The sequence below is a fragment of the Micromonospora sp. WMMD736 genome, assembly GCF_049179015.1.
Lineage (GTDB): Bacteria > Actinomycetota > Actinomycetes > Mycobacteriales > Micromonosporaceae > Micromonospora.
The window spans coordinates 461,374-915,530 of the sequence record NZ_JBMHMI010000001.1 but is presented as its reverse complement, the minus strand read 5'-3'; the positions used below and the strand labels follow the sequence as shown (position 1 = coordinate 915,530).

Annotated in this window: 437 protein-coding genes, 1 tRNA gene, 1 pseudogene and 2 riboswitches (2 of these 441 only partly in view); of the genes and pseudogenes, 166 read left to right on the top strand and 273 right to left on the bottom strand. The window is 72.2% G+C overall.

The features are described 5' to 3' along the window. Positions 1-924: the 5' portion of an acyl-CoA dehydrogenase family protein gene (locus ACN269_RS04025; RefSeq protein ID WP_421471071.1), read on the bottom strand. Its footprint begins 780 nt before the window's first position; the window shows 924 of its 1,704 coding nt (coding positions 1-924); the start codon lies at positions 922-924; its stop codon lies beyond the left edge, outside the window. A gap of 125 nt (positions 925-1,049) precedes the next feature. Here ACN269_RS04025 and ACN269_RS04020 point away from each other — a divergent pair, with 125 nt between their 5' ends. From ACN269_RS04020 to ACN269_RS04010, 3 genes are read left to right on the top strand one after another with little or no spacing between them, the layout of a single operon-like run. Further along, positions 1,050-1,508, top strand: coding sequence for a hypothetical protein (locus ACN269_RS04020; protein WP_421471070.1), 459 nt, complete (start codon positions 1,050-1,052; stop codon positions 1,506-1,508). Beyond that, entirely contained in the window at positions 1,495-2,682 is a 1,188-nt protein-coding gene (locus ACN269_RS04015; RefSeq protein WP_421471069.1) for a low temperature requirement protein A, read from the top strand. Before ACN269_RS04020 ends, ACN269_RS04015 begins: the two co-directional genes overlap by 14 nt. Further along, positions 2,679-3,881 (top strand): low temperature requirement protein A, encoded by a 1,203-nt coding sequence (locus tag ACN269_RS04010; protein ID WP_421471068.1) that lies wholly within the window; start codon positions 2,679-2,681, stop codon positions 3,879-3,881. The genes ACN269_RS04015 and ACN269_RS04010 overlap by 4 nt, the downstream gene beginning before the upstream one ends. Here ACN269_RS04010 and ACN269_RS04005 read toward each other — a convergent pair. From ACN269_RS04005 to ACN269_RS03980, 6 genes are all read right to left on the bottom strand, one after another. Beyond that, positions 3,848-4,564, bottom strand: a complete 717-nt coding sequence (locus ACN269_RS04005) for a thymidine kinase (protein WP_421471067.1) — start codon at positions 4,562-4,564, stop codon at positions 3,848-3,850. The two genes, ACN269_RS04010 and ACN269_RS04005, sit on opposite strands and share 34 nt — an antisense overlap. 56 nt (positions 4,565-4,620) lie before the next feature. Beyond that, on the bottom strand, positions 4,621-6,012 hold the full coding sequence (locus ACN269_RS04000) for an MFS transporter (protein ID WP_421471066.1): 1,392 nt from the start codon (positions 6,010-6,012) through the stop codon (positions 4,621-4,623). Positions 6,013-6,033: 21 nt separating this feature from the next. Further along, entirely contained in the window at positions 6,034-6,801 is a 768-nt protein-coding gene (locus ACN269_RS03995; protein WP_421471065.1) for a glycerophosphodiester phosphodiesterase, read from the bottom strand. A 182-nt stretch (positions 6,802-6,983) separates the two neighbouring features. Beyond that, positions 6,984-8,036: a hypothetical protein gene (locus ACN269_RS03990; protein WP_421471064.1), complete on the bottom strand. Its 1,053-nt coding sequence runs from the start codon at positions 8,034-8,036 to the stop codon at positions 6,984-6,986. 225 nt (positions 8,037-8,261) lie between these two features. Further along, on the bottom strand, positions 8,262-8,831 hold the full coding sequence (locus ACN269_RS03985; RefSeq protein WP_421471063.1) for a hypothetical protein: 570 nt from the start codon (positions 8,829-8,831) through the stop codon (positions 8,262-8,264). 232 nt (positions 8,832-9,063) lie between these two features. Further along, entirely contained in the window at positions 9,064-9,828 is a 765-nt protein-coding gene (locus ACN269_RS03980; RefSeq protein ID WP_421471062.1) for a lysophospholipid acyltransferase family protein, read from the bottom strand. Between the two features lie 164 nt (positions 9,829-9,992). Between ACN269_RS03980 and ACN269_RS03975 the strand changes: the two genes are divergently transcribed. The 4 genes from ACN269_RS03975 to ACN269_RS03960 all read left to right on the top strand — a co-directional run bounded on the left by ACN269_RS03975 (position 9,993) and on the right by ACN269_RS03960 (position 14,909). Then, positions 9,993-11,405 (top strand): cytochrome ubiquinol oxidase subunit I, encoded by a 1,413-nt coding sequence (locus tag ACN269_RS03975; RefSeq protein ID WP_421471061.1) that lies wholly within the window; start codon positions 9,993-9,995, stop codon positions 11,403-11,405. Positions 11,406-11,419: 14 nt separating this feature from the next. Beyond that, positions 11,420-12,418, top strand: coding sequence for a cytochrome d ubiquinol oxidase subunit II (gene cydB / locus ACN269_RS03970; RefSeq protein WP_421471060.1), 999 nt, complete (start codon positions 11,420-11,422; stop codon positions 12,416-12,418). 83 nt (positions 12,419-12,501) lie between these two features. Next, positions 12,502-13,680: a GNAT family N-acetyltransferase gene (locus ACN269_RS03965; protein WP_421471059.1), complete on the top strand. Its 1,179-nt coding sequence runs from the start codon at positions 12,502-12,504 to the stop codon at positions 13,678-13,680. 65 nt (positions 13,681-13,745) lie between these two features. Beyond that, a complete protein-coding gene (locus ACN269_RS03960; RefSeq protein ID WP_421471058.1) occupies positions 13,746-14,909 on the top strand; it encodes a hypothetical protein in 1,164 nt (387 codons plus the stop codon). Between the two features lie 12 nt (positions 14,910-14,921). Here the strand turns inward: ACN269_RS03960 and ACN269_RS03955 are convergent, their stop codons facing one another. Beyond that, entirely contained in the window at positions 14,922-15,353 is a 432-nt protein-coding gene (locus ACN269_RS03955; protein ID WP_421471057.1) for a MarR family winged helix-turn-helix transcriptional regulator, read from the bottom strand. Positions 15,354-15,448: 95 nt separating this feature from the next. On the opposite strand from ACN269_RS03955, the gene ACN269_RS03950 reads away from it, so the two are divergent. Next, positions 15,449-15,901 (top strand): MarR family winged helix-turn-helix transcriptional regulator, encoded by a 453-nt coding sequence (locus ACN269_RS03950; protein ID WP_421471056.1) that lies wholly within the window; start codon positions 15,449-15,451, stop codon positions 15,899-15,901. Positions 15,902-15,958: 57 nt separating this feature from the next. On the opposite strand, the gene ACN269_RS03945 is transcribed toward ACN269_RS03950, so the two are convergent. Both ACN269_RS03945 and ACN269_RS03940 read right to left on the bottom strand, forming a co-directional pair. Then, complete coding sequence (locus tag ACN269_RS03945) at positions 15,959-16,648, bottom strand: hypothetical protein (RefSeq protein ID WP_421471055.1); 690 nt, start codon at positions 16,646-16,648, stop codon at positions 15,959-15,961. A 73-nt stretch (positions 16,649-16,721) separates the two neighbouring features. Continuing rightward, a complete protein-coding gene (locus ACN269_RS03940; RefSeq protein WP_421471054.1) occupies positions 16,722-17,183 on the bottom strand; it encodes a peroxiredoxin in 462 nt (153 codons plus the stop codon). A gap of 163 nt (positions 17,184-17,346) precedes the next feature. Between ACN269_RS03940 and ACN269_RS03935 the strand changes: the two genes are divergently transcribed. Then, positions 17,347-18,075 carry an SDR family NAD(P)-dependent oxidoreductase gene (locus tag ACN269_RS03935; protein WP_421471053.1) on the top strand — a complete coding sequence of 243 codons (729 nt, stop codon included), beginning with the start codon at positions 17,347-17,349 and terminating at the stop codon, positions 18,073-18,075. Between the two features lie 34 nt (positions 18,076-18,109). On the opposite strand, the gene ACN269_RS03930 is transcribed toward ACN269_RS03935, so the two are convergent. From ACN269_RS03930 to zwf, 3 genes are all read right to left on the bottom strand, one after another. Beyond that, positions 18,110-18,238: an MFS transporter small subunit gene (locus ACN269_RS03930; protein WP_421471052.1), complete on the bottom strand. Its 129-nt coding sequence runs from the start codon at positions 18,236-18,238 to the stop codon at positions 18,110-18,112. Then, a complete protein-coding gene (locus ACN269_RS03925) occupies positions 18,235-19,638 on the bottom strand; it encodes an OFA family MFS transporter (RefSeq protein ID WP_421471051.1) in 1,404 nt (467 codons plus the stop codon). The genes ACN269_RS03930 and ACN269_RS03925 overlap by 4 nt, the downstream gene beginning before the upstream one ends. A gap of 128 nt (positions 19,639-19,766) precedes the next feature. Continuing rightward, entirely contained in the window at positions 19,767-21,146 is a 1,380-nt protein-coding gene (gene zwf, locus ACN269_RS03920; protein WP_421471050.1) for a glucose-6-phosphate dehydrogenase, read from the bottom strand. A 184-nt stretch (positions 21,147-21,330) separates the two neighbouring features. Between zwf and ACN269_RS03915 the strand changes: the two genes are divergently transcribed. Then, complete coding sequence (locus tag ACN269_RS03915) at positions 21,331-21,918, top strand: DinB family protein (protein WP_421471049.1); 588 nt, start codon at positions 21,331-21,333, stop codon at positions 21,916-21,918. Positions 21,919-22,026: 108 nt separating this feature from the next. Here ACN269_RS03915 and ACN269_RS03910 read toward each other — a convergent pair whose 3' ends face one another. Beyond that, the gene (locus ACN269_RS03910) at positions 22,027-23,013 is read right to left on the bottom strand and encodes an aldo/keto reductase (protein WP_421471048.1); all 987 of its coding nucleotides are present in this window, start codon (positions 23,011-23,013) and stop codon (positions 22,027-22,029) included. 129 nt (positions 23,014-23,142) lie between these two features. On the opposite strand from ACN269_RS03910, the gene ACN269_RS03905 reads away from it, so the two are divergent. Next, a complete protein-coding gene (locus tag ACN269_RS03905; RefSeq protein WP_421471047.1) occupies positions 23,143-23,991 on the top strand; it encodes a helix-turn-helix transcriptional regulator in 849 nt (282 codons plus the stop codon). A gap of 102 nt (positions 23,992-24,093) precedes the next feature. Here the strand turns inward: ACN269_RS03905 and ACN269_RS03900 are convergent, their stop codons facing one another. Continuing rightward, entirely contained in the window at positions 24,094-24,939 is an 846-nt protein-coding gene (locus ACN269_RS03900) for a hypothetical protein (RefSeq protein WP_421471046.1), read from the bottom strand. Positions 24,940-25,478: 539 nt separating this feature from the next. Here ACN269_RS03900 and ACN269_RS03895 point away from each other — a divergent pair. Next, positions 25,479-26,489 (top strand): tyrosine-type recombinase/integrase, encoded by a 1,011-nt coding sequence (locus tag ACN269_RS03895; protein ID WP_421471045.1) that lies wholly within the window; start codon positions 25,479-25,481, stop codon positions 26,487-26,489. Between the two features lie 78 nt (positions 26,490-26,567). Here ACN269_RS03895 and ACN269_RS03890 read toward each other — a convergent pair whose 3' ends face one another. Then, on the bottom strand, positions 26,568-27,347 hold the full coding sequence (locus ACN269_RS03890; RefSeq protein ID WP_421471044.1) for an endonuclease/exonuclease/phosphatase family protein: 780 nt from the start codon (positions 27,345-27,347) through the stop codon (positions 26,568-26,570). Positions 27,348-27,528: 181 nt separating this feature from the next. Between ACN269_RS03890 and ACN269_RS03885 the strand changes: the two genes are divergently transcribed. After that, the gene (locus tag ACN269_RS03885) at positions 27,529-28,299 is read left to right on the top strand and encodes a sulfite exporter TauE/SafE family protein (RefSeq protein ID WP_421471043.1); all 771 of its coding nucleotides are present in this window, start codon (positions 27,529-27,531) and stop codon (positions 28,297-28,299) included. A 177-nt stretch (positions 28,300-28,476) separates the two neighbouring features. On the opposite strand, the gene def is transcribed toward ACN269_RS03885, so the two are convergent. Together def and ACN269_RS03875 are read right to left on the bottom strand one after the other, a co-directional pair. Then, positions 28,477-28,983 (bottom strand): peptide deformylase, encoded by a 507-nt coding sequence (gene def / locus ACN269_RS03880; RefSeq protein WP_421471042.1) that lies wholly within the window; start codon positions 28,981-28,983, stop codon positions 28,477-28,479. A 10-nt stretch (positions 28,984-28,993) separates the two neighbouring features. Continuing rightward, entirely contained in the window at positions 28,994-30,190 is a 1,197-nt protein-coding gene (locus tag ACN269_RS03875) for a chorismate-binding protein (protein ID WP_421471041.1), read from the bottom strand. Between the two features lie 123 nt (positions 30,191-30,313). Between ACN269_RS03875 and ACN269_RS03870 the strand changes: the two genes are divergently transcribed. After that, a complete protein-coding gene (locus ACN269_RS03870; protein ID WP_089000314.1) occupies positions 30,314-30,514 on the top strand; it encodes a DUF5999 family protein in 201 nt (66 codons plus the stop codon). Positions 30,515-30,605: 91 nt separating this feature from the next. Here ACN269_RS03870 and gcvP read toward each other — a convergent pair whose 3' ends face one another. Together gcvP and ACN269_RS03860 are read right to left on the bottom strand one after the other, a co-directional pair. Then, the gene (gene gcvP / locus ACN269_RS03865; protein WP_421471040.1) at positions 30,606-33,428 is read right to left on the bottom strand and encodes an aminomethyl-transferring glycine dehydrogenase; all 2,823 of its coding nucleotides are present in this window, start codon (positions 33,426-33,428) and stop codon (positions 30,606-30,608) included. A 72-nt stretch (positions 33,429-33,500) separates the two neighbouring features. Further along, a riboswitch (glycine riboswitch) is annotated at positions 33,501-33,597 on the bottom strand. Between the two features lie 64 nt (positions 33,598-33,661). Next, positions 33,662-34,507, bottom strand: coding sequence for an NAD-dependent protein deacetylase (locus ACN269_RS03860; protein ID WP_421471039.1), 846 nt, complete (start codon positions 34,505-34,507; stop codon positions 33,662-33,664). Between the two features lie 62 nt (positions 34,508-34,569). On the opposite strand from ACN269_RS03860, the gene ACN269_RS03855 reads away from it, so the two are divergent. Then, on the top strand, positions 34,570-35,226 hold the full coding sequence (locus ACN269_RS03855; RefSeq protein WP_421471038.1) for an NAD(P)H-binding protein: 657 nt from the start codon (positions 34,570-34,572) through the stop codon (positions 35,224-35,226). A gap of 55 nt (positions 35,227-35,281) precedes the next feature. On the opposite strand, the gene ACN269_RS03850 is transcribed toward ACN269_RS03855, so the two are convergent. The 15 genes and pseudogenes from ACN269_RS03850 to ACN269_RS03780 form a co-directional block, all read right to left on the bottom strand. Then, a complete protein-coding gene (locus ACN269_RS03850; protein ID WP_421471037.1) occupies positions 35,282-35,977 on the bottom strand; it encodes a DivIVA domain-containing protein in 696 nt (231 codons plus the stop codon). Further along, positions 35,974-37,140 carry a globin domain-containing protein gene (locus tag ACN269_RS03845; RefSeq protein ID WP_421471036.1) on the bottom strand — a complete coding sequence of 389 codons (1,167 nt, stop codon included), beginning with the start codon at positions 37,138-37,140 and terminating at the stop codon, positions 35,974-35,976. Before ACN269_RS03845 ends, ACN269_RS03850 begins: the two co-directional genes overlap by 4 nt. A gap of 2 nt (positions 37,141-37,142) precedes the next feature. Then, positions 37,143-37,541, bottom strand: a complete 399-nt coding sequence (locus tag ACN269_RS03840; RefSeq protein WP_421471035.1) for a group I truncated hemoglobin — start codon at positions 37,539-37,541, stop codon at positions 37,143-37,145. A gap of 371 nt (positions 37,542-37,912) precedes the next feature. Next, a complete protein-coding gene (locus ACN269_RS03835; RefSeq protein WP_421471034.1) occupies positions 37,913-38,509 on the bottom strand; it encodes a MerR family transcriptional regulator in 597 nt (198 codons plus the stop codon). 192 nt (positions 38,510-38,701) lie between these two features. Beyond that, on the bottom strand, positions 38,702-39,166 hold the full coding sequence (locus tag ACN269_RS03830; RefSeq protein ID WP_007460347.1) for a bifunctional nuclease family protein: 465 nt from the start codon (positions 39,164-39,166) through the stop codon (positions 38,702-38,704). A 181-nt stretch (positions 39,167-39,347) separates the two neighbouring features. Next, positions 39,348-40,049, bottom strand: coding sequence for a MerR family transcriptional regulator (locus ACN269_RS03825; protein ID WP_355051256.1), 702 nt, complete (start codon positions 40,047-40,049; stop codon positions 39,348-39,350). 50 nt (positions 40,050-40,099) lie between these two features. Beyond that, positions 40,100-40,552, bottom strand: a complete 453-nt coding sequence (gene odhI / locus ACN269_RS03820; RefSeq protein WP_007071101.1) for an oxoglutarate dehydrogenase inhibitor Odhl — start codon at positions 40,550-40,552, stop codon at positions 40,100-40,102. Between the two features lie 217 nt (positions 40,553-40,769). Beyond that, the gene (gene gcvH, locus ACN269_RS03815; protein WP_421476190.1) at positions 40,770-41,150 is read right to left on the bottom strand and encodes a glycine cleavage system protein GcvH; all 381 of its coding nucleotides are present in this window, start codon (positions 41,148-41,150) and stop codon (positions 40,770-40,772) included. 58 nt (positions 41,151-41,208) lie between these two features. Further along, positions 41,209-42,205, bottom strand: a pseudogene (locus ACN269_RS03810) (DUF881 domain-containing protein). Positions 42,206-42,216: 11 nt separating this feature from the next. After that, positions 42,217-42,549 carry a small basic family protein gene (locus ACN269_RS03805; protein WP_355051040.1) on the bottom strand — a complete coding sequence of 111 codons (333 nt, stop codon included), beginning with the start codon at positions 42,547-42,549 and terminating at the stop codon, positions 42,217-42,219. Beyond that, a complete protein-coding gene (locus tag ACN269_RS03800; protein ID WP_421471033.1) occupies positions 42,546-43,481 on the bottom strand; it encodes a DUF881 domain-containing protein in 936 nt (311 codons plus the stop codon). Before ACN269_RS03800 ends, ACN269_RS03805 begins: the two co-directional genes overlap by 4 nt. Beyond that, complete coding sequence (locus tag ACN269_RS03795) at positions 43,478-44,110, bottom strand: CDP-alcohol phosphatidyltransferase family protein (protein ID WP_421471032.1); 633 nt, start codon at positions 44,108-44,110, stop codon at positions 43,478-43,480. Before ACN269_RS03795 ends, ACN269_RS03800 begins: the two co-directional genes overlap by 4 nt. A gap of 281 nt (positions 44,111-44,391) precedes the next feature. Continuing rightward, positions 44,392-44,859 (bottom strand): MarR family winged helix-turn-helix transcriptional regulator, encoded by a 468-nt coding sequence (locus ACN269_RS03790; protein ID WP_421476188.1) that lies wholly within the window; start codon positions 44,857-44,859, stop codon positions 44,392-44,394. Between the two features lie 56 nt (positions 44,860-44,915). Then, complete coding sequence (locus tag ACN269_RS03785) at positions 44,916-46,094, bottom strand: PP2C family protein-serine/threonine phosphatase (RefSeq protein WP_421471031.1); 1,179 nt, start codon at positions 46,092-46,094, stop codon at positions 44,916-44,918. A gap of 74 nt (positions 46,095-46,168) precedes the next feature. Beyond that, positions 46,169-46,915 carry an SAM-dependent methyltransferase gene (locus ACN269_RS03780; protein ID WP_421471030.1) on the bottom strand — a complete coding sequence of 249 codons (747 nt, stop codon included), beginning with the start codon at positions 46,913-46,915 and terminating at the stop codon, positions 46,169-46,171. Positions 46,916-47,027: 112 nt separating this feature from the next. Here ACN269_RS03780 and ACN269_RS03775 point away from each other — a divergent pair, with 112 nt between their 5' ends. The 3 genes from ACN269_RS03775 (at position 47,028) to ACN269_RS03765 (ending at position 48,667) form a co-directional block, all read left to right on the top strand. Next, complete coding sequence (locus tag ACN269_RS03775) at positions 47,028-47,909, top strand: universal stress protein (RefSeq protein ID WP_421471029.1); 882 nt, start codon at positions 47,028-47,030, stop codon at positions 47,907-47,909. 72 nt (positions 47,910-47,981) lie between these two features. Further along, complete coding sequence (locus ACN269_RS03770) at positions 47,982-48,194, top strand: phosphatidylethanolamine-binding protein (RefSeq protein WP_088948250.1); 213 nt, start codon at positions 47,982-47,984, stop codon at positions 48,192-48,194. Then, positions 48,191-48,667 carry a hypothetical protein gene (locus ACN269_RS03765; RefSeq protein WP_421471028.1) on the top strand — a complete coding sequence of 159 codons (477 nt, stop codon included), beginning with the start codon at positions 48,191-48,193 and terminating at the stop codon, positions 48,665-48,667. The genes ACN269_RS03770 and ACN269_RS03765 overlap by 4 nt, the downstream gene beginning before the upstream one ends. On the opposite strand, the gene ACN269_RS03760 is transcribed toward ACN269_RS03765, so the two are convergent. Beyond that, positions 48,664-48,870 (bottom strand): hypothetical protein, encoded by a 207-nt coding sequence (locus tag ACN269_RS03760; RefSeq protein WP_421471027.1) that lies wholly within the window; start codon positions 48,868-48,870, stop codon positions 48,664-48,666. The genes ACN269_RS03765 and ACN269_RS03760 overlap by 4 nt on opposite strands. 132 nt (positions 48,871-49,002) lie before the next feature. Between ACN269_RS03760 and ACN269_RS03755 the strand changes: the two genes are divergently transcribed. After that, positions 49,003-49,653 carry a hypothetical protein gene (locus ACN269_RS03755; RefSeq protein ID WP_421471026.1) on the top strand — a complete coding sequence of 217 codons (651 nt, stop codon included), beginning with the start codon at positions 49,003-49,005 and terminating at the stop codon, positions 49,651-49,653. Between the two features lie 5 nt (positions 49,654-49,658). Here ACN269_RS03755 and ACN269_RS03750 read toward each other — a convergent pair whose 3' ends face one another. From ACN269_RS03750 to ACN269_RS03705, 10 genes are all read right to left on the bottom strand, one after another. Next, on the bottom strand, positions 49,659-49,844 hold the full coding sequence (locus tag ACN269_RS03750; RefSeq protein WP_355244916.1) for a hypothetical protein: 186 nt from the start codon (positions 49,842-49,844) through the stop codon (positions 49,659-49,661). 73 nt (positions 49,845-49,917) lie between these two features. Next, positions 49,918-51,195, bottom strand: coding sequence for a hemolysin family protein (locus ACN269_RS03745; RefSeq protein WP_421471025.1), 1,278 nt, complete (start codon positions 51,193-51,195; stop codon positions 49,918-49,920). Positions 51,196-51,256: 61 nt separating this feature from the next. Continuing rightward, the gene (locus ACN269_RS03740) at positions 51,257-51,454 is read right to left on the bottom strand and encodes a hypothetical protein (RefSeq protein ID WP_145781709.1); all 198 of its coding nucleotides are present in this window, start codon (positions 51,452-51,454) and stop codon (positions 51,257-51,259) included. 455 nt (positions 51,455-51,909) lie between these two features. Next, positions 51,910-53,664 (bottom strand): selenocysteine-specific translation elongation factor, encoded by a 1,755-nt coding sequence (gene selB / locus ACN269_RS03735; RefSeq protein ID WP_421471024.1) that lies wholly within the window; start codon positions 53,662-53,664, stop codon positions 51,910-51,912. Between the two features lie 2 nt (positions 53,665-53,666). After that, positions 53,667-54,971, bottom strand: coding sequence for an L-seryl-tRNA(Sec) selenium transferase (gene selA / locus ACN269_RS03730; RefSeq protein ID WP_421471023.1), 1,305 nt, complete (start codon positions 54,969-54,971; stop codon positions 53,667-53,669). Between the two features lie 20 nt (positions 54,972-54,991). Then, positions 54,992-55,087 (bottom strand) — tRNA-Sec (locus tag ACN269_RS03725). Positions 55,088-55,121: 34 nt separating this feature from the next. Continuing rightward, positions 55,122-56,288, bottom strand: coding sequence for an NrfD/PsrC family molybdoenzyme membrane anchor subunit (gene nrfD, locus ACN269_RS03720; protein WP_421471022.1), 1,167 nt, complete (start codon positions 56,286-56,288; stop codon positions 55,122-55,124). Further along, on the bottom strand, positions 56,285-57,337 hold the full coding sequence (locus tag ACN269_RS03715; RefSeq protein WP_421476187.1) for a 4Fe-4S dicluster domain-containing protein: 1,053 nt from the start codon (positions 57,335-57,337) through the stop codon (positions 56,285-56,287). The genes nrfD and ACN269_RS03715 overlap by 4 nt, the downstream gene beginning before the upstream one ends. Next, on the bottom strand, positions 57,330-60,602 hold the full coding sequence (fdh, locus tag ACN269_RS03710; RefSeq protein ID WP_421471021.1) for a formate dehydrogenase: 3,273 nt from the start codon (positions 60,600-60,602) through the stop codon (positions 57,330-57,332). Before fdh ends, ACN269_RS03715 begins: the two co-directional genes overlap by 8 nt. 115 nt (positions 60,603-60,717) lie before the next feature. Next, positions 60,718-61,713: an RNA polymerase subunit sigma-70 gene (locus tag ACN269_RS03705; protein ID WP_421471020.1), complete on the bottom strand. Its 996-nt coding sequence runs from the start codon at positions 61,711-61,713 to the stop codon at positions 60,718-60,720. Positions 61,714-61,833: 120 nt separating this feature from the next. On the opposite strand from ACN269_RS03705, the gene ACN269_RS03700 reads away from it, so the two are divergent. Both ACN269_RS03700 and ACN269_RS03695 read left to right on the top strand, forming a co-directional pair. Continuing rightward, positions 61,834-62,175, top strand: coding sequence for a hypothetical protein (locus ACN269_RS03700; RefSeq protein WP_421471019.1), 342 nt, complete (start codon positions 61,834-61,836; stop codon positions 62,173-62,175). After that, a complete protein-coding gene (locus ACN269_RS03695) occupies positions 62,172-62,831 on the top strand; it encodes a nucleotidyl transferase AbiEii/AbiGii toxin family protein (RefSeq protein ID WP_421471018.1) in 660 nt (219 codons plus the stop codon). The genes ACN269_RS03700 and ACN269_RS03695 overlap by 4 nt, the downstream gene beginning before the upstream one ends. A gap of 18 nt (positions 62,832-62,849) precedes the next feature. Here ACN269_RS03695 and ACN269_RS03690 read toward each other — a convergent pair whose 3' ends face one another. After that, positions 62,850-63,752: an SDR family oxidoreductase gene (locus ACN269_RS03690; RefSeq protein WP_421471017.1), complete on the bottom strand. Its 903-nt coding sequence runs from the start codon at positions 63,750-63,752 to the stop codon at positions 62,850-62,852. 146 nt (positions 63,753-63,898) lie between these two features. On the opposite strand from ACN269_RS03690, the gene ACN269_RS03685 reads away from it, so the two are divergent. Then, a complete protein-coding gene (locus tag ACN269_RS03685) occupies positions 63,899-65,689 on the top strand; it encodes a bifunctional metallophosphatase/5'-nucleotidase (RefSeq protein ID WP_421471016.1) in 1,791 nt (596 codons plus the stop codon). 78 nt (positions 65,690-65,767) lie between these two features. Here ACN269_RS03685 and ACN269_RS03680 read toward each other — a convergent pair whose 3' ends face one another. Continuing rightward, complete coding sequence (locus tag ACN269_RS03680) at positions 65,768-65,941, bottom strand: hypothetical protein (RefSeq protein WP_355053659.1); 174 nt, start codon at positions 65,939-65,941, stop codon at positions 65,768-65,770. 222 nt (positions 65,942-66,163) lie between these two features. Continuing rightward, positions 66,164-67,318, bottom strand: coding sequence for a geranylgeranyl reductase family protein (locus ACN269_RS03675; protein WP_421471015.1), 1,155 nt, complete (start codon positions 67,316-67,318; stop codon positions 66,164-66,166). A gap of 121 nt (positions 67,319-67,439) precedes the next feature. Between ACN269_RS03675 and ACN269_RS03670 the strand changes: the two genes are divergently transcribed. Then, on the top strand, positions 67,440-67,676 hold the full coding sequence (locus ACN269_RS03670; RefSeq protein ID WP_421471014.1) for a hypothetical protein: 237 nt from the start codon (positions 67,440-67,442) through the stop codon (positions 67,674-67,676). A gap of 42 nt (positions 67,677-67,718) precedes the next feature. Continuing rightward, positions 67,719-69,182, top strand: a complete 1,464-nt coding sequence (locus tag ACN269_RS03665; RefSeq protein WP_421471013.1) for an MFS transporter — start codon at positions 67,719-67,721, stop codon at positions 69,180-69,182. 121 nt (positions 69,183-69,303) lie between these two features. Here the strand turns inward: ACN269_RS03665 and ACN269_RS03660 are convergent, their stop codons facing one another. From ACN269_RS03660 to ACN269_RS03645, 4 genes are all read right to left on the bottom strand, one after another. After that, on the bottom strand, positions 69,304-69,867 hold the full coding sequence (locus tag ACN269_RS03660) for a hypothetical protein (RefSeq protein WP_421471012.1): 564 nt from the start codon (positions 69,865-69,867) through the stop codon (positions 69,304-69,306). 612 nt (positions 69,868-70,479) lie between these two features. Further along, the gene (locus ACN269_RS03655; RefSeq protein WP_421471011.1) at positions 70,480-71,109 is read right to left on the bottom strand and encodes a hypothetical protein; all 630 of its coding nucleotides are present in this window, start codon (positions 71,107-71,109) and stop codon (positions 70,480-70,482) included. A gap of 13 nt (positions 71,110-71,122) precedes the next feature. Then, positions 71,123-72,907 carry a DUF4012 domain-containing protein gene (locus tag ACN269_RS03650; RefSeq protein ID WP_421471010.1) on the bottom strand — a complete coding sequence of 595 codons (1,785 nt, stop codon included), beginning with the start codon at positions 72,905-72,907 and terminating at the stop codon, positions 71,123-71,125. Between the two features lie 98 nt (positions 72,908-73,005). After that, positions 73,006-74,253, bottom strand: a complete 1,248-nt coding sequence (locus ACN269_RS03645) for a glycosyltransferase family 4 protein (protein ID WP_421471009.1) — start codon at positions 74,251-74,253, stop codon at positions 73,006-73,008. 165 nt (positions 74,254-74,418) lie between these two features. Here ACN269_RS03645 and ACN269_RS03640 point away from each other — a divergent pair, with 165 nt between their 5' ends. Next, positions 74,419-74,973, top strand: coding sequence for a low molecular weight phosphatase family protein (locus ACN269_RS03640; protein ID WP_421471008.1), 555 nt, complete (start codon positions 74,419-74,421; stop codon positions 74,971-74,973). On the opposite strand, the gene ACN269_RS03635 is transcribed toward ACN269_RS03640, so the two are convergent. Next, positions 74,954-76,414: a polysaccharide biosynthesis tyrosine autokinase gene (locus ACN269_RS03635; RefSeq protein ID WP_421471007.1), complete on the bottom strand. Its 1,461-nt coding sequence runs from the start codon at positions 76,412-76,414 to the stop codon at positions 74,954-74,956. The genes ACN269_RS03640 and ACN269_RS03635 overlap by 20 nt on opposite strands. A 354-nt stretch (positions 76,415-76,768) precedes the next feature. Here ACN269_RS03635 and nhaA point away from each other — a divergent pair, with 354 nt between their 5' ends. Next, complete coding sequence (gene nhaA / locus ACN269_RS03630; protein ID WP_421471006.1) at positions 76,769-78,118, top strand: Na+/H+ antiporter NhaA; 1,350 nt, start codon at positions 76,769-76,771, stop codon at positions 78,116-78,118. 26 nt (positions 78,119-78,144) lie between these two features. Here the strand turns inward: nhaA and ACN269_RS03625 are convergent, their stop codons facing one another. The 10 genes from ACN269_RS03625 to ACN269_RS03580 form a co-directional block, all read right to left on the bottom strand. Continuing rightward, the gene (locus tag ACN269_RS03625; protein ID WP_421471005.1) at positions 78,145-78,342 is read right to left on the bottom strand and encodes a hypothetical protein; all 198 of its coding nucleotides are present in this window, start codon (positions 78,340-78,342) and stop codon (positions 78,145-78,147) included. Positions 78,343-78,346: 4 nt separating this feature from the next. Continuing rightward, positions 78,347-78,670, bottom strand: coding sequence for a hypothetical protein (locus tag ACN269_RS03620; protein WP_421471004.1), 324 nt, complete (start codon positions 78,668-78,670; stop codon positions 78,347-78,349). Then, the gene (locus ACN269_RS03615; RefSeq protein WP_421471003.1) at positions 78,667-79,029 is read right to left on the bottom strand and encodes a DUF1622 domain-containing protein; all 363 of its coding nucleotides are present in this window, start codon (positions 79,027-79,029) and stop codon (positions 78,667-78,669) included. Before ACN269_RS03615 ends, ACN269_RS03620 begins: the two co-directional genes overlap by 4 nt. 41 nt (positions 79,030-79,070) lie before the next feature. Further along, entirely contained in the window at positions 79,071-79,658 is a 588-nt protein-coding gene (locus ACN269_RS03610; protein WP_421471002.1) for a TMEM165/GDT1 family protein, read from the bottom strand. A 217-nt stretch (positions 79,659-79,875) separates the two neighbouring features. Next, positions 79,876-80,841 carry an L-histidine N(alpha)-methyltransferase gene (egtD, locus tag ACN269_RS03605; protein WP_421471001.1) on the bottom strand — a complete coding sequence of 322 codons (966 nt, stop codon included), beginning with the start codon at positions 80,839-80,841 and terminating at the stop codon, positions 79,876-79,878. A 55-nt stretch (positions 80,842-80,896) separates the two neighbouring features. Next, on the bottom strand, positions 80,897-81,643 hold the full coding sequence (gene egtC / locus ACN269_RS03600) for an ergothioneine biosynthesis protein EgtC (RefSeq protein ID WP_421471000.1): 747 nt from the start codon (positions 81,641-81,643) through the stop codon (positions 80,897-80,899). A gap of 28 nt (positions 81,644-81,671) precedes the next feature. Next, on the bottom strand, positions 81,672-83,009 hold the full coding sequence (gene egtB / locus ACN269_RS03595) for an ergothioneine biosynthesis protein EgtB (RefSeq protein WP_421470999.1): 1,338 nt from the start codon (positions 83,007-83,009) through the stop codon (positions 81,672-81,674). Between the two features lie 142 nt (positions 83,010-83,151). Then, complete coding sequence (gene egtA / locus ACN269_RS03590) at positions 83,152-84,399, bottom strand: ergothioneine biosynthesis glutamate--cysteine ligase EgtA (protein ID WP_421470998.1); 1,248 nt, start codon at positions 84,397-84,399, stop codon at positions 83,152-83,154. Positions 84,400-84,575: 176 nt separating this feature from the next. Next, positions 84,576-85,385, bottom strand: coding sequence for a hypothetical protein (locus ACN269_RS03585; RefSeq protein ID WP_421470997.1), 810 nt, complete (start codon positions 85,383-85,385; stop codon positions 84,576-84,578). 16 nt (positions 85,386-85,401) lie between these two features. Beyond that, a complete protein-coding gene (locus ACN269_RS03580; protein ID WP_421470996.1) occupies positions 85,402-86,103 on the bottom strand; it encodes an RNA polymerase sigma factor in 702 nt (233 codons plus the stop codon). 510 nt (positions 86,104-86,613) lie between these two features. Here ACN269_RS03580 and ACN269_RS03575 point away from each other — a divergent pair. Both ACN269_RS03575 and ACN269_RS03570 read left to right on the top strand, forming a co-directional pair. Then, positions 86,614-87,990: a serine/threonine-protein kinase gene (locus tag ACN269_RS03575; RefSeq protein WP_421470995.1), complete on the top strand. Its 1,377-nt coding sequence runs from the start codon at positions 86,614-86,616 to the stop codon at positions 87,988-87,990. A gap of 101 nt (positions 87,991-88,091) precedes the next feature. Next, on the top strand, positions 88,092-89,354 hold the full coding sequence (locus tag ACN269_RS03570) for a nucleotide sugar dehydrogenase (RefSeq protein ID WP_421470994.1): 1,263 nt from the start codon (positions 88,092-88,094) through the stop codon (positions 89,352-89,354). Positions 89,355-89,439: 85 nt separating this feature from the next. On the opposite strand, the gene ACN269_RS03565 is transcribed toward ACN269_RS03570, so the two are convergent. The 4 genes from ACN269_RS03565 to ACN269_RS03550 form a co-directional block, all read right to left on the bottom strand. Next, positions 89,440-91,923, bottom strand: a complete 2,484-nt coding sequence (locus ACN269_RS03565; RefSeq protein ID WP_421470993.1) for an ABC transporter permease — start codon at positions 91,921-91,923, stop codon at positions 89,440-89,442. Positions 91,924-92,070: 147 nt separating this feature from the next. Continuing rightward, on the bottom strand, positions 92,071-92,736 hold the full coding sequence (locus ACN269_RS03560; protein WP_421470992.1) for a response regulator: 666 nt from the start codon (positions 92,734-92,736) through the stop codon (positions 92,071-92,073). Further along, a complete protein-coding gene (locus ACN269_RS03555; RefSeq protein WP_421470991.1) occupies positions 92,733-93,938 on the bottom strand; it encodes a sensor histidine kinase in 1,206 nt (401 codons plus the stop codon). The genes ACN269_RS03560 and ACN269_RS03555 overlap by 4 nt, the downstream gene beginning before the upstream one ends. Before the next feature lie 22 nt (positions 93,939-93,960). Further along, a complete protein-coding gene (locus ACN269_RS03550; protein WP_421470990.1) occupies positions 93,961-94,662 on the bottom strand; it encodes a DUF305 domain-containing protein in 702 nt (233 codons plus the stop codon). 140 nt (positions 94,663-94,802) lie between these two features. Here ACN269_RS03550 and ACN269_RS03545 point away from each other — a divergent pair, with 140 nt between their 5' ends. Together ACN269_RS03545 and ACN269_RS03540 are read left to right on the top strand one after the other, a co-directional pair. Then, complete coding sequence (locus ACN269_RS03545) at positions 94,803-96,257, top strand: LVIVD repeat-containing protein (protein WP_421470989.1); 1,455 nt, start codon at positions 94,803-94,805, stop codon at positions 96,255-96,257. Positions 96,258-96,382: 125 nt separating this feature from the next. After that, positions 96,383-97,609: an SLC13 family permease gene (locus ACN269_RS03540; protein ID WP_421470988.1), complete on the top strand. Its 1,227-nt coding sequence runs from the start codon at positions 96,383-96,385 to the stop codon at positions 97,607-97,609. Positions 97,610-97,628: 19 nt separating this feature from the next. Here the strand turns inward: ACN269_RS03540 and ACN269_RS03535 are convergent, their stop codons facing one another. From ACN269_RS03535 to ACN269_RS03520, 4 genes are all read right to left on the bottom strand, one after another. Further along, positions 97,629-98,456, bottom strand: coding sequence for a MerR family transcriptional regulator (locus ACN269_RS03535; RefSeq protein WP_421470987.1), 828 nt, complete (start codon positions 98,454-98,456; stop codon positions 97,629-97,631). A gap of 53 nt (positions 98,457-98,509) precedes the next feature. Beyond that, a complete protein-coding gene (locus tag ACN269_RS03530) occupies positions 98,510-100,111 on the bottom strand; it encodes an asparagine synthetase B family protein (protein ID WP_421470986.1) in 1,602 nt (533 codons plus the stop codon). A gap of 4 nt (positions 100,112-100,115) precedes the next feature. Further along, positions 100,116-101,072, bottom strand: a complete 957-nt coding sequence (locus ACN269_RS03525; protein WP_421470985.1) for a DUF5715 family protein — start codon at positions 101,070-101,072, stop codon at positions 100,116-100,118. Positions 101,073-101,270: 198 nt separating this feature from the next. Then, complete coding sequence (locus ACN269_RS03520) at positions 101,271-101,780, bottom strand: 2'-5' RNA ligase family protein (RefSeq protein ID WP_421470984.1); 510 nt, start codon at positions 101,778-101,780, stop codon at positions 101,271-101,273. A gap of 191 nt (positions 101,781-101,971) precedes the next feature. Here ACN269_RS03520 and ACN269_RS03515 point away from each other — a divergent pair, with 191 nt between their 5' ends. Next, positions 101,972-103,693 (top strand): DEAD/DEAH box helicase, encoded by a 1,722-nt coding sequence (locus ACN269_RS03515; RefSeq protein ID WP_421470983.1) that lies wholly within the window; start codon positions 101,972-101,974, stop codon positions 103,691-103,693. Between the two features lie 48 nt (positions 103,694-103,741). Here the strand turns inward: ACN269_RS03515 and ACN269_RS03510 are convergent, their stop codons facing one another. The 5 genes from ACN269_RS03510 to ACN269_RS03490 all read right to left on the bottom strand — a co-directional run bounded on the left by ACN269_RS03510 (position 103,742) and on the right by ACN269_RS03490 (position 108,680). Beyond that, a complete protein-coding gene (locus ACN269_RS03510) occupies positions 103,742-104,146 on the bottom strand; it encodes a DoxX family protein (RefSeq protein ID WP_421470982.1) in 405 nt (134 codons plus the stop codon). Between the two features lie 120 nt (positions 104,147-104,266). Then, complete coding sequence (gene lon, locus ACN269_RS03505; RefSeq protein WP_421470981.1) at positions 104,267-106,597, bottom strand: endopeptidase La; 2,331 nt, start codon at positions 106,595-106,597, stop codon at positions 104,267-104,269. Between the two features lie 38 nt (positions 106,598-106,635). Beyond that, positions 106,636-106,917 (bottom strand): hypothetical protein, encoded by a 282-nt coding sequence (locus tag ACN269_RS03500; protein ID WP_421470980.1) that lies wholly within the window; start codon positions 106,915-106,917, stop codon positions 106,636-106,638. 76 nt (positions 106,918-106,993) lie between these two features. Further along, a complete protein-coding gene (locus ACN269_RS03495) occupies positions 106,994-107,863 on the bottom strand; it encodes a manganese catalase family protein (protein ID WP_421470979.1) in 870 nt (289 codons plus the stop codon). Between the two features lie 85 nt (positions 107,864-107,948). Then, positions 107,949-108,680: a sensor histidine kinase gene (locus tag ACN269_RS03490; RefSeq protein ID WP_421470978.1), complete on the bottom strand. Its 732-nt coding sequence runs from the start codon at positions 108,678-108,680 to the stop codon at positions 107,949-107,951. A gap of 98 nt (positions 108,681-108,778) precedes the next feature. On the opposite strand from ACN269_RS03490, the gene ACN269_RS03485 reads away from it, so the two are divergent. Both ACN269_RS03485 and ACN269_RS03480 read left to right on the top strand, forming a co-directional pair. Beyond that, positions 108,779-109,387, top strand: coding sequence for a response regulator (locus tag ACN269_RS03485; RefSeq protein ID WP_421470977.1), 609 nt, complete (start codon positions 108,779-108,781; stop codon positions 109,385-109,387). 155 nt (positions 109,388-109,542) lie between these two features. Further along, positions 109,543-109,890 (top strand): Lsr2 family protein, encoded by a 348-nt coding sequence (locus tag ACN269_RS03480; protein WP_396797971.1) that lies wholly within the window; start codon positions 109,543-109,545, stop codon positions 109,888-109,890. Between the two features lie 67 nt (positions 109,891-109,957). Here ACN269_RS03480 and ACN269_RS03475 read toward each other — a convergent pair whose 3' ends face one another. The 3 genes from ACN269_RS03475 to ACN269_RS03465 all read right to left on the bottom strand — a co-directional run bounded on the left by ACN269_RS03475 (position 109,958) and on the right by ACN269_RS03465 (position 114,097). Next, entirely contained in the window at positions 109,958-111,217 is a 1,260-nt protein-coding gene (locus tag ACN269_RS03475) for a hypothetical protein (RefSeq protein WP_421470976.1), read from the bottom strand. 292 nt (positions 111,218-111,509) lie between these two features. Further along, positions 111,510-112,376 carry a hypothetical protein gene (locus ACN269_RS03470; protein ID WP_421470975.1) on the bottom strand — a complete coding sequence of 289 codons (867 nt, stop codon included), beginning with the start codon at positions 112,374-112,376 and terminating at the stop codon, positions 111,510-111,512. A 107-nt stretch (positions 112,377-112,483) separates the two neighbouring features. Further along, positions 112,484-114,097: an Ig-like domain-containing protein gene (locus ACN269_RS03465; RefSeq protein ID WP_421470974.1), complete on the bottom strand. Its 1,614-nt coding sequence runs from the start codon at positions 114,095-114,097 to the stop codon at positions 112,484-112,486. 226 nt (positions 114,098-114,323) lie between these two features. On the opposite strand from ACN269_RS03465, the gene ACN269_RS03460 reads away from it, so the two are divergent. Then, the gene (locus tag ACN269_RS03460) at positions 114,324-115,154 is read left to right on the top strand and encodes an Asp23/Gls24 family envelope stress response protein (protein WP_421470973.1); all 831 of its coding nucleotides are present in this window, start codon (positions 114,324-114,326) and stop codon (positions 115,152-115,154) included. Continuing rightward, positions 115,151-115,687, top strand: a complete 537-nt coding sequence (locus ACN269_RS03455; protein WP_421470972.1) for a hypothetical protein — start codon at positions 115,151-115,153, stop codon at positions 115,685-115,687. The genes ACN269_RS03460 and ACN269_RS03455 overlap by 4 nt, the downstream gene beginning before the upstream one ends. An 18-nt stretch (positions 115,688-115,705) precedes the next feature. On the opposite strand, the gene ACN269_RS03450 is transcribed toward ACN269_RS03455, so the two are convergent. Then, complete coding sequence (locus tag ACN269_RS03450) at positions 115,706-116,659, bottom strand: TerC/Alx family metal homeostasis membrane protein (protein ID WP_421470971.1); 954 nt, start codon at positions 116,657-116,659, stop codon at positions 115,706-115,708. A gap of 351 nt (positions 116,660-117,010) precedes the next feature. Here ACN269_RS03450 and ACN269_RS03445 point away from each other — a divergent pair, with 351 nt between their 5' ends. After that, positions 117,011-117,568, top strand: coding sequence for a hypothetical protein (locus ACN269_RS03445; protein ID WP_421470970.1), 558 nt, complete (start codon positions 117,011-117,013; stop codon positions 117,566-117,568). A gap of 148 nt (positions 117,569-117,716) precedes the next feature. Next, on the top strand, positions 117,717-118,109 hold the full coding sequence (locus ACN269_RS03440; protein WP_421470969.1) for an FKBP-type peptidyl-prolyl cis-trans isomerase: 393 nt from the start codon (positions 117,717-117,719) through the stop codon (positions 118,107-118,109). Between the two features lie 82 nt (positions 118,110-118,191). Here ACN269_RS03440 and ACN269_RS03435 read toward each other — a convergent pair whose 3' ends face one another. Continuing rightward, a complete protein-coding gene (locus tag ACN269_RS03435) occupies positions 118,192-118,614 on the bottom strand; it encodes an STAS domain-containing protein (protein ID WP_421470968.1) in 423 nt (140 codons plus the stop codon). A gap of 187 nt (positions 118,615-118,801) precedes the next feature. Between ACN269_RS03435 and ACN269_RS03430 the strand changes: the two genes are divergently transcribed. Continuing rightward, positions 118,802-119,818 (top strand): SMP-30/gluconolactonase/LRE family protein, encoded by a 1,017-nt coding sequence (locus ACN269_RS03430; RefSeq protein ID WP_421470967.1) that lies wholly within the window; start codon positions 118,802-118,804, stop codon positions 119,816-119,818. Positions 119,819-119,935: 117 nt separating this feature from the next. On the opposite strand, the gene ACN269_RS03425 is transcribed toward ACN269_RS03430, so the two are convergent. After that, the gene (locus tag ACN269_RS03425; RefSeq protein WP_421470966.1) at positions 119,936-121,204 is read right to left on the bottom strand and encodes an Ig-like domain-containing protein; all 1,269 of its coding nucleotides are present in this window, start codon (positions 121,202-121,204) and stop codon (positions 119,936-119,938) included. Positions 121,205-122,313: 1,109 nt separating this feature from the next. Between ACN269_RS03425 and ACN269_RS03420 the strand changes: the two genes are divergently transcribed. Together ACN269_RS03420 and ACN269_RS03415 are read left to right on the top strand one after the other, a co-directional pair. Then, positions 122,314-123,288 carry a sugar phosphate isomerase/epimerase family protein gene (locus tag ACN269_RS03420; RefSeq protein WP_421470965.1) on the top strand — a complete coding sequence of 325 codons (975 nt, stop codon included), beginning with the start codon at positions 122,314-122,316 and terminating at the stop codon, positions 123,286-123,288. Positions 123,289-123,308: 20 nt separating this feature from the next. Continuing rightward, complete coding sequence (locus ACN269_RS03415; RefSeq protein WP_421470964.1) at positions 123,309-125,405, top strand: PQQ-dependent sugar dehydrogenase; 2,097 nt, start codon at positions 123,309-123,311, stop codon at positions 125,403-125,405. Positions 125,406-125,480: 75 nt separating this feature from the next. On the opposite strand, the gene ACN269_RS03410 is transcribed toward ACN269_RS03415, so the two are convergent. The 4 genes from ACN269_RS03410 to pdhA form a co-directional block, all read right to left on the bottom strand. Further along, entirely contained in the window at positions 125,481-127,160 is a 1,680-nt protein-coding gene (locus ACN269_RS03410) for a right-handed parallel beta-helix repeat-containing protein (RefSeq protein ID WP_421476186.1), read from the bottom strand. Positions 127,161-127,284: 124 nt separating this feature from the next. Further along, positions 127,285-128,727 (bottom strand): dihydrolipoamide acetyltransferase family protein, encoded by a 1,443-nt coding sequence (locus ACN269_RS03405; protein ID WP_421476185.1) that lies wholly within the window; start codon positions 128,725-128,727, stop codon positions 127,285-127,287. Next, positions 128,712-129,716, bottom strand: a complete 1,005-nt coding sequence (locus ACN269_RS03400; RefSeq protein ID WP_421476183.1) for an alpha-ketoacid dehydrogenase subunit beta — start codon at positions 129,714-129,716, stop codon at positions 128,712-128,714. Before ACN269_RS03400 ends, ACN269_RS03405 begins: the two co-directional genes overlap by 16 nt. Beyond that, entirely contained in the window at positions 129,713-130,912 is a 1,200-nt protein-coding gene (gene pdhA, locus ACN269_RS03395; protein ID WP_421476181.1) for a pyruvate dehydrogenase (acetyl-transferring) E1 component subunit alpha, read from the bottom strand. The genes ACN269_RS03400 and pdhA overlap by 4 nt, the downstream gene beginning before the upstream one ends. Positions 130,913-131,048: 136 nt before the next feature. On the opposite strand from pdhA, the gene ACN269_RS03390 reads away from it, so the two are divergent. Then, entirely contained in the window at positions 131,049-131,492 is a 444-nt protein-coding gene (locus ACN269_RS03390; RefSeq protein WP_421476180.1) for an Lrp/AsnC family transcriptional regulator, read from the top strand. A gap of 1 nt (position 131,493) precedes the next feature. Here ACN269_RS03390 and ACN269_RS03385 read toward each other — a convergent pair whose 3' ends face one another. Genes ACN269_RS03385 through ACN269_RS03370 form a run of 4 tightly spaced genes read right to left on the bottom strand, consistent with a single transcriptional unit; the run spans position 131,494 to position 135,717 of the window. Further along, positions 131,494-132,465: a DNA polymerase domain-containing protein gene (locus ACN269_RS03385; protein ID WP_421470963.1), complete on the bottom strand. Its 972-nt coding sequence runs from the start codon at positions 132,463-132,465 to the stop codon at positions 131,494-131,496. 37 nt (positions 132,466-132,502) lie between these two features. After that, a complete protein-coding gene (locus ACN269_RS03380) occupies positions 132,503-133,810 on the bottom strand; it encodes an acyltransferase family protein (RefSeq protein ID WP_421470962.1) in 1,308 nt (435 codons plus the stop codon). 21 nt (positions 133,811-133,831) lie between these two features. Beyond that, positions 133,832-134,803, bottom strand: a complete 972-nt coding sequence (locus tag ACN269_RS03375) for an NAD-dependent epimerase/dehydratase family protein (protein WP_421470961.1) — start codon at positions 134,801-134,803, stop codon at positions 133,832-133,834. A gap of 23 nt (positions 134,804-134,826) precedes the next feature. Then, positions 134,827-135,717 (bottom strand): glycosyltransferase family 2 protein, encoded by an 891-nt coding sequence (locus tag ACN269_RS03370; protein WP_421470960.1) that lies wholly within the window; start codon positions 135,715-135,717, stop codon positions 134,827-134,829. A gap of 208 nt (positions 135,718-135,925) precedes the next feature. Here ACN269_RS03370 and ACN269_RS03365 point away from each other — a divergent pair, with 208 nt between their 5' ends. From ACN269_RS03365 to ACN269_RS03350, 4 genes are all read left to right on the top strand, one after another. Beyond that, positions 135,926-137,485 (top strand): glycosyltransferase family 39 protein, encoded by a 1,560-nt coding sequence (locus tag ACN269_RS03365; RefSeq protein WP_421470959.1) that lies wholly within the window; start codon positions 135,926-135,928, stop codon positions 137,483-137,485. A gap of 60 nt (positions 137,486-137,545) precedes the next feature. Further along, the gene (locus ACN269_RS03360) at positions 137,546-138,277 is read left to right on the top strand and encodes a histidine phosphatase family protein (RefSeq protein WP_421470958.1); all 732 of its coding nucleotides are present in this window, start codon (positions 137,546-137,548) and stop codon (positions 138,275-138,277) included. Then, positions 138,261-139,130 carry an NAD(P)H-hydrate dehydratase gene (locus ACN269_RS03355; protein WP_421470957.1) on the top strand — a complete coding sequence of 290 codons (870 nt, stop codon included), beginning with the start codon at positions 138,261-138,263 and terminating at the stop codon, positions 139,128-139,130. Before ACN269_RS03360 ends, ACN269_RS03355 begins: the two co-directional genes overlap by 17 nt. Before the next feature lie 93 nt (positions 139,131-139,223). Then, positions 139,224-139,724, top strand: coding sequence for a hemerythrin domain-containing protein (locus tag ACN269_RS03350; RefSeq protein WP_421470956.1), 501 nt, complete (start codon positions 139,224-139,226; stop codon positions 139,722-139,724). Positions 139,725-139,785: 61 nt separating this feature from the next. Here ACN269_RS03350 and ACN269_RS03345 read toward each other — a convergent pair whose 3' ends face one another. After that, positions 139,786-140,592 carry an SDR family NAD(P)-dependent oxidoreductase gene (locus tag ACN269_RS03345; protein ID WP_421470955.1) on the bottom strand — a complete coding sequence of 269 codons (807 nt, stop codon included), beginning with the start codon at positions 140,590-140,592 and terminating at the stop codon, positions 139,786-139,788. Positions 140,593-140,729: 137 nt separating this feature from the next. After that, positions 140,730-140,819, top strand: a riboswitch (ZMP/ZTP riboswitch). Between the two features lie 18 nt (positions 140,820-140,837). Between ACN269_RS03345 and ACN269_RS03340 the strand changes: the two genes are divergently transcribed. Further along, a complete protein-coding gene (locus ACN269_RS03340; RefSeq protein WP_421470954.1) occupies positions 140,838-142,274 on the top strand; it encodes a glycine hydroxymethyltransferase in 1,437 nt (478 codons plus the stop codon). 116 nt (positions 142,275-142,390) lie between these two features. On the opposite strand, the gene ACN269_RS03335 is transcribed toward ACN269_RS03340, so the two are convergent. From ACN269_RS03335 to ACN269_RS03310, 6 genes are all read right to left on the bottom strand, one after another. Further along, positions 142,391-142,651, bottom strand: coding sequence for a hypothetical protein (locus ACN269_RS03335; RefSeq protein WP_007460594.1), 261 nt, complete (start codon positions 142,649-142,651; stop codon positions 142,391-142,393). After that, positions 142,651-143,967: an aminotransferase class I/II-fold pyridoxal phosphate-dependent enzyme gene (locus ACN269_RS03330; protein ID WP_421470953.1), complete on the bottom strand. Its 1,317-nt coding sequence runs from the start codon at positions 143,965-143,967 to the stop codon at positions 142,651-142,653. The genes ACN269_RS03335 and ACN269_RS03330 overlap by 1 nt, the downstream gene beginning before the upstream one ends. A gap of 4 nt (positions 143,968-143,971) precedes the next feature. Continuing rightward, on the bottom strand, positions 143,972-145,072 hold the full coding sequence (locus ACN269_RS03325; RefSeq protein ID WP_421470952.1) for an alpha-hydroxy acid oxidase: 1,101 nt from the start codon (positions 145,070-145,072) through the stop codon (positions 143,972-143,974). Continuing rightward, positions 145,065-146,051, bottom strand: coding sequence for an alpha/beta hydrolase (locus ACN269_RS03320; protein WP_421470951.1), 987 nt, complete (start codon positions 146,049-146,051; stop codon positions 145,065-145,067). Before ACN269_RS03320 ends, ACN269_RS03325 begins: the two co-directional genes overlap by 8 nt. 9 nt (positions 146,052-146,060) lie before the next feature. Further along, the gene (locus ACN269_RS03315; protein ID WP_421470950.1) at positions 146,061-147,272 is read right to left on the bottom strand and encodes a cytochrome P450; all 1,212 of its coding nucleotides are present in this window, start codon (positions 147,270-147,272) and stop codon (positions 146,061-146,063) included. Positions 147,273-147,338: 66 nt separating this feature from the next. Further along, positions 147,339-148,643, bottom strand: a complete 1,305-nt coding sequence (locus ACN269_RS03310) for an SGNH/GDSL hydrolase family protein (RefSeq protein WP_421470949.1) — start codon at positions 148,641-148,643, stop codon at positions 147,339-147,341. A gap of 285 nt (positions 148,644-148,928) precedes the next feature. Here ACN269_RS03310 and ACN269_RS03305 point away from each other — a divergent pair, with 285 nt between their 5' ends. From ACN269_RS03305 to ACN269_RS03285, 5 genes are all read left to right on the top strand, one after another. Then, entirely contained in the window at positions 148,929-150,488 is a 1,560-nt protein-coding gene (locus tag ACN269_RS03305; protein ID WP_421470948.1) for an AMP-binding protein, read from the top strand. After that, positions 150,485-151,705 carry an MFS transporter gene (locus tag ACN269_RS03300; RefSeq protein ID WP_421470947.1) on the top strand — a complete coding sequence of 407 codons (1,221 nt, stop codon included), beginning with the start codon at positions 150,485-150,487 and terminating at the stop codon, positions 151,703-151,705. The genes ACN269_RS03305 and ACN269_RS03300 overlap by 4 nt, the downstream gene beginning before the upstream one ends. Before the next feature lie 234 nt (positions 151,706-151,939). Further along, positions 151,940-152,845, top strand: coding sequence for an aminoglycoside phosphotransferase family protein (locus ACN269_RS03295; RefSeq protein ID WP_421470946.1), 906 nt, complete (start codon positions 151,940-151,942; stop codon positions 152,843-152,845). Between the two features lie 182 nt (positions 152,846-153,027). Continuing rightward, entirely contained in the window at positions 153,028-153,969 is a 942-nt protein-coding gene (locus ACN269_RS03290; protein WP_421470945.1) for an exo-alpha-sialidase, read from the top strand. Positions 153,970-153,978: 9 nt separating this feature from the next. Then, positions 153,979-154,671, top strand: coding sequence for an SGNH/GDSL hydrolase family protein (locus ACN269_RS03285; protein WP_421470944.1), 693 nt, complete (start codon positions 153,979-153,981; stop codon positions 154,669-154,671). 65 nt (positions 154,672-154,736) lie between these two features. Here ACN269_RS03285 and ACN269_RS03280 read toward each other — a convergent pair whose 3' ends face one another. The 14 genes from ACN269_RS03280 to ACN269_RS03215 form a co-directional block, all read right to left on the bottom strand. Next, complete coding sequence (locus ACN269_RS03280) at positions 154,737-156,095, bottom strand: hypothetical protein (RefSeq protein ID WP_421470943.1); 1,359 nt, start codon at positions 156,093-156,095, stop codon at positions 154,737-154,739. Further along, complete coding sequence (locus ACN269_RS03275) at positions 156,092-157,060, bottom strand: alpha-ketoacid dehydrogenase subunit beta (protein ID WP_421470942.1); 969 nt, start codon at positions 157,058-157,060, stop codon at positions 156,092-156,094. The genes ACN269_RS03280 and ACN269_RS03275 overlap by 4 nt, the downstream gene beginning before the upstream one ends. A 28-nt stretch (positions 157,061-157,088) precedes the next feature. Continuing rightward, positions 157,089-158,060 carry a thiamine pyrophosphate-dependent dehydrogenase E1 component subunit alpha gene (locus tag ACN269_RS03270; RefSeq protein WP_421470941.1) on the bottom strand — a complete coding sequence of 324 codons (972 nt, stop codon included), beginning with the start codon at positions 158,058-158,060 and terminating at the stop codon, positions 157,089-157,091. Next, entirely contained in the window at positions 158,057-158,848 is a 792-nt protein-coding gene (locus tag ACN269_RS03265) for a DUF3050 domain-containing protein (RefSeq protein ID WP_421470940.1), read from the bottom strand. Before ACN269_RS03265 ends, ACN269_RS03270 begins: the two co-directional genes overlap by 4 nt. 2 nt (positions 158,849-158,850) lie before the next feature. After that, positions 158,851-159,759 carry a phytanoyl-CoA dioxygenase family protein gene (locus tag ACN269_RS03260; RefSeq protein ID WP_421470939.1) on the bottom strand — a complete coding sequence of 303 codons (909 nt, stop codon included), beginning with the start codon at positions 159,757-159,759 and terminating at the stop codon, positions 158,851-158,853. After that, a complete protein-coding gene (hppD, locus tag ACN269_RS03255) occupies positions 159,756-160,835 on the bottom strand; it encodes a 4-hydroxyphenylpyruvate dioxygenase (RefSeq protein WP_421470938.1) in 1,080 nt (359 codons plus the stop codon). Before hppD ends, ACN269_RS03260 begins: the two co-directional genes overlap by 4 nt. Positions 160,836-160,906: 71 nt before the next feature. Next, the gene (locus tag ACN269_RS03250) at positions 160,907-162,145 is read right to left on the bottom strand and encodes a beta-ketoacyl-[acyl-carrier-protein] synthase family protein (RefSeq protein ID WP_421470937.1); all 1,239 of its coding nucleotides are present in this window, start codon (positions 162,143-162,145) and stop codon (positions 160,907-160,909) included. Between the two features lie 22 nt (positions 162,146-162,167). Continuing rightward, entirely contained in the window at positions 162,168-163,784 is a 1,617-nt protein-coding gene (locus ACN269_RS03245) for a class I adenylate-forming enzyme family protein (RefSeq protein ID WP_421470936.1), read from the bottom strand. Beyond that, positions 163,781-164,266: a beta-ketoacyl synthase chain length factor gene (locus ACN269_RS03240; RefSeq protein WP_421470935.1), complete on the bottom strand. Its 486-nt coding sequence runs from the start codon at positions 164,264-164,266 to the stop codon at positions 163,781-163,783. Before ACN269_RS03240 ends, ACN269_RS03245 begins: the two co-directional genes overlap by 4 nt. Positions 164,267-164,382: 116 nt before the next feature. After that, positions 164,383-165,480 carry a beta-ketoacyl synthase N-terminal-like domain-containing protein gene (locus ACN269_RS03235; protein ID WP_421470934.1) on the bottom strand — a complete coding sequence of 366 codons (1,098 nt, stop codon included), beginning with the start codon at positions 165,478-165,480 and terminating at the stop codon, positions 164,383-164,385. After that, entirely contained in the window at positions 165,473-165,718 is a 246-nt protein-coding gene (locus ACN269_RS03230; RefSeq protein ID WP_421470933.1) for an acyl carrier protein, read from the bottom strand. Before ACN269_RS03230 ends, ACN269_RS03235 begins: the two co-directional genes overlap by 8 nt. Next, positions 165,718-165,984 (bottom strand): acyl carrier protein, encoded by a 267-nt coding sequence (locus ACN269_RS03225; protein WP_355052676.1) that lies wholly within the window; start codon positions 165,982-165,984, stop codon positions 165,718-165,720. Before ACN269_RS03225 ends, ACN269_RS03230 begins: the two co-directional genes overlap by 1 nt. A gap of 182 nt (positions 165,985-166,166) precedes the next feature. Further along, on the bottom strand, positions 166,167-167,561 hold the full coding sequence (locus ACN269_RS03220) for a class I adenylate-forming enzyme family protein (protein ID WP_421470932.1): 1,395 nt from the start codon (positions 167,559-167,561) through the stop codon (positions 166,167-166,169). Between the two features lie 241 nt (positions 167,562-167,802). Beyond that, positions 167,803-168,945, bottom strand: a complete 1,143-nt coding sequence (locus tag ACN269_RS03215; protein WP_421470931.1) for a helix-turn-helix domain-containing protein — start codon at positions 168,943-168,945, stop codon at positions 167,803-167,805. Between the two features lie 312 nt (positions 168,946-169,257). Between ACN269_RS03215 and ACN269_RS03210 the strand changes: the two genes are divergently transcribed. Then, entirely contained in the window at positions 169,258-170,667 is a 1,410-nt protein-coding gene (locus tag ACN269_RS03210) for a Tat pathway signal protein (protein ID WP_421470930.1), read from the top strand. 134 nt (positions 170,668-170,801) lie between these two features. Here ACN269_RS03210 and ACN269_RS03205 read toward each other — a convergent pair whose 3' ends face one another. The 5 genes from ACN269_RS03205 to ACN269_RS03185 form a co-directional block, all read right to left on the bottom strand. Next, positions 170,802-171,230 (bottom strand): hypothetical protein, encoded by a 429-nt coding sequence (locus tag ACN269_RS03205; protein WP_421470929.1) that lies wholly within the window; start codon positions 171,228-171,230, stop codon positions 170,802-170,804. Next, the gene (locus ACN269_RS03200) at positions 171,220-171,885 is read right to left on the bottom strand and encodes a hypothetical protein (protein WP_421470928.1); all 666 of its coding nucleotides are present in this window, start codon (positions 171,883-171,885) and stop codon (positions 171,220-171,222) included. The genes ACN269_RS03205 and ACN269_RS03200 overlap by 11 nt, the downstream gene beginning before the upstream one ends. Further along, positions 171,882-172,142: a hypothetical protein gene (locus ACN269_RS03195; protein ID WP_421470927.1), complete on the bottom strand. Its 261-nt coding sequence runs from the start codon at positions 172,140-172,142 to the stop codon at positions 171,882-171,884. Before ACN269_RS03195 ends, ACN269_RS03200 begins: the two co-directional genes overlap by 4 nt. A 2-nt stretch (positions 172,143-172,144) precedes the next feature. Then, positions 172,145-172,408 (bottom strand): hypothetical protein, encoded by a 264-nt coding sequence (locus ACN269_RS03190; RefSeq protein ID WP_421470926.1) that lies wholly within the window; start codon positions 172,406-172,408, stop codon positions 172,145-172,147. Positions 172,409-172,523: 115 nt separating this feature from the next. Beyond that, entirely contained in the window at positions 172,524-173,351 is an 828-nt protein-coding gene (locus ACN269_RS03185; RefSeq protein ID WP_421470925.1) for a M55 family metallopeptidase, read from the bottom strand. 212 nt (positions 173,352-173,563) lie between these two features. Between ACN269_RS03185 and ACN269_RS03180 the strand changes: the two genes are divergently transcribed. Then, positions 173,564-174,298, top strand: a complete 735-nt coding sequence (locus tag ACN269_RS03180; protein ID WP_421470924.1) for an SDR family oxidoreductase — start codon at positions 173,564-173,566, stop codon at positions 174,296-174,298. A gap of 12 nt (positions 174,299-174,310) precedes the next feature. Beyond that, positions 174,311-175,279 carry an RNA polymerase sigma factor SigJ gene (gene sigJ, locus ACN269_RS03175; protein ID WP_421470923.1) on the top strand — a complete coding sequence of 323 codons (969 nt, stop codon included), beginning with the start codon at positions 174,311-174,313 and terminating at the stop codon, positions 175,277-175,279. Between the two features lie 72 nt (positions 175,280-175,351). Here the strand turns inward: sigJ and ACN269_RS03170 are convergent, their stop codons facing one another. Genes ACN269_RS03170 through ACN269_RS03130 form a run of 9 tightly spaced genes read right to left on the bottom strand, consistent with a single transcriptional unit; the run spans position 175,352 to position 183,501 of the window. Next, positions 175,352-175,693, bottom strand: a complete 342-nt coding sequence (locus tag ACN269_RS03170; protein WP_421470922.1) for an antibiotic biosynthesis monooxygenase family protein — start codon at positions 175,691-175,693, stop codon at positions 175,352-175,354. Next, on the bottom strand, positions 175,690-176,940 hold the full coding sequence (locus tag ACN269_RS03165; protein WP_421470921.1) for a beta-ketoacyl synthase N-terminal-like domain-containing protein: 1,251 nt from the start codon (positions 176,938-176,940) through the stop codon (positions 175,690-175,692). Before ACN269_RS03165 ends, ACN269_RS03170 begins: the two co-directional genes overlap by 4 nt. Continuing rightward, a complete protein-coding gene (locus ACN269_RS03160) occupies positions 176,937-178,205 on the bottom strand; it encodes a beta-ketoacyl-[acyl-carrier-protein] synthase family protein (RefSeq protein WP_421470920.1) in 1,269 nt (422 codons plus the stop codon). Before ACN269_RS03160 ends, ACN269_RS03165 begins: the two co-directional genes overlap by 4 nt. A 55-nt stretch (positions 178,206-178,260) precedes the next feature. After that, a complete protein-coding gene (locus ACN269_RS03155; protein ID WP_421470919.1) occupies positions 178,261-178,665 on the bottom strand; it encodes a cupin domain-containing protein in 405 nt (134 codons plus the stop codon). Continuing rightward, positions 178,658-179,413 (bottom strand): SRPBCC family protein, encoded by a 756-nt coding sequence (locus tag ACN269_RS03150; protein ID WP_421470918.1) that lies wholly within the window; start codon positions 179,411-179,413, stop codon positions 178,658-178,660. The genes ACN269_RS03155 and ACN269_RS03150 overlap by 8 nt, the downstream gene beginning before the upstream one ends. After that, positions 179,410-180,840, bottom strand: coding sequence for an acetyl-CoA carboxylase biotin carboxylase subunit (locus tag ACN269_RS03145; RefSeq protein ID WP_421470917.1), 1,431 nt, complete (start codon positions 180,838-180,840; stop codon positions 179,410-179,412). The genes ACN269_RS03150 and ACN269_RS03145 overlap by 4 nt, the downstream gene beginning before the upstream one ends. 14 nt (positions 180,841-180,854) lie before the next feature. After that, positions 180,855-181,439, bottom strand: a complete 585-nt coding sequence (accB, locus tag ACN269_RS03140; protein ID WP_421470916.1) for an acetyl-CoA carboxylase biotin carboxyl carrier protein — start codon at positions 181,437-181,439, stop codon at positions 180,855-180,857. After that, positions 181,436-183,166 (bottom strand): acetyl-CoA carboxylase carboxyltransferase subunit alpha, encoded by a 1,731-nt coding sequence (locus ACN269_RS03135; protein WP_421470915.1) that lies wholly within the window; start codon positions 183,164-183,166, stop codon positions 181,436-181,438. The genes accB and ACN269_RS03135 overlap by 4 nt, the downstream gene beginning before the upstream one ends. Continuing rightward, positions 183,163-183,501, bottom strand: coding sequence for a TcmI family type II polyketide cyclase (locus ACN269_RS03130; RefSeq protein ID WP_421470914.1), 339 nt, complete (start codon positions 183,499-183,501; stop codon positions 183,163-183,165). The genes ACN269_RS03135 and ACN269_RS03130 overlap by 4 nt, the downstream gene beginning before the upstream one ends. Positions 183,502-183,933: 432 nt before the next feature. On the opposite strand from ACN269_RS03130, the gene ACN269_RS03125 reads away from it, so the two are divergent. The 5 genes from ACN269_RS03125 to ACN269_RS03105 all read left to right on the top strand — a co-directional run bounded on the left by ACN269_RS03125 (position 183,934) and on the right by ACN269_RS03105 (position 189,225). Continuing rightward, positions 183,934-184,776 (top strand): AfsR/SARP family transcriptional regulator, encoded by an 843-nt coding sequence (locus tag ACN269_RS03125; RefSeq protein WP_421470913.1) that lies wholly within the window; start codon positions 183,934-183,936, stop codon positions 184,774-184,776. 62 nt (positions 184,777-184,838) lie between these two features. Further along, a complete protein-coding gene (locus ACN269_RS03120) occupies positions 184,839-185,186 on the top strand; it encodes a TcmI family type II polyketide cyclase (protein ID WP_421470912.1) in 348 nt (115 codons plus the stop codon). A 1-nt stretch (position 185,187) separates the two neighbouring features. Beyond that, positions 185,188-186,537: an FAD-dependent oxidoreductase gene (locus ACN269_RS03115; RefSeq protein WP_421470911.1), complete on the top strand. Its 1,350-nt coding sequence runs from the start codon at positions 185,188-185,190 to the stop codon at positions 186,535-186,537. Positions 186,538-186,776: 239 nt separating this feature from the next. After that, a complete protein-coding gene (locus ACN269_RS03110; RefSeq protein WP_421470910.1) occupies positions 186,777-187,811 on the top strand; it encodes a hypothetical protein in 1,035 nt (344 codons plus the stop codon). Between the two features lie 208 nt (positions 187,812-188,019). Further along, positions 188,020-189,225 (top strand): low temperature requirement protein A, encoded by a 1,206-nt coding sequence (locus tag ACN269_RS03105; RefSeq protein ID WP_421470909.1) that lies wholly within the window; start codon positions 188,020-188,022, stop codon positions 189,223-189,225. Positions 189,226-189,237: 12 nt separating this feature from the next. Here ACN269_RS03105 and ACN269_RS03100 read toward each other — a convergent pair whose 3' ends face one another. Next, complete coding sequence (locus ACN269_RS03100) at positions 189,238-190,065, bottom strand: hypothetical protein (protein ID WP_421470908.1); 828 nt, start codon at positions 190,063-190,065, stop codon at positions 189,238-189,240. A 232-nt stretch (positions 190,066-190,297) separates the two neighbouring features. Between ACN269_RS03100 and ACN269_RS03095 the strand changes: the two genes are divergently transcribed. The 3 genes from ACN269_RS03095 to ACN269_RS03085 all read left to right on the top strand — a co-directional run bounded on the left by ACN269_RS03095 (position 190,298) and on the right by ACN269_RS03085 (position 197,810). After that, complete coding sequence (locus tag ACN269_RS03095; RefSeq protein WP_421470907.1) at positions 190,298-190,504, top strand: hypothetical protein; 207 nt, start codon at positions 190,298-190,300, stop codon at positions 190,502-190,504. A gap of 347 nt (positions 190,505-190,851) precedes the next feature. Next, positions 190,852-196,314 (top strand): carboxyl transferase domain-containing protein, encoded by a 5,463-nt coding sequence (locus tag ACN269_RS03090; protein WP_421470906.1) that lies wholly within the window; start codon positions 190,852-190,854, stop codon positions 196,312-196,314. 302 nt (positions 196,315-196,616) lie between these two features. Continuing rightward, entirely contained in the window at positions 196,617-197,810 is a 1,194-nt protein-coding gene (locus ACN269_RS03085) for an endo-1,4-beta-xylanase (RefSeq protein WP_421470905.1), read from the top strand. A gap of 59 nt (positions 197,811-197,869) precedes the next feature. On the opposite strand, the gene ACN269_RS03080 is transcribed toward ACN269_RS03085, so the two are convergent. Both ACN269_RS03080 and ACN269_RS03075 read right to left on the bottom strand, forming a co-directional pair. Then, positions 197,870-199,933, bottom strand: a complete 2,064-nt coding sequence (locus ACN269_RS03080) for a hypothetical protein (RefSeq protein WP_421470904.1) — start codon at positions 199,931-199,933, stop codon at positions 197,870-197,872. Continuing rightward, positions 199,930-201,720 carry an HSP90 family protein gene (locus ACN269_RS03075; protein WP_421470903.1) on the bottom strand — a complete coding sequence of 597 codons (1,791 nt, stop codon included), beginning with the start codon at positions 201,718-201,720 and terminating at the stop codon, positions 199,930-199,932. Before ACN269_RS03075 ends, ACN269_RS03080 begins: the two co-directional genes overlap by 4 nt. A 123-nt stretch (positions 201,721-201,843) precedes the next feature. Here ACN269_RS03075 and ACN269_RS03070 point away from each other — a divergent pair, with 123 nt between their 5' ends. After that, positions 201,844-202,236, top strand: coding sequence for a hypothetical protein (locus ACN269_RS03070; protein ID WP_421470902.1), 393 nt, complete (start codon positions 201,844-201,846; stop codon positions 202,234-202,236). After that, positions 202,229-204,682, top strand: a complete 2,454-nt coding sequence (locus ACN269_RS03065) for a DUF4132 domain-containing protein (protein ID WP_421470901.1) — start codon at positions 202,229-202,231, stop codon at positions 204,680-204,682. Before ACN269_RS03070 ends, ACN269_RS03065 begins: the two co-directional genes overlap by 8 nt. Positions 204,683-204,685: 3 nt before the next feature. Here the strand turns inward: ACN269_RS03065 and ACN269_RS03060 are convergent, their stop codons facing one another. Beyond that, complete coding sequence (locus ACN269_RS03060; protein WP_421470900.1) at positions 204,686-204,889, bottom strand: hypothetical protein; 204 nt, start codon at positions 204,887-204,889, stop codon at positions 204,686-204,688. A gap of 193 nt (positions 204,890-205,082) precedes the next feature. On the opposite strand from ACN269_RS03060, the gene ACN269_RS03055 reads away from it, so the two are divergent. Then, on the top strand, positions 205,083-205,355 hold the full coding sequence (locus tag ACN269_RS03055) for a GntR family transcriptional regulator (protein ID WP_421470899.1): 273 nt from the start codon (positions 205,083-205,085) through the stop codon (positions 205,353-205,355). Positions 205,356-205,379: 24 nt separating this feature from the next. On the opposite strand, the gene ACN269_RS03050 is transcribed toward ACN269_RS03055, so the two are convergent. The 8 genes from ACN269_RS03050 to ACN269_RS03015 all read right to left on the bottom strand — a co-directional run bounded on the left by ACN269_RS03050 (position 205,380) and on the right by ACN269_RS03015 (position 214,973). Beyond that, positions 205,380-206,363, bottom strand: a complete 984-nt coding sequence (locus ACN269_RS03050) for a zinc-dependent alcohol dehydrogenase family protein (RefSeq protein ID WP_421470898.1) — start codon at positions 206,361-206,363, stop codon at positions 205,380-205,382. Positions 206,364-206,448: 85 nt separating this feature from the next. Beyond that, a complete protein-coding gene (locus ACN269_RS03045; protein WP_421470897.1) occupies positions 206,449-207,066 on the bottom strand; it encodes a LutC/YkgG family protein in 618 nt (205 codons plus the stop codon). Then, positions 207,048-208,469 carry a LutB/LldF family L-lactate oxidation iron-sulfur protein gene (locus ACN269_RS03040; RefSeq protein WP_421470896.1) on the bottom strand — a complete coding sequence of 474 codons (1,422 nt, stop codon included), beginning with the start codon at positions 208,467-208,469 and terminating at the stop codon, positions 207,048-207,050. The genes ACN269_RS03045 and ACN269_RS03040 overlap by 19 nt, the downstream gene beginning before the upstream one ends. Before the next feature lie 20 nt (positions 208,470-208,489). Then, the gene (locus ACN269_RS03035; RefSeq protein ID WP_421470895.1) at positions 208,490-209,245 is read right to left on the bottom strand and encodes a (Fe-S)-binding protein; all 756 of its coding nucleotides are present in this window, start codon (positions 209,243-209,245) and stop codon (positions 208,490-208,492) included. A gap of 19 nt (positions 209,246-209,264) precedes the next feature. Beyond that, positions 209,265-210,014 (bottom strand): SDR family NAD(P)-dependent oxidoreductase, encoded by a 750-nt coding sequence (locus ACN269_RS03030; protein ID WP_421470894.1) that lies wholly within the window; start codon positions 210,012-210,014, stop codon positions 209,265-209,267. Then, positions 210,011-210,862 carry a fumarylacetoacetate hydrolase family protein gene (locus tag ACN269_RS03025; RefSeq protein WP_421470893.1) on the bottom strand — a complete coding sequence of 284 codons (852 nt, stop codon included), beginning with the start codon at positions 210,860-210,862 and terminating at the stop codon, positions 210,011-210,013. The genes ACN269_RS03030 and ACN269_RS03025 overlap by 4 nt, the downstream gene beginning before the upstream one ends. Before the next feature lie 259 nt (positions 210,863-211,121). Beyond that, positions 211,122-212,006, bottom strand: coding sequence for an MHYT domain-containing protein (locus tag ACN269_RS03020; RefSeq protein WP_421470892.1), 885 nt, complete (start codon positions 212,004-212,006; stop codon positions 211,122-211,124). Between the two features lie 165 nt (positions 212,007-212,171). Then, on the bottom strand, positions 212,172-214,973 hold the full coding sequence (locus ACN269_RS03015; RefSeq protein WP_421470891.1) for a DEAD/DEAH box helicase: 2,802 nt from the start codon (positions 214,971-214,973) through the stop codon (positions 212,172-212,174). 86 nt (positions 214,974-215,059) lie between these two features. Between ACN269_RS03015 and ACN269_RS03010 the strand changes: the two genes are divergently transcribed. Then, positions 215,060-215,821: an HAD family hydrolase gene (locus ACN269_RS03010; protein ID WP_421470890.1), complete on the top strand. Its 762-nt coding sequence runs from the start codon at positions 215,060-215,062 to the stop codon at positions 215,819-215,821. A 54-nt stretch (positions 215,822-215,875) separates the two neighbouring features. Beyond that, positions 215,876-216,787 (top strand): EamA family transporter, encoded by a 912-nt coding sequence (locus ACN269_RS03005; RefSeq protein ID WP_421470889.1) that lies wholly within the window; start codon positions 215,876-215,878, stop codon positions 216,785-216,787. On the opposite strand, the gene ACN269_RS03000 is transcribed toward ACN269_RS03005, so the two are convergent. The 6 genes from ACN269_RS03000 to ACN269_RS02975 form a co-directional block, all read right to left on the bottom strand. Next, positions 216,750-217,703, bottom strand: a complete 954-nt coding sequence (locus tag ACN269_RS03000; RefSeq protein ID WP_421470888.1) for a diacylglycerol kinase — start codon at positions 217,701-217,703, stop codon at positions 216,750-216,752. The genes ACN269_RS03005 and ACN269_RS03000 overlap by 38 nt on opposite strands. A 144-nt stretch (positions 217,704-217,847) precedes the next feature. Further along, complete coding sequence (tatC, locus tag ACN269_RS02995) at positions 217,848-218,801, bottom strand: twin-arginine translocase subunit TatC (protein WP_421470887.1); 954 nt, start codon at positions 218,799-218,801, stop codon at positions 217,848-217,850. An 18-nt stretch (positions 218,802-218,819) separates the two neighbouring features. After that, complete coding sequence (tatA, locus tag ACN269_RS02990) at positions 218,820-219,134, bottom strand: Sec-independent protein translocase subunit TatA (RefSeq protein WP_355233542.1); 315 nt, start codon at positions 219,132-219,134, stop codon at positions 218,820-218,822. A 158-nt stretch (positions 219,135-219,292) separates the two neighbouring features. Continuing rightward, the gene (locus tag ACN269_RS02985; protein ID WP_421470886.1) at positions 219,293-219,538 is read right to left on the bottom strand and encodes a hypothetical protein; all 246 of its coding nucleotides are present in this window, start codon (positions 219,536-219,538) and stop codon (positions 219,293-219,295) included. Between the two features lie 10 nt (positions 219,539-219,548). Further along, positions 219,549-220,616 (bottom strand): helix-turn-helix transcriptional regulator, encoded by a 1,068-nt coding sequence (locus ACN269_RS02980; RefSeq protein WP_421470885.1) that lies wholly within the window; start codon positions 220,614-220,616, stop codon positions 219,549-219,551. Beyond that, positions 220,613-221,611: a helix-turn-helix transcriptional regulator gene (locus tag ACN269_RS02975; RefSeq protein ID WP_421470884.1), complete on the bottom strand. Its 999-nt coding sequence runs from the start codon at positions 221,609-221,611 to the stop codon at positions 220,613-220,615. The genes ACN269_RS02980 and ACN269_RS02975 overlap by 4 nt, the downstream gene beginning before the upstream one ends. Before the next feature lie 118 nt (positions 221,612-221,729). Here ACN269_RS02975 and ACN269_RS02970 point away from each other — a divergent pair, with 118 nt between their 5' ends. Together ACN269_RS02970 and ACN269_RS02965 are read left to right on the top strand one after the other, a co-directional pair. Further along, positions 221,730-222,722 (top strand): cation diffusion facilitator family transporter, encoded by a 993-nt coding sequence (locus ACN269_RS02970; RefSeq protein ID WP_421470883.1) that lies wholly within the window; start codon positions 221,730-221,732, stop codon positions 222,720-222,722. 48 nt (positions 222,723-222,770) lie between these two features. Beyond that, positions 222,771-223,856: a DUF3866 family protein gene (locus ACN269_RS02965; protein WP_421470882.1), complete on the top strand. Its 1,086-nt coding sequence runs from the start codon at positions 222,771-222,773 to the stop codon at positions 223,854-223,856. Between the two features lie 162 nt (positions 223,857-224,018). Here the strand turns inward: ACN269_RS02965 and ACN269_RS02960 are convergent, their stop codons facing one another. The 5 genes from ACN269_RS02960 to rfbA form a co-directional block, all read right to left on the bottom strand. Further along, positions 224,019-225,158, bottom strand: a complete 1,140-nt coding sequence (locus tag ACN269_RS02960) for an oxalate decarboxylase family bicupin (RefSeq protein ID WP_421470881.1) — start codon at positions 225,156-225,158, stop codon at positions 224,019-224,021. A 153-nt stretch (positions 225,159-225,311) separates the two neighbouring features. Then, positions 225,312-225,506: a hypothetical protein gene (locus ACN269_RS02955; RefSeq protein WP_421470880.1), complete on the bottom strand. Its 195-nt coding sequence runs from the start codon at positions 225,504-225,506 to the stop codon at positions 225,312-225,314. A 67-nt stretch (positions 225,507-225,573) separates the two neighbouring features. Further along, on the bottom strand, positions 225,574-226,932 hold the full coding sequence (gene pafA / locus ACN269_RS02950) for a Pup--protein ligase (RefSeq protein ID WP_074309747.1): 1,359 nt from the start codon (positions 226,930-226,932) through the stop codon (positions 225,574-225,576). Between the two features lie 68 nt (positions 226,933-227,000). Further along, on the bottom strand, positions 227,001-227,624 hold the full coding sequence (rfbC, locus tag ACN269_RS02945; protein WP_421470879.1) for a dTDP-4-dehydrorhamnose 3,5-epimerase: 624 nt from the start codon (positions 227,622-227,624) through the stop codon (positions 227,001-227,003). Beyond that, positions 227,621-228,508, bottom strand: a complete 888-nt coding sequence (rfbA, locus tag ACN269_RS02940; protein WP_421470878.1) for a glucose-1-phosphate thymidylyltransferase RfbA — start codon at positions 228,506-228,508, stop codon at positions 227,621-227,623. The genes rfbC and rfbA overlap by 4 nt, the downstream gene beginning before the upstream one ends. Positions 228,509-228,597: 89 nt before the next feature. Between rfbA and rfbB the strand changes: the two genes are divergently transcribed. The 4 genes from rfbB (at position 228,598) to ACN269_RS02920 (ending at position 232,135) form a co-directional block, all read left to right on the top strand. Further along, positions 228,598-229,599, top strand: coding sequence for a dTDP-glucose 4,6-dehydratase (rfbB, locus tag ACN269_RS02935; RefSeq protein WP_421476178.1), 1,002 nt, complete (start codon positions 228,598-228,600; stop codon positions 229,597-229,599). Between the two features lie 169 nt (positions 229,600-229,768). Beyond that, positions 229,769-230,140: a DUF2304 domain-containing protein gene (locus ACN269_RS02930; RefSeq protein WP_007459918.1), complete on the top strand. Its 372-nt coding sequence runs from the start codon at positions 229,769-229,771 to the stop codon at positions 230,138-230,140. Then, positions 230,133-230,834: a glycosyltransferase family 2 protein gene (locus ACN269_RS02925; RefSeq protein WP_007459917.1), complete on the top strand. Its 702-nt coding sequence runs from the start codon at positions 230,133-230,135 to the stop codon at positions 230,832-230,834. The genes ACN269_RS02930 and ACN269_RS02925 overlap by 8 nt, the downstream gene beginning before the upstream one ends. Further along, positions 230,831-232,135, top strand: coding sequence for a lipopolysaccharide biosynthesis protein (locus tag ACN269_RS02920; RefSeq protein WP_421470877.1), 1,305 nt, complete (start codon positions 230,831-230,833; stop codon positions 232,133-232,135). Before ACN269_RS02925 ends, ACN269_RS02920 begins: the two co-directional genes overlap by 4 nt. Before the next feature lie 110 nt (positions 232,136-232,245). Here the strand turns inward: ACN269_RS02920 and ACN269_RS02915 are convergent, their stop codons facing one another. Beyond that, complete coding sequence (locus ACN269_RS02915) at positions 232,246-232,863, bottom strand: TetR/AcrR family transcriptional regulator (RefSeq protein ID WP_421470876.1); 618 nt, start codon at positions 232,861-232,863, stop codon at positions 232,246-232,248. A gap of 106 nt (positions 232,864-232,969) precedes the next feature. Here ACN269_RS02915 and ACN269_RS02910 point away from each other — a divergent pair, with 106 nt between their 5' ends. Beyond that, positions 232,970-233,749 carry an SDR family NAD(P)-dependent oxidoreductase gene (locus ACN269_RS02910; protein WP_421470875.1) on the top strand — a complete coding sequence of 260 codons (780 nt, stop codon included), beginning with the start codon at positions 232,970-232,972 and terminating at the stop codon, positions 233,747-233,749. Between the two features lie 173 nt (positions 233,750-233,922). On the opposite strand, the gene prcA is transcribed toward ACN269_RS02910, so the two are convergent. The 7 genes from prcA to arc all read right to left on the bottom strand — a co-directional run bounded on the left by prcA (position 233,923) and on the right by arc (position 242,119). Continuing rightward, entirely contained in the window at positions 233,923-234,753 is an 831-nt protein-coding gene (gene prcA / locus ACN269_RS02905) for a proteasome subunit alpha (RefSeq protein ID WP_421470874.1), read from the bottom strand. A 61-nt stretch (positions 234,754-234,814) separates the two neighbouring features. Then, positions 234,815-235,654, bottom strand: a complete 840-nt coding sequence (prcB, locus tag ACN269_RS02900; RefSeq protein WP_421470873.1) for a proteasome subunit beta — start codon at positions 235,652-235,654, stop codon at positions 234,815-234,817. Then, positions 235,573-236,094 carry an endonuclease VII domain-containing protein gene (locus ACN269_RS02895; protein WP_421470872.1) on the bottom strand — a complete coding sequence of 174 codons (522 nt, stop codon included), beginning with the start codon at positions 236,092-236,094 and terminating at the stop codon, positions 235,573-235,575. Before ACN269_RS02895 ends, prcB begins: the two co-directional genes overlap by 82 nt. 181 nt (positions 236,095-236,275) lie before the next feature. Continuing rightward, positions 236,276-236,491 carry a ubiquitin-like protein Pup gene (locus ACN269_RS02890; protein ID WP_088948111.1) on the bottom strand — a complete coding sequence of 72 codons (216 nt, stop codon included), beginning with the start codon at positions 236,489-236,491 and terminating at the stop codon, positions 236,276-236,278. A gap of 105 nt (positions 236,492-236,596) precedes the next feature. Continuing rightward, the gene (dop, locus tag ACN269_RS02885) at positions 236,597-238,114 is read right to left on the bottom strand and encodes a depupylase/deamidase Dop (protein WP_396805157.1); all 1,518 of its coding nucleotides are present in this window, start codon (positions 238,112-238,114) and stop codon (positions 236,597-236,599) included. 125 nt (positions 238,115-238,239) lie between these two features. Continuing rightward, positions 238,240-240,204, bottom strand: coding sequence for a hypothetical protein (locus ACN269_RS02880; protein WP_421470871.1), 1,965 nt, complete (start codon positions 240,202-240,204; stop codon positions 238,240-238,242). A 130-nt stretch (positions 240,205-240,334) separates the two neighbouring features. Continuing rightward, positions 240,335-242,119, bottom strand: a complete 1,785-nt coding sequence (arc, locus tag ACN269_RS02875) for a proteasome ATPase (protein ID WP_355053018.1) — start codon at positions 242,117-242,119, stop codon at positions 240,335-240,337. A gap of 179 nt (positions 242,120-242,298) precedes the next feature. Here arc and ACN269_RS02870 point away from each other — a divergent pair, with 179 nt between their 5' ends. Beyond that, complete coding sequence (locus tag ACN269_RS02870; protein ID WP_421470870.1) at positions 242,299-242,592, top strand: ferredoxin; 294 nt, start codon at positions 242,299-242,301, stop codon at positions 242,590-242,592. 47 nt (positions 242,593-242,639) lie between these two features. Here ACN269_RS02870 and ACN269_RS02865 read toward each other — a convergent pair whose 3' ends face one another. Genes ACN269_RS02865 through ACN269_RS02855 form a run of 3 tightly spaced genes read right to left on the bottom strand, consistent with a single transcriptional unit; the run spans position 242,640 to position 245,393 of the window. Further along, on the bottom strand, positions 242,640-243,212 hold the full coding sequence (locus ACN269_RS02865) for a hypothetical protein (protein WP_007459901.1): 573 nt from the start codon (positions 243,210-243,212) through the stop codon (positions 242,640-242,642). Positions 243,213-243,240: 28 nt separating this feature from the next. Beyond that, positions 243,241-244,242: a tRNA (adenine-N1)-methyltransferase gene (locus ACN269_RS02860; protein WP_421470869.1), complete on the bottom strand. Its 1,002-nt coding sequence runs from the start codon at positions 244,240-244,242 to the stop codon at positions 243,241-243,243. Then, positions 244,239-245,393, bottom strand: coding sequence for a site-2 protease family protein (locus tag ACN269_RS02855; protein WP_421470868.1), 1,155 nt, complete (start codon positions 245,391-245,393; stop codon positions 244,239-244,241). The genes ACN269_RS02860 and ACN269_RS02855 overlap by 4 nt, the downstream gene beginning before the upstream one ends. 77 nt (positions 245,394-245,470) lie before the next feature. Here ACN269_RS02855 and ACN269_RS02850 point away from each other — a divergent pair, with 77 nt between their 5' ends. The 5 genes from ACN269_RS02850 to ACN269_RS02830 all read left to right on the top strand — a co-directional run bounded on the left by ACN269_RS02850 (position 245,471) and on the right by ACN269_RS02830 (position 251,503). Then, positions 245,471-246,388 carry a RecB family exonuclease gene (locus ACN269_RS02850; protein WP_421470867.1) on the top strand — a complete coding sequence of 306 codons (918 nt, stop codon included), beginning with the start codon at positions 245,471-245,473 and terminating at the stop codon, positions 246,386-246,388. Positions 246,389-246,622: 234 nt separating this feature from the next. Next, positions 246,623-247,309, top strand: a complete 687-nt coding sequence (locus ACN269_RS02845) for a response regulator (protein ID WP_421470866.1) — start codon at positions 246,623-246,625, stop codon at positions 247,307-247,309. Positions 247,310-247,639: 330 nt separating this feature from the next. After that, positions 247,640-248,407, top strand: coding sequence for an ABC transporter ATP-binding protein (locus ACN269_RS02840; protein WP_421470865.1), 768 nt, complete (start codon positions 247,640-247,642; stop codon positions 248,405-248,407). Next, positions 248,407-250,962 (top strand): ABC transporter permease, encoded by a 2,556-nt coding sequence (locus ACN269_RS02835; protein WP_421470864.1) that lies wholly within the window; start codon positions 248,407-248,409, stop codon positions 250,960-250,962. The genes ACN269_RS02840 and ACN269_RS02835 overlap by 1 nt, the downstream gene beginning before the upstream one ends. Positions 250,963-251,125: 163 nt before the next feature. Beyond that, a complete protein-coding gene (locus ACN269_RS02830; protein ID WP_421470863.1) occupies positions 251,126-251,503 on the top strand; it encodes a carboxymuconolactone decarboxylase family protein in 378 nt (125 codons plus the stop codon). Positions 251,504-251,519: 16 nt separating this feature from the next. Here ACN269_RS02830 and ACN269_RS02825 read toward each other — a convergent pair whose 3' ends face one another. After that, complete coding sequence (locus ACN269_RS02825; RefSeq protein ID WP_421470862.1) at positions 251,520-252,176, bottom strand: HAD family hydrolase; 657 nt, start codon at positions 252,174-252,176, stop codon at positions 251,520-251,522. Positions 252,177-252,298: 122 nt separating this feature from the next. Continuing rightward, positions 252,299-253,042 (bottom strand): neutral zinc metallopeptidase, encoded by a 744-nt coding sequence (locus ACN269_RS02820; RefSeq protein ID WP_421470861.1) that lies wholly within the window; start codon positions 253,040-253,042, stop codon positions 252,299-252,301. A 275-nt stretch (positions 253,043-253,317) separates the two neighbouring features. Between ACN269_RS02820 and ACN269_RS02815 the strand changes: the two genes are divergently transcribed. From ACN269_RS02815 to ACN269_RS02805, 3 genes are all read left to right on the top strand, one after another. Further along, positions 253,318-253,683: a hypothetical protein gene (locus ACN269_RS02815; RefSeq protein ID WP_421470860.1), complete on the top strand. Its 366-nt coding sequence runs from the start codon at positions 253,318-253,320 to the stop codon at positions 253,681-253,683. Between the two features lie 216 nt (positions 253,684-253,899). Next, the gene (locus ACN269_RS02810; RefSeq protein WP_421470859.1) at positions 253,900-254,292 is read left to right on the top strand and encodes a YciI family protein; all 393 of its coding nucleotides are present in this window, start codon (positions 253,900-253,902) and stop codon (positions 254,290-254,292) included. A gap of 4 nt (positions 254,293-254,296) precedes the next feature. After that, a complete protein-coding gene (locus ACN269_RS02805; RefSeq protein WP_421470858.1) occupies positions 254,297-255,547 on the top strand; it encodes an RNA polymerase sigma factor in 1,251 nt (416 codons plus the stop codon). Positions 255,548-255,584: 37 nt separating this feature from the next. Here ACN269_RS02805 and ACN269_RS02800 read toward each other — a convergent pair whose 3' ends face one another. Then, complete coding sequence (locus ACN269_RS02800) at positions 255,585-256,685, bottom strand: calcium:proton antiporter (RefSeq protein ID WP_421470857.1); 1,101 nt, start codon at positions 256,683-256,685, stop codon at positions 255,585-255,587. An 89-nt stretch (positions 256,686-256,774) separates the two neighbouring features. Here ACN269_RS02800 and ACN269_RS02795 point away from each other — a divergent pair, with 89 nt between their 5' ends. Continuing rightward, positions 256,775-257,137, top strand: coding sequence for a metalloregulator ArsR/SmtB family transcription factor (locus ACN269_RS02795; RefSeq protein ID WP_421470856.1), 363 nt, complete (start codon positions 256,775-256,777; stop codon positions 257,135-257,137). Next, positions 257,134-257,634, top strand: a complete 501-nt coding sequence (locus tag ACN269_RS02790) for an SRPBCC family protein (protein WP_421470855.1) — start codon at positions 257,134-257,136, stop codon at positions 257,632-257,634. Before ACN269_RS02795 ends, ACN269_RS02790 begins: the two co-directional genes overlap by 4 nt. On the opposite strand, the gene mug is transcribed toward ACN269_RS02790, so the two are convergent. Beyond that, a complete protein-coding gene (gene mug / locus ACN269_RS02785; protein ID WP_421470854.1) occupies positions 257,607-258,200 on the bottom strand; it encodes a G/U mismatch-specific DNA glycosylase in 594 nt (197 codons plus the stop codon). The genes ACN269_RS02790 and mug overlap by 28 nt on opposite strands. A 354-nt stretch (positions 258,201-258,554) precedes the next feature. Here mug and ACN269_RS02780 point away from each other — a divergent pair, with 354 nt between their 5' ends. Together ACN269_RS02780 and ACN269_RS02775 are read left to right on the top strand one after the other, a co-directional pair. Continuing rightward, the gene (locus ACN269_RS02780; protein ID WP_421470853.1) at positions 258,555-259,823 is read left to right on the top strand and encodes a ThuA domain-containing protein; all 1,269 of its coding nucleotides are present in this window, start codon (positions 258,555-258,557) and stop codon (positions 259,821-259,823) included. Positions 259,824-259,910: 87 nt separating this feature from the next. Then, on the top strand, positions 259,911-262,742 hold the full coding sequence (locus ACN269_RS02775; protein WP_421470852.1) for a PQQ-dependent sugar dehydrogenase: 2,832 nt from the start codon (positions 259,911-259,913) through the stop codon (positions 262,740-262,742). 90 nt (positions 262,743-262,832) lie between these two features. Here ACN269_RS02775 and ACN269_RS02770 read toward each other — a convergent pair whose 3' ends face one another. Both ACN269_RS02770 and ACN269_RS02765 read right to left on the bottom strand, forming a co-directional pair. After that, positions 262,833-263,417 (bottom strand): hypothetical protein, encoded by a 585-nt coding sequence (locus ACN269_RS02770; RefSeq protein WP_421470851.1) that lies wholly within the window; start codon positions 263,415-263,417, stop codon positions 262,833-262,835. Positions 263,418-263,486: 69 nt separating this feature from the next. Further along, positions 263,487-263,915, bottom strand: coding sequence for a VOC family protein (locus ACN269_RS02765; protein ID WP_421470850.1), 429 nt, complete (start codon positions 263,913-263,915; stop codon positions 263,487-263,489). A gap of 103 nt (positions 263,916-264,018) precedes the next feature. On the opposite strand from ACN269_RS02765, the gene ACN269_RS02760 reads away from it, so the two are divergent. Both ACN269_RS02760 and ACN269_RS02755 read left to right on the top strand, forming a co-directional pair. After that, positions 264,019-264,927 (top strand): NAD-dependent epimerase/dehydratase family protein, encoded by a 909-nt coding sequence (locus ACN269_RS02760; RefSeq protein ID WP_421470849.1) that lies wholly within the window; start codon positions 264,019-264,021, stop codon positions 264,925-264,927. Positions 264,928-265,152: 225 nt separating this feature from the next. Next, the gene (locus ACN269_RS02755) at positions 265,153-268,500 is read left to right on the top strand and encodes a GH92 family glycosyl hydrolase (RefSeq protein ID WP_421470848.1); all 3,348 of its coding nucleotides are present in this window, start codon (positions 265,153-265,155) and stop codon (positions 268,498-268,500) included. Between the two features lie 225 nt (positions 268,501-268,725). Here ACN269_RS02755 and ACN269_RS02750 read toward each other — a convergent pair whose 3' ends face one another. The 3 genes from ACN269_RS02750 to ACN269_RS02740 form a co-directional block, all read right to left on the bottom strand. After that, positions 268,726-269,166, bottom strand: coding sequence for a VOC family protein (locus ACN269_RS02750; protein WP_421470847.1), 441 nt, complete (start codon positions 269,164-269,166; stop codon positions 268,726-268,728). 88 nt (positions 269,167-269,254) lie between these two features. After that, the gene (locus tag ACN269_RS02745) at positions 269,255-269,902 is read right to left on the bottom strand and encodes a hypothetical protein (RefSeq protein WP_421470846.1); all 648 of its coding nucleotides are present in this window, start codon (positions 269,900-269,902) and stop codon (positions 269,255-269,257) included. Between the two features lie 166 nt (positions 269,903-270,068). After that, complete coding sequence (locus ACN269_RS02740; protein ID WP_421470845.1) at positions 270,069-270,956, bottom strand: LysR family transcriptional regulator; 888 nt, start codon at positions 270,954-270,956, stop codon at positions 270,069-270,071. Positions 270,957-271,100: 144 nt separating this feature from the next. Between ACN269_RS02740 and ACN269_RS02735 the strand changes: the two genes are divergently transcribed. After that, complete coding sequence (locus ACN269_RS02735; RefSeq protein ID WP_421470844.1) at positions 271,101-271,820, top strand: SDR family oxidoreductase; 720 nt, start codon at positions 271,101-271,103, stop codon at positions 271,818-271,820. Positions 271,821-271,854: 34 nt separating this feature from the next. On the opposite strand, the gene ACN269_RS02730 is transcribed toward ACN269_RS02735, so the two are convergent. Then, positions 271,855-272,769, bottom strand: a complete 915-nt coding sequence (locus tag ACN269_RS02730) for a zinc-binding dehydrogenase (protein ID WP_421470843.1) — start codon at positions 272,767-272,769, stop codon at positions 271,855-271,857. 132 nt (positions 272,770-272,901) lie between these two features. On the opposite strand from ACN269_RS02730, the gene ACN269_RS02725 reads away from it, so the two are divergent. Further along, entirely contained in the window at positions 272,902-273,471 is a 570-nt protein-coding gene (locus ACN269_RS02725; protein ID WP_421470842.1) for a TetR/AcrR family transcriptional regulator, read from the top strand. Between the two features lie 38 nt (positions 273,472-273,509). Then, the gene (locus tag ACN269_RS02720) at positions 273,510-274,046 is read left to right on the top strand and encodes a GNAT family N-acetyltransferase (RefSeq protein ID WP_421470841.1); all 537 of its coding nucleotides are present in this window, start codon (positions 273,510-273,512) and stop codon (positions 274,044-274,046) included. Between the two features lie 221 nt (positions 274,047-274,267). Here the strand turns inward: ACN269_RS02720 and fxsT are convergent, their stop codons facing one another. Together fxsT and ACN269_RS02710 are read right to left on the bottom strand one after the other, a co-directional pair. Beyond that, positions 274,268-276,643, bottom strand: a complete 2,376-nt coding sequence (gene fxsT / locus ACN269_RS02715) for an FxSxx-COOH system tetratricopeptide repeat protein (protein WP_421470840.1) — start codon at positions 276,641-276,643, stop codon at positions 274,268-274,270. Then, complete coding sequence (locus ACN269_RS02710) at positions 276,640-277,050, bottom strand: hypothetical protein (RefSeq protein ID WP_421470839.1); 411 nt, start codon at positions 277,048-277,050, stop codon at positions 276,640-276,642. Before ACN269_RS02710 ends, fxsT begins: the two co-directional genes overlap by 4 nt. Before the next feature lie 127 nt (positions 277,051-277,177). On the opposite strand from ACN269_RS02710, the gene ACN269_RS02705 reads away from it, so the two are divergent. Together ACN269_RS02705 and ACN269_RS02700 are read left to right on the top strand one after the other, a co-directional pair. Beyond that, positions 277,178-277,600 (top strand): PadR family transcriptional regulator, encoded by a 423-nt coding sequence (locus ACN269_RS02705; RefSeq protein WP_421470838.1) that lies wholly within the window; start codon positions 277,178-277,180, stop codon positions 277,598-277,600. Continuing rightward, the gene (locus ACN269_RS02700) at positions 277,597-278,646 is read left to right on the top strand and encodes a GlsB/YeaQ/YmgE family stress response membrane protein (RefSeq protein ID WP_421470837.1); all 1,050 of its coding nucleotides are present in this window, start codon (positions 277,597-277,599) and stop codon (positions 278,644-278,646) included. The genes ACN269_RS02705 and ACN269_RS02700 overlap by 4 nt, the downstream gene beginning before the upstream one ends. 121 nt (positions 278,647-278,767) lie before the next feature. Here the strand turns inward: ACN269_RS02700 and ACN269_RS02695 are convergent, their stop codons facing one another. Then, positions 278,768-279,196: a hypothetical protein gene (locus tag ACN269_RS02695; RefSeq protein WP_421470836.1), complete on the bottom strand. Its 429-nt coding sequence runs from the start codon at positions 279,194-279,196 to the stop codon at positions 278,768-278,770. A gap of 253 nt (positions 279,197-279,449) precedes the next feature. Here ACN269_RS02695 and ACN269_RS02690 point away from each other — a divergent pair, with 253 nt between their 5' ends. Continuing rightward, entirely contained in the window at positions 279,450-280,169 is a 720-nt protein-coding gene (locus tag ACN269_RS02690; protein ID WP_421470835.1) for a hypothetical protein, read from the top strand. Positions 280,170-280,184: 15 nt separating this feature from the next. Here the strand turns inward: ACN269_RS02690 and metH are convergent, their stop codons facing one another. Further along, complete coding sequence (metH, locus tag ACN269_RS02685; protein ID WP_421470834.1) at positions 280,185-283,700, bottom strand: methionine synthase; 3,516 nt, start codon at positions 283,698-283,700, stop codon at positions 280,185-280,187. Positions 283,701-283,962: 262 nt separating this feature from the next. Between metH and ACN269_RS02680 the strand changes: the two genes are divergently transcribed. Further along, positions 283,963-284,832, top strand: a complete 870-nt coding sequence (locus ACN269_RS02680; RefSeq protein WP_269678735.1) for a PAC2 family protein — start codon at positions 283,963-283,965, stop codon at positions 284,830-284,832. 142 nt (positions 284,833-284,974) lie between these two features. Next, on the top strand, positions 284,975-285,766 hold the full coding sequence (locus ACN269_RS02675) for a GntR family transcriptional regulator (RefSeq protein ID WP_421470833.1): 792 nt from the start codon (positions 284,975-284,977) through the stop codon (positions 285,764-285,766). Between the two features lie 371 nt (positions 285,767-286,137). On the opposite strand, the gene mshC is transcribed toward ACN269_RS02675, so the two are convergent. From mshC to ACN269_RS02650, 5 genes are all read right to left on the bottom strand, one after another. Next, positions 286,138-287,376 (bottom strand): cysteine--1-D-myo-inosityl 2-amino-2-deoxy-alpha-D-glucopyranoside ligase, encoded by a 1,239-nt coding sequence (gene mshC, locus ACN269_RS02670; protein WP_421470832.1) that lies wholly within the window; start codon positions 287,374-287,376, stop codon positions 286,138-286,140. 67 nt (positions 287,377-287,443) lie between these two features. Continuing rightward, positions 287,444-288,262 carry an SCO1664 family protein gene (locus ACN269_RS02665; RefSeq protein ID WP_421470831.1) on the bottom strand — a complete coding sequence of 273 codons (819 nt, stop codon included), beginning with the start codon at positions 288,260-288,262 and terminating at the stop codon, positions 287,444-287,446. Beyond that, complete coding sequence (locus ACN269_RS02660; RefSeq protein WP_421470830.1) at positions 288,259-288,837, bottom strand: DUF3090 domain-containing protein; 579 nt, start codon at positions 288,835-288,837, stop codon at positions 288,259-288,261. Before ACN269_RS02660 ends, ACN269_RS02665 begins: the two co-directional genes overlap by 4 nt. Before the next feature lie 124 nt (positions 288,838-288,961). Then, positions 288,962-289,666: a histidine phosphatase family protein gene (locus ACN269_RS02655; protein ID WP_421470829.1), complete on the bottom strand. Its 705-nt coding sequence runs from the start codon at positions 289,664-289,666 to the stop codon at positions 288,962-288,964. A gap of 194 nt (positions 289,667-289,860) precedes the next feature. Next, positions 289,861-290,985: an IS30 family transposase gene (locus ACN269_RS02650; protein ID WP_421470828.1), complete on the bottom strand. Its 1,125-nt coding sequence runs from the start codon at positions 290,983-290,985 to the stop codon at positions 289,861-289,863. A gap of 515 nt (positions 290,986-291,500) precedes the next feature. Between ACN269_RS02650 and ACN269_RS02645 the strand changes: the two genes are divergently transcribed. Next, positions 291,501-292,064 (top strand): hypothetical protein, encoded by a 564-nt coding sequence (locus ACN269_RS02645; protein WP_421470827.1) that lies wholly within the window; start codon positions 291,501-291,503, stop codon positions 292,062-292,064. Between the two features lie 62 nt (positions 292,065-292,126). Here the strand turns inward: ACN269_RS02645 and ACN269_RS02640 are convergent, their stop codons facing one another. Together ACN269_RS02640 and ACN269_RS02635 are read right to left on the bottom strand one after the other, a co-directional pair. Beyond that, positions 292,127-292,963, bottom strand: coding sequence for an undecaprenyl-diphosphate phosphatase (locus ACN269_RS02640; protein WP_421470826.1), 837 nt, complete (start codon positions 292,961-292,963; stop codon positions 292,127-292,129). Continuing rightward, positions 292,960-294,012, bottom strand: a complete 1,053-nt coding sequence (locus tag ACN269_RS02635; RefSeq protein WP_421470825.1) for an LLM class F420-dependent oxidoreductase — start codon at positions 294,010-294,012, stop codon at positions 292,960-292,962. The genes ACN269_RS02640 and ACN269_RS02635 overlap by 4 nt, the downstream gene beginning before the upstream one ends. A gap of 187 nt (positions 294,013-294,199) precedes the next feature. On the opposite strand from ACN269_RS02635, the gene ACN269_RS02630 reads away from it, so the two are divergent. Beyond that, positions 294,200-295,171, top strand: coding sequence for an aldo/keto reductase (locus tag ACN269_RS02630; protein ID WP_421470824.1), 972 nt, complete (start codon positions 294,200-294,202; stop codon positions 295,169-295,171). A 36-nt stretch (positions 295,172-295,207) separates the two neighbouring features. Here ACN269_RS02630 and ACN269_RS02625 read toward each other — a convergent pair whose 3' ends face one another. Genes ACN269_RS02625 through ACN269_RS02615 form a run of 3 tightly spaced genes read right to left on the bottom strand, consistent with a single transcriptional unit; the run spans position 295,208 to position 297,518 of the window. Beyond that, complete coding sequence (locus ACN269_RS02625; RefSeq protein WP_421470823.1) at positions 295,208-296,113, bottom strand: hypothetical protein; 906 nt, start codon at positions 296,111-296,113, stop codon at positions 295,208-295,210. 14 nt (positions 296,114-296,127) lie between these two features. Continuing rightward, positions 296,128-297,189 (bottom strand): WXG100 family type VII secretion target, encoded by a 1,062-nt coding sequence (locus ACN269_RS02620; RefSeq protein ID WP_421470822.1) that lies wholly within the window; start codon positions 297,187-297,189, stop codon positions 296,128-296,130. Further along, positions 297,186-297,518, bottom strand: coding sequence for a hypothetical protein (locus ACN269_RS02615; RefSeq protein ID WP_421470821.1), 333 nt, complete (start codon positions 297,516-297,518; stop codon positions 297,186-297,188). Before ACN269_RS02615 ends, ACN269_RS02620 begins: the two co-directional genes overlap by 4 nt. Positions 297,519-297,610: 92 nt before the next feature. Here ACN269_RS02615 and ACN269_RS02610 point away from each other — a divergent pair, with 92 nt between their 5' ends. The 3 genes from ACN269_RS02610 to ACN269_RS02600 all read left to right on the top strand — a co-directional run bounded on the left by ACN269_RS02610 (position 297,611) and on the right by ACN269_RS02600 (position 299,207). Further along, positions 297,611-298,030, top strand: coding sequence for a YbaB/EbfC family nucleoid-associated protein (locus ACN269_RS02610; RefSeq protein ID WP_421470820.1), 420 nt, complete (start codon positions 297,611-297,613; stop codon positions 298,028-298,030). Further along, entirely contained in the window at positions 298,027-298,863 is an 837-nt protein-coding gene (locus tag ACN269_RS02605) for an SseB family protein (RefSeq protein WP_421470819.1), read from the top strand. Before ACN269_RS02610 ends, ACN269_RS02605 begins: the two co-directional genes overlap by 4 nt. 152 nt (positions 298,864-299,015) lie before the next feature. Further along, positions 299,016-299,207, top strand: coding sequence for a DUF5703 family protein (locus tag ACN269_RS02600; RefSeq protein WP_039906151.1), 192 nt, complete (start codon positions 299,016-299,018; stop codon positions 299,205-299,207). Positions 299,208-299,292: 85 nt separating this feature from the next. Here ACN269_RS02600 and ACN269_RS02595 read toward each other — a convergent pair whose 3' ends face one another. Then, on the bottom strand, positions 299,293-299,958 hold the full coding sequence (locus ACN269_RS02595) for a hypothetical protein (protein WP_421470818.1): 666 nt from the start codon (positions 299,956-299,958) through the stop codon (positions 299,293-299,295). A gap of 42 nt (positions 299,959-300,000) precedes the next feature. Continuing rightward, positions 300,001-301,329: a M20/M25/M40 family metallo-hydrolase gene (locus ACN269_RS02590; RefSeq protein ID WP_421470817.1), complete on the bottom strand. Its 1,329-nt coding sequence runs from the start codon at positions 301,327-301,329 to the stop codon at positions 300,001-300,003. 173 nt (positions 301,330-301,502) lie between these two features. Here ACN269_RS02590 and ACN269_RS02585 point away from each other — a divergent pair, with 173 nt between their 5' ends. Next, positions 301,503-302,111 carry a hemerythrin domain-containing protein gene (locus ACN269_RS02585; protein ID WP_421470816.1) on the top strand — a complete coding sequence of 203 codons (609 nt, stop codon included), beginning with the start codon at positions 301,503-301,505 and terminating at the stop codon, positions 302,109-302,111. A gap of 88 nt (positions 302,112-302,199) precedes the next feature. Further along, positions 302,200-303,171, top strand: coding sequence for a LysR family transcriptional regulator (locus ACN269_RS02580; protein ID WP_421470815.1), 972 nt, complete (start codon positions 302,200-302,202; stop codon positions 303,169-303,171). A gap of 4 nt (positions 303,172-303,175) precedes the next feature. On the opposite strand, the gene ACN269_RS02575 is transcribed toward ACN269_RS02580, so the two are convergent. After that, positions 303,176-304,303: an FAD-dependent oxidoreductase gene (locus tag ACN269_RS02575; protein WP_421470814.1), complete on the bottom strand. Its 1,128-nt coding sequence runs from the start codon at positions 304,301-304,303 to the stop codon at positions 303,176-303,178. Between the two features lie 24 nt (positions 304,304-304,327). On the opposite strand from ACN269_RS02575, the gene ACN269_RS02570 reads away from it, so the two are divergent. After that, positions 304,328-305,044 (top strand): TetR/AcrR family transcriptional regulator, encoded by a 717-nt coding sequence (locus tag ACN269_RS02570; RefSeq protein ID WP_421470813.1) that lies wholly within the window; start codon positions 304,328-304,330, stop codon positions 305,042-305,044. Between the two features lie 56 nt (positions 305,045-305,100). Beyond that, positions 305,101-305,346, top strand: a complete 246-nt coding sequence (locus tag ACN269_RS02565; protein WP_266241928.1) for a hypothetical protein — start codon at positions 305,101-305,103, stop codon at positions 305,344-305,346. A 58-nt stretch (positions 305,347-305,404) separates the two neighbouring features. Here ACN269_RS02565 and ACN269_RS02560 read toward each other — a convergent pair whose 3' ends face one another. The 3 genes from ACN269_RS02560 to ACN269_RS02550 are packed head-to-tail and all read right to left on the bottom strand — an operon-like array spanning position 305,405 to position 308,483. After that, a complete protein-coding gene (locus ACN269_RS02560) occupies positions 305,405-305,755 on the bottom strand; it encodes a DUF3140 domain-containing protein (protein WP_234582023.1) in 351 nt (116 codons plus the stop codon). Then, the gene (locus ACN269_RS02555; RefSeq protein WP_421470812.1) at positions 305,755-305,928 is read right to left on the bottom strand and encodes a hypothetical protein; all 174 of its coding nucleotides are present in this window, start codon (positions 305,926-305,928) and stop codon (positions 305,755-305,757) included. The genes ACN269_RS02560 and ACN269_RS02555 overlap by 1 nt, the downstream gene beginning before the upstream one ends. Next, positions 305,925-308,483 carry an ATP-dependent Clp protease ATP-binding subunit gene (locus ACN269_RS02550; protein ID WP_421470811.1) on the bottom strand — a complete coding sequence of 853 codons (2,559 nt, stop codon included), beginning with the start codon at positions 308,481-308,483 and terminating at the stop codon, positions 305,925-305,927. Before ACN269_RS02550 ends, ACN269_RS02555 begins: the two co-directional genes overlap by 4 nt. A 138-nt stretch (positions 308,484-308,621) precedes the next feature. Here ACN269_RS02550 and ACN269_RS02545 point away from each other — a divergent pair, with 138 nt between their 5' ends. From ACN269_RS02545 to ACN269_RS02525, 5 genes are all read left to right on the top strand, one after another. Beyond that, positions 308,622-309,002: a hypothetical protein gene (locus ACN269_RS02545; RefSeq protein WP_421470810.1), complete on the top strand. Its 381-nt coding sequence runs from the start codon at positions 308,622-308,624 to the stop codon at positions 309,000-309,002. Between the two features lie 152 nt (positions 309,003-309,154). Further along, positions 309,155-309,415: a hypothetical protein gene (locus ACN269_RS02540; RefSeq protein WP_007076395.1), complete on the top strand. Its 261-nt coding sequence runs from the start codon at positions 309,155-309,157 to the stop codon at positions 309,413-309,415. A 6-nt stretch (positions 309,416-309,421) separates the two neighbouring features. After that, positions 309,422-310,492, top strand: coding sequence for a hypothetical protein (locus ACN269_RS02535; RefSeq protein WP_421470809.1), 1,071 nt, complete (start codon positions 309,422-309,424; stop codon positions 310,490-310,492). After that, on the top strand, positions 310,485-313,160 hold the full coding sequence (locus ACN269_RS02530; protein WP_421470808.1) for an FtsK/SpoIIIE domain-containing protein: 2,676 nt from the start codon (positions 310,485-310,487) through the stop codon (positions 313,158-313,160). Before ACN269_RS02535 ends, ACN269_RS02530 begins: the two co-directional genes overlap by 8 nt. Continuing rightward, positions 313,157-313,819, top strand: a complete 663-nt coding sequence (locus ACN269_RS02525; protein ID WP_421470807.1) for a hypothetical protein — start codon at positions 313,157-313,159, stop codon at positions 313,817-313,819. Before ACN269_RS02530 ends, ACN269_RS02525 begins: the two co-directional genes overlap by 4 nt. A gap of 135 nt (positions 313,820-313,954) precedes the next feature. Here the strand turns inward: ACN269_RS02525 and ACN269_RS02520 are convergent, their stop codons facing one another. Both ACN269_RS02520 and ACN269_RS02515 read right to left on the bottom strand, forming a co-directional pair. Further along, a complete protein-coding gene (locus tag ACN269_RS02520) occupies positions 313,955-315,250 on the bottom strand; it encodes a cupin domain-containing protein (RefSeq protein ID WP_421470806.1) in 1,296 nt (431 codons plus the stop codon). Between the two features lie 9 nt (positions 315,251-315,259). Beyond that, a complete protein-coding gene (locus tag ACN269_RS02515; protein ID WP_421470805.1) occupies positions 315,260-315,565 on the bottom strand; it encodes a hypothetical protein in 306 nt (101 codons plus the stop codon). Between the two features lie 157 nt (positions 315,566-315,722). Between ACN269_RS02515 and ACN269_RS02510 the strand changes: the two genes are divergently transcribed. After that, positions 315,723-316,496 carry a DUF72 domain-containing protein gene (locus ACN269_RS02510; protein WP_421470804.1) on the top strand — a complete coding sequence of 258 codons (774 nt, stop codon included), beginning with the start codon at positions 315,723-315,725 and terminating at the stop codon, positions 316,494-316,496. 7 nt (positions 316,497-316,503) lie between these two features. Here the strand turns inward: ACN269_RS02510 and ACN269_RS02505 are convergent, their stop codons facing one another. Together ACN269_RS02505 and ACN269_RS02500 are read right to left on the bottom strand one after the other, a co-directional pair. Beyond that, the gene (locus tag ACN269_RS02505) at positions 316,504-316,932 is read right to left on the bottom strand and encodes a DUF2267 domain-containing protein (protein WP_357398195.1); all 429 of its coding nucleotides are present in this window, start codon (positions 316,930-316,932) and stop codon (positions 316,504-316,506) included. After that, a complete protein-coding gene (locus ACN269_RS02500; protein WP_421470803.1) occupies positions 316,925-317,110 on the bottom strand; it encodes a hypothetical protein in 186 nt (61 codons plus the stop codon). The genes ACN269_RS02505 and ACN269_RS02500 overlap by 8 nt, the downstream gene beginning before the upstream one ends. Positions 317,111-317,562: 452 nt before the next feature. Between ACN269_RS02500 and ACN269_RS02495 the strand changes: the two genes are divergently transcribed. After that, complete coding sequence (locus tag ACN269_RS02495) at positions 317,563-318,210, top strand: hypothetical protein (RefSeq protein WP_421470802.1); 648 nt, start codon at positions 317,563-317,565, stop codon at positions 318,208-318,210. 92 nt (positions 318,211-318,302) lie between these two features. On the opposite strand, the gene ACN269_RS02490 is transcribed toward ACN269_RS02495, so the two are convergent. The 7 genes from ACN269_RS02490 to ACN269_RS02460 all read right to left on the bottom strand — a co-directional run bounded on the left by ACN269_RS02490 (position 318,303) and on the right by ACN269_RS02460 (position 322,926). Then, positions 318,303-319,172 carry a DUF72 domain-containing protein gene (locus tag ACN269_RS02490; RefSeq protein WP_421470801.1) on the bottom strand — a complete coding sequence of 290 codons (870 nt, stop codon included), beginning with the start codon at positions 319,170-319,172 and terminating at the stop codon, positions 318,303-318,305. Between the two features lie 49 nt (positions 319,173-319,221). Further along, positions 319,222-319,620: a TraR/DksA family transcriptional regulator gene (locus tag ACN269_RS02485; protein ID WP_421470800.1), complete on the bottom strand. Its 399-nt coding sequence runs from the start codon at positions 319,618-319,620 to the stop codon at positions 319,222-319,224. Between the two features lie 150 nt (positions 319,621-319,770). After that, a complete protein-coding gene (locus tag ACN269_RS02480) occupies positions 319,771-320,418 on the bottom strand; it encodes a uridine kinase (RefSeq protein WP_421470799.1) in 648 nt (215 codons plus the stop codon). A gap of 44 nt (positions 320,419-320,462) precedes the next feature. After that, the gene (locus ACN269_RS02475) at positions 320,463-321,068 is read right to left on the bottom strand and encodes a winged helix-turn-helix domain-containing protein (RefSeq protein WP_421470798.1); all 606 of its coding nucleotides are present in this window, start codon (positions 321,066-321,068) and stop codon (positions 320,463-320,465) included. Positions 321,069-321,328: 260 nt separating this feature from the next. Continuing rightward, complete coding sequence (locus tag ACN269_RS02470; RefSeq protein ID WP_421470797.1) at positions 321,329-321,895, bottom strand: winged helix-turn-helix domain-containing protein; 567 nt, start codon at positions 321,893-321,895, stop codon at positions 321,329-321,331. Between the two features lie 49 nt (positions 321,896-321,944). Beyond that, a complete protein-coding gene (locus ACN269_RS02465) occupies positions 321,945-322,433 on the bottom strand; it encodes a rhodanese-like domain-containing protein (RefSeq protein ID WP_421470796.1) in 489 nt (162 codons plus the stop codon). Positions 322,434-322,470: 37 nt separating this feature from the next. Next, the gene (locus ACN269_RS02460; protein ID WP_421470795.1) at positions 322,471-322,926 is read right to left on the bottom strand and encodes a cysteine dioxygenase; all 456 of its coding nucleotides are present in this window, start codon (positions 322,924-322,926) and stop codon (positions 322,471-322,473) included. Between the two features lie 138 nt (positions 322,927-323,064). Between ACN269_RS02460 and ACN269_RS02455 the strand changes: the two genes are divergently transcribed. Together ACN269_RS02455 and ACN269_RS02450 are read left to right on the top strand one after the other, a co-directional pair. Further along, on the top strand, positions 323,065-323,457 hold the full coding sequence (locus ACN269_RS02455) for an ankyrin repeat domain-containing protein (RefSeq protein ID WP_421470794.1): 393 nt from the start codon (positions 323,065-323,067) through the stop codon (positions 323,455-323,457). Positions 323,458-323,472: 15 nt separating this feature from the next. Continuing rightward, positions 323,473-324,423 (top strand): DUF3500 domain-containing protein, encoded by a 951-nt coding sequence (locus ACN269_RS02450; protein ID WP_421470793.1) that lies wholly within the window; start codon positions 323,473-323,475, stop codon positions 324,421-324,423. A gap of 129 nt (positions 324,424-324,552) precedes the next feature. Here ACN269_RS02450 and ACN269_RS02445 read toward each other — a convergent pair whose 3' ends face one another. The 8 genes from ACN269_RS02445 to ACN269_RS02410 form a co-directional block, all read right to left on the bottom strand. After that, positions 324,553-325,839, bottom strand: coding sequence for an IS256 family transposase (locus ACN269_RS02445; RefSeq protein ID WP_421470792.1), 1,287 nt, complete (start codon positions 325,837-325,839; stop codon positions 324,553-324,555). A gap of 201 nt (positions 325,840-326,040) precedes the next feature. Next, positions 326,041-326,799, bottom strand: coding sequence for a class I SAM-dependent methyltransferase (locus tag ACN269_RS02440; RefSeq protein ID WP_421470791.1), 759 nt, complete (start codon positions 326,797-326,799; stop codon positions 326,041-326,043). Between the two features lie 171 nt (positions 326,800-326,970). Continuing rightward, on the bottom strand, positions 326,971-327,462 hold the full coding sequence (locus tag ACN269_RS02435; RefSeq protein ID WP_421470790.1) for a DUF2231 domain-containing protein: 492 nt from the start codon (positions 327,460-327,462) through the stop codon (positions 326,971-326,973). 128 nt (positions 327,463-327,590) lie between these two features. Beyond that, entirely contained in the window at positions 327,591-328,331 is a 741-nt protein-coding gene (locus ACN269_RS02430; RefSeq protein ID WP_421470789.1) for a GAF and ANTAR domain-containing protein, read from the bottom strand. 178 nt (positions 328,332-328,509) lie between these two features. Then, positions 328,510-330,801, bottom strand: a complete 2,292-nt coding sequence (gene secA2 / locus ACN269_RS02425) for an accessory Sec system translocase SecA2 (protein ID WP_421470788.1) — start codon at positions 330,799-330,801, stop codon at positions 328,510-328,512. 64 nt (positions 330,802-330,865) lie between these two features. Beyond that, positions 330,866-332,644, bottom strand: coding sequence for an ABC transporter ATP-binding protein (locus ACN269_RS02420; RefSeq protein ID WP_421470787.1), 1,779 nt, complete (start codon positions 332,642-332,644; stop codon positions 330,866-330,868). A gap of 41 nt (positions 332,645-332,685) precedes the next feature. Continuing rightward, complete coding sequence (locus ACN269_RS02415) at positions 332,686-333,774, bottom strand: zinc-dependent alcohol dehydrogenase (protein ID WP_421470786.1); 1,089 nt, start codon at positions 333,772-333,774, stop codon at positions 332,686-332,688. Beyond that, complete coding sequence (locus ACN269_RS02410) at positions 333,767-334,777, bottom strand: Gfo/Idh/MocA family protein (RefSeq protein ID WP_421470785.1); 1,011 nt, start codon at positions 334,775-334,777, stop codon at positions 333,767-333,769. The genes ACN269_RS02415 and ACN269_RS02410 overlap by 8 nt, the downstream gene beginning before the upstream one ends. Positions 334,778-334,997: 220 nt before the next feature. Between ACN269_RS02410 and ACN269_RS02405 the strand changes: the two genes are divergently transcribed. The 5 genes from ACN269_RS02405 (at position 334,998) to ctaD (ending at position 340,664) form a co-directional block, all read left to right on the top strand. Next, positions 334,998-335,981: a glucosyl-3-phosphoglycerate synthase gene (locus ACN269_RS02405; RefSeq protein ID WP_421476176.1), complete on the top strand. Its 984-nt coding sequence runs from the start codon at positions 334,998-335,000 to the stop codon at positions 335,979-335,981. A 49-nt stretch (positions 335,982-336,030) separates the two neighbouring features. Then, entirely contained in the window at positions 336,031-337,188 is a 1,158-nt protein-coding gene (locus tag ACN269_RS02400) for a glycosyltransferase (protein WP_421470784.1), read from the top strand. Between the two features lie 87 nt (positions 337,189-337,275). After that, positions 337,276-337,725: a DUF4383 domain-containing protein gene (locus ACN269_RS02395; protein ID WP_421470783.1), complete on the top strand. Its 450-nt coding sequence runs from the start codon at positions 337,276-337,278 to the stop codon at positions 337,723-337,725. A gap of 93 nt (positions 337,726-337,818) precedes the next feature. Next, positions 337,819-338,547, top strand: a complete 729-nt coding sequence (locus ACN269_RS02390; protein ID WP_421470782.1) for an STAS domain-containing protein — start codon at positions 337,819-337,821, stop codon at positions 338,545-338,547. Positions 338,548-338,672: 125 nt separating this feature from the next. Continuing rightward, positions 338,673-340,664: a cytochrome c oxidase subunit I gene (ctaD, locus tag ACN269_RS02385; RefSeq protein WP_421470781.1), complete on the top strand. Its 1,992-nt coding sequence runs from the start codon at positions 338,673-338,675 to the stop codon at positions 340,662-340,664. A 71-nt stretch (positions 340,665-340,735) separates the two neighbouring features. Here the strand turns inward: ctaD and ACN269_RS02380 are convergent, their stop codons facing one another. Next, a complete protein-coding gene (locus tag ACN269_RS02380; protein ID WP_355052419.1) occupies positions 340,736-341,878 on the bottom strand; it encodes a SigB/SigF/SigG family RNA polymerase sigma factor in 1,143 nt (380 codons plus the stop codon). Positions 341,879-342,099: 221 nt separating this feature from the next. Continuing rightward, the gene (locus ACN269_RS02375) at positions 342,100-343,512 is read right to left on the bottom strand and encodes a hypothetical protein (RefSeq protein ID WP_421470780.1); all 1,413 of its coding nucleotides are present in this window, start codon (positions 343,510-343,512) and stop codon (positions 342,100-342,102) included. A 176-nt stretch (positions 343,513-343,688) separates the two neighbouring features. Here ACN269_RS02375 and ACN269_RS02370 point away from each other — a divergent pair, with 176 nt between their 5' ends. Further along, positions 343,689-343,919 (top strand): CDGSH iron-sulfur domain-containing protein, encoded by a 231-nt coding sequence (locus tag ACN269_RS02370; RefSeq protein WP_396799418.1) that lies wholly within the window; start codon positions 343,689-343,691, stop codon positions 343,917-343,919. 274 nt (positions 343,920-344,193) lie between these two features. Here ACN269_RS02370 and ACN269_RS02365 read toward each other — a convergent pair whose 3' ends face one another. From ACN269_RS02365 to ACN269_RS02355, 3 genes are read right to left on the bottom strand one after another with little or no spacing between them, the layout of a single operon-like run. Next, complete coding sequence (locus tag ACN269_RS02365) at positions 344,194-345,309, bottom strand: iron-containing redox enzyme family protein (protein ID WP_421470779.1); 1,116 nt, start codon at positions 345,307-345,309, stop codon at positions 344,194-344,196. A gap of 50 nt (positions 345,310-345,359) precedes the next feature. Continuing rightward, entirely contained in the window at positions 345,360-347,114 is a 1,755-nt protein-coding gene (locus ACN269_RS02360) for a thiamine pyrophosphate-binding protein (protein WP_421470778.1), read from the bottom strand. Next, entirely contained in the window at positions 347,107-348,231 is a 1,125-nt protein-coding gene (locus ACN269_RS02355) for a Vms1/Ankzf1 family peptidyl-tRNA hydrolase (RefSeq protein WP_421470777.1), read from the bottom strand. The genes ACN269_RS02360 and ACN269_RS02355 overlap by 8 nt, the downstream gene beginning before the upstream one ends. Before the next feature lie 142 nt (positions 348,232-348,373). Here ACN269_RS02355 and ACN269_RS02350 point away from each other — a divergent pair, with 142 nt between their 5' ends. Next, positions 348,374-348,922 (top strand): hypothetical protein, encoded by a 549-nt coding sequence (locus tag ACN269_RS02350; protein WP_421476174.1) that lies wholly within the window; start codon positions 348,374-348,376, stop codon positions 348,920-348,922. Between the two features lie 7 nt (positions 348,923-348,929). Here ACN269_RS02350 and ACN269_RS02345 read toward each other — a convergent pair whose 3' ends face one another. Continuing rightward, on the bottom strand, positions 348,930-349,268 hold the full coding sequence (locus ACN269_RS02345) for a DUF3817 domain-containing protein (RefSeq protein ID WP_421470776.1): 339 nt from the start codon (positions 349,266-349,268) through the stop codon (positions 348,930-348,932). 163 nt (positions 349,269-349,431) lie between these two features. Between ACN269_RS02345 and ACN269_RS02340 the strand changes: the two genes are divergently transcribed. Further along, positions 349,432-350,910 carry a glutamate--cysteine ligase gene (locus ACN269_RS02340; protein WP_421470775.1) on the top strand — a complete coding sequence of 493 codons (1,479 nt, stop codon included), beginning with the start codon at positions 349,432-349,434 and terminating at the stop codon, positions 350,908-350,910. 60 nt (positions 350,911-350,970) lie between these two features. Here the strand turns inward: ACN269_RS02340 and ACN269_RS02335 are convergent, their stop codons facing one another. From ACN269_RS02335 to ACN269_RS02325, 3 genes are all read right to left on the bottom strand, one after another. Next, complete coding sequence (locus ACN269_RS02335) at positions 350,971-351,357, bottom strand: DUF2267 domain-containing protein (RefSeq protein ID WP_421470774.1); 387 nt, start codon at positions 351,355-351,357, stop codon at positions 350,971-350,973. 196 nt (positions 351,358-351,553) lie between these two features. After that, positions 351,554-352,726 carry a zinc-dependent alcohol dehydrogenase gene (locus ACN269_RS02330; RefSeq protein ID WP_421470773.1) on the bottom strand — a complete coding sequence of 391 codons (1,173 nt, stop codon included), beginning with the start codon at positions 352,724-352,726 and terminating at the stop codon, positions 351,554-351,556. 23 nt (positions 352,727-352,749) lie between these two features. Continuing rightward, positions 352,750-353,700, bottom strand: coding sequence for an SRPBCC family protein (locus tag ACN269_RS02325; RefSeq protein ID WP_421470772.1), 951 nt, complete (start codon positions 353,698-353,700; stop codon positions 352,750-352,752). A 226-nt stretch (positions 353,701-353,926) separates the two neighbouring features. On the opposite strand from ACN269_RS02325, the gene ACN269_RS02320 reads away from it, so the two are divergent. Next, entirely contained in the window at positions 353,927-354,940 is a 1,014-nt protein-coding gene (locus tag ACN269_RS02320) for a carboxypeptidase regulatory-like domain-containing protein (RefSeq protein WP_421470771.1), read from the top strand. Here the strand turns inward: ACN269_RS02320 and ACN269_RS02315 are convergent. Continuing rightward, a complete protein-coding gene (locus tag ACN269_RS02315; protein ID WP_421470770.1) occupies positions 354,937-355,236 on the bottom strand; it encodes a hypothetical protein in 300 nt (99 codons plus the stop codon). The genes ACN269_RS02320 and ACN269_RS02315 overlap by 4 nt on opposite strands. A gap of 70 nt (positions 355,237-355,306) precedes the next feature. Between ACN269_RS02315 and ACN269_RS02310 the strand changes: the two genes are divergently transcribed. Then, positions 355,307-355,681 (top strand): SCP2 sterol-binding domain-containing protein, encoded by a 375-nt coding sequence (locus ACN269_RS02310; protein WP_421470769.1) that lies wholly within the window; start codon positions 355,307-355,309, stop codon positions 355,679-355,681. A 5-nt stretch (positions 355,682-355,686) separates the two neighbouring features. Continuing rightward, positions 355,687-357,729: a glycogen debranching N-terminal domain-containing protein gene (locus ACN269_RS02305; RefSeq protein ID WP_421476172.1), complete on the top strand. Its 2,043-nt coding sequence runs from the start codon at positions 355,687-355,689 to the stop codon at positions 357,727-357,729. Here ACN269_RS02305 and ACN269_RS02300 read toward each other — a convergent pair. After that, positions 357,726-358,433 (bottom strand): helix-turn-helix domain-containing protein, encoded by a 708-nt coding sequence (locus tag ACN269_RS02300; RefSeq protein WP_421476170.1) that lies wholly within the window; start codon positions 358,431-358,433, stop codon positions 357,726-357,728. The two genes, ACN269_RS02305 and ACN269_RS02300, sit on opposite strands and share 4 nt — an antisense overlap. Before the next feature lie 199 nt (positions 358,434-358,632). Between ACN269_RS02300 and ACN269_RS02295 the strand changes: the two genes are divergently transcribed. The 3 genes from ACN269_RS02295 to ACN269_RS02285 all read left to right on the top strand — a co-directional run bounded on the left by ACN269_RS02295 (position 358,633) and on the right by ACN269_RS02285 (position 361,575). Next, positions 358,633-359,334 (top strand): DUF4097 family beta strand repeat-containing protein, encoded by a 702-nt coding sequence (locus ACN269_RS02295; protein WP_421470768.1) that lies wholly within the window; start codon positions 358,633-358,635, stop codon positions 359,332-359,334. A gap of 27 nt (positions 359,335-359,361) precedes the next feature. Next, positions 359,362-360,180, top strand: coding sequence for an alpha/beta fold hydrolase (locus ACN269_RS02290; protein ID WP_421470767.1), 819 nt, complete (start codon positions 359,362-359,364; stop codon positions 360,178-360,180). 303 nt (positions 360,181-360,483) lie between these two features. Then, positions 360,484-361,575, top strand: coding sequence for a winged helix DNA-binding domain-containing protein (locus ACN269_RS02285; protein ID WP_421470766.1), 1,092 nt, complete (start codon positions 360,484-360,486; stop codon positions 361,573-361,575). A gap of 12 nt (positions 361,576-361,587) precedes the next feature. On the opposite strand, the gene ACN269_RS02280 is transcribed toward ACN269_RS02285, so the two are convergent. After that, positions 361,588-362,166 carry a hypothetical protein gene (locus tag ACN269_RS02280; RefSeq protein WP_421470765.1) on the bottom strand — a complete coding sequence of 193 codons (579 nt, stop codon included), beginning with the start codon at positions 362,164-362,166 and terminating at the stop codon, positions 361,588-361,590. Between the two features lie 242 nt (positions 362,167-362,408). On the opposite strand from ACN269_RS02280, the gene ACN269_RS02275 reads away from it, so the two are divergent. Further along, the gene (locus ACN269_RS02275; protein WP_421470764.1) at positions 362,409-363,080 is read left to right on the top strand and encodes a DUF4396 domain-containing protein; all 672 of its coding nucleotides are present in this window, start codon (positions 362,409-362,411) and stop codon (positions 363,078-363,080) included. A gap of 64 nt (positions 363,081-363,144) precedes the next feature. On the opposite strand, the gene ACN269_RS02270 is transcribed toward ACN269_RS02275, so the two are convergent. Further along, positions 363,145-364,059: an SDR family NAD(P)-dependent oxidoreductase gene (locus ACN269_RS02270; RefSeq protein ID WP_421470763.1), complete on the bottom strand. Its 915-nt coding sequence runs from the start codon at positions 364,057-364,059 to the stop codon at positions 363,145-363,147. Positions 364,060-364,159: 100 nt separating this feature from the next. Between ACN269_RS02270 and ACN269_RS02265 the strand changes: the two genes are divergently transcribed. The 3 genes from ACN269_RS02265 (at position 364,160) to ACN269_RS02255 (ending at position 366,582) form a co-directional block, all read left to right on the top strand. Continuing rightward, complete coding sequence (locus ACN269_RS02265; protein WP_421470762.1) at positions 364,160-364,825, top strand: TetR family transcriptional regulator; 666 nt, start codon at positions 364,160-364,162, stop codon at positions 364,823-364,825. 71 nt (positions 364,826-364,896) lie between these two features. Next, positions 364,897-365,781: a S41 family peptidase gene (locus ACN269_RS02260; protein ID WP_421470761.1), complete on the top strand. Its 885-nt coding sequence runs from the start codon at positions 364,897-364,899 to the stop codon at positions 365,779-365,781. A gap of 27 nt (positions 365,782-365,808) precedes the next feature. Continuing rightward, positions 365,809-366,582: an alpha/beta hydrolase gene (locus ACN269_RS02255; protein ID WP_421470760.1), complete on the top strand. Its 774-nt coding sequence runs from the start codon at positions 365,809-365,811 to the stop codon at positions 366,580-366,582. Between the two features lie 94 nt (positions 366,583-366,676). On the opposite strand, the gene ACN269_RS02250 is transcribed toward ACN269_RS02255, so the two are convergent. From ACN269_RS02250 to ACN269_RS02235, 4 genes are all read right to left on the bottom strand, one after another. Continuing rightward, positions 366,677-367,999, bottom strand: coding sequence for a hypothetical protein (locus ACN269_RS02250; RefSeq protein ID WP_421470759.1), 1,323 nt, complete (start codon positions 367,997-367,999; stop codon positions 366,677-366,679). A 53-nt stretch (positions 368,000-368,052) separates the two neighbouring features. Next, complete coding sequence (locus ACN269_RS02245; protein WP_421470758.1) at positions 368,053-368,715, bottom strand: GlsB/YeaQ/YmgE family stress response membrane protein; 663 nt, start codon at positions 368,713-368,715, stop codon at positions 368,053-368,055. A gap of 168 nt (positions 368,716-368,883) precedes the next feature. After that, positions 368,884-369,822 carry a hypothetical protein gene (locus tag ACN269_RS02240; protein WP_421470757.1) on the bottom strand — a complete coding sequence of 313 codons (939 nt, stop codon included), beginning with the start codon at positions 369,820-369,822 and terminating at the stop codon, positions 368,884-368,886. After that, positions 369,783-370,181 carry a hypothetical protein gene (locus ACN269_RS02235; RefSeq protein ID WP_421470756.1) on the bottom strand — a complete coding sequence of 133 codons (399 nt, stop codon included), beginning with the start codon at positions 370,179-370,181 and terminating at the stop codon, positions 369,783-369,785. Before ACN269_RS02235 ends, ACN269_RS02240 begins: the two co-directional genes overlap by 40 nt. Positions 370,182-370,254: 73 nt before the next feature. Between ACN269_RS02235 and ACN269_RS02230 the strand changes: the two genes are divergently transcribed. Further along, positions 370,255-373,053, top strand: a complete 2,799-nt coding sequence (locus tag ACN269_RS02230) for a CHAT domain-containing protein (RefSeq protein WP_421470755.1) — start codon at positions 370,255-370,257, stop codon at positions 373,051-373,053. 2 nt (positions 373,054-373,055) lie between these two features. Here ACN269_RS02230 and ACN269_RS02225 read toward each other — a convergent pair whose 3' ends face one another. Beyond that, the gene (locus tag ACN269_RS02225; RefSeq protein WP_421470754.1) at positions 373,056-374,165 is read right to left on the bottom strand and encodes a tetratricopeptide repeat protein; all 1,110 of its coding nucleotides are present in this window, start codon (positions 374,163-374,165) and stop codon (positions 373,056-373,058) included. A 602-nt stretch (positions 374,166-374,767) separates the two neighbouring features. Here ACN269_RS02225 and ACN269_RS02220 point away from each other — a divergent pair. The 3 genes from ACN269_RS02220 to ACN269_RS02210 are packed head-to-tail and all read left to right on the top strand — an operon-like array spanning position 374,768 to position 377,626. Then, entirely contained in the window at positions 374,768-374,989 is a 222-nt protein-coding gene (locus ACN269_RS02220) for a hypothetical protein (RefSeq protein WP_421470753.1), read from the top strand. A 7-nt stretch (positions 374,990-374,996) separates the two neighbouring features. Beyond that, entirely contained in the window at positions 374,997-375,554 is a 558-nt protein-coding gene (locus tag ACN269_RS02215) for a DUF6879 family protein (protein WP_421470752.1), read from the top strand. Next, complete coding sequence (locus ACN269_RS02210) at positions 375,551-377,626, top strand: ATP-binding protein (protein ID WP_421470751.1); 2,076 nt, start codon at positions 375,551-375,553, stop codon at positions 377,624-377,626. Before ACN269_RS02215 ends, ACN269_RS02210 begins: the two co-directional genes overlap by 4 nt. An 11-nt stretch (positions 377,627-377,637) precedes the next feature. Here ACN269_RS02210 and ACN269_RS02205 read toward each other — a convergent pair whose 3' ends face one another. Further along, positions 377,638-378,783 carry a helix-turn-helix domain-containing protein gene (locus ACN269_RS02205; protein WP_421470750.1) on the bottom strand — a complete coding sequence of 382 codons (1,146 nt, stop codon included), beginning with the start codon at positions 378,781-378,783 and terminating at the stop codon, positions 377,638-377,640. After that, positions 378,770-378,931 (bottom strand): hypothetical protein, encoded by a 162-nt coding sequence (locus tag ACN269_RS02200; RefSeq protein WP_421470749.1) that lies wholly within the window; start codon positions 378,929-378,931, stop codon positions 378,770-378,772. Before ACN269_RS02200 ends, ACN269_RS02205 begins: the two co-directional genes overlap by 14 nt. Positions 378,932-379,167: 236 nt before the next feature. On the opposite strand from ACN269_RS02200, the gene ACN269_RS02195 reads away from it, so the two are divergent. The 3 genes from ACN269_RS02195 to ACN269_RS02185 all read left to right on the top strand — a co-directional run bounded on the left by ACN269_RS02195 (position 379,168) and on the right by ACN269_RS02185 (position 382,250). Next, positions 379,168-380,514 carry a hypothetical protein gene (locus ACN269_RS02195; RefSeq protein WP_421470748.1) on the top strand — a complete coding sequence of 449 codons (1,347 nt, stop codon included), beginning with the start codon at positions 379,168-379,170 and terminating at the stop codon, positions 380,512-380,514. Between the two features lie 40 nt (positions 380,515-380,554). Further along, positions 380,555-381,043, top strand: a complete 489-nt coding sequence (locus tag ACN269_RS02190) for an NUDIX domain-containing protein (protein ID WP_421470747.1) — start codon at positions 380,555-380,557, stop codon at positions 381,041-381,043. A 355-nt stretch (positions 381,044-381,398) separates the two neighbouring features. Beyond that, complete coding sequence (locus ACN269_RS02185) at positions 381,399-382,250, top strand: hypothetical protein (protein ID WP_421470746.1); 852 nt, start codon at positions 381,399-381,401, stop codon at positions 382,248-382,250. An 82-nt stretch (positions 382,251-382,332) separates the two neighbouring features. Here the strand turns inward: ACN269_RS02185 and treZ are convergent, their stop codons facing one another. The 3 genes from treZ to glgX are packed head-to-tail and all read right to left on the bottom strand — an operon-like array spanning position 382,333 to position 388,479. Further along, complete coding sequence (treZ, locus tag ACN269_RS02180; protein ID WP_421470745.1) at positions 382,333-384,057, bottom strand: malto-oligosyltrehalose trehalohydrolase; 1,725 nt, start codon at positions 384,055-384,057, stop codon at positions 382,333-382,335. Next, entirely contained in the window at positions 384,054-386,360 is a 2,307-nt protein-coding gene (gene treY, locus ACN269_RS02175) for a malto-oligosyltrehalose synthase (protein WP_421470744.1), read from the bottom strand. Before treY ends, treZ begins: the two co-directional genes overlap by 4 nt. Position 386,361: 1 nt before the next feature. Beyond that, complete coding sequence (gene glgX / locus ACN269_RS02170; protein WP_421470743.1) at positions 386,362-388,479, bottom strand: glycogen debranching protein GlgX; 2,118 nt, start codon at positions 388,477-388,479, stop codon at positions 386,362-386,364. 314 nt (positions 388,480-388,793) lie between these two features. On the opposite strand from glgX, the gene ACN269_RS02165 reads away from it, so the two are divergent. Together ACN269_RS02165 and ACN269_RS02160 are read left to right on the top strand one after the other, a co-directional pair. Next, positions 388,794-390,239: a glycosyltransferase family 4 protein gene (locus ACN269_RS02165; protein ID WP_421470742.1), complete on the top strand. Its 1,446-nt coding sequence runs from the start codon at positions 388,794-388,796 to the stop codon at positions 390,237-390,239. Between the two features lie 176 nt (positions 390,240-390,415). Beyond that, positions 390,416-391,060, top strand: a complete 645-nt coding sequence (locus tag ACN269_RS02160) for a maleylpyruvate isomerase N-terminal domain-containing protein (RefSeq protein ID WP_421470741.1) — start codon at positions 390,416-390,418, stop codon at positions 391,058-391,060. Between the two features lie 871 nt (positions 391,061-391,931). Here ACN269_RS02160 and ACN269_RS02155 read toward each other — a convergent pair. The 4 genes from ACN269_RS02155 to ACN269_RS02140 all read right to left on the bottom strand — a co-directional run bounded on the left by ACN269_RS02155 (position 391,932) and on the right by ACN269_RS02140 (position 397,028). Continuing rightward, positions 391,932-393,215: a citrate synthase gene (locus ACN269_RS02155; protein ID WP_421470740.1), complete on the bottom strand. Its 1,284-nt coding sequence runs from the start codon at positions 393,213-393,215 to the stop codon at positions 391,932-391,934. A 201-nt stretch (positions 393,216-393,416) separates the two neighbouring features. Continuing rightward, positions 393,417-395,447: a sulfatase-like hydrolase/transferase gene (locus tag ACN269_RS02150; RefSeq protein WP_421470739.1), complete on the bottom strand. Its 2,031-nt coding sequence runs from the start codon at positions 395,445-395,447 to the stop codon at positions 393,417-393,419. Then, positions 395,440-396,864, bottom strand: coding sequence for a class I SAM-dependent methyltransferase (locus ACN269_RS02145; protein ID WP_421470738.1), 1,425 nt, complete (start codon positions 396,862-396,864; stop codon positions 395,440-395,442). The genes ACN269_RS02150 and ACN269_RS02145 overlap by 8 nt, the downstream gene beginning before the upstream one ends. Before the next feature lie 14 nt (positions 396,865-396,878). Continuing rightward, entirely contained in the window at positions 396,879-397,028 is a 150-nt protein-coding gene (locus ACN269_RS02140; protein ID WP_421470737.1) for a hypothetical protein, read from the bottom strand. Positions 397,029-397,218: 190 nt separating this feature from the next. On the opposite strand from ACN269_RS02140, the gene ACN269_RS02135 reads away from it, so the two are divergent. Then, positions 397,219-398,067, top strand: a complete 849-nt coding sequence (locus ACN269_RS02135; RefSeq protein ID WP_421476168.1) for an arginase family protein — start codon at positions 397,219-397,221, stop codon at positions 398,065-398,067. A 5-nt stretch (positions 398,068-398,072) separates the two neighbouring features. On the opposite strand, the gene ACN269_RS02130 is transcribed toward ACN269_RS02135, so the two are convergent. From ACN269_RS02130 to ACN269_RS02110, 5 genes are all read right to left on the bottom strand, one after another. After that, positions 398,073-399,302 (bottom strand): glycosyltransferase, encoded by a 1,230-nt coding sequence (locus tag ACN269_RS02130; RefSeq protein ID WP_421470736.1) that lies wholly within the window; start codon positions 399,300-399,302, stop codon positions 398,073-398,075. Beyond that, the gene (locus tag ACN269_RS02125) at positions 399,299-401,530 is read right to left on the bottom strand and encodes an ArnT family glycosyltransferase (RefSeq protein ID WP_421470735.1); all 2,232 of its coding nucleotides are present in this window, start codon (positions 401,528-401,530) and stop codon (positions 399,299-399,301) included. Before ACN269_RS02125 ends, ACN269_RS02130 begins: the two co-directional genes overlap by 4 nt. Before the next feature lie 44 nt (positions 401,531-401,574). Next, a complete protein-coding gene (locus ACN269_RS02120; protein ID WP_421470734.1) occupies positions 401,575-403,089 on the bottom strand; it encodes a sensor histidine kinase in 1,515 nt (504 codons plus the stop codon). Further along, a complete protein-coding gene (locus ACN269_RS02115; protein ID WP_421470733.1) occupies positions 403,067-403,813 on the bottom strand; it encodes a response regulator transcription factor in 747 nt (248 codons plus the stop codon). Before ACN269_RS02115 ends, ACN269_RS02120 begins: the two co-directional genes overlap by 23 nt. 101 nt (positions 403,814-403,914) lie before the next feature. After that, positions 403,915-404,145 (bottom strand): hypothetical protein, encoded by a 231-nt coding sequence (locus ACN269_RS02110; RefSeq protein WP_421470732.1) that lies wholly within the window; start codon positions 404,143-404,145, stop codon positions 403,915-403,917. A gap of 191 nt (positions 404,146-404,336) precedes the next feature. Here ACN269_RS02110 and ACN269_RS02105 point away from each other — a divergent pair, with 191 nt between their 5' ends. The 3 genes from ACN269_RS02105 to ACN269_RS02095 all read left to right on the top strand — a co-directional run bounded on the left by ACN269_RS02105 (position 404,337) and on the right by ACN269_RS02095 (position 407,007). Continuing rightward, positions 404,337-405,269: a serine/threonine-protein kinase gene (locus ACN269_RS02105; protein ID WP_421476166.1), complete on the top strand. Its 933-nt coding sequence runs from the start codon at positions 404,337-404,339 to the stop codon at positions 405,267-405,269. A 61-nt stretch (positions 405,270-405,330) separates the two neighbouring features. Next, positions 405,331-405,756: an OsmC family protein gene (locus tag ACN269_RS02100; RefSeq protein ID WP_421470731.1), complete on the top strand. Its 426-nt coding sequence runs from the start codon at positions 405,331-405,333 to the stop codon at positions 405,754-405,756. Positions 405,757-406,158: 402 nt separating this feature from the next. Then, complete coding sequence (locus ACN269_RS02095) at positions 406,159-407,007, top strand: hypothetical protein (RefSeq protein WP_421470730.1); 849 nt, start codon at positions 406,159-406,161, stop codon at positions 407,005-407,007. A gap of 7 nt (positions 407,008-407,014) precedes the next feature. On the opposite strand, the gene ACN269_RS02090 is transcribed toward ACN269_RS02095, so the two are convergent. The 5 genes from ACN269_RS02090 to ACN269_RS02070 form a co-directional block, all read right to left on the bottom strand. Beyond that, positions 407,015-407,548, bottom strand: coding sequence for an ATPase (locus ACN269_RS02090; protein ID WP_421470729.1), 534 nt, complete (start codon positions 407,546-407,548; stop codon positions 407,015-407,017). A gap of 109 nt (positions 407,549-407,657) precedes the next feature. Next, complete coding sequence (locus ACN269_RS02085) at positions 407,658-408,101, bottom strand: response regulator (protein ID WP_421470728.1); 444 nt, start codon at positions 408,099-408,101, stop codon at positions 407,658-407,660. A gap of 70 nt (positions 408,102-408,171) precedes the next feature. Continuing rightward, a complete protein-coding gene (locus ACN269_RS02080) occupies positions 408,172-408,519 on the bottom strand; it encodes an STAS domain-containing protein (protein ID WP_421470727.1) in 348 nt (115 codons plus the stop codon). A 110-nt stretch (positions 408,520-408,629) separates the two neighbouring features. Further along, entirely contained in the window at positions 408,630-409,682 is a 1,053-nt protein-coding gene (locus ACN269_RS02075) for a cobalamin B12-binding domain-containing protein (RefSeq protein WP_421470726.1), read from the bottom strand. Continuing rightward, positions 409,679-411,445 (bottom strand): SpoIIE family protein phosphatase, encoded by a 1,767-nt coding sequence (locus ACN269_RS02070; protein WP_421470725.1) that lies wholly within the window; start codon positions 411,443-411,445, stop codon positions 409,679-409,681. Before ACN269_RS02070 ends, ACN269_RS02075 begins: the two co-directional genes overlap by 4 nt. Before the next feature lie 226 nt (positions 411,446-411,671). Here ACN269_RS02070 and ACN269_RS02065 point away from each other — a divergent pair, with 226 nt between their 5' ends. Together ACN269_RS02065 and ACN269_RS02060 are read left to right on the top strand one after the other, a co-directional pair. After that, complete coding sequence (locus tag ACN269_RS02065) at positions 411,672-412,028, top strand: STAS domain-containing protein (RefSeq protein WP_421470724.1); 357 nt, start codon at positions 411,672-411,674, stop codon at positions 412,026-412,028. A gap of 58 nt (positions 412,029-412,086) precedes the next feature. Then, positions 412,087-412,416: an STAS domain-containing protein gene (locus tag ACN269_RS02060; protein ID WP_421470723.1), complete on the top strand. Its 330-nt coding sequence runs from the start codon at positions 412,087-412,089 to the stop codon at positions 412,414-412,416. 80 nt (positions 412,417-412,496) lie between these two features. Here ACN269_RS02060 and ACN269_RS02055 read toward each other — a convergent pair whose 3' ends face one another. After that, on the bottom strand, positions 412,497-412,811 hold the full coding sequence (locus ACN269_RS02055; RefSeq protein ID WP_355052350.1) for a hypothetical protein: 315 nt from the start codon (positions 412,809-412,811) through the stop codon (positions 412,497-412,499). Between the two features lie 200 nt (positions 412,812-413,011). On the opposite strand from ACN269_RS02055, the gene ACN269_RS02050 reads away from it, so the two are divergent. The 3 genes from ACN269_RS02050 (at position 413,012) to ACN269_RS02040 (ending at position 416,016) form a co-directional block, all read left to right on the top strand. Continuing rightward, on the top strand, positions 413,012-413,986 hold the full coding sequence (locus ACN269_RS02050) for a DUF2267 domain-containing protein (protein ID WP_421470722.1): 975 nt from the start codon (positions 413,012-413,014) through the stop codon (positions 413,984-413,986). A gap of 82 nt (positions 413,987-414,068) precedes the next feature. Next, positions 414,069-414,860 (top strand): spermidine synthase, encoded by a 792-nt coding sequence (locus ACN269_RS02045; protein ID WP_421470721.1) that lies wholly within the window; start codon positions 414,069-414,071, stop codon positions 414,858-414,860. Positions 414,861-414,942: 82 nt separating this feature from the next. Next, a complete protein-coding gene (locus ACN269_RS02040; RefSeq protein ID WP_421470720.1) occupies positions 414,943-416,016 on the top strand; it encodes an AI-2E family transporter in 1,074 nt (357 codons plus the stop codon). Here the strand turns inward: ACN269_RS02040 and ACN269_RS02035 are convergent. Then, positions 415,987-417,288: an NAD(P)/FAD-dependent oxidoreductase gene (locus ACN269_RS02035; RefSeq protein WP_421470719.1), complete on the bottom strand. Its 1,302-nt coding sequence runs from the start codon at positions 417,286-417,288 to the stop codon at positions 415,987-415,989. The two genes, ACN269_RS02040 and ACN269_RS02035, sit on opposite strands and share 30 nt — an antisense overlap. A gap of 115 nt (positions 417,289-417,403) precedes the next feature. On the opposite strand from ACN269_RS02035, the gene ACN269_RS02030 reads away from it, so the two are divergent. Further along, positions 417,404-418,849 (top strand): M20/M25/M40 family metallo-hydrolase, encoded by a 1,446-nt coding sequence (locus tag ACN269_RS02030; RefSeq protein ID WP_421470718.1) that lies wholly within the window; start codon positions 417,404-417,406, stop codon positions 418,847-418,849. Between the two features lie 102 nt (positions 418,850-418,951). Here ACN269_RS02030 and ACN269_RS02025 read toward each other — a convergent pair whose 3' ends face one another. The 3 genes from ACN269_RS02025 to ACN269_RS02015 form a co-directional block, all read right to left on the bottom strand. Further along, entirely contained in the window at positions 418,952-419,512 is a 561-nt protein-coding gene (locus ACN269_RS02025) for a GNAT family N-acetyltransferase (RefSeq protein ID WP_421470717.1), read from the bottom strand. A gap of 267 nt (positions 419,513-419,779) precedes the next feature. After that, on the bottom strand, positions 419,780-420,496 hold the full coding sequence (locus ACN269_RS02020; protein ID WP_421470716.1) for a VOC family protein: 717 nt from the start codon (positions 420,494-420,496) through the stop codon (positions 419,780-419,782). Between the two features lie 218 nt (positions 420,497-420,714). Then, positions 420,715-420,903, bottom strand: a complete 189-nt coding sequence (locus ACN269_RS02015; RefSeq protein ID WP_421470715.1) for a DUF397 domain-containing protein — start codon at positions 420,901-420,903, stop codon at positions 420,715-420,717. Between the two features lie 74 nt (positions 420,904-420,977). On the opposite strand from ACN269_RS02015, the gene ACN269_RS02010 reads away from it, so the two are divergent. After that, entirely contained in the window at positions 420,978-421,907 is a 930-nt protein-coding gene (locus tag ACN269_RS02010) for an alpha/beta fold hydrolase (RefSeq protein ID WP_421470714.1), read from the top strand. A gap of 346 nt (positions 421,908-422,253) precedes the next feature. Here ACN269_RS02010 and ACN269_RS02005 read toward each other — a convergent pair whose 3' ends face one another. Then, a complete protein-coding gene (locus tag ACN269_RS02005; protein ID WP_421470713.1) occupies positions 422,254-422,961 on the bottom strand; it encodes a DUF899 family protein in 708 nt (235 codons plus the stop codon). Positions 422,962-423,097: 136 nt separating this feature from the next. Here ACN269_RS02005 and ACN269_RS02000 point away from each other — a divergent pair, with 136 nt between their 5' ends. Beyond that, positions 423,098-424,018, top strand: a complete 921-nt coding sequence (locus tag ACN269_RS02000) for an RNA polymerase subunit sigma-70 (RefSeq protein WP_421470712.1) — start codon at positions 423,098-423,100, stop codon at positions 424,016-424,018. Between the two features lie 67 nt (positions 424,019-424,085). Here ACN269_RS02000 and ACN269_RS01995 read toward each other — a convergent pair whose 3' ends face one another. The 6 genes from ACN269_RS01995 to ACN269_RS01970 all read right to left on the bottom strand — a co-directional run bounded on the left by ACN269_RS01995 (position 424,086) and on the right by ACN269_RS01970 (position 428,020). After that, the gene (locus ACN269_RS01995) at positions 424,086-424,487 is read right to left on the bottom strand and encodes a hypothetical protein (RefSeq protein WP_421470711.1); all 402 of its coding nucleotides are present in this window, start codon (positions 424,485-424,487) and stop codon (positions 424,086-424,088) included. A 109-nt stretch (positions 424,488-424,596) separates the two neighbouring features. Then, a complete protein-coding gene (locus ACN269_RS01990; protein ID WP_421470710.1) occupies positions 424,597-424,890 on the bottom strand; it encodes a DUF6510 family protein in 294 nt (97 codons plus the stop codon). A 39-nt stretch (positions 424,891-424,929) separates the two neighbouring features. Then, positions 424,930-425,694, bottom strand: a complete 765-nt coding sequence (locus ACN269_RS01985; protein WP_421476164.1) for a ferredoxin reductase — start codon at positions 425,692-425,694, stop codon at positions 424,930-424,932. A 7-nt stretch (positions 425,695-425,701) separates the two neighbouring features. After that, a complete protein-coding gene (locus ACN269_RS01980) occupies positions 425,702-426,301 on the bottom strand; it encodes a sulfite oxidase-like oxidoreductase (RefSeq protein WP_421470709.1) in 600 nt (199 codons plus the stop codon). 77 nt (positions 426,302-426,378) lie between these two features. Further along, positions 426,379-427,401, bottom strand: coding sequence for a TerC/Alx family metal homeostasis membrane protein (locus ACN269_RS01975; protein WP_421470708.1), 1,023 nt, complete (start codon positions 427,399-427,401; stop codon positions 426,379-426,381). Between the two features lie 208 nt (positions 427,402-427,609). Continuing rightward, positions 427,610-428,020: a DUF2267 domain-containing protein gene (locus ACN269_RS01970; RefSeq protein WP_421470707.1), complete on the bottom strand. Its 411-nt coding sequence runs from the start codon at positions 428,018-428,020 to the stop codon at positions 427,610-427,612. Positions 428,021-428,180: 160 nt separating this feature from the next. Here ACN269_RS01970 and ACN269_RS01965 point away from each other — a divergent pair, with 160 nt between their 5' ends. Together ACN269_RS01965 and ACN269_RS01960 are read left to right on the top strand one after the other, a co-directional pair. Continuing rightward, complete coding sequence (locus ACN269_RS01965; RefSeq protein WP_357399052.1) at positions 428,181-428,453, top strand: DUF2795 domain-containing protein; 273 nt, start codon at positions 428,181-428,183, stop codon at positions 428,451-428,453. A 44-nt stretch (positions 428,454-428,497) separates the two neighbouring features. Further along, positions 428,498-429,166 carry a DUF1345 domain-containing protein gene (locus tag ACN269_RS01960; RefSeq protein WP_421470706.1) on the top strand — a complete coding sequence of 223 codons (669 nt, stop codon included), beginning with the start codon at positions 428,498-428,500 and terminating at the stop codon, positions 429,164-429,166. 266 nt (positions 429,167-429,432) lie between these two features. On the opposite strand, the gene ACN269_RS01955 is transcribed toward ACN269_RS01960, so the two are convergent. The 5 genes from ACN269_RS01955 to ACN269_RS01935 form a co-directional block, all read right to left on the bottom strand. Further along, complete coding sequence (locus ACN269_RS01955) at positions 429,433-430,101, bottom strand: hypothetical protein (protein WP_421470705.1); 669 nt, start codon at positions 430,099-430,101, stop codon at positions 429,433-429,435. A 41-nt stretch (positions 430,102-430,142) separates the two neighbouring features. Then, positions 430,143-431,114: a pirin family protein gene (locus tag ACN269_RS01950; protein ID WP_421470704.1), complete on the bottom strand. Its 972-nt coding sequence runs from the start codon at positions 431,112-431,114 to the stop codon at positions 430,143-430,145. A gap of 184 nt (positions 431,115-431,298) precedes the next feature. Beyond that, positions 431,299-432,054, bottom strand: coding sequence for a hypothetical protein (locus ACN269_RS01945; RefSeq protein ID WP_421470703.1), 756 nt, complete (start codon positions 432,052-432,054; stop codon positions 431,299-431,301). A 673-nt stretch (positions 432,055-432,727) separates the two neighbouring features. Then, positions 432,728-433,294, bottom strand: a complete 567-nt coding sequence (locus ACN269_RS01940) for a hypothetical protein (protein WP_421470702.1) — start codon at positions 433,292-433,294, stop codon at positions 432,728-432,730. 585 nt (positions 433,295-433,879) lie between these two features. Continuing rightward, complete coding sequence (locus tag ACN269_RS01935) at positions 433,880-434,191, bottom strand: MazG-like family protein (RefSeq protein WP_421470701.1); 312 nt, start codon at positions 434,189-434,191, stop codon at positions 433,880-433,882. A 215-nt stretch (positions 434,192-434,406) separates the two neighbouring features. On the opposite strand from ACN269_RS01935, the gene ACN269_RS01930 reads away from it, so the two are divergent. After that, complete coding sequence (locus ACN269_RS01930) at positions 434,407-435,777, top strand: hypothetical protein (RefSeq protein ID WP_421470700.1); 1,371 nt, start codon at positions 434,407-434,409, stop codon at positions 435,775-435,777. 52 nt (positions 435,778-435,829) lie between these two features. Here ACN269_RS01930 and ACN269_RS01925 read toward each other — a convergent pair whose 3' ends face one another. The 3 genes from ACN269_RS01925 to ACN269_RS01915 form a co-directional block, all read right to left on the bottom strand. Further along, a complete protein-coding gene (locus ACN269_RS01925; protein WP_421470699.1) occupies positions 435,830-436,540 on the bottom strand; it encodes a hypothetical protein in 711 nt (236 codons plus the stop codon). Positions 436,541-436,771: 231 nt separating this feature from the next. Continuing rightward, complete coding sequence (locus tag ACN269_RS01920) at positions 436,772-437,884, bottom strand: DUF3626 domain-containing protein (protein WP_421470698.1); 1,113 nt, start codon at positions 437,882-437,884, stop codon at positions 436,772-436,774. After that, positions 437,881-438,312: a VOC family protein gene (locus tag ACN269_RS01915; RefSeq protein ID WP_421470697.1), complete on the bottom strand. Its 432-nt coding sequence runs from the start codon at positions 438,310-438,312 to the stop codon at positions 437,881-437,883. The genes ACN269_RS01920 and ACN269_RS01915 overlap by 4 nt, the downstream gene beginning before the upstream one ends. 106 nt (positions 438,313-438,418) lie before the next feature. Here ACN269_RS01915 and tsaA point away from each other — a divergent pair, with 106 nt between their 5' ends. Further along, positions 438,419-438,832: a tRNA (N6-threonylcarbamoyladenosine(37)-N6)-methyltransferase TrmO gene (tsaA, locus tag ACN269_RS01910; protein ID WP_421470696.1), complete on the top strand. Its 414-nt coding sequence runs from the start codon at positions 438,419-438,421 to the stop codon at positions 438,830-438,832. 12 nt (positions 438,833-438,844) lie between these two features. Here the strand turns inward: tsaA and ACN269_RS01905 are convergent, their stop codons facing one another. Together ACN269_RS01905 and ACN269_RS01900 are read right to left on the bottom strand one after the other, a co-directional pair. Then, entirely contained in the window at positions 438,845-439,474 is a 630-nt protein-coding gene (locus tag ACN269_RS01905; RefSeq protein WP_421470695.1) for an MBL fold metallo-hydrolase, read from the bottom strand. Further along, complete coding sequence (locus tag ACN269_RS01900; protein WP_421470694.1) at positions 439,474-440,559, bottom strand: S-(hydroxymethyl)mycothiol dehydrogenase; 1,086 nt, start codon at positions 440,557-440,559, stop codon at positions 439,474-439,476. The genes ACN269_RS01905 and ACN269_RS01900 overlap by 1 nt, the downstream gene beginning before the upstream one ends. Positions 440,560-440,742: 183 nt before the next feature. On the opposite strand from ACN269_RS01900, the gene ACN269_RS01895 reads away from it, so the two are divergent. The 3 genes from ACN269_RS01895 (at position 440,743) to ACN269_RS01885 (ending at position 443,952) form a co-directional block, all read left to right on the top strand. After that, positions 440,743-441,162 carry a hypothetical protein gene (locus ACN269_RS01895; protein WP_421470693.1) on the top strand — a complete coding sequence of 140 codons (420 nt, stop codon included), beginning with the start codon at positions 440,743-440,745 and terminating at the stop codon, positions 441,160-441,162. Between the two features lie 69 nt (positions 441,163-441,231). Then, positions 441,232-442,413, top strand: a complete 1,182-nt coding sequence (locus ACN269_RS01890) for a low temperature requirement protein A (RefSeq protein ID WP_421470692.1) — start codon at positions 441,232-441,234, stop codon at positions 442,411-442,413. 69 nt (positions 442,414-442,482) lie between these two features. After that, positions 442,483-443,952, top strand: a complete 1,470-nt coding sequence (locus ACN269_RS01885) for a cryptochrome/photolyase family protein (protein ID WP_421470691.1) — start codon at positions 442,483-442,485, stop codon at positions 443,950-443,952. On the opposite strand, the gene ACN269_RS01880 is transcribed toward ACN269_RS01885, so the two are convergent. From ACN269_RS01880 to ACN269_RS01860, 5 genes are read right to left on the bottom strand one after another with little or no spacing between them, the layout of a single operon-like run. Then, a complete protein-coding gene (locus tag ACN269_RS01880; protein WP_421470690.1) occupies positions 443,953-444,825 on the bottom strand; it encodes an SDR family NAD(P)-dependent oxidoreductase in 873 nt (290 codons plus the stop codon). Next, a complete protein-coding gene (locus ACN269_RS01875) occupies positions 444,812-446,302 on the bottom strand; it encodes a flavin-containing monooxygenase (protein WP_421470689.1) in 1,491 nt (496 codons plus the stop codon). The genes ACN269_RS01880 and ACN269_RS01875 overlap by 14 nt, the downstream gene beginning before the upstream one ends. 58 nt (positions 446,303-446,360) lie before the next feature. Beyond that, on the bottom strand, positions 446,361-446,888 hold the full coding sequence (locus ACN269_RS01870) for a PH domain-containing protein (protein WP_421470688.1): 528 nt from the start codon (positions 446,886-446,888) through the stop codon (positions 446,361-446,363). 10 nt (positions 446,889-446,898) lie between these two features. After that, positions 446,899-447,360, bottom strand: coding sequence for a hypothetical protein (locus ACN269_RS01865; protein ID WP_421470687.1), 462 nt, complete (start codon positions 447,358-447,360; stop codon positions 446,899-446,901). After that, on the bottom strand, positions 447,360-447,839 hold the full coding sequence (locus tag ACN269_RS01860) for a hypothetical protein (RefSeq protein WP_421470686.1): 480 nt from the start codon (positions 447,837-447,839) through the stop codon (positions 447,360-447,362). Before ACN269_RS01860 ends, ACN269_RS01865 begins: the two co-directional genes overlap by 1 nt. Positions 447,840-447,883: 44 nt before the next feature. Between ACN269_RS01860 and ACN269_RS01855 the strand changes: the two genes are divergently transcribed. The 5 genes from ACN269_RS01855 to ACN269_RS01835 all read left to right on the top strand — a co-directional run. Then, complete coding sequence (locus ACN269_RS01855) at positions 447,884-448,861, top strand: helix-turn-helix transcriptional regulator (RefSeq protein ID WP_421470685.1); 978 nt, start codon at positions 447,884-447,886, stop codon at positions 448,859-448,861. Between the two features lie 90 nt (positions 448,862-448,951). Then, entirely contained in the window at positions 448,952-449,584 is a 633-nt protein-coding gene (locus tag ACN269_RS01850) for an ATP-binding cassette domain-containing protein (protein ID WP_421470684.1), read from the top strand. Then, on the top strand, positions 449,581-450,855 hold the full coding sequence (locus ACN269_RS01845; RefSeq protein ID WP_421470683.1) for an extracellular solute-binding protein: 1,275 nt from the start codon (positions 449,581-449,583) through the stop codon (positions 450,853-450,855). The genes ACN269_RS01850 and ACN269_RS01845 overlap by 4 nt, the downstream gene beginning before the upstream one ends. Beyond that, entirely contained in the window at positions 450,852-452,618 is a 1,767-nt protein-coding gene (locus ACN269_RS01840; protein WP_421470682.1) for a hypothetical protein, read from the top strand. Before ACN269_RS01845 ends, ACN269_RS01840 begins: the two co-directional genes overlap by 4 nt. Then, positions 452,615-454,157: the 5' portion of a tetratricopeptide repeat protein gene (locus tag ACN269_RS01835; protein WP_421470681.1), read on the top strand. 857 nt of this gene lie beyond the right edge of the window; only the first 1,543 of its 2,400 coding nucleotides appear in the window; the start codon lies at positions 452,615-452,617; its stop codon lies off the right edge, out of view. The genes ACN269_RS01840 and ACN269_RS01835 overlap by 4 nt, the downstream gene beginning before the upstream one ends.

The window sequence follows — 454,157 nt, the reverse complement described above, 5'->3', positions numbered from 1 at the left end:
CACCACGACCAGGGTCATGGCCCGGACCAGGCCGGGCACCGCCGGGTCGCCCAGCGGCACCGCGTACGCGTCGCGCAGCCCGATCTCGGCGGTCGGCAGCGCCCGGGTGCCGAGCTTGTCCTTGAGCCGGTGCACGACGACACCGGGGGCGGGCGCGTCCGGTGCCGCGCCGGTGGCCAGGGGCGAGTCGACCGCGTAGCGGGGGACCAGGAACGGGGCGAGCACCCGACTGCCCCGCCCGGCGCCCTCGGGGCGGGCCAACGCCACCGCCATCGCCGCGTCGGCGGCGGAGCAGAACCACTTCTCCCCGGTCAGCCGCCACGAACCGTCCGCCGCCGGCCGACCGATCGTGCTCGACCGGCCCAGGTCCGAGCCGCCCTGCGACTCGGTCATCCACTGCCCGCTGGTGATCGCCGTGTCCGGATCGGTGGAGAGCAGCCGGGGCAGCCACGCGTCGCGGACACCGGCGTCGACGTCGGGCAGGCTGAGCAGGGCCGCCGCGCCGTCGGCCATCGCCACCGGGCAGGAGAACGTGGCCGACTCCGGCCCGTACAGGTGCAGCAGCGCGTGCTGCACGACCCGCGCGGCAGCGCCCCACGTGCCCCGCGCCTCGGGCAGGTAGGGCAGCGCCACCACGGCGTGCCGGGCGGCGGCGGCCCGCTGCGTCTCCCACCCGGCGGACACCTCGATGCGGTCGACGCGGGCGCCCCACGGGTCGTAGCGGACCAGCGTCGGCGGGTGCGCCTCGGCGTCGGCGTGTGCCGCGCGCAGCGGCCCGGTGACGTCGGCGGCCAGGTCGGCGAGGCGGCCCTTCGCGGCGGCGTGACCGGCCGCGCCGAGGTGACGCTCCAGCCAGGACCGCAGCAGGGCATCACCGGCGTACGGGTCGGCAGGGGGTGGTACCGGCTGCACGAAGCGGCTCATCGATCGGCTCCCAGGCGCTACGGGGGTGTGCGCCGACGGTAGACGATGGGTGGCCGCGCCGAAAGAAGGCCCAGTTTTCGGCTTGCCGTGCCTCACCGCGACGGTGTTCTCTACGGTCGGTAATCGTGGGTGCCGGCCAGTCGTGGAGCCGACCGGCCCGGCGGCGCCGCCCGATGCGTGCCGGGCTGGCCTTCGCCGGGTTCGGCATGGCGCTGTGCTGCGTCGGAGTCGCCGGACTGGGAGCGTGGAACCTGCAGACCGTACGGCAGGCCGCCGGCCCGATCCGGGAGACCGCCGACGGGTTCCTCAGCGAGGTGTCCCTCGGCGACAGCGACCGCGCGTACGAACGCCTGTGCGCCGACGCCCGGACCCGGTGGAGCGCGATCGGGTTCACCAGCTGGGTGCGGACCCCGCCCATGGTGACCGACTACGAAATCACCGACGTCTCGGTGGCGACAAAGGGTGGGCACCCGCGCGGGACCGTCACCGTGCGGTTGACCCGCGCCGGCGGCATCAGCGAGGAACGCCGCCTGCCGGTGGTCCGCGAGGGCGGCGACTGGCGGGTGTGCGGTGACCCCTTCTGAGCCGCCGGCCGTCGCGTTGGCGCACCCCCGGCTGCTGCGCCGGCGTCAGGGCGTCGAGCCGACCACCTCGACCGAGTTGTTCTTCGACCTGGTCTTCATCTTCACGATCACCCAGGTGTCGCACTACCTGATCGCGCACCCGGACGCGCGTGGCGCCGCCCGGACCGCCCTGCTGTTGGCGCTGGTCTGGTTCGTCTGGGTCTACACCACCTGGGTGACCAACTGGCTGCAACCGGACCAGGGCCCGGTACGGGCGATGCTGATCGGGGTGACGCTGGGCAGCCTGCTGTTGTCGGCGGCGATCCCACAGGCGTTCGCCGGGACGGGTCTGCTCTTCGCGGTGGTCTACGTGGTCGTGCAGGTGGGCCGGACCATGTTCACGTTGTGGGCGACGCAGGGCAACCCGTGGCTCGTCGACGGGTTCCAGAAGTCGTTGCCCTGGATCGCCGCCACGTCGGTGCTCGTGGTGGTCGGTGGCCTGGTCGACACCCCGGCCCGGGAGGTGGTGTGGGCGGCGGTGATCGTGCTCGAGGTGGTCGGCCTGTCGATCGGTTACCCACTGCCGGGGCGCGAGCGCAGCCGCCCCGAGCGGTGGATGGTGGAGGGTGGGCACCTGGCGGAGCGCTGCGCGGCGTTCGTCCTCATCGCGCTCGGCGAGTCGATCCTGGTCACCGGCAGCACCCTGACGGCACACGTGGACCTGGTACGTCTCGGCGCGTTCGGTGTGGCGTTCGCCGGCTCGGTGGCGCTGTGGTGGGTGTACTTCGCGCGGTCGGCGCCGGCCGCCGCGGCGGTCGTCGCCCGCGCGGGCACGCGTACGGGGGCGCTGAGCCGGGTCGCGTTCAACTACCTGCACCCGGTGATGGTGGCCGGCATCGTCGTCACCTCGGCGGGCGACGAACGGCTGCTGCACGCTCCGGGCGCGGCGGCCACCACGGTCACCGCCCTGTTCACCCTGGGCGGCCCGGCGCTGTTCCTCGCCGGGCACGCCGGCTACCAGGCGGTGCTGTGGCGGGGGTTGCCGACCAGCCGGATCGTCGCGGTGGTGGTGCTGCTGGCGCTGGTACCGGTCTGCGTGGGGCGGGGCGCGACGGTGGTGACGTGCGCGGCGCTGGCGACGGCGGTGACCGTCGCGGTGATCCTGACGGACCGGTCCCGGCGGGGCACGTCGTGACCGAACCCGCCCCGGCCCACCCACAGTTGCTGCGCCCGCGTCGGGGCGTGGAGCGGACCACGTCCACCGAACTCTTCTTCGACCTGGTCTACGTCTTCACGATCACCCAGTTGTCCCACTACCTCAGCGGGAACCTCGACTGGCCGGGCGTGGGGCGCACCGCGGTGTTGCTGGGCATGGTCTGGCTGGTCTGGATCTACACCGTGTGGATGGGCAACTGGCTGCGCCCGGACCGGGCGCCGGTACGCACCACGCTGCTGGTGGTGACGCTGGGCAGTCTGCTGCTCGCGGCGGCGTTGCCCACCGCGTTCGGCGGCGACGGTCTGCTCTTCGCCGGAGCGTACGCGGCGGTGCAGATCGGTCGGACGGTCTTCGCCATGTGGGCCATCCGCGGCCAGCCGTACGTCAGTGACAGCTTCCGCCAGTGCCTCGTCTGGATCGCCGGCACCGGACTGTTGGCCCTCGTCGGCGGCCTGGTGGGCACTCCGGCCCGGGAGGTGATCTGGATCGGTGTGATCGCCGTCGACGCGCTCGGGTTGGCGACCGGGTTCCCGGTGCCCGGTCTGGGCCGCAGCACCCCCGAACGGTGGAAGGTCGAGGGTGGGCACCTCGCCGAACGGTGCCAGGCCTTCGTCCTCATCGCGCTGGGGGAGTCGATCCTCGTCACCGGGGGGACGTTGACGCAGCACCTGGACCGGTCGGGCATCTTCGCGTTCCTGCTCGCCTTCGCCGGGTCGGTGGCCCTGTGGTGGGTGTACTTCGACCGGGCGGACACGGTCATGCGGGCCCTGGCCGAGGCGGGTGAGCGGGCCGGCCGGCTGTCCCGGCTGGTGTTCAACTACCTGCACCCGGTGATGGTGGGCGGCATCGTGGTCACCGCGGTCGGCGACGAGCGGCTGCTGCACGCCCCCGGGCACGCGGTGGGGTGGGCGGACGCGCTCGTCGTCCTCGGCGGGCCGGCGCTGTTCCTGGCCGGGCACGCCGCGTACCAGTTGGTGCTCGGCTTCGCCGGGGTGGCGGGCCGGGTCACGGCGACGCTGCTGCTGCTCGCGTTGACCCCCGGGGCAGTCGCGCTGGGCGCACCGGTCGCGGTCACCGCCGGGGCGGCGCTGCTGGTCACGGCCGCGGTGATCGTGGCCGATCGGGTGTCGGACCGGCGGGTGTCTCAGTCGCGGGGGCCGAGGTCGCCGCTGCGGTAGTGCCGCCGGCAGAGCACCTGGTAGCGCACGTCGGCGGTCTCCACGGTGTCGCCGATGACGACCTGCTCGCCCTCGCGGACCACCCGGTCGTCGACGACCCGGGCGTTGAGCAACCCTTCCCGGCCGCACCAGCACAGCACCTCGACCTGGATGCGGGCCACCTCGTCGGCCAACTCGAACAGGCGCTGCGCGGCGGGGAACAGGCAGGACCGGAAGTCGGTGGCGAGGCCGAACGCGAACACGTCCACGTCGTAGCTGTCCACCAGCTCGGCCATCTGCTCGACGTGCTCGACGGTGTAGAAGCACGCCTCGTCGCAGATCAGGTAGTCGACGCGTACCCCGTCGGCCCAGCGACCCCGCACGAGCGCCCGCAGGTCCAGGTCGTCGGTGACCTCGATGGCCTCGTGGGCCAGGCCGATGCGGGTGGTGACCTGCGGGCCCAGCGACCGGTCGATGCGGGTGGTGACCAGGCCCCGGCGGCCCTGCCGGGCGTGGTTGTAGTTCATCTGCAACGCCATCGTGGACTTACCGCAGTCCATCGGCCCCCAGAAGAACTTCAACGCCGCGGCGTGCACCGGCCGCCCGTCGAGCCCACGCGCGGCCGCGCAGCCGGCGGGGGCGTGCGGCTGGCCGGGGAACGGGTGGGCCAGGCAGGTCGGCATGGCAGCGGCGTCGTCGGTCACGGTCGGGCAGCCTAGCCGATCGACCGGCCCGGATCTGTCAGGTGCGTCGCACGTGCTCAGAGCACCCGTGGCGGGGTGTTTCCGGCCGCGATGATGGCCCGGCGCATCGGCACCGCCAACAGCAGCAGGAAACCGACCACGAAGAAGCCCACCAGTGAGACCAGGCCCACGCGGTAGGAGGAGGTGAGTTGGAACACGATGCCGAACGCGAGCGGGCCGAGCCAGCTCGTGCCCCGGTCGCTGATCTCGTAGAAGCCGTAGTACTCGCCCTCCTTGCCGGCGGGGATGAGCTGGCTGAACAGGGACCGGCTCAGCGCCTGACTGCCACCCAGGACCAGGCCGATGCAGGCGCCGAGCGCCATGAACGGCAGCGGCGCCTCGGGGGGCAGCCAGAACACGCCGAGGATCACGGCGGTCCAGAGCACCAGGCTGATCAGCACCGTCTTCTGTGCGCCGATGCGCCGGGCCAGCGCGCCGAGGAGCAACGCGCCACCGAAGGCGAGGAACTGCACCAGCAGGATCGTGACGATCAGCGTGCTCTGCTCCAGCCGCAGCTCCTCGGTGCCGTACTGGCTGGCCATCGTGATGACGGTCTGGATGCCGTCGTTGAAGACCAGGAACGCGAGCAGGAAGAACAACGTCAGCGGGTACGCCCGGATCTCGCGCAGGGTGTGCCCGAGCTGCCGGAACCCGTCGGTGAGCACGTTGCCCCGCGCGGCCACGGCCGCCGTGACGGGACGGTCGCGCAGCCAGCGCAGCGGCACCAGCGTGAACACCCCCCACCACACTCCGGCGGAGACGATCGACCAGCGGGCCAGGTCCAGGGTGCGCTGCGGGTTGTCGTCCTCACTGAGCAGGGAGACCGTGGCCAGGTTCACCGCCAGCAGCAGGCCACCGCCGAGGTAGCCGAGCGCCCAACCGCGGCTGGAGATGGCGTCCCGCTCGTCCGGGCCGCCGAGCTGCGGCAGGAACGAGTTGTAGACCACGATCGCGGCGCCGAAGGAGATGTTGGCGATCAGGAACAACGCACCGCCGAGCAGGTACCGGTCGCCGGTGACGAAGGCCATCGCGATGGTCGCCCCCGCGCCGGTGAACGCGGCCCCGCCGAGCAGGCGCTTCTTGTGCGCCGACCGGTCCGCGATCGCCCCGATGACCGGCAGCGCGAACACGGTCAGGAACACCGACAGCGAGATCAGGTACGGGTAGTACGACCCGGCCGCGACCCGGATGCCCAGCGGGTGCACGTACCCGTCGCAGGTGTCCGCGCCCAGCTCACAACCGGCGGCGGTCTCGGCGACGGTGGTCAGGAACGGGCCGAGGAACACGGTGATCACCGTGGACTGGAACGCGGAGTTCGCCCAGTCGTAGATGTACCAGCCGCGGCGCTCGCGGGGGGTGCTCGCCGGGGGCGGGGTGTCGGTCACCGTGGGGGTCACGGTCTCGGCCATCGGGGGTTCCTTCGGTGCTGGTCAGGCGGTCCAGTGGCCGCGGCTGCGGTAGACGTCGCGCAGCACGCCGACGTGATCGGTCATGATGCCATCCACGCCACGATCCAGTAAGTCGTGCATCTGGTCCGCATCGTCGATCGTCCAGACGTGCACCTGAAGGCCGAGCCGGTGGCAGTAGTCGACGAACCGGCGGTCCACCACCGGCACCCGCCCGTAGCGGGGCGGCACCTGCGCGGCGACCACCGACGGGGGCAGCCGCAGCGGGCGGCCGTGCAGGGAGGCCAGCCGCAGCCGGGCGACTGCCCGCATGCCGAGGCTGGTGGCGACGCGTCCCTCGGTGAGCGCCCGCAGCCGGGCCAGTCGGGCGTCGCTGAACGAGGCGAGCAGCACCCGGTCGGCCGCGCCGACCCGGGTCAGGGTGGCGACCGTCGGCGCGACGCCGCCGTCGGCCTTCACGTCGATGTTGAAGCGGACCTGCGGCCAGGCGTCCAGCACCTCGTCGAGCCGGGGTACGACGGCGGCGCCGCCGACGCGTACCGAGGTGAGGTCGGCCCAGCTCAGGTCGGCGATGCGCCCCGCGGTGCCGGTGACCCGCGCGAGCGTCGGGTCGTGGAAGATCACCGGGACGCCGTCGGCGGTGGCGTGCACGTCGGTCTCCACGTACCGATAACCGAGCCCGATGGCCCGGGCGAACGCCGTGGTGGTGTTCTCGTCGCCCTCGGCGGCCCCGCCGCGGTGGGCGAACGCCAGCGGCGCGGGCGCGTCGAGGTAGGCGCATCGGTTGAGCACGCGACGCAGTATGCCCGCCGTCGGCAGAGCCTGGGTGGCCTGCCGGCGAATATCAGGCCCCTTGGTGGGGCGGTCCCGTCTCCCGGCGATCGGAAATGTGGCGATGACCCCGGTCGGCGCGGCGTTCGTCCGCCACACCGACCGGGGTCATCGCCTGGCCACGGCTCGCCGTGTCGCCGCGATCAGCCCGGGAGGTTCGTCGTCAACTGCGTCGTCAGGACGGTGCCGGTCTGCTTGTCGAGCACGACGGTCAACGCGTTTCCGGTCGGAGCCGCGGTTCCCTGCGGCCGAGGGAATGCCCTGCCCGTGAAGTTCCCCGTCAACGTGACGACCGTGACGGTCGAGGCGTTGTCGACGGCGGTGCCGAGTCGCGCGGTGGCGGCCTTCGGGGTGCTGTCGGCCATCGTGGCGACGCTCGCCGACGGGTCTCCGGCGAGGGTGGCGATCCGCTGCGCCTGCTGCAGGGCGGACGTGGTGGCCGGCGCGGCCTCGGTGGACGCGGCGGTGGTCTGCGGCAGGTTGCAGCGGGCCCGCATGTCGTTGGGCTGGGAGACCCACAACGCGTAGCACGGGGTGCTGTCCGGGTCGTCGTAGCTGGGGTAGCTGGGGCTGGCCCAGCCGTTCTTCCAGACCGGGCTCGCTGCGGCCGTACGGTACCTCAGCTTTCCACCCGTCATGCTGACGACGTTGCCGTCGGCGGCGGATTCGATGCCGATCTCGGCGATCGCGGTGGTGGAGGGCGCGCCCGTGTAGCGGGTCACGGAGGCGCCATCGCGGTACATGTCCCACGTGCCGTTGGTGGCTTCTTGAATCCGTACGAGGTGCTTGGTGTTGGATAGCGCGGCCGCGCCGTGGCACCGTTCCACGTATCCCTTGCCGGGGAGCAGACTGGCGGTGAACCAGACGAGCCCCGTACCGCAGACGCTGGCCCCACGAGTGATCCCCATCTCGACCCAGTAGGTGTTCGGATCGTAGGGGACGGGGTCGAATATGACCCAGGCCTCCGCTGTCGCGAAATTGTTCCCGGGGTTGTTGACCTGCATCTGATAGACCCCGAGCTCGAATTCCACGGCGGAAATGTCGGCCACCGGCCAATACACGACCCCGTAGCAGTGGTCGTCCAGGGTGCACTGCGCCGCCGATTGTGCCTGGGCGGGTGTCGCGACCATCGAGGTGAGCGCCAGCGCGCCCAACCCCACGATCGCGATCGCCCGTTCGAGCAACTTCCGATACATCTGACCTCCCGCCGATAGCTGGGCCCGATCCGTCGGGGCCCGTGCTGACGCCGCCGTTCGTCACGGGGTGGCTGCGGCGACCTGGCGGTAAGCCTGACCTGCGGTTGGTGCGGTAGCACAGGCTTCGAGCTGTGCGGAACAGTCCCGCACACGTGGAGCCCAGGTGGCCTGCCCGTGGGGCCCTGGCGCCCCCGTCACCCCCGTGGGACGGGAGCGCCAGGGGGCCTACGGGCGGAGACCGCCGGCCACCACGTACCCGCCGGCGAGGATCGGGTAGCGGGGGCGTGCGGGCACCTCCGGGGGCAGCTCCGTCTCGGGGTCGAGGCAGCCGGTGGGGGGCGGCTCGGTCCCGTTCTGCGCCTGGGCGTCGACGATCACGTCGGGCTGTCGACCACCGTCGATGATCTTCACGTAGTAGCCGTGGTTGCGGACCGGACCGACGCCGTCGGGCACGATCGCCGTGAACACCGCGACGTTCCCGACGACGCGCAGACAGGTCACTTCGGCCCGTCCCCGTGCGACCTCGGTGCCGTCCGGCAGCGCGTGCCGGTACCGGAACTCGCCACGCGTCGACCCGTCGACGGTCGTGACCGCCGCGACACCGAACCAGATCCGGTGCCCTGCCGTGTTGGGCTCGTCGTACACGAAGTGGCCCGCCCCGGCGACCATGGCGGCCGTGCTCGGCGGCGACGTGCCGGTGGGTGCGGTGGGCTGCGCCCATGCCGTCGACGAGCCCGCCGCGACCAGCGCGACCGTGGCCGCCGCTGCCGTCACGACCCGTGCGTACCTGTCCATGGAAAACCCCTCGCGTCGGCGACTGTGACGAGTCCAGCCTCGTCGCGGTCCCGACCGCGTTGATCCCCACGCCGAGCCAACCGCCTCCCCCGCCCGAGGGAGCCCCCGGCCTGCGCCGAGGCGGGGCGCCCGCCGCTTGCGCCGATCTTGCACTTTGTGTCGCCGCTATGGCCGCTTGACCCGTTATGTCACCGCAGAAAGTGCAAGATCACGGGGGCGGGGGCGTTGGGGGTCAGGGGGTGCGGCGGTGGGTGCGGGTGGTGTCGATGGGGCGGCCGGGGTCGACGTGGTGGGGGCGGTCGGGTTCGTCGGGGCGTAGCGGGGCGAGGGTGTCGGTGAGGGCGTCGACGATCCGGTTGGTGGCCCGGCGGGCCGCGCCGGGCGTGCTGGCGCTGGACTCGCCGAGGTCGACGGGTGCGCCGAAGTGCACCCGGATCACCGGCCGACGCCACAGCGCGCGGGCGATGCCGCGCAGCATCCCCTTCGGCGCCCGGTAGGGCAGCACCTCGTGCGCGCCCCACTGGGCGACCGGGACGACGGGAGCGCCGCAGGCCAGCGCGAGCCGGGCGACGCCGGTCTTGCCGCGCTCGGGCCACATGCCGGGGTCCAGGCCGATGCGTCCCTCGGGGTAGATGAGGATCACCGAGCCGGCCGCGACGGCCTCGGCCGCGTCGTCGAGGGCCTGGTGGACGGCGCTGGTGCCCCGGTCGACCCGGATGTGTCCGACGTGCCGCATGGCGGCACCGAGGACGGGGGCGCGGAACAGGCCGGCGGTCGCCATGATCCGTGGGGCGATGCCCCGCTCCCGGCAGGCGGCGATCATGACCAGGGGGTCGAACGGGCTGATGTGGTTGGCGGCCAGCACGAGCGGTCCCCGGCGCAGGTGCGCGGGGACGTCGCCGGTGACCTCGAGGCGGGCGAGCAGGCCCACCAGGGCGCGCGCGAGCAGGAGGGCGGCCCGCCAGAGCAGTGGTGGCTGCCAGGTCGTCGTGTCCATCAGCGCGCCATCCTCGCACGAGGCGACGGGTCCGCGAGGGCGAGCGTCCGGAGTGATCAGGGTCATTGGTCCCGGGCCGGTTCGGGCCGCCCGGCCCTGCCCCTTTCTCTACGACGAGCGGTAGTATTTACTACGTCTCGTAGTACGCATGTTTGGGGGTCCAGGTGGACGCGTTGGACGTCGCCCGGTGGCAGTTCGGTGTCACGACCGTCTACCACTTCCTGTTCGTGCCGCTGACCATCGGCCTGTCCGTGCTGGTGGCGATCCTGCAGACGATGTGGCACCGCACCGGCAACGAGCGCTACCTCAAGCTCACCAAGTTCTACGGCAAACTGTTCCTGATCAACTTTGCCATGGGCGTGGTCACCGGCATCGTGCAGGAGTTCCAATTCGGCATGAACTGGAGCGACTACTCCCGCTTCGTGGGCGACATCTTCGGCGCACCCCTGGCCATCGAGGCGCTCGTGGCGTTCTTCCTCGAATCCACCTTCATCGGCCTGTGGATCTTCGGCTGGGACCGGCTACCCAAGCGCGCGCACCTGGCCAGCATCTGGGCCGCCGCGATCGGCACGAACCTGTCCGCGTACTTCATCCTCGCCGCGAACTCGTTCATGCAGAACCCCGTCGGCTACCGCATCAACCCGGACAGCGGACGTGCCGAGCTGACCGACTTTCCGGCCGTGCTCACCAACAAGGTCGCCCTGATCACCTTCCCGCACACCCTGGCCGGCTCGTTCCTGGTCGCCGGGTCGCTGATCGTGGCGGTCGGCCTGTGGCACGTGATCCGCAACCGCGACTCCGCCGACACCGGCGCGTACCGCTTCGCCACGAAGTTCGGCTCCTGGGTGGTCCTGGTCGCCTCGGCGGCCGTGCTGTTCACCGGCGACATCCAAGGCAAGATCATGACCGAGGTGCAGCCGATGAAGATGGCCGCCGCCGAGGGTCTCTACACCACCGAGAGCCCCGCCTCGTTCTCCGTGCTCACCATCGGCAGCCTCGACGGCAGCCGCGAGGTGTTCGCCCTGAAGATCCCGTACCTGCTGTCGTACCTGGGTACCGGCGACCCGAACGGCACCGTGCACGGCATCAACGACCTCCAGGCCCAGTACGCCACCCAGTACGGCCCCGGCAGCTACACCCCGATCATCCCGGTCACCTACTGGAGCTTCCGCTTCATGGTCGGCTTCGGGCTGGCGGCCGGCGCGATCGCGCTGCTGGTGCTCTGGAGCCAGCGCCGGGGCCGCACCCCGCGCAGCAGGTGGCTGCTGCGCGCCGGGCTGGCCATGCCGGTGCTGCCGCTGCTGGCGAACTCCTTCGGCTGGATCTTCACCGAGATGGGCCGCCAGCCGTGGATCGTCTTCGGCGAGATGCTCACCCGCAACGGGGTGTCCCGCAGCGTCTCGCTGACCGAGGTCCTCACCTCGTTCACCGCCTTCACGCTGATCTACGCCACCCTCGCCGTGATCGAGGTCAGGTTGCTGCTGCGCTACGCCAAGGCCGGCGTACCCGACGTCAGCGAACAGCCCCCGGCCGACGACACCGACGACGCCGAGCGTCCGCTCGCCTTCGCCTACTGAACCCGGAGCCCATCGTGGACCTGACCACCATCTGGTTTCTCCTCGTCGCCGTGCTGTTCACCGGCTACTTCATCCTGGAGGGCTTCGATTTCGGCGTCGGCATGCTGCTGCCGGTACTCGGCCGCGACGACCGGGAACGCCGCGTCCTGATCAACACCATCGGCCCGGTCTGGGACGGCAACGAGGTGTGGCTGATCACCGCCGGCGGGGCCATGTTCGCCGCCTTCCCCGAGTGGTACGCCACCCTCTTCTCCGGCTTCTACCTGCCGCTGCTGCTCATCCTGCTGGCCCTCATCGCCCGGGGCGTGGCCTTCGAGTACCGGCACAAGCGCCCCGAGGCGTCCTGGAAGCGTCGGTGGGACGCCGCCATCGTCATCGGCTCGCTGCTGCCGGCGATCCTGTGGGGCGTCGCCTTCGCCAACATCCTGCGCGGAGTACCGCTGGACGCCGACCACGAGTACGTCGGCGGCCTCGTCGACCTGCTCAACCCGTACGCCCTGCTCGGCGGCGCGACCACCCTCGCGCTGTTCCTGACCCACGGCGCGGTGTTCCTGGCCCTGAAGACCACCGGCGACATCCGCGAGCGCGCGGGCGCGCTCGCGGTGCGCCTGGGCGTCGGGGCCGCCGTGCTCGCGGTCGGCTTCCTGACCTGGACCCTGAGCATCCGCTCCAGCGCGGCCGCCGTCGTGCTCGCCGTCGGCGCGGCCCTCGCCCTGCTCGGTGGCCTGGCCGCCGCCCGGGTACGACGAGAGGGCTGGGCCTTCACGGGTACGGCCGTGGCGATCGGCCTGGCCGTGGCGACCCTGTTCGCGGCGCTGTTCCCGAACGTGCTGCCGTCCACCCTCGACGCGGCGGGCACGCTCACGGCCACCAACGCGGCCTCCACCCCGTACACCCTGAAGATCATGACTTGGGTGGCGGTGATCTTCACCCCGGTGGTGCTGGCCTACCAGGCGTGGACGTACTGGGTCTTCCGCAAGCGCATCGGCGTGGCCAACATCCCCCAACACTGACCCCGACCCGCCCCGGCCCTCGGCGATCATCCGGGGCGGTATATCGGCTGGTCGGTGTCGGAGCGCCCCGCTACGGTGTGCCGATGCGCGTTCGTGAACTCACCATCGACGACCTGGACGACGCCTGGGAGCTGGGCCGGTTGGCGTTCGGCTCCACCCAGGAGCGTGCCCCCAGCACCCGCGTCGAGGTGCCGGGCATGACGCGCTGGGGCGCGTTTGACGACACCGGCCGGCTCGTCGGCAAGGCCGTCGACCTGCACCACGAGCAGTGGTGGTCCGGGCGGGCCGTCGCGGCGGCCGACGTCGCCGGGGTGGCGGTCGCCCCCGAGGCACGGGGCCGGGGCGTCGCTCGAGCCCTGCTCACCGCCCTGCTGGCCGGGGCCCACGAGCGCGGCGCGGCGATCAGCGCCCTGTACCCGACCATCGCCGCCCCCTACCGCGCCTGCGGCTGGGAGACCGGCGGTGTGCTGCGCACCGTCAACCTCGCCACCGCCGCGCTGCCCCGGCACCGGCCCGCGTCGCAGCTGACCGTCCGCGCCGGCACGCCCGCCGATCTGGCCGCCGTCGCCGACCTGTACGAGCGGGTGGCCCGCCACCGCAACGGCATGTTGACGCGCCAGGGCAAGCTGTTCGACTTTTTCACCGCCGACGCGAAGCTGCCCGGTGACGGGCTCACCCTCGTCGAGGACGACGGCGACCTGGTCGGCTACGCCGCCTGGGAGCGGGGCCGCGGCTACGGTGCCGACTCGGTGTTGACCGTCGACGAGGCCCTGGCCACCACCGCCGACGCGGCCCGGGAACTCGTCGGGGTCCTCGGGAGCTGGGCCAGCGTCGCGCCGACCCTGCGACTGTGCCCGCTCGACGGTGACGCCGTCAGCGCCCACCTGCCGCTGGAGGCGGCCCGCGACCACGAGCGGGACCTGTGGATGCACCGCCCGGTCGACGTCGTAAAGGCGGTGGCCGACCGTGGCTGGCCCGACCACGCCCGAGGTGTGGTCGACTTCCACCTCAGCGACCGGCTCGCCGACTGGAACACCGGCAGCTGGCGGTTGGTCGTCGCCGACGGCTCCGCCGAACTGACCCGGGTCGACGGCGACGCGGACCTGCGGCTGGACGTACGCGGGTTCGCGCTGCTCTACGCCGGGGCGGCGCGTGCCCGCTCGGTGGCCCAGGCCGGCCTGTTGCACACCGTCGGCGTCGCGCCGGATGCCCTGGACCTGCTGGGCGCCGGCGGCCCGGCGCAACTGCTCGACTACTTCTGACGGATGGTCGTCCGCCTCGCCGGTAGGGTGTGCCGGTGGAAATCCTGGCTCGTGTCCCTTGTGGAGTGACGACGCAGCGGCTGCTGGCGCATCCGCGCCTTCCGTTGGTGGCGGCCTGGGACGCCGACCGTCCGGCGATCCGGATCTGGGAGCACGGCGACGGACACCTGCGCGAGTGTGCAGCCGTCGGCGTGGGTTCGACCGGCTACGCCCAGGACGTCGGTTACGACCGGTTGAAGCGGACGCCGTCGGCCGCCTGGCACCCCGACGACCCACTGTTGGCGGTGGCGGACACCGAGAGCCTCGTGGCCTGGACACCCTCGGGCACGTCGCCGGTCCACGGCGTGACGCGCACCGAGTACCAGCGGGAGGTGGCGTTCAGTCCGGACGGTCGGACGCTCTGGCTGTCGCCCGCCGAGGGGCAGGACGGCTGGGAGCACTCGGTCGCGCTCGAATTCGCCTCCGCAACGACCGTGCGCGGCCCGCGGTGGGACACCGGGGTGGTGGCGCATCCGGCGGGCGGTCTGGTCTGCACCCTTCAGAGCGACCAGGGTGCCACGCTGGTGCTCTTCGCGGCGGACACCGGGCCGGTGCTGCGGCCGTTGCGCCGGGCGCTGGTCCTGGACTGCGACGGGTACGAGGCACCGATCTTCAGCTCGGACGGTCGGCACTTCGCGGTGCGGGGCAACGCGTACGACAACTCGCTGGAGGTGTTCGAGTTTCCCTCGCTGCGGCGCGTCCTGCGTGTGACGTTGGGGGAGCCGAGCCCGGGGTACCCGTACCCGCAGGAGTGGTTGGACGCAATGAACGCCTGGTCCCGCCACAACGTCGCGTTCGGTCGGTCGCCGCGGACCCTCTGGGTCGGCACTCCCGAAGGCGCGGTCATCGAGCTGGACATCGACGGTGCTCGGGTGAGCGAGCACGAGGTGCTGCCCGGGGTGGCGGTGACCGCGCTGGCGGCCACCGCCTCCGGTGAGCTCGTCGTCGCCGGCACCGACGAGCTTCTGCTGTTGTCGGTCGGCACCGCCGGCCAGGACGAGGTGTCCGGGGCCGCGGTGACCGAGTTCCTCGCCAGCACCGTCGAGGCGTCGGTCGTCGACATGGACCAGCTCGATCTGACCGACGGAACCCGCAGCTGGCAGCCGGGCGACCTGGCGGCGGTCACCGACGCCTCCGAGGCCGACCCGACCTGGCTGCGGATCCAGGCGGCCGTGAACCGAGGCACCTGAGCCGTCGTCGGGTCAGGCGACGCCCGCCAGTTCGTCGGTGGCGCGCTCGGTGACGCGCGCGAGGACGCGGGCGGCGACGTCGGCCTCGGCGGACGGGATGTCCCCGTACAGCCGGGCGGTGATGTCCGCGACGGCCTCGGCGACGCGGGCCTGCGTGGCGTGTCCGGCGTCGGTGAGCGACACCTGCGCCTCGGTGGTGTCGTCGAGCCGCGCCAGGCCGGCGTCGACGAGGTGGTCGATCACCTCGTGCACGGCCGACTCGTCGACCTTGCGGGCGTTCGCGAGGCGGCGCACGAGAGGCGTACGGGCGACGGGGCCGGCGGTGAGGGCGTTGAGCGCGAGGACCTGGCCGAAGTCGACGCCCAGGGGCGCGACGGCGCGGTCGAGCAGGGCGCGGGTGGCGAAGTGGGCCTGGCCGATGACCTGGCCGTTGAGAGTGGACACGATGCCTCCTTCAAAACGTTGGCTTGACCAACGTTGGTGGAGCCAACGTAGCATGGTTTGTGGGTCACCCCAACGATTCCTGTTAGACTGCCGCCATGGACGCCACCGCCCCGCAGTCACCCGCCGGGCTGCGTACCACCCCGAGCTGGCTGCTCAACCAGGCCGCCACCCACGCCGGCCGGCTCATCAGCGCCGGCTTCGCCGCACACGGCCTGCGCGGATACCACTACCGACTGCTCGCCACACTGGCCGAGGACGGCCCCGCGAGCCAGGCAGACCTGGGCCGCCGCTGCGGCATCGACCGCAGCGACGTCGTGGCCACCGTCAACGACCTGGCCGGTCGGGGACTCGTGGTACGCGCCCCCGACCCGGCCGACCGCCGCCGCAACGTCATCAGCCTCACCGAGGCCGGCGCCGACGAAGCCCACCGGATGGCCGACACCGTCGCCCACGTGCAGGACGACCTGCTCGCACCCCTGACGAGCGCCGAACGCGACCAGCTGACCCGCCTGCTCACCCGACTGGTCGAGCACCACGGCGGCTCCTGATCCCGCCAGCGCGGGCGGGCCCACCCCAGCAGGGAGCAGACCCGCCGCGACCAACCCTCAACTCGCCTCGCGCAGCTCCGCCAACCGAGCCTCGATCTCGGCCAGCTCGGCGCGCAGCTTCTCCGCCTGCTGCTCGGCCTCGGCCCGCTCCGCGCCCAGGATCTGCTCCACCGCCTCCTGCACACCCGGCACGTCCACCAGCGCCACCATCTTCAACGCCTCGGCCGGCTTCACCACGTACGGCTTCGCCAGGGCCTTGCTGCCCTGCTGCGCGGCGACCGTCCACTCGCCGTCGGCGTACGCCAGAGTCACCGTCAGGCCCGCGGGCCCCTTGGGCTTCGCGGCCTTGACCGCCCGCCGCGCCGGCGGTTTCTCTGCCTGCTCCACCTTCGGCTCCTCCTGTCGCGGCGCGGGCACCCGCGGCGTGTCCAACACGAACTCCGGCGCGGCCGGCACCGGCGTCGCCTCCGACTCCGGCTCCGCCTTCGGCTCGGCGGCCACCCGCCGGCCCGCGCCCTTGGGCGCGACCGCCAGATCGGCGGGGGAGAACGGCAACTCGTCACGGCCGAAGCGCACCACGACGAACTCGTCGGACACGTCCGGATCGGTCAACTCGACCACCTGGCCGACCTGACCGGCGATCTGCCCCGCCGACGCGGTGAACACCACCCTCGGCTTACGGCCGGCCGCCAACGCCTCCCGGATGCTGCGCACCTCGTCAGTGGACAAACCCTGGCCGGCATCCATCACAACCCTCTTCCGTACACCTGTTTGATTGCTGTCTTGATACCAGCTCACTGCGACACCCGCCGCACGGGGCTCAGCCGCCGAGGGCCCGCAACGCCCGATCCGCGTGGTCGTTCATGCTGACCTCGCTGTGAATCACCTCGATGACCCGCCGGTCCGTGCCGATCACGAACGTCATCCGCTTCGTGCTCAACGCACCCAACGGCACCCGCCGACGAACCCCGAACGCCCGCGCGACCGCCCCGTCCACATCGGACAGCAGCGGATAGTCGAAGCCGTGCAGCTTGGAGAACTCCGCCTGCTTGGCCACCTCGTCGCGGCTGATCCCCACCCGCGACGCGCCCAGCGCCGTGAACTCCGCCGCCAGGTCCCGGAAGTGACAGCTCTCCGCCGTGCACCCCCGCGTCATCGCCCCGGGATAGAAGAACAGCACCACCGGCCCCGACGCCAGGAACTCCGACAGCCGCCGCGGCGTGCCCGTCTCATCCGGCAACTCGAAATCGTCCACCACGTCGCCGACACCCACACCCGCCACCGCGCACCTCCGTAGTCCGACCGACCGCGCGGGAAGCGTAAGCGATCACACCCGCAGCACCTCGTGCGCCACCAGCACCGCGTGTGACCCTCCTTACGACGACGGCTGCGCGCCGGTCACGGTAGCGTCGGCGCAACCCCACCGACACCCTCGTGGAGGTGCCATGACACCCGTCACCGTCATCACCGGCGGCGGTCGCGGCATCGGCGCGGCCACCGCCCGCCGCCTCGCCAAAGCCGGCCACCACATCGCCCTGTGCTACCGCCGTGACGACGCCGCCGCCGCGACCGTCCTGGCCGACCTGCACGCCACCGGCGCCCAGGCCGTCGCCGTCCGCGCCGACACCACCGACCCCGACCAGGTCGCCGCCCTCTTCGACGCCGCCGCGCAGCTCGGCCCCCTCACCGGCCTGGTCAACAACGCCGGCGTCACCAGCCTCATCGGCCCGTTCACCGACCTGCGCGTGGACGACCTGCGCCGCGTCGTCGACGTCAACCTCATCGGGTACGTCCTCTGCGCCCAACAGGCCGCCCGCCGCCTCACCGACGGCGGGGCGATCGTCAACGTCTCCTCCGCCGCCGCGACCCTCGGCAGCCCGGGGGAGTACGTGCACTACGCCGCCGTCAAGGCCGCCACCGACACCCTCACCGTCGGCCTGGCCAAGGAACTCGCCCCGCGCGGCATCCGCGTCAACGGCGTCGCCCCCGGCCTCGTGCGCACCGACATCCACGCCGACTCCGGCGTACCCGACCGCCCGGACAGCGCGGCGCACCGGGTCCCCCTGGGCCGTGCCGGCGAACCCGACGAGATCGCCGCCGCCATCGCCTGGCTGCTCAGCCCGGAGGCCTCCTACGCCGCCGGCGCGGTGCTGCGGGTCTCCGGCGCCCTGTGAGCCGGGACACGGGACGCGTCCCGGCTCACCGCCGTCAGTGCGTGAACAGCTTCGCCGCGGTGATCACCGTCTGCACGACCCCGTAGCCGAGCAACACCGCCACCACCAGCCAGGAAATCCACAACCGGGCCTGCTGCTGCCCGTGCCGACCGTCGTCGCTCATCGCGTACCACTCCTCAGCTCGGTCTTCGGCTCGTCCACGTCCGCCGGCTCGTGGTAGCGCTGCGGCACCGGTCGCACCAGCAGGTTCGCCACGAAGCCCACCGCGAGCACACCCACCATCGTCAACAGTGCCGGCCGGTACGCCGCCGCCGTCAACGTGCCCGGCTTGCCCTGCGCGTCGAGGAACCCGTTCACGATCAGCGGACCCGCGACACCCGCCGCCGACCAGGCCGTCAACAACCGGCCATGGATCGCCCCCACCTGGTACGTGCCGAACAGGTCCCGCAGGTACGCCGGCACGGTCGCGAAGCCACCACCGTAGAACGACAGGATCACGCACGCGAACAGCACGAACAACGCCGTCGCCGTGTGCCCGAACAGCGCCAGCAGCGCGTACATCGCCATGCCCACACCGAGATACACCAGGTAGATCGGCTTACGGCCGATGACGTCCGACGTCGACGACCACACGAACCGGCCCGCCATGTTGAACAGCGACAGCAGACCCACGAACCCGCCGGCCGCCGCCACCGACACCGCCGACGTCCCGTTGTCCCGGAAGAAGTCCTGGATCATCGGGCTGGCCTGCTCCAGGATGCCGATACCGGCCGTCACGTTGCAGAACAACACCACCCACAACAGCCAGAACGAGCGGGTTTTCACCGCGTTCGCCGCCGACACGTTCGCCGTGGTGACCAGCGGCTTCGCCTCCACCGACGCCGGGTCGAAGCCCGCCGGTCGCCACCCCTCGGCCGGCACCCGCACGTTCGCCACCCCGAACATCATGATCACGAAGTAGCCCAGGCCCAGCGTCACGAACAGCCACACCAGCGCGCTGCCCGACGCCGTCGAACCCGCGTTCGACGGGTCGTAACCAGGGTCGTAGAACGACAGCAACTGCCGCGACAGGGGAGAGGCCACCATCGCCCCACCACCGAATCCCATGATCGCCAGGCCGGTCGCCAGACCCGGCCGGTCCGGGAACCACTTGATCAACGTCGACACGGGGGAGATGTAGCCGATACCCAGCCCGATGCCGCCGAGCAGGCCGTACCCCAGGTACAGCAGCCACAACTGCTTCGTGGCGATGCCCAGCGACCCCACCAGGAAACCCGCCGCCCAGAAGCACGCCGACACGAACATGGCCTTACGCGGCCCGTTCGCCTCCACCCACGTCCCGGCCACCGCGGCCGACAACCCCAGCATCACGATCGCGATACTGAAGATCACCCCGATCGCGGTCTGACCCGTGTCGAAGTGGGCGATCAACGAATTCTTGTAGACGCTCGTGGCGTAGACCTGACCGATACACAGGTGGATGGCCAACGCCGCCGGGGGAATGAGCCACCGGCTGTAGCCGGGCGGCGCGACGGTGTGCCGACGATCGAGTGCGGACAGCATGCGCTGCTTCCTCTCCGAGGCGGACGAAACATGCCCACAACGTGCCCACCCCGCACCCAACCGGCAAACCTCACCGTCGCCGGACGGTCCCTCCCGTGAGCTGAGCGGTCACTCAGCCCACCCCGCGACTACCGCAGCTCCGGCGCGTGCCAGCCACCGGCGAGGGCATCCGCGTCCGCCGGACCCCAACTACCCCTGTCGTACGACCGCACCGGCGCCGCCAGATCCAGGATCGGCTCCACGATCCGCCACTCCTGCCGAATCGTCTCCGCCCGCGCGAACCGCAGGTGCTGCCCGTCCATCGCGTCGTCGAGCAACCGCTCGTACGCCTCCTGACGCCGACCCAACGCCGCACCGAAGTCCACCGACAGATCCACCGGCCGACTCGCCACCTCCGCACCCGGACTCTTCGCCTGGATCGACATCGTGATGCCGTCCCCACGACCCAACCGGAACCGCAACAGGTTCGCCGGCGGCACCGCCCCACCCTCGGCGGGGATCAACGACCGCTGCGGCCGCTTGAACTCGACCACCACCTCCGTCGCCGTCCCCGGCAACGACTTACCCGTGCGCAGATAGAACGGCACACCCGCCCACCGGGGCGAATCCACCGTCAACCGCGTCGCCACGAACGTCTCCGTGTTCGAACCCGGCGCCACACCCGGCTCGTCCCGGTACCCCACGTACTGCCCCCGCACCGTCGACTCCGGCGACAACGGCGCGACCTGCCGCAACACCGCCGCCTCCGCCTCGCGGAACGAGTCCACGTCGTCAGCGGCCGGCGCGTCCATCGCGATCAACGCCACGACCTGCAAGATGTGGTTCTGCAACACGTCCCGGGTCGCACCCACCGTGTCGTAGAAACCGGCCCGACCCTGCGTACCGAAACCCTCCGCGAGGGTCACCTGCACGTTGTCGATGTGCTCACGGTTCCACAACGGCTCGAACAGCCGGTTGGCGAACCGGAACGCGTACAAACCCTCCACCGCCTCCTTGCCGAGATAGTGGTCGATCCGGAACACCCGACTCGCGTCGAAGGCCGCCCGCAACGTCCGATCCAACTCCTCGGACGACGCCAGGTCACGCCCGAACGGCTTCTCCACGATCACCCGACCACGAGCGGCCAACCCGACCGCCGCCAGGCCCCGCACCACCGAGCCGAACACCATCGGCGGAATCGCCAGATAGAAGATCGGCCGCTGCGCGTCACGCAGACGCTCCGCCAGCCGCTCGTACGTCGCCGGATCCGCGTAATCCCCGGAGATCATCGACAGGTTGGCCGCCAACGCGTCGAACGTCCCGTCGTCCACCTCGTCGGTCGCCTCCGCCACCGACTTGCGGGCCGTCGTCACCAACTGCTGGTCATCCCAGCGGGAGCGGGCCACCCCGATCACCGGCACGTCGAGACGTCCCCGCCGCGTCAACTCGTACAGCGCCGGAAACAGCTTCTTCGAGACAAGATCACCTGTCACGCCGAACAGCACAACAGCGTCTGAGCGCACGCGCATGACACTTCCATCCGATCATGTGGACCTGATCTTCCGAACGGACAACGGCGCGTCCCACCGACGGAATTCCCCACGAGCGGCCCACGTGAGGTCGGCGACAGCGACGGCGCACCCCCGGCACACACACCCGGGCCTGGCTCCGCAGAACCGGACAGTGTCAGAGCGGTACGCCACAATGACCGCCATGGCTGACCTGGGCGACACCAAGGCCGCGATGCACTACTACCTCCGCAGGAGCCGCGACGACCTCATCTGGAAACTCGACGGCATCGGCGAACGCGACGCCCGAACGCCCCGCACCACCACCGGCAACAACATGCTGGGCGTCATCAAACACTGCCTCAACGTCGAGGCCGCCTACTTCGGCCCCACCTTCGGCCGCGAGTTCCCCACACCGCAGGAACTGGTCCCACTCACCGCGTTCGACGACGACCCCCAAGCCGACTGGTACGCGTACGCGGACGAGACCAAGGACGGCCTCATCGACCTGTACCGCCGCGTCGGCGCGTTCGCCGACGAGACGATCGACCAACTACCACTCGACGCTCCCGGGCAGGTGTCCTGGTGGCAACCCGGCCGGCAGGACGTCACACTGGCCCGGATCATCATGCACGTCACCGGCGACCTCGCCCGGCACGCCGGCCAACTGGACATCATGCGCGAACAGCACGACGGGGCCGTCGGGTGGCGGCAGGACGGCACCAGCATCCCCGACTACGACTGGCCGACGTACGTCGACAAGCTGCGCAAGCTGGCCGACCAGTTCGACTGACCCAGCCCGGGGGAGAAGCGCTGCCCGGCCGCCGCGTCCCCGCGCCGGCCGGGCAGCCACCCCGCCTCGATCACCCGCACCACCGGGTCGAGACGGCACGACGCGGCACTAGTTACCGACGCCGAGGCTCGACATGAACCCGGCCGGGTAACGATCACCCCGCGCGGCACCCTTGGGCACAGCCGCCTCAATCTCCTCGAGATCCCCGACCGACAGCTGCACGTCCAACGCCGGCAACGCCTCGGCCAACCGCTGCCGGGTGCGCGCACCGACCAGCGCAACGATGGACGGGTCCTGCGCCGCCACCCACGCGATCGCCAACTGCGCCACCGTGCACCCCTTCACGTCGGCGACCCGGCGCAACGCCTCCACCAGGGCCAGGTTGTGCGACGCGTTCTCAGCCGAGAAGCGGGGACTGCGGTTACGCGGATCGTCCGCCCGCCCCGGCACCCAGCTCCCCGAGAGCAGGCCACGGCCCAACACGCCGTACGCGGTCAGCCCGACACCCAACTCCCGCAGCGTGGGCAACACCTCGGCCTCGACCGCCCGCGACAGCAGCGAATACTCGATCTGAAGGTCAGCAACCGGATGGACGGCGTGCGCCCGCCGGACCGTCTCCGCGTCGACCTCGGAGAGCCCCACATACCGCACGTAGCCGGCGTCGATCATCTCCTTGATCGCGCCGATCGTGTCCTCGATCGGCACCGACCGGTCGAGCCGAGCCGGCCGGTAGATGTCCACGTAGTCGACACCGAGCCGCGTCAACGAGTAGCTCAGGAAGTTCCGCACCGAATCCGGCCGGGAGTCCTGACCGGCGAACCGCATACCCGGCCCCACCTGCTGCCCGAACTTCACGCTCAACAGGTAGCTGTCCCGGTCACGCCCCCGCAACGCCTCCGACAGCAGCAGCTCGTTGTGCCCCATGCCGTAGAAGTCACCGGTGTCGACGAGCGTCACCCCCGCGTCCAGCGCCGCCCGTACGGTAGCGATGCTCTCCTCACGATCGGCCGGGCCGTACGCGCCCGACATGCTCATCGCCCCCAACCCCACCGCGGAAACCACGGGACCCGCGTTGCCCAGAGTGCGTGTCTGCATCGAAACCCTCCCTCGTCGGTCGATCTCGACTCCACCCTGCGACCCTTTCCGGCCCACCGGCAGCGGAGCGCTTATCGTGGGAGCGCCGCTCCCTGGCTCGACGCCCAGCCCCCGAGGCAGCATGGAGGCATGCAGCGTGAGCAGCTCGCGGACTTCCTACGACGCCGGCGCGAGGCCATCCGACCCGCCGAGGTCGGCATCACCGGCGGCCCCCGCCGCCGCACCGCCGGCCTGCGCCGCGAGGAGGTCGCCCTGCTCGCCGGCATGTCCGTCGACTACGTCGTCCGCCTCGAGCAGGGCCGCAGCAGCCAGCCGTCGACCCAGCTCCTCGGCGCCCTGGCCCGGGCCCTGCGCCTGACCGACGACGAGCGAAGCCATCTGTTCCACCTGGCCGGCCATCAGCCGCCGCCCGCCGACGGCACCGCCCGCCTGGCCCGTGCCGGCCTGGTCCGCCTGCTCGACCTGGTGGGCGACACCCCCGCCATGGTCCTGTCCGACCTCGGCGAGATCCTGGCGCAGAACCACATGTCGATCCTGCTCAGCGGTGACCACTCCGGGCTGACCGGCGACCGCCGCTACGTCGCCTACCGCTACTTCACCGACCCGAGCATCCGCGACCTCCACGGCCCCGACGAATGGCAGCGACACGCCCGCCAGCATGTCGCCGACCTGCGCGCGGTCGCCGGTCGTCGGGCCGGCGACCCCGTGGTGACCGGCCTGATCGAACGGCTGCTGGCTGCCAGCGACGACTTCCGGCGGCTGTGGGCCGAGCACGAGGTGGCGGTGCGCCGGGCCGACCGCAAGACGTTCATCCATCCGCGCGTGGGCCGCCTCACCATGGACTGCGAAACCCTTGTCACCCCCGACCTCGGCCAACAGCTCCTGGTGCTGACCCCGGCCGACGCGGAGGCCCGGGAGAAGCTCGAACTGCTGCGCGTGTTGGGGGTCGAGGAGTTCCCAACCGGCGTGCCGCACTGACAGCCGATCAGGTCGACAAGCGAGCTGGGGGAGCGGGCGGCGCAAACGACGCTGCCCGGCCGGCGCGTCTGCGCACCGGCCGGGCAGCCACACCATCGACAGTCAGTTGTCGGTGCCCAGGCCCTTCAGCCCCTGCAACATCTCGGCGAAGTCGGTCGTCTCCGCCGCCGGCGGCGTCTCGATGCTGACCGGCTTGCCGTAGTCGGTGTAGTCGACCAGCACGTCGCCCATCGTGCCCATCTTCGTGCCCGCCCGACGCGGCCGGTACTGCTCGTCGACCCAGAGGTCGATCTTGACCTCCTTGACGCCCGCCGCCGCGAACTGCTTCTCGACGCCGGCCCGCAGCTTGGCGTCGACCTGAGCCAACTGCGTCGCCACCGGAGTGGTGACGGTGTAGTGGACCGTCTTCGCCCCGTTGACCGTCTCCTCGCCGACGACCGTCACGCCCTCGGACGCGAGCAGCGTCTTGACCTGCTTGGTCGGGTCGATGTCCTCGAACTGCTTGCCGAAGTCCATCCCGGCCTGCTGGCCGATGCTGCCCATGTCCATCTTCAGCCAGCGCTTACCACCCATGGTGGCGCGGTTCTTCGCCGGCACCTCGACGTAGAACGCGGTCCCGATCAACCGGACGACGGTCGGGCCGTCCGTCGGGTCCGCCATCGTCATCTCGGCCTTGACCGGGTCGCCCAGGTCCAGGACACCCTGCATCGAGATCTTCTGGCCACCGGCGGTGCCCGTCATCGTCAGAGTCACCGAATCGCTCTTGTCGGTGGTGTCCATCGTCTTCTGCAGCGACCCCTTGAGGTCGCTGGCGAGCAGCTCCAGGACGCTGGGCTGCTTCGGCGCGTCGGACGAGCCCGACGAGCCGGTCGCCACGCCGCAGGCGGAGGCGGCGAGTGCGGTGAGCGCCGAAACCGCGACGACCGCGGTCTTCTTCCACAAAGACACGTAGTTGCTTCTTTCCCTACAAGGCTGCGGGGAATCTCCCCAGTAGATCGACGACACGCTAGCCCACCGGGTCAATCCCCGGGTGCCGCTCCACATTCGATAATGCACATTATGTAAAGTGGACCCTGGAGGGCCCGCCCCCGACCACCTACGCCCGTGGCCGCAGACCGTCGGGAGCGGGCTCACACCGTCGGGAGCGGGCTCACACCGTCGAGATCGTGTACGAACGGTGAAGTAGTGGCCTCCGCCGGGGTGCCGAGACCACTCGATCCTGGATCGAGCACGATCATGGGCGTATCTCGCGGATCGAGAGTGTCGGGTCACGCCGCTTCGGGCGGATGGCACGCCTCGGGCGTACCGCGCAGCATTGCCGCGGCTCACCCTCGAACGTCAGCACCGTCGCCCAGGGCTGCTGCGCGCGCAGCAGCCCTGCCGGCCTGTCGGGTCGCCCGGAGACCGGGTTGGCGAGTCCCGTGCCGCCCACGCTCCCCCTCTCCCCTCACTTCCGGGCAACGCGAAAGTCATGCATAATATGACTTATGCATGACAAACAGGACGAATCGCTCAAGGCGCTGATCGAGGAGTTCCTGACCGCCCGGGCCACCCGTAAGCCCTCCCCCCACACCCTGGCGGCCTACCGACGGGATCTGTACGCGGTTGCCGCCCTGGTGACCGACGGCGATGCCACTCCCCTCCCCCTCGACGAGCTGACGATCACCGACCTGTCCCCTCGCGTGCTGCGGGCGGCGTTCGCCCGGTTCGCCGCTCCCCGGGCCCCCGCGTCGGTGCACCGCGCCTGGTCCACCTGGAACAGCTTCTTCACCTTCCTGGTGACCGACGGCGTGGTGGCGGGCAACCCGATGCCGGCGGTGGACCGGCCCCGGGCCGTCCTGCCCGAGCCGAAGCCGCTGCGCGGCGCGGACACGCCCGAGGTGCTGCTGGCGTCGGTGGCGCGTGAGGACGCGCGGCAGCGGGATCCGTGGCCGGAGCGGGACGTGGCGGTGTTGGCGGTGGCGCTCTGCGCCGGGCTGCGCCTGTCGGAGCTGTTGGCGTTGCGGGTGGGGTCGCTGGGTGGGCGTGCGGGTGAGCGGCGGGTGGAGGTGGCGGGCAAGGGTGGGCGGCCCCGGGTGGTGCCGATCGAGGCGGATCTCGACCGGGTGCTGGCGGACTATCTGGCCAGTCGGGCGCGGCGTTTCGGGTCGCGGTCGGTACGCCCGGACTCGGCGTTGCTGGTGGACCGGCGGGGTGAGCCGTTGCGCCGGGGTGGTCTGCAGTATCTGGTCGAGTCGTGTTACCGGCGGGCGGGCATCGGTGACCGGGTGCCGAAGGGTGCCCGGTTGCACGCGTTGCGGCACACGTTCGCGACGCGGCTGGCGGAGGACGGCGCGGGCGCGGCGGAGATCATGCGGTTGTTGGGGCACGCCTCGTTGGCGTCGTCGCAGACGTACATCGAGGTGACGGCCGGGCAGCAGCGTGCGGCGATCCGCGCGAGTCGTACCCATCGGGTGTTGGCTGCTCTGGTGTCGGCGGAGGGTGACGGGCGGCGCTGAGCCGGTGGCGGAGAGGGTGGCGCGGGAGTGGGTGCGCGGTGTGCTGTGGGGTGCCCGGTTGGGGGGCCCGCCACGTGCTCAGCCGAGGTCGACGAGCAGGGGTCGGTGGTCGGAGATGGTGGACGCCGGGGTGGTGACGGCCCGTACGGGTGGGAGGGCGTCGAGGGCGTGCCGGTCGGCGAGGATGTGGTCGAGTTGGACGCGGGGTTGTCCGGCGGGGTAGGTGGGGCGTCGGCCGAGTGGCTGCCAGCGGGACACGAGGCGGGCCGGGCCGGCGGGGAGGTTGAGGTCGCCGAGCAGGACGCGGGGGCCGGGTAGGGCGCGTAGGGCGCGTACGCTCTGGCGGAGTTGGCGGGCGTTCCAGCCGGGTACGAAGGACAGGTGGGTCGCGGCGACGGTGAGGGGGCCGTGGGGGGTGTCCAGGATGGCGGCGAGGACGACGCGGGGTTCGTCGTCGAGGAGGATGAGGCCGCCGCCGGGGCCGGGGGCGTAGATGGGTGAGCGTACGGGCGCGGGTTTGAGTCGGGTGATGTGCCAGCTGCGGACGGGGTGGCGGCTGATGAGGCCGATGCCGTAGCAGGGTTCGCCGTGGCCGTCGTCGTCGTGGCGTAGGGGGCGGAACCGTTCGCCGGGGGTGCCGACGACGGCGGCGGCGAAGCGGTGGTGTGGGGCGTCGAGGGCGCGGGCGGCGATGGCGGTGAGGTCGAGGTTGCCGCTGCGGTGTTGGTCGCGGTCGACTTCCTGTAGGGCGAGGACGTCGGCGTCGAGGGCGTGTACGGCGGCGGCGAGTCGGTCGGCGTCGACGAGGCCGTCGGTGAGGGATCGTCCGTGCAGCAGGTTGAAGGTGGCCAGGCGCACTCCTGCACCTTACGTGCCCGTGGCAGGGTTGCCGGGTGGTGAAGGTGTTGCTGTGTTCGATGCTGGTGTTCGTGGCGGTCGGGGCGTGGGGGGTGTGGTTGCGGCGTCGGCGTGGCCGGTGAGGTGAGGCTGACCACTGCGGGGCCGGTCAGCGCCGTGCCGGTGGACAGAATGGCTACCCATGGACGCCGGATCGCTCACTACCCTGTTGGCCGCCGCGGCGATGGCCGGGTGGGTCGATGCCGTGGTCGGTGGTGGCGGGTTGCTGCTGCTGCCGGCGTTGTTGGTGGCGGCTCCGGGGTTGCCGGTGGCCACCGCGTTGGGCACGAACAAGTTGGCGGCGATCTTCGGTACGGCGACGGCGGCGGCGACGTACACCCGCAGGACCAAGCTCGACTGGCGGGTGGCGGGTCCGGCGGCGGGTGTGGCGGTGCTCAGCGCGGGGGTGGGTGCGGCGTTGGCCGGTGCGGTGCCGGCGTCGGCGTACCGGCCGGTGGTGCTGGTGGTGTTGGTGGCGGTGGCGGTGTTCGTGCTGCTGCGTCCCCGGCTGGGAGTGGTGGCGCTGCCGCACCGGCGGACGCCGGTGCGGGTGGCGGCGGCGATCGGTGTGGCCGGGGTGGGTATCGCCCTGTACGACGGGTTGATCGGGCCGGGTACGGGCACGTTCCTGGTGTTGGCGTTCACGACGTTGGTGGGTGCGGACTTCGTGCACGGGTCGGCGATGGCGAAGGTCGTCAACGCGGGGACGAATCTGGGTGCGTTGGTGGTGTTCGGGGTGGCCGGGCACGTGTGGTGGTGGTTGGGCGCGGCGATGGCGGTGTGCAACATCGTGGGCGCGGTGGTGGGTGCGCGGATGGCGTTGCGTCGCGGGTCGGGCTTCGTGCGGGTGGTGTTGCTGGTGGTGGTGCTGGCGTTGGTGGCGAAGCTGGGTTACGACCAGTGGGTGGCGTGAGACGCCGGGTGCTAGGGCGTGTGTCAAAGCCCCTGGCCGGCCTGCGGCGGGCCCACACGACGGCCGGCGGCGTTGGAGATGGGCCCGGATACAACACCGGTATCCGAGCCCATCTCCGCCTTGCCGGACCGCCGCCTGGACTCCGCCTCGGCTCGACCGAGGACTTTGACACACGCCCTAGCGGCGGCTGGGTGAGTCGAAGCGGCCGGCGCGGATCTCGCGTAGGGCCCGGCGGCGGATGTCGCCGCGCAGGGTGTCGACGTAGAGGGTGCCGCGCAGGTGGTCGGTCTCGTGTTGCAGGGCGCGGGCGAGGAAGCCGCTGCCGCTGATGGTCAGGGGTTCGCCGTGCTGGTCGACGCCGTGGGCGGTGGCGTGCAGGGCCCGTACGGTCGGGAAGTACAGCCCGGGGATGGACAGGCAGCCCTCCTCGTCGTCCTGCGTTTCATCGGACAGTTCGAGGGTGGGGTTGATGAGGTGGCCGCGGTGGCCGTCGGCGTCGTAGACGAACACCTGGGCGTCGACGCCGATCTGGGGTGCGGCGACGCCGGCGCGGCCGGGCTCGCCGAGCAGGGTGTCCATCAGGTCGGTGACCAGGGCGCGCAGTTCGGCGTCGAAGGTGGTGACCGGCTCGCACTCGGTGCGCAGGACGGGGTCGCCGATGATCCGGATGGGCCGCATGGTCATGGGGGTCAGCCTATCGGGCTCGGGTGCCGGTGAGGGTGGCGCGTATGGGCGCGGTCTTCGCGGCGGCCTCGGCGACCTCGGCGGTGGGGTCGCTGTCCCAGGTGATGCCGCCGCCGGCCCAGGTGTGCAGGGCGTCGCCGTCGGCGGCCGCGGTGCGGATGGTCAGGCCGAGGTCGATTCGGCCGGGGGCGACCCAGCCGAGGGCGCCCATGCTGGCGCCTCGGCCGACGGGTTCCGCGGCGGCGATGTGGGTGAGGGCGGCGAGTTTCGGCGCGCCGGTGACGGAGCCGCCGGGGCAGGTGGCGCGCAGTAGGTCGGCGAGGCCGAGGCCGTCGGCGGCCTGCGCGCGGACGGTGGATTCGGCCTGCCACAGGTCGCACCAGCGGCGTACGGCGAACAGGTCGTCGACGGTGACGGTGCCGGTGCGGGCGATGCGGGCGAGGTCGTTGCGTTCCAGGTCGACGATCATGATGTGTTCGGCGCGTTCCTTGGCGCTGGTGAGCAGTTCGGCGCGGCCGGCGGTGGTGGCGGGGCGGGTGCCCTTGATGGGTCGGGTGATGAGGTGCCCGTCGTGGACCTCAATGAGGGTTTCCGGGGAGGCGCAGCCGATGGCCCAGTCGTCGCCGGTGAGGACGCCGCCGTAGCGGGCGCCGGGGAGCGCGCCGAGGCGGCGCAGGGCGGGTAGCGGGTCGCCGCTGTAGGGGGCGGCGGCGTGGCCGACGAGGTTGGTCTGGTAGACGTCGCCGCGGCCGATGGCGGCGCGGACGGCGTCGACGGCGGCGGCGTGTTGGGCGGGTGTCCAGCTCTCGGTCCAGGGGCCGAGCCACCAGGGTGCGGGGTCGGGGGCGGTGGGTGCGCGGGTGGGTCCGTGGTCGTAGACGACGACGGCGAGGTCGGGCAGGGTGGGCGCGGGTTCGGGCGCGGTGGTGGGGACGCCGGCCAGGTGCGCCCCGGCGGCGGCGGACAGGTAGAGGGCGGCGCCGCAGCGCAGTGGGCCGTGCGTGGCGGGTCGGTTCAGGTCGCGCAGGTCCAGGCCGTGGGCGGCCAGGAACTCCTCGGCGAGGACGGCGGGGTCGCCGCCGTCGGCGCGGTGCCAGTGCAGTCGGGCGCGTTCGACGAGGTTGTCGCGGCATCCGGGTGGTGCCGCGGGCGCATCGACCAGCACCTGTGGGAGCGTTTCCACGCCGTATGGTCCGATCTTCCTCATCCGTTCAGTGGATTTCCGGCACGCCAAGGCGAAGCCTGCTCGATGTTGGACACTTTCGCTTGGTACTGTGCGTCACTGGTCATGTGAACCATGACACAGTGCCCCCACAGTCCGGAGAACCCGATGTGCCAGCACCAACCGACCTGCCCCTCCGCTGAAGCCACCGACCGGGAAGCCGCGCGGGTCCTCGCCTGCTTCCCTGAGCAGGGCTGGAGCCTGCTCTGCAACGGTGTGATCGTCTTCGAGGACACCGGTGAGCTGCTCCCCGACGGCAGCAGCATCGCACCCCACCGCGGCCCCGCCCGCCACGCCCTCGTAGCCTGAAAGATCACCCAGCGTCACCATACGAGTCGCTGTCGAACCGGGCAGCGGCCGCCGGGACGGGCCGATACCGCCCGCCCCGGCACGCCCGTCGTCAGTCCTCGAACGCCTCCGGCGACGGGCACGAGCAGACCAGGTTCCGGTCGCCGTACGCGCCGTCGATCCGCCGCACCGGAGGCCAGTACTTCCCGGCCCGGTCCACCCCGGCCGGGTACGCGCCCACCGACCGCGGGTACGGGTGCGGCCACTCGTCGCCGCTGACCATCGCCGCGGTGTGCGGCGCGTTCGCCAGGGGGTTGTCCCCCGCCGGCCACTGCCCCGAGCCGACCTGCTCGATCTCCGCGCGGATCGCGATCATCGCGTCGCAGAACCGGTCCAGCTCGGCCAGGTCCTCGCTCTCGGTCGGCTCCACCATCAGCGTCCCCGCGACGGGGAACGACATCGTCGGGGCGTGGAAGCCGTAGTCGATGAGCCGCTTCGCCACGTCGTCGACGCTCACACCGGTCGCCTTCGTCAACGGCCGCAGGTCGAGGATGCACTCGTGCGCGACCAGGCCCTTGTTGCCCGTGTACAGCACCGGGTAGTGCTCGCGCAGCCGCGCCGCCACGTAGTTCGCGGCGAGGACCGCCACGCCGGTGGCCCGGGTCAGCCCCTCGGCGCCCATCATCCGCAGGTACGCCCACGGGATCGGCAGGATGCCCGCGGACCCGTACTTCGCCGCCGAGATCGCCGGGGTGGCGTCGACGTGCGCACCGAGGGGGTCGCCGGGCAGGAACGGCGCGAGGTGCGCGCGCACCGCCACCGGGCCGACGCCGGGGCCACCGCCGCCGTGTGGGATGCAGAACGTCTTGTGCAGGTTCAGGTGCGACACGTCCGCGCCGAACTTGCCGGGCTTGGCGTACCCGACGAGGGCGTTGAGGTTCGCCCCGTCGACGTACACCTGCCCGCCGGCGTCGTGGACCTTCGCGCACAACGACGCGATGCCCGTCTCGTACACGCCGTGCGTCGACGGGTACGTCACCATGATCGCGGCGAGCGCGTCCCGGTGCTTGTCGATCTTCGCGTCGAGGTCGACGAGGTCGACGTTGCCGTCGTCGTCGCAGGCCACCACGACCACCCGCATGCCGGCCATCACGGCGCTGGCGGCGTTCGTGCCGTGCGCCGACGACGGGATCAGGCACACGTCGCGGTGCGCCTGGCCCCGCGACGCGTGGTACGAGCGGATCGCCAGCAGCCCCGCCAGCTCACCCTGCGACCCGGCGTTGGGCTGCACGCTGACCGCGTCGTAGCCGGTCACCTCGGCCAGCCACGACTCCAACTGGCCGATCATCTCCCGGTACCCGACGGTCTGCGCGTCCGGCGCGAACGGGTGGATGTGCGCGAACTCCGCCCAGCTCACCGGCTCCATCTCGGTGGTCGCGTTCAGCTTCATCGTGCACGAACCGAGCGGGATCATGCCCCGGTCCAGGGCGTAGTCGAAGTCCGACAGCCGCCGCAGGTAGCGCAGCATCGCCGTCTCCGAGTGGTGGCTGCGGAACACCGGGTGGGTCAGGAAGTCGGTCGTCCGCGCCAGGTCACCGGGCAGGGCCGCGTCGACGTCGCCGTCGAACGCGGGCACACCGAACGCCGCCCACACCTCGCGCAGGTGCGCGTCGGTGGTCGTCTCGTCGCAGGACATCCCGACCCGGTCGGCGTCGACGAGGCGCAGGTTCACACCCCGCTCGGCGGCGGCCGCGACGACCCGCGCCGCGCCGCCGGGCACGGTCGCGGTGACGGTGTCGAAGAACGCGACGTCCGCGACGTCCACGCCGCCGGCGCGCAGCCCGGCCGCGAGCCGCGCCGCCATGGCGTGGGTACGCCCTGCGATGTCCCGCAGCCCGTCCGGACCGTGGTAGACGGCGTACATGCCGGCCATCACCGCGAGGAGCACCTGCGCGGTGCAGATGTTGCTGGTGGCCTTCTCCCGCCGGATGTGCTGCTCGCGGGTCTGCAACGCCAGCCGGTACGCCGGGTTGCCGGCCGCGTCACGGGACACCCCCACCAGGCGCCCGGGCAGCATCCGCTCCAGGCCGGAGCGCACCGCCAGGTAGCCGGCGTGCGGCCCACCGAAGCCCATGGGTACGCCGAAACGCTGGGTGGTGCCGGCGGCGATGTCCGCGCCGATCTCCCCCGGCGCCCGCAGCAACGTCAACGCCAACAGGTCCGCCGCGACCGTGACCAGGGCCCCGCCGGTGTGTGCCGCCTCCACCAGGGCGGCGTGGTCGCGCACCGCACCGGACGCCCCCGGGTACTGCAGGTGCAGGCCGAAGAACTCCGCCGGCAACTCGTCACGGTCGACGTCGACGACCCGCACGTCGATGCCGAGCGGCACCGCCCGGCTGGTGATCACCGCGATGGTCTGCGGCAGGGCGTCGGCGTCGACGACGTACACCCGGCTCTTGCTCTTGGACGCGCGGCGCGCGAGGGTCATGGCCTCCGCCGCGGCGGTGCCCTCGTCGAGCATCGAGGCGTTCGCGGTGGCCAGGCCGGTCAGGTCGGTGACCATCGTCTGGAAGTTCAGCAGCGCCTCCAGCCGCCCCTGGCTGATCTCCGGCTGGTACGGCGTGTACGCCGTGTACCAGGCCGGGTCCTCCAGGACGTTACGGCGGATCACCGCCGGGGTGTGCGTGCCGTGGTAACCCAGACCGATCATGGACACGGCGACGGTGTTGCGGGCCGCCAGGGCCCGCAGCTCGGCGATGGCCTCGGCCTCGGTGGCCGCCTCGGGCAGGTCGAGGGTGCCGTGCCAGCGGATCACCTCGGGGATCGCGGCGTCCATCAGCTCGTCGATGCATTCGTGGCCGACGACCTCCAACATGCGGCGTTCGTCGTCGGGGCCGGGGCCGATGTGACGGGTGGCGAACTGCTCTAGGGACATCAGGGGCGCTCCCGGGCGAGGTCGACGGGTCGGCCTCCCCCTCTGTCACACCCCACAGGGCGCTCCACAGTGCCTGCCCACGAGGTCCTTTTGCCTGAGAGGTTCCGGGGAGGATTTGCCCCTTCGGCGCCGCCCCTACTGTCGGGGCGGTCTCTCCCACGTGGGTGGTACCGGCATGGTCAACGCTACCAGCGCCGGTGTTTCCAGCAGATGTCCTACCCCGGGGGCGGCTGTCACACCGGCACCGCCGACGCGCCGGTCGCCCGCTCGGCGAGCACCGGCAGCACCTCCCCCAGCGGCGCGTCGACGCGGACCGTGGCGTAACCGTCACCCCGGGTGGGCCCCTGGTTGACGATCGCCACCGGAATGCCCTGCTTCGCGGCCCGGATCACGAACCGCCGGCCCGACATGACCGTCAACGACGACCCCAGCACCACCACCGCCCGGGCCTGCTCCACCAGCGCGAAGCACCGCGCCACCCGCTGCGGCGGCACCGTCTCGCCGAAGAACACCACGTCCGGTTTCAGCATCCCCGTCCCACAGATGCCGCAGTCCACCGGCCGGAACCCCGCCACCTGCTCGTCCGGGAGATCAACATCACCGTCCGGGTTGACCGCGGCGACCCGGGCCACGAAGTCCGGGTTCGCCTCACGCAGCCGCCGGTCCACCTCCTCGCGGGAGGTCAGGTTGCCGCAGTCCAGGCACGTCACCTCGTCCAGGCGCCCGTGCAACTCGACCACCGGGTCGCTGCCCGCCGCGCCGTGCAACCCGTCCACGTTCTGCGTGATCACCGCGTCGACCAGGCCGGCCTCCTGCAACCGCGCCACCGCCCGGTGCCCCGCGTTCGGCGTCGCCCGCGCGATCAACCGCCACCCCAGGTGGCTACGCGCCCAGTACCGCCGCCGGGCGAGAGGATCACGGGTGAACGCCTGGTACGTCATCGGGGTGTGCCGGCGGGCCACCCCGGAGGGCCCCCGATAGTCCGGGATGCCCGACTCGGTGGACAGGCCCGCCCCGCTGAGCACGACCACCTGACCGCCGGCCACCAGCGCGGCCAGCTCCTGCACACTCGTCGTCACCCCTTCATGCTGCCTCAGCGCACCCCCCGACGCCGAACACCCGCCGCCGGTAGGTTGGGCACATGCGTGTCGTCATCGCCGGAGGCCACGGCAAGATCGCCCTGCGGACGGAGCGGCTCCTCGCCGAGCGCGGTGACACCGCCGTCGGCCTGATCCGCAACCCCGACCAGGTCGACGACCTGCGCGCCGCCGGCGCCACCGGAGTCCTGTGCGACCTGGAACGCGCCGACGTCGACGAGGTCACCGCGCACCTGCACGACGCCGACGCGGTCATCTTCGCCGCCGGCGCCGGCCCCGGCAGCGGCGCCGCCCGCAAGGACACCGTCGACCGGGCCGCCGCCGCGCTGCTCGCCGACGCCGCCACCCGCGCCGGAGTCCACCGCTACCTGCTCGTCTCCTCGATGGGCGTGGACCGGCCACCCGCCGCCGGCACCGACGACGTGTGGGCCGCCTACCTACGCGCCAAACGCGCCGCCGAGGACGACCTACGCGCCCGCGACCTGGCCTGGACGGTTCTGCGGCCCGGCCGCCTCACCGACGACGAACCCACCGGGCACGTCACCCTCACCCCACACGCCGGCCGGGGCGCCATCAGCCGCGCCGACGTCGCCCTCGTCCTCGTCGCGCTCCTGGACGAACCCCGCACCGCCGGGGCGACCCTCGAACTCGTCGACGGACCCACACCGATCGCCGACGCGGTCCGCGCCGCCACCACCTGAACCCCCCCACCGCAGGAGGTGGGGCCCTACGAGTAAGGCCCCACCCGCCCGGCGTTCAGCGCTGGTGGTGACGCGGCAACGCCGTCTGCCCCGCCGCACCACCCACGAAGGGCGCCCCCGGCGTCTCCTTCGCGATCCGGTCCATCGTGCGTACCAACTGCTCACTGCCATCGTCGAGATGCCGCGCCGCCGCCTGCATGTGCGACACCATCATCTCGCCGAAGATCCGCAACGCCTCCCGGGTGGCCACCGAGTCGTCGAAGCTCGACCCGGCCGAACTGCGGTACTCCGCCACCGCACGCTCGGCCTCCTGCTTCGCCTCCTCCGCCGCCGCCCGCATGTAACTCTCGTACTGCACCCGGGCGTACTCCGCGACCCGCCGCGCGTAGTCGTGTGCCTGCGCGATGATCTGCTCGGCCTCGCGCTGCGCCGCCGACAGCAGGTTCACCTCCTTGGCCGCCGGCACCTTCGCCGCCGCCCCCGCGCTCGGGATCACCCCGTGGCGGTGCAACTCCACCCGATCGGTCAGCCGCTCGTTCTCCGCCCGCAGATGCGCGATCTGCGTCGCCAACAGATCCAACTCGTCGGCGACCTGCACCCGGAACCGGTCCACGTCCGCGTGGTCGTAGCCCCGGCGCGCGAACGGCGCCGTACCGAACTCCCACCGCCGAACCCGGTCGGAGGTCATCCGCACCTGCACACCGCCGGACACCTGGATCCCGTCGTACCGGCTGATCGGGTTCGCACTCATTGGTCACCCCCTGCACTCGACTGCTGGACCGCCGTACGCCACGCCGAGCCGTACCACTGCTTGCCCAGACCCTCGTGATGCACCTGGCCCTCGTGGTAACCCGCCCGCGCCAACGTCTGCGCCGCATGCGACACCATCTCGTCCGACCCGCACACGTACACGTGCCGCGAACGCCAGTCACCATCGGCCAACGCCCGGTCCACCGCGTGCACGAACTCACCCGGCCGGTTCACGTCCGCGCCGACCACATACGTCACCGTCAACCACGGGAACGACGACGCCATCTTGTCGATCGCGTCGCTGTCGTAGAACTCGCTGCGCGAACGCGCACCCACGTACAGGTCCACCCGACGACGGGAACCCTCCGCGGCGACCTGCTCCACCAACGCCTTGATCGGCGCCCAACCCGTGCCCGACGTCAACAACAACAGGTCACTGGAACCCGCCGCCCACAACGCCAACCGCTCCCCCACCGGCGCGGCCAGATTGACGCGGTCACCCACCGCCGAGCCGTACACCAACCGCGACGACACCGCGCCACCCGGCGCGGCCCGCACATGCAACTCCAACGTGCCGTCCGCGCGCGGCGCGTTCGCCGGCGAGTAGTACCGCCACGACCGCACCGACGGATGCGACACCCCGATCGACTGGCCCGGCGTGAACGGCAACAGGTACTGCGGACGCACCGTCAACACCGCGACGTCGAACGCCCGCCGCTCGTGTGCCACGATCTCCGCCACCCACCACGGCGGATTCACCGCCTCGGCGGCCTGCGCCGCCTCCGTCATCACCTGCGCGATCAACCCGTACGCGGCCGCCCAGTCCTGAGCCAACTCGTCGGTCCACTGCTCGGCCAGGAAATGCTGCAACGTCGCCAACAGCGCCTCAGCGACCGCCGGGTAATGCTCCGCGCGCACCGCGAACTTGCGGTGGTCCGCGCCGAGGTCCTGCAGAAAACCCACCAGCCGATCGACCTGGTCCACATGCGACACGATGTGCCCTAACGCGGTGACGAGGCGATCCCGCTGCCCCGCCATGTTCGTCGGGAACATCTGCCGCGTCTCGGGATGGGCCAGGAACAACGTCGAATAGAAGTAGAGCGGCACCTCGTCGCCGTGCGCGGCGACCAGGGACCAGCTCTGCTTGAGTCGGGCCGCGTCCACGCTCAGACGCCCGGACGCTCTCCGGTGGACACCACCTGGTCCTGCACCTGCCCCAGCACCACACGCACATGGTCCAGGACGTCGGCCGGCACACCCAGCTCCGTCAGCGTCGTGATCAGATGCACGCCCACCTTCGCGTAGTGCTCCGCCGGAATGCCCAGCGGCTGGTGCGCCTCGGCCAAACCGCGACCCGCGTACTCGTTCGGGCCGCCCAACACCACCGTCAACATCAATGCCAGGTGCCGACGCTGCGTCGGCATGTCCACAGTGGCGAAATAGCCCGCCAGCTCGGGATCGGCGAGGACCTTGTCGTAGAACAGTTCGACGGCCGCCTTCACCGAACTCGCGCCGCCGATGCGGTCGTAGTGCGAGGCGGCAGCGGTCTCTTCCGTAACCGTCACGGTCGTTCCTTCCGGGGTGAAAGGTCGCGCGCGGTGACGCGCAGGGGTAACGGCCACCGACGCGACACCCGCGTGCCACGGGCACCACGGGCACCACGGCGGGGACCGTGACGGACCATAGCGTGCCCGCGACCTCCGGTCAGGGCCCCCCTATCCGATTCCCGACAACTGGCGGACACACACCGTCACCACAGTCGACCCGAGAATTCACCCGCCGCAACCGCAACGCCACCGAACGTGTCCACCGTGGAATCACCGACCGGGGAACAGCCACCCGACCTCGACCGCCCTGACCCACAGTCACCAGACGGGCGCGTCCAAAAAAGTCACCCACACCGACGGACTGCGCACCGACAGACGCGCAGCGCTACTCAACCCGCGCGCCGCCGCGCCCTGCGCGCCGCCAACTCGTCACCCACCGGATCCGACGAGGACCCCACCGCCGGCTCCGCCGGGCCGCTCGCCGCCGGCTCCGCCGGCAGATGCGACAACGACCCCTGAATCTCCTTGAAAGCCCCACCGATGGCGATCCCGAACACGCCCTGCCCACCCTGCAACAGGTCGACCACTTCCTCCGGGGACCGACACTCGTACACCGTCGTCCCATCGGAGATCAGCGTGATACCCGCCAGATCCTCCACACCACGCGACCGCAACGCCTCGATCGCCTTGCGGATGTTCTGCAGGGACACCCCCGCATCCAACAACCGCTTCACGACCTTCAACACCACCAGATCGCGGAACGAGTACAACCGCTGCGTACCCGAACCCGACGCGTCCCGGACGCTCGGCACCACCAACGTCGTCCGAGCCCAGTAATCCAACTGTCGATAACTGATGCCCACCGCGTGGCACGCCGTCACACCTCGGTAGCCCACCGAGCCGTCACCCTCAGTCGCCACACCCGGCGACGAGGCACCCGGCTCGTTGACCTGTGTACCCGGATCGGGATCCTGCGGCTCGTGCATCCGGACAACCTCCCCGTCAGTGCGGCAACGCATCGTTTCCTCCGACACGCACCCCTCGACACGGCAACCCTAACGCCACCTTCAGGGGTTACCGCGGAGGAACCGACGCGACACGCCGCGCAGCCACCGAGAAAGATCACCAACCACGCGCCAGCGTCACCCACCGTGACACCAGCCGGGAACCCGAACCGCTCAGCCCGCGAAATCCTCCGGACGCACCTGCTCCAGGAACTCGCGGAACTTCTCCACCTCGTCCTCCTGCTCGTCAGGGATAACGATCCCCGCCTCGCTGAGGACCTGCTCAGCACAACGAATCGGCGCACCAACCCGCAACGCCAACGCGATCGAATCGCTCGGACGCGCCGACACCCGCACCCCGTCACCGATCAACAAATCGGCGTAGAACACGTTCTCCTTGAGCTCGGTGATCTCCACCGCCTGCAACGGCGCCTGCAACGCCGCCAACACGTCCCGCAGAAGATCATGCGTCAACGGACGGGCCGGCTTGACCCCCTGCTGCTCATAGGCGATAGCCGTAGCCTCGACCGCACCGATCCAGATCGGCAGATAGCGGTCGCCCTCGACCTCCCTGAGCAGGACGATCGGCTGGTTGCTGGGCAGCTCCACCCGAACTCCGACCACGCTCAGCTCGCGCACCGCCGCCTCCGTGTCGTCGTCAACCTACGCACCGCGCCCTTCCCTGCACGGTACACGGACCGCAACACGGCCGTCCCATGCGCTACAGCACCACGCCCGCGCCAGAAAGGGGTTACCCCGGCAAGCCTACGGCACGCTTCGGAGAAGAGATCTTTCCGCTCCGCCGCACCTGCCGGGGACCTCACCGACCCAACGTCGACCGCAACCCCACCCGCACCAACGCCGCGTGCAACTGCTCCGACAACGCCACCAACTCCCGCGCCGTCTCCGCCGCCCGCGCCCGCGCCGCCGGATCACTCTGCCGCGCCAACGGCGCCACCAACTGCGCGAACAAACCGACCTCACGATCGGCCGCAGTCCGATAACCCCGCAGATGCCGCGGCTCCAACCCGTACGCCGCCAGACCCGCCACCGCCGACGCGATGATCAACGCATCCGCGTCGTACCAACCCGGCGGATCCGACACCAGCACACCGAGCCGCTCCAACTCCACCAGCGTCGACTCGTCGATCCCACTGCGGGCCACCAACTCAGCCCGGCCGAGCCGCACCTGCGACGACTCGGCCGGCTCCGCCGACTCCCGACCCGGCACCGCACCATCAGGCCCCACCGCCACCAACGCCGGCCGCGACCGCTCCGGCTGCTCACCGGACGAATCCCACTCGGCCAACTGCTCACGGATCACCCGCAACGGCAGGTACCTGTCCCGCTGCGCGGTCAACACAAACCGCAACCGCGCCACATCGTCCCAGCTGTACTTCCGGTAACCCGACGCCGTCCGCTGCGGCTCCACCAGCCCTTCGGCCTCAAGGAACCGCAACTTCGAAATCGTCGTGTCCGGGAAATCCACCCGCAACTGACCCAGCACCTCACCGATGCTCATCAGCGGCTGGGACCGGGCCGCCCCGGGTGGCGTGGAGGCCGCAGGCTCGTTCACCCCCGGCCGGCCTCCTCCTCCGGGCGCGGACCGGCGATGAACACCACCCGGAACTTACCGATCTGAACCTCGTCACCATTGCTCAACGTGGCCGCCTCGACCCGCTCACGATTCACGTACGTGCCATTCAGGCTACCCACGTCCCGCACCGTGAACGTCCCACCATCGCGGTGGAACTCCGCGTGCCGACGCGACACCGTCACGTCATCGAGGAAGATGTCACTGTCCGGATGCCGGCCACTGGTCGTCACATCGTGGTCCAACAGGAACCGGGCACCCGCATTCGGGCCGCGACGAACCACCAGCAGCGCCATACCCGGCGGCAACGAACCGGACATCCGGCTCGGCACCACATCGGTGTCCGGCCCCTCCAGCACTTCGTCGAGCGAGCCGAGATTGAGCGTCGAAGTGACGTCGAGCGGGGGGAACTCGTCGTCTGGGCGCGTCATGGGACCACCTCACGGATCTGTTCGGTCGGCGTCGGGTAATGGCGGGTCTGGCCGCCGGGCACTCCAACACCCGGCGGCTGGCTCCCCGTGCCCGGGAAGGCAATTCCGCAACGCACAACTAATGGGTTCTTCTCGGTCGACTGGGCGAGCCTAGCCAGCGCCGAAATGCAGGGCAACCGGACGCGCGCAGACATCCCGCACGCCGGATCAAGCACACTCAGCCTTCGGTGATCTTCTGATACGCGCCCGCCGTGAGCAACCCGTCGGTCGCCGTCGGATCAGTCGGCGTGATCTCCACCAACCAACCCTCACCGTACGGATCCGTGTTGATCAGCTCAGGGGTGTCACCCAGCGCCTCGTTCCGCGCCGACACCGTACCCGCGACCGGCGCGTAGATCTCCGACACGCTCTTGGTCGACTCGATCTCACCCAACGAGTCACCGGCCGCCACGACCGCACCCGCCTCCGGCAACTGCACGTACACGATGTCACCCAGCGCGTCCTGCGCGAAGTGCGTGATGCCGACCCGGATCAAACCGGTGCCGTCACCCGCCACCCACTCATGCTCAGCGGTGTATCGCAGATCCTCGGGAATCACCAGACGCGTCCTCATCCATCGTGCCCCGGACCACCCGGGCCCGGCGCGGCCGCGCCGGTCAGGAGACCGGACGGGCGTGTTTCCTACTTGGTCGGCACGTGCAGCGCCGAAACCTCGGCAACCTCACGCTCCCCAAACGTCACGTTACCGCCGTCACCCCGGACCGACGCCACCACCCCACCAGGAATGTTCAACGCCGTACGCATCGTCGCCGGATCACCGATCACCGTGATCGTGTACGGCCCCGTCAACCGACGCCCCTCCACCATCAACGACCCGTTCTCCCCATCCAGGAAGTACGTCGACGCGATCACCCGCACCGTCGCCCGGTCACCACCGGAGATCTGCATCGCCTCCGCACCCGCGCCCCGCAACTCCTGCACCGCGTCCAACACCCGGTTCGCCGTGATCGGCTTCACCCCACTGGAGAACTGCACCGTCAACCCCGGACCCACCGCCGGCAACGTACCCGCCAGAATCCCCAGCTCGTCCGCCCGACGCGTCGCCTCGTCCAACGCCGCCTGCCGACCCTGCTCACCCGAGGCCAACTGCCGCTGACTGTCCTCCAACGCCCGAATGTCCTGCTGCAGGCGACTCTCCCGCGCGTCCAGATCCGACAGGATCCGCACCAGGTCCTCCTGACGCGTCGCCCCCAACGTCGGATCCGTCGACGTCGTCTTCAACTGCACGACCAGCGTGAAGCCCAGCAACGCCAACAACACCGCGATCATCACCCCGGCCGCGCTCCACCGCGACCGACCGCCCACCGCCGGCACCGCCGACGGCACCGCGGGCTCGTCCGACGACGACGCCGACTCCCCCGCCCGCGACACCCCGCGCAGGTCCACCGTCGCCCCGTCATCGACCGGCACCGCCCCCGGCTCCGCGTCGTCCGGCTGCGGCTCCCGGACCGGCTCACGCGGCGCCAACGGACTCAACTCGTCCGGATCCGGCGCGTCCGGCCGCGGATCCGGCTCACCCGCCGGCCCGCCAGACCGCCCCGGCACCGCCGGCTGCGGCCAACCCGTCCCCGTCTCATCCTGCTCGTGGCTCATCGCTGTCAAACCTACGCCCGGAACAGGTGCCGGCGGATCGCCGCCACATTTCCGAAGATCCGCACACCCAACACGACCACCACACCGGTGGACAACTGCCCACCCACGCCCAACTGGTCACCCAGATACACGATCAGGCCCGCCACCAGCACGTTCGAGATGAACGACACCACGAACTGCTTGTCGTCGAAGATGCGGTCCAACTTCGCCCGCACCCCACCGAACACCGCGTCCAACGCGGCAACCACCGCGATCGGCAGGTACGGCTGCAACGCCGACGGCACCGTGGGATCAAGCCACACCCCGAGCACCACACCGGCGAGCAACGCCAGCACCGCGATCATCCGCCACCTCCGGAAGGACTAGCGGTCCCCGGCGAACCCGACGACCCAGGACTGCCAGACCGGCCACCCGACCCCGAAGGGCTCGGACTGACCGACGGCTTGGCGTAGCGTAGCTGCGGCTCCGGAGCCGCCGGCAGGGTGAGGTCCTCCGCCTCCCGCACACCGAACGACAACCCGGTCTTCTGCGCGACCTCCCGCATCAGCGCCGCGTTCCGACTGTCCTCGAACTTGCGCCGCATCGACCCCGGACCCGTCGCCGACACCTCGTACGGCCCCGTCACCGGCCGGAAATCCACCAGGATCGCCTCACCCGCCGAACGGATCGTCGACGTCGACGTCAACCGCTGCCCATTGATCGAGATCGCCTCCGCACCGGCGCTCCACAACGCGTTCGCCACACCCTGCAGATCGCTGTACAGCACCCGCGGCGGCCCCGCGCCCGCACCGGTCACCGCGTCCGCGTTCCCCGGAGCGTCCGCCAGGCGCACCACGACACCGTCACCCCGCACCCGACCCAGCCCGGTACTCGCCTCCAGGTCCCGCAGCCGCGCCGCGGCCGAACCGCTCAACGCCGCGTCCCGCTGCCGGCTGACCTCCTCGCGAAGCTGATCCGCCCGCGCCGACAACCGGTCGGTCTGACTCTCCCGCTCCTTGATCTGCGCCACCAGCCCCGAGCGCGCCTGAGCGCGCCCCGGCTCGTCCGCCATCGTCTGGCGGTACGCCACCGCGAACAGGAAACCCAGCAGCACCGCCACGACCAGGCCGACCGACCGCGCCGCCCAGCTCCGGGGCGCATCCGGGGACGAGCCCCGCCGACGCGCCGCGGCCGCGTCCGCGTACCCCGGGTCCAGCGGGTTGCGGAACAACTCGGTGAGGAAGTCCGGCGCGTACACCCGATCGGAGCGGGGCCGCGGCGGCGGCGTCGCGCTCACGCGGCCGCTCCCCGGCCCCGCGCCGCGCGCACCAACCGCGACGCCTGCACCACGTACATCGCGCCGGCCACCCAGTAGAGCACCAGCCCCCACCAGGCCAACCCCCAGCCGATCGCGGCCGTGGCCGTCGCCGCCGCGCTCCACTCGGTGGCCAGCAGCAGCACCGGGAACGCCGCGAGCAGCAGGAAGGTGGCGGTCTTGCCGACGTAGTGCACCGGCGGCGGCCCGTACCCGAAGTGACGCAGCACCGCCAGCGAACCGAGCAGCAGCAACTCCCGGGCCAGCAGCGCCGCCGTGAACTGCCACGGCACCACCTCGCGGGCGGTGAAGGCGAGCAGCGTGGCGAGGATGTAGAGCCGGTCGGCGAGGGGGTCGAGCAGCTCGCCGAGCCGGCTCACCTGCCGCAGTCGGCGGGCGATCCAACCGTCGACCCAGTCGGTGGTGCCGCCGATGGCCAGCACCACCACCGCCGCGACGTCCGCCCGGGCCACCAGGAAGAGATAGAGGAACAGGGGTACGCCCAGCAGCCGCCCGAAGCTGATCAGGTTGGGCAGGGTGAGCACCTGGTCGCCGGGCGTCTGGTCGCCGGTGTCCCGCGGGTGCTCTGCCTGAGCCGGCCGACGCGACACCGAACCTCCTCCACGGCACGCCCCGACGCCAGGCCGAGATCGGGCGCGGCGGAGGTCGTACGCGCTGTCGGGCCGGCAACCACCGGCTCCCCTGCGGCCCCGGGATGGGACCTCTGCCCTGATACGGCCCGCGATCACCGAGATCGCGGGCCGGGTAAGTGCGCTGCCACTATATCGGGCTCCCGTCGGCGTTCCGGGCGTCGCGCGTCGTTGGCGCGGTCCTGTGGCGCTGTGGTGTGGATCACCACCGCTAGACCGTCCTAGGACACTAGTGGAACACGTCAGGCGGTCTGGACCGCTGCCTGATCGGTCTGCTGCTCCGGCACCGTCTGCGTCGCCGCCCGGCCGAACGCCAACAGGGACGCCAGCAGTTCGTGCTGCGTCCGGGGCGCCATCCGGTCCAACACCGCCTGCACCGCGCGCTGCCGCCGCTCCGCCAACTCCCGCAGCAGCGTCAACGCGGCGGCGGTGGGCACCAACCGCACCTCCCGCCGGTCGCGCGGATCCGCCACGCGACGCAGCAGGCCGGTCGCCTCCAACCGGTCGCACAGTCGGCTGGCCGAGGAGGGCACCACGTCCAGCAACTCCGCCAGCCCGTTCACATTGGTCTCCGGGCGGCCACTGATCAGCATCAGCACCCGCAACTGCGTCGGCGGCACCTGATGGCGCGCCGCCGCCGAGTCGAGCACGGCGATCAGCGTCTCTGCGGCCGTGTTGATCGCCGCGGCGAGATCCGCCGGTCGCTCCACCCGATGTCCCCTGCCGTCGTCGCGCTGGTGCCCGCCCGGGACGACGGCGGCGACTCTCATGCGCCATCCCGCCCACGCGGCCCGTGCCAGTCGAGGCAGACGACGACGGCGTCGTCGCGCAAATCGGAATCCGCGTGGTAGGCGTGTAGCTCGCGCATCACCGTACCAACCGCCTCGGTCGCCGGCTGCAAGCGAGTGGCGCGCAGCGAACGAGCCATCATCCGCTGCCCGTACGGCTCCCGACCCGCCGGCTCGGCCGCCCACACCCCGTCACTGACCACGAAGACCCGGTCACCCGGCTCGAGCTGGAACTCCTGCACCTCGTAGCGGGTCTCGGCGAACATGCCCAGCGGCAACTGCTGATCCAGCGTCATCGGCTCGACGGTCGCGCCGCGCATCCGCAGCAGGTGCGGCGAACCGGCGTCGACCGCCCGTACCCGCCCGGTGGCGATGTCCAGCTCCAGCAGCAACGTGGCCACGTGTCGGCGGCCCCGGTGCTGGTAGTAGACCGTGTCCGAGGCCAGCTCCGCCTGCTCCACGAGGCCGCCGTCCGAGCGTCGGGCGTTGCGCATGGCGTTCACGGTGACCGCCGTCAGCAGTGCGGCGGCCAGGCCGTTGCCCTCCCCGTTGAGCACCGTCAACGTGAGCCGCTCACCGTCCAACGACCAGTCGAAGTGGTCGCCTCCGACGGTGTACGCCGGTTCCAGCTGCCCGGCCAGGTGGAAGAAACGGTGTGCGACGCTGCGTCCGGGTAGCAGGTCCCACTGCATCTCGGCGGCCATGCTGAGCCGCTCCCGGCGGCGGGCCCGGCGGTACCGGTCGGTCTCCCGGTCCGCGGCCCGCATCGCCACCGCCAGGTCACCGGCGATGTCGGTGGCACGGCCGGTGACCGCCGGGCCGGGCACGGTCGGCAGCTCGATGAGCAGCACGCCGAGGCGTTCCCCCCACACCGTCAGGGGGAGGTAGAGCCGACAGGCGCCGTCCTCCAGACCGTCGCGCACCGGCTGCTGGCTGGAGAAGCAGCGCTGCGCCACGGTGTGCCGGGCCAGGGCTCCGGCCGCCGGCAGGTCCGGGTCCAGCACGGGCCAGAGCCCGCTGATCCGGTAGTCGGCGACGAACACGTCGGTGCGCATCGCGCCCAACGCCACCCGGATCGCCCGGTCCGCCGCCTCCGCCAGCTGGTCGGGCGCGGCTTCGCGCAGCGCGCGCGACACCCCGTCCGGCGCGTCCACCATGCTTGGTCGTCCCTCCAAAAGCTTGCTACAGGGCAAGGATCATACGGAGGCCCCCGGACAACCGTCGGCGCGGGTCAGTCGGCGCCGCGCGTCGCCAGGACGCCGTGGAAGGCGTCCGGCACGTCGACCGGCCCGTCGGCGGGTCGCCAGCGGTTGACCGGGACGATTCCGTCCGAGGTCGGCGTCCATCGGCCCAGCAGCGGCGCGAACGCCGCCGGAGGCCGCATCCGGAACGTCGGCCCCATCATCGCCAACGCCTGCGGGTAGGCCGCCAACTCCTCGGTGTCGAAGTCCACGGCCAGCAGGCTGCCCGGCGCCGCGGCGGCGTACAGCTCGTCCAGGGTGCGCCTGAGCGTGTCGTCGTCGAGGAACGCGGCGAGCCCGAGGAAGACCACCCCCACCGGCCGTCGCCCCCACCCGGGTACGAAGCGGTGCAGCTGGGCCGGGTCGATGGTGCCGATGTCGGTCGCGTCGCCGTAGCCGTAGCCCGCCCGGTCGCTGCCGGCGAGGATCCGCTGGCCCAGCCGGATGGCCACCGGGTCGACATCGGTGTAGAGCACGGTGGCCTCGGGAGCGACCTCGTGCACGTTGCCCATCGTGGGCACCCCCGCCCCGAAGACCAGGAACCCGTCCACGCCCTGCCCGACCATGGCCCGGACCGCCCGGCCGAGAAACGCCCGCAGCTCCCGAAAGACCGGCGCGCACGGCCCGTACGCCTGCTCGAAGGCGGCCGCGGCGGCCACGTCGACGCCGAAGTGGTGCTCCCCACCGAGCCAGAAGTCGATCATGCGAGCGGTGCTCGGCTCGTCCGGTTCACCCATCGACGGCGCTCCTCCCCTGGAGTCGCCGCCAGCGTACCGACCGGTGCCCGGACGGCGGTATCGCTCCGCCGTGCCGCCACGCCCGCGATACTGGCCCGGCGGGGGTGAGGCGGTGAACGCGGCGGACAGCGCGGCGGTGGTGGTCGGCGTGGACGGCTCGCAGCCGTCCCTGCGCGCCGTGCGCCTGGCCGCCGCCGAGGCGGTCCGCCGGCACCGGCCGCTGCGGGTGGTGCACGGCTTCATCTGGCCGCTGCTGCGCGTGCCCGTCGCGCCCGCGCACGACGCGCCGCCGGGCGCCGGCCTGCGCGAACAGGCACAGGAACTGGTCGCCGCCGCCGTGGCCGAGGCCGAGGCGACCACACCCGGGCTGACGGTCTCCGGGGAGATCATCGACGGCGAGGCCGCCGCCGTGCTGGTGGGTGAGTCCCCCACCGCCGCGCTCATCGTGCTCGGCGACCGGGGACTGGGCGGCTTCGCCGCGCTCGTCGTCGGCTCGGTGGCGGTGCAGGTCAGCGCGTACGCCGACTGCCCGGTGCTGGTCGCCCGCGGCGAGCAACGCCCCGACGGTCCGGTGGTGGTCGGGGTGGACGGCTCGCCGGGGTCGCTGCTCGCCGCCGACGCCGCCGCCGAGGCCGCGGTGGCGCGCGGCGTGCCGCTGCGCGCGGTGCACGCCTACCGGCACCCCGGCAGCAGCGGTCCCGGCGACATGCAACCCCTGGTGTACGACGAGGCGCGGTTGCACGGCGAGCAGGAACGGCTGCTCGCCGGTTGGCTGCACGGGCTGACCGACCGTCATCCGGGGTTACGCCTGACGTGTCGAGCGACGCGTGGACGCGCCAGCGCCGTGCTCGCCGAGGCGTCCGGTGACGCCCAACTGCTGGTCGTCGGGGGGCAGGGGCGCGGCGAGGTGACCGGGTTGCTGCTGGGGTCGGTGAGCCAGTCGGCGCTGCACCACGCGCGCTGCCCGGTGGAGGTGGTACGCGACCCCCGCTGACGCCCCGGGGTTGGCCCGCCGCGCAACGGGTAGACGGCCGCGGTACGCCAACGGCGACGAAGGAGGCAGCAGATGCCAGGACCACGGCCGGGCAGCAACGCGTACGACAAGCAGCGGGCGCGCCTGCGCAACGCGATCGACGACTCCGGACGTCGGGTACCCGACGGCAAGGCCAACCAGGTCGCCAACCGGATCCTGCAGGAGGATCGCGGCCAACGGGGCGTCGTCCGCGGTGAGCGCACGTACGGCCCCAAGAGCGAACGCGAACCGGGCGACCCGAAGTGAGGGGCGTCGACCTGGCCGACGGCGCGATCGCCGGCGCGGTCGGCAGCACCGCGCTGAACGTGGTCGGCTACCTCGACATCGCGCTGCGGGCGCGGCCGGCGAGCAGCACGCCGGAGCAGACCGTCGACAAGCTGGCCCACCTCGCGCACGTGGACCTGGGACCGGAGCCCCGGGCGGCCACCCGCCGCTCGGGGCTCGGGCCCCTGATCGGTTACGGGCTGGGCATCGCCGCCGGCATGGCGTTCGCGCTCTACGCCGGGGGCCGACGGCAGCCGTTGCCGATGGCCACCGGTGTGCTCGGCGCCGGCGTCATGGCGATGACCGACGGATCCATCACGGCGCTGGGCCTCAGCGATCCCCGCACCTGGCGGCGCTCGGACTGGATCTCCGACATCATCCCGCACGTGGCGTACGGGCTGACGGCCGCCGCCACCTGGAACAGGTTGCGACGGCCGTCAGGGCACGGTCGTTAGGCGCGGGTGTCGCTGTCGTCCTCGGCGACCGGCTCACCCGCCGGGCCGTACGGCGACACCTGCCCCCTGGGCACCGGCCGACCGGCGTCCCCGCGCGACGAGCCACGGTTGAGCGGATGCCCGGTCGGTCCGGGCCCCTTGCTGTCCTGGCTGGTCGCTCCCTTGGCGTTACGCCGGAACTCCTCCTGCTGCGGGTTGACCACGAGCGTCTCCCTCCCGGTACGGCAGGCGGCATCGACCGCCTCCACCGGCCGCATACCCGCCGGGCCGGACCGCATTCTTCGCCCGCCGGCCGTCGGGAGGGCTAGCCGGCCGTGGGGCGGGTACCCGGTGGTGTGGGCGACGATCGAGCGGTGGTGCGGGTCCTGCTGGACCGGCGGGGCGACACGTACGCCGAGGAGGCCGGCATCCGGCTCGCCGACCGTCCCGGTCCGCTGTACCAGCTGCTGGTGCTGACCACCCTGCTGAGCACCCGCATCCGGGCGTGCGTCGCGGTGGACGCGGCGCGGGAGCTGTTCGCGGCCGGCTACCGCACCCCGCAGGCGATGGAGGCGGCGAGCTGGCAGCAGCGGGTCGACGCGCTGGGGCGTGGTCACTATCGCCGCTACGACGAACGCACCGCCACCATGCTGGGTACCGGCGCCCGGCTGTGTCTGGACCGGTGGCACGGCGACCTGCGTCGGCTGCACCGCGACGCCCAGGGCGACCCGGCCGGCCTGCGTCGACGGCTCACCGAGTTCCCCGGCATCGGGCCCACCGGCGCGGACATCTACCTGCGCGAGGCGCAGACGGTCTGGTCCGACGTACGCCCGTACGCCGACCGTCGGGCCCTCGCGGGCGCGAAGCGCCTCGGCCTGCCGAACTCACCGGACCGGCTGGCCTCGCTGGTCGACGAACCGGAGTTCGGTCGGCTCGCCTCGGCGCTGGTACGGGTGGCGCTCGGCGAGGAGTCCGCCGGTGAGGTCACCCGCGTCGCCGCCCGGTGAGTCGCTCACTTGACGGTCTTGTCCCCCGGTCGGGTCAAATGCCACACCAGCAGCGCGGCGAGCAGCGCCAGGACGATGACCCCGCCGGAGATGCCACGGCCTTCCTCGGGGCTGCGGCCGGTGCTGCCGAAGTAGATCACCGCGAGGCCGGCGAGGACGGTGACGAACGTACGCAACCCTCGGTCCTTCACGTACCGCACCGTAGGCGTGCCGCGACCGTCCGGTGCCGTTTTGCGGGTATTGTCCCTCTTTCGGGGTGTCCAGTCATCGCTCGGCGACGAAGCCGCGTAGCCGTACCCGCCGTACCGCGCGGTCGGCGACCTCCACCACCTCGATGGTCAACCCGGGCAATCGCACCGTCTCGCCGGGAGAACCCGGCAGGTGCCGCAACCGGGACAACACCAGCCCGGCCACCGTCGTGTACTCCCCGGAGAGGGGGAAGCTCAGCCGCACCCCGACGTCGGGCAGGTCGTGCAGGGGGAAGTCACCGGGCACCAGCAGCGACCCGTCCGACTCCCGGACCACGCCACGCACGTCACGGTCGGTCTCGTCGTACAGCTCGCCGACGACCTCGGCCAGCAGGTCCTCCAGCGTGACGATGCCGTCGATGCCGCCGCGCTCGTCCACGACGAGGGCCAGCTGCTGGTGCTCCTGCCGGAGGGTGCGCAGCGCGTCGGCGACCGGCAGGGTGACCGGCAGCAGCAGCGGCGGCCGGGCCCGCTCCCCCGCCGTGCCGGCCTCGGCCCGCACCAGGTCACGAATGTGCACCACACCGACCACGTCGTCGAGGCCACCCGGGCCGGTCACCGGAGCACGGGACCGGCCGGCGGCGCCGAGTCGCCGGACCCCCTCGTGGGCGGGCAGATCGGCCGGCAGCGTGGTCACCTCCCGCCGGGCCACCAGGATCTCCCGCAGCGTCCGACCGGCGATGTCGAACGCGCCGGTCAGGATCTCCCGCTGCTGCGCCGACAGTCCCCGCTGGCTGGCCAGCATCTCCCGCAACTCCTCCTCGGTGGTCTCCTCGCGGCTGGCCCGCGGGTTCCCGCCGGCCAGGCGGACCACCACGTCGGTCGCCGAGCTGAGCAGCCACACCGCCGGGCGGGACACCCGGGCGAGCAGGTCCAGTGGGCCGGCGCTGAGCAGCGCCCACCGTTCGGCGCGTTGCATGGCCAGCCGCTTGGGCGCCAGCTCGCCCACCACCAGCGTGACGAAGGTCAGGGCCACCGTCACCAGCAGCACCGAGGCCGGGCGGGCGGCCGCGCCGAGGAAACCCAGCGGGCCGACCAACGGCTGGGCGAGCGACACGGCGGCCGCCGCCGAGGCGAGGAACCCGGCCAGGGTGATGCCGAGCTGGATGGTGGCCAGATAGCGGTTCGGGTCACGGGAGAGCCGCACCAGCCGCTCGCCGGCCCGGCTGCGCCGACCCAACCGCCGCAACTGCCCCTCGCGCAGCGTGACGAGGGCCATCTCGCTGCCGGACAGCGCGGCGTTGACCAGCACCAGGACGGCCACCAGCGCCAACTGCCCCAGCTGACCGCCCACCACGCACCCCCGTCGACCGCCTCAGGTCACTCAACCGCAGCACGGGCGGCTCCGGGTGCGTTTAGTCGACCTCCAGGTCGTCCAGCGAGATGGAGTGGGTCATCAACCACCGGGCCAGCGCCGTCATGCCGAACAGCCACAGCGGCACCGATTCGGTGGGGCCGTTCGTCGCGTAGATGGCGAAGCGCAGATCCGGGGCGCGGTACGCCTCGATCCGCCACTGGTGCTGCCGGTCCCGCCAGACCGCAGAAGGGTCCATGGCGTCACCGTAGGTGACCGCCGACGATCCGGGGGCCGGTTAGCCCGGCACCACGGCGACGCCGAGCAGAGCACGCGCCAGCCGGGCGCGATCCCGTCGGCCTGGCCCGGGCGGCACTTCGCAGCGTCGGGCTCAAGCCAGCCCGCAACCCCCTCTACGGCCCCTTTGCTCTGCTTCAGCGGAGGCAGCACCGGCCGCAGACTGGAACAACCTGGTGAGCGCATCTCACAACCAGGATTCACCAAGGTGACCCTACGTGCCTGTTTCCGCTGTTGAAGCAGAGCAAAGAGGGTGCAGGTCGGCGAGCGAGGATCCGCGGGCAGCACGCAGGGTGACGACCGGCTCCTGCCTCTGCGGCGTCACGAACGGTCGCGGCACAGGTCAGCCCTCCGGACACCACGATGAGCGCCGCAACCACGGCCGGTCCTGCGGCACGCACGCGTCCGGACCGGCGCTCAGCTGACGACGACCCGCGCGTCGTCGGGCAGCCGACGGGTCGCGCCACGCCGGTCCAGCAGCTCCAGCAGCGGCACCGCCACCCGCCGGGTGGTGTCCAGCGCCTGCCGGGCCGCCGACAGGGTGAACGGCTGGGGCAGCCCGGCGAGGACGGTGACCGCCGCGTCGAGCGCGTCGGGCAGCAGCACCACGGTGTCGGCCAGCCGCAGCAGCGCGCCGGCCCGCACGGCCGCGCCGATCTCCCGGGGCCCGAGGCCCAGTTCGACGAGGCGGTCCGCCTCCGGGGCACGGAACGGCCGGTCGGCGTACTCGGCGCGGACCTGCCGCACGGCCTGGGCCACCGGCTCGGGCAGGGTGTCGACGGCCGCCGTGCCGATCCGACCGGCGTGCACCCGCAGCGGCGGACGCACCAGCGCCTCGACCAACGCCCGGTCGGGCAGGGCGAGCCGTTGCCGCAGCGCGTCGACGGGCATGCCCGGCTCCAGCGGGTGCTCCCGCGTGTAGCGGGTGACCTCCTCGGTCACCTGGTCGCCGAGCCGCCGCCAGTGCCCGGGGTCGGCCAGCCAGTCACCGGCGACCGGGGTGGCCTGCACCGGCACACCCATCCGCCGCAGCGCGCCGACCCGGACGAGGCGTCGGCGGCGCAGCTCACCAGCCAGATCGGGGCGGCCGTCCAGCTCGGCGAGGACCGCCGCGCGGGCGGCCGCCGCGCCCCGGCGGGTCAGCGGCGGCGGCGCGACGTCGAGGACCCGTACGCCACCGCAAACGTGGTGACGGCCGGGATCGCGCAGCAGCGCCCGGTCGCCGACCAGCAGCGGCAGCGGGCGGGCCAGCCGGAGGCGGACGGTGTCCACGCCGAGCGGCCGGACCCGCACCGGCACGGCCGCCGACCCGACGTGCAGGGTGAGGGTGGCCGGCAGGTCGGCGGCGGGGTCGCCGGTGAGCCGGACGTCGACGAGGTCAGTGCGGTGGAACCGACCCGGGGTGAGCAGCGCGTCGCCACGGCCGAGCAGGTCCCGGGGCGTACCCCGGAGGTTGACCGCGACCCGGGCGACGGCCGACACCTCCGGTCGGGCCTCGCCCATCCGGTGCAGGCCGCGGACCCGGACGGGTTCGTCGACGCCGGCCAGTTCGAGGACGTCGCCGACGCGCAGCCGGCCGGCGCCCAGTGTTCCGGTGACGACGGTGCCGCTGCCCCGCACGGTGAAGCTGCGGTCCACCCAGAGGCGCACGGGTGCGTCCGCCACGGGCTCGGGCAGCCGCGCGACGAGCCGGTCCAGCGCGGCCCGCAACCGGGGCAGCCCGGCGCCGGTCAACCCGCTGACCGCGACCGTCTCCACCGCGCCGAGGCTGCTCGCCGCGATCTCGGCTCGGGCACGCTCCGCCGCCGGCCGCGGATCGGCGAGGTCCGCGCGGGTCACCACCAGCAGGCCGTATCCGACGCCGAGCGCGTCGAGGGCGGCCAGGTGCTCGGCGGACTGGGGCATCCACCCCTCGTCGGCGGCGACCACGATCAGCGCGGCCGGCACCGGGCCGATGCCCGCGAGCATGTTCGGCACGAACCGCTCGTGCCCGGGCACGTCGACGAAGGCGATCGTGCCGCCGGACGGCAACGTCGTCCAGGCGAACCCCAGGTCGATGGTCATGCCCCGGCGGCGTTCCTCGGCCCACCGGTCGGGTTCCATCCCGGTCAACGCCCGGACCAGTGTCGACTTGCCGTGGTCGACGTGCCCGGCGGTGGCGACGACGAACATGCTCAGTCGTCCCCGGGGACGCGCAGCACGGCGGCCAGGACCGCGTCGTCGGCGTCGGGGGGCACGCACCGCAGGTCGAGCAGGAGCCGGCCGCGCACCACCCGACCCAGCACCGGCTGCTCTCCGGTGCGCAGCGGCCCGGCGTACCGCTCGGGCAGGCTCAGCGCCCACGAGTCCAGTTCGACGCCGGGAGCGCCGCCGCCGCCGACCACGGCGGCCGCCTCCACGACCTCCGCCTTGCGTCCGTCCGCGCCGAGCCGGTCGCGCAGCAGCTCCACCCGGCGGCGTAGGGCGGCCGGGTCGGCGTGCAGCGCGGTCCGGGTCGGGGTGTCCGGTCGGTGCAGGGTGGCGGCCAACGCCGCCAGGGTGAGCTTGTCGACGCGCAGCGCCCGAGCGAGGGGGTGGCGGCGTAGGCGTTCGACGAGCGCGGCGTCGCCGAGCAGCAGGCCGGCCTGCGGGCCGCCGAGCAGTTTGTCGCCGCTCGCGGTGACCAGGGCCGCGCCGGCGCGCAGGGTGCTGGCCGCGTCCGGCTCGTCGGGCAGCAGCGGGTCGGCCGTGAGGAGCCCGGAGCCTATGTCGGCGACCACCGGCACGTCGAGGGTGGCCAGGTGGCGCACCGGCACGGCCGAGGTGAAGCCGGTGACCTGGAAGTTCGACGGGTGCACCTTCAGCACGAACCCGGTGCGTGGGCCGACGGCGGCGGCGTAGTCGTCGAGCGTCGTGCGGTTGGTGGTGCCCACCTCGCGCAGCCGCGCGCCGGTGCTCTCCAGCAGGTCGGGCAGGCGGAAGCCGTCGCCGATCTCGACGAGTTCGCCGCGGCTGACCACGATCTCCCGGTCGGCGGCCAACGCCGTGGCCGCCAGCACCAGCGCGGCGGCGCCGTTGTTGACCACGTGCACGGCCGCGGCGTCCGGCACGGCGGCGGCGAGCGCGTCGAGGGCGTCGCGGCCGCGGCGGGCCCGACGTCCGGTGCTCAGGTCCAGCTCGACGTCGGTGTGCCCGGCGGCGGCGACGACCGCCGCGACGGCGGCTGGCGACAGCGCCGCCCGACCCAGGTTGGTGTGCAGCACGACACCGGTGGCGTTGAGCACCGCCCGGGGACCCGGCGCGGGCAGCCCGGCGACGGAGGCGTCCCGTACCTCGTCGGGGGCGATCTCACCACGGCGGGCCCGCGTCTGCGCCTGCACGACGGCGGCCTTGACCCGGTCGCGGCCGAGGGTGGCGATGGCCGCCGCCAGCCGCGGATCGGCCAGGAGGGTGTCGGTGCGGGGCACCCGACGCCGCGGGTCCTCGCTGCCGTCACGCATCACGTCACTCCTGCCGCCGTTGGCGGAGACGGACGGGAATCGAACCCGCCTGGCCCGGGTCCCGGACCACACCGGTTTTGAAGACCGGGAGGGGCACCAGCCGCCTGAACGCCTCCGTCGCACATTCGATCACAACGCCGGTGCGAGCGCTCAGTCAGTCGCCGGATCCACCTCGGTCCGCCGGGCGTTCACCCGCTCGCGTTGCGGCACGACGGTGTAGCGGGGGTCGCGGGCGGACGCCACACCGCCGTAGAAGATGCCGAACCGGGTGGCGACCGACGCGCTGAGCAGCGCGGCCCCGGACAGCGCCCCGACGGCGCGACTGCGCCGGCCCAGCAGCGCCCCGGCCACTCCGGCGGCGGTCAGCAGCCGACCGGCGCGCAGCAGCCGACCCGGCCGGCCCGTCCGGTAGGGCTCGCTGAGCAGCCCGAGCCGGGTTTCCACCCGGTGCGCGCCGTACAGCTCCAGGGCCGCGCCGGCCACCGCCATCCGGCGGGCCGGCCCGGCCTGCGCCGGCGGCGCGGCGAGCAGACCGACGCCCGCGCCGCTGGCCAGCGCGCTGCCCGCGAAGATGACCGGCAGCTCGGGGTACGCCTCATGCCACGACGGCACCGCCGTGTCGGCGAGCAGGACCCCGGTGTACGTGGCCAGGGCGGGCGCGGTGACGGCGGCGACCAGCCCGGCGGCGTGCCCGGCGGGCGGCAGTGCCCGACCGACCAACCCGAGCGGGCCGCGTCGGGGCAGCCAACCGGCGGTCTCGGCGATCGCCGCCAGTCCGGCGGCCGGACCGAACGCGCTGAGGATCCAGGTGCCCACCGACATGGGCGAGGTCAGCTTCGCCACCCGCAGCATGTGGTGGAACCGCTCCGGTCGGCCGAGGTCCTTGATGAGGAAGACCGCGCTGGCGCTGACGGCGCCCAGCGCGGTGACCCGGCCGGCGCGGCGTAGCGCCGGCCGGCGGGTGAGTTGACCTCCGGCGGCCAGCAGCGACGAGCCGGCCGCCAGACCGCCGGTGAACAGGTACGCGGCGATGTCCCACTTCCACACCGGAGCCTTGAGGATGGGCCGACCGTAGTAGGAGGTGAACTCGGCCTCGGGAACCCGCAGCTCCTCCCCACCACCGCGACGACCGCGCCGGGAGCGCCGCGCCGCGTCCTGGCGGGGTTGCGGCGTCCGATCCTCCTGGGCGTTGGCCGGCACGGCCACGTTGGTGTCGTCGTCCGCCTGCCGCTGGGCCGGCAGGTCGAGGCTCGCGGCGGCCAGGCGGTCCCGGAACCGGCGGAACCGGTCGCCCACCGGTGGCGTCGCTTCGGTCATGGCCGCCTGCCGAGAAACGCGACCGCCGTGGCAGCGGCCATCGCCAGCGCCGCAAGCCCGGCGCGTTTCCACATGGCCGGCAGGTCCCGGGTGGTCACCACCGGGTCCGGCGGCAGCCCGTACACCTCCGGCTCGTCCAACAGCAGGAAGAACGCCCCGTCACCACCCACACCATCGTTTGGGTCGTGCCCGTACAACCGGGCCTGCGGCACACCCCGCCCGTGCAGAGTCGCCACCCGCTGAGCGGCCCGCTCCCGCAACTCGTCAAGCGGCCCGTACTGGATCGACTCGGTCGGACACGCCTGCGCACACGCCGGAGTCATCCCCGCACCCAACCGGTCGTAGCACAGCGTGCACTTCCACGCCCGACCATCACCCCGACGCTGATCGATCACCCCGTACGGACACGCCGAAATGCAGTACCCACACCCGTTACAGATGTCCTCCTGCACCACCACCGTCCCGAACTCCGTCCGGAACAACGACCCCGTCGGACACACATCCAAACAAGCCGCATGCGTGCAGTGCTTACACACATCCGACATCATCAACCACCGGAAATCACTGCGACCCTCCACCCCGGTGTCCCGCCCCGGCGGCCGGGCACCCGGCATACCCAGGAACTGCGGCTGCGCGCCGCCGTCGACCATCCGCGCGGCGGCCGAGGGCGATCCAGGGGGCAGACCCGGTTCGGTGCCGGTCGACCCGGGCGTGCCGGCGGCGACCGCCGCCGACGTCGCGCCGACCGTCGTACCGGTGGGCGTGCCCGCGAACGCCGCACTGCCGTGTCCCGCCGGGCGCGGCTGCTCGACGAACGCCACGTGCCGCCACGAGTTCGCCGTCAACGCCCCCGTGTTGTCGTACGACATCCCCAACAGATCAAAACCACTCTCCGGAACGCCGTTCCACTCCTTGCACGCCACCTCACACGCCTTACACCCGATACACACACTCGTATCGGTGAAGAACCCCATCCGCTGCGGCGCGTCCACGTACCCCGCGTCCGGCGCCGGATCCAGCGGCCCGTAGAGGCTGTTCGGGTCAGGAATCACCGCTGCCCTTCCCGTCCTGGTCGGTGGTGACGGCCGGCGCGTGCCCACCCGGGGTGATCCCGGCCCGCCGCTGGTAGTCGGCGACCAGGTCGAGCAGGGCAGGCCCGGTGGGCCGCCGGCCCGGCCGTACGTCGCAGGTACCGATCTTGCTCTCCTGGATGAGGACGTTCGGGTCGAGGGTGATGCCGAACAGGTCGTTCGCCGAATCGCCGGTGACCAGGCCCTCGAAACCGAAGTGGTACGGCAGCCACACCTGGTGGATGACCCGACCGTCCACCCGCAACGGGGTGAGCCGGTCGGTGACCAGCACCTTCGCCTCGATCACCGCCCGACCGCTGACCAGGTGCGCCCACCCGAGGTGCGCCAACCCGGTCTCGGCGGCCAGCTCCGGCGACACCTCCACGAACATCTCCGGCTGCAACTCGGCCAGGGGCCGTACCGTCCGGCTCATCCCGCCGGCGGTGTGGTGCTCGGTGAGCCGGCTGACCGTGAACACGTACGGGAAGACCTGACTGTGCTCCTGCGGCGGGCTCGGGTTGACCGAGTTCACCGGGTGCGCGTACGACTTGCGGGTCGGGTTGGCCTGCTGGGGATAGAGCGGGTTACGCACCGGCGACTCGACCGGCTCGTAGTGGGTGGGCAGCGGCCCGTCCAGCACGCCGCTGGGCGCGTACAGCCAACCCTTGCCGTCGCCCTGCATGACGAACGGGTCGTCACCGGCGATCCCCTCCGGGCCCGACGCGCCGGCCGGCGGACGGTACGACGGTGGCTTGGTCTTCTCGAAGTCCGGCACGTCGTGGCCGGTCCACTCGGATTTCTCCGGGTCCCACCAGATGTAGCGCTTGCGTTCGCTCCACGGGTTGCCGTCCGGGTCGGCCGAGGCGCGGTTGTAGAGGATGCGCCGGTTCGCCGGCCACGCCCAACCCCACTCGGCGGCGACCCAGTCCTGCTCGTGGCGGGACTTGCGACGGGCGGCCTGGTTGACGCCGTCGGCGTACACGCCCGTGTAGATCCAGCAGCCGACGGCCGTGGAGCCGTCGTCGCGGGCCTCGGCGAAACTGGACAGCGGTGCGCCGGTCGTCACGTCGTACCCGTTGATCTCGCGCAGCACCGCCTCGGCGCTGGGCTCCGCGTGCGGACCGTGCGTGGGGTAGTCCCAGGTGAGGTCGAGCAGCGCCCGGTCCCGCGGCAGCGACGAGCCGGCCAGCTTCTCCCGCAGCTTGCGGCCGAGGTGGTAGAAGAACCACAGCTCGGAGCGGGCGTCGCCCGGTGGCTCGACGGCTTTCTCCCGCCACTGCAACAGCCGCTGGGTCTGGGTGAAGGTGCCCTCCTTCTCCACGTGCGACGCGGCCGGGAGGAAGAAGACCTCGGTTCGGCACTCCGCGGGCACTATCTCGCCCGTCTCGATTTCCGGACCGTTCTGCCAGAAGGTCGCGCTCTCGATCATGAACAGGTCCCGCACGACGAGCCAGTCGAGGTTCGCCATCCCGAGGCGCTGCGCCCGGCCGTGCGCGGACCCGACGGCCGGGTTCTGCCCGAGCAGGAAGTACCCCTTAATCTTCCCGTCGATCATGTTGAGGACCTGCTGGTAGGTGCCGTGGTCGCCGGTCAGCCGGGGCAGGTAGCCGTAGCCGAAGTCGTTCTCCGGCGTCGCGGCGTCCCCCCAGTACGCCTTGAGCAGGCTGGCGGCGAACGACCGGGCATTGCCCCAGAAGCCCTTCTGCCCGGGGTGCCGAATGCTGTCCACCCACTCGTCGAAGGTCGGGTGGTCGGCGTGGTGGGGCATGGGCAGGTAGCCCGGCAGCAGGTTGAACAGGGTCGGGATGTCCGTGGAGCCCTGGATGCTGGCGTGCCCGCGCAACGCCATCACCCCGCCACCCGGGCGGCCCATGTTGCCCAACAGCAACTGGATGATCGCCCCGGCCCGGATGTACTGCACCCCGACGCTGTGCTGCGTCCACCCCACCGAGTAGACGAGCATCCCGGTGCGCTCCCGGCCCGAGTTCTCGGTCCACGCCCGCGCCAGCTCCAGGAACTTCTCCTGCGGGATGCCGCAGACCCGCTCGACCATCTCGGGGGTGTAGCGGGCGTAGTGCCGCTTCAGGATCTGGTAGACGCAGCGCGGGTGCTGCAACGTCTCGTCCCGCTGGGTCTGCCCGCCCACCTCCGCGCCGTGCGACTCGTGCTCCAGCCCGGCGGCCGTGTCCCGCTCCTTCGCGGTGTGTCCACTGCCCGAGGAGTCCTCGTGCCCCGCGTACTGCCAGCTGTCCTGCACGTAGCTGCCGGTCTCGGGATCGAAGCCGGAGAAGAAGCCGTCGCCGTCCTCGGTGTCGCTGAACCGGTCGCTGACGATCGTCGCCGCGTTGGTGTAGGCGAGGACGTACTCGCGGAAGTCCAGCTCGTTGTCGAGGATGTAGCGGATCACCCCACCCAGCAGCGCGATGTCCGTCCCCGCCCGGATCGGCAGGTACGCGTCCGCCACCGCGCTGGTCCGGGTGAACCGGGGGTCCACATGGAACACCTTGGCGCCCCGACGCTTGGCCTCCATCACCCACTGGAACCCGACCGGGTGCGCCTCGGCCATGTTCGAACCCTGGATGACGATGACGTCAGCGTTGGCGATGTCCTGCTGGAAGTCCGTCGCACCGCCACGACCGAAGCTGGCCCCCAGACCGGGGACGGTGGCGGAGTGTCAAATACGCGCCTGGTTCTCGATCTGCAACGCCCCCATCGCCGTGAACAACTTCTTGATGAGGTAGTTCTCCTCGTTGTCCAGCGTCGCCCCACCGAGGCTGGAAATCCCCAACGTCCGGTTGAGCGGCCGGCCCTCGGCGTCGCGGTCCTCCCAGGTCTCCTCGCGCGCGGCGAGGATCCGGTCGGCGATCATGTCGACGGCCGTCTCGAGGTCCAGGTCCTCCCACTCCGTGCCGTACGGCCGGCGGTAGCGGACCGTCGTCTGACGCAGCGGACTCGTCACCAGGCTCTTGCTCGCCGCCCCCTTGGGACACAGGCGGCCCCGCGAGATCGGACTGTCCGGATCACCCTCGATCTGCGTGACCTGCCCGTCGGTGACGAACACCCGCTGACCACAACCGACCGCGCAGTACGGACACACCGACCGCGCGACACTGTCGACCTCCTCGGTACGCGCCGTCAGCCCGGCGGACCGCGCCGACTTCGCCGCGGCGCCCCGACCCAACGGATCGGTGCCGGTGAGCTGGCGATACACCGGCCAACCCTCGATGAACGTCCGTAGACCCATCCCCGACACCTCCCTCGCGTGCGAGCGACCCCCCGAACATAGGTCAGATGAGGAGTCTTCGCTAATCGAGGGAACGGTCCCATCGGGTCAGGTGCGACGGGTCCGGCCGACACGTTCACCGCGCACCGCCCGCCGGCAGGCGCTCCGGCAGCCCCAGCCGCGGAAACTGGTCGGCGTGGAAGATGACGATCTCGGTGATCGCGCCGCCGGTGACGCGCAGGACGTCGACGGTCAACGGCAGGTACGCGCCCTCGGCCTCCCGCCAGTGGTAGAACGCCACGGCGGGCTGCCGGTTCACCGACGTGGCGACGCCGCGCAGGCCCGTCATCCGGTCGAAGCCGTCCGCGATCCAGTCCCCCACCACCGCGTCCCGGCCCAGGTGCAGACCCGGGGTGGGCGGCATCGAACAACGCACGTCGTCGCGCAGCATCGTGGTGAGCCGGCCGATGTCCGTGGCGACGCTCGCCTCGGTGAAGTGCCGCACCAACTCACGCGTACCGGCGTCCTGCTCGCCGCCGGTCCAGTCCTGCCGCTCGGCGGGCAGGTGCTCCCGCATGCCGGCCCGAGCCCGCTGCAACGCGCTGTTCACCGAGTTGACCGAGTCCCCGAGCAGGTCGGCGACGTCCTTCGCGGGCCAGCCGAGCACATCCCGCAGGATCAACACGGCCCGGGGACGGGGCGCGAGGTGCTGCACCGCCACCACGTACGCCAACTCGATCGTCTCCCGCGCGAGGGCGACCGCCTCCGGCTCGTCCGCGTCGCCCGCCGGCACCTCGTCGAGCAGCCGGTCCGGGTACGGCTGCAACCACCGCACCTCACCGCCCCGGGCCGGCTCCGGGCGGCACCTGGCCAACAGATCCAGGCAGGCGTTCGTGGCGATCCGGTACAGCCAGGCCCGCACCGTCGACCGGCCCTCGAACGTCTCCCGCCGCCGCCAGGCCCGCAGGAACGTCTCCTGCACGACGTCCTCGGCGTCCTCGAACGACCCGAGCATCCGGTAGCAGTGCACGTGCAACTCCCGCCGGTGCCGCTGCGCCAGCCCCGCGAAGGCGTTCTCGTCGCCCCCGACCAGAGCGCTCGTCCCCTCGCTCCGCGTGTCCGTACCCGTCATGTCCTGCTCCCGTCTCGTCATGTCCCGGCACAGCTATGACGGGTCCGGGCCCGAGAACTCATCACCCGCGCCCGACGCTCCTTGACGACACCCCGCACCGACGGGCGTTACTCTGACACCATGCAGGCCGTCTCGCCCCCCGCGACCGGCGTGGCCTTCCTGGCCCGCCCGGGTCGCCCGGCCGTCGTGGCGCGAACGCTCACCGAGCTGGCCGGCCCGACCCGGGGCATCGTCGAGCTGCCGGTGCGGTTGATGTGGAACGCCGAGCGCACCTTCGACCTCGGCGACCCCGACCAGCTGCTCTGGATGTACGAGAACGTGCTGCGCGAGACCGCCAGCGCCGACGACCTGCGCACCCTCATCAACGGGCGCACCCTGCGCCGGGTGTGGCGGCTGCTCAACCTCCCCCGGGGCGTACGCCTCGCCTGGGAGAGCCGGCACCGCGGCCTGCGCGCAGCGTGATCGCACCACACCTGCACGACTTCTACCGGGAGGTGGCCCGGGTGGCGCTGAGCGCCGCCCGGCCGTACCGGTTCGTGCTCGGCGGCGGGGTGGCCTGGGCCGCGCACGGCCTGGTGGCCCGGCCCACCGAGGACGTGGATCTCTTCGCCGACGTGGAAGGCGCCGCCGCCGCGGCCTCCGCCGGGGTACGCGCCGCGCTGGAACGCGCCGGCTTCACCGTCACCGACGCCGACCCGGACAGCGAACTCGCCGACCTGTTCGACGGGTACGGCCGGGACATGAAGGACTTCGTGGTGAGCCGCGACGGGCGGCAGATCCGACTCAGCCTGGCCCGACTCGACCGACAGCAGAGCCCGGTGGTGATGGACCTCGGCCCCGTGATGGACGTCCGCGACCTGGTCGCCAACAAGATCGCGGCACTGGTCAACCGGCGGGAGGTCCGCGACTTCATCGACGTCGCGGCGGCGCTCGAGCACTACGACGTGACACAGCTGCTGGTGCTGGCCCGGCAGGTCGACCCCGCGCTCGACCCGGACGACGTCCGCGCCGCCGGACGCTACCTCGACCGGCTGAACGACACCCGGTTCGGCCGCTACGGCCTACGCCCGGACGACGTCGCGCGGGTACGCCGACGCTTCGCCACCTGGCCCCGCTGAGACCGAGCGGTCGGCGCGTCACTTGGTCGGTCGGCCGCCGGTGACCCCCAGAATCTCGCCCGTGACGTAGCTGGACTCCTGGGACGCGAAGAAGACGTACGCCGGGGCCAACTCCGCCGGCTGCCCGGGCCGGCCCTCCGGGGTGTCCGTGCCGAACTGCTCGACCTTCTCCTTCGGCATCGTGGCCGGGATCAGCGGCGTCCAGACCGGGCCGGGCGCCACCGCGTTCACCCGGATGCCCTGGTCCGCCAGGTCGGCCGCGAGCGCCTTGGTGAAGTTGGCGATCCCCGCCTTGGTGGTGGCGTAGTCCAGCAACTGCGGCGACGGGTCGAACGCCTGGATCGACGCCGTGTTGATGATCGCCGACCCCTCGGCCAGGTGCGGGATCGCGAACTTGCAGAGCCAGAACATCGCGTACAGGTTCGTCTTGAGCACCCGGTCGAACTGCTCGGTGCTGATGCCGAGAATGCCCTTGTCCTGCGACATCTGGTACGCGGCGTTGTTCACCAGGATGTCGATCCCGCCCAGGTCCCGCACCGTCCGGTCGATGAGTTCCTGACAGTGCGCCTCGTCGCGGACGTCGCCGCGTACCGCGACGCCCTTGCGGCCGGCCTCCTCGACGAGCCGGACGGTCTCGCGGGCGTCGGCGTCCTCCTCCGCACCGAGGTACGCGATGAGCACGTCGGCGCCCTCCCGGGCGAACGCGAGCGCCACGGCCCGGCCGATCCCCGAGTCACCGCCGGTGATCAACGCCCGCTTGCCGTCGAGCTTGCCGCTGCCCCGGTACGACTCCTCCCCGTGGTCCGGCCTCGGCGTCATCCCCGCCGTCGAACCCGGCGGCGACTGCTGCTGGCCGGGCTGACCGGACTGCTGGCCGTACTGGCTGGTCGGGTCCTGCTGCGTGTGCTGGTCCTGGCTCACCGGGATCTCCTCGCGCTGGGCTTCGGTACCGCCCTACCCCACCTCATCCTGCGGAAACCGGGGCTGGCGTGGCAGGAGTGACAGGGGCTCGTTATGGTGCGCGAGGCGCTCACGAGGCGCGTCAACCCCCATTGGAAGGGCACGTCATGACCTCTGGATCCGGTCCGTCGCGTCGCCAGGTGCTCGCGGTCGCCGCCGCCGCGGCGACCGCCCCGCTGATCGCCGCCGCTCCCGCCGAGGCGGCCGGCCCGGCCCGGCCGCGCACCTGGGACCTCACGCTGCTCGGCACGTCGGACACCCACGGCAACGTCTACAACTGGGACTACTACCGGGACGCCGAGTACGACGACAGCAAGCACAACGACGTCGGCGTCGCGAAGCTGGCCACCCTGATCAACCAGATCCGCCGCGAACGGCGCGGCAAGGCGACCCTGGTGCTCGACGCGGGCGACACCATCCAGGGCACCCCGCTGGCGACGTACTACGCCAAGCAGGAACCCATCACCGCCACCGGCGAGAAGCACCCGATGGCCCGCGCGATGAACGTCATCGACTACGACGCCGTCACACTGGGCAACCACGAGTTCAACTACGGCCTGCCGCTGCTGGACCTGTGGATCCGTCAGCTCGGCTTCCCGGCCCTGGCCGCCAACGCGGTCAACGCCAAGACCGGCAAGCCGGCCTTCCTGCCGTACGTCATCAAGAAGGTCTCCCTCGGCTTCGCCGCGCCGACCCTGCGGGTCGGCATCCTCGGCCTGACCAACCCGGGCGTGGCCATCTGGGACCGGGGCAACGTCGAGGGCAAGCTGCGTTTCGACGACATGATCGCGACCGCCGCGAAGTGGGTGCCGATCATGCGGGCCCGCGGCGCGGACCTCGTGCTGATCTCCGCCCACGGCGGCGACAGCGGCACCTCCAGCTACGGCCCGGAGCTGCCCAACGAGAACCCGGTGGCGCTGATCGCCCAGCAGGTGCCGGGGATCGACGCGATCCTCTTCGGGCACGCCCACAACGAGGTGGTCGAGCGGTTCGTCACCAACGAGCAGACCGGCACCCAGGTGCTGCTCTCCGAGCCCTCGAAGTGGGGTCAGCGGCTCACCCGGATGGACTTCACCCTCACCCGCGAGCGCGGCCGGTGGACGATCACCAAGAAGGCCGCCACCATGCTGAACACCAACACGGTCGTCGAGGACCCGAAGGTCCTCGCCGCCGTCCGGGCCCAGCACGCCACGACCGTGGCGTACGTCAACCAGGTGGTCGCCACGTCCACCGTGGAGTTGTCGGCCGCGGAGTCCCGCTACCAGGACACCCCGATCCTCGACTTCATCAACCACGTGCAGACCGAGGTGGTGGGCGCGGCACTGGCCGGCACCGCGTACGCGGACCTGCCGGTGCTGTCGATCGCGGCGCCGTTCAGCCGTACCGCCGTCTTCCCCGCCGGAGACGTCAAGATCCGCGACGTGGCCGGCCTGTACGTGTACGACAACACCCTCGAAGCCGTCGTGCTCAGCGGCGCCGAGGTACGCGCGTACCTGGAGTACTCGGCGAAGTTCTTCCGCACCCTCGCGCCGGGCGCCCCGGTCGACCCGGAGCAGATCAGCGACCCGGCCGTGCCGGACTACAACTACGACGTCTTCTCCGGCGTCGACTACGACATCGACATCTCCCGGCCGGTCGGCCAGCGCATCACCCGACTGGTGCTGCCCGGCACCGACACCCCGGTGTCGGACGACGCGCAGTTCGTGGTGGCGGTGAACAACTACCGGCGCAGCGGCGGCGGCAACTTCCCCGGCATCGTGAAGACCCAGGTCTACAACGCGCAGCAGGAGATCCGCCAACTGCTCATCGACTGGGCCCAGGCCAAGGGGACCATCAACCCGGACGACTTCTTCCAGCCCAACTGGCGTCTCGTCCGCGAGGGCGTACCGGTCTTCTGACCGTGGCGTGCCGGGTTTTCTGACGGTGGCGTGCCGGCGGGCCGTGGGTGACGACACCCACGGCCCGTCCGCGTCATCTCAGCCCTGCACGTTCCAGCGGACCGGGTCCTCGGCCTTTTCCGGCCGGTCCCGCCCGGGATCGGTCTCGGTCAGCGCGACCTGATCCTCCGGGCGTACGGCGGGCGGCAGTTCCCCGAACCGGATGTGGCGCAGGAACGCGTACTCGTCGTCGGTGAACGGTTGCTCGGCCATCGGCACCCCCTACTCCCCCGTCATTGTCCACCGACGAGTCCCGCGCACATCGGTCCGCTGACCGACACACTCCCTAAGCCATCCTAGGATCCTGGGGTAGGGGGTGGTCAGTTCTCGCCGATCTTGCACTAGCGGTTGGTGAAGTGTTCAGGTTCGTGTGAATTGTCGCCGCAGAAAGTGCAAGATCGGCGAGCTCTCGGGGCGGGGCGCTCGCGGGGCGGGTTAGGACGGGGTGTTGGCGGGTGGGCGGCGGGGGGTTGGTAGGCGGTCCAGCACCGCTAGTGCCGCCCGGATCGGTCGGCGGCGCAGCATGTCGTCGAAGCTCGCCTGCCCCTGGCAGAAGCGCACGAACATCCGCCAGCCCGGCGGGGTCGCCAACAGCCCGTGGAACACCTCCGGGCGACGGGTGAACAGGTCGAGCAACCGGAAGCCGGCCTGCATCTCCGGCGTCAGGCGCTCGGCGACCGCCCGCTCGTACCCGGCCAGATCGCCGGCGGCCACCGCCGCCCCGGCCAGCTCGCCGGAGCGCAGGGCGAAGCTGATGCCCTCGCGGCTCCACGGCTCCAACAGCCCGGCCGCGTCCCCCACCACCAGCACCCGACCGTTACGCAACGGCGAGTCCTGGGCGCGACACCGGGTCAGGTGACCCGAGTCGTGCGCCGCCGGCAGCCCGGTCAGACCCAACCTGTCGACGAACTGCCGCAGGTAGGCACGTGTCCCCTCCCCCGCGCCCCGTCCCGCGATCACACCGACCGTCAACCGGTCACCCTTCGGGAACACCCAGGCGTACGAGCCCGGCATCGCCCCCCAGTCCAGCAACAGTCGCCCGCGCCACCGCTCCTGCTCCGCGGGCGGCACCGGGATCTCCAGCTCCAGCCCCAGATCCACCTGGCGGTAGCGCACCCCCACGTGCCGGGCGGTCACCCCCGACGAGCCGTCCGCGCCGATCACCGTGCGGGCCGTGAGCGTCGTACCGTCGGCCAGTCGCAGGCGTACCCCCTCCGGGTCCTGCTCGATGGCGCGGACCGCGACCTGCTCGCGCAGCTGCGCCCCGGCGGCGACCGCCGCCGCGCGCAGGCGGTCGTCGAACTCCTCCCGGCGCACCATGGTCACCACCGGGCTGCCGTTGCGGCGGGTGAACTCCCGCCGGCCGTCGCGGGTGAACGTCACCCGGTCGACCCGGTCATGCGCCGGCACCTCGATCCGATCCCGTACGGCGGCCAGCGAGGTGCCGATGAGGCCGCCCCCGCAGGTCTTGTAGCGCGGGTGCGTGGCCCGCTCGACAACCAGCGTACGAACGCCCGCGCGGGCCGCGGCGTGTGCCGCGGAGAGCCCGGCGGGGCCCGCTCCGACGACGACCAGATCCCAGACGATCACCGTTGCAGCGTAGGGCGTGCTCGCCCCCCACCCCCCGAACGGGTGGGCATCTTCGCCCAGGCAGGGGGTAACCGACGCGGCGCAACCGTCCGCGTCCGGCGGGTGGTCGAAGGAGGAGATCATGCAGCGGATGGAGCTGTCGGAGGTCGAGCAGCGGGTGTACGAGGCGGTCACCGCACTCGAAGCACGCGGCCAGGTGCCCTATCCGGACCTGATCGCCGAAGGGTCCGGGCTCACCGAGGAGCAGGTGCACGCGCCGCTGCACGAGCTCACCGAGAAGGGTCTGCTGCACCGCGAGGACTCGCCGATGGCCGGGCTGGACTTCGGTCCCCGGTTCTGCGCCCGCCAGATGGCGTGACCCTGGACGGTTGGCCCCCGGTGGTCGGGGTAGCGGTCAGGAATGCATGATCGACCGTCAACGGGGGGCACGATGAACGCGGCGTCCGAGCCGCAGCCGGTCGACGCGGCCGAGAACCGCCGACGCTGGCAGGCCGTCGGCGTCGGGCTGGTCGCCGCGTTCATGACGCTGCTCGACGTGAGCATCGTCAACGTCGCGGTGCCGTCCATCGACCGCGCGCTGCACGCCTCGCCGAGCGACCTGCAGTGGGTCCTGTCCGGGTACGCGCTCACCTTCGGCCTGGTGCTCGTACCGGCCGGACGCTTCGGAGACTTCCGGGGCCGGCGTAACGCGTTCGTCTTCGGGATCGCGTTGTTCACTTTGACCAGCGCGCTCGCCGGCCTGGCGACCTCACCCACCTGGCTGGTCGTCGCCCGGCTGCTCCAGGGCGCCGCCGCCGGAATCGTCAACCCGCAGGTGATCGGGCTGATCCAACAGCTGTTCCGGGGGCCGGAGCGGGCCCGGCCGTTCGGGCTGCTCGGCGCGACCATCGGCATCTCCACCGCCGTCGGGCCACTGCTCGGCGGACTGCTCATCGCCCTCGGCGGGGAGGAGCACGGCTGGCGGTGGGTCTTCTTCGTCAACGTGCCGGTCGGCATCGTCGCGGTGATCCTGGGCTGGCGGCTACTGCCCGGTCGACCCGACGGACAACCCGGCCGCCGTCGACTCGACCCGGTCGGTGTGCTGCTGCTCGGCGTCGGCGTGGTGCTGATCCTGCTACCCCTCGTGCAGGAGCAGCAGTGGCGTACGCCGTGGAAGTGGGCGCTCATCCCGGCCGGCCTGGTAGTGCTGGTCGCCTTCGGCCTGTGGGAACGGTGGTACGCGCGACACCGCGAACCGCTGTTCGACCTACGCCTGTTCACCTTCCAGTCGTACACGCTCGGGTCGCTCATCGCCCTGGTCTACTTCGGCGGCTTCACCGCGATCTTCTTCATCTTCACGCTGTTCCTGCAGAACGGGCTCGGCTACAGCGCGCTCGTCGCCGGTCTCGCCATCACGCCGTTCGCGCTCGGGTCCGCCGCCGCGTCCGCGCTGGGCGGGCGCATCGTCAACCGGTTCGGCCGTCCCCTGGTCGCGATCGGTCTGCTCGCCGTGGTGATCGGGTTGCTGGCCACGGTGCTCGCCCTGCACCTCGCGCCGGACAGCCCGGCACCGTGGGTCACCGCCGGGCCGCTGCTGGTCGCCGGCATCGGCAGCGGCCTGGTCATCGCACCCAACCAGACACTCACCCTCGCCCAGGTGCCGGTGCCCCAGGCGGGCAGCGGGGCCGGCATGCTCCAGACCGGCCAGCGGATCGGCGCCGCCGCCGGCATCGCCGCGGTCGGCTCGATGTTCTTCTCCTCGCTGGCCGACAACCACGGCGACTGGACGGCGGCGTTCGAGAAGTCGCTGCTGCTCGCCACGGGCATCATCGCGCTCGCGCTGATTGCGGCGTTGATCGACATCGTGCGCAACCACCGCCATTGAAGGGCCCGCGAATCCTCAGATCTTGGACACTTTCCGTCAACTGATGACGGGAAGTGTCCAAGATCTGGAGGTACGGCGATGGCCGGCACCCGTTCAGGGTGCCGGCCATCGGTGTGAGGTCTTAGCTGTTCCAGTGGTGGGCGACGAGGTCGGTGGCCTGCTGCTCCCACTGGGCGTACGCGTCCGGGTAGGCGGAGACCTGCACGGTCTGCGCGGCGTCGGTCAGGGGCATGTCCTGCCAGCCGTCGACCTGCTTGAGGCCCTTGAGGAACGCGGTGGTGGAGTACTCGGGGTTGGTGATCTGCTCGGGCGTGCCCCAACCGGAGGAGGGGCGCTGCTGGAACAGGCCCAGGGAGTCGTGGTCGTTGGCGTCGCCGAGGTGACCCAGGTTCTCCAGCTTGGACTCCTGCAGGCTCGTCGCGATCGAGATGACCGCGGCCCGCTCGGGCAGACCCGCCTTCTTCGTGGCCGCGATGATGGCCTTGGCGTTGGCGGTCTGCTCGTCGTTGAGGTCGATGTGGGACTGGTCGCCCTGCGGCTTCGGCGCGGCGGTGTGCACGGCGGCGGCGACGGGCTTGGCGTCCACGGCCGGGGTGGCGTGGGCGGCGATGGGGCCGGCGAAGACGCCACCGGCGAACGCGAGACCAGCAACGGACAGCATGCTCTTGCGGAAGATCGTGTTCATCAGCGTTGCTCCTTCGGGGGTAGGAAACACCCACGCGTCACCCATTCGGGGGGATCGGTGACGCCGGGGATGTCAGCACCTCGTCCGGGCGCTCATGCGAAGTCTTGAGGGGGCGGCCTGCCAGCCGGGGGGTTCGCGGCGCGGCCGGTCCGGGTGTAACGACCGGCGGGCCGGGGCCATTCCCGGGGCGTGGCCGGCCTGCGAGCGGGGGCTTGCGGCGGTCGGTCCGGGTGTAGCGACCTGCGCTCCGGGGTCATTCCCGCAGTCGGGGCGGCCCATGGGGGGTGGTCCGACCCGTGCTCCTGTGATCGTCGGGGTGTGTAACGACCTCCGGCTCGCCGCGATTCCGGCCGGCGGGTGCAGCCGGTCACCGCAGACACCCCACGACCGGACATAGCACCCAGTCGAGGTGCGATCCGCGCGGTGATCGACTCGAGATCGCCGAAGTCGGGGTATCCGGGACCCGTCGATGGCCCCACATCGGCGAACTCGTGTCGATCACGACACCGCACGGCGGACGCGATGCCGCTCGTGACGACTGGCGCCCGTCGGGTCATCCGACGGGCGCCAGTCTGGGATACGTCCGGGGCACTGCCCGGTCGATGGTGCCGGTTAGTGCGCGGCTCCGCCGAAGCGCTGGCGGCGACGCCAGGCCAGGGTCAGCAGCAGCATGATCGCGCCGGCGCCGACGAGGCCGCCGCCGAGCTTCATGGGCGTACCGATGCTGTCACCGGTGACGGGCAGCGGCTGCTTGCGGTGCAGCACCCGCAGCTCGGTGCTCGCGGTCCGGCCGGACTCGCGGCCCGTGGCGGTGAAGGTCAGCAGACCGGTGACCGACGGCTTGTAGCTCTTGGTGAAGCGCCCCTGGGCGTTGGTGTACGCCGTGAAGGTGAGCGGCGCGCTCGCCTGGTACGCCACCGGCGCCATGGCCACGGTGGTGCCGTCGCTGCGGCGGGCCGGCGCGTTGCCGGCGGCCGGGGCAGCGAGGGGGGTGACCGTCACCGAGATGTCGACGGTCTCATTCGGACCGAAACCGTTGCCGGTCAGCACGACCGTCTCGCCCAGGAAGATCGTCGGCCGGTTGACGGTCAGGGACGCGGCGGCCGGCGGGTACGGCGGTGGTTGGGGCGTGCCGGTGGGCGCGCTGGGCGTCGGCTGCGGCTGTGCCGCCCCCGCTGCCGTCGGCACGGCCACCACGGCCAGACCGACCGTGAGCGCCATGATGATGCGGGATAGCCGCATGATTGGTTCCCTCCTACTGGTCACAGCTTGGTGCGGAATGAACTTGGGTGGTCCAGGGGCTGGCGGTGGGGGTCAGCCACAGCTCGGCCTGCCCAACGCCGGTCTTGGCCGTCAGGACGGTGACCTCCAGCGCCCGCTCGACGCCGGGGCCGATGTCGACGCTGGCCGTCGCCACCTGGCGGCGGCGTTCGGTGCCGCTGCCCAGTGCCGTCTCGGCCCCGTCGAGCCGGGCGTCGAGCACGGAGCCGCCGGCCGGGCTGTAGATCGACACCAGCGTGCGGACGGTGTACGGGTCGCCAGCCAGACCGAGGCCAAGGATCGACTTGCTGAGCCCTGACTTCGGCGCCGTCGAGCGCAGGGTCACCCGCAGCCGGAGCTCGCGGCGGCCGTCGGGCCGGCAGTCGCCGACCGTGAGGCTCGCCGTCGGCCGCAGGTAGTAGCCGAGCTTCGCGCCGCTGCCGTCGTTGAGGAACACGCCGACCTTCGGCACGGTGTCCTGTTCCGGGAGCGTCCCGGCCATTCGGCTGTCGCCGAGCGTCCGCTGTTCTTCCGGGTGAGCACTCCAGAACAATATCCGGCGTTCCGTGATAGCACGGTCAAATGCGGACAACAACACCCGTGGGTCGACATTCTTCTTGAAGAGGGCGTCAAACACCGCGGCGGCCGAGGACGCGAAGTACGCGTCCTGCTGCGCGGTGTCCAGCCGCTGGTAGGTCTCGTTGAGCAGGGTCTGCACGACCTTCTCGCTGGCCAGCGGAACCCCACCGGGCACCAGCACCGGGCCGGTCGCCTTGAGCAGGTAGGACAACACCACCGGGTCCACGGCCAGCACACCGTCGACAGTGATGCCGGTCTTGCGCCGGTACATCTCCCGGTACAGGCCGGCGGCGGTCGGGAAGTTAGGGGTCAGGTTCACGTCGGCGGGGTAGATGCCCGGCAGGTCGGTCCAGATCGCCCGGGTCTCGGCGGGCAGCTTCAACGCCGGGGTGAACCGGCCCAGGGACCCGCTGCTGCCCTGCTGGCCCATCCGGACCTGCCCGCTCTCGGCCTCGATCATCGCGTACGCGCCGAACATGCCGCCGGTCGCGCGCAGCTCGGCCAGGTTCTGCGAGACGAGCAGGTAACGCCGAGGGCCGCTGACGCCGAGCAGCGGCGGCAACAGCCGAGCGCCCTGGTCGGCCGCGGCGGTGAGGCTGGCCAGCCGGTCGATCTCGGCCCGGAGGTCGGTCAGCGCCTGGCGGACCTGGCTGACCAGCTTGTCGGCCGGCACGGTGGCCAGGTCTCGACGGGTGCCCTGCACCGAGTCGTTGACCCGGGTCAACTCGGCGGAGACCGACGTGAACCGGGCCAGGTCCAACCGGCCGCCGGCCGGCACGAGGCTGGTCAGGTCCGTGCGCAGCAGGCTGGGGAACGCCTGCCGGGCCAGGTCGTCGATGGCGACGGCGATCAGCCGGACCGCGTCGAGGTCGTCACCGGCCATCGGGGTGTGCCGACCGAGCTTCCAGCTCGGGTCGGACGTGGCGGCCCGGGCCGCGCCGGACTGCTCCTGCAGGGCGGAGAGGGTACGCAGGGCACGGTCGGTGTCCCCGCCGACGACCTGGGCGCTCAGCTCCCGGGCCAGGCCGGCGGCGTTGAGCAGGTGCGCGCGCGCCTGCCAACCACGGAAACCGATCCACCCACCCCCGGCGAGCACCAGCGACCCGACCACGAGCGCGCCGAGCAGGGCCCGGCGCAGTCGCGCGCGCCGACGACGCCGGGACCGGCTACGTCGTCGACGAGGTCGTTCGCTCTCCGTCACACCACACTCCCGATCCAGGAATCGGACAGTTTGCCGAATTCCCTGACGTTCTTAACACGTTACGAGGAGTCTCGTACCGTTATGGCGATTCTCATCCCTTACGCGAGGTTTCCTCGCGGCGTCGTCGCTCCCTGCGGGACGCGGCCGGCGGCCTCGTGCAGCAGCCGTTCGATCCGGTCGACGCCGGCCGGCAGCGACATCTCCCGCAGGTACGTCTGCCGCCCCCGACGACCCATCTCGGTGCGCGCGGGGGGCGGGATGGTGGCGGCCAGCCAGAACCGGTCGGCCAACGCGGCCCAGTCCTCGGCAGGGCAGGACAGCCCGGCTCGGGCGCGTTCGACCAGCTCGACGGTGTCCCCACCAGCGGATGCGACGACCGGCGCGGCGCACGACAGCGCGGCCTGCAACTTGCCCGGCACCATGCCGCGAAGCTCGGGCAGATCGCGCAGCATGATCAACTGATAGTCGGCGGCGGCGTACAGCTCGGGCATGTCGACAGGCGACCGCCGTTCGAGGAAGCGGACGTTCTCCGCCTTGAGGTCGGCGGCGAGCCCCCGCACCCGCCGCTCGTCCGCACCCGAGCCGACCAGGACCAGGTCCATCGTCTGGTCCAGCGCCGCCGCAGCCCGTACCGCCGTCTCCAGGCCCTGGCGCGGTCCGATCGTCCCGGCGTGCATGACCACGCACCGGCGGTCCCGGCGGACCAGCTGCCGGGCCGCCGCGCCGGGTGTCGCCGGGTAGAAGATGCGCTCGTCGGTCCAGTTGAGGACCAGACGAACCCGCCCCGGGTCGGCGCCGGCCGCGACCACCAGGTCGCGCATCGACGGCGCGGCCACGGCGACCCGCGCGGCCGAGCGGTAGATGCGGGTCATCGCGGCATCCATCCGCGCCAACCACCGGCCGCCGCCGGACGCGTCGACGCCGTCGCGAGCCCAGACATCCTGTACGTGCAGCACGGTCGGCACCCTCGCGAGGAGCCGCAGGACGGCGGCGGTGGCGAAGGTGGTGGCCGGCAGTTGGAAGACGTAGAGCGCGTCCACGTCGCCCAGGAACCGGCGGGCCGCCAACGACGCGCTCCCGGCGAACGACAGGTAGCTGGCCATCCGCGCCGCGGTGGTGGTGGCCCCGCCAGAGACCCGTGGCACCCGGCGGACCGACAGCCGCTCGCTGTGCGTCTCGTGGTGCCACCGCTGACGCCACCCCGGATAGACGTGCCCGCCCGGGTAGTCGGGGAATCCGGTGAGCACGCGGACCTCGTGCCCGCGTGCGGCCAACTCCTCGGCGAGGCTGCCCGGGATGAACGCCGGCTCGGGCGGGAAGTGGTACGACAGGATGCCGATCTTCACCGCGGCACCGCCGGTGGGCGTGGATCGGGCTCGGCCGGCGCGGCACCGCGTCCGACGGGGCGGCCCGCGTACGATGCTGGCAACCCTTCCCCGCGCGCCCAGCGGCGTCGACGCACCACCCTCGCGGTGTGGCGACCCGTGTCGGCATCCACGAGAGGGCTCCCGATGGTCGACCGCGTGCTGTTCGTCTGCCACGCCAACCTGTGTCGTTCGCCGATGGCCGAGTACCTGGCCCGACGGCTGCTGGCCGACCGTCCCGTGCTGGTGTCCAGCGCGGGCACCGACGCGATGGACGGGTTGGCCATGCACCCGTACGCGGCGGAGGTCGTGGCCGAGGAGGGCGGCGACCCGGCGCCGTTCAGCAGCCGTACGCTGCGTGCCGAACAGCTGACCGACGCGACGCTCGTGCTGACCGCCACGCGGCGGCAGCGGTCGGTGTGCACCTCGCTCGCGCCCAGCGCGCTACACCGGACGTTCACCCTGCGCCAGTTCGGCCGGCTGGCGGCGGCGGCCGAGCCGCCGGTCGGATCGACCGACGATCCGCTGGGGGCCGCCATCGCCGCCGCCGCCCGCGCCCGGGGGCGGCTGCAACCCGCCGCCCCGGACGCGGACGACCTGCGGGACCCGATCGGCGGTACGGTCGCCGACTTCCGTCGCTGCGCCGAGGAGATCGAACGCTCGCTACGACCCCTCGCCGCGCTCATCGGGGCAGCCGGGTGAGTTCCTGGGTACGGTCGCTGACGCCGTTGACCCCGGCGTCCTCGCTGTGCCGGGCGGTGGTGGCCCGGCCGGTCGGGACCGACGGCGTGGCGGTCGAGGCGACCACCCGGTAGGCCTCGTACTGGTACGCCTCGGCCTTGGCCACCTTGGCCATGTTGAGCACGCAGCCGAGCAGCCGCACCGAGACCGAGTGCAGCGCACGTGCCGCCGCGGCCACCTGGGTCCGCGACGTACGCCCCTGCTGGCTCACCAGCAGCGCGCCATCGGCCTGTACGGCCACCACGACGCCGTCGGTCACCGCGAGCAGCGGCGCGGTGTCGATGATCACGATGTCCGCGGATTCCCGCAACGCGAGCAGCAGGTCCGCCATCGCCTTGGAGCCGAGCAACTCACTCGGGTTGGGCGGCGCGGAGCCGCTGGGCAGCACCAGCAGGGACTTGTCGCCCCAGCGCTGCACCACGTCACCGACCTGAACGTCGCCGACCAACACGTCGGTGAGGCCGACGCCGGCGTCCAGGCCCAGGTAGTCGTCGACCTTCGGGCGGCGCAGGTCGGCGTCGACCAGCAGCACCCGCCAGCCCGCCTCGGCCAGCGCGATGGCCAGATTGCACGACATCGTCGTCTTGCCCTCGCCCTGCAACGCGCTGGTCACGGCGATGACCCGGGCCGGCTCGTGCACGTCCACGAAACGCAGGTTGGTCCGGAGCTTGCGGACCGCCTCGGCACGGGCCGACGTCGCGGCGTCGCCGACGATCAGCGGGGACGTGCGGGCGGCGCCCTCGAACGGGATCTCGCCGAGCAGCGGGCTTCCGGTGGCGCGTTGCAGGCCGGCGGCGTCGCGCAGACGGACGTCGGCGACGCCGCGCAGGATCGCCAGGCCGACGCCGAGGACGAGGCCGAGCAGACCGCCGAGTACGAAGTTGCGCAGCGGCTTGGGCGAGACGGGGCTCGTGCTGACCCGGGGGCCGCTGACGACCTCGATCTTGATGGGGGCCTTGCCCTCGGGTGGCGTCTCGACCTTCTGCACGAGTTCGACGAACTTCGCGGCGAGGGTCTCGCTCACCCGCAGCGCGCGGGCCTGGTCGGTGTCGGTGACCGAGGCGCGCAGCAGGACGGTGCCCGTCTCGGTGGAGGTGGTCACCCGGCGCTGCACCTCGTCCGCAGTGAGCCCGACCGGCGTCTCGGCCGCGACGCTCTGTGCAAGACGGTCGCTGCTGAGCAGGTCGGCGTACGACTTGACGCGCTGCTGGAGGAACAGCCCGCCCTGGTAGGCATCGGTGACGCCCTGGTTGGGGGTGGTGACGAAGAAGGTCACCGAGGCGACGTACCGGGGCTGGGCCCGTACGGTCAGGAACGCCGAGACCCCCAGGGCCACCATGATCGTGACCAGCACGACCCACCAGTGCCGACGCACGTGGCGCAATTGGCGCAGCAGGTCCATCAGGCTTGCCTCCGGACGGGTCCGGTTACGCCAAAGAACTTCACGAAAACCCCCAAGGTCGTCTGTCAACTCGTGAAACCATTAAAGCCCCTCATAGGTCTTATGTCCGGAGTTATGCATTTTCGTGGTCGGCCCAGTGCGTCCCCGGCATGACCAACCCGACAAAGGGCCATTCGGCAGCGGCGACGCCCGGAAAAGTCGGCGACCGATTCCCCGCGCCGGTCTCGATCGCGCTGTCACGCCTCCACGAGCACGGCGTACCGACGCCGACCGGATAGGGTCGACAGCGGTGTGCCGGGAAGTCTGGTCGGCGATTGGATCCCTGCCGTCCCGACACCAGAGGTGAGCACCTTCATGACCGGCCGCACCCCCCACCGCGACCGACTCTTCTCGCGATCGTCCTGGCCGGAGGCCCGGCACCTGGCCGACGTGCTGCGCACCGAAACGGTCGGCGGCGCCCTGCTGCTACTCGGGGCCGTCCTCGCGCTGGCCTGGGCGAACTCGCCGTGGAGCGCGGCGTACGTCCGGCTCGGGGCCTGGGTGCCCTGGCCGGGCGGCGAGCGACTCCACCTCGACCTGAGCCTCGCCACCTGGGCAGCCGACGGCCTGCTCGCCATCTTCTTCTTCGTGGTGGGCCTGGAACTCAAGCGCGAGTTCGTCGCCGGAGACCTGCGCGACCCGCGACGCGCGGCACTGCCGGTGGTCGCGGCCCTGGGGGGCATGGCGCTGCCAGCGTTGATCTACGTGGCCGTGCTCCTCGGCACAGGCGGCGAGGGACTACGGGGCTGGGCCATCCCGACCGCCACCGACATCGCCTTCGCGCTGGCCGTCCTCGCGGTGGTCAGCTCACACCTGCCCCAGGGCCTGCGCGCCTTCCTGCTCACCCTGGCCGTGGTCGACGACCTGTTCGCCATCACCATCATCGCGGTCTTCTACACCGCCGACTTCCACCCGCTGCCGCTGCTCGCCGCGCTCGCCCCGATCGGGCTCTTCGCCTGGCTGGTGCGCCGGGGCCGGACCTGGTGGTGGGCCCTCGTCCCGCTCGCGGTCACCACCTGGGCGCTGGTGCACGCCTCCGGTGTGCACGCCACGGTCGCGGGCGTGCTGCTCGGCTTCACCGTGCCGGTGCTGACCCGCGCCCCTGGCGGCACCGCGGCGACGGCCGACCGGGCGCAGTCGGGCGGCGCGGACGCGGGCGGGCTCGCCGCGCACCTGGAACACCGCTGGCGGCCCGTGTCCGCCGGCTTCGCCGTACCGGTGTTCGCCCTCTTCGCGGCCGGCGTCACACTCCGTGGCACCGATCTCGGCGCCCTGCTGACCGACCCGCTGGTGATTGCCGTGGTGGCCGGCCTGGTGCTCGGCAAGAGCATCGGGATCTTCGGCTCGACCTACCTGCTGGCCCGGTTCACCCGCGCCGAGTTGGACGAGGACATCACCTGGTCCGACCTGTTCGGCATCGCCCTGCTGGCCGGGGTCGGGTTCACCGTCTCCCTGCTCATCGGCGATCTGGCGTTCGGCGCCGGCAGCACGGCCGACGAGCGGGTCAAGGCGGCCGTGCTCACCGGCTCGGTGATCTCCGCGGCGCTCGCCGCCGCCGTGCTGGCCCGCCGCAACGCCGCGTACCGGCGGGTGGCCGAGAAGGAACGCCTCGACGCAGACGGCGACGGGGTGCCCGACGTCTACCAGCGGCCCGGGCGGGACTGACCGGGCCGGGCGACGACGCGCCGTGGTCAGTGGCGGCGGTCGTGGGGTGCCCGCTCCTCGGTCTCGTCCGCGAGGGCGTCGGCCGTAGGCCCGGTGAGATCGTCGGCGGGCACCGCCACCTCCTCCGCGAGGTCCTGCTCATCGGGCTTACCGCCAGGCTGCGGCTCGGGAGCGGTGGCGCCGCCGGCGTACCCGTACTCGTTCGGTTCGTCGTGCCGGCTCATGTGATCATCCTCCCGCTTTTCCCTGTTCCTCTGGTACCGCCCACGGTAAGCGGTGATCGTCGCCCCCGCAGCGCGGCCGGAATTGTCGTCGCGACCACGGCGGCGGCAGACTCAACGCCGCCGCGAGCAGTTGACGCAACGCCACGATCGCGGCGGTGGAGGCCAGGCCACCCCAGGCCGGATCCCCGGCGAGACGCAGCAGACCGGCCGCCGTCAGCAGGTCCAACAGCACGCGTACCGCGACCCGCACGTCGCCGACGCACACCGCCGTGACGACTCCGACGACCAGGGCCAGCGCGGTCACCGCCTCGACCAGTCCGGTGATCACGTCCGCTGCTGCCCGTCGGAGACCTGCCGTTGCTCCTGCCGGATCTCCCGGCCCAGGAAGTAGTTCAGCGCCGTCCGGATCGTGGCGATCGCCGCCAACTGGCCGATCTGCGTGAACGACGGCGACACCGCGGTCCGCAACACGTCGGCCGCGAGCTGGAACTCCAGACCGAGCGTCAGGAACCGGCCCAGCGACAGGCGGATCGGGGTGAAGACGGCGGCGGTGCGGTGCCGCAGCCCTTCAGCCACGAACCGCACCGCCGCCCAGAGCGCGCCCACGACGATCACCAGGGCGCCGGCCGCCTCCACCACAGCGACGAGGACCTCGTCGCCGTGGCGCAGCAGCTCCGCCGGCTCCACCCGCAGGCGTTACCCGCCACCGGGGCGGTTAGGCCGGGCGCTCAGGTCAGCTCGTTCACGGCCTCCAGGATCAGCCAGAGGCCACTGATGGCGAAGAGCACCGCGGCGCCGTACTTGATGGTCTTCTCCGGCAGCCGGCGGCCGAGCATCCGGCCGACCAGGATGGCCAGCGCGTCCGCGGCCACCATGCCCACCGTCGAGCCGAGCCAGGTGCCGAACCAGCCGTACTTGGTGGCCAGGGTGATCGTCGCGAGCATCGTCTTGTCGCCCAGCTCGGCCAGGAAGAACGCCACCGACACCGCCACGATCGCGGTCTTGCTGGTCTTCTCGGCCTTACGCTTCTCCTCCTCGGTGAGCGTGTCACCGCGCAGCGTCCACGCGCCGAAACCGAGGAAGGCCACGCCGGCCACCAGTGAGATCCACTCGGTGGGCAGCACGGCGCCGAGACCCGAACCGATGGCGACCGACGCCAGGTGCACCACCGCCGTGGCGACGGTGATGCCGATCAACACCGGAAGCGGCTTGAACCGCGTGGCGAACGTCAGCGCCATCAACTGGGACTTGTCTCCCAGCTCGGCGACGAAGATGACGCCGAAGCTGATGACCAGCGCGGCGAGGAATCCCTCCATGACATCCTTCCCGTTTCACGCCGGGAGGAGGTACGGGGGCGCCCTCGACCCGGCTACGACAGCCTGAGTCGAAGGTCTCGCCCGCCCCGGAGACCGGGGCCGCGTGGCCGGATGCGCGAACGCACCAGTATGTCGACCACGACATTGGGGGCTACTCCCCTTCGCGCGACCAGCCTAACCGATCACCGAGCGAGCCGGACGGCGCGGGTGAACAGGCTCACCGCGCCCGCGCCAGCGTCACCCCGAACAGCCCGCCCGGGTCCGTCCAGAAGTGCGACGCCGCGAAACCCGCCGCGCCCAGTTCGGCGGCCACCCCCTCCGGGCGGAACTTCGCCGACACCTCCGTGCGCAGTTCCTCCCCCTCGTCGAACACCACCGAGAGGTCCAGCACCCGGACCCGCATCGATCGCGTCGCCCGCAGACGCATCTCGATCCACTCTCGCTCCGGGTCCCACCGGGCGACGTGCGCGAACGCCTCCGGGTCGAAGTCGGCGCCCAACTCACGATTGATCACGTACAGCACATTGCGGTTGAACTCGGCCGTGACCCCGGCCGCGTCGTCGTACGCGGGCACGACCACCGACGGGTCCTTCACCAGGTCCGTGCCGAGCAGCAGCCAGTCGCCGACCTCCAGCGCGGCGCGCATCGCGGTCAGGAACTCGGCCCGCTCGGCCGGCAACAGGTTGCCGATCGTGCCGCCCAGGAACACCACCAGCCGTCGCCCTCCGGTCGGCAGCCGGTCGAGCTGGCGGGTGAAGTCGCCCACGATCCCCCGGACCCGCAGCCCCGGATAGTCGGCGGCGATCTGCGCCGTCGACCCGAGCAGAGCGCTGACCGAGACGTCGAGCGGGACGAACGTGCCCAGCCCGCCCCGGCGGGTGAACGCGTCCAGCAGCAGCCGGGTCTTCTCCGACGAGCCGGAGCCCAGCTCGATCAGGGTCTTCGCGCCGGTCAGCGCCGCCACGTCGGCGGCGTGCGCGGCGAGCACCGCCCGCTCGGCCCGGGTCGGGTAGTACTCGGGCAGCCGGGTGATCTCCTCGAACAGCTCACTGCCCCGCGAGTCGTAGAACCACTTCGGCGGCAGCCACTTCGCCTCGGCGGTCAACCCCGCCCGGACGTCCGCCCGCAGACCACGCTCCAGGTCCTGCGGCTCAAGGTAGATCTCCAACGGTTCCGCACTCATCGCCCCCGCCTCTTTCGTGGTCGTCAGACACCCCGCCCAGCCCGGCCGGCGACACTCATCCGGCCGGCAGTCCACACACCCGCACCTCCTCGGCCGTGGCGGTGACCAGGCGTTGCTGCGGCACCGGCCGCCACCCGGCGTCGTCGTCGTGTGGCTCGGAAGCCACCACCACCGAGTCCGCGCCCGCGCGCACCGACAGCGCGTGACCGACCGCGGTGGCCACCGCCCACCGCCCGTCGGTGAGCAGCAGATTCAGCCGCGAGCCCGGGGCGGCCGCGGCGACCTCGACCACCGTCCGGCCGACCGCGTCCGCCGGGTCGTCGCCCGCGCGCAGCCGGTGCCGCACCAACGCCCACAGCAACGCCGAGTCGGTGGCCGCGTCCAGGGTCAACAGGTCACGCACCGGCAGACCGGCGGCGAGCGGCACCATCGAATCGGGCCAGCCGCGGATCACACCGTTGTGGCTGAACAGCCACCGGCCCTCCGCGAACGGCGCCGCCGCGCCGTCGACCACCGCCATCCCCACGGTGGCCGACCGGACCGCGGCGAGCACCGCGCCGGTACGTGTCACCGCCGCCAGCTCGGCGAGCGTCGGGTCGCTCCAGATCGGCTGGGCACGCCGGTACCGCACCGGAGGGCCGTCGTCCGGGTACCAGCCCACGCCGAACCCGTCGGCGTTGATCGTGCCGCCGCCGCGCATGTCACGGGGCGCCCAGGACTGACGGACCAGCGCGTACGCCGGCTCGAACAGCAACTCGGCCAACGTGACCGGAGCGCCGAGGTAGACCAGGTGACGACACATCAGCGCACCCCGCGTGGCGTCGGGTGCCTCACCGCGGCGACTCGTCCGGACCGGCGTCGCGGGCGCAGCGGAAGCCACTGAATATCTGCCGCCGGATCGGATAGTCCCAGTTGCGGAACGTCCCCCGGCATGCCGACCGGTCGGTGCCGAACGAGCCGCCGCGCAGCACCCGGTAGTCGTCGCCGAAGAACACCTCCGAGTACTCGCGGTACGGGAACGCGGTGAAGCCGGGATGACCGGTGAACGTCGTCGACGTCCACTCCCAGACGTCCCCGATGAGCTGGTGCACACCGAGCGGCGAGGCGCCGGCCGGGTACGCGCCCACCGGCGCCGGCCACAGGTGACGTTGGTCGAGGTTGGCGTGCGCCGCGGTCGGATCGTCGTCACCCCACGGGTAACGGCGGGACCGCCCGGTCGCCGGGTCCCACCGCGCCGCCTTCTCCCACTCCGCCTCGGTCGGCAGACGCTTACCGGCCCACGTCGCGTACGCCTGCGCCTCGTGGAAACACACGTGCACCACCGGCTCGTCGGGGCGTACCCGGTCCCAGCGGCCGAAACGCCGGTACGCCCAGCCGTCACCGTCGCGACGCCAGTGCAGCGGCGCGACGAGTTGCTCGCGCACCCGGTGCTCCCAGCCCGCCGCGCTCCACCACCGCCGGTCGGAGTAGCCGCCGTCGGCGATGAACGCCTCGTACGCGCCGTTGGTGACCGGTGCGGCGTCGATGACGTACGCGGGCAGGTGGACCTGGTGCGCGGGCCGTTCGTTGTCCAGGGCCCAGGGATCGGTGTCGGTGCCCATGGTGAACTCTCCGGCCGGCACCAGCACCTCCCCGCCGGCCCGGACGGCCGGCTCGGGCGGCGGCGGGGCGTGCAGAACCGCCGCGCCCGCGCGCAGCTGGTGGGTCGCGAGCATCGTCTCGTCGTGCTGCTGCTCGTGCTGCACGATCATGCCGAAGGCGAACCCGTCGGCGACCAACGGCCGGTCGGCGAAGCTCACCGCGTCGAGCAGGTCGTACACCTTGTCGCGGACCGTGCCCACGTAGGCGCGCGCCTCCGCCGGTGGCAACAGGGGTAGCCGCGGACGGTCCCGGCGCGGCTGCTTGAACGCGTCGTACAGGTCGTCGATGTCGCAGCGGACCGGCTCGCGACCGCCCACGTCGCGCACCAGCCACAGCTCCTCCTGGTTGCCGACGTGTGCCAGGTCCCAGACCAGTGGCGACATCAGCGGAGAGTGCTGGCGCACGAGGTCGTCGTCGTCAACCGCCTCGGTCAGCAGGGCCGTGCGGGACCGGGCCCGCGCCAACTCCTGTGCGATCCGCCCCCGCAACAGCTCACCGTCGGGATGGTCCGTCGTACTCGCGCTCACCGCTGCACCTTTCGTTCGCGACTGCGGGGCTCGCAAACCCGGCTCACTCCTCGCGCTCACCGCTGCACCTTTCGTTCGCGACTGCGGGGCTCGCAAACCCGGCTCACTCCTCGCGCTCACCGCTGCACCTTTCGTTCGGGGCTCACTCCGACGCTCCCCGGTCAGCTCTGCGAATGGCGGCCAGTCGTCGCCGTAGACCCGCGCGGATGTCGTCGTCGGTGTCGGCCGGCAGCCCGAGGCGGGGCAGGGCGGCCAGGGCCAGGTCGAACAGCGCGGCCGCCGCGGCGGCCAGCGCCGGGTCGGCGAGGCCGCGCCGGGCGGCGACCGACCAGCGGTGCGCCACCGGGGCGCCGATCGCGCACGCCGCGCGGACGGTGCCCGGGTCGGCGAAGAGCGCGCTCAGCACCGCGAGCGGCAACCGCCAGTCCCGGTCCGGCTGGGCGTCCAGATACCGCAGCTCGAGGTAGCCGCGCGGGCGCACCGGCGGGAACAGGGTGCTGACGTGGTAGTCGAGGTCGTCGGTGGTGGGCGGGCGGGGCAGCGCGCCGTCCAGCCAGTCGGCGAAGGTGACCCCCGGCGGCGGGGCCCAGTCCGGACCGGGCCGCCGCAGGCAGAGCAGCGGCGCGGCGAGTACGTAGCGCGCCCAGGCGGCCGGCGGATCGTCGTCCGCGTCATCGGGCGCCCACACCGGGCGGGTCCGCGCCGGATCGATCGCCAGCCAGGCGGCCATCCGCGCGGATGCCCAACCGGTGCGCCGGCCGGCGTGCCGGCTGGCCGAGGCGAACGCCGCGAGCAGCGCTGGGCCGACGGCGTGCGCCGCCGCCCAGCGTGGGGCGACCTGGTCCGGTTCGCCGACGTCGAGGCACACCTGGAGGCCGGCGGTGCTGTACATCATCGTCCGGCCGGCCGGGCCGCGCCGGTCGAACACCCGGCGCATGGCGCGGTAGCGGGGAGTGTCCAACACCGGGCGGGGCCGACGGTGTGGGTCGATGCCGCTGCCCCCGAGGGTCAGTCCGACGGCGGCCAGCAGGCCCGTGACCTGGGCGATGTCCGCCTCGGTGGCCTGGATCAACGCGCCGGTCGAGGTGCTCGGCGGGGTGGAGATCTCCAGCTGGCCGCCCGGTTCGAGGGTCACCGTGCCGCCGTGTCGCAGCGGCTCGGCGGGGCTCGTCGGATCCAGCGTGACGGGGCTGTGCCGCCCCAGCGCCGTCCGCAGCCGCGCCGGGTCGACCGCAAGGGCGGGGTCGGCGGCGTCGTGCACGGTCCATTCCAGTTCGACACCGGTGTACGTCGGAGGGCCGGTCTTGAAGCAGATGCGCGCGAGGTGCCGGCCCGCGGCGGCGGACTCGCGCAGGATCTCACTCTGGTCCAGCTCCGGCGACGTCACCATCGGTGCAGCCTCCCTCGTCGTACGACGACCGCGTGCGCCGTGCGTCAGCTCCGGAGCACGGGCACCACCGTAGACCCGGCCACCGACACTCCCCGCGAGCGTCGACGGGACCACCAATCCCTGTCTAACAGACGCGTTTCCCGGTGCAGGGCAGAACGAACCGCGTACCCGTACGCTCAGTCGCCGGCCGGCCGGGCCGGGTGCGAGGGCTTGACCTTCGCCTGACCGGATGGCGTCGCCGCCGGGGACGGTTCGGCGGGTGGCGTCGGTCGCGCCGGGGCGGAGGGCGCCGTCGACGGCGGGGTGGACGGCTTCGCCTCGGGCACCAGTCGCTGGCAGTACTCCTCGACGGCGGCGATCCCACCGGCGGCCGCCACCAACCGTTCGAAGGCCGGCGTCCGCAGCTTCTTCTCCCGCTGCTCGGGCTTCTCGGCCCGCCACGCGCGGCACAGACCGTGCAGCTGACCGTCGGGCGGCGCTGCGCTCGACGGCGGGACGGACGCCGAGGGACGGCCGGGCGGAGTCGACGCGCTCGGCGCGGTCGAGGCGGTCGCCGCCGGACCCGTGGTGTGCGGTGGCGCGACGCTGGGCGCGGGCGGCGGCTCGGGTGCCTGCTCCAGACCGGCCGCGGCGAACGCCACCCCGGCGGTGGCCGTGGCGGCCAGCGCGCCGATCCACGCCAGCGCTCCGGTGGTGAGCCGGTGCCGGCGTGGCCGACGGGTCACGGCGGTCGCCGGAGCGGCCCGGGCGGCCCGGAAGGCGGCCAGCGCGGCCTTTTCACCCGCCAACTCCCCCGGCCGAGTCGGGCCGGCGGCCGCGGAGAGCAGCCGGGCCAGCGGGTCGGTCCCGGACACCCCCGGGGCCGCGGGCGCAGCCGGGTCGGCGCTGGTCGCGTCCGGGGTGGCCTTGTCGTCGACGCGGGCGGCGTCGAGCAGCCGTTCGGTCTCGGCGCGGCCGGCGTGCCGGTCCGGCCGGTACGGGTTCATCCGGAATCCCTTCACGTCAGCCGTCCGCCTGCTCGGCAGGTGAGGTCCGCCGGGACCGCCCGATCCGTCGACGAGGGGTCGGGACCACCTCACCGCCGGCCGGCGGGCGCTGCGCGTCCGGCCCGGACACCGTGTGCCGGGGGCTGGGCGCGGCGGCGTCAGCGTCCACCGACGGTGTCGGTACGGCCGGCCGGTCCAGCAGGGTGGCGAGCCGGCGCAGACCGCGGTGGGCGGCGGTCCGGACGGCGCCGGCCCGCCGGCCGAGCACCCGGCCGGCGGACTCCGCGTCGAGCCCGATCACCGCCCGCAGCAGCACCGCCTCGGCCTCGCGGGGTGGCAGCGTGGCGATCAGCGCCAACGCCGCCTCGGTGCTGATCGTCTCGTCGGCGCGTTCGGCGGTGTCGCCGTCGCCGGCCAGCTCGGTGAGCGCCTGCACGGGCACCGGCAGCGACGGTCGTCGCCGCAGCCGCCGCAGGTGGTCCATCGCGCGATTGCGGGCGATGGTGACCGTCCAGGCCCGGAACTCGCCGCCGGTGAAGGTGGGCAGGTCCCGGGAGATCTGCAACCAGGTCTCCGACGCGACGTCCTCGGCGTCCGCGCCGACCAGGGCGGTCAGGTACCGCAGCAGCCCCGGCTGGAGGCTGCGGTACAGGAAGCGGAAGGCGTCCTCGTCCCCGGACTGCGCGGCGGTGACCGCGTCGGACAGTTCGCCGGTCATCGGCGGCCCACGGGCCGCCCGGAGCGGAGCGACGCGACACCCGCCGGTGTCGTGCGCGCGCGGCGAACCGTCAGCCCCACCAGCTCCCGCACCCGCACCGCCCCCCGCCGAATTCGATTCGGGCCCCGCGCCCGGCCGGGGTGTTCACACCCGGTACGTCGACCCGACGCGCTGGCCGTCGGCGGCCCGAGCCGGGCTAACGGTAGGAGGGGACGTTTCATGCGACAAGTTGGGATCGCATTACAGAAGAGTGACAATTATCAAGCTGTTCGACCGGCGTGCCGCCGTAACGGACGACGCCCCTCGGGCGCTCCCCCGCTCAGGTGAGCGTCCTGCGCGGCAACCGGGCCGACGTACGCCGGAATGTGTCGGCTTTTGTGACGTGACGTCATCGGGACGTCACACACCGACCCGACCGGCGAAGCTCGCCCCCGACGGACCGACGAGCGCGGTCCCGCGCCGGGTCCACCGCAGCGAGCCGTTGAGCGCCACTCTGGGTACGGTAATGCTGTGTTGTCATCGGAGGTCGTGCTCAGCGGTCGGTACCGCCTGGACGAACGTGTCGCCACGGGCGGCATGGGCGACGTCTGGCGTGCCTCCGACCTCGTCCTCGGCCGACAGGTCGCGGTCAAGGTCCTGCTGCCGGCGCTGGTCTCCGACCCTGACTTCATCGCCCGCTTCCGTGCCGAGGCGCGCATCATGGCGGCGTTGCGGCACCCCGGCATCGTGCAGGTGTACGACTGCGGGGAGGACGACCTGCCCGACGGCGGCCGGGCCGACTATCTGGTCATGGAGTTCGTCGAGGGCGAACCGCTGTCCAAGCGGATCGAGGCCGCCGGTCGTCTCGACGTGGCCGAGACGATGTCGATCGTGGCCCAGGCGGGGCACGCGTTGGGCGCGGCGCACCGGGGCGGCATCGTGCACCGGGACGTCAAGCCCAGCAACCTGCTGGTGCAGGAGGACGGCACGGTCGTCCTGGTCGACTTCGGCGTCGCCCGCTCCACCAACGTGACCAGCATCACCAGCACCAACGCGGTGCCCGGCACCGCCCTCTACATGGCGCCCGAGCAGGCCGCCGGCCGGCCGGTCAGCGGCGCCACCGACATCTACGCCCTGGGCGCGGTCGCGTACTGCTGCCTCACCGGCGGCCCGCCGTTCACCGGTGACAACCCCCTCCAGGTCGCCGTCCGGCACCTCGACGACGAGCCGCCGGAGCTGCCGCACGACATCCCGGAGGCGGTCCGCGCCCTGGTGTCGCGGGCCCTCGCGAAGGATCCGCTGGACCGCTTCACGAGCGGCTCGGCGATGGCGGAGGCGGCCCGCACCGCGGTGACCGGCGGCGAACCACCGACGGCGCTGGCGTCGGCGGTGCCGCTGCGCGACGCCGGCCCGGGCACCCGTACCGACGTTCCGGTCGGCGCGGCGGTGGCCGGCACGACCGACGCGGCACGCCCGCGACGCCGCGGGCCGCTGGTCGGTGCGGCGGTGGCCATGCTCGTCGCCCTGGTCGGCCTGGGCGCGGCCCTGGGGGCGGCGCGCAACACCGGCGACGATCCGGCCGTCAAGCTGCCCACGATCGGGCCGACCCAGGGGCCGACCGAGCAGGTGGAGCTGCCGGCGGCGAACGAGCAGATGACCAACGACCCGGGTCGACCGAACCGGCCGACCGTTCCGGACAGCACGACGTCCGCGTCGGTCAGCGCCACGCCGAGCGTGCAGCCCAGCCAGTCGGCCACCTCGCCCTCGCCGACGCCGAGCGCGACCACCGCGCCGCCGCCGCCGAGTGACCCGCCGAAGACCCCGGTGTCGCCGAGCAACTCGCCGGCGGGCGACACGAGCCCCTCCACCGATCCATCGACCGGCTCCGGAGACACCCAGGGCGGCTGATCAGCCGCCCCACCAGCACCGATATCCCCAAAACGGACTTACGCCGCCGAAAACCGCTCTAGGCTCTCCGCAGGTCATTTCCACCGTCTGCGGGAGCCTGGGTGAGCGCTGAGAAGCTGGTCGTGATCGGCCAGGGGTACGTCGGACTGCCGCTGGCGATGCGCGCCGTCGAGGCGGGCCTGGACGTCGTCGGCCTGGACGTCGACGCCGACCGGGTGAAGCGGCTCGCGTCGGGTGAGTCGTTCGTCGAGGACATTCCCACCGACCGGCTTGGCCGGGCGCTGGGCAGCGGCCGGTACCGCCCCAGCACCGAGTACACCGACGCCGAGGGTTTCGACGTCTGCGTCATCACCGTGCCCACCCCGCTGCGCGACGGCACCCCGGATCTGAGCTTCGTCGAGCAGGCCGGTGTCGGTATCGGCCCGTACGTGCGGCCGGGCTGCACGGTGATCCTGGAGTCGACCACCTATCCCGGCACCACCGAGGAGCTGCTCCGGCCGCTGTTGGAGTCGGCCAGCGGGCTCACCAGCCCCGGCGACTTCCACCTCGGCTACAGCCCGGAGCGGATCGACCCCGGCAACCCGACGTGGCGGCTGGAGAACACCCCGAAGGTGGTCTCCGGGATCGACGCGGCGTCGCTGGACCGGGTGCAGGGGTTCTACCAGCGGCTCGTGGAGCGCACCGTCGCCGTCGACTCCACCCGGGTGGCCGAGCTGACCAAGCTGATCGAGAACACGTTCCGCCAGGTCAACATCGCGCTGATCAACGAGCTCACGATGCTCTCGCACCACCTCGACATCGACGTCTGGCAGGCGATCGACGCCGCCGCGACCAAGCCGTTCGGGTTCCTGCCGTTCCGGCCCGGTCCGGGCGTCGGCGGGCACTGCCTGCCGATCGATCCGTGCTACCTGTCCTGGCAGGTCAAGCGACGCCTCGGCCGGCAGTTCCGGTTCATCGAGCTGGCCAACGACATCAACCACGAGATGCCCGAACACGTCACCCAGCGGATCATGGCAGGGCTGAATCGCGCCGGCCGGGCGGTCAGCGGCGCGCGACTGCTGCTGCTCGGGCTCGCGTACAAGCGGAACACCGGTGACATGCGGGACTCCCCCGCCGTCGACGTGGCCCGCCGTCTGCAGGCACTCGGCGCCGAGGTGCACGCGGTCGAGCCGTACGCGGAGGCGCACCAGATTCCCGCCGGGGTCGCGGTCGTCGGGCTCACCGAGCGGGAGGTACGGGCCGCGGACGCGGTCGTGGTGGTCACCGACCACGACTGCTTCGACTACGACCTCGTGGTCCGGCACGCCCGCTACATCTTCGACACCCGCAACCGGTGCTCCGGCGAGATGGTGGAGCGTCTGTAGGGCAGCACAGACCCGGCACCGCTGGCCGGTCCCGCCGCCGGGGAAGACGGCGGGACCGGCCGGCGGATGTCGCTGTCGGACGCACCTAGTCGGCGAGCGCCTCGACGACGGGCCGCGACAGCGCCCGGCGGGCCGGAAGCACCGAGGCGAGCAGGGCGGCCAGCACCGCCACGCCGAGGATCGAGGAGAGCTGGCCGAGTGGCAGCACCACGTGGAAGTCCCCGCCGAGGCGGGCCAGCAGCGCCATGCCGGCGGCGCTGACGCCGGTACCCAGCCCGATGCCGAGGACCGCGCCCACGAGCGTCATCAGGATCGCCTCGACCGCGAGCATGGCCCGCATCCGGTTGCGGGTCAGCCCGACCGCCCGCAGGACACCGTTCTCCCGGGTGCGCTCGACCACCGACAGGCTCAGCGTGTTGGCCACGCCGACGAGGGCGATCACGATGGCCAGGCCGAGCAGCGCGGTGACGGAGGCCAGCAGCATGTCCACCGTGCCGGTGAGCATCTTCTTGTACGCGCCCTGGTCCATGAGGTTCGCCGTCGGGTAGCGGGCGAGCACGGCCTCGATCGCGGCGCGGGCCCGGTCGTCGCGTACGCCGCTGGCCGGGTCGATCTCGGCCAGGAAACCCCGTTCGCGGGGAAAGAGGACGGCGAAGTCCCGGTCGTCGAGCTCGATGACGTGTCCCTCGGCCGCCGCACTCCCGACCATGGCCGGTGTGTCGTCGGCGACCACCGCGGCCACCCGGAACGACCGTCCCTCGATGGTGACGGCGGAACCGACCTGCCAGCCGTGCGCCCGCGCCAACTCCTGGTGCACCAGCACCTGTCCGGGACCGAGCCGGTCGACGTCGCCGGCCACCACGCCGGACAACGTCCGACCGACCAGCGCCGGGTGGGCGGCCCGGACCTCGATGTCGCCGGTGACGACGCTGCGCTGCTCGTGCACCACGCCCAGTTCGGGGCGCGCGGCCAGCTCACCGCTGAGCGCGGCGGGCAGATTCTGGCCGATGCCGCTGACCACGAAGTCCGTCCCGATCTCGGCGTCGACACTGCGTTCGATGCCGTCCTTGGTGCTGCGCGCGCCCACCACGAACGCCGACACCAAGCCGATCCCGATGACCAGGGCGGTCGCCGTCGCGGCGATCCGACGCGGGTTGCGGACCGCGTTCGCCACCGCCAGGCCGACGGTCATACCGAACACCCGGCGGGCCGGCCAGCCGATCAGCCGGACCAGCGCCGGGACGAGCAGCGGGCCGAACAGCACGATGCCGAAGAAGGCCAACACACCGCCCACCGCCACGAGGAGCACCTGGCCGGCGCTGGCCGCGCCGGCCAGCGCCGCGACCCCCGCGCCCAGCACCACCGCGCCGAGGGCCAACCGCGCCCGGCCCGCTCCCCGGGCGGGCTGCACGGCGGCATCGGTCAGCGCGGCCACCGGGGCGACGCGGGTGCCCCGCCAGGCCGGTAGCAGCGCGGCGGCCACGGTGAGCCCGGTACCGAGCAGCAGGCTGGTCAGCACGGTCGAGCCGGCGACGGTCAACCCGCCGGCGAGCGGCACCTCCAGTCGGGACATCAGGAGGCGCATACCGGCGGCGAGGGCCGCCCCGAGCAGCACCCCGAGCATCGACGCGACGAAACCGAGCACCGCCGACTCCAGCAACGCGGCCCGGAAGACCTGCCCCCGGGTCGCGCCCACCAGGCGCAGCAGCGCGGTCCGTCGGGTGCGCTGGGCCAGCACGATCGCGAAGGTGTTGGCGATCACGAAGCCGGCCACCACCACCGCGACGCCGACGAAGATGAGCAGCAGCATCAGGAACTGGTTCAGGTTACGCACGGAGTCCTCGACGGCCTCGTCGAGGATCTGCTGCCGGCCCTTCACCTCGGCGTCGGTGTTCCCGACGGCGGCACGCAGCCGCTCGGCCAGCGCCGCCTGGGCCGTTCCCGGCCGGGCCGCCACCATGATCCGGTCGTAACCACGCCCGCCGGTGAGCGCGAGCGCGTCCGCGCCGACCAGGCCGATGAACGGACCGCCGACGTCGCGGACGCCGCCCGCCACGTCGACCGTGCCGACCAGGGTGTACGGGCGGGCCGGCCCGTCGGTCCCGCCGACGAGGACTTCAGCGCCGAGGGTGAAGCCCTCCTTCGCCACGGTGGGCGCGTCGAGCACCACCTCGCCCGTGCGGTCGGGGAGCCGACCGGCGACCACGTCGTACGAGCGCAGGGCCGACTCGGTGGGGATGGCGGCGAGCACGGCGTAGCCGAGCACCGGCCGCCCGTCAGCGCCGAGGAGTCCACCGGCGCCGAGCAGCTCACCGGCCGCGGCGGCCACCCCGTCGACCCTCCGGACGTCGTCGACCAGCCTCGCCGGGAGCGGCTTGTGGCCGTCGGGATAGACGCCGAGGTCGGTGTGTCGGTCGAAGGCGCCGGCCCGCTGGTACGCGCCCGCGCGCATGCCGTCCACGACGATCAGCGTGCCGGCGACGAAGGCGACACCGAGCACGACGGCGAGCGTGGAGAGCAGCATGCGCAGCGCCTCGGCGCGCAGCGTACGCAGGGTCAGGCGGATCATGTGCGGGCTCCCGGTGCCGGCGCGGATCGGACCCCTGGAACGCTATGGCCGGTCCGGCCGGATCGATCTCCACCTGCGCTCTCGACCGGGGTACGCCGCAGGTGGCGCACGGACGCGCCGGCCGTACGACCGAGGTCGTACGGCGGGTCAGCGCCCGGGTGTGACCAGGCCGCTCTCGTACGCCAGCACGACCGCCTGCACCCGGTCGCGCAGGTGCAGCTTCGCCAGGATCCGTCCGACGTGGGTCTTCACCGTCGCCTCGGCCACGTGCGCCTTGGCGGCGATCTCGGCGTTGGACAGCCCCTGGGCGACCAGCAACAGGACCTCCCGCTCCCGCTCGGTGAGCTGCGCCAGCCGGGGGTCGGCGGTCGGGGTGACGCCGAGCTGGCCGGCGAAGCGGTCCAGCAGCCGCCGCGTGATCGACGGGGCGACCACCGAGTCGCCCCGCGCGACCACGCGGATCGCGTCCAGCAGTTCCTCCGGTGGCACGTTCTTGAGCAGGAAGCCGCTCGCGCCGGCCCGCAGCGCGGCGAACGCGTCGGCCTCGGTGTCGAAGGTGGTCAGCACCAGCACCCGGGGCGGACCGGACGGCCGGTCGGCGCAGATCCGACGGGTGGCCTCCACCCCGTCCATGGTCGGCATCCGGATGTCCATCACCACCACGTCCGCCTCGGTGCGGGCCAGCACCCGCAGGGCGTCCGCGCCGTCGATGGCCTCCCCGACCACCGCCAGGTCGGGCTGCGAGTCCAGCACCATCCTGAACCCGGCGCGCACCAGCGCCTGGTCGTCCACGATCACCACCCGGACAGTCATGCCGCGATCACCTCCGCTGAGGGCTCCGACGGTAGCGGGAGCCGTACCACCACCTGCCAGCCCCCGGTCGGCCGGGGACCGGCGGTGAGGCTGCCGTCGTACACCGTCACGCGCTCGCGCATGCCCAGCAGACCGTGACCGCCGGATGGCGCCGGGCTGACCACCGGGCGGCCTCGGCCGTCGTCGACGACCCGGACCTCGACGGCGTCGGCGGCGTACGTCATCCGCGCGTCCACGGTGGCGCCGACGCCGGCGTGCTTGAGCGCGTTGGTCAGCGCCTCCTGCACCACGCGGTAGACGGTCAGCTCCAGGCCCGGCGGCAGGGCGGGTGGCTCGCCGGTGACGGTGTCCCGAACGCGCAGCCCGGCGTCGCGGAAGCGGGCCAGCAGGTCGGGCAGCTCGGCCAGGGCCAACCGGCGGTGCTCCGGGTCGGCGGCCACGACGTCCGCCCCGGCGGGGCCCGCGTCGCGCAGGACCCCGACGAGCCGGCGCATCTCCTCCAGCGCGGAGCGGCCGGTGTCGGCGACCACCTTCACGGCGGCGCGCGCCTGCTCGGGGTCACGGTCGAGCATGAAGCGGGCCCCGTCCGCCTGGACGATCATCACCGCCATGCTGTGCGCCACGACGTCGTGCAGCTCGCGGGCGATCCGGGTGCGCTCCTCGGCGACCGCCGCCCGGGACTCGGCTTCCCGCTCCCGTTCGAGGGTGGCGGCGCGCTCCTCGAGGCTCAGCACGTAGAGGCGGCGGGTCCGCACGTTCAGCGCGACGAGCCAGACCGCACCGGTGACCAGCGCGTACCAGAGCGCGGTCACCCACCACATGACGACGCCCGGGGTCTGCGCGGCGGCGAGCAGCACGCCCACGGCGGCGACCGCGCCGGCCAGTACGCCGTCGCGCAGCCGCCGACCGTACTTCACGACGCTGTAGAGCGCGATCAGGACGGCGACGTCGAAGGCGAGCGGACCCCACCGGGCGATCACCTGGACCAGGGCGAGCGCCGCCACGACGACGGTCACCGCGCTCGGGTGGGTACGGCGGAACAGCAGCGCCACCGCCATGCCCAGGCCGACGCCGGTGGCGGCCCAGCCGCCGGGGTGGGACACCGCCGCGGTGAAACCGACGAACGCCACCACAGCGGAGACGGCCACGTCGAAGGCGACGCCGCGCAGGGGGCGGCCGAACAGCGTGCGTCTCACGGTCACCCAGCGTACGGGTCGGCGACGGTCAGGGCGGCGTCAGCTCGCGCAGGCGGTTGATCTCGATGGCCTGCTCGGTGGCGAGTGAGGTGGCGAGTTCGTTGAGGGTCGCGTCGAGCCCGACCGACAGCAGGTCGGTGGCCATGGTCACGGCGCCCTGGTGGTGGTCGGTCATCATCGTGATGAAGAGCCGGTCGAACTCGACGCCCCGGGCCGCGCCCAGTCGCCGCATCGCCTCGGGGGACTGCATGCCGCGCATGCCGGCGTGGTCGTGGCCGGGCGTCGTCTCGGGCAGCCCCCGGGTGGAGAGCCAGCCGCGCAATACCTTGATCTCCGGGCCCTGACCGGCGCGGATCCGGTCGGCGTACGCGCGGATCCGGGGATCGGCCGCGTGGTCCACCGCGAGGGCGCTCATCTCCAGCGCCTGCTGGTGGTGCGGGATCATCATCTGGACGTAGACGGTGTCCAGTCCGTTGTAGCGGGGTGGGCTGTCGTCGCGCAGCTCGTGCGCGGACCGGGCGACGGCCGGCTCCCCCGGGCGGCCGGGCACGAGGACCGGCGGCGGTGGTGGACCGGTCGGGCCGGTCGCCGTCGGCGTGGGCGCCGCCGATGCGGGTGCGGCGGCCGGCCGGTCGGGTTCACCGGCGGCGCGGACGGCCAGCACCACCATTGCCGCGACGATGGCCGCCGCTATGACGACGGCGAGTAACCGACCACGTCGGACAGTCATGCCACACTCCCCTGAGGTCGAGGTCGCAGCGATCCTATCCATTGAAGAGTCCGCACATATGTGACCCAGCTCACATCGATGATCTCCGAGGCTCGGTAAGGTACCGACAACGTCATCCCCCCTTTCGAAGGGCGCCGCCAATGATCAAGTTGGCCACCGCACGGCTCCGACAACTCCGCATCGTCAGTCTGGCCGCGACCGGCCTGCTGCTGACCAGCGTCGCCCTGGCGACGCCGAGCAGCGCGCAGGAGGCCGCACCCGCTGCGGCACCAGCGGCCGCCGCCAGCGACATTCCGGGCGTCGACGAGATCCGCAGCAGCCCCAACCTGCGGCAGATCGCCAACCTCCCCAAGCAGGCGCCGTTCGACACGACGGCCGCGCTCAACAGCGACATGGCGTTCCAGGGCAGGTACGCCTTCGCCGGCAACTACAACGGGTTCGTCATCTACGACATCTCCCGGCCCAGCGCGCCCACGATCAAGGCGCAGGTCAACTGCCCGGGCTCGCAGAACGACATCTCCGTCTACGGCGACCTGCTGTTCCTCTCCACCGACTCGTCCCGCAGCGACGACTCGTGCGCCAGCGTCGCGCAGCCGGCCTCGGTGAAGGAGTCGTGGGAGGGCATCAAGGTCTTCGACATCAGCGACAAGGCCAACCCGCGCTACATCAAGTCCGTCGAGACCGCCTGCGGGTCGCACACCCACACGCTGGTGCCGGGCAAGGACCGCAAGAACGTCTACCTGTACGTCTCGTCGTACAGCCCGCGGGCCGAGTTCCCCGACTGCCAGCCGCCGCACGACTCCATCTCCATCGTCAAGGTGCCGGTGAAGAAGCCGACCCAGGCCGCCGTCATCTCGACGCCGAACCTCTTCCCGGACGGTGGTTTCCCGGGCAGCGAGACCGGCTCGGCGACCACCGGCTGCCACGACATCACCGCGTACCCGGCGAAGGACATCGCCGCCGGCGCCTGCATGGGTGACGGCATCCTGCTCGACATCAAGAACCGCGAAGCGCCCAAGGTGATCACGCGGGTCCGGGACACGGTGAACTTCGCGTTCTGGCACTCGGCCACCTTCAACAACGCCGGCACCAAGGTCGTCTTCACCGACGAGCTGGGCGGCGGCGGCGCGGCCACCTGCAACGAGACCGTCGGTCCCGACCGCGGGGCGGACGCCGTCTACGACATCACCGGCCGCGGCAACGCCCGGAAGCTGGAGTTCCGCAGCTACTACAAGATCCCCCGGACCAACGGCGACACCGAGAACTGCGTGGCACACAACGGCTCGCTGATCCCGGTGCTCGGGCGGGACATCATGGTGCAGGCCTGGTACCAGGGCGGCATCTCGGTCTGGGACTTCACCGACTCGCGCCACCCCAAGGAGATCGCCTACTGGGAGCGCGGCCCGCTGTCCACCACCCAGGCCCTCACCGGCGGCGCCTGGTCGACGTACTACTACAACGGCAACATCTACTCCAACGACATCCAGAAGGGTCTGGACGTCCTGGAGCTGAACGACTGGCGGACCTGGTCGGCGCACCTGACCCGGTTCCCCGAGCTGAACGTGCAGACCCAGCCCGGCTACCTGAGCTGGTAGAACGACGCTCGACCCGGGCCCGGCCCCCGTTCAGGGGGCCGGGCCCGGCCGCGTCCGGTGGGCCTGGTCACCCGGGCAGGGGGTTGACGCGCGCCGGACCGCACGCTGTGTCAACGTGGTCACCTGTGAAGTCCGCCGCCGGCGCACCGCCGGCCCCGCCCGAGCCGACCGCGCGCTGGCGTCCCCACCCGCTCGACCTGGTGGCGGTCGTCCTCGCGGTGGCCGGCGCGGTCTGCGCGCTGACCGGGCTGCTGCCCCGCGCCGAGACCACGGCCACCCTGCACCGCATCCTGCCGCTGCTGCTCTTCCTCGGCACCGTGATCGTGCTGGCCGAGCTGACCGCCGTCGCGGGCGTCTTCGACGTGCTCGCCAGCCGGCTGGCCATCGCCTCCCGGGGCCGCTGGGCCGCGCTGTTCCTGCTCTGCGGCGGCCTGGCCACGGTGACCACCCTCGTACTCAACCTCGACACCACCGCCGTGCTGCTCACCCCGGTACTGCTCGCCCTGGCCCGCAGCCTGCGCGTCCCGGCCGGGCCGCTCGCGGTCACCACGGTCTGGCTGGCGAACACCGCCAGCCTGCTGCTGCCGGTGTCGAACCTGACGAACCTGCTGGCCGCCGACCGGGTCGGCCTCACCCCCCTGGCGTACGCCGAGCGCATGGCGCTGCCGCAGCTCGCCGCCGTGACGGTCACCATGGCACTGCTCTGGTACGCCTGGTGGCGGCGGGAACGACCGGACGGCGGACGCTTCGTCCCACCGGCCCCGCAGGTGCCGGCCGATCCGGTGCTGCACCGCACCGCGCTCGCCGGCTGCCTGCTCTTCGTCGCCGGCATCCTCGCCGGGGTGGAGATCGGGCTCGCCTCCAGCGTCGCCCTCGCGCTGGTGCTGGTCGGCTTCGTGGTCCGCTCCCCCGCGACGTTGCGGCCCGCCCTGGTGCCGGTACGGCTGCTGCTCTTCGTGGTCGGCCTCTTCCTGGTGGTGCAGACCCTCGGCCGGCACGGGCTGGACGACCTGGTGGCCCGCCTGGTGGGCGCCGACGGCGGGGCGGCCGGTGCGGTGCGGGCCGGCGGCACCGGCGCGCTGCTGGCGAACGCGGTCAACAACCTGCCGGCGTACCTGGCCGGCGAGTCGGTGCTGCCGCCCGCCGACCACACCCGCCTGCTGGCCCTGCTGATCGGCACCAACGTCGGCCCGCTGGCCGCGCCCTGGGCGTCGCTGGCCACCCTGCTGTGGTTCGAACGCTGCCGGGCTGCCGGTGTGACGGTGCCGGTGAAGCGGTTCGTGCTGACCAGCAGCCTGCTCGCCGTCGTCGGCACGCTCGCGGCGGTCGGCGCGCTGCTCTTGGTGAGCTGAGCGCCGACCGCCGCGAGGATCAGCCTCGTTCGACGGCGAGCTGGAGTTCGGTCACGCCGCGCTCCGGGGCGTCCTGGCAGTACTCCAGGTAGACCTCGCGGGCGAACCCGTCCGGGCGGTACCCGTTGTCCTCGATCCATCGGGCCAGCGCCTGGACGCTCCGGTCGGCGTCGTCCATCGAGCCGTGGTGCACGATCGTCGCGGCCGTCCCGACCGCCGGCAGGTCCCGCACCGTCACACCGGGAACAGCCGCGACGCCACCGCCGACGCTCACCCCGGCGTGCACCACCACGGCCTCGCCCTCGTCGTCGGCCGGTTCGTACCAGGCGATGCTCGGGCCGGACGGGGTGATCCCGGCGGCGTCGAGCCGGCCGAACAGCTCCGGGTAGAGCGGCTGGATCACCGGGCCGATGTCCTGGCCCTCGTAGCTGGCCGCGACGGCGGTCAGCTCCGCCACACGTACCGGCGGGATCTGCTTGATTACGACGTCCTGGTTGGTCATCCGACCCTCCGCTTCGATCATCCGGAGCCTCGCTTCGACCGCCGCGAGCCGGGCCGTGTCGGCGGCCAGCCGGGCGGCCAGCTCGCTGCGGCGCAGCCGCAGCATGCCGCGCAGCTCGGCGGTGTCGACGGACTCGTCCACGATCGCCCGCACCTGCTCCAGGGTGAGCCCCAGGTCCTTCAGGGCGATCACCCGGTTGAGCCGACGCAACTGCTCGGCCCGGTAGAAGCGGTAGCCGGTGTGCGGGTCGACGCTTGCCGGGTGCAGCAGGCCGATGCTGTCGTAGTGGCGCAGCATCCGCACCGACACGCGGGCCAGTCGAGCGAAGTCTCCGATGGTGAACATGATCCCCTCACGCTGGTCCCTGACACGGTGTCAGAGTCAAGCGTCGAGCGGGATCAACCCACCGGTGAGCGGCGGGAGGGGCGGGGTCCGACGAGCCGGCGGACCATCGGCGCGGCGTTCCACTTCGCCGCCCCGACCAGGTCGCGGGCGTGTTCCAGGACCGTGTAGTCGGGCCGGTTCATCCCGTCGGCGATGGCCCGGTCCAGGTCGTTGCCGCACCGGCTCAGCACGGTGTCGAAGTCGCGCCGGACCGGCTCCAGCAGGTCGTACCCGAACGACCGGTGCATCCGGGCGAACAGCGGCTTGTAGAGCCGGACCCGCTCGTGCAGCCCGGAGGAGTACGACATGGGGTGCTTCGGCCGCCGCAGGACGTAGTCGGGCAGCAGGTCGGCGAACGCCCGCCGTACGACCCACTTCTCCTGGCCGTCGCGCACCTTCAGATCCAGGGGCAGGCGCATCGCCAGCTCCACGACGCTGAGGTCGAGGAACGGCACCCGCGCCTCCACGCCGTGCCCCATGGCGGTCCGGTCCACCCGCTGCAACTCGGTACGGCACAGGTTGCGGATCCGGTGCAGGAACAGCCGGCGGGACGCGACCGGGTCGACCTGCCGGTACATCGGGTACCCGCCGAACAGCTCGTCGGAGCCGTCACCGGTGAGCACCACCTTGACGCCCAGATCCCGCAGCCGCCGGAAGATCGGCACGGAGACGACGGCGTTGATGATGTCGCCGTACTCGGTCAGCTCCGAGATCCGGATGGCCTCGCGGACGTCGGCCAGCCGGATGTCGCGCGGGCGTAGCTCGACCACGACGTGCGGCACGTCGAGGTCGGCGGCGAGCCGGCGGGCGTACGCGACGTCGGGGCTGTCCGGCACGCCGACCGTCACCGCCACGCAGTCCGGGTGGATGTCGCGTACCTGCCGCAGCGTCAACGAGCTGTCCAGTCCGCCGGAGAGGACGACGCCCACGGTCAGATCGGTCTCCACCCGCATCCGGATGGCGTCGGTCAGGGCGGCCCGGACGAGCAGGGTGGCCTCGTCCGGGTCGTCGATGACCGGCAGGCCCTCGCCGATGGTGAGCAGGTCGACGTACGGGCGCAGCCGCACGGGGCCGTCCGCCTCCGCCCAGCCGTGGTGACCGGGAGGCACCTCGCTGACCGGGGCGTGGTGCCCGACGAGCGCCTTGACCTCGGAGGCGAGGTGCAGGCAGTCCGGCCGCCGGGACCAGTACAGCGGTTTCACCCCGAGCGGGTCGCGGGCCAGGTACGCCCGGCCGGTGGCGCGTTCGACGACCGCGAAGGCGTACTCGCCGCGCAGCCGCGTCACCGCCGACTCGCCCCACTGCTGGAAGGCCGCCAACAGCACCTCGGTGTCGCTGTCGGTGCGGAACACCTGTCCGAGGCGGGTGAGCTGGGCGCGCAGCTCCCGGTGGTTGAAGATCTCGCCGTTGAAGCAGAGCAGCCACCGCTCGTCGGTCGACGTCCAGGGCTGCACGGCCCGGTCCCGGTCGACGACGCGCAGCCGGCGGGTGCCGGCGAGCAGTCCCGTCTCGCAGCGGGTCTCGGTGACCTCGCCGCGTGGGGCGAGGACGGCGAGCATCCGCCGGAACGTCGCCGGGTCGGCCTCGGGGCCGAGGCTGAGCGCGATGCCGCACACGGGCTCAGACCCCCATCTCGGCTTCGTACGCCCGGCGCAGGCGACGTCGGGCGGTGGGCGCGAGGCACAGGTGCCAGGCCTGCCCCTCGTCGATCACGTTCAGGTCGCCGGCCTCCTGCCGGGCCAGCAGCAGCTCCGCGAGAGCGTCGCGCGCACCGAACCGGGTGAACCAGGCCAGCTCGACGTCGACCGAGTAGCCGAGGCAGTGGCCGCTGGGCAGCATCGCCGCGTAGCCCAGGCGGCGCAGCCGGTACTGGTGCTCCATGCTGCGGACGAGGCTCGTCACCCAGAGCGGCGGAGTGCCCGCGGGCGCGGCGGCGGCGAACTCCCGGCCCAGTTCGTTGAGGAGCGCGACGACCTCGCGGCGGGCGCGCCGGAACAGCAGCCCGGCGGTGTGCGGGGTCGCGTCGGGGCGCAGCCGCCGGCGCAGGCCGCGCGCGGCCCGGCCCAGCACGGTCGCCGGTTGCTCCTGGTACCGGAAGCGCAGCAGGTCCCGGCGGCGCAGCCACTCCAGGTCGACGAGTTCGGCGCTGCCGTTGACCTGCTCGTCGGTGCGGAACACGGGGGCGTCCTGCCACCACAGCACGTCGATGCGGGAGAGCAGGTAGATCCGGACCAGCGCGGTGAGGTCGCGGGCCGAGGTGCGCTCGTTCGGCTGGTAGCGGGCCATCTCCAGCAGCAGCGTCTCGCGCGCGCCGAGCAGGCCCTGCGGGGTGGCGTCGAGCACGGCGGCCAGGGCCGGTTCGCGCAGCCGCTCGTCGATCAGTACCTGACGTGCCCGGGTGCTGGTGGCATCGGCCAGGGCCCCCACCTCGACGAGCAGGTCGGCCACGGCCGCCCGGTAGGCGACGAGGTCGGGGGCGGTGCTGGGCAGGCGGCGTGCGGCGATGCCGGAGGGTCGGCGGCGAGGTGGCGCGGTGGGCGAGGGCTGCTGCCCCGGACTACGGCTGGGCACTCGCATGACGGGGTCCCTTCTCCGGTCACGGCGCTGAGTGAATCGCCCTGAAAACACCGTAATCACCGAGACCGGCGCAGACCGAACTATCTTCCGATTTACCCCCGAACGGACGCGACGACCCATCGGGGGTCGGCGGGACCCCAGCGCGGCCCGGAACAGCAGCCACGGATCGCGGAAGCAGCTTCGACAGCGCCGATGACGTCATCGGAGCGGGGTGACGGTCCGATCCGTACCGTCGTAGCTGCGTGCCCCCTCGAACGCGCCGGTCGGGCGCTGCCCACCGGTCACGGCACGGGCCATCCGCAGGTCCGCGTCGCGGAACCGCAGCGCCAGGCTGAGGTGCGGCACCCACGCTCCCGGGGCGTGCCAGGGACGATGCCCGTCGGCCCGGTCCAGGGCCTCCCAGACGGCCGCGTGCAGCGCCGTCAACGCCGGCGTGGGTCGGACGAGCCAGACCAGCGGGGCGCTGCCGTCCAGGACGACGACCCGGTCGAGGGTGACCGGCAGCGGCAACGCGGCGTCGAACAGGTCGGCCAGTTGCCGCTCGACACCGGACGGAAACTCGTCCACGGCCGCCAGCGTCAGGTGGGGCCGGTTCGTCGGATGGATGTTGCGGGCCAGGCTCGGCAACCCGGCGGCGGCCAACCGCGTCCAGGCCGTCCGGATCGCGGCGTCCAACCCGGGCGAGCAGACCAGTTCCACCGTACGCACCCAGAAACGCTAGCCCGACGACCGCCGCCCCCGCCGAGCGACCGCCCGACCGGAGGTGATCAAGAGGTTCGCGTCAGGATGACCACGATTCCTGACCCGAACCTCTCGATCACCAGGGCGCCTGGATGGTCGCGTGCGGTGTTGTGCCGGTCGGCGCAGCGGCCCCGACGGGGTGATGAAAGGCTTGGCACATGAGTTCCGCACCTGCACAGCACGACGCACCGACCGCCAGCGACCCCGAGGTGACCGCGTTCACGGACCTGGGGCTGCGCGCCGAACTGCTGGGCGCGTTGTCCGCCCTCGGTTACGAGGAGCCGACCCCCATCCAGCGGGAGGCCATCCCACCGCTGATCGAGGGTCGGGACCTGCTGGGTCAGGCCGCCACCGGCACCGGCAAGACGGCGGCGTTCGCGCTGCCGCTGCTGCACCGGATGCCGGCGCACCGCGACGGCGGGGACCCGGTGGCGCTGGTGCTGGTGCCGACCCGGGAGTTGGCGGTGCAGGTGTCCGAGGCGTTCCACCGCTACGGCAAGGACCTGGGCGCGCGGGTGCTGCCGATCTACGGCGGGCAGCCGATCGGCCGACAGTTACGGGCGCTGGACAGCGGCGTCGACGTGGTGGTGGCCACCCCCGGGCGCGCGCTGGACCACATCGCCCGGGGCACCCTGCGGCTGAGCGGCCTGGCCACCGTGGTGCTGGACGAGGCCGACGAGATGCTCGACATGGGCTTCGCCGAGGACATCGAGGCGATCCTGGAGCACGCGCCCGCCGAGCGGCAGACGGTGCTCTTCTCGGCCACCATGCCGTCGCGGATCGACGGGATGGCCCGCCAGCACCTGACCGAGCCGGTGCGCATCGAGATCGGCCGCGAGCAGCCGGTGGCGGGCGAGGCGCCCCGGGTGCGGCAGAGCGCGTACATCGTGACCCGCGCGCACAAGCCGGCCGCGCTGGGCCGGGTCCTGGACGTGGAGTCGCCCACGGCGGCGATCGTGTTCTGCCGCAGCCGCGAGGAGGTGGACCGGCTCACCGAGACGATGAACGGCCGGGGTTACCGCTCCGAGGCGCTGCACGGCGGGATGAGCCAGGAACAGCGGGACCGGGTGATGGGCCGGCTGCGCGCCGGCACGGCGGATCTGCTGGTGGCGACCGACGTGGCGGCCCGTGGGCTGGACGTCGAACAGCTCACCCACGTCGTCAACTACGACGTGCCGTCGGCGCCCGAGTCGTACGTGCACCGCATCGGCCGGGTGGGCCGGGCCGGACGCGAGGGCGTGGCGATCACCCTCGCCGAGCCGCGCGAGCACCGGATGCTCAAGACCATCGAACGGGTGACCGGCCAGCGGATCACCATCGACAAGATCCCGACCGTGGCGGACATGCGGACCCGCCGGTTGGAGCTGACCCAGGCGGCGCTGCGCGAGAGTCTGCTGGAGGACGACCTCGACCCGTACCGGGTGATCGTGGAGACGCTGACCGACGAGTTCGACCTGATGGAGGTCGCCCTCGCCGCGGTGAAGCTGGCCCACGAGGTGACGTCGCCGGGCTCCGACGACGAGGAGGAGATCCCGCAGGTTCCGGTCCGTGCCCCGCGCGAGGGTCGGCCGGATTTCGGCGGGCGGGGCGGCGACCGACGCGGTGGCGGCCGGCCGCGCTCCGGCGGCGGCAACACCGTCCAGGTCTTCGTCGGCCTGGGCCGGCGGGCGGGCGTACGCCCCCAGGACCTGGTCGGTGCCATCACCGGCGAGACCGGCATCCGTGGCCGGGACATCGGCTCGATCGAGATCGCCGACCGGTTCTCCCTGGTCGAGGTGCCGCAGGGCGTCGCCGACGAGGTGATTTCCGGGCTGCGGCAGAGCACCATCAAGGGCCGCAAGGCGACCGTGCGCCGCGACCGCGGACGCGACGAGCGCTGAGCTGAGCCGTCGGCGACCGCCGGGTTACGGCGGTCGCCGACGGGCCTTTCAGAAGGAGTACGGGCCGAAGCGTCCCCACGCCACCACGGCGGCGAGGACGAGCAGCACCGCGCAGGTGATCGCGCCCTGGATCTCCAGCCGACGCTCGGCCGCCGTGTCGCGCCTCTTCCGGTCGCGCAGGTGCACGAGGATGCCGCCGATCATGACGATGACCAGCCCGACCGCCGCCAGCGGCGTGAGCACGGCGGCGATGCCGGTGAGCGGGGGCAGCACGAGCCCGAGGGCGGCCGCCAGCTCGACCGCGCCGAGGGCCTTGACCTGTGACGGCGGGACCGGGTCCACCCACCGCATCATGTCGCGCAGCTTGTCCTTGGGTTGGGTCAGCTTCGCCAGGCCGGCGCCGGCGAAGACGACGGCGAGCAGGATCTGGATGACCCAGAGCAGCAGGTTCACGGGTTACCTCCGGGGGAACCGCCTCGCGGCGGAGGGTGCGCGGGAGCGTCACCGCGAGACAGTACGGACGTCGATGACCCCCGCCGTCACGGGGACGGCGGGGGTCATCGATGTGGAGCGTCAGACCGTGAAGAGCGCCGGTCCGTCCAGCGCCGGGACGTCGGCCGGGCGCAGCGCCAGGGCGAGCACGTCGGCCACGTCGGCCAGGGTGTGCACGGTCAGCGCCTCGCGCACCTCGGCCGGCAGGTCGTCCAGGTCCGGCTCGTTGCGCGCCGGGATGATCACCTCGGTGAGGCCGGCCCGGTGGGCGGCGAGCAGCTTCTGCTTCACCCCGCCGATCGGCAGCACCCGACCGGAGAGGGTCACCTCACCGGTCATCCCGAACTCGGGACGCACCGGGCGGCCGGTGACCAGCGACGCCAGGGCCGTCACCATGGTGATGCCGGCGCTCGGGCCGTCCTTGGGCACCGCGCCCGCCGGGAAGTGGACGTGGATCCGCCGTCCGGCCAGGGCGTTCGGGTCGATGCCGAGCCGTCGCCCGTTGGAGCGCAGGTACGACAGCGCGATCTGCGCCGACTCCTTCATCACGTCGCCGAGCTGGCCGGTCAGGGTCAGCCCCGGCTCGCCCTCCATGCTCGTCGCCTCGATGAAGAGGACGTCGCCGCCGGCGCCGGTCACCGCGAGCCCGGTGGCGACACCGGGAACCGCCGTACGCTCGGCCGACTCCGGGGTGAACTTCGGCCGCCCCAGGTAGCCGGCGAGGTTGTCGGTGTCGACGCGTACCGACGACGGGTCGGTCGCCAGCGTCACCGTCACCTTGCGCAGGATCTTGGCCAGGGCCCGTTCGAGCTGCCGGACACCGGCCTCGCGGGTGTACTCCCCCGCGATCAGCGCGAGCGCCTCGTCGGCGACGGTCACCTCGTCGGCGGTCAACCCGGCCCGCTCCCGCTGCCGGGGCAGCAGGTGGTCGCGGGCGATGGAGACCTTCTCGTCCTCGGTGTACCCGTCCAGCATGACCAGCTCCATCCGGTCCAGCAGCGGGCCGGGGATGGACTCCACCACGTTCGCGGTGGCGAGGAACAGCACGTCGGACAGGTCCAGGTCGACCTCCAGGTAGTGGTCCCGGAAGGTGTGGTTCTGGGCCGGGTCGAGCACCTCCAGCAGGGCGGCGGCCGGGTCACCGGCGTAGCCGGCGGCCAGCTTGTCCACCTCGTCGAGGAGCACGACCGGGTTCATCGAGCCGGCCTCGCGCAGGGCGCGGACGATCCGGCCGGGCAGCGCGCCCACGTAGGTGCGCCGGTGACCGCGGATCTCCGCCTCGTCGCGGACGCCGCCGAGCGACACCCGGACGAAGTTGCGCCCGAGCGCCCGGGCGACGGACTCGCCGAGGCTGGTCTTGCCGACCCCGGGAGGGCCGGCGAGGGCGAGCACCGCGCCGGAGCCGCGCCCGCCGACCACGCCGAGGTTGCGCTCGGCCCGCCGGTTGCGCACGGCCAGGTACTCCAGGATGCGGTCCTTCACGTCGGCCAGGCCGGCGTGGTCGGCGTCGAGCACCGCCCGGGCGGCGGCCAGGTCGGTGTTGTCCTGGGTACGCGTGCTCCACGGCATCTCGAGCACGGTGTCCAGCCAGGTACGGATCCAGCCCGCCTCCGGGGAGGCGTCACTGGCCCGCTCGAGCTTGCCGACCTCGCGCAGGGCCGCCTCACGGACCTTGTCCGGCAGTTCGGCGCTCTCCACCCGGGAGCGGTAGTCGGCGGAGCCGTCCGGCTCGTCCTCGCCCAGCTCCTTGCGGATCGCGGCGAGTTGCTGGCGCAGCAGGAACTCCCGCTGCGACTTCTCCAGGCCCTCGCGGACATCGCTGTTGATCTGCTCGGTGACCTCCTGCTCGGCCAGGTAGTCCTTCACCCAGCCGACCAGCAGCTCCAGCCGGGCGGTGACGTCCGGGGCGGCGAGCAGTTCGGTCTTCTGCTCCAGCGTCAGCCAGGGCGCGTAGCCGGCCGAGTCGGCCAGCTCGGAGAGGTCGGTCATCCGCTCCACGGCGTCGATGACCTGCCAGGCGCCCCGCTGCTGGAGCACGGAGGTCACCAGGGCGCGGTACTCGCGGGCGAGTTCCCGGGCGCGGCCGGCGGGAGCGGGCTCGTCGAGTTCGGTCGCCTCGACCCAGAGCGCGGCACCGGGACCGGGAACGCCGGAGCCGATGCGTGCGCGGGACAGGCCACGGACGACGGCGGCGGGCTCACCGTCGGGGAGCCGGCCGACCTTCTCGATGGTGGCGACCACGCCGATCGGACCGTACTCGCCGTCGATACGCGGGACGGCCAGCAGCTTGCGGTCGCCGGTTGCCCGCGCCGCGTCGATGGCGGCCTGGGTGGTCGGGTCGAGGGTCACCGGGATGACCATGCCGGGCAGCAGCACGGCGTCGGTCAGGGGAAGTACCGGAAGAGTTGCCATCGAACACCTGCTATCGCGTTGAGTTGAGCGTGTCTGACTCAAGTAACAACGCGTTCCCCTTGTTCCGGCGTGTGACCCAGGCCACTGCCCGGAGCCCGGCGGTGAGCCGGCAGCAGCAGCTCCCGCGCCGCCCGGCCGCCCCCGGCCAGCGCCACGGCGACGGGGATGGCCAGGCTGGTCAGTGCCAGTGCGAGCACCACCCGGGCGGGCAACCCGACCCCCACGGCGAGCGCGGCCAGCACCGTGCAGACGACCAACTTCACCCGGGTACGCGACAGCGGGACCGCTGCGGACTCGCTGTCGGGCGTGACGACAGACATGCGCTTCTCCTCGCTTCCTGGGTGGGCCATCTCGTCGGGCCGCCCGTGCGGGACGGTGCGGCCCGACGGGACGACCTCAGGTGAGCTTGCTCTTGACGGTGTTCACGACACCGCCGGCCAGGCCCGGATTGGTGCCGTACAGCCGCGGGTCACCGGGCGGCAGCACCGGCTCCGGTGCGTTCGCGCGCGGGTTGTCGTCGTACCGGAACTCGCCCCTGCCGTCCGGCGCGGGCCCGGACGCCCAACGCCCCTGGGCGGCGTCGGTGCCCGAGGAGAAGCCCAGGTAGGTGTAGCCGAACTCGTCGGTGAACTCCGCCGAGTCCGGGAAGGCGTCCGGCACCGGCATGTCCTCCAGGCCGTCCTCCTTGAGCTGCTCGATGGCCGCCAGCCACATGTTCTGGTGCATGGTGTCGCGGGCCAGCAGGAAGCGCAGCATCTGCTTGACCCCGGGGTCGTCGGTCATGTTGAACAGCCGGGCGACCTGCAACCGGCCCTGCGCCTCGGCGGTGACGTTGAGTTGGAAGTCGGCCAGGAGGTTGCCGCTCGCGGTGAGGTACGAGCCGTTCCAGGGCACCCCGCTGGCGTCGACGGGCAGCGCCCCGCCCCCGCCGTGGATGAAGTGCGCCGGGTTGGATCCGGCGTAGACCGCCCCGCCACCGGGGTTGTCCGCGATGGCCTCCGACAGCGCCAGCGGCGCGTTGTCCAACAGCCGGGTGATCATCGTGACGATCATCTCGACGTGGCCGACCTCCTCGGTGCCGACGTCGAGCAGCAGGTCCTTGTACTTGCCGGGGAGTCGGCAGTTCCAGCCCTGGAAGAGGTACTGGTTGGCGACGGTCATCTCGCCCCACTTGCCGCCCAGCACCTCCTGCAGACGGCGGGCGAACGCGGCGTCCGGGGCGTCCGGCTTCGCCTCGAACTGCAGGTCCTTGACGTGGCTGAACATGCGACCTCCTCGGTACCGGGATGCTGGCACCAAGGACGATTCCCATCCGCCTGACCCGGCCGGGCCAACCCGTGTCCCGCGCGGGTCAGCGCAGCGGGCGGACCACCGGCAGCAGCACCTCCAGCGCCACGCCGCGCGGGCGCAACCGGTGCGCCCGCAGTGCTCCCCCGTCCACTGCCACCAGGTGCCGCACGATCCACAGCCCCAGCCCGGACATCCCGACCACCGGCGCCGGACGGCGCAGCGCCACCAGCAGACCCTCGTCCACCCGCCCCTCGTCGGTGACCACGATGCTCACGCCGGGGCCGCTCAGCGCGGCGTAGAGCCCGACGTGCCCACCGGCCGGCCCGTGCCGCAGCGCGTTCTCCACCAGGTTCACCAGCACCTGCCGGGTGCGACCGGCCGGTACCGGCCAGGCGGCCGCCCGTCGGGTGGCACGCACCCGCCGCCGACCGGCCGGCACCAGCGCGGCGGCCTCGCGCAGGAGGCCCGCCAGGGGCACGGTCGCCTCCGGTCCGGCGGCCGGCGTCAGCGCGCCGGCGCCGGTCGTCGCGTCGCGCAGCAGGCCCTGCAGGTGGACGGCCTGGTCGCGGGCCAACGCGCTGACCGCCCGCCGGTCCGCGCCGGTCAGCGGCCGGTGATCATCGGCCAGCGCCCGCGTCAGCGAGGTCAACGAACTGACCGGGGTACGGAACTCGTGACACAACACCCGCAGCAGCAGGTCGGCGTCGACAGCCGGAGGCGGTGGGCTGCCCGATCCGGGTCCGGTCCGCCGCAATCCTCGCAACAAGCCCTGCCACCCCTGGCGTACGCGCATCCATCCGACTCCCCCCGATCGGTGCATAGCCGCATGATCGGTACCCGCTCGGGAACGGCCCAGACATGCCGGACGCCCCCAACCTCAGACTCGCCGTCGTGGACGACCATCCCCTGTTCGTCCGTGGCCTGGAGCTGCTGCTTCCGGTGACCACCGACGGACGCGCAGAGGTGGTCGGCTCGACCGGGGACGCCGCCGCGGCGGCCAGCATGATCAGCCGTTGCCATCCCGACCTCGCGCTGGTGGACCTGCACATGCCAGCACCCGGCGGGATCCGGGCGGTGGCCGCCATCCGGCGGACCACGCCCCGGGTACGGGTGGTCGCCATGTCCGGCTCGACCGACCCGACGCCCGCCCTGGAGGCGCTGCGGGCCGGCGCGGAGGGGTTCCTGCCGAAGACCAGTGAGCCGGAGGAGCTGCTACCGCCGCTGCTGGCCATCCTCGACGGCTGGGCGGTCCTGCCGGCGGAACTGCTGCGCGCCCTGCTCGGACCCGCCCGGACGGCGTCCGTCGACCTCGACACCGAGGAGCGCCGCCTGCTGCGGGCCATCGCCGCCGGGCGCAGCACCGTCGACATCGCCGAGGAACTGCACGTGTCGGAACGGACGGTGAAACGAATGACCGCCGCGCTGCTCCGCAAGCTGCGGGTGACCAACCGGGCGGAGGCGGCGGCGGTGGCCGGGTGCGCCGGCCTGCTCACCGATTGACACCGCACCGACACCTGCGATTACAGCCGGTTCGCTGTTTTGTGCGGCGCTCAATCGCGACGCGCCGAAATGAATGGGACGCATATTGTTGCGGATTCCCCGGGTGGTGGGTCAGACTTTGGACACATCCCGCCACACACAGGGAGTAATCGGCAATGGCGAGAAAAGTAATCACGGTGCTGACCGACGACCTCGACGGCGGGAAGGCCGATCGGACGGTCGAGTTCAGTCTGGACGGCGTCGCGTACACCATCGACGTCTCGGACGAGAATGCGGGTGTCCTGCGTAAGGCCCTGGACCCATACATCAATGCGGGTCGGCGGATCGGCCGAGGGCCGGCGGAGAACACCCGGACAGTTCGGCGGCCGGGGCGACCGACCGGCGCCGGAATGGACCGCGAGCAGAACCGCGCGATCCGGGAATGGGCCGTCAAGAACGGCTACAAGATTTCCGAGCGGGGCCGGATCCCGGTCGAGGTCGTCGAGGCGTACAAGAACCGCTGACACGCGGCACAGCGACGGGGTCCCGCCAGAACGGCGGGACCCCGTCGCTGTGTGCGCGGTCGACCGGTCAGTTGACGGTGACGCGGATCGAGTCGAACGCCGGGGTCTGGTTCGCCCGCTCCATCATGGGCAGACGGTGCGAACCGTCACCGGCCCAGACCGAGCACTGCGCGGTGCCCGACTCCGGCAGACCCGGGATCTGGATGGTCACGTCGTCCGGCTGGGCGCCACCGCGACCGTCCTCGGTGGCGACGAAGAACGCCGGCACCTCCTGCGGCTCGGGCGGCGCGGTCAGGCTGTCCAGCATCCGGCAGGCGGTGTGGAAGTGACCCCGGACCAGGCCCTGGTCGTTGAGCAGCGAGCTCTCCACGTAGTAGCCCCCCTGGCCGGCTGCCAGGAACCGGTCCCGGACCAGGTTCTTGGTGCTGACCCGCAGAGTGAAGGGCTGGTTACGGCCGACCTGCTGCGGGAACTGGGTGATCAGCAGCGACGGGTTGTTGGCGGCGGCGCCGACCTCACCGAACTCGGTGCTCACACAGCGGTTGCCGAGCTGGAAACCGTTGTGCGGCTCCAACCTGCTCTCGTCACAGTTGTTGGCCAGGACGCCGAGGCCCGCGCCGGGGGCGTTACCGCCGTTGTTCCCGCCGTTGTTGTTGCCGCCACCGTTGTTGTTGCCACCGCCGGTGTTCCCGCCATTGTTGCCGCCACCGTTGTTGCTGCCGGTCGGCTGCACCTGGCACTGGGCGAGTTGCGCCAGACCCTGTGGACGCGGTCCGACCCGGTCGATGGCGGTCGTGATGCGGTCCAGGACCGCCTTACGCTTGTCGGCCAACGGCCGCAGAATCGCGTTGTTGATGAACCCCTGACCCTTGTTGCCCTCGGCCGCGAGCCGGCGGTCGGCCTCGGCGATCTGGCTCTGCAACTGGGCGAGGTTACGGTCGACCTCGGCACGCGCCCGCTCCGGCACCTGCGGCAGCTTGGACGCCACATCCGGACAGGCGATGGCCGAGCCGGTGCCGACCGTGCCGTCCTTGCCGTCCTCGCACTCCGCGACCGACTCCTGACCATCACCCCAGTGGTTACGCACCCACCGACCGTTCTGCCACGTACGGCTGGTCGAGGTGCCGCTCGGCGCGGTCGAGCCGGGGCTCGGTTCCACGCATTGCCCTGCGGCGGGCCGCGGCTTGTTCGTCCGCCGGTCCTGGGCCGACGAAATCTGGGTGACGGCGACTACTCCACCGAAGACCACCAGCGTGCCGACAACGGCCAGCAGACGCTTGCTCCGCGCGATGCCGGGTGACCGGCGCGCCCGAGTGGACCTGCGCATCGAATTGCTCTCCTTCTCGATCCGGTAGTGGATTCCTGCCCTCGGCGGACCGACGGATGTGAGATGGCACGCCATGGCGGCGGCCACCGCGACCTACCCGGTAACGTGTCGATGGCCGACGATGCCCTTTCCGCACCGTCGCCCGCGCCCGGTCGACGCGGTTGGGGAGATCCTCTTCATTCGCGCAGGAGTACGGGACGGCGGCGGCGAAGGTTCAACCGACACACAGAAAAATGCTCCGCACCCGAACGGATCGGGGACGGAGCGGGGTTCAGCAGCGGAAAGTCGCCGGTCAGTCCACGCAGAGGTGGTCAAAGGCGAAAGCACCCACCAGCTCGTCGCGGCGGCGACTCAGCTCGGCGATCTCCACGGTGAGGTCCGCGCGCGCGAGCAGATCCGCGCCGTCCGAGCGGCCGGCGCGCAGCCGTTCACCGACCGCGACGGTCGCGAGGTCCTCGGCCAGGCGGGCCTCGTCGACACCGCAGGAGAAGCGCTGAGCGGTGATCGACACCCGTTCGACGAGGCAGCTGTCCAGGCGTGGCTGGACCCAGCTCCACCCCTGCGCCGGACCCTCGATCCAGCGCACGTGCAGCCCGCGCACGATCGGGTCGGCGAGCTGCCCGGCCACGTACGCCTCGACGGCCGCGGCCCGCGCCAACGCGCCGAGGTCGTTCACCGGGCCGGTCCGCCCGTCCGGGAGCCGGCCGAGGATGTCGCGGAACCCCACCGGGGCGGGCTCGTCCCCGGTGCCGCCCGCCGCGTAGGCGCGCGCGTCCAGCACGTACTCGATCAGACGGCGGCCGTGCTCGGCGGCCCGCAGCGTCGGCGACCCGACGCGGAGCATGGGCAGGCCGACGGCCGCGCCCACCGCGTCGGTGAGCCGCTCGGCACGCTGCTCGGCCGACCCGGGCAGCGGAACCGGTCCGATGGTCACGGCGACCAGCGGCCGGTGCGTGTCGGGTGCGCAGACCACCAGGTCGAACGCGGTCCGGCTGGCCGAGCCCCACTGGCTGCCGGTGACCCCGGGCGGGCGTCCCTGCACCAGCTCGCTGAGCCGACGCGGCCCGTACACCCGGTGGCCGGCGCGGCTGAACAGCGCGTCGCGTCCACCATCGGCGGGCAACGCCCGCAGCCAGCCACGGTCGTCGCTGCTCGTCATCTGCCTGATCCATCCGCCGGTCGGTCGAACCGCGCCGAGTCTAGGCGGTCGATCACCCGCCCCGGTGGCGCGGCCCGCTCGGCCGCCGGAGTGCCGCTGCCGGGCCGCTACCGGCAGACCGCCGTGGCGACGACCGGGGCCTGCGCCAGGCTCGGCGGGCGACAGTCCCCGGGTACGGCCGGCCGCCAGGCCGCCGCGACGTTGTGGACCATGTCCTCCGGCTGGTACTCGGCCCACCGGGACAGGTCGGTGCCGCCGCCCAGGCCACTGACGAGCGCCACACCGGGGGATCCGGTCCGGAGCGCGGCCAGCAGCAGCTGCGTACCGACCGTCGGATAGCCGAGCGCGGCGCACGACTGGTCACCCCAGCGCCAGCACGTCCAGGCCAGCTCCGGGTCGGCGATGACCCGATCCGGGTACGGGGCCGCGAACAGGTCGTACACCACCGCCTCGGTGCCGAGGGTCAGACCGACGCTCCGCCAGAAGTCGAGGGCGTACGCGGCGTCGGGCATCGGCTTGGCGCAGACGGCACGTTCGTCCCGGCAGGCCGCCCCCGGCCCGGTGTAGCGGCCGTGGCTCCAGGCCAGCGCGACGATGGGGGTGATGCCGGCGGCCGTCAGGCGTTGCGTGTACGCCACGACCGCCTGCCGGTACCGCTCGCCGCCGTAGCGGGCATCGACGTACGGCAGGCCGAGCCAGCAGGCCTCGTTGAGCGGAAGGTACGCCGCCCGGACGCCGCGGGCGACCAGTCCCGCCACGGCGCTGGCGTCGACGGGGCCGTCCCAGATGCCGCGCCCCTGCACGCAACGGGCCTCCGCGCCGGTGCGCACGAGCGGCGTCAGGCGTCGGGGCGCCGCCGTGTCGATGACCGGGGAGATGCCCCAGAGCTGGTCGCGCACCACGCTGACGTACGGGGCCTGCCGCTCCTCGCCCGGTGTCAACACGCGTACCGAGATGCTCTCGTTGCTGGTCCGCGTAGCGCCCTGGTCGTCGTACGCCTGGGCGTACACGGTGTAGGAGCCGGCCGGTAGGTCACGCCACTGGGCGGTGTACGGCGCGGTCGTGTCGGTGCCGAGCGAGATGGTGTCCGACCCGGCGCTCCGGCCGAAGAACTCGACGCGGGTGATCTGTCGCCCGGGTGCGGCCGTGGCGGCGGCGGCCACGCTGACGGTGGCCGGGGCGAAGTAGTGGTCACCATTCTGCGGGGTGGTGATCCGCACGGACGGTCGGTTCGGGTCGGGGGTGGGGCTGGGCGGCCCGGTCGGCTGCGGACTCGGCGACGTCGGCGGTGGGGTCGACGGGGGCGGTGGCGCGGGCGCGACGGGCGAGCAGGTGACGCCGTTGAGCGTGAAGTCCTGTGGCTCGCCGGTCCGGACCCCGTGCGTCATGACGTACCTAAAGGGCACCGTCTGGTCGGCCGGCAGCGTGACACCGGGCAGGTTACGGATCGTGACCTCCCCGCCGTGTTGCTCCCAGCGCACGCCGTCGACGTTCTTGATCTGCTCGGTCGGGTAGCGCAGCGGGAACCGCAGCGTCCACTCCGCGAGCGGCTGACCGACACTGTGCACCCGGATTTCGCCGCGCAGCATCGACGGGTACCTGGAGTTGACCAGGAGCTGCGCCGCGCACCCGCTGGCGGCGGAGGCCGGGAGGACCACGGCGAGAGCACCGGTGACGGCGACGAGCGCCACGGCGGCCAGCGGGATGACCCGATTCCTCATCAACGACCCCCGTCATCGATATTCGTCACTGGAATCGTGGCCCGGCCGACGTCGGGCGTCAAGGCCGGAGCCGCCCTCTACAACGTTGCAGAGACCCGCCAGGGGCGGCACGGGACCAGCATCCAGGCAAAGCGTGTGAGCTGGATCACAGCTCGTTCGGGTTCCAGGGGACCTGCCCGGGTGTATCCAGCGAGGTCGGATGGCGGACCGGCGGGGAGGTCGGAGCATGTCGCGTCAACAGCTCGGGCGGATCGCGGCCGACGCGGCCCGCCGGGTGCCGGGCGTCCGCGACGTCCGCCCGGTCACTGTCCGCCTGGACGACCGGTCGGTGGGCCTCGACCTCGACCTCGTCACCGAGTACGGCCTCCGCGTGCCCGCCGTGGCCGACGCCGTCCGCCGGGCCGTCGCCAGGCAGGTGCACGCCGACACCGGGCACGCCGTGGCCGCGGTGACGATCACGGTGCGGGATCTCGTGCTGCCCGGCTCGGGTTCGGACGCCCCGCGTCCCGCCCCCGCGCCACGAGAGGTGACCACGGCGACCGTCAACCGGGTGGCGTCGGCGCTGCTGGCCGTCGCGCTGCTGGTCGGCGGCGTCCTGCTGGCCGCGCAGGCACTGCTGGCCGCGGTGGGCCGCCCGACGTCGCTGCTCCTGCGTTCCGGCTGGTACGACACGCTGACCACCACCCGCTGGCACGATCCGAGCGTCCGGACGGCCGCCGGCCTGGCCGTCGGACTGGGCCTCGTCGTCCTGGCCACGCAACTCCGGCGCTGGACGCCGGTGCGCCTGCGCGTCGACAAGCGTGACGGCTGGCACCTGTACCGGCGGTGCGTGGAACGTCGACTGACCGACGCCGTGGACACCGTGCCCGGCGTACGCCGGACGAGGGTGCGCGTCCGTCGCGACGGCGACCGGTGGCGACCCCGGCTGCGCACCACCGGCGACCCGGCGGCCCGCGCCGAGGTCGAGTTCGCCGTGCGGCAGGAGCTGCGCCACCTCGCCGCACCGGGCGTCGACCGCGTCGATCTCCGGCTGCTACCCGGTGGGCCGCCGGCATGACCGACGCCGCACACCGCCTGCTGTGGACGGTCATCGGGCTGCTGCTGGTGGTCGGTGGGGCGACCGCCCTGGCGGTCGACGCCGACCCGGTCCTGCTCGGCGCCGGACTGCTCGACGCGTGGCGGCTCGCGACACCGTGGAGCACCCTGGCGGCGGCGGTCGCCGGGCTGCTGACCGCCGTCGCCGGCCAGCGCCTGCTGCACCGGTCGGTACGCCGGCCCGACCCGGCCCTGCGAGGCATGCTGACCCGACCGGGCGTCCGACCCGGGCGCACCCGCCTCGCCAGCGACGTGCTCGTCCGCGCCCTGGAACGTGACCTGGTCGGCGCGGCCGGCGTGCGCCGGGCCCGAGTGGTGCTCACCGGTCCGCCACCACGACCCGACGTGTGGGTGCACGTGGACCTGGCCGGCGACGCCCACGCCGCGACGGTCCGCGCGCACGTCCACGCCGCCGTGCGCCGGTTCGCCACGACGGCCGACTGCCGGCCGGCGCACCTCGACATGACGGCCCGGATCGAGCCGGACCGGCCGTGAGCCGAGCGTCCGCAGCTGTCAGCGCCCGGCACGCCGGGCGGCCACCACGCTCGACGAGATGGAGACCGCGACGGTCAGCACCACCACGGCGAGCGTCAACCACACCGGCAGCTTGCCCACCGGCGTCTCGGCCAGGATCAGCTTCACCCCCGCGAACGCGAGCAGCAGCGCCAGCCCGTACCGCAGGTGACCGAAATGCCGCAGCAGCCCGGCCAGGCAGAAGTAGAGGCTCCGCAGCCCGAGCACGGCGAACGCGGTGGCCGTCCAGACGAGGAACGTCGTGGTGGTGATGGCGAGGATCGCCGCCACCGAGTCGATGGCGAAGACCACGTCGGTGGCCTCGATGGCGACCAGCGCCACCAGCAGCAGCGTCGCCACGCGCCGCCCGCCGACCCGGGCCGTGAAGCGGTCACGGTGGTACCGGGCGTCGGTCGGCACCACCCGACGGAACAGCCGGACCACCAGATTGCGCTCCGGGTCCACGTCGGGTTTGCCGCGTACGGCGAGCCGCCAGCCGGTCCACACCAGGAACGCGCCGAGCACGAACCCGGCCCAGGTGAGCCGGGCCAGCAGCTCCACGCCCGCGAGGATGAACAGCAGCCGGAAGGTCAGCGCCCCGACGACACCCCAGAACAGCACCTTGTGCTGGTAGCCCGGCGGCACCCGGAAATAGCCGAAGAGCAGGGCGAAGACGAACACGTTGTCCACCGAGAGCGCCTTTTCCAGCAGATAGCCGGAGAAGTACGCGATGGCCGGGTCGCCGCCGAGGGTCCACCAGACGACCAACCCGAACAGCAGGCCCGCGCCGACCCAGACCGCGCTCCAGAACAGCGCCTCACGCAGCCCGATGACGTGGTTGTCGCGGTGGGCCAGCACGTCGACGGTGAGCAGCACGACGAGTAACCCGGCGACCGCCGTCCACGCCCACGGCGGCACCGCGACCGTCGCCTCCGCCACCGGTGCCCCCCGCATCGACCACGGCGCACCGCCCGCTCTCGGCCGGACGGTGCTCCCCGAGCCTATGTGAGCGGCTCCCGGCCGGTCGCCAAAACCACGGTCACGACCCCGCTGTCCGCGCCGGCCCGGTCCGGCGGCGGCGGAAACGGGAGTCCTCCCGGTTGGGTTCGCGACGACGGTGAGGGGCGGTCCTCGACCGCACCCACGCTACGGCCGGACGGCGGCCGTGGTCAGGGGTCCGTGGGCCGGGCCAGGTGGGGTCGAAGGTCCCGGGCCGGTGGAGTCCGGTCGGCCCTGCCGCCGGGCCCGCCGTGAGCGTCCACTGGAGATGCCACCGGGAAGCGCGGTGCGAGGCTGAGAAGGGACGTGGACACCATGGCCGCGACGATCGAGCGGACCACCGCCGGGACCACCGCTCCGGCCGCCGACACCACCCGAGAGAGGGCCGCCCGGTACGTCCTGGCGGGCATCCGGATGGCGCTCGGCTGGATCTTCCTCTGGGCGTTCCTCGACAAGCTGTTCGGCCTCGGCCACGAGACCGAGTCGAAGAACGCCTGGATCAACGGGGGCAGCCCCACCAAGGGCTTCCTCACCTTCGGGGTCGCCGGCCCGTTCAAGGACGCGTACACGGGCATCGCCGGCGCCGCCTGGGCGGACTGGCTGTTCATGGTCGGCCTCGCCGGGATCGGCATCGCGCTCCTGCTCGGGGTCGGCGTGCGGGTCGCGGTCGTCACCGGCGGGCTGCTGCTGGTCCTCATGTGGACCGCCGTCCTGCCTCCGGAGAACAACCTCTTCATGGACGACCACCTGATCTACGCCGCGGTGCTCGCCGTCCTGGCCCTGGTCGACGCCGGTGACACCTGGGGCCTCGGGAAGGCCTGGGCGAGGCTGCCGATCGTCCAACAGGCGCCCTGGCTGCGGTGAGGATCCCCCGCGCGGCGGACGTCACCTCCGGGTGACGTCCGCCGCCGTCGTCCGGGCCGGGTTCGGGGTGTCCCGCCATCGGTCCTCGGCGATCCGGCAGGATCGACGGTGACCGGAGACATCACCGCGACACGGCAGGAGATCCCGCATGAACCAGGCAGCAGGCGCCCGATCGGGCAAGCCCGAGGTGGGTCCGATCGAGGGTGCGCCGCCGGCCGACCTCGTGATCGAGGACATCACTGTCGGCGACGGCCCGCAGGCCGAGCCCGGCCAGTTGGTGAGCGTCCACTACGTCGGCGTGTCGCACTCCACCGGCGGCGAGTTCGACTCGTCCTGGAACCGGGGCGAGGCGTTCGAGTTCCCGCTCGGCGGCGGTCAGGTCATCGCCGGCTGGGACCGGGGCGTGGCCGGCATGCGCGTCGGCGGCCGCCGCCGTCTCACCATCCCGCCGCACCTGGGCTACGGCGACCGTGGCGCCGGCGGCGTCATCAAGCCGGGCGAGACGCTGATCTTCATCGTCGACCTGCTCGGCGTGCGCTGACCGACACGTCGTAGGGGCCGTCCGGCATCGCGCCGGACGGCCCCTACGGGTGTCTGAATCGACGTCGGACCGCCCTGCCGGGTCAGGCCGCCAGCACCAGGTCACCGGGCGCGGCCGGCGGACGGCGGACGGGCGCGACCAGATCGGCGGACGCCCCGCGACGGGCCGCCTCGACCACCCGGGCGGGTTCGAGGATCGGCATCACCCGGTGCAGGCCGGTGGCGCGCAGCACACGGGCCACCACCGGCGTCGGATCGACCACGACCAGCTCGCCGCCCCGCGCCCGGACGCGCAGATGCGCCGCCAGCAGAGCCCGCACCCCGGCGGCGGACAGCAGTCGCAGCCCGGACAATTCGAGCTGGACGACCGGACGCGCCGGTGCGGACCACAGCGCGGACCGGAACGCGGCTACGGTCGCGATGTCGACCTCACCGGTCACCCGCACCTGGACCACCTGGTCACCCACGCTGACCTGCACGTCGATCCGGTCGCTGCGCTCTTCCATGCCCTGAAATCTAGCCCCCACCACCGACAGTTTCGCCCCTGCGCGGAGTGATTCCGGGTACGTCCAGGGTCATCCCCGAGGGTTCCCCTCATCCGCCCGCAGGGGGGCCACCGGCTGCCGGGCTCGGCCGAACGGCCAGGTGGCGCGCCTCGACCGCGCCCCCGCATCGGCGTCGGAGAATGAACCGATGGTGATCCCCCGACCCCGGCCGCCACGGCTGATCCGGCCCGTCCGCGAACCGGCCACCGTCCCGCCTCCGCTGCACGGCGTGTGGGCGGCCACCGACCGCCGCCTCGACCAGGTCGACCTGCTGCCCCTTCCCGAGGGCGCCGTCGGGCCCGAGGACGTGCTCGTCGACCCGACCGGCCGGGTCGTCAGCGGCGACGAGGACGGCAACCTCTGGTGGTGGCCGGTCGACGCGCCAGCCGGGACCCGAGGCCGGCTGCTGGCCGAGACCGGCGGCCGGCCGCTCGGCATCGAACTGGACCCGTCGTCCGAGGCCCTGGTGGTCTGCGACGCGTACCGGGGGTTGCTGCGGGTCACGCCGGACGGAACGGTCCGCGAGCTGACCGGGACGGAGCCGCCCGTGCACCTGGCCAACAACGCGACGGTGGCCCGCGACGGCACCGTCTACTTCACCGACTCGTCGGACCGGTTTCCGGTGTCGCACTGGAAACGGGACCTGCTGGAGCACCGCCCCAACGGCCGGGTGCTGGCTCACCACCCGGGCAGTGGGCGTACCGAGGTCGCGGCCGAAGGGCTGTACTTCCCGAACGGCATCGCGCTGACGCCCGACGAGTCGGCGCTGATGCTGGTGGAGACGACCACCCACCGGCTGCTCCGCGTCGAGCTGGGCGGCGGGGTGCGGGTCCTCGCCGACCTGCCCGCCTACCCGGACAATCTCTGCGCCGTGGGTGACGGCACGTACTGGATCGCCCTGCCCAGCCCTCGCGTGCCGATCGCCGAACGGCTGCTGCCGCACCCCCGGCTGCGCCAGCTCGCCGCGCTGCTGCCCGACGCCATGCAACCGCAGCCACGCCGCTACGGGCTGGTCGCGCTGGTCGACGGCGAGGGCACGGTCCGCCGTACGCTGCACGGCCCGACCGGGCACTACTGGATGATCACCGGGGTACGACAGCACGGCGACCACCTCTGGCTGGGCAGCCTCACCGGGTCCGGCGTGGCACGCGTACCCCTGGGGTGAAGAGCCTGGCCCGCGCGTCGCGCCCCCGGGCGGCGGCCGACCCCGACGCGGGCGGGTCCCCCGCGAAGGCGAGCGGGCCGGCCCACCGCATGGGTGGACCGGCCCGGAGGGTGTGTGTCAGCGGCCGCTCACCGAGGGCGCCGGAGCGGGCGACCCACCGGCGACCGCGCCCGGGTGCGCCGGGGCGACCGGCGCGGGTTTGAGCCCCGGCGGCACCGGCAGCGCGCTGCCCTTGACGAACTCGTCCCAGCTCACGTTCCACGCCGTCCAGCCGTTGCCGGGCTGCAACTCGACCTCGGTGCCCTTGACGGTGACCAGGTCGCCGACCTGGGTCACCCCCATCAGCCAGTCCGCTGCCGTGGCGGAGACGTTCGCGCAGCCGTGCGAGACGTTGGTGGAGCCCTGATCACCCTCCGACCACGGTGCCGAGTGGATGAACTCGCCGCCCCAGGTGAGCCGCTGGGCATCGTCGACGTCGACCACGTAGCCGCCGTTCGGCTCACCCCGGGTGTCGAAGGTGGTCCGCTCGTGCTTCTCCATGATCACCATCTTGCCGCTGGAACTCGGCGTGCTCGGCTTGCCCAGGCTGACCGGGATACGTCTGATGAGCTTGCCGTCGCGCAGCACCGACATCTGCTTCGTGGCGTTGTCGATCTCCAACGAGACCTGCTTGCCGATCTTCGACGTCGCGGTCCGCTCGGAGTCCCCCACCAGCTTCTTACCGATCGGCAGCCCCTGGAGGCCAGCCCGGACGCTGATCGTCGTGCCCGGCTTCCAAAAATCGAGTGCCCGGTAATAGACCTGACTGCCGTCGTCCAGCCACGACCAGGTGCCCGGCTGCGGCGGATTCGTCTTCACGAACAACCGGCGCTGCACATCCGCCCTGGCCTCTTTCGGAATTGCCGGGTCGAACGCCACGGTTACCGGCATGGCAGTACCGTACGTCCGGTTGCCGACAAAATAGAGCGTGCTGGTCACCTGCGGCTTCGTGGACGGGGCCATCGTGGTGAACGTGGTGGTCCGGGTGGTCGTCGCACCCGAGTCGCCGGTCGCCGTCACCTCAGCGGTGTACGTGCGCCGAGGTTGCAGCGGCGCGCTCGGCACCCAACCCGAGCCATCCTCACGCGGTTCCGCCTTGACCTGCGCACCCTTGTCGTCGGTGAGGCGGACGGCGGTGACCCGTCCACCCTTGACCACCGTGCCGACCTCGGCGCTGACCGGGACCTCGCGGGTCTTGTCGCCCGGCGTGACGGTGAGTTCCGGCGGCGCGGCGTGCCCCTTGGCCGGCCCGGCCACCGGGTCCCGACCGATGGTGCACCCGCCCAGCACGAGCGGTGCGGCCGCGACAGTTACCGCCAACAGCGTCAATCGCCGCCTAGACGTCATGTTCAGTCCCCCCGTTTTCGGCTTCCCTCGCTCACATTCTGGCCGCCTCGACACGAGCATTCACGGCATTCGGAGATAATCGCGAGCGCATTTATCGGCGCATTTTCCTCCACTGCGCCACTTGCCGAGAAAGCGCACCACTGCCGGTTGTGGGCACTCTCCGGCCACCCCCATACCCACCGACCCGCAACGTCCGGTCCGACCCGCCTATCACCCCAGCGGCCCGACTGACGCAGCGAGCACCGAAGCGACACTCAGCCAGGCGGGGCGGGGCGGCCGGGCGGGGCGGGACTGGGCTGGGCGGGACTGGGCGGGGCGGGGCCGGGCGGGGCCGGGCGGGGCGGGACTGGGCGAGGCCGGGCGGGGCCGGGCGGGGCGGGGCCGGGCGGGGCCGGGCGGGGCCGGGCTGGGCGGGGCAAGATCCGCACAACTTCCCCGATGTTGCTGCCTCCGCCGTATGGGAGGCAGCAAGATCCCCGATGTTGCGAGGATCTTGGCAAGCTCGCAACCCGCGAGGAGCGGTTGAGCCTGCGCGAGGGACGAGGCGACCACCCCACACGCCTCAAGATCGCGCTCGATCCAGGATGCAGTGGCTTCGAGACGTCTTGGGCTCACCCCGCGCCCGCGCCCGCCGGACCCCCCGCGCCGATCTTGCGCTTTCGGCGGTCGGTAGGAGTGGGATGCCCGGTATGTCGCCGCAGAAAGCGCAAGATCGGCACGGAGAGGCGCGGCGCGGAGAGGCGCGGCGCGGAGAGGCGCGGCGCGGAGAGGCGCGGCACGGAGAGGGGCGGGGATTCTGGGTTGCGCACCTGGTGGGCGGACTTTTGTCAGGTGGAGCGAAACTTCTGCCGATCGTGAGGGAGCTTTGCCTTTGTCCGGAGTCAAGGGTAGGGTCGCGTTTCAGATAGAGGGTTGCCCATTCGTCGATCAGCCAACCTGCCGCCCCTGCTGGGGGCCGCGGTCCGCCCACAGGGTCGCCGACCGCGGATAACGCGTCGTCCACACCGTCCATGCCGGAGCGCATCTCCGGTCGGTTCGGCGCGTCCCGGTGCGGGCAGCCGGTTGACCGCTGCCGACGGCACGCCATCCGTCAGGAAGGAACCACCACCATGGATCACCAGGCCAACCGCTCGGAGTCGACTGTGACCTCCGAGCCGGTCAGCCGGCGCGGGCTGCTCCGCGCCGCGACGGTCTCCGCCGCCGCCGTTGGCGCCGCCGGGATTCTCGCCGGCCCGGCCAGCGCGGCACCCGCCGGTGACACCGCCGCCGCGGGCCAGTCCCACGGTCGGCGTCGGGTGCCGGTGGACCGCATCAGCATCCAGCTCTACACCCTGCGTGACCAGCTCGCCGCCGACCTGCCGGGCACCCTCGCCGCGCTGCGCCGCATCGGCTACCGGCGGGTCGAGCACGCCGGCTTCGTCGGGCGTACGGCGGCGGGGTTCCGCGCCGCGCTCGACGCCGCAGGGTTGCGTGCCACCTCCGGGCACACCGGTATCCCGCAGCCGTTCGACGCCGCCACCTGGGAACGCGCCCTCGCCGACGCCAACACGCTGGGCTGCAAGAAGATCGTGCACCCGTACTTCGGGCGGGACGCCGAGGGCCGCCCGTACCGGGACCCGGCCATCTACCGTGCCCTGGCCCGGGACCTCAACCAGGCCGGCCGGCTCGCCGAGCGGGCTGGTCTCGACTTCGGCTACCACAACCACCAGTTGGAGTTCGTGCCGCTGACCGACGGCTCGACCGGCTTCGACATTCTCACCAAGCAGACCGACCCTCGGCTGGTCCACTTCGAGCTGGACCTGTACTGGACCTGGCGTGGCGCGCACGACCCGGTCGACGTGATCCGGGAGAACCGGGGACGGATCCGCCAGGTGCACGTCAAGGACCTGGACGTCGAGGGTGGCTTCGCCGACCTCGGCGACGGTGTCATCGACTTCGGCCGCATCTTCGCCCACGAGCGCGAGGCGGGCATCGAGGAGTACATCGTGGAGCGCGACGACGCGGGCACCTCGCCGCGGGTGCCCGCCGACGCCATCGACACCGCCCGGGTCGGCTTCGACTACCTCGCCGCACTCCGGTACTGAGCACCGTGAAGGGCTACCAGATGCATCGAACCGCACTCGCGTCCGCCCTGCTGCTGGTGACCGCCGGGCTGGCCGTGCCGACGGCGGCGACCGCCGCGCCGGCCCCGCCACCCGACAGCAGCTTCCAGAAGGTGACGCTGAACGACTTCCCGGGCGAGCCGATGAGCCTCGCCGTGCTGCCCGACCTGCGGGTGCTGCACACCTCCCGGACGGGCGAGGTGCGCATCCACGACCCGCGCACCGGGCTGAACACCCTCGCCGCCGACATCGACGTGTACCAGCACGACGAGGAGGGGTTGCAGGGCATCGCGATCGACCCGAACTTCGCTCAGAACAAGTGGGTGTACCTGTACTACTCACCGCCGATGGACACCCCGGTGGACGACCCGGCCACGCCGGACGTCAACGAGGGGGACGCGCCGGAGGTCGGCACCGCGGCGGACTGGCAGCGGTTCCGGGGCGCGCTGCGGCTGTCCCGGTTCAAGCTCAACGGGATGAAGCTCGACCTCGCCAGCGAGCAGCAGATCATCGACGTGCCGACCGACCGGGGGATCTGCTGCCACGTGGGCGGTCAGATCGACTTCGACAGCAAGGGCAACCTGTACCTGTCGACCGGTGACGACACCAACCCGTTCGCCTCCGACGGGTACGTCCCGATCGACGAGCGGGCCGACCGGAACCCGGCGTACGACGCACAGCGCACCGCGGCCAACACCAACGACCTGCGCGGCAAGCTGCTGCGGATCAAGGTGAAGGCGGGCGGCGGGTACACGGTGCCGGCTGGCAACCTGTTCAAGCCGGGCACGGAGAAGACCCGCCCGGAGATCTACGCGATGGGGCTGCGCAACGCGTTCCGGTTCGCGGTCGACAGGCGCACCGACAACGTGTACGTGGGCGACTACTCCCCCGACGCCTCCACGGCGAATCCGGAGCGCGGCCCGGCCGGGCACGGTCGGTGGATGCGCATCGACAAGCCGGCGAACTACGGCTGGCCGTACTGCGTGACGCCGACCATCGCCTACCGCGACTACGACTTCGCCACCGGCGAGTCCGGGCCGAAGTTCAACTGCAAGCGCCCGGTCAACGACTCACCACACAACACGGGCAAGCGCGTGCTGCCGCCGGTCGAGCAGCCGGAGGTCTGGTACGCGGCAGCTCCCTCGGCCGAGTTCCCGCAGCTGGGCACCGGCGGTATCGCCCCGATGGGCGGCCCGGCGTACGACTACGACGGGACCAGCACGTCGCGTACGCGGTGGCCGGCCTACTACGACGGGGTGCCGCTGTTCTACGAGTGGACCCGGGACTACATCAAGGAGTTCCGCCTCGACTCCGACGGCGACGTGCAGGACATCCGTCCGGTGGCGCCGTCGCTGGTGGTGGACAACCCGATGGACATGGAGTTCGGTCCGGACGGCGCGCTCTACGTGCTGGAGTACGGCGACGGCTACTTCGCCGAGAACCCGGACGCCCAGTTGTCGCGGATCGACTTCGTCCGGGGCAACCGGACGCCGATCCCGAAGATCAGCGGTACGCCGACGGTCGGGCAGGCCCCGCTGACCGTGGCCTTCTCCAGCGCCGGCACCACCGACCCGGACGGTGACAAGCTGAGCTACGCGTGGGACTTCAACGCGGACGGCTCGGTGGACAGCACCGATCCGAATCCGACGTGGACGTTCCAGGAGAACGGCTCGTACACGCCGACGCTGAAGGTGACCGACCGCACCGGACGCTCGGCCTCGGCGACCCTGCCGTTGGTGGTCGGGCCGACCGCGCCGGTCATCGAGTTCGTCGCTCCGGTGGCCGGGCAGCCCTTCCAGTTCGGGCAGACGGTGGCGTACGAGATCAAGGTCACCGACGACCTGCCGGTGGACTGCTCGCGGGTGAAGGTCACCTACGTGCTCGGCCACGACGAGCACGGGCACCCGCTCTCCACGGCGACGGGCTGCTCCGGCACCATCCCCACGTTCCTGGACGGTGGGCACAGCGGGGCGGACAACCTGACCGCGGTGTTCGTCGCGGAGTACACCGACGCGCCGACGGAGCCCGGTGTGCCGCCGCAGACCGCCTCCGCGACGGTCGTGCTCGATCCCACCCCGGTCGCCGGCCTGGCCGGCTGACCTGTCGAGAAGTGACGGCGGCGGTGACCGGAGGACGTTCCGGTCGCCGCCGCCTCGCGTTGCGGCTGCGGCAGGTCAGCTCCAGTCGTTGTCGACGTGGTTGTCACGCCAGCGTCCGCCCACCGGCGGGGTGTCCAGGCGCATCCCGTCGTCGACGTTGCCGGCCAGGTCGTTGTCCTCGACCCGGCAGTCCACGCAGCTCCCCCGCCCGGTGATCCACAAGCCGTGGGTCTGGGTCGGGTCCTCGTGGTTGTCCCAGATCCGGTTACCGCGGATGGTGGCCGAGTCGACCGCCGCGTCGATGGTGATGCCGGCTCGTCGCTCGGGGGCGGCGGACAGCTCGTACCCGCAGCCCGGGGGCGGTATGTCCCCGCTCCACGCGCTGATGCCGTCGGGACGCGCCGGGGCGAGGGTGAGCTCGTCGCCGGTGTTCGCGGCGACCATGGCCACGGCCCGTCCCACCCGCAGGACCTTGCCCCGGTGACCGTCGTGCGGCCAGTTCGCGGAGCGGTCCACCACCGATCGTTCGGCGTAGCGGACGGTCTCGCCGCTGCCGCTGGCGGCCTGCGCGTACTGCCGGCCGTTGTTGCGGATCCGGTTGTTGAGCAGCACCGCGTCGGTCATCTGGTGGTCGATCCGGATGGCGTCCAGCCCGTTGCCCCAGAAGTCGTTGCTCTCGATCACCACGTCCCGCACCGGGCCCTGGTAGCCCCGGCCGAGGTCGTGCGCGTGGTAGCCGTGCTGACCGTTGCCGCTGATCCGGTTGCCCCGGATGGTGTACGGGCCGGGGGTGTTGCCGACGCTGACCCCGTCGCGGATGTTGCCGTCGATGACGCAGTCGGCGACGAGACCACCGCGCCCGGCCACCCCGGCGGTGCCCATGGCGGAGATGTCGAAGCCGGTCTCCAGGTTGCCGGTCATCGTGCAGGCGGAGACGATGAGACCGTCGGCGCCCCAGTCGGAGATGCCGAACCGGTTGCCCTGGCTGTGGCAGCCGACGATGCGGTAGCCACGTGGCGGCGTCCAGTAGTCCTTCTGCAGTTCGAGGAAGATACCGTTGGTGCCGTTGGCGAGGGTGGTGCAGTTGGCGATGGTCAGGCGCTCCACCGCGCCCCACCCACCGATGCCCACGCCGATCCCGGCGCCACCGATCTGCTCGCCGTTGTCCAGTCGGCCGCAGCCGACCACGACCACGCCGTCGATCAGCGAGTCCTGGAGGAAGTCGCAGCCCAGCCCGGTGGCGGCGGTGTGGTGGATGTAGAGGTTGCGGAACACGCCGCGCACGACGTACTGCAGGCCCAGTCCCTTGGCGAGGTAGTTGTACTCGGCCATCGCGACGCCGGAGCCGTCGATCTGGAAGTCGGCGAAGGTGCAGTCGGCGATGTGGCGGTCCCGGTCCGCGCCGTGCTGCACGGTGGTCCAGAAGGCCAGCGGGGTCGGGTCGGCGCGGTTGCCCTCGTTGCTGAGCATGAACCGGGTCGCCGCCGGGCCGGCGCCGATCAGCGAGACGCCACTGCGCCACACCGTTCCGGCGTCGCGGATCGAGTAGATGCCCGGCGGGCAGTAGATGACGCGGGCCCGGCCGTCCGAGGCGTACCCCTCACCGAGTCGGTCCACGAGGGCGGCCAGCGCCGGCTGGTCGTTGGTCGCGCCGTCACCGGTCAGGCCGTACTCCTGGGCGTCGCAGTAGAGCGGCGCGCCGGCAGCGGCGGGCCGCCGTACCCGGATCGAGTTGAGTAGCAGCTCGTTCGCCACGCCCACCTGTCGGCTCCCTTCGACGCGTCCGGCGGGGCCGACTTCCCGGTGACACGGCCGGGAAACCCCGGGAAGCGGCGGCCCCGACGCCGCGCAGGCGGCGTCGGGGCCCCAGGGGTACGCGTCAGACGGCGGCGATCAGCAGCGCCGGGCGCTCCACGCAGTCGGCGACGTGCCGCAGGAAGCCACCGGCCACCCCGCCGTCGCAGACCCGGTGGTCGAACGTGAGGCTCAACTGGGTGACCTTGCGGACGGCCAACTGCCCGTCGACCACCCACGGCTTGTCCACGATCCGCCCCACTCCGAGCAGCGCCGCCTCGGGATGGTTGATGATCGGCGTGGAGCCGTCCACGCCGAACACCCCGTAGTTGTTGAGGGTGAAGGTGCCGCCGGTGAGCCGGGCCGGCGCGAGCGTACCGGCCCGGGCCGCGGCCGTGGTCTCGGCCAGCGCGGCGGCCAGTTCGGCGGTGGTGAGCCGCTGGGCGTCCCGCAGCACCGGCACCAGCAGGCCCCGGTCCGTCTGCGCGGCGATACCCAGGTGCACGCCGGCGGACTGGACGATCCGCTGACCCTCGGTGTCGACACGGGCGTTGAGCTGCGGGTACCGGCGCAGGCCGCTGAGGCAGATCCGGGCCAGCAGGGCCAGGATGCTCACCGGGGCGTCGGGCGTCGCCGCGTTGATCGCCGCCCGGGTCTCCAGCAGCCCGGTGGCGTCCACGTCGACCCAGATGGTCACCTCGGGAATCTCCCGCCGGCTGCGGGAGAGCTTGTCGGCGATGACCTTGCGGACGCCGGTGAGCGGCACGACGACGTCGCCGTCCCCGACCGGGGCCGGGGCGACGTGCGGGTCCGGCACGGCGGCGAGCCGGGCGGCGGGCGCGGTGAGCGCGGCCTCCACGTCGGCGCGGCGGATCACCCCGCCGGGTCCGGTGCCGTGCACCGTGGCGAGGTCGACGCCGCGCTCGCGGGCCAACCGGCGCACGATCGGCGAGATGACCAGGGCGCCCGTCGGCCGCGCCGGGCCGCCGGATGCGGCCTCTCCGTCGGGGGTACGGCCGACCGTCGGGCCACCGTCGGACCCGGGAGCGTCGGACCGGGAGGTGGCAGGCCCGGTCGCGTCGGACGCGGTGGCGTCCGCCGGGCCGACGTCGGCCGGGTCCGGGGCGAGGGCCAGCCGGGGCCGACGTCGACGCCGGGTGGCCCCGCCGTGGCCGGTGCCGTACCCGATCAGGACGTTGCCGGAGCCGGCCCGCTCCTCCTCGCGGTAGGTGGCGTGCCCGGCGGGCTCGCCACCGTCGCCGTCTAGCGGCGCGATGGTGATCAACGGCTGGCCGACCGGGCGTACCTCGCCGGCCGCGCCGTGCAGGGTCACGACCCGTCCGGCGTACGGGCAGGGCACGTCGACGACCGCCTTGGCGGTCTCCACCTCGACCACGCTCTGGTCCACCTCGACGACGTCACCGACGGCGACCCGCCACTCGACGATCTCGGCCTCGCTCAGCCCCTCGCCCAGGTCGGGCAGGAGAAAGACCTGGGTCCGCTCGACGGTGGTCATGCCGCCGCCCAGCGCGCGTCCGGCTGGTCGTCCCACTGGAGGCAGGCGACGGCGTCGAGGACGCGGTCCACGCCGGGCAGGTGGGTGTGCTCCAGCATCGGCGCCGGGTAGGGGATGTCCAGCCCGGCCACGCGCAGCACCGGGGCGTGCAGCGCGTGGAAGCAGCGCTCCTGTACCCGGGCGGCGATCTCGGCGCCGACGCCCGCGAAACCGGGGGCCTCCTGGATGACCACGCACCGGCCGGTGCGCCGGACCGAGGCGGTGACGGTGGCGTCGTCGAACGGCACGATGGTGCGTACGTCGACGACCTCCAGGTCCCAGCCCTCCTCGCGGGCGGCCTCGGCGGCCTCCAGGGCGACCGGCACCGCCGGCCCGTACGCCACCAGGGTGGCGTCGCGGCCCGGCCGGCGCACGACAGCCCGGCCGAACGGCGCGGTCCGCGTCGGCAGGTCCGCGTCGGCGCTGGCGAAGTAGAGCTTCTTGGGCTCCATGAAGACCACCGGGTCGGGGTCGTCGATCGCCTCGCGCAGCAGGGAGTACGCGTCGTCGACGGTCGCCGGGGTGACGACCTTGAGGCCCGGGGTGTGCGCGTAGTACGCCTCGGACGAGTCGCAGTGGTGCTCGACCCCGCCGATCCCGCCCGCGTACGGCACCCGGATGACGATGGGCACGCTGAGCGCGCCCCGCGTGCGGTTGCGCAGCTTCGCCACGTGCGAGGCGATCTGCTCGAACGCCGGGTACGCGAACGCGTCGAACTGCATCTCGACGACCGGCCGCAGCCCGGACATGGCCAGGCCGACGGCGAAGCCGACGATGCCGGCCTCGGCGAGCGGGGTGTCGAAGCAGCGGTCCTCGCCGAAGCGGGCCTGGAGGCCGTCGGTGATGCGGAAGACGCCACCGAGCTGCCCGACGTCCTCGCCGAAGACGACGACCTTCTCGTCGGCGGCGAGCGCGTCGGCGAGCGCGGTGTTGAGGGCCTTCGCCATGGTGGTGGCCATCAGGCGGCACCGTCCTCGTCGGTCGCGGCGGCCAGCTCGGCGCGGACCTGCTCGCGCTGCTCGACGAGCTGCGGGGTGGGCTCGGCGTAGACGTGGTCGAACAGGCTCAGCGGGTCGACCGTGGGCTGCTCGTTCATCCGGGTCCGCAGGTCCGCCGCGTACGCCTCGGCCTGCTCGGCGATCTCGGCGACCGCCGCGTCGTCGAGCACCCCGCGGGCGCGCAGGTAGGTCTCGAGGCGGGCGACCGGGTCCCTGTCGCGCCAGGCGTCGACCTCGGCGCCGTCGCGGTAGCGGCTGGCGTCGTCGGCGTTGGTGTGCGGTTCCATCCGGTAGGTGTGCGCCTCCACCAGGAACGGCCCGTTGCCGGCGCGGGCGTGCGCGACCGCGCGGGTCAGCACGGCGAGCACGGCGACCGGGTCGTTGCCGTCGACCTGCTCGCTGGGTACGCCGTAGCCGACGCCCTTGTACGCCAGCGACGGCGCGGCGGTCTGCCGGGACAGCGGGACGCTGATGGCGTACCTGTTGTTCTGCACGAAGTAGACGACCGGCGCTTTGAACACGGCGGCGAAGTTGATGCCCTCGTGGAAGTCGCCCTCGCTGGTCGCGCCGTCGCCGATGAAGGCCAGCGCGACGGTGTCACGCCCCTGGTAGGCCTCACCGTGGGCGAGGCCGGCGGCGTGCACGCACTGGGTCGCGAGGGGGGTGCACTGCGGTGCGGTGCGTACCTGGGTCGGGTCGTAGCCGCAGTGCCAGTCGCCGCGCAGCAGGGTGAGCACCTCGACCGGGTCGATGCCTCGGGCAACCAGCGCCATCGATTCGCGGTAGGTGGGGAACACCCAGTCGGTGTCGCGGACGGCCAGCGTGGCGGCCACCTGGCACGCCTCCTGGCCCCGGGACGACGGGTAGACGGCGAGGCGGCCCTGCTTGGTCAGCGCGGTCGCCTGGGTGTCGAACCGGCGGCCGAGCACCATCCGGCGGTACAGCTCCCGCAGCGCCTCGACGGGCGGCTCCGGGTAGTCGGTGCGGGCCGGCAGCGGCGTGCCGGTCTGATCGAGCAGGCGGACCGGTTCGGCGTCCGGCAGCAGCGGACGCGCCGGGTCGGGCGGGGTGACCGTCCGACGGGCGCGCGGGGATGCCCTGCGGACCGCCTGGGGTGTGGTCGTCACGGCGGGACCTCCTGGGACGTGTGGTGAGCCTATGCTTCCGCCTGACGGATGATTGACTCAAGATCCACGACGAAGGCGGGACGTTTGGCATGCGAGAGGCAGACCGGTGAGCCAGCAGACCGAAGACGAAGCGGGCCGGGCGACCGGAGCGGGACGATCGGCCCGAGCCCTGGACGAGGTCGACCGGCGGATCGTGGACGAACTGGTCCGCGACGGGCGTACGTCGGTGCGCACCCTGGCCGAGCGGATCCACATCTCGCGCACCAACGCGTACGCCCGGGTCGAGCGCCTGGTGCGCGACGGCGTGATCACGGGATTCCGCGCCCAGGTCGCGCCCGAGGCGGCCGGGCTGGGCACCTCGGCGTACATGGCGTTGACGATCGAGCAGAACACCTGGCGGGAGGTGTCGGCCGAGCTGGCCCAGGTGCGCTACGTCGAGCACGTCGCGCTACTCAGCGGCGAGCACGACGTGCTGGCCCTGGTCCGGGCGCCGGACAACGCCGCCCTGCGGGACGTCGTACTCGACCGGGTGCAGCGCATCGCCGGGGTGCTGTCGACACGGTCGTGGCTGGTCTTCGAGGAGTTCGAGGGCACGCAGAGCCCCTGGCAGTAGGTCACCGCTCGGGCGGCGCCTCCAGGCCCTCGCGGTCGGCCAGTTCCAGCAGCGGCTCCAGCGAGTGCCGGTCGCCGTCCAGGCCGGCGTGCGGGTCGCCACGCCCGGCGAACCGGGCCGGCATGGTGAGCACGTCGAAGTCCTCCGGACGGGCGTCGTCCAGCTCCGCCCAGTCCAGCGGCGCCGACACCAGCGCCCGGGGCGTGGGCCGGATCGAGTAGGCCGACGCCATGGTGTGGTCGCGGGACATCTGGTTGTAGTCGACGAAGACCGGCCGGTCCCGCTGATCCCGCCACCAGGTGGTGGTGACCAGCTCGGGCAGTCGACGCTGCATCTCGCGCCCCAGCGCGAGCACCGCCCGGCGGCACTCGCCGAAACTCCACCGTGGCTCGATCGACAGGTACACGTGCAGGCCCCGCCCGCCGGTCGTCTTCGGGTAACCGGTCATGCCCAACTCGGCGAGGAACGCCCGCACCTCCCGGGCCACCGGCACCACCTGCTCGAAGCCGATGCCGGGCAGCGGGTCGAGGTCGATGCGCAACTGGTCGGGGCGCTCCACGTCGCGGGCGGACACCGGCCACGGATGAAATCGCAGGGTGCCCAGGTTGGCCGCCCAGATCACCACGGCCAGCTCGCTCGGCGCGACCTCGTCGGCGGTCCGGCCGCTCGGGAACGTGATGTGCGCGGTGCGCACCCACTCGGGCGCGCCCGCCGGCAACCGTTTCTGGTAGAAGGCATCGCCGCGGTTGGTCTGCCGGGTCGCGATCGTCGCGCCCTCGAAGACGCCGCGCGGCCAGCGTTCCAACATGGTCGGCCGGTCGCGCAGCGCCCGCAGGATGCCGTCGCCGACCGCCAGGAAGTAGCGGACCACGTCCAGCTTGGTCAGCCCACGTTCCGGGAAGTACGGCTTGTCGGGGCTGGAGACACGGACCAGCCGCTCCCCCACCCGGATCTCCTCCGCCGCCGTGGCCACGCCCCCGAGGGTACGACGTGGGGGCGGACCCGGTGGGCTACCGCCCGGTCACCAGCGTGGCGTGCTGCTGCGGCAGCTCCTCGGTCGGGCCGCCGACCGAGGCCGGCTGCGACGTCCCCGGCGGCTCCTCGGCCACGGCGGTCTGCTGCTCCGCCGGCACCGGCTGCGTCGACCGGCGGGCCACGAAGCCCGGCGTCCAGTCCTTCAACCGCAGCGCCGGCCGCTCGACGAGCTTCCACGAGACGAACGCGGCGACGAAGGCGACCGCGAGCGACATCGCGGCGAACGGGACGTACCCCCAGCGGCTCCACCCCAGACTCGCCATCACCTGCTGGCCGACGAACCCGTAGATGTAGATGCCGTACGAGTAGTCGTTCTTGCGGCCCACCCAGTGCAGCTGGCGGGGCATCCGCACCGACAGCCACACCAGCAGGTACGCGAACGCCGGCAACCCGATGACGAAGAAGCCGCCGAAGAGCAGGGACAGCCCCAGGGCCACGGCCGAGCCGATACCCAGCGCGTCGTTGATCGGCACCCGCTCCCGGTAGAGGTCCAGGGTCGCGCCGAACGCGAACAGGAAGCCCAGGTAGACGATGTAGTGGAAGCTCATCACGCCCACCAGGGGCGAGTCGAAGGTCCAGCTCGCCGTGGACGCCGGCCCGCTGAGCCGCCCGGAGCTCACCCAGTCCTGCAGGATGCTCAGGTAGAGCGCGACCGTCAGGAAGAGCACGAACCGGCGGGCGTTGCGCAGCACCGCGGTGATCGCCAGGACGCCCACCACGACGTAGCAGAACATCTCGTACTTGAGCGACCACAGGGCGCCGTTGAAGACGCTGGAATTACTCTTCTCACCCCACGGGGTGCTCTCGCGCAGCAGGTCCCCGATGCCGTACTGGCGCACGCCGGTCCACCAGTTGGCCTGCAGGTAGGCCAGCGGGCCGCCCCGGTCCCAGGCGTTGTCGAAGAAGCCGGCCGTGGTGCCGTGCTCGCGCAGGGCGACCAGCGGGGCGACCACCAACGCGGTGATCAGCAGGCACACCCAGAGGCCGGGGAAGATGCGCAGCGCGCGGTGCCAGGCGTAGCGGATGATGCCGGTACGCCTGGCGCTGCGGGTGATCAGCAGACCGGAGAGCACGAAGAAGCCATACACCGCCATGGTGCCGACGTTGGTCTGCCGGCCGGTCAGGTGGTAGCCGAGGTCGTTGGCACCGAAGCCGAGCGGCTTGGAGTGCGACAACACCACGCCGATCGCGAGGCAGAGCCGGATGAGCCCGATGCCGTTGCTGCGGCCGGAGAGCAGATCGGCGAGCGTGCCACGGGAGCGGACGAGGGCGGGGGTAGTCATGCGGTCAGGACCTCTCGACCATCAGGCGGGCACCTCGGCGCCGGCGTGCTCCCACAAGTGCTTCATTTCGGTGTGCAGATCATCGCTCGGCGACCAGCCGAGCACCTCGGCGGCGAGCCCGACGTCCAGCCGCTGCCAGCTCGTCTCGGCCGGGCCGGTGTGCTCGGCCTCGACCAGATCGGTCGGCACCCCACTGACGTCGATGAGGAGCTGGACCATATCACGGGCGCTGGCGGCGACTCCGCGACCGATGTTGATCACGTGACCGGCCGCTGCGGGCCGGGTCGTGGCCAGCAGTACGGCGGCGACCACGTCGCTCAAACCCACGAAGTCCCGCCGCGAGCCCAGCGGGGCCAGCTCCAGCCGGGCCCGCTCGCCGGCGCGCTGGGCGTCGCGCAGCCGACCCGCGACCACGCCGAGCAGGCTGTGCCCGGGCTGGCCGGCGCCGATCACGTTGCCGACCCGCAGCGTGACGCCCTCGATCAGGCCTGCCCGGTGGGCCTCGGCGACCGCCGTGGTGCAGCGCAGCTTGAACTCGCCGTACGCCATCACCGGCGCGGGTCGCAGCCCTTCGGGCATCGACTCCTCGACCGGCACCAGCCCGTACTCGTGCACGCTGCCCAACTGGACCACCCGGACCCGTCCGGGCAGCCGGCCGGCGGCCTCGATCAGCCGCTCGACCAGGGTCACGTTGACGGCGAGCATCTGCGCGTCGTTGAGCCCCCACATCCCGCCCGCGGAGTTGACCACCACGTCCGGTTCGAGGTCGCGCAGCAGCGCGGTGATCTCGTCCACGTCGGCGGCCGCCAGGTCCAGGGCGCGCACGTCGACACCCGGCCCGATCTCGCGCGGCGTACGGGCCACGGCGATGACGGTGTGCCCCGCGTCGGCCAGCGCCCGGCAGATCGGGCGGCCCAGGAAACCGGTGCCGCCGAGCACCACCACCCGCCGCCGGGCGGCCTCCGGCGTCGGCTTCCGCTGCTCGATGATCATGGCGCCTCCCTGGCTGTGGTCGCTCAACGGCCCGGCCCGAACGCGTGCCGCGACAGGCTCTTCACACCGGTCATCCGGCCGGCGAGGACGGCCGTCGGCAGCAGCGTGATGGCGTGCAGCCGGGACGACATGTAGCGACGGGCCGCCCGTGCCGCCCGAGGCCAGCCCTGCTCGTCCATCCGCCGGGCGACCTGCACGAAGTACGCCCGCGCCTCGGTGAACCGGGTGCCGGTGATCGCGTCGGCGGCGGACTTGCTCACCGCGTGCCGCCGGTACTGGAAGCACAGGGTGGTGTCGATGGCCATCTGCTCGCCGCGTTGGATCAGGTCGATCACCAGTGCGAGGTCCTGGATGACCTGGAACTCCTCGCGGAAGTCGACAGCCTTCAGGGCGTCCGTCCGCCAGCAGATCGACGGGAAGTAGAACCAGCAGCCGCGCAGCAGGCTGGCCGCCAGGTCCTCGCCACCCATCAGCGTCCGGGACTCCACGCGCGGGGCGTAGAGGCGACGCTTCGCCTCGTCGACGATGGTGTTGACCACGGTGCCCTCGGCGTCGATGATCTCGACCCCCGGCTGCACCATCCCGACGCCCGGGTACTGCTCGATCACCGATCGCACGGTCGCGACGTAGTTGGGGTGCATGATGTCGTCCGTGCCCATCATCACCAGGTACTCGTGCTCGGCGAGGCCGACGCACTTGCGGTAGTTGCCGGTGATGCCGAGGTTGCGCTCGTTGCGCTGGTAGCGGACCCGCTCGTCGGTGATCTGCGCGAACCACTCCGGCACGCCCGGCTCGGTGCCGTCGTCGACCACCGTCAGACGCCAGCCCGGATCACTCTGTGCCATCACGCTGCGCACCGCCGCCTGCATGAGCGGCACACTCCCGTAGTACGGCAACATGATGTCGACAATCATCGGTTCCCCGGGCCTTACTCTGCGTGGTGGATGTGCGCGACGGGCGCGGGCCACATTATCAGGCATGGCGTCCGAATCCAGTACCGGCGATCCGGCCCCGGGGCTCGCCGCGCCACCACCGGCGGTGACCGGACGACGGGTCCTCCGGCGACCACGCCGACGGCTATCATCGTCGCGCCCACTCCCCGCTCGCCCCGATCGGACGCCGATGCCAGACCGCGCCGTCACCACGGACGCGCCTCCCGCGCCTACCGACGCGGGGCCGCCCCCGCCCGCCACCGGGTCGGAGGAACGGCGACTCCCCCTCGCCCGCCGACTCGTGCTCAGTGTCTGGTTCTGGCCCACGGCGTTCGCGGCCCTCGCGGTCGGCTGGCGTCTCGGCAGCCCGGAGATGTGGCACGACGAGCTGGTCACCGTCGACGTGGCGACCCGCTCGACCGGGCAGATCCTGGGGATGCTGGCGAACGTCGACGCCGTGCACGGGGCCTACTACCTCTTCATGCACGTCTGGACGAGCCTGTTCGGCACCGGCCCGGCCGTCGTACGGCTGCCGTCGGCGCTGGCGATGGTCCTGGCGACCACGTGCGTAGCGCTGGTCGGACGCCGGATCTTCGACCGGACGGCGGGTGTCGCCGCCGGGTTCGTCTTCGCCCTCGTGCCCACCGTCACCCGCTTCGGGCAGGAGACCCGGTCGTACGCCTTCGTGGTTCTCGCCGCGGCGGCGGCCACGCTGTTCCTGCTGCGGGCGCTGGAGCGCCCGGGATGGCTGCGCTGGATCGCGTACGCGCTCGCCGTGGCGGGCATCGGCCTGGTGAACGTGGTGGCGCTCACGCTGCTGCTCGGGCACGGGGTGGCCGTCCTCATCCACTCCTGGCGGGAGCGCCGCTGGTGGTCGCTGGCCTGGTTCGCGCTCGCCACCGCCGCCGGGGTGGGCATCGCCGCCCCGGTGATCCTGCGCGGTATGAAGCAGGCGGGACGGCAGATCAGCTGGATCCCGGACAGCGCGCCGTGGACGGTCTGGGAACAGGTCTTCGGCTCGGTGCTGCTCGCCGCCGCGATCACCGCGCTGGCCGTGGTCGGGGTGCTGACCCACCTGCGCCGCGACGCGGCCGCCCGGACGGCCGCCGCCGCGGTGATCGCCGCGCTGCCGCTGCCGGTGATCCTGGTGGCCTCCACCGGCGACATCAACTACTTCTTCTCCAAGTACCTGCTCTTCCTGGTGCCGGCATGGGCGGTGCTCGCCGGCGGTGCCGTCGCCGCGTTGCGCCGCGCGCCACTGGTCGCGGTGGGGGTGGTGGCGCTGGCCGCCCTCAGCGTGCCCGGTCAGCTCGCGCTGCGCGGCGAGTACTCGCACGGCTGGTACACGTACCCACAGAAGCGCGCGTTCGCGCCGCTGTCCTACTCGCAGGCGGCGCGGGTCATCGAGGCCGGCTACCAGCCCGGTGACGGCCTGGTCGCGGGTGGACCGTGGTGGTGGATGCACGAGCCCGGGGTGCGCTACTACCTCCCCGCCGACATCTCGCCGCGCAACGTCTTCCAGCAGCGGTCGGCCGCCCAGCGCGACGAGTTGTTCGGCGCGGACTGCCCCACGCCGGCCCGCTGTCTGCGGGACGAGCCGCGGGTGTGGGTGCTGCTGCCCACCGTCACCGACGCGCCGCTGACCGGCCTGCCGAAGAAGCAGGCCGCCGCGCTCGCCGAGCGGTACGAGGTGGTCCGCGTCACGCACGTGACCGGGCTGACCGTGGCCCTGCTGCAACGGCGCGGCTGAGTCGACGCCCGACCCGGCGCGGCACGGTTACCCCGTGCCGCGCCCGGGTAGGGGGTCGGCATGGCGGAACTGGCGACGCTCTGGATCATCCGGCACGGGGAGAGCACCGCGAACGTGGCGGCCACCCGGGCCGAGGAGACCGGCGCGGACGTGATCGCGCTGAGCCACCGCGACGCCGACGTACCGCTCTCGGACACCGGCGAGGAGCAGGCGCGGGCGACCGGACGCTGGCTCGCGGGTCTGCCCGAGGACCGACGGCCGGACGTCGCGGTGGTGTCGCCGTACCTGCGGGCGGTGTCCACGGCCGAGCTGGCGCTGCACGGCACCGGAGTGCCGGTGAGCCGCGACGAGCGGCTGCGGGACCGGGAGCTGGGCATCCTGGACGGACTGACCGGGCACGGGGTGCGCCGCCGTTTTCCCGACGAGGCGGAGCGCCGTGACCGGCTGGGCAAGTTCTACTACCGGCCGCCCGGCGGTGAGGCCTGGACCGACGTGGCGCTGCGCCTGCGGACGCTCCTCGGTGACCTGCGCCGCGACCACGAGGGCCAGCGGGTCCTGCTGTTCGGCCACGACGCGCTGGTCTTCCTGCTGCGCTACCTCATCGAGGGGTTGACCGAGCCGGAGCTGATGGCGTTGACCCGCGAACACGTCATCGCCAACTGCTCGGTCACCGACTGGTCGGCCGACGGGCAGGGCCGGCTGCGGCTGGGCGGTTTCAACGAGGTCGGCCACCTGCACCGGCAGGGCGCCGAGGCGACCAGGGAGGACGAGATCCATGCCGAACCGGTCTGAGGTGCAGGTGATCACGCCGGCGTTGCTGCGGGACTGGGCGCTGCCGGTGCCGGCCGGGGGCAAGGAGAGCCGGGGCACCGTACTGGTGATCGGCGGCTCCCGCTTCACCCCCGGGGCGGTCCTGCTCGCCGGGGTGGCCGCGCTGCGCGCCGGCGCCGGGGTGCTGCAGCTCGCCCTCGCCGAGTCGACCGCCGCGACGCTGAGCATCCAGGTGCCCGAGGCACTGGTGGTGGGGCTGCCGGAGACGTCCGACGGCGCGGTCGCCGCCGACCGGGCCGGCCAGCTCGGCGAGTTGGTCACCGCGGCCGACGTGGTGGCCCTGGGTCCGGGGTTGACCGGCATCGACGAGACCGGCCGACTGCTCGACCTCGTCCTGGAAGCGGCCGGGCCGCACACCCCGCTGGTCCTGGACGCGTACGCGCTGGGCGCGCTCAGCCACGAGCCGAAGCTGCTGGTCGGCTCCGGTCGCCCGGTGGTGCTCACCCCCAACGTCACCGAGGCCGGCCACCTGCTGGGCCGTGACCCCGGTGACGACCTGAGCGCGGAGGCCGCCGAACTGGCGCACCGGTACGACGCCGTGGTCTCGCTCTACGGGCACGTGGCCGCCCCGGACGGGCGCGGGTGGCGGGAGGAGAGCGGCGACGCCGGCCTCGGGACGTCCGGCAGCGGGGACGTGCTCGCGGGCCTGCTGGCCGGGCTGCTGTCCCGGGGCGCCGACCCGGCGCAGGCCGCCTGTTGGGGTGCGTTCGCGCACGCCGTGAGCGGCCAGCGGTTGATTCCCCGGTACGGGCGGATCGGTTTCCTGGCGCGGGAACTGCTCGACGAGATCCCGCGCACCCTGGCCACCGTCTGACCAGGCGATGTGAGCCGGATTCGGCTGTTTCGCCACTCCGGCTCGGGGTACCGGATCGACACCAGCCGAGCTACCGACCAAGGGGGCACACCGGTGTCGACCGATGCCATCGTCCTGCTCAAAGAGGACCACAAGGAGATGCGCCGTCTGTTCAAGGCCTTCCAGGACGCCGAGGAGGGGCCGGCGGCCCAGCGGCAGAAGCTGGTCAACCAGATCCTGGAAGCCCTGACGGTGCACACCTACCTGGAGAACGAGGTGATGTACCCCGAGGTCCGTCGGCTCCTGCCCGACCTCGAGGACGACATCCTCGAGTCGTACGAGGAGCACCACGTGGCTGACGTGCTCTGCGCCGAACTGGCCAGCATGGACGCCGACGACGAGCGCTTCGTCGCCAAGACGACGGTGCTGATCGAGAACGTCACGCACCACGTGGAGGAGGAAGAGCAGGAGTGGTTCCCCAAGGTCCGCGAGGCGTTGGGCCGTAAGCAGCTCCAGGAGATCGGCGAGAAGATGATCGCGTTGCGCGCGGACGCGCCGCGTACCCCCACCCAGCCCAAGGCGATCAAGAAGGCGCTCGACGCGGTGACCGCCTGAGGCGGGGCGTACGCACCGAGAGGGCCCGGCACATCGCCGGGCCCTTCGTCGGTTCCGGGGGTCAGTCGCCCGAGCCCGGCTCGGCCATCCGGCGGTGCTGCTCGGACTTGAGCTTGTCCGGGATGATCTTCCCGGCGGCCGTCTGCACCTTGTTGATCAGCGAACCCGCCGTGACGGTCTGGTCACCCTTCATCATCGCCGCGAAGCCCTGCGCCGCGACCTCGGCCGGGTCGTCCTTCTTGCCGGAACCCACCCGGGTGTCCCGCATCTCGGCCCGGTCGAAGAAGGCCGTGTCGGTCGGCCCGGGCATGAGCGCGGTCACCGTGACGCCGGTGTCCTTCAGCTCGTTGCGCAGCGCCTCGGCGAAGGACTGTACGAACGACTTCGACGCGTTGTAGACCGCCTGGAACGGGCCCGGCATCGTCGAGGCGATGGACGAGGTGAACAGCACCCGGCCCGCGCCCCGCTCGACCATGCCCGGCAGCAGCCGCTTGGCCAGGTGCACCGTCGAGCGTACGTTGAGGTCGACGATCTCCAGCTCGTCGCGCAGGTCGGTACCGCCGACGAACGCGCCGCCGGCGCCCCGGCCGGCGTTGAGCGCCAGCGCGTCCAGGGGGCGCCCGGTAGCGGCGACGGCGCTGGCCAGTTCCTCGACGCCCTGCTCGGTGGAGAGGTCGACGCGTACCGGATGGATCTCGGCGCCGCCGTCGCGGCGCAGCTTGTCGGCGGCCGCGGTGATGCCGTCGTCCTCGGCGGCGACGACCAGGTCGAAGCCGTGCGCGGCGAACTGCCCGGCCAGCTCGTAACCGATTCCGCTGGACGCCCCGGTCACCAGTGCGAACGGCCGGCCGGTGGTCGGTGTGGTCATGGGAGTCGACTCCTCTCGTGGACGGGACCATCGCGCCCGTGCCGGCGCGACGCCCCCTGATCCCATGCCCGGGTGGGGTCGGTTCAACCACCCGTCGGGAGGTCGGCCGGGCCGGCCGGGGCCGGCCCGGTAGGATCGGCGCGGGCCGTTACTGGCGCGTTGGGATGGAGAACCATCGGGGAGCGGCCCCGTCACGAGGACGTTTGCCGAGCGCCTGGGCCTTCCGCACGTTCGTAGGAGGTCGCATGTCGCGCAACGCCGAGTCCACCGCATTCCGGAGCGCCCTCGAGGTGATCCGGGCTGTCGAGCCGCGGGTGGCCGACGCCATCGGCGCCGAGCTGACCGACCAGCGGGAGTCGCTCAAGCTCATCGCCAGCGAGAACTACGCCTCCCCGGCGACGTTGCTGGCCATGGGCAACTGGTTCAGCGACAAGTACGCCGAGGGCACCGTCGGCCGCCGCTTCTACGCCGGCTGCCAGAACGTCGACACCGTCGAGGCGCTCGCCGCCGAGCACGCCCGCGAGCTGTTCGGGGCAGCGCACGCGTACGTGCAGCCGCACTCTGGCATCGACGCCAACCTGGTCGCCTTCTGGGCGATCCTGGCCGACCGGGTGGAGTCCCCCGCCCTGCGCAAGGCCCAGGTACGCCAGGTCAACGACCTCACCGAGGCGGACTGGTTCGCGCTGCGCCGCGAGCTGGGCAACCAGCGGATGCTCGGTATGTCGCTGGACGCCGGCGGCCACCTCACCCACGGCTTCCGGCCGAACATCTCCGGCAAGATGTTCGACCAGCGCAGCTACGGCACCGACCCGGAGACCGGCCTGATCGACTACGACCGGGTGGCCGAGGCGGCCCGTGAGTTCAAGCCGCTGATCCTGGTGGGCGGCTACTCGGCGTACCCCCGGAAGGTGAACTTCCGGATCCTGCGGGAGATCGCCGACTCGGTCGGCGCGACCTTCATGGTCGACATGGCCCACTTCGCCGGCCTGGTGGCCGGCAAGGTGTTCACCGGCGACTTCGACCCGGTACCGCACGCGCACATCGTCACCACCACCACCCACAAGTCGCTGCGCGGCCCGCGCGGCGGCATGGTGCTCTGCCAGCCGGAGCTGGCCGACCAGGTGGACCGGGGCTGCCCGATGGTGCTCGGCGGTCCGCTGCCGCACGTGATGGCCGCCAAGGCGGTCGCCCTGGCCGAGGCCCGCCGCCCCGAGTTCGCCGACTACGCCCAGCGGATCGTGGACAACTCGCAGGCCCTCGCCGAAGGGCTGCTGCGGCGGGGCGCGAAGCTCGTCACCGGCGGCACCGACAACCACCTCGTGCTGATCGACGTGTCCGGGTACGGGCTCACCGGTCGGCAGGCCGAGCAGGCCCTGCTCGACTCGGGCATCGTCACCAACCGCAACTCGGTGCCGCAGGACCCGAACGGCGCCTGGTACACCTCCGGCATCCGGATCGGCACCCCGGCGCTGACCACCCGTGGGCTGGGCACCGCCGAGATGGACCAGACGGCCGAGCTGATCCACACCGTGCTGACCCAGACCACGGCCGGCGCGAACGCCGACGGCACCCCGTCGAAGGCGAAGTACACGCTCGACGCCGACCTGGCCGACAAGATCTCCCGCCAGGCCGCCGACCTGCTGGCCCCGCACCCGCTCTACCCCGCCGTCGACCTGACCTGACCGGTCGCCCGCGCGTAGGTTCGCGTCGATCATGGAGTTGTGGTGCCCGGTTCGGGGCGGGTGGCGACAGTTGTCCACCACCACAACTTCATGATCGACGCGGATGGGGGGCGGGGTTAGTTCAGGGGGCGTTTGAGGTGGTAGCGGTGGACCTCGGTGCTGCCCTGGACGTTGTTGACGTCCTCGGCCGCCGACACCAGCTCCCAGCCCTCGCGGCCGGCGCGGTTGAGGTGCGCGATGGCCGTGTCGCCGTAGGCGGTGATGTCCTTACGGGACCCGTCCGGGCCGTACCAGACGAACGAGACGGTGAAATTGCGACCCTGTCCCTGATAGCGACGAACGAGCAGGGCGTACTCCCAGGCAACCATGCGGCCCATTATGACCGTCCATCCAGGAGCACGTCGCGGACGAGGGCGGCGAGTCGATCCAACCCGACGTCGATCTGCTCCGGCGTCACCGCGCTGACCGACAGCCGCAGCGCGCGCACCGGCGCGGTGTCGTCGTAGAAGTGCGCCATCGGCGTCCACAGCACGCCGTAGTCCCGCCCCGAGATGTCCAGCAACACGTCGTCGACGACGAACGGCACGGTCACCACCACGAAGAACCCGCCGGCCGGCACCGTCCAGCGCACCTGCGGCCGGTCCGCGAAACGCCGGGCCAGGCCGGCCACCAGGTGGCGCAGGTTGCGGGCGTACGCGGCCCGCTCCCGGGTGTTCGCCGGCACCAGGCTGCACCCGTGCTCCAACAGCCGCCCACCGATCACCGCCTGCGCGAGCGGTGAGGTGTTCACGGTGACCATGCTCTTGATCATGGCGAGCTGGTCGGCGAGCGGCCCGACCCGGCCGTCCGGGCCGGCCACCCGCTGGTCGGCGACCACGTAGCCGACCCGCGCCCCGGGCAGCACCGTCTTGGCGAAGGAGCCGAGGTAGACCACCCGCCGATCGGTGTCCAGCGCCTTCAGGGTGGGCGGACGCGGCCCGTCGGCGACGGCGAACAGCCCGTACGGGTTGTCCTCCAGCAGCAGCAGGTCCTCCTCGGCGGCCAGCGCCAGCAGCCGCTGCCGGTCGGGCACGTCGATGCTGGCCCCGGACGGGTTGGCGAAGTCCGGCATCACGTAGCAGGCACGGGGCCGCAGGCCCGCCTCCCGGGCCCGGTGGACCTGGGCCCGCAGGTCCGCGAGGTCCACTCCGGAGGGTCCGTCGGCGACCGGCCACACCGGCAGGTCCACCAGTCGGGCTGCACCGGTCAGCCCGACGTAGGTCGGCGCGACCGCCAGCAGCACGTCCGTCGGGCCGGTCCGCAACGCCCGCAGCACCAGGAACATGGCCTCCTGGCAGCCGACGGTCACCACCACGGCCTCCGGGTCGACCGTGATCCCCTCGTCGAGGGCGAGGTTGCGGGCGACGAGGTGGTGCACGATGCCCTTGGTCCGGCCGTACTGCAACAGCAGCCGGCGCGCCTGCTCGGGCGAGTGCCCCCGCTCGTCGACGAGGTGCCGGTGGAACGTGTCCAGGTGCCGGTGCACCGCGGCGACGTCCAGGAACTCCTCGTACGGGCGGCCGGCGGCGAGCGACACCGCCTCCGGATACCGTTCGGAAACCTCGTTGAGGAAGTTCATCGAGGTCAGCGCCGGGTCACCGAGCGCGGGGTGCAGATCGGCGACGGCGAGGTCGGCCGGTTCGGTGCCGTCCACCGGCTCAGTCCGTCCGCAGGGTCCGCAGCCCGGCCGCCGCGGCCGGGTCGGCGCAGCCCGCGAGGGTGAGCGCGTCCCGCACCTCGGCGGCGAGCAGCGCCAACGCCTCCTGCGCGCCGCACCGCCCCCCGACGGCCAACGCCCAGAGCAGTGGCCGGCCGACCAGGACGCCCGCCGCGCCCAGTGCCAGCGCCCGCAGCACGTCGGTGCCGCCCCGGATGCCGCTGTCCAGCAGCACCTGACACCCGTCGCCGACCGCGTCGACGACCTCCGGCAACATGGTGACGCTGGCCGGGGCGCCGTCCAACTGCCGGCCTCCGTGATTCGACACCACCACCGCGTCCGCACCGATCCGGACCGCCTCGACCGCGTCACGGGGGTCCAGCACCCCCTTGACGACCAGCGGCAGGTCGACGTGCTCGCGCAGCCACGCCAGGTCCGCCCAGCGCAGGGCCGACTCGAACGAGGCGTCGGTGTGCGCGGCGATCGCCGATTCACCGGGGACGCCGGTGTGGGCGAGGGTGTCCCGGCCGTACGGCAGGTTCGCGGCGACCACGTCGACCGGCAGCCGGAACGCGTTGCGCAGGTCGCGGGGGCGTCGGCCGAGCACCGGGACGTCCACGGTGACGACCAGGGCACGGCAGCCCGCCGTCACGATCCGGGCCAGCAGATCGCGGACCAGAGCCCGCTCGCGCAGCCAGTAGAGCTGGAACCAGACGTGGGCGCCGGTCGCGGTGATCTGTTCGATCGGCGTGCTGCTCAGCGTGCTCGCCACGAACGGCACGCCGGCCGCGCCGGCCGCCGCCGCGAGGCCGGCCTCGCCGTCCGGGTGCACGAGCCGCTGGTAGGCCATCGGCGCCACCCCGACCGGCAGCGCGTACGACTCACCGAGCAGCCGTGCGCCGGTGTCCACCACATCCGGGCCGCGCAGCACCCGGGGCAGCACGGCGACCCGGTCCAGCGCGGTCCGGTTGGCGGCGAGGGTCACCTCGGCCGCGCCACCGCCCGCGACGTAGTCCCACACGTCCGGGGCCAGCACCTCCCGCGCCCGTTCCCCGTACTCGGCGAACGTCACCGGCCGGTCGGCCAGCACCCGCTCAACCACCGCGGACCGCCGTGCCCTCCGGTCCGACCGGCGTCGCCTCCCGATCCGTTGGCAGCCCGAAGCGGTCCCGCAGGAACGCGGCGGCGCTGTCCTGTGCGCGCCGGCCGTCGGTGAACACGCCGGGCATGGCGAAGAACCCGTGGATCATGCCCGGGTAGTGGTCGACGCGGGCGGGCACCCCGGCGGCGCTGAGTCGCTCGGCGTAGCGCTGACCCTCGGCGCAGAGCGGATCCAGCTCGGCGGTGATCACCAGGGCCGCCGGCAGGCCGGACAGGTCGTCGGCGCGCAGCGGCGACGCCAGCGGGTCCCGCGCCTGCGCCTCGTCGGTGAGGTAGTGCGTGCGGTACCAGGCCACCGAGTGACGGTTGAACAGGGTCGGGTCGTCGTCGACCGGGCCGGACGGCTCGCCGCCGATGTCGGTGTTCGGGTAGACCAGCAGTTGCCCGGCGAGCGTCGGCCCGTCCGCCCGGCAGAGCAGGCTCACCGCGGCGGCGAGGTTCCCACCCGCGCTGTCCCCGCCCACCGCCAGCCGCGACGGGTCCACACCGAACCGGTCGGCGTTCTCGGCGATCCAGACGGTCGCGGCGTGGCAGTCGTGCACGGCGGCCGGGAAGGGGTGCTCCGGGGCGAGCCGGTAGCCGACGGTCACCACCTGGCAGGGCACCGCGTTGGCCAGTCGACGGCAGATCCCGTCGGCGGTGTCGATGCTGCCGAGGGTCCAGCCGCCGCCGAAGAAGTACAGCAGGGTGGGCAGCGGACCCGACCCGGCCGGCCGGTACACCCGGATGGGCAGGTCACCGTCCGGACCGGGGACGTGCTCGTCGCGTACCTCGGCGACCTGCTCGACCGCGCCGCCGCCGGCGCGGATCGCGGCCAGGTCGGCGGCGCGCGCCTCGGCGAGGGTCTGCGTGTACAGCGGCGGTGTGCCCGCCGCGGCGCGGGCGGCGCGGTAGGCCGCCACCTCCGGGTGCAGGGCCATGCTGATCTCCTATCCGCCGGTGCTGACCAGCAACTTGTCGATGCCGCGCAGGAAGAGGCTGCCGCTGTACGTCGGGGTCTCGGTGACCGTGAGCTGGGGGAACCGGACGAACAGGCGGGGCAGCGCGAGGCGTCCCTCCAGCCGGGACACCGCCGCGCCCAGGCAGAAGTGCAGGCCCACCCCGAAGGCCAGGGACGACGGGCCGGTACGGGTGGGGTCGAAGACGTCCGGGTCGGGGAACCGCGCCGGGTCCCGGTTGGCCGCGCCGATGATGATGAGCACGTTGTCGCCCTCGGCGACCGGCACCCCGGCCAGCGCGGTGTCCTCCGGCGCCGCCCGGGCGAGGAAGTGCACCGGGCTCTGCAGGCGCAGCACCTCGTCGACGCACCCGACGGCGAGGGCGTCGTCGGTGGGCAGCGCCGCGACCGCGCCCGGGTGGGCCAGCAGCAGCGGCAGGCCGTTGCTGAACATGTAGACGGTGGTGACGAAGCTGGCGTTGAAGAGAACGATCAGATTGCTGATCAGCTCCTCCTCGGTCAGCTCCACCTCGCCCGCGCCGACCGCCTCGACCAGGGCGCTGATCAGGTCCTCGCCGGGCGTACGACGGCGGTGGGCCAGCAGCTCCCGGTAGAACACCCGCAGCTCCTGAGCGGCGGTGTTCGCGGCGGCGAGGCGCTGCGGGGTCTTCCCGGCGACGTCCAGGAACTCGTCGATGCGCTCCACCCGCTCCCGGTACCAGGGCAACTCCCCCGCCGGGATGCCGATGAACTCGGCCATCACCAGCGCCGGAATGGGGTACGCGAAGTCGGCCACGAAGTCGACGACGCTGTCACCGGCGTCCGCCATCTTGTCCAGCAGCTCGTCGACCACACGCAGGATCACCGGCTCCAGGGCCCCGAGCCGGCGCGGGGTGAAGGTACGCGAGAAGACGTGGCGCATCCGGGTGTGGTCGGGCGGGTTGATGAACATCATCGAGGTCTGGAAGGTGCGCAGGATCTCGTGCTCCTCCCAGCCGGGCGGCGGCTGTTTGGTCCACCGTGGATCGCGCAGCATCTGATCGATCAGGTCGTAGCCGACCGCCACCGCCGCCACGGTGCGGTGCTCGGCACGCGGCGGCACCGCGCTGACCGGCCCGAGCCGGTGCAGGCGGGCATACCACGGGTACGGATTCTGCCGGCCCTCTTCGCTGTAGAGGCCGGTGAGCAGGTCCTGCACCGTCACGACGTACTCCTCCCCAGGATGTCGGTGCTCCGGGGGCGGCGGGGTGGCCCGCCGCCCCCGGCGGTGTCACAGGCCGAGCAGCCGTAACGGCACGGCGTCGGCCATCGCCTTGTTGCCGGCGTCGTTCGGGTGGATGTGGTCCCCCGAGTCGTACGCGGGCAGCAACTGGCTGGGCCTGGCCGGGTCCCGCAGCACCCGGTCGAAGTCGAGCAGCCCGTCGAACTCCCGGCTGCCGCGCAGGTACGCGTTCACGGCCTGCCGGGTGGCCTCCTTCTCCGGCGTCCACACACCCGGCGCGCCGTGCCCCTCGTACGGCGTGAGGGTGGCCACCAGGCTGGTCAGCCCGCGCTGCTGGAGCTGCTGGTTGATCTGCCGCAGGGTCGCGATGATGGCCTCGGACGAGTCGTTGGACATCCAGATGTCGTTGATGCCCAGGTGGGTGACGACGGTCCGCACCCCGGTCTGGGGGAAGACGTCCTCGTTGAGGCGGGCCGCCGCGTTCGGGCCGAGCTGGAAGTAGCCGGGGTAGTCGCCGGCACCCGGCTCGGTGCCCTCGTGGTTGAGGCGGTTGCCGGCCAGGCTCAGGTTGAGCACGCCCGGGGTGCGCTTGTCGGGCCGGTCGGCGAGCAGCCGGTCGGCGAGCAGGTCGGGCCAGCGCCGATTGGCGTTGACGGTGCTGCCGTTGCCGTCGCCGATGGAGTCGCCGAGCACCACCAGCGCGCCGGGGGTGCCCTTGCGCTGCACGTCGACGCCGGACAGGAAGAACCAGCAGCAGTTCGGTCGGATGGTGAAACCGGCGCCGTCCGCCGCCCCGGTGAGGTCGCCCGCGCCGATGAAGTTCGTCTGCTGGGACTGCCCGTGGAAGGTGGTCGGCCCGGTCGGCGTCGGGAAGTGCAGGGTGATCACCAGGTCGCTGTCGTCCGCGACGGCGAAGCTCAGCGGATCGCTGAGCAGCTCGGCGCCCCGGTTCATGGTCGCCGAGGCCGCGCCGGTGAAGGTCAGCGGGCGCAGCGAGGCCGGGTCGATGTCGGAGACGTCGTCGGCGGTCGCCGTGTTCGGCCGGGCCACGGTGGCGCGTCCCACCCGGACCGCCTGCTCGCCGTAGAGGTTGCTCAGCCGTACCCGCAGCGCCGGGCCACCCACCGAGACGTGCACGACCATCCGGACGCTCTGGTCGTTCAGGCCGGTGTTGGTCAGGCCGACCGAGTTGCCCCGGGTGACCGCCGCGGCCCAACTGCCCGCCCACTCGCCCCGGTCCGGGCGGCCGGCGACGGTGGCCGATCCGCCGGCGGTGGCGACGACGGCGGGTGTTGCGGTGACCAGTAACGCCGCGAGGGCGGTGACGACATGCCATCTCTTCGGGGTCGACATTGAACCTCCATCGTGTGGCAGCCCAGGGCCGTCCGCTGACGGCTCCCGCTGGACGATGGTCCAGAAACCTAGCCGCCGCCGATGACGGGCGTCAATCAACTGATCGACGCGATCAAATGTCCGCCGGGCCTGCGGTTTCGCCCTTCGGCCCGGTCCCGCCGCGCCCACGCGGGCCTAGGCTCGCAGGCGGCGGCGGTGCGGTCGCCGACTGCGCGCCCACCGCCCGCGACGTCGCCGGGAAACCGACCCGGAGACCGCCGCTTTCCTGCGATGGGGGTTTGCCGGATGACTGACGGACCCGGGCATGCGACCTATGTGGACAGGGCACTGGACCTGTTCGCCGAGTTCGGCGATCGGGAGGCGCTGGTCGGCGGTGGTCACCGCCTGACCTACACCGAGGCCGCCGCGCGGGTCCGCGCGATGGCCGCGACGCTGACTCGGCACGGCGTACGACCCGGCGCGGCGGTGCTGGTCACCATGGCCAACGCCGTGGAGGGTCCGCTGCTCCAGCTCGCGCTGCACCTGCTCGGCTGCCGGACGATGTGGGTCGCCCCGGTGACCGCCCGCCGGGAGGTCGACGAGTTCGTCCGGCTGGCCCGCCCCGACGCCCTGGTCTACGACGCCCGCGACCCGGCCAGCCTGGGACCGGAGCTGGCCGCCGCGCTGCCCGGCGTACCGGTGCTCTGCCTGGGCCCCGGCGGCGCCGGCCCGGACCTCACGGCGGACCCGGCGGGCGCGGTGCCGCTGCCGGCGACGGTCCCCGCCCCGGAGTCGTTCCTACAGACCAGCGGCACCACCGGAGCGCCGAAGCTGGTGCACCACACCGAGAGCTTCTACGCCCAGATCCTCACCCTCGCGGCCGACTTCCGTGCCGCCGGGTTTCCGCTGCTGCGGCACCTGTCGCACTCGCCCATGTGGCTGGCCAGCGGCCAGATCACCACCCTGTTCAACCTGTTCACCGGCGGCGTGCTGTTCCTGCGCGACGACTGGGACCCGACGGCGTTCGTGGCCACCGTGCAGCGGGAGCGGATCAACTCCACCTTCGTGACCCCGCCGATGCTCTACGAGTTGCTGGACCATCCGGCGCTGGTGGGCGCCGACTTCTCGGCCATGTTCATGTTCAACGTGGGCGCCGGGCCTGCCGCGCCCGCCCGGCTGCGCCAGGCCATCGCGCGGTTCGGCCCGGTGCTGCGCATCGTGTACGGCCTCAGCGAGGCCGTCGTGATCACCGCGCTGCCCGGGCTGACCGACGACCCGGAGCACCCGGAGCGGCTGCGCTCCTGCGGGCGGCCCTACGGCGACGTACGGATCGAGATCCGGGACGACGACGGCGTGGTGCTCCCGCCGGGCCACGACGGCGAGGTGTGGGTGCGGAGCCGGCTGAGCTTCGCCGGCTACCACGGGCAGCCCGAGCTGACCGCGCAGACGCTCGTCGACGGCTGGGTCCGTACCCGCGACATCGGCCACCTCGACGAGGACGGCTACCTCTACCTGGTCGACCGGGCGCACGACATGATCGTCACGCACCGACGGAACTGGGCGATCTTCTGCCGCCCCATCGAGGACGTGCTGGCCGGGCACCCGCAGGTACGGGCGGCCGCCGTGATCGGCGTGCCGGACGACGAGGTCGGCGAGGCCCCGTACGCGTACGTGGTGCCCGCGCCGGACGCGACGGTCACCGCGGCGGAGCTGATCGACCTGGTGACCGCCGAGCTGAACGAGATGTGGGCGCCGGTCGGGGTGGAGTTCGTCGACCGGTTGCCGGTGACCCGGTCGGTCAAGGTCGACAAGCGGGCGTTGCGCGCCGGGTACGCGGCGCGGCGGGCGGCGGCGGTCGGGGCGTGAACCCCCGCCGGCAGTTGGTCGTCCTGGTCGGTGCGGACCTGATCTCCAACCTGGGCACCCGCATCTCGGTGGTGACCATCCCCTGGCTGGTGCTGGTCACCACCGGCAGCCCGACCAAGATGGGTCTGGTCGCGTTCGCCGAGACCCTGCCGTACCTGCTGTCCAGTGCCCTCGGCACGCCCTGGGCGGACCGGATCGGCCTGCGTCGGACGTCGATCCTCTGCGACGCGGGCAGCGCGCTGGCGATGGTCGTCGTCGCGCTCACCCCGTGGCTGGGCTTCGCTCCCCTGGTGGCGCTGGTCGCGGTCGCCGGGGCGTTGCGCGGCATCGGGGACCGGGTCAAGCACGTCATGTTCCGGCCCGTCGCCGAGGCCGCCGGGGTACCCCTGATCCGCCTCACCTCGGCGTACGACGGGTTGAGCCGCGTGGTGACCCTGTTCGGCGCGGCCGTGGGTGGTGTGCTGATCGCCGCGTTCGGGGTGACCCAGGCGATCCTCATCGACGCGGCCAGCTTCGCGGTCTGCGCGCTGCTCATCGGCCTCCTGGTTCGCCCGCCGGCCGCCCCGGCGACGCCCGCCGCGCCGGTCGGCTACCTGCGCGCGCTGCGGGACGGCTTCGGCTACCTCGGTCGGGACCGGCCGCTGCTCGGCATGCTGGTGGTCGTCTCGGCGCTGAACATGGTGGCCAACGCGAGCGTGGCCGTCTACATCCCGTTCTGGGTCGCCCGGGAGCTGCACGGTCCGAGCGGGCTCGGCCTCGTGCTGGCGGCGTTCTCGGCGGGCGCGCTGCTGGGCAACGTGGCGTTCACCGCGCTCGGGCCCCGGCTGCCCGGCCGGCTGACCTTCCTGATCGGGGCGACGGTCGCCGGCACACCCCGACTGGTCGCCCTGGCGGTCAGCGACGAACTGCCGATCGTGCTCGTGGTGACCTTCCTGTCCGGGATCGGCATCGCGGCGGTCAACCCGCTGCTCGGGGTGGCGCTCTACGAGCGGGTGCCGCCGGACCTGCAGACCCGGGTGCTCGGCATCGCCGGTTCGCTGGCCTTCGTCGGCCTGCCGGTCGGCGCGCTCCTCGGTGGCTGGTCGGTGGACGCGTTCGGCCTCACCCCGGCGCTGCTGCTCATGGCGGCGGCCTGCCTGCTCGTCACCGCTTTCTCGCTGGTGACCACGGGGGCCAGCCCGAAGGCGCCGACACGGCCGACACCTGCCGCCGCCTGATGTCCTGCTGCCCAGCGGCTCGCCACCACCTGGTGCGCCCCCTTTGCTCTGCTTCAACCCACGCAACACTTTCGGGGCATCGGTGTTGCCTCGGTTGAAGCAGAGCAAAGGGGGTAGTTGAGGTAGGGCCAGGCCCGTACCGCCCGGACACCTGTCCCGAGCGTTGGCCCGGCCGGTCCCCACTGGACGCAAATCGGTTGCGGTCCGGTCGGCGGAGCCCGCAGGCTCGGGCGGATGAGCGCACAACCCGCACCCGACCTGCCGCACACCGACGAGACGACGGCCCGGCGCATCGACGTGGACCTGGTCCGCCGACTGGTCGCCGAGCAGTTCCCGGGCTGGGCCGACCTGCCGGTCCGTCCCGTCGAGGTGGGCGGCTGGGACAACCGCACCTTCCACCTGGGCGACGAGATGACCGTGCGGCTGCCCAGCGGTGAGGGCTACATGGCCCAGGTGGCCAAGGAGCAGCGGTGGCTGCCGCTGCTCGGCGCGGTCCTGCCGCTGGAGATCCCCGTGCCGCTGGCCCAGGGCCGACCGGGGGCGGGCTACCCGTACCCCTGGTCGGTGTACCGCTGGATCGACGGGCAGACCGCGCGCGCCGAGCGGATCGACGACCTGATCCGGTTCGCGACGGATCTCGCTGCCTTCCTGCGGGCTCTACGCGCCGTCGACGCCACCGGCGGTCCGGCGGCCGGCCCGCACAGCTTCTGGCGGGGAGGACCGCTGTCCACCTACGACGCCGAGACCCGGGAGGCGATCGAGACACACCGCGCCCGGCTCGACGTCGACGCGGTCACCGCCATCTGGCAGGACGCGCTCGACGCGACCTGGGCGGGGCCGCCGGTGTGGTTCCACGGCGACGTCGCGTACGCCAACCTGCTGGTGCGCGACGGCCGGCTCGCCGCCGTCATCGACTTCGGCTGCTGCGGCGTCGGCGATCCCGCCTGCGACACGGTGATCGCCTGGACCCTGCTGCACGGCGACAGCCGGGCCGCGTACCGCGACGCGCTCGACGTCGACGCCGGCACCTGGGCGCGCGGGCGCGGCTGGGCCCTGTGGAAGGCGCTGATCACCCTGGACGGTCCCGACCCCGCCGGTTCCCGGCGCGTGATCGACGAACTGCTGCACGACCTCCGCTGAGCCGTCAGCGGTGGGCCACCGGGGTCGTCTGTCCGGTATGGCGGCGCGGGCACCGTCGACGCCGCAGCGAACGAGTTCGCCCTCCGTTCGCCGCGCGGCCGTCCGGACGTCGGCAGCGGCGGCTACCGTCGGCCGTCGTCCCGGGGACGTCCCGCCCACCAGCGCCAGGAGGCCCGTCGCGCATGACGTCGTCACCCACCCGCCGCACCATTGCCGAGGTCGTCGCCGTACACCGGATCGGCGACAGCGCGCCGCACAGCGCGTTCACCGACCTCGTCCGGCACGCCGGGACCTGGTTCTGTGCCTTCCGCGAGGCCGACAGCCACCTCTCCGACGACGGCGTGATCCGGGTGTCGACCTCGACGGACGGACGGGCGTGGCGGTCCGCGGCGGTCCTGCGAACGGCCGGCGTCGACCTGCGTGACCCACGCTTCGTGTCCCGCCCCGACGGGCGGCTGCAACTGCTGGCCGCGGCCCGGACCGGGACGTTCACGACGGTGGCCTGGCTCTCCGGCGACGGCCACGCCTGGGGCGACCCGACGCCGGTCGGCGAGCCGGACGTGTGGGTGTGGCAGGCCGCCTGGCACGACGACGCCATGTACGGCGTCGGCTACGCCACCCGGGGTCCCCGTTTCACCCGGCTCTACCGCAGCGTGGACGGGCTCGACCTGCGGCCGTGGGTGCCAACGCTGTTCGAGGGCGGCTACCCCAACGAGTCCGGGTTGGTCTTCGCCCCGGACGGCACCGCGCACTGTCTGCTGCGCCGCGACGGCGACGACGCCACCGCCCAGCTCGGCCGGGCGCACCCGCCGTACCGCGAGTGGGCCTGGACCGACCTGGGCGTACGGGTGGGCGGCCCGGCGCTGCGGCGGCTGCCCGACGGGCGGCTGGTCGCCGGGGTACGCCTGCTCGACGGCGACGTGCGGACCGCGATCTGCGTCGTCGACCCCGAGCGCGGCACGCTGACCGAACTGGTCACGCTGCCCTCCGGCGGCGACACCAGCTACCCCGGTCTGGTGTGGCACGACGACCGGCTGTGGGTCAGCTACTACTCCTCACACGAGGAGCGGACCTGCGTGTACCTGGCCGAGGTGAGCCTGGCCGAGGAGGCGGTGGTCGGCTAGCGTGCCGGCATGCCATCGACGCTGAGCGAATCGACGGACCCGTACTGTCTGCGTCCCGGCGAGGCCACCGAACTGCTGCGCGCGCACCCGTGGCGACGGTTCGTGGCGCTCGGCGACAGCGTCGTGGAGGGCATGTGCGAGCCGACGCCAGGCTACCCGGACGTGCAGTGGGTCGACCGGTTGGCCGCCGAACTACGGGCGGTACGCCCCGAGTTGGCGTACCTGAATCTGGGCCGACGCGGTCTGCGCGCGCACCAGGTGCGGGCCGGCCAGCTCGCCCCGGCGCTCGCCGCCGAACCGGACCTCGCGCTGGTGGTCTGCGGCGGCAACGACGCCTTTCATCCGGCGTACGACGCGGAGGCGGTCGACGGCGAGCTGACCGCGATGATCGGCGCGCTACGGGACGCGGGCGCGGACGTGGTCACCGTGGGCATGTTCGACGTGTCGCACAGCCCGGCCGTGCCCGAGCACCTGCGGGCCGGCCTCGGGGAGCGGATGCGCCGCCTCTCCGCCCACACCGGGCGGCTGGCCGCACGCCTGGGAACGGTCCACGTGCACCTCACCGACCACCCGCTCACGGCCGACGCGACCCTCTACAGCACCGACGGCCGCCACGGCAGCGCCCGCAGCGACGCGATAGCGACGGCCGAAACCCTCCGCGCCCTGTCCCGCCACCTGGCCGAGTCGCCCCGTCGATCATGAAGTTATCGTCACCGTCATCGGCGTGTCGGGACGATAACTTCATGATCGACGCGGAGAAGGGCTGGTCAGTTGTGCAGGAGGATTCCGGTTAGGAGGACTCCGTGGGCCAGGTTGAGGATGCCGTCGCCGCCGGGGTAGCCGACCCGCGCCAGGCCGCCGGAGGCCGTTCGGCCGAACAGGTACGGGGCCAGCGAGTACGGGACGTCGGCGGTGACCGTCTCGCCGGTCTCGATCTGCACGAAGTCCATCGGCACCCGGTCCGCCGGCAGGTACTGCTGCAGGATCGCCCCGCCCCGGTCGACGGCAGCACGCAGTCCCTCGGTCCAGTCCGACGGGCTCAACTCGGGGCCGATCAGCACGCCGTGCCCGGCCGAGCCGTCCGCCGGCTTCGCCACCAGCGAGGCCTGCTCGGCGATCGCCCGGTCGAGCACCGCGACGGTCAACGGCACCGTGTACGGCACGTGTCGGCGGATCAGCGTCCGGTCGTCGGCCGGGAGGGTGTCGACGTCCTCCCACAGCCAGGCGAAGGTGGTCTTGTTGCCGAGCAGCCAGGCCGCCGTCGACACGTACATGAGCAGCGTGCCGGCGGCGAGTGCGCCGGCCACCGCGTCCAGGCCGGCGGTCGGCGTGACCCGGTTGGGCACGAACAGCCGGAACAGCGCGTCGACCGGGGCGCCGGCCACGACGAGGCGGTCGTCGGTGTCCAGGGTGGCGGTGGACAGCGGCGCGATGACCAGGTCGATGCCGAAGTCCCGGGCCCGGTCGGCGAGCGGGCTGAGGATCCGGATGAACGTCTCCGGGTCGTCCAGGCCCGGGTAGTCGGCGTCGAAGTCCATCAACAGGGCCAGCCGGGCCCCGTCGGGCAGGCCGAGTTCGTCGCGGATCGCCACGAACCGCTGGTCCAGCAGGGACGGCGCGGCCCGTAGCGGCAGGTCGTCGAGGAGGCCGTGCTCGGTGTAGAGCTGCGCGAACCGCTGGATGACGGTGTCGGCGTCGAACCCTCCTCCGAGGCTGCTGTCGATGTTGTACTCGACGAACTTCGGCACGCCGTCGGTGAAGATCACATCCGGCCGGTACGCGGCCAGCAGCGCCTCGGTCAGTGGCTCCGACTCGTCCAACAGGCGGGTCTCCCCCGCCGGGACGCCGAGCAGCCGACGCAGCTCACCGGCGGTGTCCACCCGGCGGCGGCAGGCGTCCAGGATGAGTTGGGCCAGCCGGTCGCAGACGTCGTTCAGCTCCCGCCAGGCGTCGGCGGCCAGCACCGGGGGCCGGGCCAGCCGCCACTGCTTGTTGTACGTGGCGCGGCCGTGGAAGACGCGTTCCCAGGCGGCGGCGCCGGTGGCCACCATGGCCCGGCGGGCCGGCTCGGGCAGGTCGGTCCAGGCCTTGTCGGCCGACGGCCAGGCGTAGTTCGGGTCGATCATGAGCCGTCCTTCATGGTCAGGCGGATGGCGGTGGTGAGCTGCTCCCGGCCGGGCTGCACGGCCCGGTCCAGGGCGGGGGCGAACGGCAGCACCGCGCCGTCGGGTCGGGTCACCCGGCGCGGCGGGGCGAGCAGCCGGACCCGCTCCACGACCGAGGCGATGATCTCGGCGGCGATGCCGCAGGAGCGGTTGGCGTCGTCGAGGACGACGAGGCGGCCGGTACGCGCCACCGAGTCGGTGAGCCCGTCGATGTCGAACGGATAGAGGGTGCGCGGGTCGAAGACCTCCACCGACACCTCGGCGGCCAGCTCCTCGGCGACGGCGAGCGCGTCGTGCACGAGGTGCCCGACCGCGACCACCGTGACGTCGTCGCCGTGCCGGTGCACCCGGCCCCGACCCAGCGGCACCGGTTCCAACTCGGCGACGTCGGTGCGGACGTCCATCGCACCGGCCGGCGCGAACACGACCACCGGGTCGTCGTGCCGGATCGCGGTGACCAGCAGCCCGTACGCGTCGGCCGGGGTGGCCGGTACGGCGGTGACCACCCCGACGTGGGCGAAGAGGCTGTACGGGTGGTCCGAGTGCTGCCCGGCCCAGCCGGTGCGCGACCCGGAGCCGGGCACCAGGTAGGTGACCGGGACGGCGCACTGCCCGCCGGTCATCAGCGGGAACTTGTGCGCGTGGTTGACGATCTGCTCGAAGACGAGGAACAGCAGCGACGGGATCTGGAACTCGATGACCGGCCGGAGCCCGGCCAGCGCCGCCCCGGTGGCGAAGCTGGTGAACGCCTGCTCGGACAGCGGTGTGTCGCGGACCCGGTCGGTGCCGAACCGCTTGGCGAGTCCGGTGGTGACCAGCGACGCGCCGACCTGGACGTCCTCGCCGAGCAGGAACACCGTCTCGTCGCGGGCCAGCTCGTCGGCGAGGGCCCGCGTCAAGGCCCGCCGGTACGACAGTCGGGGCATCTCAGCCACCTCCGGTGGGGACGGTCATTCAGCCACCTCCGGCGCGGACGGTCAGGCCGCTGGCGTACAGGTGGGCGAGGGCGTCGGCCGGGTCGGGATGCGCACTGGACAGGGCGAAGTCGACCGCCGCGTCGAGGGTCGCCTCGACCTCGGCGTCCACGGCTGCCCGGTCGGCGTCGGTGAGCCGTGCGCCCTGGATCTCCACCGGGTCCCGGGACCGACCCCGGGACACCTCGTCGGGCGGCCGGTAGTCGAGGCGTACCCCGTGTTCGAAGGTGTGGTGGACGTCGAAGCGGTAGGTACGGGCCTCGATCAGCTCGGGGCCGCCGCCGGCGCGCAGGCGCGCGACGGCGGCGCAGGCGGCGGTGCGTACCGTCTCGGGGTCCTGGCCGTCGACCTCGACCGCCTGGATGTCGAAGGCGGCGGCGCGACCGGCGATGCTGCCGGCGACCGCGCCGCTGACCGGCATGGTGGTGGCGTAGCCGTTGTTCTCGCAGACGAACAGCACGGGCACCCGCCAGAGCGCGGCCAGGTTGAACGCCTCCAGCAGCATTCCCTCGTTGACCGCGCCGTCGCCGAAGAAGCTCACCCCGACGGTGTCCCGGCCCTGCCGGCGGCGGGCCCAGACCGCACCGGTGATGATCGCCCCGGACGCGCCGACGATCGCGTTGGCGCCGAGCACGCCAATGCTCAGGTCGGCGGCGTGCATCGAACCGCCCCGGCCGGCGTTGAGGCCGGTGACCCGGCCGCACAGCTCGGCGAGCATCCGCGCCGGGTCCGCGCCCCGGGCCAGGACGTGCCCGTGCCCGCGGTGGGTGCCGGCGAGCACGTCGTCGACGCCCAGGGCGGCGCAGACACCGGCGGCGATCCCCTCCTGACCGAGGTACGGGTGGATGCCGCCGGCGATCTGCCCGCCGTGGACCAGCTCCACCGCCCGCTCCTCGAACCGGCGGATCAGCCGGACCGTGCGGTAGAGCCGGACCGGGTCGGCGTCGCTCACGCGGGGCCCTTGATGGCGGCGAGGATGTCGTCCCAGAGCCGGGCGCGGGCGGCGAGGGCGGTGTTGACCGTGTCGGCGCACTCCTGCCACCTGGCGTCGTCGTCGCCGCACAGGTCGGCGAGCATCTGCATGGCCATCGGGGTGTGCTGCTCCCCGTCGACCTCGATGTGCCGTTCCAGGTAGTCGACGAACGTGTGCAGCCGGTTGCTGCGCTCGTTGACGCTGACGACCTGGGTGAACATGTCGGGGATCAGGTCCTCCCGGCCGAACGCGAACGCCGCCGCCTGGCAGTGCACCGGGGTCGACTCGATGATCTGCCAGGTGGTCGCGGCGAACCGGGCGGACGCGTCCGGCGCCCCGGCCTCGGTGAGCGCCTCGGTCACCGGCCGGCCCGCGCGCAGCAGGTCGACGAGGGCGTTCACGGCGGTGGTGTCCGCGCCGGCCTCGGCCATGCCCCGCACGTACAGCTCGAAGTGGCTGATGTAGCCCTCGCCCAGCTCGTCGCTCTCCTCGACCATGACGATGTCGTTGATGAGCCGGCGGCTGCCGGTCGGCCCGGTCGGGATCCACGGCACGGTCACGCAGGTCAGCTGCCGCTGCAACGACTTCAACAGCGACATGAAGTCCCAGACCGCGAAGACGTGGTGCTCCATGAAGGTGACGAGCGCCTCGTGGGTGTCCAGGTTGGCGTAGAGCGGGTGCTTGACCACGGCGTCGCGACGCTCGGTCACCGCCGCCTCCAACCGCTCGATGCCCGGGTGCGTCCTACCCCAGTCGTACCGTGACATTGTCAACCTCCCTGCTGGGCGCGGTCGCGCCAGATGACCGGGCAGTAGTCGGGGTCCGCGTAGTCCGGCCGTCCCTCGTGGGTGCGGCGGACCAGCACGTCGTGGTTGTACGCGGCGAGCGTGCCGTCCGAGAGGGGATACTCCCGCCAGGCGTTGTCACCGTCCTGCAGGTGCAGCGAGACCGCCTGTCGGGGGCGAGGGCTGACGTTGGGGCCGCTGCCGTGGTAGGTGCGGCAGTGGTGGAAGCTCACGTGTCCCCTGGGGATCACCATCGGGATCTTGCGGATCTCCGCGCCGTTGTACGCGGCGTTCTCGGCCAGCATCTGCTCCAGCTGGCTGCGGTCCCGGTCGGCGAAGTGCCGCACCACGGTGTCGTCCGCGCCGATCTCCTTCCACAGGTGCGAACCGTCGACCATGGTGATGGTGCCCATCTCCTGGCCGCAGTCGTGAAAGGGGATGAACGCGGTGAGCATCTTCTCCGACGACGAGGACGCCCAGTAGTGCTTGTCGAAGTGCCAGGGCACGATGTTGCTCGGCTCGCCGGAGATCGGTGGCTTGAGGATCAGGGTGGACTGGAAGACACGGATCTCGTCGGCCTGCGCCAGGCGGGCGGCCACCGCGCCGAGCAGCGGCTTGCGCAGGATCGCGCCGAGGCCGTCGTGTTCGTGGTGGACGTAGTCGTTGTGCCGCTGCACCGGCCCGTGCGACGGCTCCCAGTAGGCGAGCTTCGGTGGGCGGACCGGCAGGCGGCGGTCCCGCTCGCCGTCGTAGTAGCGCTGCGCGGCGGCGGTCAGCGCGTCCACCTCGTCGTCGGTGAAGAGCTTCTTCGACAGGTACCAGCCGTGCTCGGCGTAGTGCCGCACGTCCTCGTCGGAGGGCAGCAACGCCTGCTCCGCGGCGGTCAGGCTCACGCCCCCACCCCCTGCAACGTGGCGAGTTCGCGTTCCTTGGCCTCGTAGAGCGCCTTGATGTTCCCGCTGCCGAAGCCGCTCGCGCCCCGCCGCTCGATCAGCTCCAGGAACAGTGTGCGGCGCACGTGCATCGACTCGGCGAAGATCTGCAACAACTGTCCACCATGGTCGGAGTCGACGAGCACCCCCAGCTCGCGCAGCCGGTCCAGGGGCGCGTCCACCCGCCCCACCCGCGCTTCGAGGGTGTCGTAGTAGGCGCCGGGGGTCCCGGCGAACCGCACCCCGCGCCGCCCGAGGGACTCCACGGCCGTCACGATGTCGTCGGTGCGCAGCCCCAGGTGTTGCACTCCCCCACCGGCGTGCTGGTCGAGGAATGCGTCGATCTGCCCGGGCCGGCGGGTCCGGTCCGGCTCCAGCAGCACCACCGTGACGCCGCCGGACGGGCTCTGCACCACCTTCGAGTTCATCCCCTGCCCGGCGACCTCGACGTGCTCCTCGAAGATCTGCGCGAAGCCGAACAGCTCCTCGAAGTGCCGGACGGTCCCGTCGAGTTCGCCGGGCGGCACGCACACCGCCAGGTGGTCGACCTCGACGAGGACCGGGTCGGCGTCGTCCGCCGTCGACCGGGCGGGCATGATCAGACCGGGCAGGAAGTCGTCCCGGTCGCCCCGGCGCTGCACCAGGCGGTGCCGCACGTCGGCGAAGCCCCGCACCTCGGCGGTCACCACCTCGGCGTCCGCGCCGGTGACGGTGGTCGGTGGCGTCACGCCCGTCGCACCACGGGCCAACAGCTCGGCGTACGCGCCCACGACGTCGTCGACCTCGACCGCGACGACCGCGATCCCGTCACCGTGCCGGTGCACGTACCGGGCCGCTGGATGATCGGCGTCCAGTCCGGAGGTGAGCAGCAGCCGGATGTCGCCGTGCCGAAGTAGCAGCGAGCGCTGCCCGGTCAGCCCGGTCTCCGGGCCACCCTGCCCGCAGAGCTGGAAACCGACGGCGGTGCTGAACCAGAACGCCGCCTGTCGGGCGTCGCCTACGTAGAGTTCGATGTGGTCGATACCACGGATGTCCATGTCCTTGAGTGCCCTTCCCCTGCTTCGCCCGTGTTGCCGTCCGGACGCCCCCAGCCCGGGATGCGCGTCGCTCACCTCCTCGGCTCGGCGACCCGCGCGAGCACCAGGCTCACGTTCTGGCCACCGAACCCGAACGAGTTGGTCAGCGCGTACTCCGCGTCGGCCCGCCGGGGCGCCCCCCGGATGTGGTCGCCCGGGCAGGCCGGGTCCAGGTCGTCGAGGTGGTACGTCGGCGGCAGCAGCCCTCGACCGAGCGCCAGCGCGGTCGCCGCCGTCTCCAACACCCCGGACGCGCCGAGCAGGTGCCCGGTGAGCGCCTTGGTGGAGCTGACCGGCACGCCCCCGTCGCCGAAGACGTCCGCGAGGGCGGTGGTCTCCGCGATGTCGCCGAGTTTCGTGCCGGTCCCGTGCGCGTTGACGTAGCCGACCGCCGCCGCCGGCACTCCCGAGCTGCGCAGCGCGCCCCGGATGCACGCCGCCGCGCCCGCGCCGTCCGGGCGTGGGGCGGTCGGGTGGTACGCGTCGGTGGTCGCGCCGTAGCCGGCCACCTCGGCGTACCCCCGGGCGCCACGCGCGGCGGCGTGCTCGGCGCGTTCGAGGACCAGCAGCGCCGCCCCCTCGGCCAGCACGAACCCACTGCGGGCCGTGTCGAAGGGCCGGCTCGCCCGGCTCGGATCGGCACCGCCACGGGCCAGCGCCCGCGCGTTGCCGAACGTGTCGGTGAAGGTCGGGAAGAGCGGCGCCTCGCTGGCCCCGCAGACCACCACGTCGACCTCCCCGCAGCGGATCAGCCGGACCGCGTCGGCCACCGCCTGGGCCCCGGAGGCGCAGGCCGTGCCGACCGACGAGCTGTAACCCCGCATGCCGTACGCGATGGCGATCCGCGCCGCCGGCATGTTCGGCAGGATGCCGGTGAGCAGGTACGGGCTGACCGCCGACCGCCCCCGTGCCGCGCGGGCCAGCACCTGCGACTCCAGGGTGGCCATCCCGCCGACACCGCCCACGATCACACCGATCCGGGCGGGGTCGACGTCGCGGCCCACCTCGATGCCGGCGTCGGCGAGCGCGTCGGCGGCGGTGAGCAGCGCCAGGACCACGGTCCGGTCCAGCACCCGACTCTCCGGCCCGGGCAGGACGCTGCGCGGGTCGATGTCGGGCAGCAGACCGGCGACGTCCAGCGAGCCCGCCGCCGGATGGCCCTCGGGTGGACGGGTCAGCCCGGACCGCCCGGTGGTCAGCGCGTCGAAGGTCTCCTCGACGCCCCGCCCGACCGGACTGAACAGGCCCATCCCGGTGATCAGCGCGCTCACGCCGGCGCTCCGGCCCGCCCGCTCACGACGCGGCCTCGGTGAGATAGCGCTCCCGCAGGGCCACCTTGCGGACCTTGCCGGTCACGGTCACCGGGATATCGTCGGAACGTACCGGCACGACCCGGCGCAGCGTGGCGCCGACGTCCGGGCCGAGAGCGGCGCGGACCCGTTCGGTACGGTCCTCGGCCTCGTCCGACCCGGCGGCCAGCTCCAACAGCACGTCGGTCACCACCCGCCCGCCCTCGGCGACGATGACGACGGTGCAGTCGGTGACGTCCGGGCAGGTGGCAAGGATCCGCTCCTCGGACAGTGCGGTGAAGAACCGCCGCCCGTCCCCGGCGTCCACCGAGTCGACCGCGCGGTCCAGGTGGTAGTACCGGCCCTCGGCGTCGGCGCGGACCAGGTCGCCGGTCAGGTACCAACCGCGCTGGCGGAACCGGTAGGTGGTCGCCGAGTCGTTCCAGTAGCCCCGGAACAGCGACGGCGAGTCGATGCCCAGGAAACCCACCTCGCCGACCGGCACCGGCTCGCCGTCGGCGTCCAGCACCGCGACCTTGGTGAACTGGTACGGCCGGCCGATGCAGCGGCCGTACCGGTCGGTGTCGGCGCGGTGGGTGATGTGGAACATCGAGTGCCCCATCTCGCTGGAGCCGAGCCCGTCGATGAACAGCGAACCGGGCACCCGCGCCACCCCGTCACGGGTGACGGTGTCGTGCCAGCCGACCGCGACGAGCCGGCGGATGTGCGGCTCGTGCGAGCAGTCGCCGGTGTTGAACCAGAGCCGCACCGAGTCCAGGTCGTACCCGGACAGGTCGAACCGGGCCAGCTCGGCCCAGGTCACCGAGAAACCGAAGACCCCGTCGGGGCGCCAGCGTTGGATCGCGTCGAGGACCCGCTCGCCACCCTGCTCGGAGAGGAGGAACATCTGGGCGCGGTTGCCCAACGCCTGGTTGACCATCAGCACGGTTGCGGTGTGCGGCGCGGGCAGCGCGTTGAGGATCCGGCTGGTGCCCTGCGCCTGCGGCATGCTCAGCAGGTGCCGGGTGGCGGCGAAGAGGCTGGCGTGGGAGTGCAGCACCGCCTTGGGCACCCCGGTCGTACCGGAGGTGTGGGTGATCACGATCGGGTCGTCCGGGTGGTGCCGGTAGTGCGGCGGGGCCGCGGCCGGGTCGCCGGTGCCGGCCCGCGCGGGCGTGCCCAGCACCGGTACGCCCAGCTCGTGCCCGGCCAGCAGCGCGGTGTGCGCGTCGTCGGCGAGCACACCGACGCCGCGCAGCCGACGGATGTACTCGGCGGCGATCTCCGGGCGGAGCTTTCCGTTCATCAGCGCCGGGATCGCGCCGAGCCGGGCCAGCGCCAGGAAGCTCAGCACCATGTCGGCGGCGGCGGTGGCCCAGACGGCAACCGGGTCGCGGGGGCGTACCCCCTGCTCGTGCAGCCACGCGGCGCGGGCGGCGACCCGCTCGTCGAGCTGGCCCAACGTCAGTGGCACCTCGGCCGGGTGCCCGTCGACGGCGGTGTCGAAGGTCAGCGCCGGCCCGTCCGGATCGGCGCCGTGCGCCAGTACGCGGGCCAGCATGTTGCCCGCGCCCAGCTCGGTGTCGGCGGCCAGCAGACCGCGTAGTCCCTTCGTCCTCATGATCGTGCTCCTCCCCCCAGCAGCACCGCGACCGCCTCGGTGGACAGGTCGGGCGACTGTTCGATCAGGATCAGCAACACCTCGTCGGCGTCGCCGTCGTCGTGCAGCAGGGCCGCCTGCGCGGTGCCCTCGGCGTACGGGTCGCCGGTCGGGCTCAGGCAGACCACCGGGCCGCGCAGCCCCCAACGGGCCGCGAGGTGCCCGGCGACGCTGTTCGGCACGGACTGGTAGAAGAACAGCGGCCCGATCCGGCCGCCGGCCCCGACCGTCGCGCGTACGTGGTCGGCGCTGGCCCGGTCACCACTGGCGCTGACCAGCACGATCGCCGTGCGCACCTCGTCGGGCACCGGCTGGGTGCCGTAGCGCCGCCGCAGGCACCGCTCGCCGACCGCCACGACCGTCGGCGCGAACGTCGAGAGAACAAAGCCGGGAATCCCCGGCACCACCCCGTCCCCCGGCTCCGGCCAGCAAGCCCGCGCCATCTCCCGCACCCCGACCTCCCGCGATCTTGCGGTTTCTGTTGTGGATTCGCGTTCTTCGCCGGATTCGTCACCACAGAAAGTGCAAGATCGCGGGGAGGTAGGGGTGGGTGGGATGGTCATGGCGCACCGACCAGGAGCGCGGTGTTGGCTCCGCCGAACGCGGAGTTGAGAGTCAGTGCGTAAGCCAGCGTCGCGCGGGGCGGTGCCGTCGTGATGACGTTGACGGGGCATGCCTCGTCGGGGGCCCGCCAGCCGGCGTTGACCGGCAACTCGCCGGCCCGCAGCGCCATCGCCGTGACCACCAGTTCGAGCAGCCCGGACGCCTCCAGCGCGTGCCCGTGCAACCCCTTCGTGGAGCTGACCGGCACCTCGCTGGCGTACCCGTCGAGGGCCCGCAGCAGCGCCGCGGCCTCGGCGGCGTCGCTCTGGGCGGTACCGGTGGCGTTGGCGTTGACGTACCCGACCGACTGCGGCGGCAGCCCGGCCCGGCGCAGCGCGGCGCTGGCCGCGCGGGCCAGCCCGGCGCCGGTCGGGTCCGGCTGGCACGGGTGGTACGCGTCCCCGGAGCGTCCCCAGCCCGCGACGGTCGCCACCGGCTCCGCGCCCCGCCGCGCGTCGGCGCGGGACTCGATCACCACGGCGGCCACGCCGTCACCGAGCAGCAGCCCACGGCGGCCGGCGCTGAACGGGCGTACCGCGCCGTCGTCGGCGAGGGCGCGGCCGGCGTCGAAGAGCGCGAACTGGTCCGGCTCGACGAGATAACCGGCGGCCACCACCACCCGGGCCAGGTCACCGCGGCTGATCAGGGTGGCGGCATCGGCCACCGCCGTGCTCGCCGACACGCACGCGCTGGTGTAGACGCGGGTGTGTCCGGAGAGCCCACATCGGGCGGCGAGCTGGCCGGCGAGCGCGGACGGGACCGGCTCCACGCCGGAGGCCGGGCCGCCGTGCACGGCGAGCAGCAGCGCGCACCCCGAACGCCGGGCGCGGTCCAGGCCGGCCGACCGGCAGGCCGCGTCGATCGCGTCGGCCAGCTCGTCCGGGAGGGTACCGACCTCGGGAAGGGTGGCCGCCACGGTGACCCGGCGGGCGGTCGTGTCGAAGCGGCGGACCGGACCGAAGGCCGGCGCGGAGGCGAGCTGCGCCTCGGCGCCCCGCCCCAGGGCGCTGACCGCGTGCACACCGGTGAGCTGGACGACAGGCGGCTCAGCCATCTGCGGGAGCGGTCAACGACGCCCGCAGGACCGCCAGAGCGTCGTCGACGGTACGGATGCCGGCCAGGTCGTCGTCGGTGAGGTCGAGCTGACGCTGGTAGCGCTGCTCGACGAGGTGCACGAGCCAGGCCAGTTCCATCGAGCCGACCCGTTCCGGGACCTCGTCGGCGGGTTTCGCGGTGAGTTCGGCGAGCATGGTGAGAAGGTCAGCTCGCCCCAGGTCGGGCTGACCGGTCATCAGGCGTCGTCGCGCTTCGCCTCGGCGACGCGGTCGGCGACCATCGTGGTGAACTCGCCGACCGTCATCAGCGCGAGCTTCTCCGACTCGTCGTCGGCGAACGTCAGACCGAACTGGTCCTCGACGCGGACGGCCAGGTCGGACAGGGCCAGCGACTCCAGGTCGACGCCGGACGGGCCGAGCGTGGTGTCGTCGTCGAGCCCCTCGACGTCGTAGTTCATGTCGACGAGCTGTTCGACGACGAAGGCGCGGACCTCGGCTCTCATGGATACCCTCTCTGCGTAAGCCACGTGACGGTGTCCGATCGGGACACCGAATGGGTCTGGTTCGGTCGGGACACCGGCGGTCGGCCGGGTCCCGCCGTACGGTCGCCGCGCGCGAATGCCGACGCGGCTGGCGGCGCGGGTGCCGACGCGGGTGTCGGCGTCGAGGTGGCGCAGCGGGCCGGTCACGACGTCACCGCCGACCGCAACGCGTCGGTGGCGCGGACCAGCTTGCCGGTGGTGGTGCGGGGCAGCGCGTCGAGCAGGCGCAACACCCGGGGTCGCTTGTAGCCGGCCAACCGCTCGGCGAGGAGCTTGTCCAGCATCTCCTCGGACAGCGGGCCGTCGGGCTGGACGTAGGCGGTGATGCCGTCGTCCCACACCACCACGGCGGCGGCCACGCCGGGCAGCTCGGCGACGGCCGCCTCCACCTCGGTGAGGTCGACCTTCATCCCGCCCACGGAGACCTGCGAGTCGAGGCGGCCCCGCACGGTGACCAGGCCGGTGTCGGCGTCGACGGTGCCGGCGTCGCGGGTGTGCAGCCAGCCGTCGGCCCAGCGGGTGGGGTCGCTCAGCCCGACGTACGGCGACGCCGGGCAGGACACCCACAGCTCACCGCCGGACTCGCGGACCTCGATACCGGGCGCGGGGGCGATCGACGGGCGGTGTGCGCCGTACAGATCGGTGCCGATGACCCCGACCTCGGTCATCCCGTACATGTTGCCCAGCGGCACCCCGTAGCGGTCGGTGAACGCCCGGGCCACCGCCGTCGGTACCAGCTCACCGCCGGTGGTCATCCGCCGGAACTGCGGCAGCGGGTCGGTCGGCCGGCTGGAGGCGAGCAGACCGATGTGGAACGGCACGCCCAGCACCGTGGCCGGGGTGGTCTGGGCGGCGATGGCGGCCAGTACGGCGTCGCCGCTGAGCCGCTGCGGCGGCACCAGCTCCACACCGGCGTGCAACCCGTAGAGCAGGCCCCCGACCAGGCCGAGCACGTGCACCATGGAGGGCAGCAGGATGATCCGCTCGCCGGGCAGCGCCACACCGTCGATCCGGGTGTAGCGGCGCACCTCGGCGACCAGGTCGGCGGCGGTGCGGCCGATCACCTTGGACGGGCCGGTCGAGCCGGAGCTGAGCTGGACCACGGCGTGGTCGCTGACCGCGGGACGGTCGGCGTACCGGGTGACGCTCTCGGTGACGTCGACGAACACCTTCAACGCGCTCCCGCCGGTCCGCAGCGGCGCGACGACCACCTGCGGGGTGAGCCGGGTCAGCGCCCTGTCCACCTCGTGGTCGGTCAGCCGGTGGTCCAGCAGGATGGCCTGCGCCCCCGCCCGCCAGGTGGCGAGCAGGTTGACGACGTACGCCAGCGACGGCGGCAACCGCAGCGCGGCGGCGCCACCGGGACGCAGTCCGGCAGCGGTCAGCCGGTCCTGCGCGGCGGTCACCAACCGGTGCAGGGTGGCCCGGTCGATCGGTTCCGGCAGGCGGAGACAAACATCGGTCGGACGGCCGGCGAACAGGACTTCGTCCACCCAGCCCGGGTCAGCTACCGTAAGGTTTGCGGCGAGATCATTCATTGCCCCCACCATTCGACGCGCAGCGCAAAGTAGGGCATAGGAGCCAATTCCTGGCATCTTTCGAGGTGCTGTCGGAACCCTACGACAGCCGCGATGGGCATCGCTAGATGCAAATGGCTAGATCAAATTGAGCGCCCGGACCGATTGCCGCATACCGCTCCAACTCATGATCGACTCGACTTCCGGCAAGCCGGGCTGTCCCCCGCGATCGGACACCGCAGTTTCCGGGACCCCGAGTCGATCAGGCACGGGAGAGGCCGATGAGGTCGGCCAGCCGGGCCACGCCGGCAGCCGCCGGGCCACGATTGACGATCTCGGCGACGAGGGTACGGGCGGCAGGGCGACAGCGGATCTCGCCGGGTGCGATGACGTGGGCGTCGGCCAGCGCGCGCCCACCCCCGGTGAAGTCGCCGCTGTCGAGGTGGGCGCGGGCAACGTCGACAAGGTGCGCCGCCCGCTGCTCGGCGGGCAGCCGGGACCAGTCGTCGCGGCGAACGGCGGTCCGATGGTGGCGCAGGGCCAGGTCGGTGTCGCCGAGGCGCAACGCGACGAGGAAGCGGGCGTGCAGCACAACGGTGGGGCCAAACGCGGTGTGGTGCGGATCGTCGCCGCCCACCCGGCGGTCGGCCAGGGCATCGGCGTGGCCGAGCAGGTCGCCGGCACGCCGGTGATCGCCGCAGCCGGCAGCCGCCATCGCGGCCTGGAGCAGCAGAGTTCCGCGTACCCGAACATCGGCGGCGGTGCCCGCGGCGGCGACCGCCGCGATGCGGGCGAGGCGGTCACGGCCCAGGGCACGCAACGCCTGCGCCACGTTGATGGCGGCAGCCCCGACACCGACGGGGTCACCGCTGGCGGCGACGGCCCGGTCGGCGGCGAGCCACGCCAGGTCCGGCTCGTCGAGTTTGACGAGCACGCCGGCGGTGATCCGGTACGCGCAGACCAGCAAGGCGGGTGTGGGGTGAGCGGCGTCGAGCAGGGCGGGCAGCGCCCGCAGCAGCTGGGCATAGTGGGCATGCTCGTAGGTGAGCCACGCGTGCGCGACGTACCGCCGCACCTCGTCGGCAGCGACGGCACGGGCCGGCCGCTGGTGGTAGTGAGCCAACGCGCCGCGTACCCCGTCCACGCCGTCCAGTCCCTTGGCCACCACAGGCGATGGTTGACAGGGGTCGAGCAGGACTGCCGGGTCGACGCGCAGCACCTCGGCGATCTCCCGCACGACCGGATAGCGGTCCAGGCGGCGTACACCGCGCTCGACCTTGTCGACCCAACTCTTCGACTTGCCGAGCCGGTCGGCGAGCATCTGCTGGGTCATCCGGCGACGCGCCCGCCACCGGGCCACCCGCCGCCCGATCGGCTCGTCTCGCTCAGCCGACGACCGCGTCACCGGTCGCGTCCCTGCGGCAGCGGTTGGGTGGGCCGACCACACTGCGGACACCACCTCGCCTTCACCCGAAACGCCCACAGCCCGAGCAGGAACCCCGGCACCAGACCACCGAACACCATCACCACGACTCCGGAAACCACGCGCACTCTCGCTTTCCGACGCACCGCCGAACACCCCGGACCCATTGGCCCGATCACCGCGAGTCCCATAGGGTCTACTCGCAGTAAACGGAGTCGCTGTGCCATCCGGAAGCCACGCGGGGCACCGCACCTGTTGAACGCGTGGAACGCCTATCCACCATGGAGCCGACCGATGGCACGGGCAGCACGGAAGCGGAACGAAGCACTACTGGCCTTCATCAGGGAATGCCAGTGGTCCTACAGCGCCTGCGCCACCGCCGTGCGCGTCGTTGCTCAGGAGAACGGCCACGCCCTACCGTCTTGCGACCGCTCCCATGTAGGGCACTGGGTTGCCGGAGTAAAGCCAGGCGAGAAGACCTGCCGCTATCTGGCCGAGGCGATCTCCCGCAGGGTCGGCCGGGTGGTTAATCCAACCGATCTCGGGCTTGCCGGCGGCGGTAGCCTGGAGACTGACCTGGACGGCCCGGATCGGTGCGAGCGCGATGCTGCCACTGATCTCCTGACGCTCGGGAGAGCCGACTTGGAGCGACGAGCGTTCGGCCTATCCGCCCTGTATTCGCTGGCCGCACTCGCGGTCCCCCTCGACTCCTGGCAGGACATCGCCGACCGGGGGCGGCAGGCACGAGGCGGAGGTGCCGCAGTTGGCCGCCGGGAGATCGACACGGTGCGGGATATGCTCACCGTGTTCGGCACGGCCGACGAGCAGTTCGGAGGTGGTCATGCCCGCCTCGCCGTGGTCCAGTACCTCACCTCCGACGTCGCCGCCTACCTGCAAGGACGCTTCGCGTCGGACCGCGATCGTCGGGACATGTTCAGCGTGGCTGCCGAATTGGCCTATCTCGCCGGCTGGAAGGCATTCGACTCATCCCTGCACGGGCTAGCCCAGCGCTACTACCTCCAGTCGCTGCGACTGGCTAACGAGGCAGACGATCGCGCCCTCGCCGGGTTCACGCTACGCGCCATGGCACACCAGGCTGTTGACCTCGGCCATGGCCAGCAAGCTCTGCAACTCGCCAACTCCGCGCTGGAATGGTCGAAGGGCAGGGCAACGCCCGCGGCGACCGCTTTGTTCACGATCCTCGCCGCGCGCGGCTACGCCGCGACCGGTGACACCACCAGGGCCTCGACCGCGATCGCCGCGGCCGAAGCTCACCTCGCGAGCGCCTCCCCGGGCGACGAGCCGACCTGGATCCGGACCAGCGGCTTCACCGAAACATCCCTCGCCAGCCAGGCCGGTCAGGCGCTTCGCGATCTGGGCGACCTCGCCGCCGCCGAAACGGAACTCCGGCGGTCTGTCGCCACCCGGAACACCGAGTCGTACCGACGAATTCACACCCTGACGCTCGCCAATCTCGCCGATGTTCAGTGCGCCCGAGGGCGGCTGCGCGACGCGAGCGAAAACTGGGGGCAGGCACTGGACGCGATGTCCGGTGTTCAGTCTGGGCGAGCCACTCAGGCGATACGGAACATGCGCACTCGCCTCAGCAGTCTTGGCCCTCGACTGCCCACGTTCGCTCGGCAACTCGACCAGAGAGCTGCATCCTTCCTCAACTCCCCCAGTTACGGACGCTTCCCGCGCTAGCCCCGGTTTGCTGCTGGCGATTCGACGAAGCAGATAGCGGGGCGGGTAAACCTCGACGACGTCAATGTGGGCGCGTTCGGTGTACCTGCATTCCACGGTGACGCGGACGCGCGGCCCGATGCGACGTCCACTGCCTACAGGTACTCGGCTGCGACCTCCTCCGCTTCGCTCACGAACTCGTCGAGCTCGGACGGCGACAACTTCGCCTCCAGAAGGAGCTGCCCGAGAACGAAGACTTCGGCTGCGATCATGGTTTCCGCGGGGATGTTGTCGGCCAGTTCCTCCTCGCCCAGAGCGGCGCGGATGAGGCCCTCCATTTCGAGGGCCGGCAAAGTGCCTCCGTCCTCGTATTGAGCACGGGTCGCGGCGACCCAGCCAGCCACCTCGGTCGGGGTAGCATCGGGTGCAAAGCGCTGGTGGACGGCGAGGGCGAACGCTGCTCCAACGACTTGGAGCCCACCGACCCAGCCACTCGCGCCGATCTCCCCCACCAGGGCATCGGCGGCATCCCAGTCAGCTCGGGCCAACGCCCTGATCAGATCGCTGAGCGCGCTACCGTCCACGTCTCCAAAACCTCGCTATCAGTCTGCCGGTCGCCGCAGCGAGCCGGTCTGCCGCCACGCCTGCCAACAGACCGACTACGACGAGATGCCCTGCGGCCTCCGCACCATCGATCTTTGCTCGTGGTGTCGAGGCCGGGACTGGGGGGGTACCCGTGCCCGTTGATTGTGTCCCTGATGGCCCCTTCGGGTCAGTAAAAACTTTGATCAACTTCTGGGTCTTGTCGGTGGCGCTGGTCGCGTGCTCCTTGAGATCGTCGGCCTTCCGCAACGAGCGAGTGACCCATGCCCGCGCCTTGTCGCGGGCAAGGTCCCGTCGATCGCTGTCAGCCAGAAGCTCCTCACCCGCCGGTGGCCCGGAGGCGGCCTGCCCCGGTCGCGGTGCCGAGCCGGGTGCGATGGCGTTCAGGAAGTCGGCGACGTTACGGGCGGCGTCGCTGCTCAACCGAGCGAGCCGGTGGGCCTTGTCCGAGGCGATGCGGCTTCGGCTCACCGCCGAACGCAGCCTGGGATGATCCGTGCCCGTCCCGACCGTGACGTACCGGGTGTGCCCCTCGGTGACGTCCGATGCGGCGCGGGTCGCCTGCACCGCGATCGCGTCGAGGCGGTCGATCGTGGACCGAAGTTGGGTCACGACCTGACCGAGCAGGTCGCTCATCCCAGCGCCCTGCGGAACTCGTCAGCGCTCTCCTGCGCGGCGGTGATGACCCGCAGGGTCAGCGTCACCTCGCGGATCGCCTCGGAGACAGCCCTGCGGGCCTTCTCGGCCTCTTCCCGTCGGCTGTCGTGCATGGTGGGAAGCATCGTCCCGGCGACCTCGTCCAGGGACGCGCCGATGCTCTCGATCGTGGTCCTGCCCTGGTCGAGAAGGTGACGCGCCTCGTCGAGTGCCGTCTTGACCTCGCCGACGCTCACGGTCAGCCAAGGATGTTGATGTACTGCCGGGCCGCCGCCGTGCTGCCCTGGAGGGTCGTGGCTGCCTCGATCAGACGTTGCTTGCTCTGCTCGGCTCGGGCGATCGCTTCAGCGATGGCGGGGTGGCCGGTGCCTGCGGATACCGCGCGGAGCCGAGCGAGCACCTGGTCGGTGCCGTCGATGGCGGCGCGGATCTGGCCGGTTGTCGTGACGCTCTGCTCGGCTGCCTGGGCGAGCGCGGCTTTGACTTGCTCGATGCTGGCCATGCCGTCCTTCCGGTCGACTGCGCGGCGAGGGACGCCGGTGTTCTGCACGGGCAGTAGCGACGCAGACACTACCCAACATGAATCCCTCTCCGTAGCCCCGTCTCGGGGCTACGCCCTAGCCGGGCTTGATGCTGGCGAGCTGAACGAGCAGGTGAATCAGTCGGTACGCCTCGGCGGCGTCGGCGGCGCGGAAGGCGACCGTCCGGCCGCCGTCGAGCCGGGCCACACCCGGCACCAGTACGGCGAGGTCGACCATGTAGGGGCCGTACAGGTCGACCTCGACGTCCAACGGCCCGGCCATCGTCCACGGGGGAATCGAGGAGCGTCGGGTGATGGCATCGGCGGCAGCGCGACGCAGCCGCTCACGCGCGACCCGCGGATGTAGGGCCACCGCGGCGGCCTGGCCCAGGGTCTGCTTGACGGCGACGGCGACCGCCGAGGGCACCAGCTCACCGAACTCGGCGCAGGCCGCGTCGTCCCCGCTGAGCAGAACCACCGGAGCCCCCACATGTCCCGCCAGCGCTGCGTTGAGACCGATCTCGCCCAGCGACCGCCCCGCGACGCGTACGTCGAGGATCGCGTCACTCATCGTGTGGGCCAGCACGGCAGGGCCGGCACCGGCACGAGCGTGATAGCCGATGAACATGACTGCATCCGTGTGCTCGTCCAGCCCGGCCAGCATGCCCAGCGGGCGGGGTCTGCCGCGCACGAGGTGAGCACGGCGGTCGAGGTCCTCCGGGAGGATGTTGCGGAACGACCCGTGCGCGTCGGCGACCCACACCACGGCGTCCGGTGCGGCATCGAGAACGCCAGCGATGACCGCGTTCGCCTCGGCGGTCATCGCGCTCCGGCCTCGCTCGTAGTCGTACCGATCGGGGTTCGTCTCGGTGGGATGCACGATCCCGGAGACGCCTTCCAGGTCGACGGAGATCAGTACGTTCATGGCTCTGGGACCCTACGCGCTCCCGATGGGTCACGGCGGTGCGCACGTCAGCTAGCAGGGGCCAGTCGTCGGTGCGGTCCGCCCCGGTTGCCTCGCCGGTCACCGCGACTGAGGGGCTCCGGGAGAAAATCCGCCGCAAAGCCTGACATATCCCTGGCCTGCGTCGTCATATTGGTGAGGGCGGCGACCGGTGGCCCGGGACGGAGTGGGAAGTGAAGGTTTTCATCGCTGGTGGGCGCGGCCGTGTCGGCTCCCCCCTTGCCGCCAAGCTGGAGGCCAGGGGCGTCGAGGTGGTGTCGGGAGGACTCGATGACGGGATCGACGTGATCTCTGGCGAGGGGCTCGCCGAGGCCCTCGTCGGGGTCGACACCATCGTGAACGTCCTGAACACCCCCCGCTTCGATGCGGAGGGCGCGATTTCGTTCTTCGAGGGATCGATCAACAATCTGGACGCGGAGGGCAAGCGGGCAGGTGTGCGTCATCACGTCCTGCTCTCCATCGTCGGCGTCGGACAGGGAGACGCGTCTGACATCGGGTACTACCTCGGCAAGGTGGCGCAGGAGAAGGCCGTACGATCTGGCTCGATTCCCGCAACCATCATCCGAGCCACGCAATTCCAGAGTTACATTCCGACCCTCATCGACCAGCACACCGTGGACGGCAAGGTTGTCGCTCCCCGGTCGTTCATCCAGCCTGTCGAGCTGGACGAGGTCATCGAACTGCTCGCCGCAGCCGCCACGACGTGGGAACCGGGAAGCGAGGTCGAGATCGCTGGGCCCGACCGCTTCTACCACGATGACCTCTTCCGTGCCACCCTGGCTGATCGCGGAGACGACCGCGAGGTCGTGACCGTGGACGCGGAAGGGGCACCCGATGCCATGGTTCCACGTGGCGCCTACCGGGTAGGCACTGTGCGGTACCCCATTTCGGGGATCCCCATCGTCTGAAAAGGGCGCCCAATGTCGGAGGATTTTCCCATCGAATCCGCAGGGTCTGGGGAGGCCGAGTGCGACGAATCGCGGGCCTTCGATTCCGTCGCCGCCGAACGACGCCATTTGATGTCGCTGGCTTTTCGCATGATGGGCACCCTGGCCGACGCTGAGGATGTGGTGCAGGAGACGTACGTCAGGTGGTACCGCCTGGATGCCGAGGAACGCGATGCGATTGTCACGCCCGCTGCCTGGTTGATGCGAGTGGCGGGCCGGATCTCACTCGACATGCTGGGCTCCGCGCGGGCACGACGGGAGACGTACGTCGGACAGTGGCTACCGGAGCCGGTCCCGGCTGACCTCTTTGCTGATGCGGCGACGGGGCCGACGAGCTCCAGTCATGTCGCCGCCGATCCGCTCGATCGCGTTTCCCTCGACGAAACGGTCAGCATGGCTCTGCTGACGGTCCTCGAGTCCATGACCCCAGCGGAGCGGGTGACGTTCGTGCTGCACGACGTGTTCGGCGTGCCGTTCGGCGAGATTGCCGGTGTGGTAGGCCGTTCACCCGGTGCCGTCAGGCAGTTGGCGACGTCCGCACGTCGGCACGTTCAAGAGGAGAGGCGAGCGCAGGTTTCCCCGCGACAGCACGGTGAGGTTGTTCGGGCATTCCGCGACGCAACGGTTGGCGGAAGCATCGAAGAGCTGTTGCGCGTATTGGCCCCAGATGTCGAACTGCGAGTAGATGGCGGCGGATTCGTCAATGCCGCACCCCGGGTCATCCGTGGTGGGGACCATGTAGCGCGGTGGCTCATGGGAGTGATGCGCAAGCAACCCGCGCTCCGTTTTGAGCGACGCGACACCGCCGACGGTCTCGGATACATGCTGACGGATGGGGAGCGCCGTTACGGGATCGCCACCTTTGACGTCAGCGCTGAACGAGTCACGAACGTGTGGCTGATGCTCAATCCGCTGAAACTGACGAGTTGGCCACTGGACTAAAGAGTTCTTCAGGTCGCCGAGGTGGGGGCGTCCCCACGCCCGGACACCCCCACCTCGGCGACCTGAAGTGGATCAGAGCCCGGTGGCGGCTGCGAGACGGGCCTCGTCCGGGGTCTGGGCGTGGATGTGGAAACGCAGCGAGCGGGCGTCGGTGAAGCACTCCCGCATCGGCCGCACCAGGTCGCGGTGCTCCTCGGTGCGCTCCCACCTCTCGAAGTCGGCCAGGCTGGCCCACTCGCTGGTGATCAGCCACTGCTCCGGGTCGGTCGACGAGCGGCAGACCTGGTCGACCAGGTGCCCCGGCACGCCGTCGGCGACCAGGTGCCGGATCTGCTCGTACGCGGCGAGGAACGCCTCCGTGCGTGGGGCCGGCACCCGGACCAGGAAGACCACTCGGGCCCGCTGTTCGCTCATGGCGTCTCTCCTTCCGTCGGCGCGGCGCCCCGCAGGACCAGCGCGCTGTTGAACCCGTCGAAGCCCCGCGCGCAGACCAGCGCCAGCCGGCTGCGCGGCCGGCGGTGCTCACGCAGGAAGTCCAGCTCACACCCGTCGGCGACCTCGTCGGGGCCAGCCGAGGCGGGCAGCGTGTCGTGCGCGAACGCGAGCAGGGCGGTGGCCACGTCCAGTGCCGAGCCGCCCTGGTGGGCCCGGCCGGTCAGCGGCTTCTGCGTGGTGACCGGGGGCGGCCGGTCGGCGAAGACGGCGCGCAGTGCCGCGGCCTCGCTCCGGTCGTAGCGGGGCACGCCGAGGGCGTCGGGCAGCACCACGTCGATTCCGGTCGAGGTGACGCCGGCCCGGTCCAGGGCGAGCCGCATCGCCCGCGCGTACTGGATCGGGTCGCCGACGCTGTCGGCCGTGGTGTGCGCGGCGTCGTGGGTGGCCCCCCAGCCGCTGACCTCGCCGTAGATCCGGGCGCCCCGGGCCAGCGCGTGTCCCAACTCCTCCACCACGAACACCGCGCCGCCCTCGGCCGGCAGGTAGCCGCTGGCCGTCGCGTCGAACGGCCGGTACGCCCGCTCCGGGTCGGCGACGTCGCTGAGCAGCCCGGAGCGCAACTGGCAGGCCAGGGCGTACGGGCTCAGTGGACACTCGGTCGCCCCGGCGATGACCACCGGCGTGCCCCGGCGCACCGCGCGGGCGGCGTGCGCGAGGCTGTCCAGCCCGCCGGCCGCCTCCGCGACCAGCACCCCGCTCGGCCCCTTGAACTGGTGATGGATGGAGAGCTGCCCGACGCTCGCCGCGTAGAACCAGGCGATCGACTGGTACGCGCCGACGGTGCGCGACGGCCCGCCCCAGAGCCGTTGCAGTTCCCGCTGGCCGAACAGGTTGCCCCCGGACGAGCTGGCCAGGGTCACCGCGTAGCCGTACGGGTCGGGCGCCCGGTCGGGCAGCCCGGCGTCGGCCAGCGCGAGGCGGGTGGCGGCGAAGCCGAGGTGTGTCCACCTGTCGGTCTGCACCAGTTGCCGACTCTCGGCGTAGGACTCGGCCGCGAAGTCGGGTACCTCGCCGCCGAGGCGGGTGGGGTAGCCGGCCGGGTCGAAGAGGGTGATCGGCCCGGTGCGCCGGGTGCCGGCCAGGACGGTACGCCAGTGCGCGTCCGCACCGACGCCACTGGGCGCGACCACACCGATGCCGGTGACGACCGCCCGGGCGGTGCTCACGCCGCCGCCGGAAGCCGGCGGAACACCATCGCCGACTGGAAGCCACCGAACCCGCTGCCCACCGACAGGGCCACGTTCACCGGCACCTCCCGCGCCTCGTTGGGTACGTAGTCCAGGTCGCACTCGGGGTCGCGGGTGCTCCAGTTCGCCGTCGGCGGCACCACCCCGAACTCGATCGCGAGGGCGCAGGCCGCCATCTCGATCGACCCGATCGCTCCGAGCGAGTGTCCGACCATCGACTTGATGGAGCTGATCGGCACCCGGTACGCGGCCTCGCCCAGTGCCCGCTTGAACGCGGCCGTCTCATGCCGGTCGTTCTGCCGCGTGCCCGAGCCGTGTGCGCTGATGTAGGAGACCTGCTCGGGGATGATCCGGCCCTGCCGCAGCGCGTCGCTGACGGCGAGGCCCATCTCCAGCCCGTCGGGCCGCAGCCCGGTCATGTGGAAGCCGTTGCTGCGGCTGGCGTAACCCGCGACCTCACAGTAGACGTGGGCGCCCCGCCGTCGGGCGTGCTCGGCCTCCTCCAGCACCAGCACGGCCGCGCCCTCGGCCAGCACGAACCCGTGCCGGTCCGCGTCGAACGGGCGGGAGGCGTGCGCCGGGTCGTCGTTGTCGGGACTGGTCGCCTTGATGGCGTCGAACGACGCGACGGTGACCGGTGAGATCGGCGAGTCGGCCGCGCCGGCCAGCACGATGTCCGCCTCGCCGTCCACGATCATCTGGTGGGCGTAGCCGATGGCGTCGATACCGGACGTGCAGCCGGTGGAGACGACCTGCGCCGGGCCGTGCAGGCCGTGCCGGCAGGCCACGTCGGCGGCCAGGCTGCTGGGCACCAGCGCCTGGTACAGGTACGGGCCGCCGAGCGCGGCGTCGACCAGCCACCGCTGACCGTGCTCGCTGACCCGCACGTACTCCTCTTCGAGGGCCATCGTGCCGCCCACGGCGGTGCCGAGCACCACCCCGGCGCGGTCCCGCTCGGCGTCGTCGAGCACCAGGCCGGCGTCGGCGATGGCCTCGGTGGAGCAGGCCAGCGCGAACTGCACGTAGCGGTCGGCGCGACGCCGCTCGGCGTCGGTGAGCCCGGCGGCGACCGGGTCGAAGTCACACTCGGCGGCGATCTGCGAGCGGAACGGCGACGGGTCGAAGAAGCTGATCCGCCGGGTGGCCGTACGCCCCTCGGTGATGGTCTTCCAGAACCGGTCCCGGCTGGCGCCGCCGGGGGCGACGACGCCCACCCCGGTCACCACCGTGCGACGCCCGGTCACCGCGCCACCTCTGTTCGCGACTGCGGGGCTCGCAAACCCGGCTCACTCCTCGCGCTCACGATCCACCCCGCTGTTCGACGAGTTCGGTGTCCACGTGGCCCAACTCCGGGCGCGGGGCCAGGGGGCCCAGGTGGAAGACCACCTCGGCCGGCTCCGTGCCGGTGTTGCGCAGCCGGTGCCGCACGTTGACGGGTACGAACAGCGCCTCGCCGGTGGCCACCTCGGTCGGCTGGTCGTCCAGGTCGACCGTGATCGTGCCGCGCGACACGTAGAGGAACTCCTCGCTGTAGGGGTGGTAGTGCTCGGCGATCCGCTCCCCGGGCGCGAGGGTCGCCACCCCGAGGAAGCCGGAGGTGCTGCCGACGGTGCGCGGGCCCAACAGCACCCGCAGCTCGCCGCCGCGTCGCCGGTCCGCCGGTACGTCCGACGCCGCGATCAGCCGGGTGCCCAGGTCACTCATCGCCGGCCTCCGTCGTGACGAGGCCGCCGACCGGGCCGTCCTGGCCGGCGCGTTCCCGGGCGATCCGCTCCACGCGGTCCTTGATGACCGCGAGTTGGATGACGCTGTTGGTGTTGATCCGCTCGGTCATGGCGGCGTTGTCGACGGGGGCGGTCGGCTTCATGGCGAAGTCCTGCGTCCAGGTCATCCGGGTGCCGCCGGCCTCCTCGGTGTAGCGCCAGTGGATCCGCATGTACTCGAACGGCCCGGTCTCCACCCGGTGTGCCCGCACCTGACGGCTCACCGGGTCGGCCGTACGCTCGCTGACCCAGCTCCACGCCACCCCGTTCTCGTCCGGGTACATGGTGAGCCGAAACCGTACGGTGAGCCCGTCGCGGTGCAGGATCTCGACCACGGCGTACTCGGTGAACAGCTCGGTCCAGTTCGCCACGTCGTTGGTGACGTCCCAGACCAGCGCGAGTGGCGCGTCGATGACCACGGTGTTCTCGGTGTGCCCGGGCGGGTCGGTTCGGCGGGCGACCAGGTCGGCCACCGCCGCGATGCTCAGTTGCCCGGCTTCCTCGGGGATGCTCACCTGCCACCGGTCGGCGACGACCGCCGAGAGTTCCAGCAGGGCGAGCGAGTCCATGCCCAGTTCCTCCAGCGACGCGGCGGGCGTACGGGCCGCGGCCTCGGCGTCCAGGCCGCAGTGCGCCACCAGGATGTCGGTGATCTCGGCGGTCATCGGGCGACCATGGGTGACGGTCATCGGGTCCTCCTGTGGGTTACGTCGGGCTCCGCGGCGGGCGCGGCGCGGGGTGTCGGGGTGGCCGCCGACCGCGACGCGGGCGCGGCGAGCAGGCGGTCGACGAGGCCGGTGGTGTACCGGCCCTTGCGGAACCCGGCGTCGTCGAGCACCCGCCGGACGAATCCGATGGTGGTGTGCACCCCCGGACCGGCGATGTCGAACTCGTCCAGGGCGCGTTCCAGCCGGTTGAGCGCCGACTCCCGGTCGGGCGCCCAGACCACGACCTTGGCCAGCAGGGAGTCGTACCAGGGGCCGACCAGGTAGCCGACGCGGGCGTGGGTGTCCACCCGGGTGAACGGGCCGCCCGGCGGGGTGAACCGCTCCAGCCGTCCGGGGGTGGGTGCGAACCCGCGCGCCGGGTCCTCGGTGTTCACCCGGCACTCCACCGAGACGCCGCGCAGGCGGATCTCCTCCTGCCGCCACCGCAGCGGCACACCGGCCGCGATGTGCAGTTGCTCGTGCACCAGGTCGATCCCGGTGACCATCTCGGTGACGGGGTGCTCCACCTGGATCCGACAGTTGATCTCCAGGAAGTGGAAGTGTTCCTCGGCGTCGACCAGGAACTCCAGCGTGCCGGCGCCGACGAAGCCCACCTCCAGCGCGCCCCGCAGGGCGGTCTCGGCGATGGCGTCGAGCGTCGCGGTGGACAGCGCGGGGGCGGGGGCCTCCTCGACGAGCTTCTGGTGCCGGCGCTGCACCGAGCAGTCGCGGGTGCCCAGGTGTACGCCGTTGCCGTGCGCGTCGCAGAGCACCTGCACCTCGACGTGCCGGGCCTCGGTGAGGTAGCGCTCGACGTACACCCGGTCGTCGCCGAAGGCGGCCTGGGCGGCGGCCCGCGTCCGCGCGTACGCCCGGGCCAGCTCGGCCGGACGGCGCACCACGGTCATCCCCCGGCCGCCGCCCCCGGCGGCGGCCTTGACGATCACCGGGTAGCCGACGGCGTCGGCGACCTCGGCCGCCGCCGCGGCGGTCGCCACCGGCGCGACGCTGCCCGCCGGCAGCGGCAGCCCGGCCCGGCTCATCAGGGCCCGGGCCGAGGACTTGTCGGCCAGCGCCGCCATCACCGCCGGCGGTGGGCCGATGAACGTCAGGCCGTTGTCCGCGCAGATCTCGGCGAAGTCGGCGTCCTCGGAGAGGAACCCGTATCCGGGGTGGACGGCCTGCGCGCCCACCTGGCGGGCGGCCTCCACGATCGCGGCGGCGTTGAGGTAGCTGCGCCGGCTGGACGCCGGTCCGATCCGGATGGCCTGGTCGGCGAGGCGGACGGCCGCGGAGTCCGAGTCGGCGGCGGAGTAGACCACCGCCGTACGGACGCCGAGTTCCCGGCAGGCCCGCAGCACCCGCAGGGCGATCTCGCCGCGGTTGGCGATCAGGACGGTCTCGAACATGGCCACCCCCGCCGTCAGGCCGGATCCAGCTCGACCAGCGGCTGGTCGTACTCCACCGGTTGACCGTCCTCGACGAGGATCGCGACGACCCGGCCGGCCCGGTCGGCGCTCACCTCGTTCATCAGCTTCATGGCCTCGACGATCGCCACCGGCTGACCGGGGCGGACCAGGTCGCCGACGGCGACGAACGGCCGCGCGCCCGGCTCCGACGCGCGGTAGAAGGTGCCGACGATCGGCGCCCGGACCGCCGTACGTCCGGGGACCGGGGGGCGGATCAGCGCGGCCGGCGGACCGGACGCGGCCGCGGTCGGCGTCGGCGTCGGCACGACCGACGGCGGATCCGGGGGTACGGCAGCGCCGCCCGTCACCTCGTCCGGATGCCACTCGACCTCCAGCACGGTCGCCCCGCTGCGCAGCCGGATCCGGCGTACCGGCCCGGCCAGCTCGGCGAGCAGGTGCCGGGCCTGTCGGCGGAGCCCGGCCAGCACCTCCTCACCGTCCGTGTCGGGCCCCGGGGACCCGTCCACCGGAGGGCGGCCGTCGACGTCCGCCCGGCCGTTCGGGCCGTCGGCGGTGGACACCGTCGCGCCGGCCGTCATCGGGCACCCACCTGGGTGCTGCCGGCGCGGGTGGCGCCGAACCGACGGAAGCGCTGCCGGCGCAGGCGGACCAGCATCGCAGGCGGCACGTCCAGCAGTGGCACCAGATTGGTCAGCAGCGCGGCGCGCAGTCGCCGGGCGGTCTCGGCCGGGTCGTCGTGGGCGGCCGCCGCCGGCTCGGGAACGATCTCGTCGACGACGCCGAGGCGACACAGGTCGGGCGCGGTCAGCCGCAGCGCGCGGGCCGCCTGCGGGGCGGCGGAGCGATCCGGCCAGAGGATGGCGGCGCAGCCCTCCGGACTGATCACCGAGTAGACGGCGTGTTGGAGCATCAGCACCCGGTCGGCGACGCCGAGGGCCAGCGCGCCGCCGCTGCCACCCTCGCCGGTGATCACCGTGACGACGGGGATCGGCAGCACGGTGAGGGTGAGGATGTTCTCCGCGATCGCCGCCGCCTGCCCCTGCTCCTCGGCGCTGATCCCCGGGTCCGCGCCGGGCGTGTCGACGAGGGTGACCACCGGCAGGCCGAGTCGTGCGGCGAGGCGCATCAGCCGCAGCGCCTTGCGGTGCCCGGCCGGGCTGGCCATGCCGAAGTTGCGGGCGACCAGGTCGGCGGTGGTGTGTCCCTTCTGGTGGCCGATCACCATCACGTGCCGCCCGGCCAGCCGGGCGATCCCGCCCACGATGGCCGGGCAGTCCCCGCCGAGGCGGTCGCCGTGCAACTCGACGAACCCGTCGAAGACCGAGTCCAGGTAGTCCAGGGTGGTGGGTCGGCCGGGGTGGCGGGCCGTGCGCACGGTGTCCCAGGCGTCGACCACCTCCGGCGGCGGGCCGCCGTCGGCCGCCGCCGGCGGGACCGCGTCGGCCAGGCGCTCGTGGTCCCGCGCCGGCTCCTGACGGGGTACGGGTGTCCGCGCCGGACGGCCGGCGCGGGCCGCGGCCAGCAGGGCCGCCAGCCGACCGCGCAGTGACCGGCGCTGCACCACCATGTCGACCTGCCCGTGGCGCAGCAGGAAGTCGGCGGTCTGGAACCCCTCCGGCAGGGCCCGACCGGTGACCTGACGGATCACCCGTGGACCGGCGAAGCCCATCCGGGCGCCGCTCTCGGCGAGTACCAGGTCGGTGTTGGTGGCGAAGGACGCCGCCACGCCGCCGTAGGTCGGGTCGGTGAGCACACTGACGGTGAGCAGGCCCGCCTCGCGCAGGGCGGCGATGGCCTGGCTGACCGTGGCCATCTGCATCAGCGACAGGGCGCCCTCCTGCATCCGTGCGCCGCCGGACGCGGTGACGAGGATGAGCGGCACCCGGTCGTCGAGCGCCCGCTCGGCGGTGCGGGTGATCAGCTCGCCCACGGCGGTGCCGAGGCTGCCGCCGAGGAAGCGGAAGTCCATCACCGCCAGGGCGGCCGGGTGCTCACCGATGGTGGCGACGCCACAGACGACAGCCTCGGGCAGACCGGTGGCGGCCCGCGCGGCGGTGAGCCGGTGCGGGTACGGCAGCACGTCGACGAAGTCCAGCGGGTCCGCCTCGGGCAGCCGGTCGGGCAGCAGGCGCAGGGAGCCCGGGTCGACGAGCTGCCGCAGCCGCTCCGGAGCGCCGAGGCGGGAGTGCTCCCCGCACTCGGGGCAGACGTCCAGGTTGCGGCGCAGCCGCTTGCGGTAGAGCAGGCTCGCGCAGCCGGCGCAGCGGGACCAGAGTTGCTCCTCCTGCCCCGCGGCGGCGGTCACGAGCGCCCTCCGGCGTCCGGGGCGTCGAACCGGTAGAAGCAGTGCGCCATCGCGTCGCGTGGAGAACGCCAGGTCGGCAGGTACGGCGAGACGTACGGTCGGAGCCGGTCGCTGACCCGGACGAACTCGGGGTGCCCCCGGGCGGCCTCCACCGCCGGCTGCGCCGGTTGCTCGGTCTCGAGCAGGTGCACGTAGAGGTCGTGCAGCCGGTACAGTGCGCGGTGCCGGACGCCGACCAGGTGCGGCAGCTCGGTCGCGTCCGACTCGGCGAAGATCTCGGCGACCTGCTCCTGCGCGGTCGGTACGACCTTCGCGATGATCAGCGATCGGTCCATGGCTGGGCCTCCCCCCACGGCGTCCGGTCGGCCGGGTGGGCCTCGGACGCGCTGGACGACTGCCGCCACGATGCGGCAGTCGTCGTCACGGCGGCGTCACCGCGACGGGCCGGCCGAGGACGCCCAATGGTGACGCTGCGTTGACGCAACCTGTGTATGAGCTATGCGTCCCTTGTGCAGCCCGCCACAAAGGATCGACGTTTTACCAGTTCAGAACCGATTTCATGGGTGAGATGGGACCAATATGGGCGTTGACTCACCGTGACCGTAATTGATAATCTTCACGGTGGTCAGCCCGGCGGCTCCGGCGGGTGGTGCCGCGCCTGGACAGCCGTGGTCGGATTCCATCGACGGAGCCGACGGTGGTGACGCGGGCAGTCGATCCGGGACACAGCAGACAGTCGGGACGAGCGTTCCGCAGGGGGTGCCGCCGTGGCCGCTGATTCGTCCGTGCCGAGCGCCGCAGGTCCCGACCCGGGTGACCTCGCGCTGCACCTGCTCGGCGGCTTCCGCCTCCTGCACGCCACCGCGCACATCGTGGTGCCGCGCGGGCTGCAACGGGTCATCGCGCTGATCGGGCTGCGCCCCGGCGCCACCCGCAGCCAGCTCGCCGGCCTGCTCTGGCCCGACGTGTCCGAGGAGCGGGCGCTGTCGTCGCTGCGGACCGCGCTGTGGCGGCTGCGGCAGGACCCGTGCTGCCCGATGATCGTGGCCGGCGACACCGTCCGACTGGCCCCTGCCGTCCGCCTCGACGTGGACGACCTCGTCGGTACGGCCGCCCGGGTACGCAACGGCGACGACCCGCGGAGCACCGCCGGGGCGCTCGCCGCCGGCCGGCACGACCTGCTGCCCGGCTGGTACGACGACTGGGTGCTGCTGGACCGGGAGCGGCTGCGGCAACTGCGTCTGCACATGCTGGAGCAGGTGTCCGCCCAGCACCTCGCCGCCGGTCGGCACGGCGAGGCGTTGGAGGCGGCGTTGGAGGCGATGGCCGCCGAGCCGCTGCGCGAGACGCCGCACCGGCTGGTGGTGCGGATCCACCTCGCCGAGGGCAACGCCTTCGAGGCCGTGCACGCCTTCTACGTCTACCGCGACCTGCTGCGCCGCGAGCTGCGTCTCGAACCCAGCCCGGCGATGAGCGCCCTGCTCGACGACACGCTCGCCCCGATCCGGGCGGCCAGCCGTCCGCAGCCGCCGGCCGGGGCACCGACGCTCGGCCGTCACGGGCCGGGCGGCGCACGTGACGGTGACGTGACACAGCCTGCGGCACGGTGACCGCATCGAGCACGTGACCACCGGCCCGCGGGTCGGGATCGGCCACCGGCGGAAGGGGTCCCATGAGTCGTCTACTGATCGTCAGCCGGATCATCCCGGGCGCGGAGGGGCGGGTCGCCCAGATCTTCGCCGAGTCCGACGCCACCGAACTGCCCGGCCTCACCGGTGTCACGCACCGGTCCCTGTACGGATTGCACGACGTGTTCGTGCACCTCATCGAGACCTCGGACGTGAATCCGGGCGCCCTCGCCGCCGCCCGTAACCACCCGCTGTTCCAGCAGGTCAACGAGCGGCTCGCCGCGCACACCTCGCCGTACCTGTCGACCTGGCGCTCCCCCAAGGACGCCATCGCCGAGTGCTTCTACCGCTGGGACGCGGCCGACGCGGCGGCGCCTCACCCGGCCGGCTGACATGTCCACCACCGGACCGCACGTCCTGATCATCGGCGCCGGCACCGGCGGCCTGTGCCTGGCGCACGGGCTGCGCCGCGCCGGCATCAGCGTCGCCGTCTACGAGCGGCACCGGCACAGCGGCGAAGGGCTGCTCGGATACCGGGTGGGGATCGGTCCCACCGGCAGCCGGGCGCTGCGCGACTGCCTGCCACCGCAGTTGTTCGCCACGTTCCTGGCCACCTGCGCCCGGCCACCGAGCTACTTCAACGTCGTCACGCAGCGGCTGCACGAGACCGCGTCGTTCACGCTGCGGCCGGCCGTCGACCCCGTGCACACCGAACACTCGGTGGCCCGGATGGTGCTGCGCCAGGTGCTGTTGACCGGCCTGGCCGACGTGGTGCACTTCGACAAGACCTTCGTCCGGTACGAGCAGCACGACGACGGCACGGTCACCGCCCACTTTGCCGACGGAACCACCGCCACCGGCGACCTGCTGGTGGCGGCGGACGGCACACACTCGGCGGTACGCCGCCAGTACCTTCCGCACGCGGTGATCCGGGACGCCGGGACCATCAACATCGCCACGCGCGTCCCGCTGACCGCGCAGACCCGCAGCCTCGTGCCCGAGCGCGTCGGCAGGGGCATCTCGCTGATCTTCGGCGCCGGCGGCACGATGGGCGTGCTGCACGTGATGGAGTTCAAGTGGGACCCGGACGGGGCGATCAAGCCCGGCGTCGGCGACGACGACGCCGCCCTGCTGCGGGGCTGGTCCGGCCTGTCGGAGCACACCAGCGCCGACTACATCAACCTGATCATCTGGAGCACCGCCCGCCGGTTCCCGTCCGACGTCCTGCAACGCCGGGGTGAGGACCTGAAACGGGTCGCGCTGGACCTGACCCCCAACTGGCACCCACACCTGCGGGAACTGTTGCGGCTCAGCGATCCCGGCAGCGTCCTGCCGATCAGGGTGAGCACCTCCGAGCCGACGCCGCCCTGGAAGGCCAGCACCGTCACCCTGCTCGGCGACGCCATCCACACGATGACCCCCGGTCGCGGGGTGGGGGCGAACACCGCGCTGCGCGACGCGCGTCTGCTCTGCCAGCACCTCACCAGCGCCGCCGCCGGGGACAAGACGCTCGTGCAGGCCGTGGCGGACTACGAGGCCGCCATGGTGCCCTACGGCTTCGCGCGGGTCGCCGAATCGCTCAACCGCAGCGGCACCAACGGCGACGACCGGATGTACCGGCCGGTGGTGGGCCGTCTCGCCCTGCTCGGCGCACGCGGCTACTTCGGAGTGACCAGTCGGGTGCCCCCACTGCGTCGCCGTTTCGTCGACGACTTCCACACCTACGAGGGCGACGAGGACTGACCGCGGCACCAGCGACCCGGGTACGACGTGCACACGTCGTACCCGGGTCGCTTTCGTCTCCGGGGCTGGTGGACGGGCAGGTGGGCGCGACACTGCGTCACCCGTCGGGCACCCCGCGAGGTGGTGGTCGGCGGCACGCGCCGTACCGCCGGTCCTGTCTGTCGTCGTCCGAGCGCGTGTGCGAAGCTGCGGCGAGTTTTTTTCGTGACTTTCTCGACGAGGTGTGAGGGAGGTTCGCCGTGGAGTGGTCTATCGGACACTCGCTGATAGTGGTCGTGGCGGTGCTGCTGGGCCTGGCCGCCGGATGGTTGCTGCGCGGCCGGCAGGGCGCGGGGGCCACCCGGCCCATCGTGGACGGTGACCCGGTCGCCGGCCTGGCCGTGGTCAGCAACCCGGAGCCACCGGCCACGACCGACGAGGCCCGGCCGGCGGCGACCATCGACCCCGCTCCCGTTGCGGTCGCCGACGAACCGACCCCGGTGGACACGGTCAGCGCGCCGGCCACCGTGACCGCGTCTGACGATCCGGCGCCGAACGCCGTCGACCCCGGCGACATGGCCCTCACCGAAACCCCACCGGCCGTCGCGCCCGTCGAGCGGACCGACGCGGTCGACGAGCCGGAAAGGGTCGACGAGCAGCCGGCCCCGGCGACGGTGGTCGCCCCGCGCCAGCCGCTCGACGACAGCACCTCCGCATCGGACGAGCCCACCGCCGCAGACCCGATCGAGGCGGCACCGGCCGACACCACGCCAGCCGACACCACGCCAGCCGAGCAGGCCGACACCGACCCGACCGCCACCGACGCCACGCCGGCCGAGGCTGTCCCGGTCGAGGCTGTCCCGACCGCGCCGGTCGAGCAGGCCGACGCCGTTACCGCCGGGAGCGCGTACACCGGGACGACGCCGGCCGACACGACCCCGGCGGTCGCGGCCGGCCTGGCGGACGTCGACGAGGCCGAGCCGGCGCGGGCCACGCCGCCGGTCCGCGCGGCCGACGCCCCGCCGATCCCGGCGGCCACCGACCCGACGGGCCCGGCGGACGACTTCCGCCGGATCCAGGGTGTGGGGCCGAAGATGGCGGCCGCGTTGCAGGCGGCCGGCGTGCGCACCTACCGCCAGCTCGGCGAGCTGGACGAGCCGGCGCTGCGCGACCTGATCCGGGCCGCCGGTCTGCGCGCCGCGCCCGCGTTGGCCACCTGGCCGCAGCAGGCCCGGGTGCTGGCCGGCGCCGGCGACGAGGCGAGCGCCGTCCTGCCCGGCGGCGACCAGGGCTGACGCACCACCGGGAACCCCCGAACGTCCGCGCGGACGTTCGGGGGTTCGCTCGTTCCGGGCATTTCGACGGAGGCTGGGACGCGGTCGATCAACCGCCCGGTCGGGGGACGGTGGGACGAATCGTGCGCGGGCGGGGTCGGCCACTGGCTAGCGTCGGTCGAGGTGGGCCGGACGGTCCCCCGAGTCGACCGGCACCGCAGGAGCGAGCGTGCACTTCTCCGCGCCGGAGCCCGGGCCGGGCCGGACGCGGCCACCGGTACGCGACCCGGACTCCCCCCGCCGGGTGACGCTGCTCGAACTCTTCTTCGACCTGGTGTACGTGGTCGCGCTCGCGCTCATCTCGCGCGGAATGGTCGAACAGCTCGACTGGCACCGCGCCGGGCAGGCGTTGATCCTGCTGGCCGCCGTCTGGTGGACGTGGGCGATCACCACCCTCGTCACCGACCTGTACGACCCGGAACGCACCGAGATCAAGCTGCTGATCGCCGCGGTCATGTTCGGCGCGCTGCTGATGACCACCGCGATTCCGGAGGCGTTCAACGCGCGCGGCATCGTCTTCGCCGGCACGTACGTGGCCATCCATCTCGGGCGCGGTCTGTTCCTGATGCCGGCCGTGCGTCGCCAACCACAGACCCAGCGTCGGGCGTTGCGCATCTTCACCTGGTTCGCCGTCTCGGCGATCCCCTGGATCATCGGCGCGTTCGTCGCCGGTGACGCCCGGCTGGCGTGCTGGGCCATCGCGCTGGCCATCGACTACACCGGCTTCCGGCTCGCGTACCCGGTGCCGGGGCTCGGGGTGGTCCCGGAGCCGCAGCGCAACGTCACGGCCGAGCACCTCTCCGAGCGGTACCAGCAGTTCTTCATCATCGCGCTCGGCGACGCCATCCTGACCATCGGCACCATGTTCAAGCTGGCGCACACCGAGGCCCAGACCATCGCCTCGTTCACGGTGGCGTTCATGACCACCCTGCTGCTCTGGCGGATCTACGTCCACAAGTCCGGCCAGCTGTTGCCGACGGCCATCAAGATGTCCGGGGCGCCGGCCAAGTTCCTGTTCACCGCCCCGTACACCCACCTGCTGATGATCGCCGGGGTGGTGACCACGGCCGCCGGGTTCGACCTGGTGCTGCACGAGCACCCGGGTCGTACGCCGCCGGCCTGGGTGGCGGTGATCCTCGGCGGCCCGGCGTTGTTCCTGCTCGGCCGCTCCTCGTTCGAGTACGAGGTGTTCAGTCGGGTGTCACCGTCCCGCCCCGGCGGGCTCCTCGCGTTGCTGACGATCGCGCCCGCGGCGATGTACCTGCCACCGCTGGCCACCTCGTTCGGCGCGCTGTTGGTGCTGGCCGGGGTCGCCTACGCGGACCACCGCCGCAGCCGCGGCAAACCGCCGGAGTCCCCCGCGCCGCCGCACTGACGCGGTGGTGGGTCACACCAGCGCGCCCGCGTACCCCCGGGCCCGTAGCCGCTGGCCTGCGGTGTGGCCGAGGCGCACCTGAAGGCCCAGCGGGACGGCGGCCCGGCGTACGTCGTCGACGTGCAGCGAGCCGTGCCGGTCGACGGTCAGCACCGGCGGCTCCTCCAGCTCGCCGACCGGCGCGTGGAAGGAGAGCAGGGTCACCGAGGTGGTGAGGTAGCCCGGGTAGGCGGCGCGGGCCACCGCCTCGTCCGGGTGGGCGAGCACCACCAGGTCACGCAGGTGGGCGAAGTCGGCAGCGAGCGCACCGGCCTTCCAGTGGGCCGGCTCGTCGGCGGCCCCGGTGTGGTGCCGGGACCGGTTCGCCGACGTGATGTAGAGGTGGTCGGTGCCGGTCTCGGCGAGCGCCCGCTCGAAGAACGTGTTGGACGGGCAGGTGAGGCCGGGAGCGATGACCTGGGCGGTCCGTAGTCCGCTGTCGACCTGCGTGAGGTGGTCGGGCAACCGGTCTGCGGCCGGACCCCGGAAGCCGAACGGTCCGGCCCCGTAGAGGGCGTCCATCAGGGCCCGCACCCGGCCGACCGGCAGCCGGGGCGAGATGCGGGACCAGTCGAACATCCCCGGGATACGTCCGATCGCGGTGGTGATGCTGCCGACCTGGTCGACGGCCCGACCCTTGGCGAGGTTCACCCGCCGTACGGTGGCCGGATCCGGGCGGGCGACGAGGGCGTAGACGTTGGCGAACGCCACCGCGACGACCGCGCCTCCGGCGAGCGCGCGGGCGGCGACCGCGACGTCCTGGGGGCGGTCGACGTAGAGCGGTGGTGTCGGGACGTCCATGGGTCCTCCTCGGCGGGCCGTCAGGCAGTTCTACGTCCGATGCCCCGCGCGGCGGCCGGGTCGGTCGGCGATCCGATAGCCGCACGGGGACACGTCGTGCGGACGGCCGATGTCGGCATCGGCCGGACGGACGATGCGGCGGGGGTACGACGCGCGCGCCGTTAGCGGCGCGACGCGATTGGGTACAACGCGTGCACCTCAGCTCCACCACAAATTCCTTCAGGAGGCAGCGATGCGCGGCAGTTCGATACTCGGAGTCATCGTCGTGATCTGGCTGGTGATCGGCGCGGTCGCCGCCGGCCAGCGGGGCTACTACAGCGGCGACGACACCAACTGCGCCGAGGCGGGCACGATCCTGGTCACGATCGTGGCCGGACCGCTGAACTACATCGGAGCCAACCCCAAGATCGACTGCAAGCTGCCCGAGCCGTCCAAGTAGGACGGGGACACCTCGCCCGGCCCGCGCCCGTTCAGGGCGCGGGCCGTTTCGCTGCCCGGGGTCGACCGGGGCGGCGATGCCGGCGCTGGCGTGGTCGGCGCCCAGGATGGGCGCAATGGGATGAAGCAGCCGAAAGATGATGTCGGGGCGTTCATCGCGAAGAGGGGACATCTATCCGGCACTCGGCGGCTGACAGCCAAAAAGTTTTGTGGGGTCCCTACAATTCAGCGGCGGTTGGTTCGGCCGTTGCACCATGGCGCCGTCCGCTCCGAGCCGGAAAAGTGATCACTGCCGGGAGCCGTCGTGTCTCGGCACGTACATCATGGTCTACCAAAGGGGTCAGTCGGGTGTTCAACCGTGTCGCCATCGTCAACCGTGGTGAGGCTGCCATGCGGCTCATCCACGCGGTCCGGGAGCTGGCCGCGGAGACGGGCAGCCGGATCGAGACGGTCGCCCTCCACACCGACGTCGACCGCACGGCCACCTTCGTGCGTGAGGCCGACATCGCCTACGACCTCGGGCCGGCGTCGGCCCGTCCGTACCTGAACCTCGCGACACTCGAGCGCGCCCTGACCGAGACCGGCGCCGACGCCGCGTGGGTCGGCTGGGGTTTCGTCGCCGAGGATCCGGCCTTCGCGGAGCTGTGCGAGAAGATCGGGGTCACCTTCGTCGGACCGAGCCCGGAGGCCATGCGCCAGCTCGGCGACAAGATCGGCGCGAAGCTGATCGCCGAGGAGGTCGGCGTGCCGGTCGCGCCGTGGAGCCGCGGCGCCGTCGAGAGCCTGGAGGCCGCGACGGCGGCAGCGGCCGAGATCGGCTACCCGCTGATGCTCAAGGCGACGGCGGGCGGCGGCGGGCGCGGCATCCGCGTGGTCACCAGCGACGCCGAACTCGCCGACGCGTACGAGCGCACCAGCCAGGAGGCGGCGCGGGCCTTCGGCAGCGGCATCGTGTTCCTGGAGCGCCTGGTCACCGGCGCCCGGCACGTCGAGGTCCAGGTGATCGCCGACGGCCAGGGCACGGCGTGGGCGCTTGGCGTACGGGACTGCTCGGTGCAGCGGCGCAACCAGAAGGTCATCGAGGAGTCCGCCTCGCCGGTGCTCGACAAGGCGCAGGCCGCCGAGCTGAAGACGTCGGCGGAGCGGCTCGCCGTGGCGGTCGGCTACCGGGGCGCGGCGACCGTCGAGTTCCTCTACCACCCCGGCGACCGGCTGTTCGCGTTCCTGGAGGTCAACACCCGCCTCCAGGTCGAGCACCCGATCACCGAGCTGACCACCGGGTTCGACCTGGTCAAGGCGCAGCTGCACGTCGCGTCGGGCGGCCGGCTGGTGGGTGACCCGCCGGTCGAGCGCGGGCACGCCATCGAGGCCCGACTCAACGCCGAGGACCCCGACCGCGACTTCGCGCCGTCGCCGGGGCGGATCGCGCGGCTCGACCTGCCGGCCGGGCCGGGCATCCGGGTGGACACCGGCGTCAGCGAGGGCGACACCATCCCGGCCGACTTCGACTCGATGATCGCGAAGATCATCGCGTACGGGCGGAACCGGGACGAGGCGCTGGGCAAGCTGCGGCGGGCGATGGCCGACACCACCGTGATCATCGACGGCGGCGCGACGAACAAGAGCTTCGTGCTCGAGCTGCTCGACCAGCCGGAGGTCATCGACGCCAGCGCCGACACCGGCTGGATCGACCGGGTCCGGGGCCAGGGCCGGCTCGTCACGCACCGGCACTCCGCGGTCGCCCTGGCCGCCGCCGCGATCGAGTCGTACGAGGAGGAGGAGCGCGCCGAGCGTCAGCGGCTGCTGTCGACCGCCGCCGGTGGGCGTCCGCAGGTGCAGCACGCCAGCGGCCGACCGCTGGACCTCAAGCTGCGGGGCGTCACCTACCGGCTGCGCGTGGCACGGATCGGCGCGCACCGGTTCCGGGTGGGCATCGAGGTGGGCGGCGACGTCCGCACGGCCGACGTCGAGCTGGACCGCTTCGACCGGCACACCGGTCAGATCGCCGTCAACGGCGTCCGGTACCGCCTGCTCACGGGCACCCACGGCCCGACCCACCTGGTCGAGGTGGACGGTGTGACGCACCGGGTCAGCCGCGACGAGGGTGGCGTCCTGCGCTCCCCCATGCCCGCGCTGGTCGTCGCCACCCCGCTGGAGGTGGGCGCCGAGGTCGAGGCGGGCGCGCCGGTGCTGGTGCTGGAGGCCATGAAGATGGAGACGGTGCTGCGCGCGCCGTTCAAGGCCCGGCTCAAGGAGTGCGCCGTCTCGGTGGGCAGCCAGGTGGAGGCCGGTGCGCCGCTGCTGCGGCTGGAGCCGGTCGCCGACGAGGCCTCCGACACCGCGGCCGCTCCGAGTGGCCCCACCGTCGAGCTGGACCTGCCCGCCGCCGACCCCGGCCGGTCGGCGTACGAGCGCAGCCGGCGCGGTCAGGAGGACCTGCGCGGCCTGCTGCTCGGCTTCGACGTCGACCCGCACGACGACCGTCGGGTGCTCGACGACTATCTCGTCGTACGCCGGTTGGCGGCCGAGGACGGGCACCGGCCGCTGGCCGCCGAGGTGGACCTCGTCGACGTGTTCGCCGACCTGGCCGAGCTGAGCCGCAACCGGCCGACCGGCGAGGACGGCGGGGCGCACGCCCGCAGCGACCGGGAGTACCTGCACACCTACCTGCAGAGCCTCGACGTGGAGCGGGCCGGGCTGCCGGACGCCTTCCAGGCCAAGCTCGCCAAGGCGCTCGGCCACTACGGCGTGACCGACCTGGAGCGCTCCCCCGGCCTGGAAGCCGCCGTGTTCCGGATCTTCCTGGCCCAGCAGCGCGCGTCCGTCGACGCCACCGTCGTGGCGTCACTGCTGCGCGAGTGGCTGCGCGAGACGCCGCCGGACGAGTCGCTGCGCGAGCCTGCCGGTCTGGCGTTGGAGCGGCTGGTGGCCGCGACGCAGGTGCGTTTCCCCGCCATCGCCGACCTGGCCCGGGGTGTGGTGTTCGCCTGGTTCGCGCAGCCGCTGCTGCGCCGCAACCGCGCCCGCGTCTACGCGCAGGTGCGGGCCCACCTGCGACACCTGGACGCCCACCCGGACTCGCCCGACCGCGCCGAGCGCGTCGCCGAGATGGTCCGTAGCACCGAGCCGCTGGTCCGGCTGCTGGGCCAGCGCCTCGTGCGGCACCACCTCGACAACACGGTCATGCTGGAGGTGCTCACCCGCCGCTACTACGGCAACAAGGCGCTGACCCGGGTGCGGACCAGCGACGTCGCCGACTGCACCTTCGTGGTCGCCGAGCGCGCGGACTCCAGTGTGGTCTCCGCGGCCGTACGCTTCGACGGGCTGGGCGACGCGCTGCGCGGGCTCGCCGAGCTGGCCGGCGCCGAGGACTCCGTCGACGCCGACATCTACCTCGGCTGGGAGAACCAGCCGGAGGACTTCGACACGATGGCCGCCGCGCTGCGCGACGTGCTCGCCGCCCACCCGCTGCCGCCGCAGGTCCGTCGGCTCACCGCCACCGTCGCGGGTCGCGGCGGGGCGGTCATGCACCACCACTTCACCTTCCGCCCGTCGGAGGCGGGGATGGTCGAGGACCGGCTGATCCGCGGTCTGCACCCGTACATCGCGCAGCGGATGCAGTTGGAGCGGCTGCACAAGTTCGACCTGACTCGGCTGCCGTCGGCGGACGAGGAGGTCTACCTCTTCCAGTGCGTGGCGCGGGAGAACCCGGCCGACGAGCGCCTGGTGGCGTTCGCCCAGGTCCGTGACCTGACCGAGCTGCGCGAGCAGGACGGTCGGCTGGTGGCGCTGCCCACCGCCGAGGACGCGGTGGCGGCCTGCCTCGACTCGATCCGCCGGGCCCAGTCGCGCCGGCCGTCGAAGACGCGCTTCACCACCAACCGGATCGTCATCTACGTGTGGCCGCCGAGTGAGCTGACCCGCGAGGAGATGGAGATGATCGCCGGGCGGGTGCGCCCGACGACGGTGGGCGCCGGCCTGGAGGAGATCCTGTTCATCGCGCGGCAGCGCGACCGCCGCACCGGCGAGCTGACCAAGATCGCCGTACGGATCTCGTTCGACGCCCAGGGCGGCGCGGAGCTGACCGTGGGCGAGCCGCCGGCCGAGCCGGTCGAGCCGCTGGACGAGTACCGGCTCAAGGTGCTGCGGGCCAGCAGCCGCAACACGGTGTACCCGTACGAGCTGACCGGTCGGCTCGGTGAGTTCGTCGAGCACGACCTCGACGACGCGTACGCGCTGGTGCCGGTGGACCGGCCGAAGGGGCGCAACCGCGCCGCCATCGTCGCCGGTGTCGTCACCGCCACCACCGCGCGGCACCCGCAGGGCGTGACCCGGGTCGTGCTGCTCGGCGACCCGACCAAGTCGTTGGGGGCGCTGTCCGAGCCGGAGTGCCGGCGGGTGATCGCCGCGCTGGACCTGGCCGAGCGGATGCGGGTGCCGGTGGAGTGGTGGGCACTGTCCGCCGGGGCCAGGATCTCGATGACCTCGGGTACGGAGAACATGGACTGGGTCGCGGCGGCGCTCAAGCGCATCGTCGAGTTCACCCAGGCCGGCGGTGAGATCAACATCGTGGTCGCGGGCATCAACGTGGGCGCGCAGCCGTACTGGAACGCCGAGGCCACGATGCTCATGCACACCAAGGGCGTCCTGGTGATGACCCCGGACTCGGCGATGGTGCTCACCGGCAAGCAGTCGTTGGACTTCTCCGGCGGCGTCTCCGCCGAGGACAACTTCGGCATCGGCGGGTACGACCGGGTGATGGGCCCGAACGGGCAGGCGCAGTACTGGGCGCCGAACCTGACCGCCGCGCGGGACGTGCTGATGGCCCACTACGACCACACGTACGTCGCGCCCGGCGAGGACGCTCCGCGGCGGGTGACCACCACCGACCCGGTGGACCGGGACATCTCGGAGTTCCCGCACGACGTGGCGGGCAGCCCGTTCCGCACGGTGGGCGAGATCTTCTCCGCCGAGGCCAACCCGGACCGCAAGAAGCCGTTCGACATCCGGACGGTGCTGCGGGCCCTCGCCGACCAGGACCGCCCGGTGCTGGAGCGGTGGGCGGGCATGGCCGACGCCGACACGGCCGTCGTGCAGGACGCCCACCTGGGCGGCATCCCGGTGTGCCTGCTCGGTATCGAGTCCCGGTCGGTGCCGCGTCGGGGCTTCCCGCCCACCGACGGCCCGGACACCTACACGGCGGGGACGCTGTTCCCCCGCTCGTCGAAGAAGGCCGCGCGGGCCATCAACGCGGCCAGTGGCAACCGGCCGCTGGTCGTGCTGGCCAACCTGTCCGGCTTCGACGGCTCGCCCGAGTCGATGCGCAAGCTGCAACTGGAGTACGGCGCGGAGATCGGCCGGGCGATCGTCAACTTCCAGGGTCCGATCGTGTTCTGCGTGATCTCGCGGTACCACGGCGGCGCGTTCGTGGTGTTCTCGAAGGCGCTGAACCCGAGCATGACGGTGCTCGCGTTGGAGGGGTCGTTCGCCTCGGTGCTGGGTGGCGCTCCCGCCGCGGCGGTGGTGTTCTCCGCCGACGTCAACGCCCGCACGGCCGCCGACGAGCGGGTACGCGCCCTGGAGGCCCGCGTCGCCGCCGCGTCCGGCACCGAACGCGCCGCGTTGACGGCCGAGCTCGACGAGCTGCGGTCGTCGGTGCGGGCGGAGAAGCTCGGCGAGGTGGCTACCGAGTTCGACCGGGTGCACAACATCCAGCGGGCCGTCGAGGTCGGCTCGGTGGACGCCGTCATCCGCGCCGCGGAGCTGCGCCCGCGCGTCATCGAGGCGATCGAGGCGCGGCTGAACTCCTGATCCGCCGCCCACCCGCATCGTGGGGACGGCGCCGACTGATCGAGTCGGTGCCGTCCCCACTGTCGTTGGTGGGCCGGCCGCGCCGCTCAGCGGCGAAACTTTCATCCGATGACTATCCACAGTCGCGCAGCTCACCGGACTCTTTTCCGGAAGTTTTCAGAGTTGACGAGGCCCATAGACGGCCATAATGTTTCGAACGAGTTTCCGGTCCTTCGAAGCCACGCCCCCGCGCCCTTTCGTCCCGGGCCGCACCCTTCCTTCAAAGATCGACACTTGTCGATCATCAATCGAGAGGTAGGCAGATGAAGCCAAGACGGTGGATCAGCGCCGGCGTCGTCGCCGTCGCGACCGCTGCGGCGTTGAACGCGCTTCCGGCCACCGCGAGCCGGCCGTACGACCCGACCGCCCAGACGCTCGCGGCCCTCGGCCAGCGCCACGGCCTGAAGATCGGCACCGCGGTCAACGCGGACGCCCTCAACGACGCCACCGACCCGCGCTACCGCCAGCTCGCCGCCTCGGAGTTCTCCTCGGTCACCGCCGAGAACGCGATGAAGTGGGAGAGCCTGGAGCCGACCCGGGGCACCTACGACTGGACGGCCGCCGACCAGCTCATCCAGTTCGCCCAGCGCAACCACCAGAGCGTCCGGGGCCACGTGCTGGTCTGGCACAACCAACTGCCGGCCTGGCTCACCAGCGGCGTCGCCGACGGCACCATCAGCAAGGCGGAGCTGCGCGAGCTGCTGCGCAAGCACATCACCGCCGTCGTGAGCCGCTACAAGGGCAAGATCTGGCAGTGGGACGTCGTCAACGAGGCGGTCAGCGACCCCTGGGACACCCCGTCGACGCTGCACTACAAGGGCTTCTGGGCGCAGAACCTGGGCCCGGACTACATCGCCGACGCGTTCCGCTGGGCCCGCGCCGCCGACCCGAAGGCGCTGCTGTTCTACAACGACTACAACATCGAGGCGTTCGGCTCGGGCAACCCGGCCGACGACAAGACGCAGTTCGTCTACGACATGGCCAAGGGGCTGCGCGCCAAGGGCGTACCGATCGACGGCGTCGGCTCGCAGGGCCACCTGGGCACCCAGTACGGCAACTTTGACACCCTGCAGGTGACCGCCGCCCTCAAGCGCTTCTCCGCGCTCGGTCTGGCCACCGCGTTCACCGAGGTCGACGTCCGTAGCCAGATGACCGCTGGCGTCCAGGCCGGCAACTCCGAGGAGATCAACCCCCGGTTGCAGGCGTCGGCCGCCAACTTCAGCGTGCTGATGAAGGCCTGCCTCGCCGTACGCGACTGCCTGTCGTACACCGTCTGGGGTTTCAGCGACAAGTACTCGTGGGTGCCGGACTGGTTCAACGACCCGCCCGAGGGCCTGGCCACCATCTACGACGAGAACTACCAGCCCAAGCGGGCGTACCAGGAACTGAAGTCGGATCTGATCTTCGCCGGCCCGCCGTACGTCCTGCCGCGCGTCGCACCTCGGCCGCACCGCTGAACCGGCACGGGTCGTGCGGGGTCCACCCTCCCCGCACGGCCCGTGTCAACGCCGGCCCGTCAGTCCTCGTCGTCGTCCGGTTCGAGGTCCTGCTCGTAGTAGTCGAGGTCCTCCGCGTCCATGTCCTGCGCCGCCAACGCCTTCTCGGCCTCGGCGGCGCGGCCCTGCGCCCGCAGCGCAAACGCCAGCACGGCGGTGGCCTCGTACCCGTGCTCGTCGGGGTCCTCGGCCAGCACCTCCCGGGCCTCCGCCTCGGCCCGGGCCGGCTCGCCCAGCCGCAGCCGCAACCGCGCCCGGTGCAGCCGGGCCGAGCGACGCTCGTCCGCCAGCTCGTCGCCGTCGAACCGGGTGACGGCCGCGTCGAGCCGGTCGAGCGCCTCGGCGGTCCGGCCGGCGCGGTGCAGCACCTGCGCGGCGGCCACCTGGTCCCTGCCCGTCAGCTCGGCGGAGGTGGACTCCGCTGCCGCACCGAGGGCGTCGACGCGCGCCAGCACCGCCCAGGCGACGTCGCCCGGCGGCTGGTTGGCGAGCCGACCCAACGCCTTGCGCAGCACCCGCAGCTCGCCGTCGGCGTCACCGTTGGCCCGGCGCCGGTCGGCGGCCGTGACCAGGTAGCTGACTCCCTCCGTACCGTGCAGCAGGTCGGCGGCGTCCTCCAGGACGGCCTCCAGCGGTGGTAGCCCGTCGGGCAGGTCCCCGGCCCGGATCAGCTCGGCCAGCACCACCTGCGCGGCGTCGCGGTGGTGGTAGCGCTGGCGGTACAACTCCCACAGCAGGTGGCGGCAGCGGACCGCGTCGTCGCGCAGACCGGCCCGGTCCAGGCTGCGGACCGCCTCCTCGGCGGCCTCGATCGCGTCCTCCGGTCGGCCCGCGTTGCGCAGGGTGTGCGCCACGTCCAGCCGGGCCCGCGCGGCGCCGGCCTGGTCGCCCGCCGCGGTGAGCGCGGCGACCCGTTCGACGAGCGCGGCCAGCGCCGGGTCGGCGCCCCGCTCGGACGTGGTGACCCGACCGGCGAGGACGGTGAGCGGTACGTGCTGCGCCACCGGCGTCGCCGCCATGCGCGCCTCGACTCGCTCGCTCTGGTGCCGGTTGCCGTTGCGGGTGTCGAACCGGGCGGCGATGGCGCGGGCCTGCGCGGCCAGCTCGTCGTGGACCTCGGCGACCGTCGCCCCCCAGCGGCGGGTGCCGTCGTCCGAGCGGCGGGGCAGCGTCAGGTTGGCGTGACCCGCCGCGCGCAGCCGGCCGAGCACCAGCGCGGCGGAGGCGGCGAACTCCATCGCCGCGTACGGCGACGACGGGCGCTCCAGCCAGCTCAGGTGCCGCTCGAGAAGCTCCAGACCCCGCGCCTCGTTGCCGGTCAGCCCGCAGAACAGCACGTGCTGGGCGAGGTCGTCGAGGTGGTGACGATCGTCGCGGATGCGTCGGTAGCCGTCCCGGTGCGCCTCGACGGCCTCGTCGAACCGGCCCGTGCGCAGGTACGGCGTGAGCAGCTCGCTGAGCATCCACTGTGGCTGTTCGGAGCAGCCGCCGCGCTTGTACGGCTCGCCGATGGTGATGGCCTCGTCGAACCTGCCGAGCGACGTGAGGTGCCGGACCTGCCCGGACGGTACGCACGCCTGGCAGTCGGAGAGCGAGTCCCGCTTGGCGGTGACCATCCGGTCGTACGCCTCCTGGGCGGCCGCCATGTCCCCGACGTGGTGCGCCACCAGCCAGCGGTGCTGGTGGACGGCGTGCAGGCTGTGCCCGGCGAGCTGGTAGCGGCGCTGCATGTCGTCGAGCACCGCCATGGTGCGTTCCAGCGGGATCTCCGGGAACTGGGGCAACGCCCAGACGATCCACTTGAAGTCCCAGAGCAGCGAGCGGGCGTGGTGCGGGTGGGCCACCTCCGGCTGACGGTCGAACGTCGCCAGGCACCAGGAGAAGGCGAGGAACGCCCGGGTCGGATCACCGCCGTGGTGGAAGTCGCTGATCGCGTTCATCCGGGCCGAGAAGGCGAACGGCACGTCGCCGGCCGCGTCGGCGTGCCGGAAGACCGCGTCCAGCGCCGCGAACCGGGCCGGGCCGCGCGGCAGCGCGTACGCCTGGTGGAGCCGTTCCTGTAGCTCCTGCGCCGAGGTGGTCATCGGGTTCCCTCCATGGCGCGGGCGAGCAGACCGAGGAACGACTGGTTCAGGGCGGCCGTGTCGGCGGGCCGCAGCGGCTGGTGGCCCAGCAGCAGCGCCTGCACGTACAGGCCCTCGATCGCGAGCGTGGTCAGCTCGTCGTCACCGGTGGCGATGGCCTGCCGGACGAGGGGGTTGCGGTGGTTGAACACGAGTTGCGGTCGTTCGTCGCGGCCCTGGGTGAAGGTGCCGAGGATCGACGACCACAGCTCGTCGGCCTGCTGCTGCCCCTGACGCAGATCCACCGCCAGGGCGGTGTCCCCGTCGAGCAGGTGCAGCGCCGGCATGCTGGCCGGCTCGAAGGCACGCACCAGCACCTGCACGCCGAGCCGGTCGAGGGTCCGTTGCGCCAGCACGAGGAAGGGCCGCACGGCCAGCTCGACGTCCGGGTCGAGCGGTTCCAGCCGGGTCGCCAGGTCGCCCGCGGTGAGGATCTCGGTGACGACGCCACCGTCCACGTCGGGCAGTCGACGCATCAGCTCGGCGTCGTAGACGTAGCCCGCGTTGACCACGGCGATCCCCTGGGCGGCGGCGACGGCGGCGAGCTGCCGGAACTCGTCCACCGACGGCGTGTACCGCACCACGCCGTACCGTTCCCGGAAGTCGGCGAGCGTCAGCGGACCCATGTTCGTCTCGAACGGCCACCACTGCTCCACCAGGCGCAGCATCTCGTCGTCGTGCACCGCCAGGGCCTTGACGCCCAGGTGGTGCACCCGCAGGAAGGCCTGGAGGCGACGTGGGTCGGTGCGTCCGAGCCGGGTCATCCAGCCGCGCAGGGTGTCACCGAGCGCGTCGCGGACCTCGTCGAGCAGCGCGTCCTCGTAGAGCGCCTCCCGACTCGCGGTCGGGCGCAACTCGGTGGTGTCGACCACGCACCGGACGAAGAAGGCCCACTCGGGCAGCAGCCGTTCGATGTCCTCGGAGAGGAGCATCTGCTTGAGATACACCCGGTGGGCCACCCGCGACGTCGGGTTGGCCGGCATGGGCAGCACGAACGCCACCCCGCGCAGGCCCGCCGCGGGCACCGCCAGGTCGATCACGTCGAAGGGCGGAAAACCGAAGACCTCCTCGGCGTACGCGTCGAGGCGCTCCCGCCGTGCGGCCGCCGGTTCGGCCGGGTCGTTCTCCCAGGGGGCGCGGCCGCCGGTGATGGCCTCCTGGTCGACGTGGACGCCGATCGGCAGCAGCGACCCGTACAGCGAGGCGATCTCGACGACGGCGTCCCGGCGCAGCCAGTGCTCGGCACCGCGCCGGGGCACCAGGGTCACGGTGGTGCCCTGCTCGGGGCGTTCCCGCTCGGCCGGGGCGACGTGCAGCTCGTAGCGTCCGTCGCCGTAGCCGATCCACTCGATCGTCGGCGCGTCGGCGGCCCGGGTGGACACCCGGATCTCGTCGGCGACCAGGAAGCAGGAGAGCAGCCCGATACCGAACTGGCCGAGGAACTCGTGCCGGGCGAACCCCAGGTCGTCCCGCTTGGAGCTGCGGCCGATCGTGGCGAGCAGCTCGTGCACCTGCGCCTCGGTCAGACCCACGCCGGTGTCCTCGACGCGCAGCGTACCGTCCCCGGTGGACTCCGGCGGGTAGATGCGGATCGCCCCGACCGCATCGGGGTCGCCCACCCGACGGGCCGTGATCGCGTCGACCGCGTTCTGCATCAGCTCGCGGACATAGACGCGCGGGCTGGCGTACAGGTGGTGACTGAGCAGGTCGACGATGCCGCGCAGGTCGACGTGGAAGGTGTAGCTCACAACCGCCCTCTCCCATGATCCGGTCGGCTGCACACTAGCGGCTGACCTGACGCGCTGGGGGGCACGTTTTCGTCGGACGGTCGTGCCATGCTGCCGCTCACCTGAGGGCGAGGAGCACAACGCATGGTCACGGTGATCGTTCGGGACGAGACGGCAACCGGCAGGGCCGTCGACAGTTGGCCGTTGCCGGGCCTGCCGGAGCGCATCTCCGCCCGGGAGCTGGTCCGGCTGCGGGTCCGCGAGGAGGTGGCGCGGTTCAACGCCGCGCGGCCGCGGCACTTCCGGGGCCTGGTGCAGCCGACCGACACGGAGGCCACGCTGAACGGCTACCGGGTCGCCCCGGGCCGGCGGCTCGACTGGGAGGCCCAGGCGGACAAGGCCTGCGCCGCGTTCGCCCACAACGGTTTCCTGCTGCTGGTAGACGACCACCAGATCGACGACCTCGACGAGGAGATCGACCTGCGGACCGACCCCGCCGTGGCGTTCGTCCGGCTCGTCGCCTTGGTGGGTGGCTGACGTGGCTGACTGGACGGCGCTGCTCCCCCGCCTCAGCGACGCGGACCGGCGGCAGGTGGAGACCGGTCTCGCCGAGGCCGACGAACGGATCCGCGCGGTGCTGCGCATCGCCAGCGCAGGCTACTGGGGGTCGTCGGTGACGAGCGTGCCCGAGTGGTCCACCGTGGACTCTTGGTCGGCCGAGGAGCGCCGCCGGGCCGCCCTGGCCATGCACCGGGAGTCGGCATCCGCCTCGACTCCGACCGCGCTGAACGACGTGGTCCGTGCTCTCGCCACCGACGATGCCCCCTTCACCTGGGCGGACCTGCTCTGGTGCCTGCACGTCGCCGCCGAGGGCCACTGCTTCGACAATGGCGCCCACCTGGAACTGCCCGCGATGATCGCGCCGCGCCTGACGGCCGCCGAGCTGACCGACCTGGTGCCGGCGCTGCGCGCCCTGAGCAGCAAGCTGGTCGACGACTACTACCTCGCGGCGGCACCCCGACGACGCGCCGTCACGATGTTCGGCCATGCCATCGACCGCGCCACCGGCAGCCGCCTGCCGTCGTCGCTGCTGCACCACGGCGACACCTTCGGGCCCGTCGTCCGCGCCGACCTGGACGCCGACCTCGCCGCAACCGGCGTTCCGGAGCTGCTGCAACACTGCGCCGCGCTGAACAAGCCGGCGGCCACCGCGAAGTGGCTGCGCCGCCTCGACGAACTCCTCGCCGCCGCACCCGGCGGCCGGCAGGTCGTCCGCCGGCTCCTCGACGCGTTCACCGCCCACGGGCGGACCGTGCACGACGACACGGACCGCCTCCTGCGCGGGCTGGTCTGGGCGCTGTCCCGCGAGGGCGACGAACGGGCGACCGAGCTGCTGGCCCGGGCCACCACGAGCGCGGCGTCCGCACCCCGCCAGGCCGCCGGCTTCCCGTACGCCTCGCGGACGGCGATCGCGGCGGTACCACTCCTGGCCGAGCGCGACGGTGACGTGCCGCTGCGTACGCTGGCCCGCCTCGCCGTGACGGTCCGCAACAAGGCGGTGCGCAGCCGGGTCCAGGCCGCGCTGACCCAGCTCGGGGCGCGGCGCGGGTGGTCGCTCGGCGAGGTCATGGAGTTGGCCGTCGACGACCACGGGCTCGGGCCGGACGGGCGGCTGTGCCGGGCGGTCGGCCCGTACCAGGCGACGGTCGAGATCGTGGGCGAGCGGGCGCGGCTGGCGTTCGCCCGCGACGGGGTCGCCCTCAAGAGCGTTCCGGCGCAGGTGAAGCAGTCCCACGCGGACGACCTCGCCGACCTGCGGGGCCTGGTCAAGCAGATCGGTGCGACGCTGGTCAGCGAGCGCCAGCGGGTGGAGGGGCTGCTGTCCGAGGAGCGCGTCTGGTCGTACCCGGACTGGTCGTCGCGCCTGCTCGACCACCCGGTCACCGCGACCTACGCGCGGCGACTGCTCTGGGAGACCAGCGCCGACGGCCGGCGCTGGAGCGCCGGTCTGCCCCAGCGCGACGGCGACGGGTGGACGCTCGTCGACCGGGACGGCCATGCCCTCGACCACGGGACGGTCCGGTTGTGGCATCCGGTCCGCGCGAGCACGGCCGAGGTGCTCGCCTGGCGCGCGCACCTGGTCGCCGCCGGCCTGGCGCAGCCGTTCAAGCAGGCGTTCCGGGAGGTCTACCTGCGCACACCGGCTGAGGAGAAGACGGAGACCTACTCCAACCGGTTCGCCGCGCACATCCTGCGCTACCGGCAGGCCAACGCCCTGCTGCGGGCCCGCGGCTGGCAGGCCGGCTACCTGGGCACGTGGGACGGCGGGTACGACAGCGAAGCCACCAAGGTCTTCGGCGGCGGCGCGTGGCGGGCGTCCTTCCACCACGAGCTCGTCGACGACCCGGAGGAGCGCCGCTACGACGTCGAGTACTGCTCGACCGACCAGGTGCGCTTCGCCCGGCTGGACGGCACGACGTGGCATCCGGCGCCGATGATCGACGTGCCGCCGCTGGTGTTCAGCGAGGCCATGCGCGACGTGGACCTGTTCGTCGGCGTCACCTCGATCGCCACCGACCCGCAGTGGGCCGACCGTGGCGAGGACCGCTTCGCCGCCTACTGGCACCGCACGGCGGTGGCCGAGCTGACCCCGTCCGGGCTGGTACGCCGGGACGCGCTCGCCCGGCTGCTGCCCCGGATGGCCATCGCCGACCGGGTCGACCTCGCCGAGCGGTACCTGCGGGTACGGGGCAACCTGCGCGCGTACCGCATCCACCTCGGATCGGGCAACATCATGATGGAGCCCGACGACAGGTATTTGTGCATCGTCGCCGCGCGCAGCCAGACCGGCCGCCTGCACCTGCCGTTCGACGACGACCCCATGCTCGCCACGATCCTGTCCAAGGCGATCATGCTGGCCGCCGACGACCGCATCACCGACCCCACCGTCCTGAGCCAACTCCGACCCTACGAGAACAGATAGGGATCAGCGCTTCTGGAACATCACGGCTGCGAGCTCTGCTGTCAGTGCGATCGCCCAATCAAGCTGCGGACAGTCGTCGCGGCCTCTGCATTCCAGGCAACCACCCACCCGCCACGGCTGGACGAGCGCCCGGGTCCAGTGCGCGTCGAGTAACCGCTTCGCCATGAACAGCTCGGTCGCCCTGGACACCGGTTCGTCGATCGGCACGGTGAGCACCTTCCCAACGATCTGTGGGGTCCCGCCTGAGGGCGTTGTGCCCCTCAGGCGGGCGTACGGCCAGGACCCAGGAGTTTGCCGAAACCAGGGAACCCGACCCAGGAACCAACCTTTTCCAACTTGTAGGAGTAGGTCAAGCCAGGATCATTGGCAGATCATGAAACTTGTTGGAACAGGTCCTTCCGTGATCGAATTGGAGCGCCGAAACCAGGGGACCCACGGAGATCGACTCATGCCGACCGAGCGAGTGGACTACCGGCGCATTGCCAACGAGATCGCCGAGAAGATCAAGTCCGGGGAGCTTGCGCCGGGCGAGAAGCTACCGTCCACGCGGGAACTGGCCGAACAGCACGGCGTGCACATTTCCACGATCAACCGCGTCATGACAATCCTCAAAGACCGCGGATTGGTCGAGGGACATCCCGGTAAGGGTGTCTACGTGGCCGAGGCTGGCTAACCCCGAGTAGCAAGCACGGCCAACTCAGGGCACGTCGATGACGATCTTGCCGGTGCTGGTGCCGGCCTCCACGACGGCGTGGGCGTCCGCGACGGTGTCCAGCGTGAACCGCCGGGGGTCGACGATCGGCCGCAGCGCCCCGGCGTCGGCGAGGGCGCTGGCCTCGCGCAGGATCTCGCCGTGCGCCTCGCGCCCCTGACCGGTCAACAGTGGCAACAGGGTGAAGACGCCGGAGTAGGTGGCGCCCCGGAACGACAGCGGCGCGAGGCTGTGCGTACCCCAACCGAGCGCGCTCACGACGTGGCCGGTGTAGGTGCGTACGGCGGTGAAGGACTTGTCCAGGGTGGCCCCGCCGACGGTGTCGAAGACGACGTCGAAGCCCTCGCCGCCGGTGTGCGCGGCCACGTAGTCCACGACCTCGGTGGCGTTGTAGTCGATCGGGGTCGCGCCGAGTCGGGCGATGGTCTCCAGGTTCCGGGGTGAACCGGTGGCGAAGACCTCCGCGCCCCGGGCCCTGGCGATCTGGATGGCGGCCTGCCCGACGCCGCCGGCCCCGCCGTGCACCAGCACCCGCTGGCCCGCCCGCACCTGTGCCCGGTGCACCAGCGCCTCCCAACTGGTGATGACGGCCAGCGGCAGCGCCGCCGCCTCGCGCAGGCTCAACGACGCCGCCGTGCGGGCCAGCAGCCGGGCGTCGACGGCCGCGTACTCGGCGAGCGACCCCTGAACGTCACCGACTCCGCCGGTGAGCCCGTACACCTCGTCACCCTCGGCGAAGCCGACGACGCCCGGGCCGACCTCCGCCACGACTCCCGCCAGGTCCAGGCCGAGGACGACGGGCGGATGGTTTCGGGCGTGCGGGGCCTTACCCTCGCGGATCTTGGCGTCCAGGGGGTTGACACCACTGGCCGCGACCCGGACGAGCACCTGCCCCGGGCCGGGGACCGGCGTGTCGACCTCCTGGACGACGAGCGGACCCCCGAATTCGCTGAGCACTACCGCGCGCATGGCGCTCCCTCGCAGTCGTCGTACCTGATGCCTCCAACGATGCCTATCCGGGGGCGTCCATGACGGGTCATCGAGAAAAGCTGGGTCAGGGCAGCAGGAGGATGTGCAGGCGGCGTGGACCGTGCACGCCCTCCACGCGGATCAGCTCGATGTCGCTGGTGGCCGACGGCCCGCTGATCCAGGTCAGCGGGCGCTGCGGCGTCAGCCGCGCGATGGCCTCGGGCACGGTGGCCACCACCTGGTCGGCGCGGACCACGCAGACGTGCAGGTCCGGCAGCAGGCTGAGCACACGGCGTCCCTGGTCGGGTGAGCCGTCGAGGACGACGGTCCCGGTCTGGGCGATGGCGACGGCCGCGGCGGTGACGACGCCGTCCGCCGCGCCGATCCGCCCGTGGTCGAGGCCGTCGTCCGGCAGCGCGGTCACCGTCGGGGGCAGCCAGGCCGGTGCCAGCCCCGGGGGTACGACGACCGTGCCGCCCGCCGGCACGATGCCGGCGATCGTGTCGGCGACGCCCACCTCCGTGACCCGGTGCACGTGCGCCCGGTAGTCGGTCAGCCGCTGCGCCAACTGGTCGAGGTCCGCGTCGGCGGCCCGGCGATAGTCGCGCGGCACCGGCACCGGATCGGCGGGACTACCGGCGGCGAGCGCGGCGCGCAGCCGGCCGAGGACGAGATCGCGGGAGGTCACCGATCGGCCCACCATTCGCGGAACGTCTGCGCTGGCGGCTCGGGCAGGTCGCGGCTGGCGGTCCAGCCGTTCAGCGGCGAGGGCAGGCCCCGGCCCCGCCGACCGGCGAGCCGGCTCAGCCGGGCGGCGCCCTGCCCGGCCGCGTACAGCCGGGGTCGGTCCATCGTGTACGCGGCGGCGGCCATGGCGATCGACTCGGCGGTGGGCCGCTGCCGCGACTCGACGGCCTCGGCGCGCAGGTGCACCAACAGCTCCGGGATGTTGATTTTCACCGGGCACGCGTCGTAGCAGGCCCCGCAGAGCGTCGACGCGTACGGCAGGGACGCATTGTCCTCGATGCCGGTGAGCTGCGGCGACAGCACCGCCCCGATGGGCCCGGGATACACCGACCCGTACGCGTGCCCGCCGGCGCGCTCGTAGACCGGGCACACGTTGAGGCAGGCCGAGCAGCGGATGCACCGCAACGCCTGCCGGCCCACCTCGTCGGCGAGCACCGCGCTGCGCCCGTTGTCGAGCAGCACCAGGTGGAACGCCTGCGGCCCGTCGCCCGGGGTGACGCCCGTCCACATCGAGGTGTACGGGTTCATCCGCTCCCCCGTCGACGCCCGTGGCAGGAGTTGGAGGAAGACCTCCAGGTCACGCCAGGTGGGCACTACCTTCTCCACGCCCATCACGGTGATGAGGGTCTGCGGCAGGGTGAGACACATCCGACCGTTCCCCTCGGACTCCACCACCGCCAGGGTGCCGGTCTCGGCGACGGCGAAGTTCGCGCCGGAGATCGCCACCGGCGTACTCAGGAAGGTGTGGCGCAGGAACCGGCGCGCGGCGGCCGCCAGGGCCGTCGGGTCGTCCGTGAGCGCGGGGTCGACGCCGGGCATCTCACGCAGGAAGATCTCGCGGATCTCGGCGCGGTTGCGGTGGATCGCGGGTACCAGGATGTGGCTCGGCCGGTCGTCGCCGAGCTGCACGATCAGCTCCGCGAGGTCGGTCTCGACGGCGGTGATCCCGGCCGCCTCCAGGGCTTCGTTGAGGCCGATCTCCTGGGTCGCCATCGACTTGACCTTGATGACGCGGTCCTCGCCGGTCGCCGTGACGAGGTCGGTGACGATGCGGTTGGCCTCGATCGCGTCCGCCGCCCAGTGCACCACACCGCCGGCCGCCGCGACCTTCGTCTCGAGTTGTTCGAGCAGCTCGGGCAGGCGGTGCAGGGTGTCGGCCTTGATGGCCGCGCCGGCCGCGCGCAGCTGCTCCCAGTCCGTCTGCTCGGCGATCACCGAACCGGACTTGGTGCGAATCGTGGTCGTCGCGTGCCGCAGGTTCCGCCGCAGTTGCGGGTCGGCCAGGCTGCGCCGCGCGGCGGCCGGGAACGGCTCGTCGCCGCGCAGGTGCCCCACCCCGCCCGGGGCGGTCGCCGGCATGCCGAGGAACGTCCTGCGGCTCACGACCGGGCCGCCGACGCGCCGCTCGTCTCGGTCGAGGCGAGGATCTCGGCGAGGTGCACGGTCCGCACCCCGGTGCGCAGCCGGGACAGCCCACCACCGATGTGCATCAGGCAGGAGACGTCACCGGCCGCGCACACGTCGGCGCCGGTGTCCAGCACGTGGCGCATCTTGTCCGCCAGCATCGCCGTGGAGGTCTCCGGGTTCTTCACGGCGAACGTGCCGCCGAAGCCGCAGCACTGCTCCGCCGCCGGCAACTCGACCAGGTCGAGGCCGCGCACCTCGCGCAACAGCTGTCGCGGCCGGTCGCCGACCCTTAGCATCCGCAGCGAGTGGCAGGTCGGGTGGTAGGTGACCCGGTGCGGGTAGTACGCGCCCACGTCCGTCACGCCGAGCACGTCCACGAGCAGTTCCGACAACTCGTACGTCCGCTCGGCCACCGACTCGGCCCGGTCGGCCAGACCCTCGTCGCCCGCGTGCCGGGCCACCATCGCGTGCTGGTGCCGCACCGACCCGACGCAGGAGCCCGACGGCGCGACGATCACGTCGTACCTGTCGAAGGTCCGCACGTGCCGGCGTACCAGCGGCACGGCCTCGCGCCGGTAGCCGGTGTTGACGTGCATCTGCCCGCAGCAGGTCTGCTCGGTCGGAAAGACGACCTGGTGGCCGAGCCGTTCCAACAGCCGCACGGTCGCCGTGGCGGCCTGCGGGAACATGGTGTCGGCCAGGCAGGTCACGAAGAGCGCGATCCGCACGGCACACCCCCGCCCGTCGTCACGGTCGGACCCGCAGGTGGGTGACCCCACCGTCGACGTCCAACACGGTACCCGTGGTCGACGCCGACCGGGGTGACGCGAGGTAGAGGATCGCGTTGGCGACCTCCTCCGGGGTGACCAGCCGTCCGATGGGCTGGCGGGCCCGCAGCGCTGCCCGCTCGGCCGTCGGGTCGTCCGCCTGCGCCAGCAGCCGCTGCACCCAGGGGGTGTCCGCCGTGCCGGGGCAGACGCAGTTGAACCGGATGCCCTCGCGGACGTGGTCGGTGGCCATGGCGAGGGTCAGCGACAGCACGGCGCCCTTGCTGGCCGAGTAGAGCGCCCGGCCCGGCAGGCCGTTGAGCGCCGCGATGGACGAGATGTTGACGACGGAGGCGTGCTCCGAGCGGCGCAGCCAGGGCAGCGCGGCGCTGACCACCCGGGCCATGCCGACCACGTTGACGTCGAGCACCCGGTGCCACTCGTCGTCGCCCTGTTCCGCGACGGTTCCGGTCGCGCCGATGCCGGCGTTGTTGACCACCACGTCGAGGCCGCCGAGCACGGTGGCCGCCTCGGCGACCGCCGCGTCCACCGACGACCGGCTCGACACGTCGGCGGTGATGCCGGCGATGCCGTCGTCGAGCCCGCTCGGGTCGAGGTCGAGGACGGCCACCCGGGCGCCCCGGGCGCTCAACTCCACGGCGGTGGCGCGTCCGATGCCGGACGAGCCGCCCGTGACGATCGCGGCCAGCCCGGCGAACTCCCCGGTCATGCCGCCGCCAGCGTCTGGCGTGCCCGGCCCAGACCGGTCACCTCCAGCTCCACGACGTCGCCGGCGCGCAGGTACGGGTGATCCGGAAGACCCAGCGCCACCCCGGCCGGTGTTCCCGTGTTGATGACGTCGCCCGGGTACAGGACCATGAACTGGCTCAGGTACCAGAGCACGTGCGCCACCGGGAAGATCATGTTGGCGGTGGACCCGTCCTGGCGGAGCACGCCGTTGACCCACAGGCGAAGCGCGAGCGACTGCGGGTCGTCGACCTCGTCGGCCGGCACGAGACTCGGCCCCAGCGGGTTGAAGGTCTCGCAGCTCTTGCCCTTGTCCCACTGGCCGCCGCGCTCCAGCTGGAAGGCGCGCTCGGAGACGTCGTGCGACACCGCGTACCCGGCGACGTGGCGTAGGGCCTCCTGCGGGGAGTCGGCGTACCGGAGGGTCGTCCCGACGACGACCGCGAGTTCGACCTCCCAGTCGGTCTTGGTCGAGCCACGCGGGACGAGCACGTCGTCGTACGGCCCGACGATCGTCATCGGGTCCTTCATGAAGACGACCGGCTCGGCGGGCAGCGCCGCGCCGGTCTCCTCGGCGTGGTCGCGGTAGTTGAGTCCGATGCAGACGATCTTGTGGGGTCGGGCGACGGGAGCACCCACCCGCAGGCCGTCCGCGTCGGGCAGCTCGGCCAGCTCGCCGCGATCGAGCGCGACCCGCGTCCGCGCGATCCCGTCCGACGCCCAGAACGCCCCGTCCAGGTCGGCGGTGAGCGGCCGCAGGTCGAAGGTCGTGCCGTCGCGCTGGACGACCGGGATCTCCTGGCCGCTGGGGCCGAGGCGCTGGAAGTTCATCTCACTCTCCTCTGTGTCCGGTCTGAGCGGCGGGTGGCGGACACCCCCGCATTCAACACCGACACACCGCGCCGCCCGCACGGCGGGATCAGCTCGGTCAGCGGGATGAGACGCGGCCGTCGCGCACGGGCGAGCGCGCCCTGCGTAACCGCGACGGCCTGACGACGGCGGTTGAGATCTTGGACAGTTTCCGTTATCAGATGACGGAAACTGTCCAAGATCTGCGGGCGCATCACCGATGAGGTGGCGCCGAGGAGCCTCAGCGCTGCGGGGTGTCCCGGCGGGACGGGAACGGGGTGCCGGGCTGACCGAGGGTCGATCGGGCCCGCAACCCGACCGGGTCCGGGGCGGGCGTCGGATCGGCCGGGGCGGGCGTCGGGGTCCGGCGCGCGTCCAGGTACGCGGCGGCGGCCAGGTCGTCGTCGGTGGGAGCGGCCAGTAGGGCGTAGAGCAGCCCGACCACGCCGAAGATCACCGCCAGGATGATCGGCACCAGGAGGGCGCTCACGCCGGTGCCGGTCACCCCGCCCGAGCGTTCGTGCAGGTGCACCGAGAGCGCGCTCATGCCGGTGAAGTGCATGCCGTTCACCGCGACGCCCATGACCAGGGCGGAGGCGAAGATCGCCAGACCGCGCCGGACGGTCATCGCGAGCCACAGGGCCACCGTCGCGGCAACGACCGCGATGACCACCGAGAGGACGACACGGAGGGTGTCGTAGCCGAGGCTGCCGTTGAGGCGCATCGCCGCCATGCCGGTGTAGTGCATGGCGGCGACCCCGGCGCCGGTGAACACGCCGCCGGCGATCAGGCGTACCGGGTTCAGCCGTCCGGTGCCGACGATGGCCAGGCCGATGCCGACGGCGAACACCGCGATGGCGGTGCTGGCGGCGGTGAGGGGCACGTCGTACCGGATGCGCGTGCCGTCGACGGCGAAGCCGAGCATGGCCATGAAGTGCATCGCCCAGATGGCGGTGCCGCCGAGCGCCCAGGCGGCCAGGAGGCCCCACCAGGCGCGCTGGCGGCCGGTGCGGGCCGTGCGGATACGGCCGGCGCAGACAAGCCCGAGGACCGATCCGAGCACCGACAGCGCGTAGCTCAGCGCGGGCGTGATCCACCCGTACTCAAAGTGATTGATGTCCGCCACGGCGATGTTTCTCCCCACTCGTTACCGGCGCGTACGCACAGCGCCCGGGCAATGATCAGGGGTGCTCCGAGCAGGCGCAATAGCACCCCCGGGCTATTCGTGGGGTGCCGTCGTGGTAACCGTCCGATGCGTCGATTCGCCGGCACGGTTGACCGAAAGTGATCATCAGGCTGAGGTGTGGTACGCCAGCACTCCCCGGTTGATGGCCGCTATCGCCTGCCGGGCCGTGGAACGCAGCTCCGGCGACGCGCCGCCAGAGTCGGAAAGTTGACCAAGAAGGTCGACCACCTGCCGCGCCCACCGGACGAAATCGCCGGCCGGCATCTCGCCGTCGATCTCGTGCCCGCTGCCGAGCACCTTCGCCAGCGCCTCGCCCCGCGCCCACCGGTAGACCGGCCAGGCGAAGCCCAGATCCGGCTCGCGGGTCGCGGTCAGCCCACGGGCGGCCTCGTCGGCCTCGATCTCGCCCCACAGCTTCAGCGTCTCGTCCACCGCGTCGGAGACCGGGCCGCGTGGCAGGGACGCCCGCTCGTCGACGTCGCGCCGCGCCTCGAAGACCACCACGGACACCGCGGCGGCCAGCTCGGCCGGGGAGAGCCCGTCCCACACGCGTCGACGCAGACACTCGGCGACCAGCAGATCCGCCTCGGTCCAGATCCGGCCGAGCATCCGACCGGCGTCGGTGACCGCGCCGTCGCGACCGAGGTAACCACGCTCGGTCAGCAGCGCGACGATCCGGTCGAACGTCCGGGCGAGGGACCCGGTACGCCCGGACACCCGCTGGCGCAGCTCGTCGGTGTCCCGTTCGAGACGGCGGCGGCGCTCCGCCCAGCGGGCGTGCTCCTCCCGTTCCGGGCAGGCGTGGCAGGGGTGGTTACGCAGCTCGGTGCGGAGCTGGCTGAGCCGGTGGTCCTCGCCGGGCGTCTGCCGGGAACGGCCACCGCGGCGGCCACCGTGCCGGTCCAGGCCGGTGCCGCTGACCTCGGCGGCCAGGTCCCGCCGGGCCGCCGGCGAGCGGTGGTTGAAGTGCTTGGGCACCCGGATGCGGGCCAGCACCTCGGCGGGCGTGGTGAAGTCGCCCGGGCTGACCCGGCCCGCCCAACGGTCCTGGGTGAGCACCAGCGGACGGGGTTCGCCGAAACCGCCGGTCGCCGGGTCCAGCACGACCGCCAGACCGGCCCGACGGCCCGACGGCACGCGGATCACGTCGCCGACACGCAGCCGCTCCAGCGACGCCACGGCCGCGGCCTTGCGCTGGGTCTGCCCCTGCCGGGCGATCGCCTTCTCCCGGTCGGCGATCGCCACCCGCAGCGCGAAGTACTCGTCGAAGTCGCCGTGGTGGCAGGCGGCCTCCGCGCCGTACGCCTCGATGGTCTCGGTGTTGCGCTGGACCTGCCGCGCCAGGCCGACCACCGACCGGTCGGCCTGGAACTGGGCGAACGAGGACTCCAGCAGCGCCCGGGCGGGTTCCGCGCCGACCGAGCCGACCAGGTTCACCGCCATGTTGTACGACGGCCGGAAGCTGGACCGCAGCGGATAGGTGCGGGTGGAGGCGAGCCCGGCCACATGGCGCGGGTCGGTCTCCGGGGACCACACCACCACGGCGTGCCCCTCGACGTCGATGCCCCGCCGGCCGGCGCGGCCGGTGAGCTGGGTGTACTCCCCCGGGGTGAGATCGACGTGCGCCTCGCCGTTGTACTTGACGAGGCGTTCCAGCACCACGCAGCGCGCCGGCATGTTGATGCCCAGGGCGAGGGTCTCGGTGGCGAAGACCGCCTTGACCAGGCCCCGGACGAACAGCTCCTCGACGACCTCCTTGAACACCGGCAGCATGCCGGCGTGGTGGGCGGCGAGGCCCCGCTCCAGGCCGTCCAGCCATTCCCAGTAGCCCAGTACCGTCAGGTCCTCACCGGGGATGGCGGTGACCCGGGACTCGACCACCCGGCGGATCTCGGCGCGTTCCTCGGGCGAGGTGAGCCGCAGCCCGGCGGCCAGGCACTGCTGCACGGCGGCGGCGCAGCCCGCGCGGCTGAAGATGAACAGGATGGCCGGCAGCAGACCCTCCCGGTCCAGCCGGTCCACGATGTCCGGGCGGATCGGGCCACGCCAGCGGGGACCACGACGACCGGCGCCCGGGCCGGCGCTGCGCCCCTCGCCCAACTCCAGCCGGCGCATCGTGTCGCGGGTGTAGCGCAGCAGCTCCGGGTGCACGTCGTGCTTGCGGGCGGCGTCGGCGTCGTGGAACAGGTCGAACATCCGCTTGCCGACCAGCATGTGCTGCCACAGCGGCACCGGCCGGTGCTCGCTGACCACCACGGCGGTCTCGCCGCGCACGGTGACCAGCCAGTCGGCGAACTCCTCGGCGTTCGACACGGTCGCCGACAGCGAGACCAGGGTGACCGACTCCGGCAGGTGGATGATCACCTCTTCCCACACGCCGCCACGGAACCGGTCGGCGAGGTAGTGCACCTCGTCCATGACCACGTAGGCGAGCCCCTGCAACGTGCTGGAGCCCGCGTAGAGCATGTTGCGCAGCACCTCGGTGGTCATCACCACCACGGGCGCGTCGCCGTTGATCGCGTTGTCGCCGGTCAGCAGGCCGACCTGCTCGGCGCCGTACCGGTCGACGAGGTCGTGGTACTTCTGGTTGGACAGCGCCTTGATCGGCGTCGTGTAGAAGCACTTGCGCCGGGCCGTGGGCGGCGTGGCGCCGCCGGCCGCCGCCGGGTCGTCGGGCCGCCCCCGCAGAGCCAGGTGTACGGCGAACTCGCCGACCACGGTCTTACCGGCGCCGGTCGGGGCGCAGACCAGCACACCGCTGCCCCGCTCCAACGACTGACACGCCTCGCGCTGGAAATCGTCGAGGTCGAACCCCAGGTCAAGGGCGAACTCGTCCAGCGCCGGAAACTCGGAGGCCTGCGCGGCCCGGCGGCGCGCCGCGGCGTACCGCTCGGCGGGGCTCGACATGGCACCAAGATTAGTGCGTGCCGGCACAGTGCACCCCACAAGGCCGTCCGGCGGAGCTGTCGGCGAGGGTCGGTAGGGTGCACGGCGTGCCGGACCATGCCGAACCGCCTCAGACCACTCCGCCGGGCAGCGCCGCCGCCCGCCGGACGTCCCGACGGCCCGTGAAGGCGGTGCTGTTCGACTTCCACGGCACCCTCGCCCAGGTGGAGGAGCCTCGGCAGTGGGTGCTGGAGGCCGCGGCGGCGTGCGGGGTCACCCTCGACCGGGTCCGCGCCACCTCGCTGGCCGACCGCCTGCTGACCGCCGGTCGCGCGGGCGGCCCGCTACCCGCCCGGGTGCCGCCCCGGCTGGCCGAGCTGTGGGCCGACCGCGACCTCTACGCGCACGCCCATCGGGGCGCGTACACGGGTCTGGCCGAGACCGTGGACGCCGGCATCGAGGGCTTCGCCGACGCGCTCTACGAGCGGCTGCTCCTCGCCGAGGGCTGGGTGCCCTACCCGGACACGGCCCCCACGCTGGCCGCGCTGCGCGACGCCGGGGTGCGGGTCGCGGTGGTCAGCAACATCGGTTTCGACCTGCGCCCGCACTTCGACGCCTGGGGGTTGACCGACCTGGTCGACGCGTTCGTGCTGTCGTACGAGGTGGGGCGCTGCAAGCCCGACCCCGCCATCTTCTGGCGGGCCTGCGGCATGCTGGGCGTCGACCCCGAGCAGACGCTGATGGTCGGCGACACCCCGGCCGACGCGGGTGCGGTGGCCGCCGGCTGCGCGGTGCTGGTGCTGCCGGCCGCCGAGCCGGGCCGGGAGAACGGGCTGGGCGCGGTCCTGGACCTGGCCCTGCCGTCCTGAGCCGCGGGAAGGCCGCCCGCTGGCCCAGGGAGCCGACCGCCTAGCGTCAGGGGCGTGACGGACACCCTCCTGCCTGCGTCGACACCGACCGACGCGCCCCCACAGCGGCACGGTGGTGTCCTCGCCGTGGGGCTGGTGCTCGGCGGGGCGCTGTCGGTCCAGTTCGGCTCCGCCGTCGCCGCGCTGCTGTTCCCGCGTACCGGGGTGGCCGGGGCGGTCACCCTGCGGCTGACGATCTCGGCGGTGTTGCTGCTCGTCGTGTGCCGGCCGCGACTGCGCGGGCACGACCGCTCGGCCTGGCTCGCCGTCGGCGCGTTCGGGCTGGCCCTGGCCGGCATGAACTCGCTGTTCTACCAGGCCATCGAACGCATCCCGCTCGGACCGACGGTGACGCTGGAGGTGCTCGGCCCGCTCGCCCTGTCGGTGTTCACCGCCCGCCGGCTGGCGAGCTGGTGCTGGGCGGGGCTCGCGCTGGCCGGGGTGGCACTGCTCGGGCAGGGCGGCTTCGACCGGCTCAACCCGGCCGGGGTGGCGTTCGCGTTCGGCGCGGGCACGATGTGGGCCGCGTACATCGTGCTCAGCGCCCGGGTCGGCGGCCGGTTCCCCGGCGCGGACGGGCTCGCCCTCGCGCTCACCCTGGCCGCGCTGGTCACCCTGCCGCTGGGCATCGTCGACGGCGGCATGGTGCTGCTCGACCCGCAGGTGCTGGCGTACGGCGCGGCCCTCGCGGTGCTCGCCTCCGGCCTGCCGTACACCCTGGAACTGCTGGCGCTGCGCCGAATGTCCACCTCGACGTTCGCGGTGCTGATGAGTCTCGGCCCGGCCGTCGCCACCCTCGCCGGCTGGCTGGTGCTGCGCCAGGCGCTGACCGTGTCGGAATGCGTCGCCATCGTGCTGGTCATCGCCGCCAGCATCGGCGCGGTACGGGTCAGCGCAGCAGTCGCAGGGCCCCCGGGACCGCGGTGATCGTCACCGGGAGGCTGAGCGAGCGTTCCCCGTCGGCGTACGTCACGATCCCGTCGGCGGCCAACTCCACCGTACGGGCCCGGTAGCTGCTCACCACCGGGTGCTCGACGTGGGTGCCCTGGTAGATGTGCGGCTTCACCCGGATCATGGTGCGCCGGTCCGCCCGGCCGGCCACCACCACGTCCAGCAGCCCGTCGGTCGGGTCGGCGTCCGGGCAGATCCGCATCCCGCCGCCGTACGACGGGCAGTTGCCCACCGCCACCAGCACCGAGTCCATCTCGTGCGGCACCCCGTCGAGGCGCATCGTGTAGCGCCGGGGCCGCAGGCGGGCCATCTCGACGAGGATCGCCAGGTCGTACCGGCGGGGGCCACGCGGCCACCGCATCCGGTTGGCCCGCTCGTTGACGATCGCGTCGAAGCCCGCCGCGAGGACCGCCCCGTACCAGCGTTCCGCGCCGTCGACGCCGGTCATCCGGGCCAGGTCGACCTCGCTGCTCCGGCCGGCGCGCAGCGCCTCGGCGATCACCGCCACGGCGGCGACGGGATCGGCGGGAAAACCGGTGTCGATCGCGAAGTCGTTGCCGGTGCCGGCGGGCACCGGTCCGAACGGGACGTCGGTGCCGGCCACCGCCTGCAACGCCCGGTGCACGGTGCCGTCCCCACCGATCGCGACCAGCGCGCCCGCGCCCTCGGCGACCGCCATCCGACAGGCCGTCTCCGCCTCACCCGGAGTGGTCGCCGACAGCACCGTCACCGGGCGGCCGGCGGCGGACAGCCCGTCCAGCAGCCGGGGCAGCAGGGCCCGACGCCGTCCCCGGCCGGCCGTCGGATTGGCGAGCACGGCCACCGGGCCAGCGGCCGAAGCGGCGTCCTCGGCCGGTCCGGGCCGAAACTCTTTCACGGTCACGGCCAGCACCGTACTCGTCGTACATCTGATGTTCATCGTGCGGAGGTAGCGCTCCCAACCCACCGCGCGGCTCGATTCGGTCGACGCCGGACACGGCGACGCCGCCCCCGCTCGGCGGGGGCGGCGTCGGCGAACTCCGGCGGCGCGGGGCCGTCAGGTCATGTCGTCGTAGCGGCGTTCGATCGGTGCCGGCTTCGCGATCGGCTCGGGAGCGCCGATCGGCGCGGTCGCGTCGACCCGCTGCCCGGCCACGACCGGGTCGGTGTCGAACTCCAGCGGCGAGACCTCGTCGTCGTCGAGACCGGCGTAGACCTCCTTGCCGCGCCCCCGCCGCCGGTCGTTGATGAACGCGACGCCCACCGCGCCGAAGTAGAGCGCGGAGAGGCAGATCGCCAGAGCGGTCATCCCGAACGGGTCGGGGGTGGGCGTGACAACGGCGGAGAAGGCGAAGAACACGAAGATCGCCACCCGCCACCAGCTCAGCAACCGCTTGGCGCTGGCCAGGCCGACGAAGTTGAGCATCAGCACGATCAGCGGGAACTCGAACGCCACCCCGAACAGCAGGATCAGATTGGTGACGAACGAGATGTACCGGGTGACTTCCAGCGTGGTCGAGATGTCGTCGCCGGACACGTTCATCAGGAACTCGAGGCCCTTGGCGGTGACGAAGAAGGCCAACACCGCGCCGGCCGCGAACAGCGGCGCCGCCAGGGCCGTGAACGCGTACGCGTAGCGCCGCTCGTGCCGGTGCAGCCCGGGCGCGATGAACGCCCAGAGCTGGTAGAGCCAGATCGGCGCCGCGATGATCAGGCCCACCCACAGGCCGATCTTCAGGTTCAGCAGGAAGACGTCCGCCGGACCGAGCTGGACGAACAGGCACTTCTGGGTTTCCGGGTCGACCGACCCGGGCAGATCGCAGTACGGCTTCGACAGCAACACCCGGACCGGCTCCGCCAGCCAGATGCCGAAGCCGAAGCCGATCATGATCGCCAGCGAGGCGCGGAAGAGACGGTTGCGCAGCTCGCGGACGTGCTCGATGAGCGTCATCGAGCCGTCGGCGGCCCGCTCGAACGTGCTCGGGCCGCGCTTACGCAGGGCGAAGGCCACGGTGCGAAGGCCCTTCGGTCAGTTGTCGCGGACGCGGTGCACCGGGTCGACGACCGGCTGCTGCGCCGGCGCCTGCTGGTACGGCGGCTGCTGCGGCTGCCCGGCGTACGGCGCCTGCTGCCCGGCGTGCGGCGGCAGCGGCTGGTAGCCGGCCTGCGCGTCGGCCTTCTCGGCCAGGTCGCGGTCGTCGTCCTGCAGGCTCTTGGTCTCGGCCTTGATGATCCGCAGCGAGCGCCCCAGCGAGCGGGCCGCGTCGGGGAGCCGCTTCGCACCGAAGAGCAGGATCAGCACAACCACGAGAACGGCGATGTGCCACGGCTTGAGGGCACCCATGAGAAGCTCCAGTCGCTCTGTGTCCGGGGGGTGGTACGCAGCCCATCGTACGTGCGGATCGGGCGGATGCCACCCGCCGGGTGGTGATCGTCCGGCCCGGCCGGTGAAGTCTTGACCAACGCGCGATGATCCGTCAACCACATGGGCCGACGGCGCGGTCAGCCGCGCTTGGCCTTGATCAGCTCGAGGCGCTGCTGGGCCGTGTAGAGCTGGCGCTGGACGCCCTCGGTGCGCTGCTGCAACGCCTCCGCGCTCTCCCGCAGCGCCTCCGCCTCACCGGCCCGGCGCTGCAACGCCTCGGCGGCGCGGCGCAGCTTTGGCAGCCGGGCCAGCACCGGGCGCACGGCCAGCGCGAGCGCCACGAGTGGGAGCAGCACCAGCGCGAGCACGATCCAGATCAGCACGCCGGCCAGCCTACTGGGTGCGGCCGGCCCCCGCCGGATCGCCCGACGGCGCGCCGGGTGCCAGGGCCACCTGATCGTCGCCGGGCAGCCGCGTCACCGGCGCGGGCACCGCGTACGCGTCGAGCGCGGCGGACGCGGTCGCCCGGACCTGCTCGGCCAGTTCGACGGGGGCGACCACGGTGACGTCCGGACCGAGGCCGAGCACGAAGCGTCGCGCCCACCCCAGGTCGGTCACGCGCAGCGAGACGAGCCACTGGTCGCCGTCGCCGGCCTCGACCCGCTCGCACGGGTAGTACTCGGTGATCCACCGCTCGCCGCGCCCGATCCGCAGGGTGATCAGCGGCAGGTCGGGCGACGGCCGGAAGACCCCCTCGGTGCGGTCGTGCGGGACGGCCTGCGGCGGAACGGCGGCCGGCTCGTCCAACTCGGTGATCGCGTCGATCCGGTCGGCGCGGAACAGCCGCACCGCCTCCGCGCGTCGGCACCACGCCTCCACGTACGCCCGGCCGCCGACCATCAACATCCGCAGCGGATCGACCACCCGCTCGGTGGTCTCGTCCCGGGCCGCCGTGTAGTAGGTGATCCGCAACGCCCGGCCGCCCTCGACGGCGGCACGCAGCGCCTCGACCCGCCGGGTGTCCCCGGGCAGCCGGACCGCGACCGGGGCACCCACCAGGTCGCCGGCGGCGTCCTCGATCTTGGCGAGGGCCCGTTCGATGGCGTCCCGGTTGGCGACGCCGGGGGTCTCGGCGAGCATCCGCAGCGCCACCACGAGCGCGAGGGCCTCGTCGGGGGTGAGCCGCAGCGGCCGGTCGATGCCGGCGTCGTAGGTGATGGTCACCCGGTCGCCGTCGAACGCCATGTCGATCAGGTCACCGGGGCCGTAGCCGGGCAGCCCGCACACCCACAGCAGCTCCAGGTCCTCCCGGAGCTGCCGTTCGGTGACACCCAGGTCACCGGCCGCCTCGGCGATCTCGATGCCCGGTCGGGCCAGCAGGTAGGGCACCAGGTTGAGCAGGCGCGCCAACCGGTCGGCCGAGGCCCGGGAGCCGCCACGGGCGGTGGCCGGGCGGGTCACCGGGTGCCCCCGGAGACCGCCAGCTCGTCGTGGCGTACCGCGATCTCCTTGAGCCGCTGGATGACCGCCTCGCGGACCTCCGGCGGGTCGAGCACGCGGACGTCCGGCCCGTACCCGACGAGGTGGCCGGCCAGACCGTCCGGGTCGGCGTAGGGCAGGACCAGGCGGTCCCCGTCCGGCCCGGCGGTCACCTCGACCGCCCAGCGGCGCAGGCCGGCGGCCCGGCCCGGCGCGGCCAGCACGGTCGCCCGGCCGGTGCGCTCCACCGGCCCGGACCAGCGGGCCACGTGACTGATCAGGTCTTCTCCCACCGGCGGCTGGTACGCGCCGGGCGCACCGGTCACCCGGACCACGCCGACCACCCGGGAGAGGCGGAAACAGCGGGTGGCGTCCCGGTCCAGGTCGTGGCCGACCACGTACCACCGGCCGCGCCAGCAGACCACGCCCCACGGTTGGAGCCGGCGGCGGCTGGGGGCGTCCCGGTCGGGTACCCGGTAGTCGAAGCCCACCTCCCGGCGGTCCCGGGCGGCGGCGGTCAGCGGCGCGAACGCCGGGTCGACGGTGACCATCGGCTCCAGGCCGAGGGTGGCCTGCGGGTCGACGTCCACCCCGGCGGCGCGCAGCTTGGCCAGCCCGGAGGACGCGGCGGCGGCCAGCCCGGCGTGCTGCCACAGGCGGGCGGCGATGCCGACGGCGGCGGCCTCGTCCGGTTCGAGGGGGATGTCGGGCAGCGCGTACTCGCGGTGGGCGATGCGGTAGCCGGGCTCGGCGTCGAAGACGCTGGCCGTACCGGTCTCCAGCGGGACGCCCAACTCGCGCAGCTCGGCCTTGTCCCGCTCGAACTTGCGTTGGAACGCTTCGTGGTCGCGCGCGTCGTCGGGATCGTGCTCGTAGCCGGGCACGGTCGCGGCGATCTGCGCGGCGGTCAGGAACCGTCGCGTGGACAGCAGGCAGATCACCAGGTTGACCAGGCGTTCGGTGCGGGTCCGCGACACGCGGTAGACGCTAGCAGCCGACGCGCCCGCATCGTGCATCCACGCGGGCGTGCCGCACACTTGTTCGGATCGGGTCCTCCCCCGGCGCGCCGCCGCTCGCGGTCATAGGGTTGCCCTCATGTCGCAAGCCGGGATGAAGACCGAGAGCGAGAGCGTCGGCACCGTGGTCGTCGCGGGCGTCGCCAACCTCGCCATCGCGGTCGCCAAGCTGATCGCCGGCCTGATCTCCGGCTCGGCCGCGATGCTGTCCGAGGCGGCGCACTCGGTCGCCGACACCACCACCGAGGTGCTGCTGTTTCAGGCGCTGCGCCGGGGAGCCCGGCCGGCCGACAAACGGCACCCCTTCGGGTACGGCAAGGAGAGCTACGTCTGGGCGTTCTTCGCCGCGATGTTCACCTTCGTGGCCGGCGCCGGTTTCGCCGTCACCCACGGCGTCACCACCATCCTCGTGCACGAGCACAGCGGCGACTACCTCGTCTCGTACATCGTGCTGGCGGTGTCGTTCGTCATCGAGTCGATCTCGCTGGCGCGGGCCGTCCGACAGGTCCGGCGCGAGTCCGAGCGCTGGCAGACGACGCCGCGGCGGTTCCTGCGGCTCACCGCCGACACCACCGTCAAGGCCGTCTTCCTGGAGGACAGCGCGGCGCTGATCGGCCTGGTGCTCGCCGGGCTGGGCGTCGGCCTGTCGCACGCCACCGGCGACGAGGTGTGGGACGGCGTCGCGTCGATCCTGATCGGCCTGCTGCTGCTGACCGTCGCCGGGATCCTCGCCGGCAACAACCTGTCGCTGCTGGTCGGCCGGGCCGTCCCGGAGCGACTGCGCCGCGAGATCGAGCAGGAGTTGGCCGGCCTGCCCGAGGTGGAGCGGATCGACACCCTGCTGACCATGCAGCTCGGCCCGGACGACATCCTCGTCGCCGCGAAGGTCGACTTCCGGGACGAGGCGACCGGCGCGCAGATCGAGGCCACCGCCGACGAGGCCGAGCGGCGACTCACCGAGCGCTATCAGGAAATCCGGTTCGTCTTCCTCGACCCGACCCGCTCGCAGCCCGGCGCCACCGGAACCGCCCGGCACACCCAGGCCGTGGACCCCGGCGACTCGCCGGCCTGATCGCACCCGGTCGCGGTCCGCCGCGCCCGCGCGGCTAGCGTGCCCGTCATGGTGCGATGGCGTACAGGGACGGTGGCGGCGCTGCGGCGGCAGTGGACCGGGGCGGTGGAACTCGACGTCGACCTGCCCGACGGCACGCGCATGCGGGCGCTGGCCTATCCGGAGCTGGTCGGCACGCCCGAGCCCGGCGACCGGGTGCTGCTCAACGCCGGCGCGCTGCTGATGGGCCTGGGCACCGGCGGGTACGCCCTCGTGGTGGCGGTGCCGGACCGGCTGCCGCCGGACCCGCCGGAGGCCGTCGACACCCGCGACGCCGGGCACCTCGTCAAGGCCCGCTACACCCCGTTGCAGCCGATCCTGCTCGGGGTCGACGAGGAGGCGTCCCCGCACCGCGCCGTGCTGGCCGACGCCGACGACCTGGGTGGCCTGCCGGTGGTCACCGCCGACCTGCACTCGGCGCTGCCGGCGATCCTGGCCGGCATCCGGGCCGACGCCCCGCGGGCGCGGGTCGCGTACCTACTCACCGACGGTGGGGCGCTGCCGGCCTGGTTCTCCCGTACCCTCGCCGGGCTACGCGACGAGCTGGTGGGGACGATCAGCGTCGGGCAGGCGTTCGGCGGCGACCTGGAGGCCACCACCCTGCACGGCGGTCTGCTCGCCGCCCGCCACGTGCTGCACGCCGACGTGGCCATCGTGGCCCAAGGGCCGGGCAACCTGGGCACCGGCACCCGGTGGGGCTTCTCCGGCGTCGCCGTCGGCGAGGCGGTCAACGCGGTCGCCACGCTCGGCGGCCGTCCGGTCGGCTCGCTGCGGATCTCCGACGCCGACTCCCGCCCCCGGCACAACGGCGTGTCGCACCACAGCCTCACCGCGTACGGCCGGGTGGCGCTCGCCCCGGCGGAGCTGGTGGTGCCCGACGACCTGGACCCGGCCCTGGCGGCCGAGGTGGACGCCGCCCTGGCCCCGCTGGCGGCCCGGCACCGGATCGTGCGGGTGCCCACGGCCGGCCTGGACGCCGCACTACGCGCCAGCCCCGTCCCCCTGTCCACCATGGGCCGCCCCCTGGACGCCGACCACGCCTACTTCCTGGCAGCAGCAGCCGCCGGCCGCCACGCCACCACCCACCTCCCCTAACCCCACCCGGCCCCGGCCCCGGCCCTGACCCTGACCCCGGCCCTGACCCTGACCCTGACCCTGACCCCGGTGATCATGAAGTTATTGCGCGCCTCGTCGGCGTGTCGCGGCAATAACTTCATGATCAACCCGGCCGAGGCCGGCGCGGAGAGGTCGGTGGGGTCAGCGGATCACCGGGCGTTGGTCTCGGGGTAGGGCTTCGATCAGTTCTCTCGGCAGGTTGAGGGTGTCGGCGCTGACCTCGGGCGGGGTGTTCGCCATCCACTGGGTCAGTGACACGGACTCGAAGCGGGGCTTGCGGAACATCTCCAGGAACACCAGCGGCTCGGTGCCGAGGTTCTCGATGTAGTGGCCGTACGCGAACGGCACGTATCCGACGTCACCGGAGCGCATGTCGAAGGTGCCGGCCACGCCGGAGCTGGCGAACACGCCCATCCGACCGTGGCCGGACAGGTAGTACTGCCACTCGTCGTCGGTGGGGTGCCAGTGCAGCTCCCGCATCCCGCCCGGATCCACCTCGACCAGCGCGGCGCAGATCGTGGTCGACGCGGCGAACTGGGTGACGTCGGCGATGCGGACCTGCCCACCCGGGAACCGCTGCGGCTGCTGCGCGAGCAACCGGTGGCTGAGGCTGCGGGGCACGTCCCCGGTCGGGCTGACGACCCGGTCCGCCTCCAGCGGCGGCGGCACCTGCCCGGCGAAGATGTACTTCTCCCGCTCCGGGATCGAGTCGAGCTGGTCGAGCCGCCACCCGAAGTTCTTGGCCAGCACCTCCTTCGGGGTGTGCGCGAAGAAGTCGCTGATCAGGAATGTGCCGTTCTCGGTGAACGCGCCGTCGTCGAAGACCAGCAGGAACTCCACACCCTCGTCGAGCGCCTGGATGTGGTGCGGCACCCCCTGCGGAAAGAACCACAGGTCACCGGCGCGTACGTCGTCGAGGAAGTTGCGGCCCTCCTGGTCGACGGCGCTGATCCGGGCGCTGCCGCGCGACACGTACGCCCACTCGGACTGCTTGTGCCAGTGCATCTCCCGGTACCCGCCCGGTTCCAGCGCCATGTCCACGCCGCACAGTTCCGTGGCGATGGGCAGCTCCCGTACGGTCACCTCCCGGGTCCATCCGCCGCGCTGCACCCGGGTGTGCGCGTCCGAGAAGGAGAACCGCAGGTTCGGCAGCGTGCCCGCGTCCGTGCTCGGCGGGGTCAACAGGTCGGGGTTCTGCCGGTCGCGGACCACGTCGCGTGGCCCGGGATCGACCCAGCCCCCACCGTCGCGTTCCGGCTGGGGCACCGTCGGATCGTTCATGATCGCCTCCCGCGTCGTCGCGTCCTGACGCCGCCGGCACACCGGGCGCCAGGACGACCCGCGACGGCGACGGCCAGCGGATACCCGCCGGGGCGACCCGACCGGGCCAACCCCTGGCCCCGACGGGTCAGCGTCGGACAGCGCGGGGCGGGATCAGGAGAGGAAGATCAGGGCGAGCCAGCCGCCCACGATGAGCACCAGCGCCACGGCCAGCACCCAGGTCGGCACGGTGTACTCACCGCGCCGGTTGCGCTCGATCTCGGCGCGGATCTTCTCCCGCCGACGCTCGACCCAGTTCTGCCGCGCGCCGCCGCGCTCGGAGGGGTCGGATGGTCCAGAAGTCGTCATGGCGCGCTCAGCCTACCGGTTGCGCCGGCCCCGTCGGCGTACCCCACCGTCGGGGCCGGCGGACCCGTCACATGCTGGCGATCAGTCGCTCCACCCGCTCGTCGTACGCCCGGAAGGGGTCCTTGCAGAGCACGGTGCGCTGCGCCTGGTCGTTGAGCTTCAGGTGCACCCAGTCGACGGTGAAGTCGCGCCGCTTCTCCTGGGCGTGCCGGATGAACTCGCCGCGCAGCCGCGCGCGGGTCGTCTGCGGTGGGGTCTCCTTGGCCTCGAAGATCTCCGGGTCGGTGGCGACCCGGTCCACCTCGCCGCGGCGCTCCAACAGCCCGTAGAGGCCCCGGCCACGGCGCACGTCGTGGTACGCCAGGTCCATCTGCGCCACCCGGGGGTGCGACAGCGGCAGGTCGTGCTTGCGCTGGTACCGCTCGATGAGCCGCAGCTTGCTGACCCAGTCGATCTCCCGCGAGACCGGCTCCAGGTCACCGGTCTCCACCGCGTTGAGCACCCGGCCCCACAGCTCGACCACCCGCTTGGCGGCCTGGTCGCCGCCGCGCCGCTCGACGAACTCGGTGGCCTTGGCCAGGTACTCCTGCTGGATGTCCAGCGCGCTGACCTCCTTGCCGGAGGCCAGGCGCACCTTGCGGCGACCGGTGATGTCGTGCGACACCTCGCGGATCGCCCGGATCGGGTTCTCCAGCGACAGGTCCCGCATGACCACGCCGGCCTCGATCATCCGCAGCACGATGTCGGCCGTGCCGACCTTGAGCAGCGTGGTGACCTCGTTCATGTTCGAGTCGCCGACGATCACGTGCAGGCGCCGGTAACGCTCGGCGTCGGCGTGCGGCTCGTCGCGGGTGTTGATGATCGGGCGACTGCGGGTGGTCGCCGAGGAGACGCCCTCCCAGATGTGCTCGGCCCGCTGCGAGAGGCAGTAGACCGCGCCGCGCGGGGTCTGCAACACCTTGCCCGCCCCGCAGATCAACTGCCGGGTCACCAGGAACGGGATGAGCACGTCGGCGAGCCGGCCGAACTCTCCGTGCCGGGAGACCAGGTAGTTCTCGTGGCAGCCGTACGAGTTGCCGGCCGAGTCGGTGTTGTTCTTGAACAGGTAGATCTCACCCGCGATGCCCTCGTCGTGCAGCCGCTTCTCCGCGTCGACGAGCAGCCCTTCCAGGATCCGCTCGCCGGCCCGGTCGTGGGCCACCAGGTCGGTCACCGAGTCGCACTCCGGTGTCGCGTACTCCGGGTGTGACCCGACGTCCAGGTAGAGCCGGGCTCCATTGCGCAGGAACACGTTGCTCGACCGACCCCAGGACACGACGCGCCGGAACAGATACCGGGCGACCTCGTCCGGGGACAGCCGCCGCTGCCCGCGATAGGTGCAGGTGACGCCGTACTCGGTCTCGAGGCCGAAGATTCGCCGCTCCATGATGAGACATTAGCCGCCCGGAGGCCCGGTTCGTCACTGTCACACCACAGGTCGTGCCCGAGGAGTGGTCACATACGGGCTGAGTGCGACATTCCGTCCGGCCCGAGGCTGGCCACGAACCGCCGGCAGGCGTCGTACTCCGGCAGCAGGCCGCTCTCGCGGGCCTGCGCGAGGGTCGGCGCGGCGTCGTCGCGGGCGGACAGCAGCGGCGTGTCGGCGGGCCACTCGATGCCCAGCTCCTCGTCGAGCGGATGCACCGCGTGCTCGCCGGTCGGGTTGTACGTGGCCGAGCAGAGGTAGCTGAGCGTGGCGTCGTCGGTCAGCGCGCAGAACCCGTGCCCGAGCCCCTCGCTGAGGTAGACGGCCCGCCGGTCGGTGTCGTCCAACCGGACGCCCTCCCAACGGCCGAAGGTCGGCGAGCCGACCCGCAGGTCGACGATCACGTCGAGGACCGCGCCGCGCACGCAGGTCACGTACTTGGCCTGCCCGGGGGGTACGTCGGCGAAGTGGATGCCCCGCACCACGCCGCGCGCGGAGACCGACAGGTTGCCCTGGGCGAGGCGCAGCGGGTGCCCGACCGCCTCGGCGAGCTTGTCGAAGCGGTACCACTCCATGAACATGCCGCGCGGGTCGCCGTGCTGCTGGGGGCTGATCTCCCAGGCGCCCTCGATGCTCAGCTCGCGGATCTTCACCGGCCCACGCGCCCCTCGTTCTTCTCGGCCAGCAGCCCGAACAGGTACTCGCCGTACCCGCTCTTGACCAGTGGCTCGGCGAGCGCGCGCAGCTGGTCGTCGTCGATGAGGCCGGCCCGCCAGGCCACCTCCTCGACGCAACCGATCTTGAGGCCCTGCCGCTCCTCGATGACCCGGACGAACTCGCCGGCCTGCATCATCGAGGCGTGCGTGCCGGTGTCCAGCCAGGCGGTGCCCCGGTCGAGCAGGGTGACGGACAGCTCCCCGGTCTCCCGGTACACCTCGTTGACCGCCGTGATCTCCAGCTCGCCCCGCGCGCTGGGGGTGAGCTTGCCGGCGATGTCGACCACCCGGTTGTCGTAGAAGTAGAGCCCGGGCACCGCGTAGCGGGACTTCGGCCGGGCCGGCTTCTCCTCGATCGAGAGCACCCGCCCCTGGTCGTCGAACTCCACCACGCCGTACTCCTGCGGGTTGGCCACCGGGTAGGCGAACATCCGGCCGCCGACGACCTCGCTGTGGGCGGCGAGCTGCCGACCCAGACCGACGCCGTGGAAGATGTTGTCGCCGAGGATCAGGGCCACCGACTCGGCGCCGATGAAGTCCGCGCCCAGCAGGAACGCCTGGGCGATGCCCTCCGGGCGGTCCTGCGTCGCGTACTCCAGCCGCAGCCCGAACTGGCTGCCGTCACCGAGCAACCGGCGGAACTGGTCCTGGTCCTCCGGAGTGGTGATCACCAGGATCTCCCGCACCCCGGAGATCATCAGGGTGGAGAGAGGGTAGTAGATCATCGGCTTGTCGAAGACCGGCAGCAGCTGCTTGGACACTGCCCGGGTGATCGGCCAGAGCCGGGAACCGGTACCGCCGGCGAGTAGAATTCCGCGCACCTGGGGAGCTTAGCCGCAACCAGCCCGCCGGCATGTCGCAGGTCGCCGCCGACATGCCCGCGTACGCCTTCGCGTACACTCCTGGACCCGTGAGGATCCTCGTCACCGGCGGTGCCGGATTCATCGGTTCGGAGTACGTCCGCATGCTGCTGGGCGTGCCAGGTGGCACGGCCGCGGGGGTGCCGGCGCTCGACCCGGCCGGCGTGACCGTGCTCGACAAGCTCACCTACTCGGGCAACCTGGCGAACCTCGACCCGGTGCGCGACGACCCGCGGCTGCGGTTCGTGCAGGGCGACATCTGCGACCCGACCGTCGTCGACGAGGTGGTCGCCGGGCACGACGTGATCGTGCACTTCGCGGCGGAGTCGCACGTCGACCGCTCGATCGCCGGCGCCGCGCCGTTCGTCACCACCAACGTGCTCGGCACGCAGACCCTGCTCGACGCGGCGCTGCGCCACGGCACCGGGCGCTTCGTGCACGTCTCCACCGACGAGGTGTACGGCTCGATCGACGAGGGCTCCTGGACGGAGACCTGGCCGCTCGCCCCCAACTCGCCCTACTCGGCCTCGAAGGCCGGCTCCGACCTGCTCGCGCTGGCCTACCACCGCACCCACGGCATGGACGTGGTGGTCACCCGCTGCTCCAACAACTACGGGCCGTACCAGTTCCCCGAGAAGGTCATCCCGCTCTTCGTCTCCAACCTACTCGACGGCGGCACCGTCCCGCTCTACGGCGACGGCGGCAACATCCGCGACTGGCTGCACGTGCACGACCACTGCCGGGGCATCGCGATGGTGCAGCAGAAGGGCCGCGCCGGCGAGGTCTACAACATCGGCGGCGGCACCGAGCTCACCAACAAGGAGCTGACCGGCCTGCTGCTGGAGGCCTGCGGCGCCGGCTGGGACCGGGTCGTCCCGGTCGCCGACCGCAAGGGCCACGACCGCCGCTACTCGCTGGACATCACCAAGATCAACCAAGAGCTGGGGTACGCCCCGAGCATCGACCTCGCCGACGGTCTGGCGCAGACCGTGCGGTGGTACCGCGACAACCGCGCCTGGTGGGAGCCGCTCAAGGCGGCGCCGACCGCATGACCCGAGCGATCCCCAACGTTCGGTCCCCCCGTTCCGCCCCCCGATCGGCGTACAGTCTGCTAGGGAACGGCCGTTGGGCCGCCGCTGGTGTGCCACCCCGTCAGGGCGCGCGCACCACCCCGGCCGCCGCGTACGCCTCCGCCGCTCCACCCGCCCCGTGGAAGGTCGCATGAAGCTCACCCTCGTCACCGGCCTGACCGGCCTGATACTGCTGGCCACGATCGTCGAGCTGCTGCGCCGCCGGCAGCTCCGCGAGAAGTACGGCATGCTCTGGCTCTGCGTCCTGGTGATCGTCATTCCGCTGTCGCTCTTCCCCCGCCTGCTGGACAACGTCGCCGAACTGCTCGGCGTCCAGTCCGGCGTGAGCCTCGTGCTCTTCCTCGGCATCGTCTTCCTGCTGCTGGTCTGCGTGCACCTCAGCTGGGAGGTCAGCGCCCTGGAGGAAGAGACCCGCACCCTGGCAGAAGACTTCGCCCTGCTCCGCGCCGAGATCGACGCGGACCGGGCGGCCCGAGACGAACTGGTGTCGCACGATGGTTAACGGCAAGCGGGTCCTGATCATCATTCCCGCGCTCAACGAGTCCGGCTCCATCGCCGACGTCGTCGGCGAGGTCCGCGGCGAACTCCCCGGCGTCGACGTGCTCGTCGTCGACGACGGCTCCACCGACCGCACCGCCGCCGTCGCGGCGGCTGCCGGCGCCCGGGTCGCCAAGCTGCCGTACAACCTCGGCGTCGGCGGCGCCATGCGCCTCGGCTACCGGTACGCCCGCGACCACGACTACGACGTGGCCATCCAGATCGACGCGGACGGCCAGCACGACCCCCGGTACGTGCCGAAGCTCGTCGACCTGCTCGACGAGACCGACCTGGTGATCGGCGCGCGGTTCGCCGGCGAGGGCGACTACAGCGTCCGGGGCCCCCGCCGCTGGGCCATGGTCATGCTCTCCGGCGTCCTCTCCCGCGTCGCCCGCACCAAGCTCACCGACACCACCTCCGGGTTCCGGGCGGCCAACCGCCGGGTGATCGACATGTTCGCCACCTGGTACCCGGTGGAGTACCTCGGCGACACGGTCGAGACGCTTGTGCACACCGCTCGGCGGGGCTACACCATCCGCCAGGTGCCGGTGGCCATGCGCAAGCGGATGGCGGGCACGCCCAGCCACTCCCCGGCCAAGGCCATGATCTACCTCGGTCGGGCCTTCGCCGTCCTCACGTTGGCGCTCATTCGCCGGTGATCCGCCGGCTCCTGAGTCTCGTCCCACCGGGCACCATCGCCGTCGGCGCCGGCCTGGCCCTGCTGGGGCTCGCCTCCTACGTCCACCTGGCCGTCGCCGGGCACAGCCTCACCGTGGCGGACTACGGCTCCCTGTCGGTGCTCTGGACGATCGTCTTCACGCTCGGCATCGGCCTGTTCATGCCCGTCGAGCAGGAGGTCGCCCGCCTCGTCGCCGGCCGGCACAGCCAGGGCCTCACCCCCGGGCCCGTGCTGGCCCGGGGGGCCGCTCTGGCCCTCGGTCTGCTCGTCGCCATCGTCGCGCTGGTCATCGTCGCCCGAGGCCCGCTCGCCGACCGGTTCTTCGCCGGCGACGACACCATGGTCGCCGTCCTCATCGGGTCGCTCGCCGCGCTCGCCGTCGCGCACACCACCCGCGGCGTGCTCTCCGGCCTGCAACTGTTCCCCTGGTACGGCACCCAACTCGGCGTCGACGGCGGCCTGCGCATCGCCCTCGTCGCCCTGCTCGGCCTGACCGGCGTCACCTCCCCCGTCTGGTTCGGCGCGGTGCTCATCGTCGCGCCGCTGATCGGCGTGGCGGTCACCGCCGGCCCGGTGCTGCGGGCCATCGGCGGCGGCGTCCCCGTCGCCTGGGCCGCGTTCCTGCGCGGCCTCGGCCTGCTCATCACGTCCAGCCTGCTGTCCCAGGTCGTGGTCAACATCGGCGTGATCAACGTCAAGGTGCTGGACCCGTCCGACGTGGCCACCGCCGGCGCGCTGCTCTCCGCGCTGGTGCTGGTCCGGATCCCGCTGTTCGTCTTCGCCTCGCTCCAGGCGTCCCTGCTACCCGGCCTCGCCACCTCCGCCGCGACCGGCGACCGCACGGCCTTCAACAGCCTCCTGCGGCGGGCCCTGGGCATCGTCACCGCGCTCGGCCTCACCGGCGCCGTACTCGCCGTCCTGCTCGGCCCGTGGCTGGTGCAGACCCTCTTCGACGCGCCCGACGTCCTCGGCCACGGCGACTTCGCCTGGCTCGCGGCGGCCACCCTCGCCTACCTCTGGGCGATGGTCCTCGGTCAGGCGCTGCTCGCTCTCGACCGGCACCGGGCCCAGGCCGTCGCCTGGGCGGTCGGCGTGGCCGCGCTGGTCGTCGCCACCCTGGCCCCGGTCGCGACCGCGCTGCGGGTCGAACTCGGGTACGCCATCGGCTCCGTCGTGGTCGCGGCCACCATGGCCGCCCTGCTACGCGCCCGCACCAGCGGCCCGGTGCCCGTGCCCGCCGCCCGCGAGGCGGTCGCGCCCGGGGTGACCAGCGCCCCCTGACGACCTACCCGGACCACCCCCGGGGGACCCGGGTAGGTCAGGGTGTGCTGTGGCGTGCGTGGTCACGTGCGCGCGGCCCGGTCGGCTGCGCGATGACCTGAACCCCGGTGCTACCGGCTCGCGTGCCGGTCGTACCGCGCGACCATCGTGCGGACGGCGTCGTCCACCACAGCGTCGGCGCGCTCGGGGGTCACCGTCCATCGGGGGACCAGCAGGCTCGGCCAGAACAGGTAGTTGGAGATCATCCCGAGGAACTGCGTGGCGGCCATCTGCGGGTCGGCGATGTCCGCCGTCCCCGCGTCGCGCTCGGCCACGAGGTAGGTCCGAACCACCTCGAAGTACGGCAGCTTCCCCTCCGCGAAGTGCGCCCTGGCCAGCTCAGGAAAGCGCGGCAACTCGGCGATGACGATGCGGAACAGATCCACCATCCCCGGCCGGCCCAGCAGCGCCGCATAGTGCCGGCCGAGCACGGTCAGGCCGGCTCTCAGGTCACCCACGGACGGCACCTCGGCGTCATCCTCGCCCGTCCAGGAGTCGATGACGATGGCGTCGAAGAGTGCCGCCTTCGTCGGGAACTGCTTGAACAAGGTCGCCTTCGACACCCCGGCCTCCTCGGCGATGCGCGCCAGCGACGCCCGGTCGTAGCCCAGTTCCAGGAACAGCTGCGTGGCGGCCCGCACGATCAGCGCGCGCTTCTGCTGAGCCACCCGCTGGTGATAGGTCGTCATGCGGTCATCATAGCGAGGTGAGTGGGTTGACTCACTACCTGCCGGCGACGTACCGTCGTCATGGTGAGTCGCATGACTCACCTTAGGCTCGTCAACGGAGGACCGCATGTCCCGCTTCACCACCCACACCGTTCTCGTCACCGGCGGCACCGGCGGGCAGGGCGCCAACCACGTACGCGCCTTCCACGCCGAGGGCGCCAACGTCGTCATCGGAGCCATCGACGCCGAGCGCGGCACCGCCCTCGCCGCCGAACTCGGGAACAGAGCCCTCTTCGTACGCCTCGACGTCTCCGACGAGAAGTCGTGGGCCGACGCCGTCGCGGCGACCGAGGAAGCGTTCGGCGCGCTCACCATCCTGGTCAACAACGCCGGAGTACAGAACCCGCCGGCCCTCATCGAGTCCACCGACCAGGCCACCTGGGCGCGCATCCTCGACGTCAACCTCACCGGCACGTTCCTCGGCATCAAGACCGCCGCACCAGCGCTGCGCCGAGCCGGCGGTGGAGTGATCATCAACATCGCCTCCGTCATGGGCACCGGAGGCACCGCCCACTACGCGCCCTACGTCGCCAGCAAGTGGGCCATCCGCGGGCTCACCCAGACCGCCGCTCTCGAACTGGGTCGCGACAACATCCGCGTCAACACCATCCACCCCGGCGTCGTCGCCACCGCGTTCATCACCGAGCCGGCGGCGGGCGCGGACGCCCCGATCGCCGACTTCTACACCCCCGAACCGTTCGCCGTCCCCCGGCTCGGACAGCCCGCCGACATCACCGCGATGCTGCTGTTCCTCGCCTCGCCTGACGCCGCCTTCATCACCGGCACCGAGCACGTCGTCGACGGCGGACTACTCCTCGGACCCGCCCTCAAGCCCGAAGCCGCGTGACGCCCCCGCCCCCACCCCGTCGATCTTGCACTTTCTGTCGGCACCAATGCCCGCAAAAGGTGCGTCCAGGCAGCCGAAAGTGCAAGATCGGCGAGGCGGGGGCGGGGCGGGCAGGGCGTCGAACGCACGCGGCGGGCGGCCCCGAAGGGGCCGCCCGCCGTTGTCGCTGGGTTCTACTTGCCGTCTGCGGGCTTGTCCTCCAGGTCGGCCGAGCCCGCCGACGTCGTCGGCTTGTGCGCCTCAGTGGTCGGCTGCGCCGGCGTGTCCGGCCCACCCGCGTCGGCCGGCTGCTCCGCCGCCGCGACGTCACCGTCGAGCAGCGCCGTCAGCGCCGCCCCCGTGATCCGCCGGAACGTACGCCCCACCCGCTGCCGGTCCAGCACCGCCACCTCAAGCTGGTTCGCGGCGATCGTACGGGCCGCGCCACCCTCACCGCCCGCGGTGCTCAACGCCTGCACCGCCACCCGGACCGCCTCACCGAGGGACATGTCCGCCCGGTGCTGCGACTTCAACACGCCGGTGATCGCCTCGGCCTGGCCGCCCATCGCCATCCGGCCCGGCTCGTCGTTGACCGACCCGTCGTACGTGAGCCGGTACAGCTCGTCATCGTCGGAGGTGGCCCCGACCTCCGCCACACAGATCTCCACCTCGAAGGGCTTCGACTGCTCCGTGAAGATCGCGCCGAGCGTCTGCGCGAACGCGTTCGCCAGGGCCCGCCCGGTCACGTCACGCCGGTCGTAGCTGAGGCCGTTCAGGTCGGCCATCCGCACACCCGCCCGGCGCAGGTTCTCGAACTCGTTGTACCGGCCGACCGCGGCGAAGCCGATCCGGTCGTAGATCTCACTGACCTTGTGCAGGGCGCTGGAGAGGTTCTCCGCGACGAAGAGCACCCCGCCGGAGTAGCTCAGGACCACCGCGCTGCGACCCCGGGCGATGCCCTTGCGGGCCAGCTCGGAGCGGTCGCGCATGATCTGTTCGGGCGAGGCGTAGAACTGCATGGCCACGGCGGCGGTTCTCCTTACGGCGCTGTGCTGACGACTGCTGACTGGTGGGGGTGGACGGCGCTCATCCGCCCGGGTTCTCCATCCGACCGGCGACCACACCCTCGGCGATCGCCGCCGTCTCGGTGTCGGTCAACCGGCGGGTGCCCTCGGCGGTAGCGGTCATCACCACCGGATAGATCCGGCGGGTCAGGTCCGGCCCGCCGGTCGCGGTGTCGTCGTCGGCCGCGTCGTAGAGCGCCTCGACCGCGAGCCGGGTCGCGTCCTCGAGCGACAGGCCGGTCCGGAAACGCTTCTTGAGCGCCGACTTGGCGAAGAGCGAGCCGGAGCCGATGGCGTCGTACCCGGTCTCCTCGTACGGGCCACCGGTCACATCGAAGCTGAAGATCCGCCCGGCGCGCGTGGGGTCACTGGCGGCCAGGTCGAAGCCCGCGAACAGCGGCACCACGGCGAGGCCCTGCATGGCCGCGCCCAGGTTGCCCCGGATCATCGACGCCAACCGGTTGGCCTTGCCGTCGAGCGAGAGCATCGCGCCCTCGATCTTCTCGTAGTGCTCCAGCTCCACCTGGAACAGTCGCATCAGCTCGATGCCGATGCCCGCGGTGCCCGCGATGCCGACCAGCGAGTACGCGTCGGCGGGGTGCACCTTCTCGATGTCGCGCTGGGCGATCAGGTTGCCCATGGTGGCCCGCCGGTCGCCGGCCATCACCACGCCACCGGCGGCCGAGATGGCCACGATGGTGGTCGCGTGCGGCGCTAGGTCCGCGGCCATGCCCGGCGGGAGCGGCCGACGACCGGGCAGCATCTCGGGGGCCACCCGGCTCAGAAACGTGGTGAAGGAGGACGTCCCCGCGTTGGTGAACACATCTGGTAGACGCCCGGATGGATCAAAGCCCGCTGCCACGTGGTTCCTCTCAGGTACGTGATCGCCCTGGCCAGCCTCGTAGGACTGTCACGGAACTGGCCAAGACCACCGTTGCAGTTGAAGCAGAGTATCCCGCGCACCCATCCGGTGCGATGATCGTGGTCCAGATGTTGCGGGTCCGCGCCGCCACAGATCGCGCAGACCCCGCCCTGCTCGGCCAGGAGCTCCTGAAAGTCCTTCTCCCCGATGCCATAGCGCTGCCGCAGGTGGTATTCGCGACTGCCGCCGTGCAGTCGGAGCCTGCTCTCCTTGCCCTTTTCGTTGTGGCAGGGCTTGCAGTATCGACCGTAGCCGCTGCGAGCGGAGCGGTTACGCGGAAAGTCGTCGAGGGGCTTCGTGACATCGCAGTCCGGGCACCGCCGATGCCCCTCCAGCACGGCGGGCAACTGCCGCACATCCCTGCCTTGCTGCTCCTTCACGCGCTTGGCATAGCTCGCCTTGGACCTAGCGTTGAAGCAGGGCTTGCAGTAGCTACCCCGACCCTCCGGTCGCTTGCTGTTCGCGCAGAATTGATCAAGGGGGAGCCACTCGCCGCAGTCGCGGCAGCGACGGTGGCCACCCCGGTCGATCGAAGGCATGTCCGATTTGCCCTGCTATGCCCTATTCGCCCCCTTTTTGGACATAGCCCCTGACAAATTCCTCGGCGTTCTCTTCCAGGACGGAGTCGATCTCGTCGAGCAGGTCGTCGACGTCCTCGGTGATCTCGGCGTGCCGCTCGGCCACCTCGGGGTTGGCCTCGGTGGTGACGTCCTCGATCTCCTCGCCCTGGCGGGACTTGCCGGACTGCGACTGGCCGCCGCTGTCATGAGTGGCCATTGCTGCCTCCTCCACGATCGTCTGCGATGAACTTACCTCGCTGGGGCGACGAAAAGCCCGCCGCGCGCCGGCTTGCGGCACACAGCGGGCATTCGGTTGACGCGGTCAGCCGCCGGTCAGCGTCTCCAGCAGGTCCTTGGCGCTGGCGCAGCGGTCGAACAGGGCCCCCACGTGGGCACGGGTGCCCCGCTCCGGCTCCATCATCGGCACCCGGACCAGCGACTCCCGGCCCACGTCGAAGATCACGGAGTCCCAGCTCGCGGCGACCACCTCGGAGGCGTACTGCGCGAGGCAGCGGCCTCGGAAGTAGGCCCGGGTGTCCTCCGGGGGCTCGGTCATCGCGCTGCGGACCTCTTCGTCGGTGAGCAGCGTCTTCATCGCGCCACGGGAGACGAGCCGGTTGTAGAGGCCCTTCTCCGGGCGTACGTCGGAGTACTGCAGGTCGACGAGCTGGAGCTTGTGGGAGCCCCAGCCGAGCTTCTCCCGCTCCCGGTAGCCCTCCAGCAGCCGCAGCTTGGCCACCCAGTCCAACTCGTCCACGCAGAGCATCGGGTCGCGGCCGAGCCGGTCCAGGACGCCCTCCCACCGGTCCAGCACGTCGGCGGTCTGCTCGTCGACGTCGGTGCCGTAGCGGTCGTCGACAAAGGACCGCACCCGTTCGAGGTACGCCCACTGCACGTCGAGGGCGGTCAGCCGACGGCCGTCGCGCAGCCGCATGAGGTGTGTGAGAGACGGGTCGTGGCTGACCGCGCGCAGTTCGCTGACCGGGTCGGCGATGCCGAGGTCGGCGCCGAGCGCCTTCTCCTCGATCATGGTGAGGATCAGCGCGGTGGTGCCCACCTTGAGGTAGGTGGAGATCTCGGAGAGGTTGGCGTCGCCGATGATGACGTGCAGCCGGCGGTACTTGTCGGCGTCGGCGTGCGGCTCGTCGCGGGTGTTGATGATCGGACGCTTGAGGGTGGTCTCGAGGCCGACCTCGACCTCGAAGAAGTCCGCGCGTTGGGAGATCTGGAAGCCGCTCTGCCCGCCGTCCTGTCCGATGCCGACCCGGCCGGCGCCGCAGACGATCTGGCGGGTCACGAAGAAGGGCGTCAGGTACGCCACGATGTCGGCGAACGGGGTCTGCCGGCGCATCAGGTAGTTCTCGTGGGCGCCGTAGCTCGCGCCCTTGTTGTCGGTGTTGTTCTTGTAGAGGTGGATGGGCTGGCTGCCGGGGATGGTGGCGGCCCGGCGGGACGCCTCGGCCATCACCCGCTCGCCGGCCTTGTCCCAGCGCACGATGTCGCGGGGGGTGGTGACCTCGGGGGTGGAGTATTCGGGGTGCGCGTGGTCCACGTAGAGGCGTGCGCCGTTGGTGAGTATCACGTTGGCCAGGCCCAGGTCCTCGTCGGCGAGGGCTTCCGCGGGGTCGTAGGCGGCCCCGGAGTAGGTGAAGCCGCGGGCGTCGCGCAGCGGCGACTCCTCCTCGTAGTCCCAGCGGGCGCGGCCGCCCCGGTTGAGTTCGGGCCGGGCCCCGTAGGCGTTGACCACCTGGGACGAGGTGACCATCGGGTTGGCTCCGGCCTGGCCGGGCACGGAGATGCCGTACTCGACCTCGGTGCCCATGATCCGTCTTACGCTCATCGACCTACCCGCTTCGCTCGCCCGACCCGGTCCCCGTCATGTCGAGCGTAGTCCGACTGTTCGGGGTCGGGGGTGCGCCGGTGCGGGCGGGTCACGGATGTCGCCCCGCGTCCCGCCCGCCACGGTCAGTACTTGACGATCATCCGTACGGTGGTGACCCGATCGCGCAGCTCCGGGTACCTGGTCAGCAGCTTGTCGACGCGTCGTTGCGCGGCGGGGTCGCTGATCACCAGGCGGATCGGGCCGCGTGCCCCGCGCAGCATCTTGCGGGTGCGCTCGGGTTCGTCGAACACGGGCAGGTAGATGGCCCGCTCGGTCTGTGCGGTGGTGCCCTGCAGGGCGGAGAGGCAGATCGATTCGAGGTAGCCGCGGTAGCCGCCCCGGTCGAGCACGACGGTGACGGTGCCCGGCTGGTGGGGGAAGCGGCGGTAGGCCGTGGCGCAGACCTGGGCGGCCCTCGACGGCTTGTCGACGCGGTGCTGGACCCAGACTTGGGTCCAGCTCTGCTTGTCCACCACGAGCAGACTCCGACTCCAACCGGTGAGCCCGCAGAGGATCACGACGGTGAGCACGGCCAGGGCGGCGGCGAGCGCGGGGACGGCGGCGGCACGGGCCCGGCTGGCACCTGCGTCGGCGGTCGGTACGGGCAGCAGCACGACCAGGGCGGCGGTGCCGACGATGAGCCCGACGGTGGCGAGGTGCACGCCCTTCATGAAGTAGTAGGCGGGTTGGACGCCGGTGAGGATGTTGGCCAGGGCGATGGCGAGGGCGAAGCCGACGGCCACCAGCACGGCGGCGAGGTGCCGACGCCAGGCACGGTCGGCGCGACGGGCCTGGATCACCAGGCCGATGAGGACGATCGGAGTAAGGCCCAGCAGGGCCCGCCAGGCCTCGGCGAGTTCCAGGCCGGCCTTGGCGTCGAGGGCTTCGGTCTGACCTGCGGCGAACACGCCCAGCAGCAGGGGCAACGGGGCGAGCAGGGCGGTGACCAGACCGATGGCGAGCACGGTCCGGCGGATGCGGAGCAACTCCCGGCGGTGTGCGACGAGCCAGCCGAGCACCAGCAGTCCGGCCGGGGGGAGGAACAGGTAGTAGGTGAAGCCGATGCCGAGCAGCAGCGCGCCGAGCAGGACGAGTTGTTCCCGGTTGCCGGCGAGCGGGCGTACGACGAGTGCGGTCAGCGCGACGGCGAGCGCAAGCCCGAGCACCTCGCTGGGGTAGCCGGCGATCAGTAGCCGGGGCAGTTGGCTGCCGAGGACGAGGGCGCCGACGACGACGGCCAGGACGACCCGGTGCAGCGGGTGCAGCGGGCCGGGTAGCCGTTGGGCGGCCCAGAAGAGGGTGAGCACGAGCAGGCCGAAGGTGGCCAGGCACCACCACTCGTAGTGGCTGAGGCTGCTGGCCCCGCTCGGGGTGCCGGTGGCGGAGCGCAGGTGCGCGTCGAGCACGGCGGTGGTGAGGTGCCAACCCTGCGGGTAGCGGGCGAGCAGGGAGACGATGTCGTCGCGGGCGGCCGACGGGTCGAGGAAGACGTATCCGCCGAGTCGGCCGATGGCGTCGACGAGGGCGACGTGGCGGAAGTTGTCCTCGCCGAGAGCGAGCAGGCTGAGGCGGCCGACGAGGGTGCCGGCCCGCAGCCAGGGCGACGCGAGGTAGCCGACGACGGCGACGGTGGTGACGACCGGCAGCAGGTCGGTCCAGCCGGGCCGGGGCAGGGTGGGACGTCGCCGGGTTACCACGGCGAGGAGAGCGAGGACGGTGAGCGCGGTGCCGCTGACCGCGACGGGGTGCAGCCCCCAGGGCCAGACGGTGAAGAGCAGCCCGGCGGCGGTGGTGGCGCCGACGAGCAGCAGCATGGCGAGCACCAGCCGGTCGAGCAGGGTGCGGCCACCGCGCAGCAGGCTGGCCGTGGCCAGCAGCACGAGCGGGGGCAGCAGCCAGGCCAGGTGCAGGGGGTACGCCACCGCGGGTACCAGCCAGGCGGCCGCCAGCGCGGCGAGCAGCGCGCGGTACGGGCGGGCGGGCGGCGAGGTCTGCGGGTCGACCGCAGGGCGTGCCGGCGGGTCGGTGACGGTGAGTTCGGACGGCACGCGGATCCTCGACGTTTCGCAGGGTTGGAAGCGCCACAGCGTACCGGGTTGGGTGGGCGGGTGCGGGCCGGTGTGACGAGCGGGGCCCGGGACGCGACGCGTTCCGGGCCCCGCTCGTGTCAGCGCCTGCCTACAGGTACTGGCCGGTGTTGCTGGCGGTCTCGATGGACCGGCCGGCCTCGGTGCCCTTGCCGCCGGAGACGAGCGTACGGATGTAGACGATCCGTTCGCCCTTCTTGCCGGAGATGCGGGCCCAGTCGTCGGGGTTGGTGGTGTTGGGCAGGTCCTCGTTCTCGCGGAACTCGTCGACGCAGGCGTCGAGGAGGTGCTGTAGGCGCAGGCCCTTGCGACCGGAGGTGAGGAACTCCTTGATGGCCATCTTCTTGCTCCGGTCGACGATGTTCTGGATCATCGCGCCGGAGTTGAAGTCCTTGAAGTAGAGGACTTCCTTGTCACCGTTGGCGTAGGTGACTTCGAGGAAGCGGTTCTCCTCGGTCTCCGAGTACATCCGCAGAACCACGGCGTCGATCATCGCGGCCACCGTGGCCTGCGCGTCGGTGCCGTGTTCGGCGAGGTCGTCCGGGTGTAGGGGCAGCCCGGAGAGGATGTACTTGGAGAAGATGTCCTTGGCTGCCTCGGCGTCCGGTCGCTCGATCTTGATCTTCACGTCGAGCCGACCGGGGCGCAGGATCGCCGGGTCGATCATGTCTTCCCGGTTGGAGGCGCCGATGACGATGACGTTCTCCAGCCCCTCCACGCCGTCGATCTCGCTGAGCAGCTGCGGGACGATGGTGTTCTCGACGTCGGACGAGACGCCGGAACCACGGGTCCGGAAGATCGAGTCCATCTCGTCGAAGAACACGATCACCGGGGTGCCCTCACCGGCCTTCTCCCGAGCCCGCTGGAAGATCAGCCGGATGTGCCGCTCGGTCTCGCCGACGTACTTGTTGAGCAGCTCCGGGCCCTTGATGTTCAGGAAGAAGCTGGTGTGCTTCTCCTTGCCCTGCCGCTCGGCGATCTTCTTGGCCAGGGAGTTCGCCACCGCCTTGGCGATGAGCGTCTTGCCGCAGCCGGGCGGCCCGTAGAGCAGGATGCCCTTGGGCGGGCGGAGCTGGTGCTCACGGAACAGGTCCGCGTGCAGGAACGGCAGCTCCACCGCGTCGCGGATCTGCTCGATCTGGGACTGGAGGCCACCGATGTCGGAGTAGTCGACGTCCGGCACCTCCTCCAGGACCAGCTCCTCGACCTCACTCTTCGGGATCCGCTCGTACGCGTACGCCGAGCGGGGCTCGATCATGAGCGAGTCGCCGGCCCGGATCGCCGAGCCGATGAGCGTCTCGGCGAGGTGCACGATGCGCTCCTCGTCGGAGTGGGAGACCACCAGCGCCCGGTCGCCCGGCCCGCCGTTCGGCCCCTCCAGCACCTCCTTGAGCATGACCACCTCGCCGACCCGCTCGTACCCGAACGCGTCGACGATGTTGAGCGCGTCGTTGAGCAGGACCTCCTGGCCGCGCCGCAGCTCGGCCACGTCCAGCGAGGGCGAGACGGCGACCCGCAGTTTGCGGCCGCCGGTGAACACGTCCACGGTGCCGTCGTCGTGCTTGGCCAGGAAGACTCCGTAGCCACTCGGCGGCTGTGCGAGCCGGTCGATCTCCTCCTTGAGCGTGACGATCTGCGTGCGAGCCTCCTTCAGGGTGCTCACCAGCCGGTCGTTGTTCTCGGTCAGCCGCGCCAACTGTGCCTGGGTGGCCGCCAGCCGCTCTTCGAGCTGCCGGACGTGTCGGGGGCTTTCGGTCAACTTGCGCCGCACCAGGGCGAGTTCCTCCTGAAGGAACGCGACCTGCGTGGAGAGATCGTGGGCTTCCTTCTCCCACCGTGCGGCGCGCGAGTCCGCGTCGTCGCTGCGTGCTGCCACGTCCCACCTCCCCGGGGGGCTTGAACGTTCTGAGCTAACACTAGCCGCTATGAGCCCGATTCGGTCCCACGCAACACCCTCGTCACTGAACCTTGATCGCCAAGGGGTGGTCTGCGGGGTCGTTAACGACGTTCGGGTACCGTCGGAGGCTGGTACGGGAGAACATGGGGGGTGCACCGGTGGCCGAGGTCGCGACCGACCAGTTGCAGGTCTGGGTGGACCAGGATCTCTGCACGGGCGATGGGCTCTGCGTGCAGTACGCGCCGGAGGTGTTCGAGTTCGACATCGACGGCCTGGCGTACGTCAAGGGCGCCGACGGTGAGCTGAAGTTGGCCCCGGGCAGCCGCGTCGACGTGCCCGAGCACCTGCGACTCGAAGTGATCGACTCGGCGAAGGAATGCCCGGGCGACTGCATCCACGTGGTGCGCGCCGACGGCGTCGAGGTCGCCGGCCCGGACGCCGAGGACGACTGAGTCGGCGCCGCCCGCTCCGCGCGACGCCGACCCGAACCGGGTACGCCTCAGAGCATCGGGCGGCCGACCACCGAGGCGACCAGCCGCGCGAACTCCTCCAACCGGGCGATCTGCCCGGCCCCACCGTCGTCGAGGGTCTTGCCGAACCGCAGCGCGTCGTGCCGGGGCGTACCGGCCATCTCCTCGCTCGGCGGTGCCTCGTCCAGCGAGGTGAGCAGCAGGTAGACGTCGATGCTGTCGACCCGGATCTCACCGCTGTCGGAGCGGTTGAGTCGCCGCCGGCAGCCCACCTCGGTGACCGTGGAGACGGGCACCACCCGCAGCGACGACGTCATCGAACCCGGCGGCCCCTCCCCCGGCGGTACGTCCTCGCCGTGCCAGAGGATCAGGCGGCTGCCGTCGCAGACGACGACCTCCTGCCACACGCCGTTGACCTCGTTGACGAAGCGTTCCAGGGTGAAGCCGAGCACCGAGGCGCCGCGCAGCACCCCGCCGAGGGCCTCCAGAGCGACGTCCGGGTCCCGCAGATAGGCGCGTGCCGCCGACTCCAGGTCCTGGTAGGGCGACCAGTCCGGAAACACGGCGGGCAGGTCTCCGCCGCCGTAGCCCGGTCGGCTCATCGGGCCGCCTCCCCCCGCTCACCGATGGTCACGGCCTGTCCATCTCCCCCGTCGCGTCGGGCTGGGCGGCAGCGGCCTGGGCGGCGGCGGCCTGTCGGGCCGCCTCGGCCGCGCGCAGGTCCTCGCGGCGCTGCGCGTACGCCTCGGTGCCCTTGCTGGGTTTGCGGCGACGCGGTGGCGCGGTGACGCCCGGGGCGAGCTTGCGCGCGGAGACCAGGAACGCCGTGTGCGCGATCATGCGGTGGTCGGGGCGGACGGCGAGGCCCTCGGCGTGCCAGTCGCGCACCAGCGACTCCCAGGCGCGCGGCTCGGTCCAGCCGCCGCGCTCGCGCAGCGCCTCGACCAGCTCGGAGAGCTGTGGGGTGGTGGCGACGTAGCCGATGAACACGCCGCCGGGCACCAACGCCCGCTCGACCATGTCGAGGGTCTCCCAGGGAGTGAGCATGTCCAGGATGATGCGGTCGAAGCCGGTCTCCTGGCACTGCGCGACGTCACCGACGTGCAGGTTCCACGACGGGTGCGGCCCGTTGAAGAACGCCTCGACGTTGCGCCTGGCGATCTGGGCGAAGTCGTCGCGGACCTCGAAGGAGTGCAGTTCGCCCTCGGTGCCGACGGCGCGCAGCAGGGAGCAGCTCAGCGCGCCGGAGCCGGCGCCGGCCTCGAGGACCTTGGCGCCGGGGAAGATGTCGCCCATCGCGACGATCTGCGCCGAGTCCTTCGGGTAGATCACCTGTGCTCCGCGCGGCATGGAGAGCACGTAGTCCGACAGCAGCGGACGCAGCGCCAGGAACGCGGTGCCGCCGCCGGCGGTGGTCACCACGCTGCCGTCGGGCAGCCCGATCAGCGTGTCGTGCGCCAGGATGCCGCGGTGGGTGTGGAACTCCTTGCCGTGCTCCAGCGTGACGGTGTGCATCCGCCCCTTGGGGTCGGTCAGCTGTACCCGGTCGCCGGGCCGGAACGGGCCTCGGTGCACGGGTGTCAGCGTCCGGGTGGCGGTGTCGGCTCCGACGGTGGAGTCAGTTGCGGTCACGGTGTCATCTTCCGGTTGGGTTCGAGGAGCTGTGCCAGGTCCCCGATGTGCAGAATGCCGACGACATCTTCGCCTGACGTCACCACGTACTGCGCGCCCGGGTGGGTCTGCACGGCCTCCATCACTCGTTCGCCGTCGAGTCCGAGCGTCAGGGTGGGGAGCGCGGTGAGCGGCCGGGCGACGGAGTCCACGGCCAGCCAGGCGCGACGCTCGGCGGGTACGGCCGCGGCGGCGGCCGGGTCGACCACCGCCACCGGGTGGCCGGTGGAGTCGGTGACCAGCAGCGCGGCGGCGGGCTGGCCGCCCTCGGCGCGGCGGCGCTGTGCCTCGGCCAGCGGCGTGCCGGTGGTCACCGGCCAGATCGGCCGCGCCAGTTGGGTCAGGTCGATCAGCGGGAACCGCCGGCTGACCCGCGCGGCGCGGATCGACTGCCCGGCGCCGCGCCAGAGGGTGACGGCGACCAGCAGCATCAGCGGCAGCGCCACCGGGGCCAGGTGGTCGGTAGCGGTCAGCAACCCGACCAGGGCGGCGGTGCCGACGGCGACGACCCGCCCGGCCCAGCCGGCGACCTCGGTGCCACGGTGCCGGTCGCGGGTGAGACCCCACACGGCGGCGCGCAGCGCCCGGCCGCCGTCCAGCGGCAGTCCGGGCAGGATGTTGAACACCGCGACGATGACGTTGCTCAGCGCGAGCTGGAAGGCGAGCTGGTGGCCGACGGTGCCCGCCGGCATGGCGAGGGTGGCGGCGACCGCGAGGGCGCCCAGCACCGCGGACACCGCCGGACCGGCCAGCGAGACCAGCAGGTCGATCCGGGGCGTCGGGGCGTCCCGCTCCATTTCGGTGTACCCGCCGAGCAGTTCGAGGGTGATTCCCCGCACACCGATGCCGTAGCGGCGGGCGGTGAGCGCGTGGCCCAGCTCGTGCAGCAGCACCGAGCCGAGCAGGGAGACCACGAATCCGAAGCCGATCAGGTAGCCGCTGAGCTGCGGCAGGTCCAGTTGTCGGCGGGCGAACTCGGCGTAGAGCACGGCGACCAGCACGGCGAGCAGGAGCATCGACGCGTTGAGGTGCAGGGGCACCCCGAACACCCGGCCCACGCTCAGACCGGGTCGCCGGTCGGACCGGCGCGGCGGCCGGGAGGTCTGCTCCATCGCACCGATGCTACGGACCGGTCACCTGTGGGGCGGGCGGCGGGCGGTGTCACACCGGTGCCCTAACCTTTGCGCACATGACGGCGGAAACGGTCACCACCCCCCAGTCCTCTCCCCCGGCGCAGACGCCGCCGACGGTGCGGGCCTCGCTGTCGCCGTCGCGGGCGGCGGATTTCAAGACCTGCCCGCTGCTCTACCGGTTCCGCAGCATCGACCGGCTGCCCGAGCGGACGACGCTCGAGCAGGCCCGGGGCACGCTGGTGCACGCGGTGCTGGAGCGACTGTTCGACCTGCCCGCGTCGAGCCGCACACCGGCTGCGGCCGGTGACCTGGTGGCCCCCCAGTGGGACCGGCTGGTCACCGAGCAGCCGGAGCTGGCCGCGATCTTCGACGACGCCGCGCCGGCCGACCCGGCGGAGTTCCTGCGCTCCGCGGCGGGGCTGCTGGAGGGCTACTTCGCCGTGGAGGATCCGACCCGCCTGGAGCCGGCCGAGCGAGAGAGCCTGATCTCGGCGGTGGTCGACGAGGAGCTGCTGATCCGGGGCTATCTCGACCGGCTCGACGTGGCCCCGGACGGTGCGCTGCGGGTGGTCGACTACAAGACCGGTGGCGCCCCCCGGGAGGCGTTCGAGGCGCGGGCGCTGTTCCAGCTGAAGTTCTACGCGCTGGTGCTGTGGCGCACCCGGGGCGTGGTGCCGCGGGTGCTCCGCCTGCTCTACCTGCGCGACGCCGAGGTGTTGGACTACACGCCCGACGCCGACGAGCTGGTCCGCTTCGAGCGCACCGTGGTGGCGCTGTGGCGGGCGATCGAGCAGGCCACCGCACGGCAGGACTTCCGCCCCCGGCCGAGCAAGCTGTGCGACTGGTGCAGTCACCAGGCGCTCTGCCCCACGTTCGGCGGCACGCCACCACCGTTCCCCGTCACGGCGACAACCGCCGACCCCCTCCGCGACGCCCGCACCACCACCCCCACACCCCCCGGCGCCGACGAGTAACCCCACCCCCCGCACCCCGCCCCGCCCCACCCCGGCAATCTTGCACTTTCGGATGTCGATTTCATCTGATTCGCACCATCTTTCGCAGCAGGAAGTGCAAGATCGACGGTGTCGGGAGGGCCGCGCCCCGGCACCGCCCGACTTCAGCGGTGCCGTCCGGGTCGGGACAGGCCCTCGGACTGCCTCTACCGTTGTCCGCGACGCACAGGCCGGCGATGCGGGACGGGAGACGAGATGAGCGATCGGGTGGCCCCGGCGCGGCCGGTACGGATCCTGCTCGCCGACGACCAGCCGCTGCTGCGGACGGGCTTCCGGATGGTGCTGGGCGCCGAGGGCGACCTGGACGTGGTGGCGGAGGCCGGTGACGGCGTGGAGGCCGTGGAGCTGTCCCGACGGCTGCTGCCCGACGTCGTGCTGATGGACATCCGGATGCCCCGGATGGACGGGGTGGCGGCGACCCGGGCCATCGTCGACTCCCGCCTGCCGGTGCGGGTGCTGGTGCTGACCACGTTCGACCTCGACGAGTACGTGGTGGGGGCGCTGCGCGCGGGCGCGAGCGGATTCCTGGCCAAGGACGTACCCGCCGAGGAGCTGATCGCGGCGATCCGCACGGTGGCCGGCGGGGACGCGGTGGTCGCGCCACGGATCCTGCGGCGGCTGCTGGAGCGCTTCGCCGACCTGTTGCCCGACCCGGCGGCGACCCCCTCGGCGGCGCTCAACGCGCTCACCGATCGGGAACGTGAGGTGCTGGTGCAAGTGGCCCGCGGGCTGTCCAACGCCGAGATCGCGGCGGTGTTGTCGGTCAGCGAGACCACCGTCAAGACCCACGTCGGGCACCTGCTGACCAAGCTGCGGCTGCGCGACCGTGTGCAGGCCGTCGTGCTGGCGTACGAGTCGGGTCTGGTCCGTCCACGGGCGTAGCCGCCGCGCGGCGGCTACCTCACCCGGCGTACCCGAAGATCCCCCCGTGGAGGGACGGCCGGGTTGCCGTCGTCACCTACCGTGACCGGAGACGGCGTCGCGCGGTTGACCCTCCTGTGACGTGAGGGGGAAGTGTGCAAAACCGGTCGACCGGCCGTCGGGTCAGGGGCAACCCTGATGCGGCATGGGGGTGCACCCGCAGCGGGAAATCCGCTGCGCGTCCCCCCAGGGGCGGACGGGATGGGCGCGCGCAGCGCCGATGATTGAACGGCACGCCGGACCATCGGGGGGCGGCGTGCATTGTCGAAGCAGATGGAAGAGGTAGATGACGTGACCGCGACGGTAGGCCAGCAGGCGCAGGCCGCGGCCCGGGCGAACGACGTGTGGAAGGTGTACGGCAGCGGCGAGGCTCAGGTCATCGCGCTGCGGGGGGTCAGCGCGGAGTTCGAACGTGGCCGCTTCACCGCGATCATGGGCCCGTCGGGTTCCGGCAAGTCCACGCTGATGCACTGCCTCGCCGGTCTGGACTCGGTGACCCGGGGCACGGTGTCGATCGGTGAGACGACGGTCACCGGCCTGGGCGACTCGGGGCTGACGAAGCTGCGCCGGGACAAGGTGGGCTTCATCTTCCAGCAGTTCAACCTGCTGCCGACGCTCACCGCGAAGGAGAACATCCTGCTGCCGATGTCGATCGCCGGCCGCAAGCCCGACCAGGCCTGGTACGACACGGTGATCAGGACGGTGGGCCTGCAGGACCGGCTGGACCACCGGCCGGCGCAGCTCTCCGGCGGTCAGCAGCAGCGGGTGGCGTGCGCGCGGGCGCTGGTCGCCCGCCCCGAAGTGATCTTCGCGGACGAGCCGACCGGCAACCTGGACTCGCGCTCCGGCGCGGAGGTGCTCAGCTTCCTGCGCGACTCGGTGCGCGAGCACGGTCAGACCATCGTGATGGTGACCCACGACCCGACCGCCGCCGCGTACGCCGACCGGGTCGTCTTCCTGGCCGACGGGCAGATCGTGTCGGAGCTGATCGAGCCGACCGCCGACACCGTGCTGGACACCATGAAGAAGTTGGACACTCCGGCCGAGGTGGGCAACTGATGTTCCGGGCGACATTCAAGAGTCTGCTGGCCCGCAAGGTCCGGCTGATCCTGTCCGGTCTGGCGGTGGTGCTCGGGGTCATGTTCGTCTCCGGCGCGTTCGTGCTGACCGACACGCTGGGTCGCTCGTTCGACTCGGTGTTCGCCGACGGCTTCTCCGAGATCGACGTGAACGTCGCGGCGAAGCCCAAGGTCGAGGTCAGCGAGTTGGAGGGCGAGCAGACCGCCGCTCCGCTGCCGGCCGCGGTGGTGGACCGGGTCAAGCAGGTGCCGGGGGTGGCCTCGGCGACCGGTGTCGTCAACGCCGACGGCGCGCGGATGATCGGCAGCCACGGCAAGGTCGTCACGTCGTTCGGTCCGCCTCAGCTCGGTGAGAACTGGGTCGGCGAGAGTGACCTGCTGCAACTGCGCGAGGGGCGCGCGCCGCAGGCCGACGACGAGATCGTGATCAACAAGTCGCTGGCCACGACCGCGAAGGTGCGCGTCGGCGAGAAGGTCGGCGTGCTGACCGCGTTCGAGTCGAAAAAGCGGGACTTCACCCTCGTCGGCATCGCCGGTTACAGCGGTGACCGGGACTCGATCGGCGGCGTCAACGAGGTCTTCTTCACCACCCCGGTCGCGCAGCGGCTGATGCTGGGCGAGCCCGGGGTGTTCAGCAGCATCACGGTGACCGCCGCCGGCGGCGTCTCGGACGAGGCGCTGCGCGACGACGTGGCCCGCACCCTGGGCGCGGATTTCGACGTGAAGACCGGTGAGCAGGTGGCCGAGGACGCCGCGTCCAGCCTGAAAGAGGGCCTGTCGTTCTTCAACAAGATCCTGCTGGGCTTCGGCGCGGTGGCGGTGCTGGTCGCCACGTTCCTGATCCTCAACACCTTCTCGATCATCGTGGCGCAGCGCACCCGGGAGCTGGCGCTGATGCGCGCCATCGGGGCGAGCGGGCGGCAGATCATCGGCTCGGTGGTGCTGGAGGCCATCACGGTCGGTCTGCTCGCCTCGGTTATCGGTCTCGCCGCCGGCATCGGGGTGGGGGCGCTACTGGCGTTCCTGTTCGGCAAGCTGGCCGGTGGCCTGACCCTGGCCGGTATCGGCGTGCCGGCGGCCGCCGTGATCGGGTCGTTCGCCGTCGGCCTGGTGATCACCGTGGTAGCGGCGCTGCTGCCGGCGCTGCGGGCGTCGCGGATCCCGCCGATCGCCGCCATGCAGGACGTGGCCACGCCGGACCGGCCGTTGACCAAGATCACCGTGGCCGGATCGGTGGTCACCGGCATCGGCGCGGTGCTGCTGTTCCTGGGACTCAGCGGCAACGCGGGCGGCCAGACGCTCGTCACCATCCTGGGCGGCGTGCTGTTCGCCTTCATCGGCGTGGCGCTGCTGACCCCGCTGATCAGTCGGCCGGTGGTGAACCTGCTCGGCGCGATCTTCTCCTGGTCCGTGCCGGGCAAGCTGGGCCAGCTCAACTCCGGGCGCAACCCGCGCCGTACCGCCATCACGGCCGCCGCGCTGATGGTCGGCATCGCGCTGGTCATCGGCATCACGGTCGTCCTCGACTCGGCCAAGAGCAGCATCAGCGCGCTCGCCCAGGACAGCATCAAGGCCGAGCTGGTGATCGCCGGTCAGCAGGGCGGCCCGCGTCCGCCGAGCTTCGACCCGAGCGTGCTGGACCAGGTGAAGGCGCTGCCCGGTGTGCGGATGGTCGACGGCGAGTACGGCGACATGGGGCGCATCGACGGCAAGAGCACGTGGGTGGCGGCCAGCAGCGAGGTCGCATCACTGCGGCAGATCTTCGGCGCGAAGGCCACCGCGGGTGACATCGACCGGCTCTCGCCGACGCAGATGCTCGTCAGCTCCGACACCGCCACGTCCCGGGGCTGGTCGGTCGGCTCGACCGCGAGCGTGCAGCTGACCCGGGGCGAGGCCCGCACGTACACGATCAGCGGTATCTACGAGTCGTCGCAGCTGACCAACCCGGTGACGTTGCCGGCGACGGCGGCGAAGGACTTCGCGATCCCGCAGCCCATCCAGGGCTTCATCCAGCTCGCGCCCGGGGCCCGGGTGGCCGACGTGCAACCGCAGGTGGAGACGTTGCTCGCGGACAGCCCCGAGGTGTCGGTGGCCGACCGGGACGCGTTCATCAAGCAGCAGACGAGTTCGCTCGACGGGCTACTCACGATGATCAAGATCCTGTTGGGGCTGGCAATCATCATCGCCGGGCTCGGCGTCGTCAACACCCTGGCGCTGTCGGTGCTGGAGCGCACGCGGGAGCTGGGTCTCCTGCGGGCGATCGGGCTGCGCCGGGGCCAGACGATGGGCATGATCACCGTGGAGGCGGTGGTGATCTCCGTGTTCGGCGCGCTGCTGGGCGTGGCGGTCGGCACCGGCCTCGGCGCGGCGGTGGTCGAGGCGCTCAAGGACGAGGGCATCACCGAGCTGAACCTGCCCTGGATCCAGATGGTTGTCTACCTCGGTTTCGCCGCGCTCATCGGGGTGGTGGCCGCGGTGCTCCCCGCCGTGCGGGCGGCCCGGATCAACGTCCTGGGCGCGATCGCCCACGACTGACCGGCTCACCGAGGCCCCCGACCGCCGTTGCGCGGTCGGGGGCCTCGGACGTTGGTCCTGGTCGATTCGTCCGCACGATTCGGCGGGCGGCTGCCAGGCTGGTCGGGCCGGCATGGCGTCGGCCCGCCCGCGGCCTGCGGCGGCCGAGACCGGGGCGGATGACATGACCGACCAGGACCCCTACCAGCGGGCTCTCGCCACTGCCGAACGATTGCTCGGCCAACCGCTCGTGCTGCCCCTCGGCGACGGCGAGCCCCCGGTGGGCGAGGACTTCCGCCGCCTGGCCACCCTGCAGACCTTCGGCGAGGCATGGCCCCGCACCGGTCTGGACCTCCGCAGCCGCAGCCTGGTGTCGGTGGCGATCGCCGCTGCCCTCGGCACCCACGAACCGCTGCGCGGTCAACTCCGCATCGCCCTGCAGTCGGGGGTGACCAAGGAGGAACTCGTCGAACTGTTCATCCACCTCGCGGCCTACGCCGGGGCCGCGCGGGCGTTCGACGGCTACCAGGTGGTCGCGGCGGTCTTCGCCGAGCGCCCCTGAACCGCGCCGGCCGAGCTCAGCCGGTCGCGCCGGCCCGCTCAGCCGCCAGGGCCGCGAGCGCCTCCAGGTCCACGCCGGTCAGGCTCGGCACCTGGTGTACGCCCTCGATGGGCGGCAGCGGCACTTCGGCGGGTACGGCCAGCACGGCCGCGCCGGAGGCGAGCGCGCTCGCCACCCCGGTCGGTGAGTCCTCGATCGCCACACACCGCTCGATCGGGGCGCCGAGGCGCCGGGCGGCGGTCAGGTACGGCTCGGGGTGCGGCTTGGCCGCGACCACCTCGTCACCGGCGACCACCACGTCGAAGCTGTCCCGCCCGAGGGTGTCCAGGGCGATCTCGACCAGCGCCCGGGGACTGGAGGTGACCAGGGCGGTGGGGATCCCCGCTGCGCGGACCGCGTGCAGCAGCTCGAACGCGCCCGGCCGCCAGGGCAGACCGGCCCGGAACAGCTCCAGGATCCGGGCGTTGATCCACGCCGCGCTGATCTCCGGATCACGCTCGGGCTGGCCCAGGTCGTCGTGCAGGATGCGCATCGACTCGGCCATGGCGGTGCCGATGATCGACCGACGGGCGTCGGCGGACAGCTCCCCGCCGTACTCACGGGCCAGCTCCTGCAACGCGACGTCCCACAGCTTCTCGCTGTCGACCAGCGTGCCGTCCATGTCGAAGAGCACGGCGGCGGGGTGTTGGCTGCTCAGCGGATCCTCCTGGGGTCGTGACCGACACCGGCGATCCTGCCAGCCGGGCCCGCCGCCGGTGGCGGCAACGGCTGCGAGGGTGACCGGGGCAACCCCGCTCAGCTCAGGTCGCACTCCTTGAGCGAGCCTTCGTACCCACGGAAGAACATGTCGGTGCGCTGCTCGGGGGAGCCGTGCGCGCCCTCGGCGAACCACGGCTGGTCCGGGTCGTCGCCGACCGCCGCCACGCCCTCCCGGAACTCGTCCAGGTCGCCCTCGGCGAGGGTGAGGTCGCCGGCGCGCACCGAGTCGCCGAGGTACGCCCCGGCCATGCAGTCGGCCTGCAACTCCTGCTGAATGGTGAAGCTGTAGTTGATGCCCAGGCGCACCTGGATGCCGTGGGCGTACTCGTGACCGAGCAGGTAGAACACGAACGCGTCACCGACCTCGCGGAACGCCGCCACCGACCAGGCCACGTCGTACGCGATGAAGTCGCCCTGCGAGCAGTAGACCGCGTTGTTGCGCGGTAGTGGCTGGCCGCCGCAGGAGACCTCACCGGCCCGCTGGTACGGGGTGACCCGCCGGATGGGCGTGAAGCGCTGCCCGGACGCCTTGAACTGGGCCGCCCAGTAGCGCTCCGCGACCGCCTGCGCGTCGGCCACGTCCTGTTTGAACTCGGCCACGCTGGTGGTGCTGTCGGCGCGGGTGGTGTTCGGCTCGGGCGAGACGGCCGGCGGGTTCGCCCCCGGGCGTTCGCCCTCCGGTTCGGCCAGTCCACCGCCCGCGCAGGCGAGCGACACCAGCGCGACGGCCACCAGGCCCACGAGAGGTCCCCGCGCGACGCGTCCCGACCATGCCCCCACTGTGCCTCCCCAGACCTCGGTGCTCGCACCACGCCATACCCCGACGGTACGACCACCACGCCCGCCACCGGATTCACGCACGACCGGACCGGACGGTTCACGCCCGCCCCCGTCTCCCGGCCCGGTGATCGAGAGGTTGGCGTCAGCCCGTCCGGCGTGTCGTGACGCGAACCTCTTGATCGACGGGTGCGGGCGGGAGGGGTGCCGGTTCCGTGGTGGGGGGTGGGTCGCCAGAATGGGGTTGGGCGGAGGTGGCCGTCCGGTCGGGAGGGCGCGTGCACGTGTTGGGCAGCCGTCGACGGAGCCAGCCGGCCCCGGCGCATGTCGTGTGGCGCTCGCTCCGTGACCCGTACGAGGCCGGGAGCCGTGCCTGGCTCGAGTTGCGCGACGACGAGGTGCCGCCACGGGTGGTGGCGGGCTACGCCCCGGTGCTGCTGGTGTGGTCGTCGCTGTGGCCGCACCGGCCCCGGGACGAGATCCGTTTCGACATCTCGGGAGGACTGCCCGGCGGCGACTGTGCGCTGCGCTGGACCCTGTCCACCCCTCACGCCGACCTGCCCAGCGAGAGCACCCTCGGCTACCTCCGCCACCGCCTCAACTACCTGATCAACAACCGCCTCCGCCTCTCCTACGGCCAGTAACCCCCACCCCCACCCCCACCCCCACCCGTCCGTCCACCCGGCGCGTTGATCATGAAGTTATTGTGCCGACACGCCGACATCGATGGCGATAACTTCATGATCACCGGGGGCGGAGGAGGGCCGGGTGCGGGTGTCCGGTGCGGGCGGGTGGGTTCGACGTTTCTGGTGAGGGGCACCGAGGGCGGCGCCCGAAACAGGAGGGTCACCGTGAAATACATGATCATGCTTTACGGGTCGCAGCAGGACTACGACGCCCTGTCGGGGCGACCCTCCGACCGACCGGCCATGTCGGCCGAGCAGGTGGCGGCCATGCACCAGCACATGGAGACGTTCCACCAGGCGCTCGCCGAGTCCGGGGAACTCGTCGACGCGCGGGGCCTCAGCGAGCCGGTGCACGCGCGGCGCGTACAGGTGCGTGATCGGGCGCCCGTGGTCACCGACGGCCCGTACGCGGAGACGCAGGAGGTCCTGGCGGGGTACACGATCGTGGAGTGCGCCAGCTTCGACCGGGCCACCGAGATCGCCGCGGGCCTGGTCGACCCGGACACCCCCGGGGCGTACGTGGACGTGCGGCCGGTGCTGGACGGCGTCGAGGACCTGGCCGGCTGAGCACGTGTCCGAGGCACCGACCGAGGACCTGCTGCGCGAGTTGGCGCCGCAGGTCCTCGGCGCGCTCGTCCGCCGTTTCGGGCACTTCGACACGGCCGAGGACGCGGTGCAGGAAGCGCTGATCGCGGCGGCGGACACCTGGCCGCGCGACGGCGTACCGGACAGTCCCCGGGCGTGGTTGATCACCGTGGCATCCCGGCGGCTCACCGACCTGCTGCGACGCGACCAGGCGCGGGCGCGGCGGGAGGTGACGGCGGCGCGGTGGATGCTCCCGGAGCAGTGGCTCGTGCCGGCCGCCGACCGGCCGGCGGACGCGGACGACACGCTGATCCTGCTGTTCCTGTGCTGCCATCCGGCACTCACCCCGGCGTCGCAGATCGCGCTGACGCTGCGCGCGGTCGGTGGGCTGAGCACGGCCGAGGTGGCCCGCGCGTTCCTGGTGCCGGAGGCGACCATGACGCGGCGGATCAGCCGGGGAAAGCAGCGGATCCGCGACAGTGGTCTCCGGTTCGCCCCACCGACGGCGGCGGAGCGCGCCGATCGGGTCGCCGCGGTACTGCACGTGCTCTACCTGGTGTTCACCGAGGGGTACGCGCGCACCACCGGGCCGGGACTGCTGCGCGCCGACCTGACCGCAGAGGCGATCCGGCTGACGCGGCTGGTGCGCCGGCTGCTACCCGACGACCCCGAGGTCACGGGACTGCTCGCGTTGATGCTGCTCACCGACGCCCGCGCGCCCGCGCGGATCGGCGCACACGGCGAGCTGGTGCCAATGGCCGAGCAGGACCGGAGCCGGTGGCGGGCCGACCAGATCGTCGAGGGCGTCGCGCTGGTCAGCGCGGCGCTGCCGCGCGGGCCCGTCGGGCCGTACCAGCTCCAGGCGGCCATCGCGGCCGTGCACGACGAGGCGCCGAGCGCGGCGGTGACCGACTGGGCGCAGATCACCGCCCTGTACGAGGTCCTGCTCGGCCTCGCCGACAACCCGGTAGTGGCGCTCAACCACGCCGTGGCGGTGGCGATGACCCGGGGCGCGTCGGCCGGCCTGGCGCTGCTGGCCGACCTGGACGGCGACGCCCGGTTGGCCGACGATCCGCGGCTGCCGGCCGCCCGCGCCCACCTGTGGGAGCTGACCGGTGAGCGGGCCGCGGCGCGCGAGGCGTACCGGATGGCGGCCGCACGCTCGACGAACCTGGCGCAGCAGCGCTACCTCAACGCCCGCGCGGAGGCCCTGTCGGACGACGTGACCGGCGGATGACCGGGCGACGCGACCGCCGACCGGGCTGAGCGGCCGGTCAGGGGCTGGCGGCCAGGAAGACGAACGCGGCCAGCAGCACGAGGTGGACGCCGCCCTGCAACACGTTGGCCCGCCCGGGTACGACGGTCAGCACCGCTGTCACCGCGGTGAGGGCCAGCAGCGCGAGCTGGGTGCCGCCGAGACCGAGCAGCAGTGGGCCCTCCAGCCAGATCGAGGCGATGGCGATGACCGGAATGGTCAGACCGATGCTGGCCATCGCGGAGCCGAGGGCGAGATTGAGGCTGATCTGTACACGGTCGCGGCGGGCGGCGCGCGCGGCGGCGAGGGTCTCCGGGAGCAGCACCAGCAGCGCGATGATCACGCCGACGAACGCGTGCGGCAGGTTCGCCGCCGCCACCCCGGCCTCGATGGTCGGCGAGACGGTCTTGGCGTCGCCGACCACCGCGACCAGCGCCACCAGCAGCAGGACGAGGCTGACCAGGGCGGCGCGGGTGGTGGGCGGCTTGGCGTGCTCCTCGGCGTCTATGACCTGCCCTTTGCTGTCGACGGGCAGGAAGTAGTCGCGGTGTCGGCCGGTCTGCACGAGCACGAACAGCCCGTACAGCGCGAGCGAGGCGACGGCGGCGAAGGTGAGCTGGGCCGGGCTGAACTCCGGGCCGGGACGGGCCGTGGTGAAGGTCGGAATGACCAGACTCAGCGTGGCCAGGGTGACCACGGTCGCCAGGGCACCCCCGGTGCCCTCCGGGTTGAACACGGCGACCCGCCTGCGCAGCGCCCCGAGCAGCAGGGACAGGCCCAGTATGCCGTTACACGTGATCATGACGGCGGCGAAGACGGTGTCGCGGGCGAGCGACTGGGTCTTCTCCGGGCCGCTGATCATCAGGGTGACGATGAGGGCCACCTCGATGACGGTGACCGCGACGGCGAGCACCAGCGAGCCGTACGGCTCCCCCACGCGGTGCGCCACCACCTCGGCGTGGTGTACGGCCGCGAGCACCGCGCCGCCCAGCAGCGCGGCGACCACCACGACGACCGGGCCGGGGAGATCTCGCCCCCACGTCACGAGCAACACCAGCACCGCGAGCACGGGTACGGCGACGGTCCAATCGAGCAGGCGGGATCGAAGCTGGGCTGGCATGCGTCAAGAGTGCCAGGTCACGTGATCATGTGCCCACCATCGACGCACCGCGTCGGATAACCCGTAACCTGTGGGTTACGCTTTTTGGCGTGGACGAGGTGGCTGTGGCGATCGCGGACCCGGTACGCCGGCGGATCCTGAGCATGCTGCGCGACGCGCCGCTGGCCGCGGGTGAGATCGCCAACCGGTTCGCCATCAGCCGCCCGGCGATCAGCCGCCACCTGCGGGTGCTGCGCGCGAGCGGGCTGGTCCGCGACGAGCTGGTCGGCCGCACGCGGATCTACCGCCTCGACCCCGGCCCGCTCGCCCCCCTCGTCGACTGGCTCGGCGGGCTCGTCGTGCCCGCCGGGTGGGAGCAGCGCCTGGACGCCCTGGAGACCGAGGTCTATCGCACCCGCCGGGAACGCCGCGCTCGCGGCCCGGCCGCCCACCGAACGGAGCACACCGCATGACCCGTACCCCCGCTGGCCGCCTGTTCCGCACCGCCACCGGCCACGACCTCGTCCTCACCCGCACCTTCCGCGCCCCGGCGACCGACGTGTGGGCGAGCCTGACCGAGTCGGAGCGCACGGCCCGCTGGTTCGGCCCGTGGCAGGGCGACGCCCGGCCCGGCAACACCATCCGGGTCCAGATGGCGTACGAGGAGCAGCAGCCCTGGTGCGACGTCCGCGTCGAGGAGTGCGAAGCGCCTCGTCGCCTGGTCGTGTCGATGGTCGACGACCACGGCGACTGGCTGCTGGGGTTCGCGCTGACCGAGACCGACGGCGTGACCGAGCTGCGCTTCACCCAGCACCTCAGCAGCCTCGACGGCGTCGCCGAGGTGGGCGCCGGCTGGGAGTACTACCTCGACATGCTGGTCGCCTCCCGGGACGGCACGCCCCGACCGGAGTTCGACGAGTACCACCCGGCCATGCGGCCCTACTACGAGGCGCTGGCCGAGGGGGTCTGAGGGCCGACCTGCCGGCGCAGGCGGGCGAACTCGGCGGTCAACGCCGGCAGCGGGAAGTGGGCGTTCAGGCCGCTGGGGTTGGGCAGCACCCAGACCCGGGCCGGGCCCAACCCCTCCGGCTGCGGTCCCAGCGTGGCCGTGGGCCGGACGAACGCGATCCGGTACGCGGTCACCCCGAGCACCGCCACCCACCGCGGCCGGTGCCGCTCGACCTTGACCGCCAGCCCGGTCACCCCGGCCACCAGTTCGTCGGCCGTCAGCTCGTCCGCGCGGGCCGTGGCCCGGTTGCTGAGGCTGGTGATCCCCAACCCCTGCCGCAGCAGCTCGGCGCGCTCCCACGGGCGCAGTTCCCGGTCGGTGAAGCCCGCGCCGTGCAGCGCCGGCCAGAAGCGGCTGCCCCGCCGGGCGAAGTGCTCCCCCACCGCCGCCGAATAGAGCCCGGGGTTGAAGCCACAGAACAGCACCCGCAGGCCGGGGCCGATCACATCCACCAGGCCGCGACCGGCCGCCGCCGCGACCTCCTGGCGGGTCGGCGGCCGCCACGGCGGTGACACGTCCGCGTCCACCAGACCAATCCTGCCGTACGCCCCGACGCCGAACCGGCGTTCGCATCGAGTTCCACCCCCGAGCGGTGGTCGACCGCCCACGGGTGGGGGCGGGACCGCGGGAGCGGGTGGGGTTGACGGGCGCAGACATCGGAGGTTTACTGCCTCAACGACACCAGTCGATACCATCCGTCCGTCCACACTGGTCGGTCGGAGTCGTCGGCTGGCTCGTGTACCGCAGCACGGCACCACCATCACCGCTCCACATCACCTCAGCCGAGCATCGGCGGCCCGGCTTCCGCACCACCGCCACCATGGCCCCGGGCGTGCTCTCGCGCACTCTCCGGGGTCGACGCTCAGCTAAGGAGCATCACCATGCGTTCCCGTCCCCGCCTGTTGGCACTCGTCACCGGGGTGGCCGTGTTGATGGCCGGCCTGGTCGCACTGCCGACCACCGCCTCTGCCGCGCCACTGACCAAGGTCCTGGTGTTCAGCAAGACCGCCGGCTTCCGGCACTCGTCCATCCCCAACGGCATCGCGGCCATCCAGCAGCTCGGCGCTGCCAACGGCTTCAGCGTGACCTCCACCGAGGACGCGAACCAGTTCACCACCTCCAACCTGGCCCAGTACCAGGCGGTGGTCTTCATGTCGACGACCGGCGACGTCCTCAACTCCAGCCAGCAGACGGCCTTCGAGCAGTACATCGCCGCCGGCGGCGGGTACGTCGGCGTGCACGCCGCCGCGGACACCGAGTACAGCTGGCCGTTCTACGGGCAGTTGGTCGGCGCGTGGTTCGACTCGCACCCGGCGATCCAGACCGCGACCGTGAAGATCGAGGACCGGAGCAACCCGTCGACGGCGCACCTCGGCGCCACCTGGGTCCGCTCCGACGAGTGGTACAACTACCGCACCAACCCCCGGTCCAGCGCGCGGGTCCTGGCCAGCCTCGACGAGTCGTCCTACAGCGGCGGCAACATGAACGGCGACCACCCGATCACCTGGTGCAAGGCGTACGGCGGCGGACGTGCCTGGTACACGGGTCTCGGGCACACCGAGGCGTCGTACACCGACCCGAACTTCACCCGGATGCTGCTCGGTGGCCTGCAGGTCGCCGCGGGTTCGGTGAGCGCCAACTGCTCGCCGGGGACCAACCCGACCACCCCGCCGCCCACCACGGCCCCGCCGACCACTCCTCCGCCGACGACCGCGCCGCCGACCACGGCCCCGCCGACCACCCCGCCGCCGGCCGTCGCCGGTTCCACCCTGCGGGCCCGCGCCAACAACCAGTACGTCAGCGCGCCCAACGCCAGCACCCCGCTGATCGCCAACAAGACCTCCGTCGGCACCAGCGAGCGGTTCGAGGTGGTCAACCTCGCCAACGGCAACGTCGCGCTGAAGGCCAAGAGCAACGGGCAGTTCGTCGCGGCGGAGAACGCCGGGGCCTCCGCGCTGATCGCCAACCGGGCCACCGCCGGCTCGTGGGAGACGTTCCAGCTGATCCGCAACTCCGACGGCACGGTGAGCCTGCGGGCCACGGTGAACAGCCGGTACGTGGCCGCCGACAACGGAGGCTCCTCCCCGCTGATCGCCAACCGGACCTCCATCGGTCAGTGGGAGAAGTTCGACCTCGTCACCACCAACTGACCGCACCACGACCCACACCCCGCCACCCACACCTGGTCGTGGTGCGCCCCAGCACGCCCCGGCCCTGGTCGTCGAGGAAGGACGATCATGCTTTCGAAATCCCGGCGCTGGTCCCGGGCACTCGTCGCGGCGGTAACCACCGTCGCGAGTGTGACCCTGGCCGTGGCCGCCAACTCCCCCGCCGCGCAGGCGGTGGTGATTCCGGCAAGTGACTATCAGCAGATCAAACTCGCCACCGGCTCCGCCGAGCTGGGCGAGGCCATGTCGCTGGCCGTCCTGCCCAACCGTTCGGTGCTGCACACCGCCCGCAACGGCGTCCTGCGGGTCACCGACGTGGCCGGCAACACCAAGGTCTCCGGCACCCTCTCGGTCTACACGCACGACGAGGAGGGGTTGCAGGGCGTCGCCGTCGACCCCAACTTCGCCAGCAACCGGTGGATCTACCTGTACTACTCGCCGACGCTGAGCACCCCGTCCGGGGACGCGCCCACCACCGGCTCGCAGTCCGACTGGGACCGGTGGAAGGGGCACCTGCGGCTGTCCCGGTTCACCCTCAACAGCGACGACACGCTCAACATGAGCAGCGAGAAGATCGTGCTCCAGGTGGCCAACGACCGTGGGCAGTGCTGCCACGTCGGTGGTGACCTGGACTTCGACGCCGCCGGCAACCTGTACCTGACCACCGGCGACGACACGAACCCGTTCGAGTCCTCGGGCTACGCGCCGCTGGACGAGCGGACCAACCGCAACCCGCAGTTCGACGCCCAGCGCTCCGCTGGCAACACGAACGACCTGCGGGGCAAGGTGCTGCGGATCACGCCGCAGGCGGACGGGACGTACACCATCCCGTCGGGCAACCTGTTCGCGCCCGGCACGGCCAACACCCGTCCCGAGATCTACGCGATGGGTATGCGCAACCCGTTCCGGATGAGCGTGGACAAGGCGACCGGCGTCGTCTACGTCGGCGACTACGGCCCGGACGCGGGAAGCACCAACTCCAGCCGGGGCCCGCAGGGTCAGGTCGAGTTCAACCGGATCACGGCGCCGGGCAACTACGGCTGGCCGTACTGCACCGGCAGCAACACCAGCAACGAAACATACAACGAATACACCTTCCCGTCCGGGCCGTCGCAGTCGAAGTACAACTGCACCGGTGGGCCGACGAACAACTCGTTCCGCAACACCGGGCTGCAGACCCTGCCTGCGGCGAAGCCGGCCTGGATCAAGTACGCCGGCGACTCCGGCTCACCGTCGGAGTTCGGCAGCGGCTCCGAGTCGCCGATGGCCGGACCGGTGTACCGGTACGACGCCTCGCTCAACTCCAGCGTCAAGTTCCCGCAGTCGCTGAACGGCCTGTTCTTCGCCGGTGAGTACGGCCGCCGCTGGATCAAGCCCATCGCCATCAACGCCGACGGCTCCCGTGGCGAGATCTCCAGCTTCCCGTGGTCCGGCACCCAGGTGATGGACATGGCCTTCGGCCCGGACGGCGCGCTGTACGTGCTGGACTACGGCACGGGCTCGAACAACCAGGCGCTGTTCCGGATCGAGTACATCGGCGGCGGCAACCGCAACCCCATCGCGGTCGCCTCGGCCAACCCCACGTCCGGGGCGAACCCGTTGACGGTGAACTTCTCCTCGGCGGGCAGCTCCGACCCCGAGGGCGGGGCGCTGAGCTACCTGTGGACGTTCGGTGACGGCACCACGTCGACGGCGGCGAACCCCACCAAGACGTACACCACCAACGGCACGTACTCCCCGACGTTGAAGGTCACCGACCCGACTGGGCTGACCGGTACGGCGAGCCTGGTCATCACCGTGGGGAACACGGCACCGACGGTGACGCTGACCACGCCCGCCGACGGCCAGCTGTTCAGCTTCGGTGACACCGTGTCCTACCAGATCAGTGTGAGCGACCCGCAGGACGGCACCATCGACTGCACCAAGGTGAGCCTGACGTACGCGCTGGGCCACGACAGTCACGCCCACCAGATCACCTCGAAGAACGGGTGCAGCGGCTCGATCACCCTGCCGACCGACGGTGAGCACGACTCCGCGGCGAACATCTACGGGGTCTTCGACGCCGCCTACACCGACAACGGCGGGCTGACCACGCACAGCATCAAAACCCTGCAACCGAAGCACCGCCAGGGTGAGCACTTCGGCGCCCAGTCGGGCGTGCAGGCCACCGACCACACCAGCGCCGAGGGTGGCCGCACCGCCGGGTTCATCGAGAACAACGACTGGATCTCGTACCAGCCGTACAACCTGACCGGTGCGAACCGCATCACCGTGCGGGCGTCGTCGGCCGGGGCCGGCGGCACCATCGAGGTGCGGGCCGGCTCGGCCACCGGCACCCTGCTGGGCACCGTCACGGTGCCGGTGACCGGTAACTGGGAGACCTTCACCGAGGTGTCCGGCACGATCAGCAACCCGCCCAGCGCGTCGACCACGCTGTACCTGGTGTTCAAGGGCGGGTCGGGCTACCTGTTCGACGTGGACGCGTTCACCTTCACCACCGGCACCGGTGGCACCACTCCGGTGACCACGCTGCGGGCGCAGATCAACAACCAGTACGTGTCGGCGGTCGGCACCACCGCGCTGATCGCCAACAAGGCCAGCGTCGGCAGCACCGAACAGTTCGACCGGGTGGACGCCGGCAACGGCAACATCGCGCTGAAGTCGCGCTCCAACGGGCTGTACGTCACGGCCGCGAGCAATACCGCACCGTTGGTCGCCACCGGGTCGTCGATCGGGGCGGCGCAGACCTTCCAGGTCGTCAACAACTCGGACGGGACGGTCAGTCTGCGTGCCACGATCAACAACCAGTTCGTGTGCGCGGAGAATTCCGGGGCCGGTTCGCTGATCGCCAACCGCACGTCCGCCGGGGCGTGGGAGAAGTTCTACCTGACCACCGGCTGACACGTGGTGGGCCCGGCCCGTTCGGTGACCGGGCCGGGCCCACCGCACCATCGACTACCGACGCGCCGCGTCGACAAGGGGTCCCCGCCGTCAGGAGTCGGCGGGGACCCCGCTGTCGAGTTGCCCGATCACCGGCGCCAACAGGTCGTTGAGTTCCCGGGCCAGCACCACGACCGCCCGCCGCGCCGCGGTGGGGACGTCGTCGTCCGGACCGTCGGGTGTCGGCGGCAGGCCGTCGAGCGGCAGCGGGGCCTGGACCTGGAGCAGCGCCCGCAGATACGGGCGGCGCGTCTGGTCCTGCTCGGTGGGGGTGGTGAACTGGCCGAACAGCTGCGGCCAGTCATGCCACCCACGGTCGCGCTGCCACTGCTTGCTCCAGGTCAGCTCGGCGGGCCAGCGGGAGGCCACGGTGACCGCGCAGACCATGCTGCCGTCCCACGGGCTGCGTTCGCAGGTCGCCGAGATGATCCGCCGGTGCCACCGGACGAAGCCGGGCGACAGTTCGCTGGCCACCCGCCACGCCGTCGCGGCGAACGCGACCGGCGCGAAGTCCCCCCAGGTCTCGGCGAAGTCAGCGATCCGGCGAAGCACCTCGGCCTCGTACCGGCCGCGGCCGTCGACGCCGTGCTCACGGTCGAACTGCTCGTCCAGCCAGAAGGCGCGCGGTTCCGGCATCCTCGACCCCGTTCTCGACGATCGCGCCCGCCACGGTCACGCGTCGGTCACGCACGGATACGGACGCCACTATCCCACCATGATGCAGAACGGGTGGCCGGCCGGGTCGGCGTACACGCGCAGCGGCTCGTCCGGGTCCTCGATCCGGTCGTAGCGCAGCCGGCCGCCGAGGCGCAGCACCCGCTCGTGCTGGACCAGCAGCTCGTCGACCGAGTCCACGGTCAGGTCCAGGTGGAGCTGTTGTGGCACGTCGTTCGTCGGCCACGTCGTCTCGGGCAGGCTGTCGACCTGCTGGAACGCGATCTGCACGCCACCGGAGGGGGACCTGAGCACCAACCAGTCACGACCGCGCTCGTCGGGCCGGCCGTCCGCCGGTGGCTCGTCGCCGGGCCGGTACACGAAGCCCATGAGCTGCCGGTAGAACTCCGCCAACGTCCGCGCGTCGGTGCCGTCGAGCACCACCGACGTCAGCCGGGGAACACTCTCCTGGTCGACCATCCTCGATCACCTCCGGACGCCATTCTGGCCGTACCGGACCGCCGTCGCATCCGCAGCGGCACCGCACTTGACACGCACCCCGCTGGACAGTGGACGATTCAGCGTGCGGATTCTCGTGGTGGGTGGCAGTGGCCTGATCGGCGCGCACGTCGTGGAGGTGCTGCGCGAGCGTGGTCACGCCACGACCTCGGTGGCGCGTTCCACCCAGCCGGGGGTCGAGCACCTGCTCGATGTGGGGTCCGCCTCGGTCGACGAGCTGCGGTCGGTGCTGGCCGGGCACGACGGCGTCGTGTACGCCACCCGGACCGACGAGCAGCGCCCGTTGCCGAAACCGATCTATCCGCAGTTCCGGCGCGAGAACGTCGACCCGGTGGTACGCCTGTTCACCGCCGCCCGCGACGAGGGGCTCACCCGTGGGGTGGTCATGGGCTCGTACTACACGTACTTCGACCGGCTGCGTCCGCAGTGGCGGCTCGGGGAGCGGCACACGTACATCCGGTGCCGGCTGGAGCAGGCCCGCGAGGGACGCGTCGCCGCCGGTCCGGGCCTGCCGGTCGCCGTACTCGAGCTGCCCTTCGTCTTCGGGCGCGTCGGCGACCGACTGCCGAACTGGGCCGGTCCGCTGGACCGGTGGGCGCGCTCTCGTACCCCTCTGGTTGCCCCCACCGGCGGGAGCGCCGCGGCCTCGGCGCGCAGCGTGGCCGAGGTCGCGGCCGACGCCCTTGCGGCGGCCAGCGGCGCGGACATCCCGGTCGCCGACGAGAACCTCACCTGGCACGACATGCTCGCGCGCATTGCCGAGGCGGTCGGCCGACGCCGCCGGGTCGGCCGGCTGCCGGCCGGGGCGGCGCGGACGGCGCTGCGACTGGGCGGTGCGGCGCAGGCGCTCGGTCGCAAGGAGTCCGGGATCAACCCGAGCTTCCTGGCCGACCTCCTGCTCGCCGAGTTGTTCATCGAGCCGACGACGGGCCGTGCGCTGGAACCGTCCCTGCGCGAGACCTTCCCTGCCTAGCCGGGCGCCGGGCCCGCTGCGCCGGTACGGCTGACCGCGCGCCGCGCCCCCGCTCCACACCGGACCCGGCTCCGGATCTTGACAGTCCTGCGACGGAGGGGAAGCATCCCTCGTGGATTAGACAACGTTGTCAGTACCGCGTGCGACTCCGGCACAGACGGAGGAAGCGTGACGGGTCGCCCCGCCGAGCTTCGTGCAGACGGTGCCAACCGAAGGGCTAACACTGTGTCAGACACAACGGCGAGCCTGGCGTACACCGCCACACGCCGAACCCTCGCCGCCGCCACCGCCGTGGCCGTGGCGGCGCTGGCGGCGGTCTCCGCGGGCACACCCGCCGCGGCCGCCGCGCCTGTCCGCCTGGTCACCAACCCCGCCGGGTACGTCAACCCGCTGATCGGTTCCACGAACCTCGGCAACACCTACCCCGGAGCGGTCCGCCCCTTCGGCATGCTGGCCTGGAGCCCGCAGACCAGTACCGGCCGGCAGACATCGACCCCGGCACCCGGTGGCTACGAGTACGGCGCGACCCGGATCCGCGGCTTCAGCCTCACCCACCTCAACGGGGTCGGCTGCAACGGCGGCGCGGGCGACATCCCGATCATGCCGTTCGTGGGTGACGTCCACTCCTCGCCGTCCGCCGACACCTCCGACGCGACGTACGCGAGCAGCTTCTCCCACCAGAACGAGACCGCGCGGGCCGGTTACTACCGGGTGGGCCTCGACAGTGGCGCGTCGGCGGAACTGACCACCACCCCCCGCACCGGCTCGGGCCGGTTCGGCTTCCCGGCCGACCAGCCCGCCAGCATGCTGTTCCGCACCGCCAACTCGGAGACCGGCAGCACCGACGCCGCCGTCCGGGTGGACGCCGCGGCCCGCACCGTCACCGGCTCGGTCACCGCGGGCAACTTCTGCGGCCCGCACAGCGACAACAACCGCAAGTCCCTGTACACGCTGCACTTCACCGCCCACTTCGACCAGCCGTTCGCCAAGGTCGGCGCGTGGCAGGACGCCACCGTGACGCCGGACGCCACGACGGCGTCCGGTGGCACCGGCCTCGACGCGGGCAACCCCGTGCCGGGCAAGGGCTCCGGCGCGTACGTCACCTTCGCCCAGGGCACCACGACCGTCGGTGTGAAGGTCGCCATCTCCTACGTCAGCCTGGACAACGCCGAGGCCAACCTGCGGGCGGAGAACCCGCGGCAGAGGAGCTTCGACGCCGTCCGGTCGGAGGCCACGGCGGCCTGGCAGCGCGAGCTGGGCAAGATCAAGGTCGGTGGCGGCACCGACGACCAGCTCAGCGCCTTCTACACGGCGCTGTACCACTCGATGCTCGAACCCACCCTCACCAGCGACGTGGACGGCCGCTACCTCGGCGCCGACGGTAGACCGCACCGGCTCACCAAGGGCCAGGACGCGCAGTACGGCACCTTCTCCGGCTGGGACCAGTACCGCGCCCAGGTGCAGCTGATGACGCTCGTCAACCCGAAGGCGGGCAGCGACTATGCGCAGTCGTTGTTCAACTACGCCACCCAGCGCGGCGGCGAGTGGGACCGCTGGCTGCTCCAGCACGGCAAGACCAGCGTCATGTCCGGCGACCCGTCGGCCCCGGCGGTCGCCGGCATCCACGCCTTCGGTGGGCGGGACTTCGACGTCAAGGGCGCACTCCGGTCGCTGATCACCGCCGCGACGGTGCCGAACGCCAACGACTCCGACAGCGCCGGCTGCAACGTGGCGTGCGTCGGCCAGCGTCCCGCCCTCGACAAGTACCTGGAGCTGGGTTACGTCCCCGCCGACGGCTGCTCCTGCTGGGGCGGCGCGGCCGAGACGATGGAGGACGCGGTCGCCGACGCAGCGCTCGCCGAGCTCGCCGGGCAGGTCGGCGACCGTGCGAACCAGCGGGCCTTCGCCAAGCGGTCGGGCGCCTGGAGCAACGTCTTCGACCTGACCGCCACCGCGCAGGGCGGTTACCCGCGCTCCCGCAAGGCCGACGGCACCTGGGCCGAGCGCGCCTTCCACCCGGCGACCGAGAACGGGTTCGTCGAGGGCAGCAGTGCCCGCTACACGTGGATGGTCTACTCCGACGTCGCCGGCCTGGCCCGCGCCATGGGCGGCAACAAGGTCGCCGAGCAGCGCCTCGACGCCTTCTTCCGGACCCCGGCCGGCAACTTCGACTTCTCCGCCCGTGACCTCACCCGGTACGACCCCACCAACGAGCCGGACATGAACGCGCCGTACCTCTACAACTACTTCGGTGCGCCGTACAAGACCCAGGAGACGGTCCGCGCGGTGCTGGACCAGCTGTGGGGCAACACCCCCGGCGGCATCCCGGGCAACGACGACGCCGGCACCATGTCGTCGTGGTACGTCTTCTCCGCGCTGGGCATGTACCCGCAGAACCCGAGCCGGGCCGACCTGGTGCTCTCCGCACCGTTGTTCACCCGCGCCGTGATCGACGCCGGCCCCGGCCGCACGATCACCGTCAACGCCCCGGACGCCTCGGCAAAGAACAAGTACATCCAGTCGGTCAAGGTCAACGGCAAGAAGTCGAACCGGAGCTGGATCTCCGACACCCTGGTCAACAAGGGTGGCACCGTCGACTTCGCACTCGGCGCCAAGCCGAACACGACGTGGGGCAGCGCTCCCGCCGACGCCCCGCCCTCGTACGGCGACGGCCGGCAGCCGTACCTGACGGGCGCGAGCCCGCAGACGCTGAAGGTCGAGCCGGGCAGCACCGCGGTGACGACGTACAAGATCCAGGCACTGACCGAGGCGACCACCACCGCGCGTTGGACGGTCAGCACGCCCGCCGGCCTGACCGTCACCCCCGCGCAGGGTGAGTTCCGGCTGGCCGGCGACGGATCGGGCAGCAAGGACCTCACCGTCTCGGCGCCAGCCGACGTCAAGCCCGGCGCCTACGCCGTGACGGTGACCGCCACCACCACCTCCGGTACGGCACTGCCCACCGTGACGATCCCCGTGACGGTGGCCGTGCGGGACAGCGTGCTGTGGAACCTCAACAACAACGGCATCTCGGCCGACGACACCGACCCGCAAGCCAACTTCGACACCGGCGGCTGGAGCTACTCCGCCACGGCGCTCGCGGCCACCGGCGTGCGGCCGGGATCCACCGTGTCAGCCAACGGGTTCGACTTCACCTGGCCGAACGTGGCCCCGGGCGACCCGGACAACATCCTGGTCGGCGGCGGCGGTCAGGTGCTCAGCGTGCCGGCGGCCGAGGGCGACACGAAGCTGAGCCTGCTGGGCAGCGCCGCGTTCGGTGCGACCAGCGGCACGGTGACGCTGACGTACACCGACGGCACGACGCAGCAGGCGACGATCGGCTTCAGCGACTGGACGCTGGGCGGCGGGTCCGATCAGCCGTCGTTCGGCAACGTGACGGCGGTGCACACCGCGTACCGCGACAAGATGGGGTCGGGCATCGACCCGGTGGCGACGTACGTCTTCGCGACCGCCCCGATCGACCTACAGCCGGGCAAGCGGCTCGCGAGCCTGACGCTGCCCACCACCGCCGAGGGCGGCGTCATCCACCTGTTCGGGGTGGCGACGGCCTGACGCACGATGTGCGGGCCTGCTCCGCCACACAGCGGAGCAGGCCCGCGCGGGCCGCGCAGGCGCGGGCCGCACGGCCGCGGGCGGCACGGGCGCGGGCGGCGGCGGCACGGGCGCGGGCCGCAAGATCCGCACAGCTTCAGGGATGTTGTGGTCTCCGTGGGGCCGCGAGGCCACAACATCCCTGATGTTGCAACGCCCGACCGACAGCGGCGGCCATGCCGACACTCAGCGCAGCTCCTCGGCCAGCCCGACGACGATGCCCTCCGGGCCGCGGACGTAGCAGAGCAGAAAGACGTCCTCGTACCGCTGCACCTGCCCGACCAGCTCCGCCCCGTGGCCGCGCAGCCGGGCGACGGTGTCCTCGACGTCGTCGACCGCGAACATGATCCGGCGGATGCCGAGGGTGTTCGCCGGGGTGTCCGTCGGCTCGTGGCGAGTCGCCTTCGGCGCGTGGAACATCGCCAGCTCGACCTTGCCGTGACCGTCCGGGGTCCGCAGCATCGCGACCTCCTGCCGCACGTCGTCGATGCCGATGACACGCTCCACCCACCGGCCCTCGACCGGTCCCCGGCCCTCCAGCTCCATCCCGAGTTCGACGAAGAACGCGATGACCGCGTCGAGGTCGTCAACCACGATGAGGACGTTGTCCATCCGCTGGATCGCCATGCTGGTTCCCCCTGCTCTGGTGCGGTCCCGGTCGCCGCATTCTCCCCTGGGACGGAGCTGCCCGGCCGTTCTCGACACCCGGCACCCCTCAGCCGCCCGGTCCCTCGAGCGGGATGGTCTCCTCGTCCGCGCTGCGGCGCTGCCGGGCCAGGTACGCGGCCAGCTGGGGATCGACCTCGATCGCCTCGCCCCGCAGGTAACGAGCGACGGTCCGCCGGGCGGCCTGGTGTTGGAGATACTCCAGGGCGTCGAGCCGGCCACCGGCATACCGGGACAGGACCGTGATCACCTCATCGGCGTCGACAGTGAAGTCGTCGACGGCCAACAGCGAGTACCGCCGCCGTCCGTCCTGCTCAGGGGCCGAGCGTCCGGGGAGCCGCACGCCGGGAGCCAGGCGAATCTCCAGGAGCCCGCTCTCCCCGGTCTTCACCACCGCGAGCGACTCCACAGCTTCCCACGCCAGACATGTCGTACGCCCGCGCAGGCGAAGCGTCAGCCCGTTCGCGTCCACCTCGATCTGGAAGGACCACAGCAGAGCAAGCAGACCCACGAGGGAAAGGACGACGATGACCACACCCACGACCCCGTACAGCGGGGCCATGTTGTGGAAGCGGTGGCCGGGGTTGGCTGCTGCCGCACTTGCGGCCCACACGACAAACGCGCCAAACACACCGTAGGTGATCCTTCTGCGCCGCACCTTGGCGGTGTTCCGGAACAGCCGCTCGCGTCGCGTCACCTGCCCATGATGGAACCCGCCGGCAAACCCAGCCGCTGACCCGTCCCACCGTCGCCGGTTGCCACAGCGTCATCTTCTGCCGGTTGCGGAACACGAAGCGGTGGACGTACGCGCGGCACCCATAGACGCTAGGGCACCGCAAGCCCCGCAGGGGCGGTGGCCGTCTCTAGGTGCGGTCGCCGGGAGCGACGTCGCCGGCCTGCCGCGCGGCGATGTCGACGAACTCCCGCACCAGCGGTGACCGGTTGTCCTCGGCCCAGGCCAGGCACACCTGGTTGTCGACGAGGTCGCCGACGGGCACGTGGACGACGTCCGGCCTGGTGTAGAACCTCGCGATCGACAGCGGCAGGATCACCACCCCGGCCTCTGCGGCGACGTGCTCCAGCTTCTCCTCGACGGAGGTCAGCACCGGCCGGGGGCGGGGCTCCGGGTCGGTCGGTCGATTCGGCAGGTCCCGCCACTCCGGCACCGCCTCCGGGTCCTGGAGCAGCCGCTCCTCGGCCAGCTCGGCGAGGTCGACCGACTCCTTGCCCGCCAGACGGTGTTCGACGGGCAGGACCACGACACAGGGCTCGGTGAACAGCGGACGGAGGCGCAGGCCCCGCTGATCGACCGGAAGCCGTACGTAGCCGACGTCGGCGCGCCCCTCGCGTAGCACCTCGGCCTGGTCGTCCCGGGAGGTACGGAGGACGCCGACCGCCAGTTCGGGGTGCAGCTGAGCGATGGCACGGGCCTCGGCCGTGACGATGATGCCCGGCATGAACGCGATGGTGAACGTCTGACGGCCGTGCGCCGCCCGCTGCACCCGCCGACGCAGGGCCTCGGCCGAGGCCAGCAGCGGACCGGCGTCAGCCAACAGTTGACGACCAGCCTCGGTCAGCACGGTGGAGCGGCGATCCCGAACGAAGAGTTCGGCGCGGAGCTCGCGCTCGAATGCCCGGATCTGCCGCGACAGGACCGGCTGGGCGATGTGCAGCCGCGCGGCGGCCCGGCCGAAGTGCAGCTCCTCGGCAACGGCCACGAAGTAGCGGAGCTTACGCAGATCGATGTCCATCCGACCCTCCCGTCCGACTCGCACGCACCCGGGCACCCAAAATACCCGCCGGGTATCACAGCAGCTCGAAGAGGTCTTGGACGAGGGCAGCAGCGCTGACGCACCGTGGTGTGCGTCAGCCGAACACGATCCGGAAGGACCATCATGACCCTCACCGACCAGCGCGTCGTCGTCCTCGGCGGCACCTCGGGTATCGGGCTCGCGACCGCCGCCCGGGCCGCCCAGGAGGGCGCCCAGGTCGTGGTCGCCTCCCGCAATCGGCGCAGCGTGGACCGCGCCCTCGCCGCCCTGCCGGCCGGCACCCAGGGGTACGTCGCCGACCTCGCCGACCCGGACGACGTGACCCGCCTGTTCCAGGGGCTCGGCCCGTTCGACCACCTCGTCTACACCGCCGGCGAACCGCTCGCGCTGATGTCCGTCGACGCCCTCGACCTCGCCGCCGCCCGTACCGCCTTCAACCTGCGCTACTTCGGTTCGCTGGCGGCGGTCCACGCGGCGCTCCCGCACCTGCGGCCCGGCGGGTCGATCACCCTCACCACCGGCACCGCCGGTCACCGGCCGCAGGCGGGCTGGTCGGTGGTCGCCGGCATCACCGGAGCCATCGACGCGCTGGTCCGCTCGCTCGCCGTCGAACTGGCACCGATCCGGGTCAACGCCGTCTCCGCCGGCGTCATCCGCTCGCCGCTGTGGGACACACTGCCCGACGACACCCGAGAGCAGATGTACGCCCATCTCAGCGCGTCACTGCCGCTCGGCCGCGTGGGCGAGCCCGAGGAGGCCGCCGAGGCGTTCGTCTACCTCCTGCGGTCGACGTACGCCACCGGCACGCTGGTCACCGTGGACGGCGGCACCCTGCTCGCCTGAGACCCGTACGCTGCGGCCCCGCGCCGCCCGTGCCCTAGGGGATGAGGACGATCCGCCCGAAGACCTGGCCGGCGTCCATCTCCTGGTGGGCGACCACCGCCTGCTCCAGCGGCAGCACCTCGTGCACCACGGAGACCAGCTCGCCACGGGCCGCCGCGGCGAGCTGGTCTCGCCGCACGGCCTGGCGAGCTGGTTCCGGCACCGTCGCGGCGCTGAACGTGGCGAAGGACAGGGACTTCTGAAAGGCGGCCATCACCGTCGCGCCGAAGTCTGCCGGCGGCTGACCCCCGACCGCGCCGACCAGCACGAGGCGGCCATTGGGATTGAGCCGGTCGAAGAACGAGGGCATGCGGTCGCCTGCGACAACGTCGATGATCACATCGTAGCCGCGAGGAGCGTCCGATCCTCCTGCTCCGGAGCGGTCAAGCACGTGGGTTGCGCCAAGGCCATGCAGCCGACGACCGCGCTCGGGTGACGAGGTGGTGACCGCGACGGCGCTGGCGCCACGGCGCGTCGCCAGTTGGACCGTCATGATCCCGATGCTGCCGGCGGCACCGCGCACCAGGACGGTCTCCCCTTCGGCGAGGTGCGCGTGGGCGAGACCGAAGTGGGCCACGACCCCGGAGCTGCCGAGCGTCACGGCATCGACGACGGAGAGGCCAGCGGGGATGGGCAGCACCTCCGAGATCGAGGCGACAGCACGCTCGGCGTACCCGCCGCCGGTGCCGGTGAACGCCCACACGCGCTGCCCGATCCACGCAGGGTCGACACCCTCGCCGACGCCGGCCACCGTCCCCGCCACTTCGCCGCCGAGGATGTGGCCCTTTCGGAAGCCGTAGGCGGCGAGGGCACCGCTTCGGATCATGACGTCGGCGCCCGAAACACCGACCGCCTCGATGGTGATCGTCAGCTGCCCCGGAGCCGGAACCGGGTCAGGGATGTCGGTCACCGCCAAGCCCCGAGGATCGCCGAATTCCCTGATCATGACTGCTTTCACATGTGCCTCTTCTCAAGCCGGGACCGCCCTGTGATCAGCGCGAACGGTAGTGGACGACGGCGTCCGTTTAGCTAAAGTGAGAGGGTGACCGAGCAGTTGACTCGAAACCTGCGGTCGGACGCACGGGACAACCGCCAGCGGATCCTCGAAGCCGCCCGGACGATGTTCGCCACCGCCGGTATGGACGTGCCGATGCGCGAGATCGCCCGCAGGGCCGGGGTGGGCCCCGCCACCCTGTACCGGCGCTTCCCCACCAAGGAGGCACTGGCCACCGAGGCATTCGCCGAGCAGATGGACGCCTGCCAGGACATCGTCGACGAAGGGCTCGCCAACCCCGACCCGTGGCATGGCCTGTGCCTGGTGATCGAGAAGCTCTGTGAGCTACACGCCCGCGACCGGGGTTACACCACGGCGTTCATCACCGCCTTCCCGCGTGCCGTGGATCTCGCCGCGAAACGCGAAGTGGCCCTGGCCTCACTCGCCGACCTCACGCTCCGGGCTAAGAACAGCGGCTATCTGCGAGCGGACTTCGTCCTGGACGACCTCATCCTCATCCTGACGGCCAACGGCGGCCTGCACGCGACCTCGACGGACGCTCGGGTCGCCGCGTCCCGACGATTCGCCGCGCTCGCGATCAGAGCGTTCCGCGCCTGAGGCGAGTCGTTCGCCGCGCCGCGTGGGAGGCTGCGGCGGTGACGACGTTCAGCATTCGTACCGCCACCGCCACCGACGAGGGCTTCCTGGTCGACATGCTCGTGCAGGCCGTCAACTGGCTGCCCGAGCGCAACTGGTCACGCGAGGAGATCCTGACGAAGCCCGAGCTGGCCCACTACGTCGCCGGGTGGATGCGACCGGGAGACTTCGGGCTCGTCGCCGTGGACCCGGCTGACCGGCCGATCGGCGCGGCCTGGTGCCGACATCTGACGGCCGCCGACCCGGGCTACGGGTACGTGAGCGACGACGTGCCGGAGCTGACCCTCGGCGTGGTGGACTCGTGGCGCCATCGCGGCGTGGGCCGGGCGCTCCTGCGCGCGGTTCTGCACGCGGCGCGGGAGCGTGGCCTACCGGCGGTGTCGTTGAGCGTGGAGCGGGCCAACTTCGCCGCGAAGCTCTACGCCAGCGAGGGCTTCCACACGGTCGAGTCGTTCGACGACGCCGACACGATGGTTGCCCCGCTCGCCGACCGCTCCTCGGCCGACGCCGACCCGTCGGTCAGCGCGAACCCCTGACCGTCGACGCTGGTCACTGCTCGCGAAGTAGACAGCGAAGGCGGTGTCGCCCTCGTAGATGTTGGCCCAGGTCCGGTCCGCCTGCGTGGCACAGCACCGGCACACGAACTCGCGTACCTGGCGGCTGCTCTCATCGATCACGAGATTCCCGGCGCGAACTCTAGCGGCAGGCAGCACGATCCCTCGACGTCGGCATTCTTCGACAGAACGCACCATGATCGTCACCCGACGGCATCGTCCGCACTGGATCTCCTCCGCTGAATCTCCGCGTTGATCTCGGCCGCGCGCCGCTGCAACGGCAGCGCCTCCGTGGCCAGCCCCAGATCCACCAACGTGTACGCCAGGTTCTCCAACCGAAGCGCGATGTCGGGATGTCCCGCCGGCAACGCAGCCTCGCTGATCTCCAACGCTCGCCGCCGCAACGGCAGCGCCTCCTCCACCAGACCGATATCCACCAGTGTGGAGGCCAGATTGTTCAGTCTGGTGGCGATGTCCGGATGCCCCGCCGGCAACGCCGCCTCACTGATCTCCAACGCCCGCCGCCGCAACGACAGCGCCTCCTCCACGTGCCCCAGATCCCCCAACGTGCCCGCCAGATTGTCCAACCGAAGCGCGACGTCCGGATGCCCCGCCGGCAAGGCCGCCTCACTGATCTCCAACGCGCGCCGCTGCAACGGCAACGCCTCCTCCGCCTGCCCCAGGTCCCCCAACGTGTAGGCCAGGTTGTTCAACCGGAGCGCGATGGTGGGGTGTCCCGCCGGCAAAGCCGCCTCACTGATCTCCAACGCGCGCCGCTGCAACGGCAACGCCTCCCCCGCCCGCCCCAGAGCCCCCAACGTGTACGCCAGGTTGCTCAACCGAAGCGCGATGGTGGGGTGTCCCGCCGGCAAGGCCGCCTCACTGATCTCCAACGCCCGCCGCCGCAGCGGCAACGCCTCCTCCGCAAGTCCCAGCGCTCCGAGCGTGGACCCGAGGTTGTCCAACCGAAGCGCGATATCGAGGTCATCCGCCGGCAGGGCCGCCTTACTGATCTCCAACGCCCGCCGCCGTAACGGCAACGCCTCCCCGGCGCGACCCATGTCCGACAACGTGCCCGCGAGGTTGTCCAAGCGGAGCGCGATGTCCGGATGCCCCGACGGCAAGGCCGCCTCGGTAATCGCCAAGACCCGCTCTTCAGCCTGGCGGGCCTGGCCGTACGCTGCTTGCGTGTAGTAATAAAAACCAACCTGACCCAGCAGGAACGCGAAGGTCAGATCCACGGTGTCTGCAGGCATCTGTTGACCGAGCGCCTCGACATGTGGGACGAACTTTCTCCACTGCGGCCACGTGTCCACGTCTCTCGAGGGGTTACCGCCCGGACATGCCTGGTCGAGCAGAGCCAGCGCCCGGTCAAGGACCTGCTGCCACAACGACCCGGGTGGTTCGCTGCGCTCGTCGTGTCGGTCGGCCTCGGACTGCTCTTGCGCCTGCCCCCGCACCACCGTCTGCAGTAGTCGGTGCATGCTGACGGTCGTCTCCGTGAGCGTGACCAGGTTGTACGACGCCAACGCCGCCAACGCCTGGTCTACCGCAACGGCCTGGTCGGCGTCACTGGTCAGGATCGAACGTGGAACGTCGTCCGGGGCGTAGCACGACAGTATCCGTAGCAGGGCGATGGCCGTCGGCCGGACCTCGCGTAGCCGGTCGAGGGTGAGAAGCCACACCTGGGCGACCGCACGCTCCGCCTGGCCACCCTCCGGGATCGTGTTCAACGCCTCGGCAGGCTGCGCCCGCAGCCGATCCAGGTAGACCGACACCGGCAGGCGGGTCTGTCTCAGATAGCCGGCCGCCTGCTGCAACGCCAACGGCAGGTACCCCAACTCGTCGGCCAGCACCGCCGCCGCCAACACATCCCGCTGCTCTCCCGGCTCCAGCAACAGCCGCACCGCGGACTCACGATCCAGCATGTCGAGACGCAGACACCCGTCGACAAGCGTCTCCCAGTTCACGTCGCGACGCGTCGTGATCAACAGATGCCCCGTGTCGAGCTGCGCCAACAGGGGTTCGACATCCGAACGCTGCTCGACGTTGTCCAGCACGAGCAACCAGCCCGACTGGTTCTGCAACCAACCGACGGCCCAACTCGCGGCCTCCGCGGCCGTCGCCGTCAACATCAATTCCGGGTTCATCCGGGCCGTCAAGGCGGCCAAGCCGTTCTCGATCGCCGCCGGGCTGTCAGCGGTCACCCACCACCGCACCGGATACCGCTCACGCCGCTGATGGGCGTACTGCAACGCCAACTCGGTCTTGCCCACCCCACCCAGGCCATGCACCGCCTGACAGATCACCCCGCTACCGGCGGACATCACCGCCTCCAGTGCCGCCAGCTCGTCCTGACGACCGACGAACAACCGCGTCGCCGGCTTGGGCAGGTTGTGCAACCGCTTCCCCGTGTCGGGCGCCGTCGACGCCCGATGCAGCTCGATGCGCCGCGCGTCGACCTTCGCGTCGTCCCCCGTGATGGCGAGCCCGCTGATCTCCCGCGCCGCAATCGACCGCCGCCCGTCGGCGCCCACCCCACCGGACTCCCCGGCGCCGGGGGCATCCCGGTCGCTCATCGCGTCACCTGGCCACCATCCCCGGTGATCACCACCCCGCTGATCGTGTGGCCGGCGACAGAGCGCTCACCCGATGCCGTGATCGTCACCCCCGCCGACGCCAGCATCTCCGACAGCTCGGCGGCCAACCGCGCATCGGCAGCAACCGCCTTGCGGATCTGCCACCGCAACGCCGCCAACCGATCCTCGTCGGCCGGGTCCTCGGCCACATCCAGCACCGCTGCCTCCACCGACGGCCCGGACTCCTCCCGTCCCAGCAACCGGCGCAACAGCCGTCCACCGAGGCCCACCGTCGCGTCCGCCGCCACCTCCTGCACCCGCGCCACCACACCCGCCCCGTACGCTCCCGCAGCCGCCGCCACGTACGGCACCACCGCACCGGCCAGTGAAGTCACATCCGGATCCATCAGCCCTCACCCTCCGAGCCAGCTACCAGCGACCTCGATCAGTACCACACCGATGCACACACCGTCACGGCGCACTGTCCTTATTGCTTTGCCACCGATATAGCTTTGTCTCCGTTATATTGAGCCCATGGTCTCACCTCCACCGCTTCGAGAGCCGACGTTCCTGATCCTCACCGCGCTCGCGCGCGAGCCCATGCACGGCTACGGCATCGTCAGCGACGTCGCGGCCCTGTCCGGTGGGCGGCTGGCGTTGCGGCCCGGCACCCTCTACGGCGCACTCGACCGGCTCACCGACGAAGGGTTGGTCGAACGGGACCACGACGAGGTCGTCGAGGGACGGCTGCGCCGCTACTACCGACTCACCGAGGCGGGCCGGTCCGTGCTCACCGCCGAAACCGAACGACTGCGCCGCAACGTCGAGGCCGCCAGCGAGCGGCTACGGACCCAGCACCCCCGCACCCCCGCCGTCGGCGTCACCGCACGCAACCCTCTCCACTTTCCTGCCACGACCACCGCCCCAATGCTTCGACCGGCCGGAGGCCTGGCATGAACCAGCCCAACCCCACGCCGGGACAGTCCGGATCACCGCTGGAGTCCCGCTACCGGCGACTGCTACGGGTCTATCCGGGCGACTACCAGGCCGAGCGCGGCGACGAGATCGTCGGGACGTACCTTGACACGGTCGGACCGGGGCGGCGCTGGCCCTCCCTGAACGACGCCGTCGACCTGCTCAGCGCCGGGCTTCGGGAACGGCTGCGCGGGTACGGTGCTTCCGGGCTGGTCGCCGCTCTCCCGTTGGCCGCGACGGCCGCGCTCAGCACTCTCGTCGCGGTGGCGGCCTTCCTGCTTGTGCAGGTCGAATTCGAAGATCCCCGCTTCGCCCGGCTGGACCCGGTCGGTCCGATCCAGACCCTTGGTGCCGTCATCTGGCTGGGCTGGCTGGTCGTCGGCCTCGCCGCCACCGCGCTGCCGGGGGTTTGGGCCCGCCGTGGCGCGGCCGTTGGTCTCCTGCTGACCATCGTCGTACCACCCGCGGCAGCCCTCATCGGACAACCCGGGCCGCCGCTGTTCGTGCTGCTTCCCGCCGTCGCACTTGGCGTGGCCGCCCTGGCGCTGCCAGCTCATCCCGGCTGGGTCTCACGGAGCCTGCCGCCGCTCTCGGCCGCATGCGTGACGGCCGCATCGGTGACGCTCAGCTACGGCGAGAGAGGCGCCAACATGTTCACCTCGTACAGCTCGACCCCCGAACTGCTGGCGATGGCCGGCGGACTGATGATCGCACTGGTCCTGCTCGTCGCCCTCGGTCGCGCCCTGCGCGCCGACGACAGCGGTCTCTGGGCGGCCCTGCTGCTCGTCACACCGGCCGGCCTGTTCGGCGCCAACCAGCTCAGCCAGGGAGTCTGGGGAAGCCAGGGCGGCGAACCCACCTCGGCGGCTTTCGCCGTCACCACCGCGTCGATCCTCCTCTCAGGCGCGGCGCTGCTGACAATCGCCGTCGCGGGTCAGGCCGCGCGACACCGCACCGTACGGCGACGCGCGCTCGACAGCACCTGCCCGACCTGCGGACACCAGCGAAAGATTCCAACAGAGGCGTGAGGTGCCGCAGCTTTCAGCTACCTCGAGGGCACCTTCATACCGCCCCGGAGACGGCATGATCACGGCTGAGCAGCCTCGGCCACCGCGAGTCACCGCAGGAACTGCCCGGCGTATCAGGGCACTAGGGCGACCAGTGCGGGTCGAGGCTCTTGCCGTGCCCCTGGGGGCACCGTCCGTACCCGGTGCGGGACACGTTCCAGTGCTGGGAGCAGTACGGTACGTTGCACCGCGCACAGAATCCCGCGTCGTCGTAGAAGCCCGCCGTCGTGACGGCGGCGTGCCGGTACGGCGGGGTGAAGGCGTCGACGATGCGCTGCGCCTCTGCCGGGTCCGCCGGTCGGCCGAGCCCGTTACCCGCCGCGATCCCGGAATACAGCAGCCACCACCGCTGGCCGGTGTGGCGCTCCCGCGCGGCGGTGTAGGCGTCGCGCTGCGCCGGTGACCAGCGCTGCCATTCGACCGGCTGGCCGTCCGGTGCGACAAGTTCTACGCGGGTCGCCGGTCGCCCACACACCGCGCACGGCGGCTCGGCGACGAAGGCTTCAGGCATGCCCCCATCCTCCTACGACCGCCGGCCGAATACGACCGTCGATGCCGCCGGGGCCGGGGCGCTGACTCGCTCACGACATCGGGGTGGACCCACGGCGGGATGGCCCCTGCCCGAAGGCAGAGCGACCAGTCCACAGCCGGCGGCCCGCCATGGCCCGTCACGGGACAGGCTTGACACTCGCGTCCCACCACGTCCTGTAGACGATCTGTCCGGCCAGTCGATGACGGAGTGGGTCGACGGAGATGATGTCGGCATGGACGCATGGGTAGACGGCGACCTGGCCGGCGAGTTCGAGCGACAGCTTGATGACCTCCTGGCTGAGCTGAACTCGGTCTGGGTCGAGCCCGATCTACCGCCGAGGTTCGCGACTGACGAGTCGTTCCGTCGCTATCACCGGAGGAATGGCAAGCGCTGGCAGCTTGCCTGCGTTCTTCGAGAACGTCCTGACCTGGCGGCGGCCCTGGCCGACCGAGTCCTGGCCGCTGTGGTCTGCGACGAGGATGTGGCCGCCAATCGTCAACTCATCGAACCGCTGTCGGCGGCCGTGGGAGTTCGCAGGGTCCAGGAGTACCTGATCTCGGTCGTCACCTCCGGGCCGCTACTGCAACGCGTCTGCGCAGTCCGGGCCTGGTATTGGTCGCAGGCCGTGCTCGTGTACGAGTCGACTGAGTCGCTGCACAGCAGACGGCCGACGACGGTCAGCCAAAACCACGATGATGAGGTTGCCGACCTGCGCGCGTGGTATCGCGCAGCCTGTCTCACCGCCTTCGTCGAGTGCGACCACCACACCACGCGTGAATGGCTGGCCAAAGGCTTCATTCTGGACGAGTCCTTCTACCCGTCGAACCTGCACCGCAGGGTGGCCCAGGCCCGCGCTATCGCCGAAGCCGACCCGGTCCGGTTCGCGGAACTCATTGCCAAGACCACCGACGGGACGAACCTCGCTGCCATCCGGCGACGTGATGATCGATGAGTCCGGCGCCGTCCGTCACTTGGCGTTGAAGTAGCTCGCCTCCGGGTGGTGGACCACGATGGCGTCGGTGGCCTGCTCCGGCATGAGCTGGAACTCCTCCGACAGCTCGACGCCGATCCGCTCCGCGCCCAACAGGTCCACGATCTTCGCCCGGTCCTCCAGGTCGGGGCAGGCCGGGTAGCCGAACGCGTACCGGCAGCCCCGGTAGTCGTTGCGCAGGATGCCGGCCAGGTCCGTCGGGTCGTCGTGGCCCAGCGGACGCCCGTCGGGCAGGGTCAGCTCGGCGCGTACGCGTCGGTGCCAGTACTCGGCGAGGGCCTCGGTGAGCTGCACGGACAGCCCGTGCACCTCCAGGTAGTCGCGGTACTCGTTGCGGGCGAACAGCTTCGCCGCGTACTCACTGACGGGTTGCCCGACGGTGACCAGTTGCAGCGCGACCACATCGAGCTGGTCGCCCTTGGGCCGGAAGAAGTCCGCGAGGCAGAGCCGTCGCTCCTGCCGTTGGCGGGGGAACGAGAACCGGGCGCGCTCCGCGTGCCCGTTCTCGTCGAGCACCACCAGGTCATTTCCCTCGGAGTACGCGGGGAAGTAGCCGTACACCACGGCTGCCTCCAGGACCTGGTCGGCGATCAGCCGGTCCAGCCAGTACCGCAGCCGCGGTCGACCTTCGGTCTCCACCAGCTCGTCGTACGACGGCCCGTTACCGCCGCGGGCACCGTTGAGCCCCCACTGCCCACGGAACGTGGCCCGCTCGTCGAGCAGCGCCGCATAGTCGGCCATCGGCACGCCCTTGACGACGCGCGTACCGAAGAACGGCGGAGTGGGCACCTCCACGTCGAGGGCCACGTTGGAGCGGACCGAGGAGTCGTGCAACTCCGGCAGCGACTCGGTGACCACCGCACGCTGCCGCTCGCGGCGGGCCCGACGGGTGGCGAGCGCCGCCTCGCGCTCCGGGTCGACGACCGGGGCGCCGCCACGCTTGGCGGTCATCACCCGGTCCATGAGGGACAGCCCCTCGAACGCGTCGCGCGCGTAGTGCACCTGCCCGGGGTACATCGAACGCAGGTCGTCCTCGACGTACGACCGGGTCAGCGCCGCCCCACCCAGCAGGACCGGCCAGCGCTCGGCGACCCCGCGGGTGGCCATCTCGGCCAGGTTCTCCTTCATGATGACGGTGCTCTTGACCAGCAGCCCGGACATGCCGATCGCGTCGGCGCGGTGCTGCTCGGCGGCGTCGAGGATCGCGCTGATCGGCTGCTTGATGCCGATGTTGACGACCTCGTAGCCGTTGTTGGACAGGATGATGTCGACGAGGTTCTTGCCGATGTCGTGCACGTCGCCGCGCACGGTGGCCAGCACGATGCGGCCCTTGCCGCCGTCCTCGCTGGTCTCCATGTGCGGTTCGAGGTACGCCACGGCGGTCTTCATCACCTCGGCGGACTGGAGCACGAACGGCAACTGCATCTGCCCGGAGCCGAACAGCTCGCCGACGACCTTCATGCCGTCCAGCAGGATGTCATTGATGATCGACAACGGGGACCGGCCGCCGGCCATCGCCTCGTCCAGGTCGGCCTCCAGGCCGTTGCGCTCACCGTCGATGATGCGCCGCTTGAGCCGCTCGTCCAGCGGCAGCGCCGCCAACTCCTGGGCGCGGGTGGCCCGCGCGCTGGTCACGTCGACGCCCTCGAACAGCTCCAGGAACCGCTGCACCGGGTCGTACCCGTCGCGCCGCCGGTCGTAGACCAGGTCGAGCGCGACCTCGCGCTGCTCGTCGGGGATCTTCGACATCGGCAGGATCTTGCTGGCGTGCACGATGGCCGAGGTGAGACCGGCCTGCACGCACTCGTGCAGGAACACCGAGTTGAGCACCTGCCGGGCGGCCGGGTTGAGGCCGAAGGAGATGTTCGAGATGCCCAGGGTGAAGTTGACCCCCGGGTAACGGGCGGCGATCTCCCGGATCGCCTCGATCGTCTCGAGGCCGTCGCGGCGGGTCTCCTCCTGCCCGGTGGCGATCGGGAAGGTCAGCGCGTCGATCAGGATGTCGGGCCGGTCCATCCCCCACCGGCCGGTGAGGTCGTCGATCAGCCGCGCGGCGACCCGGACCTTCCACTCCTTCGTGCGCGCCTGCCCCTCCTCGTCGATCAGCAGCGCCACCACCGCCGCGCCGTGCTCGCGCACGACGGGCATGACCCGCGCGTACCGGGAGTCGGGGCCGTCGCCGTCCTCGAAGTTCACCGAGTTGACCACGCAGCGGCCACCGAGCATCTCCAGCCCGGCCTCGACGACGGCCGGCTCGGTGGAGTCCAGCATGATCGGCAGCGTCGACGCGGTGGCGAACCGGCCGGCCAGCTCGCGCATGTCCCGCGTGCCGTCGCGGCCGACGTAGTCGACGCACAGGTCGAGCAGGTGCGAGCCGTCGCGGGCCTGACTGCGGGCGATCTCGACGCAGGCCCGCCAGTCGGCGGCGAGCATGGCCTCGCGGAACGCCTTGGAGCCGTTGGCGTTGGTCCGCTCCCCCACCATCAGCACCGAGGCGTCCTGCGCGAACGGCACCGGGTGGTAGACCGACGACACACCCGCCTCGTGCCGGGGCTCACGTGCCGGGGCGGTGACGCCGTGCAGCCGCTCGGACAGCACCCGGATGTGCTCCGGCGTGGTGCCGCAGCAGCCGCCGACGAGCCCCACGCCGTACTCGGTAATGAACCGTTCCAGGGCCTCGGCCAGCTCCACGGGAGTCAGCGGAAAGTACGCGCCGTCGGCCGTCAGCACCGGCAGGCCGGCGTTCGGCATCACCGACAGGGGGATCCGGGAGTGCTGCGACAGGTAGCGCAGGTGCTCGCTCATCTCGGCCGGGCCGGTGGAGCAGTTCAACCCGATCAGGTCCACCCCGAGTGGCTCGATGGCCGCGAGGGCCGCGCCGATCTCGCTGCCCACCAGCATCGTGCCGGTGGTCTCCACGGCCACGTGACAGATGATCGGGACCTGCTGGCCCAGCTCGGCCATCGCCCGCTTCGACCCGACGACGGCCGCCTTGACCTGCAACAGGTCCTGGCAGGTCTCGATGATCAGCGCGTCCGCGCCACCGGCGATCAGGCCGGCGGCGTTCTCCTGGTACGCGTCGCGCAGGGTCGCGTAGCCGGCGTGCCCGAGGGTGGGCAGCTTGGTGCCCGGACCGATCGAGCCCAACACGAAGCGGGGCCGCTCCGGAGTGCTCGCCGCGTCGGCGGCCTCCCGGGCGATCCGCGCGCCCGCCTCGGCCAACTCGCGGATCCGGTGCGGGATGTCGTACTCGCCGAGGTTCGCCAGGTTCGCGCCGAAGGTGTTGGTCTCCACGCAGTCCGCGCCGGCGGCCAGGTACGCGTCGTGCACCCCCCGCACCACGTCGGGGCGGGTGACGTTGAGGATCTCGTTGCACCCTTCGAGGCCGTCGAAGTCGTCGAGCGTGAGGTCGGCGGCCTGCAACATGGTCCCCATCGCCCCGTCGGCGATGAGGATCCGATCGGCCAGCACATCCAGCAACGAAGTCCGCACCCGTTCAGGTTAGTGCGGCCCCTGGCGAACCCGAGCCCCGTCCACGCCCGATCCCATATTGTGTCGGGCGGATCACGCTGTCCGGTTCGCCGCCGTATGCCCGGTGGCGGAGCGGGTGGACCGGCGCGGCCGACGGGCCGCATCCCTGCCCGGCACGTAGGCTGACGGACGTGAAGGAGAACAGGGACGCCATCGTGCACCACGGTCCGACAACCGGGCGCGGTCCCGGTGCCGGCCGCGACGAGCAGGGTGAGGTGACGGCGTGACCGAGTTCGACGGACTGCCGGTCCTGCGGTCCCCCGTGGCCATCGCCGCGTTCGAGGGCTGGAACGACGCCGCCGACGCGTCCACCGCGGCCGTCGAGCACCTGGAACAGGTCTGGAACGCCCGGCAGATCACCGAGCTGGACCCGGAGGACTTCTACGACTTCCAGGTGAGCCGGCCCACCATCACCATGGCCGACGGGGAGACCCGCCGCGTGGAGTGGCCGACGACCCGGTTCATGGTGGCCAGTCCCGAGGGCACCGACCGTGACGTGGTGCTGATCCGGGGCATCGAGCCGAGCATGCGCTGGCGGACGTTCTGCGAGCAGGTGTTGGAGATCTGCCACAGCCTGGAGGTGGAGCGGGTCGTGCTGCTCGGCGCGTTGCTGGCCGACGTGCCGTACACCCGGCCGTTGCCGATCAGCGGCAGCGCCTCGGACGCGCAGGCCGCCGAGCGCTACCAGCTCACGCCCACCCGTTACGACGGGCCGACCGGCATCGTCGGCGTGCTGCACGACGCGTGCGCCCGCGCGGAGGTCGACGCCGTGTCGTTCTGGGTGCACGTGCCGCACTACGCCAACAACCCGCCCTGCCCCAAGGCCACCCTCGCCCTGCTGCACCGGGTCGAGGAGGTCGTCGACCTGCCGGTGCCGATGGCCGACCTGGCCGAGGAGTCCGCCGAGTGGGAGCAGCGGGTCCGCAGCGCCGCCGAGCAGGACGCCGAGCTTGGCGAGTACGTCCGCGAGCTGGAGGAACGCGTCGGCGACGAGGGCATCACCCCGTTGACCGGTGACGAGATCGCCCAGGAGTTCGAGAAGTACCTGCGGCGTCGGGGCGGTTCGGCCGGCCCCACCGCCGGCTCCTGGTAGCACCCTTTTCGCACGGGCCCTCGGACCTTCTCTGGTTTCGAGGGCCCGCCTCTATGTTCGGGGCCCGTTCCGCGTGTCCGGGGTAGCGCCGTCACACCCGCTAGGGCATCCTAGGAACCTAGATGTGATCAAGGAGGCGGGTGTGCAGATCAATCCCGGCGCCGCCGAGTTCCCCCACCGGCAGATCGCCGCGCAGCTCAAGGCCCAGGTCCGCCGCGGCGACTGGGGCCCCGGCGAACGGCTGCCGTCCATCCCGGCCATCGCCGAGATGTTCGGCGTCGCCAAGCAGACCGTCCAACGCGCCGTCGACCAGCTGCGGGTCGAGGGCATCCTGATCACCAAACCCGGCTCCGGTACGTACGTCCGAGGCACCCGGCGTCGACTGAACCGCCTCTCCCGGGGCCGGTACGGCGGTTTCCGCGGCTACCACACCGACCTCGCCGCCCGATACCGCCAACAGCTCGTCTCCGTCGGCCTCGCCCCCGCGCCCGCCGAGGTCGCCGACGCGTTCGGCGTCTCCGACGGCACCAACCTGCTCTGCCGGCGCCACCTCGTCCGCACCGACGACTCCCCCGTCGAGGTCGGCGCCTCCTGGTTCCTCCCCCGCGACACCGACGGCACCTCGCTGGAGCGCGCCGAGGCGTTCGGCCGACCGCTCTACCAGGAGGCCGAGGAGGCCACCGGCCGCCGGTACGCCTCGGCCACCGACACGATCAGCGCCCGCCAGCCCAGCCGGGAGGAGGCCGAGACCCTCCAGATCCGGCCCGACACACCGGTGCTGCACCTGCTGCACATCGCGTACGACAGTCACCGCAAGCCGATCGAGGTGTCCCAGGCGACCTGGCCCGGCCCGATGACCACCCTCACCGAGGAGTACAAGATCCCCGCCCCCACCCCCGACCCCGACCCCGACCCCGGCCTGGTCCTCGGCTAACCCCACCCCTGCCCTCGCCCTCGCCCTCGCCCCCGCCCCCGCCCCCGCCCCCGCCCCCGCCCCCGCCCCCGCCGATCTTGCACTTTGTGTCGCCGGTTTGCCCCGATTGGCAACTTCTGTTACCGCAGAAAGCGCAAGATCGACGCGAGGACGGGGCGCTCGCGTCGATCATGGAGTTGTGGTGCCTCACTTATGGGGCACAGCACCTCATATCGGCCAGCACAAGTCCATGATCGACACCGGTCGGCGACTGCGGGGCCGCCGGGGCGAGCACGAACACCCGCCACGCGAGCGCGAAGACCCGCCAGGCGAGCACGAAAACCCAACGGGGCGTCAGGCTGCGCGGGGAGCTCTGGGTCGCGGCCGAGCGGCTAGAGGCGGATGCCGAGGAGGGCGTCTACCGTCTTGGCGAAGAGGGTCGGGGCTTCCGGGTCGTCCGTGGCGCCGGAGAGAGCCGCGTCGGCCCAACGGTCGGCCACCGCCAGGACGCCGGGGGTGTCGAGGTCGTCGGCCAGTCTGGCGCGTACCCCGGAGAGCAGCTCGGCTCCGGACGGCCCGGCGGGCGCGGCGGCGGCCCGCCGCCAGCGGTCCAGCCGCCCCTGCGCGGCCGTGAGCAGCTCGTCGGTCCAGGTTCGGTCGCCGCGGTAGTGCCCGGAGATCAACGCGAGCCGGATCGCCATCGGGTCGACCTTGTCGGCGCGCAGCCGGGAGACGAAGACCAGGTTGCCGCGGGACTTGGACATCTTCTCGCCGTCCAGACCGATCATCCCGGCGTGCACGTAGTGTGCGGCGAACGGCGCCTGCCCGGTGAGTCGTTCGGCGTGCGCGGCGGAGGCCTCGTGGTGCGGAAACAGCAGGTCGTTGCCGCCGCCCTGCACGTCGATTCGGTCGCCGAGCAGGTTCAGCGCGATGACCGCGCACTCGATGTGCCAGCCGGGACGGCCCGCGCCCAGCTCCCCGCCCGGCCAGGACGGCTCGCCCTCGCGTGCACCCCGCCACAGCAGCGGGTCGAGGGGGTCGCGCTTGCCGGCCCGGTCGGGGTCGCCGCCGCGCTCGGGGAAGATCTCCAGCATCTGCTCGCGGGTCAGGTTCGACTCGTAGCCGAACCGGCCGGTGGCGGACACGTCGAAGTAGACGTCGCCGGTGCCATCGTCGAGTCGGTAGGCGGCGCCGTCCTTGAGCAGCATCTGGACCTTGTCGGCGATGTCCGGGATCGACTCGACGGCACCCACGTAGTGCGCCGGCGGGATGATCCGCAGCGCCTCCATGTCCTCCCGGAACAGCGCGGTCTCGCGCATCGCCAGGACCACCCAGTCCTCGCCGTCGCGGGCGGCCCGCTCCAGCAGGGGGTCGTCGATGTCGGTGACGTTCTGCACGTACCGCACCGGATGACCGGCGTCGCGCCACATCCGCTGCACCAGGTCGAACGTGATCATGGTGGCGGCGTGACCGAGGTGGGTGGCATCGTACGGGGTGATGCCGCAGACGTACATGCTCGCCGCGTCGGCTGGGTCGCTGGGGTGGACACCCTGCCGCGCCGAGTCGTACAACGCCAACGGCTCGCCCCGACCCGGCAGCCGTGGCACCTCGTGTCCCGCCCAAGACTCCATGACCTCAGCCTAACCAGCCCTCAGGCGACACCGGGACGCCCCACGGGTGATCAAGATGACAGCGGGGTCACATGGGTGGCCAGGGTATCGCCGGCCAGTCCTCCGGCGGCTGCGGGAAGCGGCCGGTCTCGCGCAGCCTCTCGACGCGGGCGGCCAGTTCGGCGATCTCCCTGATCGTCAGGTGGTCGGCCAGCTCCTCGCCGAGCGCCCCGGCGACCTGCGCGGCGAGCCCGTCGAGCATCTCCATGGCGTCCGGCGGAACCTGCTTGCCGGCCCAACCCCAGAGCACCGTACGGAGCTTGTCCTCGACGTGGAAACTCACCCCGTGGTCGACGCCGTAGATCCGGTCGTCGGCGCCGACGAGCACGTGCCCGCCCTTGCGGTCCGCATTGTTGATGACGGCGTCGAGGACGGCGAGGCGGGCCAGTCGGGGATCGTCGGCGTGCGCGAGGGCGTACGCGGCGCCGTCGTCGTCCCGGGCCGCCGCGATCGGGAACCAGCGCGGCGGCACCTCCTCGGCCGGCACGAACCCGACCAGCGGCTCCGCGTCCTCCGGCTCGTCGATCCAGAGTTGGCAGGAGCCGGGACCGAACGGCCCGTCACGCAGCACGGTCGGCGGGACCAGACCCCAGCCGGTGGCGTCGGAGACCAGGTACGCGGACACCTCCCGGCCGGCGAGGGTGCCGTCCGGGAAGTCCCACAGCGGGCGTTCCCCGCGTACCGGCTTGTAGACACAGCGGGCCGTGACGCCGTCGAGGGTCAGGATGCCCCGCAGGGTGGTGTTCGACGCGTCGACCAACCGACCCTCCAGGTCGAGGGTCCCGTCGCGGAGCAGCCGCAGCGCGGCGTCACCGTCGCGCAGAGGTTGGAGGCCGGACAAGGTCACCGGTGGTAACCGTTGTGCCGCGGGCACAGGTGCCCGGCGGGGTCCAACGGCTGGCCGCACAGCGGGCACGGCGGCCGGCCCGCGTTGACCACGCGCCGGGCCCGCTCGATGAACTGGCGGGTGGCCTGCGGGGTGAGCCGCACGCGCAGCCGGTCCAGGTCCTCGTCCGGTTCCTCGTCCTCGTCGTCCTCGTCGTCGTCCTCGTCGCCCAGCTCGACCTCGGGCTCCACCTCGCCGGCGGCGATCGCCTCGATCACCACGGTCGCGGTGTCGACGTCGAAGGCCAGCCCGAGCGTCCCGACCCGGAACTCCTCGTCGACCGGGGTGTCCAACGGCTCGTTGTCGCCGGTCACCGGCGCCAGCTCGGGCAACTCCACCCCGAAGCGGCGCTGCGCCTCGGTGAGCAGTTCCTCCAGCTTCTCGGCCAGCAAAGACACCTGGACCTTCTCCAGCGCGACGCTGACCAGCCTGCCGCCGCCGCGGGCCTGCAGGAAGAACGTGCGCTCCCCCGGCGGCCCGACAGTCCCGGCGACGAACCGCTCCGGCGGTTCGAAGGCGTGCACCTGGTGGGTCATACCCACGACCCTATCCGGCCCACCATGGCATCGCGCACCCCACCGACCCGAATCGCCGCAGGGGCAACGCGCCCGGTGTAGCGGCGGCCACACCCGGGCGTGGCGACGTCCGGCGGTGGGGTCGTCACCGGGTCGCGCCCGCCCCGCCGCCCACGGCGGCGTCCGAGTCGGCCGCCCGCGCGGTCCGCCGACGCCGCTTGCGCGGCGGCGGGACCAGCGCGGCGAGGTCACCGCCCGTGTCGTTGAGCCGGACCAGGAAGGGCCGCAGCGGCGTGAAGCGGATCGCGGTCACCGACGCCGGGTCGGCCACGATCCGCTGAAAGGCATCCAGGTGTACGCCGAGAGCGTCCGCCACGATGGCCTTGATCACATCGCCGTGGCTGCACGCCAGCCAGACCGCCTCGGGCCCGTGCTCGGCGTTCACCCGGGCATCCCAGTCGCGCACGGCCGCCACGGCGCGGGCCGCCATCGCCGCCATCGCCTCGCCCTGTGGGAAGACCGCCGCGCTGGGGTGCTGCTGGACCACCGGCCAGAGCGGCTCCTTGGCGAGCTTCTTCAGCGGCTGCCCCTCCCAGCTGCCGTAGTCGCACTCGATCAGCCCCTCCTCCACCACCGGTGTGACCTGGGGCAACGCCAGCTCCAGGGTCTGCCGGCAGCGGATCAGCGGACTGGTGACGACCGCCGCGAGGGGCACCGCCCGCAACCGTTCGCCGACCGCGGTGGCTTGGGCGCGCCCGGTGTCGTCCAGCTCGACCGGCTGCCGGCCGGCCAGGCCGCCGTCGGCGTTCGCGGTGGTACGGCCGTGTCGCAGAAGCAGAAGGGTCGCCACACGATCACCCTAAGGCCTGTCTCACAAGGGCGGTTTTCATAGGGCGGTCGAGCCGAGGCGGAGTCCGGACGGTGGGCCTGAGGCCTCCCCGGTACCTCCCGAGTGCCACGGGCTCCGACCACGCCGCCCCGATCGACGTGATCGACGTGATCGACTCGACTTCGCCGATGTCGGGCCATCGACGGGTGGCGGTTTCAAGTGGTGGTTGCAACCAGGTGTTTGTGGAGTACCTCGGCTGGATTCTGCCAGTCGAGGGTTTGGCGTGGTCGTCCGTTGAGTTCTCGGGCCACGGCGTCGAGGTCGTCCTGGGTCCAGGTGCGAAAGTCGGTGCTGGAGCGGGGGAAGTACTGGCGCAGGAGACCGTTGGTGTTCTCGTTGCTGCCGCGTTGCCATGGGCTGTGGGGGTCGCAGAAGTAGACCTTGCAGTCGGTGGCCAGGGTGAACACCGGGTGGTAGATCATCTCGATGCCCTGGTCCCAGGTCAGGGTCTTGCGCAGCTCGGCCGGCAGCCGGCGCATGAGACCGGTGAGGGTGTCGATGACCTGTTCACTGACCCGCGATTCGGGCAGAGCGCCAAGCATCACGTATCGGGTGGCCCGCTCGACCAAGGTGATGATCGCGCTGGAGCCTCGGGCGCCGATGACCAGGTCACCTTCCCAGTGCCCGGGCACGGCCCGGTCTTCGACCTCGGCCGGGCGGGTTGAGATGTGGAAGTCACGCACCCACGGGCGTCCCCGCAGCGCGCCGGCCTGGCGCGACTGGGGCCGTCGGCCAGCGCGTCCCGAGCGCAGCGCGACTTGCCGGGCGAGTTCCTGGCGCATTCCACCTCGGGCCTGGAAGTAGATCGCTTGGTAGATCGTCTCGTGTGACACCCACATCTCCGGCCTGTCGGGGAACTCCCGCCGCAGCGACCGAGCGATCTGCTGCGGCGAGTGCCGCTGACACAGACGATCCTTGACCGTCTGCCACAACGGCGGCCACGCCCGCCCCCACCTCGGACGCAACTTGCCCTCACGAGGACGCCGCGCCCGCGCATCCGCCTTGTCCTGAGCGTTGCGGTGAGAGTACTTCCACCGGTACGCCCCACCCCATCCCTTCGGATAGCCCACCCCGGCCACATAACCCGGGTCAGGCCCGAACGGATGCCGCTGACCCGCCGGCACCCGACCCCCGGTGCCACAGTGATTCCGCGACAACTCCCGCCAAACCGTCGAGCGATGCCGCCCAATCACCTCCGCGATCTGCGGGAACGTCAACCCCTGACCGAACAACACCTCAATCTGCGCCCGCTCCGCGGACGACAACCTCTGCCCCGGCATGACCCCTCATCCTGACGAGAATCCACCCCGTTGCAACAACCACTTGAGCCCAAGGCGCCCGGATACCCCGACTTCGGCGATGTCGAGTCGATCACCGCGCGGATCGCACCTCGGCTGGGTGGTATGTCCGGTCGTGGGGTGTCTGCGGTGAGCGGCTGCACCCGTGGGCCGGAATCGCGGCGGGCCGGGGGTCGTTACACACCCCGACGATCGCAGGAGCAGGGGTCAGGCGCCCCACGGGCCGCCCCGACTGCGGGAGTGACCCCGACCCCTGGGTCGTTACACCCGGACCGGCCGCTCGCGAGCCCTCCGGCTTGCAGGCCGCCACGCCCCCGGGAATGGCCCCGGCCCGCCGGTCGTTACACACCGACCGGCCGCCACGAGCCCCCCGCTCGCAGGCCGCCCCCTCAAGACTTCGCACGAGCGCCCGGACGAGGTGCTGACATCCCCGGCGTCACCGATCCCCCCGAATGGGTGACGCGTGGGTGTTTCCTACCCCCGAAGGAGCAACCCTGATGAACACGATCTTCCGCAAGAGCATGCTGTCCGTTGCTGGTCTCGCGTTCGCCGGTGGCGTCTTCGCCGGCCCCATCGCCGCCCACGCCAACCCGGCCGTGGACACCAAGCCCGTCGCCGCCGCCGTGCACACCGCCGCGCCGAAGCCGCAGGGCGCCCAGTCCCACATCGACCTCAACGACGAGCAGACCGCCAACGCCAAGGCCATCATCGCCGCCACGAAGAAGGCCGGCCTGCCCGAGCGCGCCGCGGTCATCTCCATCGCGACCAGCCTGCAGGAGTCCAAGCTGGAGAACCTGGGTCACCTCGGCGACGCCAACGACCACGACTCCCTGGGCCTGTTCCAGCAGCGCCCCTCCTCCGGTTGGGGCACGCCGGAGCAGATCACCAACCCGGAGTACTCCACCACCGCGTTCCTCAAGGGCCTCAAGCAGGTCGACGGCTGGCAGGACATGCCCCTGACCGACGCCGCGCAGACCGTGCAGGTCTCGGCCTACCCGGACGCGTACGCCCAGTGGGAGCAGCAGGCCACCGACCTCGTCGCCCACCGCTGGAACAGCTGACAACACACCGATGGCCGGCACTCCACAACGGGGCGCCGGCCATCGGCGTACCTGCGGAAAGATCAGGTGGCGCTGATCGTGCCGGTCAACAGCAGGGCCAGGACCAGGGTGCCCAGCGCGACCCGGTACAGGACGAAGACGTACAGGGTGTGGTGGGCGACGTAGCGCAGCAGCCAGGCGATCGCCGCGTAGCCGATGCCGAACGCGATGGCGGTGGCCACGATCATCTGGGCTACCGAGGGCGCGGACGTGCCCGGGGCGGACGGTTCGAAGACGTCTCCGAGGCTGAACACCCCGGACATCACCACCGCCGGGATGGCCAGCAGGAACGAGTAGCGCGCCGCCGCCTCCCGGGTCAGGTTGAGCAGCAGGCCGGCGGTGAGCGTCCCCCCGGAGCGGGAGACGCCAGGGACCAGCGCCATCGCCTGGGCGAAGCCCATCACGATGCCGTCCTTCATCCGGAAGTTCTCCAGCGTGCGCGTCTGCCGACCCCAGTACTCGGCGAAGGCCAACACGAACGCGAACACGATGAGCGTGGTCGACACCACCCAGAGGTTGCGCCCGGCCGTCTTGATCTGGTCCTTGAAGAGGAACCCGAACAGCCCGATGGGGATCGAGCCGACGATCACGTACCAGCCCATCCGGTAGTCGAGGCTGGAGCGCACGGATTTGTCCTTGAGCCCGACCAGCCAGGTACGGGTGATCCGCCAGATGTCCTTCGCGAAGTAGATCAGCACGGCCGCCTCGGTGCCGAGCTGGGTGACCGCGGTGAACGACGCGCCCGCGTCGCGGTCGAAGAAGATCGCCGAGGTGATCCGCAGATGCCCCGACGAGCTGACCGGCAGGAACTCGGTCAGCCCCTGGACGATGCCCAGGACGATGGCCTCAACCCAGGTCACTCGCCGACTCCCGAGAGCTCGAGAGCCTCGGCGACGGTCCGCAGGGTCTGCACACCGCTGTCCCGATCGGCCACGAACAGGGTCACCGACAGCGTCGTGACGCCGGAGGCGGCGTACTCGCGCATTCTTTCCGCGATGCGCTCCTTCGGGCCGAGCAGCGACGTACGGTCGATGAACTCCATCGGTACGGCGGCGGCGGCGTCGCGTTGGCGCTTGGCCAGGTACAGGTCCTGGACCTCGCGGGCGGCGTCGCCGTAGCCCATCCGGGTGGCGAGCTGGTTGTAGAAGTTCTGCTGCCGGCTGCCCATCCCGCCGACGTAGAGCGCGGCGTACCAGCGGACCAGCTCGGCGCAGGAGGCGACGTCGTCGCCGACGACGACCGGCACGGACGGCACCACGTCGAAACCAGCCAGTTCCTTGCCGGCCTTGGCGCGACCGGCGGAGACGGCGGCGAGGTGTTCGTCGGCGAACTCCGGGGCGTAGAACACGGCGAGCCAGCCGTCGGCGATCTCGCCGGCCAGCTCCAGGTTCTTCGGGCCGACCGCCGCCAGGTAGATCGGGATGTGCTCGCGGGGCGGGTGGAAACCCAGCCGCAGCGCCTTGCCGGGACCGTCGGGCAGCGGCAGCGTGTAGTGCTCGCCGTCGTACGCCACCTCCTTGCGGGCGATGGCCAACTTGACGATGTCGACGAACTCGCGGGTGCGGCCCAGGGGCTTGGCGAACCGCACCCCGTGCCAGCCCTCGGAGACCTGCGGGCCGGAGACGCCGAGGCCGAGCCGGAACCGGCCGCCGGAGAGGGCGTCGATGGTGGCGGCCGTCATGGCGGTGGCCGCGGGCGTACGGGCGGGGATCTGCATCACCGCCGCGCCCACGTCGATCCGTTGCGTCTGGCCGGCCATCCAGGCGAGCATGCTGGGCGAGTCGGAGCCGTACGCCTCCGCAGCCCACACCACCGAGTAGCCGAGGCGGTCCGCCTCCTGGGCCAGCGCCAGGTGGTCGGCCGGTGTACTCCACGCTGTCTGGTATCCGAGGCTGAGCCCGAGTCGCACTGGTCCTCCCCCATCCGTGGCACAGGTCGCACCAGGTTACGCAATGCCGAAAACGGACCCGATCACCGGCTCACCGCCAATGATCCCCCGTCCGTCGCGGTGCCTTCCGGAGGCGGAACCGGCAGAACCGGCAGAGATGACGGGAGCGAGGATATCCGTGGCGGCGGGTTCGAAATAAGGTTCACCCATGCAACAGCGACCGCTCGGCCGAAGCGGGCTGGCGGTTTCGCGGCTCGCGCTCGGCACCATGACCTGGGGCCGGGACACCGACGCCGACGATGCGGCCGCCCAGTTGAAGAGTTTCCTGGACGCGGGCGGCAACCTGATCGACACCGCCGACGTGTACGGCGACGGCGACGCCGAGTCGGTGATCGGGTCGCTGCTGGGCACGCTCGTCCCGCGCGACGAGCTGCTGATCGCCACGAAGGCGGGGTTGCGTCCGGGCAGCGCCCGGCGGCGCGACGGCTCGCGGGGTCATCTGCTGCGCACCCTGGAGGCGTCGCTGCGTCGGCTCGGCACCGACCACGTCGACCTTTTCCAGGTGCACGGGTACGACCCGGACACCCCCCTGGAGGAGACCCTCGCGGCGCTGGACCACGCGGTGGCCAGCGGGAAGGTCCGTTACGTGGGTGTGTCGAACTTCTCCGGCTGGCAGACCGCGCGGGCCGCCGCCTGGCAGACGGCCTGGCCGGGCCGGGCGCCGGTGGTCGCCACCCAGGTGGAGTACTCGCTGCTGGAGCGGGGGGTCGAGCGGGAGGTCCTGCCGGCCGCCGACGCGCTGGGCCTCGGCGTGCTGCCCTGGTCGCCGTTGGGTCGGGGGGTGCTCACCGGCAAGTACCGGCACGGGCGGCCGGCGGACTCGCGGGCCGCCTCCCCACACTTCGAGCGCTTCGTCTCCACCTACCTGGAGCCGCGCTGCTCCAGCATCGTGGAGGCGGTGGCGACCGCGGCCGGCGGGCTGGGGGTGTCGCCGCTGGAGGTGGCGCTGGCCTGGATCCGGGACCGGCCCGGGGTGACCGCGCCGATCCTGGGCGCCCGGACCGTCGGGCAACTGCTCGGCGCGTTGCAGGTCGAGCGCATCACGCTGCCCGAGGAGATCACCACCGCGTTGGAGGACGTGTCCGGGGTGCCGGTCGGCTACCCCGAACGCGACGGCTGACCCGCCGGTCGGTCGCCGCGCCGGACACCGGCCCGGTCACGGTGCCGGGCGGTTGCCGGGCAGCTCGCGGATCGCGGTCAGGAACCGGGACTGGTCGTCACGGGTCGCGGGGTTGACGATCCGGATCCACGAGCCGTCGTCGAAGAAGATGGTGGACGGGAAACGTGTCAGACCGGCCGTGCCCCCCTCCGAGTCGACGCGGACCACCCGGTCGCGCGGCACGCTCCACAGCACCCGTGGTTGACGCCGGTCGGGCCGATCGGCGTCCGGGCGGGGGCCCATCCGCAGCAGGTGCAGGTGGGTGCCGGTCACCGCCAGCGGGGTGCCGTTGTAACGCTCCAGGAAGAGCAGCAGGCTGCCGGCGAGGGTGGCGAGGTCGCCGCTGAAGACGTACCGGCGCTTGTAGGCGATCTCGACGAGCTGGTCGGCCAGCGGGCGGTACAGGCTGAGCCGGAACAGGGCGCGGAACGCCTCCTGCTCCGTGCTGAGCGGGATCGGCTCGCGCTGGACGGGTTGCTGGGGCGACGCCGGCTCCGGCGCGGCCAGCTCCGGCACACCGGCGGCGACGGCCCCGGCCTTGCCGGGCAGCAGCAGCACGCCCGCGGCCATCCGCACCGGCGTCAACACGGCGTCCACCCAGACCACCGGGTTGACGATGTTGAGCAGCCCGAACAACACCTTCGGGTCGAGCGAGTCGACGAACTCGTCGGCCATCACAGTGGCGAGCTGCCGACCGGCCTTGTGGGTCGCCGGGACGCGGACCGGGCCGAGCCCCACGTAGCGCAGCTCCTGGCCGGGCAGCAGTGGCGCGACGAGGGCGCGTTCGGGTTCGTCGCTGGTACGGAACTCCTCGCGCAGCTCACGGGCCTTGTCCCGGGCAGCCCGCGCGCCGCCGAGCACCGCGTCGGTGAATCGACCGAACCGGCCTCGCTCCTCTGACATCAGGCTTTCCTCCCCTAGCGGCCCGTCGGCTGGCCGGCCGGCGGTTGCCCGAAGACATTCTGGTCGATCCAGTCCGCCCCGCCCTGCACCGCCTGGTTGATCTGGTCGCCGACCTGCTCGCTGCCCGGAGCGGAGAGACCGCTGGTCAACGCGACGGTCCCCCAGGTGACACCGTGCACGACCGAGTTCGGCACGTTCCACGGCAGCTTCGTCGCGAAGTCCCGGGCGATCACCTGGGCGCCGTCGACGACGCCGTGCGTGCGCAGCGCGCGAGCCCGGTCGAGGGTGCCCATGTCGAACGGGGAGCCGGACTTGCCCAGCTTGTACGTGCCCTTCGTGGGGTCGAGGACCTTGTGGAACCACTTGTCGGCCTTGCCGGCGGCGTGCCGCTTGTCGGCGTACTTCTTGCCGGCACGCAGCTTGTTCTGCATCTTGACCAGCTTGTCGAGGTGTGCCTGGAGCTTGCGCAGGTACAGCATGACCCGCTGCAACAGGCGGATGACCTTCTGCAGATGCGCCGCCAGCGGCCGGATGACCTTCAGGGCTCGGGTGAACACGACCAGGCCCCTGGTGACGGCCACGCCCACGCCGGTCACCCAGGACGCCCCCATCGTGACCGGGGCCATCAGCAACGCCGTCACCAGCGTCACCAGGAGGAAGTTGATGAACTCCACGCAAAGGTCCACGAGCACGTCGTGCACCGTCTGCAGGCCGTCGGCGACACCGCGCAGGTACTCGGCGGTCGCGGCGAACTGCTCGGCGACGTCGAGAAGTTGCTGCTCCACCTCGGCCAGTCGCTGCCCGTACGCCAGGCCGGCGGGTGAACGCCACCCGACCTGCGCGGACTCCCGGGTCGCGCGGTGGCCCTGCGCCAGATCGCGCACCTGGGTGGCCAGCGCGTCCCACTCGGCGGCCTTCGCGCGCAGCATGGCCGGCTCGCCGTCGACCAGGTCGACGAGTTGGATGAGCGGCCAGGCCAGGGTACGGCAGACACTGTTGACGGCGTCCTCCACACCGGAGAGCGCGTTGTCGAGGCCGTTCCAGAGTTGAACGGCGCTACCGGCCGGGCCGCTCATCCGGGCAGTCCCGCCTGGATGGCCTTGAACCCGGCGTCGAGCTCCCGTTCGTTGTCCTCGTACGTCTCCACCGTGTCGGCCAGCGCCTTGGCGACCCGATCGAACGCGGCGTTCGCGGCGGCGAACAGCTCCTTGCCGCCGGTGACCTGCTCGGCGTACTTGTCGCGGAGCATGTCGCTGGCGAACGGCAGGTGACCGAACGCGTCCGAGGGTACGTCGCCGGCCGAGACGATCTGACTCTCCAGCGCGGCGAGCGAGTTGGCGACCTGCTTGGCGGCTGTCTCCAGTCGACGGACCGCCAGCACGTCCACATCGATGTCCGGTGCCATGCCGTTCCTCCCCCATGAGTCGAGCGCACCGACGATACGATCTCCCGGCCGCCGGGCACCACCCGGTCGCACGATCCACGGGGAGGAATCTCATGACGGACCCGACGTCGGCGTTCGACGCGCTAGCCGGGCGGATCGCCGACATCGAGCGCCGGTTCGCGGGCCTCAGCGGCGACCTTGCCGATCTGTCCGGCACCGCCGCCGACGAGAGCGGGCTGGTCTCGGCGACCGTCGACGCCACCGGCGCGCTGACCGGCCTCACCCTCGCGCCCGCCGCCCTGCGTGCCGGGACGGAGGGCGTCGCCGAGTTGGTGCTCGACGCGTACCGGCGGGCTCGCGAGGTCGCCTCCGCGCACGTCGACGAGCGCACCGAGGGGTTGGACGTCGCACTCGGCGCAGGGCTGGGCGAGCTGTTCGGCACTCCGGGGGACTTCTCCGCGCTGGGCCGGCTGGAGGAGACCATGGCCCGGCTCGGACGGCTGGACGACCGCCTTCCGGGCGCACCGGCGTGACGTCGCCGAGCTGGCCGGACATCGCCGCCCGGCTGCGGGACACCGTCGCCCGCTGCGACCGGGACACCGACCTGGAGCTCAGCGCCGGTCCGCGCGGGATCCGGCTGCTGGTGCGCCGCCAGGTGGTGCGGGTCGTCTGCCCCGGGTACGACGAGGCACGCCTGGCCGCTCTCGGCTGGCACCGCCCGAGCGGCGACGAGGGCTGGTGGTACGAGGCGCCGCGCACCCCGCAGGAGTTGGAACGGCTCAGTGTCTTCGTGATCCGTACCGCCGCCGAGGTGCTGACCGACGAGCCCGGCGCGCTCTCCTGCCGGACGGTGCCGCCGGCCGCCCGCCCGGGCCCGGCGCTGCGGTCGGCGGCCGCCCGACCGGCACCGGTCGGGTCCGCGCCGGTCCCGGTGATCCAGTCGGAGGCGACACCCGCTCCGACGACGCCAAGGGAAGCGACCCCCGCCGGGGCGGGTGAGCCGGTGGCGGCGGTACTCGCGGCGGCGGCGGACCGGCGTGACCTCCCCGGCTATCTCGCCGTGCTGGCCGGTGCCACGGTGTGCGTCCCGTTGGCCGGGGAGCCGACGCCGGATGCCGACTTCCCGTGGGCGGTCCTCGGCGACGCGACCGGTGCGCCACTGCTGCCGGTCTTCACCACGCCCGAGGCGCTCGCCGCGTTCAGCGGCGACGGGGTGCCGTTCATCGCGCTGCCGTGCGTCGAGTTGTTCGAGGACTGGCCGGATCCGTCCTGGGGGCTGGCGGTCGACCCGGGCAGCACGCGGGCGTTGACGCTGACCGCGCCAGCGCTCGCCGCCCTGCTGCCCGCCAACCTCCCCACCGCGTGACGCCCCACCCCAGCCGGTCACACAAGTGCTGTTTCAACTCTGAAACGGGCACCAAAGATCCATGATCAACCGAGGGTGGCCGGCCGACACGGCGTTGTTGGTCACTCGGGAGGGGGTGGCGGACGGCCGCCGGGCTGGGCAGCATGGATGCCATGGACTACGAGTACGCGCCGCTGCGGCTACCGCCGAACGTCGACCGGTTGACCGCTGCGGCGCAGTTGGCGATCCAGGCGGAGTTCTCCGGATGGGAGTTGGCCCGGGTACGGCTGTTCCGGGACGGCACGCGGCAGGTCATGCTGCGCCGTCGGCGGGTCAACCAGCCGCAGCCGGGCCTGTCGTACTGACACCGGCCGCGACACCGCGACGAAACGCCCGGGACCCGGACCACGCTCGGTCGGGCCCCGGGCGTCGTACGGCCCGGGAGGCGAGCTAGTGCTGGTGCCCGGCGTGGTCGTGGTCGTGGTCGTCGTCGAGCTCCAGGAACGGGTGCTCGTCGAGCCGACCGACGAGCCGGTCGTCGGCGGCCGGCTGGAACGGGCCGACCGCGTCGTCGTCGTCGAACGACTCCAGGTCGACCGGAGTGCCCACCTCGCTGACCATGACCACCCCGTCGAGCGGTTCCAGCTCCGGGACGTCCAGCGCGCCGAGCGAGCCGTCGCCGCTCTGTAGCAGCTCCAGCACCGCCTCACCGACACCCTCCACCGGCGCCGGCTCGTCGTCCTCGGGAGTGCCCTCGCGGCGGGCCGCCTCGGCCGCCCGCAGCAGCGCGGAGATGCTCGGCACCCGGTAGTCGCGGCGCTGCCGCACCGAGATCACGCGCGGGTGCGGGTCGCTGGCCTCGACGCCCTCCGCGCCGAAGCGCTCGTCGGCCTCGTCCGGGTCGATCGAGTCGACGTCCCACGGCGTGACCTCACCGAAGGCGTCGAGGAGCTGCTCGTCGTAGGCGAAGGAGGCGTTGTTCAACGCCACGTACGCCTGCCAGACGTCGTCGTCGTCGACGCGGCCCTGCGCGGCGCGTACGGCGGCCAGGTGGTGGCGGGCCGCTTCGATCACCCGCTCGAGTGCGGCGTCCAGCTCACCGTGCTGGTCGGTCATGTGGGGCAGTCCCTTCACGATGGGGAGGTAACGCGGACACTGCTAGCAGGTGCGGAGGAACCGGTCGAGAACCCGCACGCCGAACTGTAGTCCGTCGACCGGAACGCGCTCGTCGATGCCGTGGAACAACGCGGAGAAGTTCAGGTCGGCGGGCAGCCGCAGCGGCGCGAACCCGAAGCAGCGGATGCCGAGCGTCGAGAACGCCTTCGCGTCGGTGCCACCGGAGAGCATGTACGGCACCGGCCGCGCGCCCGGGTCCTCGGCGCGCAGCGCCGCCGACATGGCCGCGACGAGGTCGCCGTCGAAGGTCGTCTCCAACGCGGGCTGCCGCTGGATGTACTCGATGTCGATGTCCGGGCCGATCAGCTCGCGCAGCTGCCGCTCCAGCAGCTCGGACTGGCCGGGGAGGCTGCGGCAGTCGATGGTGGCGGTGGCGCGGCCCGGGATGACGTTGTCCTTGTAACCGGCGGCGAGGCGGGTCGGGTTGGCCGTGTTACGGATGGTCGCCCCGATGATGTTGGCGATCGGGCCGAGCTTGGCGATGGCGACCTCCGGGTCCTCCGGGTCCAGCTCGATGCCGAGCAGGTCGGAGACCTCGGTCAGGAACGCCCGTACGGTGTCGGTGACCACCACCGGGAAGCGGTGCCGGCCGATGCGGGCCACGGCCTCGGCGAGGGCGGTGACCGCGTTGTCGTCGTGCACCATCGACCCGTGGCCGGGCCGACCCTTGGCGTGCAGCCGCAGCCAGTCGATGCCCTTCTCGGCGGTCTCGATCAGGTAGAGGCGCTGGCTGTCGTTGACCGAGTACGAGAACCCGCCGACCTCGCCGATCGCCTCGGTGCAGCCGTCGAAGAGGTCGCGGTGGTTCTCGACCAGGAAGCGCGCGCCGTAGTCGCTGCCCGCCTCCTCGTCGGCGGTGTACGCGAGGACGATGTCGCGCGGGGGCCGGACGCCGGTGCGCTGCCAGTGCCGCACCACGGCGAGCACCATCGCGTCGAAGTCCTTCATGTCGATGGCGCCGCGACCCCACAGGTAGCCGTCGCGCTGCTCGCCGGAGAACGGGTGTACCGACCACTCGTCGGCGTCGGCGGGCACCACGTCCAGGTGGCCGTGCACCAGCAGGGCTTCCCGGCTCGGGTCGGCGCCGGGGATGCGGGCCACCACGTTCGCCCGCCCGGGGGCCGACTCGTGCAGGACCGGCTCGATGCCCACCTCGGCGAGCTTCTCCGCCACGTACTCGGCCGCGCGGCGTTCGCCGACGCTGGTGTCGTTGTCACCGGTGTTGGTGGTGTCGATGCGCAGCAGGTCGCGGCAGAGGTCCACGACCTCCGCGGTGGGGTCCGGTCGGGCGGAGGCGGCGTCGCTCGTCATCGCCCCTTCATACCAGCCCGGAGTTACCGGCGGACCGGCGCACCGACGGGACGCGGCCGGGCATCCAGGCCGACGAATCGGTCGACGGTTTCGCGGCGGTCGCGTTCGGGTACCGCCGCCCACGACCGCACATCCCCTGCCGGAGCTTCCGCCCGCCAGTCGAGGAGGGCATCATGTCCGCCGTTCCCCTGCCCCCGTTGCCGCCCGCGCCCGCACCCGAGGAGGGTTACCGGCCCGGCGGTCGTAGCGTCGCCGACATCGTGGACCGCGAGCACCGGCAGTTGCTGGCCCTCGTGGACCAGCTCAGCGGCCCGGACGCCACGCCGAACGAGGCACTGGCGGTGCTCACCGCCGCGCTGTCGCGGCACATCTCCGCCGAGGAGCAGTACCTGCTGCCGGCGGTACGGGCGGCGTTGCCGGCCGAGGCCGGCCGGGTGGACGCGGAGATCGACGCGGACGCGGCGCTGCTGGCCGCCCTCAAGGGGCTGAACGACGAGACCGTGACCGAGGTCGCCGAGCGGGTCCGCCGCCACGTCGACGGGGTGGACGCGCTCGTCGCCGGGCTGCGCGCGGTGGCGACCCGGGAGGAGCTGATCCGACTGGGCAACCGGTTGGAGATCGCCGAGGAGGCCGCGCCGACCCGGCCGCACCCGGGCACCCCGGCCACGCCGCCGTGGAACCGGATCGTCGAGCCGGCGGTGGGCGTGGTGGACAAGGTGATGGACGCGGTGACCCGGCGGCCGACGTACCTCAAGGACCTGCCGGAGCCGCCGCGCGACTGAAGGCGCGGGCCGCACCACAGAATGCATTCAATGTCACCGATCCACTTGGCCCCTTCCGCAGGCTGCGACGTGGTCCTACCGTCACCGTATGAACCTGGAGCTGCGGCACCTGCGGGTGGTCTGCGCGATCGCGGAGACAGGGAGTGTGACCAAGGCGGCGTCGGCCCTCGGGCTCGCCCAGCCGGCGCTGACCGCCCAGCTCCAGCGGATCGAACGGACGCTGGGTGGGCCACTGTTCGAGCGGGACCGGCGCGGCGCCCGCCCCACCGCGCTCGGTGAGCTGGTGCTCGCCCGGGCCCGGGTGCTGCTGCCGGCCATGAAGGGCCTACAGGACGAGGCGGCCCGACTGGCCGGCGGCGGAACGGCGCCACGCTGCTACCGGCTCGGTGGGGTGAACAGCCCGATCCTGGGCCGGTTGGTGCATCGTCTGGCCGCCGAGGAGCCGCCGGCCCAGATCACCACGTACGCCTCGTGGTCGGTGGACGAGTTGGCGCAGTTGGTGGCCGGTGGCCGGTTGGACTTCGCCCTCACCGGCGTCTGCGGCGACGCCACCCCGTCGGCCGAGTTCGGGTTGCGGTGGCGGGAGGTGGCCGTCGATCCGGTGCTGGTCCTGCTGCCGGCGAGCCACCCGCTGGCCGACCGGGACGAGGTACGCCTGGCCGACCTGCGCCACGAGCAGTGGGTTGCGGCCCCCGGCGACGGCTGCTTCGGCGACTGTTTCGCCGCCGCCTGCGCCCGCGCCGGCTTCACCCCGCGCAAGGTGTACGAGACCGACATCCGCGGCTGCGTCGACCTGGTGGACGCGGGCGTGGCGGTGGCCCTGTGCCAGGCGACGTTCCGGCCGGTGGCTGGTCTGGTCACCCGGCGGTTGGCCGGTGTCCCGCTGCGCTGGCGACTGCTGCTGGGATGGCATCCGGAGTCGCCGGCCGCCCGGGACGCGGAGCTGCTGCTGGCCACGGCGAAGGCGGCGTACACGGACTCGCTGGCGTCGCACCCCACCTACCTGGACTGGCTGGTGCGCAACCCGGCCTTCGGCGTCCGGCAGCCCAGCGGGGTGTGAGGGCCTACTGCCCGACGGGTTCGGCGGGCCGCGGCGTGAAGAAGCGGACGACGTCGTCGGCCGCCGTCGGGGACAGCATCATCGCCTGGACCCGCGCGCACATCTCGGCGATCGGCTGGATCCGGGCGAACATCGCCGCCTCGTACGCCCGGATCGCCGCGTCCGGGTCGGTCGGGTTGGCGACGAGTTCACGGGCGAGTTCGGCGGCGTCCAGCATGGCCTGGTTGGCGCCCTCGCCGACCGGGGGCATGAGGTGCGCGGCGTCACCGAGCAGAGTGACTCCCGGCTGGTGGACCCAGCGCGCGCCGACCGGCATGGCCTCGACCCGGCGTGGCGTCGGCGCGTCGTCGCCGGCGTCGATGAGGGCGACCAGGCGCGGGTCCCAGCCGGCGAAGAGGGCCCGTAGCGCGTCCTTGCTGCGGTAGGCGTCCAGGTCGCGACCCTCGGCGCGCAGCGAGATCCCGACCCGGATGCTGCCGTCGCCGAGGCGCTGCGCGGCGAGGATCTGGTTGCCGCCGACGCACCACAGGTTCCCGGGGCCGACCAGCTCGGCGAGATCCGGGTGGCGTCGGTCGGCGTCGCCGATGGTGAGGTCCACGTGGGTGGAGACGTAGGTCAGTGGCGCGTCGATGAGCAGCGGTCGGACGACCGAGCGCGCGCCGTCCGCGCCGACGAGGATGTCGCACTCGGCCCGGTCGCCGCCGTCGAAGGTCAGCAGGAAACCCCCGGCGGGCCGCGGCGTCGCCGCGACGAGGCGGCGCCCCCAGACGACCGCGTCGGGTCCGAGCGCGTCGAGCAGAAGGTCACGCAGGACGGTGCGGTCGATCTCCGGGCGTCCGTCGAACGAGCCGGGGCGCGGCGTGTGGTGCACGAGGGTACGCCCGGCCGGGTCGAGGATGCGGTGCTCCTCGCCCTCGGGCCGCGCCGAGGACCGGAACACCTCGCCGAGGCCCGCCTCGGCGAGGGCGTGCTGCCCGGACTCCGGATGCAGGTCGAGCATGCCGCCCTGCGAGCGCGCGGACCGGTCCGCCTCGCGCTCGTGGACCACCGCCTCGATGCCGTGCAGGTGCAGGATCCGTGCCAGCGTCAGCCCGCCGAGGCCGCCGCCCACGATCGCCAGTCGCATCGCCATGCTCCTTACCGTACGCTGTATTACGTGGATACACCGTACGGTAGCGAAGTGGTGCCCGTGTGGGAACGGCCCGAGCCCCGCCCCCGGGCGACGCCGGTGCCGCTGAGCCGCGCGAAGATCGCCGAGACGGCGATCCGGCTCGCCGACACGCACGGCCTGGACGGACTGTCGATCCGCCGGCTCGCCAAGGAGCTCGGCGTCGGCCCGATGCGGCTCTACGACTACGTGACCAACCGGTCAGAGCTGCTCGACCTGATGGTCGACGCGGTCTACGCCGAGATCGCCGGGGGCGACCCGCAGTCCGGGTGGCGTGCCACGGTGCTGGCCATCGTGCGACGGACCCGCGTCGCCGCCCTCGACCACGAGTGGTTCTCCAACCTGCTCGGCGGGCGACCCCAGCTGGGACCGCACGCGCTCGCGGTGGGCGAGTCGACCGCCGCGGCGCTCAGCCAGGCCCCCGGCGTACGCGGCATCGACGACCTGCAGCGGGCCCTGGGCGCCTTGAACGCCTTCGTCATCGGGGCGCTGCGGCGGGAGGTCACCGAGCGCCGTACCGCCCGTGCCACCGGCACCGAGTTGAGCGCCTGGCAGGCCGGTCTCGGCCCCTACCTGACGCGCATGCTCGACACGGGCCGCTACCCCACGATCGCCCGGCTCGTCGTCGACGGCGCGCACCTCGACCCCGAGGAGACCTTCGACCACAACCTGACCACCCTGCTGGACGGCATCGCCGGCCGATGAGGCGAGACGAGGCCCGCCGCCGGTGCGAACCGCCGCTGTCCGGGTATCTGGCGGACATGACCGATCTCTACCCGCCCGCCGACGACCGCGAACTGCTCCGCCAGGCCGCCGCCGCGCACACCGCCGCCACCCGTCAGGTGGAGGCGTTCCTGCGCCGGCTCCCGGAGGTGCCCGACCCGGCCGACGTCACCGAGTACGCCAACCTGCTCACCCGCGAGGACCAGACCCGGGGCGAGCGCGACGCCGCCGCCGACGCCGCGGGGCTGACCATCGGCAGCCTGGAGCCCGACCAGGGCCAGTAGGGCGCGCGACGACGGCGCCGCCCCGGTAACGGGCCGGCGCCGTCACGTACGGCCGTCCTCAGCGTTCCACGAGCGGATCGTGCCCGAGGTCGAGCAGCGAGTGCCGCCACTCGTCGTCGGCGTTGCCGCGCCGGGGCTTGGCGTCCATCAGCTCGCGGATCCGCTCGACCGCCTCGCGCATCACCTCGATGTCCTCCGGCGTGAGGTCGACCTTGCGCTTGTTGAGCACCTTGAGGATCTCCCGCCCCGGCTGGGGCAGATCCAGGTCCGGGTTGGGACTGAACGACTCCTCGCCCGAGCCCCGGGTCAACAGCCAGGTGCGCAGCTGCTCCGACGGGACGTTGACCTCGGCGTGGAAGTCCTCCCAGAGCACTTCCACCTCGGGGTCGAGCCGCGTGTCGCGTACCATCACGTCTCCTCTCGCGTCTCCTGGTCGTCCTGGTCGGTCTTGGGATGCAGGCCTTCGGCTGGTACCCGGGTCCGGCGTGGGTTCGCGGTCGGGGGCGCCAGGATCGGGTCGGGATGCTCGTCCGCGTCCTCGTGCGGCTCGTCGTGGTCCTCGCGTCCCGCCGGCCCGCTCATCGTGGGTGTGTTGTCGTGGCGGCGGTGTAGCCCCGCTCGCCTGCGGTCACCTCGAAGGTGAGTTGCCCGTCGCGGGCGTCCACGACGACCTTCTGCCCGGGTGAGATCGCCGATTCCAGCAGCATCCGGGACAGGTGGTTGTCCACCTCGCGCTGGATCACCCGGCGCAGCGGACGGGCGCCGAACTCCGGCTGGTAGCCGTGCTCGGCGAGCCAGTCCACCCCGGCGGTGGTGACCTCCACCTGGATGTCCTGGGCGTGCATCCGACGGCGGGTCTCCTCCAGCAGCAGCGCGGTGATGTCGCGCAACTGTTCGGCCTCCAGCCGGCGGAAGATGATGATCTCGTCGATGCGGTTGAGGAACTCCGGACGGAAGTTCTCCTGCAGGCGGCGCATCAGCCGCTCGCGCAGCTCGTCGTTCTCCTGCTCGCTGCCGACGGCGCCAGTGCCGAAACCGACGGCACGCTGGGCGCCGGTGATCAGCTCGGAGCCTAGGTTGCTCGTCATGATCAGAACGGTGTTCTTGAAGTTCACCGTACGGCCCTGGCTGTCGGTGAGCCGCCCGTCGTCGAGCACCTGGAGCAGGATGTTGAACACGTCCGGGTGCGCCTTCTCGATCTCGTCGAGCAGCACCACCGCGTACGGGCGGCGACGCACCGCCTCGGTGAGCTGGCCGGCCTCCTCGTAGCCGACGTACCCGGGTGGGGCACCGACCAGCCGGCTGACCGTGTGCCGTTCCTGGAACTCGCTCATGTCGACCCGGACCATCCGGTCGGCCTCGCCGAACAGCGCCTCGGCCAGGGCGCGGGCCAGCTCGGTCTTGCCGACGCCGGTGGGGCCGAGGAACAGGAAGCTGCCCATCGGGCGGTCCGGGTCGGCCAGCCCGGCGCGGGAGCGGCGGACCGCCTCGGCCACCGCGGTGACCGCGTCGTCCTGACCGACCACCTTCTCGTGCAGGTGACCCTCCAGACGCAGCAGCCGGTCGCGCTCCTCCTCGGTCAACTGGCTGACCGGGATACCGGTGGCCCGGGAGACCACCTCGGCGATCTCCTGCGGACCCACCTCGGGCACCTGCGAGGACGAGGCGCCGTCCTCGCCGTTGGCACGCCGGATCTGCCCCTCCAGCTCGGCGATCCGGTCACGCAGCGCCGACGCCCGCTCGTACTGCTCGTCGGTGACGGCCTGCTCCTTGTCCCGGCGTACGTCGTCGAGCTCCTGTTCCAGCTCCCGCACGTCGGACGCCGGGGTGCGGGTGCGCAACCGCACGCGCGCGCCGGCCTGGTCGATCAGGTCGATGGCCTTGTCCGGCAGGAACCGGTCGGTGACGTACCGGTCGGACAGCTCGGCGGCGGTGACCAGCGCCTCGTCGGTGAAACGCACCTGGTGGTGCGCCTCGTACCGGTCCCGCAGCCCGCGCAGGATCGCGATCGTGTCGTCGATGCTCGGCTCGGGCACCAGCACGGGCTGGAAGCGGCGGGCCAGCGCCGCGTCCTTCTCGATGCTCTTGCGGTACTCGTCGAGCGTGGTCGCGCCGATCACCCGCAGCTCGCCCCGGGCCAGGGCGGGCTTGAGCATGTTCGACGCGTCCATTCCGCCCTCGCTGCCCGCGCCACCCGCGCCGACCAGGGTGTGGATCTCGTCCAGGAAGATGATCAGCTCGTCGCGGTGCGCCCGGATCTCGTCGATGACCTTCTTGAGGCGCTCCTCGAAGTCACCCCGGTAGCGGGTGCCGGCGACCAGGCCGGCGAGGTCGAGTTGGACGACCCGTTTGCCGAGCAGGGTCTGCGGCACGTCGCCGTCGCAGATCCGCTCGGCCAACCCCTCGACGATGGCGGTCTTGCCGACACCGGCCTCGCCGATGAGCACCGGGTTGTTCTTGGTCCGCCGGGACAGGATCTCCACGGCCTGCTCGATCTCGTCGGCCCGGCCGATCACCGGATCGATCTGGTCGTTGCGGGCCAGGTCGGTGAGGTCCTGGCCGTACTGGTCGAGGGTGGGCGTACCCCGGTCGGGCTTCGGTCCGGTCATCGGGCCGCGCTCGGCGTTGGCGGCCTGCAACGACTCGGGCTGGATCCGGCCGGCGGCCAGCATCCGTCCGGCGGGCGACTCGGGGTTGAGCGGCAGGGCCATCAGGATGTGCTCGGGACCGATGTAGTTGGCGCCCATCGCCCGCGACAGCTGGTGGGCGTCGAGCAACGCCCGCTTGGCCGCCGGGGTCAGCGACAGGTTGGGCGGCACCTCGCCGCGCGGCGCGCCGTCGCCCTTGCCACCGAGCGCGTTGAGCAGGGTTTCCGGGTCGGCGCCGGCCCGGCGGACCAGGTCGCGCAGAGGTTCGCGTTGCAGCGCGGCCCAGAGCAGGTGGTCGGTGTCCAGGTCGTTGCTCTGCCGCTGCGCGGCCCGACGGGCGGCGTCGGCCAGCATCTCCCGCGCGTCGGCGGTCATCAGTCGGGTGATGTCGACCCGGTGCGGCGGTCGGCGTCCTCCCTCACCCCGGCCGAAGTACCGGGCCAGGAATTCGTCCCACGGGTCGGAGCCGAGATCACCGGGTCCCATCATGTCTCTCCTCCGCAGTAGGGCGCGGCACGGTCGGCAGGGGCTACCCGGCACCCGGCCCGACAAACGCCGCAGCCGGTGGCGCACCTCGCTGTGGAGTGGCGTCCGGCCGGTTCGGACAGGTGATGGCAGGCTGGCGGCATGACGGAGAACCCGCTGCTGATCGTGGACGGCGCCAACGTGGTGGGCTCCCGCCCCGACGGGTGGTGGCGGGACCGGGCCGGGGCCGCCGCCCGGCTGCGGGACGCCCTCGCGCCGGTGGCCGCCGAAGGGCTGCCCGCCCGGTTGCCGGCACCGGTCGAGGTGGTGCTCGTGGTCGAGGGCGCGGCGCGGGACGTGCCGGGCATCGACGAGGTGCGCGTGGTCTCCGCCCCCGGCTCGGGGGACGACACGGTGGTGGAGCTGGTGCAGGCGGCTCCGCAGCGCCGCCGGCTGGTGGTCACCGCCGACCGGGAGCTGCGCGAGCGGGTCACCGCCCTGGGCGCCGAGGTGTACGGCCCCCGCTGGCTCCGCGATAACTGAAAGTCTCTCGCACTGGGACTCCCGCAGAACGGACTCCCGGCACTTCACGGGGATTAACGGTCAGGTGGGCATCAACACCGCCAGGGCGGATGTTCTCCCGGGGACGCCGATAGGCTCTAATGGAGATCTCCCCGCCCCCAGGAGGTTCCGCCGTGGCGAGCGTCGCCGAGCTGAAGGCTGCCATCGATGTCGCCCTCCAACAGATCGGTGACGGGCAGACAGCCGTCCAGGCGGCCGGCGAGAAGCTGGCCGAGGCGCAACAGACGTTGGCCGGCGCGCTGGAGGGCAGCGGGCACGAGACGGTCGAGGCGGCCCAGGCGTCGCTGACACAGGCCAGCCAGGAGTTGGAGGAGTGTCTCGCCGCGACACTGGTCGCGGTGGAGCAGGCCCAGCTCTACGTCTCCACCCTGTAGGCCGACGTGTCCATCATCGAGGACATCGGCGGTCAGGTCCGCGCGGCCAGCGAGGAGTTCCCGGTGGGTCTGCTCGCTCAGGCTTTGGAGAAGTTCGGCCTGGCCGCCGAGCGGCTGCGCTGGGTACGCCAGGAGTCGGCCAACCCGATGGGGGTGCCCGAGCTGTCCGCCGCCACCGAGCACGCCGAGAGTGCGAACTACGCGCTGCGGGTGGCTCAGGAGCAGCTGTCGGCGTACCTGGCCGCGATCGGGTTGGCCGCCGACGGCGCCCCACCGCCCCGGCCACAGCAGCGCGACCAGCGTCACGACGAAGCGCCGCCGAACGCGCCCACCACCGTGGCGCCGGAGCGACCCGAGCAGGTACGGATGCGTCGTTGGTGGTCCGTACGGGTGACGGAGCTGACCGGCGGGCGCGACGCCGGCGCGGACGAGCCCGACGAAGGGCTGCGCGACTCGCAGGAGTTGCTGCGCCGGGTCGTGGGCGGCGTCCGCGCCGGTGACCGGGACCGGCTGCGGACCGAGCTGCGCCGGGCGTCGGCCGACGTGGGCCTCGGCATGGCGGCGCTCGCGCCACCGTTGCTGCGCGAGCTGGCCGGTGAGCTGCTCGGGCATCCGCCCCGCGCCGCCGACCTGGGCCGGCTGCGCGGGGAGCTGGACGGCCGGGTGCGGGATCTGCTGCCCGGACTGCCGCCGCCGGTGCTGGAGACGCTGCTGACCCGGGTGTGCCGGATGCCGCCACCCCGGTCGTCCGGGGAGCCGCCGCACGCCGCCGACTCGGCGGTGGCCGCCGGGGTGACGGCCGGACTGCTGCTCGCCCGGCTGGGCCGGGACCTGCCCACCGGAACGCCGCAGGCCACCGCCGGGCCGGAGCCGTCCGGCGCGACCCCGACGCCGCGCCGCGACGACGAGCGCGTCGGCGTCCCGCGCCCAGGCGGCGCGAGTCCACGACCGAACGTCCCGCGCGCCACCGGTCCCCGTTCCGGCGAGGCGGGCGGTCAGGCGTCGGGCGGGGTCGTACCGCCGCGCACGGGCAGCCCGTGGCGGGACGCGCCGGCTCGCCGGGGCTCCGATGGCTGACCGGCGGGGGCAGCTCGCCAGCCGCGTCCGGGACTCCCTCGCCGAGGCGCTGGGCGCGACCCGCACCCGGCTGTCGGCGGCGCAGGCCGACCTGAGCGCCGGGCGCGAGCGGCTGGCCCGGGTCCGCCGGGCCGCCGCCGCCGTACCCGAGCGGGTGGGCGGGCAGCGCGACCGCCGGCTCGCCGAGATTGACGCCCGGCACGCCACCCGCATCGCGGAACTGGCCCGCCACGCCGCCGACGCCGCCCGCCGGGAGGCGCCCGGCTGCGTCGGCGCCGACTGGCCGGGCTGGACCCCCACCCCCCTGCGCCGGGCCGAGCCGCCCGGCGCGCTGCGGGTCGGCACGGTCCGGCTCGACGACGTCGAGCCGGTCCCCGCGCTGGTGCCGCTGCTCGACGCCGGGCACGTCCACCTGTCCGGCGACGACCGCGCCGGCTGCGACGCCGTGGTGTCCGCGCTGCTGCTGCGGGCCGTCGGCCGCGCCGACCCCGGTGGGGTACGACTGATCGGGTACGACCCGGAGCACCTCGGCGGCGGCCTGGCCGGGTTCGCGCCCCTGGGCACGGCGGGGCTGCTCACCTTCGTCGGCCCCGGCGGACTGGGCCCACTCCTGGACGACCTGGTCGAGCAGATCCGGCGGATCAACGAGACCGTGCTGGCCGGCGAGTACGGGTCCCTGCGGGAGCTGGCCTCGGCGACCGGCCGCCGACCCGAGCCGTGGCGGGTGGCGGTGCTGCTCGGCGGCGACGAGTTGAACCGGCACGAGCGCGGGCAGCTCGACCGGGTGGTTCGTGCCGGCGCGGCCTGCGGGGTGCACCTGGTGGTCCGTGGCGTGTCGCTGCCCGACGATCCGACGGTGACCCGGGTGGTGGCGGACGCGTCGGGCGCACGGATCGGCGGCCCGTCGGGCCTGTTGGTCCGGCTGGACCCGCCCCCACCGGCGACGCTGGTCACCGAGACCTGCCGCGAGGTCGCCGCCCAGGTGAACGCCGGCCCGCCGCCGACGCCGTTCGCCGACCTGTTGCCGCCACCGGATCTGATGTGGCGGGAGAACTCGGCGGAGGGCCTGACCGTGCCGATCGGCGAGGGACCACAGGGCCGGCCGGTACGCCTGACGCTCGCCGACTATCCGCCGCACGCTCTCATCGGAGGGCCGTCCGGCACCGGTAAGACGAATCTGATCTTCGCGTGGATCGGCGCGCTGGCGGCCCGCTACTCCCCCGCCGAGCTGGAGTTCTATCTGCTGGACTTCAAGGAGGGCGTGTCCTTCGCCCGGTTCGCACAGGGTCGGCGTGACCCGAGCTGGCTGCCGCACATGCGCCTGGTCGGCATCAACGTCAACACCGACCGGGAGTTCGGGCTGGCGCTGCTGCGCTTCCTCGCCGAGGAGCTGCGACGGCGGGCCGACGCGGCCAAGAAGCACGAGGTCACCAAGCTCGCCGAGCTGCGCGCGGTGGACCCGACCGGCCACTGGCCGCGGATCGTCGCGGTGGTCGACGAGTTCCAGATGTTGCTGGCCGGCCGGGACGTGGTGGCCCGGGAGGCCGCCGACCTGCTGGAGGACCTGGCCCGCCGCGGCCGTTCGCAGGGCATCCACCTGGTGCTCGCCTCCCAGGACGTTCGCGGCATCGAGGCGTTGTGGGGGCGTCCCGCGCTGGTGGCGCAGTTCGCCCTGCGGATCGCGCTGCCCAAGGCGCTGCGGATCCTCGCCGAACGCAACGACGCGGCGCAGTCACTGCCACGCTGGCACGCGGTGGTCAACGCCGAGTCGGGCATGGTCGAGGGCAACGAGGTCGCCCGGATCCCGGCCGCCAGCGACTGGGAGACGTGGAACGACCTGCAACACCGCCTGTGGCGGATGCGCCCGACGGACGCGGCACCGGCCCGGCTCTTCGACGGTGACGCGATCCCACGACTCACCGACGCCCCCGACTTCCGGGCCCTCGAAGCCCCGAGGGACGGTCGTGCGCCGCGCAATCCGGTGGCCCTGCTCGGCGAGATCATCGACGTGCAGGCGCGTTCGGCGGCGCTGCGGCTGCCCCGCGCGCCCGGACGCAACCTGGCGGTGCTCGGCACGCGGGTGGACGAGGCGTGCGCGGTGCTGGACGCGGCGGCCCGGTCACTGGCCCGCCAGCACCCGCCGGGCACGGCCCGATTCTCCATCGCCTGCCTCGACCCGGACGCCGACAGCATCGCCCGCGCGCTCTACGACGACCTGGCCGACGACGCCGCCTGGTACGACGAGGAGACCGTGGGCGAGCTGATGGCCGAGACAGCCGACGGGTTGTCCAGCGCGGGCAGCCCGCACTACCTGCTGCTGTTCGCGGTCGACGCGGCGGCCGGGGCCCTCGCGGCGCGGACGGGCCGGCGCACCGGCCTGGAGCAGCTGCGCCGGATCCTGCACGACGGTCCGGAGCGGCGCACCCACGTGCTGGCCTGGTGGCGGGGGGTGGCACGGATGCGCGCCGACCTGGGTGGTCCGGCCGCCCGCACCGACCAGATCGGAGCCTGGGTGGCGTTGGACGCGCACGGCGGCGAGTTGGGCGCGTCGCTCTATCCGGGCACCGGCGGCCCGGACTGGTATCCCCGCCCGTGGCGCGGGCTCTTCTTCGACCGGGCCGTGCACCGCACCGGTCACGTGATCATTCCCTACGGACCGTCGAGATGAACGAACCGGTGGCCAGTGAGACGTACACGGCGCAGCTACGACGGCTCGCCGAGCTGACCGCGCGGGTACGCGAACAGCGCGCCGAGGCGCACACCTGGTACGAGCGGCAGTGCGCGGCGGCCGACCGCGCTGTCGACGAGGCCGTCGCCGAGGTGCGACGTGCCGAGCAGGAGCTGGTCGACGCCCGCGAGGAGCAGGAACTCGTCGACGCCGAGGTGGCGCACCTGTGGCAGCAGGCCCGTGCCCGCCTCGGCGCCCGTCGTCTCGGCGGGCCGCCCGTGCCGGCCAACGGCGGTGTCCCCGGCGACCCGGCGGTGCTCCTCGGCCGGGTCCGTGACCTGCTCAACCGGGCCGGGCAGCCGGGTGAGCTGCCGGGCTCGGTCAACCCGTTGCTGGCGTTGTGCGGGGTGGGCGGGGCGGTGCTCGGGTACGCGCTGGGCGTCGCCGCGCGGGCGCTCGGCGTCGGGTACGGCGGCGACCTGGCGGTCGGGATGCCGGTGCTGGCGCTGGTGGTGACGCTGCTCGGGCCGCTGATGGGGCTCGCGCCGGCCCGGGTGCTGGCCGACCGCCGGCACGCGATGCTCGGCCCCCGACCGATCATGGTGGTGCTCGGCGCCGGGCTGGTCACGATGGTGCTGCTGCTGGCCCTCGGCCGCTGACCGCGCCGCTCGACGCCTCGGCCCGCGCGGCCGGTGCCGGCTGCATGATCGACTCGGCCTCCCGGAAACCGGGCCTTCCGCGCCGCCGGGAGAGCGCGACTTCCGGGAAACCGAGTCGATCACCCGCAGTCGCGCTCAGGCCGGCACGACCACGGCCTCGCGGAGCAGGCGGCGGGCCAGCGTGACGCGGTCGGCGTCGTCGGGCAGGCCCGGCAGGTCGCCGACCCGGGTGGCGGTGCCGCCGAGCAGCGCGCGGGTGGCCGGCTCGCAGTCGGCGGGCAGCGTGATCGTACGGTCGAACAGCCGCAGCGCCACCTGGCCGTCTCCGTGCGGCGTGAGCTGCCAGCGCAGGCCCGGCCGCAGGACGAGCCGGGCGTCGGCGTCCAGCGCGGCCAGCGCGCCGGCCTGGGCGAGCGGGCGGATCGGCGCCGGTCGGGCCGCCGGCCAGGCACGCTGGCGCAGCCGCGCCGCGACCTTGCCCGGGTCGGCCCGCAGCAGCCAGTCGCGCAGCGCCTCCACGGTCTCGGTCAGCTCCGGCTCGATGGCGTCCGGGTCGGCGACGTCGGTGCCGAACGGCAGGCTGGCCCGTAGCCGCTGGTCCTCGGCCGCCAGCGCGAGCAGTTCCTCGACGAGCGCGTAGCGGGTCAGCGCGCGGATGCCCACGGTCAGGTGCAGCGAGCTGGCCTCCTGTGCCTGGGCGCTGTGCAGCCACCCGCGTGGCAGGTAGAGGGCGTCGCCGGGTGCGAGCACCACGTCCAGCGCGGCGGGGCCCTGGGCGGTGGCGCCGACCTCGTCGGCGCGGCCGCCCCAGGGCTGCTTCTCCAGCGGGTCCGGCAGGACCGGCGGGTGGATCCGCCAGTGCTTGCGACCGTCCACCTGGAGCACGAACACGTCGTGGGTGTCGTAGTGGGTGGCGAAGCCCTGGCTGCCCGCCGGGGTGAGGTAGGCGTTGACCTGCAACGGCTGGCGCAGCGCGAGGCCCAGGTCGCGGGCGAAGTCCACCAGCGGCGGCCAGATCCGGTGCAGGCCCTGCACCACGAGGGTGGCGCCACCGGCGTACTGCTCCAGGATCCGCTCGTCGAGCACCTGGTCGCCGATCTCGGCGCCGGCTCCGCCGCCGCCGGTCCAGCGGGCCGCCGGCACGAGCTGTCCGTCCTTGGCGACACGCAGGAAGGGGGTACGCAGACCGCGCCGGCTGAGCAGTTCGTCGGCGTCGTCCGGGCTGAACAGGTCGGTGAAGCCGGCCGGGTCGGGCAGCTCGGCGGCGCGGGAGAGCAGCGGGGTGTGGCCCCAGTGCGCGGCGGCGAACTTCGCGGGCTCGACCGACACGCAGCGGGCCAGCGCGGCGGCCGCCGCCGCGGGCACGTCGTCGGAAGCCACGGACGGAACCGCCGGGCGGCCGTGGCCGCCCGGCGGGTCGAGGTACGTCATGACGTGCCGCTACCGGGCGCTGCCGTCGGCGCCACCGTCCTGGTGACCCGGGGTCGCGCCACCGTCGGCCGGACCCTCCGCGCCACCGTCCGCGCCACCGTCCTGGTGACCCGGGGTCGCGCCACCGTCGGCCGGACCCTCCGCGCCACCATCGGCGCCACCGTCCTGGTGACCCGGGGTCGCGCCACCGTCGGCCGGACCCTCCGCGCCACCATCGGCGCCACCGTCCTGGTGACCCGGGGTCGCACCGCCGTCGGCCGGGCCTTCCAGGCCGCCGCCGCCCATGGTCTGCATGTCGTCGTCGTTGAGTGCCATCGGTACTCCCTCGGGTGTGCCGCCCCGCCGTACGCCGGGGTCCGTCGTGCTGCGGGTGGTACCCCACGCGCGATCTTCTCTAACCCACACCGTAGACGCCGAACCGGGACGACACGGTCGGTTCGCGGGCGGCGGCGGAGAGTGCCAGGATGGGGCGGTGATCCTGGTGGGCACGTCGGGCTGGCAGTACCGGGACTGGCGGGGCCGCTTCTACCCGCAGGAGCTGCCACAGCGACTGTGGTTGGAGCACTTCGCGGCGGGCTTCGCCACCGTCGAGGTCAACAACGCGTTCTACCGGCTGCCGGAGCGCGGGACGTTCGCGGCGTGGCGGGAACGCACCCCGGCGGACTTCTGCGTGGCGGTCAAGATGAGCCGCTACCTCACCCACATCAAGCGTCTGCGGGAGCCGGCCGAGCCGGTGGCCCGGTTCCTCGGCCGGGCCACCGCCCTCGGTGACCGGCTCGGCCCGGTGCTGCTGCAACTGCCACCGAACCTGCGGGCGGACGTCGACGCGCTCGACACGACACTTCGGCTGTTCCCGCAGGAGGTGCGGGTGGCGGTCGAGCCCCGGCACCCGTCGTGGTGGACCGACGCCACCCGGGCCGTCCTGGAACGGCGGCGGGCGGCGCTGGTCTGGGCGGATCGCCTCGGTCGGCCGGTGGCGCCGCGCTGGCGGACCACCGACTTCGGCTACCTGCGGCTGCACGAGGGGCGGGCCCGGCCGTGGCCGCACTACGGGCGTACCGCGCTCGGCTCGTGGGTCCGTCGGCTCACCGACGCGTTCGACGCGGACGAGCCGGCGTACGTCTATTTCAACAACGACCCCGGCGGCGCGGCGGTCACCGACGCCGTCGCGTTCGCGGCGCTGGCCTGCGGGGCCGGCCACCCGGTGTCCCGGGTGCCGTCCCCGCCGGACAGCGCCACTCGGTAGGCCGGCCTCAGGGCAGCATCATGGCGAGGTCCTTGGGCATGGTGTCCTTCACGTCCTGCCACTCGCCCTGGGTGACGTGCCGACGCAGGGTGTCCAGCACCACCTGCGTCACCCGCTCCGCGCCGCCCTCGGCGTCGTACGGGAAGCCCTGGCGGACCTCGTACAGGAAGTCGTCGCGGTTGAGCTTGATCGGCACGTCGGACGGGTTCCAGCCGTCGAAGTAGATCCCGCGGACCAGCACGGGCAACTGCTGGGCGAACTCGACGCTCTCGTTGACCGCCAACCGGTCCCGCAGCAGGTGCAGCACCGTGCGCAGCGCCGCGTACGACTGGTTGCGCCGCTCCTTCGGCCACCCGTAGGCGTCCTCGATGTCCTTGAGGATCAGGTTGGTCTTGTCCAGCGAACTCTCGAACGCGGAGATCATCGAGTCAGGCATCGGTCGACCCCCGATCCGTGGCCTCCCAGCGTCGCTCGTCCGTACGTCGCGGCGGTCCCACCGGACCGCGCCGGGCGCGTACCGGACTGCCCTGCGGGGCACGTCGGGCGTTGTCCGCCGCGCCGACCACGTGCAGGACGGCTCCGCGCCGTCGATCCGTCACCAGTCGAACCGTCATCCCCCGTCACCTCCGTGTCGTCTCCGGCCGTCGGGCGGCCGTACCCGCCGTGCCCACCCTGCCCGGCGACCGGGTGAGCCGGCCCCACCCGGATCGGGTGAGAGGCGCGCGGGTCGTCACGGCCGCAGACGCGAGGGTCAGACCAGGCTGTCGGGTACGCGATCAGGTGCCTTCGGGTAGTGCTCCTCGTCGGGTGCACCGAACTTGAGCCGTAGGTCGCGGATCACCTGCGCACGGGCATCTGCCCAGCGGCCGACCTCTCGCTCAGTGGATGAGGCCGACGCCGCGCCGTAATCGCTTAGGCGGATTCCCCGACCACGTCGTGGGAATTCACGATTGGCCTGAACAGGCACCCGGTCTACCGTGCCTCAGTGACCAGCCCTCCGGACGCGGCGCGGATGCGCCTCCGCTTACGCGTTCACCACGTGTCCCGTAGCACCCAGCTACGGCGGGTGATCACGATGGCGGCTCCACTTCGCAACACCCACATCACCAATGTGCTGTGGCAGCACACCGGCGCTCTTATCAGCTCCCGCGCGGATCTACTTCGCCTCGGGGCGCTGTTCCGGCTGGCGGCGGTCAGCCCACACAGTGCGGTGTTTCTGCCGTTGCGGATGAACGAACCCAGCGATACCGCCGCGTCCTGGCGTGACAGCCAGGGATTGGCCGACCTCCTCATCGTGCGCCGCGATGTGCCGCTACGACCGTCGGCCTGGCCGACGATCCGTGCGACGCTACGCCGTGGCCCCGGGGCCCCCGCGACAATGTCGGCACCGGCTCCGCGCTCGCCGGTCGGCCGGACATACAACCCGGCGCTGCAGGCATTGTTCGTAGCCGAACATGCCCACACGCTGGTGATGTCAGGCACCTCCACCGCCCTGCACGAGGCCGGTGACGAGCTGACGTGGTGCGGCAACGAGGTCGCCACCAACGAGGACATTCACCGATATGGGGGGCCCACCGGGCTCAGCCAGTTCAACGGACCAGACCGCCGCTCCGGACGACGCGACGGCAGCTGGGAATGCATGGTCCTCGCCGAGGACCCGATCTTCCACCGGTCTCGCTGGCTGCGAATCACGTCCGAACCGAACACGCCTTAGCCGTCGCCCTTCCAGGGCGGGCCGCTGCCGCACCCGAAGCCATCGGCACTATCCGGCCCACACCACTCCCGATCCCGCCGCCCTCTCCGCGTTCAACCGCCCAGGAGGGCCTGCAACTGCTGGCCGTTCTGTTGCGCGTAGTCGCGGTAGCAGTTGTTCATGAGGACGTGGGTCTGGCCGGCGGAGTCGGCAAGCTCGCGCAGCTTCGGTGCCCAGTCCTTCAGCTCCCGCTTGGAGTAGTGGTAGCCGAACTTCTCGTGGATGTCCTTGCTGGTCCACTTGTCACTGTGGCCGTGAAAGCGCATCACGGCCAGGTCACCGGTGGCGGCCAGGACCGGGGGCACCGAGGAGCGGTGACCCTGCGGCATGTCCACGCAGACGTACGACAGGTCGTGCTCGCGCAGGAACGTCAGCGTCTCGTCGGCGTTGTCGCCGTCGAACCAGGACGCGTGTCGGAACTCGTAGACCGGACGCAACGGCGCGCAGCGCTTCGCCACCTCCAGCAGGTACTGCTTGTTGGCCCGCTTGATGGTGAACCAGGGCGGGAACTGGAACAGCAGCGCGCCCAGCTTGCCCGCCGCCACGAGCGGGTCCAGCGCGGAGAGGAAGCGCGTCCACACCTCCTCGTAGGCCTGCGCGGGCAGGTCGTCGGGGTAGACGTTCTTCTTGTCCGTCTCCGGCCGCAGGTCCTTGTAGAGCGCGCTGACCTTCGTGGGGTGGCCGGTCAGCAGGCTGAACGCCTTGATGTTGAAGGTGAACCCGGCCGGCGTGCGGTCGACCCACAGTCGCGCGGTCGACTCGGCCGGCGGCGAGTAGTAGGTCGCGTCCACCTCGACCAGCGGGAACTGCCGGGCGTAGTACGCGAGGCGTTTCTCGGGGTTGTCCGCGGTCTGCGGATACCAGCCCGAGTCGAGCAGCGTGCGGTCGGTCCAGGACGCGGTGCCCACCAGGATGTCACCCATGAGTGGAGTCCATCGTGTCGCGGACCGACCGGCAACCGCTGCTTCTCGCTCAGGCCGCCCGCCGTTCGCGGGTCTGCTTGCAGGTGACACAGGTGGTGGCGGCCGGGAAGATCTCCAGCCGCTCGACCGGGATGGCCGCCTTGCAGCCCTCGCACCAGCCGTACGTGCCCTCGGCGAGGCGGCCCAGGGCGTGCTCGTACTGGGCGCGTCGGTCGAGGATCGTCCGCAGCAGGGACTGGGCGGTATCCCGCTCGGCCGTCTTGGTGCCGCTGTCGGCCTGGTCGTCGCCGGCGGTGTCGCCGACCTCCACCAGCCGCAGCACCTGGCTCTGCAGGACGGCCTGGTCGTACTCGGCGGTCAACTCGTCGTAGCGCGCCTGTAGGGACTGCCGGATCTGGTCGATCTCCGTCTGGGAGCGGCCGGTGTCGACCGTGTCGTGGACGAGCATCGCTGCCTGCCTTTCCTGGCCTGTGGTTCACGTGAACCGGGTCCGGCGGCGTGGAGCCCCGGTAGCGGTCGCATGCGGTACGCGGGCGATCACCCGCGCTCTGTGAGCCGGGCGAGTACCCGCCGGAAGCGGCCCGCAAACGAGCCAATTTCAGCCCGCGTCGGTGGCCTCGACGAGCGCGGGATGGCGGGGGTCGTCGGCGCGTACGACCACGTCGGCGAAGCTGGCGGGAACCACCTCGTCGGCGTAGCGGTCGAAGGCCGGCAGGGTCCACCCCCGGTCGGGATCGGTGCGGCGGCGCAGCGCCGCCGTGGACACCTGAAGGTGGACGGTCACGTCGAACGGCAGCGCGCCGCCGAGCAGGAGCGCGCCGCTGACCAGCACCACGCCGCCCGGCGGCAGGTCGAGGTACGCGGCACGGCTGGCCCGGTCGGCGACCGGGTCCCACAGCGACGGCAGCACCCTCCCGTCGCCGCCGGGACCGGCCGGGTCGAGCACCTCACGGCGCAGGCCGGCCTCGTCGAGCCAACCCTCGTAGTAGGCGTCCGGGTTGGTGCGGCCGAGTTCGAAGCGCAGCGACGCGGGTCGGAGGAAGTCGTCGGCGCGTACGTGCAGGACCGGACGGCCCCGGGCGCGCAGCGGGTCGACCAGCGCGGCGGCCAGTTCGTCCGGGCCGGCGGCGGGAGCGCCGTCGACGGCGACGCGCAGCCGGGCGGGCTCGACGGTGGCCGAGGCGTCGGCGAGGCGGCCGGTCAGTTCGGCGACGAGCAGGTCGGGCGAGATGGGACGGATGCGCACCGGTCCATCCTGCCCCGCCGGGAACCAGCGGGCGCTGGTGGCGGTCAGCCGGTGCGGTCGACGGTGACGCGCGCGTCGTCGGCCAACCGGTAGCCCACGCCGTAGACGGTGGTGACCAGCGGCACGTCGACGCCGACCTTGCCGCGCAGCCGGCGCACGTGCACGTCGACGGTGCGCACCCCGGCGTGCTCGTAGCCCCACACGGCGTTGAGCAGTTGCAGCCGGGTGAAGACGCGACGGGGGTGGGCGACCAGGTGCAGCAGCAGGTCGAACTCCAACCGGGTCAGGGGCAGCGGCTCGTCGTCGCGCAGCACCGACCGGGACGACGCGAGGATGTGCAGGGAGGGGATCGTCGGGGTGAGCGCGCGCACGGGTGACCGGTTGGCCGGCACACCGTCGGCGCGGCGCTCGGCCGGCACGGAGGTGGTCACCACGCCTTCGCCCCGTTCGAGCAGCTCACGCGCGGCTTCGAGCAGCCGCTGGGCCGGCGGCGTCAGCGACTCCTCGCAGGTCAGCGGGATGGACAGCGTCACGGTGAGCACGGGCGCGGCGGTGTTCGCCGGGCGGCGTTGACCGCCGGGAGGTCGACCGGGCACCGCAGGTTGGGACGTATGCCATCCGGCGCGCGACGAGGCGGGGCTGACCGACATGGTCCTCCTTGGGCTGGTCCGGGTATCTCCCCACGGCCCGGGACGCCGCTTCATCGATGCTTCCCGGCGTCCGGGTGAGGGTCAAGAGGCGGCCGCGTTGCATGAATGTGACAATTGACGGACGCATCGGAGCCGGACGCTCGCTCTGCGTACGAAGTCAGATGATTACAGCAGAGCCGCCCCGATGCCCCGTTACGGGGGTCCCCGTCCTGTTCAGCATGCGGATGCCGCCGCCGTCCCGGCCCGGCCACCCGGCCCGTTCAGCGGGTGTGGTCCACGCTGATCCGCGCCTCGTCGCCGAGGCGGTAACCCACTCCGTAGACGGTGGTGACGACCTCCGCGCCGGCGAGCTTGGCGCGCAGCCGCCGCACGTGCACGTCCACGGTCCGGGCCACCGCGTGCTCGTAGCCCCAGACGTTCGACAGCAGCTGGAGGCGGGTGAAGACCCGGTGCGGACGCTCGGCGAGAAAGAGCAGCAGGTCGTACTCGATGCGGGTGAGGGCGACCACCCGGTCGCCGTGACGGACGGTCCGTGAGCCGGCCAGGATGTGAACGTCGGCGGCGTCGGTGACCACGGACGTCGCGACGGCAGCGGGCCGCGGCAGCGGTCGCGGCGTCTGCGGTACGTCGTCGGCGGGGCCGAGTCGGTCGTCGCCGGCCTCGGCCAGCTCGCCGAGCAGCTGCACCAGTCGGGCCAGCCGGGGGCTCATCGGCCCGGGGGCCAGGTCGAGGGTGACGGTCAGGGTGGGTCCGGTGCGCGGACGGCCGACGGCCCGTCCCGGGTGGCCCGGCGAGTAGGGACGGGTGGGGATCGCGACGACGGACATCGTGCCTCCTGATGGCGGTACGCCCGCCACGCCCGGTGCGGCGTGGGGGTCAGCGGCGCGCCCAGCCGGCGGTGACCGGGGGCGCGAGGGGGGTTGCGCGGTGCAGGGGGGTCGGGCCGAGCGCCGGCAGACCGGCGATGCGCCAGGCGGCGAACCCGCCGTCGACGTCGGTGGCCCGGTGCAGGCCGATGTCCTGCAACGCGGCGGCGGCCAGTGACGAGGTGTAACCCTCCTGGCAGAGGATCACCACCGGCACGTCGTAGTCGACGGCCTCGGGCAGCCGGGCCGGGCAGCGCGGGTCGAAACGCCACTCGAGCACGTTGCGCTCGACCGTGAGCGCGCCGGGCACGACACCGTGCGCGGCGCGTTGGGCCGCCGGCCGGATGTCGACCAGCAGCGCCCCGGCCCGGTAGGCGAGGTGCGCCCGCTCCGGGTCCAGCCGGTCGAGCCGGGCACGGGCGGCGGCCAGGATCTCGTCGATGCCCCGGGAGCCCGGCGGGGGCACGGGCACCGGACACTGCTCGGCGGTGAGCTGCATTATCGGTTCCTTCCGGATACGAGAGGGTCGGGTCGATTCACCAGGACCGGCCGGCCTCGGCGACCTCGGCGGCGCGCAGCCGACCGTCGTGCAGGTCGTAGCGGGTCATCCGGCGCAGCGCCGGCCGGTAGACGTGCACGCTGACCGCGGGGTCCGCGCCGCGGTTGGTGACCTGGTGGACGTGGCGGGCGCCGAATCGACGGCCGGTGCCGGCGGGCAGCACACGGGGCAGCAGTCGTCCCCGGCTGACCGTCTGCTCGGTGAGGGCGCCGGCCACCACCCGGAACGCGCCGGCAGAGCCGCCGTGGTCGTGCAGGTCGGTGCCCTGGCCGGGCAGCCAACTCAGCGCCCACACCTCGTGGTCGTCGGCGGTGGCGAGCCGGGCGTACCAGCGTTCGCCGGGATCGAAGCGCAGCGCCACCGGCCAGCCGGCCGGGTCGGCCCAGCGGGCGGCGACGGCGAGCAGGTCGGTGGCCGGGCGGTCGTGGGTCATCGGTGGTTCCTCGCGGGTCGGTGCGTGGGGTGCCCCCGTACTCTAGCCGGCAAAGCCTATAGGTTTAGTAGGTAATTCCAGATGCCGGGATGCCCCGGTGCGGATGCGGAGTCCACCGCCGCGCCCTAGCCTGGACCGGTGACCGACGACCTCGACGCCGAGACCCTGGCGTTCGCGCACCGGATGTTCGACCTGGCCCGCGCGGGCGCCACCGAGGAACTGGCCGCCCAGGTCGACGCCGGCCTGCCGGTCAACCTCACCAACGACAAGGGCGACACCCTGCTGATCCTGGCCGCCTACCACTCCCACCCCGACACGGTGGCCGCCCTGCTGGCCCGGGGCGCGGACCACACGCGCACCAACGATCGAGGTCAGAGCGCCCTGGCCGCCGCGGTCTTTCGCAGCAGCGCCGACGGGGTCCGCGCGCTCCTCGCGGCCGGGGCCGACCCGGCGTACGGCAATCCCTCCGCCCTGGAGACCGCGCAGTTCTTCGACCTGCCGGAGATGGTGCGGCTGCTACAGGCCGACTGACGGTATACAGAGGCGGTGGAAGATCCGCTGCCCGAACAGATGCGCGCCGCCGGCAACGCACTGCTGACCGCGCTCGACCCCGCGACCCGCGTCGACGCGACGTACCCGTTCGACGACGAGCCGGCCCGACGCTGGCTGGAGTACCGGCCACGCCCGCGCCCCGGCGTCTGCCTCGCCGCGCTGGACATCGCCGGGCGCAAGGCCGCGCACCGACTCCTGGCCACCGCCCTCAGCCCATCGGCGTACGCCCAGGCCATGGCGATCATCGCCCTCGAAGAGGTCCTGGACCGGGCCGAAGGGTGGCGTCGCGGCCGGCACAGCGGCGACTACTGGATCGCCGTGTTCGGCGACCCGACGCGCGACGACCGCTGGGCATGGCGGATCGAAGGGCACCACCTGTCGGTGACCATGACCGTGGTGGACGACGAGGTCTCCCCCGCGCCGATCTTCTTCGGCGCCAACCCGGCCGCGGTGCGCTACGCCGGAAGGCCCGTCTCCCGACCGCTCGGCGTCGAGGAGGACCTGGGCCGCGCCCTGCTCGACGCCCTGGGCCCCGCCGGACGGGCCGCCGCGATCATCGCCGACGACGCGCCGACGGACATCATCAGCGCGACCCGCCCCCGCGTCGACGGGCCACTGGAACCCCTCGGCGTACCGGCCGACCGGCTCGGCCCCACCGGCCGGGCGCTGCTCGACCAGGTCGTCGCGCTCTACCTGGACCGGCTACCTCCCGAACTGGCCGTACGCGAGGCAACCCGCCTGGCCGGCGGTCCACTGCACTTCGCCTGGGCCGGGCCGACCAACCCCGGGCAGCGCCACTACTACCGGGTGCAGGGCGACGACCTGCTGATCGAGTACGACAACACGAGCGACGACGGCAACCACGCGCACACCGTTCTCCGCCGCCCCGCCAGCGACTTCGGCGCCGACCTCCTAGCCACCCACCACAAAACCCACCCCCACTAACTGTCCACCTCTTCTCCCCCGTCCCCGCCCCGCCCCGCCCGCGCTCTCGCCCCGCCCCGCCCCGCCCCCGTCGATCTTGCGGTTTCTGTGGTGGGCCTGTCTCGCTAAAGGTGTTTCCGGCGATCTTGGTTAGTAAGTTTCAGCGGCTGGGAAGCGGTCGCTGAAGGTGATGGCAAAGGCGTTCAGGGCGGGTTTCCAGCGCATCGTCCATCGGGTTCGGCCTGCCCCGGTGGGGTCCAGGGATCGGGTTACCAGGTACAGACACTTCAACGCGGCCTGCTCGTTGGGGAAGTGGCCGCGGGCTTTGACGGCCCGCCGGTAGCGGGCGTTGAGCGACTCGATCGCGTTGGTCGAGCAGATCACCCGCCGGATTTCGACGTCGTAGTCGAGGAACGGGATGAACTCTGCCCAGGCGTTGTCCCACAACCGGATCACCGCCGGATACCGGCTGCCCCACTTCTCGGCCAAGTCATCGAACGCCGCCCGGGCCGCCTGGGCGTTCACGGCGGTGTAGATCGGCTTGATGTCGTGCTTGAGCGCGTCCCAGTACTTGCGGGAGGTGAGCCGGAACGTGTTGCGGATCAGATGGATGATGCACGTCTGCACGATCGTGCGGGGCCACACGTTCGTCACCACCTCAGGCAGCCCTTTGAGGCCGTCGCAGACGAGGAAGAACACGTCCTTCACACCGCGGTTGCGCAGGTCGGTCAGCACGCTCATCCAGAACTTCGCGCCCTCACCACCGGTGCCGGCCCACAACCCGAGGATGTCCTTCTCACCGTCGAGCGTGACGCCGATCGCGGCATAGAACGGCCGGTTCGCGACCTGCCCATCGCGGACCTTGACCACGATCGCGTCGATGAACACCGCCGCGTAAATCTCATCCAACGGGCGGTGCGACCAGTCGGTCATCTCCTCGATCACCTTGTCGGTGATCCGCGAGATCGTCTCCTTGGACACCGAGGCGCCATAGATCTCCGCGAAATGCGCCGAGATCTCCCCAGTCGTGAGCCCTTTGGCATACAACGACAACACGACCTCGTCGACTCCGGAGAGCCGGCGCTGCCGCTTGCGGACGATCTGCGGCTCGAACGTGCCGGCCCGGTCCCGGGGCACGTCGATCTGCACCGGACCGGTGCTGTCGGTCAGCACCGTCTTCGCCCTGGTGCCGTTACGGACGTTGCCCGACCCGGCACCGACCTGATCGTGTTTCTCATAGCCGAGGTGCTCGGTCATCTCCTCGTTCAACGCGGTCTCCAGGACCGTCTTGGTCAACTGCTTGAGCAGCCCGTCCGGGCCGGTCAACGACAGCCCCTGTTCCTTCGCGGCCCGAACCAGCTCAGCGGCCGCCTTCGCCTCCGCCGACGGCTCGGGCCGCTTCCTACGTCCGGTCTGGTCGTTCAGTGTCGCGGTCATCACGGCACCCTCCTCACCAGGCACAACGCCCGGCAGGTCAGGCCGGAAACACCGTTAGATCCACAGACCCTCTGTGGTGACTAAAGGTGTCGATGGGGCATAACGCCAACAGCAAGTGCAAGATCGGCGGGAGAGCGGGGCCGGGAGGGCGAGGGCGGGTGCGGGAAGGGGCGGGCGGGGCGCGGGCGGGGCGGGGGGTGGTTAGGGGTGGGTTGCTTCTAGGAGGAAGCGTTGGGCGTGGGCTACGAAGGGGCCGTGTTCGGTGATGCGGCGGTGTAGGGCTAGCAGGGCGGGGCGGTGGCGGTCCACGGTGAACCCGGGAACTGTCCAGACCACCTTGCGCAGGAACCAAACCACCGCGCCGATGTCGTGGAACGTCGCGCGGAGCGTGGCCCGGCGCAGGTCGACCACCGTCAGGCCGGCGGCCTCGGCGGCGGCGACCGCGTCCTCGGGGTGCCGGCTGTCCGGCGGGGGCAGTGGGCCGAGGATCGCCTCGCTCAGCTCCCGCATGGTGCCTGGCCCGATCTGCTGCGACAGGTACGTCCCGCCGGGGCGCAGCACCCGGGCCGTCTCCGCCCAGTCGGTGCGTACCGGGTGCCGGCTCACCACCAGGTCGAAGGCGTCGTCCCGGAACGGCAGCGCCGAGTCGGGCGCGACGGCCACCACCGTCGCGCCGAGCGGGCCCAGGTTCCGCCGTGCCACCAGAATGTTCGGCGGCCACGCCTCGGTGGCCACCAGCACCTTCGGCGATCGCGGCACCTCCGCCAACACCTCACCGCCGCCGGTGTCCACGTCCAGCGCGGCGTGGGCGCGGCCCATCCGCTCGGCGACGAGCCGGGCGTAGCCCCAGGGTGGGCGTTCCTCGGTGGCCCGGCCGGCCAGCCAGTCGAACCCCCAGCCGTCGACGGGCGCGACGGCGGCCTCCGCGATCAGCTCCTCGGCGGTACGCGCGTCAGTCACGGCGCTCAGCCTCGCCGGCCCGCCACCCGAGCGGCAATCCATTTACCCAGCGCTTGATCGACTCGCGTTCCTGGAAGCCGTCCTGTCACCGAGCCTCCGACGCCCCGAGATCCAGGAAGCCGAGTCGATCACGCGAACCGAACCGGAGACGGCGACGCGGCACAGCCCCCATCACGGGCGGGGGCGGACGACTTCGACGGTGCCACCGGCGAGGGTGTCCAGGCTGCCGGTCTCGACGCGACCCCCGTCGAACTGGCGCATCAGCCGCGCGCCCAGGTACACGCCGACGCCGCCGGCCGCCAGCGCCACCAGTTCGGTGCACAGGATCGCGGCCGTCGCGCCACGATCCGGCGAGTGGGCGCGGACCAGGCTGGTGATCAGGAACAGACCCGCCATGGCCGCGTTCACCAGGTTGAAGGCGATGGCGGTACGGCGGGTGCCGTCGACCGGCACGTCCCACAGGTCGACCATGCCCGCGATCGCCGTCATGGCGGCGGCGAACAGGGCGGCGACGCCGGTCCAGTAGCCGACCTCGCCGAGGAAGACGGGCCCGCCGACGACGTCGGTGAGGTCGAAGACCGTGGCGCTGACGAAGAGCCCGAGCGGGAACGTCACCAACATCGGTTGGATGGGGTGCCCCTGCACCCGCAGCCGGCTCTGCATCGGTCCTCCCCAGGGTCAGGCGCAGTCCATCGGTACCAGACTGCTACCCGAGCGTCCGAGAGGTGAAACGACGCCGCCCGACTCGCCGGGGACCGGGAGAACGGGCATCCACCCGTGCCGGTCGACGGTCAGCTCTCGCGGGGGCGGGAGACCGTCCGGACGAGGCGTTCGGCCACCTCGCGCAGCGGTATGTCCAGCGACGTGGCGGCGGTACGCAGCACGTCCAGGGCCTCGGCAGCCGGGCACCCCCGCTGCGTCATGATCACCCCGATGGCCTGCCCGACGACGCCCTCGTGCAGGAGCGAGGCGTCCCGCTCACCGGTGAGCGCCTGCTGGCGGCCCCGGTCCCGGACGGCGGCCAGCAACAGACCGGCGTGTTCGGCGAGCAGCATCGCGGTGAGTTGGTGCTGTGGGGTGAGCACGTCGGGCGCGGCGGCGTAGAGATTGATCGCCCCGATCACCTGGTCGTCGATGTCCACCGGCGCGGAGATCACCCCCTGGACCCCGAGGTCACGGGCGCGCGGCGTCCAGGCCGGCCACCGAGGCTCGCCGGCCAGGTCGACCGCGAGGATCATCTCGCGGCGCCGGATCGCGCTCATGGCCGGCGTGTCGGGCCCGTGACGCAGGTCGTCAAGGCCGGCCATCCGGTCGTCGGAGGCGGCGACACCGGCCGGCTCGCCGGCGCGCAGCGCGGTGAAGCCGCACCAGCGCACCCCGGCCACCGCGTCCCGGGTGACCCGGACCAGCGCCAGCAGCGCCTCATCGAAATCGGTCAGGCCGATCAGGCCGGCGGTCAGCTCCCGCAGCAGCGCGGCCGTCTCCAGCACGCCCAGTCGTTCGACCACCGGTTCCTGCGTGTCCAGGTTCACCGTCGCACTGCCCTCGTGTGCCCTCGCGCGCATCCGGACGTCATCGTCACGTGTGCCATCGTCTGCTCTCTTCCGCCTTGGCCGACCCGCCCTACTACCCTCGCAAACCGGGATCGAAACGGCGCAGGTAGGGGCCTCTGCCCTACCCGGAGGTACGGCAGAGGCCCCGCGAGTCAGGTCAGCGCGACGCGCCGCTGAGCCGCCGCCCGATCGAGGCGATCAGCCGGTCGAGCTCGGAGCCGAACGGGTTGTCGTGCACCAGGTACGTCCAGGTGGCGGTCGGCCGGACCAGCGTGCCGTCGTCGGGCGTCCAGTCCTCATCGAATTCGGTCTCGTTGAACGTGGCGATGGTGCGCGCCTCGATCTCCGGGACGAGGTTGTTGAACGCCGGCACCGCCGCCCGGTGGAACTCGTCAAGCGGGTCGAGCCGGCCCAGGGCACGCAGGTGTACGCCCTCGCGGACCTCGGACAGCTCGGCCAGGTGCGCGGCCCAGAGCCGGTCCAGGTGGAACAGGGCGATCGACCGGGCCGCCCGGGCGAGCAGGTCCTCGTCCATCTCGCCGGCCTTCTCGGGCTCCTTGTCCAGCAGCATCAGCGCGGCCACGTCGCTGGTCAGCAGGCGCTCGCGGCGGGCGGCCAGGGCCTTGCGCTGCTGCTCGATCACCACGCTGTAGCGCCAGGTGTTGCGGTGGATCTCGTGGTTGACGCCCTCGGCGACCCGCTGGGCGTGCTCCACCGCGTAGTCGACCTGCTCGTCGGTGACCAGGCCGTCCGCGTTCATCCGCGGCGAGGGGGGCACCGCGTCGGCGGCGTGCCGGACGACCAGGTCGTCCTCCAGGCTGACGAAGAAGACCGAGCCACCGGGGTCGCCCTGCCGGCCGGCGCGGCCCCGCAACTGGTCGTCGACGCGGCGGCTGTCGTGCCGGCCGCTGCCGATCACGTAGAGGCCGCCCAGCTCGGCCACCCGGTCCCGGTCGGCCTGGTCGCTGCCGCCGAGGCGGATGTCGACGCCCCGGCCGGCCATCTGGGTGGAGACCGTCACCGCGCCGTACGCGCCGGCCTCGGCGATGATCGCCGCTTCCTCGTCGTCGTTCTTGGCGTTCAGCACCACGCAGGACACGCCGGCCGCGTTGAGCCCGGCGGCGAGCGCCTCGGACTCCTTGACGTCCAGGGTGCCGACGAGCACCGGCCGCCCGGCGTCGTGGCAGCGACGGATCTCGTCGATCAGCGCCTCGTCCTTCTCGGCGCGGGTGGCGTAGATCCGGTCCGGCTCGTCCTCGCGGACGCACGGCGTGTTCGGCGGGATCACCGCCACCTCGAGGTCGAAGAACTCCCGCAACTGGTCGCCGACCAGCACCGCGGTGGCGGTCATGCCGCACACCTTCGGGTAGAGCGCGATGAACGCCTGTACGGCGATGGTGCCGAGCACCTCGCCCTCGGCGGTGGCGTCCAGCCCTTCCTTGGCCTCGACCGCCGCCTGGAGCCCGTCGGGCCAGCGGCGGCGCTGGGCCACCCGGCCGCGCATCTCGTCGATCAGCTCGACCGAGCCGTCCCGGACGATGTAATCCACGTCACGGTGCAGCAGGGTCTGGGCGTGCAGCGCCACGTGGACCGCGGAGAGCTGCTCGACGTGCTCCTCGTCGTACAGGTCGATGCCGAGCTTGGCCTCGACGGCGGCCAGGCCGGCGGAGGTGAACGCCACGCTGCGCCCGTCCTCGGCGATCGTGTAGTGCCGGCCCTTGCGCAGGCCGCGCACCAGCGCGGCGGCGGCGTGCACCGGGTCCTGCTCGCCCGGCACCGCGCCGGCGAGCACCATCGGCACCCGGGCCTCGTCGATCATGATCGAGTCGGCCTCGTCGATGATCGCCGTGGTCAGCACCGGCTGCACGCGGTCTTCGACGTCGGTGACGAGCTGGTCGCGCAGGTAGTCGAAGCCCGCCTCGCTCACCGAGATGTAGGTGACGTCGCAGGAGTACGCGTCACGCCGCTCCTGGGGCGTGGACGCCTCGTTGACCCAGCCGACGGTGAGCCCGAGCAGCCGGTAGACGGGCTCCATCCACTGGGCGTCACGGCGGGCCAGATAGTCGTTGACGGTGAGCACGTGCACCGGCCCGTTGCCCAGCCGGACGTGCCCGTACGCGGCGATGGTGGCGGTCAGCGTCTTGCCCTCACCGGTGGCCATCTCGGCGACCTTGCCGGAGAGCAGCGCCATCGCGCCGAGCAGCTGCACGTCGTACGGTCGCTGGTCGAGGCCCCGGCGGGCGGCCTCGCGGCCGACCGCGCAGATCTCCTCGTAGCCGACGGCGGTGCCGGCGGCCTCGGTCAACTCGGCGTCGTCGAGCGCGGCGAGGTCGTCCTCGCGCGCCGCGATCGCCGGCAGCAGCTTCTCCAGCGGAGCAAGATCCACGGTTGATCCCGGGCGCTGGAGGAAACGCCGGAACTTGCTCTTGAACCGTTGCGACACACCCATGAGCGGCAACGGTACGCGATTCTGAGCGACACGGGCGGCCCGGCCGCCCGGCAAGTTGACCCGATCAGGCGACCAGCAGTTGGTGGGTGGCCAACTCCCGGTAGAGCGGGTCGGTGGCGGTCAGCTCGGCGTGGGTGCCCACGGCCACTACCCGGCCGCCGTCGAGCACGACGATCTGGTCGGCGTCCACCACGGTGGCGAGCCGGTGCGCCACGATCAACAGCGTGCGGCGCACGGCCACCGCGTCGATGGCGCGACGCAGCGCGGCCTCGTTGCGCGCGTCCAGGTTGCTGGTCGGCTCGTCGAGCAGCAACACCGGCGGGCCGGCCAGCAGGGCCCGCCCGATGGCCAGCCGTTGCCGCTCGCCCCCGGAGAGCAGCACCCCGCCCTCCCCCACCTGCACGTCGAGTCCCTGCGGGGTGCGCTGGGCCAGGTGGGCGAGGTTGACCTCGTCGAGGACCTCGCGCAGCCGGTCGTCCGTCGCGTCGGGGGCGGTGATCAGCAGGTTCTCGCGCAGCGTGCCGGCGAGGACCGGCGCCTCCTGCTCCACGTAGCCGAGCCGCGCCCGTAGCGCGTCGCGGGGCAGCTCGCGCACGTCGACGCCGTCCACCCGGACCGCGCCGGCGCTCACCTCGTAGAAGCGTTCGACCAGGGCCAGCAGCGTCGACTTGCCGGCACCCGACGGGCCGACCAGGGCGGTACGGGTGCCGGTCGGCACCGCGAAGCTGACGTCGTGCAGCACCGGCCCGGCGCCCGGGTAGCCGAAGCCGACCCGGTCGAACTCGATCATGGGTGCGGGCCGACGCGGGGTCGTCGTCGCGGTCGCGGCGATCGGCGTGTCCGCCGCGTCCTCCGTCGGCACGGCCAGGATCTCCTCGATCCGCTGCAACGCGCCCAGACCGGACTGCAACTGGGTGTAGGCGCGCAACACCTGACCCAGCGGCAACGCCAGGAGGAACAGGTACATGACGAAGGCGACCAGGTCGCCGACGGAGATCGCCCCGGCGGCGACCCGCGCTCCGCCGATGCCGAGCACCAGCAGGAACGCCCCCTGCACGGTGACCGAGCCGATCGGGCCGATCAGCGCCTGCACCCGGGCCACCCGCAGCCCCGCCCCGTACGCCTCGCGGGCGCTGCCGGCGACGGTGTCCGCCTCCCGTGCCTCGGCCCGGCTGGCCCGGATGGTCCGGGCCGCCGAGATGGCCCGCTCCACCGCCGAGGTCATTTCGCCGACCCGCTCCTGGGCGGCCCGCGCCAGCGCCCGGACCCGCCGGGCGAAGGTCGCCGCGAAGCCCAGCCCGAGACCCACCCCGAGCAGGGTGACACCGAACAGCAGCGGGTCGAGCAGCACCATCGCGGTGCCCGCCCCGACCACCATCACCGCCCCGGTGACCGTCTCGAACAGCCCGGAGGTGACCACCGCCCGCAGCAGGGTGGTGTCCGAGCCCACCCGGGAGAGCAGGTCGCCGGTACGCCGCTGGTCGTACTCGGCGATGGGCAGCCGCAGCAGGTGGGCCGCCAGCCGTCGCCGGGTGCCGAGCACCAGTCCTTCGGCGGTGCGTTGCAGCAGGTAGTCGCGCAGGCCGCCGATCGCCGCGCCGAGCACCACGAGCCCCACCAGCACCGCCACCAGCGACCAGACCGGGTGTTCGCGGCCGATCCGGTCGAGCACCGACCGGGTGAGCAGCGGCTGGGCCAGCGACGCCGCCGAACCGGCCAGCGACAGCACGCCCACCACGACGAGGGTGCCCCGGTGCTCGCGCAGGTACGGCAGCAGGGAGCGCAGGCCGACCGGTCGGTTCTCGGGCGGGCTGTCGACCGGCGGGGCCGTCGGGGTGCTCATGGGGCGAACGGTAGCCGGCCCCTTCACCCCGTGCCGGCGCCTCAGCCGGCCAGGACCACCTGGAGCTCCTGGCGGCGGCGCTCGGCCAGATCGGTGAGCAGGGTGGGCGCCTCGTCAAACGGGACCACCGCCGAGACCAGGTGCTTGCGCACGACGTCCCCGTACGCCCGCAGCAGGTCGACGGTCTCGGCGGAGAGCCGCTCCCGGTCCCAGGTGGGCGCGAGCCCGCGCGGTACCCGTCCGATCTGCGCGCAGCGCAGGGCCAGGCCGTTGTGGTGGAACTCCTCGCCGAGCCGGACCGCGTCCGCGCCGCCCTGGTAGAAGGCCAGGTCGATCACGGTGCCCTGCGGGCGCAACAACCGCAGCGCGAGGTGCAACGCCCACGCCTGCCCCCGGCACTGGAACACCACGTCGGCGCCCCGGTCGCCGGCGACGTGCGGCCACCGGGTCTTCAGCACCACGCCCGGGTCGTCCACCTCCGGGTCGAGCGACTCCAGGCCGAGCGCCTCGGCGACCTGACGTCGCTGCGGGGTCGGGTCGAGCACCACCACCGACGCGGCGCCGTGCCGGCGGGCCAGCAGGGCGGTCAGCAGACCCACCACGCCGGCGCCGACCACCGCGACCCGCCGACCGCGTACCCCGTCGCCGAGCGCACGGACCTGCGCGCCGTGCAGGTCGGCGGCGGCGTGCAGCAGACCGTTCGCGCAGATCGGGCCCATGTGCGCGACGTAGACGCCGAGCATCGGGTCCAGGTCGTCGGGCAGCGGCACGAACCGTTCGGCGACCGGGTCGGCCAGCCAGCCGGTGCGGTGCCCGTACGTCATCGCACCGACCGCGCCCACCGCGACCGCCGGGGTCGCGCTCTCCACCACCCGGCCCACCTGCATGTAACCCAGCCGGGTCACCGGGTACGGGGTGCTGGCCGCGCCGGGCTGGAAGAGCCCGAGGTCGGCGTTCCAGGTGACGTTCAGGTAGGGGTTCGTGCCCTTGACGTAGCTCAGCTCGGTACCGGCGGAGACGCCGCTGAACAGCGTCTCGACGCGGAACGTGCCGGGCCGCAGTGGCGCGGCCTCCTGCTCGACGATCTCCACCCGGCCGGGGGCGGTGACCGCGACGACCCGATCACGCATCGACGGTCACCCCGGTCGCCGGCACGACCGTCCCGACGGACGTGCCGAGCCGCACCGCCCGGCCGCTGCGGGCCGAGTCGGCCACCGCGAGGGCCAGCCGCTGCGTGTTCAGCGCCTCGGCGTACGGGACACGCACGTCGTCGCCCGCACCGCGGACCGCGTCGACGAACGCGCGGTCCACCGCCACCCGGGCGGCCTCCGGATCGGCCGGCACGTGCCGCTCGCCGTCGGCGTCACGGATCAGCAGACCGTCCTCGGTCAGCGACAGGGCCAGCCCGTCAGCGAGGATCTCCAGGCCGGCACGGTGCTTCCAGCCCAGCACGCAGGCGGCGCTGAGCGTGCCGACCGCGCCGGTGGCGAAGCGCAGCGTGGCGGTGGTCACCGAGTCGATGTCCGCGCCGTCCACGGGCGGTGGCGTGCCGTCGCCGTACGCGGTGACCTCGGTGACCTCGCCGGCCAGCACCCGGATCAGGTCCAGCACGTGGGCGGCCTGTTCGACGACCGGGCCGCCGGACCGGTCCCGCCGCGACCACCAGGCGACCGGCGGAACCTTGTCCAGCCAGGCGCCGCTGACCATCCGCACCGGACGGTCGGCGAGCAGCTCACGGGCCGTGTCGAGCACGCTCAGGTAACGCCAGTGGTGCCCGACGGCGGTCCGCAGTCCGCGCCGGGCGACGAGGTCGGCGATCCGCTCGGCGGTGCCCAGGTCGACGGCGACGGGCTTCTCCACGAACATCGGCACCCCGGCGTCGACGACCGCCTCCTCGACGGGGCCGTGCGCGAAGGGCGGCACACAGACGTACACCGCGTCGGGGCCGGCGGCCAGCAGTTCGGCCACGTCGGTGAAGGTCCGCGCGTCGTGCCGCGCGGCCAGCGCGACCGCCGCCTCCGAAACCACGTCGGTGACCCCGACGATCTCGACGTCCTCGAATCCGGACAGCACCCGCGCGTGACGCTGCGCCACTCCCCCGGCACCGACCAGACCCACCCGACAGCTGACCATTCGACAACCTCTTCCGAGAACGTTTCGGCCCCGCCGGGAGCAGTCCCCTGGCGTGTGCGCAATCAAACGTTCATCCCCCGGGAACGCGCCGATGCCACGTCGTGATCAAGCTGTTGCCCTGGAAACGGTTAGCGCGAGGCGGCAGGTGGGAAATAGAGCCCTGCTTGTTCCACGCACGAAAGAGGGGGTGCCCGTGCAGGAAACGACCGTGTCACCGGTAGTGGAGGCGTGGGCCACGTACCGGACCACGTCGGCGGCGGACTGGCCGGCACGCCGGTTGCTTCGTGCCAAGGGCGAGAGCCGGGTCAGCGTGGTGCTGCCGGCACGCAACGAGGAGGCGACGGTCGGCGCGATCGTGTCGACCATCCGGGAGCATCTGATGGACCGGGTCGCGCTCGTCGACGAGCTGATCGTGGTGGATTCACGGTCGACCGACCGCACCGCCCAGGTGGCCCGGGCCGCCGGCGCGGAGGTGGTCAGCCAGGACGCGATGACCCGCGGCCTGCCCCGGCTCACCGGAAAGGGCGACGCACTCTGGGCGGGGCTGGCCGCCGCCGAGGGTGACGTGGTGGCGTTCGTCGACGCCGACCTGCGGGAGTTCCGGCCGCACTTCGTCACCGGCCTGCTCGGGCCGCTGCTCACCGACCCGTCGGTGGACTTCGTGAAGGGCTTCTACCACCGTCCGCTCGTCGGGTCCGCCACGGTGGAACAGGACGGCGGCGGGCGGGTGACCGAGTTGATGGCCCGGCCGCTGCTCAACCTGTTCTGGCCCGAACTGGCCGGCTTCGTGCAGCCGCTCGCCGGTGAGTACGCCGGCCGCCGCGACGTGCTGGCCCGGGTACCGTTCGTCTCCGGGTACGGCGTCGAGACCGCCATGATGATCGACCTGCTGGACCTGGTCGGTCTGGACGCGCTGGCGCAGGTCGACCTCGGCGAACGCAAACACCGTCACCAGGACACGGCCGCGCTGGGCCGGATGTCCGCGCAGATCATGCTGACCGCGTGGTCCCGGCTGCAACGACGCGGTTGGGCGGCCCCCGGTCTGATGCCGGAGGCGTTGCTGACCCAGTTCCGCCGGGGCGGCTCCGACACCCTGCCCAACCTGGACCGGCAGGTCGTCGTCAGCGATGTGTCCATCGAGGAGCGTCCGCCGCTGGCCGAGTTGCGCCACCGGCTCCCCCGGCGACCGGTGGCGGCCGCGTGAGCGCCCCGGTTCGTCGGCCGACCACCGTCCGGGTAGGAAAGGACCGCCGATGAGCCTCACCGTGCTGATGAACGCCGGCCCGTGGCTGTCGGTGCCCCCACCCGGGTACGGGGGCATCGAGAACGTGATCGCAACCCTGGTGCCGGAGCTGCGGCGACTCGGCGTACGCGTGGTGCTCGCCTCGGTGGAGTCCAGTGGTCTGCCGGTGGACGAGAAGGTGTCGGTCTTTGCCGACGGGCAGTTCGGAGCGCTGCAACGGCCCTACAACCAGGTCTGTGGCATCGCGCAGGCGCACCTGGCCGGGGTGGTCCGCGAGCTGCACTCCCGCGACGACATCGACCTGGTGCACGACCACGTGGAGGCGGTCGGGCTGGCCACGCTCACCGCGATGGGACCGTCCGGGCCACCGGTGCTGCACACCCTGCACTGGGACCTGGCCAAGCACCCCGCGCTCTACGGCAGTCTGGACGGCGGCGACCGGGTCCGGGTCAACGGCGTCTCGGCGTCGCAGTTGGCCCGGGCGCCACTGGCGCTGCGGGAACACTCGGTGGGCCACGTGCACCTGTCCACGCCGCTGGCCGTGGACGCCGACCGTCGGCCCGGCCCGGCCAAGGGTGAGCACCTGCTCATCCTCGGTCGGATCAACCCCGGCAAGGGACAGGACGTGGGCGCACGGCTCGCGCGGCGGATCGGCGTACCGCTGGTGCTGGCCGGTCCGGTGGGGCCGTACCACCGCCCGGCGGACCTGGCGGCGGCCGGCGACGAGGCCCGACAGAACCCGGACGTGCGGTTCTTCCTCGACGAGGTGGCGCCGCACGTCGACGGCGACATGGTGCGCTGGCTCGGCACCGTGGCCGGGCAGGAGCGCGACGACCTGCTGGCCAGCGCCCGCGCGTCGCTGTTCCCGCTGCGCTGGGAGGAGCCGGGCGGCACGGCCGTGGTCGAGTCGTTGGCCCTGGGCACGCCCGTGGTGGCCACCGCCCGGGGCTGCCTGCCCGAGTTGATCGAGCACGGACGCACCGGCCTGCTCACCGACGAGGAGGACGAGCTGGCCGATCTGGTGCTGGCCGCTGACCTGCTCGACCCGGACGAGTGCCGCCGGGTCGCGGCCCGGCGGTTCACGCCCGCGGTGATGGCCCAGCGCTACGTCGAGCTGTACCAGCGGGTCCGCGAGCTGGCGACCGTGCCCCGCCTGCAACCGGTCTGAGCCGCCGGGGCGTTTGCCCCCGGTGGCGACGGGTAGGCGCACCCGTACGCCTGCCGCGCAGCGAGGGAGCCGGTGATGGTCGGACCGATGGCGCATTCCCGGGCGCGGGCCAACCCGGCCGACGGCAGGCCGCCGGTACGCCGCGCGGCGAACGCCGCGTCCGTGCTGTTCCTGCTGGTCGGTGTGCTCGGCTTCGTGCCGGGGATCACCAGCGGTACGGAGAACCTGCGCTTCGCCGGGCACACCTCGGGCGCGTTCCTGTTCGGCGCCTTCCAGGTGTCGGTACTGCACAACCTCGTACACCTGCTGTTCGGGGTGGTCGGCCTCGCGCTGGCGCGGACGGTCGGCGGCGCGCGGACCTTTCTGGTCGGCGGCGGTGCGGTCTACCTGGTGCTCTGGCTCTACGGGCTGGCGGTGGACCACGACACCGCCGCGAACGTCCTGCCGGTCAACGCCGCCGACGGTTGGCTGCATCTCGGCCTGGGCCTCGGCCTGATCGCGCTGGGTCTGCTGACCGCGCGGCCTCGGCGACCGTGAGCCGCGTCGCCCTGGCCGATCGCTGCGGTTTGGTGGCCCGGAACCCCGGGTAGTGGGCAGATCCCGACCGACCAGCGAATCGAGGGCGTCCCGATGGCCAGCCGGATCACCTGCGAGGTGCGCGACAGCGCACCGGTGGCGGTCGTCCAGCTCTCCGGCGCCCTGGACCTGGGCACCATGCGCTCGGTGCACCAGGCGCTGGACGGGGCGCTGGCCGCCCAGCCGGAGGCGCTGGTGGTCGACCTCGCCCGGGTGACCGTACGGGACCGGCTGGCGCTGTCGGTCTTCGCGGCGACGGCCCGGCGTGCCGAGGAGTGGCCGGCCGTGCCGGTGGTGCTCTGCGCCCCGCCGCCGGCCGCCGCCCGGTGGCTGTCCGAGTCGACGACGTGCCGGGTGGTCCCGGTCTCGCGGGACTGCGCGGAGGCGACGAGGGTGGCCGGCGCGCAGGGAGCGCTGCGGATCCGGGCCCGGTTGGAGCCGGTGGCGGAGGCCTGCCGGCGAGCCCGGGAGCTGGTCGGCGACGCGTGCGCCCGGTGGAACCTGCCCGACGCGGCCGGCCCGGCCGCGCTGGTGCTCACCGAGCTGGTCGGCAACGTGGTCCGGCACGTGGGCACCCCCATGCAGGTGACCGTGACGCTGCGTCGGCCGTACCTGCACCTGGCCGTGGTGGACGGCAGCCCGGCGGCGGCCCAACCCGCCGGCCTGGACCTGCGCGCCGAGGGTGGCCGCGGGCTGCTGCTGGTGCGCGAGCTGGCGCAGCGGTGGGGCAGCGTGCCGGCGGGTCAGGGCAAGGCCGTCTGGGCGATGCTGCCGGCGACCTGAGTCCCAGGGGGCACTTCGACCGGTACCGGCGATCTGACCGAATTCACCGCTTAAGCCTGGTTACATGGTGCGAGGGTCGGGTAGGCACGCCCGTCCTTTCTGCCGTCACGACGGGGTGAGCAGCCATGGCCAAGCGGGTAACCACGGAACCCGTTCGCGATCGGGGCCCGGCGATCCTGGCACCGGCCCGCTTCGGGGGCTTTCCCGGGGCGCTGCGGACGCCGGTCCCCGGCAACTCCCTGATCAAGTTCCTCGCCACCACCGACCACAAGCAGATCGGTGTGCTCTATCTGCTGACCTCCTTCGGGTTCTTCCTGGTCGCGGGCCTCCAGGCGATGGTGATGCGCGCCGAGCTGGCCCGGCCGGGCCTGCAGTTCCTCTCCTCCGAGCAGTACAACCAGCTCTTCACCTCGCACGGCGCGGTGATGCTGCTGCTGTTCGCCACGCCCGCCGCCTTCGGATTCGCCAACTTCATCGTGCCGATCCAGATCGGCGCGCCGGACGTGTCGTTCCCCCGGCTCAACGCGCTGGCGTACTGGCTGTACCTGTTCGGCGGCCTCATGGTGATCGGCGGTTTCATCACCCCGGGCGGCTCGGCGGACTTCGGCTGGACCGCGTACAGCCCGCTGAGCGACGTCGACCACAGCCCCGGCGTGGGCGCGAACATGTGGGTGCTCGGCCTGGTCGTCTCCGGCCTGGGCACCATCCTCGGCGCGGTCAATCTGATCACCACGATCCTGACCCTGCGCGCGCCCGGCATGACCATGTTCCGGATGCCGATCTTCACCTGGAACATGCTGTTCACCAGCCTGCTGGTGGTCCTGGTGTTCCCGCTGCTGGCCGCCGCGCTGCTGGCGCTCTCGGCCGACCGGCTGCTCAACGCGCACGTGTACGACCCGGCGACCGGCGGACCGATGCTCTGGCAGCATCTGTTCTGGTTCTTCGGCCATCCCGAGGTCTACATCATCGCGCTGCCGTTCTTCGGCATCATCACCGAGATCATCCCGGTGTTCTCCCGCAAGCCGATCTTCGGTTACACCGGCCTCGTGCTGGCGACCATCGCGATCACCGTGCTCTCCATGACCGTGTGGGCGCACCACATGTTCGCCACCGGGCAGGTGCTCCTCCCGTTCTTCAGCATCCTGAGCTACCTGATCGCGGTGCCCACCGGAGTGAAGTTCTTCAACTGGATCGGCACCATGTGGAAGGGGCAGCTCACCTTCGAGACGCCGATGCTGTTCGCCATCGGCTTCCTGGTGACCTTCCTGCTGGGCGGCCTCACCGGGGTGCTGCTGGCCAGCCCGCCGGCGGACTTCCACACCCACGACAGCTACTTCGTGGTGGCGCACTTCCACTACGTCGTGTTCGGCACGGTGGTCTTCGCGCTCTTCGGTGGCTACTACTTCTGGTGGCCGAAGATGACCGGGCGGCTGCTCGACGAGCGGCTCGGCAAGGCGCACTTCTGGACCATGTTCATCGGCTTCCACGGCACCTTCCTGGTGCACCACTGGCTGGGCGCCGAGGGCATGCCCCGCCGGTACGCCGATTACCTGCCCACCGACGGCTTCACCACGCTGAACACCATCTCCACCATCTTCGCGTTCATCCTCGGCCTGTCCACGCTCTTCTTCATCTACAACGCCTGGAAGTCCTGGCGCTACGGGGCGATGGTGACGGTGGACGACCCGTGGGGCTTCGGCAACTCGTTGGAGTGGGCGACCACCTGCCCGCCGCCGCTGCGCAACTTCGACAAGATGCCCCGCATCCGCTCCGAGCGCCCGGCGTTCGACCTGAAGTACGGCCCGCTCGTCGCCGACCTGGGCCGGGATCTGCCGCAGCGCACCACGAAGCCGCCCCAGCAGTTCGGCGACGAGATTCACCTCGAGCACCACGCGCCGGAGTCGCCCGCACCCGAGGGCGCGCACGGCGCGGCGGAAGCGGCCCGCTACCAGCCGGCACCGGAGTCCGGCGCCCGCCCGGTGGACGTACCCGAGCCCGAGGGCGTACGCCGGCCGAGCTTCGAGCAGAGCGACGCGCCGCAGGACGCACAGGACGCGCCGAAGCCGCACGAACGCTGGCGGCACCCGCACAGCGACGGCGAGAACCAGGACCGCTGAGATTCCGGTACGCCCGCAAGGGCCCGACACCTGTCCGGTGTCGGGCCCTTGCGCTGTCTGTCGTCGGTGGGTCAGTCCCGAGCGGGCGGCAACCCGGCGGCGGTGAGCGAGCGGCGCACCGCCGGCTGCACCCGGGTCAGCCGCAACGGCACGCCGGTACGCTCGGCTGCCTCCCGACCCGCCACCAGCGCGGCGATCCCGCCGGCGTCGAACCCGCCCGCCCCGACCAGGTCGACCACGACCTCGCTCGGCTGACCGGTGACGGCCTCCAACATCGCCCGGCGGAGCTGGTCCGCGCCGTCGCGGTCGACCTCGCCGCCGACCTCGACGACCACCCGGTCGCCGTTCTGCCGTACCGAGATGCGGGTCTTGCCCGGATCCGGCTCGGCGGCGCCGTTCTGCCAGGGCGGTGGGGCGTCGGCGAGCATGGCCTGCCGCAGCCAGGTCAGCGCCCGCGACAGCAGCCGGGACACGTGCATCTGCGAGATGCCGAACCGGGCGGCGATCTCCGCCTGGGTCTGGTTGCCGTAGAAGCGCATGGCGAGGATGCGGCGCTCACGCCAGGGCAGCCGGTGCAGCAGGCCGCTCACCGTCACCCGGTCGTCGACCGACTCGAGGGCGTTGTCCGACTCGCCGACCAGGTCGCCGAACTCCGCGGAGCTCTCCCCGCCGACCGGCGCGTTCAGCGACGCCGGACTGTAGCCAGCCGCCGACTCCAACGCCGCGAGGATCTCCTCCTCCGGCGTCTCCAGCCGGGCCGACAGCTCGGCCACCGACGGCGCGCGGGACAACTCGCTGGTCAGCGCGGCGGTTGCCTGCCCCACCTCGAGGATCAGGTCACGCAGCCGGCGGGGCACGTGCACGCCCCAGGTGCGATCCCGGAAGTGGCGCTTGATCTCGCCCACGATGGTGATCGCCGCGTACGCCGTGAACGAACCCCGTTCCGGGTCGTACCGGTCGACGGCGTTGACCAGCCCCAGGCGGGCCACCTGCTCCAGGTCCTCCAGCGGTTCGCCCCGCCCCCGGTACCGGCGGGCCAGCCGGCCGGCGAACGGCAGCGCGAAGCGGACCAGGTCGTCCCGCGCCTCCTGTCGCCGCTCCGGCGGCAGCCCTTCGATCCGGGCCGCGTACGCCAGCGCCGCCGCGTCGAGGTCCTCCAGCCCACGCTCGGTGGGTGGTGGTGTGGTCGTGGTCGTGCTCGTCTGTCCGAACATCCGCGCCTCCCTCAGGAAGGTCCCCCGCCCGGATCGGGAAACCGGTCGTGCGCGTGGTCGAGCCACGCACCGGGCCGGAAAGTGGGTCTGTGACTGGATGCCAGCGGGCGACAACATCTCTACGCAGCGCGATCAGGTCGTCGCAGCGAGCGATGTTCCCGCTCCTCAGGTACTCAATCACGGGACCCCGGGTTCGCGAGGAAGTTTCGGCGTCCTCCCCTTCAGGAGACGAGCAACCCCTGGTGGCCGCCGGTGTCACGCAGCACCGACAGGGCCTCTGCGACCCCCAGCGGGGGCGGGACGGGCAGGTCGTACGGCTGGGCACGCATGACCTCGGTGGCCCGGCGCGTCGGCACGGACGTCACGGGATAGCCCCGCGCGGAGGTACGGTCCAGCGCCCTGCGCCGACGGCCGAAGCCCGCGACCGCCAACCACTGCGGGAGCCCGGCCAGGGCGGGCGAGCGCATACCCGGCGGCTCGGGCAGGACGTCCACCGAGCTGAACTCCTCGCTGCCGGCCAGCCACCACTCGGCCTCGTCCACGCTGCGGCGGGTGGCGTTCTCGCACCAGTACGGCACCAGCCCCGCCCGCACCACCTGCCACGGATCGAGCAGCCGACCGCATTCCACTACCAACCGGTCACCGGTCTTGCCGGCGGCCCGCAACCACCGCCGGTAGAGGTCGGCCACCCCGGCGCTCAACGCTCCCGGCCGGGGCACCAGCACCCGGTGCAGCGGGCGTCCGTGGCGGCCCGCGAAGTCCCGTGCCGCCAGCTCGAACCCGGGGTCCATGCCGTACTCGGCGTCGCCCGCCGGCACCGACACCTCCGGCGGCGCCCACCGGGCAGCGTCGCCGCCGACCGCCCGCAGGACCTGCCGCAGGGCGTGGCTGTCGGGGTGGAAGTCGACCGGGTCCAGTCCGCTCGCCGGGCAGCCGACCTGGAAGCTGTGGCCGGGCCCGCGTTCCAGCACCGGCCACGTGCGCGCGTCCCGCACCAGCAGCACCGGGGCGTCGGCGCTCAGCCGGTCGGCCAGGAACTGCGCGTACGCGACCGGCAGCGACCGCCAGCGGGCGGCCAGCGAGACGGTGACGCCGGTGAGGGTTCCCCGGCTGGCCGGGCAGTGCACCTGACGCACGTGCACGTCGGGGTTGCCACCGAGCAGCCGCTCGGCGAGCGCGCCCCCGTGCGCCAACGCCTCGCAGGGACGATCCACCGCACCGTCGGTCCAGTGCGCGGTCATCTCGAAGCCGGCGGGCAGCCACGGCACGCCGAGAGCGACCGCCAGGTGGGCGGCCGCGCCGTGCGGCGACCCGATGAGCACCCCCGGGTAGCTGCGGCGGGGGTACTGGTCGACGAACCACCGTGCCACCCGGGCCGCGTCCACCTCACCGATCTGGTCGACCGTGAGGGCGACCCGCCCGGCGGCCCGGGTCGCCGCGGCCCGGCGTACCGGCTCCGGCGCCGTCGGGAACCGCGAGGTCGGCCCGGTGTGCCCGAGGTCGGCGCAGTCCGCGCCCCGCAGCGCCCGGGCGGTGGCGGCGACCAGCACCCGGGCGGCGCTGCCCTGGGCCACGACCCGGTCGCCGGCCAAACCGGCGCCATCGGCCGTGAGCCCCTTGTGCACCTTGTGCACCGGCCCCACCTTGCCTCGTTCGCTCACCACGCGGCCCGGCTTCCCGTCCCGATGCGGTTCAAACGGGGCATCACCCACCCGGCGGCCACAATCCGCTGGTCAGCGGGGTGCGCCGGTCATCACCGGCGATCGGCCGCGCAGGTTTCACCGGGGCTGGGGTGGGCACATCGGGGCCCATGCGTACCGACGACACCAGCGAGCCCGCCGCCGCCACGATCACGCCGTACGAGGACGGTCCACTGCTCGTCCGTGGCGACTTCGCGCTGGTGACCCCGGACGGCGAGCGGATCGACGCCCGCCGGGGCACGGTGGCGCTGTGCCGCTGCGGCAAGTCGGCGCTCAAGCCGTTCTGCGACGGCACCCACAAGATGGTCAACTTCCGGGCGGGCACCACCCGCGAGGGGTGACTCCCGCCCCCGTCGCTCGTTCGAGCCCGCGTTGCTCGGCCCCTTGATCGAGCCCGCGTCGCCCGGCCCCGTCGCTCGACTCTGTCGCTCGGCCCCTTTGCTCTGCTTACACGGACGCGACACAAACGCCCCGCAACCGTTGCCTCGGCTGAAGCAGAGCAAAGGGAGAACATGGACCAGGCGGACCCCTGGCCATGCCGCCACCCAGGAGACCGCCACCAGGGAAGCCACGCCGCCACCCGGAAAGGCACGCCGCCAGCGGGTCCGGGCGGGGTCAGACGAACACGCTCGGCGCCAGCGGGACGACCGGCACCGCGCTGGTCACCGGTGTCGACCCGACGAGCGGGACGGTCGGCGGCGGGGACGGCAACGCGGGTGCGCGCAGCGAACTGCGGCCGGCCGCCCAACTCTCCAGCAGGTGCGCCGCGAAGAGCCGGTCCACCGCGAGCGCCGCCGCCGCGCCGAAGAGCACGTCCGCGGCGAGCGCCGGCTCGGTCCGGACCAGGCCGCCGCACAGGTCGTGCGCGGCGATCTGCTCGTGTACGGCGTCCGCCTCCACGTGCTCGTCGTAGAAGCGGGTCGCCGCCTCGTCCAGGCCGAGGCGGCGCAGCCCGTTGCCGTAGCGGCGGTTTGGCAGGGACGAGGTCATCTCGAAGGCCGCCAGGTGCCCGAGCAGCGCCCCGCGCAGCCGCCGGTGCAGCCCGAACAGGGACATCAGGTTGTTGGTCGCCAGGGTCACGGCGGGCACCACGTCCAGATGAGCGCCGTAGCCGGTGTCCAGACCCAGCCGGTCGAGGGTGCGTCGGAACAGTTCGGCGTGCATCCGGTCCAGCCGCCCGTTGCCGTACTCGTCGGTCTGGATCTCCACGAGGGCGGCCTTGGCGGGGCCGCCGAGGCGCGGCAACGCCCAGCTGTGCGGATCCGCCTCGCGCAGGTGGTAGACCGAGCGGTGGGCGACGAACTCGCGGAACTGGGTGAGGTCGGCACGCCGTTGGAGCGCGGCGGCCAGCGCCGGCCCGTCGTCGGCCGCCACCAGCTCGGCAAGCCCGGCAGCGACGCCCTCGGCGGGCACCACCGGTACGCCGGCCAGCCGGCGCAGCGCCGCCTCGAAGGGGCGTTCGGCACGGGCCCGCAGGGCCAGCAGGGTGGGCTGCCACTCCCAACCCTCGTCGACGCCCTGCCAGCCCCGGTAGTGCAGCTCGTAGCAGAGGAACAGGGTCAGTTGCAGGTCCTCGTCGGTCAGCGGATCCGCCGGATCGAGGTCGACGCCGAGGTCCGCCGGCAGATCGTACGGCGCCCGGCGCAGCGCGTCGGTCACCGCCGTCGACAGCGGGCCGCGCGGCTGCGGCAGGGACGCGGGACCGTAACGGCGGTCGGCGGACTCCGGCATGGGACCTCCAGGGGTCGTCGGGCCGCTACTGATGCCCTGGCGGGTTGCGCCTAAACGAGATCCTCGACGGCCACGGCCTGCTCCACCTGTTCGCGGACGCGTCGGGCCGGCTCCCCCTCCGCGTACAGGCCGCGCAGGTCGGCGAAGGCCGGTTCCGGTGGCGCCAGCGGGACCGTCGCGTCGACCACGGCCTCCAGGACGCAGGGCCGGTCCGCGGCGAGCGCCTCGTCCCAGGCCGCGCCGACCAGCTCCGGACGGTCCACCCGGACGCCGTGCAGCCCGAGCAGCCGGGCCCAGCCCGCGTACGGGACGTCAGGACGACGGCTCGTCAGGTCCCCGGACGACTCCCGTCCGCCGCCCATGCCGTTGTGGTCGCGGTTGTTGAGCACGAGCACCACCAACCGTGGGTCGGCCCAGTCCTGCCAGTGGTGCGACACCGTGATCATCTCGGCGAGACCGTTGAGTTGCATGGCCCCGTCGCCGAGCAGCGCGACGACCGGCGCGTCGGGGGCCGCGAGCTTGGCGGCCACCGCGTACGGCAGGGCGCAGCCCATCGAGCCAAGGGTGCCGCAGAGCTGCGCGTTCACCCCGGGGGGCAGGACGAGGTGCCGGGCGTACCAGTAGAGGACCGAGCCGACGTCGACCGCCACCGACCCGGTGTGCGGCACCCGCGTGGACAGTTCCTGGAGGACGAGCTGCGGGTTGATCGGTTCGGCCGGCGCGGCGGCCCGGTCGGCGGCGGTCGCACGCCAGCGGTCGACGGTGCTCTCCACCGTCGCGCGCCACTGTTGGTGCGGCCGGGCGGGCACCCGTTCCAGCAGTGCCCGCAGCGTCTCGGTGGCGTCACCGACCAGCGGAACGTCGGCCGGGTAGCGGCTGCCGATGCGGGTGCCGTCGATGTCGATCTGCACCGTTCGGGCCTGGTCGGGCATCGGGAAGTAGTCGGTCCACGGGTCGTTCGTGCCGACCAGCAGCAGCGTGTCGCAGCCGCCCATCAGTTCGGCCGCGGCCGGTGTGCCGACCTCCCCGAGCACCCCGGCGTGAAAGGGCAGGCGCTCGTCCAGGATCGGTTTGCCCAGCAGGGACGTCGCCACCCCCGCGCCGAGCCGGTCGGCCAGCTCGACGATCTCGGCGGCGGCGCCCCGGCCACCCTGACCGACCAGGATCGCGGTGCGCTGGCCGTTGCCGAGCACCTGCGCGGCCGCGTCGAGGTCCACCTCGTGCGGCAGCACCCGGGCCAACGGCTCACCCGGGGTCGCCGTGATCACGCCCGCCGCGTGCGTCCCCAGGTCGGGCACCAGGGCCTCCTGCAGGTACCGGGGCAACACCACGCACGTCGGGCTGCGCGTCGCCGCCGCGGTGCGGAACGCCTGATCCAGCAGCGCGGGTACGGACGCGGGGCTGCGGCCGTACTGGACGAACTGGTTGCACACGTCGCCGAAGAGCCGGCTCAACCCGATCTGCTGGTGCGCGCCGCCCAGCGGCCCGGTGACGTCCTCGCCGACGATCGCCACGACCGGCTTGCTGTCCAGCTTGGCGTCGTACAGGCCGTTGAGCAGTTGCACCGCGCTCGGTCCCTGGGTGGCCAGGCAGACTCCGATGCCGCCGGTGAACTTGGCGTGCCCGGTGGCCATGAACGAGGCGGTCTCCTCGTGCCGGGCCGGGACGAATGCCGGGTCGCCCCCGGCGCGTTCCAGCGCCTCGACCAGCGGGGTGATCGCCGCGCCGGGGTAGCCGAAGGCGCGCGGGACCCGCCACGCCCGCAGCCGCTCGACCACCAGGTCCGCGATCCGGCGCTCAGCCATTGCCGCGTCCCGGGGTGCCCTCGTCGACGTAGCGCAGGACCGCCCCGACGCCGTCGGTGAGCTGCGGCGCCTCGTCCGCGCCGAGCACCGTCAACGCCGCGTCGGTGCCCACCAGCGCCCGGACCAGCGCCGCGTCGGCGCGGACCCGCTGCGGGTCGTCGACCGACATCGCGCTCAACTGGGCCGGGTCGACGGCGATCTCGGTGGGCTCGGGGCCGATCCACAGCTCGCCGCTCGCCGACGGGTCGTCGACGATGAGCATGGTGTCGACCTGATTGCGTTGCAGGGCCGACACGACCGCGTCGAGTCCGGCGCCGACGTCCTCCTGCACGCCGAACTTGTCCAGCGCGGCGCTGATCCGCTGGTCGGCGACCTCGGCGATGGTCTGCACCGTGAGGTCGTCCAGCATGCTCTGGTCGGCTCCGCCGGCCCGGGAGCCCGCGTCCGTGCGGACGACCAGGTCCTGCCAGCGCGGCGGCATCTGCGCGGCGATCATCCCGGTGGCCCGGACGTCACCGGCCACCACGACGACGTCCGCGCCGACCCGGTCGGCCAGCTCCACGGTCGCGGCGGTGACGTCGCCGGCGTTCTGGTGCCACGCCTCCATGGCGGCCCGCTGGTAGCGCGACTGCGACCAGCCGCCGGGCTGGACCCGACGCAGCGGGAAGCTCTCCCGGCCGGCGACGTGCGCCCGCCGGGGTACCCCGCCCGCGCTGACCGCGACGGCGTCGCCCCCGGTACGGTCGGCCACCACCCGAACCCACGCCACCTGTTCGCCGCGCTGGGCGAGCAGCGGCATGACGTGCGGCAACGGCCCGAAACTCGCCAGGTCGCGCAGCGGCGGCGCGGACAGGTACTCGGAGAGCACCACCCGGCCGTGGCTGGCGAAGACCGCCAGTCCGTAGTCCCCGGCCATCGGGTCGTGACCCCGGACCACCCGGTCCAGCGCGGCGACGCTCGCCTCGTCCGCCCCCTGTTCGGCCAGGCGGCGTTCCAGGGCACGCCAGCGCAGGTCCAGCGCCGGGTGGGCGTCCTCGGTGTCCGCCGAGGCGTCCAGGTACACCGAGCACCACGGCCCGGGTCGGTCGTAGAGCGGGCGCAGGAAGGACAGCTGCATGCTCGACCCCTTTCCAGCTCGACCGCCCGCTTACCCTCCTCGCCCGGGTTGTCACCTGGCGGGCGTGAGCCCGTGACCAGATTTCATTCACGTCGTTCAACCGGGGACATCGATACGATCAGTGAACACAAGCGGACTCTCGGTGGTGGCCATGGACAGCGGACTCGATACCCGGCGGATCGTGCACCCGACGGAGCGAATCGTCACCGGACGGCTCATCCGCCTGCTCGACGGCTACACCCGCGAGATACGCGTCGGTCAGCCGGTGCTGGTCGCGGTGCTCGCCGCGGCCGCGTTCGCCCGGCTGCCGGCCCTGCTGCTGCGCGCGTTGTTCTCCTTCGGCGGCGGTGGCACCCGTCGCCGCTGGAAGGAGCTGAAGCAGGGCCCGGAGTACCTGGTCACCCCGGTTCGCCTGCGGAACACCGCCGGTCAGCTCTGCGAGGTCGAGCTGCACGGGCACCTGCCGCAGAGCGCCCTGCACCCGGCCGACCAGGTGCAGCTCACCCTCCGCCCGCAGCGCGACCCGGAGCTGCCGCCGCGGATCGAGCGGATCGTCAACCTGACCACCGGCCAGTTGCTCACCCCACGCACCGCGACCCTCTGGTCGCACCTGGGACCGCCGCTGCTGTTGCAGGCGATGATCGGCGCTCTGCTGCTGGCCGGCGTCGTGGCCTGCTCCGCGCTGACCTGAGCGCGGGTCAGCCGACCGGGGTGGGCTCGCGGGTCGGCTGGTCGGCGGTGCCGAGCATGCCCCGGCGCTGTGCCCAGCGTTCGAAGATCAGGGTGGCGAACGGCGGCACGGCGCAGGCCAGCGCCACGACGGTCACCGGCAGGCGCCAGCGGCGCAGCCGGGCCACCGCGAGCACCAGCAGCCCGTACGCGATGAACAGGCCGCCGTGAATCGGGCCGAAGATCTTGACGCCCAGCTCGTTGCCGGGCGGACCGTACTTGACGGCCATCCCGGCCAGCAGGGCCAGCCAGGAGCAGGCCTCGGCGATCGCCGCCACGACGAACAGCCGGGTCACCTTCTCGCGCATCCGGCAATGCTAGCGGTGCCGGCGGTTCGCGCCCTCGCCGACCACGCACCGTGCGACAGGGGTCACGGAGCCCGCCACTGGGTAGGAAAGGACCCTCGGGTCTTCCCCGCCCGCACGGCCGCGTGCGAGGTTAGGGGGAACCAGCGGTGACAGGGCGGTGACCATGGGCGAAGACGTCGGCGTACGGACCTTCAGTCGGGAGGATCGGGCCCGCTACCGGGAAAAGGTGCGCAACTGCCTGGATGTCTTCGCAGAGATGCTGCGGGAGTCGCGGTTCGACATCGACCGGCCGATGACGGGGCTGGAGATCGAGCTGAACCTGGTGGACGAGGCGTCGAATCCGGCCATGCGCAACGCGGACGTGTTGGCGGCCATCGAGGATCCGAGTTTCCAGACCGAGCTGGGCCAGTTCAACATCGAGATCAACGTGCCGCCGCGCCGGTTGACCGGCACCGGCACCGCCGGCTTCGAGGAGCACGTGCGGGCCAGCCTCAACGCCGCCGAGCAGAAGGCCCGCACGGTCGGCGCGCACATGGTCATGATCGGCATCCTGCCGACGTTGCGTCCCGAGCACCTCACCGCCGAGACGCTCTCGGCCAACCCGCGTTACAAGCTGCTCAACGAGCAGATCTTCGCGGCACGCGGCGAGGACCTGCCGATCGCCATCTCCGGGGTGGAGCGCCTGGCGGTCACCGCCGACACGATCACCCCGGAGGCGGCCTGCACCAGCACCCAGTTCCACCTCCAGGTCAGCCCGGCGCAGTTCGCCGACTACTGGAACGCCGCCCAGGCGGTCGCCGGCATCCAGGTGGCGCTCGGCGCGAACGCGCCGCTGCTGTTCGGTCGGGAGCTGTGGCGCGAGACCCGGATCCCGCTGTTCCAGCAGGCCACCGACACCCGGCCGGAAGAGATAAAGGCCCAGGGGGTACGCCCCAGAGTCTGGTTCGGCGAACGCTGGATCACCAGCGTCTTCGACCTGTTCGAGGAGAACGTCCGCTACTTCCCGGCGCTGCTGCCGGTCTGCGACCCGCAGGACCCGGCGCAGACCCTGGCGGCCGGCGAGGTGCCCAACCTCGCCGAGCTGCGGCTGCACAACGGCACGATCTACCGCTGGAACCGCCCGGTGTACGACGTGTCGCGCGGCCGGCCGCACCTGCGTGTGGAGAACCGGGTGCTGCCGGCCGGGCCGACCGTGCTGGACACCATCGCCAACGGCGCGTTCTACTTCGGACTGGTCCGCGCCCTGGCCGAGTCGGACCGGCCGTTGTGGTCGCAGATGTCGTTCAGCGCCGCCGAGGAGAACTTCACCAGTTGCGCCCGGCACGGCATCGACGCACAGGTCTTCTGGCCCGGCCTGGGCTACCTGCCGGTCACCGAGCTGGTGCTGCGCCGGCTGCTGCCGATGGCGCACCACGGCCTGGACCGCTGGGGCCTCGACCCGGCCGAACGGGACCGCCTGCTGGGCGTCATCGAGCAGCGCTGCCTGACCAACCGCAACGGCGCCACCTGGCAGGTGGCGACGCTGCACCGGCTGGAGTCCGCCGACCATCTGGACCGGCCGGAGGCGCTACGCGAGGTGGTACGGCACTACGTGGAGCTGATGCACAGCAACCGGCCGGTACACGAGTGGCCGATCCCCTGACCGAGTTGCGCCGGGTCGGCCTGCCCGCGCCCGCCGGCCGCTGGCAGCGCGCCGCGACGCTCAGCCGCGCGGGGTGGGTACGCCGAACAGGTCGGTGATGCCGCCGGGCAACTGGGCCAGCAGGTCGTTACGGTCGTCGTCGTCGAGCGCGTCGGCGACGGTGCTCAGCACGACCCGGGCGTGTTCGCGCACCTGGTCCGCGTTCGCGACCTGCTCCCGGTCACCCACGTGCTTCAGGAAGTCGCCGACGTCCCACCGGCGGCCCTGCGGGTTCCGGGTGACGGACGCGTTCAACCGGTCGGGCAACTGTGCCGCCAGGTTGTCGGCCTCCTGTCCGGCGAGTCGTTCGCCGAGCACCGACAGGACGGCCTGCACCGAGCGCACGGCCTCGTTCTCCCCGAGTCCTCCGCGTTGTCGTACGGTCGCGATCATCTGCTCGTACTCCATTGACCCGCTCCCTCCCGTCTCCGGAACGAACGACCCGCCTTCCCGAGCCCACGGACCGCAAACACACCCCCCTCCCGCCGCCGATCTTGCACTCTTGGTTGCCGATTTGGGTTGATATGCCACCTTCGTCGTCATCGAAAGTGCAAGATCGCGGGGACCGGAGCGGGGCGGGGCGAGCGCGGGGGCTGGAGGGCGGTCAGACCGTGAGGAGGACCTTGGTGCAGTTGTCTTGTTTCTTCTGGAAGGTCTTGTAGCCCTTGGGGGCGTCGCGCAGCGGCATGCGGTGGCTGACGATGAAGCTCGGGTCGATCTCGCCGCGTTGGATGCGCTCCAGCAGCGGGCGCGTGTAGCGCTGCACGTGACACTGGCCGGTCCGCATGATCAGTGAGCGGTTCATGAAGGCGCCCATTGGGAACTTGTCGACGAAGCCGCCGTACGCGCCGACGACCGACACCACTCCCCCGGATCGGCAGGCCAGGATCGCCTCGCGCAACGCGAACGGCCGTTCCGTCTCGGTCCGGGTGGCCTGCTTGGCCCGGTCGTACGCGTACATCGCGGAGTTGCCGTGGTGGCCCTCCAGACCGACCGCGTCGATGCACGCGTCGGGGCCCCGACCGGCGGTCATCTCGTTGAGGGTGTCCAGCACGTCGACGTCCTCGTAGTTGATCGTCTCGGCGTCGGCGTGTTCGGCGGCGAGCCGCAGCCGGTACGGGTACCGGTCGATGACGATCACCCGCTCCGCGCCGAGCAGCCGGGCGCTGGCCGCGGCGAGCAGGCCCACCGGCCCCGCGCCCCAGATCGCGATGACCTGTCCGGGCTTGATGTCGCACATCTCGGCGCCCATGTAACCGGTCGGGAAGACATCGGCGAGCATGACGGCCTGGTCGTCGGGGATCTCGTCGGGCACCTTGAGCGGGCCGACGTCGGCGAACGGCACCCGCGCGTACTCGGCCTGGCCGCCGGCGTACCCGCCGAGCAGGTGGGAGTAGCCGAAGATGCCGGCCGGCGAGTGACCCATGACCTTCTCGGCGATGCCGGCGTTCGGGTTGGAGTTCTCGCACACCGAGTAGAGGCCGCGTTGGCAGGAGGAGCAGTGCCCGCAGGCGATCGGGAACGGCACCACCACCCGGTCGCCGGGCTTGAGGTTGCGGACCTGCGGACCGACCTCGACCACCTCGCCCATGAACTCGTGGCCGAGGATGTCGCCCTTGCGCATGGCGGGGATGTAGCCGTGGTAGAGGTGCAGGTCGGAGCCGCAGATCGCGGTGGTGCTGACCCGTACGATGGCGTCCCGGGCATTCATGATCGTCGGATCGGGTACGTCGATCACCTTGACGGTGTCGGTGCCCATCCAGGCGGTGGCCTTCATTCCTTCGCCCCTTCAAGAAGCGGTCAACGACGGGACGTCGGCAGCGGCTGCGCGGGCCGCTGCATGGCCTGCTGGCGTACGGAGATGCCGTTCGGGCTGCCCTCGGAGCGGACCACCTCGCCCGCCTCCAGCAGCTGCTTGAACCGGCGCAGGTCGTCGCGGACCTGCTGCTCGGGCTCCTCGCCGAAGAGCTTCGCCACGGCCCGGCCGAGCGCGCCCGCCGGTGGCGCGTAGCGCAGTTGCACCCGGACCTCGGTGCCGCGGTCACCCGGCGCGGGTACGAACGCGACCCGACCGGCGTTCGCCACCCGACTACCGGGCAGCGACCGCCAGGTGATCGACCTGTTCGGCTGATCGTCGATGATCTCGGCGTCCCATTCGACGCGGCGACCGGCCGGTGCACGGGCGACCCAGTGCGAGATGCGCAGGTCGTCGGCGCGTACGGACTCCAGGTGCGCCATGAACCGGGGCAGGTTCTCCATGTCCCGCCAGAACCGGTACGCCTCGGCGGGCGACCGGTTGACCGTCACGGCGATCTCCATCCGGATCATCCGAGCACGGGCGCGGTGGGCCCGACCGGCGGCGATCGCGGCGCCGACGTCCAGGGCGGCGATGCCGGCGATCGCGGCGGTGGTCAACGCCAGGCGGCGGCGTCGCTCACCGCGCCGGTCGACCATCGCCCGGCCCAGCAGGGTGAGGTCGAGCGCGTCACCGGCCACCCGCGTCCACGTCCAGCCGGTGGGCCGGCGACCGGAGAGCAGGCCGACGGCGTGTACCAGTTCGCGTGCGCCGACGGCCCCGATGACCGCCTGCGCCGCCGGGGAGTCGTCCACCCCGGTCAGTCGCGCGAGCGGTCGGGGCGCGGCCAGCGCGCCCACGCCCAGGGCCAGGCTCAGCAGGCCGAGGGCGCGCGGCAGGACCGGCGACGCCGGCTCGTCCAGTTCGGGCAGGAGCACGGTCTCGACACGGCTCATGTCCGGTCCCTTCCGGTAGGCGTCGCCGCCGCTCCGGCGGGCAGCGGCATCCACCCTGGTGACGGTATGCGCTCGTTGTGGGCTGTGCGCCCGGTTCGGGCAGAACCCCGGAACCCGCAGTACGCCCACCACCTTCAGTCAGCATCACGACATTGACCGATTTAGATCAAGTGCGGACCGTTACGGTCGGCTCACCCCACGTCCCGTCGCCGCGAGGAGCATGCCCGTGAGCCGTAACCTCCTGCGCCAACTGACCACCACCACCGCCATCGCGCTGCTCGTCGTGACGGCCGCCGATCCCGCGGTGGCGCGTACCCCCGATCCCGCGCCCGCGCCCGGCGGCGTCCGCGCCGTCGTGCGCGACGCGGCCACCGGCGCGCCGGTGCCCCGGGCCTGCGCGGCGCTCGTGCCCACCGACGCCGCGGCGCTGGCGGCGGTCACCCTCGGCCAGGACCAACTCGGCCGGTACGGCGGCTGTGCCGACGAGCAGGGCAACCTGGTGGCCGACAACGTCGCCCCCGGGGAGTACCGGCTGCTCGTGCGCCCCTACGACACCACGCGGCACGGTTGGCAGTGGGTCGGGCGGCACGGCGGCACCGGTGAGCGCGAGCGCGCGTCCGTGGTCCGGGTCCGGGCCGGCACGGTGACCAGCGCACCCGCCATCCGGCTCGATCCGCCGGGCACGATCGTCGGGGTGGTGACCAACGCGGCGACGGGCGCGCCGCTACCGCGAGCGCTGGTGATGGTGGTGCCGTACGTGCCGGACCCCAAGTACGACGACCACGGGCCCACCACCGACGAGAACGGCCGCTACACGATCACGGGACTCGGACCGTACGAGTGGCCGGTGCAGTTCGCCGCGGGCGGGTTCGCCACCGTCTGGTCCGGTGGGGTGGGCACCCGGGCGCAGGCGCGCGGCGTGCGGGTGCGTGCGCACCAGACGGTTACCCTCAACCAGGCGCTGCCCGCCGGCACCCCGGTCAGCGGGGCGGTACGCGTCGACGAACTGCTCACCTACGCGCAGGTGCTCGCGTTCGACGCGGCGACCGGGGACCTGGCCGGCGTCGTGGACGTGGGCAGCGGGTACGCCCTGCGCCTGCTCCCCGGGCAGCGGGTGAAGCTGCGCTGCGACTGCTCGTACGCCCAGCCGGTGTGGCACCGCGACGCCGCCGGCTTCGACGCCGCGACCCCGCTGCGGGTCCGGCGCACGCCGGTCGTGGTCGACTTCGACCTGGACTAGAGAACCCACCGGAGCACGGTGACCAGGCCGACCACGCACAGCGCCACCAGCACCACGCCGATCACCGCCGCCGCCAGGCAGCCCAACCCGTCCCGCCACGAACTCGGCTCCTCGGGACGTGGCCCGTCATCGGTCCAGGTGACGGGCTCGTCCCGCCCGGCCTGCTCCAGCAACCGGGCGAAGCGCGCGCCCGCCGCCGGCCCGAGTCTGCCGCTCGGGTCGGCGGGCAGGCGCAACGCCCGCAGACGCCGCCAGGCGTTCCCGTAAGCGGTACGCCCGCCGTGGCGATACGTCAATTCCGCCGGCCGGAGCGTTAGCGACGCTTCGCAGCGGGTAGCCGTCGTCCGCTTTTGCCAGGGAGGTGAGATGACGACGGCGACCAGCGACTTCTTCGCGCGGCTGGCCGGCGCGTGCCAGGATCCGCGATTCAGCAAGGTGTGCGGAAGCGTGCGCTTCGACATCTCCGACGGGGACGAGCTGGAGCAGTGGCTCCTGGTCATCGACCACGGCAAGCTCCAGGTGTCGCAGAGCGGAGACCCGGCCAGCACCGTCATCCGGGTGTCGGCGCAGGTGGCCGAGGCGATGGCGCGCGGCGAGGTGAACGGGCTTGCGGCGATCGAGCGCGGGGAGATCCTGGTCGACGGCGACCTCTCCCTGGCGCTGCGTCTCGGGCGGCTGTTTCCCCGCGCGGCCGAGGGGGACTCGGAGGCGGATCGACCGACGGCGACCAGTGCGCCGTGAGGGACATCCCGGGCACGGTGTCGTGCATCGACGGCAACACCTTCATCGTGTCGGACGCCAGTGGCGACGTGGAGTCCTCGCCCGCCACACCGGTGGGGCTGTTCGCCGCCGACACGCGCTTCCTGTCCCGCTGGGTGCTCACCGTCAACGGCGAACGGTTGGCCGCCCTGTCGGTGGACGACAGCCAGTACTACGAGGTCACGTTCTTCGTGGTGCCGGGCGGGGCTGTCGACTACGTGGAGGCGGACGTGTCCGCGATCCGGCGGCGACGCATCGGCCCGGACCTGACCGAGACCCTGACGATCTTCAACTACGGCCAGAGCATGGTCGACCTCGACGTACGACTGGAGGTGGAGGCGGACTTCGCCGACATCTTCGAGATCAAGTTCGACATCCAGGACAAGGCGGGCAGCTACTACACCGACGTCGAGCCGAACGAGTTGCGGGTGGGCTATCGGCGCGGGACGTACCGGCGTGAGGTCGTCGTGTCGACGAGCGAGTCGGCCACCATCGACGCGCGCGGCCTGCGGTTCGCGGTGCGGCTGCGACCCGGGGAGCAGTGGGACACCCGGTTGCGGGTGGTCATGCGGGCGCTGCGACCGGACGGCGTCGACCTGCGCGCCGCCCTGCGGGCCCAGCGCCCGAGCGAGTCGACGTTGCCGGACAGCGTGCGCGAGTGGGTGGCGCAGGCGCCGACGCTGGATACCGAGAGCGCCACCCTCCAACAGGTGTACCACCGCAGCCTGGTGGACCTCGCGGCGCTGCGCTTCGCGCCGCTGTCGCTCAGCGGCGCTGCCGTACCCGCGGCCGGGCTGCCCTGGTTCATGACCCTGTTCGGTCGCGACAGCCTGCTGACCTGCCTACAGACCCTGCCCGTCACACCGTCGTTGGCCCCGCCGACACTGCGGATCCTCGGTTCGCTCCAGGGTGCCCGGACCGACGACGTGCTGGAGGAGGATCCCGGCCGGATCCTGCACGAGCTGCGCTACGGGGAGTCGGCCGCGTTCGAGGAGCAGCCGCACTCCCCCTACTACGGGACGGTCGACGCGTCGCCGCTGTTCGTGGTGTTGCTCGACGAGTACGAGCGGTGGAGCGGCGACACCGCGTTGGTGATGGAGTTGGAGCAGGAGGCCCGCGCGGCCTTGAACTGGATCGACGCGTACGCGGACCTGACCTCGACCGGCTACGTCTGGTACCAACGCCGCAACCGGGCCACCGGCCTGGACAACCAGTGCTGGAAGGACTCCTGGGACAGCATCTCCTACGCCGACGGCCGGCTGCCCGGGTTCCCGAGGGCAACGTGCGAGGTCCAGGGGTACGCCTACGACGCCAAGCTCCGCGGGGCTCGGCTGGCGCGTGCCTTCTGGGGCGACCCGGCCTACGCCGAGCGGCTGGAACGGGAGGCGGCGGCGCTGTACGAGCGCTTCAACCGGGACTTCTGGCTGGAGGACCGCGGCTACTACGCCCTCGCGCTCGACCACGACGGCACGCCCGTGGACAGCCTCTCCTCGAACATCGGGCATCTGCTGTGGAGTGGCATCGTGGCGCCCGACCGGGCCGCACGGGTGGTCGAGCACCTGATGGGTCCGGCGCTCTTCTCGGGCTGGGGCGTGCGGACCTTCGCCGCCGGGCAGAGCCGCTACAACCCACTCGGCTACCACAACGGCACCGTCTGGCCGTTCGACAACTCGTTCATCGCGTGGGGCCTGCGCCGTTACGGGTTCCCCACCGAGGCGGGCCGGATCGCCGAGGGCATCCTGTCGGCGGCGACCTACTTCCAGGGGCGGCTGCCCGAGGCGTTCGGCGGCTTCGACCGCAGCACCACCCGGTACCCGGTCCGGTATCCCACCGCCGGCAGTCCGCAGGCGTGGTCCAGCGGAGCGCCGATGCTGCTGCTGCGCACCCTGCTCGGCCTCGACCCGCACGAGGAACACCTGGCGGTGAATCCCGCGCTGCCGTCCGCCTTCGACCGGATCGCGCTCTTGGACATCCCCGGACGCTGGGGACGCGTCGACGCGTACGCCCGGCACCGCCCGGACCGGAACTAGTTCGTGTGCAGGACGGCGCGGGCCTGTTCGGCGGCACGGGTGATGCTCTCGCTCATGAAGTCGAGGAAGCGGGCGACGTTCTCCAGGCGGGCGGCGGCCGGGGTGTGCGGGCCGAGGACGGCGACGCCCTGGCGTGCCGTCGCGGAGAGCTGGTCGTTCGCCCGGGCGCTGGCGATCGTCGCCTGGTAGAACAGTTCGGTGTCGACGACGTAGCGGTCACGGCGGCGCTCGTCGCGCTCCCGGCGCACGAGGCTCTGACCCTCCAGGAAGCTGATCGCCTTGGAGATGGACGCCGGGCTGACGTGCAGGCGCCGGGCCAGCTCCGCCGCGGTGAGGCTGCCCGTGTCGGTGGTGAACAGGCAGGTCAGCACCCGGGCCCCCATCTTGTTCAGGCCGGATGCCATGAGGACGGTGGTGAACACCTCCTCGTACTCGGCGACGGCCTCGGCATCGCGGCCGTGCGGCTGCGGGACCGACTCACCGGTCCGGGTGGCGGCGGGCGTGCGCCGGCGGGCGCGGCGTTCGGTGGCACGGTGGGCGAGGTCGGCGCGGTAGCCGTTCGGGCCGCCGTTGCGCAGCACCTCGCGGGTGACGGTCGAGGTCGGACGGTCGAGACGCCGGGCGATCTCGGCGTACGGGAGGCTGTCGGCCAAGCCCGACGCGATCTGCTGACGTTCCTGCTGGGTGAGCCTGCCTCCCGGCACGGTGGTCTCCTCGGTGATGGTCATCCTGCGCGACCCCGCCACCATAGCGTTCACCGTCAGTCTATTGCAATGACGCCACCCACCATCGTTGCTTTATCAGCAGGATCGTTGCAACTCTTTTAGGCGCTTGAGCAGCCATTACTCGTTTTTAATGCAACTTGTTTGTTGCCTTGATTTTGAAAGCAACGTAGCGTTTCCGATGTCAGAAAGACCGGAACGAGCATCGGAGAACGCCGTGCAGAGCTTCGCCACCCCCGCCCCCATCGCCGCCGTCCTGGACATCCCCGCCGGGCGCGTCCAGGTCATCGCCGCCGACCGCGCCGACACCACCGTCGAGGTCCGGCCCGCCGACGCCGGCCGCAGCGGCGACATCCGGGCCGCCGAGCAGACCACCATCGGGTACGCCGACGGCGTCCTGCGGGTCACCACCGCGCCCCCCGCCAACCAACTCCTGGGCGCCACCGGCTCGCTGGAGGTCACCGTCCAACTGCCCACCGACTCGCGGGTCGAGGTCAGGGCCGCCAGCGCCGAGCTGCGCGGCGTGGGCCGCCTCGGCGACGTCACCGTGGACGGCGCGTACCGCCACATCAAGGTCGACGAGGCGGCGAGCATGCGCCTCACCGCGGTCGACGGCACCGTCGAGGTCGGTCGGCTCAACGGCCCCGCCGAGATCAGCACCACGCGGGGCGACATCCTCGTCGCGCAGGCAACGCGCGGCCGGGTCGTGCTGCGTACCCAGTCCGGCGACATCTCGGTCGCCGCCGCCAGCGGCGTCTCGGCCGCCCTGGACGCCGGCACCACGCACGGGCGGGTCAGCAACGCCCTGGTCAACCACGGCAGCGCCGACCTCGACATCCACGCCACCACCGCGCGCGGCGACATCACCGCCCGCAGCCTCTGATACCCCAACCCCACAAGGAGTACGACCGTGACGACGCCCAACCCCTCCCCCACCCCTTCGCTGTGGACCGGCATGGTGCCGGTCGACGACACCGCCCTGGCCGTCACCGACACCGGCGGCACCGGCGTGCCGGTGCTCTACCTCAACGGCCAGTTCGCCACCCAGGGGTACTGGCGGCAGGTCCTCGCCGACCTGGGCACCCGATGGCGGCACATCACCTACGACGAGCGGGCGCGCGGCAGGAAGTCGGGACGCTCGGCGGACTACTCCTTCGAGGCGGCCGTGCGGGACGTCGACGCCGTCCTCGCGGCCCGGGGCGTCCAGCGGGCTCTGCTCGTCGGCTGGTCGTACGGGGCCGTCGTCGCCGCCCACTGGGCTCACCGCAACCCCGACCGCACCATCGGCGCGGTGCTGGTCGACGGCGCGTACCCGCACGACTGGCTGGACGACGCCATGGAGCAGCGGATCCGCAAGCTGTTCCGGCGCATGGGCTGGTTCACGCCGCTGCTGCGGCCGACCGGCCTGACCCCGCGCATGAGCGCCGACCAGCAGGCGGAGAGCAACATCGAGCTGGGCCGGCTCTCCCGGGAACGCGAACTGGGTCCGGTGCTGGACGGCATCACCGTCCCGGTGCGGTACGTGGTCGCCTCGGGAACGTCCCTCGGCAGCAAGGGCGACGAGCAGGAACGCATCCGGGCCAGCCTCGACGCGGTGACCGCGCGCAACCCGAACATCCGAGTCTACGCAAAGGTCGCCAGCAACCACGGCGCCATCCTCAAGAAGGACTTCGCGACCGTCGCCCAGGCCGTACGCGAGGTCGCCGCCCTCGACGGCACGGACCGCTGACACACCGACCCGCCGACGCCCCGGAGCATGGTGGCCGGAGCGTCGGCGGCCCTACCGACCATCGCAGGCCACGGACGTAGGTCGAATTCGAGGCGCGCCCGCGCAGCAGCCACGCCCCCGCGCCGGGCACCACCGTGCCGCCCGCCGATGACCACTCGTTAGATCCGTAGTGCCCCAGAGGTTTCCTGCTGCCGCGAGGAAGTGTGATTCATGCGTCGACGCCTGGCCGCGCTGTTGAGCCAAGGGTTGCTCGCGGTGAATCGAGCGGCGTCTGGCCCGCCGGGCCACCACTAAGGTGCACTCATGGTCGATCGTCGCCAGGTGATGACGTTCCGCGCCCGCGCGCAGCAGCTGGACCGCGACACGGGCACGCTCGCCGACACCGCCGTCCTGGACATCGGCGTGCAGAACACCGGACCGGACGGCGCCCGCTGGGCCCTGGCCGTCCGTGGCGTCGACGTGACCGCCCTGTCCGACGCCGACGTGGTCCTGCTGTGGACGGTACGAGGTGCTCCGCACCTCTATCGCCGGGCCGACGTCGGGCACGTCGTGGCCGCCGTCGAGCCGTTCTCCGACGCCGACGCCGGCAAGCGCGTCTACGACGCGGCGAAGCCGTTGAAGGCCGCCGGCATCGGCAACCTCGCCGCCCTCGACGAGGTGGCCGCCGGCATGCGGGCGATCGTCACCGGCCCGACGGTCAAGGGGGACGTCTCCGGCCGTTTGGCGACCATGCTGCCCGAGCCGTACCTGCGGTTCTGCCGGCCGTGCGACGCCACGCACCTCTACGAGATGCCCTTCCGGCTGGCCGCCGCGCGGGCCGGTCTGGAGTTGCAGCTCGACACCTCACCTCCGGTGCTGCGGCGCATCACCGGGTTCCGCAAGGCGTCCGCCCCTGGTGACCGGTTCGACCTCGTCCGCGCGTACCTTCGGCTGCTCGGCCCGGCCACTCCGAAACAGGTGGCCGACTATCTCGACGCCCCGGTCAAGGACGTGAAGGCCCGCTGGCCCGACGATGTGGTCGACGTGACGGTCGACGGCGAGACACGCTCGCTGCTGGCCGCCGACGAGGAGGCCCTGACGTCGGCCGAGGTCCGCGCGACCCGCCTGCTCGGCCCGTTCGACCTGTTCCTTCAGGCGAAGGACCGCGCGACGCTCGCACCGGACGCCGCCCGGGTCAAGGAGCTGTGGCCGGTGCTGGGTCGGCCCGGCGCGGTCCTCGTCGACGGCGAGATCGTCGGCACCTGGCGTCCCCGCAAGTCCGGCAGGGCGTTCACGGTCGCGGTCCAGCCCTGGGGCAAAATGTCGGCCGGCACGCGCGACGCCATCGCCGTGCAGGCCGAACACCTCGCCACGCACCGCCGCGCCACGCTCGCCGCCGTCGACTTCAGCAGCTGACGCCCCGGACCGTCAGCGGGGCGCCCGCGTACGCCGGTAGTAGGACCACCCGGCCAGCGGCAACGCGATCGCCCAGGCCAGGAGCAGCGGAAGGCCGATCAGGACACCCGTCGGGGTGAAGATGTCCTGCTCGCTGGTTTCGGAGAGGTCGGCGGCGAACTGCCAGGGCAGGGTCACCGCGTAGCCGATCATAAGGGCGGAGCCCAGCACCGTCGGCGTGAGCGGCACCCACGGCGGCACCCGGCGGCCGCGCAACCACGGCACCCACCGCGGAAAGGTACGCCCCCAGTCGCTGATCAGACCGAGCGCCAGCACTCCCCCGAGCGCGGCGAGGACGCACAGCAGGCCCAGGTAGAACGCGCCCGCCGGCAGGCCGAGGAACCCGTCGACGGGATGATCCCCGACGCCCGGCCCGCGACCGTGGTACCACTCCTCGAACGGTTCGGCGTGTGCGAACAGCGGAATGCCGAGGATCCAGGGGACGTGCAGCGGGATGAAGCCCAGCACGGGCGCGATCCACGCCACGTGACCGGCTCGGCGCGCCCACGCCGGTGGTGGCTGCGATGCTTCGGCGCTCTGGTTCACGGTCATCACTCCGCATCGATGCGGTGGCTTCTTCTTCTCCCACGCTGCGCTGCCGGCGTGCCCGGCGGATCCCCGCGCAGAGTGAGCCGAATCCCCCGTGACCGGGGGCGCGGCCCGCGCGACGAGAGCCCCGATCCACCGGTACGGGTGGGTGCGAGATGGGAGACTGTGAGCTGCCGTCGGCAGTCAGTTGACCCCCTTCACGTTCCGCCGCGAAGCGCCGAGGCGTCGGTTGGAAGGGGCCGAGAATGCAGCCGACCTGGCTCTCGACGCTCGCCTGGGTCTCGCTCGCGGTCGGTGTCGTCAGCTTCGTGATCGTCCTCGTCGACACCTACGTCTACGGGCACCGTCAGCCAGCCAGGGTCATGGAGATCGTCTGGCTGGTCACCGTGCTGTACGTCGGCCCGGTGGCCGTCCGCCTCTACTGGAACTGGGGTAGGCCCGAGTCGCTCGCGCCTCCGCCGCAGAGGGATCGGCCCCACCGCGGCACCATCGTGACCCAGGTGTCCCGCTGTGGCGCGCACTGCGCTCTCGGCTTCGTCGTCGCCGAGGTCGCCCTGTACGGATTCGACCTTCCCCGCAGCGCGCTGTGGATCGACTACGTCGGCGACTACCTGATGGCGGTGACGATCGCTGTTCTCTTCCGGCTATTCGAGGGCCCTCGTCGCAGCCTCGCGCAGGTCTGGCGCGCGCTGGCGACCGTCGTGAAGGTGGAACTGGTGACCATCACCGCGTTCGAGGTGGCACTGTTCGCGTGGCTGACGCTGGCGCACCACATGGTCTTCCCGGAACCGCACCTGCGGCTCGACAACCCCACGTTCTGGTTCGCCGGCCAGATCGGGTTGATCGCCGGTTTCATCACGGCCTGGCCTGCGGCGTCGTGGCAGCTCGGCCGAGGAACGAGCGTCACGGCACGCTGACGTCGCCAGGGCAGAGACCCGAGGACTGGCGTGCCGCGACGAGCTCACCTGCCGTTCGACACGGTCAGGCTGCGGCGGCCGACCGGCCGACCGGAAACCGCACACCGGTGAGGTCTTCCGAGACGGCCCAGAGGCGTTGCTGCACGGCCAGGTCGTACGACTCAGGGCTCGACGTGACCAACTTCGGGTTGCCGCGCACCTCGCCCAGGCCGTCGGGGCCGTAGTACTGCCCGCCGAGGACGGACGGGTCGGTGGCGGCGCGCAGGCTGGGCAGAGCGCCCGCCGCGGCGGGCTGGGTGAGTACCGGGGCGAGCACGGTGAGCGGCACGCGGACGAACGCCGGGGAGTTGCGCGCCAGTTCGGTGTCGGAGACGCCGGGGTGCGCGGCCACCGCGACGGTGGTGCCGTGTGGGGCGAGCCGGCGCTGCAACTCGTAGGTGAACATCAGGTTGGCGAGCTTCGACTGGCCGTAGGCGGCGACCCGGTTGTACGACCGTTCCCACTGCAGGTCGTCGAATCCGATGGCGGCGCGGATGCGGTGCCCGACGCTGCTGACCGTGACCACCCGGGAGCCGGGCACCGGCAGCAGCAGGTCGAGCAGCAGGCCGGTGAACGCGAAGTGGCCCAGGTGGTTGGTGCCGAACTGCATCTCGAAGCCGTCGCGGGTGGTCTGCTTCGGCGTGTACATGACGCCGGCGTTGTTGATCAGCAGGTCGATCCGGGGATGGCTGGCGCGCAGCCCGGCGGCGGCGGCGCGCACCGAATCCAGCGAGGTCAGATCCAGTTCCTGTACGGAGACGTCGCCGCTCATCCGGGCGGCGGCGCGCTTGCCCTTCTCGGTGTCGCGCACGGCCAGCACGACCGAGGCCCCCCGCTCGGCGAGGAGTCGGGCGGTTTCGAAGCCCAGGCCGGTGTTGGCACCGGTGATCACGGCCACCCGGCCGTCCTGGCGCGGAATCTGCTGCTCGGTCCACTTCATCTCAGGCTCCCAAGGTACCGCCGGTAAGTTATGTCGGGAACGCTAATGTACCGGCGGTACCCTGTCAAGGGACCGCCGGTACCTAAGTTAGGGTTGACGCATGACCTTCCAACGGGCGCGCAGCGAGGAGCAGCGCGCGGTCCGTCGCCAGGCGATCCTGGAGACGACCTCGGCAATGCTCGACGAGATGCCGGTGGCCGACGTGACCCTCAACGAGCTGAGCCGGCGGGTCGGCCTGGCCAAGACAGCGGTGCTGCGCTATTTCGAGTCCCGCGAGGCGGTACTGCTCGACCTCCTGGACGACCGGACGACCACGTGGCTGGCCGAACTGGACCAGGAACTGGCCCAGGGCATCGACCCGAGCGGGTCCGCACCGGAGCGGGCCGAGCAGGTGGCCGACGTGCTCAGTCGATCGCTCGCCGCCCAGACGGTGCTCTGCGATCTCTTCGGCGCGCAGGGTGGGGTGCTCGAACACAACGTCTCGGTCGAGGCGGCCCGCCGACACAAGCGGGCGTCACTGGCCAACCTCGCGGTGATGGCCGGCCTCATCCGGCGGCACCTGCCCGAGGTCGGCGACCGCGCCGACCTCTTCTGCCTTCAGGTCCTCCTCGTGGCCGGCGCGTTCTCCGCCTACAGCACGCCGCCGCCGAGCCTGCTCGCCGTCTACGAGTCCGAGCCGGCGCTCGCGATCTACCACATCGACCCGCCGACAGCCCTGCGCATCGCGATCATCACGCAGCTCGTGGGCATCCTGCCGCGCCCCTGAGCCCGTGCGGAACCTGGTCCGGCGCGAAACCCGCTCGCCAACGACCGGCCCGCCGTCTATCGTGGCCCGCCGTGCTGTCCAACGAAGAGATCATCAGACGGGCCCTGGATCGGATCGAGGCAGGGTACGTCTTTCCGGCGAAGGTCGCGGACATCGACGCCACGATCCGGCGTCGCCTCGCGGCCGGTGAGTACGACGACCTGGACGGGCCTGCACTCTGCGCGGCGGTGACCGCTCACCTGCAGCAGGCGTGCCCGGACAAGCATCTGCGGCTGCTGTGGTCGGAGCAGCCACAGTCGCTGGATCCCGCCGACGAGGACGGGGGCAAGGCGGCGTTCCTCGCGCTGCTCCGGACGGAGAACCAGGGCATCCGCCGGGTCGAGCAGGTGGACGCCACCGTCGGGCTCATCGACGTGCGGCGCATCGCGTACGCCGACGAGGGGGCCAGCGCCATCGGCGCGGCCATGCAGCTGGTCGCCCTCAGCTCGGCGCTCATCCTGGACCTGCGCGCGTGCTCCGGCGGAGCGCCGGAGGGAGCCGCGATGTGGTGCAGCTACTTCTTCCGCGACGACCAGGTGCACCTCAACGACTTCTACGAGCGGTCCACCGGCGCCACCCGACAGTTCTGGACCGCCGCGCACCTTCCCGCGCCGCGCTACCTGGACCGTCCGGTCTTCGTGCTCACCAGCGCGTCGACGTTCTCCGGGGGTGAGGACGTCGCGTACACCCTCCAGGCGCACGGTCGGGCCGTCGTCATCGGGGAGACGACCCGGGGCGGCGCGCATCCGACGGACCGTCACGCGGTCACCGAGCACATCCTGGTGACGGTCCCGACCGCCCGGACCATCAACAGCGTCACCGGCACCAACTGGGAGGGCGTCGGAGTGGTTCCCGACGTACCCGTGCCGGCCGACCAGGCGCTCGACGCGGCGCTCAGGGCCATCGCGGACGCCTAGGGCATGCGGCCGAGATCGGATGCCGTCATGCCGGGGACCTGTCGTAGCTCCTCGACCTCGTACCAAGCCGCCGATGGCAGCGAGCTGCCTCTGCTGGTCTTCGAGCCGGCCGAGGGCACACCGCCACGCGCCGGCATCGTCCTCTTCCACGGCGGTGCCCTGCGCCGCGGATCGCCCGACGGCCTCGCCCCGCACTGCCGGGCACTCGCGTCGCGGGGAATCCTCGCGGTGTCGGCCGGGTACCGGCTGCTCGACCGGGGCGCGACCAGCATCGACGACTGCCTCGCCGACGTCCGGCGCGCGGTCGCGCGGTTCGGCCGGCTGGCCGCGTCGTGCGGGCTCGACGCGTCGCGACTGGCCTCGGGCGGCAGCTCGGCCGGCGCTCACCTGGCGATGCTGGCGGCCCTGGCGCCGTCCCGCACGACACCGGAGCCCGGCGTCACGGCCGTGGTCGCCCTCAACCCGGCGGGACTCGACCTGGGTGTCCTCCCGCCCGAGGCGCAGCGCCGCCTGGAACGGCAGGTTGGCCTCGACGCGGGCCGGCTGATCGAGTATTCGCTGATCGAGTGGGTCCGGCCGGGCAGTCCGCCGACGCAGATCCACCACGGCACCCGCGACGAGGTCGAGCCGGTCGACTCCGCGCGACGCTTCCGCGACGCGATGACGCGCGCGGGCAACGAGTGCGCCCTCCTGGAGTACGAGGACGCCACACACGGGTTCCACTACCCCGGCGACGGTGGGCACTTCGACGACGTCATCGACGCCACGACGCTGTTCCTCGACCCGACGACGATGCCCTGAGCCCACAGGAGAGCGAAGCGATCACTCGGGCGAGTGGTCCCTTCGTCCGTGGCGAACGGGCACCGCCGCGAAGCCGGGCCGTGGGCGTCGTCGGTCAGCAGTTGCGCAGGCAGCGCACGAAAAGGTGTTGGTGGCCGTCGCCCGGGTCGACTCCCAGGTCCGTCGCGTTGGACCTGAAGACGATCCGGCTCCCGTTGGCCGAGGTGACGCCGTCGAAGCTCTCGCCGTTGCCGGTCGCCCCGGCGGCGGTGGTGCTCACCGCCGTCGTCCGGCCGGTGTTGAGGTCCCGTACGAAGACGTCGCTCAAGAGGCCGTTGCCGTCGCGTGGAGCCAGGTCAGAGGCCCAGGAGTAGAAGGACACGTAACGACCGCCGGCGGCCAGTTGGCCGGACATGCTGTGGTTGTCGCCGGCGTCCGTGCCTGCGCGGTTGGCACTGACCAGGACGGTGGTGTCGGCGATCAGGTCACGGACGTAGATGTCGGTGGCCGTGTTGGTGTCCGCCGCCACGTACGGCCCGTACGACTCCCACGACACCTTCGTGCCGTCCTTGCTGATGCTCGGGTTCACCCCGCCGGGGGACCCGCCCTCGCCGGTGGCGGGCAGGTCGGCCCGGACCGTCGCACCGGACGAGAGGTCGTGGACGAAGATGCCGGTGCTCGTCCCGCCGTCACCGACCCAGCCGCCGGACCCGCTGAACACCACCCGCCGCCCGTTGCCCGACACGACGGCCTCGTACACCGAGAGATCCGAGCCGCCGTCGGCCTGCACCGTGACCCGGGTGGTCCTGCCGAGCACCGAGTCGTGCACATACGCCACCTGCCCGTAGAGCCAGCGACCCTGGTCGTCCAGGTCGCCGCTGTAGGAGGTGACGATGAAAGTGGTGAAACGACCGTTGTCGGAGATGGTGGCACCGCTGCTGATGCCCCGGATCTGCCGCCCGCCCGCGAACGTGCTGACCCGGGTCGTGGACGCGGTCTCGCGGTCGTGCACGAAGACGTCACGCTCGTTGTTGGTGTCACCGGGCACGAGGTTCGACGCGTACGACGTGAAGGCCACGTACCGGCCGTTGCCGGAGATCGCCGCCGTGTACTCGATCCCGTCGTTGGCCGGCTGACCGTTCAGGCCGCCGCTGACCAGGGTGGTGACACCGGTCTGCGTGTCGCGGACGAAGACGTCCGCGCTGTCGTTGGTGTCGCCCGGAACGAGATTGTCCGAGGTGGAGGCGAAGGCGACGTACCGGCCGTCGTCGGAGATGTCGGAGCCACCGACACCGCCGTTGCCAGGGGTGCCGTCGGGTGCCACATCGACCTGAGTGAGCGCCCCGGCCTCGGCCGCCGAGGCGGGCACGGGCATCAGGAGCATCGTGGTCACGCCGGTGACCGCCACGAGAGCACGGACCGTCCGAAGGGTACGCATGGACGCAGAGCCTAGCGAGGCGACACCGTCCGTGATGCCCCGCGACGGCACGGTCACGACTCGCGCTTGGCCTTCGCGCGCCGGGGCCGCCGACGAGGGGTGTCGTCGCCGCCGGCCAGCCGAGTGAAGGTCAGCATGTTCGCCAACGCGACGGCGACGATCGCGAGGCCGACCTGGATCGCGAGCACGATCCAGTCCCAGCGCAACACCCACACCTTCACGCCGGCGTCGTCGTCGACGTGCAGCGCCTTGGCGACCACGGTGCCGAGCACCGCCGAGCCGACACCGAGAACGAACGTGGCGAAGATGCCGATCCGCTGCCGCCCCGGCAGGATGAGCCGGCCGAGCAGGCCGACCAGTGCGCCGATGAGCACCGCGCCGAGATAACCGGTTACCAACATTGCTGTCTTCTCCCCTTCCCGCAGTACCGGGATACATGCCCGGATCTCACGTTCGCGGAAACCCCGGCCCGATCGGGGCCGCGGGGATGTCACCTGCTCCACCAGCCTCGCGGGGCGTACACGATCAGGGACGAACCAGCGCGGCAGAGCCTGGACTCCGGCCACGTCGACCCGACCGACGGCTACTACGTCTTCTTCGACTCGCATGACATCGACGACGATCGGTCCGACCACGCCGAACTGGTCCAGTTGATCGAGTTCCTCGGTCTGGAACAGGTCGGCCTCGCGGTGATCCGCTAGGACCTGGCGAGACACCTGCCGCTTCTGCCGTCGGTGGTGGAGGCGGTTCGGTCACTGGGTGAGGCCGACCAGTGTCGCCAGCCGGCATCAGGTCGGCGGCGTAGGGAACCCTGCTCGACGATCCTCCCGTTCCGCCATCTGACGACGGAGACCCGTCCCGACCGCCGGCAGCTGACCCGGAACTCACCGGTCCTTGCGCAGCAGGAGGGTCACCGCCTCGCCGTCGGCCGGGCCGAAGGTGCCATCGATGGGATGTCCCAGCGCGGCACCGAGGGTGCGCGCGTGCAGGTCGACCACCGCCTCCACCAGGTCGGCCAGCACGGACACCGTGCCACGGCCCTGTCGCCAGCCCGCCACGCACAGCCCGAGGCCGACGATCGCCGCGGGCCACCACAGCAGGCCGAGCACCACATACAGCAGCCCCCAGCCCACCCGTCGGGCGGCGGCGGCGAAGTCGGCCTGTGCGAGGGCGAGCGGTCCCCTGGTCTCCTCGGGCAGCAGCAACCACAGCCGGGGCCAGGCGGCGGCCAGGTCCAGGCCGTAGCAGGCCCGCACCCGTACCGCGGTGGCCTGCATCCGGTCACCGATCCAGGTCGGGCGGTCCGGCTCGGTCACCGCGATGCGGTCGCAGGCGCGGGCGAGCGCCTGGGTGTCCGGCAGTGGTCCGGCGTCGCCGTCGGCGGAGCGCAACCGGCGTGCCTTGTCCCGAAGGGCGTTTTCGTAGCGGTCCATGGCGGTGTTCCATCGGCGTCGCCGTCGGCGGGTCAACGCGTCGCCGACCCGGCCCCAGTGCTGGGTCCACAGGGCCACGACCAGGCGCTCCAGGCTCTGCGCGGCCATCGCGGCGACGACACCGCCCAGCACGACACCGAGGACGATCAGCAGGGCAGACCCGGTGCTCCGGGCCGGTGCTCCGAGGGCGAGGCGGTCCACCTCCTGCCGCAGCAGCCGCAGGTCCCACCAGTGGGTGTGGCCGAGTCGCACCGCCACGGCGACCATCGCCACGAACACCACACCGGGCAGCGCCAGTCCGGCGAGCCACCGCTCTGCCAGCTTCCCGCCGAGCGAGGCGATGAGCGCGTTCACCGGTCCATCCGGAACGTCGACAGTGGGCAGTCCCACACGGCGCAGTGTGGCGCTTCGGCGTCCGGCCGGGGGATCTCGACCCGGTCGCACAGGTCCCCGGGGCACACCTGGACGACCTCGGGGCGGCGGCCGTGGATGCCGGCCAACGGCAGGTAACGATCTCCCCGGACGGTGGTGTCACCTCCGACCAGGCCACCGACACGCATCAACTCGGTCACCTCGGCGAGCACCGCGTCCACGCCCTGGTCGGTCAGTGACCGATCCCGCAGTCGCGTCAGGGCGCGGGCCGGTTCCGGCCCGAGCAGGTCGCCCACCTGCGCGATGTCCGCGCAGACCCGGGCCAGTCGAGCCGCCCGGTCGTCGTCGAGTCGCCTGTCCGGCGCCGATTGGCTCATCGGCTGATTATCTCCTGTCGATGTGGCGCACGGCTGGCAGGCTGGGGAGCATCCGCGACGGGAAGGTGCGCCGATGGGTCGCAATACGAGGGACGCCGTGAACGACTGGCGTCGTGTCGCGGCCGGCCAGCGGCGCGGCGACCGGCGCTGGGCCGAGGCCCAGGTGGAGCTGGGGGCCGCGCTGCTCGACCGCTATCACGCGGACCGGGCGCGGCAGGACCTGATCGAGGCCACCGTCGTGCTGGAGGCCGCGATCCGCACGATGGCCGACTCCTTTCTGGCCGAAGAGTTGGGTACGACGCACGGTCTGCTCGCGCTGGTCACGTACACCGATGTGCTGTTGGCCAGGGCCCGGATCGAGGGTGAGCCGCAACTCCTGGACGTCGCCGAGCAGTATCTGCAGTTCGCGGAGGACGCCTCGGCCGACCTGGGCAACAGCGCGATGCTGATGCTCAAGAAGTGCCAGGTCTACCGGGTCCGGCACGACTTCGACGGCTCGGTCGACACGCTCTACCGGCTCACCGCCATCGCCAAGATGGCCGAGAACTGGATCAGCGAGGAGAACCGGGCCGCGCTGCGGGGCATCCACGCGGAGGCGCTGTTACGCGCCTACCAGCTCACCGGTGTGGAGGACTACGTCGACGAGGCGCTGGACCTGCTGTCGTCGGTGGACACCGTCGGGCCCAACCAGGACCAGATCGTCATGCTGCGCGCCCGGTGCCTGCTGGCCAGGGCGGCCGGGACCACCCACACCGCCGATGTCGAACGGGCCGTCGCGGTGCTGCGGGACCACACCCCGCAGAGCATCGACGCGCGTTTCCTGCTCGGTCAGACGCTGCTCACCCTTGTCGACCGCACCGGCCGGGCCGACCTGCTCGGCCAGGCCTGGGAGGAGTTCGCCGGCGCGTTGACCACCGTCGGAGAGCGCCATCCGCATCATCGGATGGCGCTCGCCAGCCTGTCCACCGTCGGCATGAAGACGCACCGGCTGACGGGCGACGTCTCCGCCCTGGAGACGGCGATCGGCCTGCTGCGCCGGGCGCTCGCGCTGTCCGTACGCGGGGAGCCCAACCACGCCTTGTACCTGGACCAGTTGGGCTACAGCCTGCGGCTGCTCTACGACGCCACCGGGGAGCCCGCCTACCTGGAAGAGTCGCTCGTCCTGCTGCGCCAGGCGCTGGAGTCCCTGCCCCCGCGCCATCCGCAGCGCGTCGAGACCGGCTTGTCCATCGCCCAGGCGTTGCGGGCGACCTACCTGCGTACCAGTGAGAAGACCCTGCTCACCGAGGCGGCCGAACGGGCGCTCGCCGCCGGCCGCATCGAGTCCGGCGCCGTACCGGTCCGGATCCAGGCCTTCGACAAGGCGGCCTACTCGCTGACCACGCTGGACCGGTGGGAGGAGGCGGCGGATGCCTTCGAGGAGGCCATCGCGCTGCTGCCCCGGTTGGCGTCGCGGGGGCGTACCCGACACGACCAGTACGCCGACCTCGGCTCGACGGCCGGGCTGGCGGCGACTGCCGCCTCCTGCGCGATCGGCGCGGGGCAGCCGGAGCGGGCCTTGGAGCTGCTGGAGCGTGGCCGGGGCCTGCTGCTGCACCAACGGTTGACGGCGGATGGCGAGTGGGCGGCGCTGCAACGCGTCGACGGGCGTCTGGCGGCCGACTTCCAGCGGATGCGCCGGGACTTCGAAGCGCCCGCCCCCGAATCGCCCCGACCCACCACCTTCGGCCGGGACCGGGAGACCGAGTGGAACGTGCTGCTGGCCACGATCCGGGAGCTGCCCGGCCTGGGTGACTTCCTGCGTACGCCCAGCGCCCGGCAACTCCTCGACCAGGTCGACGGGACCGTGGTCGTGCCGATCGTGAGCGGGTTGCGCTGCGACGCGCTCATCCTGAGGCAGCACCGAGTGACGGTGCTCCCGCTGCCGGACCTGTCGCTGGCCGACGCGGTGACGCAGCTGCGGCTGCTCCAGGAGGCCACCACCACGGCGCCCGATCCGACGGCGGACGCACGGAGCCGCCTGCGCGCCCAGTCGGTGCTCACCGGCGTACTCGAATGGTTGTGGTCTGCCCTCGTCGGGCCGGTGCTGGAGCGGATCGACGCGCCCGGGACCGGCGGCGAGCTGCCGCGCGTCTGGTGGTGTCCGGTGGGTCCGCTGGCGTTCTTTCCCCTGCACGCCGCGCAGGCCGGTGCCGCCGGGGCCGCCCTCGACCGGGTGGTCTCCTCCTACACCCCGACCGTGACCGCGCTCGCCCGCAAACGCACCGGGTCGCGCCAGCCCCGGCCGGACGCCCGGTCCTGCGTGGTGGCGATGCGCGCCACCCCCGGCGGCCCGGCCGGCCTGCCCAGCGCGGAACGTGAGGCCGCGTCGGCGGCGCGGGCGCTGCCCGGAGCGTGGACCGGGCTGGACGCGCAGGCCACCCGCGACCAGGTCCTGGACCGGTTGGCCGACTCGGCGTACGCGCACTTCGCGTGCCACGCGGTGGCTGATCCGCACGATCCGGCGCAGGGCCGGCTGCTCGTGCACGACCACCAGGACAACCCGCTCACCGTCGCCGACGTGTCCCGGCTTGACCTGGACGCGGAGTTCGCGTTCCTGTCGGCCTGCGCGACCACCCAGGCCCCGCCGACCCTCGTCGACGAGTCGCTGCACATCACCGGCGCGTTCCAGCTCGCCGGGTTCCGGAACGTCATCGGCACCCTGTGGGAGGTCGACGACGCGATCTCCCTCGACCTGACCACCGCCTTTTACGCGCACGGCGACCCGACCGGGTCGGCGGCGTACGCGCTGCACTCGGCCGTACGGGGGCTGCGGGACCGCTACCCCCTCGCGCCGACGCTGTGGGCCGCGCACGTCCACAACGGAGGCTGAGATCAGCGGGTACGCAGGACCAGCGCCCGGGCCCGCTCCGTGTCGGGATGACCCGGGCCGTGTACGCGTTCGCACCCGGCCAGCGCGGCCCGCGCCACACCGCCCGCCCGCCGGTCACCCGCCTCGATCAGCAGTTGGGCGAAGAGCGTCCGCATCTCCAGGGTGCCGGGATGGTCGACGCCCCGGCCCCGTTCACTGTCCGGCAGCGTGTCGGCCAGCAGCCGGATCGCCTCGGCCCGCCGCCCCGTCCCGGCGAGCGCTCTGGCCAGGGAGTGCCGGGCGTGCAGACGTACCCCGTCGGTGGTGCCGAGCACGCGCCCGGCGTCGTCGGCGAGCGCCCGGGCCGCCTCGACCGCCTCGGCCGCCCGGCCGGCGTCGAGCAGGACGACCAGCAGGTTGCTGCGCGCCTGGAGCGTCACCGGGTTGGTGGGCCCCAACGTCCTGGTCATCCGCCGGACCACGTCCCGCATCGCCCGCTCGGCCTGCCGGCTGTCGCCCCGCAGGTGTTGCAGGCTGGCCAGTTTCATCTGGCAGGCCAGGGTGTCCGCGTCGTCCCTGCCCAGCGTCCGCGCCATACCGTCGGCGACCCGCCGCAGCAGCGGCTCGGCCTCGTCCATCCGACGCAGCTCGATCAGCAACCAGCCCAGGTTGTTGCCACTGCGCAACGTCTCGGCGTCGTCGTCACCCAGCACCCGACGGCGCGCCTCGTAGACGTCCCGCTGCACCGGTTCCGCCTCGGCGTGCGCGCCGAGCTGCCAGAGCGCGAAGCCCAGGCTGTGCTTGCTGCGCAGGGTGTCGGGATGCTCCGGCCCGAGCGCCGAACTGCGCAACCCGACGATCTGCTGATAGACGGCCACGGCCTCGGCGATGTCGTTAGTGCGCATCAACTCCTGCGCGTACCGGGTGCCCGCCGCCAACGTCCGCGGGTCGGTCGCGCCGTACTGGTCGTGGAAGGCGTGATACTGCAACCCGAAGGCCGTCGGACCGCCGATCGTCTCGCTGATCGAGCGGCCGTCATGGTTGAGAGTGATCTCGATGACCGGGACGGTCGACTCCGTTTCGCGCGGCGGCTCGTCGTCGCGTTTGCGGCTGCGGTTGAACCATCTGCCCACTGCGCGCACCTCCCCCGGCCGCACGACCCGTCAGGAACAGGAGACCACATGCGCGGGCGGCTCGCCGACCCCGAGATTCGCGTCCCGCGCGGGTGCCGGCTGGGTGACCGTCGCCGTGTCGCGGTGCCCGAGGCAAGGTGCGATTGAGGCTGATGACTCTGAGGCATCACAATGCCGCTGAGTCATCAGCCTCATCGGAGTACCCGCCGGCACGCCCTGGTGCGACCGACCCGCCGACCAGGCGTGTCGTCACCGCCGCGCAGCACCCACACCCGCACGCCGGGCGAAGGCATCGATGCGAGCACCCGCACAACTTCACCGAAACTGCTGCCTCGGGCGCGCGGGAGACAGCAGTTTCCCTGATGTTGCGCGGATCTTGAGGCCGATCAGCTCGGCGGGGCGTACCGATTCAGCGGGTGAGGCCGACCAGCGTCGCCAGTCGCGCCACGCCGGCCGGCGCCGGCCGCGCCCGCGCACAATCGGCGATGAGGGTACGCGCCAACGGGCCAGACGCACGGTATCGACTTGTTGGGCCACTACGCTGCGCACTACTCTCCTGACCGACAGCACTTGCCAGCCGTCCGTCTCTGGTGGAGGTCACGATGAAGTTGACCAAGCTCTACAAGGATCCTGGCTCGGGTGGCAACGGGTGCCCGACGGTCTACCTCGGAGAGAGCGGGGAGCTTGTCGTTCAGGGGAGCCTCATCGACGAGGACACCGTCAGCGAGCTGGAGAACGTTCTTCCTGGCGAGGGCGCGGTGCGGATTCCCGCCGAGGTCCTGCTCGGTGCCATCGAGCGCTACCGCCAGTCCGAGCAGCGGTGATCGAGCGTTGACCCGGTCGTTCACGTCCCTGGATGACGACGAGTTCAACCAACTGTTTCGCGACTTCCGTTACACGGCATACCGGCTGGAGACGCTTCAGCGATACGACGTGTCGTACGAGCAGGACGAGTTCGCGCGGTTCCTTGCGGGTGAGACCCGAGGCGAGTTTCCGGGGATCGCGGCTTGGTGCGAGACCGTGCGGGCGGCGGTGTCGGCGGGCAAGCGTATGCACCGGGTCCATGTCGTCTCCGAGCCGCTGTCGGATTACGTGCGGTTCGAGTGCGGTTGGGCCTACGAGCACACCGTTGAGGCAGGCGAGGACGTCCGCCTCATCGTGGTCTCCGGCGACGACTGGCCGGCCGCGTTACCGCACTATGACTACTGGTTGTTCGACTCGGCACGGCTGGTGGCCATGTACTACGACGACGAAGGGCGCTTCGTATCCGGGGAGTTGATCAGCGAGCCGGAGCAGATCGTGCAGGCCAATCTGTGGCGTGACGCGGCCGTCGCGGCATCGGTCCCCTACCGGAAGATCACAGACCAGCTCCAGACCAAGACCCCATGACCGGTCGCTCGTCGTCGGCGTGGCAGCGAGGAGGTCTACAGCCGCCACGTCAGCTTCCCCTCAATGCGACCGGCTTCGTCAACCGTGAGCAGACCCTCACCCGCCTTGACGCGGCACTGCCGACCGATGGGAACCACGCGGCTGCGGGCTTCCCGACCGCGGCTGCCATCGCGGGCGCCCCCGGTGTTGGCAAGACAGCTCTGGCCGTGCACTGGGCCCACCGAGTACGCAGATGGTTCACCGACGGTGACCTCTACGTCGACATGCGCGGCTACGGTCCTGGGCCAGCCCTCGATGTCGGCCAGGCACTGGACACGTTCCTCCGCGCTCTGCACGTACCGGCCGAGCAGATCCCCACGGACACTGACGGACGTGCCGCCCTGTTCAGGTCCGTCCTGAACGGCAAGCGCGTCCTGATCGTGGTGGACAATGTGTCCACCGTCGGTCAAGTCCGGCCGCTACTCCCGGCCACACCGACCTGCATGGCGATCGTCACCAGCCGCAGCCGACTTTCCGGCCTTGTGGCACGGGAAGGAGCGTCGCGGATGACCTTGGACGTTCTGTCTCCGGACGAGGCAATCGCGCTGCTCAGCGACAACATCGGCGGCGGTCGGGTCAGCGCAGAGCCGCAGGCCGCCGCCGAACTTGCTCGCCGCTGCGCCTACCTCCCCCTCGCTCTGCGGATCATCGGGGAGCGCATCGCCAACTCTCCCCATGTCACCCTCTCGGAGTTCGTCGCGGACCTCGCCCTGGCCGAGCATCAGCTTGACGCCCTCGCGGTCGACGATGACGAGCTTTCCGACGTACGCGCGGTGTTCTCGTGGTCCTACCAGACGTTGCCCGACGACACGGCACGGTTCTTTCGACTACTCGGCTTACACGCCGGCTCCGACATCTCAGCGGCGGCAGCGGCGGCCCTCGCTGGCCTGAGTCTGCCCCGAGCCCGCAGTCTGCTCGACCAGCTCACCGCCGCGCACCTCGTGCAGAACCCTGCCCGCGACCGGTACCTGTTCCACGATCTCCTCCGCGCCTACGCGCTGGAACGAGCACAGGCCGAGGAGACGCCCGAGCAGCAGCGCCAATCGCGCCGCCGCGTCTACTCCTGGTACCTCCTCATGGCCGAGGAGGGCCGCAAGGTCATCCTCCCGTACTCGCATGCCGTCGCTCTACCTCCGGGCGAACCTGGCGTCACCCTCGCTCCTCCACGCACGGTGGCCGAGGCGATGGCATGGTTCGAGCATGAGCGGCTGAACCTTCTGGACACCATCCGGCAGGCCGACGATCTGGGAGAACTCGACATCGCCTGGCAACTGCCGGTGGTCAGTGACGGTTTCTTCGAACTGAAGTCGTACTGGGCCGACTGGCGCGACATCCACCTCACCGGCCTACGCGCGGCACGCTCGGCAGGATCGCGTCTCGGCGAAGCCGCCAACCTCCGCTGCCTCGGCGACGCCTACTGGCGCTCGGGGGAGCGCGACGCCGCGCTCGACTGCTACCAGCAAGGCGTCGCCGCGAGCCGTGAGGTCGACGACCACTGGGTGGAAGGATTTTGTCTTCGCGGCCTGGGCCTCATCCACGAGGAGCTTGGGCAGACCGACAAAGCCATGGAACTTTACAGCCAGGCGCGGGAGGTCTTCCGCCGCAATGGCATCACCCGAGGTGAGGGCATGTCGTTGCTCAGCCTCGGCAACGGGCACCGCGCACGAGGACACCTCGACACGGCCATCGCCCACTACCAGGAAGCCGTCGCCATCCTCGGCAGCATCGACGATCACTGGAGCGTCGCTTGGGCCTCCTATCCCCTCGGCCTGGCATATCAGCAGCTCGGACGACTCGACGAGGCCCTGGAACGGCACACGCACGCCCTTGAGCTGTTCCGCAGGTTCGACGACCGACGCTGCGAAGGACTCACGCTGGCCGCCCTCGGCGACACCCACCACGCCGCCGGCCAGCACGAAGACGCGCAACGCTGCTGGCTACAGGCACTACAGATCCTCGATCCCCTCGGAGATCCACATGCCGGTGCCGTTCGTGGCCTTCTCGCGCGGACCGGCAGCGACGGACACGCCTAGCAGCACTCCCCTCATCGGGTGAGGCCGACCAGAGTCGCCAGACGCGCCACGCCGGCCGGCGCCGGCTGTGCGCGAGCAACGTCGGCGATGAGAGTACGCGTCAGAGGCCGGCACCGAACCTCAGCCGGCGCGACACTGTCCGCGTCCACAAGCGCCCGCGCCGCCCCGCGCAGGTCACCCATGTGCAGGTACGCCCGCGCGACATCCACCAGGTACGCGCCCCGATGCTCGGCCGGCAACCTCTGCCACCCCTCCCGCCGCACCACGATCGAGTGCCGGCGTAGCGCCTCGACGGCATTGTCCCGCGAGGCCTCCAGCAGCACCCGTACCAGCTCGACGGGCGTCCGCCCGAAGCTGGTGTGATGCTGGTCGTCGTACCCCCGAAGGTTTCTGGCGACCCCCGCGGCCCGGTCGGTCAGCTCGTCGGCGCGGTGGTGCTCGCCGCAGCCGGCTGCGGCGAGGGCAGCCTGGAGCAGCAGCGTGCCGCCCACGGCCCACTCCCCCGCCGACCGCTGCGGCCCGATGCGGTGCGCGGCGGCGAGCGCCGCGGTCAAGGCCAGGCGGTCGCGGCCCGACGCGCGTAGGGCCTGGGCAACCGCGATTGCCGCCGTCGCTGCGAGGCACGGATCGTCGGCGGCGGTGCCGATCGCCCGGTCGGCGGCCAGCCAGGCGAGGTCGGCCTCACCGAGCTTGACCAACAGCAGAGCGGTGATCCGATACGCCTGCACCAGCACCTCCGGCGACCGCGCACCCTGGGCAGCGTCGAGCAGACCCGGCACCACACGCAGCAGCTCCGGGTAGTGCGCGTGCTGGTAGGTCAACCAGGCGTGCCCGACCTGCCGCCTCAGCTCGTGCAGGTGTGGTGGGGTCGGCGGGGTGTCGTAGCGGGCGAGCGCGGCTCTGATGTCGTCCACCCCGGGCGGAGTGCTCGTCGGGGTGCTGGGTGGCTGGCCGAGCAGCACCTCCGGGTCGACCCGCAGGACGCGGGAGAGCTCCTGGATCACCGAGTACCGGTCCAGGGGTCGGACGCCGCGCTCGATTTTGTCCACCCAGCTCTTCGACCTGCGTAGCCGATCGGCCAGCATCTGCTGGGTCATCGACCGCCGCACCCGCCAACCGGCCACCCGTCGTCCGATGGGGAGGTCATCGCTGCTCACGCCGCCACCGCCGGTCCGGGACCGCGCGGGTCGTGTCGTCCACGGGTACGCGTTCCGCCTCGGCCTGGGCCAGGATGCGCTGCTTGGCAGCCTCCTGCTCGGCCGCTTCAGCCTGTTCACCCTTGCTCGGTTGCCTATCGCTGCCCATCTCCACCTCCGTCAAACGGGGCGGGACACTGAGCCTCTGCCGCCACCCGGGAACTCCCTGCAACCAGGCAAGCGGGCTGCCGGCCGACGGGCCAGATGGCGAACGATGTGCTCGGTTGCGCTGGTCAGGACGTGGCTTGCGCGGGGTTGCGCGGGTCCCCATCGGACGACGGAAACTCATAGGCTCATCACTGTTGGTAGTTGTGTGATGGCTGGAGGCTGAACGTGGTGCGACCGGTGACGAATGCGGCGTTCGACGGGCTGTTGACTGCCGCTGGCTACGGGAACGCACACGCCGCATTCGCGCGCCAGCTCAATCACGCCGGCCGAGAGCAGGGCGCCTGGCGGTACGACGCGGCCAGCGTCTACTGGTGGTTGCGCGGTCGCCGGCCTGGGGAGCACGTCCAGGAGGCGATGGCCGAAACACTCACTCGCAAACTCGGGCGTACCGTCTCTGCCTCGGAGCTGGGATTCGGCGCTTCCCACAGCATCGGAACATGCGTTTACCCGGCTTCCGTCGATGCGGCGATAGATGCCGTCGAGCAGATCTGGGTCACGCTCACGAAGCACCTGCAGCGGCAGGTAGACGGGAGCTTCGACAGCGGTAAAGCCCTACAGGCGGCGCTCGGCTGGCGGTACGACCTGCCCGATCAGGCGGTCAGTCGGCGCGGCCGGCAGCAGGTGACCTCCACGGACGTCCAGTCGCTGTACGCGCTGGTGGACCATTTCACGGACCTGGACCGACGTCACGGCAGCGGTTCTCCGCATACCCGTGCCGTCATGGCCGACCTTCTTGGTCGTCAGGTCGGGCCGATGTTGCGGGGCACCTACACCGATCCGGTGGGACGCGACCTCATGCGCGCGGCGGCAACGCTCGCCGGTCAACTCGCCTTCATGTCCTATGACGCGGGCGAACACGCCATGGCGCAACATCACGTGACCCTCGGTCTGCGGCTTGCCAAGGCCGGCAACGACCGCCTCTACGGCGCTCACCTACTGGCGAACCTTGCCACCCAGGCCGTGTTTCTTGGTCACGCTCGGGAGGCTGCTCGGCTCGCGGAAGCTGCCATTGACGGAGCTGGCCGTGCACCCGCCACGGTCCTCGCGCGGTTATACGCCACCGCCGCCACTGCCTATGGTCAGGCTGGTGAGCGGCGTGCCTCCCAACTCTCCCTCAAGAAGGCTGAGCGCTTTCTTGGCCAAGCGGACACCGAACTTGGCCCACGCTGGGTCGGCTACTTCACCCCGGCTCACCTGGCCGGGGCCGCGCTGAGATGCCTAGGCGACCTGCGCCTGTACCCGCAGGCCCTACGACATGCACCCGCCGCGCTTGCCCTCGGCAGTCAGAACACCCGAACCCGTGCCCTGCACACGACCCTCGTCGCTCTGACTTATGCCCGCGCTGGTGACACCGATGCGGCCTGTGCCTGGAGCCGGACGCTGGTGCAGGACGCTGCGGCCGTCCAGTCGGTGCGCGTTCGTCAGCGACTCCGCGAACTCACCACCAATCTCCGCATGTACCGGGCATCGCCCCAGCTCAACGAAGCCCTGCTTGCTCTCGCAGCCACACCAGCAGCTACGTAGAGCGAAAGCGTTCTTAGGCATGTCCGCTACCGTCACCGGGGTGACCTGGACGGAGCCTGCCACCTGGTATGCCAACCTGGCTTCCTTCTACGCTGCCGCTGCGGCTTTCATCACCGACCCAGCGGAGAACGTCCTGCTCGTCAAACCCACGTACCGCGACCACTGGGCCTTCCCAGGAGGTTACGTAGACGAGGGCGAGTACCCGCATGACGCCTGCGCCCGTGAGATTCGAGAAGAGTTGGGCGTCGCGCTGATGGTGGGCGCTCTGCTAGTAGTCGACTGGGCACCCCCCACCGGACAGCGTCCCCGCGCGCTCGTCAGTTTCACCTTTGACTGCGGGTCCGTTGCTGGCCTGGACGCCTTCACCTTGCCAGAAGTGGAGTTGGAGGACGCCGCCTTCTTCTCGCGCTATGAGGCTGAGCGCCGCCTCCCAGACAACGTCGTCACCCGGGTAGGTGCGGCGATGCATGCCCGCAACCAACGCGCTCCGACGTACTTCGCAGGCGGTCTAACCTTTCCTGACGATTGACGACGGGGCGGTAGAGAAAAACATAGACCGCCCAGTTTTCGTCCGGACAACGCACCCCGGAACCGTCCGGCGTCTACCGGGAACAGCCCCACCCGCTCATCGATCTAACTCGCGTTGCGGATCGTTGGCAACCTTCCAATTAGCGGTGCCGCGCCTTTGCAGTTCAGCCCAGGCATCGCCCTACGCATGCAAAGTTGGGTCAGTCTCGCGTGATGGCGACTTCCCCGCAGCTTAGCAGAACCGCTTGAATCGACAGCGATGAAATAGGCCAGCCAGGTGTACTGACGGCTCGGACCTTGTCTTCTGACGGGTCGACGACAGAAGAGTTGACTCCATCAAGATTGAAAGGAAGGCTATGCGCCGCAAGATCGAGGAGGCGAATCTTGGAGGCGCTACCCCCATGTGGCTTTACGCGGCGCCCTCACCCACCATCTCCCCCGGCGGGACTCCGCCAGATCAAGCAGGTAGCACGCTCTGCCTAACGCTAGTAGCCGTAAGCGTCGCAATTGCGATCTGGGTCGGCATTTCCTCATCAGCCAAGAGTAAAGAGCGCTTCGCAGAGGCGCTCCGCCGCTCAGAGAATATGACCGATCAGCAACGGCTTGATCTCGAGCGGAAGATTTTGAGCAGACTGCACCGAGACCACGGGCAGGCTGTCACCGTCGCCGCCCTGAGTGACGCCATTGAGCAGCCATACGAGGATACCTGCCTAGCAACGCACAGGCTGATATACCACGGCTTCTCGGAGATAGTCGAGAAGAACCAGGACACCTCCTCAAGCCTACCCATGCCCGACCCCCGCCGCCGGCCAGAACGCCATGAACAGATCAAGATTACCCAGGCGGGCCTCTCCCATTTTCAACGACTAGTCCTTACCGGAGAAATTAACGTGAACGGTGACTATATCAATGCACCCAATGGTCGAGTGGTCAATCGCAGCACCAACTTCAATTCGTTCAATGAGCTTGAAGGGAAATACGATGATGCCACCCTGCAGGCCTTGCTCGTAATTGAACGAGCCATAATCGACACAGGAAACGCTGAAGCGAAGGAATTGTTCGAAAGCTTTAGCGCGGAAATGCGATCGGACAAGCCAAAGCCGACGATCGCGAAGGCTCTCCTTAAGGGAGCCCTAGAAGCAGTGCCCGTTATCGGCGCGGTAGCGGCGGCAGTCGAGCAAGTCCACAAGGCAATTGCAATATCCTGATTGTCGATGTTCAAGCGCTGCCGTCGGACCTGCCACATAAGCTGGGACCTGGCCAGGACAAGTGGCCCTCGTAGTACGGGGTTCAGAGCGCCACGATCGCCGCAGTCTCCGCTGGTAGCTCGATCCGGTCCCGCATCACCGTGACCCCCTCCCCCGTAGCCAGCAACACCCGCCGAGCCACCCCCGGCAGCGACACACCCTGCCCCCGCCCAGCAAAGTTCGCCACGACCAACGTGTCCCCCCGCCGCATCAGCAGGAACTGATCCCCGTGCTGCACAGAAACCGCGTGCATCCGAGGATCGGACAGATCAGCCACCGACCGCCGCAACGCGATCAGCCGCTGATAAAAGGCCAGCATCGAAGCATGCTCAGGCTTGTCCAGCTCGGCCCAGTCCAACCGCGACCGAGTAAAGGTCTCCGGGTCCTGCGGATCAGGCACGTCCCCTTCCGGCCACCCGTGCGACGCGAACTCCCGCCGCCGCCCGGTCCGCACGGCAGACGCCAACTCCGGCTCTGGGTGCGACGTGAAGAACTGCCACGGCGTGGACGCCGCCCACTCCTCCCCCATGAACAGCATCGGCGTGAACGGCGCCGTCAGCAGCAGCATCGCGCCGACCCGCACCAGAGCCGACGACAGGGAGGCCGAGATCCGATCCCCGGTGGCCCGGTTGCCGATCTGGTCGTGGTTCTGCAAGTAGGCGACGAGCCGGTGCCCGGGGACGCGGGAGTCCAGGGGCCGCCCGTGGTGCCGGTTCCGGAAGCTCGACCAGGTCCCCGCGTGGAAGAAGCCACCCGTCAGCACGTCCGACAGCGTCTCCAGGGAGCCGAAGTCCCCGTAGTAGCCCTGCCGCTCCCCCGTCAGCAGCGTGTGCAGGGCGTGGTGGGCGTCGTCGTTCCACTGGGCGTGCAGGCCGAACCCGCCCGCCTCCCGGGGCGTGATGAGCCGGGGGTCGTTGAGGTCGGACTCCGCGATCAGCGACAACGGCCGGCCCAGGTGGGTCGACAGCGACTCGACCTCGACGGCCAACTCCTCAAGCAGAGGCACCGCACGGGTGTCCGGCAGCGCGTGCACCGCGTCGAGCCGCAGGCCGTCGACGTGGTAGTCGCGCAGCCACATGAGCACGCTGTCGATGATGTAACGGCGTACCTCGTCCGAGTGCGGGCCGTCGAGGTTGATCGAGCGGCCCCAACTGTTGCTCTGCTCTGCGAGGTAGGGGCCGAACCGCGGCGCGTAGGCCCCGGAGGGCCCGAAATGGTTGTAGACGACGTCGAGGATCACCCCCAACCCGCGCGAGTGGGCGGCGTCGACGAACCGTTTCAGGCCGTCGGGGCCGCCGTAGGGCTCGTGTGGGGCGTACCAGCAGACGCCGTCGTACCCCCAGTTGTGTTCGCCGTTGAAGGCGTTGACCGGGAGCAGTTCGATCAGGTCGACGCCGAGGTCGACCAGGTGGTCGAGGCGGTCGATGGCCGCGTCGAAGGTGCCCTCCGGGGTGAAGGTGCCGATGTGCAGCTCGTAGAGGACGCTGCCGGGCAGCTGGCGGCCCGTCCACGCGGTGTCGGACCACGCGAAGGCGCTGTGGTCGTAACGGCGGCTCGGCCCGTGCACACCCGCAGGCTGCCACGGGGAGCGGGGGTCGGGCAGCGGGGTTTCGTCGTCGTTCAGCAGAAAGGAGTAGTCGAGGCCGGCGTCGGGCACGTCGACCGTCCACCAGCCGTCGGTGGTGGCGCGCATGTCGTGGTCGGTGTCGCCGGCCAGGCGCAGGCGCACCCGGCTGGCGTCCGGCGCCCAGACGGAGAATTCGGTCATGACGAGGCCTCCTCGGCAGCGGTGGGAGGAGCCAGCAGAGCAACGGGGTAGTCCGCGAGGAGATTGTCCAACGGGACCTCCCCGCCACTGTAGACCCGGCCGGTGAACAGGTCCTTCACTTCGTTAACGCCGAGCGACAGGGCTGTGTCACACCAGCCCCCGGCCCGGGCCAGGCCGAGCGGCAGGCGGGTCGCCACGGCGATCACGCCACCCCGGTCGAACGCCACCACGTGCCGGCCGGCCGGGCCGTGTGCCGGCACCGGCCGGTAGGTGGTGAACAGCTCCGGGTGCGCCCGCCGCAGGCGCAGCGTCCGCGACACGACGAGCAGCTTCGCCGCGCCGTCGGTGTCGACCGGGGGACGCCAGCCGTCGTCGAGCCGTGCCAGCAATTCCCGGCGTACGTCGAAGTCGACCGGCCGGCGATTGTCCGGGTCGACCAGGGAGTTGTCCCACAGCTCGGTGCCCTGGTAGGTGTCCGGCACGCCGGGCATGGTGAGCTGGATCAGCTTCTGCCCGAGGGAGTTGCACCAGCCGGCCGGGGTGATCGCGGCGGCGAGTTCGGTCAGCTCGTCGTGCAGGCTCGGGTCGTCGTACATCAGGTCGACGAGCGCGTGCAGCGCCTGCTCGAAGGCCGGGTCCGGGTCCGCCCAGCTGGTCGACGCCCCGGCCTCCCGGGCGGCCTTCTCGGCGTACGCGTGCAGCCGCTCCCGCTCGATCGGCCACGCGCCGACGGCCGTCTGCCAGAGCAGGTGGGCGAACGCCGGGTCGGGCAGTGGCGCGTACTCCATCCAGGCCTTGACCTGGTCGGCCCACTGACCCGGCAGCTCGCTGAGCACGGCGAGGCGGGCGCGGACGTCCTCGCTTCGCTTCGTGTCGTGGGTGGAGAGGGTGGTCATGCTATCCGGCCAGCGGATCTGTTGGGCGGCGGCGAAGCGGTGGAACTCCGCCGGTGGCACCCCGAAGCGGGTGGGGCTGTCGCCGACCTCGTTGAGCGCCACGAAACGCGTCCACCGGTAGAAGGCGGTGTCCTCGACGCCCTTGGCCATCACCGCGCCGGTGAGCTGCGGGAACCGCATGCCCAGCTCGTCGTCCGGTTCGCGCAGTCGGCGGGTGATCGCGTCCAGGGCGCCGACCAGGTCGGGGCGGCGGCGGCCGGCCTCGGAGCGGGCGGCGGCGAGGTGCCGGGCGCCGTGCGGCGGGTACCCGCGGTAGACGTCGAACGCGGCGGCCAGCTCGGCGAGCGCCGCGCGGGCCTGCTCGGTGGGCACCTCGGGCGCGAGGGCCGCGAGCCGGGTCAGCTCGGCGGAGAGCAGTTGGGTGGCGGCGGCCAGCTTGGTGGTGTGGGTCAGATCCTCCCAGGAGGTGCGCCGCCCGGTGACCCGGTTGTCCAGCGCGGTGAAGTCGCCCTCGGCGTCGATGTCGATGAACAGCCCACCGACCATGGCCAGGGCGTCGTAGCCGGTCGTACCGTCCACCGGCCAGTCCGGCAGCTCCTCGCCGTACTCCAGGATCTTCTCCACCACGAGCCAGGCGTCCGGCGCGGCCTCGCGCAGCCGCGCGAGGTAGCCGGCCGGGTCGCGTAGGCCGTCCGGGTGGTCGACGCGGATGCCGTGGACCTCGCCGTCGGCGACCCAGCGCAGGATCAGCTCGTGCACGGCCGCGAACACCGCCGGGTCCTCCACCCGCAGGCCCGCCAGGCCCGCGATGGCGAAGAACCGGCGGTACGTCAGCTCGGCGTCCCCGCGCCGCCAGGAGACCAGCTCGTAGCGCTGCCGGTCGTGCACCTCGCGGGCGGTGCCGTCACCCGTGCCGTCGGCGATCGGGAAGCGGTGCTCGTGGTAGCGCAACTCACCGTCGACGATCTTGAGGTCGTCCAGGGCGGCCGGGTCGTCGGCGAGGACCGGCAGCAGCAGCCGGCCCCGGTCCCAGTCGATGTCGAACCAGCTCGCGTACGACGAGTCGCGCCCCCGGCGCAGCACGTCCCACCAGGCCGGGTTGGCCGGCGGTACGGCGACCCCGGCGTGGTTCGGCACGATGTCGACGACCAGGCCGAGCTGCTTGTCGCGCAGGGCGCGGATCAGCCGCTGCCGGGCCGCCTCCCCGCCCAGCTCCGGGTTGACGACGCGGTGGTCGACGACGTCGTAGCCGTGCTGGGAGCCGGGCGTGGCGGCCAGCAGCGGGGCGGTGTAGAGGTGGCTGACGCCGAGGTCGTGCAGGTAGTCGAGGATCGCGGCGGTGGCGTCCAGGTCGAACCCGGGGCGGACCTGGACGCGGTAGGTGGCCTTGGGAGGGGTGGCCGGCATGTCAGATCATCCTCTCCAACACGACGAGGGACCGGTCCGGCACCCGGATGGTGCCGCCCGCGCTGATCACCGTGGCGTCGTCCGGGTCGGGATCGGCGGTGCTGATGACCCGTTCCCACTTCTGCCCGTACTCGCTGCCGGGCATCGTGAAGTCCAGCGGCGCGTCGTGGGCGTTGAAGCACAGCAGGAACGAGGCGTCGTGGTGCCGCTGGCCGTACTGGCCGCGCTCGCGGATGCCCTCGCCGTTGACGAACAGCGCCACCGAGCGGCCGAAGTCGTTGCCCCAGTCCTCGCCGGTCATCTCCCGCCCGTCCGGGGTGTGCCAGGCCAGATCGGGCAGCGGCTCGTCGACGTCCCGCCCGCCCACCGGCAGGCCGGTGAAGAAGCGGCGGCGGCGGAACACCTGGTGGCGTTTGCGGAAGTCGGTGAGCATCCGCACGAAGTCCAGCAACTGCTCGTCGGCGTTGTCCCAGTCGATCCAGGCCAGCTCGCTGTCCTGGCAGTAGGCGTTGTTGTTGCCGTGCTGGGTACGCCCCAACTCGTCGCCGTGGCCGATCATCGGCACGCCCTGCGACAGCATCATCGTGGCCAGGAAGTTGCGCCGCTGCTTGGCCCGCAGGGCGAGCACCGCCTCGTCGTCGGTGTCGCCCTCCACGCCACAGTTCCACGACCGGTTGTGGCTCTCGCCGTCCCGGTTGTCCTCGCCGTTGGCCTCGTTGTGCTTGTCGTTGTACGACACCAGGTCGTTGAGCGTGAACCCGTCGTGCACGGTCACGAAGTTGATGCTGTGGAACGGGCGACGGCCGTCGTCCTGGTACAGGTCGGCCGAGCCGGAGATGCGCGACGCGAACTCGGCCAGGGTCGCCGGCTCACCGCGCCAGAAGTCCCGGACGGTGTCCCGGTACTTGCCGTTCCACTCCGTCCACAGCGGCGGGAAGTTGCCCACCTGGTAGCCGCCCGGACCGACGTCCCACGGCTCGGCGATCAGCTTCACCTGGCTGACCACCGGGTCCTGCTGCACCACCTCGAAGAACGTGGAGAGCCGGTCCACCTCGTAGAACTCGCGCGCCAGGGTGGCCGCCAGGTCGAAGCGGAACCCGTCGACGTGCATCTCGGTCACCCAGTACCGCAACGAATCCATGATCAGTTGCAGCGAGTGCGGGGAGCGCACGTTCAGGCTGTTGCCGGTGCCGGTGTAGTCGACGAAGTAGCGGCGGTCCTCCTCGCTGAGCCGGTAGTAGCTCGGCGCGTCCACGCCCTTGAAGCTCAACGTCGGCCCGAGGTGGTTGCCCTCGGCGGTGTGGTTGTAGACCACGTCGAGGATGACCTCGATGCCCGCCGCGTGCAGCGCCTTGACCATGCCCCGGAACTCCTGCACCTGCTGGCCCAGGCGGCCCAGCGCCGAGTAGCCGTGGTGCGGGGCGAAGAAGCCGATCGTGTTGTAACCCCAGTAGTTGCGCAGGCCCAGGTCGTGCAGCCGGTGGTCGTGCACGAACTGGTGCACCGGCATCAGCTCGATCGCCGTCACCCCGAGCCGGGTCAGGTGCTCGATCATCGGCGGAGAGGCGATCCCCGCGTACGTGCCGCGCAGCTCCTCCGGGATGTCCGGGTGCCGCATGGTCAGCCCGCGCACGTGCGCCTCGTAGATCACCGAGTGGTGGTACGGGGTGCGCGGCGGCTTGTCGTTGCCCCAGTCGAAGTACGGGTTCACCACGACCGACTTGGGCATGAACGGCGCCGAGTCGGTTTCGTTCATCCGCTCCGGGTCGCCCAGCTCGTAGTCGTACACCGCCGGGTCCCAGGTGACGTCACCGTCGATGGCCTTGGCGTACGGGTCGAGCAGCAGCTTGTGCGGGTTGCAGCGCAACCCGTTCGCCGGGTCGTACGGCCCGTGCACCCGGTAGCCGTAGCGCTGCCCCGGCTCGATGCCCGGCAGGTACGCGTGCCAGACGTACGCGTCGACCTCACGCAGCTCCACACGGCGCTCCGCGCCGGTGTCCCACTCGTCGAACAGGCACAGCTCGATCCGCTCGGCCACCTCGGAGAAGATGGCGAAGTTGGTGCCCATCCCGTCGTAGGTGGCGCCCAGGGGATACCGCTCGCCCGGCCAGACCTGCATGTCGCTCCCTCAAGCCATGGTGATGTGCGCGCCGGCTGAGCCGCCCGCGCGCAAGCGGGTAGTGCCCCCGCTCCGTGCGCGCCAATCCATCCTTTCAGGCGGTGACCGGAATCCACCCGTCTGATGTGCGCTACACCCTCAGGTGTCTTCCGTCACCATGGCCGATTTCGAGATGCGAACCCGCGCCCGATGGCCTTTGCTTGTCGGGGGACACGCACACCCGCGCGCCCCGCTCGGCCCTCGGCCACCCTTTTTCCACCCTCTCCGCCGCCACTGACGCCGGCGCGCCCCACCATGCCTGGACGGAGACAGATGTGACGACCCTGCGGGTCGACGAGCAGCTCGCTGCCACCAAGGACCGGACCCACCGACCCACCGTGACCTCCCGGCCCCAGCCTTCGACCCCGCCCGGTCCGTCCGCGCAGCCCGGCTCCGCCGTGCCCGCGCAGCGCGAACCCGGTGTGCCGCCGCAGACCCGTCGCATCCTCATGCTGTCGTGGGAGTACCCGCCGGTGCTCGTCGGTGGCCTCGGCCGCCACGTCCACGCCCTGTCCGTGGCCCTGGCCGCCGCCGGGCACGAGGTCACCGTCGTCACCCGGCACGCCGAGGGCGCACCCCTTGAGGAGTACGCCGACGGCGTGCGCATCCTGCGCGCCCCCGAAGACCCCGTCGCGTTCCCCCTGGCCACCGGCTCACTGCTGGCGTGGACGATGGCGTTCAACCACACCCTCACCCGCACCGCCCTGCGCGCCACCCAGGCCGGCGCGTACGACGTCATCCACGCCCACGACTGGCTCGTCGCGCACACCGCGATGACGCTGCGCGACCACCTGGACATCCCCCTCGTCAGCACGATCCACGCCACCGAGGCGGGGCGGCACCAGGGCTGGCTGCCCGAGGAGATGAACCGCACCATCCACGGCGTCGAGCAGTGGCTCGCCAGCGAGTCCAATCGGATCATCGTCTGCTCCGGCTACATGCGCGACGAGGTCAACGCCCTCTTCGACGTACCGGCCAGCCGGGTCGACGTGGTCGCCAACGGCGTCGAGTCGTACCGCTGGACGGTGCCGGCACGCGACGTGGCCGCGGCGCGCGCCCGGTTCGCCGGGGACGGCCCGCTGGTCACCTTCGCCGGCCGCCTGGTGTACGAGAAGGGCGTGCAGCACCTCGTCGCCGCCCTCCCCCGGCTCCGCGAGCGGCACCCCGGGCTGCGTGCCGTGATCGCCGGTGACGGCCCGTACCGCGCCGAACTGGAGGCCGAGGTGCACCGCCGTGGCCTGGGCGGCATGGTCACCATGCCGGGCTTCCTGGGCGGCACCGACCTGCCGGCGCTGATGGCCGCGTCGGACTGCTTCGCCGTGCCGAGCATCTACGAGCCGTTCGGCATGGTCGCCCTCGAAGGGGCCGCCGCCGGAGCGCCTCTGGCCGTCGCCGCCACCGGTGGCCTCGCCGAGATCGTCGAGCCGGGAGCGACCGGGATGACGTTCCGCCCGCACGACCCGGACAGCCTCGCCGACGCCGTCGACGCGCTGCTGTCCGACCGCGAACGCGCCCGCGCCATGGCCCGGCGTGCCCGTCGGATGGTCACCGAGCAGTACGGCTGGACCTCGATCGCCCAGCGCACCGCCGCCAGCTACGGCGCGGCGATCGCCACCGACGCCGCGTTCACGACCGAGCGCGCCGAACAGCGCATGTCCCAGGGCCCGGCCCTGCCGGCGCTGCCCGAGGGCAACCTGCTCGCCGCCGCCGGCCTGCGCTGACCCGCCTCCGCACTCCCTGATCGACTCGGCTTCCTTGAAGTCGGGGTGTCCCAGTGCCGGGGACGCCCCGACTTCCTGAAAACCGAGTCGATCACGCTGGGCGCGGCGGGTGTGGTGCCCGTCGGGGCGGGCCCCGTCGCCCGGAGCCTGTCGGCCGGTCCTGCCAGAATGTGCGGATGTTCCGTTCCGTTGACGCCCTGGATTCCGCCTTTCCGGTCGCCGCCTCGATCGCGCTGGACCTGATCCGCCGCCCCGAGGTGTCGGAGCAGTGGTCGCGCCCGAGCGCCCTGCCGCACCTGTCCGTCGGCGGCCTCGCGTGCCACCTCGGACGGCAGGCGGTCCGTGCGGCGGAGTTGCTGCCGACGCCGAGTGACCTGCCGGTCCTGGAGTCGGCCGACAACCACTACGAGCGGGCCGCCTGGGTCAGCGAGGGCACCCCGGACGCGGCCTCGGTCGCCGCGAGCAACGACGAAGAGGACGCGGCCCGAGGTCCGGAAGACCTGCACACCACGTCCGCCAACGCGCTGAAGGAGGCGGGCGACCTGCTCGGGCGTGGTGCGGCCCAGGACGTCGTACCCATCCCGTGGCAGGGCTGGGCCCTGCGCCGCGCCGACTTCCTGCTCACCCGCCAGTTGGAGATCGTGGTGCACTCCGACGACCTGGCGGTCAGCGTCGGCGTGCCCACGCCGGAATTCCCGGCGGAGGTCTTCGACCCGGTCCGCGACCTGCTGGTCCGCCTGGCCGTCCGCCGCCACGGTCAGTCCGCGCTGATCGGCGCGCTCAGCCGCAGCGAGCGAGCCCGCGACATCTCCGCCTTCTGAGCCCCAGGTGCGCCGACCGCTGCACCGGCCCCGGCCGGACAGCGGAGCGGCGCTCGGGTCTCGACCCCGGCTGTCTGATTCGGCTCCTGTCGACCTGCCCCAGATGTGGGGCGACTCCCGTGAGTCCGCCGCCAGACCTGACGCGGTCGCCAGGCGGGCGGCCGGCAGCGGCGGGCGGCGGCGGGCGGCGGCCGTCAGAGGCTTGGCCACGACGGTCATCCCTGTCGCAAGGTCGGGAGTCCCCAAGCGGACCGGAAACCCTTTGATCCACTCCGCTTCGCCAATATCGGGGGGTCCCGCTGAGCTGGATACCGCGGTATCGGCGAACTGGAGTCGATCATTGGCGATCGCGGCGCGACCGGCCGTCAGGGTCAAGCGACGGCGCGGCAGCAAGAGCGGGGCAGGGGCGCGGGCGTACCGGCGCGGGCGTACCGGCGCGGGCGTGCCGGCGCGGGCGTACCGGCGCAGGCGTACCGGCGCAGGCGTACCGGCACAGGCGTACCGGCACAGGCGTACCGGCACAGGCGCCCCGGCACAGGCGCCCCGGCACAGGCGTACCGGCACAGCCACCACGCCTGCGCCCCATATCTGGGGCAGCTCGACAGGAACCGAAAGAGACAGCCGGGGCCGGCACCACCCGGCCATCGCCTCGCCGCTGCCGCGGCTGCGCTGCCGCCGGGCCGCCGGGCCGGCACATGGTCGACTCGACTTCACGGAAACCGGGCCGTCCTGGGGACGGTAACAGCCCGGTTTCACGGAAGCCGAGTCGATCAAGGCCGACCGCACACGGCGTACACGGCGCAGGCCGCCGACCCGGATAAGGGTCGACGGCCTGCGGTCGTGCTCGTTCGGGTTGCGCGAGGAGCGGAGGTCAGCGCTCGTTGAAGGGGACGTAGTCCCGCTCGGCGGCACCGACGTAGACCTGCCGCGGACGGCCGATCTTGGTCTCCGGGTCGCTGATCATCTCGCGCCACTGGGCGATCCAGCCGGGGAGCCGGCCGAGCGCGAACAGCACCGTGAACATCTTCGTGGGGAAGCCCATGGCCTTGTAGATCAGGCCGGTGTAGAAGTCCACGTTCGGGTAGAGCCGCCGGGAGACGAAGAAGTCGTCGGCGAGGGCGATCTCCTCCAGCTCCATGGCGATGTCCAGCAGCGGGTCCGGCTTGGCCATCCGGCCCAGCACGTCCTGCGCGGCCTTCTTGACGATCGCCGCCCGCGGGTCGTAGTTCTTGTAGACCCGGTGGCCGAAGCCCATCAGCTTGACGCCGTCCTCCTTGGCCTTGACCTTGCGGACGAAGGACCGGACGTCGTCGCCACCGGAGTGGATCTGCTGGAGCATCTCCAGCACCGCCTGGTTGGCGCCACCGTGCAGCGGGCCGAACAGCGCGTTCACACCCGCCGAGACGGAGGCGAACAGGTTGGCGTTGCTGGAGCCGACCAGCCGGACGGTCGACGTGGAGCAGTTCTGCTCGTGGTCGGCGTGCAGGACGAAGAGCATGTCCAGCACCTTCGACATGACCGGGTCGACCTCGTACGGCTCCGCAGGCACGCCGAACGTCATGCGCAGCAGGTTGTCCACGTACCCGAGAGAGTTGTCCGGGTAGAGCAGCGGCTGCCCGATGGACTTCTTGTACGCGTACGAGGCGATGGTCGGGACCTTCGCCATCAGCCGGACCGTGGAGATCTCCACGTGCTCGGAGTCGAACGGGTCCAGGCTGTCCTGGTAGAAGGTCGACAGCGCGCTCACTGCGGACGACAGCACCGCCATCGGGTGGGCGTCCCGGGGGAAGCCGTCGAAGAAGCGACGCATCTCCTCGTGCAGCAGCGAGTGCCGCCGGATCCACTCGGTGAACTCGGTCAGCTGCTGCTCGGTGGGCAGCTCACCGTAGATGAGCAGGTACGAGACCTCCAGGAAGGAGGACTTCTCGGCCAGCTGCTCGATCGGGTACCCCCGGTAACGCAGGATCCCCGCGTCGCCGTCGATGTAGGTGATCGCGGATGAGGCAGCGGCGGTGTTGACGAAACCCGGGTCGTACGTGGTCATCCCGGTTTCCTTCAACAGCTTGCTCACCCCGATGCCAGCGGGGCCTTCGACCGCGGAATGCACCGGCATCGACAGCTGCCCGCCGGGGTGGTCGAGCTTGACTTCCGTCATGTGGTTCCTCGCTTCGCCGGCAGATCTACGTTGAATTGCCTTCGCTTCTACCGTAATTGCGGCTCGGGGGACACTGCCCGCCGTGGTTCGGCGGTGAGGTATGCGTCACCCGATTCCCGACCAGCAGGCCGGGAAACCCGCAATCCCGGCAGGCGGGAAGCCCACGAAAGCCGCAAACTCCCAGTCCGACGGACAGCCCGCTCAGGACAGCGTCAGGCGGCGCAGCGTACCTGTCGCCGCGATCTGGTAGACGTCGAGCTGGTTGGTGCCGGCGTGGAACAGCCGGTCGTCGGTGAGCAGCGCGGCGAAGCGACGCCCGCCCGGGTCGGTCGGCACCACCGGGACGACCGCGCCGACCCGGCCGTTGACGGCGACGGCCAGCAGCGTGCCGTCCGGCACGGCGGCGGGCACGTCACCCCAGACGAGCGCCGGGAGGGTGCCGGTGTCCGGGTCGGTGGTCCGGAACGCGGCGAGGTCGGCGACGCGGGCGCTGCCGCCGCTGGGGCCGGCGCCTACCTCGGTGCCGACCAGCGGGTGCGGTGTCGGCAGCGGCGGTGGGGTGGGCACCCCGCCGGGGAAGGTGACCGCCTGGCCGGGGGTGTCGTAGAAGTGTTTGGTGCCGTCGGTGCGCGGGGCCTCGCGGGCAGAGCGGCCGTCGACCCGCCAGGGCAGGCGGATGCCCGCCTCGTCGGCGACGGTGGGCAGCAGGTCCACGTGTTCCCAGTTGCGGTCGTCCACCCGGCCGGTCTGCTGGCGCGGTTCCTTGACGAACATCGGCACCCAGGCGACCTCGTCGGCGGCGGCCCTGATGGCGTCCATCCCCCGGCCCTGCGCGCCCGGCGTGAAGCTCACCCCGTGGTCGGCGGTGACGACGACGAGGGCCTGGTCGTAGAGGCCGCTGGCGCGCAGCGTACGCAGCGTCTCGCCGATCAGCCGGTCGGTGTAGCCGAGTTGGGCGAGGTGACGTTGACGGGCCAGGTCGATCCAACCGGCGCCGTCGTTGGGCAGGTCCTCGGGGGCGTCGTACCGGGCGCCCGACGGCAGGTACGCCCACGGGGAGTGCGGCATCAGCAGGTGCAGGAAGTGCAGGGCGGGCCGGGGCTGCGGCTTCAGCCCGGCCAGGAAGCTGGTGAAACGGGCGGGCTGGTTGTCGTCGAGGCTGTCCCAGCGGAACTTGGGGTCGGCCGGCACCGGCTCGGCGGCGTCCAGACCGGCCTCGGCGCGCGTCCGCTCCCGGTACGAGTCCTCCGGGTCGACGGCGCTCTCCGTCGGCCCGGCGATCCGGCCGAGCAGCTTGCCGGTCTCCTGCACCAGCACGCCGAGGCCCTGTTCGGGGGCGACCGGCTGTTCGCAGCGGCTGGGTGGGCAGAGCCGGGTGATGCTCTCCTCGGCCTCGATGTCGTACAGGCCGCCGAAGGCGGTGAAGAGGTTGTCCGGGTACTGCGAGTAGTGCGGCGCGACCGACCGCGCCGGGTAGCGGCCGGTGAGCATCGCCGGCAGCGCGTTGGGCGTCCAGCCGCTGACCCCGGTGGCGTTGCGGTACCAGGTCGAGGCCCCGGCCAGCTCGGCGAAGTGCGGGAACCGGGCGGCGTCGATCCGGCCGTCGCCGCCGAGCAGGCTGACCAGCGGCAGCTCGTCGAGGATCAGCATGACCACCGGCGGGTGCACGGCCGTGCCCTGCGCGGTGCCGACCGCGCCGCCGTCGCCGCGCGGCAGCACGACCGCCGAGGTCGGCGACACGAACAGGAACAGCGCCACGAACGCCACCGGCCCGGCGGCGGCCAGTCGCAGCGCGCGGCCCGGGGCCCGCCACCGCCGGTGCGCCGCCGCACCGGCCGCACCGGCCAGACCGGCAAGAGCCAGCAGGGGTACGCCCCGAAGCGTCGTCGCGTGCCGGCCCACCTGCACGGCGAGGGCGGCGACCAGCAGGCCGACCAGCAGGGTGTGGGTGAGCGCGCGGGCGGTCCGGCCGGCCAGTCGACTGAGCGCGCCCAGCGCCGCCACGGCCCCGCTGGGTACGAGCGCCACCAGCGCGACCAGCAGCAGGATCTGGCCGGTGTCGGCGCGGTGGAACAGGAAGAAGTCGGGGCTGCGGCCGAGCACGTCCAGCAGCGGCTGGGTGACGACCAGCCCGACCAGCGCGACGATCTCCAGCAGCCGGCCCAGCTCGCCACGCCAGCCCCGCTCCCACCGTCCGCGTTCGGGTGGGGACTCGGCGGGCGGGTCAGCCACCCATCACCGTCCGGTAGAGCGTGCGGGTGCCCGAGGGCAGTTCCAGCCGGTCGGTGACCCGGCCCCGGGCGGCGAGGAGCCGCTCGAAGGTGTCCCGCCGGTAGTCGGGGAAGAGCCCGTCGGGCTTGTTGGCCAGCAGCCGGGCGGCCATCGGGTCGTCCGGGTGGACGAACTCCACCACCACGGCCCCGCCGGGCGCGGTCAGCCCGGTCAGCCAGTCGACGACCTCCGGCAGCGGCACGTTGCGGCCGATCGCCAGGTGGTGCGCGAGGGCCAGGGCGAGCACGACGTCCGCCGACGCCCGCTGCGCGAAGCCGGCGCGCTCGACGCCACGCCAGCCGCCGCCCGGGGACGGGTCGGCCAGGTCGACCACCAGCGGCAGGATCCGTTGCTGCCCCTCGGAGCGCAGCGCCCGGTACAGCTCGTCGACCACCGCCGGGTCCTGCTCGACGGCGACCACGTAGTCGGCGTGCCCGGCGGCCAGTCGGGAGTACCGGCCGTCGTTGGCCCCGAGGTCGAGCACCAGGCGGGGACGACCGGCGGCGGCCACGGCGGCGACCACGAACTGCTCCTTGGCCACCCGGTCGCGGGCCGAGTAGCCGCAGGTGCGCTGGTAGTCCGACCAGTGGCTGCCGGAGGGGCGGTGTTCCAGGCGGCGGACCAGCTTCTCGATGCCGCGTACGGTGGCCGCCTGCAACTGGCGCGAGTAACCGGCGGCCCGGAGCTGGGCCCGGACGTCGGTGGTGCTGGCGGCGGCGTTGCGCTGCTGCATGGCGCCATGCAGGTGCAGGTGGGTCAGGACGCCGGGGCGCAGCCGGCGGGCTCCGCCGAAGAGGGGGCGCAGCTGCTCCGCCTCGATGCCGTCCACCTGGGCGCGCAGCCAGGGTTGGAAGTCCACGCCCAGGTGCGCGGTGAGCAGCAGCGGGTAGAGCAGGGTCTGGCAGAACTGGCGGTAGCCGGCCCATGGTTCGCCGTCGCGGACCGGCTCGAAGGAGCCGATGTCGATGAAGACGGGCTTCGCGCCGCGCCACTGGAGGTTGTAGGCGGAGCCGTCCTTGGTGGTGAAGCCGTCGGCGAGGGCGGTACGCAGGATCTCCAGGTGCAGCAGCGCGGCGTCACGCAGCATGGCGAAGGACCACTCGTACGGGTGGGAGACGAACGGGATGCGTTCGTGACGCAGCACCGCCGCCCAGCCGGCGTCGGCGGGCGCGAGGGTCGCCGGAGCGTCCTCGGTGGCGCAGACCTTGCCCGCCGAGACGAGCGTGGGGAAGAACGGGCTGGCCGCGAGGGTGCGCCAGTGCGCGGCGGCCTGGGCGTCGAGCCCGCGCAGCACCTCGTCGCCGACGTGGAAGACCCGGTTGGCGGGGTCGCGGAAGGAGGCGGGCTCGGGGCGTACCCCGGTGGGTGTGCTCGTCATGGTCGCCGCGACCGCTACCGCTGGTCGGTGGGTTGCCGACGGAACCGGTCGATGAGCCGCCGCCAGTAGAGCTTGGCGGCGACCGCGACGCCGGCCACCCCGCCGACGACGGCCTGCACGATCAGGCTGCCCGATCCCGCGTCCAGGTAGGCCAGATGGATCACCGACCGCTCCTTCCCCTCGCCCGTCTCGACACCGGCGTCCCAGGGCGACAGCGATGAGGCTTTTAACCCAGAAAGCCGGACTTGTCCAACACCGTACGCTGCCCGTCCGTGCCACCGCGCCCACATCCGAGGACTCCCAGCCCGGCCACAGGAAGCGGTTCGCGTCGGTAGGCTGCGAAGCGTGCGCTGGATGGTCGTGGACGCGCCGCTGGATTCCTCCGGCGCCCGGCGCGGCGAGGAGCGGGCGCCGGCCGCCCTGCGCCGGGCCGGCCTGCTGGACGCCCTGGCCGCCGACGACGACGGGCAGATCGACGAGGCCCGGCTGCGGGACCCGCACCGGGAGCCGGCGAGCGGGGTGATCGACGCCGCCGGCCTCGTCCGGGCGGGCGCCGCGATCAGCGCCCGGATCGGCGGGCTGATCGCGGACGGTCACCGGCCGCTGGTGCTCGGCGGCGACTGCGCGATCCTGCCCGGCATCTGCCGCGCGCTGCCCCGCTCGACCGAGCTGTGGTTCGTCGACGCGCATCCCGACTTCCTCGACGGCGCGACGTCGCCGACCGGTGAGGCCGCCGACATGGACCTGTCGGTGATCACCGGGCACGGCCCGGCCGCCGCGATCGGGGTCGACGACGCGCTGCTCGACCCCGCCCGGGTGCACCTGCTCGGCCACCGCCCGCCCACCGACGACGACAGTCGCGTCGAGGCGGCCCGGATCGACCCGGCGATCCACCAGGTGCCCGCCCCCGACCTGCTCCGTGCCGGTGCCGGGGTGGTCGGGGCGGGCCTGGCCGCCGACGGCGACGGGCCGGCCTGGCTGCACCTCGATCTGGACGTGGTGGACCCACGGGACCTGCCGGCGGTGACCTACCCGGAGCCGGACGGCCCACGGTGGGCGGACCTCGTCGCCCTGGTCACGCCGTTGGCCCGCGCCGACCGGCTGCTCGGGATGAGCGTGACCGACCTGAACCCGGACGAGGACCCCGACGGGTGGCACAGCCGCCGTGTCGTCGAGGTCCTCGCGCAGATCCTGACCGGCTGACCGGCCTAGCTGCGCCGGTGGTGCATGCCCAGGCGCAGCAGCACGAAGCGCAGCACGGTGGCGACCAGGTTCGCGACCACCAGCACGGCCAGCTCCACCGACCGGGCGGGTGCGGCGACGGCCGCGTGCAGCACCGCCAGCGCCCCACTGGTCAACGCCAGGCCGAGGCCGAACGCCAGCAGCCCCTGCGCGTGGTGCCGACCGACATGCCGGCTACCGGTGATCCCGAACGTCAGCCGGCGGTTCGCGGCCGTGTTCGCCACCGCCGTCAGGAACAGCGCCAGCAGGTTCGCCGGCTGCGCGCCGAGCGCGCCCCGGGTGGCCACGAACAGCAGCAGGTACGCCAGCGTGCTGGCCACCCCGACGGCGGCGAACCGGACCAGCTGCCCGGGCAGCCCGACCGGGACCTGCGCGGGTGGCGCGGCCAGCGGTGCCCGACCGAGCTGCGCGCGCAGCTCGGCCACCGGCAGCGCACCGGTCAGCAGGGCCCGCCCGAGCCGGCCGATCCCCCGCAGGTCGGCTAGGGCGGTGGCGACGATGTCGACGCGGCTGTCCGGGTCGTCGACCCAGTCCACCGGCACCTCGTGGATGCGCAGCCCGGCGCGCTGGGCCAGCACCAGTAGCTCGGTGTCGAAGAACCAGCCGGTGTCCCGCACGAGGGGCAGCAGCTCAGCGGCCACGTCCGCGCGGATCGCCTTGAACCCGCACTGCGCGTCGGAGAACCGCGCGAACAGCGCGCCGCGCAGCAGCAGGTTGTAGGCCCGGGAGATGACCTCCCGTTTGGCGCCGCGCACCACCCGGGACGTACGCGCCAGCCGGGTGCCGATCGCCAGGTCGGAGTGGCCGGAGATGAGCGGCGCGACCAGCGGCAGCAGCGCCGCGAGATCGGTGGACAGGTCCACGTCCATGTACGCCAGCACCGGCGCGGACGACGCCGACCACGCGGCGGACAACGCCCGCCCCCGCCCCTTGGCGTCCAGGTGCAGCACCTCGACGCCCGGGAGTTCACCGCAGAGCCCGTTGGCGACCGCCAGGGTGCCGTCCACGCTGGCGTTGTCGGCGACGGTGATCCGGAACGGGTACGGGAAGTGCTCGGTGAGGTGCGCGTGCAGTCGGCGTACGCACGGCCCGAGGTCGATCTCCTCGTTGTGGACGGGGATCACCACGTCCAGCACCGCCCCGGTGGTGGTGGACCGGGTCCGGACGGCGGCACGCGGACCGCTGAGCGCGGTCACGACTCGTCCGCGCCGGTGCTCAGGTCGTAGACGGTGACCCCGTCCACGGTCTGCGTCGGGAAGGTCTCCGCGACCCAGGTGGAGATCTCCTGCGAGGCCGAGCTGCCACCGTTGGCACGGAAGCCACCGCCACCCACGAAGTAGTGGATCTTGCGCTCGGCGACGTAGCGCTGGAACTGCGCGAGAGTCGGTGACGGGTCGCTGCCGTTGAACCCGCCGATCGGCATCACCGGGTCGCCGGTGGCGAGCTGATAGCCGGAGGCGTTGTTCGAGCCGATGGTGGCCGCCACCCAGGTGTAGTCGTCGCTGTCGCGCTTCAACAGCTCGCGCAGCGCGGCGCTGGGCTCGCGGGCGTCGAGCAGCCCGCCCATCCCGCCGCCCTCCCGGCCACCACCGGGGAAGCCGGGTAGTTGACCGCCACCCGGGAAGCCCGGCGCCTGCCCGCCACCGCGAGCACCCGGGACCTGCCCGCCACCAGGGAAGCCCGGGGACCGTCCGCCGTCCTGGTTGCCGTCGCGGCCGTCGCCGCAGGGCGGCTGAGCGCCGTTGCGGCCGTCGCCGGGGAACTGCCCGCCACCGGGAAACGCCATCCCGCCGGGCGGTCGTCCGCCGGGGAAGCCACCTCGGCCGAAGCCGCCCGCCACCGCCGGGCCGGCGCTCGGGATCGAGCCGGTGTGCGGGGTCGCGGCGGTCTGCGCCGCGTACGCCGCCGGCCCCGCGAGGGCCGCCGCCGCACCGACGCCCAGTGCCACGGCCCCCAGCCACCGGGGCAGTCGGACGGTCGACAGGAGCAGGGCCGCGCCGAGCAGACCGGCGACCAGGACCGCCCAACGCAGCCACGGGTACCAGTCGGGGCTGCGCCCGAGCAGCGTCCACGCCCACCAGACGGTGATCGCGAGGGTGGCGGCGAGCGTCGCCGTGGCGGCCAGCGGACGCCACCGTTGCCACCGGGACACCACCACCGGCTCCTCGTGCGCCCCGGCGGCCGGGGCGGGCCGCGGTCGGCGCTGCCGCCAGAGCAGGGTGACACCGATGCCGACCAGCGCGCCGACGGCCGGCGCGAGCGCCACGGTGTAATAGGCGTGGAAGATCCCGGACATGAAGCTGAAGATCAGTCCGGTGACCAGCAGCCAGCCGCCCCACAGCAGCAGACCGGCCCGGGTGCGGTCGGTACGGGCGGCCCGACCGGCCACCAGCAGGCCCGCGACCAGCAGGATCAACGCGGCCGGCAGCAGCCAGGAGATCTGGCCGCCGACCTCGCCGTCGAACATCCGCAGCAGGCCCGTCCGCCCCGAGAACGGCCCACCACCACCGCCCATCCGCCCGGCGACGCCGCCGACGCTGCCCACCTCGTCGCCGGTGATCCGGCCGAGCCCGTTGTAGCCGAGGGTCAGCTCCAGGATGCTGTTGTGCTGCGACCCGCCCACGTACGGACGCGCGCTGGCCGGTACGAGTTCGACGACGGCCACCCACCAGCCGGCGGACACCACCACCGCGAGGCCGGCCAGCAGGAGTTGCCACACCCGCCGCCACAGCCCGGTCGGGGCGGCCAGCAGGTAGACACCGGCGAACACCGGCACCAGCAGGAACGCCTGGAGCATCTTGGTCAGGAAGCCGAAGCCGACCAGCACGCCGGCCAGCACGATCCACCGGGTGCCGGCCGTCTCCACCGCGCGCACGGTGGCGTACGCGCCGCCGAGCAGCAGGAGCACGAGCAGGGCGTCGGGGTTGTTGAAGCGGAACATGAGCGTCGCCACCGGGGTGACGGCCAGGACCGCTCCGGCGATCAGGCCGGCGACCGGCCCGTACCAGCGCTTCACGCTCGCGTACAGCACGCCGACGGAGGCGACCCCGCACAGCGCCTGCGGGACGAGCATCGCCCAGCTGTTCAACCCGAAGATCCGCACCGACAGGGCCATCAGCCACAGCGAGGCCGGCGTCTTGTCCACGGTGATCGAGTTGGCCGCGTCGGACGAGCCGTAGAAGAACGCCTTGCCGCTCACCGAGCCGGCCTGCACGGCGGCCGCGTAGAACGAGTTGGCCCAGCCGGAGGCGCCCAAGCCCCAGAGGTACAGCAGGCCGGTGCCCAGGAGCAGGGCCAGCAGAGCCGGCCGGGTCCAGGCCGCCGCACGGCCTTCGGGAGGCGGGTGCTCCTCGGGGCGAGTGCTCGGGTCGGGCGGCCCGACCGGTTCGGCGGGCGTCGTCGACAGGATGTCTGTTTGGTCCACGCCATCAGCCTCGGCGGCCGAACTGGCGGGACCCCGTGCGCCGCCTATGCGTCAGCTGTGGGATCCGGCAGGCGGACGGCGAACACCGTCCGGCCCGGACGGCTGTCGACGTCGACCGTGCCGTGGTGTGCCTCCACGACGGCCGCCACGATCGCCAGGCCGAGGCCGGTGCTGCCGTGCGCCCGGGAGCGTGAGCTGTCGCCCCGGGCGAATCGCTCGAACATCTCCGGTCGCACCTGGACCGGTACGCCCGGCCCGTCGTCGGCGACGGTGAGCACGGCGGTGCCCGCCTCGACGGTGAGGGTGGTGGTGACCGTCGTGCCGGGCGGGGTGTGCACGCGGGCGTTGGCCAGCAGGTTCGCCACCACCTGGTGCAGGCGGGCGGCGTCGCCGGGCACCCGGATGACCACCTCGGGCAGGTCGAGCCGCCAGTGGTGCTCGGGGCCGGCGACGTGCGCGTCGCTGACCGCGTCGACGACGAGGGCGGACAGGTCGACCGGGTCGGCCGCGAGCGGGCGGCCGGCGTCGAGCCGGGCCAGCAGCAGCAGGTCGTCGACGAGACTGGTCATCCGGGTGCTCTCGGACTCGACGCGGCGCAGCGCGTGTGCCACGTCGGCGGGCACCTCGTCGCGGCCCCGCCGGGCCACCTCGGCGTACCCGCGGATCGCCGCGAGCGGGGTGCGCAGTTCGTGGCTGGCGTCGGCGACGAACTGACGTACCCGGGTCTCGCTGGCCTGCCGCGCGGCCAGCGCGTCGGCGACGTGGCCCAGCATCCGGTTCAACGCCGCGCCCACCTGGCCGACCTCGGTGCGCGGGTCGGTGTCGGCGGCCGGCACCCGGACGGGGAGCGCCACCTCGCCCCGGTCCAGCGGCAGCTCGGTGACCCGGGCGGCGGTCGCGGCCACCCGGTTCAGCGGTCGCAGCGTGGCCCGCACGATCAGCGCGCCCGCGCCACCGGCCAGGAGCAGGCCGAGGCCGACGACCCCGGCCTGCGCGGCGACCAGCGCCCAGACGGTGTCCTGTACGCCGCTGAGCGGAATCGCCACCGCGACCACCGTTCCGTTGGGCAGTTGCCGGGCCACCGCCCGGGCGTCCCCGTCGTCGAGGGCGACCGTGCGGGGCCGACCGTCGGTGGGCAGCGCGGTCAGGCGTGCGGCGTCGGCGGCGGGCACGTCGGCGAGGCTGCCACTCGCGGTGCTCCGCGTCGCCGTGGTGACGCCGTCGGCGCGGCGTACGGCGACCGAGCCCGGCGGGAACCCGCGCGGAGGCTCCGGCGGGGACGGCGCGGCCACGCCCGGCCGTGGAACGGGCCGCGGCGGGTCGCCGCCGCCCTGGCGGAACCACGGCGGCACGTCGCGCGGCCGGTCCCCCATCGTCAACTGGCTGTCGACCTGGGCGACCAGCACGTGCCGCAGGGCCAGCGTGGTGAGCCCGCCGATCGCGACGCTGACCAGGGCGAGCAGCGCGACCAGGGCGAGCACCAGCCGGGTCCGCAACGGCCGGCCGGCCCACCAGCGCCGCAGCCGGGCGAGCGCCCTAGTCGGCGGGTTTGAGGACATAGCCCGCGCCGCGCAACGTGTGGATCATCGGCGGTCGCCCGGCGTCGATCTTCTTGCGCAGGTACGAGATGTACAGCTCCACCACGTTGGCCTGGCCGCCGAAGTCGTAGTTCCACACCCGGTCGAGGATCTGCGCCTTGCTGAGCACCCGGCGCGGGTTGCGCATCAGATAACGCAGCAACTCGAACTCGGTCGCGGTCAACGTGACGAGCTGGCCGGCGCGGCGCACCTCGTGGCTGTCCTCGTCGAGGCTGAGGTCACCGACGGTCAGCAGCGCCTCCTCGTGGGCGGCGACCGCGAAGCCCGAGCGGCGCAGCAGCGCGCGGAGCCGGGCGATCACCTCCTCCAGGCTGAACGGCTTGGTCACGTAGTCGTCGCCGCCCACGGTCAGCCCGGCGATACGCTCCTCGACGGCGTCCCGGGCGGTCAGGAAGAGCACCGGCACGGTCGGGGCGTGCTCGCGCAGCCGGCGCAGCACCTGGAAGCCGTCGAGGTCGGGCAGCATGACGTCGAGGACGACGGCGTCCGGCTGGAACTGCCGCGCGGCGCTCAACGCCGCCATGCCGTTGCCGGCGCTGCGCACCTGCCAACCCTCGTAGCGCAGCGCCATCGAGAGCAGATCGGTCAACGTCGCCTCGTCGTCCACCACCAGCACCCGGACCGGTTCGCCGTCCGGGCGACGCAACTCGATCCGGCCCGGCACGGTCTGTCCCTCGATGACCATGCCACCCATCGTGGACTCCTCCGCTGGGTCGCGCCTCTGCGCCGCCTGTGTGCCAGCTGTGCGGCCGGGTCGCCGGGCCACCGCTCAACCTCCGACCGTGGTCACTCGGACACCCCGTACGCGTCGGTCCGGACGAAGCGCATGCTCCACCCGCCGTGGCCGTCGGGCTGGTCGCGCTCGTAGAGGTGGTCGGGGCCGGGCTGAGTCGGGCCGGTGCCACCGGGATGCCGCATGATCCACCGCTGCGGCGGGCCGCCGTCCGGCTCGGCCGGCACCGCGCGCACCAGGCCGTCCGCGGGACCGCCGACGAAGCGTACGGTGACCTCGCCCATCACAGCTCCCTCGCGTGACGGTGCCGACACGCTCGGTGCGTACGGCCCTGGGTCGCAAGCTACCGCACCCGGCGGCGACCCCGGCTGCGGTACGCCTGATCGGCGGCCGCCACGGTTTGCCCAGCTCGACCCCCGGGTACCGCGATCCCCAGGCTCCACCACCGGGCGGGGACGAGGACGAGGAGTTGTCGATGCGGACGCTGGACGGGCGGTACCAGCTCGAACAGCGCATCGGCGTCGGCGGGATGTCCGAGGTGTGGCGGGCCCACGACCGGGTGCTGGACCGACCGGTCGCGGTGAAGCTGATCGCGCCCGGCCCGGACGGCCACCACGACACGGTGGACCGGATCCGCACGGAGGCCCGCTCGGCGGCCCGGCTGGTGCATCCGAACGTCGCGAGCGTGCACGACTTCGGCACCTCCTCGACGCTTCCCGGCCGCCGGGTCCCCTACATCGTCATGGAGCTGGCCGAGGGTGAGACGCTCGCCGCGCACCTGCGGGCGGGCCCGCTGGACTGGCGCATCTCGGTGCGGGTCTGCGCGGAGGTCGCCGCCGCGCTCTCCGCCGCGCACGCGAGCGGCATCGTGCACCGCGACGTCAAACCGGCGAACGTCATCCTCACCCCGGCGGGGGTGAAGGTCCTCGACTTCGGCATCGCCACCCCGACCGGCACGGCGGACCCGATGCCCGACGGCATGCTGCTCGGCACCCCGGCGTACCTGGCGCCCGAACAGCTCGACGGCGCGCCCGCCACGCCGGCCGCCGACATGTACGCCCTCGGTGTGCTGCTCTACTACTGCCTCACCGGTCGCCTGCCGTACCGGGCGCAGACGCCGGCCGAGCTGCTGGCCGCGCGCCGGTCCCGGCCGCCGGAGCCGCTGCCGGAGGTAGACGGGCTCCCGTCCGAGGTGTCCGAGCTGTGCCGCTCCTGCCTGGCCGACGATCCCGAGGAGCGGCCGACCAGTCTGGTCGCTGCGCTGCTGCTGGCCGAGGTGGTGGACGCCCGGGTGTACGTGCCGCTGGTGATTCCCACCCAACGGCCACCCTCGGCGTCGGCGTCGCCGTGGACGGAGCGGGCGGCGGCGCAGGCCACCGAGGCGCTGTCGGTCGTCGACGGGGGCTGACCTGAGCGTTTCGCCCGCCCCCGGCCGGGTAGCCGGGCGGGTGAGCGACGGGAGGAACGCGATGCCGAGTCCGAGTTCCTGGCTGCATGAGGCCACCGCCACCGCCGAGGGTGGCCATGTCCGAACCGATGACGGCGGGCTTTCCACGCCGCTCGCGTCGCCGCTGGCGGCGCACTGCACCGGCCTGAGACCGGAGCAGTTGCTGGCGGCGGCCTTCGCCTCCTGCCTGCACCACGCGGCGGTGGAGGCGGCCGGGGAGATCACCGACGAGGCGCACACGGTCCAGGTGCGCGCCGAGGCGAAGCTGGGGCGCGACGACGACGGCCGCTACCGGGCCGACGTGCACGCCTCGATCTCGTCGGCGGGTCTGAGCCGGGCGCAGCTGGCCGACCTGGTCGAGTACGCCGACCGGCTCTGGCCCTTCTCCAGCAGCGACAGCACCCGGCACCGGCTGACCGTCACACCGGCGGAGAACGGCCGGCACTGAACGCGGACGGCGACAGGCGGCGTGCTCGGCGGCCGGCATCCTCCCGGTGAGCCTGATGACTCTGGGGCATCTTGATGCCTGGGAGTCATCACGCTCGTCCACTGGACGGCCCCGGACCGGGATGGCTCATCCACCGGCCGCCGGCATCGTGGTCGGGCGTTCGGTGGAACCCACCATCGGTCGACCGGGGGATGGCCGCAACCCTGCGGGAAGCCGCTTCTCCGCGCGGCACGATGACCGCCTTCACCGGGTAAATCGGGAATACCCGGCTCGCCTGATCAGCGAGGTTTTGCCGGCATAACCGGCTTTCGCCCAATACTCCGTCGCGGATTCGGGCAAATTGTGGCGCATGCCACTCTTGGGGCCGATGGCAGCGGGCAACCGACTATCTAGCCTCGGCGGGTGCATCCCGACGACCCCACCGCCCAGAAGCTGACCGACGCGCCCTCGACCACCCACCCGAGGGACGCCGCATCAACCGAACGGACGATCGGCCGTCACCGGGCCCCCGAGCCGCCGCGCCGCACCCTGCTCGGCGCCACCCCGGTCCGGGTAGCCCTGGCCACCGGCGTCACCTGCTGCCTCGGCCTGGGCGCGTTCGCCGCCACCCGAGACGGGCAGGAAGCCCCGCAGCCCGTACGACCGATCGCCGACGCGCTGGCCGACCGTGCCGCCATCGCCGACGAGCGCGCCTCCCGGTCGCTGGACCGCGACATCGCCCCGGCCCGGGTCATCCCCACCCCGACGGCCTCGCCCACCCCCCGGCCCACCGTCACCCGCAAGGCCCCCAAGAAGCCGGTCAAGCCTCGCCGACCACGCCCGGTCGCCGGGCTCGACCAGCAACAGATGGACAACGCGAAGATCATCGTGGACGTCGGCCTGGAGCTGAAGATGCCGCGTCGCGCCCTGGTGGTGGCGCTCGCGACCGCGATGCAGGAGAGCAACCTCTACAACCTGGCCAGCGACGTGCTGCCGGAGTCGAGCGAGTACCCGCACCAGGGCAGCGGCTCCGACCACGACTCGGTCGGGCTGTTCCAGCAGCGGCCCAGCAGCGGGTGGGGCACGGTCGCCGAGCTGATGCGCCCCTCGTACGCCGCCCGCGCCTTCTACACCGCCCTCGCCGAGATCCCCGGCTGGCAGGACATGAGCCTCACCGCCGCCGCCCAGGCCGTGCAGGTCTCCGCGTACCCCGACGCGTACGCGCCGCACGAGGAGCGGGCCACCACGGTGGCGGCGGCGCTGCTCGCCTGAGGCTGCCTCAGCGGGACGTACGCCCCGTGGGCGGCTGCGCCCCGCTGTCCCGGCCGGCGGCCGCCACCCGGGTCGCGGGTACGCCCGTGCCGGCGGCCGCCGTGGGCGTGTCGGCCGGCACCGGCTCAGCCGTCACGCCGATGAGGATCTCGTCCACCAGGGCCTCGCGGCGGCGGCGCGCGTGCAGCGCTTCCTCGAACTCACGTCGGGCCTGCACGGCATCCTCGTACGCCTGCTCCCGGACCCGACGGGCCTCCTCGCGGGCCTCGTCCAGCGCGCGGCGGGCCTGCGCCAGGATCTCGTCCGCCTCCTGACGCACCGCGTCGCCGTCCCGGCGGGCGGTCGCGGCGTCGCCCAGGTCCAGTCGCTCAAGCAGCCCACTGAGCCAGGTCGCCTCCTGGCGGATCTCGTCCCACTCCCGGGTCACGCCGGCCGCGCCCTCCGCCCGCGCCGCGAGCCGGGACAACCTGATCCCCAGCTCATCCAGGCAGGCATCCACCTGTCGCTGGTCGTAGCCGGTCTTCACGACGGAGAACCTCATACTGTCGCCCCCAGGCAGCCGCTGTTACTTCCCCACCTGGATCCTCGGGCGCGACGACACCTACCGAGGCGGTTCGGGAAAAATGTTCAGCATGCGCGGGACGGACGGATCAGGGGCGCTTGGGTAGCACGACCACGCGGCCGAAGAACTCGTCGATGCGGCGCACCACGTCGTTGAAGTCGTCCAGGTCGATCGGCTTGGTGACGTACGCGTTGGCCTGCAACGTGTAGCTGCCGACGATGTCGGTGTCGGCGTTCGAGGTGGTCAGCACCACGATCGGAATGGTCCGCAGATCCTCGTCCTGCTTGACCGCCCCGAGCACCTGACGCCCGTCCATCCGCGGCATGTTGAGGTCGAGCAGGATCACGTCCGGTCGACGGGCCTCGGCGTGGCGACCCTCGGCCCGGAGGAACTCCATCGCCTCCTCGCCGTCGCTCACCACGTCGATGATCTTCTCGACGTCGGAGTCGGCCAACGCCTCCTCGATCATCAGCACGTCGCCGGGATCGTCGTCGACCACCAGGATGCGTACCGGCTGCGGGCTGTCGCCCATCACTACCTGCCTCGGGTCGACGGAGAATGGCAACCGGACGGTCACCATGCTGGCGGGGAAATCTAGCCCATCAGGGGGCGCTGTGGGACGCCGGGTCTGCCGCGTCCGGAACGTAGCGGAGCACGTCGGCCAGACCGGTGACCCGCAACACGCGCTCGACCCGACCGTTGGCGCCGGTGAGCCTCAGCCAGCCACCATCCTCGGCGGCCCGGTTGTCGCCCCGGACGAACACCGCCATGCCGGTGGAGTCACAGAAGGTCAGGTCGGTGAGGTCGAGCAGCACCCGCCGCTCACCGGCGGCGCTGAGCCGGTCGATGGCGGCGGCCAGCACGTCGGCGGTGCTCAGATCCAGCTCACCGGCGAGCCGCAGGCAGGCGACACCGCCGTCGCGCTCGGCGTCGCTGACACTGAACGTCACCGTCTCCCCCTCGCTCGCCCCACCGACGGGTGGGACATTTGCAGTGCGGCAAGTATACGCAGGGGGGTACGACGCTCCGCAGCGCGTGGTGATCGTTTGGCCGACCCTGGTCAGCCGGCGGAACGGGACGCGGCGGCCAGCCCGGCGCACCCCAGGGCCAGCGCGTGCGCTGCCCGGGGATAGTCCCGCAGCTCGGCGGCGAAGTGCTCCAGGGTCAGCGCGACGGCGCTGGCCGGCACCCGACGGCTCGTCAGGATCTCCGCGAGCCAGTCGACGAACTCGGTGAAGAGCGAGGCGTCGTCGACGTACAACGCGGCGGCCAGCGAGTCCAGGATGTGACCCAGGTCGCTCACCGTCGAGTCGAGCTGGGCAGCCGTGTACTCGCGCGTCGCGGGCGCCTTTTCGCGCAGCTCGGTCAGCGCGCTGTCGATCAACTCGCCACGGCGGCGGACCAGACTGGCGTACTCGTCGTCGGCCAGGTGCGCGAGCTGCGCCGGCGGCACCCGCCGCAGCGCCCGCTCGTCGGCGATCAACTCGGCAGCCGACGGCGCACTCGGCGCCCACGCCGCGCCGAGCCGGGCCGCCCACCGGCCATCCGCGCCGAAGCCCCGCCCGCCCACCACGACCGGCACGTCCGAGCGTCGGCACGCCTCGATCATCCGGTGGGCGTGCGGCAGCCGCATCGGCAGCGCACAGGCCAACGCGACCGCCTGCGCGTCGTGCCGGTGCAGGTACGAAACGAGGTGCGCCGCCGGCACGCTGGCGCCCAGGAAGGTCACCTGCCAACCGCGCAGCCGCAGCACCTCGGCCACCAGTCGGGGCGGCAGGGCGTGCCACTCGCCGTCCATGCACGCCACCACGACATGACCGCCGGTCGGACGCGGGTTGGCGTACGCCGCCACGGCGGCCACCACCCGCTCGCTGATGTGGGTGGCGGCGTGCTCCTGCGCCACGCTCCACTCGTTGCGGGCCCACCGATCACCCACCTCGGCCTGCGCCGGAGCGACCAGGTCGAGCAGCACCCGCTCCGGCGGCACGCCCGCCTCCAGCAGGCCGATCGCCACGTCGATCGCGGCGAACTCGTCGGCGTCGGCCAGGCAGGCCAGATAGCCGGGATAGGCGTCGGTCGGGTCGGTCGCCGCGGCGGGGGCGGTGGCGGTCACGCGGGGCTCATCCTCTGCTCGTCGGCGATCGTCGGCGGGGGAACGGCGTGCAGGTGTCGCGCGCCACGACCGCCGGGGCTGACCGCGCGCAGCGCCAGGACGGCGATGTCGTCGTGGTCACCGTGCCCCAGCCAGTCACAGGTCACCTGCTCGACCCGCTCGGCCAGGGCCGGCGCCGGCATGCGCTGGCAACCCGTCACGGTCGTCACCAGCCGCTCCGCGCCGAACTGCTCGTCGCCGCGACGACCCCCACGCGCCTCGGTGACGCCGTCGCTGTAGAGCAGGCAGGTCTCGCCCGGTGCCAGCCGTACGGTCACCTCGCCGACGCGCGGGTCGGGGACCACCCCGATCAGCATGCCGCGCAGCGGCACCGTCTCGACCTCGCCAGAGTTGCGCAGCACCAGCGGCGGCAGGTGCCCGCCTCCGGCCATGGTCAGGGTGACGCCGCCGTCGCGCTGCGGACGGGACACGCCCAGCACGATGGTGGCGAAGCGGCCCTGGCCGTTGGCCTGGGTCGTCTCGAGTAGGGCGTCGTTGAGCAGCCGCAACAGTCGGCCCGGGTGGGACTCCACCCGGTGCAGCGCCTGCAGGCACTGACGAAGCTGACCGGTGAACACTGCCGCCTCGACACCCTTGCCGGAGACGTCACCGAGGAAGAAGACGGAACCGCCGTCGACGAGCCGGTGCGAGCCGTAGAAGTCGCCGCCGATGCGCAGTCCCGCCTGCGCCGGACGGTACGCGGTGCCCCACTGCACGCCCGCGGTCTCGGTCGGCTCGACCGGCAGCAGGCTGGCCTGCAACGTGTCGGCGACCTCCGCCTGGTCGCGGTACAGCTGGGCGGTGGTCAACGCCGCGCCCGCCCGGGCCGCGAACGCCCGGATCAACTCGACGTCGTCCTCGTCGTACCAGCGGCTGGAGCGGCGGGCGACCAACAGCACCCCGACGGGGGTGTCGCGGCCCGGCAGCGGGACGACCCGGGCGGTGCTGTCGACGCCCGTGAGGCCGGGCAGCCAGCCGGCGTCGACCGCCTGCTCCACCAGCCAGTCGACCGTGTGCGGCTCGACACCGGTCAGCCCGTCGGCGATGGCCGCAGGAAGGGTCGCACCGGTCAGGACGCCGCTGTCGACCATCGGTGCCTCGTCGTCGGCGCGGGTCGCCCGCCACCACCGGGCCCGCCCCGCGCGGGGCGCGAGCACCAGCACCGCCACCTCGGCCAGGGTCGGCACGGCCAGCCGGACGACCGCGGCGGCCGCCCGGTCGGGGTGCAGCGGGTTGCCCAGCTTGTCGCCCACCGCGGCCAGGAAGGCCGACCGGGCCCGCTCGGCGAGCAACGCGTCGGCACGGCTGACGCTCTCGGTGACGTCCTCGACGTACCAGCAGCAGCGACCGCCGGACAGCGGCACCTGGCGGGCGGCGAGCCGACGGCCGTGATGGGTGACGTTCCCGGGCACGCCTTCGCCCAATCCCGGCACCCCGGACGCCGCCAGCGGTTCCCCGGGTACCACCTCGGGCAACAGCCGCTCGGCCACCGGGCTCACGTGCCGGACGACACCGTCCGCGTCGCAGACCACCAGGCCCTCGCGGAAGTGTTCGACGACCTCGGACCAGTCCGGAGTGGCCTGGTCGCGGTCGGGGGCCAGCGGCGGCAGCGCGGGCCTGGGCCAGGTCGGTGCGTCGGCGGACCACGCCGGGGCCCGTGTGGTACTCGGCGTGGAGATCCGTCCGTCGCCCGGGTCCCAGTCCCTGACGTCGGAAGCAGTCACCAGCTGAGCCTCACTCCTTGTCGTCCACCCGAACGTGTCCCTGTCCACCCACCCTACGCCGGTATGCCGTGACCGGCATCTGACAGCAGGTCGGGCCGCGGTTCGCGTAGCGAGCGGACCCGGTCCGCGGTTGTTACGATCCCCTCGGAACGGCCGGGGAACCGGCGGGCGGGAGGGCGTGATCGTGCTGTCGGAAGGGCGTAGGGCCGACGCGAAGCCACTGATCATGTCCGTCGACCGGTCCGAGCCCGACCTGCCGCTGATCCGCGTGGGCGGCGAGCTGGCGTACGCGACCTCGGCGCCCCTGCACGCCGAGATCGACCGGATCCTCGCCGACGCGCCCCGCGCGATCGTGCTGGACTTCGCCGACCTGGCCTTCATCGACAGCACCGGGCTCGCCGTGATCGTGCACGCCTGGCGGGAGGGCCAGGCGGTCGGCGCCGGGCTGCGGCTGCGCTCGGTCCCCCGCTTCCTGGCGACGATCCTGGACATCACCGGGGTGGCGACGCTCATCGGTCGGCCGTTGCCCTCCGCTCGCGCGGAGGGCGGGCCCGACGCCGAGGCGTCCGCCGCCACCGCGTGATCCGGCGAGGCGCGGCCCCGGGATTTGCGTTCCGCGCCGGGACTGGGAACATGGTGGAATGCCCCACCAGCTGTTGACCATCGAGGTGAGCCGGCCCGACGCCGGTCACGTCCGGCTCCGGCTGATCGGCGAACTCGACTACGACACCGCGCCCGAGCTGGTGGCCGCCGCGGCCGGTCTGCACGGTGAGCAGCAGGTGACGATCGACCTGAGCGGCGTCGGCCTCTGCGACTCGTCCGGGCTCAGCGCCCTGCTGATCGTGCGTCGCGGCGTCGGGGCGATCCGGCTCATCGGGGTCAGCCCGCAGATCCAGCAGTTACTGGACCGCACCGGCCTCACCGAGCTGCTGAGCGTGCAGAGCGACGACGACCTGCGCGCCACCGGCTGACGGACGCACCGAGCAACCACCCCCGCACGAGGGGGGTGGCCCCCGACCCTGGGACCTGGGGCCGGGGGCCGGAGAAATGCCTAGGGCGCGGTCATCGGCTGGAGGCGGGGCCCGCCGTCGCGCAGTTCGACGGTCGACGGAGGTTCGATGTCGTCGGGTTCCCCCGAGTCGGGCGTCTGGTACAGGTAGCGGACAAACTCCCCACCCGCCTCGTTGTCGTCCGCACCCGGCCACTGGCCGATGCAGTCCATCCCGACCACTTCCCGACCGGTTCCGTCGGCCTCCTCCAGCAGCGCCCACAGGCTCACCGGGTAGCACCGGGTGGCGTCGGGCGTGAGCTGCCAGCGGGCGTACCAGCCGGGTCGAGCGGGAACGATCTCGACGATCCGTTTCATGACGACCTTCCTTCCGCGTACCTCGGAAGAACTGCCTCCTGCCCCGATCCTGCGGGCCGCACGGGTGAGCGCCCCTCACCCCGGGCGGATGAAGCCCGGCCGACGCGCAGCCCTACTCGGCCGGCAGCGTCCGTTTCGGCTCCCGGCACGGCGGGAACGCGACCGTCGCAGGATCGATCCCCAGCGGAAGGGGCGTCACCATGCGCAAGCAGATGGAGGGCGACAACCAGCGCCGCCGGGCGTTGGCCCGGCAGGCCCGCGAACAGGGCGGCCAGCCCAGCGAGTACGGCGCCAGCCTGAGCGCCTCCAAGCAGCTCACCAGTCTGGACCAGAGCAGACGGGCCGGCCCGCCGCCGGCCGGACGGCACAAGGCGGACACCACGCGTGGTGGACCGGCACCGCCGTCCAGGGGTACCCCGGACAACCCGCGACCGCAGCCGCCGCCCGGTGGCGCGGCCGGCGTGACCAGCATGGGCTACCGGGATCTGGTCGAGGACGTCGGACGCCGGTCCGGGGTCGACTTCCCGACGGCGAAGGTGGGTGCCGAGGCGACCGTGCTGGTGCTCGCCGTCGCGCTCGACGCGGCGGAGCGGCAACGACTGCTCGCCGCCGTGCCGAACTCGCTGCACGACGTGGTGCCCGTGGACGGCATCGAGCGGCACCGGGATCTGCCCGGCTTCCTGGCCGAGGTGGGCCGGATCAGCGGACGTACGCCGGAGCAGGCCCGCTACCAGGCGGAGGCGACGATCGCCGCGCTCGCCGAGCAGGACGGCGACCTGATCGAGTCCCTGCACGTCCCCGACGGCCTGCGGGAGCTGCTGAACCCGCCAGCGGCCGGCGGCGGCATCGTCGGGGCGTCCACCACCACGCCCACCCTGGACGAGGAGCAGGTCCAGGCGGCACTTGACGACCTGCCGTACTGGGCCGGCGACACCACCGGCCTGTACCGGGTGGTCGCGCTGCCGCCGGACAACCTCGACCGGGTGCTCGCCCGGCTCGACCAACTGCGTGCGGAGAACGGACGCGGTCCGAGCATCGGGCGTCCCGGCGACACGGCGGCCGTGCTGACCGTCCGCACCAACCAGGCGGACGGGGTGACCGCGCTCGACGTGGACCTCGCCCACGTGATCGACGACGCGATCGACGAGGTGGGCGCCGGAATGGCCAGCGGCTGACCGCCGTCGTGACGTACCCGGGCCGGCGGACGCGGGTGCTCCCGCGCCGCCGGCCCGTCGGCCGCTCGGCTAGCGTGCCGTCATGAACCGTGCCGCCGACCGGTTGGAACTGGTCGCCGATCCGGTCCGCAAGACCGGACGGACGCTGCTCTCCGCCGGCGTCGAGCAGTCGTACGTGGACGTCGAGGATCCGCGTCACCTGCACTTCGAGTACGTCCGCCGGATCGCGTCGGCCGTGGATCTGGCGGCACCGGCGGGCGTACCCCTGGACGTGCTCCACCTCGGCGGCGGCGCGTTGACGCTGCCCCGCTGGCTGGCCGCCACCCGGCCCGGCTCCCGGCAGCTGGTCGTGGAGCGGGACCGCGCGGTGGTCGACCTGGTGGCGCGGGAGCTGCCGCCGCTGCCACCCGAGGTGCGGGTGGAGGTCGCCGACGCCCGGGAGGCGGTCTCCGCCACCGGGGCGGACGAGTACGACCTGGTGATCGCCGACATCTACCGGGCCGCCCGGATGCCCCGGCACGTCCGCACCGTGGAGTTCGCCGCCGAGGTGGCCCGGGTCCTGCGGCCCGGCGGGCTCTACCTGGTCAACGTCACGGACCTGCCACCGCTGGTCGGCACCCGGGTGCAGGTGGCGACGCTGCGGGCGGTCTTCGGGGACGTCTGCGTGTTCGGCGACCGCCGGATGCTGCGTGGCCGGCGCTACGGCAACCTGGTGCTCGCCGCGACGCACCGTCCCGGCGGGCTGCCGGTCGGTCGGCTGGCCGTGGCCGCGCTGCGCGACCCGATCCCGGGTGGGCTGCTGCACGCCGCCGCCCTGGACACCTTCGTGGCCGGCGCCCACCCGCTGGCCGACAGCGACGACGCCGGCCGCTGACCCGCCCGACCCGGGCGGGCCGACCGGCGGTACCGTCCCTGATGCCGGGTTTCCTGCCGTCTGGGCGGGGAAGGCGCGGCGGGTGAGCAACGCCGACGACCGGACCACCGCCCGCCGGACCCTGATCGTGATCGGGCTGGTGCTGGCCACCGCGCTCGCGCTGGCCTTCGGGTACGCGACCCGCCGGGTGCTTGTCTGGGCGGTGGTGGCCGCCTTCTTCGCGGTCGCGCTCAAACCGGCCGTGGACCGGCTGCAACGCCGGTTCGTCCGCCGCCGGGCACTCGCCACGCTGCTCGTCTTCCTCGCCGCGTTCGTCGTGCTGGCGGTCCTCGCCACGGTGATCCTGGTGCCGCTGCTGGACGAGGTGGGCCGGTTCGCCGAGCGGGGGCCCGAGCTGCTGCGCGACGCGCGCGCCGGACGGGGCCCGCTGGGTGGGTTCCTGGACCGCACCGGGGTACGGCGCTACGCCAGCGCGCACGCCGACGAGCTGCGCGACCTCGGCACCAGGCTGCGGCAACCCGCCGTCGGGGTGCTGCGCGGCGTGGTGGAGGGAGTCGCGGGGCTGGTCACGGTCGTCGTGCTGGCGTACCTCATGGTGTTGGAATCGCCGCGGATCACCCGCGGCGTGCTCGCGCTGGCCGGGGACGGTCAGGGCGAGCGGTTGCGCCGCGTCGGCCGGGAGGTGTCCCGGACGGTCACCGGCTACCTCACCGGCAACCTGGTGATCAGCGTGATCTGTGGTGCGTTGACCTTTCTGGTGTTGAGCCTCACGGGGGTGCCGTTCGCCGGGGTGATCGCGCTGCTGGTCGCGGTGGCCGACCTGATACCGCTGGTGGGCGCGACGATCGGCGCGGTGCTCGCCGCCGGGGCGGGATTCCTGCACTCCCCCACCGCCGGCATCGTCGTCCTCGTCTTCTTCGTCGTCTACCAGCAGGTGGAGAACCACGTGCTGCAACCGCTCATCCTCGCCCGCGCGGTCCGGCTCAACCCGCTGACCGTGCTGCTGAGCCTGCTGCTCGCGGCGGAGTTGGCCGGGTTGCTCGGCGCGCTGCTGGCGATCCCCGCCGCCGGCATCGTCCAGATCCTGCTGCGCGAGTACGGGCCACGTCGGGCGGACCCGTCCCGCTCAGCGACCGCGCGCCGCGACCTCGGGTGACGTGCTCTCCAGTGGCACCGCGTTCGCCGGCACCAGCCCCAACTGCACCGCGGAACGGGTGAGCGCGGCGTCGAGCGCCCAGTCGGCCCCCACGCGGGTACGGTTACCCGGCATCGCCATCAGGTGGTACGCCCGGGTCACCGCCTTGGCCACCAGCCCGCCGAGGTTGACGTGCAACGGGTTCGCGGCGGCGTCCTTGCCGCCCAGGTCGACCACCCAGCCCAGGTCGTGGTGCTTGTACGGCCGGCGCTTGCCGAAGCCGTACGACGCGGCGATGTTGTGCGCCACCCGCTTGCCCTGCCGCTGGGCATGCTGCGCCGTCATGCCGCAGATCTGCCCCGGGTTCACCAGGTCGGGCACGGCCGCCGCGTCGCCGCAGGCGAAGACCTCCGGATAGCCCGGGACGTTCAGGTACTCGTCGGTGACCAGCCGGCCGCGCTCGGTGCGCAGGCCCAGCTCGTTGACGAACGGGTCGGGGCGTACGCCCACGCACCACACCAGCGTGCAGGTGGGGACGTACTCGCCGTCGGTGAGCTTGACCCCGTCGCAGGTCGCCTCGGCCACCGACGTGCCCATCCGCACGTCCACGCCGCGCTTGTCGAGCACCTTGTGCGAGGTGTCGGACATCCTCTTGTCCAGCTCCGGCAGTACCCGAGGAGCGACGTCGAGCAGCATCCAGCGGGGCCGGACGGTCAGCCGGGGTCGCTGGGCGTGCAGGGCGTCGGTGAACAGTTGGCCGTGCGCGGCGACCTCGGTGCCGGTGTAACCCGCGCCGACCACCACGAAGGTGGAGCGGGCCTGCTGCTCCGCCGGGTCCTCGGCCTGCTCGGCCAACTCCACCTGGCGGACGATGTGGTCGTGCAGGTAGACGGCCTCGGGCAGGCCGCGGAAGCCGTGCGCGTACTCGGTGACGCCCGGGATCGGCAGCAGCTTGTTGACGCTGCCCACGGCGAGCACCAGCCGGTCGTACGCCAGGCGGTTCTTCTCCCCCTCGGGCTGGGTGAAGCCGACCCAGCGGTTCTGGAGGTCGACGTGGTCCGCCTCGCCGATGACCACCCGGACGCCCTTGAGGGTGCCGGTGAGCGGGACGGCAATGCGCGAGGGCTCGACCACCCCGGCGGCCACCTCGGGCAGCAGCGGCAGGTACAGGAAGTAGTCGGTGGAGTTCAGCAGCACGATCTCGGCCCGGTCCCGGGCGATCCGGCTCAACGTCTTCGCCGCGTGGTAACCGGCGAACCCGGCCCCCACGATCACCACACGAGGTTTCGTCATTGCCGGCCGTTTCCCGTCGCAGCCCAGGACAAACGTCGGTTCCGGCGGCGACTCCGTCATCCATCCACCTCGAACGATATGGACAGACACCACCATCGATGGGCAGGATGCCCCAATGGGATCAGACGACATCGGCGGATCGCCCACGAGGCCCACCCGCCGCACCTTCCTGTCCGCCTCTGCCGCCACCGCGGCGACCGCCGTCACCGTCGCGCTGCCGGCCCTGGCCGCGCCCGCCGCCGCTGACGCCGGCCCCGCCGGCCCTGGACACGCAGCTCACCCGCAGCGGCCCGGCCGCGAGCTGCGCGAGCTGCTGCGCCAGGTGGACCCACGCCGGATCGAGGCGATCGTGCGCCGGCTCGCCGCGTTCGGCACCCGGCACACCCTCTCCAGCCAGGACGACCCCGAGCGGGGCATCGGCGCCGCCCGGGACTGGATCCACGCCCGACTGCAGGAGTACGCGGCCACCTCCGGTGGCCGGATGACGGTCGAGCTGCAGTCGTACGTCCAGCAGCCCGCGTCCCGGATCCCCACCGCCACCCTGATCACCAACGTGGTCGCCACCCTGCGCGGCGTCACGTCACCGAACCGCACCTACGTGGTGACGGGCCACTACGACTCCCGGGTCACCGATGTGATGGACGCCGTCAGCGACGCCCCTGGAGCCGACGACGACGCCTCAGGCGTGGCCGTGGTGCTGGAGCTGGCCCGCCTGATGGCCACCCGGCCGACAGCCGCCACCATCGTGTTCGCCGCGGTGGCCGCCGAGGAACAGGGCCTGTACGGCTCGGCGTACCTGGCCGCGCAGCTCAAGGCGGCCGGCGCGGACGTGCAGGGCATGTTCAGCGACGACATCGTGGGCAGCAGCACCGCCGACGACGGTGTCCGCGACCCGTACTCGGTGCGGCTGTTCGCCGAGGGCGTGCCGACCGCGGAGACGCCGGCGGAGGCCACCACCCGCCAGTCCGTCGGCGGTGAGAACGACTCGCCGTCGCGCCAGCTCGCCCGGTTCGTCCGGGACGTGGCGGACAACGACGCGACCGGCATGCGGGTAAGGGTGATCTACCGGCGGGACCGCTACCTGCGCGGCAGCGACCACATCTCGTTCCTGCGCGAGGGCTGGCCGGCGGCCCGGTTCACCGAGCCGAACGAGGACTTCGCCCACCAGCACCAGGACGTCCGCGTGCAGGACGGCAAGCAGTTCGGTGACCTGCCGGAGTTCTGCGACTTCGGGTACATCGCCCGGGTGGCACGGGTCAACGGCGCGGCGCTGTGGTCCCTGGCCCAGGCTCCCGGTACGCCCAAGGGCGCCATCATCGTGACCACCGACCTGACCAACAACACCACGCTGCGCTGGCAGCACGGCGACGAGCCGGACCTGGTTGGCTACGAGGTGGTGTGGCGCGAGACCACGGCCGCCGAGTGGCAGCGGGTGATCGGGGTCGGTGACGTAACGGAGGTCAGCATCGACCTGTCCAAGGACAACGTCTTCTTCGGCATCCGCGCCGTCAACCGCGCCGGCCTCCGCAGCCCGGTAGCCTTCCCCCGCCCCGGAGCCTGACCCCTTCTCGACCCCGCCCCCGCCCCGCCCGCCCCGCCCTCGCCCCGTTGATCATGAAGTTATTGTCACCCGCCTCGGCGTGTCGTGACACTAACTTCATGATCACGCGGGAGGTGGGGTGAGAGAGGTGGGGGCGGGAGGTGGGGTGGGGGCTGTTATGGCCCAGCGTTCGTGGTCGCGCCAGGCGCCGTCGATGAAGAGGTAGTCCGGGGAAAAGCCCTCCAGGCGGAAGCCGAGCTTGCGGGCGACCCGCCGGGACGGCTCGTTGCCGGGCTGGATGTTCGCCTCCAGCCGGTGCAACCCCACGCTCGTGAACGCGTGGTCGATGACCAGGGCGATGCCCGCCGAGGCGTGGCCGGTGCCGCTGTACGGCTCGAACGCCGCGTACCCGAGGTACCCGCCGCGCAGCGCGCCCAGCACGATGCCGCTGATGTTCACGTAACCGGCGATGTCTCCGCTGGCCCGGTCGCAGATCAGGTAGCCGGCGCTGTCGCGACGCCGGATCCGGGCGAGGTAACGGTCGTACTCCTCGGGCGTTTCCGGCGCGGCCAGCCACGGGTGGTGCAGGCCCCGGCTCCGCCGCACGGCCGCCACGAACTCGTCGACGTCGGTCGGTCGGGGTCGCCGGATCGCGGCGGGACCACCACTGCGCAGGTATCTCACGGCGGACCACTCTGACCGACCAACGGGGCGGTTGTCCAACCGACTAGGCCGTGTGTCAAGGTCCTCGGTCGAGCCGAGGCGCGGACGGCGGACACCACATTGAGAGTGATGCCTGTGAGTCATCTTGATGACCCACAGGCATCACTCTCAATGGAGCGGGCGGCTCCGACCCGGCCGGACCACGGCCCGCGAGCGGCGGTTCACCAATGGCCGAAACGGCCGGTCCTCTCGGCCTCCGCAGGCCGGCCAGGGGCTTTGATACACGGCCTAGCGGGGCGTCAGCACGGAGAACTCGTTGCCGTCGGGATCGGCCAACACGACTCGACCGGCCGGGTCGGTGCCTACCCGGGTCGCGCCGAGGGCGAGCAGACGGTCCACCTCCGCCTGCTGGTCACCGTCGACGGGTGGCGCGAGATCGAGGCGCACCCGGCCCTCGCCCTCGCGCGACATGTAGGGCGGCCCACCCCACGTGATCTTCGTGCCGCCACGCGGCGACTGGATCGCGGTCTCCTGGTCCTGGTCCCAGACCAGCGGCCAACCGAGCGCCTCGGCCCAGAAGTACCCGACTTCCTGCGAACCGTCGCAGGCCAGCGCGCCGACGAACCCGCAGCCGGCGAGGAAGTTGTTGCCCGGCGGAATGACGTCGAACTCGTTGCCCTCCGGGTCGGCCAGCACCACGTGGTCGACGTCCGGGCCCTGACCGATGTCGATGTGCCGTCCACCCAGCTCGATCGCCCTGGCGACCGTCCGCTCCTGATCCTGCGGCGAGGTGCTCGTCAGGTCGAAGTGCATGAGGTTCTGGACGACCTTCGGCTGCTCGGTCGGTGCGAAGCGCAGTCGGAACCCGGTGCCGTCGGTGGGCACGAGCCCCACCCCCTCGCGCGGATCTTCGACGATCTCCCAGCCGAGGATCCCGGACCAGAACTGCGCCAGACGCAGAGGTTCGAGCGCGTCGAAGCTGATCGCGAACAGGTGAGAGGTCATCGGTCTGCTCATCTCCGATCCGAATGGGGCGCGGTCCACCGCGGAGCGGAAGCCTAGGGATGAGCACGCCCGCCCGCATCCGAGTTTTCGACGCCGGCCGAGACCGATGCCGGGGTGATCCACTCGACATCGCCGATGTCGGGGTGTCCCGGGCGCTCGGACACCCCGACATCGCCGAAACGGAGTCGATCACGTAGCCGGCCAAGCCGGCGTGGGGATCAGTGGCGCGTGACGAAGGTGACGAAGGCCCGCCAGGCCGCCGGGGTGACGACCAGCGCCGGGCCGCTCGGGTCCTTGCTGTCGCGGACGCCCACCAGGCCCGGCAGGTTGTCCGCGACCTCCACGCAGTCGCCGGAGTTGCCGCTGCTGCGGGTGCTCTTGCGCCAGATCGCGCCGGACTGAACCACCGAGGCCTCCTGAGGACCGTCGACGTTGTGACGGCTTTGTACTGTCCAGAGCCGGACGGCGACGGGGAGGTCTGGTGGACACGGAAGCGCAGGATCCGGTCATCAGAGCCCTGTCGCGCCTGGTGCCCGGTGCTGTCGCCGGTCGCCACCTGAGCCGCGAGTCCGGCCGGCGACTGGGGTGGGTGGAGACCGGCCGCGCCGAACCCGCCGTCATCCTGGTGTCCGGGGCCGGTGAGGTGGGACTGGACTGGGCCGTCATCCTGCCGGCACTGGCCGAGAGGACGCGCGTCGTCGCCTACGACCGCGCCGGCCTGGGCGCCAGCGACCCCGTCGCGCGCCTGACCCTGGACTCCCAGGTACGTGACCTCGTGGCCCTCCTGGATCACGTCGGGCCCGCCGTGCTGGTCGGGCACAGTTGGGGCGGACTGCTCGCGGAACTGGCGGCGCTTGCCCGGCCCGACCGGACCCGAGGCGTGGTTCTCGTCGATGCGTTCCACGAGGACACCACGACCGAGGTGCCGTTGGCTCTGCGGGTCTCGTCGAACCTCGTCCTCAACGCCCTTCCGCTGCTCAAGGCGATCGGGCTCTTCAACCGGATCGCCGTGAACATGGGCGGCGAACTCGCGCGACGCTGCACCGACGACCCCGGTACCCAGGATCTGGTCACCGCGGCGTACCTGGCCAGCTATGGCACGTACGGCCAGGTCGCGACCATCCGCGCGGAGAACCGCCTCGCCAACTCCTGCGCCCGGGAGGTCCGTGCCGCGCGTGCGGCGTCGGCGGTGCCCGACGTGCCGATGCGCATCCTGACGTCGACGCGGGGCAAGCCGGCCGCCCTGCACCAGCGCTCCCGCGAGCTGGCCGACCGGACGGCCGCGCTCTTCCCACGTGGCGTCCACCACGCGGTGCCCGACAGCGGCCACTACATCCACAAGGACCAGCCCAAGGCGGTGGTCGACGCCGTATTCGCCGTCGTCGCCGAGGCCGACCGGAGAGCACCGTAGCAGCACGCCTAGTGCCGTGAAGAAGATTCATGGCCGTGAGGCTTGCCCCCATGGCCAGGTGCTCCCAACGGAGCAGGTCCGTGATCGGTCGATTGCGCAGCCGGACGAGCGCGGTCGCCATCCAGCAGAGGTAAACCGCCGTCGCGGCGCGTAGCAACACGAGCGCCGCGTCATGGCCGGTGACGGTGCCGTGGTCCGTCCGAGGCCCGGCGGTCATGTGGTGGGCAGTCATCGACCCCCCGTGTTGATGCATCAGCACGGCGAGCGCCATGAGCACGGCCCCAGCACGACGCAGCAGCAGGCCGACACCGCGGCCGACCCGAGCATGATCACCTCGATCATGACGTCATCGCGGTGCGACGCCGGGACGTGACCATTGCGCGGTGGGACGGCCGTTGAGACGCCACGGGTGCCCGGTAACCCGCGGCCAGCCCTCAGGCGAGTTTTCCCAGTTCTCCTGCCGGCCGTACACCGTGAGGTCCAGGGCATGGTAGGTGGTCATCAAGGCCTCCACGCCCCGCCCGGTGGTCCAGTAGGTCTCGTAGACCTTGTCGCCGTCGCGTAGGTAGCACGCGATGAACCCGAAGTCACGACCGTCGGCCAGGGCCGGGTCGGAGTCTTTCGCCGAATACCAGGGGAACGGGTAGCCCATGAACTCCGCGAACGGGGCGCTTTCCTCGTAGGGACCCTGGCAGAACACGGCGTAGGTGACGTCCCGAGCGTGTAGGTAGTCCAGCATCTGCATGTGACAGGTCGAGAAGGTGCACCCCTCACACTGGTGCTCGTGCGGCTTGCCGTCGTGCCACATGTGGAAGTAGGCGATGAGCATCCGGCGGCCCTCGAACACCTCCATCAGGGGGGTGTCCCCGCCAGTGCCCCGTACCGTCACCGTTGGCATCAAGGTCATCGGCAGTCGACGACGAGCGGCTGCGATCGCGTCTCCTTCGCGGGTATGGGCCTTCTCCCGGACCAGCAGTTCGTCGCGCTCGCGCAGCCAGGTCTCCCGGTCGACGACCGGGGGCGCGGCCGCGCTGGACGTGGGGGTTGCCGTCATGGCTCTCTCCTTCGTGGAGTGGGGGTCGGTCAGAGGTACAGACGACCGAGTCGACGATCGTCATCGGTGACCGATGACGAATGGGTCCGCAGTCGTCAGTACGGTGGTGAAGACCACTCAGCCCCGGGGAAACCAGATGTCCGACTCGTCCGATGAGCAGGCGGTCTGGCTGCAGCGCGCCTTCGACGAGCACCGGCGTGAGCTACACGTCCACTGCTACCGCCTCGCCGGGAACGTCACCGACGCGGATGACCTGGTGCAGGAGACCTTCCTGCGTGCCTGGCGGGCTCGCGACCGCTTCGAGGGTCGGGCGTCGGCGCGTACCTGGTTCTACCGGATCGCCACGAACGTCTTCCTCGACAGCCGCAAGGCGGCTGGTCATCGGACGGTACCGTACGGTGATCCGCTGGAGTGGTCCACCGAACTCGGTCCTTATCCCGACGCCCTGCTGGCCGACGATCCGCAGAGCGGTCTCGCCGCCCGGGAGACCGTCGAGCTGGCCGTGATCGCAGCGCTCATGTACCTGCCGCCGCGACAGCGGGCAGCCTTCGTGCTGCGCGACGTCTACGGCTGGACGCCGCAGGAGATCGCCGCCGCGCTCGACACCGCCGTAGCGGCCGTCAACAGCCTTCTCCAGCGGGCCCGCCACACCCTGCGGGGGCAAGCACCGTCGGACCCGAAGGACTGGCGCCGCCCGCAGCTCACCAGGGAGGACGAAGAGATCCTGCGCCGCTACGCCAACGCTAAGGACCCGGAGACGATCCGGGAACTGCTCGCCGAGGACGTACGGATCACGATGCCGCCCGAGCCCCCGGTCGTCGGGATCGATGCGGCGGTGGAGTTCCTCGGCCGACCGCTCGACTGGCGTACGTTCCCCACCTCTGCCAACGGGCGCCCGGCACTGATCAACTATCTCCGCCGGCCCGGCAGCCCGCACTACGAGGCGTTGGTCGTCGACGTACTCCGGATCGAGAACGGAAAGATCGTAGAGAGCAACGCCTTCATCGGTGCCCGTCACGTCGCCGCCTTCAGCATGCCCGCCACCCTCGAGCCCTAGCTTGTCGGGCGGGTGTTGGCCGCCGGATCGCATCCTCTCGGCCTGGACCAGGCGGGCGGTGGCCGGCTCAGCGAACGAACCAGCGGGCCAGCCATGGGGCGAGCGCGACGAACGCGAGGGCGAGGGCGGTGATGACGGCCTGCCCGATCCGCCCCGGGGTGACGCCGCCGGCCGGGTCGAGCACGTAGTTGGCGTACCCGTTGGCGGCGGCATCCGTCACCAGCACGGCGCAGCCGAGCGCGAGCCCCGCCGGACGGCGGGCCGCCAGCAGCAGCGCCGCCATGGGATCCCACAGGGTCAGGGACGCGAAGTAGACCGCGAGCCAGCCGGGCAGCGCGAGCTGCGGCCGGAGACCGGGGACGAACAGCTGGAGTACGTGCACCACACCGCCGTACGCGAAGACCAGCACGGCCGCCGCCACGACCAGCCGAACCCGCAGGGGAACGCCGTGCCACCGACCGGTGCTCATTCGGTCAGTCTGCCGCCGACGCTTCCGGCCCCGCCATCCCCGTGTCAAGGACCGGAAGCGCACACCACCATCTCGGCATACGTGAACCGGCTGGACCCGCCGGCCCCAGTCACAGCGGCTCGGGCAGCGCCTGCTCCATCGGCATCGGCACCTGGAGGTAGGTGACGCCACGCATGTCCAGCCAGGCCCGGTCCGGCCCGCGCACCAGCCGCACCATCACCGACTCGCAGGACGGGCAGCGGCCGACCAGACCCGGAGCGTGCGAGTAGACGTGCAGGCTGGCCATCGAGCCAGTCATGCCGCAGTTCTCGCAGCGGCCCTGAGCGGTGCTCAGGTCGACGGCGAACAGCTCGCGCAGCGGACCGTCGAGCATGTTGCCGTCCAGGTAGGACATGTTGGTCATCGGATCTCCTCGACGAGACGGTGAGCGGCGGGCGCGCTGTCAGCCGGTGGGGCCGAAGCGTTCGGTCCTGATCCGCCGGGACGGATGGCCGAGTCCCACCAGCAGGTCGGCCACGGCCTCCACGAACCCGGTCGGACCGCAGACGTAGGTGAGCGGTTGCAGATCCGGCGGCCAGCCGTGGGTGTTGACGTCGGCCAGGCCGAGCCGGTGCGGCTCGCCGCGCCACCCGTCGGGGGCCTCGCGCGTGTAGACGTACGCCACGTCCAGGCCGAAGTCGTCGCGGCCCCGGCGGCGCAGCTCGTCGGCGTAGATCAGGTCCTGCGGCGTCCGGACCGAGTAGATCAGCCGGAACGGCACCTTGCTGCCGACCGCCCGCCGCGCGCGGATCATCGCCATCAGCGGCACGATCCCGGAGCCGCCGGCCACCAGCTGCACCGGCTCGGTCTGCTCGGGCCGCCAGATGAACCAGCCACCGAGCGGTCCGCGGATCTCCACCGGGTCGCCGGCGGCGAAGACATCGATCAGGTACGGCGACACCTCGCCGTCGTGCACCCGCTGGACGGTCACCTCGATGCGCGGGCCGCCGGGCCCGTCGACGACCGGCCCGGCGATCGAGTACGACCGGGCCGCCTGGTAGCCGTCCGGGGCGGTCAACCGCACGTCGACGTGCTGGCCGGGCAGGTGCCCCGGCCAGTCGGGCACCTCCAGGACCAGCGTCTGCGCGGACGGCGTCTCCACCCGGCGCTCCACCAGCCGGGCCACCTGCCACCTGATCGGCGCGCGGGCCGGGGTGCCCGTCGCCACGGCCCGCTCAGTCACCCTGGTACCGCTGCTCGCGCCACGGGTCGCCGTAGTCGTGGTAACCGGCGGTCTCCCAGAAACCCGGCTCGTCCATGGTCTTGAGCCGGATGCCGCGCACCCACTTGGCGGACTTCCAGAAGTACAGGTGGGGCACCAGCAGCCGGGCCGGACCGCCGTGCTCGGCCGGCAGTGGTGCGCCGTCGAAGGTGTGCGCCACCCAGGCCCGGCCGCCGCGCAGGTCGTCCAGGGGCAGGTTGGTGGTGTACCCGCCGTACGAGTGCGCCAGCGCGAAGTGCGCGCCAGTGTCCACCCCGTCGAGCAGGGTGTCCAGGGAGACGCCCGTCCAGGTGGTGCCGAGCTTCGACCAGTGGGTCACGCAGTGGATGTCGACGGTCGGCGTCTCCTGCGGAAGCGCCATCAACTCCTGCCACGACCACCGGTACTCGGCGCCGTTCTCGGCGGCGATGACGAACTCCCAGGTGTCCAGGGAGACCCGGGGAGTCGGGCCGGCCGAGAGCACCGGGAAGTCCTCGGTCAGGTACTGACCGGGCGGCAGCGCGGGCTCCTGTGAGCGGGGCCGGCCCTGGAAGCCCGGTGACACGATTCCCATTGCACAGTCGTACCACCCGGGCCGGCCGGGGCGGGAGCTTTCCCGCGTACCCCCTTGCCGGCCCGGCGCGGCGCGGGTCAGTGCCGGTCGGTCACGACCTCGCGCTCGGCGGGCGTGCCGCCCCGGGTGGCGCGCAGGCTGGTGAGGGTGACCACCACCAGCACCCCGATGATCACGCCGAGCGAGGCGAGGGTGGGGATCTGCGGAACGCTCTCCCAGATGCCGTGCGCCCAGTGCAGGCCCAGCTTGAGCCCGATGAACGCCAGGATGATCGCCAGACCGTAGCTGAGGTGCACCAGCCGGCTCAGCGCCGCGTGCAGGACGAAGTAGAGCGCCCGCAGGCCGAGCAGGGCGAAGGCGTTGGTGGCGAAGACCAGGTACGGGTCCTCGGTGATGCCGTAGACCGCCGGCACCGAGTCGACGGCGAAGACCACGTCGGTGGCCAGCACCGCGACGACCACCAGGGCGAACGGGGTGAGCGCCCGCCGCGTGCCCTCCCGGACGGTCATCCGGGTGCCGTGGTAGTCGTCGACCACCGGCATGACCTTGCGCAGCAGCTTGACCGAGCGCATCTTGTTGATGTCGACCTCCTGCTCGTGCCCGGAGAGGGCGTCGCGCAGCAGCTTCACCGCGGTGGCGATGAGGATGATCGCGAAGAGCAGGAAAGCGAAGTCGAGGGTCTGCAGGGCCGCCGCGCCCAGGGCGATGAAGACCGCCCGCAGCACCAGCGCGCCCGCGATGCCGTAGAGCAGCACCCGCTGGGCCAGCACCGCCGGGACCGCGAACGCGGCCAGCAGCAGCATGAAGACGAAGAGGTTGTCGACCGAGAGCGACTTCTCGACGAGGTAACCGGTGAGGTATTCGATGCCCTGCTGCGAGCCGTAGCGGGCCCAGAGCCAGCCGCCGAAGGCCAGCGGCAGGGCGATGTAGAAGGTCGACCAGCCGATCGCCTCGCGCATGGACACCTCGTGCGGCTTGCGCGTCACCAGGAAGTCCAGCACCAGCAGGAGCACCACGCCGGCGATCGTCAGCGCCCAGAGGGTGGGCGTGCCGACCGAGGACAGGTCACTCGCCGCGGCCAAGGGGGACAGTTCGGTCATGGGGTCTCCTCGAACACCGTGTCATGTTCGAGGTCTCCTTCACCCATCACCCGATGGGCAACCACCCGAGGCACGCCGGGCGTGCCGTACTGACCGGAATGGTTCGTGGGAAGTACTCCCCTCGCCACGACCAGGTTAGGCCAGGCCTGATCGACACGCCAAGCCGGACGTCGATGGTTGCCCTGGCCAACCGCTGTGTGAGCCGTACTCAAGCGCGACGCAGCGTCGCGCCGGGGGCCATCGCCTGCTCCACGAGGTCCCGGTAGTCGCGCGGCAACTGCGTCGCCACGTCGTCGAACTCCCCGCCCGTGATCGCCTCGCGCAGGGTGGTGAACACCGCCCGGACGGCGTCCCGCGCCGCCGGCTCCTCGACCCGCGCCCGCAACGCCACGCGCGCCACGAACTCGGCCGCCCCGAACCGGTCCGCCTGCTCGGTGCTCGGGCTCGGCTTGAGCACCAGTTGCAGCGGCTGCGGCAACTGCGCCGCCAGGTCCAGCACCTCGCCACCGGTCAGCCGCTCGGCGAACGTCTCCAGCACCGCCCGGGTCAGCTGGACGGCCTGCTCCGACGACGTACGGGTGCGCTGGGAAACCTGGTCGACGAAGGTGTCGTAGTTCATCGCGTACTCCCTCGAACGGTGTCTGCGGCGCCTGCGGGTACCCGCGGCGCCGTGGTGGAAACGACGCCGGATTTCCCGGACCGACCCGGGCGTGACCTGCCGGCTGACGGGTAACCGCCGCCGGACGCGACCAATCCATGCCCCGAGGGAGCCTGAAGACATGGCGAGCTACGCGGACGTCCTGCAGTACCTGTCGAGCCTGGACTACCCGGCCGAGAAGGACGACGTGGTCCGCGAGGCCGAACGCGAAGGCGCCCCGCCGGACGTGCTCAAGGCGCTGCGCGCGCTGCCTCCGGTGGACTACGCCAACGGCACCGAGGTGGCCCGCTCGGCCGGCATCGAGGCCGCCCCCGAGGTGGGCCCGGCGCAACGCGCGACCCAGGCCCGGGACAAGAAGCACAACCGGGTGTCGCAGCACCTGCGCGGCATCTGACCTCGGCGGTGGGGGGGTTCCGCCGTGGCGAGCCGGCGTCGCGGATGACCGGCGCCAGCCCACCGTCGCCCCCGCCGGACGGGCACATCCCCGCGGCGGCGCAGCTCGTGATCGTGGGGGTGGTCGGCGTCATCGTGGGCGGCGTCTTCGCCCTGACGCTGTCGCCCGCGCTCGCCCCGCTGGCCGGCTGGGACGTCGCCGCGCTGAGCTGGCTGGTGCTGGTGTGGCACAAACTCTGGCCGATGGACGCCACCCGCACCGCCGAACTCGCCGTGCACGAGGACCCGAACCGAGCCATCCGGGACGTGCTGCTGCTGATCGCCTGCCTCGCCAGCCTGCTGGCCATCGGGCTGGTCCTCGCCAGCGCACACGCGGCGCCACCCGGAACGCGCCGCGACCTGTACGGCGTCCTCGGCGTCCTCAGCGTGGTGCTGTCCTGGCTGGTCGTGCACACCGTCTTCGCCGCCCGCTATGCGCGGATCTACTACACGGGCCCGGACGGCGGGGTGAACTTCAACCAGAGCGAACCGCCCCGCTACTCGGACTTCGCGTACGTGGCGTTCACCGTCGGGGCGACGTTCCAGGTCTCCGACACCAACCTGACGAGCAACGAGATGCGCCGGACGGTGCTACGGCACTCGATGGTGTCGTACCTGTTCGGCGCGTTCGTCATCGCCGTCACGGTGAACCTGCTGGCGGGGCTGGCACGCTGAGGGGTGCCTTGCTGCTCTGCCCGGCTGCTCGACGGTCGTGCCGGAGCTGGCGGACGCTCGCCGGGACAGGCGGGCGCCCCTTGGCCACGAACCGCGACCGGGGGCGCCACGCAAACCTGCCCAGGCGGTGAACCACGTCCGAACCGGTCGCGGTCACCAGGCGGTGGATGCCCGCCCGAACCGAGCGGTCAGCACTGCCGGGTACAACCATACGACAGAACATCCTCCATACGGTCAGTTTTTGCGGAACTGTGGGCCAGGGCACGTCACGGTCGGTCGGTCACGTCCGCGTACCGGTGCTCCAGCTCGACCCGCGCCAGGGCCCCCACCAGCCATGCCAGCCGTTCCGACTCACCGCCGGCCAGCCCGGCGAGATCGTCCGCCGAGCGGCCCAGCCCGAGCCGGCGGGCCGCCGCCAACGCCCGCCGGTCCGCGACCGGGGTCACCTCCCGCCACAGCGCCTGCGCCTCCCGCAGGAACAGGTCGACGACCTGGGCGTCCACGCCGGGCAGGTCGGCCAGGAGGGCACGCTCGGCTGCCGGGTGGTGGTGGGCGGCGGCGCGCAGGCGACGCAGGTCGCCCCGGTACCTGTCGACGACCGTCCGTGCCAGGTCACCCAGCACGTCGGCCACCGCGTCGACATCACCCCGCTGACCACTGTCCCGCAACACCCGGACCCGATCCGCGTGCAGGGAACGGGCCAGCCGGGCGGCGCTGTCCCAGCCCGCGTCGCGCAGTGCCCGCGCGCCGTCCACCGCGCGCCGGAAGTCGCCCCGTCGGGCGAGCAGTACCGCGAGGCACAACACCTGGAACAGGCTCGCCGGGTTGTTTGTCACCCGGAAGCCGTACTGCTCGGCGAAGCCCCGGCCAGTGCCGGCGAGGCGACGGGCCAGGCGCTTGCGATCCTCCATGGGCGTGATCAGAGTGGTCGCCATGGGCGGCGACTACCCGAGCGACCGGCGGTCACACGCCAGCATCAGCCGTGCAGGCCGCCGGTGCGGTCGCGGGCCTTGAGCCGGGTGGTGGGCAGGGCGGGCGCGGGCAGCGGCGACGCCGCGTCGTCGGCCACCACCCCGAAACGCCGACCGGCCATCCAGTCCTCCCGGGCCGTGGCGATCTCCTCGTGCGAGCGGCCCACGAAGTTCCACCACATGACCAGCGGCTCCTCGAACGGCGTCCCGCCCAGCAGCAACAGCCGCGCCCCCGCCCCGCCGCGCACGGTCAGCTCACTGCGACCCGTGCCCAGGTAGAGCAGCGCTCCTGGCTCGAAGCCCACTCCGGCGGCCTCGGCCGCGCCGGACATCGCCATCAGGGCGTACTCGAAGTCGGGCCGCAACGGCAGCGTCGTCGGCGCCGACCCGCCCAGCTCGAGCTGCACGCCCACCAGCGGGGTGTGCACCACGGCCGGCGAGCGCTGCCCGGCGAACTCGCCCACCAGCAGGGTCGCGTCGACCTCGCCGTCGCGCCAGCGTGGCAGGTCGGCGTGGTGCGCGAAGTCGGCCGCGCCGGCCCGCGCCGGGTCCGGCAGCGCCACCCAGAGCTGCACGCCGTGCATCACCGGTGGGTGCGTTGCCGGCGACCGCTCCGAGTGGGCGATGCCGTGCCCGGAGGTCATCACGTTCAACTGGCCGGGTCGGATCGCCTGGACGTTGCCGAGGCTGTCCCGGTGGATGATCTCGCCGTCGAGCAGCCACGTCACCGTCTGCAGCCCCGTGTGCGGGTGCGGCGGGACCTCCATGCCGGGTCGCTGCGCCACATCGTCCGGGCCGAAATGGTCCACGAAACACCACGCGCCGACCATCCGTCGGGGCCGCTGCGGCAGCAGACGCCGCACCGTCGTGTACCGACCCAGCGGCACGTCGTGGCCCGGCAGCAGCACACTGCCGGGATCGACGTCGGCCACGCCGGGCGGTCGGGTCTGCGCCAGCATCGATTCGGTACGCTCCACCGCCCGACTGTACGCTCGCGCGCTCCCCCGACAGCGACGCTTCCGATTCGGGGTGACCGCCACCTCAGCCGCGCGGGGCCTTCGAACCGACGCCCCGATCCACCTCGTTCGCGCTGATCCTCGGCGCCTCCGTCACCCGGGGCCTCGCCCGGAGTCACCCCCGGCCACCGAGGCCGGCCTGCGGTCACCGGGCCTCGGTCACCGTCACCGCGTCGACGCCCGCGACCAGGTCCAGAAAGATCCGGTTGGGCGAGCGGTCCCATCCCGGCGTGCTCACCAGATCCCCGGCGGCCACCCCGTTCCACCGCTGGTCGCGGACCACCACCGAACCGGCGCCAGCGCCCGCCCGCACCCGCACCGGCGGCGTGCCCGGCACCCGGACGGAGAGGCGGCTGCTCCCGCCGGTCGATCGCACCGTCAGCACGCCGCGATCCACGGGCGGCAGGATGAGATCGGTGCGGGCGGACCCGCCGACAAGGTCCACTCCCAGCAGACGCGCCCGCGTCAGATCCAGCACCTGGTCGCTCACCCCGCCCTCCAGGCGCAGACGCCAGGCGACCCGGTCGCTGAGCGACACCCGTACGGCCCGCCCCTCGGACGCGCCGGCAGCCACCACGCCGAGCCGGACGGTCTCGCCGTCGAGCACCGGCCGCGCGGCCACGCCGGTGCCGGACGGACTGCTGATCCGGTAGAGCTCGTCGCCCAGGTCCGTCACCCGCAGGTCGAACGACGTCAACCCGTCGACGAGTACGAAGATGGCCTTCCGCCGGCCCGCCAACGGCGCGGTCATCGTCTGGTCGGAGGCCGCCGCCGCGTCCTGCCTCGTGTCCTGCGCACCGGTGTCGCTGTAGGTCTGACCGAGGCGGTAGGGGTCACTCACGATCACCGTGACCGCCATGGCCCCGAGTACCAGCACGACGGCAGCGGCGGTCAACAGCACTCGCGCACCGACCGACAAGCGTCCCGATGCGACCCCCGCTTCCAGCGGCCCCGCCGCCTGGGCGGGGCGCGGCTCTGTCTCGGGTGGCGGTTCCGCTGTGGTGGTCGCCCGGCCCCGGCTGGCCGGCGCAGGCTCCGGTTGGCCCGTCGCCGGGTCGTCGGCCGGCAGGTGCGCGGCAGCCGTCCGAGCCGCCGCCGTCGTCGTCTGCGCAGGTCGCCGTGTCGCCTGATGCTCGCTTCGATGCTCGCCTTGAGATTCGTTGCCGTCACCCACCACGGCCATGCCCTGTCCCTCCGCCGGTCCCCGCGGGAGGGTACGGACGCGACCGCGGATCGGATCACTGCGCGCCGACAACACCGCTGCGGAACGTCGCCTCGCGAGATGCCGGGCAGCTTCCGCCCTCCTGATGACTCGCGGGCATCACGCCTCCGGCGGCCCGCCCGCCTCGAGGCCCCCGCGCCACCACCCGACAGCACCCCAATGAGCGTGATGCCTCAGCGTCATCTTGATGACCCACAGGCATCACGCCTCCAGCGGCGGGCCTGCCTCGGGGCCGCCCCGGCGGCAAGCGTGATGCCCGAAGGTCAGCTGCCAACCCGGGAAGTGACCGAGGTCCGGAAAATGCGCCGATGGCCGGCACCCCGTTCACGGGGTACCGGCCATCGATCGTGTGTCAGCTGTTCCAGTAGTGGGCGACGAGGTCGGTGGCCTGCTGCTCCCACTGGGCATACGCGTCCGGGTAGGCCGAGACCTGCACGGTCTGCGCGGCGTCGGTCAGCGGCATGTCCTGCCAGCCGTCAACCTGACGCAGGCCCTTGAGGAACGCCGTCGTCGAGTACTCCGGGTTGGTGATCTGCTCCGGCGTGCCCCAACCGGAGGAGGGGCGCTGCTGGAACAGGCCGAGGGAGTCGTGGTCGTTGGCGTCGCCGAGGTGGCCCAGGTTCTCCAGCTTGGACTCCTGCAGGCTCGTCGCGATCGAGATGACCGCGGCCCGCTCGGGCAGGCCCGCCTTCTTCGTGGCGGCGATGATGGCCTTGGCGTTGGCGGTCTGCTCGTCGTTCAGGGTGATGTGCGACTGGTCGCCCTGCGGCTTCGGCGCGGCGGTGTGCACGGCGGCGGCGACGGGCTTGGTGTCCACGGCCGGGGTGGCGGCGTGGGCGGCGATGGGGCCGGCGAAGACGCCACCGGCGAACGCGAGACCAGCAACGGACAGCATGCTCTTGCGGAAGATCGTGTTCATCAGGGTTGCTCCTTCGGGGGTAGGAAACACCCCCGCGTCACCCATTCGGGGGGATCGGAGACGCCGGGGATGTCAGCACCTCGTCCGGGCGCTTGCAAAAGTCTTGAGGGGGCGGCCTGCGAGCGGGGGGTTCGCGGCGCGGCCGGTCCGGGTGTAACGACCGGCGGGCCGGGGCCATTCCCGGGGGCTCGGCGGGGTCGGGGCCATTCCCGCAGGCGGCGGCCCGTGGGGGGCGTCTGACCCGTGCTCCTGTGATCGTCGGGGTGTGTAACGACCTCCGGCCCGGCAGGATTCCGGCCGGCGGGTGCAGCCGGTCACCACAGACACCCCAGGACCGGACATACCACCCAGTCGAGGTGCGATCCGCGCGGTGATCGACTCGACATCGCCGAAGTCGGGGTATCCGGGACCCGTCGATGGCCCCACATCGGCGAACTCGTGTCGATCACGACACCGCACGGCACCGCGTGACACCGCGCGCCGCACTGCACCGCGCACCCGCCACGGCACCGCACGCCGCACGGCACCACACGCCGCACGCCCGCACGGCACCGTGTGACACGCGGCGCCGGCAGGGCGGCGGCCTCACTCTCCCAGGCGGGACCGGACCTTGTTCGCGCAGGACTCCAGGGCGGTCTGCGCGTCGAGTCCCAGGCTCTCGATCGCCACCAGCGCGGTGAACACCACGTCGGCCAGCTCGGCCGCCACGTCCTCGCGCGTGTGGGTGACACCCTTGCGCGGATTCTGCCCGAGCAGACCGATCCAGGCGGCGGACGCCTCGCCCGCCTCCTCGGTCAGCTTGAGGATGCGGCAGGTCAGTTCGGTCTCCCCGGTGCCGTTCGCGGTGTCCAGCCAGCTCCGCGCAGCTCGGGCCGCCGCCCAGATCGAGTCTTCCACGACGACAGTCAACCGCATCGAACCGGACCAACCGACGGCCGGCACACCCGTCGTCGAGGACGCAGGGGTACGGGGTCCGTCGGGACCTGACCGGCCGGTCAGCAGAGCCATTGACTCCGGTCGACGGCGGTCCTAGGTTCAGGGCGCTACCGGCCGGTAGGCAACCGTCCCGCCTGGTCGCCCCGCAGGCGACATCCGTCCGATGGGGAGCATCGATGCTGTCCGTACCCGTTCGCACCCTGCGCCGCCTCGTCGCCGCCACCGCGACACTGACCCTGGCCGTCGGACTACTCGGTCCCGCACCCAGCGCCGCGGCGGCGGGCACCACGCCCGGCGGCGACCAGCCGCTGCCCGGTTACACCTTCCAGAACCCGCCGCTGACGCCGCTGACGGTGGCGGGCAGACCGACGACGGTACGTCAGGGCGTGCACCGGCACGCCGCGTACATCATCGAGGTTCCGGCCCGGTGGAACGGCGACCTGGTGCTGTGGGCGCACGGCTACCGGGGTCAGGGCACGGTGCTCTCGCCGGAGCCGCCGGGCTTCGAGCTGCGGCAGCGGATGCTGTCCCAGGGGTACGCGTGGGCGTCGTCGTCGTACGACCGGAACGGCTTCGACATCCGCTCCGGGGTGCTGGGCACGAAGGATCTCGCGGACCACTTCGGACGGACGGTGCGCCGACCGCACCGCACCTACCTCGCCGGGGTGTCGATGGGCGGGTACGTCATCGGTCGCTCGCTGGAGCAGTATCCCGGCTACTACGACGGTGCCCTGCCCATGTGCGGGGTGCTCGGCGACCAGACGCTGCTCGACTTCTACCTGGACTACAACCTGGTCGCGCAGGCGCTCGCCGGGGTGCCGGCCTATCCCACGCCGGCCGACTACCTGAGCAACGCCGTGCCGCGCATCCAGGCGGCGCTGGGCCTGGCCGGGCTCACGCCGACCGGCCCGGACACGACGAACGAGCGGGGCAAACAGTTGCGGGCCGTGACGGTGAACCACTCGGGCGGGCCCCGTCCCGGTGCGGAGGCGGCGTTCGCGGTGTGGAAGGACTTCCTGTTCTCGATCATGGTGACCGACGGCGGCGATTCCCCCGCCCAGCGGCCGGGGCAGCTCGCCACCAACCTCCTCACCCGCTACCGCCCGAACGGTCCGGTCGACCTGAACTCGGCCGTGCAGCGGGTCGCGCCGGAGAACGTCCGGCAGCGGCTCCTGCCGACGCTGACCGAGGTGCCGCGCATCGCCGGCCGTCCCAGTGCGCCGGTGGTCAGCCTGCACGACCTCGGTGACCTGTTCGTACCGTTCAGCATGGAGCAGACGTACGCCAGCGACGTGGCACGGCACGGTCGCAGCCGGCTGGTGGTGCAGCGGGCCATCCGGGCCGCGCAGCACTGCGAGTTCAGCCCGGCCGAGGCCGGCGCCGCCTGGGACGACCTGGTGTCCTGGGTACGCACCGGCAAGCGCCCGGCGGGCGACACCGTGACCGATCCGGCGGTGGTGGCCCGACCGGACTACGGCTGCCGGTTCAGCGACCGGGAGGCGTACGCCGCCGGGGATGGCACCCGCCGCCTCTACGCCCCCTGCTGACGCAACGACGCCGGCCGGCCCCCGTGACGGGAACCGGCCGGCGTCGAGTGGCTTACCAGAGCTGCTGGACGATGTCCGCCGCCTGCTCCTCCCACTGCGCGTACGCGTACGGGAAGGCGGAGACCTGGACGGTCTGCGCGGCGGTGGTCAGCGGCAGGTCCTGCCAGCCGCCGACGTTCTTGAGCGCGTCGAAGAACGCCGTGGCGGCGTACTCCGGGTCGGTGATCTGCTCGGGCGAGCCCCAACCGGACGACGGACGCTGCTGGAACAGGCCCTGCGAGTCGTGGTCGTTGTACGCGCCGAGGTGGCCGAGGTTGTAGAGCTTCGACTCCTGCAACGAGGTGGCGACACCGATCACCGCGCCACGGTCGCCGACGCCGGTCTTCTTGGCCGCGTCGACGATCGCCCGCGCGTTGTCGAGCTGCGCCTTGTCGAGCGGGATGCGCGACTGCGCGCCCTCGATGCCGTGCGGGATCAGCTCGTCGCGGCTCGGCTTGCCGGCCGGCGGCTCGCCGGTCGGGGAGCCGGTGGTCAGCCCGGATTCGACGGGCTGCTCCTGGTGCGCAGCGGTGGCGGCCTTGCCGGTGGCGAGGTCGATGGCGGCGACGGCGCCCTGGTGCGGCCCGGAGGTGACCGGGGCGGCGGTCGCGGTCGGCGCGAGCGCCAGACCGCCGAGGGCGGCCACACCCACCACGCTGAGCGCGGTCTTGCGGTACGAGTCCTTGGCGATGGCGGGGAGCCATCGAGTGAAGTCGGCCTTCACGATGGTTCCTTTCGATCGTGCGGAGCGCTCCGGGGTGAACGCCCCTCGGGAGTGACCGCGGAAAAGGGGTTTGGGCTCCGGCGGTACGGGGGACACAACCGGGTTGACGAGTCGGTCATTCCGGAAATGCCGGAGTCACCCCGAGCTGGGTCGCCAGTCACTCCGGGGAATTCGGATGGCCGTCGTGGCCGGGCAACAGGCGGGCGGAACCGGACTTTCGACGCGCGCGGGTCAGCCCGGATACGCCGTGCCGAACCGGACGAGCACGTGCCAGAGCTGCTTGAGGTGCTGGAGAGTGTCGGCGGTCGGCCCGCGATCCGCCCACCGCTGCGGCTCGGTGACCAGCGAGACCGCGCCCCGGCCGATCAGCGCCGCGTCCACCGGCGCGTCCGGCCGCCCGAACTCCCGGTGCAGGCGTGCCGCGAGCACCGGAATCGCGGGACCCCGGAACTCGGCGTCGACCTCGTCGACGGGCAACACGAAGCCGGGGTGCCAGCGCAGGGAAAAACCGTACCGCCGCGCGACGAATTCCAGCGTCGTGCCGGTCGCCGTGCCGGCGAAGGACGGGTCCACCACCAACTCCTCAACGTCGGACGCGAGGTCGAGGGTGCCGTGGACCTGGGTCTCCACGTAGTCGTCGAGCGCACGACCGACCGTCGCGGCCGGGCGCGACACGTCCAGGAGCGTCCGCGTCAGGCAGGCGACGTCCGTCTCGGCGCGGCCCAGGCACACGCCGGTACGGGCGACCTCGGCCAGGAGCCCGGCGAGGACCACCTCGAAGGCGTCGATCGTCCCCAGCACGTCGGGGCCGAGATAGCTGTCGCCGACGCAGAAGGTCACCCGCGCCAGCACCTCCGGGCGCAGTCGAAGATGGCAGGAGCCGAAGCGGGGGCACGCGCCGTCGGCGTGGTCGAGCAGGTTCAAGCCGCCGTAGATCGGGCGGTCCGCCGGGGTCACCCCGGTCTGTTGGTACGCGCCGCCGAACATCCGCCGCTCCCAGCGGTCGCGGTCGCCACCGGGGTACGCGGTGAGCCCGCCAGCGGAGATCCCGGTGACGAACTGGCTGCGGTACACCCCGTCCTCGGCCAGGGCGGCCGCCACGGCACGCCCGTCGGCGCACAGTCGATCCGGGTGGAAGTTGACGGTGATCCGAGCGCGCTCGACGGCTGCGATCAACTGCTCCGACCGGTGGCCGACGTCGGCGTCGGCGAGGTGCCGGGCGATCGTGGCGAGCGCCGCGGAACGCTCGGCCGTCGCCGCCGCCCGCACGTACGCGAGAGCGGCCGCCTGCGCGGGCGTGAGAGTGCCGGCCGGCGACCCACCGCTCGTGGAGGTCGTCGTCACGGCGCGTCCGGCTTCGTCTCCAGTTCCTCGAAGACGGTGATGTGCAGGTCGGCGGGGACGTCGAGGCGCGCGTTGAGGGATTGCCACGGCGTCAGCGTCGGCGGCGCGACCTCGCTCGCACCAGCGGCGACCAGCCGGGTCGTGGTCGCGGCGGCGTCGTCCACCTCGAAGGCCACCCGGATGCGCGGGGCGACCTGACGGCCCACCTCGACCTCGTCGATCAGCCGCTTCTGCGCCGGGTTGGCGATCTCCAGGGTGGCCCGGCCGGCGTCCAGGATGACCACCCGCGCATCCCCGTCGCTGGTGAACTCGGCCTCCACGGGCAGGCCGAGGGCATCCCGGAAGAACGCCACGGCGGCCTCGTGATCGGCCGCCTCCACCACGAGGCGGAGCTGACGGACGACGGGTACGGGCTGCTCGGCGACCATGCGCCGGATCGTAGCGCCCACCGACGCGTGTCGGCGTCCTCGATCGGACCGAGGACGCCGACCCGCGCTCTAGGCTGGTGCCGACACTGTCCCGAGGGGAACGAGCATGGTCGACACATTCCTGCTGCGCCCGGTCGGCCGGGTCGCCTCGCCGCTGACCGACGCGGCGAGCGCCCCACGACAGGGCGACGAGGGCGCCCCACCGGCCTGGCTGGTGTTCGAGCCACAGGTCGAGCCCGCCCTGCGTGACCTGCACGTCGGCGCGGAACTGCTGGTGCTGACCTGGTTGGACCGGGCCCGCCGGGACGTCCTGACGGTGCATCCCCGTCGGGACGAGAGCCGCCCGCTGACGGGGGTGTTCAGCACCCGCTCCCCGCACCGGCCCAACCCGATCGGGCTGCACCGGGTGCGGGTGCGGGCGGTGGACGGGCTGCGCGTCGAGGTCGCCGAACTGGAAGCCCTCGACGGCACCCCGGTGCTGGACGTCAAACCGGTGCTGGGCCCGGTCGACGAACGCTGAGCCCGGGCGGGGTCAGTGCCCCCGGGCCAGCCACTCCGGTAGGTGCGGCGCCTCCGCGCCGATGGTGGTGTCGTCGCCGTGGCCGGTGTGCACGACCGTGTCCGGTGGCAGGGTCAACAGCCGGGTACGGATCGACTCGACGATGGTGTCGAAGTCGCTGTACGACCGTCCAGTGGCGCCCGGCCCGCCGTGGAACAGGGTGTCGCCGGTGAACACCACGCCCAGCTCCGGGGCGTGGAAGCTGCACGCGCCGGGACTGTGCCCCGGGGTGTGCAGCACCCGCAGCTCGGTGCCGGCCACCTCGACGCTCTGGCCGTCGCGCAGCTCGCCGTGCGGTGGCAGGCGGGGGTGGACCAGGTCCCAGAGCACCCGGTCGTCGGCGTGCAGCAGGATCGGCGCGCCGGTGGCCTCGGCGAGTTCGGGAGCGACCCGTACGTGGTCGTCGTGCGCGTGGGTGGCGAGGATGGCCCGCACCCGACGCTCGCCCACCAGCGCGAGGATCGCGGCCACGTCGTGCGGCGCGTCGAGGACGACGCACTCGTGGTCGTCGCCGATCACCCACACGTTGTTGTCCACGTCGAAGGTCTGCCCGTCGAGCGAGAACGTGCCGGCGGTGACCGCGTGGTCGACCCGGACGCTCATCAGAACACCACCACCGAACGCAGCACGTCGCCGTGGTGCATCCGCTCGAACGCGTTCTCGACCTGGTCGAGGGCGATCTCCTCGGTGACGAAGGCGTCCAGGTCGAGACGGCCCTGCAGGTACAGTTCGGTGAGCATCGGGAAGTCCCGGCTGGGCAGGCAGTCGCCGTACCAGCTGGACTTGAGCGCGCCGCCGCGCCCGAAGACGTCCAGCAGGGGCAGCTCGATCCGCATCTGCGGGGTCGGTACGCCGACCAGCACGACCGTACCGGCCAGGTCCCGGGCGTAGAACGCCTGCTGCCAGGTCTCCGGTCGGCCCACCGCGTCGATGACCACGTCCGCGCCGAAACCGCCGGTGGCGGCGCGGATCGCCTCGACCGGGTCGGTGTCGGAGGCGTTCACGGTGTGCGTGGCGCCGAACTTCCTCGCCCAGTCCAGCTTGCGGCTGTCGGTGTCCACGGCCACGATCGTCGTCGCGCCGGCGAGGGCCGCGCCGGCCACCGCCGCGTCCCCGACGCCGCCGCAGCCGATCACCGCGACCGAGTCGCCACGGGTCACGTTGCCCGTGTTCATGGCCGCGCCGAGGCCGGCCATCACACCGCAGCCGAGCAGGCCCACCGCGGCGGGCCGCGCGGCCGGGTCCACCTTCGTGCACTGCCCGGCGTGCACCAGCGTCTTCTCGGCGAACGCGCCGATGCCGAGCGCCGGGGTGAGTTCGGTGCCGTCGGTGAGGGTCATCCGCTGCTTCGCGTTGTGCGTGTCGAAGCAGTACCAGGGCCGGCCGCGACGGCAGGCCCGGCAGTCGCCGCACACCGCCCGCCAGTTGAGCACCACGAAGTCGCCCGGGGCCACGTCGGTGACGCCCTCCCCCACCTGCTCGACGATGCCGGCGGCCTCGTGGCCGAGCAGGAACGGGTAGTCGTCGTTGATGCCGCCGTCGCGGTAGTGCAGGTCGGTGTGGCAGACGCCGCAGGACTGGATCCGGACGATCGCCTCACCCGGACCGGGGTCGGGCACCACGATGGTGGTGACCTCGACCGGTGCGCCCTTGCTGCGGGAGATGACTCCCCGGACTTCCTGGCTCACTGCGCCTCCTGGTGGTGGTCGGTGGCGGGACCCGGGACCGGGCGGTGGAGCGGGCTCGGCGGTGGGCCCCGGGGCGAACCTACCGCGATCACCACGGCCGGCCCAGTCGGCCGGGAGGCGGGTTATCGCGGGTCACGCGGGGTACGCGGGCCACGATTCGGACCACGGCCACCGGGAGTGACCATGAAATTCGCGCACCTGCCGCTGCGGGCCAGCATCGGCGCGTACTTCCTCGACTCGGGCCTCGGCAAGCGCAACCTGGAGGGCGAGGCCGCCGAGGCCATGCACGGGATGGCGGTGGCCGCGCTGCCGCAGCTCGGCCAGTTGGACCCACCGCGGTTCGCCAAGCTGCTGTCGTACTCGGAGATCGCCCTCGGGGCGGCGCTGCTCGCGCCGTTCGTGCCGACGCCGCTGGTGGGGCTCGGCCTGACCGCGTTCGGCGCGGGTCTCGTGCAGCTCTACCTGAAGACGCCGGGGATGCGGCGGCCCGGCAGCATCCGGCCGAGCCAGCAGGGCGCCGGGCTGGCCAAGGACGTGTGGCTGGTCGGCGCCGGTCTGACGCTCGTGCTGGAAGGGCTGACCCACCGCCGTCGGCGCGGCTGATCCGGCGAGCCGCGCCGCCGGCACCCGCTATCGTGTGGCCGACGCCGACGGTCGGCCTGAGGAGCTGCGGTGACCCACAGTCGTTCGGTGCGGCCGTTCTACCGGCCCATGCGGCCCCGTCGCCGGGACGAGCCACACCGTGCGGCGACCCCGCTGGAGCTCTTCTTCGACCTGTGTTTCGTGGTGGCCGTGGCGCAGGCGGCCTCCGCCCTGCACCACGACGTCGCCGAGGGGCACCTCGACCACGCGCTGCGCAGCTACCTGATGGTGTTCTTCGCGATCTGGTGGTCGTGGATGAACTTCACCTGGTTCGCCTCGGCGTACGACACCGACGACGACGTCTACCGGATCACCACGCTGGTGCAGATCACCGGCGCGTTGATCCTCGCGGCCGGGGTGCCGCGCGCGTTCGCCCAGGGCGACTTCACCGTCATCACCTACGGGTACGTGGTCATGCGGCTGGCCGCCGTCGTGCAGTGGAGCCGGGCCGCGGCCGGCGATCCGGCACACCGGGCCGCTGCGCGCCGGTACGCGATCGGTGTGACGGTCGTGCAGCTCGGCTGGCTGCTGCGGCTGGTGTTGCCCGACGGCTGGGGCATGGCGACGTTCGTGCTGCTGGCGCTCGCCGACCTGCTGGTGCCGGCGGTGGCCGAACGGCCCGGCATGACCCCGTGGCACCCCGGGCACATCGGCGAGCGGTACGGGCTGTTCACGCTGATCGTGCTCGGTGAGGCGGTGCTGGCGATCTCGGTGGCGATCCAGACCGGGCTGGACGCGGGCGACCACGGTCTCTGGGCGCTCGCGGCGGCCGGCGCGGTCATCGTGTACGCGCTCTGGTGGCTCTATTTCGACCGCCCGGTCGAGGCGCCGGACCGGCTGCCGTACTCCCTGGTCTGGGGCTACGGCCACTACCTCATCTTCGCCGCGATCGCCGCCGTCGGGGCCGGCCTGCCGGTGGTGGTGGACCACGAACGGCACCTCGCGCACGTCACCGGTACGACCGCCGCGTACGCGGTGGCCGTACCGTTGGCCGTCTTCCTGCTCACCGTATGGGTGTTGCACGTTCGCCGTCAGCAGCACGGCGCGGTGGTGGTCGCCTATCCGGTCGTCGCCGGGGTGGCGCTGCTCGTGCCGCTCGGACCAGCCCCGGTGCCGGTGCTCGCCGTGCTGCTGGTCGTCCTCGTGGCCCTGACGGTGGTGCTGCGCGGACGTGACGCCGGGGCCGCCACGAGCAGCGCCGCCTGGCATTGATCGGAATCAGACATCGATCATCCGGCTTGCCGGCGCGCGGGACGGCCGGAAAATGGGCAGAATTGCGGGATGTCACGCCGCCGATGGTTGCTGGCCGACCAACTCGGGCCACATTTCCTCGACGACCCCGATCAACCGGTCCTCCTGGTGGAGATCCGGGAGCTGTTCCGCCGCCGCCCGATGCACCGGCAGAAGGCGCACCTGATCCTCTCCGCCCTGCGCCACCGCGCCGCCGAGTTGGGCGACCGGGCGCTGCTGTTGCGCACCGACACGTTCCGCGAGGCGCTGACGCAGGTCACCGAGCCGGTCGAGGTGTGCCACCCGCACTCCCGGGCCGCGCTGGAGTTCGCCCGTTCGGTGCCCGGCCTGACCGTGCTGCCGCCGCGCGGCTTCATCACCAGCCAGTCCGACTTCGCGGCCTGGGCGGACCGTACCCGGCGCGGTCCGCTGCGGATGGCCGACTACTACCGGCAGGCCCGCCGCCGGCACGAGGTGCTGACCGGTCCGGCCCGGATTCCCGGCACCGCCCCGACGCCGCGCCGCCCGCGCGGTGAGGCCGCCGCCGTACCCGCCTCGCCGCCGCCACCGCCGCCCGTCGTCGAGGACGACATCGACGCGCAGGTCCGCCGCGACCTCGACGGGTGGGCGGCCGACGGGGTGCGGTTCGTCGGTCGGGACGGCCCTCGGCGGCACCCGGCCACGCACGACGAGGCGCAGGCCCGGTTGGCGCACTTCCTCGCGTACCGGCTGCCCGGGTTCGGCCGCTACGCCGACGTGATGAGCGCCGACGACCCGCTGTTCGCGCACTCGACGCTCTCGTCGTCGTTCAACCTGGGGCTGCTGCACCCCGAGCCGGCGGTCCGCGCCGCCGAGCAGGCGTGGCGGTCCGGTGCCGCGCCCCGCACGGCCGTGGAGCCGTTCATCCGCGGGCTGCTCGGCTGGCGGGAGTTCCTCTGGCAGTTGTACTGGTACCACGAGCCGCGCTTCGAGGGCGCGAACTGGCTGGCCGCGACCGAGCCGATGCCGCAGTGGTTCGCCGACCTGGACGCCGACGCGGTGGAGGCGCGCTGCCTCGCCGACGTGCTCGCCGCCGTCCGGGACCGGGCCTGGACGCACCAGAACCCCCGACTGCTGGTGCTGGGCAACTACGCGTTGCAGCGCGGCTGGCGGCCCGCCGAGGTGGCGGACTGGTTCCAGCGCTGCTTCGTCGACGGCACCGACTGGGTGATGAACGCGACCGTGCTCGGCATGAGCCAGTACGCCGACCTGGCCAGGGTGGACACCCGCCCGTACGCGGTGGACGGCACCGACATCGACGAGATCAGCGATTACTGCGCCGGCTGCCGGTACGCGCCGGAGCGGGCACTCGGCGAGCTGGCCTGTCCGTACACCGGGGGTTTCGAGAGCTTCCTGCACCGCAACCGGGAGCGGTTGGTGGCCGACCCGCGGCTCGCCGCCGAACTGGCCCGCCGCGACGAGCCCGAGCACCGGGACGCGGTGCTGGCCCAGGAGGAGAAGCGCGGCGGCAGCCCGCCCTGATCAGGTGGGGTCGGCGACCGGCGGTGGAACCGGCGCGGGCCGGGTCACGCCCCGGTTCAGGCCGACCATCAGCACCCGGTGGTACGACGCCGGCATGATCCGGGCCAGCAGGTCGGGCACCTTCGCCGACCAGCCGATGAGCACCCGGCCCCGACGCCGCTCGACGCCCCGCAGGATCACCTCGGCGGCCCGCTCCGGAGCGATGGTGAGCAGCTTCTCGAACTGCGCCCGACCGGCGGCGTACTCCTCGGCCGGCACGCCGCTGCCGACGCGGGCGTTCGCGGTGATCCGGGTCCGGATCCCGCCCGGATGCACCGACGTCACGCCGATGCCGTCGTCGACCAGCTCGTGTCGCAGCGCCTCGGTCAGGCCCCGGACGGCGAACTTGCTCGCCGCGTACGCGACCTGCCCGGCCGGCGCGATCAGCCCGAACAGGCTGGAGATGTTGACCAGGTGCGCACCCGGTTCGGCCTTGAGCGCGGGCAGCAGCGCGTGCGTCAGCTGCGCCACCGCCCGGAAGTTGATCTCGATGACCCAGCTGAACTCGTCGAACGTGACCTGGTCGAACCGACCGCCGAGGCCGACCCCGGCGTTGTTCACCAGCAGCCGGATCCGCTCATGACGCTGGCCGATCTCCGCCGCGACCCGCGCGGTGGCCGCCGGGTCGGCGAGATCCACCCGGTACGTGTGCACGCGCCGGTCCGGGTGCGCGTCGCCGATTGCGGCGACGACGGCGTCCAACCGTTCCGCGTCCCGGTCCAGGAGCACCAGGTCGGCGCCGCGGTCGGCCAGCCCGTGCGCCAGCGCCGCCCCGATGCCGCTGGCCGCGCCGGTCACCACGGCCGTCGCGCCGACGAACTCAAACCTCCGCACGATCGGTGCTCCTTCCCTGGCGGGCGCGGCGGGAGAACCGCACACCCTCGTCGGCGAGCCGGCCGTGCCGCATCAGCAGCACGTCGCGGACGTAGTTCTGGTGCAGCCGCCACGGCGGCCGCGCGCCCTGGCGCGGCAACGCGTCGACGCCCCGCAGCACGTACGAGGAACGCAGGTCGATCAGCGGCACCCGCTCGTCGCCGGGTGGCGGCAGCGGGGTGACGACCTGCTGGCCGGTACGGTCCAGGTGGCGCAGCAGCCGGCAGACGTAGTCGGCGACCAGGTCGGCCTTGAGGGTCCACGACGCGTTGGTGTAGCCGATGGTCAGCGCGAAGTTCGGCACCCCGGAGAGCATCATGCCCTTGTAGGCGACGGTGTCGGCCAGGTCGACGTCGGCCCCGTCGACGCGCAGCGTCAGGCCGCCGAGGGCGAGCAGGTTGAGGCCGGTCGCGGTGACCACGATGTCGGCGCGCATCTCGTCGCCCGAGGCCAACCGGACGCCGTCGGCGGTGAACGTGTCGATGGTGTCGGTCACCACCGACGCCCGGCCCTGCGACACGGCGGCGAAGAGATCGCCGTCGGGCACCACGCACAGCCGCTGGTCCCACGGGTCGTAGCGGGGCGAGAAGTGCCGGTCGACGTCGTACCCGACCGGCAGCAGGCGCGTCGCGGCCCGGCGCAGCAGCCGTCGTACCAGCCCCGGCGCACGCCGGCTGAGCTGGAACGTGGCCGTTGACAGCAGCACGTTCTTCCACCGCACCACCGGATACGCGACGCCCGCCGGCAGCCGACGCCGCAGCGCGTCGGCCAGCCGGTCGCGCGAGGCCAGGGCGATGACGTACGACGGTGAGCGTTGCAGCATCGTCACATGCGCGGCCCGCTCCGCCAGGGCCGGCACCAACGTCACCGCGGTCGCCCCGCTACCGATCACCACCACCCGCTTGCCGGCGTGGTCGAGGTCGTCCGGCCAGTGTTGCGGGTGCACCAACCGCCCGGCGTACGCGTCGACGCCCGGCAGGGCGGGCGTGTAGCCCTCGTCGTACCGGTAGTAGCCGGTGCAGGCGAACAGGAACGAGCAGGTCAGCACCACCGTCTCGGCGGTGTCGGTGCGCTCGGCGTACACCGTCCAGCGGGCGGTGGCGCTGTCCCACTCGGCGCGCGTCACCAGGTGGGAGAAGCGGATGTGCCGCTGCACGTCGTACTCCCGGGCCGTCTCGCGCACGTACTCGCGGATGCTCGCGCCGTCGGCGATCGACCGCGCGTCGGCCCACGGCCGGAACGAGTAGCCCAGGGTGAACATGTCCGAGTCGGATCGGACGCCCGGGTAGCGGAACAGGTCCCAGGTGCCGCCGACGGCGTCGCGCGCCTCCAGCACCGCGTACGTCTTGTCGGGGCAGTCGCGGCGCAGGTGGCAGGCCGCGCCGACGCCGGACAGGCCGGCGCCGACGATGAGCACGTCGACGTGGTCGGAGGGCATGGCTTCCTCCATCCGGGGCGGTGTTCGGACCCTAACACCGCGACCGAACGGCCGTTAACTAGCGCCGGACCACCTGCGGGCCGTCGTGGCGGGAGGCCCGCTCGGCGTCGAGCCGGGCGAGCATCCGCGCGAAGTCGTCCGGGGCGAGCACCGGCCCGACGTCCTTGCGCCAACCCATCTCCCGGGAACGCCGCTGCACCGCCGACTCGAACGCGCCGCCGGTTGTGCGCACCCAGCAGGCGTCGCGCACGGTGGGCTCACCGAGGAACAGCGCGGGACGCGCCTCGAACCCGTTGACCTCCGACCACCGGAACGTCCGCGTGCGGACGATGTGCCGCAGCCGTAGGCCCTCGTCGTTGACGTAGATCCCGGTCAGGTGCATCCGGAACGCGAACGTCAGCCACACCCCGAGGATGGGCAACGCGCCAGCCATGGTCAGGCCGTCGCGCCCGTGGACGGTGCCCGCAGCCAAGCCACGCCCGGCAAAGACCACCACAACCGCCGCCATCGTCGACCCAGCAAGCACCATGAATCCGGTGAACACCTGCCGGAAGCCCCACGGATCCATCCGCCGCCATCTGCGCATGGCCCGCAGGCTAGTGCACGGACGCTCGCGTCATCTCCATGATCCAGTTCGTCTCCCAGGTGCGTTCGCCGTCGACCGAGAACGCCTGCTCCCAGCGGGCCGTCGTCGCGGTGATCCCGGACCAGATGAACCGGCACCGGACCGGACGCCCCTCGTGCTGGTCGTCGGCGTAGAAGCGGCCGACCCGGTCGACGAAGCGACCGACCACCGGCGGCTGCTCCAACTCGCCGCGACCGCTGTTCATCCAGTAGATCGACCACTGCTCGCTCGCCGGGTCGAAGATCCTGATCGTGGCACCGGAGAAACCCCTGGTCGGGAAGGTGATCTCGTCGAAGTTGCCACCCCCGCCGAAGAAGCTGCGCGCCACCGACACACCGGGGAACTCGTCCCACTCGTCGCAGCCGGTCAGCCGTTCGCGGAGCCGCCGGTTGACCACGTTCCAGGTGCCCACGTAGAAGTCGAAGTCGCCCATCAGAGGCCCACCGGCCCTTCCGCTCGGGTGTCACGCAGATAACCGGCCAGATCGGGGGTCTCCGGGGCCAGCAGGTGCCGGACCCAGGCGGCCCGCTCGTGCTCCAGCACCGCCAGCTCCCAGACGCAGCCGACCTCGCGCCGACCCAACTCGACGAAGTGGGTCGGGTCGTCGTCCGGGCAGTCCAGCGCCGGCTGACCGGCCACCGCGATGTGCACCTGCACCGCGTTGTCCCACACCCAGGTGTACGCCAACAGATAGGCGCCCGTGTCCGCGCCCCGGTGCAGCACCACCCACCCGGCGGCCGGCGTGCCGTCGCGCACCGCGCGGGCCAGCAGCGCGGGCAGTACGTCGTACGCGGCCTCCTGGACCGCCGGCTCGATCGGCCGCTGCGGCTGGTCGACGTGGTAGCGCTTGAGCTGCCAACCGTCCACCACGATCGGCGTCGGCGTCCGTAGTTCCTTGTCGTGAAATGGCATGCCGGGACGGTAGGGGCACTTCGCTGACAGCTAGTGTCAGTGGAGTGCGGGCCAGTCGACTCGTCTCCGTCCTGCTGCTGCTCCAGTCGCACGGCCGGCTGACCGCCGCCCAGCTCGCCGAGCGGCTCTCCGTTTCGCCACGCACCATCTACCGCGACGTGGAGTCGCTGCACGCCGCTGGCATCCCGCTCTACGGCGAGGCCGGGCACGCCGGGGGTTACCAGCTCGTCGACGGCTGGCGGACCCGGCTGACCGGTCTGACCGCCGCGGAGGCCGAGCGGCTCTTCCTGGCCGGGCTGCCCGGCCCCGCCGACGAGTTGGGCTACGGCGACGTGGTGGCGGCGCTGCGACTCAAGCTGCAGGAGGCGCTGCCGACGCCGTTGCGCGACCGGGCCACCCAGCTCCAGCAGCGCTTCCACCTGGACGCACCCGGTTGGTACGCGGACGGCGACGCCTCCCCCGAACTGGCCCGTACGGCCGAGGCCGTCTGGCGGCAGCAGCGCGTACGGGTGCGCTACCGCGGTTGGCGGGGTGAGGTGACCCGGGTGCTGGAGCCGTACGGCCTGGTGCTCAAGGGCGGCCGATGGTACGTGGTGGCCACGCAACCGGGCCGGGTCGAGCCGGCGACCTACCGGGTCAACCAGATCCTCGCGCTGACCCCGCTGGCCGAGGAGTTCGACCGGCCGGTCGACTTCGACCTGCCGGTCTGGTGGCGGGAGCACGTGGTGCGGTTCCGGGCCCAGCTGCACCAGGACGAGGCCACCGTACGCCTGTCCCCCGCCGGTCGGCAGCGGCTGCGCGAGATCGGCAGCGATGCGGTGGTGGCCGCCGTGGACGCCAGCGCGGGTCCCGTCGACGCCCAGGGTTGGGTCACCGCCGTGCTGCCGATCGAGTCGTTGACCCATGCCCACGGCGATCTGCTGCGCCTCGGCGCCGACGTGGAGGTGCTGACCCCGGTCGCGCTCCGCGAACTCCTGGCCGCCACGGCCGCCGGCCTGGCTGCCCTCTACGGCTCCCGGTAGGTGCCGCCGTCTTCCACGATGGAAGATCGACGGGACATCGACTGTCGGCCACGTGTGCCACCCTGGGACGGTCACCAGCTGTCACCGGAGGTGAGGGCAACGTTACGACTACGCGCGCTGGTCGCCGTCCCCGGCACCGGGCCGGTCACCCTCGACGTCGCGGCCGGCGAGACGGCGGCGCTGGTCGCGCCGCCCCGCTTCGGCACGGCCGTGGCCCGGGTGCTGGCCGGCCTGGCCGCCCCGGTCACCGGTCGGATCATGGTGGGCGAGCGGGACGTCACGGCCCTGCCGCCGCCGCGCCGGCAGATCGGCTACGTGCCGGCGGGCGGTGCGCTGTTGCCGCAGCTCACCGTCCGCCGCAACATCGAGTACGGCCAACGCAAACGTGAACGGGTGCACGAGATGGCCGAGGACTGGACGACGAAGGTGGTGGAGCGGCTGGAGTTGGCGCCGACGCTCGACCTGCTACCGCACGTGCTCTCCGACGCGCAGCGGTTCCGGGTCGCGCTGGCCCGGGCCGCCGTCTGCCTGCCCGAGGTGCTCGTCGTCGACCTGCCCGCCGACCCCGCCGGCGGCAGCCGCCTCGGCGACCTGCTGCCCCGACTCGCCCCGTCGGCCGCGCCGGGGGTCGCCACGCTCGTGTGCACCGCCGATCCGTCCACCCTGGCCGAGATCCCGACGCGGCACGACCTGGTCACCGAGCCCGACGAGGTTCCCCGGTGACGCCGGCCGGCGGCCTCACCCGCCGTACGCTGCTGCGCGCCGCCGCGGTCGGCGCGGCGGCGACCGCGGCCGGGTGCGGCGGCGGCACCCGCTCGGTACAGGTGGCCGTGGTCTGGAGCGGCGGCGAGTTGGACCGCTTCCGCGAGGTCGTGGCCGCGTACCCCGCTCCGGTGCGGGTGGTCAGCGCCGGCAACGACATCGACGCGTTCCTGCGCGCCCGGCACCTCGCGGGCACCTCGCCGGACGTGGCGATCCTGTCGCGTCCCGGCCTGGTCACCGAGTACGCCGCGCGGGGCTGGCTGCGTCCGGTGCGACCGTCGACCGAGTACGCGGTGCCGATCGGCCTCGGTGACCTGCTGCTGGCCGAGGGGCAGCGCTACGGCCTCTGGGTCAAGGCCGCGCACAAGTCCCTGGTGTGGCATCTGCCCTCGATGCTGCCCGAGCCGCCGACGAGCTGGGACGAACTGGTGTCGCTGACCCGCCGCCTCGGCGCGCTCGCCCGCGACGGCGGCCCGGCGCCCCTGGCCATCGGCGCGGCGGACGGCTGGGTCCTCACCGACTGGTTCGAGAACGTGCTGGCCGACCTCGCGCCCACCGCCTACGACGCTCTCGCCGCGTCCGAGGGTGACTGGCAGGGCCGGGCGGTGCGCGACACCCTGGACCGGCTCGCCGAGCTGTGGAGCATCAAGGGCGCGTTCCCCGGCGGTGGCCGACGTGCCCTACTCACCCAGTACGAGGAGTCGGTGATCCAGGTGGTGCGCTCACGACGGGCGGTGATGGTCTTCGAGGCCGATTTCACCGCCGAGGTGGTGGGCCGGTTCCGCAGCGGCACCGAGGAGCCGGTCACCTTCCGCTTCCCGAGCGCCGGGGCGGGCGGCGGCGCGCTGATCGTCGGCGGCGACGTCGCGGTGGCGTTCGACCACGACCGGGGCGGCCTGGAGCTGGTCGAGTGGTTGACCCGGGCCGACTCGTTCGGTCCCTGGCTGCGGGCCGGCGGCTACCTGTCGCCGAACACCACCATCTCGCTGACCGAGTACGCCGACCCGGTCCGCCGGCAACTGGCCCGCGAGATGCGCGGTCCGGACACCCTGCACTTCGACCTCTCCGATCAGCTGCCGGGGGCGTTCACCGGCTCCGACGGCGTCGGCATCTGGCGCATCATGCAGGACTTCTTCGCCGACGTCACCGACGGCGTGCCGGCCCGCCGGGCGATCGACGACGCCACCGGGCAGCTCGCCGCGGCGGCCCGCGACGCGGGCGGTGACCGGTGAGCGAGACCCGGGTGCTCGGCGAACTGGCGGTGCTCGACGACGTCGGCCCACCGCGCCGGGGCCGGGCCTACCCGGCGGCCGGTGCGACCTCCGCGCTGCTGCTGCCGGCCGCGCTGCTGCTCGGGGCGCTGGTGCTGTGGCCGGTGCTGCGTACGCTGCACGCCAGCGTCACCACCAACGGCCGCTGGGTCGGCGCGGAGCACTTCCGGGCCGCCCTCGACGCCCCGCACACCGGCGCGGTGGTCGGCCGTACGGTGCTGTGGGCGGTGCTGGTGCCGGCCGTGGTGACGGCGCTGGGCTACCTGTTCGCCGTCGTGTCGCGCCGCTCCCAGGAGGGTGGCCTGGTCCGCCTGATCCTGCTGGTGCCGGTGGCGTTGCCGCTGGTCGTCACCGGGGTGACCTTCCGGCTCATGTACGACCCCGACCCGACCCGTGGCCTGGTGACCCTGCTCGCGGCGCGGGTGACCGGGCGCTCCGTCGAGGACGCCCCGCAGCTGCTCGGGCCGGGCCTGGTGACGGTGGCGTTGATGTCGGCGTTCGTCTGGGCGTGGGTGGGGCTGGCCGTGCTGGTCTTCCGGGCCGCGCTGGACCGCGTACCGCCGAGCCTGGCCGACGCGGTGCGCGCCTACGGCGGTGGCCGACGACACGTCCTGTGGGACGCGCAGTGGCGACCGCTGTTGTTGCGTACCGTCGCGGTGGTCTTCGCCCTGGTGGCGCTCGGCACGAGCCGGACCTTCGACCTGATCCTGGTGATGACGCCCGGGTCGGTCCGCGACGACGCGGCGGTGCTCGCCCTGCGGGTCTGGCAGACCTCGGGCGGCACCACCACCGGACAGGGCGCGGCGCTCGGCGTCATCTGGCTGGCGGCGGTGGCCGCCGGCATGCTGGTGGCGGCGTTCTTCGTCCGTCAGGCGTGGCCCCCGCCGCGCGTCGAGCCGGTGCCCGACCCGACTCCGGTGACGCCGCCGCGCCGGCTGTTCCGGGTGGTCGCCGCCGCCGCCGCAGTGGCCTGGCTCTTTCCGCTCGTGGTGCTGCTGGCGACCTCCGCGCACGGGCAGGTCGACGCCGCCGCGCAGGGCTGGTGGTCGACCCCGCCCGGCACGGGCTCCTACGCCGCCCTGCTCGGCGGCGGCGAGCTGTGGCGGGCGCTGGGCTTCACCCTGCTGCTGGCCACCGTCGTCACCGCCACGGTCCTCGTCGTCGCGCTGCTGGCCGCGTACCCGCTGGCCTGGCTGACCGGGCCGGCCGCGCAGGCGACCGGTCTGCTGCTGATGGCCGCCACCGTCGTCCCGGTGCAGGTGATCGCCGGGCCGGTCAACGAGGTGCTCGGCCTGGTGCTCTCCTCCGGCACCGCTCGCGGGTTGGCGCTGGTGCACGTGGCGCTGGGGGTGCCGTTCGCGGTGCTGGTGCTGCGTAACGCGTTCGCCGACCTGCCGGCCGAGCAGGTGCGCGGCGCACGGCTGGGCGGCCGACGGTGGTGGGGAACGCTGCGCCGGCTCGCCCGGCACAACCTGCCCGCCGTGGTCGCCGTCTCCGTGCTGGAGTTCGTCCAGGTCTGGAACGACCTGGCGGTGGGCCTGCTGTTCAGCGGCCCGGAGGCCACTCCGCTCGGATTGTTCCTGGCCGGGCAGAGCCGCGGCTTCGTGTCCAACAGCGGGGTGCTGGCCGCCGGGTCGGTGCTCGCCTCGGTGCTGCCGGTGGCGCTCATGGTGCTCGCCCGGCGGCAACTCGTCGCCGGCCTGGTCTCCGGGGGCGTTCGGTGACCCGCCCCGGCGGGGCGTCCGGCCGCGGGCCGAGATGGCCGTTGCTCGCCGCCGTCGTCTCGCTGCTGGGTGGCGTGCTCGGCAACGTGGGCATCAACCTCCTCTCCGAGCTGGTGAGCAGCGCGCTCGGCCCGGCCGCCGAACTGCTCGGCCCGGCGAGCATCGTGATCGGGTTCGTCGGCGCCATCGGTTTCGCGGTGTACGCGCATCAACGCCGGGCTCGGCAAGGAACCGGTCCGGAGCCCACCGAGGTGGTGAGCACGCCGGTCGAGGACGTGCCGACCCTGCCGTACACGGCGGGGTTCACCGGCCGCGACGAGCATGTCCAGGCGGTGCTGGACCTGCTGGCACGCGAGCACGCCGTGGCGGTGCTGGGCCGGCGGGCGGTGGGCACGTCGGCCTGCGCCATCCAGGCGGCGAACCTGTGCCGGGCGGACTTCCCGGACGGGCAGTACCACTTCGACCTGCGCCGGGGTGGTCGACGCCGGTCGCCCCGGCAGGTGCTCACCGCGTTGGCGTTGGTCCTGGGCAGCACGCCGCCGGCATCCGGTCGGCCGGACGCCCTCGCGGACGCGGCTGCCGCGATCCGCCGCAAGATCGACGGGCGCAAGATCCTGCTGGTGCTGGACAACGTCGACCGGCCGGAGCAGGTTCGCGCGCTGCTGCCACCGACCGCGCGCACCTGCCGGCTGCTGCTGGCCGGCGGTCCGGCGCTCAGCGGGTTGAGCGGAGTGGTGGAGCACTGGATCGCCGAGCCCGGCCCGGCCGAGGCGGTCGAACTGTTCGCCGCTGCTGGCGGCGCCGCGCCGGCCGCCCGGGTCCGCCGCGCCGACCCCCGTACCGACCCCGCCGTGCGCGAGATCGTCGACCTGTGCGGCCGGCAGCCGCGCACCGTCCGCGCGCTCGGCTACCGCACGGCCCAGCACGGCTGGCGGCACGCCGACGTCCTGGACGCGTTGCGTCGAGCGGTGCGCACCCCGCCGCACCAGCGGGTCGCCGTCTCGCCGGCGGCCCAGCTCGTCACCGAACGGGACACCGCCTACCGGGCGTTGACCCGCGAGGCGCGGCGGCTGTACCGGCTGATGTCGCTGGCGCCCGCCCCGGTGGACCGGCCGACCATCGCCGCGCTGGCCCGCCGGCATCCCGAGCGGATCACCGGGCTGCTGGACCAGTTGGCCGCCGCCGCGTTCGTGGTCGGCGCTCCCGGCGACCGGTACGAGGTCCGTCCGCTGCTCGCCGCGAACGCTCGCCTGCACCTGCGCGACGCCGATCCGGCGCGGGCCCGGGTCGCCGCGCAGGCCCGCCTCACCCGACATCTGGCCCGGCGGGCGGAACGGCACGCCGCCAACCTGACCGTGCTGGGCTCCCCACCGGACCGGGAGTGGTCGCTGCCGCTTGACGACGATCCGTACGGCTGGTTCGACCTGCACCAGGAGTTGCTGCTCGCGGTCGTCCGGGTGCCCGCCGGGGCGGCCGAGACGCTGCCCCGGCGGGTACGCCGGTGGTGGTTCCGGCTGGCCGTGGCGCTGTGCGGCTGGC

Excerpts from the sequence above, each read along its gene's own strand:
- ACN269_RS04000 (WP_421471066.1), bottom strand. The coding sequence starts at position 6,012 with ATGGCCGAGACCGTGACCCCCACGGTGACCGACACCCCGCCCCCGGCG.
- ACN269_RS03990 (WP_421471064.1), bottom strand. The coding sequence starts at position 8,036 with ATGTATCGGAAGTTGCTCGAACGGGCGATCGCGATCGTGGGGTTGGGC.
- ACN269_RS03985 (WP_421471063.1), bottom strand. The coding sequence starts at position 8,831 with ATGGACAGGTACGCACGGGTCGTGACGGCAGCGGCGGCCACGGTCGCG.
- ACN269_RS03980 (WP_421471062.1), bottom strand. The coding sequence starts at position 9,828 with ATGGACACGACGACCTGGCAGCCACCACTGCTCTGGCGGGCCGCCCTC.
- ACN269_RS03965 (WP_421471059.1), top strand. The coding sequence starts at position 12,502 with ATGCGCGTTCGTGAACTCACCATCGACGACCTGGACGACGCCTGGGAG.
- ACN269_RS03950 (WP_421471056.1), top strand. The coding sequence starts at position 15,449 with ATGGACGCCACCGCCCCGCAGTCACCCGCCGGGCTGCGTACCACCCCG.
- ACN269_RS03945 (WP_421471055.1), bottom strand. The coding sequence starts at position 16,648 with ATGGATGCCGGCCAGGGTTTGTCCACTGACGAGGTGCGCAGCATCCGG.
- ACN269_RS03935 (WP_421471053.1), top strand. The coding sequence starts at position 17,347 with ATGACACCCGTCACCGTCATCACCGGCGGCGGTCGCGGCATCGGCGCG.
- ACN269_RS03930 (WP_421471052.1), bottom strand. The coding sequence starts at position 18,238 with ATGAGCGACGACGGTCGGCACGGGCAGCAGCAGGCCCGGTTGTGGATT.
- ACN269_RS03925 (WP_421471051.1), bottom strand. The coding sequence starts at position 19,638 with ATGCTGTCCGCACTCGATCGTCGGCACACCGTCGCGCCGCCCGGCTAC.
- zwf (WP_421471050.1), bottom strand. The coding sequence starts at position 21,146 with ATGCGCGTGCGCTCAGACGCTGTTGTGCTGTTCGGCGTGACAGGTGAT.
- ACN269_RS03915 (WP_421471049.1), top strand. The coding sequence starts at position 21,331 with ATGGCTGACCTGGGCGACACCAAGGCCGCGATGCACTACTACCTCCGC.
- ACN269_RS03910 (WP_421471048.1), bottom strand. The coding sequence starts at position 23,013 with ATGCAGACACGCACTCTGGGCAACGCGGGTCCCGTGGTTTCCGCGGTG.
- ACN269_RS03905 (WP_421471047.1), top strand. The coding sequence starts at position 23,143 with ATGCAGCGTGAGCAGCTCGCGGACTTCCTACGACGCCGGCGCGAGGCC.
- ACN269_RS03895 (WP_421471045.1), top strand. The coding sequence starts at position 25,479 with ATGCATGACAAACAGGACGAATCGCTCAAGGCGCTGATCGAGGAGTTC.
- ACN269_RS03885 (WP_421471043.1), top strand. The coding sequence starts at position 27,529 with ATGGACGCCGGATCGCTCACTACCCTGTTGGCCGCCGCGGCGATGGCC.
- def (WP_421471042.1), bottom strand. The coding sequence starts at position 28,983 with ATGACCATGCGGCCCATCCGGATCATCGGCGACCCCGTCCTGCGCACC.
- ACN269_RS03875 (WP_421471041.1), bottom strand. The coding sequence starts at position 30,190 with ATGAGGAAGATCGGACCATACGGCGTGGAAACGCTCCCACAGGTGCTG.
- ACN269_RS03870 (WP_089000314.1), top strand. The coding sequence starts at position 30,314 with ATGTGCCAGCACCAACCGACCTGCCCCTCCGCTGAAGCCACCGACCGG.
- gcvP (WP_421471040.1), bottom strand. The coding sequence starts at position 33,428 with ATGTCCCTAGAGCAGTTCGCCACCCGTCACATCGGCCCCGGCCCCGAC.
- ACN269_RS03855 (WP_421471038.1), top strand. The coding sequence starts at position 34,570 with ATGCGTGTCGTCATCGCCGGAGGCCACGGCAAGATCGCCCTGCGGACG.
- ACN269_RS03850 (WP_421471037.1), bottom strand. The coding sequence starts at position 35,977 with ATGAGTGCGAACCCGATCAGCCGGTACGACGGGATCCAGGTGTCCGGC.
- ACN269_RS03835 (WP_421471034.1), bottom strand. The coding sequence starts at position 38,509 with ATGCACGAGCCGCAGGATCCCGATCCGGGTACACAGGTCAACGAGCCG.
- ACN269_RS03825 (WP_355051256.1), bottom strand. The coding sequence starts at position 40,049 with ATGAGCATCGGTGAGGTGCTGGGTCAGTTGCGGGTGGATTTCCCGGAC.
- odhI (WP_007071101.1), bottom strand. The coding sequence starts at position 40,552 with ATGACGCGCCCAGACGACGAGTTCCCCCCGCTCGACGTCACTTCGACG.
- ACN269_RS03805 (WP_355051040.1), bottom strand. The coding sequence starts at position 42,549 with ATGATCGCGGTGCTGGCGTTGCTCGCCGGTGTGGTGCTCGGGGTGTGG.
- ACN269_RS03785 (WP_421471031.1), bottom strand. The coding sequence starts at position 46,094 with ATGGTGGACGCGCCGGACGGGGTGTCGCGCGCGCTGCGCGAAGCCGCG.
- ACN269_RS03780 (WP_421471030.1), bottom strand. The coding sequence starts at position 46,915 with ATGGGTGAACCGGACGAGCCGAGCACCGCTCGCATGATCGACTTCTGG.
- ACN269_RS03770 (WP_088948250.1), top strand. The coding sequence starts at position 47,982 with ATGCCAGGACCACGGCCGGGCAGCAACGCGTACGACAAGCAGCGGGCG.
- ACN269_RS03740 (WP_145781709.1), bottom strand. The coding sequence starts at position 51,454 with ATGGACCCTTCTGCGGTCTGGCGGGACCGGCAGCACCAGTGGCGGATC.
- selB (WP_421471024.1), bottom strand. The coding sequence starts at position 53,664 with ATGTTCGTCGTCGCCACCGCCGGGCACGTCGACCACGGCAAGTCGACA.
- selA (WP_421471023.1), bottom strand. The coding sequence starts at position 54,971 with ATGCGTGACGGCAGCGAGGACCCGCGGCGTCGGGTGCCCCGCACCGAC.
- nrfD (WP_421471022.1), bottom strand. The coding sequence starts at position 56,288 with ATGACCGAAGCGACGCCACCGGTGGGCGACCGGTTCCGCCGGTTCCGG.
- ACN269_RS03705 (WP_421471020.1), bottom strand. The coding sequence starts at position 61,713 with ATGACGGGTACGGACACGCGGAGCGAGGGGACGAGCGCTCTGGTCGGG.
- ACN269_RS03700 (WP_421471019.1), top strand. The coding sequence starts at position 61,834 with ATGCAGGCCGTCTCGCCCCCCGCGACCGGCGTGGCCTTCCTGGCCCGC.
- ACN269_RS03685 (WP_421471016.1), top strand. The coding sequence starts at position 63,899 with ATGACCTCTGGATCCGGTCCGTCGCGTCGCCAGGTGCTCGCGGTCGCC.
- ACN269_RS03680 (WP_355053659.1), bottom strand. The coding sequence starts at position 65,941 with ATGGCCGAGCAACCGTTCACCGACGACGAGTACGCGTTCCTGCGCCAC.
- ACN269_RS03670 (WP_421471014.1), top strand. The coding sequence starts at position 67,440 with ATGCAGCGGATGGAGCTGTCGGAGGTCGAGCAGCGGGTGTACGAGGCG.
- ACN269_RS03665 (WP_421471013.1), top strand. The coding sequence starts at position 67,719 with ATGCATGATCGACCGTCAACGGGGGGCACGATGAACGCGGCGTCCGAG.
- ACN269_RS03660 (WP_421471012.1), bottom strand. The coding sequence starts at position 69,867 with ATGAACACGATCTTCCGCAAGAGCATGCTGTCCGTTGCTGGTCTCGCG.
- ACN269_RS03655 (WP_421471011.1), bottom strand. The coding sequence starts at position 71,109 with ATGCGGCTATCCCGCATCATCATGGCGCTCACGGTCGGTCTGGCCGTG.
- ACN269_RS03640 (WP_421471008.1), top strand. The coding sequence starts at position 74,419 with ATGGTCGACCGCGTGCTGTTCGTCTGCCACGCCAACCTGTGTCGTTCG.
- ACN269_RS03635 (WP_421471007.1), bottom strand. The coding sequence starts at position 76,414 with ATGGACCTGCTGCGCCAATTGCGCCACGTGCGTCGGCACTGGTGGGTC.
- nhaA (WP_421471006.1), top strand. The coding sequence starts at position 76,769 with ATGACCGGCCGCACCCCCCACCGCGACCGACTCTTCTCGCGATCGTCC.
- ACN269_RS03625 (WP_421471005.1), bottom strand. The coding sequence starts at position 78,342 with ATGAGCCGGCACGACGAACCGAACGAGTACGGGTACGCCGGCGGCGCC.
- ACN269_RS03610 (WP_421471002.1), bottom strand. The coding sequence starts at position 79,658 with ATGGAGGGATTCCTCGCCGCGCTGGTCATCAGCTTCGGCGTCATCTTC.
- egtD (WP_421471001.1), bottom strand. The coding sequence starts at position 80,841 with ATGAGTGCGGAACCGTTGGAGATCTACCTTGAGCCGCAGGACCTGGAG.
- egtC (WP_421471000.1), bottom strand. The coding sequence starts at position 81,643 with ATGTGTCGTCACCTGGTCTACCTCGGCGCTCCGGTCACGTTGGCCGAG.
- egtA (WP_421470998.1), bottom strand. The coding sequence starts at position 84,399 with ATGGTGACGTCGCCGGAGCTGGACCAGAGTGAGATCCTGCGCGAGTCC.
- ACN269_RS03585 (WP_421470997.1), bottom strand. The coding sequence starts at position 85,385 with ATGAACCCGTACCGGCCGGACCGGCACGCCGGCCGCGCCGAGACCGAA.
- ACN269_RS03580 (WP_421470996.1), bottom strand. The coding sequence starts at position 86,103 with ATGACCGGCGAACTGTCCGACGCGGTCACCGCCGCGCAGTCCGGGGAC.
- ACN269_RS03565 (WP_421470993.1), bottom strand. The coding sequence starts at position 91,923 with ATGATCCGCCTGACCCTGCGTACGCTGCGCGCCGAGGCGCTGCGCATG.
- ACN269_RS03560 (WP_421470992.1), bottom strand. The coding sequence starts at position 92,736 with ATGACTGTCCGGGTGGTGATCGTGGACGACCAGGCGCTGGTGCGCGCC.
- ACN269_RS03550 (WP_421470990.1), bottom strand. The coding sequence starts at position 94,662 with ATGACTGTCCGACGTGGTCGGTTACTCGCCGTCGTCATAGCGGCGGCC.
- ACN269_RS03545 (WP_421470989.1), top strand. The coding sequence starts at position 94,803 with ATGATCAAGTTGGCCACCGCACGGCTCCGACAACTCCGCATCGTCAGT.
- ACN269_RS03535 (WP_421470987.1), bottom strand. The coding sequence starts at position 98,456 with ATGTTCACCATCGGAGACTTCGCTCGACTGGCCCGCGTGTCGGTGCGG.
- ACN269_RS03525 (WP_421470985.1), bottom strand. The coding sequence starts at position 101,072 with ATGCGAGTGCCCAGCCGTAGTCCGGGGCAGCAGCCCTCGCCCACCGCG.
- ACN269_RS03515 (WP_421470983.1), top strand. The coding sequence starts at position 101,972 with ATGAGTTCCGCACCTGCACAGCACGACGCACCGACCGCCAGCGACCCC.
- lon (WP_421470981.1), bottom strand. The coding sequence starts at position 106,597 with ATGGCAACTCTTCCGGTACTTCCCCTGACCGACGCCGTGCTGCTGCCC.
- ACN269_RS03500 (WP_421470980.1), bottom strand. The coding sequence starts at position 106,917 with ATGTCTGTCGTCACGCCCGACAGCGAGTCCGCAGCGGTCCCGCTGTCG.
- ACN269_RS03495 (WP_421470979.1), bottom strand. The coding sequence starts at position 107,863 with ATGTTCAGCCACGTCAAGGACCTGCAGTTCGAGGCGAAGCCGGACGCC.
- ACN269_RS03490 (WP_421470978.1), bottom strand. The coding sequence starts at position 108,680 with ATGCGCGTACGCCAGGGGTGGCAGGGCTTGTTGCGAGGATTGCGGCGG.
- ACN269_RS03480 (WP_396797971.1), top strand. The coding sequence starts at position 109,543 with ATGGCGAGAAAAGTAATCACGGTGCTGACCGACGACCTCGACGGCGGG.
- ACN269_RS03475 (WP_421470976.1), bottom strand. The coding sequence starts at position 111,217 with ATGCGCAGGTCCACTCGGGCGCGCCGGTCACCCGGCATCGCGCGGAGC.
- ACN269_RS03470 (WP_421470975.1), bottom strand. The coding sequence starts at position 112,376 with ATGACGAGCAGCGACGACCGTGGCTGGCTGCGGGCGTTGCCCGCCGAT.
- ACN269_RS03465 (WP_421470974.1), bottom strand. The coding sequence starts at position 114,097 with ATGAGGAATCGGGTCATCCCGCTGGCCGCCGTGGCGCTCGTCGCCGTC.
- ACN269_RS03460 (WP_421470973.1), top strand. The coding sequence starts at position 114,324 with ATGTCGCGTCAACAGCTCGGGCGGATCGCGGCCGACGCGGCCCGCCGG.
- ACN269_RS03455 (WP_421470972.1), top strand. The coding sequence starts at position 115,151 with ATGACCGACGCCGCACACCGCCTGCTGTGGACGGTCATCGGGCTGCTG.
- ACN269_RS03450 (WP_421470971.1), bottom strand. The coding sequence starts at position 116,659 with ATGCGGGGGGCACCGGTGGCGGAGGCGACGGTCGCGGTGCCGCCGTGG.
- ACN269_RS03440 (WP_421470969.1), top strand. The coding sequence starts at position 117,717 with ATGAACCAGGCAGCAGGCGCCCGATCGGGCAAGCCCGAGGTGGGTCCG.
- ACN269_RS03435 (WP_421470968.1), bottom strand. The coding sequence starts at position 118,614 with ATGGAAGAGCGCAGCGACCGGATCGACGTGCAGGTCAGCGTGGGTGAC.
- ACN269_RS03430 (WP_421470967.1), top strand. The coding sequence starts at position 118,802 with ATGGTGATCCCCCGACCCCGGCCGCCACGGCTGATCCGGCCCGTCCGC.
- ACN269_RS03425 (WP_421470966.1), bottom strand. The coding sequence starts at position 121,204 with ATGACGTCTAGGCGGCGATTGACGCTGTTGGCGGTAACTGTCGCGGCC.
- ACN269_RS03420 (WP_421470965.1), top strand. The coding sequence starts at position 122,314 with ATGGATCACCAGGCCAACCGCTCGGAGTCGACTGTGACCTCCGAGCCG.
- ACN269_RS03415 (WP_421470964.1), top strand. The coding sequence starts at position 123,309 with ATGCATCGAACCGCACTCGCGTCCGCCCTGCTGCTGGTGACCGCCGGG.
- ACN269_RS03380 (WP_421470962.1), bottom strand. The coding sequence starts at position 133,810 with ATGACTACCCCCGCCCTCGTCCGCTCCCGTGGCACGCTCGCCGATCTG.
- ACN269_RS03375 (WP_421470961.1), bottom strand. The coding sequence starts at position 134,803 with ATGATCATCGAGCAGCGGAAGCCGACGCCGGAGGCCGCCCGGCGGCGG.
- ACN269_RS03370 (WP_421470960.1), bottom strand. The coding sequence starts at position 135,717 with ATGATTGTCGACATCATGTTGCCGTACTACGGGAGTGTGCCGCTCATG.
- ACN269_RS03365 (WP_421470959.1), top strand. The coding sequence starts at position 135,926 with ATGCCAGACCGCGCCGTCACCACGGACGCGCCTCCCGCGCCTACCGAC.
- ACN269_RS03360 (WP_421470958.1), top strand. The coding sequence starts at position 137,546 with ATGGCGGAACTGGCGACGCTCTGGATCATCCGGCACGGGGAGAGCACC.
- ACN269_RS03355 (WP_421470957.1), top strand. The coding sequence starts at position 138,261 with ATGCCGAACCGGTCTGAGGTGCAGGTGATCACGCCGGCGTTGCTGCGG.
- ACN269_RS03345 (WP_421470955.1), bottom strand. The coding sequence starts at position 140,592 with ATGACCACACCGACCACCGGCCGGCCGTTCGCACTGGTGACCGGGGCG.
- ACN269_RS03340 (WP_421470954.1), top strand. The coding sequence starts at position 140,838 with ATGTCGCGCAACGCCGAGTCCACCGCATTCCGGAGCGCCCTCGAGGTG.
- ACN269_RS03335 (WP_007460594.1), bottom strand. The coding sequence starts at position 142,651 with ATGGGCCGCATGGTTGCCTGGGAGTACGCCCTGCTCGTTCGTCGCTAT.
- ACN269_RS03320 (WP_421470951.1), bottom strand. The coding sequence starts at position 146,051 with ATGGCCCTGCACCCGGAGGTGGCGGCCTACCGCGCCGCCCGCGCCGCG.
- ACN269_RS03310 (WP_421470949.1), bottom strand. The coding sequence starts at position 148,643 with ATGTCGACCCCGAAGAGATGGCATGTCGTCACCGCCCTCGCGGCGTTA.
- ACN269_RS03305 (WP_421470948.1), top strand. The coding sequence starts at position 148,929 with ATGACTGACGGACCCGGGCATGCGACCTATGTGGACAGGGCACTGGAC.
- ACN269_RS03295 (WP_421470946.1), top strand. The coding sequence starts at position 151,940 with ATGAGCGCACAACCCGCACCCGACCTGCCGCACACCGACGAGACGACG.
- ACN269_RS03290 (WP_421470945.1), top strand. The coding sequence starts at position 153,028 with ATGACGTCGTCACCCACCCGCCGCACCATTGCCGAGGTCGTCGCCGTA.
- ACN269_RS03285 (WP_421470944.1), top strand. The coding sequence starts at position 153,979 with ATGCCATCGACGCTGAGCGAATCGACGGACCCGTACTGTCTGCGTCCC.
- ACN269_RS03280 (WP_421470943.1), bottom strand. The coding sequence starts at position 156,095 with ATGATCGACCCGAACTACGCCTGGCCGTCGGCCGACAAGGCCTGGACC.
- ACN269_RS03275 (WP_421470942.1), bottom strand. The coding sequence starts at position 157,060 with ATGCCCCGACTGTCGTACCGGCGGGCCTTGACGCGGGCCCTCGCCGAC.
- ACN269_RS03265 (WP_421470940.1), bottom strand. The coding sequence starts at position 158,848 with ATGTCACGGTACGACTGGGGTAGGACGCACCCGGGCATCGAGCGGTTG.
- hppD (WP_421470938.1), bottom strand. The coding sequence starts at position 160,835 with ATGGACATCCGTGGTATCGACCACATCGAACTCTACGTAGGCGACGCC.
- ACN269_RS03245 (WP_421470936.1), bottom strand. The coding sequence starts at position 163,784 with ATGAGGACGAAGGGACTACGCGGTCTGCTGGCCGCCGACACCGAGCTG.
- ACN269_RS03240 (WP_421470935.1), bottom strand. The coding sequence starts at position 164,266 with ATGGCGCGGGCTTGCTGGCCGGAGCCGGGGGACGGGGTGGTGCCGGGG.
- ACN269_RS03235 (WP_421470934.1), bottom strand. The coding sequence starts at position 165,480 with ATGGCTGAGCCGCCTGTCGTCCAGCTCACCGGTGTGCACGCGGTCAGC.
- ACN269_RS03230 (WP_421470933.1), bottom strand. The coding sequence starts at position 165,718 with ATGACCGGTCAGCCCGACCTGGGGCGAGCTGACCTTCTCACCATGCTC.
- ACN269_RS03225 (WP_355052676.1), bottom strand. The coding sequence starts at position 165,984 with ATGAGAGCCGAGGTCCGCGCCTTCGTCGTCGAACAGCTCGTCGACATG.
- ACN269_RS03220 (WP_421470932.1), bottom strand. The coding sequence starts at position 167,561 with ATGAATGATCTCGCCGCAAACCTTACGGTAGCTGACCCGGGCTGGGTG.
- ACN269_RS03210 (WP_421470930.1), top strand. The coding sequence starts at position 169,258 with ATGGCACGGGCAGCACGGAAGCGGAACGAAGCACTACTGGCCTTCATC.
- ACN269_RS03200 (WP_421470928.1), bottom strand. The coding sequence starts at position 171,885 with ATGAGCGACCTGCTCGGTCAGGTCGTGACCCAACTTCGGTCCACGATC.
- ACN269_RS03190 (WP_421470926.1), bottom strand. The coding sequence starts at position 172,408 with ATGGCCAGCATCGAGCAAGTCAAAGCCGCGCTCGCCCAGGCAGCCGAG.
- ACN269_RS03185 (WP_421470925.1), bottom strand. The coding sequence starts at position 173,351 with ATGAACGTACTGATCTCCGTCGACCTGGAAGGCGTCTCCGGGATCGTG.
- sigJ (WP_421470923.1), top strand. The coding sequence starts at position 174,311 with ATGTCGGAGGATTTTCCCATCGAATCCGCAGGGTCTGGGGAGGCCGAG.
- ACN269_RS03170 (WP_421470922.1), bottom strand. The coding sequence starts at position 175,693 with ATGAGCGAACAGCGGGCCCGAGTGGTCTTCCTGGTCCGGGTGCCGGCC.
- ACN269_RS03155 (WP_421470919.1), bottom strand. The coding sequence starts at position 178,665 with ATGAGTGACCTGGGCACCCGGCTGATCGCGGCGTCGGACGTACCGGCG.
- ACN269_RS03150 (WP_421470918.1), bottom strand. The coding sequence starts at position 179,413 with ATGACCGTCACCCATGGTCGCCCGATGACCGCCGAGATCACCGACATC.
- ACN269_RS03145 (WP_421470917.1), bottom strand. The coding sequence starts at position 180,840 with ATGTTCGAGACCGTCCTGATCGCCAACCGCGGCGAGATCGCCCTGCGG.
- accB (WP_421470916.1), bottom strand. The coding sequence starts at position 181,439 with ATGACGGCCGGCGCGACGGTGTCCACCGCCGACGGCCCGAACGGCCGG.
- ACN269_RS03130 (WP_421470914.1), bottom strand. The coding sequence starts at position 183,501 with ATGGACCGATCGCTGATCATCGCGAAGGTCGTACCGACCGCGCAGGAG.
- ACN269_RS03120 (WP_421470912.1), top strand. The coding sequence starts at position 184,839 with ATGAGTCGTCTACTGATCGTCAGCCGGATCATCCCGGGCGCGGAGGGG.
- ACN269_RS03115 (WP_421470911.1), top strand. The coding sequence starts at position 185,188 with ATGTCCACCACCGGACCGCACGTCCTGATCATCGGCGCCGGCACCGGC.
- ACN269_RS03100 (WP_421470908.1), bottom strand. The coding sequence starts at position 190,065 with ATGGACGTCCCGACACCACCGCTCTACGTCGACCGCCCCCAGGACGTC.
- ACN269_RS03095 (WP_421470907.1), top strand. The coding sequence starts at position 190,298 with ATGCGCGGCAGTTCGATACTCGGAGTCATCGTCGTGATCTGGCTGGTG.
- ACN269_RS03085 (WP_421470905.1), top strand. The coding sequence starts at position 196,617 with ATGAAGCCAAGACGGTGGATCAGCGCCGGCGTCGTCGCCGTCGCGACC.
- ACN269_RS03080 (WP_421470904.1), bottom strand. The coding sequence starts at position 199,933 with ATGACCACCTCGGCGCAGGAGCTACAGGAACGGCTCCACCAGGCGTAC.
- ACN269_RS03070 (WP_421470902.1), top strand. The coding sequence starts at position 201,844 with ATGGTCACGGTGATCGTTCGGGACGAGACGGCAACCGGCAGGGCCGTC.
- ACN269_RS03050 (WP_421470898.1), bottom strand. The coding sequence starts at position 206,363 with ATGCGCGCGGTAGTGCTCAGCGAATTCGGGGGTCCGCTCGTCGTCCAG.
- ACN269_RS03045 (WP_421470897.1), bottom strand. The coding sequence starts at position 207,066 with ATGGTGGGCCGATCGGTGACCTCCCGCGATCTCGTCCTCGGCCGGCTG.
- ACN269_RS03040 (WP_421470896.1), bottom strand. The coding sequence starts at position 208,469 with ATGCCGGCGACCGCCCCGGGCGGGGTGGGGCACCTGCGCGGCGACGAG.
- ACN269_RS03030 (WP_421470894.1), bottom strand. The coding sequence starts at position 210,014 with ATGACCGGGGAGTTCGCCGGGCTGGCCGCGATCGTCACGGGCGGCTCG.
- ACN269_RS03025 (WP_421470893.1), bottom strand. The coding sequence starts at position 210,862 with ATGAACTTCCAGCGCCTCGGCCCCAGCGGCCAGGAGATCCCGGTCGTC.
- ACN269_RS03015 (WP_421470891.1), bottom strand. The coding sequence starts at position 214,973 with ATGTCGAGCCCCGCCGAGCGGTACGCCGCGGCGCGCCGCCGGGCCGCG.
- tatA (WP_355233542.1), bottom strand. The coding sequence starts at position 219,134 with ATGGGTGCCCTCAAGCCGTGGCACATCGCCGTTCTCGTGGTTGTGCTG.
- ACN269_RS02970 (WP_421470883.1), top strand. The coding sequence starts at position 221,730 with ATGTCGCAAGCCGGGATGAAGACCGAGAGCGAGAGCGTCGGCACCGTG.
- ACN269_RS02965 (WP_421470882.1), top strand. The coding sequence starts at position 222,771 with ATGGTGCGATGGCGTACAGGGACGGTGGCGGCGCTGCGGCGGCAGTGG.
- ACN269_RS02960 (WP_421470881.1), bottom strand. The coding sequence starts at position 225,158 with ATGAACGATCCGACGGTGCCCCAGCCGGAACGCGACGGTGGGGGCTGG.
- ACN269_RS02955 (WP_421470880.1), bottom strand. The coding sequence starts at position 225,506 with ATGACGACTTCTGGACCATCCGACCCCTCCGAGCGCGGCGGCGCGCGG.
- pafA (WP_074309747.1), bottom strand. The coding sequence starts at position 226,932 with ATGGAGCGGCGAATCTTCGGCCTCGAGACCGAGTACGGCGTCACCTGC.
- ACN269_RS02930 (WP_007459918.1), top strand. The coding sequence starts at position 229,769 with ATGAAGCTCACCCTCGTCACCGGCCTGACCGGCCTGATACTGCTGGCC.
- ACN269_RS02925 (WP_007459917.1), top strand. The coding sequence starts at position 230,133 with ATGGTTAACGGCAAGCGGGTCCTGATCATCATTCCCGCGCTCAACGAG.
- ACN269_RS02915 (WP_421470876.1), bottom strand. The coding sequence starts at position 232,863 with ATGACGACCTATCACCAGCGGGTGGCTCAGCAGAAGCGCGCGCTGATC.
- ACN269_RS02910 (WP_421470875.1), top strand. The coding sequence starts at position 232,970 with ATGTCCCGCTTCACCACCCACACCGTTCTCGTCACCGGCGGCACCGGC.
- ACN269_RS02890 (WP_088948111.1), bottom strand. The coding sequence starts at position 236,491 with ATGGCCACTCATGACAGCGGCGGCCAGTCGCAGTCCGGCAAGTCCCGC.
- dop (WP_396805157.1), bottom strand. The coding sequence starts at position 238,114 with ATGAGCGTAAGACGGATCATGGGCACCGAGGTCGAGTACGGCATCTCC.
- ACN269_RS02865 (WP_007459901.1), bottom strand. The coding sequence starts at position 243,212 with ATGAGCCGACCGGGCTACGGCGGCGGAGACCTGCCCGCCGTGTTTCCG.
- ACN269_RS02855 (WP_421470868.1), bottom strand. The coding sequence starts at position 245,393 with ATGGAGCAGACCTCCCGGCCGCCGCGCCGGTCCGACCGGCGACCCGGT.
- ACN269_RS02850 (WP_421470867.1), top strand. The coding sequence starts at position 245,471 with ATGACGGCGGAAACGGTCACCACCCCCCAGTCCTCTCCCCCGGCGCAG.
- ACN269_RS02845 (WP_421470866.1), top strand. The coding sequence starts at position 246,623 with ATGAGCGATCGGGTGGCCCCGGCGCGGCCGGTACGGATCCTGCTCGCC.
- ACN269_RS02835 (WP_421470864.1), top strand. The coding sequence starts at position 248,407 with ATGTTCCGGGCGACATTCAAGAGTCTGCTGGCCCGCAAGGTCCGGCTG.
- ACN269_RS02830 (WP_421470863.1), top strand. The coding sequence starts at position 251,126 with ATGACCGACCAGGACCCCTACCAGCGGGCTCTCGCCACTGCCGAACGA.
- ACN269_RS02810 (WP_421470859.1), top strand. The coding sequence starts at position 253,900 with ATGATCATGCTTTACGGGTCGCAGCAGGACTACGACGCCCTGTCGGGG.
- ACN269_RS02800 (WP_421470857.1), bottom strand. The coding sequence starts at position 256,685 with ATGCCAGCCCAGCTTCGATCCCGCCTGCTCGATTGGACCGTCGCCGTA.
- ACN269_RS02790 (WP_421470855.1), top strand. The coding sequence starts at position 257,134 with ATGACCCGTACCCCCGCTGGCCGCCTGTTCCGCACCGCCACCGGCCAC.
- ACN269_RS02780 (WP_421470853.1), top strand. The coding sequence starts at position 258,555 with ATGCGTTCCCGTCCCCGCCTGTTGGCACTCGTCACCGGGGTGGCCGTG.
- ACN269_RS02775 (WP_421470852.1), top strand. The coding sequence starts at position 259,911 with ATGCTTTCGAAATCCCGGCGCTGGTCCCGGGCACTCGTCGCGGCGGTA.
- ACN269_RS02770 (WP_421470851.1), bottom strand. The coding sequence starts at position 263,417 with ATGCCGGAACCGCGCGCCTTCTGGCTGGACGAGCAGTTCGACCGTGAG.
- ACN269_RS02765 (WP_421470850.1), bottom strand. The coding sequence starts at position 263,915 with ATGGTCGACCAGGAGAGTGTTCCCCGGCTGACGTCGGTGGTGCTCGAC.
- ACN269_RS02750 (WP_421470847.1), bottom strand. The coding sequence starts at position 269,166 with ATGGCGATCCAGCGGATGGACAACGTCCTCATCGTGGTTGACGACCTC.
- ACN269_RS02740 (WP_421470845.1), bottom strand. The coding sequence starts at position 270,956 with ATGGACATCGATCTGCGTAAGCTCCGCTACTTCGTGGCCGTTGCCGAG.
- ACN269_RS02735 (WP_421470844.1), top strand. The coding sequence starts at position 271,101 with ATGACCCTCACCGACCAGCGCGTCGTCGTCCTCGGCGGCACCTCGGGT.
- fxsT (WP_421470840.1), bottom strand. The coding sequence starts at position 276,643 with ATGAGCGACCGGGATGCCCCCGGCGCCGGGGAGTCCGGTGGGGTGGGC.
- ACN269_RS02710 (WP_421470839.1), bottom strand. The coding sequence starts at position 277,050 with ATGGATCCGGATGTGACTTCACTGGCCGGTGCGGTGGTGCCGTACGTG.
- ACN269_RS02705 (WP_421470838.1), top strand. The coding sequence starts at position 277,178 with ATGGTCTCACCTCCACCGCTTCGAGAGCCGACGTTCCTGATCCTCACC.
- ACN269_RS02700 (WP_421470837.1), top strand. The coding sequence starts at position 277,597 with ATGAACCAGCCCAACCCCACGCCGGGACAGTCCGGATCACCGCTGGAG.
- ACN269_RS02695 (WP_421470836.1), bottom strand. The coding sequence starts at position 279,196 with ATGCCTGAAGCCTTCGTCGCCGAGCCGCCGTGCGCGGTGTGTGGGCGA.
- ACN269_RS02690 (WP_421470835.1), top strand. The coding sequence starts at position 279,450 with ATGGACGCATGGGTAGACGGCGACCTGGCCGGCGAGTTCGAGCGACAG.
- mshC (WP_421470832.1), bottom strand. The coding sequence starts at position 287,376 with ATGGAGTCTTGGGCGGGACACGAGGTGCCACGGCTGCCGGGTCGGGGC.
- ACN269_RS02660 (WP_421470830.1), bottom strand. The coding sequence starts at position 288,837 with ATGACCCACCAGGTGCACGCCTTCGAACCGCCGGAGCGGTTCGTCGCC.
- ACN269_RS02650 (WP_421470828.1), bottom strand. The coding sequence starts at position 290,985 with ATGCCGGGGCAGAGGTTGTCGTCCGCGGAGCGGGCGCAGATTGAGGTG.
- ACN269_RS02645 (WP_421470827.1), top strand. The coding sequence starts at position 291,501 with ATGAACACGATCTTCCGCAAGAGCATGCTGTCCGTTGCTGGTCTCGCG.
- ACN269_RS02630 (WP_421470824.1), top strand. The coding sequence starts at position 294,200 with ATGCAACAGCGACCGCTCGGCCGAAGCGGGCTGGCGGTTTCGCGGCTC.
- ACN269_RS02625 (WP_421470823.1), bottom strand. The coding sequence starts at position 296,113 with ATGTCAGAGGAGCGAGGCCGGTTCGGTCGATTCACCGACGCGGTGCTC.
- ACN269_RS02620 (WP_421470822.1), bottom strand. The coding sequence starts at position 297,189 with ATGAGCGGCCCGGCCGGTAGCGCCGTTCAACTCTGGAACGGCCTCGAC.
- ACN269_RS02615 (WP_421470821.1), bottom strand. The coding sequence starts at position 297,518 with ATGGCACCGGACATCGATGTGGACGTGCTGGCGGTCCGTCGACTGGAG.
- ACN269_RS02610 (WP_421470820.1), top strand. The coding sequence starts at position 297,611 with ATGACGGACCCGACGTCGGCGTTCGACGCGCTAGCCGGGCGGATCGCC.
- ACN269_RS02600 (WP_039906151.1), top strand. The coding sequence starts at position 299,016 with ATGGACTACGAGTACGCGCCGCTGCGGCTACCGCCGAACGTCGACCGG.
- ACN269_RS02595 (WP_421470818.1), bottom strand. The coding sequence starts at position 299,958 with ATGACCGACCAGCACGGTGAGCTGGACGCCGCACTCGAGCGGGTGATC.
- ACN269_RS02590 (WP_421470817.1), bottom strand. The coding sequence starts at position 301,329 with ATGACGAGCGACGCCGCCTCCGCCCGACCGGACCCCACCGCGGAGGTC.
- ACN269_RS02585 (WP_421470816.1), top strand. The coding sequence starts at position 301,503 with ATGTCCGCCGTTCCCCTGCCCCCGTTGCCGCCCGCGCCCGCACCCGAG.
- ACN269_RS02580 (WP_421470815.1), top strand. The coding sequence starts at position 302,200 with ATGAACCTGGAGCTGCGGCACCTGCGGGTGGTCTGCGCGATCGCGGAG.
- ACN269_RS02575 (WP_421470814.1), bottom strand. The coding sequence starts at position 304,303 with ATGGCGATGCGACTGGCGATCGTGGGCGGCGGCCTCGGCGGGCTGACG.
- ACN269_RS02565 (WP_266241928.1), top strand. The coding sequence starts at position 305,101 with ATGACCGATCTCTACCCGCCCGCCGACGACCGCGAACTGCTCCGCCAG.
- ACN269_RS02560 (WP_234582023.1), bottom strand. The coding sequence starts at position 305,755 with ATGGTACGCGACACGCGGCTCGACCCCGAGGTGGAAGTGCTCTGGGAG.
- ACN269_RS02555 (WP_421470812.1), bottom strand. The coding sequence starts at position 305,928 with ATGAGCGGGCCGGCGGGACGCGAGGACCACGACGAGCCGCACGAGGAC.
- ACN269_RS02550 (WP_421470811.1), bottom strand. The coding sequence starts at position 308,483 with ATGATGGGACCCGGTGATCTCGGCTCCGACCCGTGGGACGAATTCCTG.
- ACN269_RS02545 (WP_421470810.1), top strand. The coding sequence starts at position 308,622 with ATGACGGAGAACCCGCTGCTGATCGTGGACGGCGCCAACGTGGTGGGC.
- ACN269_RS02530 (WP_421470808.1), top strand. The coding sequence starts at position 310,485 with ATGGCTGACCGGCGGGGGCAGCTCGCCAGCCGCGTCCGGGACTCCCTC.
- ACN269_RS02525 (WP_421470807.1), top strand. The coding sequence starts at position 313,157 with ATGAACGAACCGGTGGCCAGTGAGACGTACACGGCGCAGCTACGACGG.
- ACN269_RS02520 (WP_421470806.1), bottom strand. The coding sequence starts at position 315,250 with ATGACGTACCTCGACCCGCCGGGCGGCCACGGCCGCCCGGCGGTTCCG.
- ACN269_RS02515 (WP_421470805.1), bottom strand. The coding sequence starts at position 315,565 with ATGGCACTCAACGACGACGACATGCAGACCATGGGCGGCGGCGGCCTG.
- ACN269_RS02505 (WP_357398195.1), bottom strand. The coding sequence starts at position 316,932 with ATGCCTGACTCGATGATCTCCGCGTTCGAGAGTTCGCTGGACAAGACC.
- ACN269_RS02500 (WP_421470803.1), bottom strand. The coding sequence starts at position 317,110 with ATGACGGTTCGACTGGTGACGGATCGACGGCGCGGAGCCGTCCTGCAC.
- ACN269_RS02490 (WP_421470801.1), bottom strand. The coding sequence starts at position 319,172 with ATGGGTGACATCCTGGTGGGCACCGCGTCCTGGACCGACCGCACGCTG.
- ACN269_RS02485 (WP_421470800.1), bottom strand. The coding sequence starts at position 319,620 with ATGCTCGTCCACGACACGGTCGACACCGGCCGCTCCCAGACGGAGATC.
- ACN269_RS02475 (WP_421470798.1), bottom strand. The coding sequence starts at position 321,068 with ATGTCGGTCAGCCCCGCCTCGTCGCGCGCCGGATGGCATACGTCCCAA.
- ACN269_RS02470 (WP_421470797.1), bottom strand. The coding sequence starts at position 321,895 with ATGTCCGTCGTCGCGATCCCCACCCGTCCCTACTCGCCGGGCCACCCG.
- ACN269_RS02465 (WP_421470796.1), bottom strand. The coding sequence starts at position 322,433 with ATGCAGCTCACCGCCGAGCAGTGTCCGGTGCCCGTGCCCCCGCCGGGC.
- ACN269_RS02460 (WP_421470795.1), bottom strand. The coding sequence starts at position 322,926 with ATGACCCACGACCGCCCGGCCACCGACCTGCTCGCCGTCGCCGCCCGC.
- ACN269_RS02445 (WP_421470792.1), bottom strand. The coding sequence starts at position 325,839 with ATGACCGCGACACTGAACGACCAGACCGGACGTAGGAAGCGGCCCGAG.
- ACN269_RS02435 (WP_421470790.1), bottom strand. The coding sequence starts at position 327,462 with ATGCAGAGCCGGCTGCGGGTGCAGGGGCACCCCATCCAACCGATGTTG.
- secA2 (WP_421470788.1), bottom strand. The coding sequence starts at position 330,801 with ATGGGTGTGTCGCAACGGTTCAAGAGCAAGTTCCGGCGTTTCCTCCAG.
- ACN269_RS02420 (WP_421470787.1), bottom strand. The coding sequence starts at position 332,644 with ATGAGCACCCCGACGGCCCCGCCGGTCGACAGCCCGCCCGAGAACCGA.
- ACN269_RS02415 (WP_421470786.1), bottom strand. The coding sequence starts at position 333,774 with ATGCGTGATCGGGTCGTCGCGGTCACCGCCCCCGGCCGGGTGGAGATC.
- ACN269_RS02410 (WP_421470785.1), bottom strand. The coding sequence starts at position 334,777 with ATGGTCAGCTGTCGGGTGGGTCTGGTCGGTGCCGGGGGAGTGGCGCAG.
- ACN269_RS02400 (WP_421470784.1), top strand. The coding sequence starts at position 336,031 with ATGAGCCTCACCGTGCTGATGAACGCCGGCCCGTGGCTGTCGGTGCCC.
- ACN269_RS02395 (WP_421470783.1), top strand. The coding sequence starts at position 337,276 with ATGGCGCATTCCCGGGCGCGGGCCAACCCGGCCGACGGCAGGCCGCCG.
- ACN269_RS02390 (WP_421470782.1), top strand. The coding sequence starts at position 337,819 with ATGGCCAGCCGGATCACCTGCGAGGTGCGCGACAGCGCACCGGTGGCG.
- ctaD (WP_421470781.1), top strand. The coding sequence starts at position 338,673 with ATGGCCAAGCGGGTAACCACGGAACCCGTTCGCGATCGGGGCCCGGCG.
- ACN269_RS02380 (WP_355052419.1), bottom strand. The coding sequence starts at position 341,878 with ATGTTCGGACAGACGAGCACGACCACGACCACACCACCACCCACCGAG.
- ACN269_RS02370 (WP_396799418.1), top strand. The coding sequence starts at position 343,689 with ATGCGTACCGACGACACCAGCGAGCCCGCCGCCGCCACGATCACGCCG.
- ACN269_RS02365 (WP_421470779.1), bottom strand. The coding sequence starts at position 345,309 with ATGCCGGAGTCCGCCGACCGCCGTTACGGTCCCGCGTCCCTGCCGCAG.
- ACN269_RS02360 (WP_421470778.1), bottom strand. The coding sequence starts at position 347,114 with ATGGCTGAGCGCCGGATCGCGGACCTGGTGGTCGAGCGGCTGCGGGCG.
- ACN269_RS02355 (WP_421470777.1), bottom strand. The coding sequence starts at position 348,231 with ATGCAGCTGTCCTTCCTGCGCCCGCTCTACGACCGACCCGGGCCGTGG.
- ACN269_RS02345 (WP_421470776.1), bottom strand. The coding sequence starts at position 349,268 with ATGCGCGAGAAGGTGACCCGGCTGTTCGTCGTGGCGGCGATCGCCGAG.
- ACN269_RS02340 (WP_421470775.1), top strand. The coding sequence starts at position 349,432 with ATGGGCGAAGACGTCGGCGTACGGACCTTCAGTCGGGAGGATCGGGCC.
- ACN269_RS02335 (WP_421470774.1), bottom strand. The coding sequence starts at position 351,357 with ATGGAGTACGAGCAGATGATCGCGACCGTACGACAACGCGGAGGACTC.
- ACN269_RS02330 (WP_421470773.1), bottom strand. The coding sequence starts at position 352,726 with ATGAAGGCCACCGCCTGGATGGGCACCGACACCGTCAAGGTGATCGAC.
- ACN269_RS02325 (WP_421470772.1), bottom strand. The coding sequence starts at position 353,700 with ATGAGCCGTGTCGAGACCGTGCTCCTGCCCGAACTGGACGAGCCGGCG.
- ACN269_RS02310 (WP_421470769.1), top strand. The coding sequence starts at position 355,307 with ATGACGACGGCGACCAGCGACTTCTTCGCGCGGCTGGCCGGCGCGTGC.
- ACN269_RS02295 (WP_421470768.1), top strand. The coding sequence starts at position 358,633 with ATGTCAGAAAGACCGGAACGAGCATCGGAGAACGCCGTGCAGAGCTTC.
- ACN269_RS02285 (WP_421470766.1), top strand. The coding sequence starts at position 360,484 with ATGGTCGATCGTCGCCAGGTGATGACGTTCCGCGCCCGCGCGCAGCAG.
- ACN269_RS02280 (WP_421470765.1), bottom strand. The coding sequence starts at position 362,166 with ATGACCGTGAACCAGAGCGCCGAAGCATCGCAGCCACCACCGGCGTGG.
- ACN269_RS02275 (WP_421470764.1), top strand. The coding sequence starts at position 362,409 with ATGCAGCCGACCTGGCTCTCGACGCTCGCCTGGGTCTCGCTCGCGGTC.
- ACN269_RS02270 (WP_421470763.1), bottom strand. The coding sequence starts at position 364,059 with ATGAAGTGGACCGAGCAGCAGATTCCGCGCCAGGACGGCCGGGTGGCC.
- ACN269_RS02265 (WP_421470762.1), top strand. The coding sequence starts at position 364,160 with ATGACCTTCCAACGGGCGCGCAGCGAGGAGCAGCGCGCGGTCCGTCGC.
- ACN269_RS02255 (WP_421470760.1), top strand. The coding sequence starts at position 365,809 with ATGCCGGGGACCTGTCGTAGCTCCTCGACCTCGTACCAAGCCGCCGAT.
- ACN269_RS02250 (WP_421470759.1), bottom strand. The coding sequence starts at position 367,999 with ATGCGTACCCTTCGGACGGTCCGTGCTCTCGTGGCGGTCACCGGCGTG.
- ACN269_RS02235 (WP_421470756.1), bottom strand. The coding sequence starts at position 370,181 with ATGAGCCAATCGGCGCCGGACAGGCGACTCGACGACGACCGGGCGGCT.
- ACN269_RS02230 (WP_421470755.1), top strand. The coding sequence starts at position 370,255 with ATGGGTCGCAATACGAGGGACGCCGTGAACGACTGGCGTCGTGTCGCG.
- ACN269_RS02220 (WP_421470753.1), top strand. The coding sequence starts at position 374,768 with ATGAAGTTGACCAAGCTCTACAAGGATCCTGGCTCGGGTGGCAACGGG.
- ACN269_RS02210 (WP_421470751.1), top strand. The coding sequence starts at position 375,551 with ATGACCGGTCGCTCGTCGTCGGCGTGGCAGCGAGGAGGTCTACAGCCG.
- ACN269_RS02200 (WP_421470749.1), bottom strand. The coding sequence starts at position 378,931 with ATGGGCAGCGATAGGCAACCGAGCAAGGGTGAACAGGCTGAAGCGGCC.
- ACN269_RS02185 (WP_421470746.1), top strand. The coding sequence starts at position 381,399 with ATGCGCCGCAAGATCGAGGAGGCGAATCTTGGAGGCGCTACCCCCATG.
- treZ (WP_421470745.1), bottom strand. The coding sequence starts at position 384,057 with ATGACCGAATTCTCCGTCTGGGCGCCGGACGCCAGCCGGGTGCGCCTG.
- treY (WP_421470744.1), bottom strand. The coding sequence starts at position 386,360 with ATGCCGGCCACCCCTCCCAAGGCCACCTACCGCGTCCAGGTCCGCCCC.
- glgX (WP_421470743.1), bottom strand. The coding sequence starts at position 388,479 with ATGCAGGTCTGGCCGGGCGAGCGGTATCCCCTGGGCGCCACCTACGAC.
- ACN269_RS02160 (WP_421470741.1), top strand. The coding sequence starts at position 390,416 with ATGTTCCGTTCCGTTGACGCCCTGGATTCCGCCTTTCCGGTCGCCGCC.
- ACN269_RS02155 (WP_421470740.1), bottom strand. The coding sequence starts at position 393,215 with ATGACGGAAGTCAAGCTCGACCACCCCGGCGGGCAGCTGTCGATGCCG.
- ACN269_RS02145 (WP_421470738.1), bottom strand. The coding sequence starts at position 396,864 with ATGACGAGCACACCCACCGGGGTACGCCCCGAGCCCGCCTCCTTCCGC.
- ACN269_RS02135 (WP_421476168.1), top strand. The coding sequence starts at position 397,219 with ATGGTCGTGGACGCGCCGCTGGATTCCTCCGGCGCCCGGCGCGGCGAG.
- ACN269_RS02120 (WP_421470734.1), bottom strand. The coding sequence starts at position 403,089 with ATGTCCTCAAACCCGCCGACTAGGGCGCTCGCCCGGCTGCGGCGCTGG.
- ACN269_RS02115 (WP_421470733.1), bottom strand. The coding sequence starts at position 403,813 with ATGGTCATCGAGGGACAGACCGTGCCGGGCCGGATCGAGTTGCGTCGC.
- ACN269_RS02110 (WP_421470732.1), bottom strand. The coding sequence starts at position 404,145 with ATGGGCGAGGTCACCGTACGCTTCGTCGGCGGTCCCGCGGACGGCCTG.
- ACN269_RS02105 (WP_421476166.1), top strand. The coding sequence starts at position 404,337 with ATGCGGACGCTGGACGGGCGGTACCAGCTCGAACAGCGCATCGGCGTC.
- ACN269_RS02100 (WP_421470731.1), top strand. The coding sequence starts at position 405,331 with ATGCCGAGTCCGAGTTCCTGGCTGCATGAGGCCACCGCCACCGCCGAG.
- ACN269_RS02090 (WP_421470729.1), bottom strand. The coding sequence starts at position 407,548 with ATGAGGTTCTCCGTCGTGAAGACCGGCTACGACCAGCGACAGGTGGAT.
- ACN269_RS02085 (WP_421470728.1), bottom strand. The coding sequence starts at position 408,101 with ATGGGCGACAGCCCGCAGCCGGTACGCATCCTGGTGGTCGACGACGAT.
- ACN269_RS02065 (WP_421470724.1), top strand. The coding sequence starts at position 411,672 with ATGTCCGTCGACCGGTCCGAGCCCGACCTGCCGCTGATCCGCGTGGGC.
- ACN269_RS02060 (WP_421470723.1), top strand. The coding sequence starts at position 412,087 with ATGCCCCACCAGCTGTTGACCATCGAGGTGAGCCGGCCCGACGCCGGT.
- ACN269_RS02055 (WP_355052350.1), bottom strand. The coding sequence starts at position 412,811 with ATGAAACGGATCGTCGAGATCGTTCCCGCTCGACCCGGCTGGTACGCC.
- ACN269_RS02050 (WP_421470722.1), top strand. The coding sequence starts at position 413,012 with ATGCGCAAGCAGATGGAGGGCGACAACCAGCGCCGCCGGGCGTTGGCC.
- ACN269_RS02045 (WP_421470721.1), top strand. The coding sequence starts at position 414,069 with ATGAACCGTGCCGCCGACCGGTTGGAACTGGTCGCCGATCCGGTCCGC.
- ACN269_RS02035 (WP_421470719.1), bottom strand. The coding sequence starts at position 417,288 with ATGACGAAACCTCGTGTGGTGATCGTGGGGGCCGGGTTCGCCGGTTAC.
- ACN269_RS02030 (WP_421470718.1), top strand. The coding sequence starts at position 417,404 with ATGGGATCAGACGACATCGGCGGATCGCCCACGAGGCCCACCCGCCGC.
- ACN269_RS02020 (WP_421470716.1), bottom strand. The coding sequence starts at position 420,496 with ATGACCTCTCACCTGTTCGCGATCAGCTTCGACGCGCTCGAACCTCTG.
- ACN269_RS02005 (WP_421470713.1), bottom strand. The coding sequence starts at position 422,961 with ATGACGGCAACCCCCACGTCCAGCGCGGCCGCGCCCCCGGTCGTCGAC.
- ACN269_RS02000 (WP_421470712.1), top strand. The coding sequence starts at position 423,098 with ATGTCCGACTCGTCCGATGAGCAGGCGGTCTGGCTGCAGCGCGCCTTC.
- ACN269_RS01995 (WP_421470711.1), bottom strand. The coding sequence starts at position 424,487 with ATGAGCACCGGTCGGTGGCACGGCGTTCCCCTGCGGGTTCGGCTGGTC.
- ACN269_RS01990 (WP_421470710.1), bottom strand. The coding sequence starts at position 424,890 with ATGACCAACATGTCCTACCTGGACGGCAACATGCTCGACGGTCCGCTG.
- ACN269_RS01980 (WP_421470709.1), bottom strand. The coding sequence starts at position 426,301 with ATGGGAATCGTGTCACCGGGCTTCCAGGGCCGGCCCCGCTCACAGGAG.
- ACN269_RS01975 (WP_421470708.1), bottom strand. The coding sequence starts at position 427,401 with ATGACCGAACTGTCCCCCTTGGCCGCGGCGAGTGACCTGTCCTCGGTC.
- ACN269_RS01970 (WP_421470707.1), bottom strand. The coding sequence starts at position 428,020 with ATGAACTACGACACCTTCGTCGACCAGGTTTCCCAGCGCACCCGTACG.
- ACN269_RS01965 (WP_357399052.1), top strand. The coding sequence starts at position 428,181 with ATGGCGAGCTACGCGGACGTCCTGCAGTACCTGTCGAGCCTGGACTAC.
- ACN269_RS01960 (WP_421470706.1), top strand. The coding sequence starts at position 428,498 with ATGACCGGCGCCAGCCCACCGTCGCCCCCGCCGGACGGGCACATCCCC.
- ACN269_RS01955 (WP_421470705.1), bottom strand. The coding sequence starts at position 430,101 with ATGGCGACCACTCTGATCACGCCCATGGAGGATCGCAAGCGCCTGGCC.
- ACN269_RS01940 (WP_421470702.1), bottom strand. The coding sequence starts at position 433,294 with ATGAACACGATCTTCCGCAAGAGCATGCTGTCCGTTGCTGGTCTCGCG.
- ACN269_RS01930 (WP_421470700.1), top strand. The coding sequence starts at position 434,407 with ATGCTGTCCGTACCCGTTCGCACCCTGCGCCGCCTCGTCGCCGCCACC.
- ACN269_RS01915 (WP_421470697.1), bottom strand. The coding sequence starts at position 438,312 with ATGGTCGCCGAGCAGCCCGTACCCGTCGTCCGTCAGCTCCGCCTCGTG.
- tsaA (WP_421470696.1), top strand. The coding sequence starts at position 438,419 with ATGGTCGACACATTCCTGCTGCGCCCGGTCGGCCGGGTCGCCTCGCCG.
- ACN269_RS01905 (WP_421470695.1), bottom strand. The coding sequence starts at position 439,474 with ATGAGCGTCCGGGTCGACCACGCGGTCACCGCCGGCACGTTCTCGCTC.
- ACN269_RS01895 (WP_421470693.1), top strand. The coding sequence starts at position 440,743 with ATGAAATTCGCGCACCTGCCGCTGCGGGCCAGCATCGGCGCGTACTTC.
- ACN269_RS01885 (WP_421470691.1), top strand. The coding sequence starts at position 442,483 with ATGTCACGCCGCCGATGGTTGCTGGCCGACCAACTCGGGCCACATTTC.
- ACN269_RS01875 (WP_421470689.1), bottom strand. The coding sequence starts at position 446,302 with ATGCCCTCCGACCACGTCGACGTGCTCATCGTCGGCGCCGGCCTGTCC.
- ACN269_RS01870 (WP_421470688.1), bottom strand. The coding sequence starts at position 446,888 with ATGCGCAGATGGCGGCGGATGGATCCGTGGGGCTTCCGGCAGGTGTTC.
- ACN269_RS01865 (WP_421470687.1), bottom strand. The coding sequence starts at position 447,360 with ATGGGCGACTTCGACTTCTACGTGGGCACCTGGAACGTGGTCAACCGG.
- ACN269_RS01860 (WP_421470686.1), bottom strand. The coding sequence starts at position 447,839 with ATGCCATTTCACGACAAGGAACTACGGACGCCGACGCCGATCGTGGTG.